Raw genomic sequence first — 461,373 nt, 5'->3', positions numbered from 1 at the left:
TCCTCCTGCCATATTTTCTAATTAGTTTATTAAGTTCTTATTTTATAAATTAACTAATTATTATTTGCTAGACATTGCAGAAAGCATGTTTCCATAAACTCCGTTTAAAGAAGATAGGTTTTTTGCTAAAGATTGCATTTGCTCATGTAATCTTTCTGTATTTTCTACTACAGAAGAATTTAATTGTGCTTGTTTCGTTGTGTTTTCTACTTGAATTTTATACAAACTATTTAAAGATTCCATTTGCACTGCTGCCATAGAAACTTGTTCATTGTATTTATTTGTTGATGAAATAGATTCTGAAGCTGCTGATAAACCTTCTGCTGCTCCTTGAAAATTTTTCATACTTGCACCTAAACTCGCCATTAAATTTGAATCGATTTTTGCTTCTTGTAATAAATTATCTAATTTTTGAGATAACATACCTTCTGCTCCAACTTTTTCTTTTTGCTCTGAGATAATTCCATCTTCTCCTAATTCTGGATATACTTTAGACCAATCTAAATCGTCTTCTACAGATTCAAATGCTGATAAAAAGAAAATAATCGCTTCTGCAATTAAACCAACTGCTAAAACTGTAGAACCATTTAAAGGACCAATACTATAATGGTTTAACTTAAATAAGGCTCCTAAAATTACAATGGATGCTCCAATATTATATGCGATGTTAAATAATTTCTTTTTAGTTTTTGACTGTGCCATTTTCTTTTAACGTTTAATTTTTATTTTATTTGTTTGCTGTACCTATGTAATTCTGAACGGTTCTAAAACCAATATAACTTCTTGCAGTATCTGCATATTCGTAATCTCTTGAAGCCACTTCTAAATAATAAGAAACATCTTTCCAAGAACCTCCTCTAATAATTTTTCTTTTATTTTTTCTATCCTCTACATTTGGATTCATTGTAGAAGCCATGTAATATGATGATAAATTATACGCTGTATTTGTCCATTCAGAAACGTTACCAGCCATATTATACAAACCATAATCGTTTGCATTAAAAGATTTAGCTTCCATTGTATATAGGGCACCATCTACAGAATAATTACCTCTTACAGGTTTAAAGTTTGCTAAGAAACAGCCTCTATCGCTTGTTGTACCTCCAGACCCCCAAGGATATGTAGCAAATTCTAAACCTCCTCTTGCTGCATATTCCCATTCAGCTTCAGTTGGTAATCTAAAATCTGGCACTTGTACAGATCCTTTTTTACCTCTTAAATAATCGTTTTTCTTTTTTGTTCTCCAATTACAGAAAGCAGTTGCTTGTCCCCAAGTTACCCCAACAACAGGATAATCACCATAAGATTGATGATAAAAATAATCTTGATGCATTGGATCGTTGTAAGAATAATTAAAATCCTTAACCCAAACTGTTGTATCTGGATAAATATTTAAAACTTCAGATTGTACAAAATCTTTTCTACTACCACCTTTTCTGGCAGCATTATCTCTATCAAACCAAGAATATTTATAATTTAAAGATTTTGTATTAAAAGTTCTAATGCCATCTACAGCTTCTTCTCTACTAATAAAAAGAGAATCCATAACTTCTACATAATCTACATCTGGAAATTCTTCTTTTTTCCAAACAATTTCTTCATCCCAGTTTAAAGGCTTTATCGTATCAAATTGATAATAATTATCATACATATATTTTTGATATGCATTAGAATCTGTAGTATCCATTACTTTATAAGCGTAATTTTGTATCCCAGAAGTACGATTATTCCCTGTTGGATCATCAGAAGCTCCTAAAGATGCAAATTCTGCTTGGTTTGCTAGTTTAGTTCTAACAATTGAATCTCTTACCCAAAATACAAATTCTTTATATTCTTTATTTGTAATTTCGGTTTCGTCCATATAATAAGGTCTTACAGTAACTGTCTTAGTAGGAGCACTCATGGTTCCTAAAAGATCTTCATCTTGCTTACCCATGGTAAAAGAACCTCCTGGAATTAAAGCCATTCCATAAGGTTTTTCTGAAAACCATTTTTTAGTATTCTTTACGCCAACTAATTCTCCTCTATCATTAGAACCACAACTGTAAAAAACGGCCATTAAAAGTGCAAATATTGCTGCTTTCTTCATATTTTATTTTTGTCTTTACTAAAAGTTCGTAAACCTATTATTTTTTTTGCTAAAATACAATGTTGAAACTACATTTTAACGTATTGTTTTTTATTATATTTTCAAATTACATCATCTTTTTCATCGCTTTATACCATCTTTCTGGTATAATTTGTTTTGTAGCTTCTGTGTAATCTTTGTATGTACATGGTATTAACGCATGTCTTTTGTATTTATTATCTGATAAAATATTAATCTCAATCCACCATCTGCCAGTTTTATTACTTTTATAAAAAACGATTGGATCATCATCTTCCATTAAAACTGTAAATTTTTGATAATTTTCTTTGCCAGAAAAAGGATAGTCTTTTACTCTAAAATTAACACCCTCAATAAAATACCAAATCATTTGCGCAATTAAACTTGCTGTTTGGTGATTGTTATCATATTTAGAATTATACTCGTAAATACCAAAAGAGGAAACTTTATCGCTAATTCCTGCGTATCTTGAAATAGCACAAATTTCTTCGCCATAAAAACCATTTGGAGAGGCATTATTATTAGCAGGAGCTTCACTTTGCCTAACTGCACCAATATCTATAGAAACAATATCTGCATTTCTAAAAGCAGGTTCTATATTCTCTAACTCTTTTGCCATTCCCAACCTACAAGTGTCAAAAAATAAAGAATCAAACAATTGGATTTCTCCTTGAGAATTAAAATACGTTTGATACCCAACATTGCTATAATTAAACAAATTGTTAGGTTTTTGCATGATAATTTTACTCAAATAAGATTGTGAAGTTAATTCATCTTCTAAACTTCCTAAATCAAAACGGCTATCTACAGCAGTAATATTTATGGTTTGTTCTAAAGAATCGTACGCTCTATAATTTACATAGGTAATATCTTGACCACCACCAATAATTACAGGAATAATGTTCTTTTTTAAGAGTGATGTAATAATATCTGCAACTGCAAAATAAGTATCTGAAACTTCCTGACCTTTTAAAACAGTTCCTAAATCTGCAATTTCTGCATCCCAATTTCCTGGAAATAGTTCGTATAATTTTCTTCGGATGAAATGTAAATCATCTCCACAACCAAAATTATTTTCAGAATTCCTATCTTCTTCAACTCCAAAAATTGCAATTTTTACATCTTCTAAATCAGGAAAACCTTCTTCTTCAGTGTGTATTTTTATCCTATTCCCCAAGCAATGAGGTGAATGTAATATTAAATGCGCTAAGGCTGTTTCTTTAACAGGGGATAAAAAATCTTGATTCATCAATTTTTAATTGGGTATGCAATATAACAAATGATTATTTCTTTTTTGCTGTTTTTTTTAGCTGGAGCTTTCTTTTTTGCTACAGGCTTCTTTTTTGCCGCTTTTTTCTTTGGAGTTTTTGCCTCAATCATTTTAACAGCTTCTTCTTTCGATAAGTTTTCTATGTCTGTAGTTTTTGGCAACTCTATCTTAATTTTACCTTTTAAAACATTAAAACGTCCCCATCTTGCTTTTTCAACTCGAATGCCAACATCTTCCCAATTATGAAGAACTTTATCTATTTCTTTCTGCTTTTTAACTTCAATTAGCTCAACAATATCATCATCAGAAAGATTATCAAAATCGTATTTTTTATTTACGTTTATAAACATGGAGTTCCATTTTATAAAAGGTCCAAAACGCCCAACGCCTTTTTGCACAGGTAAATCTTCATAATGATAAATTGGAGCGTCTGCTTTTTGCTTAGCTACAATTAATTCTTCTGCTCTTTGCAAATCAACTTCCATTGGGTTTTCGCCTTTATCCAAAGAAACAAACATAGTTCCGAACTTAATGTAAGGTCCAAAACGTCCATTAGAAACAATTACTTCTTCCCCTTCATAAGTTCCTAAAGTTTTAGGTAATAAGAACAACTCCAAGGCTTCTTCCATGGTTATTGTGCCTAAATTCTGATCTTTATTTAAACTTGCAAACGTTTTTTCTTCATCTTCTGGAGCTCCAATTTGGGCAATAGGTCCAAATTTACCAAGTCTTACTAAAACTGTTTTACCAGATTCTGGGTGTTTTCCTAAAATACGTTCTCCACTTTCTCTGTCTGCATTTTCTTTTACATCTTCTACATTATCATGAAAATTTGTGTAGAAACCTTTAATCATTTCTATCCAGTTTTCTTGTCCTTCAGAAATATCATCAAAAGAATTTTCAACTTTAGCAGTAAAACCAAAATCTAAAATATTTGAAAAATTGGCCACTAAAAAGTCGTTTACAATGTTTCCAATATCTGTAGGAATTAATTTGTTTTTATCTGAACCTGTTTTTTCCGTCAAAATTTCACTTTTTACAGCGCCATTTGATAAAATCATTTGTTCATATTCTCTTTCTACACCTTCATTTTGCCCTTTTTCTACATAACCTCTTCTTTGAACTGTAGAAATTGTTGGTGCATAAGTAGATGGTCTTCCAATGCCTAATTCCTCCAATTGCTTTACCAAAGATGCTTCCGTAAATCTATAAGGTGGACTTGTAAAACGCTGTGTTGCATTTATAAATGTGTAGTCTAAACTTTCACCAACTTGTAAATTTGGTAACATTCCTGCTTGTTCTTCCTCATCATCATCTTTGCCTTCTAAATACACTTTTAAGAAACCTTCAAACTTAATCATCTCACCATTTGCAGTAAAGATTTTTGAGTTTTCAGTATTCTCAATCTTCATGTTGGTACGTTCCAATAAAGCATCACTCATTTGCGAAGCCAAGGTTCTTTTCCAAATTAAATCGTATAATCTATCTTGGTCATATTCAACATTTACAGAATGCATTTTCATGTTGGTTGGCCTAATGGCTTCGTGAGCTTCTTGTGCTCCTTTAGATTTCGACTTAAAAACACGTTGTTTGCTGTATTCTTTTCCATAAGAAGCTGTAATTTCTTCTTCAGCTTCATCTCTGGCATCTACAGATAAATTTACACTATCTGTTCTCATATAAGTAATCAAACCAGCTTCGTACAAACGTTGTGCAACCTGCATAGTTCTACCAACAGCAAAACCAAGTTTTCTAGATGCTTCTTGTTGTAATGTTGATGTTGTAAAAGGTGCTGCTGGCGATTTTTTTGCTGGTTTTTTAGTTAAATCAGCAATTGAAAAATCTGCTTTTGCACACGATTTTAAAAATGTTTCTGCAGCTTTTTTAGAATCGAAATTCTTTGGAATGGTTGCTTTAAAGGTTTTGCCTTCGTTGTTAGAAAATTCTGCAACAACTTTATAATGTGTTTCTGCAGTAAATTCTTGAATGCTTCTTTCTTTTTCTACAATTAAACGAACTGCCACAGATTGTACTCTACCTGCAGACAAACCTCCTTTAACTTTTCTCCATAAAACTGGCGATAATTCGTACCCAACAAGCCTATCTAAAACTCTACGTGCTTGTTGTGCATTTACCATGTTATAATCGATATCTCTAGGATTTTCGACTGCTTTTAAAATGGCTTTTTTAGTAATTTCATGAAAAACAATTCGTTTTGTATTTTCATCTTTCAATTCTAATTGCTCTTTTAAATGCCAAGCAATTGCCTCTCCCTCTCTATCCTCATCACTTGCTAACCAAACAGTGTCTGCTTTTTTTGCTAATGCTCTTAATTTCTTAACAACAGGTTTTTTATCATCTGAAATAATATATTTTGGGCTAAAATCACCATCAACATCTATTCCTAATTCTTTAGAAGGTAAGTCTGCAATATGCCCATAGCTAGATTCTACTTGAAAATCTTTTCCGAGAAATTTTTCTATGGTTTTTGCCTTTGCTGGCGACTCTACAATTACTAAATTCTTTGCCATATATCTTTCTTTTGTCTTAAAAAACACAAATCAAACTGCATTTTTTGGACTGCAAAAGTATGTAGTTTTTTTTTATAATTTTTTTTAAAAATGATTTTTACGTTAAATTTATGAGAAAAATTATTCTACAGTTATCTTTTGCACGAGTTTTGTTGCCGAATTTCCACCAACAAAAAGTTGAAAATCTCCAGCTTCTACTTCCCATTTTTTATTGATGGTATAAAACTGAAGAACCTCTTTATCAATAGTAAAAGTAACCGTTTTTGTTTCGCCTACATTTAAAGAGATTTTCTCAAATCCTTTTAATTCTTTTACAGGTCTTACAATACTTGCTACTAAATCTCTAATATATAATTGCACAACTTCTTCTCCAGCAATATTTCCTGAATTTGTTACCTCTACAGAAAGTGTAATTTTTTCTTTGGATGAAATTGTTGCTTTATCAACGTTTATATTATCGTAAGAAAAAGTAGTATAACTCAAACCAAACCCAAAAGGGAATAGTGGCCATTTTTCTACATCTGTATATCCTGCATAGGTTACATGTTTTGGGTGATAAGGTCTTCCCGTATTTTTTTGATTGTAATATAATGGCTCTTGCCCAACATTTCTTGGAAAAGAAACTGGTAATTTTGCTGATGGATTGTAATCGCCAAATAAAACATCTGCAATTCCATTTCCAGATTCTGAGCCTAATTGCCAAGTCACTAAAATTGCTGGTAATATTTCGTTTGCGTGTGTTAAATCCATTGGTCTTCCATTTGATAAAACCAATACAATATTTTTATTGACTTTATAAACAGCTTCTAACAATTCGTTTTGAAGACCAGCAAAACCAATATCAACTTGACTTCTTCCTTCTCCTGTTTGATACGCATCTTCACCAATTGCTAATAAAACAATTTCTGCTTTTTTTGCAGCTGCAACAGCTTTTGCGATTCCGTCTTTATTTTCGGTATTTATTTTTAAAGGATGTAAAAATTGTCTTTCTCCAGGTGCTACAGTTGGAATCAATAAATCGATCCCTTTTTCGTAATAAATTTTAGTATTTGCATCAACTTTAGCTTTCACACCTTCTAACAAAGAAACAGCTGAATTATACGCACCTTTTCCTCTCCAATTACCCAAAGGTTGATTTTTATTATCACCAAAAGGGCCAATAATTGCAATACTTTTTACACTTTTAGAAACTGGTAAAATCTCATGATCATTCTTTAATAAAACAATCGATTTTTTTGCAGCATCTCTTGCAACTGCTAAATGTTCTGGAGTATAAATATCGTTTTTTTCTTTTTCTTCATCACAATATTTATAAGGATCATCAAACAAACCTAATTGAAATTTAATTCTTAAAATACGCTTTACAGCATCATTTAAATGCTCTAGAGAAATTTTATCTTCTTCTAATAAAGTTGCTAAAGAAGCCTCATATGCATACGATTCCATATCCATATCACTCCCAGCATTTAAAGCAATTTCTGCAGCGTGTTTTTTATCTTTTGCAAAGCCATGAGCTCTCATTTCACCAATAGAACCCCAATCTGAAACGATAAAACCATTCCAGTTCCAATCTCCTTTTAAAATATCTCTTTGTAATTCTCTATGTCCTGTTGCAGGAATTCCATCAATATCATTAAAAGAATTCATAAACGTTGCAACACCCGCTTTTGCAGCTGCTTTAAAAGGTGGTAAAATCATATTATGTAATTCGAATTCACCAACTGTTACTGCACTATATTCTCTACCAGCTTCTGCAAAACCATAACCAGCAAAATGTTTTGCACAAGCTGCAATTGTATTATTATCAGCTAAATCATCACCTTGAAAACCTTGAATTCTTGCAACACCAATTACCGAATTTAAATACGGGTCTTCTCCTGCACCTTCCATAATTCTACCCCATCTTGCGTCTCTAGAAACGTCAATCATAGGTGCAAACGTCCAATTTAAACCTGAAGCAGCAGATTCTTTGGCTGCAATAGCTGCAGATTGTTTCATTAAATCCAAATCCCAACTTGCGCTTTCTCCCAAGGGAATTGGAAAAATTGTTTTTAAACCATGAATTACATCGTACGCAAAAATTAAGGGAATTTTTAAACGAGAATTTTCCATGACCAATTCTTGCATTTCTCTAACTCTTGCTACAGAAACAACATTTAAAAGCGAACCAACTTCTCCTTTTTTAATTTTTTCGTGTTTATCTCTTGAACTACTTGACGATCCTGGCCCTGTTAAAGTTCCACCAACAGAATATTGAACAGTTTGCCCAATTTTCTCTTCTAAAGTCATTAAATTTAAAACAGAATCTACTTTACGTTCTATTTCTTTATTGAGTGATGAATTCTCGGTTGTGTTCTCGGTTTTATGACAACTTAAAAAACCAATACCGATTATAAAAATTATAAATGAAATTTTTGCTGATATACGCATACTAAATTATTTTTTTTGAAATTCTACAAATACAGGAAAATGGTCAGAAGGATATTTTAAATCTTTAGAATCTGATAAAACACCGTATTTTTTTAGGTTGATATTTGCCTTTTTTGATATAAATATATAATCGATCCTGTTTTTTATAGAATCTTGAAATTTAAAGCCATTAAAGGTTCCTTGTTGCCCAAAAGCATTTGCTCCTGCCAATTCTTTAGCATCATTAAAATTGATTTTTAAATTTGAAATGAGTTCACTTTCTGGGGTTACATTAAAATCGCCCATAAGTATTACAGGATATTTTTTTTTGTTTACTTTTTTAATTTCGGCCTCAATTAATTGGATTCCATTTAACTGTGCTTCGTTTCCTTTATGATCTAAATGTGTGTTGAAAACCCATATTTTTTCATCAGAATTTAAAACACTCATTAATCCATAAGTACATATTCTTGGATAGGCAGCATCCCAACCTTTCGATATTTTTTCTGGAGTTTCAGACAACCAAAACGTGTTTCTATTCGTAAAAGACACTTTGGTGGAATCGTAAAAAATAGCAGAAAATTCACCAATATTTTTACCATCTCTTCCTTGACCAATAAAACTATAATTAGTCAAATTGCTATTGATATCCAACATTTGATTTGGTCTTGCTTCTTGCACTCCAAAAACTGTTGGTTCGTAAAAATTTATCTGAGAAATCAAGAAATCTTTTCTTTTTGCCCATGCATTTTCACCATCACTTGCAACATCTAAACGTATATTATACGTCATCACTTTTAAACTTTCGGTTTCTTTTGATGCGCAACTTGCTAACATCAGCAGAAAAAATAGTTTTAGATTTTTCATGTTTTATTCCTTTTCTTTTTGATAAATTCTAACATATTCAACAACCATTTGCTGAGGAAAAACGGAATCATCTATTCCTTTTTGACCTCCTAACATCCCACCAACTGCAACATTTAAAATTAAATAAAATGGTTGATCAAAAGGCCATTCTGCAGTTGTTTTATGTTCGTTTTTAAAGGTATTATAAACAGTGTCGTTTAAAATAAAATCCATTTTTTCTGGAGTCCATTCCAAAGCAAAAACTTGAAAATCATCATAAGGTTTATCAATAAAAATGCTTCTACCCTGTTCTGTTTTTTTATTATGATTGTATGCTTTTGTGTGTACAGTTCCAAAAATGGTATCATTATTAAAACCAACATGTTCCATAATGTCAATTTCACCAGCTTCTGGCCAACCAACTTCAGTTTTATTTTCTCCTAACATCCAAACTGCAGGCCATAAACCTACACCTTCTGGAAGTTTTGCTTTAATTTCAAAACGTCCATATTTCCATGAAGCCAAGTCTTTTGTGGTTAATCTTGCAGCTGTATATTTTGCTGTTTTACGTTCGGCTGCATATTTTTTCCAACTTTTCTTTAAAAATTCTGGATTGCCATAATCTTTATTGATAATTGTTTCTTTGTGAGTTTCGATAATTAATTTTCCACCTTCTACTCTCGCATTTTTTAAACTATCTGTATAATATTGTTCTTCTTCATTTGCAATAAAACCATAATCATAACCCCATTTTGTGTGGTCTGGTTTGCCTTTATAATTAAATTCATCACTCCAAACTAATGAGTATCCTTTTTTAATTGGCGATTTTTTTATCCTCTGAAAAACTAATTCTGGCTCATTTGTAGTGATATAATCAAATTTGTTTGCCAACAACCAATCTATATTATCTATAGAATTTGCTGTCCAAGCATTTAAAGTGATTCCTATTTTTTTTGCTTCTTTAATAAATTGCTCCTTATTTTTTAATTTATAAATGATATAATCCAGACCTGTAATTCCTGATTTTTTTAATGATTCTGGAGATTTAGATCCATCTAAATATTGTGTTTTTGCAGTTCGCTTTTTTTCTGCAATTCTTTTTAAAATATCTAAACTAAAGCTAATGTAAGAATGGATGTAGTTTTCTGCTTTTAATTCATCAACTAAAGCCAAAATTTTATCTACAATAATATTATTTTTTTCTTTTGTGGCTCTTGGTTTAATTTCTAAAACCAAACCTGTTGCAACATTATTTTGCATTCCTGCTAACAAATATTCTTTTAAAGTAGGTAGTTTTTCTCCATTAAAAAGGGTTGTTTTAGCTAATTCCTTATAATTGGTTTCTTCGATAATTAAATTGTTATACTCTTTATCATGCGTTACAATTAAAACATTGTCTTTGGTGATTCGAACATCAAATTCACTTCCAGTACATTTTAAATTGATTGCTTCCTTTAAAGATGCAATTGAATTTTGAGGCAGGTTTTTAGTTTTCCAAGCTCCTCTGTGAGCAACAACAGGATTATCTGCAAAATCTATCTTTTTTTCTGGTAAAGTACTATCACAAGAAAAAAACAAGAGAGTTATTATAAGTATTGATAAAAAACGCATATGTAAAAATTAAAGAAAAAAATTCCAAATAAAGAAGAGTATCGAAAAAATAATAGGAATTCTATTTTCGATACTCATCTTAAATAAATGTATTATTTTATAAATTTTAGTATCCTAAATTCTGAGGATAATTTGGTCCTAAAAGATCTAAATCTTCTTGAAAAATAGGCCAGTTAATAAAATGATCTTGCCAGTTTGTTCTTGGATCTTTAGAACCTAAATTGGCAGGATAGAAATCTCCAGCTCCAGCATACGTTCTAATTTGACGATTGATAACCTCTTGACCCATTCTTTTTAATGTAAACCAACGTTGACCTTCAAAAGATAATTCTCTAGCTCTTTCATCTAAAATTATTTGTTCTGAAATTGTGGTTACTGGAGCTGCATTTGCCCTAGTTCTTACAGCATTAATATATGGTAAAGGATCTCCTGAAGAACGCATTATTGCTTCTGCAGCAATTAAATATGTTTCTGCTAACCTGTACACCAAAGCACTTGTTCTATTTCTATATGATGTTGCATCATCATCTTCTTCATTAAATTTAACACAAGAAGGGTGCAACCTTTGAAAATATCTTTGATATTGATCTCCATCTGGATTTGCTGCTGATATTGGTTTATAAATATCAATTACATCTCCTACATTTTTACCTGCAGGCAAATTATTAACATCGTTATAAAAATAATTTAATCTAAAGTATGTATTATCATCTCTAGTATCATTAGGATCTTCTGCTAATAAATCTAGCAAATAATTATTTGGAATAACTCTTGAGAAACCTCTTCCTCCTTGCTCTAAATCTTCTACAATACCTGGTATTTGAAAATATTGCGTTACAAAATTTGCATTCATCATGGTTACATCTCCTCCTCCTAAAAGTTCATTATCTGTTTGGATAACATATAATTGCTCTGAATTATTTTTATCACCTTTAAAAACATCTGCAGTTGTTGCCACTAAACTATGAGGACTCATTGGATCTTCGATAACATCTAAAGCTTGTTTTTTTGCTTCAGCCCAATCACCTTGCCACATTGCAACTTTTGCTTTTACATGTTTTGCAGTTCCTTTAGAGATTCTTCCAAAACTAACATTCCATTGTAAATTATCTACCGCAAATTGTAAATCGCTGTTTATTAAAGAGAAAATTTCTTCTTTTGTAGAACTTGTTTCTACAACATCAAAAGCATTTTCTACAGTTACAGACTTAGTGGTTACAAAGATATTATTATACATTCTATATAAAAAGAAATAAGAATGAGCTCTAAAAAATTTTGCTTCTGCAATTATTTGATTTTTTGTAGCAGTATCTACACCTTCTACAACTTCAGCTGCATTTATAATATCTGTAGCTTTATTAGTCATATTATAAAAATGCTTCCAAAACAAGGTTGATGCAAGGTTTGAACCATAATCTACAGGAGAGATTCCTCTTTCATATCTACCCATTAATCCTGTATAACCAGATCTACTAAACGTTAAGTCTGATCTTGATTGCATTAATACAGCACCCATATAATCTTCTGTGCTTCTATCATAACGATCTCTATCGAATTTATACAAACTAACTACACCAGATTTTAAACCATCTTCTGTAGTATAAATATAATCTGCATCTATTAATGTGGTTGGTTGTTCGTCTAAATAACCATCACATGATACTACTAAAAACATAACTGCAAGTAATAGTGTGCTTTTTTTAATTTTTGAATACATAATATTATTTTTCATGATGTTTTGTATTATAATTTAACTTTTACTCCAAAAGTAAACGCTGTTGCATCTGGATATCCTGTGTCTGCATTAGAAAATGTACTTCTAATATTTACCTCTGGACTATACCCAATATAATCTGTATTTGTAAACAAATTGGTTCCAGTAACATATACTTTAATTTGATCTAACTGTAATTTAGAAGTTACTGCATCTGGCAAAGTATATCCTAAACTTACTGTTCTTAATCTTAAATAAGATGCATCTTTAATTGCTAAAGAATTTAAGTATTGAGGGGCAGCATCAAAATTTGCTCTAGGAAATGTTGTTGAAGGATTCTCTGGAGTGTAATATGGAACTTTAACTCCATTTAATTTTCCTGAAATAGTTCCTCCATTATTAAAGTCTGATAAAAATGGATTTACTTTTGTTGCTCCTTCTACAGCATAAAAATCTAAAAATAAGTCGAAACCTTTATACTGCATTGTAGAAGAAAAAGATGCAAACCAATCTGGATTTGGATCTGTAAAAACTCGATCTTCTTGTGTTATTTTGCCATCAGGAATTCCTGTTAAATTTCCTTCTGCATCCAAACCATTTGTATCTTTAACTTTAATATCTCCAGGTCTTAAATCTGTTTGCGTAAGTGCAGAATCTGGATTAGCTTGTGGTGCATTTGCAAAATCATCACCTTCTTGCCAAATACCATCAAATTGATATTGTCTTAAAACATTGGTTGGTTGCCCAACATAATAATTATAAGCATCATCTTCTAAGATCGCATTTCCATCACCATCATTATATAATGATAATAATTCATTTTTGTTGTTAGACCAAATTGTAGAAACTGACCACTTAAAATCATCATTATTTATTAAATTGGCAGTTAAACTTAATTCTAAACCAGAGTTTTTAGCTTCACCTGCATTAAAGTATGTAAATTGATAACCTGTTGTAGATGGCACTCCTCTTCTCAACAATAAATTAGAGGTTACTTGATCATAATATTCTACACTACCAGATAAAAACCTATCGAAAATAGAAAAATCTAAACCAATATTTAACGTTGTTATTCTTTCATGCTCTAATTTTGGATTTGGTAAAACCACAGAAGGTGAATACCCAGATGCAGATTCACCATCAAAAACATAGTTTTGACCTTCTGCAGTAAATAAAGAAGTATAAGGTGTACTTAAAGAGTTAATTAAAGAACCATACGTTACTCTTAACTTCAATTCTTGAATTTTCTCTAAATTTTGAATAAATTCCTCATTATGTGCTTTCCAAGAAAGACCAATTGCTGGGTTTGTAGTCCATTTAAAATCTGCTGCATTTACAGAAGAACCATCTCTTCTTACAGTACCAACTACTTGATATTTGTTTAGAAAATCGTAACGAGCTCTAGCCATGTAAGATAAATTTCTTGTCTTTGTTTTATTACGAAAAACATCTACACCTCCAATAGCATTTGTAATTCCATCATATCCTAAACTTTCGTTTGGAAAACCTCTTCCTTCTGTAAAAGTTTGTGTATACTTATTCTCATCCATGGTTTGCACCAATGTTAAGTTGAAAATATTATCTGAATTAAACTCCTTGTTATAGGTTAGAATGTTTTCAATAAAAAACGCTTCTCTTAACTGATTGTCTATTCTAGCAATTCCTCTATCTGAATCTCCAGAACTACTTAAAGAAGATTGATATTGACCTCTTTCTGAAGATTTTCTTGTTAAAGAAGTTGTTAACTGATATTTTAAATCATCTGTAATTTGATATGTTGGTATAAAATTTACCACAAAATCGTTTCCTTTTTCATCATGGTCTTGTTCTCTTAAATTCCATAAAGGATTAACAGCTGTTCCATCTTCTCCACTTGGAAAACGCGTTATAGTTCCATCATCATTATAAGCTCTTCCTAAAGGAGATGTTGTAATAACATTTACATTTGCAGCTCTTTCAGATAAATCATTAAGAAGGTTAATATCAAACCTAGCAGAAATTTTATCTGTAATTTTTTGATCTACATTTAAACGTAAATTTTTTCTTGTATAGTTAGATGATGGTATAATTCCTTCTTCGTTAAAATAACTAATACTTCCGTAAACTTTAGTAATTTCTGTACCTCCAACAATACTTAAAGAGTGACTATTTACAATACCTGGAGCCACCAATTCTTCTTCCCAATCTACAAATTCGTTATTATTGATAGCATTTAATTCTATAGCACTAAAAATATCTGCATCATCTGAATACGCGTCATTTGCATTTGTAGACCTTACTGCTTCTCTTCTTAATTGAGCAAATTCTTGACCACTGTAAACATCAAAATTTCTTTCCAATTTTTTAGTGGTTAAAAAACCATGATAAGAAACGTTTACTTTATTATTTCCTCCTCTTTTAGTTGTAATTAAAATTACACCATTAGAACCTTTTGCACCATAAATTGCCTGTGCAGAAGCATCTTTTAAAACTTCGATAGATTCTATATCATCAGGATTTATATCTTCGATACCACCTTCTCTAATAATACCATCTACCACATAAATTCCACTTACATTACCTTCTATAGAACTTCTACCTCTTAGTAAGATTTCTGATGTTCCTCCAGGTCTTAAAGAACCTCCACCAACATCTACTTGTAAACCAGAAACCCTACCTCTTAACATTTCTGTTACATCTGAAGTTGGAGTTGCAGTTGCTTTCGATAAATCTGCTTTTGCAACAGCACCCACTAAATCGCTTCTTTTTCTAGTTCCATAACCAACAACTATAATTTCATCTAAAGCATTTTCTTCAGGTAAAATAGTAACTTTTATAGGGTCTGTTGTAATAGCAACTTCTTTAGTTTTATACCCTAAATAAGCTATAATTAAAGTTTTTGCATTTTCACTAACTATTAATGAAAATTCTCCATCAAAATTTGTGGATGTTCCTTTTGTTGTTCCTTTTATAGAAACTGATGCTCCAGGCAAAGGCATGCCAGACTCATCTAAAACTGTTCCTTTAATTGTTTTTTGTGCGAATGCTGAAATACTGAATGCAAAAAAGAACAAGAAAGCAACAACTATTTGTTTTCTTTGATTAATTGATTTGACCATCATAAATAATTTTTGGTTTTAATTTTTTGTCGAAATTATGAACGTCTAATTGTAACGACATTAACATAACATTAACTTAGAATCAAATATATGTTTATATTGAAGTATGTAGTGTTAATTTAACCTTTACAAAAAACCTACTTATTATCAATATGATAAAAAACACTATAAAATAAAGGGAAATTAGCATTTTAAATATAGCATAAAAATAAAATATATAAAAATGTAGAGGTAATGTAGAGGTGTATTATTGCTTAAATACTCAAAATATAATCGGTTAAATTGGTTTTTGAAGATAAATTTAACTTTTTCCTTAATCTGTATCTTCTAATTTCTACACTTTTCACAGAGATATTTAATAAAGGTGCAATTTCTTTAGAAGTTAAGTTCAATCTTAAATATGCACAAAATTTTAAGTTGTTATGTGTTAAGTCAGGATGTAGTTTTTTTGCTCTCTTTAAAAAGTCTTTATCTGCGTTATTAAAAGCTTCTTTAAAAAAGTCCCAATCTTTTGTGCTGTTCAAATTTTTCTCTATTAATTTATAAATAGGGTTTGAATCATCTATTTGTGGGTTTTGTTTTAATTCCTTTTTAATACTTCTTAAAAACTCGTTTCTTTTAATAATACTCATTGTAGAAATTGCCAATTCTCTATTTTTACTTTCAATTTCTTGGCTTAACTTTTCGTTCGTTAACTTAATAACTTCTTGATCTGTTTTAATTTTTTGAACTTCCAACTGTCTAAAATTATATTCAACTAATTTTTTATGACGTTTTCTATAATGCTTTTTATAAAATTTATGAACAAAAAACACAATTGATAAAAAGAGTAAAATATATAATACAATTGCTGTTGTAGTAAAATAAATTGGCGGATTAATCCTAAAAGTATAGCTAATAGTATTGTCTGATAAATTATTTGCAATAGTAGACCTTAGCTTTACTTCATAAGTTCCAAAAGATAAATTTTCAAAATTTAAAGAAGATGTATTTCCTAAATCTATCCAGTTTGTATCATTTATTTGATATTGATAATTTATGAACTCGTATTTGTTATAAACAGGACTACTAAACTGAAATTCAATCGAATTTTGATCCGCTTTAAAATCACCAGCTTTCTGTAAATTAACTCCTAAAGTATCAGCATTTTTTAGAATTATATTATTTAAATAAATTTTATGTGCAAAATCTTGTTTCTTATCTAAATCTAAAAGCAAATAACCGTTTGTTTTTCCTATCAAGTAACTATTATTATAAACGTTTGATATATTTTCAAAACTAACAGTCGTTTTCCTTAAATAACTTTGAACAGGAATGAAATTAATACTAAACTTATTTTCGATAGGTCCTTTTTCCAAATAACTAATAGTGCTTTTATTAAAAGACCAGAGCTTGTTATTTTTATCGCTAATTAGTTTTCCAGATACATATTCATCAGAAGAGAAAAGCGAACTAAATACTGAATCTTTCTCAAAATTATTTGTTGACGGATTTAATCTAAAAACACCTTTATTATAACTATAAAGAAGGTTATCATCGTATTTTGTTAAACCAGAACCTTTTCCTTTTTCTACAGTCGACAATAAGTTATTCTCTTTAAAGTTTTGATAATCATCATCAAAAACCAATTTATAAACTCCTTTATATTCATGATTTACAAAAACATCTTTTGAGTTTATCAATTCGAAAAAACGAGCAGAGTTTTGAAAACCTTCTAACTTATTTCTTAAGCTCCAAATACCATTTTGTTTTTCTAAAATGCTCATTCCTGAGTAATGCCCTTGTAAAATTAAATTTGATTTTTCAGGAATTTCTCTAAAATTCCAAGTTCCTGAAAAATCGGTAATTTTTAAAGCTGTATTATTTTTAATTTGATACGTTCCTGAAGTATGACCACATAACAAATCGCCATTTGTAGCAAATAGCGACCAAATTTGACCTGTAATTCCTGATACTTTTTTTAGAGGCTCGTTTGTGTTTTTTGCCTTATAGAAAAGCCCTTGATTTGTACCAATATAAATTTTATCATCAAAACTTAAAGAGCAATATGTTGTTCCAAAATGACCATCATCATCATTAAATTCTTTTATAAAAGACTGGTTATTTAGGCAATTTATTCCATTATCTAAAGCCGACCACACATTGCCATCTTCATCTTCATATAAATACAATACTGTATTATTTGTTAAACCAACAGTTTGATCTATTCTATTAATTACCTCTCCTTTTGATGAAATATGCAAAACTCCATTTGAAATTGTGCCTAACATAAAAGAGTTGTCTTTTAAACGAATTCCGCAAAATATTTGATCTTTTTTAAATTCTTGATTTACAGGTGCATCCCATTTTTTTACGTTACCATTTTCAATAAGAAAAAAACCTTCACTTCTTGTTAAAACTAAGAAATCATTATCAATTTTAAAAAGATTTAAAACCAGTTTAACATTGTACTTTTCTGGAAAAAAAGTAATTAAAACCTCTTTTCCGTTTTCTAATTTCACTAAAGATCCATCCTTTTTAAAGATATAAATAACAGCATCAATCTCAAAAATTCGATAGTAATTATTAAAATCTGTGAGATAATTTATCTCTTCTGTTTCAATATTGTAAAAATAAATGCGATGTAATGATTGAAATAAAATCCATTTTTGATATTTTTTTATATTCCAAATATTTTCATCCTCAAAAAGCTTGTCTTCTATTTTTTTTGAAATGGATTTGTAGTTTAAAATTCCTTTTTGATCTTTTTTCCAAAAACCAAATTCCATATAAGATCCACTATAAATTTTATCTTCATCTGCTAACAAAGATCTAATTACAGTATTGTCTGAAGAAGGATTCAGTGTCCATATTGCTCCATTATATTCTAATAAACCTTCGTTATTTGCAACAAATATGGTTTTATTCTTATTTTGAGTTATGGCCCAATTTTGATTCTCAGCCCTATAATCTTCTGGTTGAAATTTTAAAATTGGTGGAATTTCCTGCCCAATTAAAAGACCAGAAATAAAAAAAAAGAGTAAAAATAGATTCTTTTTAAAACTCATCTTTTTTCTATATATTTTTAGGTTGATAATATCAAAAATAAACCAGCTGCTAAAACTGCTCCAATAATTGGCCCTAAAACAGGAATCCAAGCATAGCTCCAATCATTAGAAACTTTATTTTTTATTGGTAGAATTGCATGTATAATTCTTGGCCCCAAATCTCTTGCAGGGTTTATGGCATAACCAGTTGTACCTCCTAAAGATAAACCAATAACCCAAACCAAAATAGCAACAGGCAAAGCACCTAAAGATCCTAAACCAATAGGAATTATACCATTTTCAGCATCATTTAAATTAGCGTCTGTAAAATATAAAACCACAAAAACCAACACAAAACAACCAATAATCTCACTAATTAAATTGCTGGAATAATTTCTTATTGCTGGTGATGTACAAAAAATAGCTTTCTTTAAGTCGCCATTTTCAGTGGCTTTAAAATGATCTCTATAAATTAGCCAAGCAAAAAAGGCACCTAACATTGCTCCAATAAATTGAGCAATTACATATTCTAAAACCAAACTCCAATCGAATTTTCCTGCAACTGCCAAACCAATACTTACTGCTGGATTTAAATGTGCTCCACTAATTGGCCCAGCAACAGAAACACCTACAAAAACAGCAAAGCCCCAAGCAGTTGTGATAACCATCCAACCTAAATCGTTCGATTTTGTTTTTTCTAAAACTACGTTTGCAACTACTCCTGCTCCTAAAAGGATCAATAAAAAAGTTCCTATAATTTCTGCTATAAATGGTGTCATCAATTTAGCCTTTAGATTTATAATGATTCTTGTTTTTGTTAAAAAAAGCGAAATTTTACTGCTCTCTTTTTCTCTTCTTTCTCTTCTCTATTCTCTGTTCTCTGTTCTCTGTTCTATATTTTCTCTATTAAAGAAAACCCTATTTAGTCCAAAATTCTAAAGCTTTCACTGCTTTATACCAACCTTTAATATTCTTATCTATTTTTTCTCTTTCTTCTGTTGGTTCAAATTCTTGATCTATTTGCCAAATTTCTTGAATTTCTTGTTCATTTTCCCAGAAACCAACTGCTAAACCTGCTAAAAAAGCAGCACCCATTGCTGTAGTTTCCACCACTTTTGGTCTAATCGTTTTTGTGTTTAAAACATCTGCTTGAAACTGCATTAATGTATTATTTACAGTAGCTCCACCATCAACTCTAAGTTCTTTAATCTTAATTTCAGCATCAGCTTCCATCGCTTTTAAAATATCCATAGATTGATATGCAATAGCATCTAAAGTTGCTCTTGCAATATGCGCATCTGTAGTACCTCTTGTTAACCCAAAAATTGTTCCTTGTGCTTTTTGATTCCAATATGGAGCACCTAAACCTGCAAATGATGGCACAAAATAAACGCCATCAGAATCTTTTACTGAATTTGCTAACGCTTCAACTTCAGATGAGTTTCTTATTATTTTTAAACCATCTCTTAACCATTGAACTGCAGCACCAGCAATAAAAACACTCCCTTCAAAAGCATACGTTGTTTTATTGTTGATTTTCCAAGCAACTGTGGTTAATAAATTATTTTTAGATTTTATGGGCTTGTCTCCAATATTCATCAACATAAAACAACCTGTTCCATACGTATTTTTTACCATTCCTTTTTTGGTACACATTTGCCCAAAAAGTGCAGCTTGTTGATCTCCAGCAATTCCTGCAATTGGAATATTACAGTTAAAAAAAGTGGACTTTGTATGTCCGTAAATTTCACTTGATTGCTTTACTTCTGGCAACATCGATTTTGGAATTGTTAGCAATTCTAACAATTCATCATCCCAAGCCATTGTATTTATATTGAATAATAAGGTTCTAGAGGCATTTGTAACATCTGTAATGTGTTTTTTCTTTTTAGAAAAATTCCAAACTAACCAAGTATCGATGGTTCCTAATAATAAATCTCCTTTTTCTGCACGTTCTCTTGCGCCTTCAACATTATCTAAAATCCATTTTACTTTGGTTCCAGAAAAATAAGAATCGACAATTAAACCTGTTTTTTCGGTAATCATATCCGCTTTTCCAGCTGCTCTTAATTCATCACAATAATCAGAAGTTCTTTTATCTTGCCAAACAATCGCATTGTAAACAGGTTTGCCTGTATTTTTATCCCAAACAACCACAGTTTCACGTTGATTTGTAATTCCGATTGCTGCAATATTCTCCATTTCTAAACCTTTACTTGCAATTGCTTCTGCAGCAACTCCTGCTTGTGTAGACCAAATTTCTACAGCATCATGCTCTACCCAACCTGGTTGTGGAAAAATCTGAGTAAACTCTTTTTGAGCGACTGATCTAATTTTTCCTTTTTTATCAAAAACGATGGCTCTAGAACTTGTTGTTCCTTGGTCTAATGCTAAAATATATTTGCTCATTTTTTAATTGTTTCAGGTTTATAGTTTCAGTTTTTTTCTAGAAATTCTTATTTTAATTTTTAAAAGATAAGGTTTAAAAAATTTTCAATTGTTTTTTTTATTACAAAAAGCAATCAATAAAACTAAAATAGTAGTTTTTTTTGAGAATCGAATTTATTTAACTCTCAAATCTATAAATTTTAAACAGAAAGAATGAACATAACTTAATTAAAAGTAAATTTTTGTTTTCTGCCAATATGTCATTTATTTTTCAATTTTGGTTGTATATTTGCAGTTCATTTTTTTATTATGGAACAAATTGAAAAAGTTATTGACGAAAAAGTTCAGGGAAAAGCGTTGATTACTGAAAATAAAAAGGAAAACACTAAAAAACTATTTATTGAAAGCTATGGCTGTCAAATGAATATGAATGATAGTGAAATTGTTGCTGCAATTTTAGATAAAGAGGGGTATAACACCACAAATATTTTAGAAGAAGCAGATTTGGTCTTGGTAAACACCTGTTCAATCAGGGAAAAAGCTGAGACTTCAGTCAGAAAAAGATTACAGAAATATAATGCTGTAAAACAAGTAAACAAAAACATGAAAGTTGGTGTTTTAGGATGCATGGCTGAACGTTTAAAAGAAAAATTTTTAGAGGAAGAAAAAATTGTTGATTTAGTTGTTGGGCCAGATGCCTACAAAGATTTACCAAACTTACTAGAAGAAGTTTACGAAGGCAGAGACGCTGTAAATGTTATTTTATCTAAAGAAGAAACGTATGGAGATATTTCTCCTGTAAGATTAAATTCTAATGGAGTTACTGCATTTGTGTCTATCACAAGAGGTTGTGACAATATGTGTACTTTTTGTGTGGTTCCTTTTACAAGAGGAAGAGAAAGAAGTAGAGATCCAAAAAGTATCTTAGAGGAAATTCAACAAATGGTTGATAAAAACTTTAAAGAAATTACACTACTTGGACAAAATGTAGATAGCTTTTTATGGTATGGAGGAGGTTTAAAGAAAGACTTTAAAAAAGCTTCTGAAATGCAACAAGCAACTGCTATCGGTTTTGCAGAGTTGCTAGATATGTGTGCTACAAAATTTCCAAAAACACGTTTTCGTTTTTCTACATCTAATCCTCAAGATATGAGTTTAGATGTAATTCATGTAATGGCTAAACATAAAAATATTTGTAAATATTTGCATTTACCTGTTCAAAGTGGAAGTAATGCCATGTTAAAAGCTATGAATAGACAACATACTCGTGAAGAATATATGGAATTGGTGGATAACATTTTTAAGATTATTCCAGAAATGTCTTTATCTCAAGATATGATTGTTGGTTTTTGTGGTGAAACTGAACAGGATCATCAAGATACTTTAGAGTTGATGAAATATGTAAAATACGACTTTGGTTTTATGTTTGCGTATTCTGAAAGACCAGGAACTTTAGCAGGTAACAAAATGGAGGATGATGTGCCTTTTGCTATCAAAAAAAGACGTTTACAGGAAATTATCGACTTACAACAAGAACACGCATTATTTAGAACACAACAACATTTAGGAAAAATAGAAGAGTTTTTAATTGAAGGTACTTCAAAGAAAAATCCTAATGAATGGAAAGGAAGAAATACGCAAAATACAGTGGCTGTTTTTGATAAAGGTGATTATAAATTAGGTGATTTTGTAATGGTTAAAATTGAAGATTGTACATCAGCTACTTTAAAAGGAACTGTTGTTGGGTATTCTGAAAATAATTAAAAACAGCCCATCCTAACCTTCCCAAAGGGAAGGAACTCCAATATTATGAAATTTATTTTTAATTTAAATAATGGAAAAAGAAATAAAAATTAAGGTAAACTACTCTTTTAAGGACTTTATATTACCTGTAAAACAGAAAATATTTAAATCTTGGGGAACCTGGTTAGTATTATTAATGGCTAGTGGAATGCTAATTTTTAATATATTATATGTTTTCAACAAAAGTATTTATGAAAGTGGAATACCTACAACCAATATAATTTTTCCACTTATAGTCTTTCTGATATTTCCTTTTGGATTCTATATTGGATTGAAAAAAAGTTTTGATAAAAATTATTTATTAAAGGAAGAAACAATAATTGTTTATAATAATAAAGGAATTTCAAGCAGTAGTAAATCTGTTCAATTTTTCACAGAATGGAACAAAATAAAATCTATTAAAGAATATAAAAAATATTTTGTTTTGAAAAATATTAGTGGTTTAGATTCATATATAAATAAGAGTTTCTTTACAATAGAAGAATTGAATGAATTCAAACTTTTAATAAAAAGTTTGAACTTTTAAAATAACACAAGAGTATTTTTCCCCTTTAGGGAAATTAAAAGCGGCTAAATGGAAAACATACAAGCATTAAAACAACGTTTTGGAATTATTGGAAACGATATTCACTTAAACAGAGCTTTAGAAAAAGCGGTTAGAGTTGCCCCTACAGATATTTCTGTTTTGGTAACTGGAGAAAGTGGTGTTGGTAAAGAAAATATTCCGAAAATAGTACATTCATTATCACACAGAAAACACGCAAAATATATTGCTGTAAACTGTGGTGCAATTCCAGAAGGAACTATAGATAGCGAACTTTTTGGACATGAAAAAGGTGCTTTTACAGGTGCAACACAAGACAGAAAAGGATATTTTGAAGTTGCTGATGGTGGAACTATTTTTTTAGATGAAGTTGGTGAATTACCCTTAACAACCCAAGTACGTTTGTTACGCGTGTTGGAAAATGGTGAGTTTATAAAAGTAGGTTCATCCAAAGTATTAAAAACGAATGTTAGAATTGTTGCTGCAACCAATGTAAACATGCAGGATGCAATTAATAAAGAAAAATTTAGAGAAGATTTATATTACAGATTAAGTACTGTAGAAATTCATTTACCAGCTTTAAGAGATAGAAATGAAGATATTCATTTACTTTTTAGAAAGTTTGCAGCAGATTTTGCTCAAAAATATAGAATGCCTTCCATTCGTTTAGATGAAAATGCAGTCGCTATTCTATTAAATTATCGTTTTCCAGGAAACATTCGTCAGCTTAAAAATTTAGCAGAACAAATTTCAGTAATTGAAGAAGAAAGAGTGGTTTCTGCACAAAAACTACAACATTACTTGCCTAATAATAAAGGTAATTTTCCAGCAGTGGTTGGTAGTAAAAAAGAAAATGATTTTTCTACAGAACGCGATATCATGTACAAGATTTTGTTTGATATGAGAAATGATATCAACGATTTAAAAAAATTGACGTTAGATTTAATGAGGAATGGAAACATTGAAGAGGTTCAAGAGGAAAACCACCATTTATTAGAAAAAATCTACAGCAATAAAGAATTAAAAGACAGTGATATTGAAGTGATGAATATTCCTCAAAATTCTTCTACTGATAAAGATTATGATTTTATTGAGACTATTGAAGAAGACGAATCTTTATCTTTACAAGAAAAGGAGATTGAAATGATAAAAAAATCTTTAGAAAAAAACAACAATAAACGTAAATTAGCAGCGAAAGAATTAGGGATTTCTGAGAGAACTTTATATAGAAAAATTAAACAATACGATCTTTAATAATTCAAGATTTATAATTCCGAGTTTTCATTGATACTCGAAATTTTGAACTTTGAACTTTGAACAATAAATTATGAAGAAAATAATTTTATCCCTTATTATAATAGCCACTTTTATAGGTTGTGGTGCTTATGGATTTTCTGGAGTAAATACGAATGCAGATTCAATTCAAATTGATTTTTTTCCAAATCAAGCACAGTTAGTAGAACCCGTTTTAACACAACGTTTTACCAACGATTTGCAAGATTTGTATACTCGTCAAACAAACTTAACACTTACAAACTCGAAAGCAGATTTACATTTAAGTGGTGAAATTACGGGATATAGAGTTACACCTATGAGTGGAACTGCAGATCAAACTGCAGCTCAAAACAGATTAACTGTTACTATAAATGTCCGTTTTGAAAACAGATTAAATGAAAAAGATGACTTTGAAAAAAACTTTTCTTTTTATGCAGATTTTGCAGCAAATGCACAATTGGTTGGTGGTGTTTTAGAAACTGCCTTAGATGAAATTATAGAAAGAATTACCCAAGATATTTTTAATGCTACTGTCGCAAAGTGGTAGTTGGAAGTTGGAAGTTGGAAGTTGGAAGTTGGAAGTTGGAAGTTGGAAGTTGGAAGTTGGAAGTTGGAAGTTGGAAGTTGGAAGTTGGAAGTTGGAATAAAAAAGTAAAAAATCAAAATTGAAAAAAGATAGTTTCATCAATATATTAGAGAAAAAACAACCTATTCAGCAAGTAGAAACTGCCGAATTAAAAACGGTTGTAGATGAATTTCCTTATTTTCAAGCAGCAAGAACTTTATATTTAAAAGGATTAAAAAATCAAGATAGTTTTAAATATAATAATGAATTAAAAACAACTGCAGCTTACACAACTGATAGAACTATTTTATTCGATTTTATCATCTCTAAAGAATTCAATACTTCAGAAAAAGAAATTCATCAAAAATTAATCGAAAAGATTTCTGAAGAGAAAACTTCTAAAAGTAGCATCAATATAAAAAGTGCTATTGAAAAAAAATCCGTAGAAAAAGTTGAAAACGAATTACAGGTTGGCAAACCAATTTCTTTTACAAGTTCTGAAAATTACTCTTTTAATCAATGGTTACAATTATCTACTAAAAAACCAATTATCAGAGAGGTTTCTGAAGAAAATAATAGCAATGAAAATCAGCAAATTATAGAGAAATTTATTCAGAATAATCCTAAGATAGAGCCTCTTGCTAAAGACAAAAGTGTTTCAGTTTCTATTACTAAAAACAAACAAGACTCCTCTTTAATGACAGAGACTTTAGCAAAAGTTTATTTAGAGCAAAAAAAATACGAAAATGCAATACAAGCATATAGAATTTTAATTTTGAAATATCCAGAAAAAAGTGGTTTCTTTGCAGACCAAATTAAAAGAATACAAATTTTACAAAAAAATAAATCATGAGTTATACAGTATTTATAGTATTAATTTTATTTGTAGCCATAGCCTTAATATTAATTGTTATGGTACAAAATCCTAAAGGTGGAGGATTATCTTCTTCTTTTGGAGGTGGAGGAGCACAATCTTTAGGTGGAGTGCAAAACACAAATAATTTTTTAGATAGAACAACTTGGACGTTGGCAATTGCAATGTTTGCATTAATTTTATTATCAAACATCGCTATTCCTAGAGGTGGAGAAAATGATGTAAATTTGGATAGAACTCTAGAAGGAACAGCTCCTATAGAAAACACCACTTCCACTCCAGCAACAAACGATACAATCAACTAATTTTTTTAGTGACATATAACATAAATGCCAACGTAAATGACACGTTGGCATTTTTTTATACACTTAATTTAGCTTAAAAAATCATTCAAAGTAAAATTGTCAGTTTTAGGTTGATGGCACAATTTCTGACTAATATTACATGTAAAAATTAATTAATTAACCTACCTGTTTTAAACAGGTTAAAATTTATAAAAATATGGGATTAAACATTAAACCTTTAGCAGATAGAGTTCTTGTAGAACCTGCACCAGCAGAAACAAAAACAGCCTCTGGATTAATTATACCAGACAACGCAAAAGAAAAGCCACAAAAAGGTACTGTAGTTGCAGTTGGTAATGGTAAAGTTGATGAGCCTTTAACTGTAAAAGTTGGAGACACTGTTTTGTATGGTAAATATGGGGGAACTGATTTAAAATTAGATGGAACTGATTATTTAATGATGCGTGAATCTGATATTTTAGCGATCATCTAAAAAAGTGTTCAGTTCGCAGTTGTAATTTTCAGTAGCAACTTTTGAATGAATAAAACTTACATAAACTATTAATTCTGAGTGGAAAACTTGAAACTTGAAACTCGGAACTTTAAACAATTTAAACAATGGCAAAAGATATAAAATTTGATATAGAAGCTAGAGATGGCTTAAAACGTGGAGTTGATGCGCTTGCAAATGCAGTAAAAGTAACTTTAGGACCTAAAGGAAGAAATGTAATTATTTCTAAATCTTTTGGAGCACCAACAGTTACTAAAGATGGTGTTTCTGTAGCAAAAGAAATTGAGCTAGCAGATCCTTTAGAAAACATGGGAGCACAAATGGTAAAAGAAGTAGCGTCTAAAACCAACGATTTAGCTGGAGATGGAACTACAACTGCAACTGTGTTAGCACAAGCAATTGTAAAAGAAGGTTTAAAAAACGTTGCTGCTGGCGCAAATCCAATGGATTTAAAACGTGGAATTGACAAAGCTGTAGCTGCAATTATTGCAGATTTAGAAAAGCAAGCTCAAAAGGTTGGTAACTCATCAGAAAAAATAAAACAAGTTGCTGCAATTTCTGCAAATAACGATGATGTTATTGGAGATTTAATTGCAACTGCTTTTGCAAAAGTTGGTAAAGAAGGTGTAATTACTGTTGAAGAGGCAAAAGGTATGGAAACATACGTAGATGTTGTAGAAGGTATGCAGTTTGATAGAGGTTATTTATCTCCTTACTTTGTAACTGATGCAGATAAAATGATTGCAGATTTAGAAAATCCGTATGTTTTATTGTTCGATAAAAAGATTTCTAACTTACAAGAAATTCTTCCAATTTTAGAACCAGTTTCTCAATCAGGAAGACCTTTATTAATTATTGCTGAAGATGTAGATGGACAAGCTTTAGCTACTTTAGTCGTTAATAAATTACGTGGTGGATTAAAAATTGCTGCTGTAAAAGCTCCTGGTTTTGGAGACAGAAGAAAAGCAATGTTAGAGGATATCGCTATTTTAACTGGTGGAACTGTAATTTCTGAAGAAAGAGGTTTTTCTCTTGAAAACGCAACGTTAGATTTATTAGGAACTGCAGAAGGAATTACAATTGACAAAGACAATACTACAATTGTAAATGGTTCTGGAAATCCTGAAGCGATTAAAACTAGAGTAAATCAGATCAAAGCGCAAATAGAAACAACTACTTCTGATTACGATAAAGAAAAACTTCAAGAACGCTTGGCTAAATTAGCTGGTGGTGTTGCAGTTTTATATGTTGGTGCTGCTTCTGAAGTAGAAATGAAAGAGAAAAAAGATAGAGTTGATGATGCTTTACATGCTACAAGAGCTGCAGTTGAAGAAGGTATTGTTGCTGGTGGTGGAGTTGCATTTGTACGTGCTAAGAAAGTTTTAGAGAAATTAGCTACTGAAAATTTAGACGAAACTACAGGTGTACAAATTGTAAACAAAGCAATTGAAGCGCCTTTAAGAACGATTGTAGAAAATGCTGGTGGTGAAGGTTCTGTTGTAATCAACAAAGTTTTAGAAGGTAAAAAGAACTTTGGTTATGATGCAAAATCTGAACAATATGTAGATATGTTAGAAGCTGGAATTATAGATCCTAAAAAAGTAACTAGAGTTGCTTTAGAAAATGCAGCTTCTGTTGCAGGAATGATTTTAACTACAGAATGTGCTTTGATAGATATTAAAGAAGAAAACGCTGGTGGTGGAATGCCTCCAATGGGTGGTGGAATGCCAGGTATGATGTAATGGCGAATCGCCATAGATAATTAATTTACTCTTGCTTTAGAGTAACTTAATTTATTTCTAAAAAAATAAAAAATCCGTTAGAATTAATTTTCTAACGGATTTTTTATTTATGATAAGTTATATTTTATAAAAACGACTAAGTCTAATTTATCTAATCTTAATGTATGTCTTAAAATATATTGAAATATAAACCACTTAAAGAAAAGCTAATATCAAAAATAGATTTTGTATCACTATCGATTTTTATAAATTATAAAATTTGATGTAATTTTTACTCTTGTTTTTTAACCTTTTTCAACTCTCCTTCATGGGTTTTTATAATTTCTTCATCTCTGTATTTACAACAAGGATGCACAGAATTATAAGCCTCATCTTTCGCTATAATTTTTTTATCATCTTCTAATAAAATATCATGACCAACATCTAAAATATTGTCTTGAATAGCTTTCAAATCCGTTTTACGTTCATCCATAATCAAATTTAATTGATGGGTTGTTGGGCTCCACAAAGCAAATTTTACACCTTTAGTTTTTAAAGCTGCAGTTTCTATTCGCTTTTTACACATGCCACAAATACCATCTACTTTTATAGATACTTTTGCATTTTTATCTTTTTTTATTTCTTGAGCTTGTATTGTAAAACCTACCAAGATCACTATTAATGTTATAAATATTTTTTTCATTTTTATTGATTTTTTGATTTCTAATAAACAGAAATCTTTTTATTATTTTTTTTATATTAAATTATTTAATTCCACTATGTGGACTATTTTATTTTAAATCGTAATCCTGCATACATAGATCTTCCAAAAATTGGCTGATACACAATTGTAGTATCAAAATTTGCACCAAAAGGATCATCGCTTCCTAAAATAGGATTTGGTTGTTGCACATTTGTTAAATTTTCTCCTCCAATATATACTTCAAATTTATTTGAAAATACTTTTGTTATTTGAGAGTTTAACAATTGATAAGATCCTACATTTTCTGGCAATCGATATTGAGTAGGATTTGAACTTGTGTTTGGCAAACGTTGTTCTCCAATAATATTATAGGTAACATCAAACCTCCACTGAGATTCCTTTTCTGTTAATTCAGTTTCATAAGATAAATTGGCAAAAAAGCGATCTTTTGGCTGTATTGACTTTTGCAAAGTACCACTTTTATAATCTGTAGAAATATCAAAATATTTATAAGCTGTTCTTAGATTAAAGCTCTTTACTAGTTCGTAATTTACTTCTACTTGAAAACTATTCGCAATACTTTTACCATCTAAATCATAAAAAGAAATTTCTTGTGGATTTTCCCAATCTACAATAACTTGGCTTTGAAAATCTGTTTGATAAAAATCAAACGTAATATCTCCATTTTTTTCAAATATGTTGAATCTTTGCATGTAAGAAACTCCATAATTCCAAGCAATTTCTGGATTTAATCCATAGATATTTCCACCAATATTATCTACATTTATTTGTCTTGAACTTGCAAACAATTGCTGGTTTTCTGCAAAAATATTTGCACTTCTTTTTCCTCTTCCAACAGATGCTCTAAAAACTCCTCTATCCCAAGGAACATATCTTACGTGCAAACGTGGCGTAATAAAAGTACCTAACAAATTATGTGTATCAATTCTTATACCTGCTGATAAACTAAAATTCTCTAAATTATCAAACTCATATTCAAAAAATGCTCCTAAAGAATTTTCTTTTCTTTGGTAATTTGTTGTGTTTACCAATTCATCATATTTATCATATGTAAAAGATAAACCCGTTTTAAATTGATTTCTTGTATCGCCAATAATTGAATTTAATTGTAATTTAGAATATAAACTTTCATGCTGAATATCATATACATTCAAGCCAAAATAAGAATCTTGTTGATGATTGCTATAAGCTGTTTGAAAACCCAAACTTTGATAAGGCATTTCTGGAAATACATACCCTAATTTTACAGAAGTATCAAAACGTTTTGTGTCGATTTCACTTCCCCATAATTCATCTCCAGTTAATATAGTTTCTGGATAAACTCTATCTGTTGATGGATTAAAATTGATTTCACCAGTCTGTTTTTCATCATTTAAAAAACGAACATTTATAAAACTTACCCAACCTTTTTCTGCATCTGTAAATTGCCATCTATTCATTACATTTATCTGGTTAGATAATGGCCTATCTAAAAAATTATCGCCATTATTATCAAACTTCTGACCTGTATAATTTCCATGAATATATAAACCTGTTTGCCATTTATCTGAAATCCGTTCATTAAAATGTGTGTTCAATTCAAAACGCCCCATTTGAGAACCATAAGCATTCAAGAAAAATTTATTATCAGAAAATGGTTTTACCAATTCTGCATTTATTTGTCCAGAAATACTCTCAAAACCATTCACTACAGAACCTGCTCCTTTTGTAATTTGAATACTTTCTACCCAAGTTCCTGGCGTAAATGTCATTCCAAAAACCTGACTTGCACCTCTAATAGATGGAATGTTTTCTTGCGTAATTAGCAAATATGGACTTTTTAAACCAATCATTTCAATTTGTCTAGTTCCTGTTAAGGCATCCGAAAAACTTAAATCGATAGATGGATTTGTTTCAAAACTTTCAGCCAAATTACAACAAGCAGCTTTCAGCAATTCTTCTGCATTTACTGTAAACATATTTGTGGTTGATAAAAACGATTTTTGAACCGGATTTCTTTTTGTGCTAATCGTAATTTCTTCCAAATCGCTTTCTGGTTTTAAGAAATAGTGAATTGGCTCCAAATTATTAATGGTAATTGTATCCGTTTTATACCCTAAATAATTAACAACTAATTTTTTATATTCAGGTTTATAAGTAATTGTAAACCACCCTTTGCTGTTGGTAATTGCACTTACATTGGTGTTTAGCCAATGTACAGAAACGCCCTCTATTCCCAAATTATCTTTAGGATTATTTTTTTCCATAATCATTCCTTTATATGTAGTTTGAGAAAGTAGAATGAATGGCATAAATAGCAAGAAACTATTTAAAATATATTTTTTCACTTTATGTTGATTTAATTTGATAACAAGACTTTTAATCATCTAAAAAGATGATATTTAATTGTTAAAAAATTAAATCAAATTAAAAAAGATTGGTAAGAAATCTGATAATCGAAAGAAAAATCAGGTGGAGAAAAGTTTTTATAGAAATTGTTTTCAGTATCAACTTCTACAAATAAATCTTTGTAAGCAATAAAAAAAGCTGCTAAAAACTGTTGATTTTCAAAAGTGATGTTCTTAATTTTATTAGTTTGCAATGTATCTTGCCCTTCAATTTGATGAACCTCATTTTTACAACAACTTTTCTTTTCAGAAATCTTTTCCATACTCATTCCACAAGCATCAGATTCGCCAATAAAAGAAATATCCACTAAAAAATCTCCACAATAATGTGTATCAACCGTAAAAGAAAAGGTTGAAAACAACACTAAAAACGCAAGTGTAAAAGATGATATTTTAGTTAAAAATTGTTTCATTATCGTCTTGCAAATTTACAATAAGATTTTAAAACAATTTGTTAAAATAAAATTGATGTAATGCCATACACTAATTAAAATATTATCAATATTAATTTTGATAAAAAATATTTATTTTAACATATAAATTCTTGGAAAATTTTAACAAGAAGTAAAGATTTATAATTTATTTTTGTCGTTAAATTTTTAGGCATGAATACAGAAGTTTTATCAAAAGAAATTGATACAATTATAGCAAATAAAGAATCGAAAGAAAACAAGTTACAAGCAATTTGTGATTATTTAGAAAGTGAAATTTCTTATTACGACTGGGTTGGTTTTTACTTTATAAATGGTAATAAACAAGAATTAAAATTAGCACAATATACAGGCGAAGAAACTGAACATACTATTATTCCTTTTGGAAAAGGAATTTGTGGGCAAGTTGCAGTAAGTAATAAAAACTTTGTGGTGCAAGATGTTACTGAACAAGACAATTACATTTCTTGTGGTTGGAAGGTAAAATCTGAAATTGTGATTCCTATTTTTGTTGATGGCGAAAATATTGGTCAAATTGATATTGATTCTCATACAGCAAATACGTTTACAGAAAAAGACGAAGAATTATTAGAATATGTTTGTAAACAAGTTGCAACGTTGTTTTAAACTATTTGCCACGCATTCACGAATTAAAAATAAGTGATACTCTTTTTATAAAGTTTGTTATTCTGAAAGCATTTCACGAGTTTAAAATTATACGCGTAGATTCTTTCTGAATGACAAACTAAATGAAAATTAATGTGTATTAGATTGTATTTATCTTCATAAAAGTACCAAGAACACTCGAATTGAAATTAATTTTCTTACTCTTTTTATAAAGTTCAAAATAGCACTTTAAACTGCAACTGAAATCTGAAAACTCTTTTTTGTTAACTACTCCCCTATTTTGTTACTATCTTTTTATTGTAATTCATTCATTGTTTGTGTAGTTTTGCGTGCTTAACAATTCAACAAAAAATGAGCACTTCAAAAACGATTAAATCTGCCTTAATTTCGGTATTTCACAAAGATGGTTTAGCACCAATTGTACAAAAACTAAATGACTTAAATGTTACTATTTATTCTACTGGTGGTACAGAAAAATTCATTAAAGAATTAGGTATTGATGTGGTTCCTGTGGAAGATGTTACTTCTTACCCATCAATTTTAGGAGGAAGAGTAAAAACTTTACACCCAAAAGTATTTGGAGGAATTTTAAACAGACAAGATCATGAAGGTGATGTTGCTGAAATGAAAGAATACAACATTCCTCAATTAGATTTGGTTATTGTTGATTTATATCCGTTCGAAAAAACAGTTGCTTCTGGAGCTCCTGAACAAGATATTGTTGAGAAAATTGATATTGGTGGAATTTCTTTAATTAGAGCATCAGCAAAAAACTTTAAAGACACATTTACGGTTTCATCTATGGAACAATATGATGAGTTTTTATCAATCTTATCAGAAAATAATGGAGAAACATCCATAGAACAAAGAAAAAAGTTTGCTGCAAAATCTTTTAATGTTTCTTCTCATTATGATACTGCCATCTTTAATTATTTTAATGAAGATGAAGTTGTTTATAAAGCAAGTCAAACTACTTCTAAAGTATTAAGATATGGAGAAAACCCACATCAAAAAGGATATTTCTTTGGAGATTTAGAGGCTATGTTCGATAAATTACATGGTAAAGAATTAAGCTATAATAATTTATTAGATGTAGATGCTGCTGTAAATTTAATGAACGAATTTATTGGCGAAGACCCAACCTTTGCAGTTTTAAAACATAATAATGCTTGTGGTTTTGCACAAAGAAGCACAATTAAACAAGCGTATTTAGATGCTTTGGCTGGAGATCCTGTTTCTGCTTTTGGTGGAGTTTTAATAGCAAACAAAGAAATTGATGCTGCAACTGCTGAAGAGATTCATAAATTATTTTGTGAAGTTGTGATTGCTCCTTCATATGCTGATGAAGCTTTATCAATCTTAAAAGGAAAGAAAAATAGAGTGCTTTTAATCCAGAAATCTACAGAATTACCAACTCAAAATGTAAGAACTGCTTTAAATGGTTTATTGGTGCAAGATAAAGATTCTAAGACAGATACTTTAGCAGATTTAACTTATGCTACAAACACAAAACCTTCTGAAAGCGAACTAAAAGATTTATTATTTGCTTCTAAAATTTGTAAGCATACAAAATCAAATACCATTGTTTTTACTAAAAATAATCAGCTTTTAGCAAGTGGAACAGGACAAACAAGTAGAGTTGACGCTTTAAGACAAGCTATAGAAAAAGCAACCTCTTTTGGTTTCGATTTAAAGGGTGCAGTAATGGCTAGTGATGCATTTTTCCCTTTTCCTGATTGTGTAGAAATTGCTGATAAAGCTGGTATAAAAAGCGTAATTCAACCTGGAGGATCTATAAAAGATCAGTTAAGTATCGATTATTGTAATGCCAATAATATATCGATGGTAATGACAGGAACAAGACATTTTAAACATTAATAAAATTAACAGATTTACAAGATTAATTTTAGTAAATTTGTAAGAATATAGTACTCCAAAACAAGATAAATTTATGGGTTTTTTTGATTTTATGACGGAAGACATTGCGATTGATTTAGGAACCGCAAACACGTTGATAATTCACAATGGAAAAGTGGTTATTGATGCACCTTCTATTGTTGCTAGAAATAGACTAACTGGTAAAATTATTGCAATTGGTGAGGAAGCTAATTTAATGCAAGGTAAAACGCATGAAAACATCAAAACTATTCGTCCTTTAAAAGACGGAGTTATTGCAGATTTTCAGGCATCAGAAGAAATGATTAAGGAGTTTGTAAAGAAAATTCCATCTATTAAGAAAAAATTATTTCCACCTGCATTAAGAATGGTTATTTGTATTCCTTCAGGAATTACAGAGGTTGAAAAACGAGCTGTAAGAGATTCTGCAAAGCATATGAATGCCAAAGAAATTTACTTAATTTACGAACCAATGGCTGCTGCAATTGGTGTTGGTATTGATATTATGGAACCAAAAGGAAACATGATTATTGATATTGGTGGTGGTACTACAGAAATTGCTGTAATTGCTTTGGGTGGTATTGTTTGTGATCAATCTGTAAAAGTTGCTGGAGATTTATTTACCAACGACATTATGTATTACATGCGTACTCAACACAATTTACATGTGGGTGAAACTACTGCAGAAAAAATAAAAATTACAATTGGTGCTGCAACTGAAGATTTAGATACACCTCCAGATGAAATGTTGGTTCAAGGTAGAGATTTATTAAGTGGAAAACCAAAACAGGTACAAGTTTCTTTTAGAGAAATTGCAAAGGCTTTAGATAAATCTATCTTAAGAATTGAAGATGCTGTAATGGAAACATTGTCTAAAACTCCTCCAGAATTAGCTGCAGATATTTACAATACAGGTATTTATTTAGCAGGTGGTGGTTCTATGTTACGTGGTTTAGATAAGCGTTTGTCTCGTAAAACAGATTTACCTGTTTATGTTGCAGACGATCCTTTAAGAGCTGTTGTTCGTGGAACAGGAATTGCTTTAAAAGAATTAAAAAAATACAAAAACGTATTAATGAACTAGCATTATTATGTATTAAGAATGCAACAACTCATCTATTTTTTTCAGAAATTTAAATACTTTCTGTTCTTTTTATTGTTATCATTTATTTCGCTTACGTTAACGTTTAATAATCTTGATTTCCACAAAAGTAAATTTGTAAATTCTGCGAATTTTATAACTGGCGGTTTTTATTCTCAAACGTCTAATATTTCTGAATATTGGAATCTGAAATCTGAAAACAAACTTTTAGCTGAAGAAAACACGCGTTTAAAAAACCTGTTAGAAAAATACAACTCCGTAAGTTTTAGTATCGATTCTATTGTTATCGATTCTGTAAAATATCAACAGAAATATATGTTTACTACTGCAAAAATTATCAATAATAATTACGATAAAGAGTTTAATTTTTTAACGATTGATAAAGGTGAAAATCAAGGTATAAAAAAAGAAATGGCTGTAATTAATAGTAAAGGGATTATTGGAATTACAGATAATTCTTCTGGAGATTACGCAAGAGTTCAATCTATTTTAAATAGAAACAGTAAAATTAATGCTCGTTTAAAAAACAGCAACTATTTTGGTTCTTTAAGTTGGAATGGAAAAGATTACAATACTGTTCAACTTTCTGACATACCAAGACAAGCACCTTTAGAAATTGGTGACACCATAGAAACTGGAGGGAAATCTACTATTTTTCCAGAGGGAATCTTGGTAGGCACTATCTCTAAAATTAACAAAGGAAATACAGCAGACAATAAAGTAGATGTTACTCTTTTTAATGATATGAGCAATTTAGGTTTTGTACAGGTTATTAAAAATTTAGATACTATAGAAATAAATCTTTTAGAAGCTCAAGATGAATAATCCATTTAATATGGTTACGTTATTTTTTTTCCTGCTTTTTTTGCAGGTTTTTGTGCTGAATAACATTTTATTTTTAGGATTTATAAATCCATACTTATATATTGTTTTTGTTTTTTTATACCCACTAAAAGAAAATAGATTCCCATTTTTACTTTACAGTTTTTTATTAGGTCTTTCTGTTGATTTTTTTTCTGATTCAGGAGGTATTCATGCATTTTCAATTTTATTCATCTCTTATATACGATTGTTTTTTGTAAGAATTTATTTTAGAAAAATACCTGCAGATTTTCCATTTTTTAAATTAAAATCAGAATCTTTTGGTAAAATTTTCAATTATGTAGTAACTTTAACAATCATTCATCATCTTATCTACTTTTCTTTTGCTAATTTTAGTTTTTATAATTTTTCTAACGTACTTTTAAATACAATTTATTCAAGTATTTTTACGTTGTTATTATATTTTTTAGGTACTTATATTTTTACTAAAAGCGAATAATGCAAAAAAGTTTTTTACTCTATTTTCTGATTACACTAATCGGAATTGTTTTTATTGGGCGTTTGTTTCAATTACAAATAATTAGAAGCGAAAGTTATGATCCAATCCATAATGCAGCCGTAAAAACAATTTACGACTATCCTGAACGTGGTTATATCTATGATAGAAATGGTAAATTATTAGTTGCCAATCAACTTTCTTATGATGTAATGGTGCAACCAAATCAAGTAAAAGCTATAGATACTTTAGAGTTTTGTAAACTTCTAAAAATCGATAAAGAAGATTTTATAAAACGTCTTCAAAAGGCAGAAGATTATGCTCCTTATTTAGCATCTGTTTTCTTAAAACAATTAGCAAAAGAAGATTTTGCATTTTTACAAGAAAAGCTACATAAATACACTGGTTTTTTTATCCAAAAAAGAATTATTAGAGATTATCCAATCAAAGCTGCTGCTAATGTTTTAGGTTATATTGGTGAAGTTAATGAAGAAAAAGCAAGAAATAGCAATTATTATGAACAAGGAGAATTAGAAGGAAAAGATGGTGTAGAAAGACAATATGAAGATATTTTAAGAGGTAGAAAAGGTAAAAAATACTTACATAGAAATCGATTTAACAAGGTTACAGGATCTTACAAAGACGGAGTTTACGATACATTACCTGAAAATGGAAAAGACCTAGTCCTTACGTTAGATATAGAATTACAATTATATGCGCAACAATTAATGAAAGGAAAACGTGGGGGAATTGTTGCCATAGAACCTTCTACTGGAGAAATTTTAGCCTTAGTAACTGCTCCTTCTTACGATCCTAATATGTTAGTTGGTAGAAAACGATCAAAAAATTCTGTTCTTTTATTTAATGATACCATTAGCAAACCAAGTTACGACAGAGGTTTATTAGCAGCTTATGCTCCTGGAAGTCCTTTTAAAATGATGAATGCCTTAATTGGTTTGCAAGAAAATGTAATTAATCAGCAAACTGCATTTAAGTGTTATGGAGGTTATAGATATGGAAACAGAGCTGGTGAATTTATGGGTTGCCATTGTGGAATTTACGGAAGTCCAATTCAATTAAAAACAGCTATTGCAAAGTCTTGTAACAGTTATTTTTCAAATACTTATAAAAGAATTGTAGAAAAAGACAACAACCCGACTGAAGGTTTAAATACCTGGCACGATCATGTGGCTAGTTTTGGTTTGGGTAATTTTTTAGGCTATGATTTACCTGCAGGCCAAAAAGGATTAATTCCTGATGGTAATTATTATGATAGTCGTTATAGATATTCTTGGAATGGGTCTACAACTATATCAAATGCAATTGGTCAAGGTGAGGTGTTAACAACCCCTATACAATTAGCAAACTTTACTGCTGCTATTGCAAATAGAGGCTATTTTTTTACTCCACACATCGTTAAAAAAATTGACACTGCTTTTATTGACAATCCAAACTACACAGAAGCTAAAAAAACAACCATAGATAAACAACACTTTTCGCCTGTTATAGAAGCAATGCACGAAGTTTTTAAAACAGGAACAGGAAAATGGTCCCAAGTTAAAGATATTGATATTTGTGGAAAAACAGGAACTGCAGAAAATTTTATTATTGTTGATGGAATAAAAGAACAATTAAAAGATCATTCTATTTTAGTGGCATTTGCACCAAAAGACAATCCGAAAATAGCCTTAGCTGTTTTTGTAGAAAATGGGGGTTATGGTTCTACAATTGCAGCTCCAATAACCAGTTTAATGATCGAAAAATATATTAACGGAAAAATCTCTGAGAAAAATAAACACAGAGAATTGAATATGTTAAATATGAGCTTGCAAGAAATTTATGACAAACAAATTCAAAAACCCTTAGAAGAAATTGCGTCAAGAACAAAATAATATATTTGCAGGTATAGACTGGATTTTAGTTTTTATTTATATAGCTTTAGTTGGGTTTGGTTGGGTTAATATTTTTGCAGCTTCAAAAACTGAAGAAGATGTTGAACTTATAGGTTTTGCTACAAAATATGGTAAACAGTTAATTTTTATTGTTTTAACCATTCCACTTATTATTCTTATTCTTTTTTTTAATTCAAAATTTTATGAAAAATATGCTAGTATTTTTTATATAATATCAATTTTTTCGTTAATACTTTTATTCCCTTTTGGTAAAGAAATTAATGGAGCAAAATCTTGGTTTAATTTTGGGGTTTTAGGGCTACAACCATCTGAATTTATGAAAGCTTTTACGGCACTTGCTGTTGCTAAATTATTAAGTGACAGGCAGTATAATTTTAAGTTGATAAAAAATCAGATAAAGGCATTCATTATTATATTTTTTCCGGCATTTCTAATTACTCTTCAACCAGATGCTGGTTCTGCACTTATTTATCTTGCTTTCTTTTTTGTTTTACATAGAGAAGGTTTAACTCTTAATTACATTTTATTAGGAATAACTTTTATTACATTATTTATTTTAACCATTTTTTTTGGTGCAAGTAAAATGTTTTTGTCACTTTTTATTATAATTACAATTGTTGTAGCCTATATTATTTATAGAGGAGGTAAAAGGTTTTTAAGATTTAACTGGCATAAAGTAATAGCTATTTATGCGATTATAGCATTATTTATCTTTGGAACAGGGTATACTTATAACAATGTTTTTAAACAACACCATAGAGATCGTTTTGAAGTATTGTTAGGTTTAAAGGTTGATAATAGAAATATTGGATACAATTCATATCAATCTGAACTAACTATTAGTTCTGGTGGCTTAAGTGGAAAAGGATTTTTAAATGGCAATTTAACTCAAGGTGATTTTGTTCCTGAACAACATACAGATTATATTTTTAGCACAGTAGGTGAAGAATGGGGATTTTTAGGGAGTAGTTTTGTTATAATTCTATTTATGCTATTAATGTATAGAATAATATATTTAGCGGAATCGCATACAAACAAATTTGGAAGAATATATGGTTACAGCTTAGCTTCTATTTTATTTTTCCACGTTATTGTTAATATTGGGATGGTAATAGGATTATTACCAACTGTAGGTATTCCATTGCCCTTTTTTAGTTATGGAGGCTCTTCTCTTTGGGGTTTTACAATCTTACTATTTATATTTATAAGATTAGATGCTCATAAAAATTATGATTTTTAAAAACAGGTTTTCGAAAAATTTATCACAAAAAAAACTCTTAATTAAAATTAAGAGTTTTTAAGTTTTATAGAAGTATAAAATATATTATAATGCAGAAACCTTTTTAGTCAATTGAGATTTTAAGTTAGCTGCTTTATTTTTATGAATAATATTCTTTTTAGCTAATTTATCTAGCATAGAAATAACTTTACCCAATTTAGTTTCTGCTTCTGTTTTATCTTCAATTGCACGTAAATCTCTAACTGCGTTACGAGTTGTTTTGTGCTGATATTTGTTACGAAGCCTTTTAGCGTCGTTACTTCTAATTCTCTTTAATGCTGACTTGTGATTTGCCATAATTTCTTTACCTCTTGTTTCTTATTAAAACTTTTGTAGTCCGTACGGGAATCGAACCCGTGTTACATGGATGAAAACCATGCGTCCTAACCCCTAGACGAACGGACCATAACAATTAAATGTTCCTAATTGCGGGTGCAAATATACAACGTTTTTTAAATTGTGCAATAATTTTTTAAAAAAAATTACTTTTTTTTTTCAATTAATTTTTCTCTTAATAAGCTTTTGCAAATAATACTCTTTTTGATGAAGGTTTTCCTGTTAAAACACACACACCTTCTTCTTCAATAGCATCATTTGGAATGCATCTAATTGTAGCTTTTGTATATTCTTTAATTCTATCTTCGGTTTCTTCTGTTCCATCCCAATGAGCAGAAACAAAACCACCTGTATTTTTTATTGCTTGTTTAAATTCTTTAAAATCGTTTACTTCTGTAGTATGTTCTTTTCTAAAGTTAATTGCTCTATCGAATAAATTCTGTTGAATTTCTTCCAAAAGCTTCTCTATAAAAACTACTGTATCATCTTGAGAAATAGTTTGTTTTTCTAAAGTATCTCTTCTTGCAATTTCTAAAGTTCCGTTTTCTATATCTCGATTTCCAATAGCAATTCTAATAGGAACTCCTTTTAATTCATATTCTGCAAACTTTGCCCCTGGTCTAAAAGTATCTCTGTCATCAAACTTTACAGAGATTCCTTTTTTACGCAGATCTTTAACTAAAAAGTTTACTTTTTCTGAAATTGCTTCTAATTGTTCATCATTTTTATAAATGGGAACAATTACCACTTGAATTGGAGCTAACTTTGGAGGAAGCACCAAACCTAAATCATCTGAGTGCGTCATTATTAAACCTCCTATTAAACGTGTAGAAACACCCCAAGAAGTTGCCCAAACATATTCTTGTTTCCCTTCTTTTGAAGTATATTTTACATCAAAAGCTTTGGCAAAGTTTTGTCCTAAAAAATGACTTGTTCCTGCTTGTAAAGCTTTTCCATCTTGCATTAAAGCTTCAATTGTATAGGTATCTTCTGCACCTGCAAAACGTTCACTATCAGATTTTACACCCTTAATTACAGGCATTGCCATAAAATTTTCGGCAAATTCTGCATAGACATCTTGCATTTGTTTTGCTTCTGTAATTGCTTCGGTTTTTGTTGCGTGTGCTGTATGTCCTTCTTGCCATAAAAACTCTGCAGTTCTTAAAAACAAACGAGTACGCATTTCCCAACGAACAACATTTGCCCATTGATTTATCAATAAAGGTAAATCTCTATAAGACTGAATCCATCCTTTATAGGTATTCCAAATAATAGCTTCGGATGTTGGTCTTACTACCAATTCTTCTTCTAATTTAGCTTCTGGATCTACTCTTAATTTTCCTGGATTATCAGGATCATTCTGCAAACGATAATGAGTTACTACTGCACATTCCTTTGCAAATCCTTCAGCATTTTTTTCTTCTGCTTCAAATAAACTTTTAGGAACAAAAAGTGGGAAATAGGCATTTTCATGACCTGTTTCTTTAAACATTCTATCCAACTCTTTCTGCATGTTTTCCCAAATAGCATATCCATAAGGTTTTATAACCATACAACCTCTAACAGCTGAATTTTCTGCTAAATCAGCTTTAACAACTAATTCATTATACCATTTAGAATAATCCTCTGATCTTTTCGTTAACTTTTTACTCATAACCTATACTTTGGCACAAATTTTGCATTATTTCAAGTGAAAATTTTGTTAAAAGATTGAAATCTTTTTCAAAATTGATACAAAACTACTATATTTTAGTGTTTTTAATGCAATAAAACATCAATAAAGAATAATACATAAAACATACCATTATGAAACTACACTATAAAAATTTAAAGCTACATCAACTTATCTTAATTGTAACAGCTAATTTGTTATTAGTTTCTTGCGGAACTTACCAAAGTGTTTACAATGATGATGGTATTTATGGAGATGTAACTCCAGCTAACAATGAACAAAAAGTAATTGTTATGAATGAACAAGAGTATGATGATTATGAAGAAGATTATTTTACAAAAAAATTGAATGCGCTTCAAAATATCGAAGACAATGAGATTTTTGTTGATGTAGATTCTTACAATTCTACTACTGATTATGTTGATGACGAACTTATTGATGAAACCTTAAATTACGATGCAAGTCAACCTTGGGGTTATGAAAACAACGATGTTGTTGTAAACATAAATCTTATAAACGACCCTTATTGGGGTGGTGGATTTAATAATTGGGGATACAACTATTGGGGATACAACAACAATTGGAGATTTTACAACAATTACAATTATTGGGGTTTTAACTATGGTTATGGAAATCCATATTGGGGAGGAAATCCTTACTGGCACCCATATCATAATAATTGGGGTTGGAATCGTGGATTTTATGCTTCAAGATGGTATAATACTAGATCTTATAACAATAGAAGCTATACTTATGGAAGAAGAAACAATACGAACACTATAAGTTCAAGAAATAGAATTTCTACAAGCAGAAGAAATAGCTCTGTACATAATAGAAGGTCAGTTGGAACATCTAACAGAAACAGTACTATTTCGAGTAGAAGATCTACTGGAACTGTAAGAAATGGAAACACTACAAGTCCTACAAGAAGAAGTACAACAAGTAGTAGAAGTTCATCTTCTGTTAGAAGAAGTTCTACACCATCAAGAAGAACTTCTACTGTTAATAGAAGAAGTACAAATTCTAGAAGTAACAACTCTACATATAGAAGATCATCATCTAATACCAATAGAGCATCAACTTCATCAAGTAGAAGCTCAAGATCATCCTCTACAAATACAAGAAGTAGTTCTTCATCTTCAAGAAGTTCTGGAACAAGTAGTTCTAGTAGAAGATCATCTTCATCATCATCTAGAAGAGGAAATTAATATAATATTTAAAAGAAAATTTCAAAAAATATGAAAAAACTTTTTATAGCAGCTATATTTACATTCACTGCATTCACGTCATTTTCTCAATCATTAAGTTACCAAGATTTAGCAATTTTGTTTTCTCAAGATGATAAAAATGGAACTGCTAGATTTACAGCAATGAGTGGTGCTTTTGGAGCATTAGGTGGAGATATTTCATCTATGAATGTAAATCCTGCAGGATTATCAGTATTTAACAATAGTTCGTTTTCTGGAACACTTAATTCTAGAAATACAGAAATTAAATCAAATTATTATGGTGCTAACTTAATAAATCAAAATCAGTATACAAATTTGTCGCAAGCAGGAGCTGTTTTGGTTTTTGACAGTGCTTACAAATCGGATTGGAGTAAATTTGCAGTTGGTATTAATTATAGAATTACAAAAGATTTTAACAACAGCTTTTTAGCACAAGGTAATAGTGGAGTTGCAACGTTTACAGAATATCCTTTAGACACAAATAACCCTGCTTTAGTTTATGGTATTGCAGATGAGCAACGCTTTAATAATACCTTTGCAGGTGAATTAAGTGAAGTGAATTTTGGTTTTTCTTCTGTCTATGACCAGAAGCTACATGTTGGATTAGGACTTAATTTTTATGATTTAAATTTTAACCAGCAATCTACTTTAACTGAATTTAATAGTGATGTTGATGGAAATGAATTAGATGCTAATTTATACCAAGAAAACTTTACAACTGCAACTGGCTTTTCTGCTAATTTAGGTTTTATTTATAGAGCTAACCAAAGTTTTAGATTTGGTTTGTCTTACCAAACACCAACTTGGTTTTCAGAAATTATTGAAGATAGTAATATTGTAAATAATGAAGGTTTTTTCGGTGATACAGAAATTATTGTTAGTAATGATAACTTAATATATGATAATACAGCTGATGGTTTTTTCCCTTCGCAACAATTATTTTATAGATTAAGAACCCCAAGTAAATTAACAGCGAGTACTGCATTTATTTTTGGTAAAAACGGCTTATTAAGCTTAGATTATAGCAATAAAAATTATAAAGGAATTACACTTTCTGAAGATGATTTTTCCGCTGAAAACCAAGCTTTTCAAAACGATTTTAGAAATACGCATAATCTGAACATTGGTACAGAATGGCGTTTAGACAAATTTAGTGTTAGAGGTGGTTATTCTTATGAGCAAACTCCTTTTGAAAATAATAATTTTAATCCTGGTAGTGCTTTACAATTAGATGACGTTACTGGCTATTCGTTTGGAGCTGGTTATAATTTCGGGAATTTTAAAGTAGATTTTGCCTACAGTAATAGCAACAGAACTGGTGCTTATAATTTCTATTCTGGTTTTAATGTTGATGCAACAAAATTAACTTTAGATAACAGATTTTTTACAGGAACCGTTTCTATAAGTTTATAATAAATTTTCTCTATAATAAAGACCTTGTATATATAAATATGCAAGGTCTTTTTTGTTGGAATTCAGTTTTTTCCCTTAATTTTGCAACTTATACTTTAGAACATGCAAGAGACAAAAATTACTATTCAAGAAACTACAAACGAAACCATTTTAAAATTTAATAGCACACAAGTTTTAATAAATGGAGGTAGTTATGAATTCGCAAATATAGACGAAGCAAAAAACTCTCCTTTAGCGCAACAATTATTTTATTTACCTTTTGTAAAAAAGATATTTGTTACCGCTAATTTTATTGCAATTCAACGATTTGATATTGTGGAATGGCAAGATGTACAAGAAGAAGTTGCAGAACAAATTCAAGCTTATTTAAATGATGGAAATGTGGTTGTAAACGAACAAACCTCATCAACAAAAAAAGAAGCCATAGAAGTATATGCAGAAGTTACCCCAAACCCTGGAGTAATGAAGTTTGGTACAAACAAGAATTTAACACAAACAGATGTTGAGTTTAAAAATATAGAAGAAGCAAGTAAATCTTCTCCTTTAGCACAAGCAATTTTTAATTTTCCTTTCGTAAAAGAAGTTTTTATTTCTGATAATTATGTTTCTGTAACCAAATACGATATGGTGGAATGGAAAGAGGTTTTTGCTGAAGTAAGAACGTTTATTCGCGAGTATTTAGTGGAAGGAAAAACCATCATTAAAGAATTACCAACTTTAGAAACTGTAACAAACAAAGAAACAATTGCTCCAGTTATTGAGTTAGAAGGAATTCCTGCTCAAATTTCAGATATTTTAGACGAATATATAAAACCTGCTGTAGCTGGTGATGGAGGTAATATTGCTTTTAGATCTTATGATGAAAAGAATAAGGTTGTGAGCGTAGTTTTACAAGGCGCTTGTAGTGGTTGTCCATCTTCTACAGCAACTTTAAAAAACGGAATTGAAGCGTTGTTAAAAGACATGTTGCCAAATCAAGTAAACGAAGTTATAGCCATTAATGGTTAGAAGTTAGCAGAAAAATAATTATATTTAGTATAAATCAAACATAGATGTCAGCAGAAAAAATTAATCCTTACAAAGATTCAACTTTAGGAAAAAAAGAGCAAGTTGCTAAAATGTTTGACACTATTTCTGGCAATTACGATGGTTTAAACAGAGTTATTTCTTTAGGAATCGATGTAAAATGGCGTAAAAAAGTTGTTGAGATTGTTGGTAAAAATAATCCAAAGCAAATTTTAGACATTGCAACAGGAACAGGAGATTTAGCTTTAATGATGGCTGCTTTAAAACCAGATAGAATTGTAGGTTTAGATATTTCTGCAGGAATGTTAGACGTTGGAAAACAGAAAATTGCCAAAGCAAATCTTTCTGATAAAATAGAAATGATTGTAGGCGATTCTGAAGAAATGCCTTTTGATGATAATACTTTCGATGCAATTACAGTTTCTTTTGGTGTGCGTAATTTTGCAAACCTAAACAAAGGTTTAACAGAAATTGCAAGAGTTTTAAAACCCACTGGAGTTTTGGTTATTTTAGAAACTTCAAACCCAGTAAAATTTCCTTTTAAACAAGGTTATAAATTATATACAAACCTATTTTTACCAGCAGTTGGTAAATTACTTTCTAAAGATAAAGTTGCCTATTCGTATTTATCTGAATCTGCAAATTCTTTTCCTTTTGGAGAAGCTTTCAACAATATTTTACAAAAAAATGGGTTTACACATACAGAAGCTACTCCTGTAACTTTTGGAGTGGCCACAATTTACACTGCAAGTTTATAAAAATGATTAAAAAAGGATTTCTTTTTGGTTTTTTATTGATGATTTCTGCAACGTTTTTTGCCCAAAGAGAACGTGTAGAAAACCTACCAACATTCGATGATAGAAAAATTCATTATGGTTTTTATTTGGGAATCAATCAAAATGATTTTAAACTAAATTTAAAAAACAGCAATGTTTTTAATGCTGATATTTCTGTAGAACCAACCTATGGTTTTAATGTTGGTTTAATTGCTGAATTGCGTTTGCACAAAAATTTAAGTGTACGTTTAGAACCAGGCTTAGTAAGTAATTCCAAAAACATTATTTTTAATCATTTAAATACTTCTGCCAATCCACAAGATAGTATCAGAGAAATTGGCTCTACATATTTGCACTTTCCTGTAGTTTTTAAATTTAGTACTGACAGGTATAAAAATATTCGTCCTTATTTATTAGGAGGTGTTTCTTTAGATTATAATTTTTCTAGTAATGAAGCCAATCAAGATGATAATTCTGCTGGACAATTTAGGATGAAAACAACCAATTTTATGTACGAAGTTGGTGTAGGAATTGATATTTATTTAGCGTTCTTTAAATTCTCTCCTTCCATTCGTGGAGTTTTTGCCATTAATAACGAGATAAAATACGATGATGATCCAAATAGTAGATGGACAGCTCCTATTAATTTTATGGGAACTCGTGGTATTTTCTTGAATTTTGCTTTTGAGTAGTAACTTTCCTATTACACAGAAATTCACAGAGGTTTTTCGCGGAGATTCAAAGAGACAAAATACCTAACTCCTTTAGAATCTAGAATTATTTTTTAATATTGTTATTAGATTAAACCTTTATAAACTCCAAAAAACTCTTACTAAATAACCAAATTTTTAATATATCGCCCTTCTAGGGCTAAACTTAATTTTGAAATAATTTTCTATTAATATTTCATCCCTCTGGGATTTTCAGCTCTGTAAGAGCGAAATATTCATAAAAAAATAGCGCAAGAAAGACAAAGCTCCATAGGAGCGAAATTTAATCAAAAATCTTTTTTAAAACTATACTTTTAAATATAATAGGAACCTCTCAAACTCGCTCACTGAAAACTGCTACTGATTACTGCCAACTAAAAACTACCTACAAATACTACGTTTAAACTCGCTTAACAAAATAGCGGTTGCAGTTGCCACATTTAAGCTTTCTGTTTCTTGCGTTTCTCCAAATCTTGGAATTGATATTTTATTTTTTATCAATGCTCTAATTTCATCAGAAACACCATTTGCCTCATTTCCCATCACTAAAAGAGCCTCTTTTGGTAAAGTTGATTTATAGACATTTTCACCATTCATATCCGCAATAAAAGTTGGTAAATTCGTTTCTTGTAGATAGTTTTCTAAAGCTATATATTGTATAGAAATCCTTGTTAAAGAACCCATACTTGCTTGCACAACTTTTGGATTGTAACAATCTACAGTATCTTTAGAGCAAATTAATTGCGTTACTCCAAACCAATCACACAAACGAATAATAGTTCCTAAATTTCCAGGATCGTTTATGGCATCTAAAACAATAGTAAGCCCTTTTTGTTGCAAAGGTTTTTCATCAGGAATTTTAAACAGCCCTAAAACTTTGTTTGGCGATTTTAAGTTGCTGATTTTCTGTAAATCCTTTTCAGAAACTCTCACAATTTTATCCGAAGAAATCGTAGTTTCAAAATCATCAGTTGCAAATAAAATATCAACTTGAAAAGATGAATTTAAAAGTTCATTTACTACTTTTATACCTTCAGCAATAAATAAACTATTTTTTTGTCTATACTTTTTTTGCGATAAACTTGTTATTAATTTTAGTTGATTTTTTGAGATGCTCATTAATTAATTTATAAATATAAATATACCGTTGAAAAATACTATTTTTGATATTCTTTGGAGTGCTAAAATAATGAAAAAACTCTCGTTTTATTTTTTATTCATCATCTTTCTAATTTCATGTAATTCTACAGAACATGTAATAGATGGTCAGTTTATGCTTTCAAAAACCAATATTTTTATTGATAGCACAAAAACGAATGGAGCAGATCTTCAAAAATATATTTTACAAAAAAGAAATCCTCGTTTTTTAGGATTGCCTTTAGGATTGTATTTTCATAATTTAGGAAATCACGATAAACCAAAAACTCCTATTGAATGGGCTAATGAAAATAAAAGGTCTTATAACTTTGTAAAAAGAATTTTTTCCGAAAAACAAAGTATTGCTTATGCAAATTCTTTTATAAACTTAAATAAATGGTTCTTAAGTTATGATGAACCAGCAATTATAAGCGAGCTAAAAGTTAAAAGAACCGAAGATAATTTATCTGCCTATTATAAAACGCAAGGCTATTTTAAATCGTCTGTAACCTCTAACATTAAAAGAAATTCTGCAAGTAAAAAAGCCACTGTAACTTATAGAATTCAAAAAGGAAAACCAACAGTATTAGACACTGTAAACATCGAGATAAAATCGCCTATTTTAGATTCTATTTATGTGAATTCTGGTTTAACGTCTTTATTAAAATCAGGAGATCGTTATAAAGATCAAGTTTTTAGAAATGAAGCTAGTAAAGTAGTAAAACTCTTTAGAAATAATGGTATTTATAATTTTACAGAATCTGCTTTAGCTTTTTATGTAGATTCTACAAGAACTGACTATAAGACAAATGTAGATTTTTTAATATCATCTAACAGATTAGAAGAAAAAGAAGGTGTTTATATAGAAAAACCTTACAAAGTACAAACAATCAAAGAAGTACATGTAACCACAGATTACTCTTTTACACAAAAGGATGAAAAAATTTCAGACACTGTAACCTATAATGGTATTCAATTTTCTGCGTTTGATAAATTACTTTACAATCCTAAATATTTATCGCAATCTATTTTCTTAAAACCTGGCGAAATTTATAGTGATACGTTAACAAATTTAACCAGAACACATTTAAAATCTTTACAAAATTTTAAATCAACAAATATAAAATTTACACCTATTGATGGTTCTGATAGTGAGTTAAGAATGGATGTTTTATTATCTCCATTAGAAAAATATACGCTGGGTTTAGAATCGGAATTAACACACTCAAATATTAGAAACTTAGGAATTTCTGGCAAGTTTTCTATTACAGATAGAAATATTTTTAGAGGAGCAGAATTGTTAAAAATGTCCCTTTTAGGTTCTTGGTTCAACTCTAACAATGGTCCTGGTTGGGAAATTGGAGCAGATGCTTCTTTAGAGATTCCAAGATTTGTTGCTCCATTTGGTCTTGGTAAATTTGTACCCAAAGAAATGTCTCCAAGAACTTTATTTTCAATAGGTTCTAGTTTTCAAAAAAACATTGGTTTAGACAGGCAGACTTTTACCATATTAACAGATTACAAATGGCAATCCACACCCAAAAAGACGATTCAATTAGAGGTTTTAAATACTCAATACATTCAAAATTTAAATGTTGAAAGTTTTTTTAATATTTATTCATCAGAATTTGATAATTTAAATACGGTTGCAGAAGCCTATGATTTAGCCAAAAACACAAATGATAATTTTCCTTTAAATGATGAAAATATTAGTTCACAATCAGAAGATGCTTTGCGATTTATGAATTTAGTAGCTAATGATACTAATTTTCAAAATACAAATCCAGACGAATACAATACTAGCGTAAATATCTTAGATCGATATAATATTATCACATCAGATTTTTTGATTCCTACTTTGGCTTACACCTATACTTATAATGGCCAAACTAATTTTAAGAATAGTAATTTTTCTTTTTTTAGAATACGTCTTGCCAATTCAGGAAACATTTTAGGTTTATTATCAGATAAAAGAAATGATAATGATAAAAAAACTATTTTAAACATTCCTTTGGCTCAATATTTTAAAACGGATATTGAGTTTAAGAAATTTTGGAGTATTGGTTCTAATAATTCCGTTTTTGCTTTTAGAACATTTTTAGGTGCCATTTTAACTTATGATAATTCTGATGTTCCTTTTACAAAAAGTTATTTTGCTGGTGGTTCTAATGATATTAGAGCTTGGCAAACTTACGAATTAGGACCTGGAAGCAGAAAATCTGGCTTAGAATTTAACATTGGCGATTTTAAATTTTTAACAAGTGCAGAATATAGATTCGATGTTGTTGGTAGGTTAAAAGGGGCTTTATTTGTTGATGCTGGTAACATTTGGGATATTTCTGGTTCTGATTTTGTAGAAGAGGATGCAAAATTCACGGGTTTATCATCCTTAAAAAATATTGCAGTGGGTTCTGGTTTTGGAGCAAGATTAGATTTTAATTTCCTTATAATACGTTTCGATGTTGGTTTTAAAACCTACGAACCTTATTTACAAGATAGTAAATGGTTTAAAAATTATAACTTTAATTCTGCAGTTTACAATATTGGTATCAACTATCCATTCTAAAAAAGGTAACGTTTTCGTTATTTAAAATAGCTACTTTGTCTTAAAACCTACTATTTTTTGTTATTTTTGATGCATAATATCAATTAAAACACACATAAAATGAGTCATAATATTAAACCTGGTGTAGCAACAGGAAAAGAAGTTCAAGAAATTTTTAACTACGCAAAAGAAAAAGGGTTTGCATTACCAGCAGTTAATGTTGTAGGTTCTAACACAATTAATGGTGTTTTAGAAACTGCAAAAGAATTAAATGCGCCAGTAATCATTCAATTTTCTAATGGTGGTGCTCAATTTAACGCAGGTAAAGGATTATCTAACGAAAATCAAAAAGCAGCAATTGCAGGTGGTATAGCAGGTGCAAAACATATTCATGCATTAGCAGAAGCATATGGAGTACCTGTAATTTTACATACAGACCATTGTGCAAAAAAATTATTACCTTGGATTGATGGATTGTTAGACGCAAGTGAAGTTCACTTTAAAGAAACTGGCAAGCCTTTATATAGTTCTCACATGATTGATTTAAGTGAAGAACCAATTGAAGAAAACATAGAAATTTGTAAAGAATACCTTGCTAGAATGAGCAAAATGGGTATGACTTTAGAAATTGAATTAGGAATTACAGGTGGTGAAGAAGATGGAGTTGATAATTCTGATGTAGATGCATCTAAATTATACACACAACCAGAAGAAGTTGCGTATGCTTATGAAGAATTATTAAAAGTTTCTCCACAGTTTACAATTGCTGCAGCTTTTGGAAATGTACATGGAGTTTACAAGCCAGGAAACGTAAAGTTAACACCAAAAATTTTAAAGAATTCTCAAGAATATGTAACTAAAAAATATGGTGTTGAGGAAAATCATATCGATTTTGTTTTTCATGGTGGTTCTGGTTCTACTTTAGAAGAAATTAGAGAAGCTATTGGTTATGGAGTTATCAAAATGAATATTGATACTGATTTACAATTTGCTTTTACAGAAGGAATTAGAGATTATATGCAAGGTAAAGCAGAGTATTTAGCAACCCAAATTGGGAATCCTGAAGGAGCTGACAAGCCAAACAAAAAATATTACGATCCAAGAGGTTGGTTACGTTTAGGTGAAGAAACTTTTAAAGCACGTTTAAAGCAAGCATTTGCAGATTTAAATAACGTAGATACTTTATAAGATTTACAATACTTTTTATAAAAGCATTTTGAAGAAATTCAAGATGCTTTTTTTTGTTTTTAAGATTGATAAAAAAGAATTAATCAAACCAAATTAAAAGTTCGCAAAAATCTTTTACATTTGTAACTTGCTTTTTATTTTAAAAGTAAATAACATTAAATTAAATAAACTAACATTATGGCTTGGTTTAAAAGAACTGATAAAGGAATACAAACTGCAACAGAGGATAAGAAAGACACACCAAAAGGGCTGTGGTACAAAACTCCTAGTGGAAAAGTTATTGACACAGAAGAGTTAAAAAAGAACTTATATGTAAGTCCAGAAGATGGCTATCATGTAAGAATTGGTAGTAAAGAATACTTCGAATTATTTTTTGACAACAATGAGTTTAAAGAATTAAATGAAGGCTTAACGTCTAAAGATCCTTTAAAATTTGAAGACACAAAAAAATATCCAGACAGATTAAAAGCAGCACAAGAAAAAACAAAATTAAAAGATGCTGTTAGAACTGCTGTAGGTAAATCTTTAGGAAAAGACATTGTAATTGCAGCTATGGATTTTGCATTTATTGGTGGATCTATGGGTTCTGTAGTAGGAGAAAAAATTGCACGTGCAATTAATTATTCTATCGAAAATAAGATTCCATTTTTAATGGTCTCAAAATCTGGAGGAGCAAGAATGATGGAAGCATCACTTTCTTTGATGCAATTGGTAAAAACATCAGCAAAATTAGCACAATTAGCAGAAGTTAAAATTCCATATATTTCTTTATGTACAGATCCAACAACTGGAGGTACAACAGCTTCTTATGCAATGTTGGGCGATATAAATATTGCAGAACCAAATGCATTAATTGCGTTTGCTGGGCCAAGAGTTGTAAAAGATACCACAGGTAAAGAATTACCAGAAGGTTTTCAAAAATCTGAATTTGTTTTAGAACATGGTTTCTTAGATGCTATTTATGAGCGTAAAGACTTAAAAAAACAAGTAAATTTATATATTGATTTAATACAAAATATTCCAGTTAGAAAAGAGGAAGCAGTTTAGAAAATCATCAATAATTTATAAACAATTCAAAACCAACAAAAGAACTATTTTTTTGTTGGTTTTCTTTTTAAAAATAACACTATATTTGCAGCTTCAATGAAAACATCATTGAAATACATAAAAATCATTTAAATAATATTGGCATGTACTTGACTAAAGAAGTAAAGGAAGGAATCTTCGAAAAACACGGTAAAGGAAAAAACGATACTGGAACTTCAGAAGGACAAATTGCGTTATTTACGCACAGAATTAACCATTTAACTGGACACTTAAAGAAAAATCGTAAAGATTACAACACAGAGCGTTCTTTAGTAATGATGGTAGGTAAGCGTAGAAGTTTATTAGATTATTTAAAAAAATCTGATATTACAAGATATCGTGCAATTATCGCAGAATTAGGAATTAGAAAATAATTCTCACAAAAAAGAGGCTCTATAAACGTGCCTCTTTTTTATTAAAAAAATGTTTTGAAACTTGTTTCATTTCAAAAACTTGTCATTCCTGTGAAAACAGGAATCTAAAAGCAATAACTTCTTTAAGACTAACAAACTTCAAAGAAACAAAAAAATCAGAATTACCAACAATAATTCTGAATTTCCATTGGAAAAACACACAACAACTACAACACAACAACAAAAAATTAGTAATTAAAAATTTAGAATTCATTTATGATTCCAAAAGTATTTAGAGAGGTTATAGACCTTGGAGATGGAAGAACCATCTCATTAGAAACTGGTAAATTAGCCAAACAAGCTCATGGTTCAGTTGTTGTTCAAATGGGAAAAGCAATGTTGTTATGTACAGTTGTATCTAGCTATAAAGCTGGTACAGTAGACTTTTTACCCTTAACAGTAGATTATAGAGAAAAATTTGCAGCTGCAGGACGTTATCCTGGAGGATTCTTTAAAAGAGAAGCAAGACCAAGTGATGGCGAAGTTTTAACAATGCGTCTTGTAGACCGTGTTTTACGTCCATTATTCCCAAAAGATTACCATTCAGAAGTTCAAGTAATGATCCAATTAATGTCTCATGATGAAGATGTTATGCCAGATGCATTAGCAGGTTTAGCAGCATCAGCAGCTATTCAATTATCTGATTTTCCTTTCGAATGCCCAATTTCTGAAGCAAGAGTTGCTAGAGTAAATGGCGAATTCGTTATCAACCCAACAAGAGCACAATTAGCAGAATCTGACATTGATATGATGATTGGAGCTTCTGCAGATTCTGTAATGATGGTGGAAGGTGAAATGGATGAAATTTCTGAAGAAGAAATGGCAGACGCAATTAAATTTGCACACGAAGCTATTAAAGTACAATGTGCTGCACAAGTTCGTTTAGCTGAAGCTTTTGGTAAAAAAGAAACTAGAGAATATCAAGGAGAAAGAGAAGATGAAGAATTAGCAGCAAGAATACAAGACTTTTGTTATGACAAATGTTATGCAATTGCTAAAAAAGGAACTTCTAAAGCAGAACGTTCTGCAGCTTTTGATGAAGTAAAAGAAGAATTAAAAGCTTCATTTACAGAAGAAGAATTAGTTGATTATGCAGAATTAATTGGAAAATATTTCAATAAAGCTCAAAAAGCAGCAGTTAGAGAATTAACTTTAGCAGAAGGTTTACGTTTAGATGGACGTAAAACTGATGAAATTAGACCAATTTGGTGTGAGGTAGATTACTTACCATCAGTACATGGTTCATCCATCTTTACTCGTGGAGAAACACAAGCATTAGCAACTGTAACTTTAGGAACATCAAGAGATGCAAACAAAATAGATATGCCATCTTACGAAGGTGAAGAAAATTTCTATTTACATTATAACTTCCCTCCTTTTTGTACAGGTGAAGCAAGACCATTAAGAGGAACTTCTAGAAGAGAAGTTGGTCATGGTAATTTGGCTCAACGTGGTTTAAAAGGAATGATTCCTGCAGACTGCCCATATACAGTAAGAGTAGTTTCTGAAGTGTTAGAATCTAATGGTTCTTCTTCTATGGCAACTGTTTGTGCTGGTACAATGGCTTTAATGGATGCAGGTGTAAAAATGATAAGACCAGTATCTGGTATTGCAATGGGTTTAATTTCTGATGGAGACAGGTATGCAGTATTATCTGATATTCTAGGAGATGAAGATCATTTAGGTGATATGGATTTTAAAGTAACTGGAACTTCGGAAGGAATTACAGCTTGCCAAATGGATATTAAAGTAAAAGGACTTTCTTATGAGATTTTAGTGAATGCACTAAAACAAGCAAGAAGTGGTCGTTTACACATTTTAGAGAAATTGACGGATACTATTCCTTCTGCAAACGAAGAAGTTAAAGCGCATGCTCCTAAAATGATAAACAGAAGAATTCCAAATGATATGATTGGTGCATTTATTGGACCAGGAGGAAAACATATCCAAGAATTACAGAAAGAAACAGGTACAACAATTGTTATTACTGAAGATGCTGTAACTGAAGAAGGAATTATCGAAATTTTAGGAACAGATCCAGCTGGAATAGAACAAGTAATTGCTAGAATTGAATCGATGTTATTCAAGCCAGAAGTTGGTAGCGCTTACGAAGTGAAAGTCATAAAAATGTTAGATTTTGGAGCTGTAGTAGAATACGTAGAAGCACCAGGAAACGAAGTTTTATTACACGTATCTGAATTAGCTTGGGAACGTACAGAAAACGTAACCGATGTTGTAAATATGGGTGATGTTTTTGATGTGAAATACTTTGGTTTAGACCCAAGAACTCGTAAAGAAAAAGTTTCTAGAAAAGCATTGTTACCAAAACCAGAAGGTTATGTAGCAAGACCACCAAGAGACGACAAACGTTCTTCTGGAGGAAGAGACAGTAGAGGAAGTAGCAATAATCGTGGACGTGATGACAGAAAGCCAAGAGCGCCAAGAGAACCTAGAAAAGAAGAATAATTTTCTTTTTTAAGAATACAAATAAAAACCTGTTTCATTATGTGAAACAGGTTTTTTTATGGTAAAAAAATAGCTAGTATAACTAATCTATAGCCCTTCTGCCCTCTTTGTATGTTTTAACACCCGCTTTTAACAGACGCTTCATTTTTCTGGAAGGTTGGTAGTTTACATGGTACTTTTTTATATTCCTTTTTGGGGTTAAATCGTTTTCGGTATTGCTAGCAACACCAGAAAAACCCATTTTAAAACGCCCCATTTCGCCAAGGTCTACAATTTTGCCATCGGTAAGAAAAAACTCCAGTTTCATACCAAGCGCAATTAGTACAGCTCTAACATCTACCTCATGTAAACTAGACTCATTGCTTATTAGCTTAGCAATATACTCTAAATCTACAGTCCCCGTATTTACAGCCTGTAAAATATATTGTTCTTTATTATTATTTATGGAATTATTTCTTTTGGTAATTCTGTAGCGTAAAGACATATTGTATGGTTTGTTTTTTGTATCTTTAAAAATAACTTTTTTTCTACCAAAAAACACTATCGTCTTACATTATTCTACTATTTTACAAAAACTATCCTACTATATTTAAAAACATATACTACAATATTTAACAGAATATACTAGTATTTTGTTAAATAACTTACTTAAGAATGTCCTAAAACTTAAGGGAAAATGCTAAAAAACTCCCTTATGTTTTACACAATTATATCTATATTTTTAAACAACCATTATATTTAGACTTTTACTAGTTTTAGAGGTACTCTGTTAGCTTAATTTTTAATATTAATTATATCTACAACAGAAATTTACCTAATAATTAAATATCAACTCCTACATTTTGTTTCTAAAAAAAGCTAAATACTTAATGCCTTACAACTATTATGATAAAGTAAATAAAAAAGACTCAAAATATTTAATTTATTTTTACTACTTTTAAGTGCTATTGAAAACGTATGAAAAAGTATCCTACAATTTATTTAGAACAACAAGTTCATCGCAATTCATCTAAACTATTAATTAAATTTAAATTTGATAATGGTCTCATTTCTATCATAAGAAGTATTAGTGGCGCTACATGGAGTAAAACTTTAGCAGCTTGGCACGTAGAAAACACTAAAGAGAATTACGATAAAGTTATTACAACTTTTAAAGGAATAACAATTATTAACTCTAGCAAAATTAGCAAAACAATACCATTTAAAAGAAAGTTAACAAACGAACAAAAAACGATTTTAAATAATTTTTACTTGTATTTAAAAGGTAAAAGATACAGTAAAAGTACCATACAGACGTATACTTTTTTTGTTGCTGATTTTGTAAATTTTCATACAAAGACACCTTTAGAAGAACTTACCAACAGGAGTGTTGAGTTATTTATTGAAAAAGTTTTTATAGAAAGAGAGTATTCTGTTAGCACTCAAAGACAATTTATAAGTGCCTTAAAGATTTTTATTATTTTTTGTCCAAAAACAAAAATTAATGATCTGGTATTAGAACGACCTAAAAAATCTAGAAAATTGCCCAATGTTTTATCTCAAGAAGAAGTTTTACGCATTGTGCAGGTTACTAAAAACTTAAAACATAGAGCTATTATTGTTTTGTTGTATTCATCAGGATTGCGCATTGGAGAAATTACTAGTTTACAATTAAAGAATATTGATATTGAGCGAAAACAAGTAAAAATAGAAAGTGGAAAAGGACGTAAAGATCGTTTTGTTGTATTGGCTTCGTCATTTTTACCTCTTTTACTGAATTATTTAACCACATACACACCGAAAGTTTATTTTATAGAAGGATTAGAAGGACATCGATATTCAGAAAGTAGTATTCGTAAATTTTTAGGTAAGAGTGTTATTTTAGCTAAGGTTTTAAAAAGAGTAACTCCGCATACATTACGACATAGTTATGCAACTCATTTACTGGAAAATGGTGTTGGGTTAAGACATATTCAGGAGTTATTAGGTCATGCAAAACCAGAGACTACGATGATTTATACACATGTTGCCAAGAAAGATTTATTAGATATTACGAGTCCATTAGATACTATTTTATTAACTTTAAACCAAAATAATAAAGAAGAACAAAACTTCCTATTATCCGGAAATAATACGATATAAAAAGGACCTTTGTTCTCCATATAACCAGTTGTATTTAATATCGATAGACTTTTGGAATTTTCAATACACTTTGTCGAATTTTCAAGCGTTTATAGTGCAGAATTTTAAAGGTTTTGACTTAGGATTTTTGAAAATCAAACTGTACGATTGAAATCGTTGAGAGTTCACTCTCAAAACATTGAAACGTTTTACAGTTTGAAGATAGTTAAAAAAAACGAGAAAGTCAAGTATTCTGTTAATTATCTGGCCTTTAACTTGAATATTCTTTCACTCTAAGACGTTCCATATAAAACGCATATAAAACATATTAGAGTAAAAAAGTGAATTGAAAAGCGTTCTATTGTAGCGTCTTCGAGACTCCGTATTTTCATCTATTTGCTAGACCTGTCAGTGATGATATCTTTTAGATGATCCTCGAAACTATTCATATGATGGATTATGGAAAATACTAAACACAACAGCCCATATAAAAAATAGCTGCTTGAGTTATTATTTAAAAAATTTAAGTATTTTTAAGAACCAATAGAATATCTATAAAATCATAGCTTTAAAAACGCTACTTTTCATATAGGTACTAGTTGGCAACAAGCAAGAGTGAACACAATTTATAAATGGCTAGAAATAGGAAAAAAAAAGATTTAGACTGGTTGTTTAAAAATTATTTGGAATTCTTTGAAGAATTTGGAATGAATAAGTACAACATTGTTTCATATTTTCAGACTTGGAAAAAAGATAGACCTGAAATTATTGAAGACTACTTATGGTTTATTTTTAATCACTTGTTGAATGAAAATGCTAAACAATCAGAAAATTATATTGACCTTTTAAAAAGAAATGACAGAATATACTCTGAAATGCTTCATTTTAGAAGAAAGTTTGAGCAAAAAAAAGCGAATGAAATTCAAAAATTATATAACGAAAATAAAGTGAATTTAGATTTAGAATCTAATCTTCATTCAAATTTAGAAATGGAATTTATTATTATTGGTACAAATGATTGTGAAGAAAGCAAAAAAATATCTGAAAAGACTATCACAATAAAACAAGCAATTGAGAACAAAACTATACCTTACGAAAAATGCACAAGAAAACAAGGTTGTGTTTGTTTAATGGGCTTAAAACCTAAAAGAGACGAAAAAGGAAATTTAATTTGGAAAAAAAATGAATAAACTAAAAATAAACTTTGTAATTATAATTGGACTTATATCTTGTTGGAACATATCAGGTCAAATAACAGACACTTTGAATTTTAAAGTAACTGAAAATAGTTTAATATGGAATAAAGTTTACAATCAAGAAAATGATAAACTTTTAACCTATTTCAAAAAAACTGTAATAAGTAATCTGAAAACAGACAATTTACAAGAAGTGGAAAATAGATTATCGTTTGAAATAAGAGAAGACAATGTTAACACAAAAAAATATGGGGGAACTTGGGGAAATACCTTAATACCATTAAAATATCCTTTACACTATTTAGTCCTAATAGACTTTAAAGAAAATAAATATCGAGTAACAGTAAAATCAATAAAAGCAAATTATGGAATGCAACTAGGTTTTGTTGAGTTTAGTGATGTTGTTGTTCGTAAAGAACAAATAAAAAACAAAAAAATTATCATCAGAGGTTTAGGCTTTTTGAATCAACACTTTTCTGAAAAATTTACAATTACTGAAAAAAAAGACGATTGGTAGCATTTGAAAAAAGCCAGTTGCCAACACCGTACAAAATTAATTGCTTGCTTCCAGCTTACTTACGAAAATCCTCGCGGATTTTCTATTCGGTTTTTATTTGCTAAATTAGTTGTTTAAACCACGCAACTAATCTTATACGAGACCGTTGTATTTAATATCGATAGACTTTTGGAATTTTCAATACACTTTGTCGAATTTTCAAGCGTTTATAGTGCAGAATTTTAAAGGTTTTGACTTAGGATTTTTGAAAATCAAACTGTACGATTGAAATCGTTGAGAGTTCACTCTCAAAACATTGAAACGTTTTACAGTTTGAAGATAGTTAAAAAAAACGAGAAAGTCAAGTATTCTGTTAATTATCTGGCCTTTAACTTGAATATTCTTTCACTCTAAGACGTTCCATATAAAACGCATATAAAACATATTAGAGTAAAAAAGTGAATTGAAAAGCGTTCTATTGTAGCGTCTTCGAGACTCCGTATTTTCATCTATTTGCTAGACCTGTCAGTGATGATATCTTTTAGATGATCCTCGAAACTATTCATATGATGGATTATGGAAAATACTAAACACAACAGCCCATATAAAAAATAGCTGCTTGAGTTATTATTTAAAAAATTTAAGTATTTTTAAGAACCAATAGAATATCTATAAAATCATAGCTTTAAAAACGCTACTTTTCATATAGGTACTAGTTGTATTTAATATCGATAGACTTTTGGAATTTTCAATACACTTTGTCGAATTTTCAAGCGTTTATAGTGCAGAATTTTAAAGGTTTTGACTTAGGATTTTTGAAAATCAAACTGTACGATTGAAATCGTTGAGAGTTCACTCTCAAAACATTGAAACGTTTTACAGTTTGAAGATAGTTAAAAAAAACGAGAAAGTCAAGTATTCTGTTAATTATCTGGCCTTTAACTTGAATATTCTTTCACTCTAAGACGTTCCATATAAAACGCATATAAAACATATTAGAGTAAAAAAGTGAATTGAAAAGCGTTCTATTGTAGCGTCTTCGAGACTCCGTATTTTCATCTATTTGCTAGACCTGTCAGTGATGATATCTTTTAGATGATCCTCGAAACTATTCATATGATGGATTATGGAAAATACTAAACACAACAGCCCATATAAAAAATAGCTGCTTGAGTTATTATTTAAAAAATTTAAGTATTTTTAAGAACCAATAGAATATCTATAAAATCATAGCTTTAAAAACGCTACTTTTCATATAGGTACTAGTTGGCAATAATTAAAACCAAATGAGAAACCTATTGATTTTATTAATGTTTTTTACTTTCAACGAACTTATTTCCCAAGAAATAATCGGAATGAAAGAAGTTTACATTGAGAATAATTTGGTTTATAAAAACGCAACTGACGAACTCTATTCTGGAATTGCTCAAAGCAAACGAACAAATGGACATTTAGTTTATGAAGAGGAATATAAAAATGGTATTATTCTGTCGAGTAATTTATATTATAATGGAAAAGAAATAAGAGTTTCCAATAAAACGATTTATAATCCGAATAGACCATTAGTTCTTTCAAAAGAAATTAAGTACCGTTTAAATGGTGAAATTTATGAAACTATAACCTATAATGACGATGGAATCAAAATTCTTGTAGAACAATTTGAAAATGGGAATTTGATTTATAGTTGTCAATATTTAGGAAAAAAGAAACACGGACTTCAGTTGGGTTATGGAGAAAACGGAGAGAAAATGACTTATCGATGTGAATTTATTAACGGAAAGAAAAACGGAACGGAATATTGCCTGAATGACGACGGAACTGAAACCAAAAAGGAATATCGAAACGGAAAGAAAATAAAATAACTATTGCCAACACCGTGTATAATTAATTGCTTTGGCAAGTGCTTATTTGGAAAATTCCTTCGGAATTTTCTCGCGTTCGTTTTTGTTTACTAAATTAGTTGCTTAACCACGCAACTAACCATACACCTAACGTTGCCACACATTTGAAAATAAGAACATTGAGAAAAATTCACTTACTGACTTTACTGTCAATTATTTTATTTAATTGCCAAAATAAAACGGAATTGAGAACTGATTTACAGCCAATTTATTCAGATTCGAAAAACGCTTTACAAGGAAACAATCTGTATGGAAAAGTTAAAAAAATTGAATATTACAAAACAACTTTTCAGAACACAGAAAATGAGGATAAACCTATTCTGAACAAAATAGAAGAATATACCGATTTTGGGGAATTGAAAAAAGTAGAATACTTCGATAATTATGGAGAAATTACACAAACCAATGTTATTGATTATAACAAAAACCAAGAGTTCATAAAAAGTGTTTCTATTAACAAATTAAACGAATCGAATATTGTTCAAATTTCGAAATATGATACTATCAAAAACACGAGTGAATTGAGTGTTTTCGTTAATGATACAATTGACCATAAAACAACTTTTTATTATGGAAAAAATGATTATCAAATAAAACGAATTTCTGTTAAAGGAAATGATACGACTGTAGTAAACAGCGAACAAACCTTTAATGATAATAATAAACTTGTACTTGCAACTCAAAAAGAAAAAGGAAATGACAAATCAGCAATAACTATTCGCAACAAGTATGACGACAACGACAATTTAATTGAGTCTTCACATAAGACAGAATGGGTTGAAATGATAAGCGAAACTGAATGGAAAAACGGACGAATTTCTAAACAAACTTCTTATACAATATCAGCCGATTTAAAAAAGCATTTAAATAATGTTACAGAGTTTGACATACTTTACAATGTAATCAACTCAAAAGAATATGAAGATTCAAAATTACATCGTGAATTGAAATTTGACTATGAATTTGATGAAAATGGGAATTGGATTAAGAAAAATGTATCAATGAAAGAACATTTTAATAATTCAAAGGAATTCATTCCAATTTATGTTGATTCAAGAAAAATAAGTTATTGGAAATAAAAAACGTGTGGCAACAAGGTATATAATCCATTGCTAGTTCTAGCCTACTTACGAATATTCCTTCGGAATATTCTATTCGGTTTTTATTTGCTAAATTAGTTGCTTACACACGCAACGTATCATATACAAAACCGTTGTATTTAATATCGATAGACTTTTGGAATTTTCAATACACTTTGTCGAATTTTCAAGCGTTTATAGTGCAGAATTTTAAAGGTTTTGACTTAGGATTTTTGAAAATCAAACTGTACGATTGAAATCGTTGAGAGTTCACTCTCAAAACATTGAAACGTTTTACAGTTTGAAGATAGTTAAAAAAAACGAGAAAGTCAAGTATTCTGTTAATTATCTGGCCTTTAACTTGAATATTCTTTCACTCTAAGACGTTCCATATAAAACGCATATAAAACATATTAGAGTAAAAAAGTGAATTGAAAAGCGTTCTATTGTAGCGTCTTCGAGACTCCGTATTTTCATCTATTTGCTAGACCTGTCAGTGATGATATCTTTTAGATGATCCTCGAAACTATTCATATGATGGATTATGGAAAATACTAAACACAACAGCCCATATAAAAAATAGCTGCTTGAGTTATTATTTAAAAAATTTAAGTATTTTTAAGAACCAATAGAATATCTATAAAATCATAGCTTTAAAAACGCTACTTTTCATATAGGTACTAGTTGTAACACATTTGACCAAATCAATAAAATGCAGGAATTTAAAGATTGGAAAGAGTTTATTAACCAAATTTTAATTGACAGTGGACAATTTGAAAATCCAATAACTGAATTCAAAGGAGAAGCGGAAATTGAGACATTTAAATCGACTGACAAAAATTCTTTGACTGAAATTCGATTTGGATATTTAAAAGAAAATTTACTTATCTATTTGCATATTTTCAATCCGACTGTTCCTGGTTATAACAAATATGTAGAAGGAGAATATTTTTATCAATACCAATTTAACGAACCTGCTGAATATGGAAATCCTGCATTGGAATTTAATGAGCGAAATAGAAACGGAATTCTCTCAATACTCAAAAGCGGATTAAAAGGAAAAGAAGTTCAATTCGTGAAAAATAACAAAATCCTGAAATCCAAACTATATATTGCGGAATCTGACTCGAACTTTAACTATTCATATAACTTTACAAAAAGAGGTTTTTGGAATAAAATATTCGGACAAAAGATTGACAAAATGGACGGAATTGAAAAAAGAGAAATAGAACTGAATGAAATATTTAGCGGAATAAAAAACGTGTTACAACAACGTGTATAAAAAATTGCTAAATTAGTGCTTAAACAAAGGTAGTTGCATTTTTGTTACGTCTGATTTTCCTGCGGAAAATCCTCGCATACAAAACCGCAACTTTCCATACACAAGACCGTTGGCAACAAGCAAAAATCAGCACGTTGAAAAATAATAACCTTGAAAAAAATTAAAACGAAATCTATAATAATTACAATAATTCTGCATTCATTTATAATTCTTGGAGTTGGTCACGGAATTGGAATAATGGGAATTATAGATATCGCAAGTATTCCAAATTTAATTGACGATTATGGATTTACTTTGAGTGGAGAATTCAACGATAAAATTATGTCAATTGGATTTATCTCACTAATTGGAAAAGTATTTTTAATTATAAGTATTTTTCTAAAACCTGAATTCTATAAACGAATACTTGAAATTGCTGGAATTTTACTTTTGTGGACTTCAGTCTATTTTCTATCATCTGGAAATTGGAGTCATAATTCTGTTTACGAAATAGCTTTTTGGACAAGTATTCCATTTTTAATTTCATCTTTAAATTCTATTTTTCTAATATTTAGAAAATATCAAAAAATGAATTAAAATGTTAGAAAAATCAATCGAACAATTAGAAAAGAATTATTGGAAAAAAGAATCTGAATTTCCAACTAATTTAATTGAGAAATGCTTTGAATATAGAAAAATCAAACTTTCTGAATTGACAGTTGAACAAATTAGACTTATGATTTCCCAAAAAATCGGAATTGAGTTTTTAATTGGAATTGCATTAAAAAAACTTGAGCTGAATATATTAGCAGAAGGGAATTTATATGAAGGAGATTTATTAGATTCTGTTTTAAAAATACCAACTGAATTTTGGAAAAAAATAAAGAGAAAATTAAAATAGAATTAGTAGAAAAAGAACTTGAACGAATTGAAAAAAGAATAAAAGCCAGTTGCCAACACCTTGTATAATTTATTGCTTGCAAATTGCTTACTTACGAAAATCCTCGCGGATTTTCTTGGTTCGTGTTTTATTCATTAACTTTAGTGCTTAAATCCGCAACAAACCATACAAAAACACGTTGTACGCAATATAACCACACCAACTTTATGTCGAACATCATTTATAAATATCTACCTTCTGAAAGAATAACATATTTAGAAAATGAATTATTGAGATTTACGCAACCTGGAGATTTAAATGACCCTTTTGAATGTCTTCCTGTTTATCCGACAGTTGAAGAAACAATAGAAATTATTAATAAAGTTTCAAAAATGGAAATTGATAGTTTAAAGAAAATGAAACTATCTAAAAGTGAGCGAATAGATTATAAAAACAAATTAATAAGGAAATATAAAACTATTATAACTGATATAAAAAAGGACAGTCCTAAAAATTTAAGAAAAGATTTTTATAAAGACTCGAATATTAACATTAATTCTAAACTTGGAATTTTCTCTTTATCTCGCAGATGGAATAGCACTCTTATGTGGTCACACTATACTAATTCTCATAAAGGTTTTTGTGTTGGATTTGACAGAACAGCAGATTTTTTTATGCGAGATTCTAAATCAATTGACCCAAACTATATTTTTCAACCAGTCATTTACGATGAAAACAGAATTAAAATACCAATTGAAAGAGGAGTGAAAATTAATCCGAACGTGCTTCTAACGAAATCATTAGATTGGAAATATGAAGAAGAAGAAAGAGTTTTAGCTTCATTAGATAAATCGGATAAGCGAATAAAAAATGAACCTTTTGACATTTTTCTATTTAGAGTCCCACATAAAATAATAAAAGAAATAGTTACTGGTGCAAATATTTCGAAAAATGACTATGAGAAAATAAACCAATTTTGCATTGAAAATAATATAGAATTATATGAAAGCAAAATAAGCGACACGAAATTCAATATGAATAGAAAAAAAAGAAAATAAATACTGCGTACAACAACGTGTATAATCAATTGCTAGTCTGTGTGTACTCGGAAAATCCTACGGATTTTCCTCTGGTTCGTTTTCTTTTAGTAACTTAGTTCCTGCCAACGCAACTAACCATACACAACACGTTGTATTTAATATCGATAGACTTTTGGAATTTTCAATACACTTTGTCGAATTTTCAAGCGTTTATAGTGCAGAATTTTAAAGGTTTTGACTTAGGATTTTTGAAAATCAAACTGTACGATTGAAATCGTTGAGAGTTCACTCTCAAAACATTGAAACGTTTTACAGTTTGAAGATAGTTAAAAAAAACGAGAAAGTCAAGTATTCTGTTAATTATCTGGCCTTTAACTTGAATATTCTTTCACTCTAAGACGTTCCATATAAAACGCATATAAAACATATTAGAGTAAAAAAGTGAATTGAAAAGCGTTCTATTGTAGCGTCTTCGAGACTCCGTATTTTCATCTATTTGCTAGACCTGTCAGTGATGATATCTTTTAGATGATCCTCGAAACTATTCATATGATGGATTATGGAAAATACTAAACACAACAGCCCATATAAAAAATAGCTGCTTGAGTTATTATTTAAAAAATTTAAGTATTTTTAAGAACCAATAGAATATCTATAAAATCATAGCTTTAAAAACGCTACTTTTCATATAGGTACTAGTTGTAAGCAATTAAAATCAGAATCCGATTAATTTTTCGAACTAACAAAAGAAAAAAGATTCTAAAACTTGAAAAACCATAATTAACTGAATATAAATAATAAAATTTGACTTTTGTCGAGAATGAATGAACAAAACCTGGAATAAAACATATAAAATACTTGGAATAATTAATCTAATTTTTGGTTTGATTATTATTTATAAAATTTTTGAATTTACGCAAAGTCAAATTTCCCATATGGAAAAACTATCTGAACAAAGTGGATTTCCAAAATATGATATTTCTTTGATTGATTTGCTTTTACATAATAGTAATCGGTTTCCCTTCATAATAGGAATTTTATTTATTACATCTGGAATTTTAATTGTCTTGAAGAAAAAAATTGGCTGGAATTTAAGCTATATTAGTTGGATTATAACAGCTTTGATTTTAATTCCAATAACAATTTATGGAATTCGAGATGTAACTGTGACAGTAATTGGGTCAGAATATTGGATCCAAATCTATAGTGGAATTGGACTTATTTTGAGTTTAACTTTTATCGTTTTTCTTTCATTAAAACCAATAAGAATTATGAATAATATAAATAAGCAATCTTGGCTTTTAAGTATTGGAATATTTTTTTTAATTTACTTGACAAGAATGATTTAAAAAAACTGCTTACAACACCGTGTAAAAAAAATTGCTAGTAAAAGCCTACTTACGAAAATCCTCACGGATTTTCTTGGTTCGTGTTTTATTTACTAACTTTATTGCTTAAACAACGCAACTTTTCCTACACAAACACGTTATGGGGCATAAATAAAACTCACAGAAGGAATACTAAAGAAAAAATATGAAAAGGATAATACAACTATTTGCAACTCTTTTGATTTCAGTAAATATTGTTGCTCAACTGGATAAACCTTTACAAGCTATTCTATCCAAAGATATTAATATAACTATTGATTCTGTAGACTTCTATCAGCCAGTATTGGAGCTAGAAATTTTAGATATAAAAAAGTTTACACCCGAACAAATAGAAACACCAGAGAAAGCGATTCAGTTGTTTACTTCCTTCACTACATATGAAGTCGGCCATGCATTAATATCAGATGATTATTATGATGGTTTTCCTAGTGAAAGAACTTTGGAAAACAGAAATAAAAAAGAATTTAGAGAGAATCTTTTTCTAGATATTTATTACACATTGTACTTTGTATATAAAGGACAAAATCATGCTTCTATTTGTATGGGGACTTATGGAGATAGTTCAATCACTTCATACATTACGGTCATAACCTTAAAAGATTGTGAAGGAAAATGGCTGTTGGCTAATGATAGGAATATATCAAGACTTGAATCAATTGAAGACTTAAAACCTAATTATGCTATAAGCTTACTTTTAGGAAAAAATCTACCAGCAAATAGTTCATACAGTGAACTATTTTCAATTGTCATTAAAAATGGTGTACTTGATTTTATTGAACTAGAATCTCAAATGCCTAAAATAGTTTTCATCAAAAACCCTAACGACAAAGATTTAAAATTTGAGACACTTTTAACTCAAAGTTCTATTCAAATACATAAATGAACAAAATACGCCCCATAACAATGTGTATAGTGCATAAGGGTTTCAGAGGTTTTCGAGCGGCAACACCCGCATCAACTTTGGGTGGTAACTTGATAAATTTGAAGCCCGCAATCCCTTACGACACCATACACTCAACGTTGGGCATAATTTGAGAAAAACTACGAGATTGGAGAATACAGAGAAGAAAAATCAACATTACATTCCAAAATTTCTTTTAAGATATTTTTCTTATCAAGACAATCAAAACCAAATCGGAGTTTTTAATAAAAAAAGCAAATATTTTAAACGAGATTCTAAACTAAAAACTCAAGCATCGAAAAAATTTTTCTATGGAAAAGATGGATTAATAGAAGATTGGCTTGGAGAAATTGAATCAATAGTAGCACCTATCTTTTCAAAGATAAAAAATGAGCAAGTTCTACCAAAATATATGTCAACAGACCAAGTTGATATGCTGTTCTTTTTAATTCTTTTGGATTTGAGAAATCCTAATAGAAAAACTCATTTTCAAAATAGTACTAAATTAATTAAAGAACATTTACTTTCTAAAGGAGCTGATAAAAATTCGGATATTATCAAACAGATTGAAGATTCTGAAAAGCAGGACGTGAGTTTTCAAAGAATGATAATAAAATCCAGAAGATTAATTTCGCATTGTATGGACTTACAATATAAATTAATCAGAAACTCATCTGAAAAACCATTTATAACATCAGACAATCCTCTTGTGAAATACAACCAATTTTTAGAAAAGAGAAAATGGCGACACGGAAGTCACAATGGTTTTGGCTCATTAGGAGCACAATGGATGATTCCATTAAATGCCGAATATTTATTGTTTTTCTATGACGAAAACATTTACAAAGCTGGAAATAGAAAAGAAAAAATTGTCGAAATTAATGATGTAAAAAGCATAGACCAGCTGAACATATTACAGTATTTAAATTCAACTAATAACATTTTCTTTAATCATAAAACTACAAAAGAATATGCTGAATATATTGCCAATTCAGCTAGTAAATATCAAAAACCGAATGAAAGCTATAAAGAGGTCTATACACCTGAAAAAAGTGATAAAGAAAATGAAGAATTAATATTTCTCGGAATAACAGATTTAAAAATTAATTTATCATTACAGAAAGTAAATATGCATTCTAAATCTCAACGCCTGAAATTGGATGACAAAATTGTTCAATTAAGACCAAAAGTAATTGAAGTAAGAGAATACGAAAGAAAAAAAACTATGCCCAACAACGTATAAAAATAATGCGTAGTTTAGTGCTTAATCAAGAGTTCGTGCAATTTTGTTACGTCTGATTTTCCTTCGGAAAATCCTCGCACACAAAACCGCACTATTCTTATACAAGACCGTTGTATTTAATATCGATAGACTTTTGGAATTTTCAATACACTTTGTCGAATTTTCAAGCGTTTATAGTGCAGAATTTTAAAGGTTTTGACTTAGGATTTTTGAAAATCAAACTGTACGATTGAAATCGTTGAGAGTTCACTCTCAAAACATTGAAACGTTTTACAGTTTGAAGATAGTTAAAAAAAACGAGAAAGTCAAGTATTCTGTTAATTATCTGGCCTTTAACTTGAATATTCTTTCACTCTAAGACGTTCCATATAAAACGCATATAAAACATATTAGAGTAAAAAAGTGAATTGAAAAGCGTTCTATTGTAGCGTCTTCGAGACTCCGTATTTTCATCTATTTGCTAGACCTGTCAGTGATGATATCTTTTAGATGATCCTCGAAACTATTCATATGATGGATTATGGAAAATACTAAACACAACAGCCCATATAAAAAATAGCTGCTTGAGTTATTATTTAAAAAATTTAAGTATTTTTAAGAACCAATAGAATATCTATAAAATCATAGCTTTAAAAACGCTACTTTTCATATAGGTACTAGTTACCTGCAAGCTGAAAAAAATGCCAAATTTAACTTACATAATAGTTCTGATGTTTTCTCAAGTATTTGCATTTGGACAAAATTTGAACGGAACTTATTCGTGGAGCGGAGAAGTGAAAGGACCTAAATCGGATTATGGAACTGTTGTAATAGAAATAACATCGGATTCCACATATACACAAACGGATTTAATCGGTTATAAGTCGGATTTTAAAAATAATGAAAATCAAATTGAACAAATAGTCCATAAAGGAAAAATAAAAAAGGATGGCGGATTTTACATTCTGACTGAAATTGGAAACCGAAAGAATTGGATGATGGTCAAAATTCGGAGCAAAAAATTAATCGTTTATGGTTATGAATTAAAAAAGAATGGAAAAATGAAAAAAGTGAGAGGTATTGAATTAAAAAAAGCCAGCAGGTAACAATATATAACCGCAATTACGGCGGATTCGACTACGTCCGAATCCACTCGGAATTGCTAACGCCAGTGCTTAACCGAAAATTAACGCATATTAACCCGTAACTGACGGTTATACGAGACCGTTGGCAACAAGCAAAAATCGAAAATAATTGAAGAGAAGAATTTACATTATAATCTTGACTTTACTCTTCATTGGAATTCCATTATTTGAATTTATGGCTTTTAATTCAAAAGTTAGTCTAAAATACGAAACAAACGAATTGAATAACTGTATTTCACTTACATCTGGAATTGACTTGTGCAAAGCGATTAAAAAATTTCACATTTTAGCTATTATTTGCGGAATTTCTTTCATCGGAATTTTAATTTATAAAAAACGAATTTTAAAGTAATTGAAAAAAATAATCAAAATAGTAGCTGTTGGAATTCTATTTCTGTCAACAAATTGCGGAATTAAAGAAACGGAATTTAATAAGCAAAAATGGAATGATCAAACAGATGGTTTTTATGAAAATCGTAAGAATATGGTAAAAGACCTTTTGAAGAATCATTTAACAAAAGGAATGAAATATTCACAACTAACTGAATTAATTGGAGAACCTGAAAATTATGCAAATTTAAAAGATAACACAGTCGCTTATAGAATTATGGAAAATTATGGTTGGAATATTGACCCAATTGAGACAAAAATTCTAAAAATTGAATTGACAAAAGATTCTTTAGTGAAAAAGTATAAAATTGAACATTGGAAAAATTAAAGCCAGTTGCCAACACCGTATAAACTTTATTGCTGGTTTTGGCTCACTTAGGAAATTCCTCCGGAATTTCGCCGTTCGTGTTTTATTTACTAAATTCACTGCTTAAACAACGCAACAAAGCTTATACAACAACGTTAGCAGCAAAACCAAGAAAATGACTTTATCAGATTATATTAATGAAATCGAATTTGCAGCTTCAAATGTTTTGGAGGCTATCTGGACAGATAACAAACGAGCTGAAAAATTAAAAACTGAAATTGAACAAGAAGCAAAAATAGTAGAAAACGAATATCAGAGAGCTATTGCTTTACAAAATTACGCTGAAGACCCAGATGATGTTATGCTTGGAGTTGGAATGTATTGGGATAATTACTTTGGTGCAGACAAAGATGTTTATCACAAGAATGAAAAACTGACTGATTTACAGCAACGATTAACTGCTCACGAATTTTCAATTATTTCTTTATGCGGAAATTTATTAGAACACGCAAAGAAAGGATTATCTATTGTTTACGGAAACCCGAAAAAATGGCCTTGTGGTAGAAAAATAGGAAATCAATGTTTGAGTGAAATTATTATACAATCAAGAAATCAATCTGCTCATATTGACGAAGCAATAAAAAAGGGGAAATTTAGAAATAATAAAATTGATAATTGTTTTGAGCTTTTAAAAAATGATATTAACGAAATTTTTTCCGATTATACCAAACGAGATATGGCATTTGAGATAATCAAAATATTAGGCTGGACTGATTTTAATTCTTTTAAAACGGATTTAGAATTATTAGTATAAGTTCAGCTGCTAACACCGTATATAATTTATTGCTAGTTCTAGCCTACTTACGAAAATCCTCGCGGATTTTGAACTGCCCCCAAAAAGTTAGACACTATTTGAGGGTATTTTTATGGGGAGAAAAGTCAAGTATACTTACGAATTTAAACTTCGCTGTGTAAAGCAAGTTTTAAATAATCACCAAACAGTTGAAGATGTTTCTAAGCTACAAGGTTGTCATCATACTACCCTGCATGATTGGATTCGATTTTATGAAAAATATGGTAAAAAGGCCTTATTACCTAGAGAAACTAAAGTTTACAGCATACCTTTTAAAATTAAAGTTTTAGAAGCTATTGACAAGGATTCATTATCTTTCAGTCAAGCGTGTTTAGAGTTTAATATTCCTACCAAATCTGTAATTATGAAATGGCAACGTAATTATAAAAAAGAGGGTATTATAGGCTTAAACCATAAACCTAGAGGTAAACCAAAATCTATGCAATTTAAAAGAGCTAAAAAGAAGTCTAATAAACCTTTAACAAGAGAAGAGCAACTTTTATTAGAAAATGAATCATTACGTGCAGAACTAGACTTGCTAAAAAAGTTACAGGCCTTAATTCAACAAGAGCAAAACAAAAAGCAGAAGCCATAACAGAATTAAGGCATAAGTATGATTTAGATATTTTATTATATCATACAAACATGGCAAGAAGTAGTTATTATTATCATCAAAAAAGAAGTCTTTTAGTTGATAAATATAAAGAGACAAAACTGTTGATTCATCAAATATACCATCATCACAAAGGAAGATTGGGCTATAGAAGAATCACTTTAGAAATCAATAAAAGAGACACTTTAATAAATCATAAAACAGTACTCAAGTTAATGCGTGAATTAGGGTTGAAAAGTTTAGTCAGAGCTAAAAGATACAAGTCTTATAAAGGACATATAGGAGAAACAGCTCCTAATATATTACAACGCAATTTTAAAGCTATTAGACCAAATAAAAAGTGGGCTACCGATATTACTGAGTTTAAAATCTTAGGAAATAAATTATATTTATCTCCAATAATTGATCTATTTAATAGGGAAATAATAAGTTATCAATTATCTGAAAAACCTGATTTTAAACAAGTAGCTATAATGTTGAAAAAGTCTTTTAAAAAGATACCTGATCAAACAAATTTAATATTACATTCAGATCAGGGATGGCAATATCAAATGAGACAGTATCAAAGATTATTAAAAGAGAAAGGCATTACTCAGAGTATGTCTCGAAAAGGAAATTGTTTAGACAATGCTGTGATAGAAAACTTCTTTGGTATTCTGAAATCTGAGTTGTTTTATCTAAATAAATACAACTCAATATCTCAATTAAAAAAGGATATTAAAGAATATATAAAATATTACAATAACGAGAGAATTAAAGGAAATTTAAATGGGATGAGTCCGACTGAATATCGAAATCATTATTATCAAAATTAATTATAAATTTGTCTAAACTTTTGGGTGCACTTCATTTTCTATTTGGTTTGTATTTGCTAAATTAGGTGCTTGAAACACGCAACAAACCATATACAACAACGTTGGGCTTAATACGAAAGAATGTGCATAAAAAAGCAAACATTTTACTTCAATTCGAAATAGACACTATTGAATTCTATTTTCAAAATTCGCATTTATATTTTCAAAACTTGATACAAAAGAAATCATTGATTGATAAAAACGAGCCTTTCAGTGAAATGGATAAAGTAATTGGATCATTCCAATACTTTCGCCGATCTATACTCTATGAATTAAATGCTATGATAGAACACTGGTTATTAATTGCTTCGTCTCCCTATGGCGAATTTTTTGACAACAAAAATTTAAAACGTACTAGAACTAATTCAATTAGTATTATTGAAAAAAAGTATTCATTAGAATTGAAAAACATGCAAGGTTATGATGAAGTAGAGATTATAAAGAATTCTGTAAACGGATTAAAGCACAGAGGTGGATTTAATTTTACCGATTATTCTTTAGGTATACCTGAATTTAGGAGCATTAACGATGACATAGAACATATAAAAAAATTAAAAAATCAGTCTACAGTTTTCATAATAGAATTAATAAATACAATAATTAACATTGAACATAAGTACTAAGCCCAACAAAGTACTGTGGTAAAAAACAAGTAAAAACTCATTAATTTTTCACTAAAATACTTTTATAGTTATTATCATAGATTAATCCTGATTTAGCAATTGTAAAAACTTGTTTTAGTAGCTTATTACATACTGCTTTTAATACCAGTTTTTTTTACTCTTTCCTTTGGCAACAATTCGATCATAAATTGCTTTGCAAGCTTTGTTATATTAACAAGCCTTAAAACAGCACATAAATAGTAGGTTCATTAGTTTTTGTTTTCCTATTTCACTAATTCTTGGGCGTATATAAAAATAGACATCCCGAAATAATTTTAATAATTACTCAATACGCAAACCAAAATATATTTTAAAAATGATACTAAAATCGTTACTATAAGTTGGCGATTTTTTTATGCTTTTTTGTTTCTTTGTAATCCATAAAATAAACTTTACAAACTTCAACAGTTTTAAGGTTTTCTAATCGACATCTTAATTGAATATTCAAAGAACTACATATTTATCATTAGGTACAAACCAAGGCAATAAATTGGAAAACCTACAAAATGCAATTGATTTAATTGCTGATAAAGTTGGTTCTATTTTAAAAGTGTCTTCTGTTTACAAAACGGCTTCTTGGGGTTTTGATAGCGATGATTTCTTTAATATTTGTATTAAAGTAACGACCATTCATCCACCAGAAAAATTAATGCAACTCCTTTTACATATTGAAAAAGCATTAGGTAGACAAAGAAAAGATACTAAAGCATATGCTGATAGAAATATTGATATTGATATTTTACTTATTGAAGATCAAGTTATCTTTTCTAAAAATTTAATTGTGCCACATTCAAAAATGTTGGAGCGTAAGTTTGTATTAGTTCCTTTGGCTGAAATTGCAAGTGCTGTAATTCATCCCATAGAAAAAAAAGAATTGGCTGTTTGTTTGCTAAATTGTACTGATGCTTCAGAAATTTCTTTGGTGAATGAAAAACTAAAAAGACCAATTCCTATAACTGAAAAGTATAATTATATTGCTATTGAAGGGAATATTGGTGCAGGAAAAACATCGTTAGCAAATTTAGTTTCAGAAGAGTTTAATGCAAAATTGATTTTAGAACGTTTTGCAGACAATCCTTTTTTACCAAAATTTTACGAAGATAAAGAGCGTTATGCATTTCCTTTAGAAATGAGTTTTCTGGCAGATCGTTATCAACAATTGTCTGATGATTTAGCTCAATTAGATTTGTTTAAAAACTTTGTGGTTTCTGATTATTATATTTTTAAATCGTTAATTTTTGCTCAAATTACATTGCAGAAAGAAGAATATAAATTGTACAGGAAAATGTTCGATTTAATGTATAAAGAAATTACAAAACCCGATTTATATGTGTATTTGTATCAAAACACAGATCGTCTTTTAGAGAATATTAAAAATCGTGGTAGAGATTATGAGCAAAATATTCAACCAGATTATTTGCAAAAAATTCACGATGGTTATAAAAGTTTTATAAGCACACAGCAAAACTTGAACGCCTTAATTATTGATGTTTCAGAAATTGATTTTGTTCACAATCCAGAGGATTATGAAGATGTTATTAATCAAATAAAAAAGGCGTAAAAATTTATTTTTTAAGTTCTAATTTTTCTGCAAAATAATCACAAAAATCTTTCATTGTTGCTCCCATTTTTGCATCATCTGTAGCTCTCTCAAAAGATTCTGCCATAGAAACTAAGGTTTGATGATAAAACTGTTTCATTTCATCTACAGGCATATCTTTGGTCCACAAATCCATACGTAAGGTATCTTTTTTCTTGTGATCCCAAACAGAAATCATCACTGCTTTAGAGGGTTCTTGATTAATTCCACCATCAATTGCACTCCAAGAAATTTCTTCTGGAACTTTATTTTCGTCTAAACCAATTTTAAATTTTACTTCTGAATTATGCTTTACTGACATTACTTTTTCGGTTTGTATTTAGATTTTTTGAAGATTTCCTCTTCTTCCATTTTTAATAATTCTTGCAAAGATACATCATTATGTTTCATGAAAGAATTCACAATTTGCCAACCCATCCAAACTCCAATTCTTCCTGGAGAAAGATCATCTTGATTCATATAAAATTTAGAAAAAGGTGCAATTTCTATAAATCTTTGATTCAACTTTGTATCTGTACTAAATAAAATTTTTCGGTCTATAAAATACATCCAAACTTCTTCTTCATTTGCTTTTGCCCAGTTTAATTTATCTTCTGAATATCCTATTTTTTGCCTTTCAGAAACTTCTGGTAAATACGCATCTAACAAATACATCTTTTTCCCTTCGAATATTATTTTTGAAATAAAATTTCTGTTCGTATTTGAGTACAATTGTTTTTCTATAATAGCATTTGCAACATCTACAATAATATGTTCTTGTGTATTATTTTCTTTAATATAGGCTGGATAATCTCCATAAAAAGGATGATTTTTTTCAAGATAAACATCCAACGAAATTAGCAATAAACTATCAGCATAAATAACTCTACTCTCATAATCGATATTACTTAATATCGTTACTACATTGGGTTCTTTAAACTTTGGATTGTAATATTTTACATGTTTAAAAAGTGACGTTAATTGTTCTTCTTCCTTCGAAAAATCTTGATATATTTTTTGTGATTCAGCAAATAATTCTTGCTCTTCAGGATCATTAATTTTTGCAAATGATAAACTGTCTGTAAATACTTCTGGAAACAAATATGGATATTTTAGCTTTACAGATGGCAAGGTTTGTTTGTTTGCATTGTAAAAATCTACATCATATCTGTTGATAGAAAAATCGACATTTATTTTGGAAACATCAATTTTAGGTTTATTTTTATCAGAACAAGAAAAAATTAGACATAAAACAATTAATACAGCAAAAGGAAATCTCATAATATTTGTATCTTAGTAACTCAGTTTAAGAACGATAAAAATACTAAAATAGTTTATAAATGAACACCGAAAAAGTATCTGAATATATTATAAATTGGTTAAAAGAATATGCAACAAAAGCCAATGTAAATGGTTTTGTTGTAGGTGTTTCTGGTGGAATTGATTCTGCCTTAACCTCTACTTTATGCGCAAAAACAGGTTTAAAAACGTTGTGTGTAGAAATGCCAATTCATCAAGCAGCAAGCCAAGTATCTAGAGCTAAAGAGCATATTAAACAACTAAAAAACCGTTTTGAAAATGTGAGCGAAGTTAGAGTTGATTTAACTGCCACTTTTGAAAATTTTAAAAGTGAAGTTCCTGTTGTTGAAGATACAGCAAAAGTTGACTTATCTTTAGCAAACACAAGAGCTCGTTTAAGAATGACGAGTTTATATTATTTGGCAGGCATCCATGGTTTATTGGTTGCAGGAACAGGAAATAAAGTTGAAGATTTTGGCGTTGGTTTTTACACAAAATATGGTGATGGAGGTGTAGATTTAAGCCCAATTGCAGATTTAATGAAATCTGAAGTGTACGAATTAGCTGCGTATTTAGGGGTTCCAAATTCGATTCAAAAAGCGGCTCCTACAGATGGTTTGTTTGGTGATAGCAGAACAGATGAAGACCAAATTGGCGCTTCTTATGATGAGTTAGAATGGGCAATGAAAAAGCAAAATGAAGGTAAAACTGCTGATGAATTTTCTGGACGAAATTTAGAAGTTTTTAAAATTTATACAAGATTAAATCGAATAAATCAACATAAAATGGTGCCCATTCCTGTTTGTGAAATTCCTGACGAATTACAATAAATTTGCAGCAACCATCGATTTTTTTATTCTTAAGTACGCTTTTTTTTTAGTGCTTCTATAAATTTCTATGGGCAATAGTATAAAAAGAACTATAATCTTTATGATATTTAAAATTTGTGTCATTTTAAGTTGTTGTCTATTTATTAGACGCTATTTTAAATAAATGTCACATTTAATAATTATAATTTTACCAGTTTAATGGAATAAAAAAATGCCTTAACAACAGTTGTTAAGGCATTTTGATTAAGTTTTTGTTTGCTAATCTTTACAATAAATTAGCTGAAATCATCAATTTTTTTATTCTCATATATGCTCTTCTTTTAGATCCTTTTGAAATTTCGAAAGGCAAGAAAATAAATAATTGAATGATTTTTAAAATTTGTAAGACTCTTTTCATAATTCTTTTTTTTATTTTTTCTAGCACTGTAAATATACAAAAAAAGAAATAAACACCTCTTTCTGAGTACATAGGAAAAACACCCTAATTAAAAATTAATACTATTTATATGGTTTTTTAATACAAAAATTAAAATATGATGCTTGAAGCTATAATAAATTAGCTGAAATCATCAATTTTTTAATTTTTAGAGAAGCTCTTTTTTTATAACCATTAGAGATATCAAATGGCAACTTGATAAATAAATGAACAATTTTTAAGATTTTAAGTACTTTTTCCATGATTTTTTTTTAATTCCTTTTCAAGTGCAAAAATAGTCAAATAGTAAGATATATTTTAAATAAAAATCAATTCAGGTATATTTTTATAGATACAGCAATATTTTTATTAATAAATTATAGGGTTTGCTGAAATCAACTGATATTCCATTTAATTTGATAATTTTAAGACTAATTATACTACTCTATTCAGTTTTTCGAAAAGACGAATTTTAAGACTCGTATAATTCTTAATCGTCTCTAAATCAATTGCAATTGAAGCATCTTCTGTTGCTTCTTTCATGAGCTCATCGATTTTTTTGCCAATTAAAATTCTACGTAAATTAAAAACGGCATCATTAACAGCTTTGCTTAAAACCTCTATGGCTTGCGTTACAAAAATATTTTGTGCCTCCCAATTACTTAATTGATGCTTTTCTTCATCCATTAAAATAGAAGTCACTGTATTTGCAATATTTGGGTTTTTACTGTGAATTAGTTTGTCAATTTCTAACTTTTGAGATTGGTTTAACTGATGAATAATATCCGTATAAATTTCTTGAAAAATAGTATTTGAAAACTCAATTTCATCATCTTGCAAATGCAAATAAATTTCTGATGAAACTGTGTTTTGATATTTTCTTAAGGTAATTTTTTCCCTTCCATTATCATCAACATTTGTAATTTCCTCAGTAAAATCTACTTCTTCATTACCATACAACAATAAAATTCTAATAATTTCTTGTTCTAAAATAGTAAGCTGATCTATTTTGTTAGCAAGTAATCCTTGCCCACCTTTAACCAATCCCATTGCTGCTTGCTCCTGTTCATAAAAATATTCTGGAGGTGGTTCATTTGGATCTACGTTAGGATTTGGATTTGAATTCGAACTAGGTTTAGAATTGCTATTTGCATTATTATAAGAACTTGTTTTATTTTTTTGTGTAGCGTCTTTCTTTAAAATTTGCGCTAATTCACTAAACAAAACACGTTCTGAAATTTCCATAATTCTAGAACATTCTTGCACATAAACTTCACGTTGAATAGAATCTGGAATTTTAGAAATACTAGCAACAATTTCTCTAATTACAGTTGCTTTTTTTATAGGATCGTTATTAGAATCCTTTAATAATAAAGACACTTTAAAGTTTATAAAATCTTGAGCAGCCGTTTCTAGAAATTCTTTTAACTCTGTTTTTGAGTGTGCTTTTGCAAAACTATCTGGATCTTCACCATCAGGAAACTGAACCACTTTTACGTTCATTCCTTGCTCTAAAATTAAATCGATTCCACGAATGGAAGCTCTAATTCCTGCTGCATCTCCATCAAATAAAACAGTAATATTTTTTGTTAATCTGTTTACTAATCTAATTTGATCTGAAGTTAATGCAGTTCCTGAAGAAGCAACAACATTCTCAACTCCAGATTGATTAAAAGAAATAACATCTGTATACCCTTCTACTAAAAAACAATTATCCTGTTTTGCAATTTCTTTTTTAGCTTGATAAATTCCGTAAAGAATCTTACTCTTATGATAAATATCGCTTTCGGGTGAATTTAAATATTTTGCAGCTTTTTTATCGACCTTTAATATTCGTCCACCAAAACCTAAAATCCTACCAGACATAGAATGTATAGGAAACATAACACGTCCTTTAAAACGATCAAACTGCCTGTTTTCTTTTACAATTGATAAACCTGTAGAAGCTAAATATTTTAAATCATAGCCTTTTTCTAGAGCTGCTTTTGTAAAATTATCCCACTCATCTAAACAATATCCTAAATCGAATTTTTGAATAGTTTCGTCTGTAAAACCACGTTCTTTAAAATAGCTTAATCCAATTGCTTTCCCTTGATTGGTATTCAGCATTAAATTATGAAAATAATCTTTGGCAAAATTAGAAACCAAATACATACTTTCGCGCTCATTTAGTTGCGCTTTCTGCTCATCTGTTTGTTCAGTTTCTTCAATCTCAATATTGTACTTTTTTGCCAGCCATTTTAAGGCTTCTGGATATGAAAAATGTTCATGTTCCATTAAAAAGGAAACAGAGTTCCCACCTTTTCCTGTTGAAAAATCTTTCCAGATTTGTTTTACTGGAGATACCATAAAAGAAGGTGATTTTTCGTCCGTAAACGGACTTAATCCTTTAAAATTACTTCCTGCTTTTTTTAGTTGTACAAATTCACCTATTACCTCTTCCACTCTCGCAGATTCAAAAACTCGGTCTATGGTACTTCTAGATATCATTTAAATTTAATTTATTAAAGAATACAAATATAGTAAGAAGTTCGTCTTATAAAAACAAAGACCTCACAGGTTTTGAAAACTTGTGAGGTCTAAAAATATATTTTATAACTTTATTTTTGGGTTTGCCTTTTGCGTTAAGGATTGAGCAATTGTTTGAGCTCTTTTTTGTTTTTCACAAAAAAAGCGAGTGTGAAAGCCTGACCTTTAGGGAACGCCCAAAAAACACTAAGAAGCTGCTTTTAACTTCTTTAACGTTGTATTTGTTAATTTTGCTTCTGCATATTCTTTGGTAACATTTAATTCTTTATCATCAGAACTTGGTAAATCGAACATGGCATCTGTAAAAATAGCTTCACATAAAGAACGTAAACCTCTTGCACCTAATTTATACTCCACTGCTTTACCAACAATGTAATTTAAAGCCTCTTCTTCGATTGTAAAATCAACATCATCCATTTTAAACAATTTTGCATATTGTTTAATAATTGAATTTTTTGGCTCTGTTAAAATTGCTCGTAAAGTATCTGCATCTAAAGGATTCATGTAACTCAACACTGGTAAACGTCCAATAATTTCTGGAATTAGACCAAAGGCTTTTAAATCTGATGGAATAATATATTGCAACAAATTACCTTCATCTATTTTGTCATCTTCTAAAGAAGCTGCAAAACCAACTGCTTGTCTGTTTAAACGTTTGCTGATAATTCTTTCAATTCCTGAAAATGCACCTCCAGCAATAAATAAAATCTCTTTGGTATTAACCTCAATAAATTTTTGCTCTGGATGTTTTCTACCACCTTTTGGTGCCACATTTACAACAGTTCCTTCTAATAATTTTAATAAAGCTTGCTGAACTCCTTCACCAGAAACATCTCTAGTGATTGATGGATTATCTCCTTTTCTGGCAATTTTATCAATTTCATCAATAAAAACGATTCCTTTTTCAGCTTTTGCAACATCATAATCTGCGACTTGCAACAACCTACTTAAAATACTTTCTACATCTTCACCAACATAACCTGCTTGTGTTAAAACTGTAGCATCAACAATTGAAAAAGGAACATTTAACATCTTTGCAATTGTTTTTGCAACCAATGTTTTTCCTGTACCAGTTTCACCTACCAAAATAATGTTCGATTTTTCGATTTCTACATCATCATCGTCATTGTCTTTAGTTTGCAATAAACGTTTATAGTGATTATAAACTGCCACTGACATTGCTCTTTTTGTTTCTACTTGCCCAATAATATATTGATCTAAAAAAGCTTTAATTTCTTGTGGCTTTTTTAGAATTAAATCTTTAGACAAGCCATCTGTTTTTGCTTCAGAAATTTCTTCTTCTACAATTCCATGAGCTTGTTCTATACATTTATCGCAAATATGGGCATCCATTCCTGCAATTAGTAAATCTGTTTCTGCTTTTTTTCGTCCGCAAAACGAACACTCTAAATTCTCTTCTTTCGACATTTTCTTTCGCTTTTTGCTTTTCGCTAATCGCCTTTCGCTCTCAACTTTATGTTTTAAACTATTTTTAGCCAATTGCGAATAGCAAATTAGCCAAAAGCCTAAAAATTATTTTCTCACTAAAACTTCATCAATCATTCCATATGCTTTAGCTTCATCAGCTTTTAGCCAATAATCTCTATCAGAATCGTTGTGAACTTTTTCTATTGATTGTCCTGAATGCTTTGAAATAATTGCATATAATTCATCTTTTAACTTTAAGATTTCTCTTGCAGTAATTTCAATATCAGACGCTTGTCCTTGTGCACCACCTAAAGGTTGGTGAATCATAATTCTAGAATGTGGCAAAGCAGAACGTTTTCCTTTTGCTCCTGCACACATTAAAACTGCACCCATAGAAGCAGCCATTCCTGTACAAATTGTTGCAACATCTGGTGTTATAAACTGCATTGTATCGTAAATACCCAAACCTGCATAAACACCTCCTCCAGGAGAATTTATATAAATTGAAATATCTTTTGTTGAATCTGCACTTTGTAAAAACAACAATTGTGCTTGTACAATATTTGCTACTTGATCGTTAATTCCTGTACCAAGAAATATAATTCTATCCATCATTAAACGTGAAAAAACATCCATTTGGGTGATGTTCATTTGACGCTCTTCCATAATATTTGGCGTTAATCCTGTTGGAGTAACTGCACTTTTTAAAGTGTCATAATGTAAGCTATTAATTCCATGGTGATTTATAGCGAAGTTTTTGAACTCTTTTCCGTAATCCATTTCGTGATTCTATTTTAAGTTTAATAATGTAAAGGTAAGAACTATTCTCTTAATATTTTGTTAGAGTTTTTGAACCAAAGAACCTGAATTTTTCAATTCAGGTTCTTTATTCTTTTTATCTTTTTTGAAACAAAAATTAAAGAAGTTGCTCTTTTTTTTAAAGGAACAAATTACTTTTCTTTCAATAAAGAAAATTATTGTTTGTAAGCTTCTTTAATAAACTCTTCGTAAGAAACTTCTACTGTATTAAAGTTGATATTTTCTTTAAAGAACGTAATTAATTTTTGACTAATTAATTGTCCCTGTAATTTTTGAGCTTCTTCTTGATTTTGTAAAATTCTACCTGCAATTTCATCCAATTCTTTTTCTTCTGGATTCATGTTACCAAATTGCGCCATTTGCTGACGGATAAAAACTTTAGCATACTCTACCAATTCTTTATAGTCTAGTTTGATGTCATTATCTTTCATCAACTTTCCTTCAATTAATTGGTAACGTAATCCTTTTTCAGATTTTTCGAATTCAGCTGCAGCTTCTTCAGCAGTTAATTCTTTTTCACCAGCAGTTTTTAACCATTTCTTTAAGAAATCTGCAGGTAAATCGAACTTTGTATTTTCAATTAAATATTCTTGAACAGCAGTTAATAAAAACTGATCTGCTTGTTGTTGAAACTGCTTTTCAGCATCTTCTTTAATCTTATCTTTTAATTGAGTTGCAGTTGTAACACTACCATCAGCAAATAATTTATCAAACAATTCTTGATCTAATTCTGCAGGTTCTGTTTCAGTAATAGTTTCAACAGTAAATGTTAGTTTAATATCTAAATCGTGAATTTCATCATGAGAAACTCCTAAAATGTGTTGTAATTTATGGTCGTTTTCAAATAATTTCTTTGATTCTAACTCAATAACATCACCAACTTTAGCTCCAATAATTTTATTTTGGTTTTTCTTACCTTCTAAATCTGTAACTAAAAAAGTTCCTTTTTTGTTAATTTCTTTTTCCTCGTTTACAAAAGTTCCTGTAACATTTGCATCTTTAGTAGCTTCTTCAATTGGGCTAACTTTTCCATAACGAGTTTGAATGTTCTTAACTTCTTCGTTAATTAACTCCTCTGTTGCAACAATATTATATTGCTTAATTTTATTTTTTTCTGATAAATCTACCTTAAATTCTGGTGCTAAACCAATTTCGAATTCAAATGTAAAAGTATCTGCATTCCAGTTAAAATCTTCGTTAATTCTTGGAATAGGATTTCCTAAAATGTCTAACTTTTCTTCTTGTAAAAATTTATTTAAGGAAGCTTGTAAAAGTGTATTTACTTCATCTATCATTATAGATTTTCCATACTGCTTTTTAATCATTCCCATTGGCACTTGCCCTTTTCTAAAACCAGGTATGTTTGCCTTTTTGCGATAATCTGTTAACTTTTCTGTTACTTTTGCTTGATAATCGTCTGCAACAATATCAATTTTAATAACTGCGTTTAACGCATCTACATTTTCTTTTGTAATATTCATTTGTTATTATCTCTAGTTCTTAAAAAATCGACTGCAAAATTAATCAATTTTATTAAGCCTACAAAAGTTTAAATTGTTCAATTACAGCTAATTTTGTTTCATTATATAAAAAAACAGCAATAAAAGCGAAATTTATAATTGATATATAAATAGACTCAATAAAAACTTTAAGCCAAAAAAATTATACATAATAATTCATACTTACTTGAAGGGTTCTATAATGGAATAAATCTATTTTTTTTTGATTAGAAAAAACAATTGTAATAGTTTAAAATTCTATATGCTATTAATAAAGAAATGAAAATCTTTCATTATTTTTATGGTGCATTTGAATTTGAAAAATTCGGAAGTGTAACTTCTATCTTGCTTATAAATAACCATGAATAAATACATAGACATCATAAAAAACTCGTATTCCAGTTATTGGAACTATATTCAAAAATCTGTTTTGATGGATTTGAACTGGGAGAATTATTTCTACGGTTTAATTATTATTTCTTTAGTTGTTTGGGGTTTAGAAGCTATTTTTCCTTGGCGAAAAAATCAATCTTTGTTTCGTAAAGATTTTTGGTTAGATACTTTTTACATGTTCTTTAATTTCTTTTTATTGAACTTAATTGTATTGATTGCTTTATCAAATTCTGCTGCAGAAATTTTTAATGATATTTTAAGTTTGGTAGGTTTATCAGTTTCAAGTTTTGAATTGTTAGACTTAAATTCTTTACCATTTTTTATAAGAATATTTATCTTTTTTATTGTGGTTGATTTTGTGCAATGGTGGACACACAGATTGTTGCATAGAGTTGAATTTCTTTGGAATTTTCATAAAGTACATCACTCTGTAAAAGAAATGGGTTTTGCTGCACACTTGCGTTATCATTGGATGGAACCTGTAGTTTACAATTCCTTAAGATATATTCCTTTGGCAATTATTGGCGGATTTTCTGCAAAAGATGTTGCGTTTGTTCACTTTTTTAATATTACAATTGGTCACTTAAACCACGCAAATATTAATTGGGATTATGGTTGGTTGAAATACATTTTTAACAACCCTAAAATGCATATTTGGCATCACTCTAAAGAATTGCCAGCAGAAAGAAAATTCGGTGTAAACTTCGGATTGACTTTGAGTATTTGGGATTATATTTTTAAAACGAATTACATTCCACATTCTGGAAGAGATATAGAAATTGGTTTTAAAGGTGATGAAAATTTCCCAAAAGGATTTTTAGAACAAGAAATGTATCCTTTAGGGAAGAAATAAATTCTTAGAAATCTGAAAGCTAGCAAACAATTCTAGCCCTGATTGAAGCATTTGTTTGAGCTCTTTTTTATGCTTTTTCAGCATAAAAAAAGCGAGTGCTGAAAGCAGGAAATAGCTTCAAATAAAAAACCTTCTTGATTTCTCAAAAAGGCTCTTATTTATTTTTATAATTTGTATTAGCTACTTTTCCTTTTTGGTGGTAGAATTTTAAAGACTAAACTAATGCCAATTGCTCCAATAACGCCCATTAAAAAATCAAAAAAACCATCGTATTTAAAAGATTTTTTCCAAAATAATCCTAATGATACTCCAACAATTGCAATTAATAATCCTATTATTTGACTTTTATTCATGTTAGTTTTATCTTGTTTCTTCTCTCAAAAAGATTAATCATTCAACTTTAAGACAGCCATAAATGCTTCTTGAGGAATTTCTACATTCCCAACTTGACGCATTCTTTTCTTACCTTTTTTCTGCTTTTCTAATAACTTACGTTTTCTAGAAATATCACCTCCATAACATTTTGCAGTAACATCTTTACGCAAAGCTTTGGTAGTTTCTCTGGCAATAATTTTTGCACCAATTGCAGCCTGAATAGGAATATCAAACTGTTGTCTTGGAATTAATTCTTTTAATTTCTCAACTATTTTTTTACCAATAGAATAGGCATTATCTGCATGCAACAAAGCAGAAAGTGCATCTACAGGTTGTGCGTTTAGTAAAATATCTACTCTTACTAATTTCGATTCACGCATTCCAATTGGATGATAATCGAAAGATGCATATCCTTTAGAAACAGTTTTTAAACGATCGTAAAAATCGAACACAATTTCTGCCAAAGGCATTTCAAAAATTAGCTCAACTCTTTGTGTTGTTAAATACGTTTGGTTGATGATTTGCCCACGTTTTTCGATACACAAACTCATTACTTGTCCAACAAAATCGGATTTTGTAATAATACTTGCTTTTATAAAAGGTTCCTCTACTCTATCTAATCTAGAAGGATCAGGTAAATCTGTTGGGTTGTTCAACAAGATTAATTCCTCTGGATTTTTCTTTGTATAAGCATGATAAGATACGTTAGGAACTGTTGTAATCACAGTCATATTAAACTCGCGTTCCAAACGTTCTTGAATAATTTCCATGTGTAACATTCCAAGAAAACCACATCTAAAACCAAAACCTAAAGCTGCAGAACTTTCTGGTTGAAATACTAAAGAAGCATCATTTAATTGCAGTTTTTCCATAGAACTACGCAATTCTTCATAATCTTCTGTATCAACAGGATAAATACCTGCAAAAACCATTGGTTTTACATCTTCAAAACCTTCAATAATTTCTTTTGTTGGATTGGCAAAATCGGTAATAGTATCACCAACTTTTACTTCTTTTGCAGTTTTTATTCCTGTAATTAAATAGCCAACATCGCCTGTTTTTACAGATTTTTTAACAACTTGTGTTAGTTTTAAAGTACCAACTTCATCTGCAAAATAATTTTTACCTGTTGCAACAAATTTTATTTCTTGTCCTTTTTTAATTTCACCATTAAAAACTCTAAAATAAGTTTCAATTCCTCTATAAGAATTATATACAGAATCGAAAATTAAGGCTTGTAATGGAGCATCAGGATCTCCTTTTGGTGCAGGAATCCTATTAATAATTGCATTTAAAATATTATCAACTCCAAACCCAGTTTTTCCACTTGCATGAATAACTTCTTCAGGGTCACAACCTAATAAATCTACAATATCATCTGTTACTTCTTCTGGATTTGCAGAAGGTAAATCTACTTTATTTAGTACAGGAATAATTTCTAAATCATTCTCTAAAGCTAAGTATAAGTTAGAAATTGTTTGTGCTTGAATACTTTGTGCTGCATCTACAATTAGCAAAGCTCCTTCACAAGCTGCAATAGATCTTGAAACTTCGTAAGAGAAATCTACGTGACCTGGAGTATCAATTAAATTTAAAATATATTGCTCTCCATTATGTGTGTAATCCATTTGAATTGCGTGAGATTTTATGGTAATTCCACGTTCACGCTCCAAATCCATACTATCTAATAGTTGCTCTTTTTTTTCACGAGCAGTTACAGTTCCAGTAAAATCTAGCAACCTGTCTGCTAATGTACTTTTACCATGATCAATATGAGCAATAATGCAAAAATTTCTAATGTTCTTCATCCTTCTATACTTCGTTTACCACTAATGGTTTGCAAAGATAGTTAATAAAGTAATCGTTTAAGAATGTATTAAGTTGGTTTTTTTAGATAAAAGTTACTATAACACAATTGCTATGTTTATAATAAAATTTAAGCGCGTATTTTTTTGTAGAAAATATGATACATTAAGTATAAAAACAATAACCAGAAACATAAAATTATAACGTGGTTTTTTAATGAAATTTGTTGTTCTAAAATAAGTCTTGAATACATAAAAAACTGAATTACTGCAAATAAGGACCAATTCAGATATCTAAATGTGTACGTTCCTTTTTTATTTTTTGATATTCTTTTTAGATAAATCCAAATGCCACTTGCAGCTAAATAACAAATTAAGATTCCAAAAATAAACCAAATTGCTTTTGTAAATAAACCTCCAAAATATCCAAAATGAATTGGATCTATCAAATTATTTATGGTCATTAAAGAATTGGTTTCTGTCGCTTTTTGTAAAAATAACACTGCATTCGTTTTTGCATCTATGACAACTCTATTGGCTCTATATCTTGCTAATGGTACATCAGAATTCCCTCTAACTTCTAGTGTTTTATAGTTATCAGAAATCACGAAAGAACCAAATGTAAAATTTGGGATTTCTTTTTTAGCGATTTCAATAGCATCATCATAATCTAAACTGTAAGAGAAATTTTCAACTTTAGTAGAACTCATTGAAATATTCTCAATTTCTTTATCATCAATAAAATCTGCAATCGAAAATAAATTAGCTCTTTCTGTAAAATACCAAATTGCAGATACCGAAAACAGTATGATAAATGGAATTGACCAAACTGCAAAAGTTTTATGCAAATTTTTAGTATAGGCCAAAGCGTTATTTTTCTTACCAATATTTAAAGAATGTTTTCTTTTATTGTTGATAAATTTTAAGCCACTAAGTAAAGAACCCAACAATAAAAACCCAAAAATTAACACCATATAATTCCCTATATCTGTAGGAATAAATAAATTATAATGTAAATCTCTAAAAAAACGCTGAATTGTTCCAGAAGAACTTCCTTGTATTTTTCCTGTATAAGGATTTGCAAAAACATATAAAATAGCGCCTTTTTCATTTTCTAAATGAATAATATCTACTAAATAATCTTCTCTAGATTTTTCCCAAAAAGTGATCTGTTGATTAGGGAAATCTGTTTTTAGTTGTTTTAAAATTTCATTTTTTGAAGCCAGCTCTTTTTGTGGGCTTGCTCTCATTTCAGGATTAAAAACCCAATCCAATTCATGACTAAAAACAGCTACTGTGCCAGAAAAACAAACAATAAAAAAAATAATGCTTAGCTGAACTCCTATCCAACTATGTATTGCAAAATAATCTTTCTTTTGAAGTTTTTTCATCTGTTAAAAAAATCGAATATTTTACGATTTTGAACAAAGAAACATTTTAAAAATAAACTCGATAAATTAAAGATGTTAAAGTATTCTAAATTTTTAAAACTTGAATTTTAATACCTTTTTTTCTTTCAACATTATTGAAAAATATGGCGATTTTTAAAAGAAAATCTTAAAAAACCAAATGGTAATTCTAATGGATATAGAGAAATATCATCAAAAAAAACACCTTTATAAGTTGTGATGTTTGGAAAAGAAAAAAAATTGAATCCTATAAGATGAAGTAATTTCGGATTTAGAATAATTGTAAAATACGCTTTAAAATAAATAAGGTAGATTGAATTTGACTCTACCTTATTTATTTTTTTGAATTCTTAATAATCTCTATTCAATTCTGCAATAGCGACTTTAAATTCTTCTTTATTTATTTTATCATCACCAGATTTATCATATCCTTTTATCATTTCACCAGCAACCAAACCTCTCAAAAAGCTATTTACGCCTGCTTCTTTCAGTAAATCTTTAATTTCATCTTTGTTTAAAGAACCATCTTTGTCTTTATCAAAAGCTGCAAATGCATCTTCTGGAGATTTAAATTTGGTTGAAATTAATATGTGAATATCTCTTAATATATTTTCTTTTGCACCCATTTTATATTTCTTTAAATTTTGTTTTACTCTTTTATTCCTGATTCTTTGATGGCTTTTTGAAACTCAAACCAACTTACTAAATTATCGTTATTTTGGTCGAAGCTTTTCATCATGAATTCAGCAACTAAACCTCTTATTAACAAACTAACTCCAGCTTCTTTTAATAAAATTTTAAAATCAGCTTTAGTTAAAAAACCATCTTTATCATTATCATAATAATCAAAAGCATCTTTAGGATTCGTAAATTTACTACGCATCAAACTTTCAATATTTATGAGTATTTTTTCTTTTGTCCAAGCCATTTTTTAATCTTGCCATTCTGCAATAAACAAATTGGTATCTCTTCCACCTCCATTGTTTCTGTTTGATGAAAAAGCCAACTTTTTTCCATCATTAGAAAAAACTGGAAACGCATCAAAAGTTTCTCCATGAGTTACTCTTTCTAGGTTTTTACCATCTATATCAATTAAATATAAATTGAAAGGAAAACCTCTTTCTGCTTCAAAATTAGATGAAAATAAAATCTTTTTTCCTGAAGGATGAAAAAACGGACTCCAATTTGCGTTTCCTAAATCTGTTAATTGTCGTAATTCAGAACCATCAGCATTACAAATATAAAGCTCCATTTCTGTGGGTTCTACCAAACCTTCTGCTAATAAATCTTTGTAAGCTTTTATTGCTTCTGGAGTTTTTGGTCTAGAAGATCTAAAGATAATTTTGCTTCCATCAGGAGAGAAAAACGCACCTCCATCATACCCTAATTCGTCTGTTATTTGTTTCACATCAGAACCATCAATATTCATAGTATATAATTCTAAATCGCCACTTCTGGTTGATGTAAAAACAATTTTATCACCTTTTGGAGACACTGTAGGTTCTGCATCATAACCAACTTCATTCGTTAATTGTTTTACAATATTTCCTTCTAAATCTGCCATAAAAATATCGAAACTATCATACACAGGCCAAATGTATTTTCCGTTTTTACGCAAAGGTACATCTGGGCAATTATCATCTACCAAGTGTGTAGATGCGTAAATAATATGTTTGCTATCTGGTAAAAAATACGCACAGGTTGTACGTCCTTTTCCTGTAGAAATCATTGGTGGCATTTTGTCTTTAAAATTCTCATCAGCATTCATTAAAAACATCTGATCACAACTTACATTCCAATTTTTATAATTAGACTGAAAAACGAGTTGTTTATCATCAAAACTCCAATAAGCTTCTGCATTATCGCCGCCAAAAGTTACTTGACGTAAACTTTTAAAATGCACTTCTTCAGGGTAAATTAAAGAATCTTTTACAATTGTATTTTCTGCTGAATTATTTTTAGATTGTTTTTTATCAGTTTTGCATGAAAACATCAATAATGCCAATACAAGTATAGAAAGTAATCTCATTTTGTTTTATATTTTTTAACTTTACAAAAATAATATTATCATTATGAAAAACATCTTATTTTTTATCTTTTTGAGCATTTTAATTTCTTGTAAACCAGAAATAAACCAAGAAAACCGAATTAAAGAAGATGTTACTTTTTTGGCTTCGGATGAATTAGAAGGAAGACAAACAGGAACTGAAGGCGAAAAAAAAGCTGCTGCTTATATTTCAAATCGTTTCAAAGAATTGGGTTTACAACCAAAAGGAACTCAAAATTATTTACAGCCTTTTTCTTTTAGACCAAAAACAAATCCTCATGACGAAGTTAAATTTGATGTGAATGGAGATGGAACTATTACAGGAAATAACATACTTGGTTTTTTGAATAATAATGCAGAAAACACCATTATAATTGGTGCACATTATGATCATTTGGGTTTTGGTGGCGAAGGTTCTTTGTATAGAGACTCTATTAAAGCAATACATAATGGAGCTGATGACAATGCTTCTGGAGTTGCAGTTTTACTAAATTTAGCAGCAAAATTAAAAACGAAAAACACCAATAACAATTACCTTTTTATGGGATTTTCTGGCGAAGAAATGGGGCTTTTAGGTTCTAATTATTTTGTGAAAAATCCAACAATCGACATTAAAAAAATATCTTATATGATAAATATGGATATGGTTGGCAGAATGAAAAAAGATTCTTCTTTGGCAGTTTATGGCACAGGAACTTCGCCAATATTTAAGCAAGTTTTAAAATCTCATAATGATAATTTCAGATTGGTTCAACAAGAATCTGGAGTGGGTCCTAGTGATCATACAAGTTTTTATTTAGCTGATATTCCTGTTTTACATTTTTTTACGGGTCAGCATGAAGATTATCACAAACCAGGAGATGATTCAGAAAAACTGAATTATGATGGAATGCATTTAATTTCTGATTATATTTTTAATATTATTACTGATTTGGATGATAATGGAAAAATTTCATTCAGAAAAACGAAGAATGAAAGTGAAGATACTCCTCGTTTTAAAGTTGGTTTAGGTGTAATTCCAGATTATCTTTTTGACGGAAAAGGAATGCGAATTGACGGAATTTCTGAAGACAAACCTGCACAAAAAGCAGGTCTTAAAAAAGGCGATATTGTTATAAAACTCGGTGATAGTTTAGTAACAAATATGATGAGTTATATGCGTGCTTTATCTGTTTTTGAAGAAGGAAGTTCTACAAAAGTTGTGGTAAAAAGAGGTAATGAGAAAGTTGAAAAGGAAATTAATTTCTAAAAAACTTCTCGATACAAAATTCTTGAAAAAAGAATTTCACTCGAAGTGCCAGCATGAATAAAACATTTTAAAAAGTCTGTTGCCAGTTCGAGTGATTTTGACTTTTTTAGGTTTTTATGGATGTTGGGTTTTGAGGAAAACCCAAATTAAATGAGTAATTTAGAGTCTTGAAAAAAGCTAAATTATGGAGTTATTCAACTTATTTCTTTGAATTTACAACTTCCTTATTTTTCAAAATTTAGTTTCATTAAAAATCACTAATTTTGCAGAAAAATAATCAGTTTTGGTAAAAATAGGCAACATAGAATTACCCGATTTTCCACTTTTATTAGCACCAATGGAAGATGTTTCAGATCCTCCATTTAGAGCTTTGTGCAAAGAAAATGGTGCAGATGTTGTGTATACAGAATTTATTTCTTCTGAAGGATTAATTAGAGACGCTGCAAAAAGCGTCATGAAACTAGATATATACGAAAAAGAAAGACCTGTAGGAATTCAGATTTTTGGTGCAAATTTAGAATCGATGTTGCAAACAATCGAAATTGTAGAAAAATCAAATCCAGATATTATTGATATCAATTTTGGTTGTCCTGTAAAAAAAGTAGTTTCAAAAGGTGCTGGAGCAGGAATTTTAAAAGATATAGATTTAATGGTTTCGCTTACAGAAGCGATGGTTAAACATACCAATTTACCAATTACTGTAAAAACACGTTTGGGCTGGGACCATGATTCTATTCGAATTGTAGAAGTCGCAGAACGTTTGCAAGATGTTGGCTGCAAAGCAATTTCTATTCATGGAAGAACTAGAGCACAAATGTATAAAGGAGATGCAGATTGGAAGCCTATTGCTCAAGTAAAAAACAACCAAAGAATGCACATTCCTGTTTTTGGAAATGGTGATATTACCACTCCTGAAAGAGCCATGAAAATGCGTGATGAATATGGTTTGGATGGAGCTATGATTGGGAGAGCTTCTATTGGTTACCCTTGGTTTTTTAAAGAAGTAAAGCACTTTTTTAAAACTGGTGAGCATTTACCAAAACCTACAATTGCAGAACGTACTGAAATGGCTAGAAGACATTTACAGATGGCCATTGATTGGAAAGGAGAACATTTAGGAGTTGTAGAAACAAGAAGACATTACACGAATTACTTTAAAGGAATTCCACATTTTAAAGAATATAGAATGAAAATGGTAACTTCTGACGATTCTAAAGATGTTTTTGATGCTTTTAATGAAGTTGAAGAAAAGTTTGGAAATGTTGCTATTTCTGAACTTTAGATAAATTTATCTATCTTTCTATAAACTCTTTATTAATTCTACTACTTGCAATTTTAGCAGCTATAAAACCTAAAACTGTAATCGTTAAAATTACAATCAACAGATTTAAAAATCTAAATTCTACAGGATAAGGTAAACTTTCTGTAATCATAAAAAAACCATATTTACTCTGGAGAAAAACTGCGATAACTCCAATTAGTAACCCTATAATCATTCCAAAAAAAGTAAGTAAAAAACCTTGTAAAACAAATATTTTTTTAATCTCTTTTACGGTTGTTCCTAAATTATATAGTGTTTTTAGATTTTCTTTTTTGTCTATAATCATCATAATTATAGTACCAATTACATTGAATAAAGCAATAATTACAATGAGTGTAAAAATTAAATAAGAAACAAAATTCTCCGTATTTATTACTTTATAAAAAACTTCATTCAATTGTTCTTTTGTTTGCACTCTAAAAGTTGTCCCTAAATTATTTTGAAGCTCCTCTGCAACAGCATCTGCATTTAAAGGATCTACTAATTTTAGTTCTATACCAGTAATTTGGTTTTCATCGAACTTTAATAAATCTTTTGCTTGTTCTAAATTTACAAATACATATTTACTTTCAAAATCTTCTGTACCAATATATAAACCAACAATCTGAACATTTGTTTTATAAAAAGCGTTGTTTGGGTTTATAAAACCTGTTCCTGGTTTTGGAACTAAGATAGATAATGGTTCTCCAAAACTTCTAATTCCTAAAGATAATTTTGCTGCTATGGTTCTACCAATTACAGCTGTGTTTGTATATTCTTTATCTAACCAATTACCAATTTCTAATGCTGAATCTATACTTGTAATTTCAGCATAGTTTTCTTCAACTCCTTTAATGTATGCTATTTCATTTTTTTCATTGTGTTCTAAAAAAACACGCTCTTCAATTATTTTAGAACTTGCTTTTACATCCTGATTTCCTGTTATAATTTTGTAAACATCATCAGTAAGAATAAAAGATTTTCCTTTTACTGATGTAATTTTAATATCAGGATCAGAAGCATCTAATAAACTGTAACTAAAAGTTCTTAAACCAGAAAAGCCAGAAAGGATAATAAATAACGCTAAAGAGCCTACAATAACTCCAAAAGAAGCAATAATGGTTATAATGTTGATAGCATTATTGCTTGTTTTAGTAAATAAATATCTTTTGGCTATGTAGAGTGAGAAATTCAATAAAGTAAATTGAATTTATATTTTTTTACGTTTTGGTAACACATCAGGATTTTTGATTGGGTTTTCATCCTGTCCATTTAAAGATTTGTCAATTTCTTCTAAATAATCTAGAGTATCATCACCAAAAAATAATAATTCTGGCATTCTACGTAATTGATTTTTAGTTCTTCTTGCCATTTCATAACGAATTGTAGCAGTGTTCGATTGCACACCTTTTACAATTTCGTCTCTTTTATCTGAAGGAAAAATGCTTAAATATACTTTTGCAACTCCCAAATCTGAAGTAACGTGTACTTTAGAAACAGAAATTAAAACTCCCTTCATACCATCTTGTGCTGCTTTTTGTAGCACATCTACCAAATCTTTTTGCAGAACTCCCGCAATTTTTCTTTGTCTGTTTGTTTCTTCCATGCTGCAAATTTACGATATTTTTAGAGAGTGTAAATTTTATTTTTTATAGCATACATAACTAAACCTACTCTATTTTTTACATTTAGTTTTGTAAATAAAGTATCTCTATAACCATCAATTGTTTTTGGGCTCAAATTCATTTCATTTGCAATTTCTTTGTATGTATATTCAGTACAAGCAAGTTTCATAAATTGAATTTCTTTATCTCTAAAAATTATTTCTTCTTCAACAACACCAGTAATCGATTTTACAAGTAAATTTGTAACGTTTTTAGTATGATAAAAACCATTGTCTACAATTTCAATTAATGCTTTTTCTAAAATAGTTTTCTCTGTATCTTTTAATAAATAACCAACTGCACCAGCTTTTAACATTTTTAGCACAGTTTTGTCATCATCTTCAACAGAAAGAGCCATAATATTTACTTTTGGATATGTTTTATGAATCCATTCAGTTGTTTCGATACCATTCATAATTGGCATGTTAATATCCATTAAAACAACCTCTGGAATATTTGATGATGAGTTTGTGAATTTTTCAACCAATTCTTGCCCATTTTTGCAAGTATATAACACTTCAAATTTATCAAAAGTATTCACCATTGTTTGAATTGCCTGAGATAATAATGTGTGATCATCGACAATAACTACTGAATGTTTTATCATAATTTATAATTAATTTCTAGCGTTGTTCCCTTATTTTTTTCTGATGTAAATAAAGCTTCTGCACCAATTAATTTTGCTCTATTTTTAATATTTATCAGTCCTATACCTTCTTTTTTTTCTTCGGATAAAAAACCAACACCATTATCTTTGGCTACAATTTTCAAGTGAGACTCAGTATAACTTAAACAAACACTAAGCTCTGATGCTTTTGAATGTTTAATTGTATTAGAGAAAAACTCCTGTAAAATTCGAAAAATTATAATGGTTGCTTTTTTATCGATATCAATATCAGAACCAGTAATCGTTAAGCTAGATTTTATAAACTCTAAACGATTAAAACGATCTACTTCTAATTGAACAGCTTCTTTTAAATTGATATTGTTGATAGCCTCAGGATTAATTAATTTTGATAATGCACGTACTTCGTTTAATCCTTTTGTAATGGTTTCAGAAACTTCTTTAACGTTTTCTTTGGTAGTATTTTGTAGTTGAATTTTGGCTAAAGTTAAAAGTTGTCCAATATTATCGTGTAATTCCCAACTTATATTTCTAAGAGTTTCTTCTCTTATTTCAATTTGAGTTTCTGCAATTTCTTTCTCAAATTCTTCTTTGGCTAATTTTTGTTGCTTCAGTAATTCGTTTTTTCTTTTTTGAAAAATAGTAAATAATAAAATAATACCTATGGTTACAAATAATATTATTATTGTAAATATGATGATGATGATTTCTGTATTGGTCTTATCCATATTAAACTAACTATAAATATAAGGTGCATAATTATAACTACCGCAGATAAAAGTGTAAAAAGCAACCTATCATATAAACCAAACAAATATTGTAATGAGAAAAAAGGAACACTTGCAAGATAATAAATTAAAAAACCAACTGTTAACCAAAAAGGTAACACTTTTTTATAATTCATTATCTTACTAGAATTTAATAATTTTTGTAAATATAAAAACATAAATGGTACTACAAAAAAAGGTAAAATTATTACAGTATATTTCTGAAGTACAACGTATTTAAAACTAATAAAATAAATTATATAATAAATTATAGAAAGAACTATTATAATTTTTTTTGATTTTGTGCTTGTGTTTAGAAAATAATAAACACCTATTAAAGATGAAAATTCAAAGAAGGTATAAATATTATATACCCAATAGTTATTATTTCCTTTTACAAGCATTCCAAGTGTTTCAAATAAAACAGCAAATACTAAAAAAGCAATAAAGAAGTAATAATAAGTTTTTTTAAATTTAGGGAAGTACCTTAGACTTAAAATTATACTTAAGATTTCAATAACAAAAACGATATCTCCAAACTTTAAATCATTCATTTTTAATGGGGTGGTGGTACTATTTGTATTCTATTTGCAGAAGAGCTTTCCAAATCTTGTATAGTTGTTGAGAATGATAAAAAACCACTCTTTTGAACATTCTTATTAGCTCTAACTTGTTCTAAAAATTGAGATATTTCAACAGGCTTCCCATTTTTGGAATACAAAGGTTCAAATGCAACATCTATTTTACCATTAATTTTAGTTGTTGGTGTAAAAATTAATGTACTTCTATTTTGATATTTTTCTATTTTATATTTCTTAGGATATTGAGTTGGATATATTCTAAAACCAGTTACAGGAATATTTTTTTCTTTAGAAATTCTTTCTATGTAAGCTATATATTGTTTTAAATCATCAATATTATACCAATTATATTCTGTTGATATAGAGTCTTTTCCTTTAGATTTCTTATTAATATATTTATTCAACTCTTTTTTTGCACCATTATCATAAGCATCCATCATATCAGCCATATCGTTATAAGTGATTACCTGAGATGGTTTTTCATTATTAGGGTAACAAGATTCATTTCCATCATCTGTGTGGTTACATTCAGTTTTACATGAATAAGCAAATAATAGTATTGTTAATAAAGAAAATAATTTAGTTAATTGTAGTTTCATTTTACAAACATTTAATTTTATAAAGACTAAAGTACAATATAATTAACTAATTCATAAACCTATACGTAGAAAAGGGTGTTTTTCCCCTTTACTTTTAGGGTTTTATACTTGTAATTATATGAAGAAACAGTTGCATCTTTGAAATAAGAAAAAAGGAAAATCTCGAAAGGGAAAATTGCTAAAAAACATCTTTATATTTAAAGGTGTTTTTTTAGTTTATATTAAAATTGAACAAAAAATGATTTAAAATAAAAAATCTCAAAACATATAACTGTTTTGAGATTTTTTATTTTAAAACTTTTTGATATATCAATCAGCTAATATAATAGCTTTGTTATCCTTTAATTCTAATGTTCCTGAATTTATCTCTAATGTTAAAACATTATCGTCATCAATATGAGGAATTAATTTACCATGTAAATCATCTAACTCAAAATGTTGTTGAGAATGAACATGAACTTTAACAACTCCTTCTCTTAAAATAGAAATAATTGGTGCATGATTGTTCAACATTTGAAAATCTCCATCAACTCCTGGAACTGTAATAGAATCCACTTCAGATGAGAACAAAATAGCCTCTGGTGTTACAATTTCTAAAAACATATTTTTTATAGTTTTTAATATGTAGTTTTAAGAATCAGACAAAAACTGAAACTGCAAACTATATACAAATTTTAAGCTTCTGCTAACATTTTTTCACCAGCATCAATTGCATCTTGAATTGATCCTCTTAAGTTAAATGCTGCTTCAGGATATTTATCTAACTCACCATCCATAATCATATTAAAGCCTTTAATAGTATCTTTAATATCTACTAAAACACCTGGTATACCAGTAAATTGTTCAGCAACATGGAAAGGTTGAGATAAGAAACGTTGTACACGTCTTGCTCTATGAACTACTAATTTATCTTCTTCAGATAATTCTTCCATCCCTAAAATAGCAATAATATCTTGTAATTCTTTATAACGTTGTAAAATTTCTTTTACAGCAGTTGCAGTATTGTAATGTTCTGCACCTAAAATTTCAGCAGATAAAATTCTTGAAGTAGAATCTAAAGGATCTACTGCAGGATAAATACCTAATTCTGCAATTTTACGAGATAAAACTGTTGTTGCATCTAAATGCGCAAACGTTGTTGCTGGTGCAGGATCTGTTAAATCATCTGCAGGTACATAAACTGCTTGTACAGATGTAATAGAACCTTTTTTAGTTGATGTAATACGTTCTTGCATTGCACCCATTTCTGTAGCTAGGGTTGGTTGATAACCTACTGCAGATGGCATACGTCCTAAAAGTGCAGATACCTCTGAACCTGCTTGTGTAAATCTAAAAATATTATCCACAAAGAAAAGTACATCTTTTCCTTGTGCTTCTCCAGCTCCATCTCTAAAATACTCAGCAATAGTTAAACCAGATAATGCAACTCTTGCACGTGCTCCAGGTGGCTCATTCATTTGTCCAAAAACAAATGTTGCTTTAGATGCTCTCATTCCAGGCTTATCAACTTTAGATAAATCCCATCCTCCTTCTTCCATAGAATGCATAAAGTCATCACCATATTTGATAATTCCAGACTCTAACATTTCACGAAGTAAATCATTTCCTTCACGAGTTCTTTCTCCAACTCCAGCAAAAACAGATAAACCTCCATGACCTTTTGCGATGTTGTTAATCAATTCTTGAATTAGAACTGTTTTTCCAACTCCTGCTCCACCAAATAAACCAATTTTACCTCCTTTTGCGTAAGGTTCAATTAGATCGATTACTTTAATCCCAGTAAATAATACTTCTGTAGATACTGATAAGTCTTCAAACTTAGGTGCTGATCTATGAATTGGCAAACCATCTTTACCTTCTTTTTTTAAATTTCCAAGACCATCAATGGCATCTCCAGTAACATTAAATAGACGTCCATAAATATCATTTCCTATTGGCATTTGAATTGGACTTCCTGTAGCGTAAACTTCTGTTCCTCTACTTAATCCATCAGTTGCATCCATAGAAATAGTTCTAACAGTATCTTCACCAATGTGTTGTTGTACTTCTAAAACTAAAATTGAACCATCTGCTTTTTTTATCTCTAAAGAATCATAAATTTTAGGAAGTTCATTATTTTCAGTATTGAATTCAACATCAATAACTGGCCCAATTATTTGAGAAACTTTACCTGTGGTTGTAGACATTTTGTATCTAATTAAATTATTGTTAATAATAGGAAATAACACTCTTATTTTGAAGGTGCAAAGTTACTTTTTTAGATTGGATTTAAAAAACATTCTTTACAAAAAAAACTCTGCTCAAATTGAGCAGAGTTTTTAATAATTTACAGGTAGTTAAAACTATTCGTTTAATTTTATAACTACTCTTCTATTTTTAGCTCTTCCATCAGCAGTAGCATTAGTTGCTGTAGGATTAGTCTCTCCAAAACCAACTGTTTCTAATTTGCTAGCAGCCATACCTTTTTTAACTAAATAAGTTTTTACAGACTCTGCTCTTCTTTCAGATAAATATTTGTTATAACCAGTTGTTCCAACACTATCTGTATAACCTTCAATAACATATATAATGTTTTCTGTAGAATTAATTAAATCATATACCATATCTAATTTTTTAGCAGCAGCATCTTTAATTACGGCTCTATCAAAATCAAATAAAATACCTTTTGTGTATTCTGATAACATTGCTAAGGTATCAGCAGATGTTAGTTCTGGACATCCTGAATTAGATGCTGGACCAGCTTCGTTGATACATTTATCATCTTTATCTAAAACTCCATCTCCATCAGTATCTGGCCAAGGACATCCATTGTTTGCAGCTGGACCTGAAGTAGAAGGACATTTATCGTCTTTATCTACAACTCCATCTCCATCTGAATCTGGACAACCTTTGTTCGCTTTTGTTCCTTTTTCACTAGGACACATATCATCTTTATCAGCAACACCATCACCATCAGCATCAGGACAACCATTCATAGCTGCTAAACCAGCTACATAAGGACAAGCATCTTCAGAATCCTTAATTCCGTCGTTATCTGCATCCGGACATCCATTAAACTCTACTAAACCAGCTTCGTTTGGACATTCATCATTCTTGTCATATACTCCATCTCCATCAGTGTCTTTACCTCCAAATTTAATAACTAAACCTAAAGTAGATTGATAGTGTGCTCTAACTTTATCAGAAAAACCTTTTAAAGTACCTGTTTGAAAACTTAAACCTAAATTATCATTAAACCAAGTGTTAAAACCCATACCAACATTTAGCATTCCTTCGCCTTGAGAATCTGCAGATGCATAAGCACCACCTAAATACACAAAAGGATCAAACCAACCAGTTTCTCCAATTAAATTATTCACATCATACTTAACATTAGCTCCAATATTGTAATACATAAAATCCGAGTCATCTTTACTTCTAAGTGTTTCAATCTTACTCAAAGATCCAGCTAACTGTAAAGTAAACCCTTTATCCAAATACTTCTCTCCAGTTATCCTAGATATAGATGGTAAAAAATTCCAATCACTATTTCCAAGTAAGTCTTTAACTTGATCGCTAAAATCATCACTTCCGTAGAAATCTATAATATTTACTCCAAAACTAACAGCCCAAGGGTTGTTTTCATCCTGTGCGTTTACGTTGCTAACCGCTACAAACGCAAATAAAGCTATCACAGCTATTTTTAATCGTTTCATTATCAAATTTTTAAATTAAAAGTTCGTTATTTTAATACGCAAAAGTAAAGTCTTCTTTCGTATTAACAAAGACAAATCTACGAAATATTAATATAAAAACAAGTTTTTATTAATTCTAAATTACTTTTAACTCCTTACCTACCTCAATAAACGCAGCAATCGCTTTATCTAAATGCTCTTTTGTATGAGCTGCTGACAATTGCACTCTTATTCTAGCTTTTTCTTTTGGAACTACTGGAAAAAAGAAACCAATTACGTAAATACCTTTTTCTAATAATTTGTTTGCCATTGTTTGAGATAATTTTGCATCATATAGCATAACAGGCACAATAGCTGCATCTGCACCCACCAAATCAAACCCGGCCTTTTCCATTTCTGTTCTAAAGTAATTAGTATTCCATTCTAATTGATCTCTTAAAGTTGTGTCATTTGCAATTAAATCGAAAACTTTTAAAGAGGCACCAACTATTGCTGGCGCTAATGAATTTGAAAACAAATATGGCCTTGAACGTTGACGTAAAATTTCAATAATTTCTTTTTTACCTGTAGTATAACCACCCATTGCTCCACCTAAAGCTTTCCCTAAAGTTCCAGTAACAATATCAACTCTATCCATTACATTTTTTAACTCTACAGTACCTCTTCCTGTTTTACCAATAAAGCCAGTTGCATGGCATTCATCAACCATCACTAAAGCATCGTATTTATCTGCTAAATCGCAAATTTCATCTAATTTAGCTACGATTCCATCCATAGAAAAAACACCATCTGTTACAATTAATTTAAAACGATGATTATTTTTATTTGCTTCAATTAATTGTTCTTCAAGAGAAGCCATATCATTGTTATTATATCTATAACGTCCTGCTTTACATAAACGAACACCATCAATAATAGAAGCGTGATTTAGACTATCAGAAATAATGGCATCATCTTTTGTTAATAAGGGTTCAAAAATCCCTCCATTAGCATCAAAACAAGCAGCATATAAAATGGTATCGTCTGTTGTGTAAAATTCTGCAATTTTCTCTTCTAATTGCTTATGGATATCTTGTGTTCCGCAAATAAAACGAACTGAAGACATTCCAAATCCATGCGTATCTAACGTATCTTTTGCAGCTTGAATTACTTCTGGATGGTTAGACAATCCTAAATAATTGTTAGCACAAAAGTTTATAACTTCTTCTCCTGTTGAAATTTTTATAATCGCATCTTGCGAAGATGTTATAATTCTTTCAGATTTATACAAACCTGCTTCTTTTATTTCTTGAAGTTCTTTTGTTAAGGTATCTTTAATTTTTCCGTACATTTTTTATCGATTTAAGAAATACAAAGTTACAAAGTTTAATTTTTCTGCTTATACTTCAACAACATCTATTTCTTGATTTATATAAATTAATAATTTTTTAATCACTTTAAAACCCATCGACTTTAAAACTCTTTCATATTTTAAGATTTGTTGATGATGGTCATTTGATGGGCTTCCTGTCTTATAATCAATAATTACAACTTGATTATCATCATTAAAAACTAATCGATCAGGAATTAAAATTTGATTATCTACATCTACAATTTCTCTTTCATTATAGATTGTTACATCATCTGAAAAATATCTCTTTAACTTTTGATGATTAATAACTGCATAAATCTTATCTTTTATTTCTTTGGATTGCTCCTCATTCATAAAACCCTGTTGATGAAATTGAGCAACAACATTATCAATATTTTCTATTGTGATAATTTTGGATAAAATTTCGTGAATTAAATTCCCGAAATTAATAGCCTCTCCTTGAGTTGTGTCCCATAATTTAGAAGCGCCAGCCAATAAAACAACATTGTGTTCTTGCCAAGGTGTAGAAATAAATTTCTCATGAATTTCTGCTACAGATTTCAATTCTGCTCTTTTACTTGCTCTTTTTTTATCACCAAAAGAATATGCTAACAAATCATCATCCCAAAGATTTAATTGTTTTAAATAGTTGATAAAAACGCCCGAATAAAAATTGGTATTTTCTTCTCCTTTTGATGAGATTTTATTTTCGGTAATCACATGCAATTGCTCTACAGCCCTAGTTAAAGAAACATATAATAAATTAAAATTATCTAATTCCATTTCTTCTCTTTGCTGATTATAAATTTGCAAACCCCTATTATTTACATGACTCAACTCCTTATTATAAGGAAGCAATAATTCTTTAAAATTATCGTAGTTTTCTGGCAATTCATTTACCCAAACTTTTGGATTGATTTGTCGATAAATATCTACATCACAAGGAAAAATTACCACAGGAAATTCCAACCCTTTCGATTTATGAATTGTCATTATTTGAACTGCATTTGCACTTTCTGGAGCAACAATACTCAAACTATTTTTTTTGATTTCCCAAAAATCTAAAAAATCGCTAACATCAATATTTTTTCTTTGTTTTTCTAAAACAACATCTAAAAAGAACTGAACATAAGCATCAGAAGAATTTACAAGATTAAAACCTCTAATAATTTCTTCAATTTTTTCATAAAATGGTATTTGATGAAAGGTTAAAATATCAAAAGAAATTCCGTAAGATTTTAAAGCTTCAAAAATGGTTTTGTTATCGGATTTTGCAAATTCATTTAAAAAAATATGTTTTGGTCTTTCAATTTGTAAATGTTGATGTAAAAAATATAACATTTCAAATCGTGTTTCCTCATCATTCGGATTTTGTAACACTTTTAGAACATCAACAATAAAACAAACTTTTGGGCTATTTTGTAACAACAAAGTTTCTGATGAAATAATATCGATGCCATTTTCTGATAGATAATTAGCAATCGCAACTCCATCCGCTCTTTTTCTTGTTAAAATGCATATTTCACCTAATGAAAAATGCTCTTTTAATTCATGTATTTTTTCTAAAACTTTCTTCGGATATTTTACTTTTTCATCTTCCTTTTCTTCTTCTTTATCCAAAAATGAAAGTGAAACAAATCCGCCTTTTTTAGCATTTTCAAATTGCGTATTCCCTTCTAAAAACAAGTTTTTATAAGATTCGTTCTCAATAAAATTTGCAGTGTGTTTAAAAAATGAATTATTAAAGTTGATGACCTCAGAATAACTCCTAAAGTTGGTTTCTAAACTTCTAATTTCTTTAGAAATTGCGAAGGGATTTTCTTTGCTAGAGCCTAACTCAATAAACTGTTCTGCCTTTCCTCCTCTCCATCTATAAATTGCTTGTTTTCCATCGCCAACTAATAACAAATTACCATTTTCTTGGGCTAATGCATTATCAATTAACGGAATTAAATTTCGCCATTGCAACATAGATGTATCTTGCATTTCATCAATAAAATAATGCTGAAAACGCTGTCCAATTCGTTCATAAATAAAAGGAGCTGGTTGTTCTTTGATATTGTCAGAAATTAACTGATTAAACTCTGCATTTAATCTAATATTATTTTCTTCTTTTATCGTTTCTAATTCAATGTTGATATTATTTAAAACCGCTAATGGAATTATATTTTTCAAGGTTAATTTATTCATCAAAAACTGACTATAAATCACTTTTGATTTTTCAAATAAATTAATAATTTCTGGAACAATACTTTCTATACTTTGTGCAATAGCATCTGTGGTAGATTTAGAATAATACTGATGAGAATCAATTGCTTTTTGAATGGTTTCACTTCGTGTTAAATACGTGAAATTAAAACCCTTAAAATTTATATCTGCAAAGAATTTCGGAATCGTTGCTCGCATAAAATCTTTATGTTCCAAATCGTGACTTGCAATTAAACCCAAACAATCTTCACCAACTTTTTTAAATTCGATTTTTAATTCCTTTTGATGTAAAAAAAGCTTCGACTTTAAATTGGTAAAGTCCTCTAAACTCTTTTTTGATAATTCTCTGAAATGCTTAATATCATCTTCATTTAAAAGAATTCTAGCAAAATCATTTAAATCTCTAGAAATATCCCAAGATTTATCATCATCAGTTTTATCTAAAGAATAATCGATTAATAATTTTGTGAGTTTTTTATCAGTTCCGATTTTGGAAATTAAAACATCTACAGCTTCATTTAGCAGAGAAATTGCATCCATTTCAACCTCAAAGTTGAGCGATAATCCTAAATCGTGAGCAAAACTTTTAATTATTTTGTGCGTAAAACTATCAATCGTAGTTATTGAAAAAGCTGAGTAATTTTGTAAAATAGCACTCAAAATTCTCTTACTTCTTTGCTGAATTATTTCTTTCTCAAGATTAGCTTCTTTGATTATTAAAAATAATAAATCATTCTCTTTTTCATCAGCAAAATCTTCTAAATTAGCGAGAACTCGCTCTTTCATTTCACCAGCAGCTTTGTTGGTAAACGTAATTGCCAAAACTTTCTGAAACGTAAAAACATCATTAGAACTTAATAAAACTTTTAAGAATTCTTTTACTAATGTGAATGTTTTTCCACTTCCTGCAGAAGCATTGTAAACTTGAAAAGTTGAGGATTGTTGCACAGCGTTATTTTTAAGACTCGAATTGCACGAATTTACGCAAATAAACTTAAAATTTTGACACAGATTTCACGGATTTTCACTGATAAATGATAAAGGTGAGGAAAATTATTACGCAGAGTTACACAGAGTTTTTTCACAGAGATTTACAGAGAAAAAAAAGCCAACAGAGTTTTACTTAAATAAATTCTGACACAGATTTCACGGATTTTCACTGATACATATCAAAATTATTACGCAGAGTTTCACAGAGTTTTTCGCAGAGAATTACAGAGAAAAAAAGCTCACAGAGTTTTACTCAAAAAAAAAAATAAAAATAAAAAAATTTCACTGATTTTCACTAATAGAAATCAACAAAAGACACACAGAAAAAAACATAAGAGTATTTCTTCCCTTTGGGAAGATTAAGATGGGCTTTTCTATCCTAAACCAACATCCAAAGACATCATTACAATAAAACCACCAATAAAACCAAGTGTAGCAATATCTGTATATTTATCTCTTTGTGTTTCTGGAATTACTTCTTCAACAACCACAAAAATCATTGCACCAGCAGCAAATGCCAAAGCATAAGGTAAAATTGGCGTAAAAAACGATACTGCTAAAGCTCCTAAAACTGCTGCAATTGGCTCTACAATTGCAGATAATTGACCATACCAAAAACTTTTTAGCCTGCTAACTCCTTGTCTTCTTAAAGGCATTGCTACAGCAAAACCTTCAGGAAAATTCTGAATTCCAATTCCGATTGCTAAAGAAATGGCAGCAATAATCATTTCTGTTTGCTCAACCCCAACCAACGTTGATGCTGCTCCAAAAAGCACACCAACAGCTAAACCTTCAGGAATATTGTGTAACGTAATTGCCAAAACTAATAATGTAGATCTGTGTAATTCTGTTTTTACGCCTTCTGCCTCGTTTTTTTCGAAATTGATATGTAAATGTGGTAAAATTTTATCCATTCCAAAGAGCGATAATGCTCCTAAACCAAAACCAATTGCTGCTGGTAAAACTTTTATAAAGCCTTCTCCAGGACTGTTTTCAATTGCTGGCGATAATAAACTCCAAAAACTTGCTGCAACCATTACTCCTCCAGTAAAACCTAGCATTCCATCTAAAACTGCTCTATTTAATTTCCTAAAAAAGAACACTAATGCAGCTCCTAAAGCTGTTAACCCCCAAGTAAAAAGTGAGGCATATAATGCAGCCCAAATTGGATTTTCTTTTGCATAATCTACTAATTGATCGAATGTACTCATAACTTTTTTATGTATAAATTATTGGCAATTTTATTTGAGATTGATAATTTTTTCCCATCAATTTCTATGGATAAAGAATCATCAAAATCTTCTTTTTCTAATACTTTTATTTGTTTTCCTAAAGTGATACCTTTTTTATCTAAAAATTGTAAAAATTCTGATGAGGAATCATCAACACCAACACAAACACCAGATTCTTTTTTTAATAAAGTTGATAATAAAATCTTATCAATTTTACTTAAATTTCCATCTTTGTCAGGAATTGGATCTCCATGAGGATCGTATTTTGGAAATCCCAAAAGCACATCTAATTGATTAATTAATTTAGCTGACTTTATATGCTCTAATTGTTCTGCAACTTCATGCACTTCATCCCAAGAAAAATTTAATTTTTGCACTAAAAAAACCTCCCAAAGTCTGTGTTTCCTAACAATATTTGCAGCAGTTTTTAAACCTAATTCTGTTAAGGTAACTCCTTGGTATTTTTTATATAAAACAACTTTCTTATCAGATAATTTTTTAACCATATCTGTAACAGAGGATGCCTTTGTTGCTAAACTTTTTGCAATGGCATTGGTACTAATTCCCTTTTTAGAATCTGTCTCTAAATGATAAATTGCTTTTAAATAATTTTCTTCAGAAAGTGTAAACATTCAACTATTTTTTGACAAGACAAATATATACTTTTTATTTATATAAAATAATTTTTAGTCTTGTCTAAATATTTAATTATATTTGTCGAAATTTTAATTAAAAAAATGAAATATCTTATATTGTTTGGCTTTCTATTTTTATCAACCTTAAGTTTCACACAGACAATTAGTGGAAAAATTAGCGCTAAAAACGGAGAGGAAATTCCGTATGCAAATGTGTATTTGAAGCAAACAAAAATGGGAACTTCAACGAATGAAAACGGTTTTTATGAATTAAAAAATGTGCCAAAAGATAAGTATACATTAGTAGTTAGCAGTATTGGTTATCGAACAAAAACTATTAAAATTAATGTTCTAAATGATAAAAACATCCTCCAAAACATTACCTTATTAGATGATAATTCTTTAGATGAAATTGTGGTTTCTGGAACATTAAGACCCGTATCAAAAACAAATAGTCCTGTTCCTGTAGAAGTTTATAGTGAAACATTTTTCAGAAAAAACCCCACACCTTCTATTTTTGAATCATTACAAAATGTAAATGGAGTTAGACCTCAACTAAATTGTAATGTGTGCAATACTGGAGATATTCATATAAATGGTTTAGAAGGTCCTTACACATTTGTTTTAATTGATGGAATGCCAATAGTAAGTGGTCTTTCCACTGTGTATGGTTTAACAGGAATTCCACAGGCTTTAATAGAAAGAGTGGAAATTGTAAAAGGACCTGCATCTACTTTATATGGTTCAGAAGCTGTTGGTGGCATCATAAATATCATCACAAAAAAACCTACAAACGCACCAAAATTAACCACAGATACTTTTACAAGTTCTTGGGGAGAAGTAAATTTAGATGTGGGTTTACGTTATAAAGCATCCCATAAAATTGATGGACTTTTAGGAGTCAATTATTTCAATTTTCAAAATAGAATTGATAATAATGAAGATAATTTTACAGATTTAACGCTACAAAATAGAATTTCACTTTTTAATAAAATAAATATTGCAAGAAAAAGCAATAAAGTTTTCACAATTGCTGGGAGATATGTGTATGAAGATAGATGGGGAGGAGAATTAGATTGGGAAAGAGAATTTAGAGGTGGAAATCAAATTTATGGCGAAAGCATTTACACAAATCGTTGGGAAACTTTTGGAACTTACGAATTGCTAACTACAGAAAATTTAAGTTTTCAATTTAGTGCAAATGGACATTACCAAAATTCTTTTTATGGAGAAACTTCTTATAATGCAGAACAAATCATTGGTTTTGGTCAGCTGGTTTACAACAAACAATTGGGCAAAAATCACGACCTATTACTAGGTGCAGCATACAGATATACTTTTTATGATGATAACACTTTTGCTACTTTAGGTGATGATGGCATAGAAAACAGCCCATCAATAATTCATTTACCAGGAATTTTTGCACAAGATGAAATCAGTATAACTGACAGAAAAAAATTACTTTTAGGAGTTAGATGGGATCATAATAGTTTGCATGGAAATATATTTTCGCCAAGAGTAAATTACAAATGGAATTCTAAAGATAATTCTAATATTGTTAGACTAAGTGCAGGAAATGGTTTTAGAGTTGCCAATGTTTTTACAGAAGATCATGCAGCTTTAACTGGTGCAAGAGAAGTTGAATTTGATGGTGATTTAGATCCAGAAACTTCTTGGAATGCAAACATAAATTATGTAAAAAAAATAAATACAGAAAATGCTTTTATCACTTTAGATGGAAGTGCTTTTTACACCTATTTTAATAACAGAATTTTACCTGATTATGAAACTGATCCTAGTAAAATTATCTATGCAAATTTAGATGGTTTTTCGGTTTCAAAAGGAATTTCTTTAAACGCAGATCTATTATTTACAAATGGCCTAGCTATAAATACTGGTGCAACTTTAATGAAAGTTTCTGTAACAGAAAACAATGTAAAAACTCAACAATTATTAACAGAAAGTTTTAGTGGAGTTTGGTCTATTTCATATCGTTTTGAGAAAAATTTTGCAATCGATTATACAGGAAATGTGTATGGTCCAATGCGTTTACCTTTATTAGGAGAAAATGATGTTAGAGCTGAAAAATCCCCTTGGTTTAGCATTCAAAACATTCAATTAAGTAAAAAATTTAGCAATAGTTGGGAAGTTTATGGAGGTGTAAAAAATTTACTAAATTTTACACCAGCTGCAAATAGCATTAATAACGCTAACAATCCATTTGATGTTGGTATTGATACTAACGCAAACCCAGAACTGGCTTTCGACCCAAGTTATGTATATGCTTCCAACCAAGGCATTAGAGCCTTTGCAGGTTTAAGATACACACTTTTTTAATTAAAAAAAATCATTTTTTGTTGATGAAAAAAATTATAACTCTTATTCTTTTCATAGCTAATTTAGCTACATTTTCACAATCAGTAAAAAGCGAATTAAGAGTTTTTTCTTTTGAAGAAGTTGAACAATTACATCAACAAAAACCAAAACCAATTGTTGTTTTTACTTATACAGATTGGTGCAAAATTTGTTTCGGAATGAAAAAAAATACGTTTCAAAATAATGAAATCATCAAACTTTTAAATGATAAATTTTACTTCATCAACTTAAATGGAGAAGAGAAAAAAGAGATTACTTTTTTAGGAAAAACATTTGTTTATAAACCTTCTGGAAATAAAACAGGAACACATGAATTGGCAATAGAATTAGCAGCTATAAAAGGTAGAATTAGTTATCCAACAACCACAATTTTAAATAGTAGTTTCGAAATTGAGGCCCAAATAGTTGGTTATTTAAATTCCAAAAATTTTATAAGCTTATAAACAACTATATAAAATAGCCATTTTATCGATCCCAAAGACGTTTTCTACTTTCTGAACCAGAACCAAATCTGTAAGCAATTCCTGCAGTAGTTTGAAAATGAGAAGCCATAGAATTTGCATCTTCAGAAACAAACTTATAAGTAAGCTGCCCAATAAGACCAAATTTTGAAGTAATCCAAATTGCACCACCAGCTAAAACATTTACACTTAAAGCATTATCTCCAGCTGAAACTGTGGAAGCTCCTCCAATATAACTTGCTCCAACACCAACATAAGGCACAATCATAGCATCATTTCTAAAAGGATTATAACGAATTGCAGCATCTAAAGAAGTATACTCGAACTTGTTATTAATGACACCTTCTATATTACCAAGAACGTTAAAAGTAAGTCCTAAATCGAAAGAAAATTTATCTGACAATACTCCTGAAAAATTGAATCTTGGAAATTGCGCATTATAACGTTGTCCTATTTTTGGAGCATCTTCTTTACTAAATAATACAGAGGAAAGACTTACACCAAAAGAATATTTATCTCCTCTACTTGATTGAGCAATTATAGTTTGAGAGAAAAAAACAACCATTGCAAAAATTAGTACTAAGTTCTTCATGTTTATTATTTTATACTAAGGATAACATATTTTACGTAAAAATATTACTTTCTGAAATAATTAAGAGGATTAAATCTTTTTTTTTATCAAAGAAAACTACATTTGTAAAAAAATTTTTACTTTGACTGTCCAGAATATTGTAAATCAATATCAAAAATCTGCGTTAGTTTCGCAGTTAAATGTATACTTAAAAGAAGATAAGAGCCGTTTTCAAATCTCGAATTTGGTAGGATCTTCATTGTCTTTTGTGATTTCAGAAACATTTAAAAAAGCAGACAAACCTTACCTTTTAATTTTTAATGACAAAGAAGAAGCTGCTTATTATTTAAACGATTTAGAGCAACTTTTAGGTGATAAAAATGTGCTTTTTTATCCTGCATCTTATAAAAGACCTTATCAAATTGAAGAAACAGACAATGCCAATGTTCTGTTGCGTTCAGAGGTTTTAAATAGAATAAATTCAAGAAAAAAACCGGCTATAATTGTAACCTACCCAACAGCCTTATTTGAGAAAGTTGTTACTAAAAAAGAACTCGAAAAAAACACGTTAAAAATTGCTGTTGGAGAAAATTTATCGTTAGATTTTGTAAACGAAGTTTTATTCGAATATAAATTTAAACGGGTAGATTTTGTTACAGAACCTGGAGATTTTTCTGTAAGAGGTGGAATTATAGATGTCTTTTCTTTTTCTAATGATGAACCTTTTAGAATTGAATTTTTTGGCGACGAAATTGATAGTATCAGAACTTTTGATGTGGAAACACAATTATCAACAGAAAAGTTGAAAAAAGTTTCTATCATGCCCAATGTTGAGAACAAGACATTGCAAGAAAAAAGAGAAAGTTTTCTAAAATACATCTCTTCAAAAACCATCATTTTTAGTAAGAATATCGATTTGATGATTGGAAATTTAGATAAATTTTTCCAAAAAGCAGAAATCGCATTTAATGATTTATCCAAAGAAATAAAACACGCACAACCAAGCGAATTATTTTGTAATGGTGAGTTTATAAAAAATCAATTACAAGAATTTAGCTTGGTTGATTTTGGAACGAATAATAATAAAAAGGCTCTAGAAACCTCAAAAGAAATAAAATTCAACACCATACCTCAACCTTCTTTTAACAAACAATTTACGTTGTTAATTGATAATTTAGAAGAATATCATAAAGGAGGTTTTACCAGTTATATATTCTGTGCAAACGAACAACAAGCAAAACGTTTTCATGATATTTTTGATGATTCTGACAAGGAAGTTCATTATGAAACTATTGTTTTTCCTTTATATCAAGGCTTTGTAGATGTTGATCAAAAAATAGTTTGTTATTCAGATCATCAAATTTTTGAACGGTATCATAAATTTAGATTGAAGAATGGTTATGCCAAAAAACAAGCCATTACACTTCAAGAATTAAACAAATTAGAAATTGGTGATTATGTTACACACATGGATCATGGAATTGGAAAATTTGGTGGTTTGCAAAAAATTGATGTTCAAGGTAAAAAGCAAGAAGCTATTAAATTGGTTTACGGAGAACGTGATATTTTATATGTAAGCATTCACTCGCTTCACAAAATTTCTAAATTTAATGGTAAAGATGGCAAAGCACCTAAAATTTACAAATTAGGTTCTGGAGCTTGGAAAAAAATCAAACAAAAAACAAAAGCAAGAGTTAAACATATTGCATTTAATTTAATTCAATTATATGCAAAAAGAAAGCTAGAAAAAGGATTTGCTTTTGGTCCAGATACGCATATTCAGCATGAGTTAGAAGGTAGTTTTATGTATGAAGATACACCAGATCAATTTACAGCGACTCAAGATGTAAAAAATGATATGGAAAAAGAACAACCTATGGACAGATTGGTTTGTGGAGATGTTGGTTTTGGAAAAACTGAAGTTGCTGTAAGAGCTGCTTTTAAAGCTGTTGATAATGGAAAACAAGTCGCCATTTTAGTACCGACAACGATTTTAGCGTTTCAACATTATCAAACTTTTACAGAACGTTTAAAAGATTTTCCTATCAAAATTGATTATTTAAACAGATTTAGAACTGCAAAACAAAAAACAGAAGCTATAGATGGTGTAAATGATGGTTCAGTAGATATTATTATTGGCACACATCAACTTACAAATAAACGTTTAGAATTTAAAGATTTAGGTTTATTAATTATTGACGAAGAACAAAAATTTGGTGTTGCTGTAAAAGACAAATTAAAAACGTTGAAAGAAAATGTTGATACTTTAACGTTAACTGCCACTCCAATTCCTAGAACTTTACAATTTAGTTTAATGGCCGCCAGAGATTTATCTGTAATAAAAACACCTCCACCAAACAGACATCCTATTGAAAGTAACGTAATTCGTTTTTCTGAAGATGTAATTCGTGATGCAATTTCTTACGAAATATCAAGAGGAGGCCAAGTTTTCTTTATCCATAACAGAATTGAAAACATTAAGGAAGTTGCAGGTTTGTTGCAAAGATTGGTTCCATCAGCAAAAATAGGCATTGGTCATGGACAAATGGAAGGCAAAAAACTGGAAGGTTTAATGCTTGGTTTTATGAATAACGATTTTGATGTGTTAGTATCAACAACCATTATTGAAAGTGGTTTAGATGTGCCAAATGCCAACACAATTTTTATTAATAATGCGAATAATTTTGGTTTGAGTGATTTGCATCAAATGCGTGGAAGAGTTGGTAGAAGTAACAAAAAAGCGTTTTGCTATTTTATAACTCCACCTTACCATATGATGACAGATGATGCCAGAAAAAGACTAGAAGCTTTGGTTTTATTTTCTGATTTAGGAAGTGGAATTAATATTGCCATGAAAGATTTAGAAATTCGTGGAGCTGGAGATTTATTGGGTGGTGAACAAAGTGGTTTTATCAACGATATTGGGTTTGATACGTATCAAAAAATATTGCAAGAAGCTATTGAAGAATTGAAAGAAAATGAGTTTGCAGAATTATATCCTGAAGATAAATCGAAACCAAAAGAATATGTAAAAGAAGTTACGATTGATACTGATTTTGAGATTCTTTTTCCTGATGATTACGTAAATTCGATCACAGAAAGATTGGCTTTATATACCAAATTAGGGAATTTAGAAAAGGAAACTGAATTACAAACTTTCGAAACTGAAATTATTGACAGGTTTGGAGAAATCCCTACACAAGTTGAAGATTTATTAGATTCTGTAAGAATAAAATGGCTTGCCAAAGAACTAGGTTTAGAGAAAATCATCCTAAAACAAAAACGTATGATTGGGTATTTTGTAGCCAATCAACAAAGCGATTTTTACCAAACTGAAGCTTTTTCGAGAATGCTTAAATATGTGCAACAAAATTCTAAGAGTTGTGTAATGAAAGAGAAAGAAACTAAAAATGGCTTGCGTTTGCTAATCACTTTTATAAAAATTGATTCCGTAAAAACTGCTCTAGGAGTTTTGCAAAAAGTATAATTTTATAACCTGCAAGGTTTTCAAAACCTTGTAGGTTTGTAAATTGCAACTCAAAAAATTACATACTACCTCACAAAGACATTCATAAAATTATAATGCAAAACTCTCATTTAAAAAATATTTCGATTTTACTTTTAGGAACACTTTTTATAAGTACATCTGGTGTTTTAGGAAAATACATTGCACTTTCTCCTGAAGTAATAATTTTGTTTAGAGCAATTTTAGCAGGTGTTTTTATCTTTATTTTCTGTAAATTTAAAAAAGTAAATTTAAAAATCAACTCAAAAAAAGATGCAGTTTCATTTTTAATTAGTGGTTTTTTAATGGGCGCACATTGGGTTACGTATTTCTATGCTTTAAAACTGTCTAATGTTGCTTTAGGAATGTTATCTATCTTTACCTATCCAATAATAACGGCTTTTTTAGAACCTCTTTTTACAAAACAAAAATTGAATTTAATTCATGTTCTGTTAGCTGTTTTAGTATTTTTTGGTGTTTTTATATTGATACCAGAATTCTCTTTAGAAAATGATCAATTCAAAGGAATTTTGCTCGGTATTCTTTCTGCATTTTTTTATGCTGTAAGAAATTTGGTTGTAAAAAAACAAGTTAAAAAATACAATGGTAGCATGTTAATGTTCTATCAAATGATTGTTGTTACTGTGCTGTTAATTCCTGTTTTATTTTATAGCGATGTTTCGAATGTGTATAGCCAAATTCCGTTATTAATTTTAGTTGCCCTTTTAACAACTGCAATTGGACACACAATGTTAGTGAATTCCTTAAAACATTTTTCTGCAGCAACTGCGAGTATTATAAGTAGTGTGCAACCCATTTTTGGTATTATAATCGCTTATATCTTTGTAAATGAAATACCAAGCCAAAATACTTTTATTGGAGGTAGCTTAATTTTATTGACAGTAATTATTGAGAGTTTTAGAAGTAAAAACGAACACTAAAAACTTGCACTATTTTCTTTAATCAATGTTAAATCTCCTTATTTAGACAAAAAAGCGCTTCAATTTTACGAATTTTCAAAAATCAACTATGTAGAATGATTAAAAATAAGGGTGTTTTTTTGATGATTAAAAATTTAAACTCATAAAATTTAGTAATTATTTTAAAAAAATAAAGAATAATTATTTATTCCTCAAAAAAATTGTTTTTATTTAGACTAATTACAAATAAAAGTATATTTGTCAAAAAAACAAGCATGCTTTTCATTAGAACTTTATTCTTTTTCTTTTTAACATCTGTTACTTTTAGTCAGAATGGAGATTTTTATGGTAAAATAAAATTTAATACTAATGAACCTGCAATTGGTGCATTTATTATTATAAATGGCTTCGAATATTATAAAGAAATATCCACAGATATAAATGGAGATTTTTATTTAAAAGAAGTTCCTTATGGAAATTATACTTTTCAAATACATTCTTTAAACTCTAAACCTAAAACTGTTTCTGCAACCTTAAATGAAAGTAAAAAAGTTGTAAATATAGAATTAGAATTTATAGAAAATCAATTAGATGAAGTTCTTATTGTATCAAAATCAAGAAAAAAAATAATTGAAGAAAAGGGTTTTGCTGTAAATGTAATTTCAACAAAAAAAGCAGCAATACAATCTATTCAAGTAAACGAGTTATTAGATCAATCTGCAGGTGTTAGAGTTAGACAATCTGGTGGATTAGGTTCCACTGCAAATTATAATTTAAATGGAATGTCTGGTAATTCTGTAAAAATATTTATAGATGGAGTTCCTATAAGAAATTTTGGACCTTCATTTTCTTTAAACAGTATACCTGCTTCTTTAATTAAAAGAATAGAAGTTTACAAAGGCGTTGTTCCTCCTTATTTATCTGATGATGCTATGGGTGGTGCAATTAATATTGTTTTAAATAACATTACAAAAAACGAATTACGTGCCTCTATTTCAGCTGGTTCTTTTGGTACGTATAGAGCAGATATAATTGGTGGTTATAGAAATAATAAAAATGGTTTTACTGCAAGAGGTTCTGCGTTTTTAAATTATGCAGACAACGATTATAAAGTTTGGGGAAATCAAGTTGCTGTTACATTAGCACCAGGAACACCAGATGTGTATATAAGAGCAAAACGTTTTCATGATCGATACAGATCGCAAGGTGGAAAAGCAGAAATTGGGTATACAAATGTAGAATGGGCAGATCAATTTTTATTTGGTGCTGTACTTTCTAATATGGATAAACAAATTCAAACTGCAGCCACAATGGAAATTGTGTATGGTAATAGATTTACAGAACAGAACACAAATATGTACAGTTTAGATTATAAGAAAACTGACATTTTAAAAAATTTAGATGTAAGCGCTTTTGCTTCCTTCTCTAAATTAAATAGAAAAACGATAGATACTATTGCAACACAATATAGTTGGCTTGGTTACCCAACAAATTATTACAACACTCCAGATGTTTGGACTTCTGGTGCAGAAGCTGGTAATCCAACTCTACAAAAAGATATTGATAAAACAGTTAATACTAGAACCAATTTAACCTACAGAATTAAAGAAAACAATACACTTCAATTTAATCATTTATTAAATACTTTTTCTAGAGATTCTGATGATCCAATGTTGCCAGCTATTGAAAATGCGTTGAAAGAAGAAAGAAAATATAAAAAAAATATACTTTCTCTTTCTTATGAAAATTTAGCATTCAATAAAAAATTAAGAACTACAGCTTTTGCGAAATCATATCATATGAATAGAAGCTCTAAATTAAGAACAAGAAGTAGCAACAGCTCAAATGCAACTATAGAGATTGAAGAAAATATTGTAAAATCTGATGATTTAGGTTTTGGAGGCGCAATTTCTTATAAAGTTTCTTCTAAACTAACTGTTTTTGGTTCTGCAGAAAAAGCAATTCGATTGCCAGAAGCTGGCGAAGTTTTTGGGAATGTTTCAACGAATATAAATCCATCTATAAACTTAAAACCAGAACATAGTAACAATTATAATTTGGGTTTTTCTGTTGATAAAATTAAATTCAAAAAACACAATTTTGGCGTAAATGCAAATGTATTTATAAGAGATACTGAGGATTTAATTATGCAGTTTCCTATTGGTAATGATGAGGAGTTTTTTGAAAACTCAAACGTTGGTAAGATATATACAGAAGGTTTTGATTTTGAATTGAATTACAACTACAATAACAAATTATTCTTTAGCGGAAATACTTCATTTTTTAATGCAAGAGATTACAATGTTACGTACGATTTAAATGGAAACCCAATTACACCATCTTACGAGCGACTTGCAAACACACCTTATTTTACAATGAATTATAATGTAAAATACAATGCGAAAAATTTTATACAACAAGAATCTTTGTTTTCTACCTATTCTAATTTATTATATGTTAATGAATTTTTTAGACACGGAAGTACTTTAGGTGGTTCTGGTAAAACTGTAATACCAACACAAATTTCTTTTGATGCTGGTTTTGCATATACATTTCCAAAAAACAAAATAACTTTTAGTTTTGATATTAAAAACATTTTAAACAATCAAATATTCGATAATTACGCCTTACAAAAACCTGGAAGAGGTTTTTACAGCAAACTAACATTTACAATTTTATAACTATTTTAAAAACAACTATCATGAATTTTAATTTCAAATCTTTAATCAAATTAGCCTGTTTATCAGTCATAACATTAACCGCAATTTCTTGTAGTAATGAGAGTACTATAGATCCAGTAGAACCAGATCCTTCTACTGAACGTACTTATCATTTAGTAGTAGGTTCTAGCTCAACAGGTAACTCTGCAACATATACACAAGGTGCAACAGTAGAAGAATTATTAGACCCAACAAAAACATTTACTTTCGAAGGTTTTGGTTTTGAAGTTCCTTCTACAAGAACTGCAAGAGTGTATACTTCTAATGATGGGAATACTTTATATAACCTAAATTATGGTGGTGGAGATATTTCTAAATATGATTATGTAAGTGGTCAAAATTATAATTTAGATTTAACTACAGATGTACAAGCTGTTATGGGAACTGCGTATCCACGTTGGACAAAGTTAGACGAGAATTATGCAATGTTGCAATACGTAGCAACAGAAAACATATATGATGACCCAAATGCAGCAAGCCCAGTTTACCTAAGAACAAGTGCAACTATAACTATTGCATTAGTAAACTTAGAAACAATGTCTATTATTTCTAATAATTCTTTCGAATTTCCTTGGTCAGAAGCAGAAGCTTCACAAGGTATTTATACTTCTAGAATTGATGCTCCTGTAGTTTCTAATGGTAAATTATATTATGGTGTTGCTAAAAGTTTGTACGATCCTATTACAGATGCAAGAGGAACAATGGTTTATGAAAATATAGAAACTTTAGTAGTAGATTACCCGTCTTTAGAAAACCCAACTACCTTAACTTCTACTTTAGCAGAAGGTTCTACAAATGGGTATAGAACTCCTGTTGCACATAAAGATGAACTTGGAGACACCTATCAATTAGTAACTCAAGGAGATGTTTCTTTAGTTAGAATTAGCAATGGTACTTATGATGATTCTTATGGTAAATTTAATATTAAAAATTTATTAGGGCACAATGCAGAAGCAAATACTGGTTGGTTTTATGTGGGTGATGGAATTGGATATGTTCCTGTTTTAAATACTGATGAAGGTGATAGCGCAAGTTCTAATTGGGATGTTGTAAGAGTAGATATTTACAACAAAACTGCTGTAAAAATGGATATTTCTTTAGATTTATGGTTACGTCAGTACCAATGGGCAAGTGTAATTGATGGTAAATTATTTATGGCTTTAACTTCTTTAGGTGGTGAAGGAAATGTGTATATTTTTGATCCTGCTAATGCTACTTCTACAGGTTTTACAAAAGGAGCTGTTTTAAAAACAGGTACTTCAGATGCTTCTTATATTGGTCTTTTTTAATCTAATTATAAATTATATAAAATGCGCAAACTTTTGTTTGCGCATTTTTTTGTTTAAAAAATTCCTTTAACAAAACTTTAACTTTGGCATCTTCTTTGATTTCAATTCATAAAGCCCAAATTATGAATTCAAAATCTAAAATTACCATTCCTAAACCTTGTCACGAAAACTGGAATGCAATGACTCCAAAAGATAAAGGGAAATTTTGTAATTCTTGTTCAAAAACGGTTGTTGATTTTACTAAAAAATCTCCATCAGAAATAAAAGAATATTTAATAGAACATAAAAGTGAACGTGTTTGTGGGCATTTTTATAAGAAACAATTAGATAGTATTGTTATCGAAATTCCTCAAATAACATTTCAACAACAATTTTCTTTTCAAAAAATATTTGTGTTAGCTTTATTTTTTGTGATGGGAGCTACGCTTTTTAGTTGCCAATATAAAGATGGCCAAAAACAGAAAATAGAGAATGTTATTTTAAAAGATTCAACTTTAATTAATGAAGAAGATTTAGGTTTGATAACTCCTATTATGCAAACTATAGATTCTACAATAGTTGAACCTAGTTGGTGTCCATCAATTGATTCAACTCCAGAAATAATAGTAATGGGTAATACACGTGAAATAGAAATAGTTGGTGATATTATGACAACTGAAGGAGAAATTGTTTTAGAAGAAACAATAGGTTTTATAATTATTGAAAATCCTCCAAGATTTAAAGAAGCCAAAAATCTATCAAAAGAAAAAGCCAAAAAAGATTTTGATGAAAGAATGATAAACTTTGTTCAGGATAATTTTGACACATCTTGGACTCATAATTTAGGTTTATCAAAAAGAAAATATAAAATATTTACACAATTTACCATTGATAAAGATGGACATGTAATTGATATAAAAATAAGAGCACCACATCCTAAAATAAAAGAAGAGGTATTTAAAATGATTCAAAAGTTACCTCAATTTATTCCTGGTGAACAAAATGGAAAAGCTATAAAAACAACATATAATTTACCAATAACTTTTATAATTGATTAGTATGTTTTCAAATTTGGCACAAAAAAAACTGCTTCAATAATGAAGCAGTTTGTAATACATAAAGATATCCCCCAATATCAATATCTACTACAAATATATTTTAATATTCACTAAAAAATGTGCTCATTTAAAACATTATTGTGCCCTTTCAAACCAGAATTATTTAATATATTTAAAAAAGAACTTTAATGAAATTGTTTCTAATTTCTACCTTTTTCATTCGGGTATAGTTTTGGTAGCTCATCACTTTGAAAATAAGCTTTTGTATTAATATTTAAAGCTGTAATTTTTCCTTTAAAAGCTGCACCTGTATCTACATTCCAAATATTAATAGCATGCATAGGAGCAGCTTCACCATAATTAGTAGTGGGTGTGTGTCCTATATAAATTTCATTATAATGTTGTAATCTTCTTGGGTAATTAGAACTACTTTTTTCAATTTCTTTATCCATTGCCAAAGCCATTTCCCACAAAGTTCTGTCTGTGCAAAACTTATGAGGATAGGTTTCTCTTTCTACACCATGCATAGATGTAAAACCAGCATGTAAAAACAATCTGTTTTCAGAATCTAAATGATACATTTTTAAATTTTCGAAAAAATTTAAATGCTCATTTTTTTTATCAATCGTAAAACCTTCATAGCTATCTATCGTTTCTTTACCTCCATGTAAATACCAAGTTGGGTTTACATCAGTTTGATCTTTTAGCCAGTTTTCGCACCAAACATCATGATTCCCTTTGATAAAAATACAATTTATTTTTTCTGATAAATTGATTAAAAAATCGATTACTTGTGCAGATTCGCTCCAACCATCTACATAATCTCCCATAAAAATTAGCGTATCTTTTTCTGTAATTTCAAGCTGATTTAAAACCTGTATCAAGGCTTTTAAACCTCCATGAATATCGCCAATTGCAAAAGTTCTCATTTTTATTTTTTTTACAAAGCTACTATTTTAGAATTACAGAAATAGTAGTGTATCCGCAAAAATAGGTATGGAATTAAAAGAGAATGATAATTATAAAAACGAAACCTCAAAATAAAGATTTGCTTTTTCTATATCAATATTTTTTTAAGTTTCTTATCTGGCTACAAAAGATGTCTGTATCACTAAATCTACCCAATTTTCTTCACTTATACCATATAAAGCAAACTTATAAGTAGCATCTGTAACTAAATTTTCTGGAGTTACAGTATGAATTTTACCTGTAATATTTGCTTCATTATAATATTGAAAAGTTTTTTCGGTAGTAAAAGTTCCCGATAAAAATGTGTTATCATTTTTTGAAACAGCTTGAAAATAGGTTGTATTAGTATCAAAAGTGATATCTGTCCAATTAAAAACTGGCATTAAAGGCTCTGTTTCTATAAGTTCTATTTCTGTAGAATATTCTGTGGCTTTAGAATTATTTTGAGTTTTAATAGGGTCAGAAATATGCAACTTGCCCTCTGTAATATAGGTGACCAAACACCAAACTTCATCTGAAGAAGCATGTGTAAATCGTCTTAATTTAGAACCAAAAACTGTAGATTCTGGCAAACTTCTTCTTTTATAATTGCTAAAATTAGTTTTATCTACACTTGTGTTTTCTGTTTCGTAATAACGATAATCATAAGCACCAGTAATCGAATTAAAATAAATATATGTTTGCTCTTTATTTCCGTTTGCAGTACTTGCAAAAGCTATTAGGGTATCTAATGTTTTATCTGAATTTTCAGCAACATATTCTTCTAAATTTTTTGGTATAAATTGCTCTTCAATAATTAAGTTTACCCAATTATCTTCGCTAATGCCCATCATTGTAAAATTATACACATCATCTTCTACCAAAGTTTCTGGAGTGGTTAAATTTATGGTAGATTCAAAACTACTTTCATCATAATATTGAAAAAATTTATCACTTGTAAAAGTCCCCGATTTAAAATCATCTTCTTCATCAGATATTACTTGAAAATATCGAACGTTTTCATCTATTGTGCCATCTTCCCATGTAAAATTTGGTTCTACATTTGTTTTATATTCGATAGTAACATCATTCGAATATTCTGTTGTTTTTGAAACATTTTTTAAAAGAATTGGTTCTGATATATGAAATTTACCGTCTTTTATATACGTAACCAAACACCATGTTTCTGTTGTACCAGATCTTGAAAAGCGTTGTAATTTACCTCCAAAAAAAGCTTCTGTTCCTAAACTTTGCCTTCTGTAAGCACTATAATCGGTTTTATCTGCAGTAACTCCTGTAGTTTCATAATATCGAATATCTGTTGCACCAATTTCTGGATAATAATATATATAGGTTAAAGCTGTATTTGCCTCTGCATTTGCTGCAAAAGCAATTAAAGTATCTTTTTCTTTTTCTGAATTTTCATCTAAATATCCTTGCAAATTTCTAGCTACAATTGTATCTGAATCTTCTGAACACGCAGAAATTAATAAAGAAAAACAAACAAAAGTTAATAGATATTTTAATTTCATAAAAATAATTACATTTTAAAAGTCATAATTGGTAACGCAGAATGATTTGAAATATCTTCTGAAATACTACCAGAAAAAACATGAGACAACCCTTTTCTACCATGTGTAATTAGTGTAATTAAATCTGCACCAATAACGTTAGAAAAATTTAAAACACCTTCTTCTATAGATCTTGCACAAACAAAGTTAACGTTTATTAATCGATCTATGTTTCCTTCTGCTTTCATTAAAAATTTATTCGCTAAAGCATCCATTTCTGGAGTGGTTTTAAATTTATCATTTGGTAAATTAACATATAAAAGATGTTTTCTTACGTTTAAAAAATCTAAAGAAGTTAGCATTTTTTTAAATGCATCTACAGATTCTTCAGAAAAATCTGTTGCATATACAATATCAGCAAAATCGATATCTTTTAGTTCATTTTTTAGCACCATTACTGGTATGTCAGAATATCTAATAACTTTTTCTGTGTTAGAACCTGTAAAAAATTCTTTTAAACCACTTGCTCCATGAGAACCCATAATTATTAAATCTGCATCTACTTCTTTCGCAATTGTATTTATTTCACTAAACACTTTGTAATGCTTAACAATTGGCACAATTTTTACATCTTTTAAATACTCTTTTTGCAAAAATTCTTTGAATCTTTTTTCTGCTAACTTTAAAAAGAAAACTGCTTTTTCTTGTGTGTATTCTGCACTTTGAGATAAACTTACTTCTTGCAAATCTAACATGTGTAAAGCATAAATAGTAACCGCTGTTTTTTTTGATAAAAGTACTGCTGCTTTTAAAGCATATTCTGAATATTCTGAAAAATCGATAGGTACAATTATTTTGTTCATGGTGATTTATTTTTTAATTTAAGAAACAAAATTAAGTCTCTTTTCTCTTTTATTACAGGACTTTTATCATGTTTTATAAAATACTTATTGTTTATATAATTGATGTAATAAAGTTTCTGCGGGTTTATTTTGAGGTGTAAATCTATTGTCGTTTTCGCCACCAACTTTTTCATGAGCATGAAACCATTTCCAAATAAAACCACCTGCAAACCAATCTTCTTTCCAAAATTGATTGTGTATTGCTTGCAAAGCATCTACTTGTGCTTGTAAATTTAAACTCCCTTCTACTCTATTAGAATCCCAAGGTTGTTTGCCTGTAAAATCGACGCTTCTGTAACCAAATTCTGTAAATAAAACTGGCTTGTTATACTTTTTCTGAATTCGAATAATATCTTCTTTGTGAGGTTTCCAACCATTTTCAAATTCTTGAATTGTTGGTGATTTTTTTTCACTTAAAGGAAAATATGCGTCTATACCAATAAAATCTAATTCTCCCCAAAAAGGAATACGATTAAACTCGTTCCAATTTGCTGCGTATGTTAATTTGCCTTTGTAAACTTCCTTAATTTCTTTGATTAATTTTTGCCAATAAATGGGTCTATTCATTACAAATTCTTCTAGTTCTGTACCAATACAAAGTATTTCTGCATTTAATTCTGTTGCAGCTTTTGCATAGGTTAATATATAATCTCTGTAAGAATTTTCTAAAAGTATCCAGTTTTCTTCAGTAGTTGGTTTTAAATTCCCTGTAAAACCTCCTCTTCTAAGCCATAAATGAGGTTTTATCATAATTTTTACATCAACTTTTTGAAACTCCTTGGCATATTGTAACAATCCGTTTTTGCTTTCGCCAAACCATTCTCTGTTTGTGTTGAATTCAATTCTAGGAATTTCAATATTTCTAATAAAACTATAAGGCATTAAAGCAACATAATTGCTATTGGTTCTTAGAGCTGGGTTTATATGTTTTGCATCAATAGAATCTCTTGAGGCTACAAAGCTTAATCCGTTTATTTTTTTAACTTGACTATTGCAAGAAAACTGCAAGATTATCAGCAGTAAAAAAGAAAGTTTATATATTTTCATAATCTTCCGAAAAATAGTTCTTTTTATTAGAACAACGCTCTTAAACCAATGTTAAAACTTTGCTATAAACCTGTATTATTTCCTCTTTTAAATTTAAAAATTCTGTAGTTTCATGTTTAAAAGAAAAATAATTACAGTTTCTTTTAACAAGTCTATTTATATCAATTCTAAACTAACGTTAACTTTTAAGTTCTTAACTTTCGCTACGACTTAAAGCAAATAATCAATTCACTAACTATGGAGCATATTGTAATTATTGGGAATGGAATTTCTGGAGTTTCAGCTGCAAGACATATCAGGAAAAATTCTGACAAACAAATTACAATTGTTTCTGCAGAAACCAAATATTTCTTTTCTAGAACTGCACTCATGTATATTTACATGGGGCACATGAAATTCGAGCATACACAACCTTACGAAAATTGGTTTTGGGACAAGAATAACATCAACCTAAAAGAAGGCTATGTTTCTAGTATTAATACTGATAAAAAAATACTAAATTTTAAAGATTCTTCTACGCTTTCTTTCGATAAATTAATTATCGCAACTGGTTCTAAACCAAATAAATTTGGTTGGCCAGGACAAGATTTGGATGGAGTTATGGGCATGTATCATAAGCAAGATTTAGAAAAACTAGAAAAATACGCACCAAATAATGAGGTTTGTAAAAGAGCTGTAATTGTTGGTGGTGGTTTAATAGGAATCGAATTGGTAGAAATGTTGAGAAGTAGAAAAATTCCTGTTACTTTTTTAGTGCGTGAAGATAGTTTTTGGAATGGAGTTTTGCCAGCACAAGAATCTGAAATGATTAATAAACATATCAAAGAGCATCATATAGATTTGCGTTTATCAACCAATTTAAAAGAAATTAAAAGTGATGAAAATGGGAAAGTAAAATCGATCATTATTGAAGAAACTGGCGAAGAAATCTTTTGTAATGTTGTTGGTTTAACAGCTGGTGTAACTCCAAATATCGATTTCTTAAAAGATTCTGGCATCGAAACCAAAAAAGGTGTTTTAGTCAATCATTTTTTAGAAACCAATATCAAAGATATTTATGCAATTGGCGATTGTGCAGAGCAACATAAAGCGATTGGACAACGTAGAAATATTGAAGCTGTTTGGTATACAGGAAGAATGATGGGCGAAGTTTTAGCACAAACAATTTGCGGCAATAAAATGGCATACAATCCTGGACATTGGTTTAATTCTGCCAAATTTTTAGATATAGAATACCAAACGTATGGCTGGGTTTTTAGCGAACGAAACAAACAAGAAAATGAAGCATATTTTCAATGGCAACATCCTAAAGAAAATATTTGCATTACCATTTCTTATGATAAAATTACCCATAAATTTTTAGGGATAAATACATTCGGAATTAGAATGCGTCACGAAATTTTTGATCGATGGTTGACAGAAAACAAATCTATAGAGCACGTTTTAGAATATCTAAAAAATGCCAATTTTGATCCTGAATTTTACAATTTATATGAAAAAGACATTGTAGCAAAATTCAATCAAGAAAATAGCACAAATATTCAGGTTAAAAAGAAAAGTTGGAAACGCATTTTCAGCAAAGCATAAGATATATGAAAGCAATAAAATATACAGGTTTAGTAATTTTTTTAATAGGATTAAGCATTTTTACAGCATCTATTTTTACTGGAAATTTTAGTTTCACAGAACAGGAATTAGACTCTTTTATTCAAGAAAAAGGGTATAAAAGTGAAATCATCAAAGAAGAATTATCAAAAGCAATTGTGACCGAAGAAAATTTAAATATTTTTCAATTTTCTGAACGTGTTAGAAATGCTGTAGAAACAAATAATAAGCATTACAATGATTTAATCGAAAAATATAATAAAGAAAAAAATTGGGATAAAAAAGGTGCTCAATATCAATATAGAGTTGATGGTAAACCTCATACCATTAGTTTTCAAATCGCCAAAAAAGCAGGAAGTGGTTTTGTAAAAGAAAATGCTGGCTTAATGTGGTTTCTAACTTTTGGATTAGGCATATTAGGAGCATTACTATTTATGCTACCAAACTTAATTTTGTTAGGAAAACCAGGAATAAAAAATGACGGAATTTATCATAAATCGTCCACAAACAGAGGCTGGATTGCTTGGGTGGTTTTAGTGTATTTGGTTACTTTTTATTTGGTGCTTTATTTTATGGCAGATTATGTTGTAAACTGGACGTTTATTCTAGATCCAATTAGCAAAGCTTTAAATGGTGGTGAAGCTTCTCAATGGTTTGTGTACGGCTTTTTATACTGTACAATTATGGTAACAATGGCTGTAAGAATGTACATTAAATACAGACATAATAAGTATCAAATTATAAGAACAACCTCTGTTTTATTCTTTCAAATTGTGTTTGCTTTTTTAATCCCAGAAATTATGACCAGTTTAAACATGCCTGGTTACGATTTTAAAAATGCTTTTCCTTTAGATTATGATTTCTTCTTTGAATGGAATTTAAAAACATTGACTGAAAGTGGCTCAATTGGACTATTTATTTTAGTCTGGGGAATTGTTTTAACCTTAGTAATTGTGCCAGTAATGGTTTATTTTTTTGGAAAACGTTGGTATTGTTCTTGGGTTTGTGGTTGTGGAGGTTTAGCAGAAACTTTAGGAGACCCTTACAGACAACATTCAGATAAAAGCCTGAATGCATGGAAATTAGAAAGATGGTTAATCCATTCTGTGTTAATTTTTTCTCTGTTGATGACACTCGTTACTTTGTATTGTTACTTCTCAGGAGCACAATCTTTTCTCGGAATTAAAACCCAATGGATAAAAGATACGTATAGTTTCTTGATAGGTGCTTGGTTTGCTGGAGTTATAGGAACAGGTTTCTACCCAATTTTTGGAAACAGAGTTTGGTGTAGATTTGGTTGTCCTTTAGCAGCTTATTTAGGAATGGTTCAGCGTTTTAAATCGAGATTTAGAATTACCACAAATGGTGCACAGTGTATTTCTTGTGGAAATTGTTCTACTTATTGTGAAATGGGAATTGATGTAAGAGCCTATGCACAAAAAGGAGAAAACATCGTTCGTTCTAGTTGTGTGGGTTGTGGAGTTTGTTCTGCAGTTTGCCCAAGAGGCGTTTTAAAATTAGAAAACGGCCCTGAAGATGGGAGAATTAATCCAACAGAAATTCTATTAGGAAATGATGTTGATTTAATGAATTTAATTAATAAGAAATAGTATTCTGCAAAACAGTTTTCAGTTGGCAGTCTCAATTTCTGCAATCTGTAAACTGTATGTATAAAAAATTTAAATTAGTACAAGAATTATCAACATATCAATTGATAAATAATTTAAAAAATCTTTTTCTTCTAAACTGCAAGAAATTTATGTCTTTGCATTTTTATGGAATTAGTATAGCAATTTTATTATTTTCAGTAAATTCTTTTGCTCAAAAAACGTATCAAAAGGAATATTATGATTCTGGTCAATTAAAAGAAGAAGGTTGGGTTTTAGATGATAAAAAAGTTGATTACTGGAAATTTTATTTCGAAAATGGAAATTTAAAGCAAGAAGGCAGTTACAAAAAGGGTCAAAAAATAAAATATTGGTACTTTTACACCGAAAATGCTCTTATAGATAAAGAAGGGCATTTTAAGAAAGGTATTAAAGAAAATTGGTGGTTATTTTATGATGAAAACGGAATTGTAAATTATAAATGCCAACTAGAAAATAATCAGAAAAACGGATATTGTTTGGTTTATAAAGAAGAGGAAATAATAAAGGCCTCAAAATTTAAAGAAGGTAAAAAAATAAAAGAATGGACAAGTTTATCCTCTTTTAAAAAAGAAAATAACATATTTGATTTAAGATAGATGAAGCCAGTTATAAAAGTGATTATTCCTGCTTATAATGAGCAAGATTCTATTGGAAGTGTTGTTAAAGATATTCCTAAAATAGTTGATGAAATTATTGTAATTAGTAATAACTCTACTGATAACACAGAAATTAACGCCAAAAATGCTGGTGCAACTGTTTTATCAGAAACAAGAAAAGGTTATGGTTATGCTTGCTTAAAAGGCATGGATTATATTGCTAAGCAGTCAATAAAACCAGATATTATTGTTTTTTTAGATGGTGATTATTCTGATTATCCAGAACAATTAACGGAAATTGTTTCGCCAATCATCAACCAAAACTTAGATTTTGTAGTAGGTGCAAGAGTAAAAGAATTACGTGAAAATGGTGCTATGACACCTCAACAAGTTTTTGGGAATTGGCTAGCAACTTTTTTAATGAAGCTGTTTTTTGGAGCAAGATTCTCTGATTTAGGACCTTTTAGAGCTATTAAGTACGATAAATTATTAGCTTTAAACATGGAAGATAAAACCTATGGTTGGACTGTAGAAATGCAACTAAAGGTTTTAAAGCAAAAAATGACCTACAAAGAAATCCCTGTAAAATATAGAAACAGAATAGGTGTCTCAAAAGTTTCAGGTACTGTAAAAGGTACTATATTTGCAGGAGTTAAAATTTTAGGTTGGATTTTTAAATATAGTTTTAAATAATGATTTTAGAGTATCTTATTATAATTATTTACACGTTCTGTTTGGTGCTTATTTTTATCTACGCACTTGCACAGTTAAATCTGCTTATCAATTATTTAAAGTATAGAAATAAAGAGGATAATTCTCCTAAATTTGACTTTACAAACCCAAATGAAATTCCTTTTGTAACCATACAATTACCCGTTTTTAACGAGTTGTATGTAATGAAACGTTTGTTAAAAAATATTGCAAAACTAGAGTATCCAAAAGATAAAATAGAGTTTCAAGTTTTAGATGATTCTACTGATGAATCTGTAGAAATAACTGCAAAACACGTTAAAAAACTTCAAGAGAAAGGAATTGATATTGAACATATTAGAAGATCAAATCGACAAGGTTTTAAAGCTGGAGCTTTAAAAGAAGGTCTAAAAACTGCAAAAGGCGAGTTTATTGCCATTTTTGATGCTGATTTTTTACCAAAAAAAGATTGGTTGTTACAAACAGTCCCTTATTTTAAAGATGAAAAAATTGGCGTTGTTCAAACAAGATGGAGTCATATCAACAGAAATTACTCTACACTAACAAGAATTCAAGCTTTTATGTTAGATGCTCATTTTACCCTAGAACAAGTGGGTAGAAATAGCAAAGGTCATTTTATAAACTTTAATGGAACTGCTGGTATTTGGCGAAAAGAATGTATTTACGATGCTGGTAATTGGCAAGGAGATACACTTACAGAAGACATCGATTTAAGCTATAGAGCACAGCTAAAAAATTGGAAATTTAAGTATTTAGAAAAAGTAGAAACTCCTGCAGAACTTCCTGTAATTATTAGTGCAGCAAGATCGCAGCAATTTAGATGGAATAAAGGTGGTGCAGAGAATTTTCAGAAAATGATTAAACGCATTATTACCAATAAAAACATTTCTATAAAAACTAAAATTCACGGATTATTACATTTGTTAAACAGCTCTATGTTTATCTGTATTTTTTTAGTGGCTGTTTTGAGTATTCCAATGCTATACATCAAAAATGAATATGAACATTTAAAGAATTATTTTTATGTGATGAGCTTTTTTGTAGCAAGTTCTCTAATCTTCTTTGTGTGTTATTGGCACATGTATAAAAATATTTATGGTGGTGGTTTTATAAGATTTTTAAAATATATTGGCGCATTTTTTACGTTTTTTTCAGTGGCAATGGGTTTTTCTTTGCACAATACAATTGCTGTTTTAGAAGGACATATTGGTAAAAAAAGTGAATTTGTAAGAACTCCAAAATTTAATATTACAACCATTAAAGATGGTTGGAAAAACAATAAATATATTAAAAAGAGACCTTCTGTTCATGTAATTTTAGAAGGCCTTTTAGCTATTTATTTCATTTTTGGAATGTATAGCGCATTTATTGTGGGCGATCAAGGAGGAGATTTTGGGCTTTTCCCTTTTCATTTTATGCTTTTTGTTGGTTTTGCTTATGTTTTCTTTAAGTCAATTTTCTCAAAAGCGTAATGCCTTTTTTTAGCAAATACAAAAACGTACTGCTAATTTTTAGTAGCATACTTCTTTATATTTTCTTTGCTTATTTTTTAGAAAGAACGGAATTTAACATCCTTATTTCTTTGTGGTTTGCACTTTTTGGTTGTTTTTATCTATTGATGCAAAACAAGCAAATCTCATTCTCTACTTTAGTTGGTATTGCTATTCTTTTTAGGTTGATATTTCTCTTTGCAACGCCAAGTTTATCGCAAGATTTTTACAGATTTATTTGGGATGGTCGCATGCTTTTTGAAGGTTTAAATCCCTATCTAACCTTGCCAGAAAACATCGTGCAACAAAACAACTTTCCAATTGCAGATGCAGAAGAATTGTATGCAGGAATGGGCGAATTAAATGGAAGTCATTATACAAATTACCCGCCGTTAAATCAGCTTTGTTTTTTTATTGCAGCGTTATTTGCTAGCAAAAGTATTTTTGGTTCTGTTGTTGTTTTAAGATTGATTATTATTTTAGCAGATCTTGGAATTCTATATGTTGGAAAAAAACTTTTAGAAAAACTAAATCTACCCATCAAAAATATTTTCTGGTACATTTTAAATCCTTTTATCATTATAGAAATGACAGGGAATTTGCATTTTGAACCTGTAATGCTATTCTTCTTTATTTTTGGGATGTATAAATTGTATCAACAAAAATGGGCATTAGCAGCTATTTTAATCGGTTGTTCTATTTCTGTAAAATTAATTCCATTGTTATTTTTGCCATTATTTTTTCAGTGGTTTGTGTGTAAAAATAATTCTCAAAAAGACATCATTATATCTGTTAAAGCCAAATCGAGAATTCGTAATTTATTAAAACTTTCATCATTTTATATACTTACAATTTTAACTGTTGTTATTTTATTTTTGCCATTTTTATCATCAACATTCATAGAAAATTACTCAAAATCGGTTGGTTTGTGGTTTTGTAAGTTCGAATTTAATGCAAGTTTCTATTATCTTTTTAGGGAAATTGGCTTCCTCTTTAGAGGTTATAACGAAATTGCTATTATTGGTAAAATAACACCAATTTTAACCATTTTAGTATTGATAATACAAACGTTTTTTAGAAAAAATATCACTTTAAAACAAGTATTTACAGCAATGCTTTTCGGACTTTGTTTTTATTATTTTACGTCCACAACTGTACATCCTTGGTATTTAGCAACGCCAATTATTTTATCAGTATTTACAAAATATAAATTTCCTATTGTTTGGAGTTTTGTTATTATTTTAAGTTACCAAGCATATGCAAATAATCCTTGGCAAGAAAATTTATGGTTTGTAGCTCTTGAATATTTAGTCGTATATACTTACATTTTTTATGAAATAAGAAGGTTTCATAGAAAAAAAATGATAAATTAATACTTTCTCAAATATTAACGAGGTATATTTTTATATCTTCGTAATTAAATTTTTTTAGATGAAGAAACTAACCATAAAAGATATTGCCAAACATTTTAATGTTTCTATTTCCACAGTTTCTAAGGCTTTAAATGATAGCTACGAAATTAGTGAAGCTACAAAAGAGAAAATTCAGAAATATGCTAAAGAGAACAATTACAAACCTAACTTTAATGCGTTAAGTTTAAAAAACAGAAGCACAAAAACAATTGGTGTTATTATACCAACAATGCTTAATTACTTTTTTGCACAAGTATTTAAAGGGATAGAAAAAACAGCCTTAGAAAGAGGTTACAAAGTAATTACGTGTATTTCTAACCAATCTTATGATAAGGAAGTAGAAATTATTGAAATGCTTTCTAATGGAAGTATAGATGGTTTTTTATTATCCATGGCAAAAGAAACCGAACTAAACAACAAACACGATCATTTTAAAGAATCTATCGAAAACGGAACGCCAATTGTAATGTTTGATAGAGTTGCAAAATCGATTGAATGTGATAAAGTTGTGACTGACGATTTAAACTCAGCTGCAAGTACTGTGGAATTTTTATATAAAAAAGGACATAAAAAAATTGCTTTTATCTCGACCATTAGCGATTTACATATTGGAGAACAACGTCTTTTAGGCTACAAAAAAGGATTAGAAAAAGTAGGGTTGCCTTTTGATGAAAATTTGGTTTTAAATATTTTGGAAAGAGATTATAAAAAATATGTAAAACAAGTTAAACCCTTTGTAAAAGACACAGAAATTGACGCTGTTATTACCACTGGAGAATCTGTGGCTGTTTCTACAATGAAAGCGATTAAAAAAAGTGGCAAAAAAATACCTAAAGACGTTGCTGTAATTGCATTTTCTAACGGAATTTTATCAAGACATTCAAGCCCAAAAATGACGACAATTAGTCAACATGGAGAACAAATGGGAGCAACTGCTGCTGAAATTTTGATTGATAAATTAAAAAATAAAAATACAGATATCGTTACAAAAGTTATTAAAACAGATATCGTAATTAGAGATTCTACAAGGTAATATAATGGATTTATCAAAAATTAAATTAGTAGTTTCTGATATGGATGGAACTTTGCTAAACTCTAACCACGAAGTTAGCAACCAGTTTTTTGAACTTTTTAAAAAACTACAAGAAAAAAATATTTTGTTTTGTGCAGCAAGTGGAAGACAACACAACAGCATTGTTGAACGATTAGCTAAAATTAAAGAGGATATTTTTGTAATTGCAGAAAATGGGGGTGTTGCAAAAAAAGGGAAAGAAGTTTTACTTTCTAATTTTTTAGAAGCTGAAAAAGTTTTAAAAATACTTCCGATTTTAAGAGAAATAAATGGCACAAATATCGTTTTATGCTGTGATGATGCAGCGTATATAGAAAGTAAAGATGCACGTTTTATCAACTTATTTAAAGAATATTATACAAGCTTTGAAATTATTGATGATTTAGTGGAAATTGCAAAAAATATCCCTGTTTATAAAATTGCTGTTTTTCATTATGAATCTTCAGAAGAATATATATATCCTGAAATAAAACATTTAGAAAACGAAATTCTACTAAAAGTTTCAGGGCAAAATTGGTTAGATATTTCTGATGAAAAATCAAACAAAGGAATTGCTTTAAATCATCTGCAAAAATTGCTAAATATCACCAGAAAAGAAACGATGGTTTTTGGCGATTATTTAAATGATATAGAAATGATGAAAGAGGCTGATTTTAGTTTTGCAATGAAAAATGCGCATAAAGATATTACAGAATTAGCAGATTTTTCTACTGAAAGTAACGATAATTTTGGAGTTGAAAGGATTTTGAAAAAATTGATTGCTTCTTTATAATTACGTATTCTTACACAGAGATCCACAGAGTTTCTTTTGATTTATTTTAAGGAGATTCACAGAAGATTTTGTTAGTTTGTAAACTGCTAACGCTCGTTTTTAACGAGTGCCAAACTTTTTCGGTACTCGTTAAAAACGAGCACTAGCGAATAATTATCAAACTAAATTCAAAAAATTAAACTCCAAAAGCAGAAAGTACTAATTTTCTTGAACCTCCATAATTTCTGTGTTCACATAAGTAAATTCCTTGCCAAGTGCCTAAATTTAATTTTCCGTTTGTAATTGGTATATCTACAGACGAACCTAAAATAGATGCTTTTAAATGTGCTGGCATATCATCAGAACCTTCATAAGTATGAATATAATAAGGAGCATTTTCTGGAATCATTTTATTAAAATGACTTTCAAAATCCAAACGAACTGTTGGGTCTGCATCCTCATTAATTGTTAAACTTGCAGAAGTGTGTTTTATAAACACTTTCAAAAAACCTTTTTTGATTGATTTTATTGCTGGAAATTTCCCCAAAACTTCATCAGTTATTAAATGAAATCCTCTTTTATAAGGTTGTAATTGTATTTCTAGTTGTTCAAAAATCATAATTTATCATCATAAAAAAATGCAATTTGTCTATCTCTGTTTACGTGTAATTTAGTAACATCTGGTCTTAAATAATGCTTCTCCAAAAACAATCAATTCGCAGTTTTCTTTTGCTGCATCTACAATTGATTTCTCAATTTTTTCGATTGTTTTTTCTTTGTTTAACCAAACAGGAGAAATTTGTGCTAAGGCTACTTTTAATAGGTTGTTTTTCATATCGTTTAAAATATTTCTCTGTAAATCTCTGTGTTTTCTCTGAGAATCTTTGTGTAAAACTATTACACAGAGTCGCACAGAGTTTTTCACAGAGATTCACGGAGTTTTTTATATCAGTTTTCTATTTTCAAAAAACTTGGAGGTGGTGGAATTTTTAAAAATTCTGAATCCAAAGGTAAACTTAGCATAATTGACAAGTCAATGTTTTCTTTATTTTCGATATTAGAACTTTCAAAATTTTTTATAATTTCCAATAACACATTTTTTAGTTTTTTCCCTTTCTTATTAGTTTTCAAAACAATATTAATAAATGCATAATTTGATGAAGTTGAAAAATGTTCTATTCTACTATTATTATCATAATGAAGTTTTAAATACTTCTGCATTTGAGATTTAGGATATTTTTTATCTGAAATATAAATACTATCATTATTAATTTATAAACCATTTTTCTCTTTTATGAAACCTCCTGTACAGGTAAAAGGACTTATTTTAATTTCTCTATTTTTATCTAATAATGTAATATACAAGTCTTTCTTTTTTAAATATCTTATTAGAAACAGCATCAATTATTTGTTCAAAATTTAAATTATCAATACTAATTTCTTGGGGATTAATTTCATCAAAAAAACTTTTTGATGGATAATAATAAACCTCTTTTTTACAAGAAGAGAAAATCAGTAATAAAATTAAAAGTTTTTTCATATTAAAAATAACCTTATTTTTCCTTCGCAATTCATTTTCCAAATTTTGGCATCCTCTTCCATATTTAGATGCCAATAATTCAAATTCTCATCAAATCCTCTTCCAGACAATTCGTAAGACATTAAAATATTTAATGTTGAAAAAAGCAATAAAAAACCAATTATTAAAATGCGAAACCATTTTATAATTTTAAGGTCTTTTACTTTTTTAGTTAATTTTCTTATAAATAAATTGATTACAAGTAAAACTAAACTCCAAATTAAAGTATTTAAAATAATTCCTAAAATTCCATAATAATATTCCAATGAACTTGCTATCGAAGTTTTTACAAAAACAAATGGACTTCCGTAAAATTTTGGAAACATTTCATCTCCTAAACAATTATATTCAATGCTAATTATACAAGATAAAACTAATCCTAAAGCAATATAGATTATTAGTAAATACTTCATAAAACCTTAATTGAAACTGTAAATAATAAAACTAAAAAAAACTTCGTACCATGTTAAATATTTCTCTATGAATTTCTGTGTTTTCTCTGTGAATCTTTGCGTAATACTATTACACAGAGTCGCACAGACTTTCTTCACAGAGAGAAAAGTTATATATCAATAGAAACCACCAAACCTTCATTACTTCTTACATTAAAAACGGTTTCATCTTCAAAAATTAAATATTGACCTTTAATTCCAACCAACTTTCCTGTAAACTTTTGTGTTTTTATCAAATTTAAGCTTTTAGGTTTTACAGGATATTTATGCACAGGAAAATTCAAATTGGTTTCCGAATTATTTTCTATAAAATATTCTTTGGCTTCATCAGGAATGTATTGTTTTAATTTCTCTCTCCACTCCACCAAGTTTTCATCTTCAATATCATTTTTCAGCATTTTTCGCCAATTTGTTTTATCACCAACATGTTCTTTTAAAGCAACTTCTGTAATTCCTGCTAAATATCTGTTGGGCACTTCTACAATTTCTATGGCTTCATGTGCTCCTTGATCTATCCATCTTGTTGGCACTTGTCCTTTTCTGGTAACTCCAACTTTTACATTGCTAGAGTTTGCCAAATACACAATATGTGGTTTTAATTGTACCGATTTTTCATAAGCTAAATCTCGATCTTCAATACCTAAATGTGCTTGACTTAATTCAGGTCTCATAATCCAATCTGCTGCATTTGGAATATCAAAAAAACAAGATTTACAAAAACCTTGTCTGTAAATTTCTTTTTCTAAATGACAATTTAAACATTCGTATTTTATAAAACTGATCGAAATTTCCTTATTTAGTAACTGATTCATGTTTATAAAATCAGTGTTCATATCTAAATAATACTGGATTTCATCTCCATTTTCAGTCTTCATTTTTTTTAAAACTCCTTGATATTGCATAAATAAATTTTTGTTATTTTTAGCTCCTCACAAACTTACAAAAAAACGGAACTTAATTTATGGCATTTCCCATAGTAAATTCAATCATTTCTTGGTTTCTTAAAAAACGAATTCATCAAATTGAGTTGTTTTTAAAATACCCAATAGATGTTCAAAATGAACTTTTATTAAAATTAGTTTCAGCCTCAAAAAAAACTGAGTTTGGTATTCAACATAATTTTTTATCGATTAAAAACTATGAAGATTTTGCAAAATTAGTGCCTATTCAAAAATACGAAAGTATTGAGCCATTAATTGAACGTTGCAGAAAAGGCGAACAGAATTTATTTTGGCACACCAATATAAAATGGTTTGCAAAAAGTAGTGGCACCACCAATGCAAAAAGTAAATTTATTCCTGTAAGTGATGAGGCTTTGGAATATTGCCACATGAAAGCTGGTAAAGATATGTTGTGTTTGTACATTAACAATAACGAACATACACAGCTTTTTACAGGCAAAAGTTTGCGTTTAGGAGGTAGTTCTGATATTTACGAAGACAATAGTTCTTACTTTGGAGATTTGTCTGCAATTATTACAGAAAATTTACCTTTTTGGGCAGATTATAGTTCTGCTCCAAGCCAAGAAGTTGCTTTATTATCTGAATGGGAAACCAAAATGGAAGCGATTATTGATGAAACTATCAACGAAAATATTACAAGTTTGGTGGGTGTACCAAGTTGGATGTTGGTACTTTTAAACAGAGTTTTAGAAAGAACAGGAAAAGATAATATTTTAGAAGTTTGGCCAAATCTGGAAGTGTATTTTCATGGAGGTGTAAACTTTAATCCTTACAGAGAACAGTACAAAAAGCTAATTCCAAAAAAGAATTTTCAGTATTATGAAATTTATAATGCTTCTGAAGGTTTTTTTGCAATTCAAGATAACAATGGTTCTAAAGAATTATTGTTGATGCTAGATTATGGAATTTTCTATGAGTTTATTCCAATGACCGATTATAAAGGAGAAAACTCTAAAACAATCACTTTATCTGAAGTTAAAAAAGAAATCGATTACGCCTTAATAATTACGACTAATAGTGGTTTATGGCGTTATTTAATTGGTGATACCATCAGATTTACAAATTTAGAACCCTACAGAATTAAAATTACGGGTAGAACAAGACATTATATCAACGTTTTTGGTGAAGAATTAAACATCGAAAATGTAGAAGATGCTTTAAAAATGGCAACTGAAAAAACAAATTCTTTAATTATTGATTATACTGTTGGCCCTATTTTTATGAAAGATAAAAAAAGTGGTGGTCATGAATGGATTATCGAGTTTAGTAAAAAACCTGAAAATATGAATTATTTTACTGAGCTCTTAGACAATGCCTTAAAAGCAATAAATTCTGATTATGAAGCAAAACGTTACAATTCTATGACCTTAGCAATGCCAAAAATTCATGTAGCAAAAGAGGGATTATTTTATGATTGGTTAAAGAAAAAAGACAAATTAGGTGGGCAACATAAAGTACCAAGATTGTCTAATTCCAGAGCTTTTGTTGAAGAGTTGTTGAGTTTATAAATTACTCATTTACACAACTTTCACAATAAGTTTTTCTTAAATATTCATTTTCTAACAACTGAAAAGTAACCCCATCATTCAAAGAAGCATTAAATATTTTACAGAATCTTTTTTCGTTCATATTAATTGCATTTAACATCATGGTTCTGTAATTATTTGAAGCAACATTGTATTTATTAGTAATTGTTAAATTTAAATAATAGAATAATAAATCCTCATCTACAGTAATTGTTCTAACTTTTACATCTAACAAATCTATTGCGTCATCTTTATTAGAATAATAATTCAAAAACTGCGCTAAACTTAAATAATCGTAGTTCGATAAATCAAAATTCTCATAAGTATCTACTATAAAATCTATTGAATCGTCTTTAGCATCATAATTTTTAGCAATCATATTCTTTTTTGCTTTTACTATATGAAAATTAACGAACATCCTATCAATTAAACTGCTTTTTACCCCTATTTTTTTAAGTTGATAAATATCTTTTTTAAAATCTGCGATGGTTATTTTTTCCCAATTATTTTCCCAAATTATAAATCTCAAAACCACTAAATTATATTTTATTTTAATGTTTTTAGGATCTAATTTTTCTAACATTTTAAGTTCATCAAAAGCAATTTTAGCATAACTAATATTCAACAAATACTTAAACATGCTGTTTTTATTTAAAATAGGCACGAATTTTTGTTGTTTTGGAACCGTCAATTCTCTCAATTTATCAGGGGAATTTTCTTCTTTTAATTTCTCAAAAATTGAATTTTGCACAACCAAAGCTTCTTCAATATTTTCTTTCAGTATAAAATCATTGAAAATAGTAATTAATTTATTAGTTGTCATTTCTTTATACTTATCCTTTTTCTCCAATTCTAAAATAATAACAGCTTTTCTGTGGTTTTTTAAATAGATTTCTAATTCATCAGAAACTGAACCTACAACTTTTTGTTTAATCTCTTTTTTAGAGAGATTTTTTAAGTTTTTATACTTGCTTTTGCTGATGTCATTCAAAAATTCCACCCAATTTTCAGCAGATGAAATTTCTGTTTCAATGTCTGGTTTTTGGAAAGATTGCATCGATTTTGCAATACTTTCTGCACGTAATTTTTGTAATTCTAAATTTCTTTCTAAACTCCCTTCAATAGATGAATAAGCTTTAATATTTATTTTTTTGATATTGAAATCCGTCAATTTTAAAGAATCATATACGGGTTTTATATCTTCAGGTAAATAAGCAGCTTTGTTTTTTTGAAATGGAATTACAAATTTTAATTTTTTATATTTTGTAACAAACTTATCTTTTTCGGTTGTTATTTCTTTTGATTTATATGTAAGCGAATCTAAATAAACTCCCATATCTAACAAATCCCATGGGTAGGATTCCAAATTATAAATTCTTTGATATCTACAAAGCACTTTATTGTTTAAAAAAAGGATATTAAACTCTAATTCTTCGTCTTGTAAATCTGAAGGAACTGTACCAACAAAGGTTTTAAATCTATCTCCTAAAGTTGGTTTAAAGCCTCTAACCAATTGTTTTGCATATACTGGTTGTAATATTGTACCTCTAATTTGACTATCTTCTATTATGGAATCACATTTATATCTAACTTTCGACACAACATCTATTGCAATTCCATCTCCCGATTTTTTAAATAAATTAATCCCCCAATTTTTATCAGTAACTTGAAAATAAAGTTTGTTCCCTTCTCTTAAAATCGAATAGCCAATTTCTTTTGGTGTGTTTTTAAAATATGCATTAAAATAACCACAATTAGCATCTGTATTCGTATTCTGAGAAAACCGAATATCATACGTGTTTTGTGCTGTTAAATTTGATAAAGAAATAAAAGTAATTACAATAAGAAGGAATATTTTTTTCATAGCATTCATTGGTTTATCAGAAATCGATAATTTCAAAAATACTGAAAAATTCTAGTTATAAAAAACTAAACCTTACGTTCTACAACATAATCAATCATTTGTAAAAGCGAAGCTTTATAAGGAGATTCTGGATAATTATTTAAGATGGATAAAGCTTTACTCTTGTAGTCATTCATTTGCGAAATTGTATATTCAATTCCACCATTATTTTTTACAAAAGCAATTACTTCTTTTACTCTAACTTTGTCTTTGTTGTATTTTTTGATAGAATTGATAATCCAAGCTTTTTCCTTTTTTGAGCAATTGTTTAGGGTATAAATTAAAGGCAAGGTCATTTTTTGCTCTTTGATATCAATTCCTGTAGGTTTTCCTATTTTTTCATCTGTATAATCAAATAAATCGTCTTTTATTTGAAAAGCAATACCAATATACTCCCCAAATTTTCGCATTTGTTGTACAGTTTCTTGATTTGCACCCACAGAAGCTGCACCAATTCCACAACAAGCAGCAATTAAAGTGGCTGTTTTTTGCCTGATAATATCAAAATAAATATCTTCTGTAATATCTAACTTTCTAGCTTTTTCGATTTGTAGTAGTTCGCCTTCGCTCATTTCACGAACAGCAATTGAAATTAATTTTAGCAAATCGAAATCTTCATTATCTATAGATAAAAGCAATCCTTTAGATAATAAAAAATCGCCTACTAAAACAGCAATTTTATTTTTCCATAAAGCATTAATAGAGAAAAAACCACGCCTTCTATTAGAATCGTCTACAACATCATCATGTACTAAAGTTGCAGTATGAATCAATTCTACAACAGAGGCTCCTCTATAAGTTCGCTCATCAAAACCACCATTAGAAACCATTTTTGCGACTAAAAAAACAAACATTGGTCGCATTTGTTTTCCTTTTCTACGAACAATATAATAGGTAATTCTGTTTAAAAGTGGCACTTTAGACAACATAGAATCTTTGAACTTTTTCTCAAAGAGTTCCATTTCAGTTTTAATAGGAAGCTTAATAAGTTCTACTTGATTCATAAATTTTTAACTTGTCACCTTGAGCGCAGTCGAAAGGTCAATATTAGTATCAAAAGTAAACATTTTTTTTATTTATAAATAGTTCTCGACTGCGCTCGAACTTACTTTAAAAATTACGATTTATTTGCCAATTGTCCACAAGCAGCATCAATATCTTTACCTCTACTTCTTCTTACATTTATAGTGATATCGTTCATTTCTAAATTAGAAATATAGTTGTTAATTGCAGCTGAACTTGCTTGTTGAAACTCACCATCATCAATAGGATTGTATTCTATTAAATTTACTTTACAAGGTACAGCTTTGCAAAAATCTACTAATGCTTTGATATCTTCTTTTTTGTCGTTAATTCCATTCCAAACAATATATTCGTACGTAATTGCACGTTTTGTTTTTTCGTACCAATATTCTAAAGATTCTTTTAAGTCTGCTAAAGGAAACGTAGAATTAAAAGGCATAATTGACGTTCTAACTTCATCAATTGCAGAATGTAAAGAAACTGCTAAATTAAATTTCACGTCTTCATCTGCCATCATTTTAATCATTTTTGGCACACCAGAAGTAGAAACTGTAATTCTTTTTGATGACATTCCTAAACCTTCTGGAGAGGTTATCATCTCAATAGATTTTAAAACATTTTTGTAGTTCATTAAAGGCTCACCCATTCCCATAAAAACAATATTTGTTAAGGGATGATTATGATATAACCTACTCTGTTTATCTATCACAACAACTTGATCGTAAATTTCATCAGGATTTAGGTTTCGCATTCTTTTTAAACGAGCAGTTGCACAAAACTTGCAATCTAAACTACAACCAACTTGACTGGAAACACAGGCTGTGGTTCTTTTTTTTGTAGGAATTAAAACAGATTCCACAATTAAACCATCATGTAACTTAATACCGTTTTTTATGGTGCCATCTTCACTCTTTTGCATGGAATCAACTTTTATGTGATTAATCACAAAGTTGTTCTCTAACATTTCTCTGGTTTGTTTAGAAATGTTGGTCATGTCTTCAAAAGTGTGCAAAGATTTGCTCCAAAGCCATTCATAAACTTGATTTCCACGAAATGCTTTATCGCCATTTTCTACAAAAAAATCACGTAATTGTTCTTTAGTTAAGGCTCTTATGTCTTTCTTTTTAATCAACTTTTCTAATTTTTAAAATAGATGTGCAAAAATACGTATATAATTTTAGCTTATAACTATTGTTGTTAAATTGGCTTGCGTTAGCGATTGAAACCTTTCGACTTTGCTCAAGACAGGTTCCATCCTTTTTTTATTTTTCTTAAAAAAAGATACAATGGAAAGCGCGACCTTTTTAGGGAACGCCCAAAAAACAAAAAAACTGACAATTATAAATCGTCAGTTTTTAATAGTATTTTGAACTTAAAATTTTCTTAGATAATTAAAAGTGCATCTCCATATGTAGAGAATTTATAGCCTTCTTTGATTGCTAATTTGTACGCTTCCATTAAAAAATCATACCCTGCAAATGCTGCTCCTTGCATCATTAACGTAGATTTTGGTGGATGAAAATTCGTAATCATTGCATTTGCGATGCTAAAATCGTAAGGAGGAAAAATAAATTTATTCGTCCAACCTTCATAAGCATTTAATTCTTGCTTAGAAGAAACTGAAGATTCTACAGTTCTCATAACTGTGGTTCCTACTGCACAAATTCTTCGTTTTTCTTTCTTTGCCTTGTTAATTTTATCTGCAGTTGCTGCAGAAATTATAACTTGCTCAGAATCCATTTTATGTTTTGATAAATCTTCTACTTCTACAGAACTAAAAGTTCCTAAACCAATATGTAATGTCATTTCTGCAAAATCTACACCTTTAATTTCTAAACGTTTTAGTAAATGTTTAGAAAAATGCAAACCAGCTGCTGGTGCTGCAACTGCACCTTCATTTTTTGCGTAAATTGTTTGGTAACGCTCTTCATCTGAAGCCTCAACTTCTCTATTAATTGATCTTGGCAAAGGTGTTTCACCCAATTCTAATAATTTTTCCCTAAAAGCTTCGTAACTACCATCAAACAAAAAACGCAATGTTCTTCCTCTTGAGGTTGTATTATCGATAACTTCTGCAACTAAACTATCATCATCACCAAAAAATAATTTGTTTCCAATTCTAATTTTTCTTGCTGGGTCTACCAAAACATCCCATAATCTATTTTCTGAATTTAATTCTCTCAATAAGAAAACCTCGATTCTTGCACCTGTTTTTTCTTTGTTACCATACATTCTTGCAGGAAAAACCTTGGTGTTATTCAGCATCATTACATCACCTTCATCAAAATAATCAATAAGGTCTTTAAACTTTTTATGCTCAATAGTTTGTTCTTTTCTATTCAATACCATTAAACGAGATTCATCTCTATGTTCTGGAGGATAAACCGCTAACAATTCTTCTGGTAATTCAAAATCAAATTGTGATAATTTCATATATATAATTTGCTTAAAAAATGCAAAGATACGATATGCGAATAGGCGTTGTCAAGTGTTTGACTATTTATCTTTTAACTTCTTTTATTTGGATGCCAATTTGTTGCATATCGTCCCAAAATTTTTGATACGATTTTGTAACAACTTCAGCATCTAAAATTTTTAAAGGAACCTTTAATGCTAAAGGCGCAAAAGCCATTGCCATTCTATGATCATTATAGGTTTTTATGGCAATATTTTCTTTTATTTCAGTTGATTTTTCTAACTGCAAACTTTCATTTGTAACAGAAATATTTGCTCCTAATTTCGTTAATTCGTCTTCTAAAGCCACCAATCTATCCGTTTCTTTAATTTTTAGCGTGTGTAAACCTGTTAAATTACAAGCAATACTTTCAGAAAAACAGGTAACTGCAATTGTCTGTGCAATATCTGGAGCGTTTTTCAAATCGATTTCTAAAACCTCTTTATTGCATTCTTTTTCTTTTTTTAGTGTAATAAAATGATCACCAAAAGTGGTTGTTACCCCAAAATGTTGGTAAATTTCTGCCAAACAAGAATCGCCTTGTAAACTTTCTCTTTTATAAGCTGACAATTGAATTGTAGAACCAATGGCCAAAGATGCAGCAATCGAATAGAAATAACTTGCAGAACTCCAATCTGATTCTACCACAACAATTTGCTTTGCGATATTTTTCTTCGGATGTACTTTTATAAGATTTCCTTCAAAGGTATTTTCAATTCCTAATTGCGTTAACAAACTCAATGTCATATTTATATAAGGAACAGAAGTAATTTTACCAATCAATTCAATTTCTAATCCGTTTTCTAATTTTGATGCAATTAATAACAAAGAAGAAATATATTGGCTACTTACATTTCCATTAATTTGTACTTTATCTTTTGTAATCTTTTTTCCTTTAATTCTTATTGGTGGATACCCTTCTTTATCTTCATAGGTAATTTCAGCACCTAAATCTCTCAAAGCATTTACCAAAATTTCAATGGGTCTGTTTTGCATTCTATGAGAACCTGTTAATACAGTTTCTCTACCATCGTTTACAGCAAAATAACTTGTTAAAAAACGCATAGCAGTTCCTGCATGCCCAATATCAACTAGTTCTTCTTTTGTAGAAAGTGCATGTTGCATGTGCACAGAGTCATCAGAATCTGATAAATTTTCAATAGTGATTTCTGGAAAAAGTTTTTGTAAAATCAGCAATCTATTAGATTCACTTTTAGAACCAGAAATAGTAATTTTTTCGTTTATTTTTTTATCAGCTAAAATATTTAACAATATGTCCATTCTAAAAATTGATTTTAATTCTTATTTTTAAGGCTTAAACTTACAACTAACCAAACATGAAAAAAATTCTTTTTCTGGCTTTTTGCTTTTTATTATCTGCGAATGCCAAAGTTAATGCACAAAAAAAAGCTACCCAAGTTTCTGACGAATATTTTAGCAAAGTAAAATACAGAAATATTGGTCCTTTTAGAGGTGGTAGAAGTGCTGCAGTAACAGGCGTAAATAACAAAGCAAACTTATTTTACATGGGTGCAACTGGTGGTGGTGTATGGAAAACTACGGATGCAGGTAACACTTGGCAAAATATTTCCGACGGATTTTTTGGAGGTTCAGTAGGTGCAGTTGCAGTTGCAGAATCGGATAATAATGTAATTTATGTTGGAATGGGAGAAAAAACAGTTCGTGGAAATGTTTCTTCTGGAGATGGAATTTGGAAATCTGAAAACGCAGGAAAAACATGGAAACATATGGGTTTAAAAAACTCAAGACATATTCCAAGAATGAGAATTCATCCAAAAAATGCAGATATTGTTTTTGCAGGAGTTATGGGAGATTTATACAAACCGACTCAAGAAAGAGGTGTTTACAAAACTGTTGATGGTGGAGAAACTTGGAGAAAAGTACTATTTTCTGATGAAAATTCTGGAGTTATAGATTTAATTATCGATCCTAATAATCCAAGAATTTTATATGCCACAACTTGGGATGTGAGAAGAACTCCTTACAGTTTATCTTCTGGAGGAAAAGGTTCTGCACTCTGGAAAAGTACTGATGAAGGTGAAACGTGGACGAATATTTCTACAAATAAAGGGTTACCTACTGGAATTTGGGGAATTGCTGGAGTTACAGTTTCGCCTGTAAATTCTGATATTGTGTACGCTTTAATCGAAAATGAAAAAGGTGGAGTTTACAAATCTACAGATGCAGGAAAAACTTGGAGTTTAATAAATTCTGAAAGAAAATTAAGACAAAGAGCTTGGTATTACACACGTTTGTATGCAGATACTCAAGATGAAGATATTTTATATGTATTAAATGTTCGCTATCATAAATCTACAGATGGTGGAAAAACGTATAAAACCTACAATGCTCCTCATGGAGATCATCATGATTTATGGATTGCTCCAGAAGATAACCAAAGAATGATTATTGGTGATGATGGAGGAGCGCAAATTTCTTTTGATGCTGGTGAAAATTGGAGTACCATGAACAACCAACCAACTTCTCAATTTTATAGAGTTACTACAGACAATCATTTTCCATATAGAATTTTATCTGCACAACAAGATAATTCTACTGTGAGAATTTCGCACAGAAATGATGGTAGATTTATAACAGAATCTGATTGGAGTTCAACTGCTGGTGGAGAAAGTGCACATATTGCTGTGGACCCTTTAAATGATGATATTGTTTATGGTGGAAGTTATGGTGGTTTGCTTACAAGAGTAAATCATAAAACGAATGAAACTCGTGCTATTAATGTTTGGCCAGATGACCCAATGGGTCATGGAGCTGAAGATTTTAAATACAGATTTCAGTGGAATTTCCCAATTTTCTTTTCACCAAACAATAAAAAAAGATTATATGCAGGTTCTAATCATTTGCATGTAACAGAAAATGAAGGGCAATCTTGGAAATTAATCAGTCCAGATTTAACAAGAAATGATCCTGAAACTTTAAAATCTTCTGGAGGGCCAATTACACAAGATAATACTGGTGTAGAATATTATGGAACCATTTTCGCTGCTACAGAATCTGCTTTAGAAACGGGTTTAATTTATACAGGTTCAGATGATGGTTTAGTGCACGTTTCTAAAAATAATGGTGAAAAATGGGAAAATATCACTCCTAAAAAAATGCCAGAATGGATGATGATTAACTGTATTGAAGTGAGTCCTTTTGATAAAGGAAGTGCCTATATTGTTGGTACAAAATACAAATCTGGAGATTACAGACCCTACATTTATAAAACTGAAAATTATGGAAAATCTTGGGATTTAATAGTTGATGGTATTGAAGAAGAAAGTTTTACAAGAGCTTTAAGAGCAGATCCAAAACGTAAAGGTTTGTTGTATGCAGGAACTGAAAAAGGAATGTATGTTTCGTTTGATGATGGTAAAAATTGGGAATCTTTTCAGCAAAATTTACCAATTGTACCTATCACAGATTTAGCCATAAAAGACGATAATTTAATTGTAGCAACGCAAGGTAGATCTCTTTGGATTATTGACGATTTAACACCTTTACATCAACTAAATTCATCAACATTAAAAAAAGAAGTTGTTTTATACAAACCGAAAGATGCGTATAATTTATCTGGTGGAAATGGACGAACTTCTAGAACTGCTGGAACCAATCATGCAGGTGGAGTTGCTGTGAATTATTTTATCAAATCAGTAAATAAAAAAGATACAATTTCACTTTCTTTTTATGATTTGAATGATAATTTAATTAAGAAATTCTCAACAAAACCAAACAAAGAAAATAAAGAAGGTACTCTAAAAGTTGAAGATGGAAATAATATTTTTAACTGGAATATGATGTATGATGGAGCAGAATCTGTAGAAGGAATGATTTTGTGGTGGGCTTCTTTAAATGGGCCAATGGCTTTGCCTGGAACTTATAAAGTGGAATTGGTTGTAAATGATTCTAAGCAAACTCAAAATTTTAAAATTATCAACAACCCAAGTTCTGAAGTTAGTGAATCTGAAATGAAAGCACAGTTTGATTTCATCAACGACATTAACAGTAAAATGACTGAAATACACAAAGCATTGAAAAATGTAAAGAAAGTAAGAAGTCAAGTTGGGTTGTTAAAAAAATCTATTACTGATAAAACAAAACATAAAGAGTTACTAGATTTTGCTGATAAACTTGTAAAAGATATGACCAAAATTGAGGAAACTTTATATCAAACAAAATCTAAAAGTGGACAAGACCCTTTGAATTATCCAATACGTTTAAATAATAAATTGGCACATTTAAACTCGTTAACAAGAATTGGTAACTACGCTCCTACTCAACAAGCAATCGATTTTAAAAATAAAATTACAAAAGAAATTGATGCAGAACTGGTGAAATTAAATGCTCTTTTTACAAATGGTGTAAAAGAGTTAAATCAAAAAGTAAAAGACAGTAATATCGATTTGATTCAGTTGGATTGATGTTTTTTAGTAAACTTAAACTAACATTCTTTAGATTTATTATAATTTGAAATTTATAAAATAATTTAGTTTTACTAAAAACAATTAAAAATAAGGATGTCACATTGAGCTTATTGAAATACAACAAAAAGTCTTCGACAAGCTCAGACTGACATTCGTTATTTTTACTACTATTTGAAAATAAAAGAATAATGTAGTTTTACTAAAACCCAATTAACAACTAACAATGTCACATTGAGCTTGTCGAAATGCGTACAAAGGTCTTCGACAAGCTCAGACTGACGTTCGTTAGATTCATTGTTATTGGAAAACAAGAAAATAATGTAGTTATATTTAAATCCAATTGAAACTCAAAAGGTCACATTGAGCTTGTCGAAATGCAACTGAGTGATTTTCCATAAGCTCAACTAATATATTTACATAAGTAATTTATCAAATCACATCAATTTAAAATAAAAAATGAGAGTCTATTATGTTTATATTTTACTTTGTTCTGATAAATCGTTTTACACAGGAATGACGAACGATTTAGAAAGAAGAATAATAGAACATAAGTCTGGTAAAAGTAAAGATTCTTATACAAGTTCTAGATTACCTTTAGAACTGAAATGGTATTTGGAATGTTCAGACCCTAGAGATGCAATTCAATATGAAAAGAAAATAAAAGGTTGGTCTAGAAGAAAAAAACAAGCTTTAATTGATGAAAATTGGGATGATTTAGTAAAGTTTTCTAAAAATTATACAGAAAATTTTAATTCTAGAATGTAGTTGAATCGTCTTCGACAAGCTCAGACTGACGTTCATTAGATTCATTGTAATTGGAAAACACGAAAATAATGTGGTTTTATTTAAATCCAGTTCAATCTCAAAATAACACATTGAGATTACCAAAGTGCAAAAAAGCGACTTAATAAGTCGCTTTTTTTTATTTCATATTTTTATTAGTTACATACAAACCGTAAATAACACATACTACTATTTTAACGCCAAAGAATGTTTTCCATTTTCCATCATTAAAGTTGGTTTCTGCAACTGCTGCAAAATCACCCGAAAAAATTTGACTCCAACTATTCCATAACAGAGAGAAAACAATAACGATGATAAAAAAAGGAATGGCAATTCTTGTAAAATTTCTCCAAAATTCTGGATGTTTTATTTTTTCTGTAAACTTCATTTATTTTAGTTTTTCATTATTATGATGACGATTATGATCGCGTTTTGTTTTAATATCTAACTTTTTATCAAAAGCATCTTGTAAGTTAATGCCTGTTTGATTTGCCAAACACAAAACTACAAACATAACATCTGCCAATTCTTCTCCTAAATCTTTATTTTTATCCGATTCTTTTTCACTTTGCTCTCCATAACGTCTTGCAATAATTCTGGCAACTTCGCCAACTTCTTCCGTTAATTGCGCCATATTTGTAAGCTCGTTAAAATAACGAACTCCGTGATTTTTTATCCAATCGTCTACTTGTTGTTGTGCGTTTTGTATGCTCATTTTATTTGATTAAAAATTCATAGAAATTCCAAAAGTTCTTGGAGTTACTTGTAAATCCCAAACTACTTTTTTCTGTTTTTTTACGGAGTTGTATTTTTCATCGTATTTAGTATCTAAAAAACGATCGATTGCTTCTACAATAAAAATGCTGATTGCTGTAGAAAACACAACATCTGAAACCCAATGAAAACGATCTATAATTCTGCTTAAACCAGGTATAGAACCTACTGTGTATAAACCAGCTTTTATCCACGGGTTATCAAATTGTTTCGCAATTGCATACGCATTTGTAAAACCTAACATTACATGACCTGATGGAAAAGAATCGTAGTTAAAAACTCTGTCTATATGAAAAGGATCAAATTTATCTTTACCAACATCTATTCTTGGTCTTGCTCTACCAATAATTCTTTTGGATACTTGTTGTAATAAACCAGCAGCAGATGCAGATGAAATTAATAAAACTCCAGTTCTTCTTAATTTAGGATCGTCTGTAAACAAACCTACTAAATAAACAGCACCAGTTAACTTGTAATTGTTGTTTGGACTTCCAATATCATTTCCATAATCTACCAACCAACGAGGCGTATGTCCACTCCAACCTTTTGCCCAATTATCTATATCGTCATCAACTGTGTAAAGAGCTACTGTACCAGCTGCAACATAACCAAAGTTTGCGAATTGTTTTTTTTTCCAATGTAAAGGTCTTGAATAAGCATAACCCATTCCACCAGCCATATTCCCTAAATCGTAGGTAAATTTTTGCCAAAAATTTCTGTTTGACTCTAAATTAAAAGAGATTTTTTCAGTTTGTGAAAAACTTGTACTCACACAAATGGTGAATAGAAAAATAACAAATACTTTTTTCATTAAATAAAATTGAAGCCCCAAAGATAAAGTTTCTAAAATAATTTGGTTTGTTTAGAGATATTATTTCTTTTAAGGTTGAAAATTATTCTTGTAAATTTTTAAGTAAAATCTTATTGCTAGAATGATAAAAAACCAATCTGAACAAAAGTTTTTAAGACGATAATAATTTAATTATATTTACTGAATAACTATAACAAAAAAATTATCTTATCCAGTTAAATTTACGGGATATGCTTAATAAAAGTTACTATATAAGGAGTTGTAAGCCATTTGAACAAAACAATATGAAAAAAATAGTTATACTAACATTTCTGATTTTTTTATCAATTAAAAGCTATTCACAATCGGATAAAGAATTGGTTTTAAAATCATTCGAGAATTATAAAAATGCTATTCTAACCGATAAAGGAAAGTTAGCAGCTGATTTTGTCGACAGTCGAACTATAAATTACTATTCAACTATTTTGGATAAAGTTAAAACGGCTGACTCATTGGAAGTGGATTCAATGGGAATAATAGACAAACTTACTGTATTGACTATGAGACATAGAGTGGCTAAAAATGATTTGCTAAATTTCAATGGTAAAGATTTAGTTGTTTACGCAATTGACAATGGAATGGTTGGAAAAAATAGTGTTGTAAATGCTGAATTAGGAAATGTAATTACAAACGGAGATTTTTCAAAAGCTGAATTTGTAGTTAATGGACAGAAAACACCTTTTTTCTTTCACTTTTATCGTGAAGACAAAGTATGGAGAATTGATATAACTCATTTATTTTCATTAGGAACAATGAGCTTTAAAAAAATGATTGATGATAGTGGAGAAACTGAAAATGACTTTATAACTAACATTCTAGAGGTTTTAACAGGAAAGAAACCGACAGAAAATATTTGGAAATCGGTAATCTAAAAAACGGCTTACAACAACGTGTATAATCAATTGCTGGTCTGTGTGTACTCGGAAAATCCTACGGATTTTCCTCTGGTTCGTTTTCTTTTAGTAACTTAGTTCCTGCCAACGCAACTAATCATACACAACACGTTAGCAATTATTACCAATCAAACTCTAAAAAATTGAAAGTTGAAAGTTGGAATAGAATAGGAAAGATTAAAAGTTATTTAATTTTATTTTTTTGCTTGGTAGAATTATTGCTGTTGAATTTTAAAAAGAATTCAGAACTAATGAATGAACATTATTTAGGAATCAGTTTTGTTGTTTTTATTTTCGTAATTTTATTTCTAACTGTTGTCTCTAAACTTTTGAGTTTATTCGGAATTAAATTCTTAAAACCAAATTGGAATGAAAATCCTATTTCTTTAAACTTATCTAAAAGTTTGAACTTCTTTCAGTTTGTAGGATATTGGTTTACTATTAGCGGAATAATTAACACTCTATTTGTTGGAGTTTTTTATCAAGAAATTGAAAAAGAAAGTATTATGAAATTTTCTTACGGAATAGCTTTGCTAATAGGAATTACATTAAGTTTAAAATGGTTGAATAAAAACGAACAATCAAGAACCACTATATAAAAATGATAGACAAATTTTTAAAAGCAAAACATTGGCAGTTATTCTTATTGACTTTTGGAATACCTATAATTTTTCAATTTATAATGATGGATTCTATGATCTCAAATATTGGAACTGAATCAAAGTCAGAACTCATAATGACATCTGACTATATGAATTTCTTTCCAATAATAGTGATTATATATATGGGAGTACTTTTTGGATGGTTTTGGTCTATATCAATAGGACTACAAACAAAAATACCTGGGAATATAAAAATGAAAACTAAAAAATTTAAAATATTTTTCTTCATTCCATTAGTTTATATATTTTTTATTTCCCTTTTCATTGGTGGAGTTTTTAGTGGAATAATGCTAAATGGAACTGAACCAAGTGTAGGATATGTTATTGGAATGATTGGAATAATTCTTCCACTTCATTTACTTTCTATGTTTGGAATATTTTACTCAATATATTTTGTTGCGAAAACACTCAAAACTGTAGAATTACAAAAAGAGGTGAATTTCGGAGATTTTGCGAGTGATTTTTTTATGCTATGGTTTTATTTTATTGGGATTTGGATTATACAACCTAAAATTAATAAAATAGCGAAAAACTAAAACACTATTACCAACATCAGAATATAACAAATAGAACTTAAACTTTTTCCAACAAATCAGCAATAAATTTTATACACTTATCACTCTAAAAAGCCAATTACCTCTTTATAAAAATCTTTTGGGTTTTCTGCATGCAACCAATGGCCTGCTTTTTTAATTTCTATAATTTTATTATTAGGAAAATGAGCATCAATCAACAAATGTTCTGAAGGAATTATATAATCAGATTTTTCTCCTTTTAAGAATAAGGTTTCTTTGGTAAAGGTTGTATTTTGTGGTAAAGGTTTGCCAACTTCTGGGTTATTTTCTGTGAGTGATTTTAAATTAAAACGAAAATCTAACACGCCTTTCTCTTTCCAATACACATTTTTTAATAAAAACTGACGCACACCCAATTCTGGAATTAATTCAGCCACTTTATCATCTACCAAACTTCTGGAATTCTGAATTGAAAAATCTACCGAATTTAAACCTGCTAAAATTGCATTATGATGTGGTGCATATTCTTTAGGCGAAATATCAACAATTATTAATTTATCAACCAAATCAGGATATTTTACAGCAAATAACATCGCTGTTTTCCCTCCCATGGAATGTCCTAACAAATAAATATTTCCTAATTGATGATGTTGAATATAGGCATACAAATCATCAACCAAAAGCTCGTAATTAAATTCATCTGAATGAAAACTACGTCCATGATTCCTTTGATCTATTAAATGAACTTGGTAATTTTCTGCAAACTGATTTCCTAAAGTTTTCCAATTATCACTCGAGCCAAAATAGCCGTGTAAAATTAATAGTGGTTTTCCTTCACCTGAAATTATAGAGTGTAAAATATTATTTTCTTTCATGTTTTGTTTTTTTACGCAGAGATTCGCAGAGGTTTCTTTTTGTAAACTTGATTAGAGTTTCACAGAGAAAACTCGAAAAGTATTTATTAAAATAAGTTTGTAAGACTATGATTACTATTTTTTTTAAAATGAAATATTATTTTTAATTAGCTTTTCCTGTTATCACCAAATAAACGATGATTAAACCAGTAATTACAAATCCAATTTTAAAACCTAATTGAAATTCTTTTTTATACTCTTTTAACAAACAAATAATCCAGTCTAAAATAAAAAAAACTATTATTATTTGCTAAAATATTTATTTATTAACCATATTGACTGCCAACTGAAGACTGCAAACTGAATATTGCCAACTGAAGACTGCAAACTGCCAACTGAATACTGCCAACTATTTCAAACGATGCAAATACATTTTTACAACATTTTCTAAACCTAAATACAAACTTTCAGCAATTAAAGCATGTCCGATTGAAACTTCTGCTAAATTGGGAATGTTTTCTTTAAAAAATTGGATATTCTCTAAACTTAAATCATGCCCAGCATTAATCCCCAAACCTAATTTGTGTGCTAAAATTGCAGCTTCTGTATATGGTTTTATAGCGTTTTTGTTTCCTTTATCAAACTCGCTAGCAAAATTTTCTGTGTATAATTCTATTCTGTCAGTTCCTGTTTTTGCTGCAGCTTCAATTAATTTTGCATCTGTATCAATAAAAATAGAGGTTCTGATATTATTTCTTTGAAATTCTTGAATTACTTCTTGTAAAAAAGATTGATGTTCAATAGTATTCCAACCCGCATTTGAGGTAATTGCATCTACAGCATCTGGCACTAAAGTTACTTGCGTTGGTTTTGTTTCTAAAACTAAATCCATAAAAGATTTAATAGGATTTCCTTCAATATTAAATTCGGTTCTTACTGAATATTTTAAATCGCGAGCATCTTGATATTTAATGTGTCGTTCATCTGGTCTTGGATGAATTGTAATTCCTTCTGCCCCAAAATCTTCAATATCATGAGCAACTTTTAACAGATTTGGCACATTACCACCTCTAGAATTTCTTAAAGTTGCAATTTTGTTAATATTTACACTTAACTTTGTCATTATTTAAAATTAAATTAGGTTAAACTGAAAATTTTCAGACATCAATTTAAAAGAATAGAAAAATTTAAATATCTTTCAGAAACTCGTGTCTTCAATTTTAATTTTTAACCTAAAATTAGGCTTCAAAGATAACCCATTTAATCATTTTATCCTATATTCGTAACGAATGAACATAAACGATTACATACTAGAAGAGATTAAAGCGCTAAAATTAAAGGACACTGTAAAAGATGCCCAAAGCTTGTTTAAAAATTACCCAATTACTCATTTTCCTGTTATTGAAAATGATAAACTATTAGGTTCTTTTGCTGAAGATGATTTACAAACTATTGAAAATAAAGAAGATGAATTAGTAAGTTATGCTCATTTATTAAATTCTTTTTTTGCTGATGAAAAAGCCACTGTTTTAGAATTATTAAAGATTTTTGCTGATAATGACACGAATGTAATTCCTGTTTTAAATAAAGAACGAAATTATATTGGGTATTATGATTTGCGTGATGTTTTAGATGTTTTTTCTACAAGTCCTTTTATGATTGAAGAAAGTGAAACTTTAATTATAGAAAAATTAGAGGAAGACTATTCTATGAGTGAAGTTACCCAAATTGTAGAAAGTAATGGAGGTAAATTGTTAGGTTTATATATTTCCGAAAGAAATGAAGGAGCTGCACAAATAACCTTAAAAATTGTATCCGAAGAAATAAACGAAATTATGCATACGTTTAGACGCTATGATTACAAAGTAATTTCTACGCACGAAAATGATATTTATTTAGAGGATTTAAAAAACAGATCTGAATATTTACAAAAATATCTTGAAATGTAACTGGGAAGTTGGAAGTTGGAAGTTGGAAGTTGGAAGTTGGAAGTTGGAAGTTGGAAGTTAAATAGTACAAAAATTAAAAAATACATTGAAAAAAGTTGCAATTTACGGTCAGTCTTATTCAATTTCTGCAGAGAAAGAAATGCAGATTTTACTAGAAGTTTTGAATAAAAATAATATTGTAAGTTTTATTGAAGATAAATTTTATGATTTATTAGTAGATGGCAATATTCTAGATAAAAAATACCCAACATTTTCTCACTTTTCCGATTTAAACAACTCTTTTGACGCCATGTTTACCCTTGGTGGAGATGGAACTATTTTAAGAGCTGTAACGTATATAAGAGATTTAAACATTCCTATTTTAGGGATTAATACTGGGAGATTAGGTTTTTTGGCTATCATCAATAAAAAAACCATTAAAGAAAGTATCAACCTAATTTTAAATGGAGAGTTTTCCATTCAAGAAAGAACGTTACTTTCTGTAAGAACATCACCTAAAACAGCTTCTTTTAAAGAACTAGATTTTGCGCTAAACGAGGTTACCATTGCTAGAAAAAACACAACTTCTATGATTGGCGTAAAAACCAGTTTAAACAACGAATACCTAACTAATTATTGGGCAGATGGTTTAATTATTGCAACACCCACAGGTTCTACAGGATATTCTTTAAGTTGTAATGGGCCAGTAATTTCGCCAGATTCTAAAAACTTTATAATAACGCCAATTGCACCTCATAATTTAAATGCAAGGCCTATGGTTATTTCTGATAAAACATCAATTCAATTAACTGTAGACTCTAGAGAAAAAGATTTTTTAATTTCTTTAGATTCCAGAATTACAACAGTACCAAAAAACACGGAGGTATTTATAGAAAAAGCGGCATTTACAATTCAAAGTATTATTCCTAAAAACCAATCTTTTTTGCAAACTTTACGTACTAAATTATTGTGGGGAGAAGATACAAGAAACGAAACCAACCTTTAACGTTTACATTACAATAAAACCCTTAATTAGTTGTTATTCAAAAAAGACTGAATATTAACTTTAAAAAGCAAATTGAAATACCTATATTTGCTCGCTATTTTTTAGGATGAAAAAAAGTATATTATTAATGATTTTTGTTTGCTTTTCTAATATTTTAGTAGGGCAAGTATATGAAGCAGGTATTTTTGTTGGAGGCTCCAATTTTGTTGGAGATGTTGGCAGAACCAACTATATTTATCCAAACGAAATTGCTGGAACTGTGTTTTTTAAATACAATCATAATCCAAGAATAGCATTTAGAGCTACCTATAGTTATTTACCTTTTTCAGGAAATGATGTAGATGCAGATACAGATTTTAAAAACGATAGAGGAATCAGTTTTACAAACACCATACACGAATTGGCAATAGGTTTAGAATATAATTTTTACGACTATGATTTATCTACACCAGGTAAAACATGGACTCCTTATATTACTATAGATTTGGCAGCATACAATTACGAATATATTGTTGCAGAACCACAACCTGACGAATTCTTGTACGACTCAAAAAACTCATTTACCATTCCTTTTGGAGTTGGTTTTAAATCGAAACTTATTGGGCCACTTGCATTTGCTGTTGAAACAAAGTTTCGTTATTCTTTAAACGACGATTTAGATTACACCACAGAGACAATCCCAAATTTAAATTTTGGTGGTAATAATAACGACTGGTATGTTTTTACTGGTGTATCTTTAATATATACCTTTGGAAGACCTGCTTGTTACACAACTGGATTTTAATTTATGGATAAAAAACTACAAATCGATTTACTAAAAACACCTAAACACGTTGCCATTATTATGGATGGTAATGGACGTTGGGCAAAAGGTAAAGGAATGAGTAGAATTTTTGGACACAGAAATGCCTTAACTGCTGTTAGAGAATCTGTAAAAGCAGCCTCTCAAGTAAATGTAGAAGCAATTACTTTATACGCTTTTTCTACCGAAAATTGGAACAGACCCAAATTAGAAGTAGATGCTTTAATGAGTCTTTTAATAAACTCATTAAAAAAAGAATTACCAGAATTTATGAAGGAAGGTGTAAAAGTGAACTCAATTGGTTCTATAGAATCACTTCCTAAAAAAGCACAAAGAGTTTTAAATGATGTTATTCTTGAAACAAAAAACAATACAGAAATTGTATTAACTTTTGCTTTAAGTTATGGTTCAAGAGAGGAAATTGTTAACGCAATCAAAAACATATCTAAAAAAGTTGTTAATAAAGAACTAGATTTAGAAAAAATAGATGAAAATACTATAAATAACCATTTATATACATTTAATTTGCCCGATGTTGATTTAATGATAAGAACTAGTGGAGAACAACGCATTAGTAATTTTCTATTATGGCAAATGGCATATGCTGAATTATATTTCACAGATATACTTTGGCCAGATTTTAGACAAGAACATTTCTATGATGCCATCATAGATTATCAGAACAGAGAAAGACGATTTGGAAAAACTAGCGAACAACTTACAGAGTAAAACTTACATGAAATTATTTTCTGCAACATTACTAGTGTTTTTTACACTATTCTTTACTCATAGTGCTAAAGCACAAACCGAAAAAGACTCTCTTTCAACTGCTTCATTTGAAAAAGATAAAGAATATATTTTAGGAGGAATTTCTGTTACTGGGTTAAAGAAATTTAGTGAAGAAACCGTAAAAGTATTTACAGGCTTAAGAAATGGGCAAGTCATAAAATTACCTGGTGATAAACTAACAAGTGCTATTAAAAAATTGTACGAAAGTAAGCAGTTTAGCAATGTAGATGTTTATTTAGCAAGATTAGATGGCAATACTGTGTATCTTCAGTTTGATGTACAAGAATTACCACAACTTAATAATATTGAAGTTGTTGGTATTAGAAAATCTAAAGCAAAAGAACTTTTAAAAGAAGCCGATTTAAAAATTGGAGCCATGGTTACTGACAACTTAAAAGTAACCACAACTAACTATTTTACTAAAAAATATACCGACAAAGGTTTTCTTAAAACTAAAGTTAATTTATATATTAAAAATGATACTTCTGATATTAACACTGTTAATATGAAAGTTTTTATTGATAAAGGTTCCAAGATAAAAGTTAAAAACATCTTTTTTAACGGAAACGAAGCTTTTTCAGATAAAAAACTTAGAAAAACTATGAAAAACACCAAAGAAAAATTTATTGGTCGTTTTTGGAAAGCATCAAAATATATAGAGGAAGATTATCAAGAAGATTTAGAAAATATTATAAAAGAATATAGTAGAGAAGGTTACAGAGATGCTCGTATTTTAAGCGAAGGTATTTCTTGGAATGATGATAATACTATCAATATAAATATCGATTTAGAAGAAGGAAGACAATACAGATTCTCTGAAATATTATTTGTTGGTAATAAAGAATATACTGATGAACAATTAAGAGGAATTTTAAGAATTGATAAAGGTGATGTTTATAATGGAGAAGTTCTTAAAGAACGTGTAAAAGGAGATGGTTCTCCAACTTCAGAAGATTTATCAACGATGTATCAAGATAGTGGTTTTTTATTCTCGCAAGTAAATGCTGTAGAAACAAAGGTTGAAAATGATTCTATTACTGTAGAAATTAGAATTAGAGAAGACGAAAAAGCTAGAATTAGAAAAGTAACTGTTTCTGGAAACGATAAAACAAATGACCACGTTATTTTTAGAGAACTACGTGTAAAACCAGGAGATTTATTTAGTAGAAGTAATATTATTAGATCTATTAGAGAAATTGGTCAATTAGGTTTCTTTGACCAAAATGTATCTCCAGATGTAATTCCAGATTATCAAAATAAAACTGCAGATATCGATTTTACAGTAATAGAAAAAGGTGGAAGCCAGATAGAATTACAAGGTGGTTATGGTGGAGGTTCTTTTATTGGTACTTTAGGTTTATCTTTTAACAACTTTTCTATAAGAAATATTTTTAACAAAGAAGCGTATGCTCCATTACCAATGGGAGATGGTCAAAACTTATCTTTACGTTTACAAACAAGTAGAACATTTAGTACATATAGTTTTTCTTTTACAGAGCCTTGGTTAGGTGGAAAAACACCACAATCATTATCATTTTCTATTTATTCTTCGAATCAATATCAACTTAACCCACAGACTTATGATGTTGATAGAAGTAGAAGTTTAGGGATTGTTGGAGCTTCTGTTGGTTTAGGAAAACGTTTAAAATGGCCAGATGATTATTTCCAATTATCACAAACAGTAAGTTACCAAAGTTTTAAATTAAACAATTACGGTTTTAACGTTGGTGGAAATGTTTTAAGTAATGGTACTTTAAACAACTTAGCTTATAATGCAACACTTTCAAGAAATTCTGCAGGACCAAGTTTAATTTTCCCAACATATGGATCTGAATTTTCTATTGGAGTTAAAGCAACTTTTCCTTATTCTTTAGTAAATGACAAAGATTATAGTATTCCAGATGGATTATCACAAGCTGAAACAAGTGCTGCAATTGCTGATAAATATAAATGGTTAGAATATTATAAATTAAGCGCAAAAGGAAAATGGTACACTGCCTTTACAGATAAATTGGTATTAATGACCAATGCTGAAATGGGTTATTTAGGTTTTTATAATGATGCTGTTGGTTTATCACCTTTTGAAAGATACTTTGTTGGTGGAGATGGAATTGCCGTTTTTCAATTAGATGGTAGAGAAGTTATAGGTTTAAGAGGATATGAAAATAACAGATTATCGCCTTTAGAAGGTGGTTCCATTTATAATAAATTTCAGTTAGAACTAAGATATTCTATAACAGATGCACCTTCTGCTTCTATTTATACTTTAGGTTTTTTAGAAGCTGGAAACTCTTATGACAATTTTGATACATTTAATCCGTTTGAATTAAAACGTTCAGCTGGAGTTGGTGTTAGAATATTTATGCCTGCATTCGGTTTATTAGGGATAGATTTTGCTCATGGTTTTGATCCTTTACCTGGTTTAACAGAAAAGTCTGGCTGGCAAACACATTTTATTATCGGAAGACAATTCTAGAAAAACTGTACATTTGTAATGTCAAAAGTTTTTTTGGCACGGTTTTTTCTAAATACATTATACAAATGAAAAATTTATTTTTATTTATAGTTCTTTTATTTACGGTATCAACTTCTTGGTCGCAAAGAGGTCAAATTATTGCTTATATAGATATGGAGTATATTCTAGAAAATGTTCCTGAATATATACAAGCACAAAATACGTTAGATTCTAAAGTTGCTAAATGGAGAAAAAATTTAGATGAACAAGCGCGATTCATCGAAGTTTTAAAAACGGATTTAGCAAATGAGAAAGCAATTTTAACAAAAGACTTAATTGAAGAAAAAGAAGAAGAAATTACAATTAAACAAGAAGAGTTAAGAAGATTAGAATCTTTGTATTTTGGACCTAATGGAGATATGTTCTTGGTAAGAAAACAATTGGTAAAACCAATACAAGACCAAGTTTACAACGCAATTCAAAGTATTGCTGCTAGAAAAAAATACGATTTTGTTTTTGAAAAATCAAGTGATTTAGTCATGCTTTATTCAAATAAAAAATACGATATTAGCGACCTTGTTTTATCAACAATAGACAGAACAAGATTATCAGAAGAAAAAAAGCAAGCACAAGAAGAGCGAAGAAATCAAACAACGAATGCTCCAACAAAACAACTATCTGAAGAACAAAAAGAATTATTAGCTAAAAAAACAGCTGACAAAGAAGCCCAAGTAGAAGAAAGTAAAAATAGACAGATAGAAGCTGTAAAAAAGAAAGTTGCAGCACAAGAAGCTCAAAAAAAGCAATTAGAAGAAAAAAAGAAAGCTCGATTAAAACAAAGAGAGGAAAAAAGAGAGCTGTTAAGAAAGAAAAAAGAAGAAGCTAGAAAAAAGAAAGAAGAAGAGCAGAAAAAGAAAGAACAAAAACAAGAAGATAATTAACAAAAGTCAAGATTAATAATTAAATTAAAAACAAGAATGAAAAATTTTAAAACGTTACTATTAATTGCTGTATTTACTTTAGGACTAGGTGGTGTTGCAAATGCACAAAAGATGGGTCATATAGACTTTGAAAAGCTAGTAGCTGAAATGCCGCAAACAAAAAAGTTAAAGCAGGATATGGAAAAGTTAGGTAAAACTTACCAAGAAGAAGTTGAAGGAATGGCTAAAAAATTAGATGCCAAAATGAAAAAATACCAAGCTGAACAAAATGCTCAAACTAAAGAAATTAACGAAATAAGAGCACAAGAAGTTCAACAAGAAAATGCTAGATATGAGCAGTTAAGACAAACTGCATACCAAGACATGCAGAAAAAACAAGCAGAAGGTTTACAGCCAATCATAGAAACTGCACAAAAAGCAATCGATGATGTTGCTGCTTCTAAAAGCATTTTATATGTATTAGACTCTTCAATGGGTAAGGGTTTATTAGTAAGCAAAGGAGAAGATCTTTTTGCAGCTGTTAAAGCTAAATTAGGATTCTAAAAAAACACATTTTAAATGTATTTGAAAACCTACTTTTTTAAGTAGGTTTTTTTATTTTTACACGTATATGAAATCAACTAATTTTCCTATTGGTATTTTTGATTCTGGGATTGGTGGCACTTCTATTTGGAAAGAAATTACAGCTCTTTTACCAAATGAAAATACCATATATCTTTCCGATAGTAAAAATGCACCTTATGGAGAAAAGACCAAACAGGAAATTATTAATTTATCTATAAAAAACACAGAGTTTCTATTAAAACAAAATTGTAAACTAATTGTAGTTGCTTGTAATACTGCTACTACAAACGCTATTCAGTTTTTAAGAGAAAAATATAACGTTCCATTTATAGGTATAGAACCTGCTATAAAACCAGCTTCTTTAAAAACTAGAACCAATAAAATTGGTATTCTAGCCACAAAAGGGACTTTAAATAGTGAATTATTTGAAAAAACCTCTAGTACAATCAACAAACAAATTACTGTTAAGGAAACTATTGGAACTGGTTTAGTTGAACTCATAGAAGATGGTAAAATAGATTCTAATGAAATGAAAAACTTGCTTTCATTGTATCTTAACCCATTGATAAATGAAGGTGTAGATTGTTTGGTTTTAGGATGCACTCATTATCCATATTTAATTCCACAAATAAGAGAAATTGTAGGTAATAAAATGGAAATTATTGATTCTGGACAAGCAGTTGCAAAACAAACTAAGGTTGTTTTAGAAAAAAATCAACTGTTAAAAACTGATGCCATAAAAGGTAAACATCAATTTTACATCAATAAAAATAAAGATGTTTTAGCAATGATGATTTCAGAAAATAGTAATCTTATCAATATTGATGAAAAAGACTTTTAAAATCCACCAAAAGCAGCATTAATATTAGGACAAGCAGCAGCTCTAGGCTCTCTAGTCCATAAATTGATTCCAACAGTTACTTGATGAAAACCAGTCGTTGTTAAAACTGTTTCATTCATTTGATTTGTGTAGGTATAAGAAAACAATAAATTCTGATAATTTAAACCAATAATTGGCGATATAAATTGCGCGTTTTCGATAGCATTTGCATCAAAACCTCTTCTATAAGACAAAGCTGCCCATAATTGAGATTTAGAGAAATTCTTATATGCTTTTATATTAAAATCGGCAATTCTTTGTCCTGTTCCTTCTCTAAACTGTAGCATTAAAGATGGCTCAAATTGAATTGGTAAATCCTGTCCAAAATAATAACCTGCAGAAAATATATAGTTTCTTAAATCTAAAGGCTCTTGAACGTTTAGATTATTTTTTGCAGTAAGTAATAAATTTTTAACGGTAAAATAAGATGAAAAACCACCTAAGTGATAAGCCATACTAAAATCTGCATTATAATAACTAGTACTTTCTACAATAGAAGCAACAGCAGCATCTCCAGTAAAAGATCTTTGATCAGATTGATTTTGAACAAACGTAAAAGCCAAGCCAAATGAAAGTTGATTAAAAACTCTACCATCGCTCATTTGCAAATGATAAGCATAACTTCCCTGAACCCCTTTTTGTGAATGAAATCCGTTTTTGTCATTAAACAACACAAAACCAAAACCTGCATTCGAATATTCACTAAATTTTGAATGAAAACTTAAGGTTTGTAAAGCTGGTGCATTCGGAATTCCTGCCCATTGTTGTCTTGCTGTAAATCGTAGTTTGCTAGAATTACCAATACCAGCTGCAGAAGGGTGTACTAAATAAACGTTGTCAGAAAGATAATCTTGATAAATAGGTAACGTTTCTTGAGAAACACCTTTTAATGAAAAAAGAAGTAGAAACAGCATAGAAATTCTAGAGTACAATAACTTCATTAAAAATAAATTAATTTTGAGTTTCAAATATATAGATTTAAAAAGAATAATTTCTTTTTAAGGTAAAGTTTTAACACAGTAAAAAACGAATAAATTACTGTTTTGGTATAAAGTATTCTAATTTTTGATTTTTAGAAACTTAAGTAAAAACAGAAAACTATTTATAGCTCAATTCATAAAGATTAGTTTTACTATATTTGATTTTATTGTTTGCTATTAAGCAATAAAGTTATCAACCAAAAAAATGTGATTTTAATTCATAAAAAACTTATGTTTTATCTGATGAAACTATCATAAAAAGCAGCATGAAATTTAGAGCCTCCCCCATTCATTTTAAATTTAGGAATAAGATCACTTTTGTAAGCATTGTTCTTGTATTCGGTTTTCTTTTAAATCTTTATTCTAATAAAATTAATTTTTCTTTTTTAGCTAATTTTTTAGCACCAACAGCAACAATTAGTTCAGATAAAACAAATGGTTGCGTTGATATAGAATCAGATATAATTTTCACAGGTTCTGGTGGCACTGCTCCTTATACTTTTACCTACCAAATAAATAATGATGCAGAAGCAACCATAAAATCAACAAATGGAAATTTAGCAACTTTAAAATATAAAAATGCAGCTGCTGGAGCTTATATTTTTAAATTGATAAAAGTAGAAGATAATGCATCTACTTCACAAGCAATTTCAGGTCAAGAAATTACAATTAGTATCAATGAAAAACCAACTGTAGCGTTTGATTTTGATAAAAACGAAGCTTGTTCTGGAGAAACGATTCAATTTAATGTTACTACTGAAACTGGTGAAGCACCATTTACATATCTCTGGAATTTTGGTGACGGAAATTCATCAACTGAAAAAAACCCAACTCATGCATATACTTCTCTAGGCTGTGGAATTATTGACTATGGTGTAAGTTTAATTATTACAGATAAAAATGGTTGTACAAATAGCTTTGCCAAACAAATATTAGTAAAAGAAAAACCAGAAATTGCATTTAGAGATCAAAAAACTAGAGAAAGTGTTTTTACAAATTGTGGTAACATTTCATCTACTAGTAGTTCAAATTATGAGGTATTCGTTGAAAAAATATCAAATACTACATGTATTGACTCTTATTTTATAGATTGGGGAGATGGTTCTACAACTGCAGCAGCTAGTTTTCCTGCAACTCATACGTATACAAGTGTTGGTGTTTTTGATATGAAAATTAAAGCAACTGGAGATAATGGTTGTAGTAACGAGGTTTCATATCAAGTAAAAAATGTTAGTAATCCTGCAGGAGGTTTTGAAAGTCCTGGAAATACAAGCAACTTATGTTTACCAACAGATAATTTAAATTTTGGAATTTCAAATTGGGGTTTAAATTCATCTGACACCATGTATTTTGTAGATTTTGGAGATGGTGTTATAGAAACATACACACAAGCAGAACTAATTGCTTCCTCTTCTTATGATGCTGCTAATCCTGCTAATTCATCTAAATTTCTCACACCTCATTCTTATAATAGAGGAAGCTGTTCTGAAATGAATGGTCAGTTTGTTGCAACCTTAACTATACAAAATGCTTGCTCATCTACACCTTTTACAATATCTAATATTACAGTTTTAGAATCTTCAGTAGCAGAATTTGATGCTCCAGAAAGTAGTTGTATCAACACTAATATTTTGTTTGATAACCTTTCTATTATAGGTGATGAATCTAGCTGTTTAAAAAATGCTGACATTACTTGGAACTTTGGAGATGGAACTGTAAGAAATTTATTATCTGTAAAAACTGCTGAAGATATACAACATACCTATACACAACCTGGTAATTACACTGTTTCTTTGTCAATAATAAGTAAATGTGGTACAGATGTTTTTACCAAAGATATTTGTATAGAGCCAGAAATTACTCCAACATTTTCTGTAAATACAGATGCTGGTTGTATTCCTTTAAATGTAATTACTACAAATACAACAGATCAAAGTGAATTATGTAGCACTCCAACGTATTTATGGGCTGTAACATATGCTGCAGATAATTGTGGTACTGTAGAAGGTTTTTCTTTTACAAACGGAACTGATGAAACCTCAGAAAATCCAGAATTTATATTTACTACTTCTGGAAAATATGAACTTACCAAAACAACAACTACAAGTTGTGGAGAAGAAACAGTTTCAAAAATTATCGACGTAAAAAAACCACCGACTGCAGCTATAAATCCTATTGATGATTTTTGTGGACAAACAACTATAAATCCTATTGCAGTCGTAGAAAATTGTACTTCTGACACAAGCAATATTACGTATAATTGGACTTTTGTTGGTGGAACTCCTGCAAATTCGACATCTTTAAATCCTGGAGATATTACATATAATACTGCTGGTGTTTATGAAGTTTCTTTAGAAGTTACAAGCGAATGTGGCGTTTCTAACACAGCAACACAAACCTTCGAAATTTTCGAAAAACCAATTCTTACCAATACCAATTTAATACAAGAAATTTGTTCGGGTCAAAGTACTGCAGAAATTACAATAGCATCCAATAATCCAACTGTAAATTATGCTTGGATTGCAAATGCAGGTGCAAATATTACTGGTTTTATAGCCAATGGAAACTCCAACATCATTCCTGCACAGACATTAATTAATAATGGAACTACTCCTGAACAAGTTACCTATACTGCAACTGCAACATCTGGTGTTTGTGAAAGTGACGCACTTGAATTTATAATTACCGTAAATCCTTCTCCAGAAATTTCTACACAACCAACTTCTTCTGAAATTTGTTTAAATGGAACTGCAACGCTTTTAGAAGTTGCTTATCAAAAAGGAACAGGAACTCCAACTTATCAATGGTTTTCAAATACTATTGATGTAAATTCTGGTGGAAATCCAATTGCTGGCGAAACAACAGCTTCTTACAATCCTCCAACAAATGTGTTGGGAGAAACTTTTTATTATGTAGAAATTTCTTTTTCTTCTGGTGGATGTTCATTTATAGTTTCAAACACAGCAAACGTGCATATAAAACCTCAAATAACTGTAGATGCTGTAGCTGCTCCACAAACAATTTGTGTAAACGGAACTGTAAGCGAGTTTGAAGTTTCTTTTTCTGGTGGTACAGGAAATGCAAGTTATCAATGGTATTCTAATGCTACAAATTCAAATTCTGGAGGAATAGAAATTCCTGGAGCCACAAACAAAACATATACTCCAAATGCATTTACAACTGCTGGAAATTTCTATTTTTATGCAGAAATTTCTTTAGATGGAAATGGTTGTTCATCAGCTTCTAGTGACGCTTTTGAAATAAATGTATTGACGAATCCTGTAATTGATTCCCAACCAATTGCCACTCAAGAATTGTGTCAAAGTGTAACTCCAACTGATTTAACTATAACAGCTTCTGGTGGTTCAACCTCTGACAAAACATATCAATGGTTTATCAATAATACGAATTCTACAACTGGTGGAACTGCAATTACTGGTGCAAATAGTAATACGTATACGCCAATAACTACTAATGTTGGTACTTTTTATTATTATGCAGTTGTTTCTCAACCTGAATCTGGTTGTAGTGTTACAAGTGATATTTCTGAATTAATCGTTAATGATGCTCCCAATATTATAACACATCCTATTTCATCTGAAATATGTTTAAATGGTTCTGCAACAACTTTAGAAGTTGCGTATCAAAATGGAACAGGAACTCCAAATTACCAATGGTTTTCCAATACAGTTGATGCAAATTCTGGTGGAAATCCAATTACTGGTGAAACAACAAATTCTTATAATCCTCCAACAAATTCGGTGGGTGAAACATTTTATTATGTAGAAATTTCTTTTGCAACTGGTGGTTGTTCACTCATTATTTCTGAAACAGCAAGCATACATGTGCAACCTCAAATAACTGTAAATTCAATAACTCCTACACAAAGTATTTGTATTGATGGAACTGCAAATGAATTAGAAGTTTCTTTTTCTGGAGGAGCAGGAAATGCTACTTATAAATGGTTTTCGAACACAACAAATACAAATGCTGGAGGAACAGAAATTATAGGCACTACAAATAATACGTTTACTCCAAATGCTTTTGCAACTGCTGGAACTTTTTATTTTTATGCAGAAATCTCTTTAGATGGAAATGGTTGTTCATCTGCATTCAGTGATGTTTTTGAAATAAATGTACTTGCTGATCCAATTATCGATAGTCAACCAATTGTAGCACAAGAATTGTGTAAAAACGCAATTCCTACTGATTTAGCTGTTTCAGTTTCTGGTGGTACAACTTCCACTAAAACATATCAATGGTTTATCAATAATACAAATTCTACGACAGGTGGAACTGCAATTGCTGGTGCAAATAGTGATACGTATACGCCAATAACTACAAATGTTGGAACTTTTTATTATTATTCAGTTGTTTCTCAACCTGAATCTGGTTGTAGTGTTACAAGTGATATTTCTGAATTGATCATCAATGACGCTCCAAATTTTGTTACACAACCTATTTCTTATGAAATTTGTTTAAATAAACCTGTAACTCCTTTACAAGTAACGTATCAAAATGGAATAGGAACTCCTGCTTATCAATGGTTTTCGAATACAGTTGATGCAAATTCTGGTGGAACTGAAATTACTGGAGAAACAGCAGCTTCTTATAATCCACCTACAAATACTCTTGGAGAAATTTATTATTATGTAGAAATTTCTTTTTCTTCTGGTGGATGTTCGAAAATTATTTCTGATACTGCCAAAATAAGTGTTAGTGAAATTCCTGTAATTAGTGATGCAGCAATTACAGTTTATAGTGAAGCTACTTTTGTATTTAATCCAACTACTGTACTAGGAAATATAGTTCCTGCTGATACAAAATATACATGGTCTGCTCCTACTTATAGTCCTGCAGGCTCAATTCTTGGAACATCAGCAGCAAATACACAAGATGTAATTAGTCAAACTTTAGAAAATACTGGAACAACTCCAATAATAGTAACCTATATAATTACGCCTGCAACTACAAAATGTGCTGGAGACACTTTTGTATTAGAAATTACTGTAAACCCAAGCATGAACTCCAATGCTGTAGTTACTAACATCAGTTGTTTTGAAGCTAATGATGGAATTATTGCTACAAATATTGATGGAGGAATTCCTTTTACAACTGGCAATCCTTATCTAATTTCTTGGAGTGGTCCAAATGGATTTACATCAACAGAAACAACAATTACTAATTTAGAAATTGGTACTTATACTTTGAGAATTGAAGATTCCACAGGTTTTTTTAAAATTGAACAATGGATGGTAACACAACCCGATATTTTATCAATTGTAAAAAATACAGAAAGAAATATTTCTTGTTTTCAAGGAAATGATGGAACTCTAGAAGTAACCATTTCTGGAGGAACAGCTCCTTATACCTATAATTGGACAACTACAAATGGAAGTGGAATTGTGCCAAACCAAAAAAATCAAAATACATTAACAGCAGGAAGTTATGCTTTAGAGGTTGTAGATCAAAATAACTGTACAATCATAACCAATTTTGTGCTTACGCAACCAGATGGATTGAACGTAACTGTAAATCCTACAAAAGAAATTTTGTGTTTTGGTGATGCTGCTGGTGAAATTGAAATTAATGTTTCTGGAGGAACTAAAGTAGAAATTTCTTCTGGTGTTTTTGATTATTTATACAGTTGGTCTGGTCCAAATGGATTTGTAAGTGCTTCTAAAAACATTAACAATTTAGTTTCTGGAACATACACAGTTAACGTTACAGACGATTTAGGATGTACAACAAGTACAGATGTGATCATTAATCAAGCAACAGAAATTAAAATAGATGTTACCAAAATTGATGTTACTTGTTATGGAAAAGCAGATGGTGCCATCGATTTAACTGTAACTGGAGGTAAAGAACCTTATCAAATTTCTTGGAGTAATTTAGGAAACGGATTATCACAATCTAATTTAACTGCAGATACGTATACAGCAACAATTACAGATGCTAATAATTGTGTAAAACAGACAACTATTACAATTACACAACCTATCTTTTTTATAGATCCTGTTGTAAAACCAATTTCTTGTAATGGCGAAAGTGATGCTTCAATCGATTTAAATTTAATGGGTGGAGTTGCACCTATTTCAGTTATTTGGAGTGATGATGCAAGTGCAGGAGTTCAAAGAAATAATCTTGCTGCAGGCACATACACTGTTACAATTTTAGATAGTGATATAAATCAATGTCCTATTGAAAAAACTTTTATAATTACAAATCCACCAGCAATTGCAGTTTCTACTGTTGTTATAAATGCAGAAGATTGTGATATTGCAAATAGTGGCAGCATAAATTTAGATGTTTCTGGAGGAACTGCTCCTTATACTTTTTTATGGAATACCAATGCAACCACTGAAGATTTAAATAATATTCCACAAGGAGATTATTCAGTAATTATTACAGATGCAAATGGTTGTAGTTTAGAAAGACAATTTAATATTTTTAGACAAGAACCTTTATCTATTACATTTACAGAAACCACGCTAACAGATTGCGATTTAAAAACCGTAAATAAACAAACAAAAGCAAATGTAACTGGTGGGTATTTACCATATACATATACTTGGTCTGCAGGAAATGTCTCAGCAACAGATACTAGTATGATGGTTACTGATCAAATTGGTTCTTATTCTTTAACAGTTACTGATAACAAAGGTTGTACAGCAACTAAATCTTTTTCAATTGATATAACAGCTATTGGAGATACAGAATTTAATTATAGTGCCTTTTCATTAAGTACTTATGATTTTTTATCAGTAGAAGATCCAATACAATTTACGAATCTTACAACTGGAGATTATACTAATTTACAATGGGATTTTGGTGATGGAAGTCCACCAACTAATGAAGAAAATCCTGTGCATACTTATGATCAAGTTGGCACTTTTACGATTGCTTTAACAGCAGAATTTACTGCTGGTTGTGTTGAAACTTTTACGCGAATTGTAGAAATTACCAAAGGTTATAAATTAGTAAACCCAACTGCATTTACGCCAAATGGAGATGGTTATAACGAAACTATAAGACCTTCTCACAGAGGTTTTACAAGTTTAAATATGATTATTTACGATACTTGGGGAACCACAATTTATACTGAAGAAGGTTTAGATTTAAAAGGTTGGAATGGCTTTACAAACGAGAAACCTGCTGAAAATGGCAATTATGTAATGCTTGTAAAAGGCATTACCTTTTTTGGAAAGGAAATTATAATAAGTTCACCTGTAACACTTTTAAAATAAGATGAAGAAACTACTCCTTACTTTACTCGTTTTTTCAGGGTTGCAAATGCAAGCTCAAGATGTATTGTTTTCGCAAAACTTTTTAGTACCAGAAACTATAAATACCTCTTTTACAGGTGCTATAAGAGCAGCTAAAATTGGCTCAATACATAGATCTCAATGGAGAAATGCTGCTTTTAAAACCAATTCTAGCTTTGTATATTTTGATACTTGGTTCGAAGGTTTTAAAACAGGTTTAGGCGTGTCTTTTTTAAACCAAACAGAAACTGCATCTACTTATACTTTTAATCAAATAAATATAAATTATTCTATGGCTTTTCAGTTGAGTGATACTTGGTTTTTTAGACCTAGTATTTCTGCAGGTTTTGGAATGAAAAATTACGGCTTTCAAAATATTTTATTAGAAGACCAAATAAACTTGAATAACAGCATCATTAATACAAGTAGTTTAGATCCTCTTTTGTTAAGTACACAAAGAAATTTTTTCGATTTTAGTTCTTCTATTCTTTTTAATAATGATGATTCTTGGATTGGATTAACCATAAAACATTTAAACAAACCCAATATTTCTTTAACCGAAAATGGTAATATTCCTTTGGATATTTTTTGGTCTGTGCATACCAAATATTATCTCCCTTTTTTAGAAGGCACAAGAACTTGGTTTGCTAGCAAAAGTAAATTTTATGTATTAGGTAATTTTATGATGCAAGGAAATGTAAACAGATTCGATGTTGGTTTCCAATACATTTTTGAAGATCAATTCTCTTTGGGAATTACTGCTGCAACATCACCCATAAAAACGGATGTAAATAGTCCATTAGTAAACTCTGTAAGCACGTTTGCAGGAATTAGATGGCAAGGTTTTAGATTTGGGTATTCTTACGATTTTAACACTACAGAACTCATTAATACTGGAGGCATTCATGAATTTTCAGTTGCTTACGATTTTAGCTTAAATATTAGAGCTTTAAATAGATATAAATGTGTTTCTTATTTTTAGATTGATGTTGGAACATCAACCTAAAAATAAGAATATTTATTAATAATACTGTAGAATTAAATTTCGCTCCTATGGAGCTTTATAAGATTTTTTGTTATTCTTTTATTAGTATTTTGCTCTTACAAAGCTAATATGCCAGAAAGATAAAATTAATAGATCTAATATAATCCAAAAAATAAAAACCTTACAATTTACCCAATCTACACTACAGCATTCAATTTTTACTTAATCTTTAAAGATTTTGCAATCGCTTCCAACTCAAAAAGAAAGGCTCTTTTGTTTACAGAAGGTGCATAAGTAAAACCTTCTACAATGACCAATCTATTATTTTTCTTGTCTATAACTGTGTAATTTAAAAACGGACCAGCCATAAAATCGTTTTTAACTTCCCATTTTCCACGAGTTTCATAGGCTTTTTTACCATCAATTATAGCATCAAAAGTATAAGGAGTATACGCTTCTTCAGTAATCATGTGCATGGTTTCTGGTTTAGAACCAGGAATGTATTTTTTACCAATCATGTTTCTAACAGCAACAATGCTATCTGCTACTTGAGTTTCATCTCCTAAAGGAACTGAATACACTAAAATGTTATTACTACCAGATTTTGCAATTCCACTTGTTAAATGATTACGTAACCATAAGAATTCTCCAGTATCATCAACAGTTTTAAACTTATCTGGAATTAAAAGCGAAAGCCCTAAATTATCTAACGTTTTGTATTTTACGTTTTCATCTACTTGACCTTCAAAAATATTTTGTGTAAAAGCAATATCTGCATCTAAAAAGGTTCTTCTAATTTCTTCTTTACGCTCTTGAAGAATTTTTATAATACCTGCATCATCTTTGGCTTGCACATACACAACAGTTTGTGGTTTTGCATAAATGTTTTTTCTTATAGAAAAATTCTCTTTATCACCTTCAGAAATAATTAAGATATTTCTGCTTCCTTTCATCATAGAACTAAAACCATCTGGTGCAACTTGAGAAACTGATAAAATTGTTTCTGGTTGAGGCAATCCTACCATTAATTCCCCAAAAGAATTTCTAATTTCTTGACCAATATCTCCAGTCCAATCGCTCATTTTTACAACGACCATTACTTTATTTATTTTACCAATAGAAGTTCTCAAAATCTTTTGGTCATTCCCTACACAAGAGGATAATAAAAATGCAATCGTTAGTATTGAAAGTAATTTTTTCATGAGTTTAGTTTTATTATTTTTAAGTTTGGTTATCAACTTCTAACACACCAAATATTATTCCATTTTTATAAATTTCTGATAAAAAATCATCAAACCTTAAAAAAATATTCAATTAATTTTATTTTGATGAAAATTCAAGATTTTAAACACTTAAAAAGTTAGCTTTCTTAACAAATTTTATCAAAAAGAAAAAGCTTAAATCACCAATATAAAAAAAATTAAAGTTAATCAATATAGATTAAAAAACACTTATTGTATTTTTTTGGGATAAATATACAACCTCTGCCCTATTTTTAGGTTACTCGTTTTTAATCCATTCCAACGTTTAATATCGCTAACTCTAACTCCGAATTTATCAGCAATTTTGCCTAAATAATCGCCATTTCTAACTTTGTAACGAATACGTTTATCCATTTCAAAATATTTTGGCAAAGGTTTTTCTCTTTTGGCATCATCTGCATCTGCTAAAGCATACAATTCTGTTTCTTTATCTAAAAATTCGGTAATTTTATTGCTTGGCAATCTTAAAGCGTAATTTCTATCTTTTATAAAAGGAATAATATCTAATTTATAAGACGGATTTAAATCTGTTAAAACTTCTCCATCTACACCAATAGTTTCAGAAATTTGATCGAAACTAACTGTTCTTTTTACACGAACTGTGTCTGTTTGAAAATCGAATATTCTAGGAAGATCAGCATAAATATTATGTTCATTTGCATGCTCAAAAATATACATTGTTGCATAAAAAGCAGGCACATAACCAGCTGTTTCTCTTGGTAAATAAGGTCTTATATTCCAATAATTTGTAAAACCACCAGAACGTTTTATAGCTTTTGAAACATTTCCTGGACCAGAATTATAAGCTGCTAAAGCCAAATCCCAATCACCAAAAATTGTAAATAATTGACTTAAATATTTGCAAGCTGCAATGGTTGCTTTTACAGGATCATGTCTTTCATCTACATAAGAACTCACCTTTAAATCGAATTGTTTTCCTGTTCCATACATAAATTGCCACAAACCAGCTGCACCAACCCAAGATTTTGCTCTTGGTTTTAAAGCAGATTCTACAATGGCTAAGTATTTCATTTCCAAAGGAATATCATACTGATCTAAATACTGCTCAAACATCGGAAAATAGTATTTTGCTTTTGCCATTAAAGCAGGGTAATATTTTGAACGATACAACAAATAACTATTAATTACCTTCTCTAAAGCTGGATTGTATGCTAAATTAAAAGGTGTTCTGGCATTTAAAGCTGTTAATCTAACTTTTAGCAAATCAGAAGTTACTGCTTGTTTAAAATTGCCAGTAATATCTTTGTCATTTATTACATATTCTAAAGTATCTAATAAAGCCGAATTGAATTTTTCATCTACCAACAAACTATCAATCACCCTTAAATCATCATCTGAAAAATATAATTTCTTTGAAGGGTTTATAATAGAATCTGTAGTAATAACTACAGATTCTTTTTTTATGATTGGTAAATTATCTTTTTGAGCTTGGCTAAAAAATGAAATACTGAATACTAAAACACTTAAAATTTGTTTCATAAAATACTAAAATTCTAATTCTAATGCAATTGGGCAATGATCTGAATGCTTGGCTTCTGATAAAATATAGGCTCTTGAAATTTTTTCTTTTAAAGGTGATGAAACCATAGCATAATCTAAACGCCAACCTTTGTTATTTGCTCTTGCATTTGCTCTGTAACTCCACCAAGAAAACTGCTGTATTTCTTGATTTAAATATCGAAAACTATCTATAAATCCGTTATTGATAAAATCGCCAATCCAAGTTCTTTCTTCTGGTAAAAACCCAGAAACTCCTTTCATTTTTGGGTTGTGAATATCAATTTCTGCGTGACAAATATTGTAATCGCCACAAATAACCAAATTCGGAATTTCTTGTTTTAAAGTATTGATGTATTCCTGAAATTCATCCATATAATTAAATTTATAACCCAATCTTGCATCATTTGTGCCTGAAGGAAGATATAAACTCATCACAGAAACCTCATCAAAATCTACACGTAAATTTCTACCTTCAAAATCCATGGATTCAATTCCAGTTCCATATGCTACATGATTTGGTTTTTCTTTACAAAAAATGGCCACTGAAGAATAGCCTTTTTTTTGTGCAGAAAACCAATAATGATAAGGATAACCAGCATTTTCAAATTCAGATAAATCTAATTGCTCTTTGTGTGCTTTTGTTTCTTGAATGCAAATTACATCTGGATTTGCAGCTTGTAACCAATCTAAAAAGCCTTTTTTTAAAGCTGCTCTAATTCCGTTTACGTTGTATGATATTATTTTCATTTAAGCTCATCTTAATCTTCCCTTTCCGACTGCTCTCAATGCAGGCTTGGGAAGAAACACTCTTGTGTTAATTTTTATATTTTTAACCTTCAAAGGGTTTAAAACCCTTTGAAGGTTGTGTTTTAATTAATCTAAAATTATTGGTTTCTTTAAAAAAAGCCAAGTAATTTGTGTTTTTTCTCCTGTTTCTGTAATTAGTTTCTTTTTTCTTGGCGATAAAATTACAGCGATAAAAGAAGAGATACTTGTTCTAAATAGTATATGATCAACATTTAGAAAAAAATCAAAAATAAAGATAAAAACCAATGTTAGTATAAAAATAACTAAATAAGGTTTCTTTGCTAAATACTGCATTCTTAAAATTTACACTTTTTTATTTATTACTTTTTTAAAAAACAACCATTTTATTTGTTCTTCTTCTCTATGTTGTTTATCAACCATTTTTACTTTTGGTGATAAAACAAAGGCTAAAACTACAGATAAAGAAGTGCTAATTATTGTATTTTCAATTTTGAATCCTTTTTCGAATATCAGCAAAAAAACAACCACCAATAAAGGAGTAATTAACCAATAAGTTTTTTTAAATAGTTTCATTTTTTAAAATTATGTTTTTTTATTAAATCCCTTTTTAAAAAACAACCATTTTATTTGTTCTTATTCTCCATGTTGTTTTTGAACAGTTTTTATTTTAGGTGATAAAATAAAAGCCAATCCTAAGTTTATTATGATTGTATAAAAATTCGGTTCATAATCTAAAACTTTGTAAATAATTAAGCCAAATAAAATTATCAATACAGGAAATAAAAAAGGTAACATCATTTTTATTTTTTTCATATCAAAAAAAGTATTTGAATAGGTAAACTCCTTTTTAAAGTTTTTATTGAGTGAAATAGGAAGGATTTATATTTTCATTTCTGGAATCTCACCATTTACAACTAAAGTTCCTTCTGTAGCATTTTGAATTTCTTCTACAGAAACTCCTGGTGCTCTTTCTAACAAATGAAACGCATTATCTTTTACTTCTAAAACTGCTAAGTTTGTGACTACTTTTGTAACACAGCCAACACCAGTTAAAGGCAAAGAACATTGTTTTAAAATTTTAGATTCGCCAGCTTTATTAGTGTGCATCATTGCAACAATAATATTTTCTGCAGATGCTACTAAATCCATAGCTCCACCCATTCCTTTTACCATTTTTCCTGGAATTTTCCAGTTGGCAATATCACCATTTTGAGAAACTTCCATAGCTCCTAAAATAGTTAAGTGAACGTGTTTACCACGAATCATAGCAAAACTCATAGAAGAGTCAAAAAAACTTGCTCCAGGCATTGTTGTTATAGTTTGTTTCCCTGCATTTATAATATCTGCATCTTCTTCGCCTTCAAAAGGAAAAGGTCCCATTCCTAAAACACCATTTTCCGATTGAAACTCAACTTCTATATCATCTCTTACATAATTTGCCACTAAAGTTGGAATGCCAATTCCTAGATTTACGTAAAATCCGTTTTGAACTTCTTGTGCAATTCTTTTTGCGATTCCATTTTTGTCTAGCATATCAATGTATCAATTAAATAATTTAAAAATGTATCAATTCTACTTTCGAGATTTAATACTTGTACTTAATATTTTATATAAAATCAATCCTAATTCATTTACCTTTTTACTCAAATCTAAATGAGTAGGATATGTTTTTGATTTTTCGCATAAAACTAACCAATATTTAGTTTCCTCTAATTCTTTGGTTGCAATTTTAATTTTATGAATAAAATCTGCTTTACTTTCTGCATTTTGTGCTTCGTGAATATTTGCACCAATACTTGTTCCTGATTTTAATAATTGGCGAGAAATCACATATTTTCTTTCTGCTTGTAAAACTTCACAATAATTAATTATCATTAATGCAACTTCAATTGATTTATCAACTACAGGATTTTTCATTGTTACATTATTGTATTGGTAAATTGATTAATTGCGTTTACGCACAGTTCGTTGTTCAATTCTTTTTTCATAATCTTTTCCTTGAAAAATTCTTTGCACAAAAATCCCTGGAATATGAATATTGTTTGGATCTAACTCGCCAACTGCAACCAATTCTTCTACTTCAACAACTGTAATTGTTGCAGCTCCACACATATTTGGATTAAAGTTTCTTGAGGTTCCTTTAAAAATTAAATTTCCAGCAGCATCACCTTTCCAAGCTTTTATAAAAGCAAAATCTGCTTTAAAAGCAGGTTCTAATACATACATTTTTCCATCAAAATCTCTTGTTTCTTTACCTTCTGCAACTTCAGTTCCAAAACCTGCAGGTGTATAAAATGCAGGAAAACCAGCTTGTGCAGCTCTACATTTTTCTGCCAAAGTACCTTGTGGAGTTAATTCTACTTCTAACTCTCCTGATAACATCTGGCGTTCAAACTCATCATTTTCGCCAACATAAGATGATATCATTTTTTTAATTTGCTTGTTTTGTAACAATAATCCCAAACCAAAATCATCTACACCTGCATTGTTAGAAATACAAGTTACGTCTCTAACATCTAACTTTACCAATTCAGCAATTGCATTTTCAGGAATACCACACAAACCAAAACCACCTAACATAAAAGTCATGCCATTTTTAACTCCTTTTAAAGCATCTTGAACGTTGTTTACTTTTTTGTTTATCATTAGAATTATATTTTATTTGTAAATAGATTTAATCTGAGATAGTTTAACAAAATCAACTATCATAAGTGATTAAACATTTATTTTATTAAAAATCAGTATCAAAAGAGGTTCCAATATTGGTCTCCTCTGGTTTTTCATCACAATTTATGTTGATTGATAAATTTTCTGGTTTTTCAAAATCTTCTTTACTAATATTTAAGGTTTTATCATCATAACATTTTTGCATAAATAAAGCCCAAGTTGGCAATGCCATAGTTGCTCCCTGACCTTTTGCTATTCCTGCAAAATGTGTTGCTCTGTCTTCTCCACCAGTCCAAACTCCTGTTGCTAAATTTGGTACAATTCCCATAAACCAACCATCAGACTGGTTTTGTGTAGTTCCTGTTTTACCAGCAATTGCATTGGTAAAATTGTATGGAAAACCTGTAACAGAACCTCCTCCTGAACTCCAATTTGAACGCAATCGAATTCCTGAACCAGATTTTGTAACACCTTCTAATAAATTTAAAATCACATAGGCAGATTCTTCACTTAAAACTTCTTGTGTTTTTGGTACAAAATCTTTTAAAACAGTTCCGTTTTTATCTTCAATTCTTGTAATAATCATTGGTTTTACACGCAAACCTTTGTTTGCAAAAGTACTATAAGCACTTACCATCTCATATAAAGATAAATCTACTGCACCTAAGGCTATAGATGGGTTTGCTTGAATTTCAGTTTCAATTCCTGCAGCTTTTGCCAAACGTACCACGTTTTCTGGACCAACTTCATCTATTAATCTTGCAGACATTGTATTTACAGAACCTGCTAAACCATCTTTTAAAGTTAACATTCCTCCATATTTCTGATTCGAGTTTTCTGGAGTCCAAGGTTCTGGAATGCCATATTTACCAGCTGGAATTGTATAAGGTGTGTTTGGTAACATATCACAAGGAGAACGCCTTAATTGATTAATTGCAGTTGCATACACAAAGGGTTTAAAAGTAGAACCTACTTGTCTTTTTTGTTGAGCAACAGCATCATACTTAAAGTGTTTATTATTAATACCACCAACCCAAGCTTTTATATGTCCTGTTTGTGGTTCTATGGATAATAATCCCGAACGTAAAAAATATTTATAATAACGAATAGAATCGTTTGGAGACATAATTGTATCTCTATCTCCTTTCCAAGAAAAGACTTTCATTTTAGTTTTTGTGTTAAAAATCTTGTCGATTTCTTTGGATGATTTCCCAGCAATTTTTAAACGCTTATAACGTTCTGAGTTCTTTTTTGCTCTATCTATAATTCCATCTATTTGGTCTTTTTCTATATCATAAAAAGGGGCAGTTTTGTTTCTCTCTTGCTCTTTAAAAAAGTAAGACTGTAAATTTGCCATATGTTCTGAAACAGCTTCTTCAGCATACTTTTGCATTCTAGAATCTATAGTTACATATATTTTTAAACCATCACTAAAAATATTGTATTCTTCGCCATTTGGTTTTGGATTATTTTGCACCCATTTGCGCATCACTTTTTGTAAATGCGTTCTAAAATAGGTGGCATACCCTTCATCATGACTTTCTGGAGTATAATTAAGATCTAAAGGTAATTGCTGCAAACTAACTTTTTCGCTTTCAGTAATAAAGTTATTTTTTGTCATTTGTAGTAAAACAACATTTCTTCTTTGTTTTACTAATTCTTCTCTTCTTAAAGGATTAAAATAAGAGGAGTTTTTTAACATCCCAACCAACATTGCAGATTCATGAATTTCTAATTCTTTTGGTTCTTTACCAAAATAAATTCTTGCTGCAGAACGAATACCAACTGCTTGATTTAAAAAGTCGTATTTATTTAAATACATTGCAATAATTTCATGCTTTGTATATTGCTTTTCTAACTTAGTAGCAACTACCCATTCTTTTACTTTTTGCAGAACTCTTTCCATTTTATTGGTAGATCTTTCCCCAGTAAATAACATTTTAGCTAATTGTTGCGTAATTGTACTTGCGCCTCCACTTCCTGGCTTTACAACAGCTCTTGCAGTTCCTCTATAATCGATTCCTGAGTGTTCGTAAAAACGCTCATCTTCTGTTGCTACTAAGGCATTTACCAAATTCTCTGGTAACTCATTAAACTTAATTGGTGTTCTATTTTCTGTTGCATACTTACCAATTGTAACTCCATCTGCAGAAATAACTTCTGTAGCCAAATTGGTTTGTGGATTTTCTAATTCTTCAAAAGTTGGTAAAGCTCCTAAACCACCAACTGAACCCGCAAAAAATAATCCTACAAAAAATAACAATCCTCCTAAAACGATTGCCCAGAACCAGATGATATATTTCTTAAAACTTGTTGTTGCTTTCTTTTCCATAATAAAATTTTTTCTCAACAGTATTGAGATTTTTTTAATTTGATTTTCCTTTATATATGCTGATGTTTCATCAGTAAAAGAAAAATTACTCTACTTTTTCTATACTAAAACCAACATCTTGCACCCCTTCTAAAATTGGCATTGCTTTTACTTCGCCATTTTTACGCATTGCATGCTGAATGTTAAAAATATATTTTCCTGATTTTGGAAAAACCTTTTCTTCTTTATAAAATAATTTATTCTCTTTAATATCTGCAAACCCTTTTCCTAAATAGTTACCAGCATTATCTGCCATTTCATATTGCAGCGTATCTATAATTTTATCTCCATTTGGGAAATTTAATGCTGTAATTACATATAAATTACTGTAGGCATATTCATTATTATTTCTAATATTGATAAACAGATTTTTTGGTGAAATAGTATCTTTTATATCAAACTCAAAAGAAATATTTTTATGCGCTTCCCAATTTCCATTTGGTAATGATTCATATGCTGTAAAAGTGATTTTATCATTACAAGAAACAAAGAATAGCACTGCAATTAAAAAAAATAAATTCCTATTTTTCTTGAGGACTTTCTCCATTTTTAGGCTTGTTATTATTTCTGTTTTTATTATTTCTTCTAGGTTTATTTGGTTTTGAGCCTTCAGCTTTTGGTTGATTTGGCTCATTTGAACTTTTTGGTTTATTTGGTTTTCTATCAGCTTTTGGTCTAGGTGTCCTTTTTGGTTTGTTATTCGCTTTTGGCTGAGTTACATTTCCTTCAGCTTTTGGTTTCTGATTTGGATTTCCAGTAGCTTTTGGCTTTTGATTTGGGTTTCTTTTTGGTCTTCTTTTTGGTGGTTGATTTTGCGTGTTCTCTTTTGAAGAATTTGCAGTAGCTGCAACCGGTTTTTTATTTCTTTTATTCCTGTTATTTCTTCTTTTACTAGTTTTTGGCGTATCAAAACGTGTTAAACTGTCTTGCCCAACTGCATCTTCAAAATCTACTTTTACAGGGATTTCTAATTCAGATTCATATTCTTCTAACGGAATAGATTTCTCGTTATTTTTATTTAAATCGATTATTTCATGAACTTGCTCTAATGTTAATTGAAACCACTTAAAACGCTCTTCTTTATAAGTGTACCAAAGATGTTTTTTAAAAATATCCATCTTAACAAAAACGGCATCTCCTTTTTCTGTTCTTAAAATAACATCTTGTTTTGGAAACGATTTTAAAGCATCTAAATACGTATCTAATTCATAGTTTAAACAGCATTTTAACTTTCCACATTGTCCTGCTAATTTTAACGGATTTAAAGATAATTGTTGATAACGTGCAGCAGAAGTACTTACTTTTCTAAAATCTGTTAACCAAGTAGAACAGCATAATTCTCTTCCACAAGAACCAATTCCACCTAATCTTGCTGCTTCTTGTCTTGCACCTACTTGTTTCATTTCTACTCGAATTGAAAAAGCACCTGCTAAATCTCTAATTAATTGTCTAAAATCTACTCTTGCATCAGCAGTATAATAAAAAGTAGCTTTGTTTCCATCTCCTTGATATTCTACATCAGAAAGTTTCATTTGCAAACCTAACCTTCCTAATATTTCTCTTCCTTTTCTTTGGGTTTCCTCTTCTTTAGCTCTTGCAGCTTGCCAAATATCTATATCTCTTTGGTTTGCTTTTCTGTAAATTTTCTTTACATCTTCATGATCTTCAGTAATTTTGCGCTTTTTCATTTGCACTTTCACCAATTCTCCTGCCAAAGAAATTGTACCAATATCATGCCCAGGAGAACCTTCCACAGCAATAATATCTCCCATGATTAATGGTAAATTATCAACATTTTTAAAAAAATGTTTTCTTCCGTTTTTAAATCTTACTTCAAAAATATTAAAACGTTCTTGTCCACTTGGTAAACTCATGTTAGATAGCCAATCGAAAACTGCTAATTTTTCGCTTCCACTTCCACAACTTCCTGAGCCACAATTACCATTACTTTTACAACCTTTTGGTACGCCATTTTCTGTTGTACCACAACTTCCACATGCCATTTTAAGTATATATTTTTATCCGTTTTTAATAAATAGCAATTTATATTTATTGTAAATGCTACAAGAAAATTTACTAAATATTTTAAAAACGTATGATTTATAATTTGATTATCAAGTTGATACAAAAAAACAACCTAATTTTCTCTAATTCGTAAATATACGTATTCTTTAAGAATGAAAAAACAGCTAAAACAAACTAATCTGAAACTACTTTTTTATTTACTGACACTTCAAATCTATTTTAAAAAATTGTTTTATGATTCTTGTTTTTAGAATTTGATAGCATTGAATTAGAATTCGTAGAAAATTGGATTTTTTAGCATAAAAAAAGACCTCAAAATTGAGGTCTTTTCAAAATTGAATTAATTATTGAAGTATAATTCTTAACTTTTTCTTTTACAATTATCTTTAATTTTTTATAATTCTTTTATTGATTGCTCCTTTATCTGTAGTTATTTTTATAAAATAAATTCCTGCTGATAATTCTTCGACATTTAAAAGAGTGTCTTTAGCCGTAGTTAATTTTTTACCTGTTGCATTAAAAATTTCTACTTTTTTCAATTCTAAACCATTTGATAATAAAATTTCTACAAAAGAACTTGCTGGGTTTGGATATGCTGCAACATTTTCTTTTAAGAAATCTTCTGTAGATAACGCTTTACAAGAAACGTTATACGTTGCTGTTACGTCTTTCTTCCAGTCAGCTTTTGCTAAAGCATCAGCAACATTATCAACCTCTATACAACTTAAATTAGAATTTCCTGTAACATCTAACTTATCTAAAATAGCATTATTTGCATTTTTTAAATTTAAAGAAGTTAATCTATTATTTCTTGCATCTAATTCTGTAATATCTGTTAATTTAGAAATATCAATATCTGTTATTAAATTGTCTGAAACATTTAATTTTCTAACTTTATTTTTAGCTCTTGCTAAACTTTTTGTTTGCTTGGTAGATTTAGATACCAAAACCACAGATGAAGATGATAAAAATACAGTTATACTTGAAATTACGTTGTTAGAAATATCTATACTACCTGCATTTGTAAAAGCTTCTAATCCTGTGATTTCAGCAATATTTTGACCACTAAAATTTAAATCTCCAGTAAATGCTTGTGCTTCTGCATAGGTAACTTTTCCATCTCCATCATCATCAACTCCAGGAACTGCTACAACTGCACTATTAAAATTAGTATCTGTAGTATAAACAGACCATTCTGCACTACAATCTGTATTATAATTTGCTGATGCATCTTTGTTAACCCAATTTGTGTTGGCAAAACTTATATCATCAACAGAAATACAGCTTAAATCTGGATTGTTTTTAATATCGAAAGTTGTAATTAAATTGTTTGCTCCATTTTTTAAAGCAGCTCTTTCAATATTATTATCATTTAAAAACAAACGTGTTAGCTTTGTATTATTTGCAATATCGACATTGATTAAGGAATTAAACTTCGCATCGAATTCTATTAATTCCAAATTTTGAGAAATATCAACACCTGTTAAATTGTTATTATTAACTCTTAATGTTTTCAATTTTACATTATTTGTAACATCCAAATTTGTTAATTGATTAAATTGAACCGATACTATTTCTAATAAAGGATTGTTAGAGACATCTATAGTTGTAAATTCTGAATTACTAATATTTAGATTCTTTAAAAGAGGTTGATTGGAAATATCCAAACTTGAGATAGTGTTTGTACCCAACCCTAAAATCTCTAAATCTTTGTTTAAAGTAACATTTAAAGTTGTTAAATCGTTATTATCAACAGTTAAAGTTTTTAATAAAGTGTTATTTGAAACATTTAGAACAGTTAAATTATTTGCACCACAATTAAGTTCTACTAGTTGTGTATTACTCAAAACATCTAAGCTATTAATTTCATTTACCTCACAATTTAATTCTGTTAAATTTATGTTACTTGAGACATCCAAAGAAGTTATAAAATTCATCTGAACAGATAATTCCTCTAAATTTGTACTGTTTGAAACATCTACACTTACTAATTTATTATTTCTTGCAATTACAGATATTAACGCTGTATTATTTGATAAGTCTAAATTTTCTATCTCATTTCCTCTACAATCTAGTGTTTGTAATGCTGCAAAATCTTGAATACCTTTTAAAGAAACAATTGCTAAATCTCCAATAATTAACTCTTGAATATTTTCAATCTCAACTGTTAAAACTTGTCCGTTAATTACCCCATCAGAATCGATATTTTGATCAATTAATGCTTGCTCAAAGTTTACATCTGGAATTAAAGTAACGCCTATTGGACTACAATCTAAAGAATAATTAGTTGCTATATCTTTATTCGTGAAATTAGTTTGCGCAAAAGCTACATCATCAACTAAAACGCAACCTAAAGCTGGATTGTTTCTTACATCAAACTGTATAACATTCGCATTGTTTCCATTTTGAATATTGAATGATGTTAACGAATTATTCTCTGCTCTAATTAAAGTTAATGCACTATTTGTACTTAAATCTAAATCCGTAATTTGATTGAAAGCAACGCCAATTTGTTTTAAAGCCACGTTTTGTGACACATCTAAACTTGTAAAATTGTTACTTGCTACAAAGAACTCTTCTAAGGCTGTATTCGATGAAACATTTACTGATGTAGAACCTGTTGTTGATAAATTCAAACGAACTAAATTTACGTTTGCAGCAACATTCATATTACCTAAATTCGCATTGTTGTTAATGGATAAATTTAATAAAGCAACATTCTGACTAACATCTACTGCACCTGTTAAATCATTATTATTTCCTTGTAGTTTTGTTAATGCAGTATTATTTGTAACATCAATTGCTGTTAATTGGTTCGTTGCAAAATCTAACTCTAATAAATTAGGTTGATTAGAAACATCTAAACTTGTTAACTCATTTTCTGATACATCTATAACTGTTAATAATAGATTATTGCTTACATCTAAAACAGTTAATTGATTATTGGTGGCTACTAACTTTTCTAACAAAACATTACTTGAAATATCTAAACTTGTTAAAACTTGTCCTTCAGTTACGGTTTGATTACTGATGTAAAGTTCCTTTAATTTTAAGTTATTTGACAAATCAATACTTGTGATTAAGTTGTTATAGATATTTAATACTTCTAAATCTCTAAAAGCCTCTAATCCTGTAAAATCTATAATCCCTAAACCTGTTCCTGCAAATTGAGTGACTACTTCTAAATCTGATGTTAATGCTCTTCCATCTTCCATTCCTTCTGAATCATATCCTAAAGCTATTAATCTTTTCTCAAAATTGATGTCTGGAATTTGGGTATAATCTGATGCTGAAAAACAAACTGTACTTGAAAAACTTGCTGTTACATCTTTGTTTACTAAATTAGAAACCGAATTTACATCATCAACTAAAATACATTCTAAAGCTGGATTGTTTCTTACATCAAACTGTATAACATTCGCATTGTTTCCATTTTGGATATTGAATGATGTTAACGAATTATTCTCTGCTCTAATTAAAGTTAATGCACTATTTGCACTTAAATCTAACTCTGTAAGCTGATTAAAAGCAACTCCAATTTGTTTTAAAGCTACGTTTTGTGAAACATCTAAACTTGTAAAATTGTTACTGGCTACAAAGAATTCTTCTAAAGCTGTATTGCTTGAAACATCAACCATCGTTGATCCTGTTGTTGATAAATTCAAACGAACTAAATTTACGTTTGCAACAACATTCATGTTGCCTAAATTCACATTGTTGTTAATTGATAAATTTAATAAAGCAACATTCTGACTCACATCAACTGCACCTGTTAAATCATTATCATTTCCTTGTAGTTTTGTCAATGCAGTATTGTTGGTAACATCAATACTTGTTAATTGATTCGTTGCAAAATCTAACTCTAATAAATTAGGCTGATTAGAAACATCTAAACTTGTTAACTCATTTTCTGATACATCAACAACTGTTAATAATGGATTGTTACTTATATCTAAAACAGTTAATTGATTATTGGTTGCTTCTAATTTTTCTAACAAAACATTATTTGAAACATCTAAACTTGTTAAAACTTGACCTTCAGTTACGGTTTGATTACTGATGTAAAGTTCCTTTAATTTTAAATTATTACTTAAATCAATACTTGTAATTAAGTTGTTATAGATGTTTAAAACCTCTAAATCTCTAAATGCTTCTAAACCTGTAAAATCTAAAATCCCTAAGCCTGTTCCTGCAAATTGTGTGACTACTTCTAAATCTGATGTTAACGCTCTCCCATCTTCAATTCCTTCTGAATCATATCCTAAAGCTATTAATCTTTTCTCAAAATTGATGTCTGGTATTTGGGTGTAACTTGGTGATGGTCCATTTTGATAATATCTAAAATTACCTCCACTTCCTCCAGTCATAATATCTAAATCGCCATCAAAATCATAATCTATAAAAGCTGGTGTAGAAAAACCATTCATCCCAGAAAAACCAAAAGGATTTGAAATACTTACTGCATATCTTGGATTTTGAGCAGTTCCTATATTTTCAAAATATAAAAACTCTCCTCCTTGAACTCCTGCTATTAAATCTAAATCGCCATCTGCATCTAAATCTCCAAAATTTGGTCTTACTAAAGGAACTGATATATTTAAACCAAATGGACTTGTTTGTCCTGTTGAAAATTGTGGAGATGTTGCAGTTCCTGAATTTTCATAATAATAAAAATTAGGACTACCTCCTGAATTACGAGTAGAACCAGCTAATAAATCTAAATCTCCATCATTATCTATATCTCCAAATGTTGGGTAAGAAGTTGATGCAGATATATCAACAATCCCAAAAGGACTTTCTACTGGTGTTCCATATTGTGGAGCAGATGATGTTCCTGTATTTTCAAAGTAGAAAAAATTACCTCTCCCATCTCCAGAAAATATATCGATATCTCCATCATTATCTAAATCTACAAATGTTGGAAAAGAATCATCAGAACCACCTGTTAAATTTGTTAATCCAAATGGATTGTTTTGAACTGCTGCATAAATTGGTGCTAAATTGCTCCCTGTATTTTCAAAATAGTAAAAACTTGTTCCTCTTCCTCCAGACAATAAATCTAAATCGCCATCATTGTCTAAATCTGCAAAATTTGCATTTGAGAAAATACCAATGCTTGTTAATCCATTTGGATTTAGTGTTTGAGGCTCAAAAGTTGTTGTATAATTTGAAAATACTCCTTTATTACCACTAATGGTAAAAGTGTAAGGATTTTCATCTGAATCATTATTTGCAATACTTATAATTGCTGTTTGATTACCAGATAAGTTTGGTGTGTATGTAACTTGAAAAGTTTTAGAACTTCCTTTTGTAACTGAATTCGCATTTGGCTGGGTACTTATTGTAAAATCTGTAGAACCAGAAATTGTTACATAATTTGGATAAGGAGTTGTTAAACTTAAATCAGCAAAACCTTCACTATTATCTATTGTAAAAAATTTTGTAACTGTGTTTACTGAAACTCCAAAATCTGTATTATCAGTAGCACTTGGTGTTGTATCTCCATTTACAATTGAAACATTATTACCTTTTACATCTATTTCTGGAAAAGCTTCTTCTCCAAAAAATACTCCTACGTTTGTAGAAACATATATTTTACCACTATCAAAAAAGATTTGATTTACCACTCCTAAAATCCCATCATCATAATCATATCTAGTGAAGGTTGCTCCACTATCATTAGAAACGGAAATGACAGAACTACTTACACCTACAAAAACGTTAACTCCTTCACTATAAACAGTATTTACTGAATTGGCTGCTAAACCATCTGATTGTTGTACCACAGTAAACGTATTTCCTTTATCAGTAGAAATTGATAAACCACCAACTGGATCAAAACCTTCTGAAGCTGCATATAAAACTCCATTACTAAAAGAGACTCCATTTGCACCTACATTTGCTAAACCATCTGTATTTGTTTTATTGATAAAGGTATTTCCACCATCTGAAGAGATTGATAAACCTCCATCAGTTGCCACATATACATCTGATCCATTTGCCACAATTTCTCTAAAAATACTTTCACCTATTCCATCACTTTCAGATTTTTCTATAAATGTAGCTCCTGCATCATTAGAAATCCATAACCTATTAGAAGCAAGTGCATAAATAGTATCTCCGTCTGCAAAAACATCATTCATATTGTTTCCATAAGCAAAAGATGCTGGTGCATAATTTACAAAGTTGTTTCCACCATTTGTAGAAACAGATAGTCCACCATCTGTTGCAGCATAAATTGTTGAACCATCTACAAAAACATTTTTTACATTATTAGATCCTAAACCATTTGTAATAGTTTTAGTTGTAAAAGTAGTTCCACTATCTGTAGAAATTAACAATCCTGAAGTTGTGCCTATATAAATTGTAGCACCTTTTGCAAATACTCCTTGTGTAGATGAGTTTGTTAATTGAGTAAATTTAAAACTCTCTGCACTAATCTGTGCAGAACTTGTTTGGACAATTCCATTAAGCCCAATAATAATCGATAAAATAAATAGTAATTTTAGTTTCATAGCTTTTTTTAATATTATTTATAAGAGTATAAAATTAAAAAAAAAGCTCTCAGAAATTTAAATTTGTTCTAAAACAGATTAATTTGTTCTGAAATAACACACTCTAAACTATCTGACAAAGAATAAAATACCTATTATTTTATTCTTATAAATCACGATTTAAGTACTGAAGATTTATTTTATAGTTAGGTGAAATTTTTATATTTTCTCCATAAACTTCTAAAGAGGAAGTTCCTATATTTTCTATAAAGTTTATATTCACTGCACAACTTCTACTTACTCTTATTAAAAGGTTTTTTGGCATTGTTTCTATAAACTTTTTAAGTGAACACCTTATTAACATTTTTCTTTTTTTATAATATAACCTAACATATACATGCTCTGACTTAATATATAATAAATCTGAAATTTGAATATTATAGGTAGTTGTACCAATATTAATATTTACAAATTTTTCTGTTTCATCTTTTAAGTTATCAAAAATAATATCGATTGTAGTTAGAACAGTAATTTCATTTATAGGTTTATTAATATATCCTTTAGGAGAAAGTTCTTTAATCTTATGTAAAGAATTTGCATCATTATAAGAAGTAATAAATAAAAATGGAATACTATATAGTGTGTTTAAAAGTAATGCCACATCTAATCCTGTTTTTCTTCCAGAAATTTTAACATCTAACAAAACCAAATCTACTTTCGTAGTTTCTAAAATTTCTTTGGCTGCTTTATAATTTATAGCGATTCCTGCACAAAGATAACCGTGATTTAAAAGTGCTATTTTTATTTGACGAGCAATCAACAACTCATCTTCTACAATTAATATACTTTTGATATCTTTTAGCTTCTCATTAATCATCATTTAATTTTTATATTTTAAAATTATTTTAAATGTTGATTTTTTTTGTTCAATCTTTCCATTTAGCTGAGCAACCATACTATCTATAATAAACAGACCAAGTGTTGCTTTTTTGCTATCTCTTTTAAAAGAAGTACCAGAATCTTTGTAATAAAGGTGAATTAAGTTATTTGTCTTTTCAATTTTTACATTTATTTTTAACACATCTTCTGTAACTGCATGTTCTATACTGTTACTTATTAATTCGTTCATTAAAATACCAATTGGTAATGCTGTATCTATATTTAATTTTATAGCACTTATATCTTGCTGATATTCAATTTTTCTAGTTGATAAATTAATTAAAGAAGCTATTTTCTGCAAATATTCTTCCAAATTATAAAACTCTCCTTCTATTTTATTATCAGCATAAATAAATTGCTCGTGTGCAATTGCAATGGTATTAATTCTATTTTCTAAATGTTTAAATTTCTCTATATAAAATTGCTCGTTTATTTCTTGCGATTGAAATTTTATCAAACTTATAATCAAAGATAAATTATTCTTTACACGATGATTTAGCTCTTGTAATAATAAGCCTTTATGTTTAACAGATTCTTTCAAAATATTATTTTGATCATCTATTTTTTTATTTTTTGAAACTAAGTTTCTGTATAAGAAAAAAATTATAGCTAACAGAAAAAGTATTCCAACTACAAAAAAAGTAAGAAATTTATTGTTATTTTGAGACAACAATAACTTCTTCTTCGATATTTGAACTTCTAACTTTTGGTTTTCTATTTTATTATTTAATTTAATTTTAGCGATCTCATTGCCTTGAAGCTCTAAACTTGCAACCATTTTAGACTTATGATACTTTTTATAATAAACAAGTGCAGAATCTGGTTTATTTTCTATTTCAAATAATAAATATTTTTTTTCGTAGGCATCTGCTTTGTAGTGAATATCATTAATTTTTTCTAATAAAAAAAGAGCAGAGTCTAAATACTTATGTGCTAAAGCCATATTCTTACTATCAGAAACTTGCTTAGCAATTACAACATATATTATGCTTAAATGGCTGAAATCATCAATTTGTTTGAAATCTTTTAACGCTTCTTTTGCAAGTTTTATTTTTTCATCTTTTGGAACGTATTTACTTTTAAGTAGTTTAGAGATACCACTAACTTCACGATAATTATTTTTTTCTCCAAAAGTGATGCCTCTTTCTGCAAAATCTAATGCTAAGCTATCACTCTTTAAAACAGGTTGCAGTATTGTGTAAAATGATGATTTTCTATATAAATATTGTCCATAATATTTATCTTTTTCTCTTTTTCTATAAATTTCTTCTAATTTCTTAAATTCTAAAAAACCCAATTCAGCATCGTTAAAGAATTCGAAAATCAGTGCTCTTTGTATTCGTAAAATTACCTCTCCTCTTTCACTTAATTCTTTTGAGTTTTCTAAAATAGTGGATGATAACGTTAACGCTTCTGGAAGCTTACTTTGTTGAACTAAACAACAAACTTTTAAAGACTTAAGATCATTTATTTTTTTTTTTGATAAGGTATTTGTAGAAATAATACTATCTATAATTCTTAAAACTTTAACTACTCGATTAGAAGTTAAATCCTTTTCTAATTCCTTAAAAATAGGTTCTCCATTTTGAGCTTCGCTGAGAAAACTAATTAATAGAAAAAATGTAGTAAGAAATGTAATTTTTAATTTCACTTAGAATAGTATTTTTAATATTCAAAATTAGTTTAAGACTAAAGTAGTGAGATTATACAAAAGGTATAGAATAGAATGCGAGGAAAGTTCTTAAATAAGCAAATTTGTTCTTAAATATAAGTAAGTATTAGTTTCGTAACTTAATTTTATAGTAGTAACATAAAATAAGAAAACCTAAAAATGAATTTGCTCTAAATCAAACTTTTACTCACTTTAAAAAATAAATCTTTAAAGTATTTTATTTTCTAAAACACAAAAAAGCAGGCTTAAAAGCCTGCTTTTTATATATAAAAAATTTTATTTGACTAAAAACTATACCCAGTCCAAGTGAATACAGATTTATCTGCTCCTCCAGAAGTAGCTGCAGTTAATGTTATTGTTGCTCCACCAACAGTTGTGTTTTTTACATCAGTAATATCTAAACCGTTTGCAATATTTGCAGTTGCAGTAATTGAAGTACCTTCTGTAGAATCTGATTTACTATCTTGTAAATCTATAACATCGCCAAATTTTGCTCCAGAACCTAATGCTAAATATGCATTTGTAATAGTTGCTGTAGCATCTCTTCTAATTTTTATTCCATCAGACATTTCTACACCATCAGCATTATTTATAATTGTTACACCATTTACTGTAAAGTTAGATTCGTTAATATCTGAAGGAGAATTACCATCTAAATTTCCATCAGCTTCAATTCCTCTTGGATCAGAAGTTACAGCTGTGTACCCATTTTCTCTAATACCATATAAATTTGTACAAGTTCCAGAATACCCTTGTGAAAAATCGAACATATCATCTTTAGCATTTACAACTAAAATGTTTGATGTATTTACAGTTCCTCCAAAAAACTCAATTCCATCATCATCACCATTTAAAATCGCAATGTTACTAATTGTAGTTCCAGAACCAACTCCGTTTAAAGTTAAACCATTGTGTTCTGCTTCATCATCAATTCTTGCTCCTGTATATTCTAATATTACATAGTTTAATACACCTGAATTATCTGAAGCATCTGCACCACCAAATAAAATTGAATTTTTAACTTCTGTTGCAGCATTACTTTCTGAACCTGCTTGTCTGCTTAAAGGCGCTTTTCCGTTTAAAATAACTCCTCCCCAATCTCCAGCTTTTGGAACTACAGCACCTGATGTAAATTTAATTGGATTTGAAGCTGTACCATCTGCAATAATTTTACCTCCTCTTTCTACTAAAATATAAACATCTGTACCCCCAGCTAAAGCATTTATAGTTGCACCAGCTTCTATAGTTAATGTTGCGCCTTCTTTTACTAAAAGTGCTCCTATTAAATTGTGTGCAACTCCAGAGCTTAGTGTTAAATCCGCTGTTAAGTTTCCTGCTAAATTTTGTGCAGTTACACCTCCACCAACAACAGTTGTAGCATCATCATCACTTAAAGAACAACTTGTTAATACGAACGCTGCAATAGTTACGATTGATAAAATTGATTTTTTCATTTTTTCTTTTAATTTGTTTAAATTATTTTAGTTTAATTTTCTTCTGCAAAGTTGAACAAAGAAGGTTTATTTTGTTTTAACTAAATTTTAAAGAATTGTTACTAAAATTGATAAAATTTAGAAACTATATGAAAACCCTAAACTTAAGTTAACACCTCTTTTATAATTTCTTAACACAACATCTTCTCCTCCATTATAACCAGCTCTTGTTAACTGAAAATCAGGATTTAACAAATTTGTTGCTTTTAATTTTATACTATAGTGATTGTTAAAATCATAAGAGGAAACAAAATCTAATGTTGGTATTCCTTTTTCTAAAACATTTTCAAAACCTCTGGTACCAATAGAATATACTCTTTCACTGAAATAGTTAAAAACTACAGAAGAAATTAAAGTGTTATCATTATATTTTTTGTTGATAGAAATATCTGCATTTAATAAAAATGGAGTTGCGCCTTCCAAATTACTTGTAGCATTTGTAAATTGCGCTATTGAACTTTGATCTAAATCTACATTCGATATTAAAACTGATGAATTTAAACCTGCCATAATTTTTACATCTTTATCCTCAATTTCGTAAATGCTTTTTCTAGCTTCAACCTCTACACCATATACACTTGCATTACCAACATTTAAATAGGTTAAGGTATTTCCTCCAGAAGGAATTTCTGTTCTTGCAATTGAATTTTGAATATTTTTATAAAAACCTGTAACCGTAAATAATTCTGATGATGATAAGTAATACTCATATTTAGCATCTAAATTATAATTATCAGAGGGTTTTAAATCTGGATTACCTTGAGATGAGAAACTAATATCTTGATATTTAAAAGGTGCAGTTTCTTTAAATTGAGGAAATGTATAGGTTTGACTTCCTGCAATTCTAAAAATACTATTGTCATTAAAATTATATTTTATATTAAAACTTGGTAAAACATATGTTCTATCTAAATTAGAAGCGCCATCTACAACAGATTGTGCAATGTTAGTATTGTAGGTAACTCTTTGTTGTATTTTCTCGAATCTTCCACCAAAAGAAGCGATTAAATTATCATTTAATTGATATATTAAATTACCAAAAGCTGCAAAAATTTGTCTTTTACCTCTATATGTAAAAGGCACAAAAGCAGCAGGATTACTTGCACTACCTCTACCAGTTTCTAATTCGAAAATATTAGTATCTATAGAATTTTGATTAAAAATAGCATCAGGATTTTCTAAATCAATAGCAACTCTGCTAGAAAAATCGTGATTAAAAATAGTTGCAGAAAATAAACGCTCTGTATATCTATAATCTCCACCAAATTCTAAAACACTTATATCGTCTTCGTCTTCTTTTAATTTGTATTCAAACTTACCTTTTGCTGCATAATCGTTTTCTTCTAACTTTGAGAAATAACGTTCGTTTTCTCCTGCAGAACTTGTTTGTGGACTGTAAAAATCATCTCTTAAAAGATATTTATTTGTTCGTCTGTCTGGCTCATTTCCTCTAATAAAGTTTAAAGAACCTTTTGCTTCGAAATTTAATCTATCCGTAAATTTATAGTTTGCAATAAATTGATTTACATACAACTCATTATTATTGGTTTGCTGTCTTCTTTGAAACTCCAAATCTCCATCTTGTTCAGGATTATTAAATCCTAAATAATCTCCAATAGATTGTTTGTTATTATGAATAAATAAGTGATTGTATGCTATAGAATGTCCTTCATCAAACTTATATTTTAAATTCGCCATTAGTATTTGCGAAACATTATACTCATATTTTGTATAATCTTGATCTTGAAAAACTTCTCCAGAACTTGTTGTTTGTTTGATGTTACCATCTAAATAATTGAAACTACCATCAAACCCACCAACAATAAAGAAACTAAAAGTATCATCTTTTATGTTGAATTTTTTACCTCCAGCAAAAGAAACACTATTATTCATTTGAAAGTTTTGACTTTCTGGTTTCCAAGAGTTATTGAACGTATATTGAGTTAAATCATTTACAGGAATCCCAGAATTTTGAGTTCCAAATCTGTTTGTTCCATCAATTGTTAAAAAATCTTTAGAAACTGTCTGCGTATTTGCACCTAAAGAAGCACTAATATCTAAAACACTACTTTTTATCAATTCTTTTGATACAATATCAATATTTGCTCCACCAACATCTCCATATAAATCTGGTGTAAAAACTTTATTAATTCCTATATTTTTGATAACACTTGTATCAAAAAAATCTAAAGAAATATTTTTGTATTCTGGATCTTCAGAAGGTAAAGGCAAACCATTTAAAGTAGTTGAGTTATAACGATCTCCTAAACCTCTAACAATTACATTTTTTGATCCTTTAGAAACTCCTGCAGTTTTAGTAACAGCTCCTTCTGCATCAGATACTCCTTTAATAGAAAGTTCTTGTGCACCAATTGATGTTTTGATAGAAACTGCTTTCTTTTGTTCTAAAATTAACGCTGAAGCTTTTTCTTTACTTGTAGTTGCTGTAATTATAATATCATCTAAAGCAACACCTTCTTCTGCAGACATTAATTGATTAAGGGTTACAGTTTGCCCAGCTTTTATAATAATTGATTTCTCTACAGCTTTATATCCTAAAAAACTAAAAACAACAATATGGTTTCCTGCAGGAACTTTTAATAAGTAATTACCGTCAAAATCTGACGTTGTTCCAATTTTTGTACCTTTAATAATAATGTTTGCAAAAGGCAAAGGTTCATTATTAGTTTCTTTATCTGTTAACAGTCCTGTTAATGTACCTTTATCTTGAGCTACTAAAAACTGACTTACAATTAATAAAGTAATAAATAGAAATTTCTTCATTTTAAAAACATAATTTTTTACGCCACAAATGTATTTCTACCTCTGTAAAGTGAACGTTAGTTCTAAATTATGATTGAGTTACTGAAACATTAACTAAAAGTTAAATCGAAAAATTTATTAACCTTTTTTTAATTTTAAGTAAACATTAAATTTAGCTTTTAGTTGCATTTTTGATAAATCTTTAAAGAGAAACGTCATTATAATTTTTAGTTTTTGTCGACTTACCTTATCATGACTATACTGCCTTTGGCCAAGGCAGTATTTTTTATTAATGTTAACTTAACGTTAACATGCTATTTTTTTTAGTTATTTGTAGCGACAAAAACTAAAAAATGATTTCCAAAATACTGCGTAAAGTAGTAGTTGTAATATTCTTATGTGCACTTTCTATGGCAAAAGCACAAGAATATAAAGCCGGTAAATTTGGTAAAGGGCTCTTTTATTTAGAAGGTGAAGATGCATCTTGGACCATGAAAATTGGGCTTCGTTTTCAAACGCTTCTAATAAATAATTGGGATGCAACTAATGGGTTATCCAATTCAGAATCTTCTATGCTTATAAGACGATCTCGTTTAAAGTTCGATGGTTATGCATTCTCACCAAAATTAGTCTACAAACTAGAAATAGGTTTATCTAACAGAGATCAATCTGGTGCTTCACAATATACAAGTGGTTCTCCAAGATATATTATGGATGCTGTTATAAAATGGAATTTTTCTGGAAATTTTATTTTATGGTTTGGGCAAACGAAATTGCCTGGAAACAGAGAACGTATTATTTCTTCAGGAGATTTACAAATGGTAGATCGCTCTTTGCTAAACAGTCGATTTAATATTGATAGAGATATTGGTGTTCAATTAAGACACAAAACAAAACTTTCTAATAAATTTTTGATGAAAGAAATTTTTTCAATTTCTCAAGGAGAAGGAAGAAATGTTACTACTGGTAACGAAGGAGGTTATCAATTTACAGGAAGAGTTGAACTTTTTCCATTTGGTAATTTCTCAACTAAAGGAGATTATAAAGGAAGCGATTTGTTGTTTGAAAAGAATTCAAAACTTTCTGTTGCTTTTGGTTATGACCTAAATATGGATGCTGTTAGAACAAGAAGCAACCAAGGTTCTTATATGAATACTGACACAGGTCTTTATTCAACAGATATTTCTACTCTTTTTATTGATGCCATGTATAAATATACAGGTTTTTCTTTCATGGCAGAATATGCAAATAGAAATGCAGAGGATGCTTTTGCAAAAAATTCTGATGGTAGTTTAACTGGTGATGTTGTGCAAGTAGGAAATGGCTTAAATTTACAATCTGGTTATTTGCTTTCTAAAACGTTAGAGGTTTCTGCACGTTACACAAATATATCTTTGGATAAAAATATTACAGGAAAAGGAGCAGAAAATCAATATACATTGGGTTTCTCTAAATACATTGTTGGTCATAAATTAAAAGTTCAAACAGATGTAAGCTATACAGATATTGGTTTTAAAGAAAATAATTTAATGTATAGACTACAATTAGATATACATTTTTAACATAATTAATATAACGTAAACGTAACATTGACAATTTTTGGTCTTTGTAAATTTGCAAAACTAAATTTTAAATAAACAAATGGGAGATCCATATATTTTAATGCTAATTGCATTAACTGTTTTAGCAATTATAGACTTAGTTGTAGGCGTAAGTAATGATGCTGTAAACTTCTTAAATTCTGCAATTGGCTCTAAAGCAATACCAGTAAAAAAAATATTAATTATTGCTAGTATTGGTGTTTTTGTAGGTTCTGTTACTTCTAGTGGAATGATGGAAGTTGCACGTAAAGGAATTTTTGTTCCTGGTGAATTCTACTTTAATGAGATCATGTACATTTTTATGGCTGTAATGATTACAGACATATTACTATTAGATGTTTTCAATTCTTTAGGAATGCCAACTTCTACAACAGTATCTATTGTTTTTGAATTGTTAGGAGCTGCTGTTGCAATGGCTTTAATAAAAATTTACACTACAGATAATGGAGAAACTTTTGTAAATCTAGGTAAGTACATTAATACAGAAACAGCTACTTTTATTATATTTGGTATCCTACTCTCTGTAGTCGTCGCCTTTTCTATTGGTGCTATTGTTCAATTTATTTCTAGATTAATTTATTCTTTTCATATTGAAAACAGACCAAGTTATATAAATGCAATTTTTGGAGGTTTTGCCATTACAGCAATTACCTATTTTATTGTTATAAAAGGTTTAAAAGGTACTCCTTTTAAAGATAATATAGATATTTATATAAATGGAAATATCTGGTTGATTCTTGCTGGAGGCTTTGTTTTTTGGTCTTTAATTTCGCAATTATTAATTTCTATTTTCAAAATAAATATTTTAAAATTAATTATAGGAATTGGTACTTTTTCTTTGGCTTTAGCTTTTGCTGGTAACGATTTGGTAAACTTTATTGGTGTACCAATTGCTGCTTGGGATTCTTATGCTGCTTGGCAAAAATCTGGGCAAGCTGCTACAGAATTTTCTATGGCTGTTTTAGATAAAAAAGTATCTGCTAATTTTATTTATTTATTAATTGCTGGTGCAGTTATGGTGGTTACAATTTGGACTTCTAAAAAAGCGAAAACTGTTATTGAAACTGGTATTAATTTATCTAGACAAGGTGAAGGACATGAAAGATTTCAACCTAACACATTATCTAGATTAGTGGTGAGAGCTGCTATGGGTATTAATGTAGGGATAAGTGCCATAGTTCCTAAAAAAACATTAGCCTTTGTAGATTCTAAATTTCAGAAACCAGTTATAGAATTGTCTAGAGACAAAACTTACGAAATGCCTGCTTTCGATTTAATTAGAGCATCTATCAACTTAATTGTTGCAGGAATTTTAATTTCTGTAGGTACTTCTTTAAAATTGCCTTTATCTACTACATATGTAACTTTTATGGTAGCAATGGGTACTTCTTTAGCAGATAGAGCTTGGGGAAGAGAAAGTGCTGTTTATAGAGTAGCTGGTGTTTTAAACGTAATTGGTGGTTGGTTTATGACTGCTCTTGTAGCATTTGTAGCTGCAGCTATTGTTGCATACCTAATAAATTTAGGAGGTATTGTAATGGTTGGAATTCTTTTATTAATTGTTTTTAGCTTAATTGCTAGAAATTCTGTTAATCTTACCAAAAAAACTCAAGAAGTTAAAAAACAAGAATATATAGAAAGGGCTGAATTAATAACAATTAATGGTGTTATTGAAGAAAGTGCAGATCATATTTCTGGAGTTATTAATCGTGTAAATAAATTATATACACATGTGGTAAATGATTTAGCGAATCACGATTTAAATAAACTACGTAAAACAGATAAACATGTTGGTAAATTAAATGATGAAATAGATGGTTTAAAAGATGGAGTTTTCTATTTTATTAAATCTTTAGATGAAACCTCTGTTCAAGGAAGTAGATTTTACATTATGGTTTTAGGTTATTTACAAGATGTTGCACAATCTATTAGTTATATTTCTAGAGCAAGTTACAAGCACGTAAACAACAATCATAAGAATCTTAAAAAAGGGCAAATAAAAGATTTAAAAACTATTGATATTGAGTTATCAGAACTACTAACAAAAGAGGCTAAAATATTTGAAAACAGAGATTTAGATGATTTAAATGATCTTCTTATTCAAAAAAATGAGCTTCTTAAAAACGTTTCTGAATCTATAGAAAAGCAAGTTGCAAGAATTAGAACTGACGAAACTAGCCCTAAAAACACAACGTTATATTTTAGTATTTTACTTGAAACAAAAGATCTAATCTCTGCATTAATAAATTTATTGCAGACGTATGAAGAGTTTCATTTAACTACAAAACAATCAAAATAAGAATACAAATATTTTTATTAACTTAAATATTTAAAGCCAATGAATTAATTTTTATTGGCTTTTATAATTAAAACCAAAAGCCTAAATTAAATAACCAAAACCCATCTTTGGTATCTGGAGACCAGGTGTATTTTATTTCTAAAGGTCCTAAAAAACTATCGTAACTATAACCAATTGCATAACCCGATTTAACATTCTCAAAAAGTTCTAAATTTTTGAAAACATTGTCTTCTAAACGCGCATAATTTGCAATAAAACTTGCATAATGCCTGTTATAAAATCGGTATCTTAAATTAAATTCTGATTTTAAAAAAGAGTTATCAGAGAGTTCTGCAAAATTATAGCCATATAGAGAAACAAAGGTGTTGATAAAGTTTTGATTATAACTACCCAAATAAAAATCAAAAACATTAGATGCAGGATTGTTTAAAGTAAAACCTGCCTCATTTGTATTTTGAAAAGTTAATTTTTTGAAAAAAGTAGTAGCAAAGCCCAAAGTACCTTTTGTTTGTGCAAAGCTTTTAAAATTATTGTTAAAATCTGAAGAATTTAAATACCATTTCATATTTAAATCTGCAAAGTATCCTTTAGTTGCAAAATACTTTTTATCATAGGTATCTAGCTTTAAATAACCAAAAACGCTATAATAATTACTATTGTCTATTATGGTTTCATTACCATTTGTGTTAAGAGTTTCTGTTTTCGCTTTTAAATATTTATGTTCTAAACCTAATCCTAAAGCAAACTTTCTATTAAAAGTAGTTTGAAAAAATAATTGATTTGTAATATCAGTATAATTTAAGTTAATAGTACTTAAACTAGGAATGTTTGTACTTGCTAAATTAAACTTAGCATTGTCTCTAAAATGATTATACCTAGATTTAAAGCCATAACTCACATAAAAACCATTATCTACAAAGTAGTTTAAATTATAGCGAATATTATCTCCTAGAACTACATCTAAAGAAAGTAAATCATTGTTGGCAATTAAATTTTTACGACTGTATTTGGCTAAAACTCCAGATTTATATAGAAGATCATAATGGGCTCCTAACTTTAATGTTGCATTTTCTTTGGATTCTTTTAATAAAAAATCTACTATAAAACTACCATCTACTTTTTCTATAAAGTTATATTCTATTCTATCATAATTTCTAGTGGCAGAAAGTAAACCTATTTTTTTTGTAATCTCTTTTCTAGATAAACTATCTCCTGTCTTCATATTTAATTTTCCTAAAACATAAGCTCGGGTATAATTCTCTGAACCATAAATTTCAATATTAGAAACTAATAATTTTTTTTCGGTATATTCTATAATCTTTCTTTTCCTTTTTATAGTTTGTTTGTTTGCAATTTCTTTAAAAATCTTCTCAAACTTTGAAGCTTCAATAGTACCTTTTTCTAAAATCTCAATCTTTTTATCAAAATCTACAACAGAATATTGAAATATTTCTGGATGTATATAAACATCTAACTTTTTTATTTCTTCATCTGATTTGCTATACATTTGATAGCTCATAATCTGATTTAAAAGCGCTACTGCTGAATTAATTTTGTCCTTTTCAAACAACTCTCCCTCAACATCTACTCCAATTACAATATCTATACCTTTAGCTTTCATTATACTTACAGGAAAATTGTTTGAAATACCCCCATCTACTAAAAGTTTACCATCTATTTCAATAGGATTTAAAAGCGATGGAAAAGAGCCACTAGCTCTTAACGCTAATGGTAAAAAACCTTTCTCTAAAATAACTGGCGCCCCATTTTCTACATCTGTAGCAATACAAAAGAAAGGAACAGATAGTTTCGAAAAATCTAAATCGCCATCTGCACCATCAAGTAATTCTGACAATAAGTTTAGTACATTTTGTCCTCTAGAAATTGCTCTTGGCAAACCTATTTTACCTCCATCTGCAGGTAGCGTAATTACTGTTTTTTCGCCAAATTCTTTCTCAAAAAAAGTTTCTGAACTTCTTGGTAATTTATCTCTAAGAAGAGTTTGAAAATCTGTCTCTAATATAATTTTCTCTATTTGATCTGCAGAGTAACCAGCTGCATACATACCACCAATTATAGCACCCATACTTGTGCCACCAATATAATCTAGCTGAATACCAGCTTTATCTATTTCTTTTAAAACAGCAATATGTGCAAAGCCTTTTGCACCTCCACCACTTAAAACCAAACCAACTTTTGGTTGTTTTTGTTGTGCAAACAAAAACATAGGAATTACATAAATTAATAGAAATAGTTTATTTTTCATTTTCTTTTTTTGGATGATAAAACTGATGAATTTTTAGAGCTCTTGCATTACCAACTACCTCTTTAATTTCATCAAAAGAAGCTTCTTTAACACGTTTTGCCGATTTAAATTTACGCAATAAAGTTGTAATAGTCTGTTTCCCAACATTTGGTATGTCTTCCAACTCACTTTGTATGGCACTTTTGCTACGTTTATTTCTGTGAAACGTAATTCCAAATCTATGAGCTTCGTTTCTTAAAAACTGGGTTATTTTTAAAGTTTCGGACTTTTTATCTAAATATAAAGGTATTGGATCATCTGGATAATAAATTTCTTCCAAACGTTTTGCTATTCCAATAATGGCAATTTTACCTCGTAAACCCAAATCTTCTAAAGCTTTTACTCCAGAAGATAATTGTCCTTTTCCACCATCAACAATAATTAATTGTGGCAAAGATTCGCCTTCTGCTAACAAACGCTTGTATCTTCTAAACACCACTTCTTCCATAGATGCAAAATCGTCTGGACCAACAACTGTTTTAATATTGTAATGTCTATATTCTTTTTTACTCGGTTTTCCATCTCTAAAAACTACACAAGCAGCAACAGGATTTGTACCTTGAATATTCGAGTTATCAAAACATTCTATATGTCTTGGTTCTTCTTTTAAACGCAAATCTTTTTTCATTTGCGCCATAATTCTTTTTACATGTCTATCAGGATCTACAATTTTAATTTGCTTAAATTGCTCCATTCTGTAATATTTCGCATTTCTTTCAGAAAGCTCTACAATTCGTTTTTTATCACCCAAAATAGGAATGGTAACTTTAATATTTTCGCCAATATTTACTTTAAAAGGAACATAAATTTCTGGCGATTGCGAATTGAAACGTTGTCTTATTTCAACAATAAAAAGCTCTAAAAGTTCTTTATCAGACTCGTCTAACTTTTTCTTAATTTCTGTGGTGTGAGATTGTATAATAGATCCGTTTGAAATTTTTAAGAAATTTGCATATCCATGAGTATCATCAGAAATAATAGAAAAAACATCTACGTTATTTATAGTCGGATTTATAATGGTACTTTTTGCTTGATAATTGCCTAATCGATCTAACTTTTCTTTGATTTTTTGCGCTTCTTCAAACTCCATATTTGCAGCAAAAGTCATCATCATTTCTTTAAATTTATCAAGACTTTCTTTAAAATTACCTTTAATGATATTTCTAATTTCTTTGATAGATTCGTTATAATGAGCTTCAGTTTCTAAACCTTCACAAGGACCTTTGCAGTTTTTTAGATGATATTCTAAACACACTTTATATTTGCCTTCATTTACATTTTGATGACTCAAATCGTACTTGCAAGTTCTTAAAGAATAGAGTTCTTTAATCAAATCTAACAAAACACGAACCGTTCTTACAGAAGTGTAAGGTCCAAAATATTCAGAGCCGTCTTTAATAACTCTTCTCGTTAAAAAAACTCTAGGAAAACGTTCTTTTTTAATACAAAGCCAAGGATAACTTTTATCATCTTTTAAAAGTACATTGTATTTTGGTTTGTACTTTTTTATCAGATTATTTTCTAATAAAAGGGCATCCGTTTCTGTGTTTACAACAATATGTTTTATACGTACAATATTTTTAACCAACACTCTAGTTTTACCATTATCGTGTTTTTTGGTAAAATAAGAGGTTACTCTTTTCTTTAAATTTTTGGCTTTACCTACGTAGATTATTTTATCATCTCTATCAAAATATTGATAAACTCCTGGTTCTTTAGGTAAGGTTTGTAATTGAAGTTCTAAGGATGTTGGCATGTAACGAAAATACACCTTTTTTTAAAAACTTAATAAATGAAACCATCTAAAAAATAAGTCTATTTTGTAGGTATAAACACCTATTTTAATTAAAAAACAAATAGTTATACAATGTCTTTATTTATTTTTATTTAGATTTATAACTTAACCAAAACCAAATTACTAACTTAATACTTTTTAAAGATGAAAAACCAACCAAACGATGTTCCAAAACCAAATAAAAAAAACATAATTAGTTTAGAAATTGCCAAAGATTGGGCAAATAGATGGCGTAAAATGGAATCTACTTATAATTCTCATCAAGATTGTAGAGCATTTAATATTCCTTTATTAGATTTGCAAGAAGTAATTGCAGAAGGCCCAACAAGTGTTAGAGCATATATTGGTGTTGAAAAAGTTATTATTGAAGGAGAAAATGTATATATAGAAAAATTAATGATTGTTGGTGTGGATGAAAATGGCAAGGACATGATTTCTTCTAAAGACGGAGAAACATTAGACTCAGAAAGTGGTTTTATTTATGACTTTTCTAGACCTTGCCCTAGTTTTTGCGATCCTGACAGCCCTTTAAATGGATAAAATTGAGCATTATTAAAATAATAATTTATTTAGGCTATTTTATTCTAGCAATAAATAGCCTACTTTTTTTGATGAATTTTAAAAAGAATACTTTTAGCGTTAAACTTTTTTCCTTTTATCTACTTTTTTCTCTTATTATTCAACTTTCAAGCGATTATCTTGCAAAATTGGGCGATAATAACCTTTATCTATTTCATTTATTTAACGTTGGTCAATACATTTTTTTAAGTTTATTTTATAGTAAGCAAACAAAAAACAAGTTGCTAAAAAAAAGTGTGTTTTGGGGTATTCGTATCATCCCTTTTTCTATCATAATTTTTTATGTTTTTAATCCTGATTATATTTTTAAATTTAATATTATTGAGATATTAATATGCTATATTCCTCTGTTAATTTATAGTTTCTATTTCTTAATTGAGAGGATTGATAAAGTAGACAAAAAATTTATCTATTTTAATGCCAGTTTTTTTATTTATACACTTTGCAGCACATTACTTTTTTCTGCTGGCAATATAAAATCAGAAATTATTCGTCTTATCTGGAGTTTTAACATCTATTTATATTTAATATATCAAATTTTTATTTTTATAGAATGGTATAAAAACTTTAGAAAACCGATATCAATTGCCACAAAAGAAAGCTAATATAAAACGCTTACTCTAAGAAGCAAAAATACACGTATAAACACCTGATTTTAAACACACTCTTTAAATACTGAAAATAAACAGCTATATTCACAATAAAATTATTTTTCCATAACTTCGTTTATATTTTTAAAAATCTCTAATGGAAGAATTGTTTGCTAAAGAAAATCAAGTGATAGCAATTGTACTTACTGGTGTTGTTTTACTTCTTATAATGGGTGTAGCACTCTTACTATTTTTCTTTTTCTCAAGAAAAAAAATAGTAGAAAAACAGTTGGAGAAAAAAAACTTAGAAATAGATCATCAAAAAGAAATAATACAATCTATTATTATTACTCAAGAAGAAGAACGCAAACGTATTGCACAAGATTTACATGACGATATTAGTGCTAAACTAAATGTAATTAACTTAAATGCAAACCTTTTAAAAGGAGGAGATTTAAGTTCTGAAGAATACGTAATTGTTAATGATACTATTTTAGAGGTAACAGATAAAACTTTAGAAAGTGCCAGAAATATTGCACACAATTTATTGCCACCAATTTTAGAAGAATTTGGATTAAAAGATGCTGTAGAGGAATTGGCAGATTCCTTTAACAATAGTAAAAAAATAACCATCGATTATAATTTAGCATATCCAAAAGGTTATTTAATTTCAGAACAAGAATTACATCTTTTTAGAATTGTGCAAGAATTAATAAACAACTCAGTAAGACATGGAAAAGCAAAAAATAGCAGTATAGATATTTGTTTAAAAAACAACAAACTACTTTTTAATTATACAGATAATGGTGTTGGCTTTAATATGAAAAATAAAAAGCACAAAAAAGGATTAGGTATTAAAAATATTGAAAGCAGGGTTGCCTTATTACAAGGAAATTACACAATAACAACAGCAAAAAATAACGGTTTTAAAATTTCGATAACACTATAAAATTACTTTAAAAATGAATATTATTAATATTGTAATTGCTGATGATGAACAACTTTTTAGAAGCGGAATTCGTTTTTTATTAGATAGAGAAGTTAACTTTAATGTTATTTTTGAAGCAGAAAACGGCTTAGAGTTAATCGATTTTTTAAGCACTACAGAAGAGTTTCCTGATGTTATTTTAATGGATTTAAAAATGCCACAAATGAATGGAATTGAAGCCACTAAAGCTATTCACAAAACTCATTCAGACATAAAAATAATTGCACTAACAAGTTTTGATGGTAAATCTTTTATTACAAATATGATTGATGTGGGTGCATCTTCTTATTTACTTAAAAATACAAGCCCTAAAGCTGTAGTTCATACCATAAATGAAGTCTATGAAAAAGGCTTTTATTATGATGAAAAGGTGCTAAAAATAATTCACGAAAACATAATATCTTCTAGTGGAAAACGTATTAAAAGCGATTTAGATAAAAACCTACTTTCTAAAAGAGAAATTGATGTTTTAGAACTTATTTGCAACCAATGTACCACATCAGAAATTGCAGAACAACTATTTATAAGTCCAAGAACGGTTGAAGGTCACAGAAATAATCTCCTATTAAAAACACAATCTAAAAATGTAGCAGGTTTGGTTATTTACGGAATTCAAAAAAAACTAATAGAAATTACATTAGATTTTAACTTATAACATTAAGTATAAGAAATTAAGAATATATACTTATTTTTTTAAATGTATATATCCTTTTTGCTTTTTAAAAAAATACGATCTTAAGAGTATTAGAGGTTAAGCATAAATTTAAAATGTATAAAGTATACAAACTTAATTTATTACGAAACCAATTATTGGACAAATCATGGAGTTTTTATAAGTTTTACATGTATAAACTTAAACATTAAAAAGCTTCTTGATTATAAAAAACACGTAAAACTACGTGGTTTTTATTCAATTATAATCTTTAATTTTACAGTGTAATTTAGCAACTAATAATAAATTTAAAATTGTTAATTACAAAAAAATTGCTATGAAAATTAAAAAAATACTTAATTCATTTACTAGAATATAAAGTAATTCGAAATAGACAAAAAAAGTTTTAATAAAAATCGGGGGATTTTATTAAAATTTACAAAAAGGCTATCAAATTAATTTTTGATGGTCTTTTTATTTTAACAAATTAACTTCCTTAAAATCACTTAAAAAACGTGAGTTTGTTTTATCTACAACTTCCCAACCATAAATAGCAGAAAGCTGATAAATTTTTGAAATTTCCTCAAAAAAACGAGTCTTTGCCTCTTTTTTTAGGTTTGTTAACTCAACAGTTTGTTTAATTTTTTCGATGCTTTTTTCGTTAATTTTATTCAAATCGTTTTTGGAAAAAGCGTTAAATTGACTTTGTTGCAAATCGAAATATTTAACATCTGGTATAATTGTAATTGCTGCTTTCGGAATTTTATGGATGTAAATTTTCTTTGCCAAAGAATCTACCTCAATTTCCAATTTCGATAAATCGTAGCCAACCTCAACTTTTGCATTTACAGTAACAATGGCTTTTTTATCAAAAGAAATAGTTTCGTAAAAATATTTTTTTGAATCCGTAAAATTGTAAACTTCAGAAAAATTACCACTTGAAATCACCAATTTACTCATGTTTTTAATGGAGTTTACAACCACTCTAACTTCTTCTTTTTGCTGATGATTATCCTTTTTTTGATACCAAAATTTGGCAATTAAAAAACCAACTAGAAAAACCAAAATATATCTTGAAATGCGCATTTTTTACTTTTTTATGACTAATGATATTCAAAAAATAACACTTAATTTTTTGAACTACAATTTAGTGCATTTATGTTTATAAAAATCGACTTTAAAATTTTAGAAACAAAAAATCCGTTAGAAAATATTTTTCCAACGGATTTTTTGTTTTAAAAAACTGTGTGTTTACATTCTCTGTAACCAAGTTTTTACAGAAACTTCTGCTTTGATTATTTCTTTTAAATCTGCAATAGCAACACGTTTTTGTTCCATAGAATCTCTATGTCTTATAGTTACGCATTTATCATTTAAAGAATCGTGATCTACAGTAATACAAAAAGGCGTTCCTGCAGCATCTTGTCTTCTATAACGTTTACCAACTGCATCTTTTTCATCATAAAAAACATTAAAATCCCATTTTAAATCTTCCATAATTTCTTTAGCAACTTCTGGCAAACCATCTTTTTTAACCAAAGGAAAAATAGCTGCTTTAAAAGGTGCTAAAACTGCTGGTAATTTTAAAACCGTTCTTGTACTTCCATTTTCTAATTCTTCATCAACCAAAGAATTCGAGAAAACTGCCAAAAACATTCTATCCAAACCAATCGAAGTTTCTACAACATAAGGTGTATAACTTTTATTTTCTTCATGGTCAAAATATTGTAATTTTTTTCCTGAATGTTCTTCGTGCGCTTTTAAATCAAAGTCGGTTCTTGAGTGAATTCCTTCTAATTCTTTAAAGCCAAAAGGAAAATTAAACTCAATATCTGAAGCTGCATCTGCATAATGTGCTAGCTTATCATGGTCATGAAAACGATAATTTTCTGCGCCCATTCCTAAACTTAAATGCCATTTTAAACGCGTTTCTTTCCAGCTTTCATACCATTCTTTTTGCGTGCCAGGTTTTACAAAATATTGCATTTCCATTTGTTCAAACTCACGCATTCTAAAAATAAACTGTCTTGCAACAATCTCATTTCTAAACGCTTTACCAGTTTGTGCAATTCCGAAAGGAATTTTCATTCGTCCCGTTTTTTGCACATTTAAGAAATTTACAAAAATACCTTGTGCAGTTTCTGGTCGTAAATAAACTTGTGTAGAGTTTTCTGCTGATGCTCCAATTTTGGTTCCGAACATTAAGTTGAATTGCTTCACTTCTGTCCAGTTTTTAGAACCTGTTAAAGGATCTGCAATTTCTAATTCTTCAATCAATAATTTAACATCGGCTAAATCTTCATTGGCTAAAGATTTACCCATTCTTGCTAAAATCGATTTTATTTTTTCTTGATAGCCAACAACTCTTCCATTAGTTGCTAAAAACTCTTCTTTATCAAAAGCATCGCCAAAACGTTTTGCAGCTTTGTCTACTTCCTTATTTATTTTGCCTTCAATCTTAGCACAATAATCTTCTATTAAAACATCTGCTCTGTAACGTTTTTTAGAATCTTTGTTATCAATTAAAGGATCGTTAAAAGCATCTACATGTCCAGAAGCTTTCCAAGTAGTTGGGTGCATTAAAATTGCAGCATCAATACCCACAATATTTTCGTGCATTTGCACCATTGCTTTCCACCAATAATCTCTAATATTTTTCTTTAGCTCAACTCCGTTTTGAGCATAATCGTAAACCGCACTTAAACCGTCATAAATTTCAGAAGACTGAAAAACATAACCATATTCTTTTGCGTGCGATAAAACTTTTTTAAATTGATCTTCTTGTTTTGCCATAATGAGCGCAAATATACACGTTTACAGAAGTTTTTCAATAAAAAAATTACTTGACTTTTTTACAATGATAAATAAATGCTGGAGGAATATTTAAAGGCTCAAACTCTAATAAAATAGCATCTTTAAATACTTTTTTGAGTTTTTTATAATACGTTAAACTGTATTGATATTGTATAAATGTTCCGTTATTTTCTAAAATGTTAAATGATTTTTTTAAAATTTCATCAGAAACTTCATCAGGAATAATAGTAAGTGGCAAACTAGAGATGATGTAAGGTACTTTGTAGATGTTTAGTTTTGCTAATTCTTCTTCAATTTTTTCTGCACAAGCTTTTAAAACAATTAATTGTGGATGATTTATTTTTTTTAATTGATGATAAAAATTATCATTAATTTCAAAACAAATTAGTGTTGCGTTCGGTGCTAAACTTTCTAAAATATAATTAGTAATTGCGCCATTTCCTGGACCTAATTCTACTAAAACCTCCGCTTTTTGAAAATCAATTTTACGTAACATTTTTTTGGACAGAAACCTTGAGCTTGGTGCAATTGTGCCTAACGTTTTAATGTTTTTTACAGCTTCTTTAAAAAAATTTATTCTGCTATACAATCGTTTTTTTGTTGATTATTACTTATATTCCTAAAAAATGTTGTGTAAAGATGATACTTTTAAAAGACTTATTCCATCTTTTTTATCCTAAACTGTGTGTTGTTTGCGATACAAGTTTAATTGAAAACGAAAACGTACTCTGCACACTTTGCAGGCATGATTTACCACTCACTAACTTCCAAGACTTTACAGACAATAAAGTAACACAAAATTTTTACGGAAATATTATAGTGGAAAAAGGATTTGCCTTATTATTTTACAGAAAAAAAGGAAGCACTTTGCAATTAATTCACGATTTAAAATACAAAGGCAATGAAGATATTGGTGTTTTCTTTGGTAATTGGTTAGGAGAAATGCTTGCAGAAAACCAAGAATTTAAAGATGTCAATTTTATAATTCCTGTGCCTTTACATCCTAGAAAACTACGTGAAAGAGGCTATAATCAAGTTACAAAATTTGGCGAAAGACTAAGTTTTTACTTGAAAATTCCTTTTATAAATAATGAACTTGTCAGGATTTCATCAACAAAAACACAAACGTTTAAATCTCGTTTTGAACGCTTTAACCATTCAGATACTAAATTTCATTTAAAAAATACAGCAAAATTTAACAACAAACATATTTTGTTAATTGATGATGTAATTACAACTGGTGCAACTTTAGAGGCCTGTGCAAAAGAATTCTTAAAAGCAGAAAATTGTAAAATAAGTATTTTAACCATGGCATATACTGAATGAATTTTATAATTTTATATTCGAAAAATAATCGTTAATTTGTGTAAAATTTACTTTGTGAAAATAGTTTTCAGATTTCTTTTTTTGTTGATAATAATCGGTTTTGTATCTAATTGTGCTAGAACTGGAAGGCCTGATGGTGGTCCAAAAGATGAAGATGCGCCTTTGTTTGTAATTGCAAAACCAGCAAATGAAACCATAAATTTCAACAAAAAAGAGATTATAATAGAATTTGATGAATATATAAAATTAAAAGACATCAATAAGCAATTGGTAGTTTCGCCACCAATGAAAAGTCCTCCTATAATTTCGCCTCAAGGAACTGCCAGTAAAGAAATTAAAATTGAAATTATAGATACTTTAAACCCCAATACAACCTATATTTTTAATTTTGGAAATGCTGTAGAAGACAATAACGAAAGAAATGTTTTAGAAAATTTTAAATATGTTTTTTCGACAGGAACGTATATCGATTCTTTAAAAACTTCTGGAACTATAAAAGATGCTATTTTGCAAGAAAAACCTAAAGATGTAAGCGTTTTATTATATCGATTAGATAGTTCTTTTAACGATTCCATTATCTACAAACAAAAACCAAATTACGTAACTAACAATATAGATACTGTTGGTTTTCAATTTACAAATCTTAGAAAAGGCAAGTACTTATTATTAGCTTTACAAGAAAATATTAAAGATTATATTTTTGATCCTATAACTGATAAAATTGGTTTTTATACAGACACCATTCAACTACCAAGAGATAGTATTTTAACAAAACCTATTATTCTTTTCAAGGAAAACCAGCCTTACCAATTTGCTAGAGGTAAAGAAATTACAAAAGGTAAAATTGAATTTGGCTTTGATGGTGATGGAAAAGATATGCAGATAAATTTATTATCTGATGTGCCAAAAGACTTTAAAAGTGTATCGAAATTTATGGTTGATAAAGACACTCTAAATTATTGGTTTACGCCTTTTGAAGCAGATTCTTTAAACTTTACAGTTGCTAACAGAGAATTTTTAGACACGTTAACTGTAAGATTAAGAAAAAAGAAATTAGATTCTCTTATTATAAATGCTTCTTCTAAAAATATTCTACATTTTAGAGATACTTTTTATATAGAAAGCAACAACCCAATTGTAAAAATAGATACCACTAAAATTAATTTAATTGATAAAGATACTATCGCTGTAAACTACAGAACATTGGTTTCTAACAAAGAGAATAAAATAGGGTTTATTTTTGATAAACAACCTAAAGAAAAATATCGTTTTAAAGCTTATCCAGCTGCTTTTGAAGATATTTTCGGCATTCAAAACGATACACTTAATTATAGTTTTACTACCAAACAAATTGATGATTATGCAAGAATTACTTTGAATGTAAATAATGTAAATTCTAAAAACTTAATTATCGAAATTCTTTCTGGCAGCAAACAAAATCAATTGATAGAACGTAAATTTATAAATAGTTCTACCAAAGTTGTTTTCGATTTATTAGAACCAAAAAAATATACAATTAGAGCAATTATAGACGAAAACAACAACAATAAATGGGATTCTGGAAGTTACCTTAAAAAGCAATTAGCTGAAAGAATTATTTACAATCAAGCTATTAATAACTTAGATATAAGAGCTAACTTTTTCTTGGAAGAGAATTTTACAGTTGAATAAAAAACAAACCAAGAATGACAAATTTGATGCTTATTGGTTTGTTCGTTTTAAGCACCATTTTATGGTTGCAAGCAATAATTGACATTGTAAAAACAAAATTCAAACTTAAAATTTATAAGATTATTTGGATTTGTATTGTTCTCTTTTTTCCAATCATTGGGTCTCTTATTTATTTTCAATTTAAAAGGAAAAAAACAATGAATAAGAGAAGGAAATTTCAACCAAATTTTGATAAAACTCAAAGACCTGAAAGGTTTTAAAAACCTGTCAGGTCTAGAAAATTTTATTACTTACAAACTCAAAGCTTGCTCCAAATCTGCCAATAAATCTTCTATATCCTCTATACCAACACTTAAACGAACTAAAGAATCAGTAATCCCAATTTTTAAACGCTCTTGCTCTGGAATGGATGCATGACTCATAGTTACAGGATGATTCACCAAACTCTCAATTCCTCCCAAAGATTCTGCCAACGTAAATAATTTTGTGTTTTCTAAGAATTTAAAGGTTGCTTCTTTACTTTCACCTTTTAGTTTGAAAGAAACCATTCCACCAAAATCTTTCATTTGCTTTTTGGCTATTTTATGACCTAGATGATTTTCTAAACCTGGAAAATAAACAGTACCCACTTTTGGATGGTTTTCTAAAAATTCAGCAACTAACTTGCCATTTTCACAATGTCTTTGCATTCTAATATGTAAGGTTTTGATACCTCTTAAAACTAAAAAAGAATCCATTGGCCCAGCAATTGCTCCAGCTGCAAATTGTATAAAATGAATTTCTTTTGCCAACTTTTCTTCTTTTACAATTAAAGCGCCCATAATTACATCTGAATGGCCTCCCAAATATTTTGTAGCAGAATGCATTACAATATCTGCTCCTAAATCTAAAGGTTTTTGCAAATATGGAGTTGCAAACGTATTGTCTACAGCAATTAAAATAGCTGTATTTATATTTTTTACTGCTGATGAAATTGCTTGAATATCTGCAATTTTCATTAATGGATTGGTAGGTGTTTCAATCCAAATTAGCTTTGTTTTTTGGGTGATTGCATTGGTTACATTTTCGACAGAATTCATATCTACATAAGAAAATTCCAAACCATATTTTTGGAATAATTGTGTAAACATTCTGTAGGTTCCTCCATACAAATCGTCTCCAGCAATAACTTCATCTCCAGGCTTTAACAATCTTAACACACAATCTATGGCAGCCATTCCAGATGCAAAAGCAAAACCATTTGTACCATTTTCTATTGCTGCAAAACTATTTTCTAACGCTGTTCTTGTTGGGTTTGCTCCTCTTGCATATCCATACCCTTTATGTTTGCCTGGGCTTGATTGTGCAAAAGTAGAAGTTTGAAAAATTGGCGGCATTACAGCACCAGTTGCTTCTTCTGGTTTTTGACCTCCGTGAATTGTTTTGGTGTTGAATTTCATTTCTTAAATTTTCTTTCCGTTTTTAGTTTTCTAAAAGTTAGCAAACAAGTTTAGCCCAGATTGAAGCTGCTGTTTGAGCTCTTTTTTGCCATTTTCAGGCAAAAAAAGCGAGTGCTGAAAGCTGGAAATAGCTTCAAATAATAATTTTACAAAAATCTTTTAATAGATCTTATAATGCCATAATGAATGCCCTCATGGAAATTATTAAAAGGAATTGCTATATCCATAGAAGTCATTAAAACACCTGTGCTTGTTGGGTATTCTGTGTAATTCTCGAAAATTCCTGCGTTAAAATCTTCCTCTAAAGTGTCTGGTAAACCCATAAACAACTCTTTTACTTCTTCGAATTCTTCTTCTGTAAAAGTTTTGGTTGGAAACGTTCCTTTTTTATGCGCTTCAATTAAATCGTCTGGACAAAGGCAGTCTAAACCCGATAATTTATAATGCAACAATTGTTGTGTAACTACCAAATGTGCCACATTCCAAGCAATGTTATTTTTAAAACCTTCAGGAATTATGTGAATTTGATCTAAAGTTAAACCTTCTAATTCTTTGAATGTAAGTGCTCTTGCTTTTCTTAAAATTTCGAAATGATTTTCCATTTTTTATGTATAATTTTGGTGATGTAAATATAATTTAATAAAAATGAAGAAAGTCTATTTTTTGCAAACTTGTGATACGTGCAAACGAATTTTAAAGGAAGTAAATACGGAAGGTTTTGAGCTTCAAAATATAAAGGAAAATGCTGTAAATGCTGCTCAATTAGATGAAATGTATGCACTTTCTGGTTCTTATGAGGCGTTGTTTAATAAACGTGCAAGATTATACGCTTCTTTAGGTTTAAAGGATAAAAACTTGTCTGAAAGTGAATTTAAAAAGTATCTTTTAGAAGAATATACGTTTTTAAAACGTCCTGTTTTTTTGGTTGATGGTGAAATTTTTATTGGAAATAGCAAGAAAGTTATAGAGAAATTAAAAGAGAAGATTGGTTAAATCTTCTCTTTTAATTTTTTAATCTGATGTGATGTTCACTTTAGAATTGCTCATCATTTTTGCAAATTCGTCTTTAGTAATATTGGTTTTTAAACCAAATAAAACCAATTGATCTTCATCGCTGTTGGCTTGTAAAACAATTTCTTTTATCATATCGTTTTCTTCTAAAATATAGAAAGAAGCTCTACTTTTATCGCTTTTTACACGAGCCATCGTTTTTAAATTGTTTTTTCTTAAGTACTTTTTAAAGTCTTTAGAAACGGATGCATCTTCGTTATTAAAGACCATTAATTTAAAATCTCCAGACTTTTTTAGTAGTTTTTTAAAATCGTCATTGTCATCATCACTTAAAAAAGAACCAGCAAAAGAGGCTGATAAATTCATTGAAAAAGCAGATTGTTCTTGATGATTTTCGTAAAAGTTTTTAAAGGTAGTTTGTTGTGCAAAAGCACTTACCATAAAAAATGCGCAAAAAATTGTTGTGAATAGTTTCATAATACTTGGTTTTCTTTTCAGACGATTGTAAAACCAAATTGTTACAAAAAGAAATTTCTTGTATTGAAAAATACAATTATGCTTTATAAATTTCCATCAAACTTTCTGCTTCTTTTTTTGCGCTCCAATTTTGTAGAATTTCCACTCTTGCTTCTTTTCCTAAATGTGGGATTTCTCCTTCTATTGATTTTGATAAAAGTGTTTCTAATTCTGCTACATTGCCAGCTTCAAATAAATAACCGTTTTTATTATTTGTGATGATTTCTGAATGAACACCTACATTTTTTGTTGCAATTACAGAACATTCGCAACTCATAGCTTCTGCAGTTACCAAAGAAAAACCTTCCGAAAAACTTGGTGCAACCACAATTTTTGCTGCTTGAAAATATGAAATAATCTCTCTTGTTTCATCAATAAAATAAACTTGTTTTTCTAATTGATGTTTTTTTACAATCGCTTTTAATTCCTCTGAAAACTCTGGTTTATCTATTTTACCAACTAAAACCAATGCCCAATTTTTATGGTTTACTAAAATTTTAGCAGCTTCCAACAAAACTAATTGTCCTTTTGCTTTTCTTATTCTGCCTGCGTTTAAAATGATATTCTTTTGAGAGATTTTTGGTAACTTCTTAGCAGGATTTGGCACAAATTCGTGCACCTTTACTCCATGACCAACAATGGTATTATCAATCCCTAAATTGTTACTCATACTTTTTATAAGCGTAATCACTTTATCTGCTTTTTTCAGTAAAAACAAGGTTAATTTTGATGGTTTTGTTTCTGCATGTCTTGTTGCCACTAACAAAAATTTTGCTCCCAAAAGTCGATAAAAAAGCATTCGCATCAATTCATTATTTCTATGACAATGCACTATCGTTTTTACATCCGAAGAAAATAATAGTTTTTTTAATTTTGAGGTGCTTATTTGAATGCCATCAATATTAGAACCATATACATAGGTTTCAAATTCATCAACAAAAAAAGGAAGCACATTTTCGACGCTTCTTGTTACGCCTGTTTTGCGTTTGTGAAAGTGAGTATGGATTAGGACTTTTTTCAAAAGGTGTAATTGTTTAAGTGTGTAATTGTGTAAATGTTTGGACTTTTATAAAACTGATAATCTTGAAATTACGAAACTTTCAATTACACAATTCAACGATTCAATAATTACACAATTACACAAATTTTTAAGCGAATTTGCGTTCAATAATTTCCATAAATCGAGTTTCTAATTCTTCTTTTTCAGACCAATTATAATCTGGTTTTACCATAGAATTGATAAAGTTTTTTGCTTCATCACCAGATTTTAAAGTATTTAATTGAGAAATTACTCTGTTATAATCTTCTTGATTGCCATTAAAAAGATTTTTTACAAACGCAATTCTATCATTTAAACCAATTTGAATGTTGCCTACCAATCGATCATTTAAAGATTTTGCTGGAGCTTTTTCAAACAAATCTGCCATAAAATCTACAGAAACTATGTCTTGTAATTCTTCTTCTAAAGACATTGTTTTGCGAACTTCCACTTTCACAACATCGCTTTCATTCTCTAAATTTGCCTGTGTTTCTTTTTTATGTTGAAGTTCTTTATCCTGAACTTCATTCAGCATTTCTTTTTCAGTTTCTAGAGCTTTTTTTAATTTTGTTTCTGTAATTTCTTTGGATTTAATTTCAGGAACTTCTTCTAAAGGTTCTTCATTTTCTACAGATTTTGGCGGAATTTCTTTCGAAAACATAATTTCCTCTAACTCATCAAAAGGTTGTTCTATAACTTCTTTATGCTCAGGTTGATTCTGAATTTCATTTTCTATTTCAGTTTGATGATCAATTTCTAGATTATTTTCTGCATTTATATCATGTTCAACAACTTCGTTTTCAACTATTTTTAGAGCATCATCTAAATTATAAACAACTTTCTCCGAATCTAATTTTTCTACAATTTCTTCTTCTTTAACAGCAAAAGCTTTTTCAACGGTTTCTAATAATTCAGTTTTAGTTTTCTTTAAACCAGGTGTTGAGTTTACATATTCTTCTACAAATGCTAAAACAGATAATTTTTCATAAATTTCTTTAGATTTTTGCTTTAACAAAAACACATTATCCTTATTTTTCATCTGTAAAATACTATGTGCTAAACTAATTAAGTCTGCTTCTAACTTTTTGTGCATAAGTTGTACCTTGAAATTAAATTATACTGCTAATTATTTATAAATTTGTAAACGTTGAAAATTACAAAAATTTACAATATTATAACGCTTAAAATTACAAAATGTTTCTTGAAAATACAGTAAATCATACAGAACAATTTGGTTGGATAGAAGTCATTTGTGGTTCTATGTTTTCTGGAAAAACGGAAGAATTAATCAGGCGTTTAAAGCGTGCACAATTTGCTAAACAAAGTGTAGAAATTTTTAAACCTGCTGTAGATACACGTTATGATGATGAGGAAGTTGTGTCTCATAATGATAATAGAATTCGCTCAACTCCTGTGCCAGTTTCATCTAATATTCGTCTTTTAGCAAACAATGTAGATGTTGTTGGTATTGATGAAGCGCAATTTTTTGATGATGAAATTGTAGCTGTTTGTAATGATTTAGCCAACAGAGGAATTCGTGTAATTGTTGCTGGATTAGATATGGATTTTAAAGGAAATCCTTTTGGACCCATGCCAGCTTTAATGGCAACTGCAGAATATGTTACCAAAGTGCATGCAGTTTGTACGCATACAGGTAATTTAGCTCATTATAGTTTTAGAAAAGCGCAAAATGATAAGTTAGTAATGTTGGGAGAAACTCAAGAATATGAACCTTTAAGCAGAGCAGCGTATTTTAAAGCGAATAAAAAAAAGCAAGAAGAAATTGCTTTGACAAAACAAAATATTGAATCTAAAATAATAGATTCTGAATTAGGTTCAGAGATTCAGAAATAAAATTTGGAGTAAATTAAAATGAATTTAAAAGTCATCTGGTATAAATAAACTAAAAGATACTGAACCAAGTTCAGCACAAGAATGAATAACCACGTAACTGTTTTAGAGATTGATGGAAATGCTTTAGAGCATAATTTAAATTACTTTAAACAAAAATTAAATCCTACAACCAAAATTTTAGCTGTTGTTAAAGCTTTTGGGTATGGTTCTGATAGTGTTCAAGTAGCTTCTTTTTTGCAAGATAAAGTAGATTATTTTGCAGTTGCTTATACACATGAAGGCATTGCTTTACGTGAAGCTGATATTAAAACACCAATTCTAGTTTTGCACCCTCATATTCAGAATTTACAAGATATTGTAGATTATAGATTAGAACCAAACCTGTATAATTTTCAGATTTTTAATGCTTTTTTACAATTAGCAGATGAAGCTCCGTTAATGAATTATCCTATTCATTTAAAATTCAACACAGGTTTAAATAGATTGGGTTTTTGGCACACAGATATTCCTAAAATAATTTCTGAATTAAAAGAAACTGGTCATATTAAAGTACAATCTGTTTTTTCTCATTTAGCTGCAAGCGAAGATTTAGAAGAACAAGAATTTACCATAAATCAACTAAATAATTTTGCGTACGTTGCTCAACAATTCTACAAACATTTAAACTACGAGCCAATGTTGCATATTTTAAACACTTCTGGTGTTGTAAATTATGCGCAAGCACAATTTGATATGGTTAGAATTGGCATTGGAATGTATGGTTTTGGAAATGACCCAAAAGAAACTGCTCAACTTAAAAATACACACAATTTAAAATCCATTATTTCTCAAATTCATTTTATTGAACCAGGAGAAACAGTAGGTTATAACAGAGCTTTCGTAGCAAAAAAAGCGAGTAAATCTGCTACAATTCCTGTGGGTCATGCAGATGGTTTATCTAGAAAATTAGGCAATAAAAAAGGCTATGTACTCATCAACAACCAAAAAGCAAAAATTATTGGCAATGTTTGTATGGATATGATTATGGTTGATGTTACCAAAATTGATTGCAATGAAGGTGATGAAGTAATTATTTTTAATAGCCAAGAAATGATACAGCATATCACAGATGTTTCTGAAACAATTGTGTATGAAACTTTAACGGGTATTTCTCCACGTGTTAAAAAAATGTTAAAAACTTAATTAATTTTTAGTATTTTAGCAATCTAACAAATTAAAAATCAAATAAAAATGGGAATGCTTAAAGAGTTTAAAGACTTTGCAATGAAGGGAAACCTTATAGATATTGCAATTGGTTTTGTAATGGGTGCTGCGTTTAAACAAGTAGTAACTTCATTTACTGGAGGAATTGTTTCTCCTTTAATTGGCTTAATATTTGAAGCTGATTTTAAAAAATTAAAATGGATTGTTAAAGAAGGAACTTTAAATGATGCTGGAGAAATTGTTGGACAAGTTGCTGTTTTATATGGTGATTTTTTAACGAACGTTATCGATTTTATAATTGTTGCTTTTGTAATGTTTATGGTTGTAAAAGCTGTAAATTCAACTAAAAAGAAAGAAGAGCCAAAACCAGAAGCTCCAAAAGGACCAACACAAGAAGAATTGTTGGCACAAATTAGAGATTTATTAGCGAAGCAAAAATAAAAATCTACTTTTAAAATATATTAAAATCCTGAGTTAACGCTCAGGATTTTTTTTTGTTTTAAATTTCAAAAAGAGACAGCTCCATAAAAATAGTGTCTTTTTTTAAAAATAAATAAAACAAGTGTAACCTTTTTGTAAATTGATGGTTTTAACTATAGAAACTAACCAACAACCAAACTTGAAAAAAGTAACTGACGAAGAAATAATGTTAGCTATTGCTGCTGGTAAATTAGAATTGATGACAATTCTTTTTGAAAGATATCATGTGCGTATGTATAATTTTTTCAATAAAATGGTTCATAATAAAATGGTTAGTGAAGATTTAACACAAGATGTTTTTATAAAAGTGATAAAATACAGAACGTCTTATAATCAAGGAAATTTTGCAGCTTGGATTTATACAATTGCTAGAAATATTTTTTCAAATCATTATCAAAAAACAAAAAAAGAACGTGCTATAATTATTGATGATGACAAACTGGAATCTGATAAAGAAACTGTTTCTGAAAGCAAACAAGAGGAATTAGATCATTTGCAAAAAGCGTTGCTAAAATTATCGAATTCTGATAGGGAATTGATTGTAATGCATCGTTTTCAAGAGATAAAATACGAGCAAATTGCACAAATAATTGGCAGTACAGAAAATGCTGTGAAAGTAAAAGTGCATAGAGCTATCAAAAAATTAAAAGAAATCTATTTTCAAAAAGAAATATGATGAAATGTAAAGAAATAGAAAATAAATTACCTGACTATTTAGAAGGTTCTTTAAACAAAGTTGCAAATTCTGAAATAGAGAAACATCTAAAAAGTTGTAAAAATTGTCAACAAGAATTAACAGAACTTACTTCTTTTTTATCAATTCTAGAAAATGATAAAATGGAAAGACCATCTGCAAATTTAAAGTTGAAATTTGATGAGATGTTAGCGCAAGAAATAGCCGAAAATGATGTGAAAGTAATTCCATTAAAACCAAAAACTGATTGGAAAACTTTTATAAAAGTAGCAGCAAGTATTTTAATTGTATTTAGTGCTTTTTTGTTAGGAAAATATCAACCTGACACCTTATCATCAAAAGAAAAAAACACAGCAGAAGTGTTAACATTATTAGAAGATAGTTCTGCAAGCAAACGAATTTTAGCAGTTACAAATGCAGAAGAATTTACAAATAAAGACACTAAAATTATTGAAGCATTAATTAACCGATTATTTTTTGATAAAAATACAAACGTACGTTTAGCTGCAGCAGAAGCGTTGTCTAAATTTTCATCAGAAACTATGGTTAGAGATGCATTAATTAAAAGCTTGGAAACCGATAAAAATACAACAGTTCAAATAGAATTGATTATCATTTTATCGAAAATTCAAGAAAAAAGAGCCATTAAACCCATGGAAAAAATGCTCGAAAATGAGGAAACTCCTCCATATGTAAAACAACAATTACAATTAAATTTATCAACATTATTATAAAAGAAATTTAGAAATTATGAAAAAAATAGTCATCTTATTATTATTTTTTAGCACAATAATATCTGCTCAAAAAAAAGATTTTAAATATTCATTATCTGGCATCCAAAAAGTGGTTTTAACTTCAGACACTACTATAAGAATTGAAATTGGTACAACTCAAGAATTAATTATTTCAGAAAAAAGCAATAACCATACTCACAAAGATGAAGATTGTGATAGTTGTGATGATGACAATCATGCAGATCATTTTCCCAACTCACATTCAAAATCAAACTCAAAAGATGATAAAAGAAAAGGCTTAACAGCAGTTTATCCTGGAGGAAAAGACGATACAAATGGTTATGGATTATCAATCTCTAAAGAAGGAACAACTTTATTTGTTTCAGATTTAAAATCTTATTTACATCGAAGAGGAATGTATATAAAATTGCCAAAAAACATTAACATTTCTGTAAATGGAGGAAATATGGGTTCCATTTATATGGAGGGTTTTACTGGCGAAGTTGAAGCTGAAACCAATGTTGGTAGCATACAAATGAAAAATGTTACAGGCCCAATTACTGCAAATACAAGCGTTGGTAAAATTGATATCGATTTTGATAAAGTAAGCCAAAAATCGCCAATTACCATTAGCAGTTCTGTTTCTGAAATTGATATTGCAATTCCTGCAAATACAAATGCAGATTTAGAATTAAAAACGCAAGGAACTGTCTACACAAATTTCGATTTTAAAATGCCAGAGAAAAAAGGAATGCCAAATGTTAGTGGCAGAAAAAGTATTGTTTCTAAACTAAATAATGGTGGTGTAAAAATCTACATAAAATCTTCTATGGGGAATATTTACTTGAGAAAAAAATAAAACGACTGCAAACTAATTTACATTAATTTAAAAATCTTAAAAATGAAAAGTTTATTCTTATTCATAGGCTTGTTATTGTCTTTTAACAACCTAACTGCGCAAAAAAAAGTAACAGAAAACACAACATCAAAAGATATTAAAGATGTTTATGTAAATCTAAAATTCGCCAACAATATTATCATCAAAAATTGGAATAAAAATGAAATTTCTGTGGAAGCCACAGTAAATTTAGATGATAATGAACACAATGATTATTTTTCTTTAAAAGCTGATAAAATTGGCGGAACTTATAAAGTAACATCAGATTATGGAGATTATTTTAAAAAATATAGAAGTTACTATACTTCAAATTGTGATGATGAAGATGATAAAAAAAAGAACACAAATTACAAAGAAAGCCATAGTAATATAGTGAATTACGTGATTTATGTGCCAGAAAATATGCAGCTAAAAGTAAAAAGTATTTCTGGTGATGTAGAAGCTGAAACGTATGTTGGAATCTTAAAATTAGATTTAATCAGCGGAAATATTACTGTAAAAAAGCACTCTAAAGATATGCACTTAAAAACAATTAGTGGCGATATTGATATTTATGTTTCTGATGCAAAATTAGAAGCCAAAACTTTAACTGGTGGTGTTTACTCAGATTTGGACATCGATTTTGATAAAAATAAAAAGCATGGGTTTGGTTCCAAAATAGTGACAACAATTAGTAAAGGAACCGCGTTTTTAAGATTAGATACAATTAGTGGAGATATTTATTTGCGTAAAATTTAAAATAATTTGAATTAGTTCTTAAACAGCCATTTTGTAAAACGAATGGCTGTTTTTATGTATACTTTATTAAAATTAAATAAGTAATATTTAACTTCTTTATAAATTAGAGAAAATCTAGTTATTGTATCTTTGAATCTTATTAGAAATTGAGAATTATGCAAGAAAATAAGATGCTGAATTACATAAAAAATGTATTAGAAAATATGCCAAAAGATTGGCTAAATTTAACTACACACAGACTAGATATATATAATGAAGAATTGGCTAAAACCGATTTTTTAAATCAATTTGAAGAATTATTTAAAGAGAATAATTCAGAAATTTCTGCGCTTACAAATTTACCAACAGCTTACGATTATATTCGTTTAGGACATCCTTTATCTTGTGTTTTAGAATGGGCAATTGCCAATTTAAATAACACAAAAGCAGAAAATGTAATTAGTTTTTCATCTAAAACGATTCCTATTTTAGCAATTTTAAGAACTAATTTACTAGAAAATAAAAAAACGCAAATATTATATACTGATGAAATAGCTAGTTTTTTTGATGCAAAAATCATCAGAGAAATTTATGGTTACAATTTTGAAATGCAAAAAATTGAGGCTATAAATAGCGTTCCAAAATTTGACGGAAGTACTATTTTTATCTCATCAACAAAAAATATTTTTTCTTTTGATGATCAGAAAGCTATTGATTTCTTTATCAATTTAAATAAAGATTTAGGAAGTATTTTATTCATCAATGGAAAAGAAAACGAACAGTATATTTCTGACATTCAACACGTAAGAAGAAGAGAAACGATTGCAATGACGCCTTCTAATTCTTTACTTGCTTTGCAATCTTTAGTAAATCATAATGCTATTGATACTCCAAAAATTGATGTTTTAAATAACAAGAAAATTGTACTAGAATCGATCAAAGAAATCACTGGAACAACTATAAATCCTTTGGTAGCTTCAAGTGGTTTATCCATTCAATATGCAATTATGATGGGTTTAATTCATGATGCACAAGAAAATTATCCAGAAAAAGCAATTAAATTTATTGTGCCACCAAATTGTTATGGAGGCACAAACGACCAAGCAAGACGTGTTGCTGCTTGCCTTAAAAATGTGGAAATAGTAGATTTACCTGTTGATGGAAATAATGACATGGTGCAAAGTATAGAAACTGTTTTAACCAAAATAGCAACTGAAGATGCAGTCCCTTTTATTATTGCAGAAATACCAACAAATCCAAGAGTTGAAGTACCAAATTTGATCGATTTAAAAAACGTTTTAAGTAAAAAACGCATCACAAAAAATGGTAAAAATGCCATAGAACCTGTTTTTATTTTAGATCAAACTTTTTGCCCAAATGTTCATTTTTTAGGTGAAGGCGAAATTTTATCGGAAGTTAAAACGATTTCTTACGCAAGTGGTTCTAAATTTCCAAGTGGTGGAAAATGTACTGCTGGTTATTGTGTTGGAAATGACAAAACCACAAGATTGATGGAAAAAATAGCCATTCATTTACAACTTTGTGATAATGAAGCTACCCATCATCAAATGGAAATATTAGCTGAACAATTGCCTTCTATGAACCAAAGAATTGCAGACGCGTATAAAAATACACGTGAATTTGTAACCTTTATTCAAGAAAAATTACCAGAAGCAAAAATTAATTTTGTTTCAGAAGAATTGGCTAATCAGAGCTTTACACCTTCTGTTTTTTCTTTAGATTTACCAACAAAAGGAAATACAGATGCTGAAAGAGAAACGTATAAAAGAGCATTGAACTTAAAGTTAATCAACTTAATGATTACCCAAATACCAAACGAAAGTAAGTTTTGTGTAAGTTATGGACAATTAAAAGGTTGTTATTGGACAATTCCTGCAACCTCTACTCAAGGAACCACAAAAGAAGGCGATAAAGATTATATTGTAAGAACTTCGGTTTCTGGAAATTTAGATTTAGAATTGCATAAACAAGTATTTTTAGAGTTTGTAAATAGTATTTAATTTTTATTCATTATTTCTTTTAAAAAACCAATTCAACACACGTATTGAATTGGTTTTTAATTCCTTATAAAATATTTAAATATTTTTGATTATATTTAAAGATATTTAATTTGAAATTTTGAAGCCTAAATTTATTTCAATATTTATCACTGTTTTCTTTTGCACAATTGCAATAAGTCAAACAACTTATATAGAAAACTTTAATTCAAAAGGTTATCCAGATAACTTACCAAATGGCTCCTATTGGCTTTTTTATAACGATATTCATCCAATTCAAAACAATTGGGATGCCTTTATTCCTGGTGATGGAAATGCTTATATAACTGTAGATGCTGATAAAAGTAATGACACAGATTTAACCTATCCTTATCAAGCTATCGTTTTTGGTGGAATTGAAGAAAACCACAGACTCGAAGTAAGAATGAAAGGTGCTGCAGTTGATGGTGGTTTGGCAGCTTTTATTTTTACGTACACACAAACAGGTTCAATTTTTAATGAAGTTGATATTGAAGTTGTAGCTCAAGATTTACAATCTGGCATTCCTGCTCACGATATTTTTCCTCCAAATGGCTGGACAGATGCTAGATTTAATACTTGGAGAAATGCCAATGAATTTACTGAAGTACCTTTTACAGGTTCTCAAAAACCAGTTATAGATGCGAATAACAATAAAGTATCATTAATTGACAATGAATTTCACACCTATACTATAGATTGGAGAGAAGATAAAGTAGACTTTTTTATTGATGATGTTTTACAAGAATCTTTTAACACAAATATTGCCACAGGCTGGTCTGAAGTAATTATTGGTTACAGAAATTTACCTTGGTCAGGTGATTTTAGATGGTCAGGAGAACATACAATGGTTATCGATTATTTCAAAATTGAACCTTTAGAAGCCTTAAGAGCTCTAGGTACGGATTTTGTAAATGCTAAATTAGAGCCTGAAATATCTGTTTATCCAAACCCAACAAAAGATAAAATTAGCATTATAATTGCGAAGAACTCTAAAGCTCAAAAGATAGAGTTAATGAACGCAATTTCATCTAAAGTAATACAAATAAAGGATTTTGAAACAGAAACAAACTTACCAATAGTAGCTGATATTACGAACTACGCAAAAGGTGTTTATTTTTTAAAAACAACGTTAAATAATGGTCGTATTATTACTAAAAAGATTATAAAATTATAATGTTTAAAAGGTAACTTTCACTAAAGTTATTTTTTCAAAAAAATAAGGAGCCTTTTTATGCTTCATCTAATTTATTAAAATGGCGTGATATAAATCTGATAATATTATTCCAAAATCTTCAAAAAATCTTCAAAAGCCACATAATAAGGTTGATTTTTAAAAACCGGATTTTCCACACTTCCTGCATTGGCAATTCCTACACCTGCAAACCACACTTTAGCATTTTGTTTTTTTGCATGGTTTTTAAAAGTTTCCATCCAAAGAGTATCGTATTTATTTGGATTTTGAATATTATTAGTAACTTTTACCAACACAAAAATGATTGGTTCGCCTTTTTTAAACAAAACAAATTGCGGATGTCTTTTTAACTGACTATTAATAGCTTGGAATTCGTACCCCATTTTTTCGAGCTTCTCTCCTACTATATTCATCCCTAAATTATGCAATTCTTGTGCTGTTAAAATTTGCATTATTTTTTCTTATTATGTTTATTGTAGTTTTTATCCCCTCTAGTTTTTGGTTTCTTATATTTCTTAGCAATTTCTCTTCTATAAGAACCTCCTTGATTCGTTTTACTGTTTTTTTCGCTCTTTTCATGAAAAGCAGCTCCAGGCACATATTCTACTTTTGTTCTATTTTTAGATTGCTCATGATCCTCTTTTGGTCGCTCATCTTCAGTAAGTAATTTAGAAATTTCTATTTCTTCTGGCAACTCCAAAACTGGAATTTCATAATCCATTAAAGCCTCTATTAATAGTTTAGATTCTTGCTCTTTTTCTGTGGATAATAAAATTGTTTTTCCAACCTTTTCTGCACGACCAGTTCTACCAATTCTGTGCATATAATTTTCAGGAAACTCTGGTGTATCAAAATTAATAACATGACTTACATTATCAAAATCTAAACCACGAGCCATCACATCTGTTGCCAGTAAAATTCTGTTTTTACCTTCATCAAACTGCTTAATAGATCGTATTCTATAATTTTGCGTTTTGTTGGAATGTATTACACACATTTCATCATTAAAAACCTCTTCTAATTGCTTAAATAAATAATCTGCAGTTCTTTTAAAACCAACAAATATCAGTACTTTATTATAGGTTTCTTTATCACTCAAAAGATGATGCAACAAGTTTACTTTCGTAAAAAAGTTAGGAATATTATAAGAAACTTGCTCAATATTATCCAATGGTGTTCCACTAACTGCTACAGAAATTTTCTCTGGATTCTTAAAAAAATCATCAATTAAAACATCTACATCTTCAGTCATAGTTGCAGAAAACAACACATTTTGTCTTCTTTCTGGAAGAATCTCAAAAATGTTCATCAACTGAAATCTAAAACCTAAATCTAACATGACATCTACTTCATCAATCACCAATTTTTGGATTGATTTTAACTTCAGAGCATTGCTTAAACCTAAATCGTATAAACGCCCAGGAGTTGCTACAATAATATCTTGTCCTTGTAAAATTGCTTGTTTTTGAGTGTTGATATTGGCTCCTCCATAAACACCTAAAACACGCACATTTATATATTTTGATAGTTTTTCTATTTCATCGACAACTTGTAAAACCAATTCACGAGTTGGTACTAAAACCAAAACTCTTGGATGTAGCTGTTTAGAAAATTTTAAATCGCGTAAAATTGGCAACATGTACGCAAAAGTTTTCCCTGTTCCTGTTTGCGCAATTCCTACAACATCTTTACCAGATCTAACCACAGAAAAAGCTTGCTCTTGAATGGGTGTTGGGTTTTCAAAACCCAAATCGTCAATAGCATATTGTAGTTGATTTGATAAATCTAAATCTTTAAAAGTCATTCTCTAAATTTTATGCAAAGATACGTAAAGTTTCAAGTTCAAGGTTTAAAGTTCGCCGTTCAAAGTTTAGCATTCAGAAACCTAATTTTATAAAGTATTTAGTAGTTTTGCAACTAGAAAATAATTCTACTTAATGATTACAGATACACACACTCATTTATATTCAGATCAATTTAATGATGATAGAAATGCCATGATTCAACGTGCAAAAGATGCTGGGGTTTCTCGTTTTTTTATTCCTGCAATCGATTCTACCTACACAAAAAGTATGCTTTCTTTGGAAAAAGAAAATCCTAATGATGTGTTTTTAATGATGGGTTTGCATCCAACATCTGTTAAAGAAAATTATTTAGAAGAATTGGCACATGTAAAAGAATGGATTGACAAAAGAGATTTCTATGCAATTGGCGAAATTGGTATCGATTTATATTGGGATAAGAGTTATTTACCTCAACAACAAGAAGCTTTTAGAACACAAATAAAATGGGCAAAAGAAAAAAAACTACCAATTGTAATTCATTGTAGAGATGCATTTGATGAGATTTTTGAAATCTTAGAAACTGAAAAAAGTGACGATTTAAGAGGGATTTTTCATTGTTTTACTGGAACTTTAACGCAAGCAAAACAAGCCATTTCTTACAACATGAAATTAGGAATTGGGGGAGTTGCTACTTTTAAAAATGGCAAAATCGATCAGTTTTTAAATGAAATTGATATTAAACACATCGTTTTAGAAACAGATTCACCTTATTTAGCGCCAACACCTTTTAGAGGAAAAAGAAACGAATCTTCCTATATTACTAAAGTAATTGATAAATTAGTAGACATTTATAAGCTGTCTTTTGATGAAATTGCAGAAATTACAACTCAAAATTCTAAAGATATTTTTGGAATTTAATTTTATACTTTTCAAAAGAACTTCAATTCAAAATTCGTGAATTCGTGGCAGAAATTGTACAAACCACATATCAACAAACACCTATAGGAATCGCAAAAATTGTTGGCGATTTTAACGGAATTCAATCTGTATCTGTTTTAGATGATGGTACCATTTCTGAAGAAGCATTCAATGCATCAGTTCCTGAATGTTTGCAAGAATGTGTTGTCCAATTAGATGAATATTTTAAAGGTAAAAGAGAAAGTTTTAATTTAACAGTAAATCCAAAAGGAACTAAATTTCAACTAAAAGTTTGGAAATCTTTACTAAAAATTAAATACGGAAAAACAACCAATTATTTAGCACAAAGCAAATCTTTGGGCGATGTAAAAGCCATAAGAGCTGTAGCAACTGCCAATGGTAAAAACCCACTTTGGATTGTAATTCCTTGCCATAGAGTAATTGGTTCTGATGGTTCTTTGACAGGTTATGCAGGTGGCATTTGGCGCAAACAATGGTTGCTAAATCATGAAAATCCTGTAAAACAACAATCTCTTTTTTAAATTTTGCGCTGCTAAAACATAAAAAACATATTTTTACGTTCAGTACATATTGTCTTATATGTTTAAAAAATATCTTTTTTTCGGTTTGCTTTTTGTTGGATATGCTATCCAATCGCAAACAATATCTACAGATTTTAGAAAAAGAAATATTGACATAAAAAAAGATACCATTCAAATTGACTCTGTTGCTATCAATCCTCAGAAATTTAAAATTTTAGATAGCCTGAAAAACAATATTCCTGCTTTAGAGTATCAAATAGATTTTAGCAACGCTGTTTTAATTATCAACTCAAAAAAATATTCAAAAATTACTGTTGAGTATTTTAGAATTCCATATTTTATCACCAAAATTTATAGTCCTTTTGATGAAAAATTAATTTTACAAAGCAATACAAACCAAGGACAATTATACAGTTTAACTACCAATAAAAAAGCAGCCGACCTTAAACTTTTTGACGGTTTGCAAACCAGAGGTTTTATCTCTAGAGGAATTACTTCTGGAAATAACCAAAATGCGGTTACAAATTCTGCTTTAGATTTAGAAATTTCTGGAAAACTCTCACAAAACGTAACCTTAAGAGCGAATATTTTTGATACTAATATTCCTATTCAAGAAAATGGAGTTTCTCAAAACTTATCTAATTTTGATCGAATTTTTATTGAAATGTTCACAGATAATTGGCGCGTAAAAGCAGGAGATTTATCGCTTAAAAACACAGAAACTTACTTTTTACCTTTTCAAAAACAGGTTTCTGGTTTAGAGGTTGAAGCCAATATTAACGATAACCTAAAAGTTGCAGCTTCAGGTGCAATTGTAAGAGGTAAATTCAATAATTTTAAATTTGTGGGTGTAGAAGGCAACCAAGGTCCTTACAAACTTTTTGGCGCAAATAACGAAGCTGTTATTTTAATTATTGAAGGCAGTGAAAATGTGTTTGTAAATGGCATCAAAATTAAAGCTGGTGAAAACGAAGATTATACTATTGATTATAATTTGGGTGAAATCAGATTCAACACTACATATCCTATCACAAACGATATGAGAATAACTGTGGAATTCCAATATGCAGAAAGGAATTACACACGTTTTGTTACTTATAATAAAACTGAATATGAGAATGACAATTTTAATATTGCTGGTTATTTTTATTCAGAAAATGATGCGAAAAACCAACCTTTACAACAAAGTTTATCTACAGAACAGCAACAAATTTTAGCAAATGCTGGTAATAATGTTGATGCTATGGTTTTTGAAAGTGCGTTTTTAGATACGTTTAATGAAAACAAAATTTTGTACAAAAAAGTTATTGCAGGTAATGAAGATTTTTTTGAATATTCCACGAATCCAAATGATGAATTATTTACAGTAACTTTTACAAATACGGGTACAAATAATGGCGATTATAACCTAAAAGAAACCACTGCTATTGGAACTATTTTTGAGTATGTAGGCCAAAATCTAGGAGAATACAACCCAATTGTGCGTTTAATTGCACCTACAAAATCTCAGTTTTTTGTCGTAAAATCAGGATATAATCCTTCTGAAAAAACCATTGTAAATACAGAAGTTGCTATTAGTAATATCGATAATAATTTATTTTCTGATATTGATAATGATCAGAATAAAGCACTTGCTGTAAAAATTGGTTTAGAGCAGATTTTAATTGATAAAAAATGGCAATTATCAACAAACATTAACCATGAATATGCTCACAAAAACTTTAGAAGTTTACAACGTTGGGAATCTGTAGAATTTAATAGAGATTGGAATATTTTAACCAACAATGCAACTAAAAATTATTTTCAGTCTGCATTAAACTTAACGAATAAAAAAGGTGATTTTGTAACTTATCAATTTAATAATTTAACGTACGACAATAGTTTTAAAGGAACAAAACACGAACTAAAATCAAAAATAAATGCCAATAAAACTTCTTTTTTCTTGGATGGAAGCTTTTTATCAAACACATCTAATTTAGAAGATAATTCATTTTTTAGAGCGAGAGCTAAAGCCGAACATTCTTTGAAAAAATCTTGGTTTGGAGGAATTTTAAATTTTGAAACAAATTTAAGAGAAAATATAAATACCAATGAATTTATAAATACAAGTCATCGTTTTAAGGATTACGAAGCGTATTTTGGAATTGGAGACTCTACTGCTGTTTTTGCGAAAATTGGTTTTAATTATAGAAATAACGATAGTATAAAACAAAACCAATTTACAGAAATCAACAACCGAAAAACATTTTATATCAACAGTAAACTGATCAAAAATAAAAATACGAATTTGAGTGTTTTTGCAAATTACAGAATCACAAAAAATAATTTTACAGAGGATGAAAAAGCATTAAACTCAAAAGTAGTTTTCAATCAGAAATTGTTTGATAGTTTTATCAATTTAGGAACCGTTTACGAAACTTCTTCTGGAAATGTTGCTAGGCAAGATTTTGTGTACGTGCAAACAGAACCTGGTTTGGGTTTTTATACTTGGATTGATTATAATAACGATGGCATAAAAGACTTTAACGAGTTTGAAATTGCACTTTTTCAAGATCAAGCAAATTATTTACGTTTACCAAGACCAAACTTACGTTTTATTGCTACTCAACGTGCAAAATGGAGCCAATCCATTACTATAAATCCTAGAAAATGGAGTAATAAAAAAGGATTTAAAAAGTTGATTTCTCAATTTTACAATCAGAGTTTTTTATCTGTAGAAAACGAACAAGAAAGAACCGCAAATTCATTTCAATTAAATCCTTTTGACTTTAATGAAAACTCATTAATTGCCCTAAATCTAAACATCAGAAACAGTTTATACTATAACAAAGATTTACAAAAAAACAGTGTGACTTTTACGTATGGAAATTCGCAACTTAAACAACAATATTTTATTGGTAATCAAGAAAATACCATCAAATTACATCAATTAGAATATGCAAACAAATTTGCTAATTTTTGGTTGATAGATGTATTAGCAAAAACATCAAAAAACAGTTTAGAAACAGAAAATTTTATCAATAGAAATTTCGAAATTGATGCGAATGAAATCAACCCTAAAATAAGTTTTTTATATAATGAAAATAATCGCTTTTCGGCTTTTTATCACTTTAAAAAGAAGGAAAATAGATTGGAAGATTTTGAGGTTTTGAATCAGCAAAAATTTGGAGTTGAATATTTTTACATCAGCAAAAATAAGAATCAAATTTCGGCAAATGTAAATGTATTTTTAAACGATTTTACAGGCGATACAAACACGCCAGTTGCTTACCAAATGTTAGAGGGTTTGCAGGCAGGAAAAAATTATACTTGGAATGTACTTTTTAACCGAAAATTGAATTCGTTTTTAAATTTAAACTTGAGTTATTTAGGAAGAAAAAGTGAAAACTCAAGAGCAATTCATACAGGAAGTGTGCAGTTAAGAGCTAATTTTTAACAGTTATAAATTAAAATTTGCAACAAATAAATCAAAAAAAAAGACTTACTTTGTAATCTATAATGATGAAAATAGTTGCCATTTTAATATCTAACCTGATTCTTATACAGAGTTTAAACATTAATTTAGAGTCTTTTGCTAAATTAAATGTGTTGTTAGAGCATGCGCAATTTCATCAGGAAAAATATGGAGATAGTTTGTTTGAATTTCTTTATGAACATTATGGAGATAAAGATTTGTTAGCAGCAAATAACCATGATGAGCATGAAGATTTGCCTTTTAAAGAATGCACTCATAATTTCAATCATTCGATTTCTGTTTTTGATTTTAAAGTTGAAGTTTTTGAGCTAAAAAACAATATTGTTTTAAACTTAAAACCAACTTATTTTTACAAAGATTCTTATTCTTTTTACGAGAAATCAGCAATTTTTCAGCCACCCAAATATTCATAATTTTTTATTAGATAGCTATTCTTGTTTTATAAACAAGAACTTTATTATTTATAAAATTTTCATGAATTATGTTAGAAAACATTATAAAATTCAGCTTAAAAAATAAGCTGCTTATTTTTCTATTTACAGCGTTTTTAATTGGTTTTGGTGTGTATTCAATTACGCATATTTCTGTTGGTGCTGTACCAGATATTACAAACAATCAAGTACAAGTAATTACAACTTCTCGCAATTTATCTACACAAGATGTAGAACAATTTATAACGTATCCTGTTGAGTTAGAAATGGCAAATTTACCAGGAGTTACCGAAATTAGATCGGTTTCTAAATTTGGTTTATCTGTGGTTACCATTGTTTTTGATGATGAATTAGGAACTTATTTACCAAGACAATTAATTGCCGAAAAAATTAAATCTGCTTCAGAGAAAATTCCTGAAGGTTTTGGTACACCAGAAATGGGACCAATCACAACAGGTTTAGGAGAAATTTATCAATATATATTAGATGTAAAACCTGATTTTAAAGACCAATATTCGGTTACTGAACTAAGAACCATACAAGATTGGATTGTAAAAAGACAGCTCTCTGGTATTCCTGGAGTTGTAGAAGTAAATACTTGGGGCGGATTTTTAAAGCAATATGAAGTTGCTATAAACCCAAGCAAATTGAATGCGATGAATATTTCTGTCTCCAAAATTTATGAGGCTTTAGAAAAAAATAATAGCATTGCTGGTGGTGGATATATAGAAAAAACGAATCAAGCTTTTTTTATTAGAGGAGAAGGGTTAATAAATAGTTTGGAAGATATTGGAAACATAATCGTTCAAAATAATGGCACACCAATTTATATTAAAGATATTGCAAAATTTGGTTTTGGGAGTGCAACTCGTTTTGGGGCAATTACAGGAAATGGCGAAGGCGAAAAAGTACTTGGGCAAATTATGATGTTGAAAGATGGCGATTCTAAAAGCATTATAAATGCTGTAAAAGAAAGAGTTGCTTCCATTCAAAAAACGTTGCCTGAAGGTGTTTTTATCAATGGTTTTTTAGAAAGAAGTGAGTTGATTGATAAAACAACCTACACTATTTCAGAAAATTTAATTATAGGATCTCTTATTGTAATTTTTATCGTGGTTTTATTGTTGGGTAATATTCGATCTGGTTTGGTGGTTGCTTCTGTTATTCCTTTAAGTTTATTATTTGCTATTTCTTTGATGAGCATTTTTAATATTGATGCTAATTTAATGAGTTTAGGTGCCATCGATTTTGGGATTATTATTGATGGTGCAGTGATTATTGTAGAATATATTACGTTTATGATTATTACTAAAAGTGATGATTTACAACGTTTAGAAAAATCAATAAAACAAGAGCAAATTGATGCAATAACCCTAAAAAGTGCTTCAAAAATGATGAATTCTGCCATTTTTGGGCAATTCATCATCTTAATTATTTTTATACCTATTTTAACTTTAGAAGGTGTTGAAGGTAAAATGTTCAAACCAATGGCACTTACTTTTAGCTTTGCTCTAATTGGTGCAATGTTACTTTGTTTAACATATGTTCCTGTGGTTTCTTCTTTATTTTTGAAGCCAAAAAAGCCGAGTAAAAACAACATTTCAATAAAAATAATGAATTTTTTGAATCGTTTTTACGCGCCAATTATTAATTGGTCTTTACATCATAAAAAAATAGTAATTGGTTTTGCAGGTTTACTTTTAATCTCAAGTATTTGGATTTTTAGTAAAATGGGAGGCGAATTTGTACCTACATTAGATGAAGGTGATTTTGTAATTCAGCCTGTTTTAAAAACGGGAACATCATTAGGGAAAACCATAGAAATTACAACAAAAATTGAACAAATTTTGCTGGATAATTTCCCTGAAGTAGACCAAGTTGTTACTAGAATTGGTGCAGCAGAAGTTCCTACAGATCCAATGTCTATGGAAGAAAGTGATGTTATCATAAAACTGAAACCTAAAAAAGAATGGACATCCGCAGAAAGTAAAGACGAATTAGCAGATAAATTCAAAGAAGCTTTGGCAATAATTCCTGAAATGGAAGTTGAATTTACGCAACCAATTGAAATGCGTTTTAATGAATTAATTACTGGAGTTAGAGCAGATATTGCCATTAAAATATTTGGAGAAAATTTAGCTGTTTTAGCAAAAAAAGCAGATCAGCTAAAAGATTTAATTCAGAATGTGCAAGGTGCTTCAGACATTGTCGTTGAAAAAGTAGAAGGTTTGCCACAAATGAGCATCATTTATAACAGAAATAAAATTGCTCGTTATAATTTAAATATTGCTGATGTAAATGAGTTGATTTCAATGGGATTTGCTGGCAAAATTATTGGCAGTATTTTTGAAGGTGAAAAACGTTTTGATTTGGCAATTCGTTTAGATGAAAGTAGTAGAAAAGATATTTCTAGCTTGCAAAATTTATTTGTAGATACACCAAATGGAACTAAAATTCCTTTAAGTGAATTAGCTGAAATCAAGTATACAACTGGACCTGCACAAATTTCTAGAGATGACACAAAACGTAGAATAGTTGTAGGAATTAATGTAAGGAATAGAGATTTACAATCGGTTGTAAATGAAATTAAAACAATTGTTGATGCAAATTTAAAACTTCCTGTGGGTTATACTATTACTTATGGAGGTCAATTTCAAAACTTGCAAAGTGCTAAAACTCGTTTATTAATTGTAGTGCCAATTGCATTAGCATTGATATTTTTATTACTCTATTTTGCTTTTGGCTCTGTAAAAGAAGCATTATTAGTTTATGTTGTAATTCCACTTTCTGCAGTTGGTGGTGTTTATTTATTATGGCTTAGAGATTTACCTTTTAGTATTTCTGCAGGCGTTGGTTTTATTGCACTTTTTGGAATTGCAGTTTTAAACGGAATTGTTTTAATTGAGCATTTTAAAGAACTCAAAAAAGAAGGTTTTTATAACATTGAAGAACGCATAAAAAAAGGAACAAAAGAGCGTTTACGACCCGTAATTTTAACAGCAACTGCAGCAGCATTAGGTTTTTTACCTATGGCAATTTCCACAAATGCTGGTGCAGAAGTTCAACGTCCTTTAGCCACAGTTGTAATTGGTGGTTTAATAACAGCAACACTTTTAACGTTAATAGTTTTGCCAGTTTTATACGCTTGGTTTGAAGAAAAAAAGAATATTAAAATGAATAAAACAGCATTATTAACGATTATTGGTTTTCTGTTTGTATTGCAAAATAATGCACAAACTAAACTAAATTTAGAGCAAACTTTGGCGTTAGCTATTGAAAATAACACCAATTTAAAAGCGTCTAATTTAAAGATTGATAAAAGCAATGCCCTAATTAAAAATGCTTTTACTTTTGATAAAACAAGTATTTATTATAGTTATGATGAAAGTAATTTAGCCTTAAACAATGTTCCTTTAAAAGTTTTTGGAATTGCACAAGATTTTAAATTCCCAACTGTTTATTTTGCTGATAAAAAGGTGCATCAAACAAAATTAACTTTAGAGGAAAGCGCTTACAATATTAAATATCAACAAATTAAAAAAGAAGTTTCAAGTAGCTTTTATCAATTAGCATACACCAAAAACAAGGCTAAAACTTATGCTTTTTTAGATAGTTTGTATCAAGATTTTGCAAAAAAAGCAACACGTAGATTTGAGTTGGGTGAAACTAATTATTTGGAAATGATTACAGCAAAATCAAAACAAAAACAATTAGAAACTTTATACAAACAAGCTTTACAAGAAGTTATTTTATCCGAAGAAAAATTAAAAGCTGTTGTGCAGGTAGAGTTTTTGGAAATTGTTGATGAAAATTTATCGGTTTTAGAAGTACAAACAATTTCAACGAATGAAAATGTGGGTTTACAATATTTTGAAAATGCTAAAAATTATGAAGAAGCACTTTATAAATTAGAAAAACAAAATTTGTTACCAGATATTAGTTTGGAGTATTTTAAAGGAACTAATGATTTGTTAAACAACAATTTAACTGGCTATCAAATTGGATTAAAAATTCCGTTATTATTTTCTGGATATTCCTCCAAAATAAAAGCTTCAAAAATCTCTAAAAACATTGTGGAAGCAGAGGAACAAAATTATAAACTGGTTTTAGAAGCACAATATAAATCGCTTTTGGCAACTTTAAATCAATATAAAGAAAGCATTCATTATTATCATAATGAAGGAGAAAACCTAAAAAATGAAATTCTAAAAACTGCCAATAGAACTTTTAAAGAAGGCGAAATTGATTTTTTTCAATACCTACAAAGTATAGAAACTGCCAAAGAAATAGAACTTTCTTATTTGGAAAATTTAAACACATACAATCAAACTATTATCAACATTAACTACCTAACTTTAAATCCTTTTTAAAGATGAAAAATATAACAACATTCATAATAACACTTTTATTTATTGCTTGCGGAAATCAAGAAAATAAATCAGAAAGTGTTAAAGAAACAGAAACAAACAGCAACATAATTACCATTAGCAAACAGCAATTTGAAAGCGAGAAAATGGCTTTTGGTGAGCTTACAGAACATCAATTTTATAATACTGTAAAAACCACTGGAATTATAGATGTTCCACCAGAAAACAAAGCAAGCGTTAGTACTTTTATGGGTGGTTATGTAACTAAAATTCCACTTTTAATTGGTGATAAAGTAAAAAAAGGACAATTGGTTGCAAGTTTACAAAATCCAGAATTTATAGAAATTCAACAGAATTATTTGGAAATCTCAGCGCAATTAAGCTATTTAAAAAATGAGTTTGAAAGACAAAAAACGCTGTATAATGAACAAATAACTTCCGAAAAAAATTATTTAAAAGCCGAAAGTACTTACAAAAGTAATTTAGCAACATTTAATGGTTTGCGTAAAAAACTACAAATGATGAACTTGAATCCTGCAAATATTGAAAAGGGAGAGATTTCATCGACCATAAACTTATACGCGCCAATAGATGGATTTGTAACCAAAGTTGATGTAAGCAATGGTTCTTATATTTCTTCTGCAAATGAAGTGTTAGAAATTATAAATACAGATCACATTCATTTGGAACTGAATGTTTTTGAAAAAGATATTTTGAAAATTAAGAAAGATCAGAAAATACAATTTAGAATTCCTGAAGCATCTACAGAAACGTTTGAAGCCGAAGTTTATTTAGTAGGTACTTTTGTAAATACAGACAGAACTATAAAAGTACATGGACATATAAATCATGATGAAAATACCAATTTTATAACAGGCATGTTTATAGAAGCTGCTATAATTTATGGCGAAAACAAAGAAATTTCACTCCCAAAAAGCGCCATTTTAAATAATGAAAATAATGCTTTTGTATTTGTTTTAAAGAATGAAAATAAGGATGCTTATATTTTTGAAAAGATAAAAATCACAACTCAATTAGAAGATGAAAACTTTATTCAGATTGAAAATCATCAATCTTTAAAAGACAAAAAAATCCTTATAGAGGGGCTTTCTATGTTTTAAAAAGTGATTATTAAATCGCTAATTTAAGCAACCTTTTCTATTTTTTATCATCTATAAAATGTACTATTGTAATCTCATTAAAGAAAAGCCTAAAATTTAGTGGTATATTTTTTGATGAGTTTGTTAACTTAACAATTTTAAAAAATCAACAATGAAAAAAATTACTCTACTTATTTTATTATTTGTAACATCAGTATCAATTGCACAAGAAAAAGAAGAAGAATTTCCACAAGATATTGGAAAAAAACATGAAATTAAAATAAATGCTTTAACCTTATTAGCTGCTAAATGGTTAGATGTATCTTATGAAAAATTGATTAATGAAGAATCTTCTTTCGGTGTTTCAGCAACAATAAATACAGATAAAGATATAGCCGATTTAAACTATGCAATTACACCTTTTTACAGACGCTATTTTTCTGGAAAATTTGCCAGAGGTTTTTTTGTGGAAGGTTTTGGAATGTTATTTTCAGCAGAAGATAATGGTTTATTTAATTCTACTTACGAAGATGTAACTGGTCTCGCACTTGGAATTTCTGTTGGTGGTAAATTCGTCTCTAAACAAGGATTTTCAACTGAATTACTATTGGGTATTGGTAGGAATTTTTTAGAAAGTGAAAACAATGAAGCTGTTGGTAGAGTTGCTATTTCTGTCGGCTACAGATTTTAAACTAATAATTAAAAAATTAGTATTTTTGATTAAAAATAAATTTATGAAAAAAATAATTTTCCTTATTACGCTTTTTATAAGCGCTGTTACATTTTCTCAAAAAGAAATAAAATTAGATATTGCTGATGCTCTTGCTATTCGAAGTTTAGAGTTTTCTTACGAAAATTATATAAATACTGAATCTTCTTTTGGAGTTTCTGCCCTTTTTAATTTAGCAAAACAAGAGGTAGATTTTAGGTATAATGAGAATGTAATGATTACACCTTATTATCGCCATTATTTTACAACAGATTATGCTTGGAACTTTTTTGGAGAAGGTTTTTTTGGTATAAATTCTGGTAAAAAAGAAGCCATAAAAGATTCTGGTATTTACGATGTAAAATATACAGATGCTGCTCTAGGAGTTGCTGCTGGTTTAAAGTACGTTGCAAATGGTGGTTTAACAATTGATGCATATGCTGGAGTTGGAAGAAATTTATTTGGTTCTAATTCGCCTACTTTAGTTCCAAGAGTTGGCGTAAATGTTGGTTGGAGATTTTAATAATATCTTGATTTTCTTGAAGTATTATTATAAAATACAGTCAAACAACAATACACATGAACGTAGAAAACATTCTTAAAGAACTAAACTTTAAAGCCATTAGAAGTTCTGGTGCTGGAGGACAACATGTAAATAAAACATCGTCTAAAATAGAATTAACGTTCGATTTAGAAAACTCAAATTCTTTGTCTGAGGATGAAAAAACACTGCTAAAAACCAAACTTTCATCAAAATTAACCAATGAAAATGTGTTGATTTTGTTTTGTGAAGAAACACGCTCTCAACATCGGAATAAAGATTTGGCAATTAAACGTTTTTTAGGGTTGATAGAAGCGAATTTAATTCGACCTAAAAGAAGAAAGAAAACAAAACCGAGTAAAGGTGCAATTAAAAAACGCCTTGAAACAAAACAACGAACTTCGGTTAAAAAAGCTTTACGTAAAAGACCAAAAATAGAATAAAAAAAAACGAGTAATTCAATTTAAAAGTTGATTACTCGTTTTTGTATTTTCAGTATTTTTAAAACTTCTAGAAAGCTTCTGCAATATTTACGTAAAAGTTTCCATCAGATTCGTTTCCTGCTCCATAATCGAATCTAACATTTAATTTTTCCTTTTTATCTAGCATAAAACGTAAACCTACTCCATAATTTAGTTTTAAATCATTTAAACTTAAATCTGTAGATTTACTAAAAACATCTCCTGCACCAACAAATGCAACAAACCCAAATCTGCTATCTTTAAATGTTTTTCTATATTCTACTTGCGCTGCTAACAAATTTTCTTCAATATATCTTCCTTCAATATAACCACGCATAATTTGTTCATTACCAAAAAGTGCTAATTCAGCTAAAGGCACATCTCCATTCGCAAAATGACCAACTGCTTGAAATGCTAAAACATCATTATTTTTTTGTGAAATTTTCATATAATGACGTAAATCAAACCTTGTTAAATCAAAATCGTGTGTGCCACCTAAAGAAGTGTTATAAAAACCTCTAGTAAACTCAAAATACCAACCTTTTGAAGCATTTAAAATATTGTCTCTACTATCATATAAAAGCGCTAACTCAACTCCAGTAGATGTTGAGCCATCAAAACCTGATGGCATATTCGTATCCAACAAACCATCTTCTTCAACTGTAGTATCATAAATAGTATTGTACCTAAAACCTCCTCCTAAAAACAAATAACGTGTAAAGGCTTGTTTTAAGATTATTGGCTCTATTAAAAATTGATACGTATCGTAAATTTCTTCATTTGTATCTGGTGAATTTTGACCTATTCCATAGTACAGCCTCGGATAATTTTGAAAAATAATATTTCCAGAAATTACCCATTTTTCTTGATTTGTAAAAATCTCAAATCCTGAATAAATAAAAAACTGATTATTTAACGTATACAGCATAGAAACTGGCATGTTAGATGTTCTTGTTTCATCTCCACTTCCTTTAAATTTAAACAAGTATTTTGCTCCAATTCCAAAACCAAAATCTGTTTCTGGCGAATAACTAACAATAGGTGCTGTTATAATTTTTGATAAATATAAACTTGAATCCTTTTCAACCTTTTTTTTATTTGGATAAAAAGTAAACGTCTCTACAAAATTGTCTATACCATTTCCTTTTTTCTCTTCTTTTTCTTGAGAATTAATTGAAAATACAAATAGAAATGTAAAAATTGCGAATATTAAATTCTGGTTTTTATTTTTTGGCTGATAATTTTTCATGTTATGAATTATAATTTTTACAAATTTATTGCGTGTTTTTTTTTAAAATGAACTCATATAAAATTTTACTTAATTGATATGATTACGAAAATTATTATATTCAAAAAAAAATCACTTTTCTATTTGCCAAGAAAAAAATCTGACTTAGTTTTGCATCGTTCTCATAAAGGGGTGCTTTTTTTAGTATTCAGTTTTCAGTGGCAGTTCATCGTAAAAACTTTGAATTAAAAACTTTAAATATTGAAATTAAAAACGGCTGAGATCATACCCAATGAACCTAGAACAGGTAATGCTGTTTAGGGAAATTCGAACTTGACAAAGTTTATAGTTGTCAGTTTGAGTGCTATCGATTGTTAAATATTTTCGCATGCACTCAAAATAGCTGAAAACAATAAATTTAAAAGTTCAAAACATTAATTATTCAATAATAATCACAAGAATAATTACCTCTTTTTATTCGTTTTAATTTTTTTAAAATGAAAAAAATATCCATTTTTTTATTCTTGTTTGTAAGTACACTTGCAAACGCCCAATCGTTTAAACTTTCAGGAAAAGTTGTCGATAAAAACAAAGAACCTTTAACAGGAGCATCTATCTTGGTTAAAGAAATTAACAAAGGAACATCAGCAGATTTTGATGGTAATTTTAGTTTTACACTAATAAAAGGAACGTACACTTTAGAAGTTTCTTTTTTAGGTTACAAAACAATTTCAGAGAAAATTACACTTTCTAAAAATGAAGAATATGTGGTTCAGTTAAATGCTGATGAAACTGTTTTAGACGAAGTTTTGGTAGCTGCAGTTCGTGCAAATACAGATATTCCTGTAACATTTTCTAACTTATCAAAAAAAGAAATTGCCAAACGAAATTTAGGACAAGACATTCCTATTTTGTTAAACTACTTACCTTCTGTGGTTTCTTCTACTGATGGAGGTGCAGGAGTTGGGTACACTTACATGAGCGTTCGTGGTTCTAACAGCGAGCGAATTAATGTAACTGTAAACGGAATTCCTTATAATGATGCAGAAAGTCATGGTTCATTTTGGGTGAATTTAGGCGATTTTGCATCCTCTACAGAAAATTTGCAATTACAAAGAGGTGTTGGAACTTCAACTAACGGTTCAGGAGCTTTTGGTGCAAGTTTAAATATTTTAACAGATGCAATTTCAGACGAAGCTTATGGGGAAATTTCCAATTCTTTTGGTTCTTTTAATACCAGAAAACATACTGTAAAATTTAGTACAGGAAAGTTGAATAATCACATAGAAATTGCTGGTCGTTTATCTAATATTTCTACAGATGGTTATGTAGATAGAGCTTCTGCAGATTTAAAATCGTACTTTTTACAAGGAAGTTATTCTGATGAAAATACGCTGATTAAAGCCATTACTTTTGGAGGAAAAGAATTAACCTACCAAGCTTGGGAAGGTTTAACAGCAACTCAATTAAAGGAAGATAGAAAACAAAATCCTTATACGTATGATAATGAAGTGGACGATTATAATCAAAACCATTATCAATTACATTGGAATGAAAAATTAAACAACAATTGGTCTACAACTTTAGGATTAAACTACACCAAAGGTTCTGGATTTTTTGAGCAATTTAAAGAAGAAGAAAGCGCAGCAGATTTCAATAATTTAATAGTGGATGATAGTGATGTAATTGTAAGACGTTGGTTAGATAATGATTTTTATGTTTTTAATTTCAACACAAATTACAAAACAGATAAAATCAATTTTATAACTGGAATTTCGTATTCTCATTACACAGGAGATCATTTTGGAGAAGTAATTTGGGGAGAAAATTTAGCGCCAAACGTAAGTATTAGAGATCGTTATTATTTTTCTGATGCTAAAAAGACGGACTTTTCTATGTTTGCAAAAGCAACGTTTAGTATTAATGAAAAACTATCTGCCTATGCAGATTTACAAGGTCGTTTTGTAGGTTATCAAACTAAAGGAATTACCAATGATATTGTTCCTATAGATGTAGATGCAAATTTTAATTTCTTTAACCCAAAGTTTGGTTTTACGTATAACATCAACCAAAATAATAATTTATATACTTCTTTTGCAGTTGCCAATAGAGAACCTAACAGAAACGATTTTGAAAACGGAGTTTCTACACCAGAATCTTTAAATGATTTTGAATTGGGTTGGCGTTTAAACAATGGAAACATCAAACTAAACACCAACGTTTATTATATGGATTATAAAGATCAGTTGGTTTTAACGGGTGCTTTAGATGATGTTGGGCAACCTATAAGAGCAACTTCTGGAAGTAGTTACAGATTAGGTTTAGAGATTGATGCAGATATTAGAATCTCGGATAAATTCTCTATAAAACCAAATGCTGCTTTTAGCAATAATAAAAACAGAGATTTTGTAACTGAAATCGATGGTAATTTACAGAATTTAGGCAATACAGATTTATCTTTTTCACCAGAAGTAATCGCTGGAAATATGTTTATTTACAATCCTTTAGAGAATTTACAATTTACCTTTTTATCAAAATATGTTGGGCAACAATTAATGAGTAATTTAAACAGTGCTGTTTCTGATAATGATGTGTTAGATAGTTTTTTTACAAGCGATATAAATGTGGTGTATCAAATAAAAACTAACAAAATTTTTAAATCGATTACACTAACTGCTTTAGTAAATAATATTTTTAATGCAGAATATGTAGATAGAGGTTACTATTATACGTATGATGACACTTGGTCTAATCCTGGTACAGCAACTACAGTTGATGGTGCTGGTTTTTATCCTCAAGCAACCAGAAATTTCTTAGTAGGAGCAACTTTAAATTTCTAAAAAGAGCATAAAAAAAAGAGCGATTTAATAATTAAATCGCTCTTTTTTATTTTAAAATTCTTGTTTATTTTTTTATGTAATCTTCTACAGTTTCATTTAATTCTTCTCGTAAATCATCAAATTTTTCAACTAACTCTTCAATGTTTTGTTTTACATTTTTAAGTGGCGCATTTTTTTCGTTGATTAATTTTGTGTATTCTTCTTGTAAATCACTAATATCTTCTAAAACTTCTTCTGTTTTTAAAGAAGATGGAACTGTATTTGCCAAATTAGTAATTGCCCCATTCAAACCCTCTAAACTATTAATTGTAATATTATACTCTTTGTCTTTTAAGTTTAGTAAATCTTTATTGATCTCGTTAAATTCACTCCAACCCATTATAGAAATTGCACTTTCATCATTTGAGTTGTAGAAAACTTCTGTCCCATCATTTAATGTTAAATTATATTCTTTTTCTTTTTGGTTACAAGAAACAAGTAAAAATGATGTAATTGTTAAAATCGCTGTAATTTTTTTGATAAGTTTCATGAGTTTATGTAATTATTTGAACATCAAATTTAGAGCTATTCTTAAAAATAGTTTAATGCAATTAAATAGATTTTTTGCTCATTTAAAAAATTAAAAGTGAGGTATTATACTTTTGCAAACAAAATTTAGAGCAGAAATAGAAACTTAAACTATTTATTTTGCACCTCTGCAGCTTTTCTCTCCAATTCTGCCTGAAACTCTTCCATCACTGGTTTTACTGTACTATCAGGAATATCTGAAACTTTAATGTACATCAAGCCATCAATTGCATTGTTAAACTTCGGATCTACATTAAAAGCTACCAAACGTGCATTTTGCTTTACATATTTTTTAATTAAAACAGGAATTCTTAAAGCTCCAGGTTCTATTTCATCAATAATTTTATCGAATTTTTGCATGTCTGCTTTTGTAGCATCAAACACAAAATCTTTATCACCATCTTTTAATTTTACTTTGTATTCTTTCTTCGGATAAATATATTGTGCCACATAAGGATCGTAATAATGAGATTTCATAAACTCAATCATTAACGATTTTGAGAAGTCTGAAAACTGATTGCTAATAGAAACGCCACCCATTAAATATTTGTATTCAGGATAACGCAAAGTAACGTGTACAATTCCTTTCCACAATAAAAATAAAGGCATTGGTTTTTGTTGATATTCGCCAATAATGAAAGCTCTACCCATTTCTATGGTATTTTCCATCATTTGATACAATTCTGGCTCAATCCTAAATAAAGTTTGAATGTAAAAACCGTTAATCCCGTATTTTTTATAAATATCTTTTCCAAGTCCCATTCTGTAAGCACCAGCCAAACAATTTGCTTCTCTGTCCCACAGCAATAAATGATGGTAATATTTATCGAACTTATCTAAATCAATTTCTTTATTGGTTCCTTCCCCAACTTCTCTAAACGTAATTTCACGTAATCTACCAATTTCATGCAACAAATTAGGAATGTCTTTTGCACTTGCAAAAAACACTTCGTAATTTTTACTTTCTAAGAGTCTTGTTTCTTTCTCTCTTAAAATTTCTATTTCTTTTACAAATAAATGAATGCTTCTTTGAGACGTAATTTTTTTAGCAGGTTTTTTAATTTTTATTTTTTCTGTCGATAAAATTTTAGTCTTTTTCTCAAAAGGATTTGCCAACATATAAGTCTTTTTCCTAATAAACTCAGAAAAAGCAGCAAGTTCTTTATACTCATTTTGATCTGCTATAGAAATAGGTTTCCCAATTCTCACTTTAATAACTCTACCTTCTTGAGAAATAACTTCGGATGGTAATTTTGCAGTTCTTAAAGTGTCGGATATTTTTGATAAAAAGTAAAAAAGACGACTATTTTTAGCGTGAAAATAAATCGGAATTACAGGAACATTTGCTTTTTGTATCAATCTAACAGCACTTTCTTCCCAAGGTTTATCAACTTTTAGTTTGCCATCTTTATAGGTAGAAACTTCACCAGCAGGAAAAATCCCCAAAGGTTTTCCTTCTCTTAAATGTAATAAAGCACTTTTAATTCCTGCAACACTAGATTTGGCATCCTTTCTAGTTTCAAAAGGATTTACTGGCATTACAAAGGGCTTTAAAGGCTCGATTCTGTGCAATAAAAAATTGGCAATTATTTTATAATCGGCTCTTTTTTCTATCAATAATTTTAAAAGTAAAACACCATCAATGCCTCCTAAAGGATGATTTGAAATCGTTATAAAAGCACCCTCTTTTGGTATTCTTTTTAAATCTTCTTCTGGAATTTCGAATTTAATATTACAATCATCTAAAACACCATTTAAAAAGTCTAAATCAGTTTTGTGTTTATTGTTTTCGTAGATTTTATTGATGGTAGAAATACGTAATACACGTAATAAAGACCAACCCACAAAAGTTCCTAAAAAACCAAACTTCTCTAAGCCAATTACTTGTGATATTTCTTTTGATGTTACTAATGCCATGTATTCTAATTAGAACGATTCGCAAAAGTAGTGAAAAAAACGAAATTGAGTTCTATTTAATTTGGATGAACAACAATTTGAGAAGTCTCTTTATTAACTTGTGTTAAAAGTGATGTTCCTTTTTTCTCAATCAATTCAATTGCTTTTTCATCAAAATGACGAACCGTATATAAATCTACACCAGTTTGAACATCAATTTTAAATTGTTTTTTTAATTCGTTATAAAAAGCCTCAAAATTACCAAACTTATCATCAATACAAACCGAAAAACTAATGGCAGAATTCTGAATTAAATTTACTTTTAATTGATAATCATGCAGTTTCTGAAAAATATAACTGATGTTATTTTCTACCATAAAAGAGAAATCCAAAGCAGAAATTGACACTAAAATCTGACCTTTTTTAACAATAAAAGTAGGAATATGTGGTACCAATCTTGTGCCTTTAGAAACTTGTGTACCAGTTTCTTTTGGATTGATAAAAGAACGAACCAACAAAGGAATATCTTTTCTTTCTAGTGGTTGTAGCGTTTTTGGGTGAATTACAGAAGCACCATAAAAAGCCATTTCAATAGCTTCTTCATAAGAAATTTGTTCTAACAAAGTAGTTTCAGAAAAAACTCTTGGATCTGCATTTAAAACTCCAGGAACATCTTTCCAAATCGTAACACTTTCTGCATTTAAACAATAGGCAAAAATTCCTGCAGTATAATCTGAACCTTCTCTTCCTAAAGTTGTGGTGTTTTCAGTATCATTTGCAGCAATAAAACCTTGGGTAATATTTACTTTTGATGCATCAACCTTTTTAGTAATTAATTCTTCTGTAAGCTCCCAATCTACTTTTGCATCTCTATAATTACTATCGGTTTTTATATAGTTTCTAACATCAAACCAAACATTTTCTTGTCCAATTTTTGCTAAATAAGCACTTACAATTTTGGTTGATAAAAGCTCTCCAAAACAAATAATCTGATCATAAACATAGTTAAATCTTTGTGAGGTATTTCTTGATAAAAACCAGCCTAATTCTCCAAAAAGAATATCAATATCTTTATAAACAGCATCTTCTTTATCAAAAAGAGAGCTCATTATATTTTTATGATACTCTTCAATAAAATTTAATTTATTGGGTAAATCTGCTTCTTTATTATAGTATGCACTCACCACTTCTTCAAAAGCATTCGTCATTTTTCCCATTGCAGAAATTACGACTAAAGTATCTTTTGCTCCTTCAGTTTTAATAATTGAAGCTACATTTTTTACACTTTCTGCATCTTTTACAGATGCTCCACCAAATTTAAAAATCTTCATTTCTCTCCTTTTGTCCTGCAAGGTCTCAGAGACCCTGTAAGTATAATTAATCAGTTAATTAATAATTACTATAAAATATCTTCAAAAAAGATAAACCTACAAGGTTTGGAAAACCTTGCAGCAGACTTTGTTAGTCTTGTATAAATTTTGCTAAGTTTTCTTTATTCATTTGCACCACAGACCAATCATTTAAATACGTTGCACCTGTGCTTTTATAGAATTCTATGGCATTTTTATTCCAATCGATAACTTCCCAAGCAACTCTGTTAAAATCGTTATCAAAAGCATATTTTAAGACAGCTGTATATAGTGCTTTTCCTGCACCAATTTTTTGTCTGCTTTTTGTAACAATTAAATCTTCTAGATGAATCGTTTTACCTTTCCAAGTTGAATAACGCTCATAAAAAAGTGCAATTCCTATAATTTTATTTTCTTCTTCTGCTACAAAAATGTTGAATTTTGGATTTTCAGAAAAACCATCTTCTATTAAATTATTTACGGTAATTTCTACAGCTTCTGGTTCTTTTTCAAAAACAGCTAGCTCTGTAATTAAGTTATGTACAGATTGCATGTCGTTTTCAACTCCTTTTCTGATTGTAAAACTCATCTTTTTTAATTTTAGTCAAAGATAGTTCATTTTAAAATCGGTAAAAATTAATAGTATTTTTTGACAGATAATTTTATTTTGTTGAAATTTTTATCATTTTAGACCTGAATAAAGGATAGCAAAGGAGGGAATAATATCAAAATATTTAGCATATTTGTAGCAGAAACTTGAATACACAAATAATATGGCAAAAAAGAATCAAACTTTAGGGGAATTTATCATCGAAAATCAAAATGATTTTAAATATTCTTCTGGAGAATTATCTCGATTATTAAACTCAATAAGATTAGCTGGTAAGGTTGTAAATCACGAAGTAAATAAAGCTGGTTTGGTTGATATTACTGGAGCTGCAGGAGATACAAATATTCAAGGTGAAGACCAACAAAAGCTTGATGTGTATGCAAATGATGTGTTTATTGAAACCATAAGAAACAGAAATATTGTTTGTGGAATTGCCAGTGAAGAAGAAGACGATTTTATCATTATTAACAGTCAAGATAACAATCATCAAAACAAATATGTAGTTTTAATTGATCCTTTAGATGGTTCGTCTAATATTGATGTAAATGTTTCTGTAGGAACAATTTTTTCTGTTTTTAGAAGAGTTACTGAAGTTGGAACACCTGTAGAAATGAAAGATTTTTTACAATCAGGAGATCAACAAGTTGCTGCAGGTTATATTGTGTATGGAACTTCTACAATGTTGGTATACACTACAGGAAATGGCGTAAATGGATTTACGTTAAATCCTGCTTTAGGAAGTTGGTATTTATCACACCCAAATATGAAATTCCCTGAAGATGGAAATATCTATTCTGTGAATGAAGGAAATTATTTAGATTTCCCTGCAGGTATTAAAATGTACATAAAATACTGCCAAGCAGAAGAAGGTAACAGACCCTACACAAGCAGATATATTGGTTCTTTAGTTTCTGATTTTCATAGAAATATGATTAAAGGTGGGATTTATATGTATCCAAAAGGATCTAAAAATCCGAAAGGAAAATTACGTTTACTATATGAATGTAGCCCAATGGCTTTTCTTGCAGAACAAGCAGGTGGTTTAGCTACTGATGGCACTAAAAGAATTATGGAAATTGAGCCAACAGAGCTTCATGAACGTGTGCCTTTTATTTGCGGAAGTAAAAATATGGTAAAAAAAGTAGCAGAATTTATGAAAACATTTGGGGAATAAATCCTTTCTATTTCATTATAAGTTAACATATTCCTAAAGACTTGTTTTAACATGCTTAAATACTTAAATTTGTAAAACAAAAATTAATTTAATCAATAAAAAAATAAAATTATGGCTTTTGAATTACCAGAATTAGGATATGCTTACGATGCATTAGAACCAAATATTGATGCAAAAACTATGGAAATACACCATACAAAACATCATAATGGATATACAACAAAATTAAATGCAGCTATTGAAGGTACAGATTTAGAAGGAAAATCTATTGAAGATATTCTTGCAAATTTAGATATGAGTAATGGTGCTGTTAGAAATAATGGAGGTGGTTTTTACAACCATTCTTTATTTTGGACGGTTTTAAACCCTGAAGGAAGAGGAAATTTATCTGGAGAGTTAAAAGATGCTATAATAGCTGAATTTGGTTCTAAAGAAGCTTTTGTTGAAGCTTTTTCTAAAGCTGCTGCAACACAATTTGGTTCAGGTTGGGCTTGGTTATGTGTGCATCCAGGAGGGAAAGTAGAAGTTTGTTCTACTCCAAACCAAGATAATCCATTAATGCCAGGTGTAACTTGTGGAGGAACTCCAATTTTAGGTTTAGATGTTTGGGAACACGCATATTACTTAAATTACCAAAATAGAAGACCAGATTATATTGATGCTTTCTTTAAAGTAATCAACTGGAACGAAGTTGAAAAAAGATACGCAGCTGCAAAATAAGTAGCGCAGTTACTTTTGTTATTTCACTCTTATAAATAATATAGTGATTTAATAAATTTATAAAACAGAAAAGCATCCAATTAAATTGGATGCTTTTCTATTTTAAATAACGTAATAAAATTAAAGACAATAAATCTTTTGTCTTGTCTCTTTTTTAAATCATGTTTCGTGATTCCGTTTTAATAAGCTCTTTCGTCATTTCCTTCATAAAAGTTGATAAAAGCCTGATTAACAACCCTCATTCCTCCTGGAGTTGGGTAATTTCCTGTAAAATACCAATCGCCTAAATTGTCTGGACATGCTTTGTGCAATCCTTCAATAGATTGATAAATAACCTCAACATCTGCTTTTATATCTTCAGTCTTTAGCATTTCTGCAATTTTAGCAGAAATTTCTTCAGGTTTAAAAGGACTATAAATTTCTTTAACGTGATTTATAATTTCTTCATCTTTTTTTGATTTTTGAGCAATACACTTCTTGTAAACGTCCTCTACAATATGGTATTTATCATGGTCTTTTAATAATTCTAAGGCTGCTTTAAACGCTATAAAAGCTTCAATCCTAGCCATATCAATTCCATAACAATCTGGATAGCGAATTTGTGGTGCAGAAGAAACTACCACAATTTTCTTCGGACTTAATCGATCTAATATTTTGATGATACTCTTTTTAAGTGTTGTTCCACGAACAATACTATCATCAATAATTACCAAATTATCTGTAGGTTTTACAACTCCATAGGTAATATCATAAACGTGTTCTACCAAATCGTCTCTTGAACTATCATCTGCAATAAACGTTCTTAATTTTGCATCTTTAATAGCAATTTTTTCAAAACGTGGTCTTTCAGATAAAATTTCTGTAACTTTTTTTGCTGACAATTTTGTTCCTCCAGCTAAAATTTTTGCAGTTTTTTGTTGATTTAACAAATCTTCAGCAGCTTCTGTCATTCCGTAAAAAGAGGTTTCTGCTGTGTTAGGAATAAAAGAAAAAACAGTGTTTGAAATATCAGAATCAATCGATTTTAAAATCTTTGGGAATACGTATTTTCCTAAATTTTTTCGTTCTTCGTAAATACTTGCATCACTTCCTCTAGAAAAATAAATACGTTCAAAAGAACAGGCTTTATTTTCTCTTGGTTCAATTACTTTTTTAATAGAAACATTTCCACTTTTTTTAATGATTAAAGCATGTCCTCTTTCTAATTCCTGAACTTTATCAATCTTAACATTAAAAACGGTTTGTATTACTGGTCTTTCTGAGGCAACCACTACAACTTCATCATCTTCATAAAAATAAGTTGGTCTAATTCCATTTGGATCTCTTAACACAAAAGCATCTCCATGCCCAACTAAACCAGCCATTGCATAACCTCCATCCCAATTTTTAGAAGATCTTTTTAAAACTTTTTTCAAGCTTAAATTTTCTTCTATATATGGTGACGCATCTTTTTTACTAAAGCCTTTTTTCTTTGCTTTTTGATATAATTTAGCAACTTCATCTTCTAAGAAGTGCCCAATTTTTTCCATGACAGTTACAGTATCTGTAGCTTCTTTTGGATGTTGCCCTAACTCAATTAACTCTTCTAACATTTGGTTAGAATTCGTCATGTTGAAATTCCCAGCAACAATTAAATTTTGGTGTTTCCAATTACTTTGACGTAGAAAAGGATGCACACTTTCTATCGAATTTTTACCAAAAGTTCCATAACGTACATGTCCTAAAAATAAATTACCAACATAAGGCATATTTTCTTCTTGCCAATTTACATCGTCTTTTTTAGTTGGATTTTGTTCTAAAACACCATTTAAACGTCCGTTAATTTGTGCAAAAATATCTTGAATTGGTTGCGATTGATTTGATCGAACTCGACTAATATATCTAGTTCCTGGTGCAACATTAAATTTTACGCTTGCAAAACCTGCTCCATCTTGCCCACGATTGTGTTGCTTTTCCATCAATAAATACATTTTATTAATGCCATAAAAAGCAGAACCGTATTTATCTTTATAAAACTGTAATGGCTTTTTTAATCTAACTAATGCTATTCCACATTCGTGTTTAATTGCGTCGCTCATTTTAAGTATACTTTTATTATAATTTTTTAATAAAAAAATCCGCGTTTTTAAACGCGGATTTTTATTTATGAGATATCTATATCAAATTGAGTTAGTTCTTTAAACGATTGTAAGCGTTTATCAACTTCATCTTTTTTTAATTCTTGCATTCTTTCAGTACCAAATTTCTCCACACAAAAGGAAGCTAAATTAGAACCGTAAATAATTGCATTTTTCATGTTCTCGAAAGAAATATTTTCTGTTTTTGCTAAATAACCACAAAAACCACCTGCAAAAGTATCTCCTGCTCCTGTTGGATCAAAAACTTCTGCTAAAGGCAAAGCTGGTGCAAAAAACATTTTACCATCATTAAACAATAAAGCTCCATGTTCTCCTTTTTTAATCACTACATATTTTGGACCCATAGAATGGATTTTCTTTGCAGCGTTTACCAAAGAATATTCTCCAGAAAGTTGGCGAGCTTCTTCATCATTAATAGTAATAACATCCACACGTTTTAAAACGGTATGCAAATCATCTAAAGCAATATCCATCCAAAAATTCATGGTATCTAAAACTACTAATTTTGGTCTTTCTGTCATTTGATCTAAAACAGATGCTTGTGTTAAAGGGTGTAAATTACCCAACATTACGATACCTGCATCTTTAAAGTTTTCAGGAACAACAGGCGTAAAAGTTTCTAATACATTTAATTCTGTGATTAAAGTATCTCTAGAGTTCATATCATTATGATATTTTCCACTCCAAAAAAAGGTTTTTCCTTCTTTTACAACTTCAACACCATCAGTATTAACCCCTTTATTGTTCAACATTTCTAAATATGATGCTGGGAAATCTCCACCAACTACAGAAACAACTCCTGTTTCTACTCCAAATTGACTTGCTGATAAACCAATATAACTTCCAGATCCGCCTAAAATTTTATCGGTTTTACCAAAAGGAGTTTCAATTGCATCGAATGCTACAGTACCAACTGCTAATAATTTGCTCATAAATTTTAATTAATCTTCTAAAAAAGAAGAATTTTAATACGTTAAATCATTCTTAAAAACGAAGTAACAACAATGAATATTCTATATACTTTAATACTTTACAAGCACTTTTTAATGCTTTTTTATCGTATTTTTGCCTTTTTATAAAAGGTATTTACAATACCGCAAAAATAAGTTTTAAAAATGACTATCAAAGAAATACAAGAAGAAATTATTGATGAGTTTTCTATGTTTGATGATTGGATGGAACGTTATGAATACATTATAGAGCTTGGCAAATCTTTACCAATAATTAACGACGAGTATAAATTAGATGAAAATTTAATTAAAGGATGCCAATCTAAAGTTTGGTTATTTTCTGAATTAGAAAACGATACTGTAAAATACACAGCAGATAGTGATGCCATTTTAACAAAAGGAATTGCAGCGTTATTATTAAGAGTTTATTCTGGGCAAAAACCCGCAGATATTTTAACTGCAGAAACTAAATTTATAGACGAAATCGGTTTAAAAGAACATTTATCACCAACAAGAGCAAATGGCTTGGTTTCGATGGTGAAACAAATAAAAATGTACGCAATTGCGCAACAAACAAAATTAGCAAAATAACATGACAGATAAAGAATTAGAAGAAATTGGCGATAAAATTATAAGAGTTTTAAAAACTATTTATGATCCAGAAATTCCTGTAGATATTTATGAACTTGGGTTAATTTATGATGTTTTTGTGTCGGATGAAAACAATGCAAAAATATTAATGACATTAACATCTCCAAACTGCCCAGTTGCAGAAAGTTTGCCTGTTGATATCGAAGAAAAAGTAAAATCTTTAAAAGAAATTAATTCTTGTGAAGTAGAAATTACTTTCGATCCAACTTGGACTTCTGAAATGATGAGTGAAGAAGCGAAATTGGAATTAGGAATGCTTTAAAAAAGTTTGCAGTTTGCAGTAGCAGTTTTTTAGTAAATGTCAGTTCGAGTGATTTCGATTTTTCATCGAAATTGTATCGAGAACAACTTTAAATTTAAAATTTTAAACATTGAATCAAGAAGAAGAAATTATAAATAGAGTTAGCAATAGTGTTCTTAAAACTTTTGACCTCGAAGAAATTTATCCTGAAGGAGAAAGAATCTTGTTTGATATTAAAGATTGGCTTTTTCAAGAATTAATTTTAAAAGAAAGAGATTTTAGAGTTTTGGTAAAAAACCATGATTGGTCTAAATACCGAAAGTGTTTTGTAGCTATAACTTGTTCTGCAGATGCGATTATACCTTCTTGGGCATTTATGTTAATTGCTGCAGAATTAACGCCTTTTGCCAATAAAGTTGTTATTGGAGATTTAGAGTTGTTAGAAACCGTTATTTATCAAGAGTTATTAAGTTTTGTAGATTTTAAAGAATTTGCAGATAAACCAGTAATAATTAAAGGTTGTGCAGATAAACCCATTCCGAATTCTGCGTATGCTTTTTTAATTGCAAAATTACAACCTACAGCTAAATCAATTATGTTTGGTGAAGCATGTTCTACAGTACCATTATATAAATCGAAAAAATAATTTTATTTTTTATTAAATAACATTATTTTTGTTAGCTTAAATATTACGCGTGAATAAGTTTATTTTCTTTTTTTTCTTGTTAATATCTATGAGTACTTTCGCTCAAAAGAAGAAGAAAGAGGCTCCAGTACCTAAATGGAAAATCGACGGAAAATTCGCTTTTATATTCAATCAATCTTCTTTTTCTAATTGGGCTTCTGGAGGAGAAAATACAATTGCTGGTAATTTTAATGTTAATTATGATTTTAACTACAAAAAAAATAACATTAACTGGGATGGTAGAATAATATCTAGTTTTGGATTAAGCCACATTGCTGAAAAAGGGAATAGAAAAACCGATGATCGTTTTGAATTTAATTCTTTACTAGGTTTTAAAACATCTCCAAGCTGGTTTTTATCAATTCTAACAAATTTTAGAACACAATTTACAGAAGGTTTTAATTACAAAACAGATCCTAAAGTACTCGTTTCAGACTTTTTATCACCTGCATATTTAACATTTGGCCCAGGTTTACTTTATAAAAACACCGATGATTTAACAGCAAACATTGCACCTTCAACAGCAAGATATACTTTTGTTGATGATTTTTTCTCTGGAAAATTTGGTGTAGAAGAAGACAAAAACACTGCTTTCAGTTTAGGTTTTAACTTATCTGGCTATTATAAGTTTAGTTTAATGGAAAATATAGAGATGGAAAACATCTTAAATTTATATACAGATTATTTGGCAAATGTGGGTAATGTAGATGTAGATTACCAGACTAACATTCGCTTTAAAGTAAATAAATCTATAAAAATGTTGATGACTTTTCATACAATTATGGATGATAATGCTTCTAGCAAAGTACAATTTAGACAATTATTTGGTTTAGGACTTAATTACAAATTTCACGAAAAAGTGACTTATTAATATTTTTATTGTCTAATAGAATATAAGATGCACTTTAGCACGTTTAAATTTTAATAAAAAAATCAAACTTAAAAAATGAAAAAATTATCAATTTTACTACTTTTAATAACGATTAGCTTTTCCGCAAACGCACAAACAGCTGACGAATTAAAAAAAGAACAAGCTCCTAAAAAAGCTGAAATTGCTAAATTACAGGGAGAAGTAAAAGCTTTACAGGCAAAAATAGATGCACTTCCAGGTTGGAGAATTGGTGCTTTTGGAACTATAGGAGCTAGCCTATCTGGTTTTAACAATTGGTATGCAAGAAATGCCCCAGATGCTTCTGCAGGTAATATTGGTGTTACTATAAATGGTTTTGCAAACTTAATTGAAGAAGATTTTTTCTGGAGAAACTCTGGAAACATCAATCTTGGTTGGGTAAAATTAGATGATAAATCTGTTACTGGAGATGAAGGTTTTGAAACTGCAACAGACGTTTTTACAATTAGCTCTTTATATGGTAAACGATTAAATAAAAAATGGGCAGTTTCTGGTTTAGCAGAATATAGAACTACGTTAATTGATAATTTCAACAACCCTGGTTATTTAGATTTAGGTGCTGGTTTAACGTGGACACCTACAAGCCATTTAGTAGTTGTAATGCATCCTGGAAACTACAATTTTGTTTTTAGTGATGGAGATACTGCTTTTGAATCTTCTTTAGGTGCAAAAGTTGTAGCAGATTACACTAATAAATATGGAGGTTTAAGTATAAAATCTAACTTATCATTGTTTCAAAGCTATGAAAATGGAGATTTATCTAACTGGACTTTTACAAACTCTTTTGGATACACAATTTGGAATGGAATTGGCTTAGGTTTTGAAGTTGGTTTAAGAAACAACAAACAAGAGGCTTTAAACAGTGCTCTTAACGAATTTAATTCAATGACAACTATTGGTACAACACCAACTCCAACATTCGATAATATTGACAACAAATTACAAACCTATTGGTTATTTGGTTTGAGTTATGCTTTATAAAAAAGTAAAATATCATAAAAAAAGCCTGTTGATTTAAATCAACAGGCTTTTTTTTTTACGTAATAAAATATTTTAATTACCTCCTAAAAACTTAGGCTTAATTACTAACATTGCCCAAGCCCAATTTTGAGTTCCTGCAGCTTCAGCTTCTGTTACTCCTTTTAATTCATACATTCCATCACTTACAAACATTTGAGAATAGCCTAGCACTAAAGCATAGCCTTTAAATTTTCTCTTATACACTAAATCTACTTCAGTTCCTAAAGACTTTTCTCCACTAGCCAATGCTTGTTCTCCTCTAAAGTTTAAAACTTTAACCATTAAACTTGATGCATTACTTAAAGTGAAATTTGCACTTGCATGAACATCAACCAAACCAATAGAATTTGCATGATTACCAACATAAAAATAATCCATAAACCCATTAAATTTATGATTTGTTCCATATAAAGGGAAGAAAGCTCCTGTTTCACCAGCATTACCATCATTACCGCTAATAATTTCTAACCCTGCTCCTAAACCAACTTTTGAAGATGCTTTGTAAGTAAAATCTAATCCTAATAAATACGCTCCTTTTACTTCTACTTCTCCTTGACGTTTTCCTGTTTGCAAATATGCATTTGCAGCAATTCCTAAACTTCCAGATTTATACTCTAAATGTGTTCCTAAGGTTTGTAAATTACTTACACCATCTGCAACATTATTAGTGTCATATTTTTGAAATCCATTATTTAATAATAAAAGACTACCTGTTAATTTGTCCCATTTTTGTTTCATATATAACATTTGCATCGTTTTATATGAGAAAAAACCTGTAGTACTATATTCTGTACCTGTTGATACAAATCCTGTTGGATTAGAATAATCTTGATTAAAAGCCAAACCAAAATCTAACATAAAGTTGTCTTTCTTATATTTTATTAAAGCTGCATCATGATTACGACCTTGTTGCGCCCAATCTAATCCTCCTAAAATTCTTTGATCATCATAAGATAATACTTGACGACCTACTTTTGTTGAAGTATTTTCTCCTAACTTAATTTCTGCCCAAGCTTGAAAAACGGCGAAAGAATTATTCTGATCATAAGGTAAAATTTGTCTGTTTTCTCCCCAAACCATTATGTCTTGCAAACTAACATATACCCAGTAATTATCAGTCATATAACTAGTATTTAATCTTACTCTAGTAGAAATTCCGAAACCTGCATCTGATGCATCTGGAATTAAACTTCCAAATCCATGACGATATTCTGTTCTTGGTCTAAACTCTCCATCTAATGTAAACTGTGCATTTGAAAATTGGAAACACACAAGCATTAATCCTAAAATTACGTATTGTTTTTTCATTATTTACTTTTTTAATTTTACTAATTTTCTTGTTTAAAATTGACGTATTGTCTGTTATTAAATAAAATAACACTTTAAATTATTTTACCAGTATTATCTTCTTAAAATTAGTTTTTGGAGCTTCACAAAGAGAACATTCATAATCTGAAGGAAGTTCACTAAATAAAGTTTCTACAGGAATATTTTGAGTTGCATCTCCAAAATGTTCGTCATAAATTGTTAAACAGTCTGCACATTGGTACACTTCTAATTCTGAAGTTTCTTTTTTGGTTTCAACTTCTTTTTCTTCTTCTCTTTCTGTTCCTAATTGATCAAAATACAATTGACTTAATTCCATTAACAAACCTGGTAATTCTACCTTATCTACATCTTGTACATGTAAAATATAATCTCTTGTATTTGGGTCGAAGTTTTTTGCATACAACAAATTATAGGTATCTCTAGTTTTAAAATTACCAATCATTTCTGGTTGTTTATTTTTTTCAACTACAATAGAAGTAAAATAATAAGATGATTTACTGTAATCTGTAATTCCGAAGGTTAAACCATAAGTGCTAATATCATTTTGATCAAAATTAGAAACCAAATACTTTTTAAGATTTAGCGCATCTTTATTGGCTACTGGCAAATGCCAATTTAGCTCTAACATAGAATGCCTTACGTTAATTCCTCTTTTTCCTAAAAACTTCTCCCAAGTTAATTTAGATTCTTTGGGAATTCCTTTTACAATAAAAGATTTCCAAGGAGTAATAGATATTTTACCAATCTTGTTTTCTGAACATAATTCGCACATTTCCTTCAAAAAAGAGATATCATATTTATTATTTCTCCAATACAAACCCAACCAATATTTATCCATTCCAATTTTATTCATTCCTTCAAAATACGGAAAAGGGTAAAAAGGCACTTCTAAAGGCTTATCTACTGTTCTATTATTGGTATCAACTGCATCACTTACCAATTCAAAAATAGTTTCTATGGTTTCTGGTTCTTCCTGAAGTATATCTTCAATTGCGGCTTCAATTTTATCTAAATCCCAGCTATAAATTAACGCAGGATACATTTTTGTTTTTTTCCATTCTGGAAGTCTGATGTACAAATACCAATAATCTTCGTGTTCTGAAGCAATAAAATTAATATGCCCAGTAAACAACGGAACCAAACGTTGTTTTGGATCTGTTAAATTGATTTTTAATTTAGATTTAGAACGAAATTGCTCTAACAAATACAAGTATCTATCACCAGTTAACCAAGAAGTACTTGGAAAAATATCTGCACAAACATATGAGGAAACAATGTTTTCTACACCAACCTCATCAACTTCTACAACTTTTAGTTTATCAAACTGAGTAAGGTCTTCTGAATTTACTTTTTTAGGCAATAAAATATCTTGTCTAGAGCCAAAAGAAATAGTTTTTAAACCCAAACTTTCTACAGACTCACAAATGTATTTTAGCTCTCCTGGAGATAAAACTCCACCTTTAACGATTAATCTATTTAACTGCTTGCTCATACACCTACTTTTGCATTGTTCAAAATTTCTCTAACTTCAGTTTTGCAACTTCCACAACCTAAACCTGCTCCTGTTTTATTACATAATTCTGTAAAATTTGTACATCCTTTTGCAATTTCTTCTTCGATATTTCCTTCTCCAACTTGACTACAAGAACATACTAATTTTCCTAAAACTGGTTTATCGTTTGATGCACCTCTTAACAAGGTATTTCGTTTGTCAGACATTTCGATTTTGCTCTCAATCATGGTTTTGAATTCTGCAAACTCATTTTTATCACCAACTAAAACTGCTCCAATTAACAAATCGTCTTTTACAATACATTTTTTATAATAACGTTTAGAAATATCAGTAAAAATAATTTCTTCGTAACTAGAATCGTTTTCTGGAACCGTAATTTCACCAATACTACAAAGGTTTAAATCGTTGAATTTTAGAATATTCATTAACACAGAGCCATTGTAAGCTTCACTAATATCTCCCGCTATAAAATTGGCTAAAATACCTGCTTGTTCTTCTGCTGCTGATGTAATTCCGAATAATTGATTATTAAATTCTGCAATTTCTCCAATAGCAAAAATACTTGGGTCTGAAGATTGTAAATGCTGATTTACCTTTACTCCACGTCCACAAATAATTCCGTTATTTTTAGCAATTTCTATATTGGGTCTTGTACCAATAGCATACACAATTGCATTGGCAGTTATGTATTTTCCACTTTTTAGATTGATGGTTAATTCGCCAGTATCTTCATCATCAAAAACAGTACTTACTTCATTATCAAAATAAATTTGAATGCCTCTTTCTTGAACATCTAAAGACAATAATTTACTCGAAATTTTATCTAATTGACGCTCCATTAATCGAGAAGCTCTTTGCACAATGGTAATTTTTACATTCTTGTGCTTCATTGCAGCTGCCAACTCTAAACCTAACAAACCTCCACCAACAATTACTACATGTTGTTCTTCTGGAGGTAAACCTGTATCATCTAAATATTTTTTAAATTGATCTGCATCTGTTTTATTACGCATCGTAAATCTACCAGGTAAATCTATTTGTACATCTTTAGGAATAAAAGGCCTACTTCCTGTTGCTAAAATCAACTTATCAAAAGTGTGTGTTTCCCCTTTAGAATCTACAACTACCTTCTTTTCTTTATCAATTTTATCAATAATAGTTTCTGAGTGAATTTTGATATTTAAATTGCTTAATTCTGAATTTTTAATCTTCAATAATTGTTCCCATGAAAGTTCTTCTGTAATATATTCTGGCAATAAAACTCGGTTATAAAACAAGTTTTCTTCCTTAGAAAAAACATGAATTTCATCAACGTCATTATAATCTCTATAATTTTGTAAAAAACGAAAAGCTGCTGCTCCTGCACCTGCAATGATAATTTTGTCTTTTGGTTTTTTATATTTTGATACAGATACTGATGTAAATTTAAAATCTGGTTCTTTAGAAACAGGATCTACATGCGTATTTGTTAAATTATTAGCTCTATTTAAATTACTTTGCAATACTTTTCCCCAATGCATTGGCAAGAAAACAACACCTTCTTTAATAGCGTCTGTAATTTTTGCACGAACTCTAACTATACCATTTCCGCTTTTAATTTCAGTAATATCTCCATCTGAAATCTTGTTTAAATATGCATCTACAGGATTTATTTCTAAAACAGGCTTCGGATAATGTGTTTTTAATCTTGCTACTTTTCCTGTTTTGGTCATGGTGTGCCATTGATCTCTAACACGACCTGTAGTTAAAATCAATGGAAATTCAGAATTTGTCTTTACAGAAGTATTTTCTAAAGTTGATGGAACATTAAAAATTGCTTTTTGAGAAGGCGTATAAAATTTCTTATCCTCAAAAAGACGAGGAGTTCCTTTATGGCGATATTCATTTACAGGCCATTGAAAAGTTCCTTCGTTTTTTAATCGATCATAATTTAGAAAAGAAACATCAATATTTGTCCCTTTGGTCATAGATGCATATTCATCATAAATTTCTGATGCATTATTATAATTAAACCCTCTAAAACCCATTCTTTGAGCAAAATCACAAAAAATTTCTACATCTGGTCTTGCTTCTCCTGGAGCTTCAATTTCTTTAGGCAAATAAGAAATTCTACGTTCAGAATTTGTCATGGTTCCTTCTTTCTCTAACCAAGCTGCTGCTGGCAACACCAAATCTGCATACTTTACAGTATCTGATTTATGAGAAATTTCTTGTACCACAACAAACTTAGAATTTGCCATTGCTTTTTCTATTTGATGAGAATTTGGCATACTCACTAACGGATTTGTACAAACAATCCAAACTGCTTTTAATTTTCCACTTTCTAAAGCAGAAAACATTTCTGTTGCTGTTAAACCTGGTTTTGGAGATATTTTATCAACTCCCCAAAATTGCGCCACTTCTCTTCTATGTTCTTCGTTTTGTAAATCTTTATGAACTGCTAATAAATTTGCCATTCCACCAACTTCTCTTCCTCCCATTGCATTTGGCTGCCCTGTTAAAGAAAAAGGTCCTGAACCAGGTTTACCAACTTGACCTGTAATTAATGATAAATTTAAAAGTGATGTATTTTTATCTGTACCAATAACACTTTGATTTAAACCCATAGCCCACATACTGATAAACCCTTTAGAAAGACCTATTATTTCTGCCGCTTTTTTGATATCATCTTGAGAAACTCCACAGATTTTAGAAGCTTGCTTTAGGCTTGTTTCAAAAATAATTTTCTCATAACCGTCAAAACCTTCTGTATGATTTTTTATAAAATCTTCATTAATTAAACCACTTTTATACAAATGTCTACCAATAGCATTGTGTAAAATAACATCTGTTCCTGGAATAAGCTGTAAATGTAAATCGGCAAAATTTGCAGAATCTGTTTTACGAGGATCAATTACAATTATTTTTACATTTGGATTTTCTTCTTTGTGTTTTTCAATCCTTCTAAATAAAATTGGATGACACCAAGCAGGATTTGCGCCTGTTATTAAAAAAGTATCTGCTAATTCTATATCTGCATACGAAATTGGCACACTATCTTCTCCAAAAGTTTTTTTGTAACCTACAACAGCAGAACTCATACATAAACGAGAATTGGTGTCTATATTATTAGTTCCTAAAAACCCTTTTGTTAGTTTATTTGCGATATAATATTCTTCTGTTAAACTTTGTCCTGAAACATAAAAAGCAACTGAATCTGGACCGTGTTTTTTTATAATTGATTTAAAAACACTAGCAGCTCTATCTAAAGCAGTATCCCAAGAAACACGTTCACGTGGATGTGAACGACTCCATCTCATTTCTGGATATAAAATTCTATCTGAAGTATCATTAGCTACATAATGCAGATTCATTCCTTTAGAACATAACATTCCTTTATTTACAGGATGATCTTTATCACCTTCAACAAAAACCTTGTTGTTAATGTCTTTTTTTACGATAATTCCACAACCAACTCCACAATAAGAGCATGTTGTTTTGATTTCATTTTTAATCATTTAGACTAAGATTTTATACTAAATACGACATTAAAAGCTGACTAGCCAAAGGTTGACTTTATTATTCTGAATACTTTAAAAAAGGGTATTTCTATTCTAGAAATCAATAAAAAAACACAACTATAATTAACGTTTTACAGGTATAGGAATTAATTCTGGGCTTGTATTTTTTACATTAGATGGCGCTTCATTTTCTTCTTCTTCAGTAGAAAATTTTATAGCTAAAGCAGCAATACCTGTAATTACTACTACAAAACCTATTAATAAATACCCACTTGAAACAGCGCTTGATGAAGCTACAGATTGTGCTGCTTTTATTACTTCTTCACCTAAACCTTCATTAGCAACAATAGCTGCTTTTTCTGCCATCGCAGATTTTGATTTTAACAACATTGCTGCTAAAAAAGCACCTACATTTCCTCCTGCTCCAACTATTCCAGAGATAGAACCAATTGCTTTTTTATTAATAAAAGGCACTACAGAGAATGTTGCGCCTTCTGCCATTTGTACGGTTAAACTAAAGAAAATCAATAAAACAATTCCAAAAACAATACTTGTTGCACTTGAGAAAGAAATTAACATAATTCCCTGTAAAGTAAGAATGAAAGATAAGAATAAAACACGACCTCTTAATCCTTTTAGTTTCCCAAATTTATCACCAAAAAATCCACCTAAAGTTCTTGCAAAAATATTCATTAAAGCAAATGATAATACAATATTACCTGCTGTTACTCTTTCTAATTGAAAGGTATTTTGCAGATAGTCATCCATGGTTCCATAAACCGTTAATTCTATTCCAAAACTAGCAGCATATACTACAAATAAAATCCAAACTCTATAATCTTTTAAAACAGCTAAAAAACCTATTTGATCTTTTTTAGCAACAATCATTTCTCCTGCAGCTTTTAATTCTTTAAAATTTCCTCTTGGGGTATCTTTTGTGAAAAAGAAATAAACGATTCCCATTAAAAAACAGACAATACCTGCAATTACCATAGAATATCTCCAAGCCTCAGCATCTGCAACACCAAATGAAACTACAGCAGCAGCAATTAGAGGCATTCCTAACCTATTTGCTCCACCACCTAAATTTCCCCAACCAGCAGAAGTTGCATTTGCAGTACCTACAATATTAGGAGCAAACATTAATGAAGTGTGTACTTGCGTTATTACAAAGGAAGCCCCTATAAAACCAATAAATAATCTACAGATAAGAAATTGTGTAGGAGTTTGAACCAATCCACATAAAATAACAGGAATTGCGCCTAACATTAACAACCATGTATAACATAATCTTGGACCATATTTATCACACAATTTACCAATTAGTAAACGTGCAAATACAGTTCCTGAAACCGCTAAAATAATTGAGTTCCATTTTTGATCTGGAGTTAATCCTAAATCTTTTACAACATCTGGCATAAAAGGAACAATACCAAACCATGCGAAAAAGCATAAAAAGAAGGATATGGAAGTAATCCAAAATGTGCGAGTAGAAATACTCTTAAAATTAAATAAACTTAGTTTTGTTGATTTTTGTTGTGCTAAACTTGCCATAATACATATTTTTAGATATACAAAACTAAGTATAAATACTTAATTTATATGTTTAAAAATACGTATATTTTAATTATTAGTAGATTAATAATTACGTAATACTGTTTTTAAGAATTTGATAAAATTGACCATAAAAAATAATTAGAATAAAAAACAGCCAACTACTTAACACTTATAATAATTGATATTCTTTAGCTTTAGTAGTTAATTCTTGAAGGTTTTTAGCCTCTAACTTCTTCATTAAGTTAAAACGATGCACTTCTGCAGTACGTTTACTAATTGCAAGTTCATCTGCAATGTCTTTATTATTCTTCAACTCTAAGACTAAACTAAGTATTTGTTTTTCTCTTTTAGTTAATTTAAAAGGTAACTCTTTTGCATCTTTTTCTTCCTTTAAAACTTTACTTGTGTTACCACTAACAAAATTGTTCATAATAATAGTAGAAACATCACCTGTAAAATACTTACCTCCAACAGCTACATTATTAACCGCTTTTAAAAACTCTTCTTTACTTGCTCCCTTCAATAAATAACCATCTGCACCTGCTTGTATAGATTTTACAACATATTCTTCTGAATCGTGCATAGAAAGAACTAGCGTTTTTACATCTAAATTATTTTTATTAATTTCAGCAACCACTTCAATTCCGTTCATTTCTGGCATTCTAATATCAACAATTAAAACATCTGGTTTATTTTTAGAAATTACTTCCAACGCTTCTTTTCCATTAGAAGCTTCATCAATAACCGTAATTCCTGTTTGATCTTCTAAAAGCGCTTTAATACCATCTCTTACCAAAACATGGTCGTCTGCTAAAACTACATTAATCATAATTATAAATATTTTATACGTACAAAAATAAGGTTTTTAAGTAAAACTACGTATTTATTAAATAGGGATATTTAAAGTAACTCTTGTCCCTTTTCCTAATTCTGAATTTAAAAACAACCTGCCATCTATATATTTGATGCGTTCTTTCATAAAAGTCATTCCCATTCCACCATCTCCATTTTTAACTTTCTTCACTTTTGATGGTTCAAAACCTTTTCCATCATCATCTATAACTAGACTTAGCATACTTTTACTATGAGAAAGTGACACTAAAATATGAGACGAATCTGCATATTTAATAGCATTATTAATGGCTTCTTGTACAATTCTATAAATATTTATTTCTGTTAAAGAATCTAAACGAATATTAAAATCTGTTTTATTAAAAAATACAATTTCCTTTCCTGTTAATCTACCTAATTCTTGGGTTAATTTTGTAATTGCAGGTACAATTCCATGATCTGATAATTCTGGTGGTGTTAAATTAAAAGTTGCTGTTCTAACTCCTTTAATAATATTGGTAGTTAACTCTTTTAGATGCTCTATTTTAATGGCAGTTTTATCTATATCTGCAATATTAATACTTTCTAAATTGTATTTTAAACCAGTTAGCATTTGCCCAATTCCATCATGCACATCTTTGGCAATTCTATTCTGTTCTTTTTCTTGATTCTCTATAATTTTGCTCGAGATTATTTTTTGTTGACTCATTTTCTCCTCAAAACTATCTTTTGTCAACCTTTCTATTTCTAATTGAGCAGCTTTTCTATCTGTAATTTCTGAAGCTATAATTAGTAATTCTGACTTATCTTCTGATGGATTATATGGAATGATAGACATTTCTAACCAAACAACTTCTCCTTGTTTTGTTGTTGATTTAACCTCTCCTTGCCAACCCGTTTTTTTATGCTGAAAGATTAAGTCTTCAATTAATAATTGCTCGGTTTCATTAATTGATAAAACATTCCAAAACAAAATGTCTTGTTTAAAATTTGAAAGTTTAAATAAACGTGAAAACTTGTTTCCAAAATGAATTAAATTACCGTTAGTAGAAATTCTTGCAAACAATAATGTTTCATCCATTGCATGACTCAATGCACGCAATTCTTTAATTGATTTTTCTTTAGAAATACTCAATTCATCTGCTTCAAAAGCCATTTTTTTTGCTTTCTTTTCTGCAGATAATAATTCAGATAATGTTGCTTTTACTGATTTTGCTGTTGGCCAAAAAATGAATAAAAATTCACCTAAAAGAATAAGCAAAGTAAAAGTCATTAAAAGGAACTCTAACTTACGCAACCAAACAACTTTTTTATTAGCTTCTAAATCGTACTGATTTACAATTCTATCCATAATCAACAAAAATTCACCTTCATTATTGGTTATTTTTTTGATGTCTGAAGTTAATTCATCAACAGAAATTAATAAATCTTTTTCTAACTTTTCAACAATAGAATTAGAAGCTTTTAGAATGGTATTAAAAACAGGATTTAATGTATTATACTCCCTAATTATATGATCACTATTTTGCTTAGGAAGCCCTAAGCTATCATTTCCTTTCTGTAAAGAATTATGAGAAAAATTCCATAAGTATAGCGTTTCTTTAATGTTTTTTTGAAGTATTTCTCTATCTTTTTTATCAGAAGAAACCGAAAGAGAAACAACTTCTTTGGTTAATTTCTGACTCAGCATTCTTTGTCTACCTGCAATATTAATTACTGTAGAATCGCTTTGTTGAGTTTCTAAATGTTTACGAACCAAAATCTGACTAATTATTACAGAAAGTGCAATTGTACTTAAGGCAATAATATATAAACGACTTAATTTATCAAACGTTTTTTTGTCTAATGAATTGCCATTTTTTGTCATTTTTAATTGTTTAAGAAATCGCTTGTTTTACTAGAGCTAAACTTTTTTCAGAAAAAGGAAGTTGTAGTGCAGCTTGATGTCCTTTATCAGACATTTTTACCCAAGTTTTCTTTAAAATATCGATAATTTTTTCATCAGTATGTTTTGCTGCAAATTCATCAAAATAATAATCTAAAAAAACCAAACAAATAACATCTTCTAATGTTTGAGATTCTTCGTTTTTCTTGATGAGTTTTTTTAAAATGATTTTCTGCACTCTATCTACAAATTGCTCATCAAAACCAACTTGTTCTAAGATTTCTCCAGTAAGTTTAGCGTGCATTTTTTTCAATTCCTCACGCCATTTTAAATATCCAACTCTATCCATTGGATATTCTTTTCTTTCAATTTTCCAACGACAAATATGTTGTGCTCTTGCAGCAATTTGAAGTGCTTTTGATGCGTTAGGCTCAAACTGAAGTAGCTTTCTTGTCATTCTTTGAGAATACAATAATTCTTTAGAATACGCTATCCCAGCAACTTGGTACGTGTTTGGGTCTTCTGCATTTTTTTGATCAATAATTGCAATGGCAGTTTCAAATCTTGTTGGCTTCATTTTTTGGTTTTAATCCGAGAAGCCAATATACACATTTCCTTCATTAATCTTTACAGGATATGTAGCAATTTTTAAATCTTCTCCAGCTAAATTTGCCCCATCTTCTAGAGAGAAATTCTTTTTATGTAATGGACAAGCAACTTTTGGAATCCCTCCTTTGTCACCAATCATACCAACAGATAAAACCATTTCCATTTTATGAGGACATAAATTTTGAGTAGCATACCACTTACCAGTTCTTGCAAAATTATAAACTGCAATCTGCTTTGTTTTATGCTTAATACAAGCCCCTGAATTTTCTGGAAAATCTGTTGTTTTACCAACCTTAAACCATTCGTTTACATCTGCTTCTAAAACTGTTTGATATTTTTCTAGTACTTCTTGCATATTTTTATTATTTTATTTGGGCGTTACCTAAAAAGGTCGGGCTTTACGCTATATCTTTTTGCAGAAAAAGCAAAAAGGATGTCGCTTCAATCCCTAACGCACATTTTTGCTAACTTTTAGCTATCGCTTAAAGTGTATTTATTTTTTAAATACTTACAAGGTTTTTGAAACCTTGCAGGAAGAGAACTCATACTTTTTCAACTAATTGACGACTGAAATTGCCAACTAAAATACTGCCTACTTATTTACACCCAAGCTTTTGGCATTTTTTGACCACGCATTGGCACAAATTTAATGTTATCATCAGTATCATCAGAATTTACAAAGTGTTTAAAGCGTTTCATTACTTCTTCATTTTCTACAGCTTGTTTCCATTCACATTCGTATTTGTTAACCAAACCTTGCATTTCGATATCTAAATCTTTTGCAATTCCTAAAGAATCCTCAATAACAACTTGTTTTAAATATTCAATTCCACCATCTAATTTATCTAACCAAGGAGCTGTTCTTACTAAAGGTCCTGCAGTTCTTATATAAAACATTAAAAATCTATCTAAGTATTTTACAACGGTTTCATCATTTAATTGTTCTGCCAATAAAACCGCGTGTTTTGGTGTAGCTCCACCATTTCCACACACGTATAAATTCCAACCACCATCAACAGCAATTAAACCAAAATCTTTACCTCTTGCTTCTGCACATTCTCTAATACAACCAGAAACTCCTCCTTTTAATTTATGAGGAGAACGCAAACCTCTATACCTGTTTTCAATTTCGATAGCAAATGTTACACTTTCATGCATACCATATCTACACCAAGTTGAGCCTACACAACTTTTTACAGTTCTTAAAGATTTTCCATATGCATGACCACTTTCGAAACCAGCAGCAATTAATTCTTTCCAAATTAAAGGAAGTTCATGTATTAGAGCTCCAAATAAATCTATTCTTTGTCCACCCGTAATTTTGGTATATAAATCGTATTTTTTAGCAACTTCTCCAATAACAATTAATTGATCTGGAGTAATTTCTCCACCAGCAACTCTTGGCACCACAGAATACGTTCCATTTCTTTGAATGTTTGCCAAAAAGCGATCATTTGTATCTTGAATTGTTGGTTGACGATTGGCAGTTTCCATTGTAACTGTTGCAAAAATTGACGCCACTAAAGGCTTACAAATTTCACAACCATGACCTTTACCAAACGTATTTAAAGTTTCTTCATAAGTAGCAACTTTACTCACTTTTACCAAATCATATAATTCTTGTCTGTTATAATCAAAATGCTCACAAATGGTTTCTTTTACTTCTTTACCAAGAGATTTTAAAGTTTCATTTACTAAATCTGCAACCATAGGTTTACAACCTCCACAACCAGTTGTTGCTTTAGTTTTTGCAATTACATCACCTAAATTATTACAATCTTCTTCTGTAATTGAACAACAAATATCACCTTTACTTATACTTTCACAAGAACAAACTTGTGCTGTATCTGGCAAATCTAAGACGCTTCCAAAAGAAGAACCTCCTTCACTTGCAGGTAAAATTAATTGCGATGGATCTTCAGGAATCTTCATTCCGTTTAAATAAACCTGATGCAACATATTATAATCTGAAGCATCTCCAACTAAAATTCCTCCTAACAACCTTTTACCATCATGACTAACATTAATTCTCTTATATAAATGTTGTGTTTTATTTTCAAATATGATAGAATGCCCTTTTGATGCTGGCATAAAAGGTTCTCCAAAACTTGCCACATCTACACCAATTAATTTTAACTTGGTAGACATATCTATATCTTCTGGCATTACATTTTCTTTTTCTCCAATAATTTGATTTACAGCAACTCCAGCCATATCATAACCTGGAGCAACTAAACCATAAATCATTTTATTATACAAAGCAACCTCACCAATTGCAAAAATATTCTCATCAGAAGTTTGCATTTTATTGTTTACAATAATTCCTCCTCTAGCTCCCATTTCTAAACCAGAAGTTTTTCCAAGTTCATCTCTTGGTCTAATTCCTGCAGAAATTACTAACATATCTACGTTTAGAACATCATCTTCACCAAACTCCATTCCTACAATAGAACCATTTCCTAAAATCTGATTTGTTGCTTTACTTAAATGAATATTTAAACCTAAAGACTCTAACTTTAATTGTAATACTTGACTACTTCTAGCATCTAATTGTCTTGGCATTAATTTAGGAGCAAACTCTACAATATGAGGTTCTAGACCCATGTCCATAACTGCTTTTCCTGCCTCTAAACCTAAAAGACCTCCACCTAAAACTGCTGCTTTTGCGTTCGGATTTTCTGCCTTTAATTTTGCAGCATATCCTAACATTCCTTCTAAATCTTCAATAGTTCTATACACAAAAACGCCTTCTTTTTCAACTCCTTTTATAGGTGGAACAAAAGCAGAAGATCCTGTAGCTAACACTAAATAATCATAAGACAGCTCTCTATTTTTTGCAGTAGTTATTGTTTTAGATACTCTGTGAATTTCAGAAACTCTTTCATCTACAATTAAGTCAATTCCATTTTCTGAATACCATTCTGCTGGAGCCATTTCTAAAGCTTTTGCATCTTGATTTTCAAAAAATTCACTTAAGTGAACTCTATCATATGCTGGTCTTGGTTCTTCACCAAAAACGGTAATTTTAAAATTCTCATTTCCTGAAGCTGCCACAAATTTTTCACAAAATTTATAACCAACCATTCCATTACCAACTACAATAATTTTATTCATAACTACGTATTTATAATACGAAATTAAGTATTATTACTTATTTTTATAGTAAAATTTTGATTTTTTTTACGTAGAAGTAAAAAAATTATTGATTTAAAAATAGAACCTCTTTTATTTTATAATAATTCAAAAAACAGTAAATAAAATTAATAATACTCTATGTTTATAATGTTAAAACTACTTCTTAACTATTTAAAAATAATTAAAAAGGTTTTTTTTAATTTGATTACTTTTGTATTCTAAATTTCTGTTAATGACAATTTTAATAATTTACGCGACTGTATCTATATTTTTCTCTTTTTTATGCTCTATTTTAGAAGCTGTTCTATTAAGCATCACTCCAACTTTTATCAATTTAAAAAAGAGTGAAGGAGAAGCCTATGCAACTGACTTAGAAATCTTAAAAAAAGATGTTGATAAACCACTTATTGCCATTTTAACCATTAATACAATTGCACATACTGTGGGTGCAATTTTAGTAGGTGTGCAAGCAAAAGTTGCCTATGCAGAAATGTATGGAACTACAGAACAAACTATTTTTGGAATTGCGATTACAGAAGATCTAATGGTTGGAATCGTTTCTACTGTAATGACGATTTTAATTTTAGTGGCATCAGAAATTATCCCAAAAACAATTGGCGCTACTTACTGGAAACAGCTGGCAAACTTTACATCAAAAGCATTAAACATAATGATCTTTCCATTAAAATGGACTGGTATTTTATGGCTTTTACAATTAACTACAAAATTAATTGGTGGTAAAGGTCATGGAAGTATTTTAAGTAGAGAAGGTTTTTTAGTGATGACAGAAATGGCTGAAAAAGATGGTGTTTTTCATAAAGATGAAAGTAAAGTAATCAGAAATTTATTAGGGTTTAAAAACATTAAAGTGAATGATGTAATGACGCCAAGAACGGTTTTAGAAACTGCTGATGAAAGCCAAACTATCGAATCTTTTTACAACGAACATAAAAATTTACGCTATTCTAGAATTCCTGTTTTTGCTGAAAATCCTGATGAAATTACAGGTTATTTTCTAAAAGACAATTTATTAGAAGGAATGATAAATGGTAAAGGAAACGAAACTTTAGCTTCTATTAGAAGAGATATTATTGTAACTGATAGAGACCTTTCTATCCCAGATTTGTTTGATAGATTAATCAAAGAAAAAGAACACATTGCTTTAGTAGTAGATGAATATGGTTCTGTGTCTGGTATAGTTTCTCAAGAAGATGTTATTGAAACACTTTTAGGTTTAGAAATTATGGATGAAAGTGATTCTGTTGCAGACTTACAAGCACATGCAAGAAAATCTTGGAGAAATCGTGCGAAAAGAATGGGAATTATTGAGGATAAAAAAGAAGAATAATCCTATTTTATCCTGCAAGGTTTTAAAAACCTTATAGGTATAATTTTGAATTCTATTAACTTAATCTTATCAACTTTATAATACCTACAAGGTCAAAAAAAAAGACCTTGCAGGATAAATTGTTATCAGAAACTTATTTAGTTATTGATCATCTTCCTCTTTGTATTCATAATACAAAAAGTCGTTATAAGGAAAACGTTGAATGTGAATTTTCTTAACTTCTTCGTACGTTTTTTCTTTAAAATCCTCTAAATTTTCTTTGTTTAAGGCAGATATAAAGATAGATTCTACATCATAATCGTTCATCCAAGTTTTTTTCCAATCTTGAATTGTATAGTGTTCTTTTCCTTTTTCAGTAATTAAATCGTCTTCATCAATTGTTTCATGTTCGTAAGCATCAATCTTATTAAAAACCATTACTGTTGGCTTGTCTCCACACTTAATATCATTTAAAACCGAATTTACAGAGGCTATATGATCTTCAAAATTTGGATGAGAAATATCCACCACATGTAACAACAAATCTGCTTCACGAACCTCATCTAAGGTAGACTTAAAAGACTCTACCAATTGTGTTGGTAATTTTCTAATAAACCCAACAGTATCTGTCATTAAAAAAGGAATGTTTTTAATCACCACTTTACGAACTGTAGTATCTAAAGTTGCAAAAAGTTTGTCTTCTGCAAAAACATCACTTTTACTAATTACATTCATTAAGGTAGATTTCCCAACATTAGTATAACCAACCAAAGCAACTCTTACCATTTGCCCACGGTTTTTACGTTGCGTAGCCATTTGTTTATCAATTTTAGCTAATTTGTTTTTCAGCAAAACAATTCTATCATTGATAATTCGTCTATCAGTTTCAATTTCAGTTTCTCCAGGTCCACGCATTCCAATTCCCCCTTTTTGCTTGTCAAGGTGCGTCCAAAGTCGTGTTAAACGTGGCAATAAATATTGATGTTGAGCCAATTCTACCTGAGTTCTTGCTGAACTTGATTGTGCTCTTTGTGCAAAAATATCGAGTATTAAATTAGTTCTGTCTAAAATTTTACAATCTAAAATCTTTTCGATATTTCTTAATTGTGCTGGCGATAATTCATCATCAAAAATTGCGGTTCCAATATTGTGTGAATCTATATAAGCCTTTACATCTTCTAGTTTACCTGTTCCTAAAAAAGTTTTAGGATGTGGTTTGTCTAATTTTTGCACAAAGCGTTCTACAACAACTCCTCCAGCAGTTGCTGTTAAAAATTCTAATTCGTCTAAATATTCAGTAGATTTAGTTTCGTCTTGTTTTTGTGTAATTACACCAATTAAAACGGCTTTCTCTGACGTTGCTTCTTTTTGTTCTATCATAGATTACAAAGATAAAAAGAAAGTTGGCACCAAAAACAAATTTGATCACAACTAAATTAATCATTAAAATAATTGAATGAAAACTGTGCAAAAAATCTACGTTCGCAGTTTTTATGGCGTTTTTATGAATTCCATTTTTTAAAAACTATGATGCATACTAAATTGCAATTGTGATTTACTCCAGGCATCTGTGGATTGATTCATCCAACCCATTTGGAATCTTATTTTTGGATTTAAAACATAACCTAAACCCAAATAAGTTCTGTTTCTATCAAACAACTCAACATTATTATTATCGCCAATATTTCTTTCGCCATTCATAAAAAGTTCATTGTAAAACGCCCCATAAATAGTTTTTGGTTCTGATAAACTTTTGCTATTAAATGGCACATTTATAAACAAGTTATATCTGTAACGAGTTCTAAAATCTTGATTTTCCACAAAACGTTGTTCAAATCTAAAACGATGAGTTATAAAAAAACGACTTCCAATTTTTTGCGGTAATAATGCTTCTTGGTAAATTCTATTTTCGTTTGATGTATCATCTGAATCCCCAAAAGTACCTGATGTTATATTTGCAAAACCTAATGTAAACATAATACCTGCATCTTTGGGCGTAAATGTGAAACCAGATCTTAGTAAAAGTTGCTCTTTATCTCCTAAAAATTGCCAATCTCTGTATTGAAAATCACCTTGAGTACCAAATTGAGAATTTTTAAATTGATGATTATAAAAATACATGTACCAGGCTCCAGTTTGGTTTTCGTCTACTTGTGCTTTTAAGCTAAAAATTGATAAAAATGTAATCGTTAAAAATAGTAAATACTTCATTCAAAATTTATTTATTACAAATATAAAAGTATCACTATCGAAAAAGAAAGCATACTAGCTATTTAACGTTAATTTAAGAATTTATACCTGAAAAATTAGTGCAAAAAAAAATCCTCAATAAATATTGAGAACTTCTTTAACTAATTCAAATTTTTAACACTATGCCTTTTTTTTCATACAATTTTTATTAAATTCATATTTTGATATGCACAAATTTATAGAAATTACACTTATTTAAGGTTACATAAATGTTAACAAATCAAAAAAATTAAGTTATAAAATTGCAATAGTATTTACTTACTTTTACACAAAACAACATACATGTTCCCTTCGTTAAAATCATCAAAACAACAAGAAAATATTACTACCATAGCATTTTATAATGTAGAAAATTTGTTTGACACTGTTAATAATCCTGCAACTGCAGATGATGATTTTACACCAAAAGGAAAACTAAATTGGACTTTAAAACGCTATAAAGTTAAAATTAGAAAATTGGGTTCTGTAATTTCTCAATTAGGTTTAAACAGGTCTGCTAAAGTTCCTGTTATTGTTGGTTTGGTAGAAGTTGAAAATGCAAGTGTCGTTTCTGATTTGGCAAATTCATCATACTTAAAAAAACATCATTATGGATATGTACATCATGATTCGCCAGATGAACGTGGAATTGATGTGGCTCTTTTATACAGCAAAGTAGCGTTTGAATTATTCGACTCTTCTACCTATCCTGTTTTTTTAGAAAACGAAAAAGGTGAAAGGGATTATACAAGAGATATTTTAAAAGTTAGTGGAAAATTGCATGGAGAATTGGTGCATATTTTAGTAAATCATTGGCCCTCTAGAAGAGAAGGAACAGAAATAAGTGAGCCTAAAAGAATTGCGACTGCTATAACTGCTAGAGCAATTATTGATACAATCAACCAGAAAGAAATGAACCCAAAAATTATTTTAATGGGCGATTTTAATGATGATCCATCTAGTAAAAGTGTAAAAGATTTTTTGGTAAAAGATGTTTTTTTTAATCCTATGGAAAGTTTGGTTGATAAAGATAAAAGAGGAACATCTACCTATAATAAAAAATGGAACTTTTTTGACCAAATTATGCTTTCTAAAAATTTTTTAGATGATAATAATAATGAGGAGTTAACTTTTAAACACGCAGAAGTTTTTAACAAAAAATGGTTGAGAATTTTTAGAGGAAAATTAAAAGGAAGTCCTTTTAGAACCTATATAGGTCCTTGGTATCAAGGAGGTTTTTCAGATCATTTTCCTGTATATGTATTTTTGAAGAAAGAAAATTAACTCTTCTTTTTTCCTTGTTGATTAAAAGCTTGTCTTAATTTTTCATCATTTAAAATATATTTTTGATATTTTCCATCTCTGTATCTGTAATAAATAAAAAATGGCATAAACAAAAACGAAAAGTAAAACACCCCTAAACCCATCACAATTTTAGCTTTTTCATGATCTTGATTTAGTAAATAAATACCAAAAATCATCCAAACTAAAAAGATAACAAACATTATTTTTAACGCTATTTTCATGCTGTAAATTTACAAAAGTTATATCTTTAAAAAATAAAAAAAATAATTATGTCTCCTCGAGCGCAGTCGAGAGGTTATTTATGTTACTAATAATAGGTTTCGACTGCGCTCAACCTGACAGATAAATTTAAAATGAAATCAATTTCTGTATTTTTGATTTGCTTGCTCCTATTTTCTTGCAATCAACCTACAAAAAAACCAACTATGAATAAAAAAATAGTGATTGCTCACAGAGGAGCTTCTGCCTATTTGCCTGAACATACTATAGAAGCAAAAACGATGGCACATGCAATGAATGTAGATTTTATTGAGCAAGATTTAGTGTTGAGTAAAGATGATGTGCCAATTGTTATTCATGATATTTATTTGGATGATGTTACTGATGTTGCCACTAAATTCCCAACTAGAAAAAGAGAAGACAATCGTTTTTATGTGATCGATTTTACGTTTAATGAACTAAAAAGACTTCAAGTTTCAGAACGTTTTAATCCAGAAACAGGTGAGCAATTTTACCCAAATAGATTTCCAAAAGGAAAAGGAAATTTTAAATTGCATTCGCTTCAAGAAGAAATTGAATTGATTCAAGGTTTAAATGCATCAACCAAAAAAAATATTGGAATTTATCCAGAAATAAAAGCGCCAGAGTTTCATCAACAAGAAGGAAAAAACCTCACAGAAATTGTTTTAAAAGTACTTGCAGATTATGGCTACAAAACCAAAAAAGACAACTGTATTTTACAGTGTTTTGATGCCAAAGAATTAGAGCGAATCAGAAAAGAATTAAAATCGGATTTGTTTTTAGTACAGTTAATGGAGTTTGAAGAAGAAACAAAACAATTAGCACATTTTGCAAGTTATGCAGATGGAATTGGACCTTGGTATACACAAATTTTAAGTGATAAAGTTGATGGTAAGTTTACCTTTACTTCTTTAGTTACTGATGCTCATCAATTAGGTTTAAAAGTGCATCCTTATACCTTTAGAGCAGACCAATTAGTAGAATTTACTACCTTTAACGAAATGATGCAAACCCTTTTAATCGATGCAAATGTTGATGGTGCTTTTACTGATTTCCCAGATTTAGTTGTTGCTTTTTTAAATAAAAAATAGATGAATAAAACTACTTATAAAATATCTCACTTTAACAATGAATTAAAAGTTTTTAAAGCTGATAAAAAAGAAATTATCTTTAGTTCTTTTTGGTTTATGGAATTTGGCAAAACCTGTGCTGAAATCAAAAATGCTAAAGAAGAACACCTTTATACTATTACAAAAAAATTTCAATTTTGGAAATGGAGAATGGTATATCTTATTAAAAATAAGAATGAAAATAAATTCATATTAATCTCTACCAATAATAGAAATACTATTTTTAAAATAGAAATTGATGACACCAATTTTGAAATTAAAATCAATTATAAAAACAAGAAATCTATTTACAAAAACCAGATAAAAATTGCAGAGGTTGATGAAAATTTATCCGAAGAAAATTTTAAAGAATTGATAACTACCGATAAAAACGAATTAGAAATAGTTTTTCTTTTGTACACCTGTTTGCTAGTTGGAAAAAATCACGAAAACTCGGGTAGTATTTTAACAAGCCAGAAACAATTAGAAACAAATGAAGATCCTTGGACTTAAATTTTAAACTTTTCAGTTTAGTTTAAATCAACTATTATTTACCCATAAGTAATGGAAAAAGTATCAAAAAAAACAAAATCCCAGTAATTGCTAAAGAAATTAATAAAGGTTTGGTAACTGATTTTTTTTCATATTGTAAATCTTTACCCAAATACTTATTCCAAAAATATTCGACTAATATTGCATAGCCAATAAAATTAAAAATCAAGGTAATAAAGTATATTTTAGGTAATACTTCCAAAAGAGTATAAGATAAAACTATGTACAAAATCCCAAAAACAAGTACTTGAGTCCTTGCTTTATGCTTGTTCATCACCTTTAAATTATACATCAATAAAACCACTCCAAAAATTGTACTAAAAAAAAGAGTAAATCCTAAAATTGCTTGTTTAGAATATAAATTTGGCTGTTCAAATTCCTCAAAAGGGTTTTCATTATTTAACGTAGTTTTCTCTAATTCATCATTCTGTAATGAGGTTTTTTCTATAGGAATTTCTGCAATTTCTGGCAGGTCAATTTCGCCTTTTTCAATTAAATTCCTGTCTTCTAATTCCCAAACAACAGCCTGTAATGCTTCTGGAGTATATTTATCTTTATTTTCTATAATATGTTCTAACTCTGAGTTAGATTTATTGCGCATATTTTTAGTAAAACTATTTTCTCTCATTTACTTTTTTTTAACTCGTAACTTCTATCAACTTATTTCTGTATGCTGTTAATAGTTTAGATTTCGATATAAAACCAAGATACTTTTCATCTTTAATAACAGGCAAATTCCAAGCGTCGCTAGTTTTAAATTTTCGCATAATTTCTTCCACAGAATCATCATAAAAAATAATTTCTGGAGCCGATTTCATAAAAGTTTCTACAGTTATGCTGTTGTACATTTCTGTATCAAACATAAAAGAACGAATATCATCTAACAAGACAATTCCTAAAAATTGTTTTTCTTTATTAATCACAGGAAAAATATTTCTGGTCGATTTTGCAACCGCTTTTGTGAGCATTTCTCCTAATAACATATCTGGATTTACAGCTTTGAAATTCTTTTCAATAAGTCGATCAATCTTCATCATCATTAACACATTTTTGTCTTTATTATGCGTGATGAGTTCTCCTTTTGCTGCTAATTCTGTTGTGTAAATTGAGTTCGCAATAAAGTATTTTGTGAACGCAAAACTAATAGCAGCAACCAACATTAATGGTACAAAAAGTTCATAACCACCCGTAATTTCTGCAATTAAAAAAATAGCAGTTAAAGGCGCATGTAAAACTCCAGCCATTAAACCTGTCATACCAATTAAGGTAAAATTAGATTCAGAAACATTACCTCCTAAAGTATTAATTACTTTGGCAAAAACGTTTCCTAAAGCACTTCCCATAAATAAAGTCGGAATAAAAATACCTCCAACTCCACCAGCTGCAAACGTAGTTGTCATTGCAATTGCCTTAAAAATAGCAATTAAAAACAAGAAACCAATAACAATCCAAATATTGGTTAAATCTACTTTGTAAGGAATATCTTTTAAAGCTTCAGCAGTATTTCCATTCAGTAAATTATTAATTAATCCATATCCTTCTCCATATAAAGGTGGAATTAAATACAACATAATACCGATTGCAAAACCGCCAATAATTAATTTGTGAATTGGTTTTTTTATCCGTTTGAAAAAATTGGTGATTTTAAAATAAATTTTAGAAAAATAAACAGAAGCTACACCAGTTCCAAAACCCAAAATAACGTAATATAGAATATCTTTTATCTGAAAAGCATCTACCAATTCAAAGCCAAACAAAGCATCTTTTTCAAAGAAAAAATAAGAGGTAATTACAGCAGAAACTGATGCCAATAAAAGTGGCACTAAAGATGCAAAAGCCAAATCTAAACTAAAAATTTCTACAGCAAAAATAATGGCAGCAACTGGTGCTTTAAACATCGATGACATTGCACCTGCAGTTGCACAACCAATCAAAAGCATTCTTGTTTTAGCATTCATATGAAACAGCTGTGCAACATAAGATCCCAAAGCTGCTCCTGTACTTACAGCTGGACCTTGCAAACCTGCAGAACCCCCAAAACCAACTGTAATTGGAGCTGTAATTAAAGAAGCATACATTTTGTATTTTTCTATAATTCCGTTTCTTTTTGAAACTGCATGAAGTGTGGTAGAAATACCATGCCCAATTTCTTTTTTAATGATTTTCTTTTTGATGTAATACACCAAAACCAACCCAATAATTGGAAAAATAAAATATAGAGAATAATGAAAGTCTTTAATAAATTTTCCTTCTATAACATTTTCTATAAAGAAAGTTAAGTTTTTTAAAACTGCAGTTCCTAAACCTGCCAATAAACCCACTAAAATACTTAAAGCATATACAAACTGACGCTCAGAGATAAATTTATATCTCCAAAGTAAAATTTGTTTTAGAAATTTATTTTTGGTTGGCATTTTAGTTTTTTGCTGATAAAATATCTGTTCCTAAATATGTATTATCTTTATTATAATACCAGGCTCTAATTTTTGGCATTTTAATATCATTAATCGTTTCTAATTCTGATAATAAAATATATTCTCCACTATCTTTTTCTTCTTTAAAAAACTGATAAATTTCCATCGCAAAATTATCTGGATTAAAATAAAAGTACCAAGTATCTTTACCTACTTCCTGATTATAAGTAGCTTTTAAAACTAAATATTCTTTTCCTTTAAAGGTTTTTCTTTCTACTTTTTGATGAATTACAGTTCCTTCATCCTTTAATTTCATTGGCAAACCATATAAATACGTATAATAGTTTTTATACAAATTTGCACGTTCTGCGTTTAAACTAAACTTCTTTTTATTTTCTTCTGATGGATTTTTATCACCATTTAAAGAAAAGCTAATCTCATCTTTATCAAGAATATATGTTGTAATAATAGTATCTCTTTTAGCAACTACCGAAAAATATTGTTTTGGTAAATTGATGTTGATTTTACTAACTCTATCTCCATTTTTAGGAGTTTCCATCGTTACAAAAAGCTCACCTTTAAAGGTTGCCCAATTTCCATTTGGATCGTGAAATTCGATTGCTTTTTTTAATAATTCATCACCAGAAATTTCTTGAGAGAATGCAATTATTGAGGTGAAAATGAATAGAAGTGTGAATAGATTTTTCATAAGATTTTTAATTAATGAACTCTAAATTTATCCCAAGTTAGTTTTTTCTTTTTGTTAATATTAAGTAATGTATCTAATTTATATTGAATACTATCAATACTATAATTAATATTCAGTTTAATTGAAAAATCACTAATACCATCAAGATTATAAATTTTTCTAAAAAAAATATATTTGTTTTTTGAATTGAATTTATAATTATCAATTGTTGATGTATTTTCTTGACTGCCTCCATCCCAAAATAAAATACTATCTATTAGATTTTCATCTTTTCCACTTAGGTTTTTAAGTTCGAATAAAAAACTGTCTACAGATAAATTTTTCTTTTCCACATCTGAATAAAACCAAACATCAAAACACTGTCCATTTTCCTCAAAATAATTAGGTATTTCTAGACGTATACTTAAAGAATCAATGGTTTTAATAATTTGTCTTTCATTTAAAGAATTCTCATTATGTTTTAAATAATAATTAGTTTCATTGAAAGGAATTACTGGTAAGTCAAAAAACAGGCAAACAATCCAAATTGACAATAAACCCAAAAAAAATAGAAAAACTTTCAAAACAAACTTAAATAGTTTCTTCATAAAGTAAATTTAATAATAAAAAACAAAAAAGACCTGTCAGGTTTTAAAAACCTGACAGGTCTGAAATTAATATTTACAAATATATTTTACGCTTTAATATCCAACTTCAAACTCAATTCTTTTAATTGTTCATTATCAATAAAAGCAGGAGCATCAATCATAACATCTCTACCAGAATTATTTTTTGGGAATGCAATAAAATCACGAATGGTTTCTTGACCACCAAGAATTGCAACCAATCTATCCAAACCAAAAGCCAAACCTCCATGAGGTGGTGCTCCATACTCAAAAGCATCCATTAAGAAACCAAATTGTGCTTTGGCATCTTCTTCAGAAAAACCTAAATGCTTTAACATGGTTGCTTGCATTTTTTTATCGTGAATTCTTATAGAACCTCCACCAATTTCGTTTCCATTCAACACCAAATCGTACGCATTTGCTTTTACAGCTCCAGGATCTGAATCTAGTAATTCCATTTGCCCAGGTTTTGGTGATGTAAATGGATGGTGCATTGCATGATAATGACCAGTTTCTTCATCTAGTTCCAATAATGGAAAATCAATGACCCAAAGTGGTGCAAATACTTTTGGATCTCTCAACCCTAAACGCGTTGCTAATTCCATTCTTAAAGCAGACATTTGCGCTCTTACTTTATTAGTTTCACCAGATAAAACACAAACCAAATCTCCAGGTTTTGCGCCTGTAACTTCAGCCCATTTTGCTAAATCTTCTTGATCGTAAAATTTATCTACAGAAGATTTAAAAGTTCCATCTTCATTTACTCTTGCGTAAATCATGCCTAAAGCACCAACTTGTGGTCTTTTTACCCATTTTATTAACGCATCAATTTCTTTTCTTGTGTATACATTTCCTCCAGGAACTGCAATTCCGATTACTAATTCAGCCGAATTAAAAACACCAAAATCTTTGTGTTGTGTCACTGCATTTAAATCGCCAAACTCCATTCCAAAACGGATGTCTGGTTTATCATTTCCATACAAACGCATGGCATCATCATACAACATTCTTGGAAATTTCTCCACCTCAACATTATTGATTTCTTTTAACAAATGACGTGTTAAGCCTTCAAAAATATTTAAAATATCTTCTTGCTCCACAAACGCCATTTCACAGTCAATTTGTGTAAATTCTGGCTGTCTGTCTGCACGTAAATCTTCGTCTCTAAAACATTTTACAATCTGAAAATATTTATCCATTCCACCAACCATTAAAAGCTGCTTGAAGGTTTGAGGAGATTGAGGAAGTGCATAAAACTGACCTTCATTCATTCTACTTGGCACCACAAAATCACGTGCGCCTTCTGGAGTAGACTTTATTAAATACGGTGTTTCAACTTCTATAAACTCTTGGTCAGACAAGTATTTACGGACTTCCATTGCTACTTTATGACGAAAAATCAAACTGTCTTTTACAGGATTTCTTCTAATATCTAAATATCTGTATTTCATTCTGATGTCTTCTCCACCATCAGTTTTATCTTCAATTGTAAAAGGAGGAATTTTTGACGCGTTTAAAATTTCTAGTTTAGAAACCAATACTTCAATTGCTCCTGTAGGAATATTTTTGTTTTTAGATTCACGCTCAATTACAGTTCCTGTAACTTGAATTACAAATTCTCTTCCCAAAGATTTTGCTTTTTCCATCATTTCTTTTGGTGTGCGCTCTTCATCAAAAATTAACTGCGTAATTCCATATCTGTCTCGCAAATCTACCCAAACCATAAAACCTTTATCTCTGCTTTTTTGCACCCAACCAGCCAAGGTAACTTCTGTATTTATATGCGCTGCTCTTAACTCTCCACAAGAATGACTTCTATACATTGTAAATTTTAATTTACAATTCTGAACTTGATTCAGAATCTTTGTTATGTTTCTATAATTCTGAACTTCTTCCAGAATTTAAGTTGCAAATTTAATCAATTATACCAAATTTGATATATTTTTGGGCGTTCATTTCTGAAATAGAAATGCCACGCTTTTCGCTGTATCTTTTTGTGAAAAACAAAAAGGATGTCGCTTCAATCGTTAACGCGGAATTAGTTTTCGTAAATTTGCTGTATGAGCGTAATCAATATTCAAGAAAAATTCAAACTATTTTCTGATTTGTGGTCACCAAAAAAGGTGGGCGAATTAAATGGACAACAAATTTTATTGGCAAAACTAAAAGGCGAATTCGTTTTTCATAAACATGAGTTCGAAGATGAACTTTTTATGGTGATAAAAGGAACTCTAGAAATTGAATTGAGAGACAAAACCATCACCCTAAAAGAAGGCGAATTTTATATTGTTCCAAAGGGAGTTGAGCACAAACCTATTGCAAAAGAAGAAGTGCATATTGTATTATTCGAACCACTTTCAATTAAACATACAGGAAATGTTGTTGCGAATATTACTGTAGAAACTTATGAAAATATTTAAAAATTATGCTTTAATATCTTTTTTCTTTTTCTCTTCTTTTGGAAAAGCTTGCTTGCTAAAAATAAATAATAAAGCAACACCAACAGAAATATAAGCATCTGCAGGATTAAAAATATACTGAAAAAAAGTAAAAGTATCTCCACCAATAAAAGGAATCCATTCTGGTAAAATAGCATCTTTTATAAAAGGAAAGTAAAACATATCTACAACTTTACCATGAAAAAGTGTTCCATAAGGTTCGTCTGCAAAAAGTGTAGCCACATTATTATTTGAAGAATCGAAAATAACTCCATAAAAAACAGAATCGATAATATTACCAACAGCACCTGCAAAAATAAGCGCGATTCCTACAATTACAGCATTATGAACTTTGCGTTTTATATTGCCTATTAACCAATAAACAATAGCAAAAACAGCGATAATTCTAAATAAAGTTAAAAAAAGTTTACCAGCTTCTCCTCCAAATTCAAAACCCATAGCCATTCCATTATTTTCTACAAAGTGAATTTGAAACCAACTAAACACTTCAAAACCACCATTTAAAGCATACGTGGTTTTTATATAAATCTTTAAAACTTGATCTAAAATTATAGCTAATAAAACTGTAAGAATTGCAATATTCTTTTTTGACATTTTTTTAATTTTGAAGACACAAAAATAGCAATATTATTCAGAATATATTAGATGTTATTTATTCTCTCTAAAAGTTCTTTTTTAAACGACTTTCCTATAGGTAATTTTGCATCATTTTGAAGCATAATTTGAGTGCCATTAATTAATTATACCGTTTAAAATTGATAAGATATGGCAATATTTTATCGATTTTAAATATTGTGGCTATCTTGCTAAAAAATAAGCTCTTAAAAAAAATATAGAATTTAATTGATAAAATATATGAAAAAAGTAATAGCCATTCTTATCATTTTACTGGCTGTAAGCTGTAAAAACTCAACGAAAACCGAAGTAAATTCTTTTAAAAAACTAACAGATTTAGTTGATCAACATGCAGAAAGTACTTTACAGAAAGGCAATATAAATTCAATTGCTTTGGCCATTTACAGAAATGGAAAAGTGTATAAAAATTATTTTGGAGAAATTGACAAAGGAAAAAATAATACTCCAAATGATAACACATTGTATGAAATTGCATCCATCACAAAAGTTTTTACAGGTTCTTTAGCTGCAAAAGCCGTTTTAGAAAATAAAATTAATCTAGATGATGATATTAGAAAATATCTAGAAGGAAATTATGATAATTTAGAATTTGAAAACACTCCAATTACTATAAAAAATCTGTTAACACATTCTTTAGGGTTTAAAAATAAACATCCAAAAACATTTTCAGACATCAATGATAAAATTGCTGAAGGATATTATGTAGATAAAGAAATAGCTTATGATTTTAATATTTTTCTGGAAGATTTAAAAACCATGGAATTGGATAAAAAACCAGGTACATTTTTTGAATACAATAATATTGGACCTGAACTTATGGCTTATATTTTGCAAAAAGTATATCAAAAAAATTACAAAACTTTAGTCTATGATTTTTTGAAAGAGCTAGAAATGAATTCTACTTATTTAATGGATTTTGAAAATCATAAAAATAATTTAGCAAATGGATATGATGAAAAAAACAATTTAGCGCCTTTATATAAAAATCCTTTATTAGGGGGTGCAGGTGGTATGATAAGTACTTTGCCAGATTTAATAAAGTTGATGAAATTTCAATTAGAAAGTAAAAACCCAATTGTAAAAGAAGCTACAAAAACTTTATTTACAGATGAGGAAGGAGATAAAATGGGGTATTTATGGCAAGGTTTAGGGGTTGCAGAAGAAGAAGGATTTTATTACTCAAAAACTGGAAATTCTCTCGGAATTCATAGTGGAATATTAATTTGTCCTGATAGTAATTATGGCGAAATTGTAATTATTAATAATAATTCTGATGCTGCAAGTGATGATTATTTTAATCTGTTTTATACAATTGAAGCAGACTTAATAAAGTTCCCTAAAATTAATTTAAAATCTTATATAAAAGCAAAGGTTTTAACTGATAAAATAGCTGCTAAAAAAGAATTTGAACAATTAAAAAGAAATGAAGACAGTTATTTTAATACTGATTTTATTGATGCTTTAAACAGAATTGGCTATGAACTTTTAAAAGATAAGAAAATGGAAAAAGCTATAGAAATTTTTGAATTTGCCATTTCTGAAGATCCAAAAAACGCAAATTTATATGATAGTTTAGGACAAGCTCATTTTGAAAATAAAAATTACAAAAAAGCAAAATTGAATTACGAAAAATCTCTAGAACTAGATCCTAAAAATACGAACGCAGAAAAATACCTTGCTAAAATTGAAAAGCAAAAAATTGGAAATTAATTAATTTCCGTTTTTAAGAAAACATTCCCTTTCATGCTTATTATAGATAACTGTAATTCATTTTCTTTAGATTTCTGTTGATATTTTTTCTCATAAAAAAAGTCATCAACCTTAATTTTACCATCTTTAGAATTGATCTCTAAATTTGTGTTTGTAACAGTTGCATACACATTTCCAGAATACAGTTTTAAAGTAGTTTTTGCTTCAATTTTATTCAGTTTTACAATGCCATTTTCTATATAAATTGCCAATTCATTTTGATGACTTTTAGATTCAATATCTACATTTTCACCAAAAATAAATACTTTTTTTCCTGTTGGTATTTTTATGATAGCATTAGCTCTTTGCAGTCTTTTCGTAATAAATTTCCTGAAAACAACTTCTCTAGTTTCAGTACCTTCAAAATGAAATTTTATAAATAACTCTTTACTTTTTTCTTCTATTTTTATTAATTGGTCATCATAACTTTCTGCAAACAAATACACTTCTATAAACTCTGAAGTGGAGTTTTCAAGTACTAAATTATCTAAACCAGCTGTGTAAATAGTAATTTCATCTGCAGCAGTTTGAAATTTTTTCATTACTTTTTTCTGTGAAAAACTCACAGAAAAACATAAAAACAAAAGTATTTGGAAAATATTTTTCATAAAAAAAGCTTCTTAAAAAGAAGCTTAAAAAATTTTAATGATTAGATTATTGCGCTCTTTTAGCTTCAATACTTAAAGTTGCATGAGGCACTAATTTTAAACGTTCTTTTTGTATTAATTTACCAGTAACTCTACAAACACCATACGTTTTATTTTCTATACGTAATAAGGCATTTTTAAGATCTCTAATAAACTTTTCTTGTCTAATAGCCAATTGCACATTTGCTTCTTTGTTCATTACTTCTGAACCTTCGTCAAAAGATTTAAAAGAAGAAGATGTATCATTGGTTCCGTTATCAGAATCGTTTTTATAAGCAGCTTCTAATAATGCTAAATCTTCGTTTGCTCTTGCTATTTTTTTCTCTATAATTGCTTTGAATTCTTTTAAATCCTCCTCTGAATATTTTACTTTAACGTCAGACATTTTTCTAAATTTTTTCGATTAATATTTTACTTGTTATGGTGTCGAATTCAATTTCTGTACCATTATTTAATTCATCCACAAAAACCAATTCAGTGGTTAATGTTTCACTCATTATATATTCTTTATTCTCGTTGATAGAACTTTGTAAATTATCAAAATTTAAAACCGTTAATTTAATTTTATCAGTAACGTCTAAACCAGCATCTTTACGTGCATTCTGAATTCTGTTTACCAATTCTCTAGCAACACCTTCTTTGTGCAAATCTTCTGTGATAGTTACATCTAAAGCCACTGTTAAAGCACCATCGTTTGCAACTAACCAACCTTCTATATCTTTAGATGTAATTTCTACATCTTCAAGTGATAAAAATATATTATTTCCATTAATTTTAATAGAAATGTTTTTATCTTTCTCTATTTTGTTAATATCTTCTTGCGTAAAGTTTTTAACTTCTGCTGCTACAAAACGCATATCTTTTCCAAATTTTGGCCCTAAAGTCTTAAAATTCGGTTTTATTTGTTTGATTAAAATATCTGAAGCATCTTCCATTAACTGGATTTCTTTGATATTTACCTCGTGTTTTATTAAATCTGCAACTGCTAAAATTTCTTCTTTTTGTTGTTGATTATCAACAGGAATCATAATTTTTTGCAATGGCTGACGCACTTTTATCTTTTCTTTTGCTCTTAATGATAAAACTAAAGAAGATATTTTCTGCGCATTTTCCATTTTACGCTCCAAAGATTTATCAACAAAAGAAGCATCAAAAACAGGGAAATCTGATAAGTGAATACTTTCTGAAGTTTCTTTATTCGTTACAGAATTCAAATCTTGATACAATTTGTCCATAAAAAATGGTGCAATAGGACTTGCCAACTTTGCAACAGTAACCATACAGGTATATAAAGTTTGGTAGGCAGAAATTTTATCAGTTTCGTAAGTTCCTTTCCAAAAACGTCTTCTACTTAAACGTACATACCAGTTGCTTAAATATTCTTGTGTAAAATCAGAAATTGCTCTTGCAGCTCTTGTTGGTTCGTAATCTGCATAAAATTTATCTACATTTTCAATTAACGTATGCAATTCCGATAAAATCCATCTGTCTAATTCTGGTCTTTCATTTAAAGCGATATCAGCTTCATCATAAGAAAAACCATCGATATTTGTATATAAACTAAAGAACGAATACGTATTATAAAGTGTTCCGAAAAACTTACGTTTTACTTCTTCAATTCCTTCTAAATCGAACTTTAAATTGTCCCAAGGATTTGCATTCGAAATCATATACCATCTTGTGGCATCTGCTCCATAAGTTCCTAAAGTTGTAAAAGGATCTGCTGCATTTCCAAGACGTTTAGACATTTTTTGTCCGTTTTTATCTAAAACTAAACCGTTAGAAACTACATTTTTATAGGCAACATCATCAAAAATCATGGTTGCAATTGCGTGTAAAGTGTAAAACCAACCACGAGTTTGGTCTACTCCTTCTGCAATAAAATCTGCTTTTCTCCAAGTTGTATCTACCAATTCTTTATTCTGAAAAGGATAATGCCACTGAGCATAAGGCATAGAGCCAGAATCGAACCAAACATCAATCAAATCGCTTTCACGTTTCATTGGTTTTCCTTCGGATGAAACTAGAGTAATTTCATCGACAATATTTTTATGTAAATCTATTTTTGCATAATTTTCATCAGACATATTTCCAATTTCGAAATCTTCAAAAATATCTTTTGATAAAACTCCAGCTTCTACAGCTTTCGCCATTTCTTGTTTTAATTCTTCAACAGAACCAATACAAATTTCTTCTTTACCATCTTGTGTTCGCCAAATTGGCAAAGGAATTCCCCAATAACGTGAACGAGATAAATTCCAATCGTTTGCATTTGCCAACCAATTTCCAAAACGTCCAGTTCCTGTAGATTCAGGTTTCCAGTTAATGGTTTTGTTCAACTCGTGCATTCTGTCTTTTACATCTGTTACTTTTATAAACCAAGAATCTAATGGATAATATAAAATTGGCTTGTCTGTTCTCCAACAATTTGGGTAACTATGCTTGTATTTTTCGACTTTAAAAGCCTTGTTTTCGTTTTTAAGTTTTAAACCTAATCGTTCATCAACAGATAAATATTGCTTTTGATCTTTTAAAACGTCTTTTAATTTTTCTTGCTGAACCTTTAATTCAACTTCTAAATCTTCTTCATTTAAATATTCAGATTTTACATATTCGCTTGCAAAACCGTAAATATCATCTTTAATTTCTTTTCTAAATTTCCCTTGTAAATCTACAAGAGGAACTAAATTATCATTCTCATCTTTGATTAATAAAGCTGGAATTTCTGGACTCGCTTGTTTGGCAACCAAAGCATCATCTGCTCCAAAAGTTGGTGCTGTGTGTACAATTCCTGTTCCATCTTCAGTCGTAACAAAATCTCCTAAAATTACTCTAAAAGCGTCTTGTTTATTCTCAAAATCTAGGTTGTAATCTAAAATTGGCTCATATTTAATACTCACTAAATCTTTACCAACAAATTCTTTTACAACGTAAAAAGGAATTTTCTTTTCACCAGATTTGTATGCTTTTAATTCTTCTGATGTTTCAACTTGAAAAGCATTTTTTCCTCCAAATTGTTTTCCAACTAAGTTTTTAGCTAAAATTACTTTTACAGGTTCAAATGTATATTGATTAAAAGTATCGACTAAAACATACTCGATTTTTGGTCCAACAGTTAATGCTGTGTTACTTGGCAAGGTCCAAGGAGTTGTAGTCCAAGCTATAAAATTGATAGTTCCTAAATTCTGTAAAAAATCTGGCAACGTTTCGTTTACTGCTTTAAATTGTGCAACAACAGTGGTATCAGTAACATCTTGATAGGTTCCTGGTTGGTTTAATTCGTGAGAACTTAAACCAGTTCCTGCTTTTGGAGAATAAGGCTGAATTGTATAGCCTTTGTAAATTAATTTTTTGTTGTATATCTGTTTTAATAACCACCAAACAGATTCCATATATTTTGGTTCGTAAGTAATATATGGATCTTCCATATCTACCCAATACCCCATTTTCTGAGTTAAATCGTTCCAAATATCTGTATACCTCATAACCGCTTTTCTACAAGCTGCATTATAATCTTCTACAGAAATTTTGGTTCCAATATCTTCTTTGGTAATTCCTAATTCTTTCTCAACACCTAATTCTATTGGTAAACCATGCGTATCCCAACCAGCTTTTCTTTTCACTTGAAAACCTTTCATGGTTTTGTAACGAGGAAAAATATCTTTAATAGCTCTCGCCAAAACATGATGCACTCCAGGTAATCCGTTTGCAGAAGGTGGTCCTTCAAAAAATATGTAAGGTTCTGCACCTTCTCTAGAAGTTACACTTTTTTCGAAGATGTTATTTTCTTGCCAATAATTAAGAATTTCTTCTGCAACATTTGGTAAGTCAAGTCCTTTATATTCAGGAAATTTCGCTTTCATTTGGTCTCTTTTCAAATCAGGATGCGAAATTAAGAATTTTCTTGACAATTAATTAAGTTAAGCGTTTAAAACTTCTCCTTTTTAAACAAATAAGACAGTTTTATAAAACTATACTGAAAAAGACGTGTAAAAGGCTTACTATATTTAAAATTGAATAAACTTGCAATCATTTCATCAATATTAAAATTGTCGTAAAAAAATTGAACTCTATTTTCTACTTGCGCATCAGAATATCTGCTGTACATTCTTCTACCAGAAAATTCGCTTAAATTCCATTTTAATAACTTTTTTCTTCGCCAAATTTTTCTATAATTCTCAAAATTTTCTTTACCCGTTTTTAAATATTCATCAATATACGTTGATGCCAAATCTGCTGTTTGCATTGCGTAACGAATTCCTTCTCCTCCTCTTGGATTTATTGCTGAAACTGCATCTCCAACTCCAACTACTTTATTGTGATAAAATTTATCTTTTAAACCTCTACTGTAACGAATTATTCCACCATGTTTGTCGATAATTTTATAGTCTTTTGCTTTTACGTATTCTGCTATAATTTTCTCCGTAATTTTTCGAGTAGTTTTATTGGTTTTCTCTTGATTTAGAGACGTAAGATGTGTTTTACCTGCACCAACTTTTAAAATTCTATTTTCCATAGGAAAAATCCAAGAATACCCTTTTATAGACCATTTATGCCCAAGAAAAAAAAGTAATTTATCTTTAAATTGATCGTAGATTTCTTGTGAAACTTCAATTTCGTATTCAGTTCCACTTCCTAAAACCATTTCTGGTTGTTCTTCTTTAGCATCGTACATTACTTTTCTTAAAGGTCCAGTTGCATCTACTAAAAGCTTTGTTTTTACTTTTATATTTTCTGAAGTTTCAGTATTTAAAAGCTCTACAATAACTGAATCTTTTTGAACTTCTTTCGCCAAATATTTGTGTCCCATCCAAACATTTCCACCAAGTTTTAGCGTTTCATCAGCTAAAAACTCACGTAATTTTTGGAAGTTTAAAACGACACCTTTGTTTGTTTTTCCTTGCCAAGTATAGGCTTTTTTTGTACACTGAATTACCAAATCTTTCCAATACGCACCAATTACTGTTTCTGGTAAATCAAACTCATCCAAAGGTTCTAAAGTCATTCCTGCACTCGAAAAGTTATTCAGAGAAAAATTTTCATAACGTTCTACCAATAAAACTTTATGTCCTTTTTTTGCTAAATTCCTACTTGTTTGTCCACCTGCAGGTCCTCCACCAATTACAACTACATCAAACTGCTCCATAATCTTTTTTTTGTTGATGAATGCAAACTATAAACCTCTTTCATTTTTTATCTTTTCATAAGCATCTTGTATGCTTTGAAACTTTTCTTTTGCGCCTTGCAAATGTTCTTCGCCCAAATCTTGTAATTTATCTGGATGATATTTTTTCACCATTTTTCTATACGAAGTTTTTACTTCATCATTGGTGGCAGTTTTATCAATCTCTAAGATTTTATAAGCATTTTCTGAAGAATCATAAAACATGGCTTTTATCGATTCAAAATCGTAAGAATTGATATATAAATAACCAGCAATTTTGTGAATTTCATCAACTTCTTTTTCACTTACAAATTCATCTGCTTTTGCAATACCAAATAAAAAATGTAGTAATTGTAAACGAGAAGCGTGAGACATGTGTTCTCTAATTTGAATACAAACTTGGCGTGCAGAAATATCTTTTTTAACCATTCCTTTAAACAGTTTAAAAGCGCTATTTGCACGTTCTTTACCATACATTGATAAAAATTGAGAACGCACAAACTCCAATTCACGTTTGTCTACTTTTCCATCCGATTTTATAACAATTGATGCCAAAACAAGCAGACTCATTTCAAAATCGCCAGATTGTGTATTTACATTTCGCCTTGTATATCTGCTATTTCCTGCTGGTCTGTCTTTATTGTAATCTATTTGTTCTTGTTTAAAACCATCAATTTCAAAACCATCTACAAAACTACCAATGGCAAAACCGATTGCTGCACCAATAGGCCCACCTAATGTAAAACCCAATCCTGCACCCAACCATTTAGAAAAACTACTCATAAACTTTATAATTTTGACTTCAAATATAAGAAATGATTGATATTTGAAATTTTTATCGATTAAAAGATTTTATTAATTTTTTGAATTGATACGCAACCAAATTGATAAAAAAACATCTTATAGAAAATACTCAATACCATGAAATCATTAAAAATAATTGCGATTCTAAGTTTTCTTTTCTTTTTAAATCGCTGTGAAGACAATAGTAATGATAAAGAACTTATTATTTGTACACAGAATTTTGTTTATGGTTTAGCCATAAATCTCACTGAAAAAACAACAGCAAACCCAATAAATGGTAATATTATAATAGTTGCAAAAGATGGTAATTATGAAGAAACTCTAGAAAACTCTGACCCTAACATGTCTTTTTATGGAGCTGGAGAACGAAAAGGAACTTATATTGTAACAGTAACAGCTGACAATTATAAAACGTTTGTAAGTGAACCTATAATTGTAACTGCTGATGAATGCCATGTAACTACAGAGAAAAGAACTTTTGAATTGGAGTTGAAATAAATCTTTAAAATTACTATTATCCAATTAAATTTCGCTCCTATGGAGCTTTACAGCATTTTTATATTTTTTTATTAATATTAATGCTCTTACAGAGCAAAAATCCCAGAGGGATGAAATTTTAATAGAAAATTATTTAAAATTAAATTAAGCCCTAGAAGGGCGAAATATTAAAAATTTGGCTATTAAATAAGAGTTTTGGAAGTTTATAAAGTCTTTAAGCAGACTACAATAATTTAAAATAATAAATTCTTATAGTGCTATCTATATTGAGTTGGGTTTATATTTAATAATTACAGTTTATTTAATTAAATTTGCATTTTAAGAATGTAAATAATTTAAGAATTATGTATCCAGAAGAATTAGTAAAACCAATGCGTGACGAGTTAATAAACGCAGGTTTTGACGCATTATATACCAATGAAGATGTTGAAAACGCAATGTCTAAAAAAGGAACAACATTAGTAGTAGTAAATTCTGTTTGTGGTTGTGCAGCAGGAACTGCAAGACCAGGAGCAATTGCTTCTTTAGGTGCTGAAAAAGTACCCACTAATTTAACAACTGTTTTTGCAGGTGTAGAAAAAGAATCTACGCAAAAAGCAAGAGAGTTTATGATGCCTTTTCCTCCATCTTCACCAGCAATTGCTTTGTTTAAAGATGGTAGTTTAGTGCACATGTTAGAGCGTCATCATATTGAAGGTAGATCTGCACAAATGATTGCCCAAAATTTGGCTGCTGCTTATAATGAGCATTGTTAAAATTTTAAAACAAGATTTTATTGCATCAAATAACAATATTAAATCCACTTTTTTAAGTGGATTTTTTTTTAATTAAAATTAAAAATATGGCTTCACAATTTTCTACCTACACAAAAGCAGAATTAGAGAAAAAATTAAAAAATCAAAAAAAGTTTGCAGTTATTAAAGGGTTTATAGTTTTGTTAATGATCGTTTTTGCTATCTTTTCTACTATGGAAAATGGCGTTTCTTTTCATACTTTTTTGCCTTTGTTTTTTATACCAATGCTCGTTTTAATGATTTATGAAGCAAAAAAATTAAAACAAGAATTACTTTCAAGGAAATAATATGAATCAAGAACAGATTATTCAAAACACAATTACTTTTGTAAAAAAGGAATTAAAAGACGCTGAAGGTGGGCATGATTGGTTTCATATAGAACGTGTTTTTAAAAATGCTTTGCTGATATCAACAGAAGAAAAAGTTGATGTTTTTGTAGTATCTTTAGCAGCGTTGTTACATGATATTGCAGATCCAAAATTTCATAATGGTGATGAAAATTTAGGTCCTAAAATAGCAACCCAGTTTTTAATTGAACAAAAAGTACCGAAAGAAATTGGGCAACATGTTGTGAAAATCATCAAAAATGTATCTTTTAAAAATTCTTTAGAAGATGATTCTAAACAATTTACATCTAAAGAACTAGAGGTTGTGCAAGATGCAGATAGGTTAGATGCTATTGGAGCTATTGGTATTGCTCGTTGTTTTAATTATGGAGGTTTTAAAGACAGAGCTTTATATGATCCTGAAATTATACCCAACTTAACAATGACAAAAGAGGAATATAAAACCTCTACTGCACCAACAATTAATCATTTTTACGAAAAATTATTATTGCTAAAAGATAAAATGAATACAACTTCAGGCAAAAAAATTGCTGAAAGCAGGCATCAATTTATGGAAACCTATTTACAGCAATTTTATGATGAATGGAATGGAAAGTTGTAGGTTTATAAAATTTAAAACTTTTTATTCTCTATGAGTTCTCGATACAATTTCGCCCAAAAACGAAATCACTCGAACTAACACCTTAGTAGTATTTAATAAGTGTACTAAATATAAAATATTTTTTAACTCTCATTTGCTACTTCTAAAGCAGTAATTTTATATTCTAAAACGGCTAACTCTTCGCCAAATTCTATAATTTGCTCTACAGTTAAATCTTTGCTTGAATTTACAAAATCTTTTAGTTGATTACTTTTAAAGGTATAATATTCTAAAGCTTTATCTATTTTATTATCTAATAATAACTCCATAATTTATTGTATTAAATTTTTTAATTCGTTTCTATACACAGAAGCACTTTTGCCTGTAAACTCTTTGAACAACTTGTTAAAGTGAGAAAAATTATTAAAACCACATTCAAAACTAATATCAGTAATACTCATGGTACTTTCTGCCAACAATTTGGTGGCGTGCACAACTCTATATTCGTTTACTAATTTTGTAAATGTTTTACCTGTAGATTTTTTAAAGTATCTACAAAATGCAGGAACTGTCATACTTACCAATTCAGAAACCTCATCTAAACTAATATGATCTTTAAAATTTTCGTTAATGTGTTTGTAAACAAGTTCTATCTTATTACTGTCTTGATGCGAACTTTCAAAAGCGTAACCATTTGCATTTAATAATGTGTAATCGTCTGTTGTGGCTAAATCATTTAAAATTTCTATAAATGATGTAATTCTGTTTGCACCTTCTAAATCTATTAGTTTCTCAATTTTAGCACCAATTCTCTGCTTAATTTCAATATTGAATCGAATTCCTTTTTTTGCGCGTTCAAAAAGTGCATCAATAGCAGCCATTTCTGGAATTTTAAAAAATCCTTTCCCTAAAAAGTCTGGCAAAAATTGAATTAATGTTTCTGAACCATTCGTTGTTAAACGATCTAAATAGCCAATATGTGGCAAATTAGAACCTATTAATACTAATTGACTATTATTAAAGTAGCTTATGTGATTCCCAATATGTCTTTTCCCTTTTCCTTTATTTACGTAAACAAGTTCAATCTCTGGGTGAAAATGCCAAAAAGGGGTATTTGTTTTTAAAAACTCTTCGTGCTTTTTTAATAAAAAAGAACTTCCAAAATTGGGGGTGATTTTTTCTAGCGTTGGTTTTTTCTGCATCATGCTGCAAAAATACAACATTGTTATATGAGTATCTATATAAAATTATCATTTTTATGTAGTATTTTAACTTAACATTGATTTAACACTAGTATACCTGTTAATTTAGCACATAAAATGACCAATTGTGTTGTTTTCAGACCTTTATTTGTAGCCTAACTTTGCAGTGTCAAACAAAAGTAATGTCATCAACATATAAAAGCATTGATAATAAAATAGAAAAATAACTTAAAATTAAATAATATGAGAACAATTAAAAGAAAAGTATTTGTAGCCATCTTTATGTTAGTTACAATCGTAAACTTCGCAAACAACAATGATTCAAACACTTTATTGAGTGCTGATAAAGTTGAGGTAACCTTTAACAATGCAAAAAAAGGAAATCAGTTAACTATTAAAGAAGCTAATGGAGCAATTCTTCATTCAGAGGAAATTTTAAAGGAAGGTACACTTGTAAAAACCTTTAATTTATCTGAATTAGAAAATGGAATTTATACGTTAGAATTAGAAAAAGATTTTCAAATTGTTGTAAAATCTATAAAAATTAATAATAGAAACGTAACTTTTATAGCTGATGCTGAAAGAATAATTTTTAAACCATATGTTAGAAATAAAGAGAATAAATTAATGATTACTAAAATTGCTTTTGATAAAGAACCTTTAAAAATTTCTATATTCTACAAAAATGAAATCATTTATTCTGAAACACTTGAAGGTGATGAAATTTTAAATAGAGTTTATAGTTTAGATAAAGGGTTAAAAGGAGAATACAAAGTAATTTCTTATAACAATGGTAGAAGTTATGTAAATAATTTTACACTTTAAAGTTAAAATATTTACACAAATTGAATTCAGTAAATTCAAAAAAAAACGAGCCATAATTGGCTCGTTTTTTATGCATTGTATTTAAATAAAATATTTATTTACCAGGAAAATTAGGTTTTCTTTTTTCTAAAAAAGCAGTGGTACCTTCTGTAAAATCTTCAGTTCCAAAACAGTTTCCAAACTGATTTATTTCTACATCAAAACCATTTATACCATCTTTAAAATTTGCATTTACAGCTTTAATGGCACTTGCAATTGCTACTGATGAATTACGCATAATTTTGCCAGCTAACTTTTCTGCCAAAGGCAATAACTCATCTAAAGTAGTTACGTGATTTACCAAACCATAGTTTTTGGCATCGTCTGCAGAGATCATTGCAGCAGTCATAATTAACTCCATTGCTTTGCCTTTACCAACTAATTGAGGCAAACGTTGTGTGCCTCCATAACCAGGAATTACACCTAAAGAAACTTCTGGTAAACCCATTTTTGCATTATCTGAAGCTACTCTAAAATGACAAGCCATTGCCAATTCTAAACCTCCACCTAATGCAAAACCATTAATTGCAGCAATAACTGGCGTTGATAAATTTTCTACATAATCAAACAATATTTCTTGTCCTTTTCTAGCTAAATTACCTCCTTCATCTACAGAAAAATTAGCAAATTCAGCAATATCTGCACCAGCTACAAAAGCTTTTTCTCCAGAACCAGTTAAAATAATAACTTTTACTTCTGTATCATCTTCCAAAAGTTTAAAGGCTAAACTTAACTCTGTGATTGTATCTTTATTTAAAGCGTTTAGTTTTTTTGGTCTGTTAATGGTTATTTGTCCAAGACCATCTCCTTTTTCTACGATTATATTTTCAAAATCCATTCTTTATATTTTTTAAAGCCTTTAAAAATAAGGCAATTACTAATTATTCTTTAGGTAAAATTACTGTAAAAATAGTTCCTATTCCTTCTTTTGATGTAAAAGAAATCCTACCTTCATAGGCTTCTATTATATTTTTTATCATTCCTAAACCAAGTCCCATTCCACTTGTTTTGGTTGTAAATTTAGGTTCAAAAATTAAATCTTTTACGTCTTCTGGAATTCCTTTTCCATTGTCTGAAACTATGATTTTTATATTATTTTTTTCTGATAAAACAGTGACATCAATAACAGGGTTTTCTTCACCTTCCACAGCTTGCAAAGCATTTTTAACCAAATTGGTAACCACTCTAATTAATTGCGTTTTATCTAAATTGGCAAATAATTCTTTCTCTGTAGTTTTATAATTGATAAAATCCTCATTAAAAATATCGATGGCTAGCTTTACAACACTTACTACATTTATTTTTTCTCTGTTTTGTGTTGGCATTTTTGCAAAATCAGAAAAAGCAGAAGCAATAGAACTCATTACATCTATCTGTTGAATTAATGTTTGACTATATTCTGCCAATTTTTCTCTAATATTTTCGTCTTCAGGATTAAATTTACGTTCAAAACTTTGCACTGTTAAACGCATTGGCGTCAAAGGATTTTTAATTTCGTGTGCAACTTGTTTTGCCATTTCTCTCCAGGCTTGTTCACGCTCACTTTTTGCTAATTTTACAGCACTTTCTTCTAATTGATCTATCATATTATTGTAAGCTTCAATTAAAACTTCAATTTCTGAACTGGCAGAATCTACTGTAATCTTTTCATTACGCTCGTTTAAACGAGTCTGTTGCATTTTATCAGAAATAGTTTTTATAGAACGTGTTATGTAACTTGATAAAAAGTATGCCAAAGCAATGGCAATAATTAACATTAGTAAATACACCAATCCTAATCTCGAAATAAATTCTCTTAACTCGTGTTCAATTTCTGAATTATCTTGGCTAAATTGTAGCTCTAAAATACCAATTCTTTTAAACTTCGGATCGTGAATATAGGTGTAAGAAGCCTGATAACCCATACCATCTTTTTCAACAGAAATTAAAATTCTATGGTTTGAGTTTTGATTTAAATTATTTAGATTATTGTAGCTTAAAGGCTTTATTTGATTCTCCTCAAAAGCATTGGTTTTAGAGGAAACCAATAAATTTCCATGCAAATCAAAAATTGAAATATTTAATTTATTAATAGATGAAATTTCATAAATACGCTCTTGAAATATTTTTGATAAATTTTCCGTTTTTACAGGATAACTTGTTTTATTAGTCAGTTCTAAATCAATAGTTTCTATGGTAGTGGCTTCTTTACGTTCAAAACGATGAATATTGTAATCTTTCGTTTGCTCATCATATTGATACACAGTAACCACCAAAATTAAAATTGATGCCAATAACACCAATAAAATGGTAGATAAAAAAATACGTATTTTTAAAGATACTTTCTTAAAATTGATCAACTTTTAGTTTGTTTTTATACGTTTTGTTTTCATTGTTAAAAAATCATCAAAGTCGCCATCATTATCCCAATCAAAAGCACTTTTCCCTAAAAAACCTTCAGTAGTTTTTTCAATATAATACCCTACTTTTATATTTCGATTATTATAAGTAAAATCAACAAAAAGCGAATCATTTTTTACACTCCAATTCCCATCAGATTCAGAAATTTTTTCTCCTTCTTTGTTGATAAACCAAGCATTAAAAGTGCCATCTTTATGGTAAATAGACTGTGCAATTAATGTTGGATTTTTATCAAATTTATCTTCAAAAACATATAAAGAATCAGATTTCTCGTATGTTGGCATTTCTAACTTTAAATAAGTTGTTTGCCAAGAATCTGTCATATACTCTTCTAATGATTTTTCTTTTTTACAAGCTACAATAAGCGTGCCTAAAAAAAGTATAAAGATTATTTTTTTTATTGTCATAATTAGAATGATTTAATAGTAAATATAGTTAAATAAAAAGTGTCTGCAAAGTAGCTTTAGGAATTAGCCAGTGGTAAAAATGTACGTCTAAATTTAATAATTAAAGGAATTCCTCTTGCTAAAATCCATAAAGTAAAAGCAATCCAAATGGCGACTAACTTATAATCTAACCAATCGAAAAACAACAAAGTTGGGATAAAAACAAAGCCTGTAGAAAAAATTAAAACATTTCTTAAATATTTCATGAAACCCATTCCTTTAAACATTCCATCAAAAATAAAGGTAATAGCACTTATGGGTTGAGTTAAAATAACAATCCAAAAAACGTGATAAAATTGTTCTAAAACTAAAGGTTCTTTGGTAAAAATTTGACCGATAAAATTATAAAACAAAAACCCAAAAGTAGCTATGATAATTCCTGTTATCAAACCGTATTTAATTAGATTAGTACTTAAAAGAAGTAGTGTTTTATACTCTTTTGCGCCTAATAATTTTCCTGCTAAAATATTCCCAGCACTCGAATATCCATCAACCATAAAAGCACCTAACAACCAAATATTTAAACCAATTGTGTAGGCTGCAATGTACTCTTTTCCATAACCTGTAGCATAAGCAGTTGCAAAATATAATGCTGTATTTAAAGCAATTGTTCTTATAAAAAGATTGCCAATCATGCCCAATAATTTAGGAATTTCTTGATGAAGTTTTGTTTCTATTTTTAAAGAAATATCTGTTTTTTTAATCAACAAAAGAATCGATAATATTGCCATTGTAATTTGAGCAATTACACTTGCATATGCAGCTCCTTCAATATACATGGGTTCTATAAAACCTTCTATTCCATAAACAAAAGCAAGATCTAATACAATATTTAACAAAGCTCCAATAATGGCAATTATCATTGGGTAAAATGTGTTTTGCAAACCTCTAAAAATGCCAAAAATTGCGAATACAAATAAAGAAAAAGGGAACCCAAAAATTCTAATTTTAAAATAAGTAATGCAATAGGTTAACACTTGTCCTGAAGCATTATAAAATTGGAATATTTGCTTTGCAAAAGGATAAGAAACAGCCACAACCAATAAACTACAAACTACAATAATTGCAATAGCTTGTGCTGGTAATGTTTTTATTTCATCTAATTTATTAGCGCCAACATATTGAGAAATTATAGATGAAATAGCACTTCTTATTTGTCCAAAAACCCAAATTAGCATAGAAATATAAGCGCCAACAATACCAACAGCAGCCAAGCTTTCTGTAGCATTTTCATTAATATTACCAATAATTGCAGTATCTGTAATGGACAATAAAGGTTCTGCAATACCAGCAATTAAAGCAGGAATTGCAAGCTTGTTAATTCGTTTAAAACTAATATCTGTATTCAAAAAAATAATTTTCACAAATGTACAGTTCTAAAAAATGAGAAAAAATATTACTTGCTGAAAAATTAGTAACTTTGTGGTTTAAAAAATATTACTATGCAAAACATTTTAGTTCCTATCGGATTTACAGAAAACGCTCAAAATACATTACAATATGCAATCGATTTTGCAGCTGAAACAAACGCAAAAGTTTTTGTTTTTAGAGCTTATAGTGCACCAACTAAAATGGGCACTATGATAAACGTAAACAATATTATTGAACGTGAAACTAATTTGTATTTGCGAACGATGGTAAATTCTGTAGATAAAAAAAATGTAGATATTAAATTAATTTCGGCAAGAGGCTCTGTAGTTGACAGTATTTTATCTATTGATGATGAATTAGGAATCGATTTAATTATTGTTGGCGCAAAAAGCAACTCTATAAAAGAAGAAATATTTTTAGGAAAAACAGCTGGAAGCATTGTAAAACAAACAGATGTACCTTTATTAACAGTACCTGAAGATTATAAATACGCACCCATTAAAAATGTTTTATTAGCCTTTAAATCTGGTATTTTAAAAAGCAAAACAGCTTTAAATCCTTTGCAAAACATTGTTAAAAAGTTTAATACTCAAGTAAATTTATTGTTGGTAAAAACTCCAAATTACGAACAAGAAGATTTAGTGATTCATAAGGATTTAGAGAAATTACAAGCTACCTTAACCGTTACTGAAAATGCAACTACTTTTCAAGGAGTTTTAGAGCATATAAAAACTCATAATCCTGATATGTTATGTGTTTTTAGACGAAAAAGAGGTTTCTTTAAAAAGCTTTGGGAAAAGAATACTATCTTAAAAGAAGAATTTTATACAAATGTTCCTTTATTGATTTTAAAAGGAAAAAAATAGTTTTTCGAAAAATTTTTATAATCAAATATATTTATTTGGGCGTTAAAAAAGATTTAATGCTTGTTCGGCTTTTATTTTTAAAATGGAATGAAAATTAATTTATTGGTTTAAACGATAAGACTTCTAACTGAAAATCCATCGCACAAGAATAACTAGGATAAGAAACGATATAATTATAATCAAATTCAGTTACAATTTCAGCTAATGGAAAAAGCAAAAAAATCATACTAAATAAAATAGAAATCGATTTTAAAAATATTGATTTCTTTTCGGTTTCTATGTATTCAGTTTTTAGTGGATTCAAATCATTTTCCATAAATGGAGTTTTAAAAATATTTTCGAACCAAATTGATTAACGTATTTGCGTCTTGAAAACCTGTTTGACGCCATTTCATTTCGCCATTTTTATAAATCATAAATGTTGGATTTCCTTTTACACGCAAGGCATCTGCTAAGGTTTCGTTTTTTTTGATGTCAATTTTAATTACTTTGGCTTTTTCACCCAAAGCAGCAGCAACATTTCTTAAAGTATCTACGTTGTTATCAATAGCATTCCAATCTGAATAAAAATCGATTAAAACTGGTGTTTCAGCACTAATTAATTCTCCGAATTTTGTCATAATTAAATATTTTTAAACGTATAAAACTAACACCTATTTAAATCTTGTTATTACAAATATAATAATTCTCATCAAATAAGCTGATTATCAAGCTTTTTTCAATTCTATAACTGTAATTTCTGGCCAAATACCAACTCTTCCAGGAAAAGCATGATACCCAAAACCTCTGTTTACATTTATATATCTGCCAAATTCTTGATACAAACCTGCCCATTGTTTGTACACAAATTGAGAGGGACTCCATTTTAAAAAACCAGGAATTTCAATCCCCATTTGCAAACCATGTGTATGACCACTTAGCGTTAAATGATAATTAAAATCGTCCATTTTTACCTTTTCTTGCCAATGACTTGGATCGTGACTCATTAAAATTTTAAAATCTTCTTTTTTTATTTTTGATGATGCTCGCTGCAAATCTCCTGCTTGGTTAAAACCTTTTCCCCAATTTTCGACACCAACTAAGGCTATTTTTTGTCCATCTTTTTCTAAATATCTGTGTTCATCTAACAATAAATCAAACCCTATTTTTTTGTGAATTTCTTTTACTCTTTGAAAATTATCAATTTTATCTTGAGGCGAATTCCAATCCATATAATCTCCATAATCATGGTTTCCTAAAATGGCAAATTTGCCTTCTTTAGCTTCTAATTGCTTAAAAACATCAATCCAATTATCCATTTCATCAGCTTTATTATTTACAATATCACCTGTAAATAACATCAAATCAGATTTTTGCTCATTAATTAAATCAACACCATATTGTATTTTTTCTTTATTGGTAAAACTTCCTGAATGAATATCTGAAATTTGCGTTATTGTATAACCATCAAAAGCTGTTGGTAAATCATCAAAAGAAAGTTGATATTTTATCACCTTATAATTATATTTTCCTTGAATGATTCCATAGATAAAAGACGCAAAAGGAATTGCTGCTAATCCCAAAGCAATTTGCGATACAAATTTTCTTCTTCCAACCAAAGATTGCGTTTCTGAACTTGAAATTACCGAAAACAATTTCAAAACCCATCGATACATATCTTCACCAAAAAGTACAAATACAATTACTAATTTAGGAATTGAAAAAGAAAGTAAAATTCCCATTGCCATTTGAAACTCTGGAGTTTGTCCTTTACTTCTATCGTAGGTTAAAATGGTGATGAAAAAATACATATACACAGCAACACTAATTGCTATGTAAGAGAATCGTATTAATTTACTTTTGGAAATTGTTTTGAAAGCTTGAAACGTATAAATTTCTACAGAAACAATTAAAATGAGCACAATAAGAACTGGAATTAACCAACGAGGCATATTTATTTTTTTTAAATGTGGACAAAGGTAACTGTTAAAAAATCAAAGGTTTTTAAGCTCCTGTTAAATTTTTTAGTAAATTTATAATCTTATTTTATAGAAAATGATTGATAATATTGTTGTTTTTTTCGAAAACCTAACTAGCTTACAAAAGTTTATTTGGATTGTGGGTTGTTTATCTGTTTTCTGGATTTTAGAAGGCGTTTATCCCCTTAAAAAACATCAATACAACAAATGGAAACATGCTAAAACTAATTTCGTTTTACTACTTTCTACAATGCTCATTAATGTTATTTTTGGGTTGCTAACTGTTGGCGTTTTTCTTTGGATTGATACCACAAATTTTGGGTTACTACATATGGTTGATTTCCCTGTTTGGGTAGAAATCATTTTAGCAATTATGATTCTGGATTTTACCTCACAATATTTAGTGCACGTTTTATTGCACAAAATTCCTTTTATGTGGCGTTTTCACACAGTACATCATAGTGATACACATGTAGATGTAACTTCTGGAACAAGACATCATCCCATCGATTTTATTTTTAGAGAAACCTTTGCTTTGCTTGGCGTTTTAATTGCTGGTTTGCCTGTTTCCTATTATTTAATGTACCGAATTTTAACGGTTCTTTTTACCTATTTTTCGCATGCAGATATTAGTTTACCAGCCAAATTAGACAAAGCTATTAGCTATGTTTTTATTTCGCCAAATACACACAAATTCCATCATCATCATGTAATGCCTTGGACAGATACCAACTTTGGAAATATCTTTTCTTTTTGGGATAGAATTTTTGGCACTTTTATGTATCAAGACACCAAAGACATTGTGTATGGAGTTGACATTTTAGACGCAAAAAAATCAGAAGACATTTTATATCAATTAAAAGCTCCTTTTCAAAAAGGATTGAAATCTGTGGAATATAAAAGTTAGTTTATTTTTAAATTGATGTTACGAATTCTCGAACATTAATATTTGAAAAATTTTAAGCAATTTTGAAAACATACCAATTTTTGGTATATTTGAAATAAATTTTACTACAATGAATAAAAATACATCCATATCACTAGGAAATTATTTTGATGAATTTGTGCAAAGCAGCGTAAAAGAAGGAAGGTTTAAAAACGTTAGTGAAGTTATACGTGCAGGTTTAAGACTTTTAGAAGAAGAAGAAAGTAGAGTAATTGCTTTAAAAAATGCAATTCAAGAGGGAATTGATAGTGAAATTGCTCACGATTTTGATTCAAAAAAACATCTTGAAACCTTAAAAGCGAAAAAATATTCGAATGGCCGAATATAAATTAACAAATAAAGCTGTTGAAGATTTATCAAAAATTTGGGAATATACATTTGAAGTTTGGTCAGAAAAACAAGCCGACAAATACTATGATCGTTTAATTACTAGTTGCCAAGAAATAGCCAACAATCCAGAATTGGGCAAAAATTATCAAGGCATAACCGATTCACTTCTAGGAATGAAAATAAATCGACACATAATTTTCTATAGAACATTACATGAAAATTATGTGGAAATTACCAGAATATTGCACGAAAGAATGGATTTAAAAGAAAAAATTATTCAATAACAACAAGTTCCAAAACTTTCAAAAGTTTATATTTTTTCAATTTAATAATTCAGGTTTTTTTAATAGTTTACAAATTTGTTCAAGAAACCTCTTTATCATTTAAAAAAAAATATGAATCGTGCCAATAATTGCAACAAACATTCTCATTAAAATCATCAACATATAAAGCCTAATTTTATACAGTTTTTTGTAGTTTTATCTTTTTAGAATTATAGATAAAATGGCAGATCAAAAAAGACTTTTTTTAGTTGATGCATACGCATTAATTTTTCGTGGATATTACGCATTTATAAAGAACCCAAGAATTAATTCAAAAGGACTCGATACTTCTGCAATTATGGGTTTTATGAACTCGCTTTTAGACGTTATTAAACGTGAAAGACCAGATCATTTAGCAGTATGTTTTGACAAAGGTGGCAGTGTAGACAGAGTTGAAATGTTTACAGAATACAAAGCAAATAGAGATGCAACTCCAGAGCCTATAAACGACGCGATCCCATATATTTATGAGATTTTAAAAGCCATGCACATACCAATTATGGTAAAAGATGGTTTTGAGGCAGATGATGTGATTGGAACACTTTCCAAACAAGCAGAAAAAGAAGGTTACCAAACGTTTATGGTAACTCCAGATAAAGATTTTGCGCAATTGGTTTCCGAAAATATTTTTATGTATAAACCACGTTTTGGAGGTGGTTATGATATTTGGGGCGTTCCTGAAGTGTTGGCAAAATTTGAAATTACAGATCCTTTGCAAGTCATCGATTTTCTTGGAATGATGGGAGATTCTTCTGATAATATTCCTGGTTTGCCTGGAGTTGGCGAAAAAACTGCGAAGAAATTTTTAGCGCAATTTGGTTCTATGGAAAACCTTTTAGAGAATACAGATCAGCTAAAAGGTAAAATGAAAGAGAAAGTTGAAACTGCTAAAGAACTAGGGTTACTTTCTAAAAAATTGGCAACAATTATGTTGGATGTTCCTGTAACTTTTAATGCAAAAGATTTTACGTTAGATCAACCAGATGTTGAGAAAGTTACCGAAATTTTTAACGAATTAGAGTTTAGAAATTTATTGACAAATTTCTTAAAAACATTTGCTGATGAAAATGCACAAAAAGTAAATTCAGCAGAAAATAATACTGATGAAAAATCAACCACTAAAAAATCTGCGCCAATTGTAGAAGGTCAATTTGATTTATTTGCGGCTCCAGGAACAGGAAGTGTTACAGAAGCACAAACTGCATCTGGCTTTAAAAATATTTTAAATACGAATCATTTTTATCAACATATAGATTCCCCTTTTTCTAGAAAATTATTAATCGATAAATTGATGCAACAAACATCGGTTTGTTTTGATACAGAAACTACTGGCTTAAAAGCGTTGGAAGTTGAGTTAATTGGCATCGCTTTTTCTTTTGAAGCTGGCAAAGGATATTATGTTTCTTTTCCAGAAGATCAAGAGGAAACAAAGACGATTTTAGAAGAGTTTAGACCGTTTTTTGAAGCATCAGCAATTGAAAAAATTGGACATAATTTAAAATATGATATCAAAGTTTTATCGAACTATAACATGCCTGTAAAAGGAAATTTATTCGATACAATGATTGCGCATTATTTAATCAATCCAGATATGCGTCATAATATGGATGTTTTAGCAGAAACGTATTTGAATTATCAGCCAGTTTCTATTACGGAATTGATTGGTAAAAAAGGTAAAAATCAGCTTTCTATGAGAGTTGTGCCCATTAAAGATCAAACAGAATATGCTGTGGAAGATGCAGATATTACCTATCAATTAAAAGAACATTTTACAGGCGAATTAGAAACTGGAAACGTCACAAAATTATTTAACGAGGTAGAATTGCCTTTGGTTTCTGTATTAACTGCCATGGAAATTGAGGGAATAAATATCAATACTGAATTTTTAAAAGAATTGTCAGTTGCATTAACGGATGACATTAACAGATTAGAAAAAAATATTTACGAATTAGCAGGAGAAGAATTTAATATTGCCTCTCCAAAACAGTTGGGAATTGTTCTTTTTGAAAACATGAAGTTGGTTGATAAACCAAAAAAGACAAAAACTGGGCAATATAAAACTGGTGAAGATATTTTATCTTTCTTGGCTAAAGACCACGAAATTATTAGAGATATTCAAGAATATCGTCAATATAAAAAATTACAAAGTACCTATGTTGATGCGTTGCCAAATGAAATCAACCCAAAAACTGGGCGAATTCACACACAATATATGCAAGCAGTTGCTGCAACAGGAAGGTTGAGTTCTAACAACCCAAACTTGCAAAACATTCCTATTAGAACAGAAAGAGGACGTGAAGTTCGTAAAGCTTTTATTCCAAGAAATAGCGATTATGTGTTGTTGGCAGCAGATTATTCTCAAATTGAATTGCGGATTATTGCAGCTTTAAGTGAGGAAGAAACCATGATTAATGCTTTTAAAAATGGTGAAGATATTCATGCTTCAACAGCTTCTAAGGTTTTTAATGTTGATATAAAAGACGTAACTCGTGAGCAAAGAAGTAATGCAAAAACAGTCAATTTTGGTATTGTTTATGGAGTTTCTGCTTTTGGATTGAGTAATCAAACAGATTTAAGCAGAAGTGAAGCCAAAGAATTGATTGATACCTATTATGAAACGTATCCAAAATTGAAAGCTTATATGGCTAGTCAGGTTGATTTTGCAAGAGAAAAAGGCTATGTAGAAACAGTTTTAAACAGACGTAGATATTTAAAAGACATTAATTCTAGAAATGCCATGGTTAGAAGTGGTGCTGAAAGAAATGCTGTAAATGCACCCATACAAGGTTCTGCAGCAGACATTATAAAATTGGCGATGATTAACATTCACAATCGTTTTGAGAAAGAAGGTTTCAAATCGAAAATGTTATTACAAGTGCATGATGAATTGGTTTTTGATGTACCAAAAGACGAATTAGAAATTGTAAAACCAATTATTAAATTCGAAATGGAAAACGCCTTTAAAATGGATGTTCCTTTAGATGTAGAAGTTGGTATTGGTCAAAATTGGTTGGAAGCGCATTAGAAATTTAATAATGTTATTCTTACTAAAAAACAATTAAAATTCACAAAGTCTTTCTGAGCTTATCGAAGAATAATGTCATTACTGTCTTCGACAAGCTCAGACTGACATACGTTAAACTAATTGGTATTAGGAATTGTAATTATGAATATTTAAAATTAACTATAATTTTTATTAGCTAATTAACAATTTCAATTAAATAATGTCACACTGAGCTTGTCGAAGTGCTTTTTTATCTGAAATTACAATATTATAAAAACAAAATGGAAGTAGATTACATAGAAAATTTTAACGGACTTGATGAAAATTTGGTTCGTTTGTATAACTTTGATCAAAAAGAAGCCAATAAATTTAGAGATTTGTTGGAGGAGACTGTGATCAATAAAAAACAAAAACTAAATTTAGCTGAAGTAGATTTTATAGAACCTATAAATTGCAATTTAATTTTTGGCTTGTTTAAGTCTGATGAAGGAATTCTTACCAAAGACAATGAAACGTTTTTTTGTATTTTAACGTTAGAAAGTTTTAAAAATATGGTGAAATTAATAGAACCTTTTTGTGTAAAAGAATCTAGAGCTCATCAATATTTATATGATGTTGATACGCCTACAGATTTGTTATTTTGCCCTTCTGCAACAGCACAATAAACTTAGTATCTAGAAATAATTTAAACATAAAAAGAGGATAGATTTATAAAAAATCTATCCTCTTTTCTTTTAATAAAATTTATATCAATTAAGATTTATACTTCTCAATAGTTTCATTTAATTCTTCACGTAAATCATCAAATTTCTCCATTAAATCTTCGATATTCTGTTCAATTTTATCTTCAGATTCATTTCTTTCATCAGACAATTTCTTATACTCTTTCTGAATATCTTCAATGTCTTCCATAACTTCTTCCGTTTTTAACCAAGCAGGAATTGAATTTCCTAAATTTGCGATTGTTGCACTTAAATCTCCAATTCTAGTTGTATAGGTTTTAGAATCTAATTCTTCAATTGCTCTCAACTCTTCATTTGCAGTGTTAAATCCTTCCCAGTCATCAAAAGATAAATCTCCACTATTGTTAGAACTATAATTTACGTAAGTTCCGTCTTCTAATTTTAATTGTATCTTCTTGAATTCATCAGAAATATCATCTCCAGCATCTTCCATGCTCTCTTCAATTTCTTCCATTTTATCTTCTACTTTTTCTTTTTTAGTTTTGTCACAAGAAATAAATAGAAAACCTGATATTGCTAATATTGCTATTGTTTTTTGAATTGTTTTCATACTATATGTTTTTTAGTTTGATACAAAATTAAACGAATTAACAATAGAACTTTAACGCTAACAAAGTTTTAATTAACTCTTTTGGTGTTTTAAAAAAAACCATCTAAATCCTTGATTTTAAAAAGCAAAGAGTAAATTTGAAACAAAAAAATAAGGTAGATGAAACATCTACCCTATTTTAAAAAAAAACCTTTTCTTCTTTCTTACTAATTCAATTATTACTTCTTCTTTTCAATAATTTTATCTAACTTTTTAATTTCTTCATTATACTCTTCAATAGCAGCTTCTATTTTTCCTTTTTTGAATTCTTCGTTAAATTCTTCGATGGCACTTTCGTGAATTTTTACATATTCAGCAACAGTTTCATCTAATTCTTCTTTTAAATCGTCGAATTTTTCAGAAAGCTCTTCTAAATTTTCTTTTACTTCTTTTTCTGGAGCATTGCTTTCTTTAATTAGCTCTAAATATTCTTTTTGAATATCTGCAACATCTTCCATAACTTCTTCCGTTTTTAACCAAGAAGGAATTGTGTTTCCTAAATTAGCAATTCTGTAATTCATGTTTTTAATACGTTGTGAAGTCGTTACATAATTACTTTTTCTAATTTCTGCAAGCTCATAATTAACAACTGTAAAATCTTTCCAATCATCAAAACCAGCAATTCCATTTGCATCTAAATTATATACAATTGGTGTTTGTTCTTTTATTTTATAAGAACGTGTTATTACTTCACCTTCTTTCATATTCATTCTTTCAACATCACCTTCAGCAATTTCTTTTTCTACTTCTAAATTATCTTTTTCAGTTTCTATAACTTCAGAAATTTCATTGTTTTCAGTAGTATTTTTCTTTGGAGTATCACAAGAAAAAAACATAAAACTTGATGCTGTGAATGCTAATGCAAATAATTTTATTGAGTTTATTTTTATACTTTTCATATTAACGTTTTAAAGTTTGATACAAAACTAAACGAATAACAAAGATCCATTTAACGCAAATAAAGTTAGTTTTAACTCTTTAGGAAACTGAATTGAAATCGGTTTTTAAAAAACCACTAATTCTGTATTATATTGATAAACTGCCTATCTTTGACATTTACTTAAAAACAAATTGAAACACTTCCTACATTTTAATTCTGATATTTCTGAAATTGATTTTCCAAAGAAATTTACATTTCCTTTTTATTATGATGCACATCCTTTAGCTGTTCTTGCAGCAGAAGAAATTCATCAATATTTACAAAATCAAACAGATTTTAAACACAATTTTGGCATCCATACAAATAGTGATGAATTGCCAGTTGGTAAAATGTTCGGAGTTTTAGTGGTAAAAAATAAGAATGATGAAGTTGGTTATTTAGCTGCTTTTTCTGGGAAATTGGCTGATAAAAGTTTACCTGAAAAATTTGTTCCTCCTGTTTTTAATATGAGAACTGAAGGTAGTTTTTACATTAAAGGTGAAGCTGAAATTGATGCAATTAATGAGGAATTAAGCATTTTAAAGAAAGATAAAAACTATCTAAAAATTAAAAAAGCGAACAAAAAACTACATCAAGAAATTGCTGATGATTTAGAAAATCAGCGAAAAAAAATGAAACTTTCTAAAAAAAACAGAAAACTTAGAAAGAAAAATGCAACTTCACTTTTAAATGAGTTGGAGTTTAAAAAGTTAACTGAAAAACTAACGCAAGAAAGTTATAATGATCAGTTTTTTTACAAAGAATTGGTGGAATATTATCAAACAAAAGTTGTAAAATCGAATAACGAATTGGCTTTTTTTGAAGATAGAATTTCATTTCTCAAAATAGAACGAAAAGAAAAATCGAACTTTTTACAGCAGACTTTATTTAGTAAATATGCTTTTTTAAATCAACAAAAAAAGCTAAAAAGTCTGTTAACTATTTTTGATGATCCACTAATAAAACCTCCTGCTGGTTCTGGAGAATGTGCTGCTCCAAAATTATTAAATTACGCTTTTGCAAACGATTTAAAACCCATTTGTATGGCAGAATTTTGGTGGGGAATTTCGCCAAACTCAGCCATTAGAAAGCACAAAAATTTTTATCCTGCTTGCCAAAGTAGATGCAAACCCATTTTAAACCACATGTTAAAAGGTATTGAAATGGATTCGAATTTGTTACTAGAAAATTTATCCGAAGACAAAAAGCTAGATATTATTTTTGAAGATGATATTTTAATTGTGGTAAACAAACCTGCTGAATTTTTATCAGTTCCTGGCAAAACCATTCAAGATTCTGTGTATAGCAGAATTAAAGAAAAATATCCATTGGCAACTGGTCCATTAATTGTGCATAGACTAGACATGTCTACTTCTGGCATTTTATTATTAACCAAAACTAAAGAAGCCAATAAAGTTTTACAAAGTCAGTTTATAAACAGAACTGTAAAAAAACGCTATGTTGCTTTATTAAATGGAGATTTGGCTGAAAAAAGTGGAAATATTCAATTGCCAATTAGAGTAGATTTAGATGACAGACCCAAACAACTAGTAGATTTTGTGCATGGAAAAAATGCAGAAACTAATTGGGAAATCATCAACAAAGAAAATGGAAAAACTCGGGTTTATTTTTATCCAATTACTGGTAGAACACATCAATTACGAGTGCATGCAGCTCATAAAAACGGATTAAACACTCCTATTTTGGGTGATGATTTGTATGGTAAAAAAGCAAATCGATTGCATTTGCATGCTCAATTTATTGAATTTTTGCATCCAACAACTCACAAAAAAATGAGTTTTACAGTTGATGCTGATTTTTAAAAAATCTATTGATTTTATATGTAATTTTGCAAACAATTATGAGCATCATTTCCAAAGACATACAAAAAGCAATTTCGTTATTAGAAAACGAAGAATTGGTGGCAATTCCTACAGAAACTGTATATGGTTTAGCTGGTAATATTTTTAGTGAAAAAGCAATTAAACGTATTTTTGAAACTAAAAAGCGTCCGTTTTTTAATCCTTTAATTGTGCATATTTCATCTGTAGATGAGTTGGAAACTATTGTTGCTGAAATTCCTGAAAAAGCGAGAATTTTAGCAAATACTTTTTGGCCTGGTTCTATGACTTTAGTGCTAAAAAAGAATAAAAATATTCCTAGTATAATTACTGCAGGCAAAGATACTGTTGCAGTTCGTGTACCAAATCACCCTGTAACGTTATCGCTTTTAGAACAATTGTCTTTTCCTTTGGCAGCACCAAGTGCAAACCCTTTTAATAATATTAGCCCAACAAAACCAGAACACGTAGAGAATTATTTTAAAGACGAACTTAAGATGGTTTTAGATGGTGGTTTTTGTAAAAATGGAATAGAATCTACCATTATTGGTTTTGAAGATAATGAACCTATTATTTATAGATTAGGTGCTTTGTCTGTGGAAGATATTGAAGCTGTTGTTGGCAAAATTTCCATCAAAAATAAAAAGGAAGAAAACCCAGATGCTCCAGGAATGTTGAACAAACATTATTCTCCAAAAACGCAAACTATTTTAACCACGGATATTACATCAGAAATTGAAAAACATCCCAATAAAAAAATAGGGGTTTTAACGTTTAATACTTTTTATAGAAGCGATAAAATTGATACTCAAATTATTTTATCCGAAGAAAAAAACTTGCAAGAGGCTGCCTCAAAATTGTACGACAGTTTGCATCAATTAGATTCTTTAAATTTAGATGTAATAATTGTAGAAGAAATGCCAAATTTCGGTTTGGGAAAATCGATGAACGATCGTTTACAAAGAGCTGCTTTTAAGGATTAACTATTTTTCTTTATCATCTAATAAAGTAAATAAGAAAGATCTAAAAATAGATAGTAAAATACTAAAGAAAAGTGCTGCCCAGAAACCTGTTACTGTAAAACCATCAACTAATTTATCTGCCAATAGAATTATAATTGCGTTAATTACAAAAATAAATAACCCAAAAGTTATTAAAGTTGCTGGCAATGTTAAAAAAATTAAAAGTGGTCTTACTATCATATTTAACAGCGCAATTACAATAGCTACAATAATTGCAGAAACATAACCTGCAACCTCTACTCCTGGTAAAATATTTGCTAAAAGTATTACTGCTAAAGCCGTTAATAAAATCTTTAAAAATGTCTTCATCGTAATTTTTGAGTTTGGTTGGTATATAAAAGTAACAATTTTAGATGAAAAACAACTTAAAAATGTCTTTAAATTAAGAATCCGTTTAAAATTATTCTGTTCTATAATCTTTCACAGTTTCGCTTAACTCTTCACGCAAATCATCGAATTCGTTACTTAACTCTTCCCAATTCTCTCTTATTGCTTTTGTAGATTTATCTTTCTCATTAAGTAATGTTGCATATTCTTCCTTAACATCCTCAATCTCTTTTAAAACTTTATTTGTTTCTAACCAATCAGGAATTGTTGAAGATAATTTTGAGATGTTTTTTTCTAAATTTTCTATACGTTCTACAGAGCTATTATATTCTAAATTTTTAACTTGGTGAATCTGTGTATTGGCAACATTATAGGCATTCCAGCTACTAAAAGAATACGTACCATAATAATCTTTTCTGATAATTATTTTTTGATCTTCATCAATATTTAATAATGATATATTCTTATTATCAACTAAATTTCTATTAATACGATCTTTCTTAGAACTAAAACTACAAGAAGTAAGAAATAGTAAAGTTATTGTAAATATAAATTTATGCATCATTTTCATGATTCAAATTATTTTTAGGGTTGGATGCAAAATTACAAGAATAATTTAGACTGACTTAGCACAAACAACACAAACTTTAGCTCTTTTAAAAATAGACAAAAAGTATGTGTTTTTAAGCATTTTTAAACAAAAAACGATAATAAAGCGCTAATTTTTAGCAAAATCGACTTATTTTTCGTATTTTTGCACTCTATGAGAATTACATCAATTTTTCGTAATCAAAATATCAAGTGCTATAATTTCAATTTTAGCCTTTTTGTTCATCACTCTCATAATTTTAGCGATCAAGCTTTCTAGCTAACTTTTTTGCATCTATTTTTTGCACAAAAGATATTCAACCAAAATATTTTATTATCAAACTTAAAAATGCTTTTTTGAGCATTTCTAAATTTACTATTATGAAAATTATTCAAATTAAAAGAAGAACAAGACAAGAAAAATACTATTCTTCTGCAATGGGTATGTTAAACTCACGTGTTACTTATATTAAAAAATACGTTTTAGGCATCCCAACAAAAACACTACATAAATATAGAGAAACTTATTATGGCAAAATAAAAAATTGTGATGATTGTAATCTATTTATTTAATATTAATCTTTAAAAAAACTTTATACTATATATGAGACAACTTAAAATAAGTAAACAAGTAACCAATCGTGATGCAAAATCTTTAGATAAATATTTTCAAGAAATTAGTAAAATTGGCTTAATAACTGCTGATGAGGAAGTTGAACTGGCTTTGAAAATAAAAAAAGGAGATGGTAAAGCATTAGATCAATTGGTAAAAGCGAACTTACGATTTGTTGTTTCTGTGGCAAAACAATACCAAAATCAAGGTTTAAAATTATCGGATTTAATTAATGAAGGTAATTTAGGCTTGGTAAAAGCTGCAAAACGATTTGATGAAACTAGAGGTTTTAAGTTTATTTCTTATGCTGTTTGGTGGATTCGTCAATCAATTATGTCTGCATTAGCAGATCAATCTAGAATTGTACGTTTGCCTTTAAATAAGATTGGAAGTATTAGTAAGATTAAAAAAATATACTCGAAATTAGAACAACGTAATGAAAGAATACCTACGTATGTAGAAATTGCGAATGAATTAGATACTACTGTTAGTAGTGTTGAGCAAAGTATGAAAAACTCTGGCAGACATATTTCTATGGATGCTCCTTTTAGAGAAGGTGAAGATTCTAATATGTATAATGTTTTACAATCTGGAGATTCGCCAAGACCAGATAACGAACTAATGAAACAATCTTTAACTACTGAAATTGATAGAGCTTTAGGAACCTTATCTCAAAAAGAAGCTAAAGTTATTAAAATGTTTTACGGAATAGGACGTAAATCTCCTTGTAGTTTAGCAGAAATAGGTGAACAGTTTGATTTAACAAGAGAACGTGTAAGACAAGTAAAACAAAGAGCTATTAGACGTTTACAGAGTAAATCTAAAACAGAATTTTTACGTTATTATTTAGGATAAACATTTAGTATATAAAAGCACTAAAAAAAGCCAAAGAAAACAATTCTTTGGCTTTTTTTAATTTAATGTCACGTTCTAAAATAATGTTACTTATAATTGCGGACATAGCTATAAATAATTTCTTAATTTCATTTTTATAGTCAATTAAAATATCTTTTACCCTGGTAATTCCTTCCTATTTTATTTAAGATGAATTCATTGTTACATCATCTAAAATACCTATAACCTGCACTTATACAATTTCATCTAAATTTGCTGTGTCAATAAAAAATTTCATTTGTTTTTTTTTAATTAATGCATATCAAAACATATTAATTTTTTATAAAAAAAATCTAATCTTTTCTATATTTTTTATTTTACAATATGTTTATTATTATTTTTTATATATTTATAAGACATTAATAGATTGATTTTGTGAAACATAAGTTGAAACACAAAACAAAATCATAAAATAAATTATTAAACTAATTATTATCATAGTTTATCTTTTTTATCTCTTGTAACTTAGCTATTAATTTTTTAACTCAATTATGATAATACAGAATTTAAATCAAAGATATAGCACTAGCTTTTAGCTAATAATCATATTTGTTATCTCATATTACAGAGACAACCTTTATTGTACCTATTTCCTCCTTCTTTGATTAAAAAAAACAATTATAAATTATTCAAATAAAGACAATAGAATAATACAAACAATTTTTTTAGAAATTGAACTTCTGTTGAAACTCTTTAGTTTATGAAGAACTTTCTGATATTGATACGAAAAGCAAATTATATTAAGAAAGAAGAAAAATACCTAAATTTTATTGGAGAATTTTCCAACAAAATTAATACAGAAGAAACCCCTTTAGTATTTTAAATTACCCTAAATCAAATAACAGGAAAATTAGAAATCACTAAAAATTAAATTATGAAATACTTTTATGCATTATTACTTATTTTTCATGGTTTGTTACATTTAATAGGCTTTATAAAAGCCTTTTTCACGACAGAAATATTTAAAGGACTTTTAAGTATTTCAAAACCTATGGGAGCACTTTGGCTACTTACATTTTTATTATTCTTATATGCATCCTCAGCGTTACTAAATAATAAAAAATGGATAAACTTGATAATTATAGCGGTTTGTCTTTCACAATATTTAATTATTATGGATTGGAAAGATGCAAAGCTTGGAACCATTTTAAATATCATTGTACTAACAATTGCTATTATTGGTTACAACAGAAAAAGACATTTTAAAGCAAAAGAATCTAATAATTAGAGTTTCGTTTTCTTAAATAATTTTCACCAATTATTTTTTGATTCAAAAACATGATAATTTTTGAACCTGAAAAATAGAATTTAGAATAAACATCTAAATATAAAACCCAATTTTCATTTATCAGGTAGAAAATAATTGATGGTTTTTCTTAAGAGTATCATTCAAAAATTAGATTCATCTGATTAATAATTTCTTGGTTTTTTAAGTCCTTTTATAGTAAGGATTTGATAAGGATATACGTTTACTATTAGATTTATTACTACCAAATAAAATTAGTTTTATCAGAAAAAAAAATCAACATTTATTTGAGTTTTTTAAAAGCTATTTTTAATAAAAATAATGGTTTTTTTTAATTTTAGTAAATATTTACGCAATCGATTGTTTTATTTAAAAATATTTATATCTTTGTCAAGATAGTGCATATTTATGGTAAAATAGAATACATAGATTATAGAACAACTACAGAAATGTAAAAATTATTTTTAAACTAAATTTTATGATAAACTTTTTATTTTTTAAAAACAAAAACATTAGAAAGCGAGTTTTTTTAGGTTTAATGTTCTTGTTTTGCGGTTACTTAAACGCTCAAGTAACAGTTTCAGGAACTGTAACTGATAAACAGGGACCATTACTTGGAGTAACTATTTTAATTAAGGGAACTGCAAAAGGGACTTCAACTGACTTTGATGGAAACTATACAATTTCAAACGTACCTACTGATGGTATATTAGTCTTCAGTTATCTTGGCTACACCAGTAAAGAAATTTCTGTAAATAACACCACCTCAATTGATGTAATTTTGGTAGAAGACTCTCAAGCACTTGACGAAATTGTAGTAATTGGTTACGGAACAATGAAAAGAAGCGATCTAACAGGTTCCGTCGTTTCTATCTCTAGCGAATCAATAGAGAAAACGGTTAGTACAACTATAGATCAAGTACTACAGGGTCGTGCTGCAGGAGTTCAAATTCAACAAAATAGTGGTGCTCCAGGAGGTAGTTCTTCAATTCGTATACGTGGTATAAGTTCATTAAGTTTAAGTAACGAGCCCATTTTTGTTATTGATGGTGTGGTTATTAGTGGTGGTACAGGTTCTAATACCGAAAATCCTTTATCATCTATTAATCCATCAGACATACTTTCTATTGATGTTTTAAAAGATGCATCTGCAACTGCTATTTATGGTTCTAGAGCTTCTAATGGTGTTATTATGATTACTACAAAACGTGGAAGAAATGGTAGACTTTCGTTAGGTTATGATACTTATTTTGGTTTTCAAGAAATACCAAAAAAATTAGACGTCTTAAACCTTCAAGAATATGCTACTCATAAAAATACAAGATCAGATTTAGGAATTGTAGAAAGAGACAATAACTTTATCAGAGCAGATTTATTTGGAGAAGGTACAGATTGGCAAGAAGAAATGTTCACTAAAGCTCTAATGCAAAGCCATAACTTTTCTGCATCAGGTGGTAACGAAAAAACAACCTTTGCTATGGGTATTGGCTATTTAGAACAAGAAGGTATTGCTATTGGTTCTGGTTTTAATAGATTTAACTTAAGAGGTGTAATAGATTCTCAAGTTAAAGATTATTTAAAATTAGGCGTAAATATTGCTATAAGTAATTCTAAACAAGAAAATACTTTTTCTAATGATGGATTAATTATAACAGCATTAAGACAAACACCAAATGTTCCTGTAAGCAACCCTGATGGTTCCTTTGCTGGTCCAAGTGATGAGTTTGCACCATCAAATCCAGTAGGTAAAGCTTTATTAAATGAAAACAGAAACGAACAAATTGGTGTTAGAGCTAATGCATATGCAGAAGTTAAAATAATGAATGCTCTTAAAGTAAAATCAGAATATGCTTTTAGCTATGGTTTTGGAAACAGATATACATTTAATCCTTCTTATTATTTTAGTGAGTTCGATTTTACTGATGTAGCTTCAGGTTCTAGAGAAAAAACATTTAGCAAATTTTGGAGTTGGAATAATGTTTTAACTTATAATAATACTTTTGGTGCTCATAATCTTAATTTAACTTTAGGTCAAGAATTACAAAAAAGTTCGTATGAAAACTTATTTGGTTCTGTATCTGGATATTTATCAAACGGAGTAACGGATTTAAGTGCTGGAGATCCAACAACTGCTAATGTTCGTAACAACAGTAATGTTAGTACTATAAGTTCTTATTTTGGTAGAGTATTTTATAATTTTGATGATAAATATTTACTTACTGCAACAGTACGTAGAGATGGTTCTTCTAGATTTGCAGAAGGTAATAAATGGGGAACCTTTCCTTCAGCTGCATTCGCTTGGAAAGCTTCAGAAGAAAACTTCTTAAAAGATAGTGATGTAATAAGTAATTTAAAATTTCGTTTAGGATGGGGAGAAGTAGGTAACCAAGCTGTACCAAATAATAGATATACAATAGCATTAAATGCAACTGCTACCAATTGGGGTACAGGTGTTCTTGCAGCTAATATTGCAAATCCAGATTTAGAGTGGGAAACAACTGCTTCCAGTAACTTTGGTATAGATTTAAGTCTTTTTAACAATAGAGTTGAGTTTATTACTGACTTGTATTATAAGAAGACAAAAAACTTACTATTATTATTACCTTTACCAGCTTACGTTGGTTCTCAAGGACAAGGTTCTGCAGCTGCACCTTTTGTAAATATTGGTTCACTTGAAAATAAAGGAATCGAATTTACGCTAAACACTTTAAACGTAGAAACTAAAAACTTTAGTTGGAGTTCTAACATTACTTTTTCAAATAACGAGAACAAAGTACTTTCTCTAGTATCAGAAACAGGTGTTATAGACAGAACTTTACAAGAAGGTTCAGACATAACAACAGTTACAAGAACAGCTGTTGGTCAACCAATTGGGCAATATTATGGCTATAAAGTTATTGGGAGGTTTGAAAAAGCTACTGATTTTTACTACAAAGATGCAAATGGAAATGTTGTGCCAACTGCGTTACCAGAAGATATGGAAATTGCAGAAAATAGTGCTTGGATAGGAGATTACATTTTTGAAGATGTAAATAATGATGGTGTTATAAACGAGCAAGATTTAAGTTACATTGGTAATCCAGAAGCAGATTTTACTTTTGGTTTTGGTAACACTTTTAAATACAAAGATTTCGATTTTAATATATTCATAACAGGGTCTTATGGTAATGAAGTTGTAAATTATCAACGTCGTTTTTTAGAAAACCCTAGAAATAATCACAACCTATTAACTTCAGCATTAGGTTACGCCCAATTAGATTTAATAGATCCAAATGGGCCAAACGATTATCGTAATGTTGAAATTGTTGGAGGAGATCAATATATGCCAAGAATAGGTGCATCACCAGCTTCATCTGCATCTAACTATCGTTTTAGTGATAGATTTGTTGAAGATGGTTCTTATATTAGAATTAAAAACATTTCTTTAGGTTATAATTTTTCAAGTGAATCGGTTTCTAAATTTGGTCTTCAATCACTTAGAGTTTACACAAATACACAAAACGTAGCAACTTTTACAAAATATTCAGGTTTTGATCCTGAAGTAGGATCAATTAACCAAGACGCACTTTTAACAGGTTTTGATAATGGTAGATATCCATCTCCATTAATCTTTACTGTAGGCTTAAATGTTAAATTTTAATAATATATAATATGAAAACAAAAAAAATTATATACACCTTACTTATCCTAATTACAATGTCTGCACTTTCTAGTTGTAGTGAGTTTTTAGATGTAGAACCAAATGATACTTACACTCTAGATAACTTTTACGCCTCTGAAGATGATTTTAAAGCTGCAACAGCACCACTTTACAATAGAGTTTGGTTTGATTTTAACACTAAATTTTATTATGGTTTAGGAGATGGTAAATCCTATAATTTATATGCACCTTTCTCAGATTATATTTATCCTTTTAGCGATTTAGCAGAAAGTGCCTTAACAGGTCCGTTAGTAGAAGCTTGGTCTTCTTTTTACAATGTTGTTCAACAATCTAACAACGTTATAGATGGCATACAACAAAGTCCTGTAGATGAAGATACACAAAAACTATATATAGCAGAAGCTAGATTTATGAGAGGAACAGCTTATTGGTATTTAGCATCATTATGGGGAGATGTTATTCTTTCTACAAATCCAAAAGATTTGGTTAGTAACCCAATTGTAAATAAAAACTCTAGAAACGATGTTTATGAATTTGCAATGAGAGATTTAGAATATGCTGCTAAATATCTACCAGAGCAACCAGCAAATAATGGTCGTGTTACAAAATATAGCGCTTTTGGTATGCTATCGAGAATATATTTATCTTATTCTGGTTTAAGTGATAACCCAAATAGTGGTAATAGAAATCAGGAATATTTAGATTTATCAATAAAAGCATCAGAAAAGGTAATTAATGAAGGACCATATATGTTAATGGATGATTATGCTGATTTATTTACAATAGAAAATAACAATAATCAAGAATCAATATTTGCATTACAATGGGTGCCAAATGGAGAATATGGAACAAATAATTTCCAACAAGGATTCTTTGCATTGGGTTCTGATATTACAGGAAACGATGTAGCATATGGTTATTGGACAAGAGCTTCTTATGATGTATTGCAAGAATACGAAACTGATGATTTACGTCGTAAAGCAACTTGGATGGCAGATGGAGATTTTTATCCAGAAATAAATATTTCTAATGGAGGTTATACAGTAGATCATGAAAACACATTTGTTAACGTAAAAAAAGGTGTCGTAGGTTCTACTAAAGACAACCCACTTATTTCAAGACAAAACTCGGCATTAAATACATATATGATGCGTTTAGGAGAAGTATATTTAAACTATGCTGAAGCAGTTTTAGGTAATAATCAAACCACTACAGATGCTAATGCTTTAATGTATGTAAATTTATTACGTACACGTGCAGGTTTAGATTCTAAAACAAGTTTAACTTATGAAGATATCATTAAAGAAAGAAGAATAGAACTTTGTATGGAGGGCCAATATTGGTACGATTTAGTACGTAGATCTTATTACGAACAACAAGAAGTAATAAATTATATTACATCTCAAGATAGAGGTAACATTGTGCCAATTCTTTACGATGCTCCAACAAATGACGTTTCAGTAGACGCTACTAGAGATACACAAGCACGTGCTATTGGAGCAGTAAATGAAGGTATTTTCCTTTTACCTTATCCAGAATCTGAGGTGGTACAAAATCCTTTGTTAAGAGAGGCACCTGTACCTTACGAATTTACTGAAGAAAGAATAACAGATTTATTTTAATTTATAAAAATTGAATAGTAATATGAAAAAATATATTTCAAACAAAAATTACTGGAAACCCATAGCATTGTTTCTAACAATGTTTATAGCTATAGCTTTTACTTCTTGTGAAAATGAAGACGAAAATGCTGGTGGTGGTCCAATTACCATTAGTAAAGTTTATTTACAAGATGTAAATTCTGATGTGCAAGATAGAGAGGTTTCTTTTGCACGTCTTGGACAGCTAATACGTATTGAGGGTTCTGGGTTTTTAGGCCTTAAGCAAGTATTAATAAACGGATATTCAACTTATTTCAACCCAGTTTATTTATCAAACACATCAATGTTAATTCGTGTGTCTGGAGATACACCAACAATAGAAGCAGAAGATGATGTTCGTAATACTATACGTTTTATAAATAGTAATAACGAAACTACCTTTTCTTTCGAAATTCGTTCATCTGCACCCGTAATTACAAATATTTCGAACACTATGCCATTACCAAATGAGCAAATTACAGTTTATGGTACTGGTTTAATTGAAATAAGTAAAGTTGTTTTTCCAGGAGATATCGAAGTTTCTGACGGAATTGTAGTAGATGAAGATGGAGAGTTTTTTATTGTAACCGTTCCTGCAGGTGTTTCTGAAGATGGGGGTTCTCTATTTATTGAAAGTGCAAATGGTGGTGCCTACTCACCTGCCTATTTTAACTTTAAAAAAGGAGTTATTTTAGACTTTGATGGTAATGGAGATCTAGGAGAATTTGGTGACACTATTCGTCAAGACGAATTACAATCTGCAAGTATTGGTGAAGGTAATGTGTCACAAGGTAAATATGTATATCATGGACCTACAGGAACAGATCCTTTTCCAGCAGCATCTAATAGAAATTCAGAAGTTTTCACTTCTGGTGGCGAAAGCTGGAGAGCACAGTTAACACCATACATACCTGCAGAAACACCTTTAGATCAAGTAGGTTTTCAGTTCGATGTTTTTGTACCAGAACCTTGGGAAGGTAGTGGTTTTTTACAAGTTTTATTGATAAACAATTTTAACGGTGGTGAATGGAATGGAGCCGTTTATAATTATGTACCATGGATAGTTGATGAAGAAATAGAACCTTTTCAAACTACAGGTTGGACAACAGTAACTATTCCGTTTACAGATTTTTATAGTTTTTCTGATGATAGTACAGAATTTACTTTTGAAGATATTTTATTATTAAGAGAAGGCGCTACTTATAAAAATTTCGGATTTTTCTTTAATAATTCAGACATTCAATTAAGTAATGTAACAAGAAAAGATAGTGATGTAGAGTTTCTATCTTCAGCAACCTCTGTTAAAGTATATACTGACAATTGGAGAATAGTTTCTTTAGAAACACCAGCTTTTAGTGATTTTTAACAAAAAATAAATATTAAAAAAATAAATGAAATGAAATACAATAAATTACTACCAATTATAATATTGTCTTCAGCCCTATTTCTATCATGTGAAGATGATTTGATGGAATGGGGAAAAGATGCAGATAAAGGTGAAGTAACCACAGCTGAGTTACCTTTAGGTTTAGCAGAAAAAATTAGTAGATACGACGCTTTAAACACTTACACAGATTTTATATTAGGAAATGGTATAGGTGTAGATTTATATTTAAATGACGAAGTATATCGTACAATTACAAATGAAAACTTTGATGATGTTACTGCAGGATATGCAATGAAGCATGGAGCTATGGTAAACTCAAATGGAGAGTTAAATTTTGCAACTATAGACAATTTTATTGCAAAAACAAAAGAAGCAGGTTTAACAGTCTATGGTCATACCTTAGCTTGGCATCAAAATAATAATGCAAGCTACTTAAATGGTTTAATTGCACCAACAGTAATACCAGGTTCTAGTGGAGCTAATTCTTTAGATTTAACCTCTTTAAGAGATGGTTCTCTAAATGGTTGGGCAGGCTCTTGGAATACTGCAATTTCTGTAGTAGAAGGTGAAGGTTTATCAAGCACTTCGCAAGCAGTTCAAATGATTGCAGATGGCACATCTAATCCTTGGGAATTACAATTAGGCACCCCAGCTATCACTATTGTGAGTGGGCATTCTTATGAGCTTTCTTTTTATATAAAATCAGATCAAGCTGGGCAAGGAAGAATTTCTTTTGATGATAATCTTGTAAACCAATATCCTTGGATGGATTGGTATGGCACAGGTAATGTTACAGAATCTTTTAGTACATCATCAGAATGGCAACAAGTTAAAATAACACTAAATAGCGAAGATTTTCAAACAAATGCAACAACATTTGTATTTAATTTTGATTTAGGTTATGTATCTGGTGTAACTTATTTAATCGATGTAGAAAATATTAATGTAGTAGATTTAGATGCTCAACCTGAAAATCTAATTACAAATGGAGACTTTGAAAATGGAACACTTGATGGATGGAGTGGTTATGGAAATGGTTCTTCAAGAGATGTTTCTGCTGCTGGAGAAGGCTTTGGAGGTAATGGTTATGCTATGGTATTAACAAACCCAACAGCTGCTAATAATTATGAGGCACAGCAAGTATTTACTTTTAACCAAGCTTTAGAACTTGGTAAAGACTACACATGTAGTTTTTGGGTAAAAGCTACAACAAGTGCAAATTTACAAGTAGAAATTCAAAATGACAGTTATGGAGGCGATTATTATGGAGGTATTCAAGTAGGTACAACTTGGACGCAAGTTACAAGAACTATTACACCTTCTACAGATGATAAAACAAAGTTTATTTTCGATTTTGGAGAAACTGCTACAACCTATTACATAGATGATATTGTATTTACATCTGGAGATGCAGGTGGAGGTTCTGGACCAACGATTGTTGAAAAAACAGATGAAGAAAAAGCACAAATTATTGGAGATGCATTAGAAAGCTGGATTTCTCAAATGGTAGGTCGTTATAAAAATGACGTAAAAGCTTGGGATGTTGTAAACGAACCAATGAAAGAAGGTGGTTCTTTACGTGATGGTAATGTTGCAGATTTAGCAGACGACGAGTTCTACTGGGTTAAATACTTAGGTAAAGACTATGCAGTAACTGCTTTTAAATTAGCAAGACAATATGGTAATGCTAATGATGTACTTTTTATCAACGATTATAATTTAGAAGCTAGTTTAGCAAAATGTGATGGAATTATTCAATACACACAATATATAGAAAGCCAAGGAGCAACTGTAGACGGTATTGGTACACAAATGCACGTTTCTTTAAATACAGATAGAGATAATATTGTACAAATGTTCCAAAAACTTGCTGCAACTGGTAAGATGATTAAAATTTCGGAGCTAGATGTTAGATTAGGAACTGCAAGTCCAACAAACGAGCAGTTAGCAGATCAATCTGATATGTATAAATACATTATTGATATGTACAAAGAAAATATCCCAGCTGCTCAACAATATGGAATTACAATTTGGGGTATTTCTGATAATGAACAAGAACACCAATATTGGTTACCAGATGAATCACCAAATATTTGGGATACAAATTATGAAAGAAAACATGCTTATAAAGGTACTGCAGACGGTCTTGCAGGTAAAGATGTAAGTGCAGATTTTTCAGGAGAACTATAAGTTTTTTTCTAAAAATTAATAAAAAATTTATCCTTTACGGTTAATCTTCATTATTTGATTGATTAGCTGTGAGGGATTTTTTAGAATAACTCAATTTACATTTAACAGGTATTAGAAAATTATTTTTTTTTTGAAGACTCTCTAACTAAAACTTCAGTATTTAAAAAAGTTATTTCTTTAATGTCATCTTTTTTAAGAGATTTTAAATTTTTTATAATAATTTTTGCAGCAGCTTGTCCCATTTTTTCTGCAGGATGAGTAATTGTTGACAAATTTGGGTCTATAATTTCTGAAATAGGATCATTATTAAAACCAATAATAGCTAATTCTTCTGGAACTTTTATGCCCCTTTTTTTAGCACATTGTAGAGCACTTACTCCTAAAATATCACCAGGCGTAAAAATTCCATCTGGAGGGTTTTTTAAATCCAACAATTTATTTGTTCCTTTTTCTGCCTCATCATAAGTTACAGTGGTAAGCCTTACTATAAGTTGTTCATCAATATCAATATTATGATCTTTTAGAGCTTCTAAATAACCTTTTTTTCTTTCACTATATAAATTTCCAAATTCTGAACCAACAGAAAGATGTGCTATTCTTTTACAACCCTGATCAATAAGATGCTTTGTTGCTTTATAACCCGCAGAAAAATTATCAATAACAACCCTATAAGTATTAAAGTTTTTTGGAACCCTATCAACAAAAACTAATGGAGTATTGTTATTAATAAAGATTTGAAAATGTGAAGTATCTTGAGTTTCCATTGCTAAAGAACATATAATCCCACTAACCCTATTATTGTATAATGACTGAGCTAAATTTACTTCTTCATCATAAGAATCATGAGATTGCATTATCATAACAGTATACCCAGCTTTTTTTGCAGTAATTTCTATACCACTAATTAACGATGATAAAAAAGGTTGAGTAACGGTTGGTAATAAAACTCCAATAGTTTTAGTTTGTTTATTACGTAAACTAGCAGCTAAATTATTAGGTTGATATCCCATTTCAAAAGCAGTTTTTTTAACTTTTTTAATGGTTTTTTCACTAATACTTCTATGGTCTTTTAATGCCCTCGAAATTGTAGATGTTGCTAAATTTAATTTTTCTGCAATATCATATATGGTTATTTCTGTATATTTTTTCATTAAAATCCAAAATTTAACCAAATATACATTTTATATAAAAAAATAGAGACCAAATTACTTTAAAACTGTATTTTTTACTTCTTATGATGTAATTACAACTTTAAAAAATAGCTCTAAACTACTGCTTTTCAAAGTTTTAATAAAATAAAAAAGCCTTATCAAAATTGACAAGGCTTTTTTTGCTCCCCCTCTTGGACTCGAACCAAGGACCCTCTGATTAACAGTCAGATGCTCTAACCAACTGAGCTAAGGAGGAGTTTGCTACACAAAAATTACTTTTTATGTTTAGCGAGTGCAAATATATATCTTTTTAAAATATACACAAATGTTTTTTGAAATTTTTTAATAAAATTTTTAATGTTTATGTGAAAAATAAGCAATGCCATTATTGCTAAAAATTGTATTTTTGTCTTATTATAACAATTATCAACAAAGTATAAGTTTTTATATGGATAAGTTTTCTTTTTTAAATGCAGCACACACAGGCTTTATAGCTGATTTATATGACCAATATTTAATTCACCCAGATTCAGTTGAGCCAAGCTGGCGAAGTTTTTTCCAAGGATATGATTTGGCAAACGAAAATTATTCTTTAAAAGATGAGGAAGTTTCAATTGAAATTCCACAAGAAGTTAAAAAAGAGTTTTTAGTAGCAGATTTAATTAATGGGTACAGAACAAGAGGTCATTTATTTACAAAAACAAATCCTGTTAGAGATAGAAGACAATATCAACCAACTTTAGATTTAGAAACTTTTGGTTTATCTAAAGAAGATTTAAACAGTTATTTTTCTGCAGGAGAAATTCTTGGATTAGGAAAAGTAACTTTATCTCAAATTATAGAGCATCTTAAAACTATTTATTGCGATTCTATTGGAGTTGAGTATATGTATATGCGCAATCCAGAGAAATTAAAATGGTGGCAAAATCGTTTGAATGAGAATGATAATCACCCAAAATACTCAACAGACGCAAAAAAATATATTCTTACAAAATTAAATCAAGCAGTAACTTTCGAGAGTTTTTTACAAACTAAATATGTGGGTCAAAAAAGATTCTCTTTAGAAGGTGGTGAAACGCTAATTCCTGGAATTAGTGTAATGCTAAGAGATGCTGCAGAATTGTATGGGGTTAAAGAATGTGTTTTAGGAATGGCTCACAGAGGTCGTTTAAACACCTTAGTAAACATCTTTAAAAAACCAGTTAGAGATTTATTTAGTGAGTTTGAAGGTAAAGATTTCGAAGATGAAGATATCGATGGTGATGTAAAATATCATTTAGGTTTAACATTGAGTAAAACTTACAGAGATGGAAATGAAATTAAGATGAACTTAGTGCCAAATCCATCGCATTTAGAAACGGTTGCAGCTGTTGCAGAAGGAATTACAAGAGCAAAAATCGACAGAAAATATGATGGAGATTCTAGCAAAATTCTTCCAATAGTTATACATGGTGATGCTGCAATTGCTGGACAAGGAATTGCCTATGAAATTGTTCAAATGGCAAAATTGAACGGTTATAAAACTGGTGGAACAATTCATATTGTTGTAAATAATCAAATTGGTTTTACCACAAATTATTTAGATGCACGTTCAAGTACGTATTGTACAGATGTTGCTAAAGTAACATTATCGCCTGTTTTACATGTAAATGCAGATGATACTGAAGCTGTTTGTCATGCAATGCAAATGGCTTTAGAATTTAGAATGAAATTTGAAACGGATATTTTTATCGATTTATTAGGCTATAGAAAATATGGGCATAATGAAGGTGATGAACCTCGTTTTACACAACCAAAATTATACAAAGCAATTTCTAAACACAAAAATCCAAAAGAAATTTATGCAGCTAAATTGTTAGAAGAACAATCTATAAGTGCTTCTTTTGTTGATGAAATTACAGAAGAATTTAAAGGAATGTTGGAAACAGAATTCGACAATTCTAAAAAAGATAAAAACTCTAAAGTAGAAGAGTTTATGGAATCTACTTGGGAAGGTTTTGAACGCCAAGATCAAGAAGAAATGTTAAAAACTGTCGATACAAAATATACCGAAGATGGTTTAAACAATATTGCAAAAGTAGTATCTACAGTGCCAGAAAATGTAAAATTTGTAAGAAAAGCAGAACGTATTTTACAAGGAAGAGCTAAAATGGCTTTTGAAACGAATCAATTAGATTGGGGAATGGCAGAGAACTTGGCTTATGGTTCTTTAATGGAAGAAGGTTTTAATGTAAGAATCTCTGGACAAGATGTAGAAAGAGGAACATTCTCTCACAGACATGCTATTTTACGTGATGAAGTTACTGAGGAAAGAATAAATTTATTGAACCTAAATCCAAAGTCTAAAGGACAAATGACGATTTATAACTCGTTATTATCTGAATATGCAGTTTTAGGATTCGATTATGGTTATGCAATGGCAAACCCAAATACATTAACAATTTGGGAAGCACAGTTTGGAGATTTTTCAAACGGAGCTCAAATTATGTTCGATCAATATATTTCTGCTGCAGAAGATAAATGGAAAGCACAAAATGGAATTGTAGTTTTATTACCTCATGGTTATGAAGGGCAAGGTTCAGAGCATTCATCTGCAAGAATAGAGCGTTATTTGCAATTATGTGCAGAAGACAATATGTCTGTTGCTAATTGTACAACACCTGCAAATTTCTTTCATTTATTGCGTCGTCAAATGAAGCGCGATTACAGAAAACCTTTAATTGTATTTACACCAAAAAGTTTATTACGTCATCCAAAAGTGGTGAATTCAATTCAGGAATTAGCAACAGGCGAATTCCAAGAGGTAATTGATGATACTTTAAACCCAAAGAATGTAAAGAAAATGGTTTTTTGTATGGGTAAATTCTATTATGATTTATTAGAGGAAAGAGAAAATTTAAACAGAGAAGATATTGCTTTGGTAAGAATTGAGCAATTATTCCCTTTACATAAAGAAAAAATTCAAGCAGTTATTGATAGGTATCCAAATATCGAAGAATATATTTGGGCACAAGAAGAACCAAGAAATATGGGTGCTTGGAGTTATATGTTGCAACGTTTTGAGTTGGTAAAATTAACTGTACGTTCTAGAAAATATTATGCAGTTCCTGCAGCAGGTTCTAGCACAAGATTTAAAAAACGTCATAAAGCAGTTATTGATAGTGTTTTTAATGACAGTGAGTAAACGCGTTAAGGATTGAAACGACATCCTTTTTGCTTTTTTCAAGCTAAAAGATATAGTGGAAAGCCTGTTAAAACGCCCAAAAAAAGAAAATACCTAAAAAGCTTCGTAAGCTTTGCAGGATAAAATAAATTAGAAAATTAAACAATAGATGCTGAAAAAACTTCAGCATTTGCAAAACAAGAAACCATGAGTGTTTTAGAAATGAAAGTTCCTTCTCCAGGAGAATCGATTACAGAAGTAGAAATTGCAACTTGGCTAGTTGAAGATGGAGATTATGTAGAGAAAGATCAACCGATTGCAGAAGTAGATTCTGACAAAGCAACTTTAGAATTGCCTGCAGAAGAAAGTGGAATCATTACATTAAAAGCAGAAGAAGGTGATGCTGTTGCTGTTGGAGCAGTTGTTTGTTTGATAGACACAAGTGCTGCAAAACCTAGTGGAGACGCTTCTGAAAAAGAAGAAAAACCAACTAAAGAAGCACCAACAAAAGAAGAAAAAGTTTCGCCTGCTGTTGAGAAAAAAGAAACATATGCTTCTGGTGTAGCTTCACCAGCTGCAAAAAAGGTTTTAGCAGAAAAAGGAATCGATTCTAAATCTGTAAAAGGAACAGGAAAAGATGGTAGAATTACTAAAGATGATGCTGTAAATGCAGTACCATCTATGGGAACTCAACCAGCAAATGGTTCAAGAAATACAGAGCGCAAAAAAATGTCTATGTTGCGTAGAAAAGTAGCAGAACGTTTAGTAGCTGTTAAAAATGAAACTGCAATGTTAACAACGTTTAACGAAGTAAACATGCAGCCAATTTTCGATTTACGTACACAATATAAAGAGGCTTTTAAATCGAAACACGGAGTTGGTTTAGGATTTATGTCTTTCTTTACATTAGCCGTTGTTAGAGCATTAAAAATGTATCCTGATGTAAATTCTATGATTGATGGAGATTTCCAAATAAAACAAGATTTTCAAGATATTTCTATTGCAGTTTCTGGGCCAAAAGGTTTAATGGTTCCTGTAATTAGAAACGCAGAAAACTTATCTTTTAGAGGCGTTGAAAGCGAAGTAAAACGTTTGGCAATTAGAGCTAGAGATGGGCAAATTACTGTTGATGAAATGACTGGTGGAACATTCACAATTACCAATGGTGGTGTTTTTGGTTCTATGTTATCAACACCAATTATCAACCCTCCTCAAAGTGGAATTTTAGGAATGCATAACATTGTAAACAGACCAATGGCTGTGAATGGTGGTATTGTAATTCAACCAATTATGTATGTGGCACTTTCTTACGATCACAGAATTGTAGATGGTAGAGAATCTGTTGGGTTCTTAGTAGCTGTTAAAGAAGCTTTAGAAAACCCAGTTGAGTTGTTAATGGATAATAATGTAGAAAGAGCATTAGAAATGTAAGCAACAACGTTGCTAGCTAAATATTAAAATCCTGAGCTTTTGCTTAGGATTTTTTATTTGAAGCTATTTCCAGCTTTCCACTATATCTTTTTTCTGAGTTCTCGATACAAATTTGCAAAAAGGCAAATTCACTCGAACTAAGAAAAAAGGATGTCGTTTCAATCTGGGCTAAACTTGTTTGCTGGCTTTGTGATTCGAGAAATTTTGTAAATTGCTATTACAAAATTTAAATAAGATGAAAGTCACCGCCAAAAAAAACGAACAAGTTGCAAATATGATTTTTGCATCTATTTACCCACATTACTTAAATAGGTTAGAAAAAAACGGTAGAACCAAACAAGAGCTTCATCAAGCTATAGAATGGCTTACTGGTTTTAATGAAAAGAAACTACAATCACTTATTGAAGAAAAAGCAACGTTCAGAACATTTTTTGAGAGAGCAAAATTCCATCCGAATGCACATCTTATTAAAGGTGTAGTTTGTGGTTATAGAATTGAAGAAATAGAAAACGAATTTGAAATCTATAAACAATGCAGACAAATGGAAAAACTAATTGACGAATTGGCTAAAGGTAGAAAAATGGAAAAGATTTTACGCTCTTAAGATTTTCACTTGTAAATAACATTAAATCTTATACTTTTAACTGAACATTTTGCTTTTAAAAAGTTTTATTTTAGCAGAGAAACTTCAGCTTTAAAAAAACTATATTTACAGAATAACAGCAACTTAAAAAGTATTATATCACGTTATTTTTACGGGATATGCGTGATAAAAGTTATTATATAACAAGTTACCACACATTTAAACAAAACTCATGAAAAGAAAAATACTACTTACTATCTTCATTATTTCGCAAATTCATTTTTTTTCTCAAGATGTATTAACACCTATTAGAAGTGAATCTTTTGGGTTAAACAAGCATACAAATAGAGATATCTCATATTTTTCAAACGTAGATGCTAATAAAAATACAATTATCGTTGGAACTACAGAAAAAGACTCAACATTTACTGATATAATTACCACTAAAATGGATGAAAATTTCAATTTAGTCTGGCAAAAAAAAATATCTATTCTTACAGATTTATCATACGACATTCCTATAAAATCATTTATCAGCTCTAATAATGAACTTTATATTTTAGGCAGAAGTGCATTTAATGCATCTTATTCTAACGGTTTAATATTTATTGTAAAATATAGTGAAACAGGCGAACTTGTATTTAACGAAACCATAGGTAATATCGATGGTTCAGATTATGTAGATTATAGATATCTAGATGCTCAACTAAATAGCGATGGCACTATGAATCTTGTATATTCCCCTGTTGACAATCAATCATCCCAAGCTAATAGTTTTACTTTTTTAAAAATTAGTAACCAAGGAGATATCTTAGATTCTTTTAGTCTAGACATACCACAAAATGGCATAAAAGGAGTTATTAAAAATGAAAAATATTATTTTTTAATTGCTGAACTAGATATTACTAATTATACAAATTCCTATAAATTTTATAAGATTCAAACCGAAAATAATATCTCAATATCTGAAATTAATAATGCAACTTTTACTAGTTATTATAATAATGCAGTAATCTCAGGACAGGTTACAATGCATATTGATGATAGCGAAAATTGTTATATAACTTGTTACAATACGTCAAATAACGATACTAAAAAAAAAATTAATTTATCTAAAATAGATAATTCTAATACGCTTGTATATTCAAACAACACATCAGATGTTGAAAATTATTTTTTAATAGGTTCTTTCATTAACGAGCAAGATGAAATTACTGTTCTTGCAAACAATCTGAATAAAAATACAATTGACTTTATAAGTGTAGATGAAAATAATCTTTTAGAAGCTACATCCAATACCAATAATTTTTTAGCAACCGGTTTTAAGAAAAATAAAGATAACACATTCTTTATTACAACTAGTAATTCAAACATTCGATTATTTTCTAATGAACATATTGAATTAAAATCATTTAATACATCAAATTCATATGAGTTAATAGATTTTGTGAACATTGATAACCAATCAATAGCTACAATTGGAACTCGTTATAATAAAATGTTTCCTGAGTCCGATTATTTTACCCAACTAGATATTTATTCAGAAAAACTAAATGATACACAAATAGTCAATAATTATTCATTTTCAGGTATTGGGACATCTAAAGCATTTCAGCAAAAAGTAATTATTGATAATGACAATAATTATCTTGTATTAGTAACAGAAAAAATGGGACCAGAATATTTAGGAATAGGAGGTGCTAACCCATATCTTAATAAAAGAATCATTAAATATGATTCCAATTTAAATAAAATTTGGGAAACAGAGGTTCCAGAACACATATTTAACCTAGTAAATCACGGAGGTAGAGATATCGATTTTTTTATTGATGATTCAAATCACCTTTATCTTAATTTACCTAGATCAGGAGATAATTATGGTTTAGGCTACGACTTGTATAAAGTGAATCCAAATGGTGATTTTGATTTTATAAATACAACGTATGTTGCTGATAAATTTCATGTAAATGAAAATTTAATTTTTATGGCTGAAAACTATTTTCTTTATGAGGATGCTAGCATATTGCATATTTTAGACAAAGAAAACGGAAATCTTATGGAAGAAATTAATATAGGTCATGAAGAGTTTTTAGAAATTTTTTCCATTGAGAATGATTATTATTTCTACACATATGAAGAAATTACAAACAATACACCAGATTTTTTATATTTATATAAAAACGGAGTAAAATTATTTACTAGAAATTTATCTAACAATTATGGCATTTATAAATATGAAATTGATGAAGAGGGGACTTTGCTTTTTGCTACAGATTATTCTGGAGAAAGAAAATTAAATAAAATAGATATTAATAATTCTTATAGCTACTATAATACATCTGATGATATTGCAACGTTTAAAACATTCAAAAATGGAAATATTTTCCTTTACCTAGATGATAACAGTACGCTAATATTAGATGAAAATTTAAACTTTATTACTTTGGGTGAAACCATTAATACACACAATCCTTACTTGATGGCTTTAGAAAATTATATGCTATTGGGAACTAGTTTTGAAAATAGTGTTAGAATAATAAATCAAAAGGGTGAAATTATTGATTATTTTAAAACAAAAGGTTTTTTACACAATTGGTATTCAAAATTGGATAATCAAGGAAATTTAATAATGGTTGGCCAATTTGGAGATAGAATCTATACGTTTAACGAATATAGTTGGTTTAGAGGTTTTATTCACAACTATGGAACCTTAAATAACATTCTAAGTGTCGACGATATTACTATTGATAATATTGAAGACGATTTCACCCTATATCCAAATCCAACTTCAGATATTTTAAATATAAATATACAGAATCACAATATTGAAAAAATTATTCTCTATGACATATCAGGTAAAAAATTGAAAGTATTTGACAAAAGTTCTATAGACTTAATGGAATTTAAAACAGGATTATACATCATAAAAATCCATACTGAAACGAGAAAAGTTCTAACTTCAAAAGTTATTAAAATTTAATTTATTCAAAATAAAAATGTGTGGTAACATCCGAATATAACAAATAAAAATAAGCTCATTTTTTAAATTATATAAATTCCACTTTTTTAAAACTTCTTTATGGGATCCATTCAAGAAAATAGCGTTTTACCATAACTACTTTGTTAAAATAATTTTTAATTATTTACCTTGCATCAAAAAGTAAAAATGCCAAGAAATCCTGAATTAGAACTTGCCCTAAACTTTATCGAAAAAACCGATAGAAATTTATTTATCACAGGAAAAGCAGGTACAGGAAAAACAACTTTTTTACATCAAATTAAAAACGAATCTTTAAAAAGAATGGTTATTGTTGCTCCAACAGGAGTTGCAGCCATTAATGCAAAGGGTGTTACAATTCACTCTTTTTTTCAAATGCCTTTTTGCCCAATTTTACCAAATCAGCCACCAAATAGCCAGCAAAGACGTTTTTCTAAAACGAAGATCGATATCATAAAATCGTTAGATTTAGTAATTATTGATGAAATCTCTATGGTTAGAGCAGATTTGTTAGATGGAATTGACCAAGTGATGCGTCGTTATAAAAACCGAAATAAAGTTTTTGGTGGCGCACAAATTTTAATGATTGGAGATTTACAACAATTAGCCCCAGTTGTAAGACCAAATGAATGGAGTTTGTTACAACCTCATTATGAAACTGTCTATTTTTTTAGCTCAAAAGCCTTTCAAGAAGCCAATGTAGTTTCTATTGAATTGAAACATATTTATCGTCAGAAAAACGAAGATTTTATCAAAATTTTAAATGAAGTTAGAACAGATACTTTATCTAACGAATCTGCAGATACTTTAAACAGAAATTACAATCCGTCTTTTTCGCCAAGTAAAGAGGAAGGTTTTATTACCTTAACAACTCATAATAACAGAGCAAATTTAATTAACAATTCTGAGCTGAATAAACTGAAAGATAAAAGTGCTTTCTTTAAAGCTGAAATTTCTGGAAAGTTTAATGAAAACTCGTTTCCTAATGATGAAAAATTAGAGTTGAAATTAGGTGCACAAGTAATGTTCATCAAAAATGATTCATCACAAGAAAAAAGATATTTTAACGGAAAAATAGGAATTATTACAAAAATTTCTAAAGATGCTGTTACTGTAAAATGTCCAAATGATGCAGATGAAATTGTAACAGAAAGAGAAACATGGTCTAATATTAATTATTCCATAAATGATGAAACAAAAGCAATTAAAGAAGAGTTAATTGGTTCTTTTACACAAATTCCTTTACGTTTGGCTTGGGCAATTACCATTCATAAAAGTCAAGGTTTAACATTCGAAAAAGCAATTATAGATGCAGAAGCTTCCTTTGCTCATGGACAAACGTATGTAGCTTTAAGTAGATGTACTTCTTTAGAGGGTTTGGTGTTAAAAACCAAAATTACAAGCAATGCTATTATCAACGATAAAACTGTTAGTATTTTTAATGAAAATGTAGCCGAAAATCATCCTGATGAATCGATTTTAAACGAATCCGAAAAACATTTTCAATTAAATTTAATTATAGAATTGTTAGATTATCAGCCATTTTTATATCCTATAACACGTTTAATTGATATTTATTACAGAAATCAAACCAGTATAAAAGGTGATGTTATTAATCATTTACAAACCATAAAAGATGATGGAGTTGTGGCTTTAATGAAAGTTTCTAACGGATTTAAAAATCAACTTTTACAAATTTCTAAAGCTAATATTTTGCCAGAAAATAGTTCTCAAATTCAAGAACGTTTTACAAAAGCGATTGATTATTTTTTAAATCAAACTAAAAATAATATTGAAAAACCTTTGGATGCAATTCAGTTTTCGACTGATAACAAAGCTGTAAAAGCAGATTTTTCAAAACAGTTTGATTCGCTTCAAGAAAAATTAGAAGAAAAGTTATTTGCCTTACAAAAAATGACAAATGGATTTAAAACCAAAGATTATTTAGAGGTTAGAGCAAAGTCAGTTTTACAAAAGACGGAACCTAAAAAGAAGAAAAAAGTAGCTTCTAAACGTGATCCTATTTTGGCTTTAAAATTGCGAGAATTAAGAGATAGCATTCGAATTGCAGAAAACATTGCTGCTTTTCAAATATTTACACAAGAATCTTTATACGCTATGTGTGACGAATTGCCAAGAACAGAAAAAGAACTGTTGGCGATTGTTGGAATGGGAAAAACCAGAGTTGCCAAATATGGTGATGAAATTTTGGAAGCCATTAACGAATATTGCACAAAAAACGGAATTAATAAATTTAACGAGCAGAAAAAAGAGGATAAAAAATCGACCAAACAAATTACGTTTGAGTTATTTAAATCTGGTTTATCCATCAAAGAAGTTGCCAAAGAAAGAAGTTTAACTGCTGGAACTATTGAAAATCATTTAGCGAGTTTTATTCCTTCAGGAGAAATTGATGTTTTAGAATTGATGGATTTAAAACGCTACAAAAAGATTAGAAACGAAATAGAAGAAGTTGGCGATACAAAAGGGTTAACAGCATTAAAAGAAAAAGTAGATGCTAGTTTCACCTATATGGAATTGAAAATGGTTTTGATGTCTATGGAACTTTAGGTATAAAATTTACATTTTTTCAATTACACAATTACACATTTCAACGATTACACATTTTATAAACAATGATTTCAGTAGAAAACGCTTTACAGTTAGTTTTAAAGGCAACACAAGATTTTGGGGTTGAAAAAATTCCATTTATAAAATCTGTTGGTAGAATTTTAAAAGAAGAAATTGTTGCAGATAGAGATTTCCCTCCTTTTAATAGAGTTGCTATGGATGGAATTGCCATTGATTATTATGAATTCAGTTCTCGACTGCGCTCGAACAGACAATTGAGTTTTAAAATAGAAGGAATTCAAGCTGCAGGAAGTGAACAAATTACACTCAAAAACAATCAAAATTGTATTGAAGTGATGACAGGTGCAGTGTTGCCAAACAACGCAAATACTGTTATAAGATATGAAGATGTAATAATCGAAAATGGAGTTGCTACCATCAATATTGATAAAATTAATGAGGACCAAAATGTGCATCATAAAGGAAAAGATGGAAAAGTTGGTGATGTGTTAATTGCTGAAAACATGAAGATATCAGCAGCAGAAGTTGGAGTTTTAGCAACTGTTGGAAAATCGTTTGTAAAAGTTGCAAAACAACCTAAAATAATGATTATTTCTACAGGTGATGAATTAGTTGGCGTAGACGAAATTCCTTTGGAACATCAAATAAGAAGAAGTAATGTTTTTACGCTGGTTTCTTTGTTAGAAAGATTGAATATCTCTTCAGAAACTGCTCATATTACAGATGATAAACCTATTTTAAAATCGAAAATAAAAAACTATTTACAAGATTATGATGTGTTGCTTTTTAGTGGCGCAGTTAGCAAAGGAAAATTCGATTTTTTACCAGAAGTTTTTGATGAATTAGGTGTAGAAAAACTATTCCATAAAGTTGCTCAAAGACCAGGAAAACCTTTTTGGTTTGGACAAACTGAAAACTGCAAATTATTTGCATTTCCAGGAAACCCAATTTCGACATTTGTAAATTGTTTGGCGTACTTTTATCCTTGGTATTACAAATCAGTAAATTTAAAAGTTGAACAAGAAACTGCAATTTTAGCCGAAAACGTCACTTTTAAACCTGATTTGGTTTATTTTTTACAAGTAAAATTAAGCTGTAAAAATGGAAATTTAATTGCAACTCCAATTCAAGGAAATGGTTCTGGAGATTTAGCAAGTTTGGTACATGCAGATGCGTTTATTCAATTGCCAAGTCATAAAAGTGAGTTTAAAAGTGGAGAGGTTTATCCAATAATAAGATTTAAATAATGCAAAAAGTAATTTTCGAGAATTCAAAAAATGGTAAGTTAGAGTTTCATCAAAGAGGTGTTTATCAAACTCTTAAGGATTTAGGTTTTAGGTATGCAAAAATTAAAAATAAAGCTTATTATTTAAAAAAAGAAAATGGTTTTTATACTGACTTTGGTTTTTTGAATACAACACATGCTTTTCTATCTTTTTTAGGATCAAACTTTTCAACATTCAAATTATCAGAAAAATATAAACTAGAAGATGTTGAAGAAGCATTTTATTCAGAAAGACCTGTAAAAAAATCAAGTTTTTTTAGAGAATTTTTGAAACCAGAAATAGAAGTGTTAGAATCCGATATTAAAGAATTTAATCCTTACAATACTAATATGTTTTCACACTTAAACTCCAAAAACAATCCTAAAATGGTTAACGTTTCTGACAAGAAAATTACCAAAAGAACAGCCATTGCAAAAGCAACGATGTTTTTAGGAAAAGAAGTGATTTCTCATTTTACGAGTGATGAGTTAATCACCAAAAAAGGCCCTGTTTTTCAAACAGCTATAATTGCAGGAATTCAAGGCGTAAAAAAAACATCAGAATTGATTCCTATGTGTCATCCATTATTGATTAATGGAGTAGATATTGATATTAATATTATCGATTTAGAAAACATAGAAGTCTTTTGCGAAGTAACTATCGAAGGAAAAACAGGCGTAGAAATGGAAGCATTAACTGGCGCAAATATTACCTGTTTAGCTATTTATGATATGTGCAAAAGTATCAGTCAGCAAATGGTAATTAAAGAAGTGAAATTAGTAGAAAAAACGGGAGGAAAATCGGATATAAAAAATGGCTAAACATAGCAAACATACAAACCTAGAAAGAAGAGATAATGATAATTTTGCACCAAATGAAATTGCAATTTTAGGCACAAATTGTAACATTATAGCTGATTTAGTGCGTCAAGTTTCTCAAAAATTATCAAACTACAAGTTGGCGTATTTTGATGCTTCTCACGCAAAATCTCTCGACTACGCTCGAGATGACAATTATAGTTTATCAGAATATGTTTTTCATCATGAAGGAAATTTACAAATTACGACTTCAGGAAACGTAAACAAATTTCAGCAACGTTTGGATTTTGCACAATTTGATTATGTTTTTATCAACGGAAATCATTATGAAGGTTCAAAACAAATTTTAGTTTTAGATGAAGCAAAAGAAGCTTCAGTTTTAAAAAGATTAGAACAATTAAATAGAGTTCAGTTTATCATCAAACTAAAAAAAGATACCGAATTTTTTGATTTTTTGGTTGAGAAATATCCAAATATAAAAAACAAGCTTTGCTATACAATTGATGAAGTTGATAAAATTGCAGATCACATCAATAACTTGATTCAAGAAAAAATTGCGCCTGTAAAAGGGTTGGTTTTGGTTGGTGGAAAAAGTACAAGAATGGGAACAGATAAAGCTGAGCTTAACTATTTTGGAAAACCACAAAAAGAATTTGCAAAAGAATTACTAGAGCGTAACAATTTAGAAACGTTTTATTCTGTTCAAAATTCATCAGAAATTGAAAATGAAATTCACGATAAATTTCTGAATTTAGGACCTTTTGGAGGCATTTGTTCTGCGTTTCAAAAAGACCCAAATTCGGCTTGGCTTGTATTAGCAACAGATGTTCCTTTTGTAAATGAAGAAGTTATTGAATTGCTGTTAAAACATAGAAATCCAAGTAAAGCTGCAACAGCAATTAAAGGAAAAAGCAAGGAATTTGTAGAGCCTTTAATAACCATTTACGAGCCAAAAGCATATCCTATTTTGTTACAATATTTAGCTCAAGGCTACTCTTGTCCACGTAAAATGTTAATTAATTCGGATGTTGAAATTGTAGAAATTGAAGATGATTTTATCAGAAATATAAATACTCCAGAAGAGTTTAAGGTTGCTAAAAAGGAGATAAATGAGTAATAGAAACCAAATAGTATTATCTTTTATTGTGGTTTTTTTAATCATTCTATCTATATCTGTATTTTATAGTAATTCTTTCCAAGAAGAAATTGGAGTTTGTGGAACACCAGATTACATTACTTATAATGGTAAAATTTTGAATGAGAATCAAACAGAAGGAAGAAAGTTATTTAAAAGTTTATGCGCATCTTGTCATAAAATTGATAGAAGATTGGTTGGACCAGCTTTGGCAAATGAAAATTTAACATTTGATTACTTTTATCAATATTCAATTAACGAAAAGAAGCTTTTAGACTCTTTGAATATCCAAGCTTTGGAAACTACCAAAAGTTATGTTAGTTTTTCTTATGAACATACTTTTAATCAACTTAAAAAAGAGAATGTAAAAATGATTTATGATTATGTAAATATGGCTTATTTAGATTAATATGAAACCCACAAAAAATCAACTTTTTAAACGTCAAATCACTTTATCAGAAATTGGTGAAGTTGGGCAACAAAAACTACAAAACGCTGCTGTTTTAGTGGTTGGTTGTGGTGGTTTAGGAAGTCCGATTGCTGTTTATTTAGCTGCAAGTGGTATTGGAAAAATCCATTTGGTAGATTTTGACACCATTGATATAACCAATTTACACAGACAAGTTTTCTTTTCTTTAGAAGATGTTGGTCAATCAAAAGCAGCAGTTTTATCAGAATTTATAAAAAAAAGAGCACCTTTTACAGAAGTTAATTTTACGAACAAACCAATTACAAAAGACAATGTTTTTGAATTGATAGAAAACGTTGATATTATTGTAGATGGAACAGATTCCTTACCAACAAAATACTTGTTAAATGATGCTTGTGTCATCAAAAAGAAACCACTTGTTTATGGTTCTTTATATAAGTTTGATGGTTATGTTGCTACTTTTAATGTGTTGCAAAAAGAGGGAAGTTATTCCACTAATTTAAGAGATGCTTTTCCGAAAATGGCAACAGATATTCCTAATTGTGAAGAAGCAGGAACTTTAAATTCCATTGTTGGGTTGATTGCCAAACAACAAGTTAATGAGGTTTTAAAACTAGTTACTGGAATTGGAAAACCTTTAACAAATGAATTATTAATTTATAATTCCCTCCAAAACACGCAACTAAAAATGAAGTTAAAACCAACCGTTTTAAAAGATAAAATTGCTAAAATTTTTAAAACACAAACGTATGTTAACGCAATTTGTAATACTCAAAATGAAGATTGGCAAATATCTGCATCAGCATTAAAAGAAAAATTATCAGACATAAAAACTTCTAAAGATCTTGAAATTATTGCTGTTTTAAACAATTTAAAATTGCCTTTTGAAGTGAATCAAACCATCCATATTAATAAATTTGATGCTGAAAAAATCAAAATAGATGAAACTAAAACCTATATTATGGTTTGCCAAAGAGGTTTGAATAGTTACAGAGCTACAGAGAGGTTAAAAAAGAAATATCCAAATTTAAAAGTCTTAAATTTGACAGGTGGAATTTCATCTTATGGAGACTAAGAATGTAATTATATTTTTTGGTAAAAAATCTATTTTGAATAGGATAATAGCTTCTATATTTTATTCTCTATTTGTTTTTTTACTTTATAAATTTTTTATTTCAGACATTTCTTTTTTTGAGTTAAAATCACATAAGAAACAACGAAGTATTGTATTTGGTATTTTGATTCCTTTAATTATTGCTATTAAGTTTTCTATTTCTGCTTCCCACCATTTCAATTTTGAAGAAATGAAATATCGAACCTTTTATTTTATTGGTCCTTTTGGTTACGGATTCTGGAAAAATTTTAAAAAATTAGATAGAGTTTCTACTTTTTTAAATCAGAGAGATGAATGTGAAGTAAATATTTGGGATGTTAGAAAGAATAAATACAAAATTGCAGCATTTGATGAAATTGATAATGCAGTTATTTATGGAAGAGATTTAGCAACACAACTAAATGTTAAATTTAAAGAACGAAAATAAGTACATGACGAATCCTTTAGAGTTTTATAAGCAACAAAAAATTGAATCAGAAAAGGAATCTTTTAAATTGAAAAAGAAATTAATCAATTTAGGAATTTTCAGGTTTGCTGTTTTTTTAGTTACCTGCTTTTTAGTTTACCTAACTTTTGGGAATTATCCAGATGTTTTTATCGTTGCTTTTTTAGGTATTTTATTGTTTTCTTTTTTGGTGACAAAATTCATCAACTTAAAAAGAGAAAAAGCAATTGTTGATGCAAAAATAGCCATTCATAAAACAGAAATTAAAGTTTTAAATCGTGATTTTCATCATTTAGAAGATGGAACAGAGTTTGTAAATCCTGCTCATTTTTACAGTAATGATATTGATTTATTTGGTATTGGTTCGTTCTTCCAGTATATAAATAGAACTTCTACTATCGATGGAAAAGCTGCTTTAGCAAACGTTTTTACTGAAAATAAAACAGATGGAATTTTTGAAAAACAACATGCAATTAACGAACTTTCTAAAAACGTAAAATGGCGTCAACATTTTTCTGCTTTGGCAAATTTAGTGACTGTAAAAAATAAAACAGCATTTATATCAGAGTGGATTATTAATTACAAATCTGTTTTTCCTAAATTTTTATCAACCTTACAAATTGCGTTTTCAATTATTTCCATAACTTTAATTGGCTTGGTTTCCTTTGGACTTATTTCTTTTAATTATATAATGATTTGGTTTTTTATTGGACTATTTATTACAGGTAGATTTTTGAAAAAGACAAATAATTTATACGCAGAAACAGATAAAATTAGAGATACTTTTAAACAATATCATCAATTGTTAAATGAAATTGAAACCGAAAATTTTACTGCTAAAAATTTAGTTCAGCATCAAAAAATAATTCAATCAGAAAATAAAAAAGCGTCTGTAATTTTTAAAGAATTTTCTAAAATTTTAGATGCTTTTGATCAACGAAGTAATATTATTATTTCGGTTTTAGGAAATGGTTTATTTCTCTTAGAAATTTACAACGCACGTAAAGTTGAAAAATGGATTGAAAACTATAAAAATACTGTAGAAAAGTGGTTTGAAGTAGTTGCTTATTTTGATGCCCAAAACTCATTAGCAAACTTTAAATTTAATCATCCAAAATTTATTTTCCCAGAAATTTCAAAAGAAAAAGAAGTTATAAAATCAACCAATTTAGGGCATCCTTTATTAAAAGTTAATAAAAGAGTCGATAATGATTTTATAATTGATGATGAGCAGTTTTTTATTGTAACTGGAGCAAATATGGCTGGAAAAAGTACGTTTTTAAGAACGGTTTCTTTATCTATTGTAATGGCAAATTGTGGTTTGCCAGTTTGTGCAGAAAGTTTTACATATTCGCCTATAAAACTAATTACAAGTATGCGAACTACAGATTCTTTAACAGAAGATGAGTCGTATTTTTATTCTGAATTAAAACGCTTAAAATTTATTGTTGATGAGATAAAAGACAATCATTATTTTATCATTTTAGATGAAATTTTAAAAGGGACAAACAGCAAAGACAAAGCCATTGGTTCTTTAAAATTTGTGGAAAAACTCACAAAATCGAAATCTACAGGAATTATTGCCACACATGATGTGAGCTTGTGCGAATTAGAAAATGAGTTTCCGACAATTAAAAACTATTATTTTGATGCAGAAATTATCAACAACGAATTGCATTTCGATTATACTTTAAAAAACGGAATTTGTAAAAACATGAATGCTTCTTTTTTATTGCAGAAAATGGAGATTGTTTAGAGTTATCTAAAATAAAAAGTTCCTAATTATTCAAAGATTTTGAATAATTAGGAACTTTTTTATGACTAGTTATTGTAGTATTATTTCTAAACTAAATTACGCAGGTAACATCCATTTGAACTGAAATTGTGTATCAGGAACTTTAATCCTTTCTGTAATTCTATACATTCTGTCTGGTAATTTCATTAAATAATCTCTTGCTTTTTCAGCTTCTGGTGTAAGATTTGTAATTTTATCTATTTCCCAAGTTTCTGTCAATTTCTTTAAAATATCAACATAATCAAAACCTGTATAAACACCCAATCTTTGTGCTACTGTAGAAAAATCATCAAACAAACTTCCTTTTTCTCCAAAAGATTCTCTTAAATGCATGGCTGGCATCACAATTTTATGCTTCATCATGTGTTGAAAAGCTAGCATCATTTCACTACCATCAATCTTAAAAATTTCTTTTACAAAATGTGCATATGCTTGGTGATGACGCATTTCATCTCCAGCAATAATTTTAGACATTTTAGCCAAAGCTTTGTGTCCTTTTTTACGCGCTATTTTTGCTACATTATTATGAGAAACATAGGTTGCCAATTCTTGGAAACTTGTATACACAAAGTTTTTATATGGATCTGTTGATGTACCAATATCAAAACCATCTGCAATTAAGTGTTGGGTAGAAATTTCTACTTCACGCATATTTACACGTCCAGATAAATACAAATATTTGTTTAAAACATCTCCATGTCTGTTTTCTTCAGCTGTCCAAGTTCTAACCCATTTTGCCCAGCTATTATCAGGATCTTGACAAACACCATCTAAATCTAACAACCAAGATTCGTAGGTTGGTAAAGCTTCTTCTGTGATTGTATCACCAACTAAAACTACCCAAAAATCGTCATGTAGTTCTTTAGACAGTTCTCTAATTTCTTCTACTTCAGTAATAAATGAATCTTTTTGAGAGTTAGGCAAAAAATCGGTTGGTTGCCATATTTTTTCTGCAGGAATTAAATAGGTATCCATAAAGTGTTGCATCCTCTTTTCTAGAGTCAGCATTACTTCTTTTCTTATATTTTTTATAGACATAATTTTCTATTTTATATGTTCTTTAATAATTGTTTCTGTTTTGGCTAATAGCTCATTAAATGGTATTGAATCTATCTTTATAGGTTCATGTGTGGTAATTGTAATTGGGCTTCCAATACCTAATGGGAATTTACCATATTTAAATACTTTCCAAGAGTTATTAATTGTTAAAGGTACAACATAACCATCTTGGTTGAATTTAGTTATTATTTTTAAACCATTTGCAGCAAATTTTTTGGGTTCTCCTGTTCTACTTCTTGTTCCTTCAGGAAAAATTGCTGCTCCCCACTTATTTTTATTTATCCTTTTAGAAAACTCTATCAATTCTCCAATAGCTTGTTTCGGATCTTTTCTGTTGATAAGTGCTGCTCCACCTTTTTTTAAATTATAAGAAATACTTGGTATTCCTTTACCTAATTCAATTTTTGACACAAATTTTGGATTGTGCTTTCTAAAATACCAACCAATTGGAGGAATATCGAAAGTAGCTTGATGATTTGACACAAAAATTAAAGAGCAGTTTTCTGGTAATTTATGTTTATTTATTAGCTTTACATTAACACCAATAAGTAACATAGACCTCATTAAACATAAATTTAATACTGCTACTACTTTTGCATGTCCTTTAATACCAAATAAATTAAATGCCAACCATTGAAATGGATGAAAAATAACCAATAGTAATACAAATACCAATATAAATATTGGTGAAAGGAAATAGCTTAATATTTTCATATTTTAAAACCAATTATTCCAAGGGATTCTTGATAAAATAACCAACAATCCTAATCCGTAAAATATTGCAAACATTTTAAATTTTGCAGTATCTGTTGTTTTCTTTTTATGTTTAGACCAACCAATAGTTATTAAAACAATAGCAATAATCATCATTAAAGGATGTTCGACTGCTAATAACCGAACTTCTTTGGTCTTCATAACTGTTGCAGTATCTGAAATTAATAAATCAAACCAAGGAGACATAAAGTACCAAACAAAGCCTATTAATAATTGAATATGCGTTGCTATTAATGCAAATAAACCGATTCTTAAATCTTTATCTGTAAATTGTTTTTTTTGTGTTAAACCGATTATTGCATTTGTTACTGCAAAAATTAGAATTAAAAGGACTAAATATGCCCAATATGAGTGTACTTCTTTCATAATATTGATTGAGTTTTTGCTTTAAACAAAGTTACTAATTTTATAAATAAAAAAACCACCTCTATTGAGGTGGTTTTTAGAATTTATTAAAGACTATAAATATTATCTTCTAATATAAACGCCTGATGAAAGAGTATAATTAATAGTTATATTTTGGGAAGACCCATTATAAACATATACAATAACATCAAAATTTTGTCCTTCTGCTGCATCTGGGAAACGAGTTTTTAAAACCGTATTAATTGCAGCATCTATTTGTTCTTCTTCCCAACTAAAAGTACTAATGTTTCCATAGCTCTCTAAGTTAGCAACTGCAGCTTCATAACCTTCTACAGTTCTAAAAGTATTTGCAATTAAAGTGTAATCTTCTGCAACAAGTTCATATTTTGTTGCTGGAGCCCATTTTGAACCATCATGTGAAAAATCTATAGTATAGTTAAAATCTCCCCAAACACCATTAGAATAAGAATAAGTATTTCCTTTTAATAGAGCACCACCATCATAATATCTATACACTAAAGAGAATACATCTCCTTCTTGTGCATATGGAAATTTATTTTTAAGGAAAGTAGGTAAATAATCATTAGGAGTAATTGAACTACTAAAATTATTATATCTACCAGGTTGACCACTGCTTTCTCCCATAGAATCAAAGTCTGCATCACTTAAATAGTAAACACCTTCTGATAATTCCCAAGCACTACCATCAAAAGTATAAAATTCTGAAACACCTTCTGTTTCACCTTCTACACCAGCAGCTTTCAAAGAAACATTTACAACCTCGTAAGTTCCAGCGTCAGTTGATGTAGATGTATATTTAAATGCTATATTAATAGTTTTTCCATTATAAGCAGCTAAACTATATGGATTAGATAATACTTCATCCCAACTAGTACCATCAGGAACATTCGTTAAATCAATAACATCCCAAGTTGCTGCAGAAATATCGTCAGTATAATCAGTTGAAATTAAAACACTAAACCCAGAAGGATCACCATAATTAAAAATTTGAGTTGTTTCTAAAGTAGCATTAGGAAAACTACTTAAATCTATATCTGAAGAAATTAACCAATCTTCATTTGGATTTCTATTTCCAGAAGCAAAACCTGTCATTTTTGCACCATAATTTGTTCCTTCCCAAACTTGGTCTCCACTAACACTTACTGCTTCGTAACCTAATAAAGTTCCTTCTCCTGCAAAATCTGCCGTATAAAATTCTGTAATTCCATTTTCTGTTTCACCAACATATTGGTTATATTTAGCTAAAACAACATCTCCTTCAACAGCTGTTGTAAAATTAGCTTCTAATATAGTAGGTAAAAAATCATTTGCATTTTCGCTATCATAAAAAGCTATAGCGTTATCTGTAACATTTGATGGATAATCTGTAAGTGCTAAAGAATATTCTACTGCTCCAGTATAATCTCCTAACATTTCTAACTTATATGAAATTGAAGCTGTAGACCCATTACCCCAAAGTGGGTATTTATTGGATAAAAAACTTGGCAATAAAGATTTTGCTTCATCTTCTGAATTAAAGTAACGACTTTCAAATCCTAATGACTCATAATCATCATCAGTAAGCGTATAGGTAACTTCACCACTAATATCCCTTGCTTCAACTTCTTCGTAAATATCTTCTAATGGATCACATGAAGTGAATACCATTGAAAAAACTGTTAATAATAAAAGTATTTTTTTCATTTTTTTATTTTTCTAAAATTTAACTTTTAAACCTAAACTAAATGTTCTACCTGCTCCGTAATAAACTTGAGCAGTATCATAGCTTGAATTAGAACCATTATTTGCATCTGATATATATTCTACATCAAAAATATTGTTCATGTTTGCTGATAATGTAGAATTTAAACCAGCGATTTCAAAACCATGTCTTAATCCTAAATCAAATAAATGATAGTTAGGTAATTTCCAAGTATTAGTTCTATCTGCCTCTTCTGGTGAATCTGCTGTTCTACCAGTAACATTCATAGTTGCATAATTATCTCCAGCATAGTTGTAGTCTAATGAGATACTAGTTTTGCCTAATAAATCATATTTAAGACCAAATGCGAATGTTGTTTGTGCAGCATCAGAAACTTTCAAGTCTTTTGCATAAATTGTTTCACTACTTATCAACTCACCTGTAGTGTCATTAAAAGTATTTGCAGATGCATCATCTTTCCATCTCCAGTTACCTAAAGAAGCCATACCAGTAATAGCTAATTTATCCATTGGTCTAAATAAGAAATCAACTTCTATTCCTTGGTGTAAAGCATCTAAGCCTGTAACATTTGATGTAATAAATTCTCCATCAGCACCTGGAAGACTAAAAGTCATAAATCTATCTATCCAAGATGTGTTATATAAGTTAACATTGGCAGAAAAAACTTGAGTTTTAAAACCATAACCTAACTCTAAACTAAATACTTTTTCATTTAATGCACCATCATATAATTCCACAGAATAATCGCTATCAAATACATTATCAAAAATTGGAGCTCTAGAAAAATACCCAATATTAGCAAATACTTTTTGTTTCTCGTCTAGATTGTAATTAGCACCACCTTTAGTACTATATCCTATAAAACTAGCAGATTCAGACTCTCTATCTTCAGCTCCATAAGACATTCTATCTACCTTACTATATACTGAGTTAGATACAGAAGTTGAGAAAAATACTGATAAATCATCTTTACTATATTCTAATTGTGCGAATAAACCATATCTACCTACTTTACCATCATAATCTTTATTAAACTTATCTCCTACTTTTAATGCTTGACCACCAGTTTTTTCTTTAAGATCATCATTATAAAAATACTGACCTCCTAAAAGATCTGTTACTTCATACCAGTGAGAACCAACATAAGATCTTGCATCTATACCTCCTGACAAAGTTAAGGTTTCTGATAAATCAGTTTTTAATGTAGATAAAACACCATACCACTCATGAGAATTTTTAGAAGCTGCAAATATATCAGTTGCTCCATTTGCACCACTTGCAATATTTTCTGCTACTATTTGATCAAAGTTAATAGGCTGATCTATGTCTCCTAATCTATAAGAGTCTGAAGAGAATTTTGTTCCTTGAGTTCTTCTTCCTCCTCCTGAACCAAAAGAAGCATAAACTGAAGTTGTTAAATATGTTTTATCAGAAATTGTCCAGTCATGGTTTAAAGAAATCTGTGGTTTATGATAAAAGTTAAAAGAGCTATTTTCTACTTTACCATTTCTATAACCCCAATCTGGATTAAATCTTTTTCCACCTTGTTCTGTTGCTTTATATTCTGCAATAGTTCGTCTATTAAATCTTTGTCCATGCTCTTGAATTGTTCCAATTGCATTAAAAGACAATTTGTGGTTTTCATTAACTTGATTAGAAACATTTAAAAAATAGTTTACACCACTAAACTGTAAACCATCTACATAACCTTCTCCTGAAACTTTAGAAGCAGAAGCTGTTACTGCAAAACCATTATCCATTAAACCTGTAGATAAAGTCATCCCATATTTTTGGTACCCATCATTACCAGTACTCATTACTATAGAACCTCCTTTAAGTGCGTCTGTTGATTTAGAAATAATATTTATTGTTCCACCAATAGAAGGCACTGCAACTTTAGATGCTCCTAAACCTCTTTGAACCTGCATTGCAGAAGTAACATCTGACAAGCCTGCCCAGTTAGACCAGTATACTGCACCATTTTCCATATCATTAACAGGAATACCATTAATCATTACAGCAATGTTTTGAGTTCTAAAACCACGTAAGTTAATTTCTCCATCTCCATAACCACCACCAGATTTTGTAGCATACACACCTGGTGTAGATTTTAAAATTTCTGGAAATTCTTGATTACTTAATTTAGCCTCAATATCTGCAGCTCTAATAGTAGAAACAGCCACTGGCGTTTTTCTATCAATTGCAAATGAAGTAGCTGTTACAATTATTTCATCTAAACTATTATCTTCTTCTAACTTAATTGAACCCAATTTTGAGTTTGCAGCAGAAAAAGAAACTTCTCTAGACTTATAACCAATAAAAGAAATTACTAATGTTCCAGAACTTGATTTTGCTGTTAAGCTAAATTTACCATCAAAATCTGCAGAAACCCCATTTGTAGTTCCTTTTTCTAAAACACTTGCTCCAGGTAAGGATTGATTTGTTTCATCAACAATAGTACCTGTAATTTTAGTTTGTCCTAAAACAGTAGCTGTTATAAAAAACATGGCTACAAATAATAAGTTTTTAAAATTTTTCATTATTAAATTTTATGTTATTAATTTTCCACAAAAGTCCCTTTTTTGCAGGTTTGGTATGTTAACTTAATGTTAAGTTTTAACAGGAAATTAAGATAGGTAAATTTATAAAAATATACCTATTCACGCTAAATATCAAACATTTAAATATTAACAATATTGTTAACAAAATTTTAGGTTTTTATTAACAAATAGGTTTTTTGAAAAATCTCTATAAAAAGTCTAAGCTTTTAGCAACTTATTTGCAAGCTCTTTCCCTAATTCAACTCCAAATTGATCATAACTATAAATGTTCCATAAAATACCTTGAGTGTATATTTTATGTTCGTACAAAGCCACTAATTTACCTAAAGATTTTGGTGTTAGCTTATCGAAAAGAATAGCGTTACTTGGTCTATTACCTTCAAAAACTTTAAAAGGTAAAAGTTGATTTATTTTTTCTTTATCACCAGAAAATTGTAATTCTAAATGTACATCTTCTTTTGTTTTACCAAAAGCTAAAGCTTCCATTTGACCATAATAATTTGCCATTAATTTTTTATGATGATCCGTTAAACCATATAAAGATTCCTTATAACCAATAAAATCTGCTAGAATTAATTTTGTTCCTTGATGTACTAATTGCATAAATGCGTGTTGCATATTAGTACCTGTACTTCCCCAAACAATGGTTCCTGTTTGGTAATCTACTTTATCTCCATTTCTATCTACACCTTTTCCATTGCTTTCCATAATTGCTTGTTGCAAATAACTAGGAAGTTTCGATAAGTATTGAGAATATGGCAAAACAGCTTCAGTTTCTGCACCATAAAAATTATTATACCAAATACTTAATAAAGCTAAGATTACTGGAATGTTTTCTTTAAAATCTGTGTTTCTATAATGCAAATCCATCTCTTCTGCACCATCTAACAAAGCTCTATAATTATTAAAACCTACAGATAAACTTATAGACAAACCTACTGCTGACCATAGAGAGAAACGTCCACCAACCCAATTCCACATTGGGAACACATTATTTTTATCAATACCAAAGTTATCTACAGCTTCTAAATTAGTGGAAACTGCTACAAAGTGTTTTGGGATATCAAAAATAGTAGCCGATTTTAAAAACCAATTCTTTATAGTTTCTGCATTGGTAATTGTTTCTTGTGTTGTAAAAGTTTTAGATACAATTACAAAAAGTGTCGTTTCTGGATTTAAGGTTTTTATAATTTCAGAAACATGATCACCATCAATATTAGAAACAAAATGGGTGTTTAACTGATTTTTGTAAAATTTTAAAGATTCTACAATCATATCTGGACCAAGATCAGAACCACCAATACCAATATTTACAATATCTGTAATAGACTTTCCTGTATATCCTTTCCATTTACCAGAAATAACTTTGTTAGAAAAACTTTTAATTTTTCTTAAAGCTGCTTGTATTTGAGGTTTTATATTTTTTCCGTTTACTAAAATTGGATCTTCAGAAGTACTTCTTAAAGCTGTATGCAAAACCTCTCTACCTTCAGTTACATTTATAATTTCTCCAGAAAATTGTTTTTCAATAGCATCTTTTAAATCAACCTCATTTGCTAAATCAACCAATAAATCTATGGTTTCATTTGTGATTCTATTTTTAGAAAAATCAACCAATAAATCATCGAACTCTAAAGAAAACTCTTGTTTTCTGTTATCATCTTTATATAAATCTTTTATATTGATGTTTTTATTCTCCTCAAAATGATTTGTTAATGCTTTCCAAGCATTTGTTTTAGTTGGATTGATGTTTTTTAAAGCCATAATTTAGTTTTGCGCTACAATTTCTGTAACTTTTTCTGGTTTTTTAACTGGTATTCTTTTATAATCTAGCTGATATTTTAAAGGTCTTATAAATTCATAAAAAATTGGTTCTACATCCTTTGCCAATGGTTTAGCTGCTGGTAATTTTTCTTTAAAAGGATCTACTTCTCTACCATTTTTCCAAAAACGATAACAAACATGTGGTCCTCCAGTATTTCCAGTCATTCCAACCCAACCAATAATATCTCCTTGCTTTACATAGTCACCTTTCTTTACATTTTGATTTTGCATGTGTAAATATTGGGTAGAATAAATATTATTATGTTTAATTTTTACAAATTTTCCATTACCACCTCTTCTAGTAGATTCTACAACAGTTCCGTTTGCTGTAGAGATAATTGGAGTACCTAATCTTGCAGCAAAATCGGTTCCTCTATGAGGTTTTATTCTGTTTCCATAATAAGCAATTCTTCTTTTTAGATTGTATCTTGATGAAACTCTATATTGAAATTTTATAGGTGCTTTTAAAAACTGACTACGTAACATTTTTCCTTTATCATCATAATATTCATGAATATTTAAAGTGGAATCTGCTAAAAAACGAAAAGCGTATAAATCTTTTCCTTTATGTTTAAAAACTGCCGATTTTACTTTTCCATATCCTGCAAAAGTAGAATCTTCAATATATTTTTCTTCGTACACAAATTTAAAAGAATCTCCTTTTTGAAGTTTATAGAAATCTAAAGTCCAAGCATAAATATCTGCAATTGTCCAGGTTAAATTGGTACTTAAACCCAAACTATCCATGGTTGCAGAAAGGCTAGAATTAATTACGCCTTCTATTTCTTTTTCAACAACTATTATTGGTTTCTTATATAAAGTTGCAGTAATTGTAGAATCTTTAAAATCTAAAATTGTTGAATTTATTTTATCATGTTTATAGATGAAAATTTGTGCTTGCTGAGTAGAATCTTTGCTTGCTAAAATAGTATAAGGTTTCCCTGCTCTAACTCGTCTCACATCAAAAATTTCTTTTACAGATGTTGCAATTTCGTTAATTTTAGGATACATTACATGATGCTTATCTAAAATAGCTCCAAAACTATCGCCACTTTTTATGGTATCTTGAATAACATTAAAGTCATCAAGATTATAGCCATACCTAATTTCTGGAATTGGTTCTATCTTTTCAGGAACAACAATAGGCTTAATTTCATCTTTTTTACAAGAAGAAAATGATATAATAAATGCTAGAAGAATCAGTGCTTTTTTCAAGAAAATTGTACTATTTTAAGATCGGATTCAAAAGTACAAATAAAATTGATTTATAAAGAATCTAATAATAGAACTTGCTAAAACAGTTTCGTTAAAATTTTCTAAATTTTTTCAAAAGGATTTGCCAGTCCTTTATAATCTTCTAATTCTGCTCTTAAAGAACCAACAGATAAAGAAGCTTGCATTTTTATTGGAATTTTATTAGCATCATCAGTAATCCAAATCGTTACACTTTCTTCTTCTTTAAAAATTCTCCCTGACTGAACCAATGGTCTAAATACTAAAGAATTAACTTTTCCGAATTTTGTTCTCAAAACTTCTCTACCTAAAAAACGAAGTTTAAAAGGGTATACTTGAGCATCCAAAAACATATCTAAAGCTACTTCATCTCCTTTTTTTAAGCTCTTAGTTTCTATATTTCTTAAATAATAAAAAGAAGACATCATATCTTGCACATTTTTAAATGCTACAGATGTATCTTTTTGATTCGTAAAATCTTGAATGTAAGCTTTATGAGATTCGTAATTAAAAGAGGTTATTCTATGTTTTTTATAACCACCTTCGTCAATTTTTCTTTTAAATAAATATGGTTTTATATTGTCCTTATCAAAATAAGATTCATAAACATCATCTACTTCAAAAAACCATTTTATCATTCCAGAAGTCCAACCTGTACCTTTAGCATACAATACTTTTTTGCCTTGATATTCTGTTTCGTTAACTTCTAAAATTGCAGTTCCAGCTCTTAAAAAACCACTATAACTCATTTTATAACGAAGCCATTCTCCACTCTTAAAAGGTACTTTTTTTTCTTGTCCAGAGATAGAAAATGTAATTACAAAAAGTAAAACAATCAGGATATTTTTTTTCATAGTTATCAAACTTATAAAAAACTATTGACAATTACCATTCCAAAATTAGAAAATACGTTTCTCATAAATTTATAATGAGCAATTTAACATTTTTTTAATGTTTATACTAAGTATAAAAATAATAATTAATTTTACAAAAATGAAGGTTTATCTTTCAATTAAAATGAAATTATAAGAATATTTTAACTTTAAAAAGTTCCCCAGTTTTTTAATTCTTCTTCGCTCCATAAATACGGATAAAAAATTCTTCGTTGGTATTTTGGATGCATATATTTTCGCCAATTACTACCTCCTGTTGCTTTTAAGTCGGAATCGCTACCACCAATATATTTTGCTGCTGCATTGTAATGAGCCATTACCCATTTTACATTTACAGTATAATCATAATGACGCATTGCCTTTATTAAATCTTCGTTTTCTTGAGTTTCTTGTGGTAATTGTTTAAATTTAAGTGATAAATTAATATCATTATAATCTTCCATAAAATCGATAAACTCTCCTAAATATTTTTCTTCGAAAAGGTTTAACAAAGTTGATTTTTGCCCAGTTGTATAATTTTTACCTGCTGCTTGCCAATACAAATGATTGTATGCATTTTTAAATGATGAATTTCTATCTATTTTATCTCTAAAACGTGCATCTATTAAATTAATTAATTCTGTTGATGCAAACTCAATTTTTCGATATTGTGCTGACTGAAAACCACTTGCAGGTGTTAATGTATTTCTGAATTTTAAATATTGTTCTTTTTCCATGCCATCTGCCATTACATTAAAAGAACTACAAAGCATATCAAAATATCTACTAATTCTATTTAAATGCATCGAAAATTTATCCGCAGAAACTTCTGTAGCTTTTGCAACTTGCTCTATTTCCCACAAAATCATTTTAAATAACAACTCGTTAACTTGATGGTACATAATAAATACCATTTCATCTGGTTGATCTGTTCTTTGTGTTTGCAAACCTAAAAGTGAATCTGTTTGAATATAATCCCAATAAGTAATTGGTTTACTCCACAATAAACCTTCTAGCATTGCCTCTACAGGAACCCCCAATTTATCGTATTTTTCTTCAATTGCTTTTAGTATTTCTTCTCTTTTCATTATTGATGATTGAATAACAAAGATATGATTGTTTTTAAAAATAAGACCTCACAGATTTTGAAAACCTGTGAGGTCTAGAAATATTTATAATCTAAACAATTACTAAAAAACTGGCTACTAATTAAAGCGTTCCTCTTTTTGCTTGTTCTCTTTCTATAGATTCAAAAAGTGCTTTAAAATTTCCTGCTCCAAATCCTTTTGCACCCATTCTTTGAATAATTTCAAAAAACAAAGTTGGCCTGTCTTCAACTGGTTTTGTAAAAATTTGTAATAAATAACCTTCTTCATCAGCATCTATCATAATTCCTAAACCTCTTAGTTTTTCGATGTCTTCAGCTAATTCATGTTTAAATTCCTGCAATCTTAAAGGTACAGATTTGTAGTATTCTTCTGGTGGAGTTGATAAAAATTCAATTCCATTTGCTTTTAATTGGGATACTGTTTTTATAATATCGTCAGTAGCCATTGCAATATGTTGTACTCCTGCTCCTTCGTAAAAATCTAAATATTCTTCAATTTGAGAACGTTTTTTCCCTTCTGCTGGTTCGTTTATTGGGAATTTAATTCGTCCATTTCCATTGGACATTACTTTACTCATTAATGCTGAATATTCTGTATGAATTTGCTTGTCATCGAAAGATAAAAAGTTTACAAACCCCATAACATCTTCATAGAACTTTACCCAAGTATTCATTTGGTTCCAACCAACATTACCAACCATATGATCTATATATTTTAATCCTGATGTTGGTGGATTATAGTCTGATTCCCATTTTTGGAAACCTGGTAAAAATGCGCCATGATAATTTTTACGCTCTACAAACATGTGTACAGTTTCTCCATACGTATAGATTCCTGCTCTTACAACTTCACCAAATCCGTCTTTTTCGACAGTTGGTTCCATATAAGATTTTGCGCCACGTTTTATCGTTTCTTCATACGATTTTCTAGCATCTTCTACCCAAAGTGCAACCACTTTTACTCCATCTCCATGTTTTACGATATGGTCGTTTATTGGTGATTTGCTATTTAAAGGAGTTGTTAAAATAATTTTAATTTTATCTTGCGTTAAAACATAACTCACAGAATCTTTTGCCCCAGTTTCTAAACCTCTGTATGCATAAGATTGAAATCCAAAGGCTGTTTTGTAAAAATGTGCAGATTGTTTTGCGTTACCCACATAAAATTCTACATAATCTGTTCCTAACAATGGAAGGAAATCTTGTGCTCCTTCAAATATTTTTTCTAATCCGTAGTTTACTGATTTTATTTCTTTTGCCATCTTTTGATGATTTTATCTTTTTTAGACCTCAAAGGTTTTAGAAACCTGTGAGGTCTTTGTTGTTTATAAATTTGCTATTTCTTTATTGAAAGCAATTCGTTTGCAAACAAGTTTAGCCCAGATTGAACGGTTTGTTTGAGCTCTTTTTTGCTTTTTCTGTAAAAAAAGCGAGTAGTGAAAGCTGGAAATAGCTTCAAATAATTATTTTAATGAACGTTTTTTACCACAAACTTTACACCAGAGTGTTTTTTCTCTTTGGGAAGATTAAGATGGGCTATTCAACCAACTTTTATAATAGTCTTCATCTGCAATTTTCATAGCTTCTTCTGTAACTTGCAAAGGTTTAAAAGTATCAACCATAACTGCTAATTCTCCAGTTTTAGTTTTTCCAATACTTTTTTCTGCAGTTCCTGGGTGTGGGCCATGAGGAATACCTGCTGGATGCAAAGAAATATGACCTTGATCGATATCGTTTCTGCTCATAAAATCACCATCTACATAATATAAAACTTCGTCTGAATCGATATTACTGTGACTGTAAGGTGCAGGAATTGAATCTGGATGATAATCATACATTCTAGGCACAAAACTGCAAATTACAAAGGCATTTGTTTCAAAAGTTTGATGCACTGGAGGTGGTTGATGAATTCTACCTGTAATTGGCTCAAAATCGTGAATTGAAAATGCATACGGAAAATTATAACCATCATAACCAACTACATCAAAAGGATGAGAAGCGTACGTCATTTCTATAATTTCGCCCTGTTTTTTTACTTTGATGAAAAAATCTCCTAACTCATTATACGTTTCTAATTCGTAAGGTCTTCTTAAATCTCGCTCACAAAAAGGTGAATGTTCTAATAATTGACCAAAATAATTTCTGTAACGTTTTGGTGTATAAACAGGACTGTAAGATTCTACTATAAAAAGTCGGTTATTCTCATCATCAAAATCTAATTTATAAATAATTCCACGTGGAATTACTAAATAATCTCCATATTTAAAATCGATATTTCCAAGATGTGTTCTTAATTTTCCTGTTCCTTTATGGATAAAAATTACTTCGTCTGCATCTGTATTTTTATAAAAATAATCTGTGGTAGATTGTTTTGGAGCCGCTAAAATAATATTACAATCAGAGTTGGTTAAAACGATTTTTCTACTTTCTAGATAATCGTTTTCAGGCTTTACTTGAAATCCAATAAACTTGTAAGATTGAATATTATTTGCTTTTGCAATTTTTGGTTTTACAGAATATTGTTTCCCAATTTTTTTGACCATGGTTGGTCTGTATTCGTGATACGAATTGGTAGACATTCCATCGAAACCAATAGTACCAAACAATTGTTCGTAATATAAACTACCGTCTTTTTTACGAAACTGTGTGTGTCTTTTTGGTGGGATTTTCCCTAATTTATGATAAAAAGGCATAAAATGTGTTTAATTGTTGAACTGTTAAAATCTTTTAATTGTTAATGAAATTCCAAAGACCCTGAAATAAATTCAGGGTGACAAAAAGTTGTTATTCTGGATTTCGTTTTATTAAAAACTTTAGATGTATTAATAAGTCTTGAAACATTTCAATCGATTTCGTGATGAAAACAAAGATACAAAAAGCGATTCACAAAGAATCGTTAAGAAATTACTTCACAAAAAAAAACCGAAACAATTATGTTTCGGTTTTTTTTATTTCTTTTTTTATTACTCAGTTGGTAATCTTTCGTCTATCATTTTTAGAGGCATGCCTTCCATTAAATCGAAAATATCGATAATTCCTCTAACTGTATCTTCTTCCTCTACTTGCTCGTTTACAAACCATTGTAAGAAAACTTCAGATGCAAAATCATCTGCATTTCTTGCTGCTTTAAAACATTTGTAAATAGCTTGTGTTACTTGTATTTCTTGATCTAAAGATTTTTCATAGATTTCTCTTAAACCTTCAAATTCGTTATTAACTTCTGGAATTGCTGGTGAAAGTGCTGCTCCACCTGCATCATTTACAAAATTGAAAATTTTCATTCCATGCACTCTTTCTTCTTCTGCTTGCTTATAGAAAAATGCTTTGCTATTCACCAATTCTCTTTGGTCACACCAAGAAGCCATTGCTAAATAAGATGCAGATGCATGCATTTCTAATGCTATTTGTTCGTTTAACAAATCCATAACTTCTGTGTTAATGGTCATTTGTCTTCTTATGGCTGTTTTCATATTTTCTAAAATTTAAAATACAAAGATACAGGAAATAAAGAGTGATTTTGATGTTGAAAAATGATTTAAAGACAGTCTAAATAAAGATATTCGTGGACTAAAAATCAGAAAAACAGTACCCTAATTCTTCTTTTAAATCTAAAAGTTTCGGAATTTCTAAAAAAACCAAATGTTTTCTATCAGCAATAAATAGCAACACAAAATTTTCATTTTCGATGATGTTCTCTAAATTTTCTGTTGATGTTAAAAGATTAACCTTATTTCTTAGTTGAAGTACTTGTGGAAAAGTAAGTGTCATTACTTTTTCATCTATCTTTAATTGATAGTTGCAAAAAGTATGTTTTTTAAGTTGAATATTGAAAGTTACGTCACTTAATATTTCCATGGCGCAAATCTAATTATTATTTAGAATAAATAAAAACAATAATTAAGAAATGTTTTGACTTTTTTATTTTACCAGAAATATCCAGTTCCTAACAATTGATAGAGAGGTGTAAATGAAATAACAATAATCATTATAAAGGTAATTACTTTGATCCAAACTGATGTTGTTTTTTCTGCAATAATAAAACTAGCATTTAAAGAATTTGATTGTAATATAATATCTTTTGATTGATAAATAGGATTATTTAAGTTTGATCTTTTAGTAACTTTTTTAATTTTTGAAGTTAGGTTTGTATATAATATTAAAGTAGTAATAGAACTCAACATAATTATATCAAAAGTTGAAAAGGTATTTCCATAATTTAAAAACTCTACTAACAAAATTATACCAGGAATTATCAATAAAAGATAAGCTAACAATTTTGGTAAACGAGATGTTTTTCTTTCTTGTTGGAAATCACCTTCTTTAAATTTGTTTTTAGGAATTTTGTTATAATACCAAAGAAGAATTGAAACAATAAATAATGATATGATTGCAAATAATAATAACTCACCTCCATTTAAACCTCTATCCCAAAAATAATAATCTCCAAAACAATTCATATCTTTAATTTTCATCTAAAATAAGAAAATTAAATCAAAAGACCTGTCAGGTTTTAAAAACCTAACAGGTCTGAATAAAAATTTTAAACTTCTTATAATGATCACTCAAAGGGTTTGAAATCCTTTGAGGGTTAGTATAACTTAAATTTACTCAATCTTTTTAATCACAGCTTTGGGCGCTTCTTTTCTTGTTCCATCAAAACCATCTACGCCACCAACTGTTGTATATTTCATTACGTATTTTTTATCTAGAAAAATACGTTGATACGCACTTTGACACATTAAAGTTGCTTCATGGAAACCACAAAGAATTAATTTTAATTTCCCTGGATAGGTATTTACATCTCCAATTGCGTAAATTCCTGGAATATTTGTTTGATAATCTAAAGCGTTATTTACTTTAATCGCATTTTTTTCTATTTCTAATCCCCAATTTGCAATCGGTCCTAATTTAGGTGATAAACCAAAAAGCGGAATAAAATGATCGGTTTCAATTGTAAATGCTTCTCCTCCTTTTTGTACCACTGAAACTCCTGTTACTTTATCAGTTCCAACAATTCCTTTTACTTCTGCAGGAGTTATCATAGTGATTTTACCTGCGTCTTTTAATTCCTGAACTTTATCTACAGAATCTAAAGCACCTCTAAATTCGTTTCTTCTGTGAATTAACGTTATTGAGGATGCAACGTCTGTTAAAAATATTGCCCAATCTAAAGCTGAATCGCCACCTCCAGAAATCACTACTTTTTTATCTCTGTAAAATTCTGGATCACGTATAATATATTCAACACCTTTATCTTCAAAATTGGCAATGTTAGGAATTGGTGGTTTTCTTGGCTCAAAAGAACCTAAACCTCCTGCAATTGCAACAACTTTTGCGTGATGTTTTGTGCCTTTATTAGTAGTTACTATAAAGGTTTCATCTTCTTGCTTTTCGATAGTTTCTGCACGTTCTCCTAAAGTAAAACCTGGTTCAAATTGTTTAATTTGTTCCATTAATTTATCCGTTAAATCGCCTGCTAAAATTTCTGGATATGCAGGAATATCATAAATAGGTTTCTTCGGATAAATTTCTGAACATTGACCTCCTGCTTGTGGTAAAGCATCTATTAAATGACAACGCAGCTTTAATAATCCTGCTTCAAAAACGGTGAATAATCCTGTGGGTCCTGCACCAATAATTAAAATATCTGTTGTAATCATTTTTTTATTTTTTAAAACCTCACAAGTTTTTAAGCTTGTAAGGTTTTTTTTAATTCTCTTAAGTGCGTTAGGGATTGTAGTGACATCCTTTTTTGTTTTTCTCAAAAAAGATATAACGAAAAGCCCGACCTTTTTAGGAAACGCCCAAAAATATAATTTTATAATAGTTTAAAAACTGATTTTCATCAGTTTAAATCACATTTATAACTTCTTGAATTTGTGGAGCGTATTTTTTTATGGTTGCTTCAACTCCATTTTTTAGGGTCATTTGATTTACAGAACATCCCAAACAAGCACCTTGTAACTGCACTTTAACAATAGTATCTTCTATAGAAAGTAACTTAATATTACCTCCATCACTCACTAAAAAAGGGCGAATTTCTTCTAACGCCTTTTCTACATTATCTTGTGTTTCTTGTGCTGTCATAATTTATTTTTTTACTGCGCTACAACCGCTCATTGTTGTAATTCTTACAACTTCGGTTGGTGGCAAGTTAGCGTTTCTTTTTAATAGTTCAGAAACCATTTCTTTGGTAATATCATTAAAAGATTGCTCTAAAACTGTGCCTTCTTGCAACGCTACTGGATGCCCAACATCTCCTGCTTCTCTAATACTTTGTACTAAAGGAATTTCTCCTAAAAACTTCGTTTTAATATCTTCTGCTAAATTTTTTGCGCCATCTTTTCCGAAAATATAATATTTATTATCTGGCAATTCTTCTGGTGTAAAATATGCCATATTTTCGATAATTCCTAAAACTGGAACTTTTATGCTTTCTTGTTGAAACATGGCAACCCCTTTTTTAGCATCTGCCAACGCAATATTTTGTGGTGTAGAAACTACAACTGCGCCATTTATTGGTAAGGCTTGCACTATTGATAAATGCACATCTCCTGTTCCTGGAGGTAAATCGATTAAAAGAAAGTCTAACTCTCCCCAATCTGCGTCAAAAATTAATTGTTTTAATGCTTTTGATGCCATGGGTCCACGCCAAATTACTGCTTGATCTGGATCTGTAAAAAAACCTAAAGACAATAATTTAACTCCGTAATTTTCTACAGGTTTCATTTTTGAACGACCATCTACATTTACAGAAAGTGGTCTTGATTTTTCAACATCAAACATAATATGTTGTGATGGTCCATACACATCTGCATCTAAAACACCAACACTAAAACCCATTTTTGCTAAAGTAATAGCCACGTTTGATGTAATCGTAGATTTACCAACACCTCCTTTACCAGATGCAATTGCAATGATATTTTTAATATTCGGAATTTCTTTACCGCGAATTAAATTTGGATCTTCTTTTGCTGCTGGTTTTTCTACTTTTAAATTGATTTTTACCTCAATTTTTGAATTTACATGGGTTTGTACTGCCTTTGTAATTTCAGCTTCAATTTTCTTTTTTGCTTGTAAAGTTGGGTTGCTAATAGTAACATCTACATTTACCTCATCTCCAAAAATTACTACATTTTTAACATTATTACCTTCTATTAAACTTTTTCCTTCTCCAGGAGCTGTAATAGTTTCTAATGCTTTGTATATATCTTGTTTATTAAAACTCATTATATTGCTTTTAACCAGTAGCTTTAAGCTATTAGCTTCGTCTTTATTTTTATTTAATCTCGACTACAAAGATACGTTTTAACAACAAGAAAATAAAGCTAATAAATTGCGAATATTTATGGTTTGATAAGTGGAAATTATGGGTAGTAATTTTAGAAATGAAAATATCTATTAGAAAAAGTTTTTACAAAATTTATAAAACCATTTTTTATGATTATGTCCTGTTATTTAAATAATTAAGTATCTACTAAAAAAGTTATTATTAAAGTTCTTCTGAAGGATTCCAAAAAACTTTTTCTAAATCTTGAATTTGATTTTCAATCACAACAATACCTTCGTTTTCTAACAATTGTTGCATTAAATTTGTGCCATCAAAATGATGTTTTCCTGTTAATAACCCTTTTTTATTAACAACTCTGTGTGCAGGAACATCATCTAAATTGTGTGCTTTATTCATTGCCCAACCCACCATTCTTGCAGATTTTGCAGCTCCTAAATATGCGCCAATTGCTCCATAACTTGTAACCCTGCCAAATGGAATTTTGCGTGCAACCTTGTAAACTTTCTCGAAAAAATTATCGGATTCTTTCATTTTGGGAAGATAATTATTATTTCATAGAATTTTAAAGGCACAGATTTCACAAATATTTGTGCGTAAAATTATTACATGAATATTCACAAAGAAAACGCAGAGATCCACTGAGTTTTTTTTCAAATATTTACTTATTTTTTACAGTTGATTATAAGAAATTCATAAACAAAGTTCCGTAAAGAATATAACACAAGAGTATTTCTTCCCTTTGGGAAGATTAAGATGGGCTATTATATTTCAATCTAAATTGAATGTACGTAATTGGTTTATTAACCTCTAAATATTGGTTTTCGTAGAAAGTTTGTGTTTCTGTAACTTCTTTTGGAGCACCTTCATTTCTATACACATTATGGTTTGCATATAAAATTTCATGTCCTTCTCCATGCAGCAAACCTAAAGTGTAGCCATGCATAAATTCAGAATCGGTTTTTAAGTTCATAATACCATCTTCTTTTAAAATAGTATGGTATTTTTTCATAAAAGTCGAATTCGTCATTCTATGTTTTGTTCGCTGAAATTTTATTTGAGGATCTGGAAAAGTTATCCAAATTTCTGAAACCTCATTTTTTGCAAAAATAAAATCGACCAGCTCAATTTGCGTTCTTACAAACGCAACATTTGGTAAATTTTCTTCGATAGCTGTTTTTGCACCTCTCCAAAAACGAGCACCTTTAATATCAATCCCAATATAGTTTTTGTTTGGATTTTTTCTGGCTAAAGCAATTGTATATTCACCTTTTCCACAACCCAATTCAACTATAATAGGATTTTCGTTTTTAAAAAAAGAATGCCACTTCCCTTTTAAAGAAAAGTTACTAACAACTTCTTCTCTAGTAGGTTGAATGACATTTTTGAACGTTTCATTTTCCTCGAAACGTTTTAATTTATTTTTACTTCCCAAATCGTAAAATTAGACTCTATCTTCTGTTCCTTCGTCTACAAATCTTTTAGATTCTTTCATCCAATAAGCGAATAAAACTAAAAGAACTAGTAAGAACCCAAAATTCGGAATGTTAGAAATCCACCAACCTGCATCTGCAGTAGCGATTTGTAAGCGCAACCACTCAAAAGGTAGAAATAAAATATCGGTGAACAAACTACCAATCCATCTAAAAATATTGCTTGCTATCATAACTTAATTATCTTTACAGCTGCAAAAATAACAAAAGAAACGATGCTAGCCAATTTTTTAAACAAATCTAAACCAATCAATTTTATTGGTTTGCTTATTTTATTTTTTGTTAGTTTATCTTATGCTTTCTATACTACTATATTAGCTGAAAGTTCTTACTCAAATATGCTATTAAAATTTGGGGCTTTAACCTTGTTTTTTTTAGTTATTTTCTTCTTTTTTAATTTCGTAAACTCAAAAAACAGATTAACATTCGATAATTCTTACGCTTATTTTTTATTTAGCATTTTACTTATTGCAGTGTTAGCTGAGTTATTAAATTACAGTATCTTAATTAAAACAATTATTTATTTACTTTTTTTAAGAAAAATCTACAGTTTACGATCCAATAGAAATGTAACAGAAAAGCTTTTTGACAGTGGTTTTTGGTTGGGTATTTTTTTTATTATTGAGCCCCTTTCTATACTTTTATTTATTTTAGTTTATAGTGCAATTTTCCTACACAACAAAATCACCATACGCACACTACTTACCCCTATTATTGGTTTTATATCGCCTTTAATAATTTATTTTGCATACAACTTTTGGTTTGAAAAAACAGAAGAATTCAATAGCCTTTTTTATTTTGATATGAAACCTGATCTTGAATTTTACAGCAGTACAAAATATTTATGGCTAGTTTATACCACTTTCTTTTTAACAGTTTTTGCTATTATTTTTAAATCTGCAACAACATTATCCATAAACAATAGGTTTAGAAGAAATTGGATTATTCTGATTATTAATTTCTTTTTAATGCTCTTATTTATTTTTCTAACACCTGAAAAAAATGGTTCAGAACTAATTTATAACCTTTTTCCAACTTCTATTATTTTGGCGAATGGCGTAGAACTTATCAAGAAAAAAATAATTAAAAATATAGTCTTGTATTTATTTTTAATAGGTGGAATTGTTAGTTGTTTCGTATTATAATTTTTGGCCAAAAGCTAAATCTCCAGCATCACCCAAACCAGGAATAATATATCCTTTTTCATTTAAAGAATCATCTATAGTAGCAATCCATAAATGGGTGTTTTCTGGGAAATGATCAGCCACAAAATCTACACCTTCTTTTGCACCAATTACAGCTAGAATATGTATTTCTTTTGGAACTCCGTGTTTCTTAATCGCTTCGTAAACAGCCACTAAACTTTGTCCTGTTGCTAACATAGGATCTGCCAATAATAAAGTTTTATTTTCGATTTCTGGTGATGCAAAATACTCTACTACAATTTCAAAATCTTGATCGTTATTTGGGTGATGTCTGTATGCAGAAATAAAAGCGTTTTCTGCTTTATCAAAATAATTTAAAAGTCCTTGATGCAAAGGCAAACCTGCTCTTAAAATAGAACATAAAACCAAATCATTAGTAGACAACTGTACTTCTTTAGTTCCTAAAGGAGTTGTTATATTTTCGTTTTTGTAAGAAAGTGTTTTACTTAATTCGTAGCTTAAAATTTCTCCTATTCTTTCGATATTTCTTCTAAAACGTAAAGAGTCTTTTTGAATAGTTTGATCTCTTATTTCTGATAAAAAAGTATTTAAAACCGAATTATTTTCAGCTATATGATGAATTGTCATTATGTAAGAATTTTATCAAACTTACAAAAAAAGACAAATTAGTTTTCACTATTTTCTAGATTATGTTCATATTTCTTAAATAGTTTATACTTCTCTTATCAAAAAAAACTTAAAAACAGATTAACTTTACTGAAGATTCATTTAGGAAAATGATTTATTAAAAACCCTAAAATTAGTTTTGAAACCCTTTTTTATGCAGCAGATTTAAAATTTATCATCAACTTTGCTGTTTAATTTTTTTAGTAGTTTATAATGAACAAAAGAGTACTTGCCTTAATTGCTGTTTCTATAGCCACACTTATTTACGGATTAAATTTCACCATTGCAAAAGAAGTGATGCCAACATACGTAAAACCTTTTGGTTTTATTTTAATACGTGTTTTAGGAGCAACCATCATTTTTTGGCTTACAAGTCTTTTTATAACATCAGAAAAAATAGAAAAAGACGATTATAAGAAAATTTTTATTGCCTCAATTTTTGGTGTTGCTTTAAATATGTTGGCTTTCTTTAAAGGTTTAAATTTAACAACACCCATAAGTGCTTCTGTTATGATGGTAATGTCGCCAATTATGGTGCTTATTTTTTCGAGTATATTGATAAAACAAGCAATTGGAAAACAACGAATTTTAGGCGTTTTTATTGGTTTAGCAGGCACAATTTTGTTAATTACTTATGGGAGCTCTAGCAGTTCTACAGCCACAAATAATAATTTAGGCAACTTTTTGGTTTTTGTAAATGCAGCTTCTTATGGTTTGTATTTAGTTTTAGCAAAAGATTTAGTTAAAAAATACCATCCAATTACATTTATTAAATGGTTTTATCTGTTTGGATTAATTTTGGTAATCCCTTTTGGAATTCATGAGTTTACTGAAATCTCTTGGCAAAAAATGCCTACAAATATTTATTGGAATATTGGCTTTGTTGTTATTTTTACAACCTGTATAACATATCTTTTTAATTTATACGGTTTATCGAAATTAAAACCAACAACAGTAAGTGTTTTTATATACTTACAACCTGTAATCGCTACAATTTATGCCTTAATTGTTGGAAGCGATTCTTTGAATATCATAAAAATTATTGCTACTATATTTATATTTTTTGGCGTTTATTTAGTTACAAAGCAGGTAGAAAAAGTAAAAAAATCTTAAATTTAAACGTATTTAAAATTTGAGAGATTTCAATTGCTAACCACGCTAAAATCAAGAAAATAAAAAGGTATATTTGCCACTTAATAAAAACAAAGTTTGTATGATTCAATCTATGACTGGTTATGGAAAATCTGTGTTGCAATTGCCAACCAAAAAGGTAACCATAGAAATAAAATCTTTAAACAGTAAAAATTTAGATTTAAACGTTAGAATTCCTTCTTACTACAAAGAAAAGGAATTGGATGTCCGTAAAAAATTAGCTAAATCTTTAGTGAGAGGAAAAGTAGACTTTTCTATTTTTGTTGAAATGACTGCTGATGAAACCTCTACAACTGTAAATAAAGGTGTTGTTAAAGAATACATTCAGCAATTAAGAAATACGCTGTTTGTAGGTTCTGAAAATGATATTGAGTTGTTAAAAATGGCAATTTCTATGCCTGATGCTCTAAAAACAACACGTGAAGAATTAGATGAAAATGAGTGGAACATCATAGACCAACATGTAGATGTAGCTATCAAAAACATTATACAATATAGAGTTGATGAAGCTGCTTCTTTAGAAATAGATTTTAGAGAACGAATTACCAACATCAGAAAATATTTAGAAGAAGTTAAAAGTTTTGATGCTGATAGAGTTGAAAACGTAAAAACACGTTTGCAAAAAGCAATTGACGATTTAAAAGTTGATACAGACCAAAACAGATTTGAGCAAGAACTTATTTATTATCTAGAGAAATTAGATATTAATGAAGAAAAAGTGCGTTTAGAAAATCACTTAAACTACTTCTTAGAAACTATAGCAACAGAAGATTCTAATGGAAAAAAATTAGGCTTTATTGTGCAAGAAATGGGAAGAGAAATTAACACAACTGGTTCTAAAGCTAATTTTGCGCCAATGCAAAAAGCCGTAATTCAAATGAAAAACGAGTTAGAGCAAATTAAAGAACAAATACTGAATGTACTTTAGTTGGTTTTTGGTTGATGGTTTTTAGTTAATCCTAAAAATCATCAGCCAAAAACTAGCAACTATAAATAAAATTATATGTCAGACTTTAAAGGAAAATTATTTGTGTTTTCAGCACCTTCTGGTTCTGGTAAAACCACAATTGTTCGCCATTTATTACAACAAGAAAAATTTAATTTAGAATTCTCAATATCAGCAACTTCTAGAGAGCCAAGAGGTTTCGAAAAAAATGGTGTAGATTATTATTTTATCTCTCTAAAAGATTTTAAAAACCATATTAAAGCTGATGATTTTTTGGAATGGGAAGAAGTGTACAGAGATAACTTTTATGGAACTTTAAAAAGCGAAGTAGAACGAATTTGGGCACAAAAAAAACATGTTATTTTTGATATTGATGTTGTTGGTGGCTTAAGAATTAAAAAGAAATATCCGAAGGAAACTTTATCTGTTTTTGTAAAACCACCAAGTGTAGATGAGTTGAAAATTCGACTTAAAAAACGTAAAACAGAAAGCGAAGAAAAAATTAATATGCGAATTGCAAAAGCTTCTGTAGAATTGGCAACTGCTCCTCAATTTGATAAAATTATAAAAAATTACGATTTACCAGTTGCTTTAAAAGAAGCAGAAGATTTGATGAGTGAGTTTTTAGGATTAGAAAAATAAGTTAGAAGCTGGAAGTATGATGTTGGAAGTTTAAAAACTTGCTCCTTCAAACTCCTTTCTTCAAACTTCAAACTATAATTTATGAGCAAAATAGGTTTATACTTTGGCACTTTTAATCCAATTCATATTGGGCATTTAATTATTGCCAATTATATGGCTGAATATTCTGATTTGGATGAAATTTGGATGGTAGTAACGCCTCACAATCCTTTAAAAAAGAAAAAATCTTTGCTGGATAATCATCATAGACTTGAATTGGTTTATAGAGCTACTGAAGAGTATATGAAAATTAAACCTTCAGATATTGAGTTTAAATTGCCTCAACCTAATTATACCGTTTTTACATTAGCACATATTGCAGACAAATATCCTGATAAAGATTTTTGTTTAATTATGGGCGAAGACAACTTGAAAAGTTTTCATAAATGGAAAAATTATGAGGTTATTTTAGAACATCATCATATATATGTGTATCCTAGAATTGCTGATGGTGAAGTTGAGCATCAATTTAAAAATCACCCAAAAATTCATAAGGTTGATGCACCAATTATGGAAATTTCATCAACCATGATTCGAAAAGGAATCCAGCAAAAAAAGAACATAAAACCGATGTTACCCAAAGAAGTTTGGGAATATATAGACGAAATGAATTTTTATAAAAAATAGTTTCGCTATTTTTACGTTATTATAGAAATAACAATTTCAAACATATTTTTTTTGAAAAAACAAGAGAAAAAAAAAGGAAAACTTAAACAAAAGCTAACTGACAAATACAGATTAGTGGTTTTAAATGAAGATACTTTCGAAGAGCGCTTCTCTTTAAAACTATCTCTTTTAAATGTATTTGTATTGGGTGGTGTTTTGTCTTTTTTATTGATTTTAGTAACCACATTTATCATCACTTTTACACCTGTTAAAGAATATATTCCTGGATATTCATCTACCGATTTAAAAATAAAAGCTACTAAATTAGCTTTTCAGACAGATTCTTTAAAAAGAAAATTAGACCTTTTACACGATTATACAATTGCTTTAAGACCTATTTTAACTGGAGAAATAAAGCCTAGTATTTTAGATTCCGTAGAAATTGAAGCAGAAAAAATAGTAATAAAAGATAGTTTGCTAAATGCAAGTAGAGAAGATTCTATCTTTAGAGAAAAAATAGAAAGTCAAGATCGTTTTCCTATTCAGAATAATGCAAAAAACAATGTGAAAATTGTGTTTTTTGCGCCTTTAAATGGTACAATTTCTCAAGATTACGATTCAAAAACAAAACATTTAGCTGTAGATATTGTTGCTAAAAAAAATTCGCCAGTAAAAGCAACTGCAGATGGTAGCGTAATTTTTTCTGGCTGGACCACAGAAACTGGTTATGTAATTATTTTAAAACATCCTTACAACTACATTTCTGTGTATAAACACAATGGAAATTTACTAAAACAACAAGGAGATTTTGTAAAATCTGGTGAAGTAATTGCAAGCGTAGGTTCTACAGGAGAGCTTTCTACTGGGCCACATTTACATTTTGAACTTTGGAGTGATGGTTATGCTGTTAATCCTACAAATTTGATCGATTTTAAATAATGAGTATAAAATCCTTTTTTGCAATTCCGTTTGCTAAATTCGCCACAAGAAGTGTTTATAAATGGGCAAAAAAACCTCATAAAACACAAGATAAAGTTTTTAAAAATTTAATATCGAAAGCAAAAAATACTGCGTTTGGTAAAGATCATGATTTTAAAAACATTGTTACTTATGATGATTTTAAACAACGTGTAAAAGTTACTGATTACGAAGGTTTACGTCCTTATGTGGACAGAATGGTTGCTGGTGAAGAAGACATTCTTTGGGAGGGAAAGCCGCTTTATTTTGCAAAAACTTCTGGTACAACATCTGGCGCAAAATATATACCAATTACCAAAGAATCGATGCCAACGCATATTAAAGCAGCAAGAAATGCTTTGTTGTTTTATATCAAAGAAAAAAATGATGCAAGTTTTGTTGATGGTAAAATGATTTTTTTACAAGGAAGTCCTGTTTTGCAAGATAAAAATGGTGTTAAATTGGGCAGATTAAGTGGAATAGTTGCACACTATGTTCCTCAATATTTATTAAAAAACAGGTTGCCAAGTTGGGAAACAAACTGTATTGAAGATTGGGACACCAAAGTAAATGCGATTGTTGAAGAAACCGTAAATGAAGATTTATCTGTAATTAGCGGAATTCCTTCTTGGGTACAAATGTATTTTGAAAAACTAATTGAAAAAACAGGAAAGCCGATTTCGGAAACGTTCCCGAATTTTAATTTCTTTATTTATGGTGGTGTAAATTTTGAACCTTATAAAAACAAGTTCGAAAGTTTAATTGGTAAAAAAATTGATTATATAGAATTATATCCTGCTTCAGAGGGTTTTATTGCCTATCAAGATTCGCAAACTGAAAAAGGAATGTTATTGCAATTAGATTCTGGAATTTTCTATGAGTTTATTCCTTCAACAGATTTTTTTGATGAAAACCCAACAAGAATTTCTTTAAAAGATGTAAAAATTGGCATAAATTATGTCATCATTTTAAACACAACTGCTGGTTTATGGGGTTATAATATTGGTGATACTGTAGAGTTTACATCAACAAAACCCTATAGAATTAAAGTTACAGGACGTATAAAACATTTTATATCTGCCTTTGGCGAACATGTTATTGGCAAAGAAGTAGAGAAAGCATTAAACGATTCAATTTCTGGTACAGATATAAATATAAGTGAATTTACAGTGGCTCCACAGGTAAATCCAGAAAATGGCTTACCTTATCATGAGTGGTTTATAGAATTTACTAACGAACCAGAAAATTTAGAGGAATTTGCAACCAAAATTGATGCTTCTATGCAAACACAAAATATTTATTATTTCGATTTAATTACAGGGAAAGTTTTACGTCCTTTAGTTGTTAGAAAAGTAAAAAAAGGTGGTTTTCATGAATATATGAAATCGATTGGTAAATTTGGTGGACAAAATAAAATTCCACAATTATCTGATAACAGAAAAATTGCGGATGTTTTAGAAAACTTTTTAGAAAATTAAACAACATAAAAATGGGAGGAGATTATTTATTTGCAGTTTTAGCTATAGGCTTAGTGATTGTATATTTTTATAATAAATCTAGAGGTAACAGACGTAAATAGCATCAGCATAAAAACGTTTCGAGTGATTTTTGATTTTCTTTAAATTGAAACATTCTTAAAATTATATCATCAACAAAAAAAATATGAGTACAATTAGAATTACAAAACAATTTAATTTTGAAACTGGACATGCCCTATATGGTTATGATGGAAAATGTAAAAATGTGCATGGCCATTCTTACAAACTTTCTGTTACTGTTTCTGGAAAACCGATTAGCGACAATACAAATGTTAAGTTTGGAATGGTTATCGATTTTAGTGATTTAAAGAAAATTGTGAATGAAGAAATTGTTGATATTTTTGATCATGCAACCGTTTTTAATAAAAACACACCTCATGTAGAATTGGCAAAAGAGTTAATGGATAGAGGACATGATGTTTTATTGGTAGATTACCAACCAACAAGCGAAATGATGGTTATTGACTTTGCCAAAAAAATAAAAAAGAGATTGCCAAATAACATAAAACTACATTCTATAAAATTACAAGAAACAGATTCTAGTTTTGCAGAATGGTTTGCAAAAGATAATTAGTTTTTTTATATTTATTTTAAAAAAAACTATTTCGTATGAAAACTCTAAGAATTTTATTTTTGATTTCTCTTTTTTTTGTTATCAATAGCTGCACTAGCCCTAGTAACGAAGAGGTCACACCCATTAGTCCCATTAGTCTATCTAATGAAGGATTAGCTGGAACTTATGCTATTCCTGGTATTTCAATTCAATTCAACGATAGAACTACTTTGTCCAACCCAATTTTTAATAATTGGTATACTGCAATTGAAACTGATATTAAATCTGAAGGAAAAGATGTAGATTTAAACATTGTTTTTAACCCAGATAAAACATATAGTATATTTGGTTCTTTTGTTTTAAAATCAGATTATAGTTTCAAAAACTATGTTGACGACTCAGAATCAGAGCGTAAAGAATATGAACAAAATAATATAATAAATTCTTCTGGTACTTATGAAGTATATAAAGACGCCACTTTAAATAGTATTCCTAAAAAAGGTAAATTAGTTTTATCTCCAGGTTTTAGCTTTAATACTCATGATGATATCTTATTAGATCCATTTTTTGAAACAGAAAGAACAGAGTGGTATGTAGAGATTTTGCAAGGTAACTATATGAAACTTTCTAATTGGAATTTCGATTTTGGTCATAGATGGTCAGCTGAACAGACCATTTCCTTAGATGTAATAAAAGAGAACTAATATTACTAAAAAATAAAATAGTAATGGTAATATAGTTAAAATAAAAAACTTATTTAAAAACTACATTTGCTGAAAATTTATACTTATGAAAAAAATTAATTTTATTATATGTTTATGTATTTCTGCAATTTTAGTAAGTTGTGGAGATGATAATAGTGATGAACGTTTATTATTAACGAACGCTAATGTACAAGGCACTTACCAAATAGGCGATTTTAGTCAAATAATTAATGAAACTGCTACATCATCTACAGGCGCTAATGTTAATTTATCTACAACTACAAATGTTGGCGATATTTATAGTTTAGATATTGTTATGAATGAAAATGGAACCTATACAGCATCTGGCCAGTATACGTTAGATTTTATTACAAAACCTAATGGAAGTGCTCAAGTTAGTGGTTCAAGTATTGTTGATGTTGAAGATTTGGGAAATTTTACAATTAGTTCTTTAGATAACACAATTACCTTTACACCATCCACATCTTTAGAAGATCAATTTCTTTTAGGCACTTATAGTGTTATACTTTTAAATTCAACTACGTTAAGTTTAGTACAAGAAGTTGAAAACTCTAATGGATCTATAAACATGTCTACTAAAACCAGTTATAGTTTTATTAAATAACTATTTCTAACTTAAAATATAAAAGCTGTCTAAATTAGACAGCTTTTATTATTGTTTATATTTTTTTTTACTTCTAAAATGTAAACGTGCTAATCTTAGTGGCATTTGCAATATCTGTACTATTTAGTTGATATTGATCTATTGTAAACTCTGATATGATAAAAGCATGATTATCTCTAATGATAATATCGATTGCTCCTGTTGTAACGATTTCATCTATATATTTAGAATCATTAGGATCTGAAATATCAAATATTTTTACAGTATCATCACAAACTAAAAGGTAATTATCTTTATATAAACTTAATCCTTTTGGTTGTGTTAAGCCTCTTGTATTTAAAAGGATAGGATTCTCAATATCTTCTATATTATATGTTTTTAATTCGTTTATAGCACCTCCACACGTAGCATTACTATGTAAAGTTACATACGCATTCGTATCATTAGCAACAACAGGATCGCAAGCTCTAAAATGATTCGATTGCGATAACAGTTTTGGTAATTCAGCATTTGTAACATCGTAAATATACATGGCATTTTGTGAGCCAATAAATAAATAGTCTTTAAAACTGAATAGCGTTTCTATATTAAAACCAACATTAATCGTATTTACTTTTACAGGATTCAGCAAATCGCTAACATTAAATACTGATAAATTAAAAAAGTCTACAGTATATAAATAATTATCTTTTAAAGTGAATGTTGCTAAAGAACCTCCTTGACCATCTCCAAAACTATCTGAACTTGTTGTATCATTAGAATCTTGATTACAAGCAAAAACTAAAAAAACTACGCTTATTAATGTAAATATTTTCTTTTTCATCTTTTTACTTTTTAAGCCAATTAACAACTACTTTATTATCTTCAGAAAAAAATTCGCCATCAGGAGAACGCAATTCAGGAAATACATTTTTTATTCTTTTATTGATAATCATTGAAAAATCAGTAAAATTTAATGTTAAAACCACTAAATCTGTAGCTTGATTAATGTAAAGAATATTGTTTCTAATAGCAATATCTGTAGCTCCTGGAATTTTTAAGAATTTCTTTTTAATTGGGCTTTCAGGGTTTGTATTATCAAAAATATGAAACCCAGTTCGTTTATCATTTACAAAAATATAATCGCTAATAATATATATTTTAGATGATTCTGTAACTGCTGTTTTATCTTGAATTTCTATTGCGTTTTCAAAAACATTGCGTTCTAAAGTAACAGGTTCATATCTTGAGAATATAGGATCAACAGAACGCTCTTCACCCCAATTGGTAAAGCAGCTTGTGAGACAAAAACATAGAATAATAAATGCAATTTTTTTCATAGACAAAGAATTTTAAGTGGTTAATTTGGTTTACTTATCTATTTTATAGATGATTAAAAACAAAAAAGGTTGCGTTAAAACTCAGTGAATATAGTTTTTAAAATCTATTTCCCATTAAATTCGTTCATAGTATTGTTTAAACCAGCAGTACCAAAAGAAGTAATTATTTTTGCTGATGTTGGTAAACGCTCAATTAACAAACTGGTTTCTTCTTTGTTCCATTCGCCTAAAACATAATCTACTTGACGTCCTTTTGAGTAATTTGCACCTACTCCAAAACGAAATCTTGGGTATTTATTTGTGGCTAATTTATCTTGAATATCTTTTAATCCATTATGGCCACCATCACTACCTTTTGCTTTAATTCTAATCGTTCCAAAATCGATATTTAAATCGTCTGTAACAACCAGTAAATTTTCAATAGCAATATTTTCTTTATTCAACCAAAACTTAACAGCTTTGCCACTTAAATTCATATATGTATTAGGTTTTAAAAGAATAAAAGTTCTTCCTTTAAAACGAAAAGTAGCTATATCTCCTAATGTTTCTGTAGTAAAACTAACGTTATGTTCCTCTGCAACTTCATCAATAATTTTAAAACCAATATTATGACGAGTATTGGTATATTTTTCGCCAATATTTCCCAAACCAACTATTAAAAATTTCTTCATTTCATCTTCTTTTGTTTCAACTTTTATATCGAATATATTAGAGAAAAAGTTTTTCAAATTCATCGTTCAAAAATAAGAAGAAATAAATAATGTTCCTTATTGAAAGTACGTTTTTACATTTTCATTTTTTTTGAAATCTATCTAGAATTCGATTTCTATTTTTTTTAAGTGATGAGTTTTATTTTTCTTAAAATATAAAGATCTTTTATGTGTATAAATTGAAAACTTCAGGGTTAAAAAAAAAGCGTTACAAAAATGTAACGCTTTTAATATATCTATTTATAAGACTAATTATTCAGTAGCAGTTGCTCCTTCTTCAGTTGCTTCTACTTCCTCATCTTCATCATCTTCTACTGCAGTTGCGTTACGTGAAGTTCTCACTTGTACAACTACTGTATTATCTGGGTGCATAAAAGTATAATCTTCATTAATTAAAGATTTAACTACTAATTTATGTCCGATTTTTAATTTAGAAATATCTGCGCTTACAAAATCTGGTAAATTAGCTGGTAATGCTTTTACTTTTAATTTACGGTTTGTAAAACGTAAAGAACCACCATTTAAAACTCCAGGAGAAGTACCTGTTAATTTTACAGGAATATTCATTGTAATTTCTTTATCATCAAATAATTGATAAAAATCTACATGTAAAATAGTATCTTTTACAGGGTGAAACTGAATATCTTGTAAAACTGCGCTTATTTTTTGTCCATCAACATTAAGACTTGCAGTATATACGTTAGGAGTATATACCAAGTTTTTAAACGCTTTTTCTTCTGCTGAAAAGTGTATTGGTGTTTCTCCTCCGTAAATAACGCAAGGAACCATACCAGCATTACGTAAGGCTTTGGTAGCTACCTTGCCCACGCTTTCTCTTTTTGATCCTTTAATTGAAATTGATTTCATTACTTTATACTTAATTTAAATTAATTTTTCCATTCTTCTTATTTATTTTATAAAGATAGAGATGAAGTTTACATTAAAAATTGACCACTTATTGAGGTGTTATCCTGAACTTTGTGCATAACATCAGCGAATAAGGGCGCGCAAGATACAACTTTTATTTTAGAAGTCTCTTTCTTTAAAGGAATTGTATCTGAAACAATTAATTCTGTTAATGCTGAGTTTTCAATCTTCTCATAAGCATCTCCAGAAAGTATTGGATGTGTACAAATTGCACGTACACTTAAAGCTCCTCTTTCCATCATTAAATTGGCAGCATGTGCTAATGTTCCTCCAGTATCGATCATGTCATCTACTAAAACAACATTTTTACCTTCAACATCACCAATTAATTCCATGGTAGAAATTATATTGGCTTTTATTCTTTGTTTGTAACAAATTACAACATCAGACATTAAATGTTTTGAATATGCATACGCTCTTTTAGAACCTCCCATATCTGGAGATGCAATCGTTAAATTCTCTAAATTTAAGCTTTTAATGTATGGTAAAAATATAGTTGAAGCGAATAAGTGATCTACTGGTTTTTCAAAAAACCCTTGAATTTGGTCTGCATGTAAATCCATGGTCATAATTCTAGTTGCTCCAGCAGCTTCTAAAAGTTTTGCAACTAGTTTTGCACCAATAGCAACTCTAGGCTTATCTTTTCTGTCTTGTCTTGCCCAACCAAAATAAGGCATTACTGCAGTAATATGTCTAGCTGATGCTCTTTTTGCAGCATCTAACATTAATAACATTTCCATTAAATTATCTGCATTTGGGAATGTAGATCCAATAATAAAAACACGTCTTCCTCTTACAGATTCTTCAAAAGCTGGCTGAAATTCGCCATCGCTAAAATAGGTTGTATCTACTTTACCTAATGTTGTGTTGTATTCTTTGGCAATTTTTTCTGCTAAAACTGTACTTTGTCTACACGCAAATAACTTTGGTGCAAGTTGATTTTCAGACATTTGTTTGTTTTTTTGTTGTGTTGTTGTTGAATCACAAAAGTAGAAATTATTTATTGCGTGTGAAATTTATTTTTTGACTTTAAAATTAAAAATATTTAGTAAGTTTGCAATCTCAAAAGTTTAGAGTTTACATTGATTTTCACATTTATTGAAAATTAATATTTCTTTCTAAGTTTATTATTGCTCAAGTGGCGGAATTGGTAGACGCGCTGGATTCAAAATCCAGTTCTTTCGGGAGTGTGGGTTCGATTCCCACCTTGAGTACAAATAACCTACCAAAACACAACAAATCCTTATAAACCCTATGTTTATAAGGATTTTTAATTTTCTTTAACGACTATTAAAAGCTAATTTTCTTAAATAAAAAGAGGCTAATTCGGTGCCTAAATAAAATTTAAAAAATAGTCACCGAATTAATCGCAAACACCTAATAAACAATAACTTATATTTTATTAATTATTATTATTTTTGTATATTTATACCACTAAAAAGAGGTGACCAAATGCAAAATACTTTCTCTATACTTTTTTACCCAAAAAAGAACCACACAAATAAAGACGGTAAAACTCCCATTTATATGAGAATTACAGTCAATGGAAGAAGAAGTGAGTTAAGTATTCAACGAAAAATTGACATATCAAGCTGGAATTTAAAAGCGGGTAAAGTTAGAGGAACCACTCCAGAAGTAAGAAGTCTTAACCGATTAATGGATGTTCTAAAAAATAAAATTTACACAATCCATCAAGAGCTCATAGAAAAAAATATACCGATTACTTCAAAAGCATTAAAAAACTCATATTTAGGAATTGGTGAAAAAGAAAAAATGCTGATTGAAATTTTCACAACACACAACAATCAAATGGAAAAATTGGTTGGCAAAGAATACGCGTTAAATACTTTAAAGAGATATAAAACAACACTAAAACATATTCAGTACTTTTTAACGAACAACTTAAAAATAAATGAAATTGCTATAAAAAGAATAAACCACCAATTTTTAACAGACTTCGAGTTCTATTTAAAAAGCGAAAAAAACTGCAATCACAATTCTACAATGCGGTATCTAAAAAGTCTAAAAAAAATAATAGGCATTGCTTTAGCAAATAATTGGATAGACAAAGATCCTTTTATCAACTACAAAACACAATCAAAAGAAACTGAACGCGAGTATTTATCAAAAGAAGAGCTTCAGACAATGATCAACAAAGAATTAAAAATAGTAAGATTAGCACAAGTAAGAGATATATTTATTTTTTGTTGCTATACAGGTTTAGCATATTCAGATGTCCAAAAACTAACAGATAATAATTTAGTAAGAGGTATTGATGGCGAAATGTGGGTCAAATTTAACAGAACCAAAACAGACACCAGAAGTAACATCCCACTACTCCCAATTCCTTTACAAATTTTAGAAAAGTATAAAGAAGCTCATACACTTCAAGAAAACAACAAATTACTTCCGGTTTTAAGCAATCAAAAAATGAATGCTTACATAAAAGAAATAGCAGATGTTTGTGGCATACAAAAAAACTTAACCTTTCATTTAGCCCGCCATACATTCGCAACTACAGTTACATTAAGCAATGGTGTTCCAATAGAATCAGTAAGTAAAATGCTTGGACATAAATCCTTAAAAACAACCCAACATTATGCTAAAATTTTAGACAGAAAAGTAAGTGATGATATGTTCCTTTTAAAAGAAAAATTAAAAAAGGAAAACAAAGACACCGTAATAAAAGTAAAAGCAAATTAGCCAGTCTTTAAAAACCTTTTAGTCCTCCTACCCTATCACAGAATCAACCAGTTAAGCATAAATAATAGAAGACTAATTATTGTCAGGATTTTTTTATTTAATTAAATGTTTTGTTACAAAGACTAAACATACTATTTGTCCAATAAGAAAATGGAAGGGTGCATAATTCTCTAAAAACTTCAATTAAAACAAAGTCTATTGTATAGAAATAAATGAAGCAAATTAGAAAGCAAAAAGACACTAAAACCGGTAAAACGATGATTTGTACAAATCAAAAATAAGGGGACTCAAACCACTCTTTTGTAAAAACTATCGGATAGCTGTGAAAATTAGAATTTTATTATTTAGTTTTGTTTGATACAAATACTATGGTTAGTGAGAAGAAATGAGAACCAATTTACGCTAAAAGAGTATAATAAACTTTTTAATAGCTTATATCCACAACTTTGTGTGTTTGCCTATAAATACCTCCAAGATATGGGAATCGCAAAAGACATGGCTCAAGAAGTTTTTATTAAAGTCTGGGAAGATAAAATAGCTTTCGAGAATGACAACCATGCAACAGGTTTTTTTTACAAAGCCGTAAGAAATAAATGTCTCAATTATTTAAAAAGCAAACAGTATAGGGTTACAGAGCGTTATGAAACTGCAAAAGCAGAAGACTTTGAAAGCGAGGAATTATTTATGTCTGAAGCTATCGTTATAGAAACCACCGTCGCTGTAGAAAATGCCCTCAAAAAACTACCAGAAAAAGCGACTAAAGTCATAAGATTAAGTATGAAAGGCTATACAAATAAAGAGATAGCAGAACAATTATCCATATCTATTAATACCGTTAAGGATCATAAAAAAATGTCCTATCGAAAATTAAGGAAATTTCTTCAACATTTAGATACCACTCCTTTTTATCATTCTGTTGTATTAATTATAAACATAGAACTCATGCTACATTTTTGTTATTAAAATAAGTTATGATCACTCAGTTAAATTTCATCTTTTACCGTATTCGTAGTCATTGCTATAGCAATGGATTGAAAACGAAAAACCAGAGAAAAACAATGGGCATGTAGCATCGTTTTGAATTTTAAAAAAATTGTAAAATAAGTTTTTAACTTAAAAAAAATCTAAATGGGTAATTCCAATAAAATAAAACCAATTTCAAAAAAAATAGCAGCCGCTTTAATTAAGAATGAAAATCCAAAGGATTTAAAGGAACTTAATGCTATTGGTGATGAAAAAAAAGAACAGATACTCTCAGATATTAAAGACGGTAAACACGTAGATCTTTTAAAAGAAATTAACACAGAAAAAGATTGGGAAACCGTTAGTAGTCAATTAAAAACACCGGTAAGAAAACGCTATTACAAATATGCCGCTGCCGCATCCGTACTTATTATAGTAGCCCTCACCGTATTTTTTAATGTAAATAAAACGAACGATACACCAATTACAGAACCCATTATCGTAAACAACAATATCAAAAAGGGTAGCGACAAAGCCACCCTAACGTTAGAAAATGGAGAAGAAATAACGCTTGCAAAAGGCACCACCTACCAAACAGCTCAGGTAACCAGTAATGGTGAGGAAATTGTGTACAATAAAGCAACCAACAACAAAACATCCTTTAACACCCTAACCATTCCAAGAGGTGGGCAATTCAAAACTACCTTAGCAGACGGCACCATGGTATGGTTAAATTCCGAAACTCAAATTAAATACCCTGTATCTTTTAAAGATGGGGAAACGCGCCAGGTAGAACTCGTTTACGGAGAAGCCTATTTCGATGTGTCACCAAGTACAGAGCACAAGGGGGCAAAGTTCAAGGTGTTTAATCAAGCTCAAGAAGTCGAAGTCCTAGGGACCGAGTTCAATATAAAAGCGTATAAGGGGGAGACAAACGTGTATACCACGTTGGTAGAAGGTAAGGTAGCGGTAAGTACTGCAGATAAAAATCAAATATTAGTTCCCAACCAACAGGCAAATCTTAACTTGGATACGAATAACATAAGTTTGGCTATGGTGGATGTGTACAACGAAACCGCCTGGAAAGAGGGTGTTTTTAGTTTTGAAAAGAAATCGCTAAAAGATATTTTTAAAGTACTGTCTCGTTGGTACGATATAGACGTGGTTATTGAAAATGGGGTGCAAACAGAAGAACAATTTATTGGGACATTCAATAAAAGTAACAGCATCGAAGATATTCTTATAGCCATTAAGAGCACCAATTTCATCAATAACTATGAAATAAACGATAAAACAGTAACAATTAAGTAAAGAACCCATACAAACGCTTTCATTGGGCTAATAAATAATACTTTCCTCTCTGTCGCTGGCATCGTGTCTCTTTATGGCAGATATCTGCTTCACAAAAAAAGGTGGATTTAATTTTTGGCAATAAAAAAACTTGTTATAAATAAAAAAGTAAACCATCGTCTATTGCTTAAACATAAAAAAAACAAAAGGTTTACTATCTTGGTAAAGAAGGTACAATTAGATTAAAGTAAACCTATTGTGCATTTTGATAACATGCTGTCAATTCGAATAAATTTTACGATTAAAAGGAGTAAAATTTGTATCGAGAATAAAAATTTTGGCTTTTATAATGAGTGTTCAATACAATTTTTCCTGCGTCAAAATCACTTAAACCGGCATTCTCTTATAGGCTAACTTAAAAATGCACAACAGCTTATAAGTAACATTCTTTTAGCAAAGCATTTAATTTTTAACAAAAATAGTAGAAGGGCTTGCTGGTGTAAACGAACTCAATCTCCTAGTACTATATGTTGTTTTCAAATAGTTTACACACCCTTTAAACAGTGAAACAAATTTATTTTCATAAATTAGTTACAAATAATTAAATATTTTTTAACAAAGATACCACCCTACTATTGCTTTTTATTGTTATGCAAGTATAGAGCCCATATTATGCGCTTATTACAGAAGTATAAATGATGTGCTCACACAAATTTTACCTTGTTATTATATATGGTATCACCATATTATGATATAAATGATAAAAACAATAAGCGAAACTGTTTAGCAAATAAACTAATTCGCAAGAAGGCACTTAACAGAAAACAACAAATACTAAATAATAATTAAAAAATACAAATCATGAAAAAAATTACATTTTTATTAGTGCTATTTGCATTAGCTTTCAATACAGCTAGTGCACAAACCGTTTTTGATTTTGACACCAATGCAGTTGATAATGGTAATAATGTAACGGAGGCCATTGATGGAATTACGGTAACGTTCAACAATGATACCAGTACAGATCCTGACGATACTTCGGCAGTAGCAGCTAGTTCATTTGGTGGCAGCTCAGGAGATATTGTTTTAGCTAGTAGCGCCTCATCAGCAACATTTACATTTAGTGAGGCGGTGGATGTCAATTCCATCATAGCAATAGAGGCAGCTACGGCCTCTCTGGATTATACGTTTACCCCCACAGGCGGCAGTAATTCACCAGTAGTGGTGTCATTGGTAGGAGGGGTTGCTCCAACAGTCAACTTAAATTGGACAGGAGTAACGTCCTTTACTGTAACATCCTCTGGAGGGTTTATGGCATTTGATGATTTATCAGTAAGTGCAATCGCTAGTTCTCCATCAGGAATTGTTTTTGATTTTGACACCAATGCAGTTGATAATGGTAATAATGTAACGGAGGCCATTGATGGAATTATGGTAACGTTCAACAATGATACCAGTACAGATCCTGACGATACTTCGGCAGTAGCAGCTAGTTCATTTGGTGGCAGCTCAGGAGATATTGTTTTAGCTAGTAGCGCCTCATCAGCAACATTTACATTTAGTGAGGCGGTGGATGTCAATTCCATCATAGCAATAGAGGCAGCTACGGCCTCTCTGGATTATACGTTTACCCCCACAGGCGGCAGTAATTCACCAGTAGTGGTGTCATTGGTAGGAGGGGTTGCTCCAACAGTCAACTTAAATTGGACAGGAGTAACGTCCTTTACTGTAACATCCTCTGGAGGGTTTATGGCATTTGATGATTTATCAGTAAGTGCAATCGCTAGTTCTCCATCAGGAATTGTTTTTGATTTTGACACCAATGCAGTTGATAATGGTAATAATATAACGGAGGCCATTGATGGAATTACGGTAACGTTCAACAATGATACCAGTACAGATCCTGACGATACTTCGGCAGTAGCAGCTAGTTCATTTGGTGGCAGCTCAGGAGATATTGTTTTAGCTAGTAGCGCCTCATCAGCAACATTTACATTTAGTGAGGCGGTGGATGTCAATTCCATCATAGCAATAGAGGCAGCTACGGCCTCTCTGGATTATACGTTTACCCCCACAGGCGGCAGTAATTCACCAGTAGTGGTGTCATTGGTAGGAGGGGTTGCTCCAACAGTCAACTTAAATTGGACAGGAGTAACGTCCTTTACTGTAACATCCTCTGGAGGGTTTATGGCATTTGATGATTTATCAGTAAGTGCAATCGCTAGTTCTCCATCAGGAATTGTTTTTGATTTTGACACCAATGCAGTTGATAATGGTAATAATGTAACGGAGGCCATTGATGGAATTATGGTAACGTTCAACAATGATACCAGTACAGATCCTGACGATACTTCGGCAGTAGCAGCTAGTTCATTTGGTGGCAGCTCAGGAGATATTGTTTTAGCTAGTAGCGCCTCATCAGCAACATTTACATTTAGTGAGGCGGTGGATGTCAATTCCATCATAGCAATAGAGGCAGCTACGGCCTCTCTGGATTATACGTTTACCCCCACAGGCGGCAGTAATTCACCAGTAGTGGTGTCATTGGTAGGAGGGGTTGCTCCAACAGTCAACTTAAATTGGACAGGAGTAACGTCCTTTACTGTAACATCCTCTGGAGGGTTTATGGCATTTGATGATTTATCAGTAAGTGCAATCGCTAGTTCTCCATCAGGAATTGTTTTTGATTTTGACACCAATGCAGTTGATAATGGTAATAATATAACGGAGGCCATTGATGGAATTACGGTAACGTTCAACAATGATACCAGTACAGATCCTGACGATACTGTTTATACTGGTTCGGCTGACGGTTATGGAGGAGCTTCTGGGTTTGCTGTTTTAGCTAGTGGTTCTTCAGCAACGTTTACATTTAGTGAGGCGGTGGATGTCAATTCCATTATTGCTGTAGAACTTTTTGGAAGAACTCTAAATTATACGTTTACCCCCACAGGCGGCAGTAATTCACCAGTAGTGGTGTCATTGGTAGATGGAGTATTAGGAAGTGCGGTAGACTTAAATTGGACAGGTGTAACGTCATTTACGGTAACATCTTCTGGAGGACTTATGGCATTTGATGATTTATCAGTGAGTGATGCAACTTTGTCTATTCCAGTTAATTATATTTCTCAAAAAACAAGGGTATATCCTAATCCAGTGCAAAATATCTTGAATATAAAAAATGTGTCAGATCTAAAGTATATTAATGTGTATAATAGTTTAGGGCAAATGGTATTACAAAGTAAACAAGAACATATTGATGTGAGCAATTTAACAAAGGGTATGTATATTTTACAAATACATACTGCTGCAGGTACGGAAACAAAAAGAATTATTAAGAAGTAAGTAAGTGAGACTCCACCTTGAGAAGCCTTTAGTGTGCACTCAAGGTGGTTAGTCGAACTTATCCCGCTAAAAGCGGGATCTATTATAAAAAAATAATTCCAAGATTTTAAGTAGGGTTAAATGGTATCTAAAAACAACAATTACAAATGCCTATAAAAATGGGTAGTCAAGACAAAAAAAAGATAAAAATCCCGCCGTTGGCATAATAAATTAGATTTATACAAGACGGGATTAGTTTGATAGGCTAATTTAAAATATATACGCGTTGTTTTAAAATTAGAGTCTCAAAGAATAGGAAAACAGTGTCACCTTGGAAAGTAAGAAACTGTTACTCCTCACACACATTAATGAATCAATTAAAAATTAACTAATAAAATGTTTCGTAAATTTAATGAAATAATAACGAATAACCTTTTTTTAACGGGGAAAGGTTTTATAAAACTCATGATGCGAACCTTTATATTCTTGTTTTGTACAACACTGTTCTGTTTAACACCAAAACATGTCTTCTCTCAAAAAGATAAGATTATGATAGATGCTGATAAAATGATTTCTGTTGATGAGGTATTTAAGATTATTAAGGAGCAAACGGATTATTCTTTTATATATCATGAGAATTTGTTCAATGGGCTTTCTAAAGTAAAGCTCAAAAAAGGAGTTATAAGGCTAAAAAAGTTATTAAGCCACAGTCTTTCTGTAAACGACATTGATATTATTTTTACGGCTAATAATAATATTCTCATAAAGAAGAGGAATACACAGCAGTATCAAATCTCTGGTAGAGTCACAGATCAATTAGGTCTCACCATACCTGGTGTTACTGTTTTAATAAAGGGTACAAATAATGGTGTAGCTACTAATTTAGATGGACAATATGTCATTACGGTATCAGATCCTGCGAATGTACTAGTGTTTTCGTATTTAGGTTTTCAAAAACAAGAGATTACAGTAGGAAATCAAACGGTGATAAATGTTATACTTAAAGAGGACATTAGCCAGTTGGATGAAATAACGATCAATGCTGGTTATTACAATACTTCCGAAAGAAAAAGAACGGGAAACATTAGTAAAGTAGAAGCTAAAACCATAGAAAAACAACCCGTTAATAATCCTATTATAGCTTTACAAGGTCATGTCTCGGGTGTAAATATTGCCCAAAATGGAGGGCTTCCTGGGGGGAATTTTCGTATACAAATCCGAGGGTTAAACTTTTTAAATGGACTAGCAGGAACATATAGTACTGAAAATAATCCTTTATATGTGATCGATGGGATACCATATGATTCTGGGTCATTGGAGTCTAATAGTACTACAGAAGGATTTAATAGCCCTGGTGGCGTAAGTCCATTAAATACTGTAAATCCAGCAGACATTAAAAGTATCGAAGTGCTTAAGGATGCAGATGCTACGGCTATTTACGGATCTCGAGGAGCCAATGGCGTGATTCTAATCACTACAAAAAAAGGCAAAGTTGGAAAAACACAGGTCAAATTTAATATGAGTACTACCTTAAGTGAAGTGGCTAGTTTTGTAGATTTATTAAATACGCAGCAATATTTAGAAGTACGGAGGGAGGCTATTAATAATGATGGTTACACTCTGGAATCACTGCCAGACCAATATAAGCGCAGAGCTCCGGACTTATATTTATGGGATCAAAATCACTATACAGATTGGCAAGAGGTTCTTATTGGTGGCATAGCTTACAGACGAAATGTACAACTGTCATTTTCAGGAGGTAATAAATTTACTCAGTTTATGTTAAGTGGAGGCTATTCGACAGAGAGTACTGTATTTCCAGGAGACTCAAAATATGACAAAACAACGCTGCTTGTTAATATTAATCACCAATCTGAAGATGAAAAATTTAAATTGAATTTTTCTGGAAATTATGGTTCAGACACCAATAATCTACCAGGAAATGATTTAACAGAGCAGGCCAGGACCTTAGCACCTAATGCTCCTAATTTATTCGATAATAGTGGTAATTTAAATTGGGAAAATTTTACATGGAGAAACCCTTTGTCTTATTTTGAAGAAGACTATAATGTTGTCACTCGTAATCTAATTACTAATGCTGTATTATCATATCACCCAATTCCTACACTTGAGTTTAAAACAAGTCTGGGGTATACAGACTATCATTTGAGCTCGTATTGGGCGTTACCACATACCCGTTTCGGTCCAGTTATTGGGTATGACAGTAGTAACTCTAATATAATTAAAAATAATGGATCTCGACAATCCTGGATCGTAGAGCCACAAATTAATTGGAAACACCATTTGGGGAAGACCGAACTAAAAGTATTAGTAGGAGCTACCTTTCAGGGTAATAAGGACCAACGATCTGATTTAATTGCATCTGGGTTTGCTAGTAACAGCCAAATTCTCAATCTTAAAGCTGCTGATCGAATTACTGTTTTATCGGATACAGGTTCCAAATATAGATATCAATCGTTCTTTGCTAGGGTTAATCTTGACTATGATGATAAATATATTGTAAATCTTACTGGGCGTCGTGACGGGTCCTCTCGCTTTGGTCCTGGCAAACAATTTGGTTATTTTGGAGCCGTTGGAGCGGCCTGGATATTTTCAGAGGAAAAGATTTTGGAAAATAGTAAGCTTTTAAGTTTTGGAAAATTGCGTGCCAGTTATGGTATAACGGGTAGTGATAATATAGGAAATTACCAATTTTTGGATACCTATTCAGGTGATCGAGCTGGTAATTATAATGGTCCAGGGTTAGATCCTACAGGTCTTTTTAATCCAAATTTTGCCTGGGGAGAGACCAAGAAGTTAGAAGCTGCTTTAGATATGGAATTTTTTAATAATCGTGTTTCTTTGTCTACGGCTTGGTATCACAACCGTTCTTCCAACCAACTAATTGATATCCCTTTACCAATTACTACAGGCTTTGCTGATATAAATGGCAACTTCGATGCTTTAGTCCAAAATACGGGGTTAGAGATCGATTTACATACTGTAAGTATAAAGAGTGACCAATTTACTTGGCGCACCAACTTTAATATCTCCTTTAATAAAAACAAACTTATAAAATTTGATAATTTGGAAAACACTTCCTTTGCTAGAACACTTGTGTTGGGAGAGCCTGTAACTATTAATAAATTATTTCATTTAATAGGAGTGGATTTAGAGACAGGTGTTTATCAATATGAAGATTATAATAATGATGGCGTTATTGGCAGGGATGACAAACAATGGCTTGAGAATTTAGGGCCTAAATATTTTGGAGGCTTGGGAAATACTCTAACATACAAAAACTTACAATTTGAGATCTTCTTCCAATTTACAAAGCAGAAAATCAGATCGTATTTTGCTAGAAGCCTGAAACCTGGTTCTAGTTCAAACATATTGATAACAGCTTTAGATCGTTGGCAGCAAGCAGGCGATCAGAATCCAATCCAACGTTATCATTTTTTGGGGACCTCTGAAGAAAAGGATGCACAGGAAAATTATTTATTTAGCAATGCTGGTATTATTGACGGCTCATTTATCCGATTACGAAATGTATCATTGAGTTATACCCTTCCCAAAGAACTAATAAAGGGATTGGATTTAAACGTCTATCTACAAGGACAAAACTTGTTTGTAATTACCAAATATGATGGTGGAGATCCAGAGACCCCATCCCCCAGAAATTTGTCTTCATTACGGCAATTTACTATGGGATTAAATCTATCATTTTAGTGAAAAGAGCCGACTAATGGAAAGAGAATAGATAGAAAAATGATAAAACAGTACAGATGAAATATACATGACTAAATTTTAGATTAATAAATAAATGTTTAGTTGAATATTATATGTGGTCAAAAAATAAATATAAACTTATGAAAATTATAAATGAAAAACAGCTTTGGGGTATTTCCATAACAAGGTTTAGAATTTGGAAGTCATTTTATGTAACTTTGTTAATAGGTTCTTTTATGGCTTGTGATGATTTTGTTGAGGTGGATCAGCCAAATAATCTACTGACATCCGAATTGGTATTTGAGGATGTAGCTACTATTAATGCAGTTTTGAGAGGCATATATGCTGACTTGCGAGATGGATCCTTATCTGACGACTTAAGTGTCCAATTAGGATTATATACCGATGAGTTGGATTACTTCAATACCCAAAACACTTTATTCGATCATACTATAATAGCATCAGATGGGACTGTATTTAGTTGGTGGGGGGGTGCTTATAATCTAATATATGTTGCTAATGCTGTTTTAGAAAGTGTGGAAAATTCTACATTTATAACACAGGAGAATCAAGATCAATTTAGAGGAGAAGCTCTTTTTATCAGAGGATATGTTTATTCTCTATTAGTTGAGCTTTTTGGTCCGGTACCTTATATCACAAATACCAATTATATAGCCAACACGATAGTGTCACGTAATGATGTTAATGAGGTTTATGATAATATAATTAAAGATCTTGAGGAAGCTTTAGAATTATTAGATAATGATATTTCTGGTGAACGCATCCGTCCATATAAGGCAGTCGTAGAAGCATTGCTTGCAAGGGTTAATCTCTATGCAGAAAACTGGCAAGATGCAGAAGATATGGCATCTAATGTTATTGATTCAGGTGTTTTTGCATTGGAGTCTAATATGGATGAGGTGTTTCTTAAAGAAGCTTCTGGGACTATATGGCAATTTATACCTCCTTCAGTGGGAGAAAATACCAGTAATGCCGAAACGTTTATTTTATTTGCAAAACCAACTAATGTTGCCTTATATGAGTCATTTATAGATGAATTTGAATTTGGCGACCAGCGGTTAGCTAGCTGGGTTGGCAGCATAACTGACGATGGAAATACTTATTATTATGCATTTAAATATAAAGAGAAAGGAATAACTTCTATTTCAAGTGGAAGTAATGAGGATCTGATATCATTTGAATACCCTGTTGTATTTCGATTAGCAGAACAATATTTGATCCGAGCCGAGGCTAGGGCAGAGCTTAACAAGATAGCTGGTGCCCAGTCCGATCTAAATGTGGTTAGAAACCGAGCTGGCCTACGAAATACCATGTCCTCAACAACCCAGGAATTGTTGGATGCTATTCTTCGTGAACGGCGAGTAGAACTGTTTACGGAATACGGGCATCGTTGGTTTGATTTAAAACGTTGGTTTACACTAGAGCGTCCAGAAAACGCTGCTGAAGTACTGACACCTTTAAAACCTAATTGGAAAGATACAAATGTTTTATTTCCAGTTCCGGAATCCGAAATTTTGTTGAACCCTAATTTATTACCTCAAAATGATGGATATCAATAAGTGATTTGTCATTCTCTCGTAAGTAGGAAACTCATGAAAAGAATCTAAAAACTAAACTTAAACAAATTACAAACATACTTTTTAAACTAGCGCCCTCCTTAAGGAGAGAGTTGAAAATAATAAATATAAACTGATGAAAAAAGCAATCTTAACAGTAAATCTATTATTATTCATAATAAGCCAACAAACCCATGCCCAGTCAATTATAAAGAACAAGAATAAAATTACTTTAGGGCCCAATGATTTTCCCGAACTAATCAATGCCAATATACCTGGAGCTCCCAAATTGGGGAAACCCCAATTAATTATGAGTGATTCATTACCAGTAATGAGCGAGGGTCATGGATGGGCCGCTCCAGCAGTCTACGATTGGAATGGTGATGGAAAAAAAGATTTATTGATTGGAGAATTTGGAAGTGGTGTCGAAATCAAAAGGCATTTTGGACATGGTATTCGTATTTATCTAAATGTAGGAACCAATGAGACACCTCAATATAATGATTTTCACTATGCTAAAGGAGCTTATTCAGAAGATATAAACGACTATACCAGTGGTGCTCTACTTTCTATTCATACTTTTTGTTGTTTAGCATTTACCCCGCGATTTGCCGATTTAAATGGTGATGGTTACGAAGATTTACTTTCTGGACAATACACACCTGGATATATTACCTGGTTTCGTGGAAGCGAATATGGGTTTTTACCAGGCTTAAAGCTTGAAGAGATTTATAATTCTAATTCGGTAAATAGGACTTTGCCATCTGTATTTTCATTACCAAGTGACAATCCTGAAAGTATGAATTATTGGATGTATTCTTCAGCAGCCTTTGGTGACTTCGATGATGATGGCGATCAGGACATGATTGTTGGAGGTAGTGCGATACGGTTTAGTGAAAATATAGGAACAAAGTTTAAACCATTATTTGGAAAACGTGAAATATTATTGGATGTTAACGGAGACCCATTAAAAATTAAAGAGATCTCAAAGGAAGAACTAACAAAAGCATATAACCCAGTTTATAAAGACCAATTTGGTTATATGCTTCCTCCTCCATCTGGTAGTAAAAGTACTGTGCCATATGTAGTAGACTGGGACGGTGATGGTGTGTTGGATATTTTGGTAACCTCTCCTTTTATGAATGAAGGTGCAGTAGCAATAACCTTCTTTCGTGGTCTAAATTTCCCTAAACGTATGACGAATGAGAAAAAAGAACTGCGATTTGAACCCGGTATTCCTTTGTTTTGGGCAAAAAATAAAGAGAAAGAATTTCCAGGAACTTGGATTAATGTATGTGTGGCCGATTGGAACAATGATGGCGTGAATGACTTATTGATAGGAACTAATGTGCCAACCTTAAATGGAATTTTTAACCATGAATTAGCATGGCAATGGGAAGCAGATACTGGGATTTACAAAATAAACCCTGCATATTATTCAGATAAAGAAAAAAAAAAAATAGCTAAACATATAAAGAATGCAGAAGAATTTCAAAAAAAATTAGGGATTTCAGAAGATGAAATGGAGAAGAGAAGGTTTCCTACAAAAAGATGGTATTTAAAACATTATTATGGAAATGCAGGATATAAAAATAAAGCATTAGCGCATAAGGGCTATGTCTATATTATGTTGGGAGAAAAATAGGGAGATAGGAGTGTGAAGAAAATGTCCATTAGCAGTTTTTATCGAACAGATAAGGTTGCTTAAAGGTAGATTTATAAAACTTAACAGGTGGATTATTTAGGGAATGGGCTATTCTGCATAGGGAAAAAGTTAAAAAACAGCACATAAAATTGACAATTAAAAAAGGTAAGAATGTTTTATAAAGCACAAATAATAGTTACAGTTTGGTTGCTATTAATTACAACGGTTTCTCATGTAGAGGATCAAACAAGATTCAATACCCCTGTAAGTTATACTATTGAAGCACCAGAAAAAGTACGACTTGGTGAACGGTTTGTTATTACTGTTGCGTTTAGTATTGAACCTAGTTGGTATTTATATGCCCCCATTGCTATAAATACAGATCAAGGAAGAATTCCTACAAAAGTAACTTTTAAAATACCAAATGGATTAAAAATAATAGGCGAATTAGAGTTGCCTGATCAAAATAGATTTTATGATACTTATAGCGGGGACGATGTAAGAATGTCCCAGGAGTTTCAAGTGGAAAAGAATATAAGCTCTGGCAAACAAACCATTAAAGCCAATATAATATACCAAACATGTAATGATGAAATCTGTTACCCTCCAGTAAGGAAAACAATAGATATTATTATTACTGTAGAATAATAAATTAATTGTTATTCCGGAGCCTGTGTCCAACTTGATTGGGTGTAGGCACAAACCTATGAATATTTAATATAAAAAAGAATGATATTTCGATTCCTATAAAATTGAGATTGTATTGAAAACAGTTAAACGAAAAACAAATAAATAAAGTTAACATGAATATTATTGCAAATATAAAAGAAGAAACTATACAAAAATTAAAAATTTTAGTATTGCTGCTCCTTATTTTTTTTACCACTAGCATACAGGCACAAAAAACAAGTGATGGTACTCAAAATATAGAAACGCAATCAGATAAGGACTGGAATGAATTATATTTTGCTATGGCAGCTTATGGTACTGTTGCAGAAGAGCAAGCAGCTTTAAAAGAGAGCGCATTAAAATTACAACAATATTATGATAAGTATTTTAGTAAAAGATCACGATTGGCAAAGGCATTTTTTGAGAACTACCCAGAAGATAAACGTCATGATCAAGCATTAAACTTCTTTTTTGATGTTGGAGCCGAACCTCATTTTATACCAAAAGTAATCTCTGATAGTTTAGAGCAGGTTTTAGCGGCTATTCCTCGTAAAGATCATACAAAATTTAAACGACTGTTACCAGTAGATTATGAAGCATGGAAACAATGGCTAAAAACGGGAGATGATATGGTAGCTAGTGTCATAAATTCAAATTCAAGTTTAGAGCGTAAGGAAGTAGCCGAATTTCAGTTGATAGCCCGCGAGTTTCGTAAAGCGATAAAGTTCGATAATGCCTTGACAAAAGAAAAATCAGAATCAGACTTTTGGAATCGTTTTGAGATACATTATTGGGGATATATTAGACTTCTTTTAGAGAATCATTTTAATAAATATGCAAGTTTAGAAGTGATGCGTGAACGCATCCAAAATATTTTGAGTTTGCTTAAGCACTTTTCTTCTGCGGCCTCTAATGCCTATTGGAAGTATTTTTTTGAAACTACTGGAAGCAATCATCCGCAATCAGACCAACTAGGTATTAAGGCTATACATGAATTGGCCGCAGAAAATGTTGCAGCTATAGATGCCTTAAAAGAAGTAGACTATTCTAAACCTTTAGAGCTGTCATTTACAGCTATGGATGGAAATAGAATTAATCTTGAAAAGATGAAAGGTAAAGTAGTGCTCATCGATTTTTGGGCAACATACTGCAGCCCCTGTATTAAAGAAATGCCACATGTAAGAGCAATGTATGATAAGTACAAAGATTTGGGTTTTGAAGTGATAGGTATCGCTGCAGATAATGATGTAGCCAAAAGTAGAATATCTGATATTCTTAAAAAAACTGGTGCCAATTGGCCACAACGTTTGGATAAGGGATCAGATGTCTCTGTAAGCTTCCATACCTTATACGAAATCAAGGCATTGCCCACAGTTTGGCTTTTAAATAAAGAAGGGGTAATTGTAGATAGAAATGCAAGAGGTGAAAGATTGGAACCACTCATTCGTAAATACTTAGGATTAAAAAATTAATATTAAACAAAAAGTAAAGCTATGAAATCAGTTTTTAAACTATTTATTATAAGTCTGTTTATGTTAACATTCTTATACTGTAGTGACGATAGTAATTTTCATAAAACAGCCACTATTAAGGTAGTCAATTTAATTAATGGAGTTGATAATGTTATAGTAAAGAATGGCTCTTATCCCATTAATTATGCTACAACAGAAGCAAAGGTAGGTTTTGATGAATTTCGGAATTTTTTCATTGAAGAAAGCATCAGTAACCAAGTAGAAGTTGTAACCGAAAATGATACTTTAAACCCTATTTATTCGGAGTCATTGAACTTAAAAGGTATTCACTCGTTATACCTTTCAGGTACTTTTGGAGATGAAGAAGTTTTATTGGTAGGGGATAATTTTAAACAATTTACAGATAGTGTCGTTGGTGTTCGTTTTATTAACTTGTCTAAATCGTCAGGTCCAATAGACATTAGTATTGATAGACAAAATTCAAATGTTATTTCAGGATTGATCTATAGAACTATTTCAGATTATATAGAGTTTCCTGCAAAGAAAGTTGACGGTAGTTACACTTTTGAATTTATGGATAATTTAGGCAATGTGTCTATCACAAATTTTACTATTAACCCATTGGATAAGAATGACGTGTCAGTAAAAAAGAATCTCACGTTGGTTATTACAGAAAGGGAGTTGTTTGGTGGATTGAGATATAGATTTACACGATTTAATAATTATTAATTGGTTTCGTTCGTAATTATAAGAGGAAGTACTTACCTTTCCCTTTTAGTGGACAAGCTAACAAATCATAAAGTGGTAATTTTTAATGAAAGAGCAAATTGATGAGGGGCAAAAAAATGATTTTTAAAAAGAAACATAAAAAAAGTGGTGAGAATTTCTTCTCACCATTTCTACGTTTAGGACACTTTTTTTTCCAATACTGACAGCTATTATTCTTATACTTTATACAAAAAAGTCTTACAAGTGCCAAAAAAAAGTTCTATATTTATATAGATTAAACGTATTACCACCTATTTAAATACTACAAATGTCAAAAGAACTTACAGTATGACATACAATGAGTTACTCTTGAAGAGTTTTAAAGATTGAGAAAACTATACCAAAATATATATTACCTATGTTACAAATATTTACTAAAAAGTTATCCTCGTCTAAACAATTGGGGCTGTGGAGTTTTTAGTAATGAAAACATTACCAATAAGTATGCTTTAGATGAGGCACTAAATGGATAAATATAGCGCTTCCAAAAGATAAGAGCTACTATGCTCCCTTTTTAGATACCAAAGCAAGAAGTATAATATAAACTCGAGAGAAAAAGCAGCTAATAAAGCTATAAAAGTTAATATAGACCCAAAAGAGTCAACATCAAATCTTATTGTGGCAATAAAAGCAAGTTAATGAATTCATTATAAGCTATTAAAGCTTGAAATAATTAATATTAGTCTAAATTCTGGTATGTATTATTTTAAATATTAGCTATAGGTTGGAAGAAATTTGAAAGTTTACCTTTAAAACGAAGCTAGAAAGCTAGTTTATAAGTTTGTATTTTAGGGTGGAAGCTTTTTATTAAAAATGAGCCTAAAGTGGGCACCTTTTTCTAATTTTTAATTATAAGATTATGGCTTATATAAGATAATATTACATGGGCTACATACCTTTTTTGAGCCATATTTATAATATAATTAATACACAAATGGGCCAGTATAATTCTACAAAATGTACTGCCTGAAAATATAGCATTCATTTTTACTAATACACAACGATTATCATTACCGTTATTTTGATACCATATCATTAATAATAATAGATGAGCTATTTGTTTGGGTAGTCTTTCAAGCAAGTTAAGCCTTGATATCTAATATGAAAGCAAAAGTTGGTAAAATAGTTTTCTTAAAATAAATATTTAAAAATTAATAGCTACTCTTTTTTATAGCTTTTTGGTCTTGGTTCTTTTCAAGCGAAGTGCAAAAAGAAATTCCTACGAAGTATAGTCTTTTCTTTTGTTACTTTTTTTTTGTTGCGCAAAGAAAAAGCAAATAATAAAATACAAACCTACTAATACCATTGTGATTGAGAAACAACCGAAGTAGTTGATATCAATAGTTATAAAATTGAAAATCAAGGTTTTGTTTTTTTAATGCAAACAAGACCCACCCTATAATACAAACAAGACCCACCCTTCTTTTATTTTTTGTTGTAGTAATAACAACCAAGTGTTGATTTTACGGCAAGATGAGGAACTAGTATTTTATCCAAAAAAATTCCCAACGCTCTGTGTCGGGGATTTTATTGAAATTGTCATTCCTGTGAAATCACAAGATGCTAGATTCATTGTTAATAAGACAATCAATAAAAAAGGTTAGTAAGTAGTAGCTCCCTTGTTTTACAAACAAGTTTGCATAGTAAAAATATGACAGTGGTAATTACGCTACTTAAAATAACTAATGTTCAATCAATTAATAGTATGAAAATAAATATAAAGAAGCAATGCTGTAGTATATCATTACTACTGTTTTCGATGTTCGCAATAAATGCACAAATCTTAACACCAGCAAAATGGTCAACTAGCGTGTCAAAAGAGAAGATTAAAAAAGGAGACATCATCGAACTGATTTTTAAAATAAAATTGGATGATACTTGGCATTTATATTCCAATGTCCAAAACTATGAAGTAGGGCCAAAGAAAACAGAATTTGAGTTCGAGCCAAACGATACCTACAAGTTAGTAGGCAATATAAAAGCCATAGGCACCAAAACTGAATACGACGACATATTCGAGGTCAATGTCAACTATTTTGAAAAAACAGCAGAATTTCGGCAAAAAGTCAAAATCCTCAAAAGTAAAGCCATCATAGAAGGCACATACAATTACCAGGTATGCACCACAGTAGATGGCAAGTGCATTCTAGGAGACGATGATTTCGAATTTAAAATAAACTAAAATGTCATTCAAAAAAACGTCATTGCGAGGAACGAAGCAATCTCATAAAACAAAGCAGAAATTATAATATAAGTCAAAATCTAAACCGACCTACTTTATTTTTAGTGAGAATTCAAGTTTTATGGAATTCAGAGAACCCAAAGAGCGCAGCGGTCTGGGTTTGAAAATGAAATAAAACGTAGAATTCCAGACTACCAAAACCAAAATATATTTTGGTTGTAGGTAACTCGCGTAGCGAAAAAGTGAGTCTTGATTTTTGAATACTTTTTATCAAGAAAAAGTATTAGAAGAAAAGAATAAGAAAAGAATACAAATGTCATTCCTAACAAAGAAGAATCACATATTAATATAAATCAGAAACAATAATTAATTTAAAACCAATATCATGACAACAAGATCACCATGGCATAGTATTAAACAAGATGTATATCACAATAATACAGACTGCAATACAGGCAACAACACCGAAAGAGAAAATATCAGAATCGGGACAGGAGGAAAATCACTTTGTAAAGAATGTGCTAGGTTATAATAAAATATAACTGTAAATCACTTCATGCATAAAACACTATTGCAAAAGAAGAATTATCGAAAAATTTTCTATGAAAAAGAAAAATATTAAACAACCGTCATTGCGAGGAGGTAACGACGTGGCAATCTCATAAAACAAAGCAGAAATTATAAAACAAGTAACAATCTAAACCCGACCTATTTTATTTTTTGTAGAAATTCAATTTCTATGAAGCGGTAGAATCCAAAGCATGTCCTCAACTTGATTGGGGAAGCTTGCGGTCTGGGTTCGACTGAGGAATACTATGTAGAATTCAAGAAAAATAAAAGTAAGTCTTGATTTTTGAATACTTTTTATCAAGAACTGCGAAGCACATCATGAATTCCGCTAAAAAATGAAATGAGTGAATAAAAAGTATTAGAAGAAAAGAATATGAAAATAAAACAAATGTCATTGCGAGGAGGAAACAGAGCTTGTATCGAGCGGAGTCAAGATCATGCAATCTCATAAAATAAAAAGAGAACAATAAAATAAGTCACAATCTAAACCGCCATAGAATCTGGCAGACGAGTGTCAAATATTTGAAGATTGCGTAAAAACAAAAGCTGTCTGACACTGACTAAAAGGAAGTGGAGTTCTTTTGTTTTAGAAATCAAAAATCAATTTGACCGTCGAAGATTCAGGGCTAGATTTTTTTGTTTCTTTTTTGATCAATGCAAAAAAGAAAGGAACAAAAGAATAAAAGATTACTTATATCAACATCAAAAAGTTGAACAATTAAAAAGAAATAAAAAACAATGCAAGAACTTTGGTCTTTCTCAATACTAGCATTCGGTTCAGGGCTAGCAGCCCTTTTAACCCCCTGCGTATTCCCAATGATCCCCTTAACAGTCAGTTTTTTCGGAGACAAAAACACTCAAGATAATACAACAACCAACAAAAAATCCGGAATCAAAAAAGCATTTTTATATGGCTTTTTTATCATAGCAATCTATGTCGTAGCAGGTACGATAGTAGCAAAAATAAATGGTCCCGAATTCGCAAATTGGTTAAGCACCCATTGGGTGCCTAACGTATTGTTTTTTGTCATATTCATCATTTTCGCCATGTCCTTTTTAGGCATGTTCGAGCTCACATTACCCAATAAGTGGATCAACAAAATGGACGGACTCAGCAACAAAGGCGGCGTCTTAGGAGTGTTCTTTATGGCATTCACATTAGTCCTAATTTCATTCTCCTGTACAGGGCCAATAGTAGGAAGTGTTTTGGTCCTCTCTGCAGGAGGAGCAGTTATTAAACCAATTGTAGGTATGTTTGCCTTTTCACTGGCACTAGCCCTACCCTTTACACTATTTGCAGCCTTTCCAAAGTGGTTAGAAAAATTACCAAAATCAGGGGGCTGGTTACAAGAAGTAAAAGTGATACTAGGTTTTTTCGAGTTGGCATTGGCATTGAAATTTTTAAGCATTGCAGACCAAGTATACCATTGGGGCATTTTAGATAGAGAAATCTATTTGGCCTTATGGATTGTCATTTTTTCTTTACTAGGTTTTTATTTATTAGGCAAATTACGCTTACCACATCACGCAGAAAGTAAAACAACCTCCGTACCAAAATTATTGATGGCAACATTGATCTTTAGTTTTGTGGTGTATTTAATCCCTGGTATGATAGGCGCACCTTTAAAAGCACTATCTGGCTATTTACCACCACTAACCACACAAGAATTCGTTCTCCAAGAGAATAACCTGTCAAACAATGGACTCGCAAAGGTTTCTCCCCTTCGGGGAGACGGAAGAGGGGATTGCCCAGAACCATTATACGCAGACCTATTACACTTACCACACGGGCTACAAGGTTATTTCGATTTAGACCAAGCCAAAAAATGTGCAAAAGCACAGAACAAACCCATATTTATAGATTTCACAGGGCACGGTTGTGTCAACTGCAGAGAAATGGAAGCCAGAGTTTGGAGTGACCCTAGAGTATTAGAGATCTTAAAAAAAGAATATGTCGTAGTGGCATTGTATGTAGATGAAAAAACAAAACTACCCAAAGAAGATTGGTATGAATCAGAATACGATGGTAAAACCAAAAAAACGATAGGCAAGCAAAATGCCGATTATCAAATTACAAAGTTTACCACCAACTCACAACCATTATATGTATTAATAGATCACAATGAAGAAGTATTAACAACACCAAAATCCTATGATTTGGACGTCAATAATTTCATTGCCTTTTTAAAATCCGGAGTTAAAAAATATAAAGAAAAAGTATAAAAAAAACGTCATTGCGAGGAACGAAGTAATCTCAAAATGAAAACAAAAATCATAAAACCAATACAACAAGCAACCATATAATAAAATTAAGGAGCCTATTTAAACACACACTATGATATTTAAAGTAGACAAACAAACAATTACCGATCTTAAGATTGTTAGTGACGATAGAAGTTCAGACATTTATGAACTGTTCAATCGCACAAAAACAGTGGGTGGCGCTAAAATTTTAAAAAAGATGTTTCTGTGTCCTATCTCAGAAGCAAATGCCATCACAAAACGCTTACACACCATAAAATACTTCAAAGACACCAAGGCTTCATTTCCTTTTAAAAATGAAACTTTTGATACTATAGATTTTTATTTAAGTGATCCAGATGAACGTACCCTATTGACCACCCATGGAAATGACCTACAACATAAAGTATGTCATTTGTTAGGAGCTGATACAGAATTTCAAAAAATTCACAAAGGAGCAGTAGCTACCCTTCAATTTTTGTTAGATCTTAAAGCATTCATTGTAACCATAGAAAAAAAAGAAGAAACAAAGACACTTCAAGAAGATGTACAAGCAGTTGCTAAAATTTTAGAAATCCCAAAACTGGCATTTTTAAATACCATAAAACAAACAAGCAAACTTTCCTATGTCAAAACAGCGGAGCTTGATCGCTTGTTTCGATTCACCCTTAGAAAAGACATTTTAAAACTACTCAACTACGCTTTTGAAATTGATGTCTATATCACCGTTGCAGAAGTTTCCAATGATTTGGGATTCAATTTCGCAGAAATAGATCCTTCAGAAGAAAATAAAATAGAGCTCGTAGGTGTCTATCATCCTTTAGTTCCCAATGCCGTTTCTAACAACGTTCTCATCACCGAAGAAAACAACATGGTTTTTCTCACAGGTGCTAATATGGCTGGAAAATCCACCTTTATGAAAACCTTTGGAATTGCAATTTATCTAGCACACGTAGGTTTTCCAGTACCTGCTAAAAAAATGGTCTTCAGTGTCCAAAACGGGATGTTCACCACCATCAATCTTGCTGATAACTTAAATATGGGTTTCAGTCATTTTTATGCAGAAGTTGCTCGGGTTAAAAAAGTAGCAGAAGCAGTAAATGAAAACGAACGATTGATCATTGTTTTTGATGAACTCTTTAGGGGTACCAATGTAAAGGATGCCTATGAAGCAACCGTTGAAGTAGTTAATGCACTTGCCAATAAACGCAAATGCACCTTTATCATCTCCACACACATCATTGAAGCTGGTGAAGATTTAAAAGCAATCCGAGACAACATCAAGTTTTTATACCTCCCAACAAAAATGAAAGGCAAGGTGCCACAATATACCTATACCATTGAAGATGGGATTACCAGCGACCGTCATGGAATGCTAATTATTGAAAATGAAAGAATTTTAGACATCTTAAAAGCAACTTAATATGGGATTCATTACAGACAAACAAACAATGGACGATTTAAACATTCTAGGACGTTATAAAAACAACTCCATCTTTAGAGTGTTTAACAATACCATTACCAGTGGCGGTGGACGTCTTTTGGAAAACATGTTTCAACATCCCTTAACCAATATTGCCGACATCAATGCTAGAAAAGAGAAATTTTCATTTTTTGAAAAACTACAAGTAGCGTTGCCATTTAATTCAAAAGAAATTGAAATTGTTGAATACTACTTTAGAAATCCAGCATCTAAAAACAAGCTAACAGCTACAACAAATCTTACAAAGATCAAGCTGATGAACTACGTTTTTTATGACAAAGAATACACTACCATTCGTGATGGATTGGAAAAAACCATCCAAGTGTTTTCTAAGTTAAAAGTTGTTCTAAAAAGGATTGAACAAGAATCAAAAAACACCTTTTACCATGCACAAGCAAAAAAAATGACTAACCTGCTCAACCATAAAAGTCTTGAATTGGCTTGGCAATGCGTAGGAGTACATCCTTTATCATTGAAACAACTTCTAAACCTAGATTTTATTTTTAGAGGAGTACTCTATAATGAGTTTATAGACCTGTTGAATGAATTGTACAAGATGGATGTGTACATCAGCGTGTCAGATGTGTCAAGAAAACGAAAGTTTGTGTATGCAAAAGCAGTAAAAAAAGAAGAAAAATACATCGATATAAAACAAGGGTATCATCCTTGTATTCCAGAAGCCATTGCCAATGATATTTACATTGGTAAAGACAAGCATGTGTTTTTCTTAACAGGTGCAAACATGGCAGGGAAATCTACCCTTATGAAATCCTTTGGAGTGATTGTCTATTTGGCACATATGGGGTTTCCTGTAGCAGCAAAACAAATGACCTTTTCATTGCATGAAGGCATCTACACCTCTATCAATGTACCTGACAATATAGACAAAGGCTATAGCCATTTTTATGCAGAAGTAGTCCGTGTAAAACATGTAGCACAGCAAGTGGCTACCAACAAACAACTGGTCATCATTTTTGATGAACTGTTTAAAGGTACCAATGTAAAAGATGCTTCTGACGGAACTATTGCCATCGTAGATGCCTTTTCTAAAAGAAATGGGGCTTTTATCATTTCAACTCACATTATGGAAGCTGGAATCACTCTTGGAGAAAACAATGATCGTTTATTTTTTAGATACCTGCCTACCATTGTTAAAAATAATGTCCCCACCTATCCGTATGTATTAGAAGATGGAATTACCGATGACAGGCAAGGAATGATGATTATTCAAAATGAACGGATTATTGAGACGATTAATGGGGGGAGTTAAGAGGCAAGAGTAGAGAGTAGAGAAACAAGAATAAAGAGATAACAAGAAATAAAAAATAATTATGACAACTAATATTGTAGAAATCCAAGACTTATCGCATCAATATTCAAAAGATTGGGCGGTAAAAGAAGTGAGTTTTAACATCAAATCTAAAGGGATTTTAGGTTTATTAGGCTCTAATGGAGCTGGTAAATCTACTACCATGAACATTTTATGTGGGGTGATCAATCAAACCCAAGGCACTGTATTAATCAATGGTATTGACATGCAGAAAAATCCGGTAGAAGCTAAAAAACTTATTGGATTTTTACCACAAAAAGCACCGCTATATTTAGATTTAACGGTTGATGAATATTTAACACATTGTGCGCACATAAGGTTAATGCCTGAAAAATCAATCAAACAAGCCTTAGAAGAAGTAAAAGAACGTTGTGGTATTGCTCATTTTAGCAAGCGATTGTTGAAAAATCTTTCTGGAGGGTACCAACAACGAGTTGGAATTGCACAAGCAATTATTCATAAACCACTATTGGTAGTACTTGATGAGCCAACCAACGGGCTAGATCCTGTCCAAATATTAGAGGTACGAAAACTCATCAAAGAAATTGGAAAAGAACATGCGGTCATTTTTTCTACCCACATTTTATCAGAGGTACAGGCTGCTTGTGATGATATTAAAATGATTGAAAAAGGACGGATGGTCTTTGAAGGTACGGTTGCAGAATTTGGAAACTACCAAAGACCAGACAGTCTACTAATGACAATGGAATTACCACCAAATAAGGAAACTTTAAAAGCTATTTCGGGAGTGTTGGAGGTAGAAGCCATCGATGGTAAAACCGTTAAAATACAATTTGATACGAATCAAGATATTACCGAAAACCTAATTTCAGAAAGTGTGAAGAATGGGTGGCGTTTAACGGGAATTCATTTGGAAAAAAGTTCGTTGGATGATGTGTTTGCTCAATTATCTCAAAAAGATGCACATGCGAATTAAAAAAGGTGCGATACAATGATTAATTTTTTATAAAAATATATAAATGAAAACGACATTAAAAATAGCACGTAACGAATTAAGTACGATGTTCTATTCTCCCATTGCTTGGATTGTACTAATTATTTTTACCCTTCATGCTGGAACCGTATTTACAAGTCTTTTAGTCTCTTTTTTAGAACGAATGGAGTTAGGGGAGTTTTTCTCTCGTTCTTTAACAAAAGAAATTTTTGCAAGTTCATACTGGCCAGAAAATTTATTTAAATCAGTTACTAGCAATTTGTTTTTCTATATTCCTTTGTTAACCATGGGGCTTATTAGTAAAGAATTGAGTTCTGGGTCTATTAAACTAACCTTATCCTCTCCTGTTAATTTTCGTCAGCTCGTATTGGGAAAATATTTGGCAATGGTCATTTATAGTCTTGTGTTGATTCTTGTATTGGTACTCGTAATGATTGCTGGTGGAGTTGCAATTGAATCGTTAGATTATAAATTGGTTATATCAGGACTTTTAGGAGTCTTTTTATTAGTATGTACCTATTCCGCTATTGGTTTGTATGTTTCTAGTTTTACATCCTATCAGATAGTTGCAGCAATTGTTACCATGGCAATTATATTGGTACTCTCAAGTATCGGGTGGCTTTGGCAAGAAATACCAGTAGTCAGTGAAATTGAGTTTTGGTTGGCATTGAACTACCAGGTAGGTGAAATTTCTATAGGACTTATCAATAGCAAAACCGTATTTTACTTTTTAATCATCATTGGGGTATTGATTACCTTTACCATATTAAAACTCTCTAATAAATGGAAAAGCAAATCTAAAGGTAAAATTCGTTTAGAATACGCATTGGTACTAGTAATAGCATTTGGTATTGGTGCTTTCTCCTCAAATCCGTATAACATTGCCTATTACGATATGACTAGAGGGAAGACCAATACCATCAGTCCAGAATTACAAGAGGTGGTTAGCAAACTAAAAGAGCATCCTTTAAAAGTAACCTTTTATGCCAATCTTATTGACCAATCAATGATGTCTTCGGGTACACCAAGATCTAAAAATAATAACTATAGATACATATTTGGTAAATACACCCGTTTTTTACCGCAACTAGAAACGGACTATGTGTATTATTACGATACCATTCCTGCAGCATCTATGGAATATGAAAACAAAGAAGGGTTGTATGGTGAAGCATTGGCTAAAAGAAAAGCAAGGGCTTATGATATCGATTTTGACAGGGTATTGCCTCCAGAGGAAATACGAGAAATTGTGGACCTAAATGATGAAGAAAACCAATACCTGACCCAAATAACTTACAACGGCAAAAAAGCATTCTTGCGTTTTTTTGATGATACTCCTCATGTGCCTTTTGATTTACAAATAGGGGCGTCGCTAAAGCAATTGGTTACAAAAGTACCCAGCGTCGGTTTTTTAACAGGACATGGAGAACGGAATTTAGATCAAAATAAAACAGACTATGGACGACATACTATTGGAAAGAACACCAACCGGAACTCCTTATTAAATCAAGGTTTTAAATTTGAATATGTTTCTGTTGAAGAGAATGACATTCCAAAAAGAATAGATATTCTAGTTATTGCAGATGTTAAATCTCCGTTCACCAAAGAAGAGGAAGAAAGAGTAGCTAAATATATAACTAACGGAGGTAATACCTTAATCATGGCAGAACCTACTAATAGAGATTATATAAAGTCAATTGTAAATAAATTAGAAGTAGATTTTATTCCTGGAGAACTTACCCAAAAAAATAAAGGAATGGTACCTAGCTTTATCGTTGGAGAAATTCCAAAAGAGGTAGATAAAAAACTCCTATCTCATAGTTGGCAATACTATAAAACACGACCTATTAATCTTCCGGGTGCTGTGGGCTTTTCGTATCTAGAATCTGGGAAGTTTAAAAAATGGCCTTTACTATTAAGTGAGAAAGAAACATTTTTGCAAAACCTCAACGAAGATTCTTTAGCCGTTCCAACAATATTAAAAGAATCAATTCCTTTAGCAGTAGGCTTAGAAAGAAATGTGAATACGAAGCAGCAACGTATTATGATCATGGGAGATGCTGATTTTATGAGCAATGCCCAATATACATCAAGCAGTAGGTATAGTCTTAACCATAGCTTTATTCCACTACTCTTCAAATGGCTTTCTAACGATGAATTCCCTCCAGAAGTTGGATTTCCAGCAGCTATTGACAATCAATTTAAAGTAAGTAAAAAAGGACTTTCTTGGATAAACATTGTTTTAGTATGGATTATTCCAGGGCTTTTGTTACTAGTAGGAGCAACACTTCTACTAATTAGAAAAAGCAAATAGGACCGAGCGTTAAAAAAAGTTTTAATAAAACTTTTAGTGAAGGTGTTATCACACGAGAAGCTGTTAAAACTAGGCAAGACAAGAACGTTTAGATAAAAAAGTAAATTAAAAAAATAAACAATATAAAAATGAAAACTATATTTAGAATAGCCCGTTTAGAACTAAACACCCTCTTTTATTTTCCCATTGGTTGGTTAGTCTTGGTGGTTTTTTCCATTCAAGGAGGAAATAGGTTAACAAACATTCTTAAACATCAGGTGTTTAGGGTAGAATCGTGGGGCGATAACGCTGTCAATAACCTAACAGCTTCTATATTTTCTAGAGCTAGTAACCAACAATTCTTTTATAGCATTGCAGATAATTTATTTCTTTTTATTCCTATATTGACTATGGGGCTCATCAGTAAAGAACTCAGTAGTGGGTCTATTAAATTACCACTGTCCTCTCCAATCAATTTTCACCAGCTTATACTAGGAAAGTATTTGGCGATGGTAGCCTATTGTTTTATACTCATACTATCGTTAGCTACCTATATGGTGACGGGGCATTTTATTATTGACACCCTAGATTATACGTTGATGCTCTCTAGTTTGCTTGGTATATTTTTATTAATCTGTACCTACTCGGCAATTGGGTTATTTATTTCCAGTTTAACTTCCTATCAAATGGTAGCAGCTGTTATTACAACTGCTATTATGGTGTTAATTAATTTTATAGGGAATTTATGGCAAGATGTTCCCTATATCAATGATATTGTTTATTGGTTGTACTTAAACCATAAATCGTCAGAAATTGTTTCGGGTCTTATTAGCACCCAAAGTGTTAGCTACTTTTTAATTATCACTGGAGTATTTATAGCGGTTACCATTATAAGACTTTCCAATAAGAAGAAAGGAAAATCTAAGCTTAGAAACCTTCTAGAATATAGTGTGGTTTTACTATTAGCTACAGGCTTAGCTTCTTTTAGCTCGAACCCTTATAATATCAAGTTTTATGATATGACTAGAGGAAAACACAAAACGTTGAACAAGGAGATCCAAGCAATTACAAGCCAACTGAAAGAACATCCCTTAAAAATCACCTTTTATGTAAATATTTTAGATATCTATACCGCAGGTTCTGGACTGCCTAAGCATTATAATAAAAATTATAGAGTATTCCATCAATTCACCCGGTTTTTACCACAATTAGAATTAGAATATGTTCATTTTTATGATACCATCCCACCAAAATCCCAAGTGTATAGAGATAATCCTGGACTCTTTGGTAAACCATTAGCTAAAAAAATGGCAGCTGCTTATGGTCTTGATTTTGAAAACATTCTAAATCCAGCAGAAATTAAAAAAATGGTGGATTTAAGTGCCGAAGAGAATCGCTATGTAACTCAGGTTAGCTACAATGGTAAAAAAGAGTTTTTACGCTTGTACAATCCACCAGGCACCTATCCTAGTGTAGAAAATATAGCAGCAGCGTTTAAAAAATTAACCACCAAAGCACCAAAAGTAGGAGTTGTAACAGGGCATGATGAGTGTACACTTTCTAAAGGAGATGAAGGCTATAATCAAGTTTTATCTTCACGAGAAGATGATAGTTCTTTATCAAACAATGGATTTAAATTTGAGTATGTTGCTGTGGATACAAATGACATCCCAGAAGACATAGACATTCTGTTAATTGCAGATCCAAAAAGTACCTATACTGCAACAGGGCTAAAACGAATTGCCAATTATATAGCAGAAGGTAAAAACTTATTAGTACTAGCAGAACTAGAGAATAGAAAATATTTAGCCCCTATTGTAAATCCGTTAGGAATCCATTTTGTTCCAGGAAAAATAACCACCCAAAAAAATGTAAACTTAGTAGATACACATATTAAAGGATTGGTTTCAGCAGAATCTGTCTCTAGATTTAAAGAAAGAGGATGGGAAAGAAGAGTGAATAGTAGAATTGGCTTTACAATGCCCATGACAGGAGCAGTAGGGATGTCTTATAATAATGAAGGAGGTTTTGAAAAATGGAACCTTCTGGTTACAAGAAAAGAAGTAAGTATAGAAAAACTGGCTACAGAAAAGGGTAGTTTATCAATGCCCAATTTATCTGAGAATCCGATTTCTTTAGCGGTAGGATTGGATAGAATGGTGGGCAACAAACAACAACGCATTATGATTGTTGGAGATTCAGAATTTATAAGTAACGGTGAAAGATTATACAATGGCAATCAGTATAACTCAGGAAGATCTATAGGGCCTAGAATATTTAAATGGCTAGCCAATGATGAATTTCCAATTAGCTCAAGACATAAAACATCATCAGAGGATCATACTTTAAATTTAAACAGAACAGGGCTTTCGTGGTTGATGCTGATTTATATGGTTTTAATCCCAGGGGTTTTAACGGTAATTGCAGTTGTCTTTTTAGGAAGAAGAAAAGGAAAATAATATGCAATCTAAAATAGATACCCACGAGAAACATAAAATAAAGTTAGCAGAAGCTTTTTGGGACAGCTACCCTAAAGATACATGTCGTCAAGCTGCTTTAAGAATTTTTGTTGGTGCTAATTTCTATTTTATTTTAAAAAAAAAAAATAGACAGCCTGCAAAGCATATTGGTAAATATTCCCCGAAAAGAGGGAGCTCGTTTTATGCGAACCTTACCAATAGATGAAAATAGAAAAGTCGTGAACTAAAAAAGAAAAGAATAAAAAAAATAAAACCAAGAACCATAAAACAATGCGCTTTCAAAAATTAATGATAATTTGTACATTAATAATATCTCTAAACCAAGGTTATACTCAAAATAAAGAAAAAGCCAATTGGTATAGTTATGCCTCTAAAACATCCGTAAAAATTGGTGATGAAATAGACTTGTTTTTTAAAGTAGAGATTGCTCACAATTGGTTCATCTATGCCATTAATCAAAAATCAACAGTACTCCCATCATTGATTGCAAACTTCAAACCAAAAAATTGTGAATTAATTGGAGAACCCAAATCATTAGAAGAAGTGACTATAATTAATCAAACAACGCAAGAATATGCAAATCTATATTCGGGGATAAGTGGTGGCTTTAAACAACGGATTAAAATTACGGGCAAACACCCTACAATACATACAATAATAAACTATGCGCTTGTTTCATTAGATACAGGAGAATATGAGCTAAAAGAGAAAAAAATAAACATTAAGATAGAATAAAAGGATAAATATGCTGTTTTACACAATTATAATTTTAATATGCATCGCACTCGTATTATTAATTTGTGCAGATGCAGATCCAAATCAGTAAAAAAGTTAAAAGAAAAGGGAATTGAGAAACTGTTATGTGCCATAGCAGAATATAATAGAGTTTGTAGACTATTATCTCATTCCCTTTTTAAAAATAAATGTCATTGCAAACGAAGTAAAATCGTTTATTAAAAAATTAAATTAATAGAACAAAGTATCATTATGAATCCTAATGTATCATCTGCAGGAATGGTAACAAATTCATTTAACAATATTAACAAACCACAAAATCCTGAGAATACGAAAATAGAAAACAATGTATGTCAAAATCTTTTTCCTCAAAAAATATTTTTGCAAAATGGTTTAGAAGGCTATTACAATATAAAAGATGCAAAAAAAATTGCAAAAATGCAGAATAAGCCCATTTTCATACGATTTACAAATATAAGATCGAAGAACTGTAAAAAAATGAATGCTAAAATTTGTAAAGATATACGAGTACTTGAAGTTCTAAATAAGTATTATGTGGTAGTAGTATTATGTGTAAGTAATAAAGAGAAACTCTCAAAAAAGGAGTGGTATAATTCTAAATATGACGGAAAGTTAATAAGAAGTGTAGGGCAACAAAATGCTGATTATCAAATTACACAATATTTTAACAACATCCAACCATTTCATGTATTAACAGATGCAAACGATACCTTATTAGCACCTCCTAAAGGATTTGATTTAGATGTAAATAATTTTATTTCATTTTTAGAAAATGGAGCAAAAACATTTATAAAAGCGAACATAAAAGTATTAGAAGAGGTTTTAGAATAATTAAAAAATGAATCCAACAAAATCAGAAAAAGAAGAAAATGACGAAATCTTACTTGATAGAATGTACTTAACATTAAGTCCGTTCGATATCATTCTATTATCGTATGGTATTCCAGACTTTAAAGAAATATCTAAAAATAAAGAAAGACTTTAAAATAAAAGTAAGGCTTGATTTTTTGTTACTTTTTATCAAGAACAGTAAAGCACATCATGAATACCTGAGAATAACAGCGCATGCATATAAAAGTAAAAAAACAAGATAATTAACAAACTAGATATGATATAAAAAAGAAAAAGCAGTACCAAAAACCATTTAAAGAACGGATATTAATTGCAAAAACTATGAAAAACACGCTAGTGCTTTACCTTAATATTCCTTTTCAAATGGCTAAGAATATTTAAAAGTAAGTGAAAAGATAATGAGTTTTTTTGTTTCACCATTATAGTGTTTGAATTAGTTTAAACTCACTTTTTTTTATTCTTATTTAGAATTCTTGAGTAACTCAAAAAAGTGTCGATTTTGTGCTATGGATGAACATTTATTTGAGAGTATTTAATCACCCCCGAGATTATGTCTTATTCAAGAATTCTTTTAACAAAACACGTGAGTATCCATTTTAATAGTTAACGGATATATTAGGGTACTCCGTGTTTTAAAAAATGAAAAAGAAAAAGAAAATTCCCAAAAACTGTTTTGAAAAATTGCTATAAGCTAATCTATGAACTGGAGCATAATCTTAAAGTTTTAAAATGTAAAATAAATAATCTGCATTGTCTTTCAGAACAAAGCATTTTATTGTGTAAATCAGCATTAGAAAACTTAAGAAATAGCTTTAAAGAATATACATTTAAAAGTAAAAAAGAAGAAATTGAATTCTATAAATACATAAAACCAAAAGTATTTAGCTACTTAATCTTTTATGTAAAACAATTACAAATAGAAAGCAAACGCTCTATAGAGGGTAAAAAAGAACAAATAAAATACTTAAAAAAATACATTGCAAAACTTCAAACGTATTTCAATAATAATTTAGAATTCTATCATTATTTCAAAAGCAATGCAGCGCATTTAGATGAACAATATTTCTTAAGAGAAAATAAATCCTTGCGCATAAATATTGAAGAACACTATTTCTTTACTGAAGATGAATTTTCAACAAGTCATGACAGTTCTGTAGCAACCATCATGGCATACATAAAATTAATAGAATATCTTAAAAATGAAATTGATAAATTGAATAATTTACATCAAAATGTGAACCCCATCAAACCACTTCAAAAAGAAAACCAATTAAACTGGACAGGCTCAAAAACAGATTTAGTAGAATTAATATATGCATTACAAAAAAGCGGTGCAATAAATAATGGAACAGCTGATGTAAAAGAAATTGCATCGACCCTTGAGCAACACTTCAATATTAATTTAGGGAATTATTACCATACGTTTATGGAAATAAAGTTAAGAAAAAACATCACCACCAAATTCATCGAAAAGCTAAAAGAATCACTCATTTTACGCATTAAAGAATCAGACGAATAAATCTATAGTTACCCCCAACTTGGGAAAACTATTTAATAGTAATTCCCCAAGTAATTTAGTCTATTATTTAAAGTAAAACACATCTAATACCTATAAAAACAAAAATCTAAAAATCGTTCCCTCCTTGGGAATACATATAGAATAAATTCAAACAAACTACTCCATTTTTGCCAAACGAAAGTCAAATCGAGACAAAAGAGACCTTTTGTCGAAGTCCCTGCGAAAGCGGGGATCTTTTGATATTAACTTGTAAATTTAAAAACATTTCACAATGGCAGCAACAATCATCACCACAGAAGATCTTTATATCTTCAAAGAAGAATTATTAGAAGACATTAAATTAAATAAATCTGAAAACCTATTAAAGTAACTATCGACCTATTTTATTTTTAGTAAGAATTCAATTTTTATGAAACGGTAGAATCCAAAGAGCTTGCGGTCTGGATTCGTTAGTGGAATAAAAAGTAGAATTCTATAAAAATAAAAGTGAGTCTTGATTTTTTGTTTCGTTTTTTATCAAGAAAAAATGAAAGAATAATATGTAATTTAAAAAATAATCAAAAATGGCAGCAACAATCATTACCACAGAAGATCTTTATATCTTCAAAGAAGAATTACTAGAAGACATCAAAGCAATGATCAATCATCAATCAGGTTTTGCACCAAAAAAATGGTTAAAATCTCCAGAGGTCAGAGATTTATTAAGCATTTCTCCAGGAACATTACAAAACTTAAGAATCAATGGTACACTCCCCTACTCTAAAGTTGGAGGAGTTATCTACTACGATTACGAAGAAATTCAAAAAGTACTAGAAGAAAACCGCATTCATAATAAATTCTAAAGTTAAAAACCTCTGTCACTTCGAGTGATTTTACTGCCCTAATGAGCTTAGCGAATTAGGACAGTAAAATAATATCGAGAAGTCCATGCTATGCAAAATGTAAACTACATAAAACACCTAAAAGGAGTCTTCATGCAATTCTCAAAAGACAATCGCTTAAACCCAACCCATATAAGCCTATACATTGCCTTATTCCAAAAATGGAACAACAATCGATTTTTAGAAATATTTTATATCAATAGAGAAGAAATGATGAGTCTATCAAAAATAGGATCTAAATCAACCTATCATAAATGCATAAAAGAATTAAGTCACTGGAAATACCTCGTTTATTATCCCTCTCACAACCCGTACAAAGGCAGCAAAATCAAGATGAACAAATTCGGGACAAGTACTGGACAAGCTCTGGTACACAACAGTACCAATATCGAGACAAGCAGTGGACAAGCACTGGTATCTATTAATAAACATATACAAACTAATAGAAACAATAAAAACGTTATTAAACTTGACCAGCCAAAAAATGAAAAAGAAGTAATTACTTTTTTTAAAAAAGAAAACTGGCCAATAATCGAAGGGCAAAAATTTTACAATCATTACCAAGGCATTGGTTGGAAAGTGGGTGGAAAAACAAAAATTGTAAATTGGCAAGCCACAGCAAAAAACTGGATGATAAAAGCAGAAGAAATCAAAGAAAATCAAAACCAAAAATCAGTTAGCCAAAACAGGGACAACCTCAAAACAACTAAAAACAAAAATTACAACGAACCACTCTAGCGTCATTGCGCGGAAGCACGACAAAGCAATCTCATCAAATTGAAAACAACTATGATTATACCAAAACCAAAAATCATAATCGTCGGTTTCATAACCCGGTGGTCAAATAAATATTTTTCGCATTTGAAAACGAATTAATTTAAAATACCTAAAACCATAAATGAAACAGAATCACAACCGACCTATTTTATTTCTCTTCAGAATCTAAACCGCCATAGGATTTGCAGACGAGCGTCAAATATTTGAAGATTTCGTAAAAACAAAAGCTGTCTGAGCAGAGCGAGTTCTTTTGTTTTAGAAATCAAAAATAAATTTGACCGTCGAAAATCCAAGGCTAGATTTTTTGAATACTTTTTCATCAATGGAAAAAGTATTAGAGAAAAAAGAAAAAGTAGAATTCAAAACTACCATAAACAAAATATATTTTGGTTGGTAACTAGCGTAGCTAAAAAATAAGTCTTGATCTTTTGTTTCATTTTGTTTCAAGACAAAATGAACAATATAAAATTAAGAAAAAGTATTAGCAAAAAAAAATCTGCCATTCTTGCGCAGGCAGGAATTAAAAAAATGAATACAAAAACGCCACATATCATTCAAGAAGGAATCCTAGAATATAAATTAGGCGAACTCAAAGGCAATAGGATTCACTATGATTTTGAAAAAATGTTAATATACCTAGATGCAAAGGGCAAACTACTATTTGGCAAAAACTTTAAAATGCATAAAGAAGATGAAGCGATTTTATATAAATTGTGTACTTATTTTATTCGAGACGTTGAAACCTGCAAAAAATTAAAAATAGACCCAAACAAAGGAATACTATTATCGGGTCCAGTAGGATGTGGAAAAACAAGCCTAATGAAACTATTACCACACATAGTACCTCATCAAAAAACCTACAATGTAATTCCAGCAAGAAACATAGCATTTGAATTCAATAACAAAGGCTTTTCAATTATAGAACATTATGGCAACAATAACTATTACTGCTTCGACGATTTAGGAGTAGAAACAACCGGTAGACATTTCGGAAAAGATTGCAACGTAATGGGAGAAATTTTGTTATCAAGATATGATTTATTCCTAAAAACAAATGACTTTCAAAGTGTCATTTCGAGCGCAGTCGAGAAATCCCATAATTTTAAAAATAGAATACTTACCCACGCCACCACAAACCTCAACGCCAAAGAATTAGAAGAACGATATGGTATTAGAGTACGTTCCAGAATGAGACAGCTTTTTAATTTAATTGCTTTTGACCAAAAAAGTATAGACAAAAGAGTTTAGAATAGTAATTAGTTATGTTTTGTATCATATCAGTGAGTTTTAAGCTCTCCTCGTTACTATAAAATATAATTATTTATCCATATTTTATGAATATAATCTATAATTATTGGGTAATTAAATAATTGTTCATTGTATTTGAATGTTCATTGTCACTGAACATGCTAAAATAATGAACAACCAATCTTATGTATCGAAACAATGACTTTATATATGAAGCAGTCTCTAAGTTAGAGGCGCTTATCAATATACCTATTGAAATAGATAGTAGTAGGCAAAACTATGATGCACTGGAATTACTACATTAGACTGGACATTCTACCGAAAAAGTATTTCTAAATTATATTGGTAAAGCTTCAATAGATTAAGCTGAATAGTTAGCTAAATATTGGAAGATAGGGAAGTAATTAAAGAACAACAATTGAAAGTTAAAATAACTTCCAATTGTTGTTCTCTTTTATTTAATAACTAATATTTAGAGTGAGTTAATCGCTTTATTTGCATATTCTCTTAATCTCGGATTCTTTAAAAGAGAATCAAAAATATCTAAACATTTTTTTAAAGCATTATCATCCTTTTTAACTCTTTTATTTAATGAATTATAAATTGCTAAAGTCAATTGTACGGGTTCTTCATTCGTATAACCTCTCTTTTGTAGATCATCATCATCTATATGCAAAGTTTTTTCAAACAAGCTCAAACACATATCTGGATAAAGTTTAGCACAACTTATTAAAAGTAAATAGAAATATCGCGGCTCTTTTATAATATGATTAGATTCAACATATCCTTGTAAAAAAGGGTATAATAATTTAAAATTATCTGTATTTACAGCTCTTAAAATAAATCCTGAATACCTAGAAGAAATATCATCTCCATCAGTTTTTAAATATCTCATAATTAAATGAAAACAATGTTTATTAAACTTGTTTTCATAAAATAAATTTGTTTCGGCAACATTCAAAACACTACAAATAGCTACCTCACTATTTCTTGTTAATCTAATTAATAATTCATTGCTCTTTTCAAAGCTTGAGTTTTGAATAATTGCTTTAGAGAGAATTATTGCACCACTCTTATGGAGTTCTTGATTTTCAATTATTCTATTAAAATATGGAAGCATTTCACTAAAAAACTCATATTTATAATAATCTGCTGCTTTAAAAGAATTTTTTAATAATTCAATTTGACTAGTATCTGTTAAGGTTTTAAAAATTTTAAAAGCTCTGTTTTTATCTAAAATCTTAATATAATGAACGTTAATTAAAATTGAAGCCTTGACAGCTACATACTTATCATGCATAACTTTCTCAACAGTTTCAAAAATTTGATTAGAAAATGATTTATTATAGCCTGACCACATAACCATTTTGATAGATGATGACCTAACCGTTTGATTTACATCATACTCAGGTTTACCCTCATTATAAACTCTATCTGGACTAGGATGTGTTAAAGAAAGATTACATAAAAAATCTAATATTACATTATCAATTAATTTCTCAAAAATTAAATATTCTGTACTCCATATTAAGTTTAAAAGATTAGAAGTTTCTACATTTTTTATGAAAATTAAATTTTTATACATTTTAAGGATTGATAAAGAATCGTATTCTGCCTCAACTAAACCTCTAAAACCCTTAAATATATAATCTTGTGAAACCCTTTTTTCATTAATAAGCTTTTCTAATAGTGAATAAAATCTGTCAGGATTATTTTTTACAGCTTCATTAAAAGCTGAAGAATGTTCATACTTTCCTCCCTTTCTAGAATAAGCTTCTGCCCTATAAGTATCACTATATTTAGTCATACTATTCTCCCATTCATCAAGTGACATATATTTATAAGCCGAATCTTTAAGAGGTCTAGCAACTCCAAAAGTTATACCTCCTCCACTTGATTCGTCCTTAGGAGAATCATCTTTTAAAACACCAAACTTACGGTTAAACTCTTGGTTTTTTTTCTTTAACCTTGGGATTCTATTTATTTCATCTAATGGAATCTGCTGAATAAACAGGTATTGCTTTTTACCTTGAATTTCTAACCTATGAAACACTTCTTTTTCCCATTTAATAACTGAATATTCTTTACCTCTTCTAATATTAAATATTATATCAACTACTCTTTCCTTTTGAGGTATTGTAAAAAAACTAAAAGTTTTCCCTATCAAACCTCTTAATATAAATTGAAGTCTATCATCAAAACCAGTAAAACCTTTTTTACTATCAATTATATTTAAAAAATCAAATGTAAAATCACTAAAGAAAGAAGGTCTAACCTTAAGAGTAAATGCACATAATTGTAAAACAGAAATTATGTTTGAATTTATATTTTCTTTAATGAAAATAATAGCTTCATTTTTTTCCTTATTTGCTAAAACTTCAAGGTAGTTCTTTAATTTATTATAAATTTCATCGTCAGCATTTGGCAAATTATAAGTTGAACCATTTCCTCTAAAAAAAGTAGATTGAATAAAATCTCCGTAGTAATCTTGAAAATCAATAGTTTTATTTTTCAATACGGTCTTCTTCATAAAATCATAAAAAAAACTAAAGGACAGTTTAGGGCTTTGCTTAAATAAATTATCAATAATCTCTTTTAAATTGTAATTTAAATCATCAAAATCATCTGTTTTAGGGTTAAATGCTTCTTCTAAAGCGGGTTTTAATTTTTCTAAAGTAAAACTTGGTTTTAAATTAGATATTTTCTTTAAATGTTGAAAATACCAAAGATTATCTCTTCTTTTTTCTGTATCAACGTATGGACAATACTCTTCAAACAGCTTTAAATAATTATCATTCCAATTCTCAACAGAAATTAACAAACGTGGTATTAGGTTTTCTTTTTCCAAAAAATTAACAGGAAGTTCCAATAAGAATTTAGAAACAGCATCAGAAGATTGATTCAGGTTATGTCTTAAAAATATGATAATAGCATTTTTCCTAACAAGATTAGCATTTAATGAGTCTTTAATTTTAAGAAATTTTGGATTTATATTTTTACCTTTTAAATATCTTAAAACTTTTAAATAAGCATTTTCTTTTTTATTTAATTCAGAATAGATTACTTCATTATTAATTAAGTATGAAGTCCAACCAACTGAATTACAAGAAGAAAGGAACATTTCAAAATAACATGTATTAACTTTTATAAGGTTTTCAAAAACTCTCTTTTCTTTTTCACTGGGCTCAATAATATTAGATAAAGAGATAATTGTAAGTGATTTAATATGAAATCTAAAATGTCTTCCTTTAATTATTCTTCTTATAGAATTAATATAAATTTTATGATTATAATCTCTTAAATATTCTAAAACCATTTTTAAAGGTTGACGAACATTTATACTTTGCTTTTCTCTTTTAATATAACCTACAATTGATTTCCCTGTTTCAACAAATTGCTTAGAGAAAACAAAATCATAAAATGTCTGATGAAAGAATTGAATACTTTTTTTATCTTCCGATATTACATTCTTACTTTTTAAGAAATTTAACTCTTTTTGAAAGCTATCTTCAAAACTATTAATAATAGTTATTTGTTGAGCATAATACATTTTTTCTGAAATAGTATAAAGTAAATCCTTCACTTTTAAACCCAATTTATGAGCTTGTGAAATCAATTCATCCCAAAATGCGTTTTGTAAATCATAAACTGTTTTAAGACTATCATAATTTAAACTCGTTTTATCATCTAACTTACAAAACAAGTTTAAGTTACTAGGTATTTTAAGTAGATTTAAAAATTTATCACTCCTGTTTTGAATACCAAACTTACTCAAAACAGTTTTAATTTCTTCAACACTCAATTCTCTTGTCAAAAATTTTTGACAATGAGAACTGTTATAAATTGATAGGTCAGAATCAAATTTTAAATCAAAACTTCTAACTGAAATTATTATTCTAACATTTGGAAGTTTAGTTAAATCATCAATGAGCCTATTATAAGTATGTATATACTCTCTCTTTGATGATAAGGTTTGAGAAAGTGCATCTAGTTGGTCAATTAGAACAACAATTTTTTGATGGTTATTAGACATACAATCTATAACCTCCATAATAGATAAGTTCTGTTTTTGAAAGATATTTTTTTCTAAATCTATTCTATTCTCTGCATAATATTTGTCAGCTTTAATAGCTAAAACAGGAAACTCATTAACAAATAATTTATCATATAAATCTTTTATAATAATCGTTTTACCAAGACCTGCATTACCTTCTAAAACTGCAATATTCTTTTTGTTATTAATTAAATCAGCTAATATCCAATTATATAAATCATTTGTTTCTTTTCTTGCAATATGAGTTTCTTTATTTAATCCAAAATAATTAGTTAATATTCTAAAATCAAAAGAAGCAGATTCTAGTGACTTTACAGCTTCATTATAACTAATTTTTGGATTAATATGTTTTTCTATAATTTGTTTAGCTTTTTCTATATCAATCACTTTTTTAATTGAAAAAAAAGCATCTACAATATTTTGATTATAAGTATTACTCAAAATCAAATCAAACTCATTAATGTCTATTTTTTTAACTTTAACAGAACTTAATAATATTTCTAACTTATCTCGACAGTGATTATAATTTAATAATTCTTTAATTGATGAATGCTTACTTATTACAGAATTTACCCAAGATTCGAGTTTAGTTTCTTCTAAAATAAATTCATTAAAATTTTTAATCAACTCTAGTGTATCAGAAGAAAAACCTGAAGAAGAAAAAATATAATAGGTAAAATCATTATAATTACCGATTAGTGATGGCTCTTTGATAGAATATAGTAAAAACTTAAGTAGCTCTTTAACAAAATATGGTTTATCTAATTTATATTGCTTTTCACTATGCTTACATTGAATTATTCCTGATACTATTTCTTTCTTTTTTAAAATACAATCTCGACCTTTATCTTTAACTCCTCCCAAAGATTCAATCTTATCAAAACCATTCCAATCTTTATTATTTTCAATATATTGTTTAATTGTAAAGTAAGTTAAATCTTCAAAATCAAAAGGGTTTAATCTATCGTATGGAAAACCCAAATCTCTTTCATAAAGAATTGGCTTATTAGAACTTAAATAATTTTTTATTTCTCTTTCTTCAAATTCAATTTTCATAACAATAAATATATCTTAAAATTTTGTTCTTTGTTAAAAATTATATTTGAAAAATTTCACATCAATCTATTTTTATTGCTTAAACCTTTTTCTTAACCCTAGAACTATAAATGTGAGAAGTATTGTGCTAAATATAATTTGAAATGCTTTTAATGACCAATAAGTGTATATATTTCCATCCAATTTCACAATCGGAAAAGCATTAGAAATACTTTTTTTGAGTGCAAAAGTAAAATCATATTTTATTTCAGTTACTGGTTCAAAAAAAACATATATTAAAGGAAAAACTATGAATGTAGAAATTAAAAAAATTGTTAATGGTCGTGTAAAGTTTTGTGTATATCCACCAATTTTTTCATAAAAAAAATATATAACATATTCTAAAGCATCTTTGCTTAAATATCTTTTCCCATCATCAATCATATAACCTAATCTTCTTCTAGTCATTTTCATTTCGCTTATATAAGCAAATCCAGACATACTCCAATTATGGTCTTTGCTAAAAATTCTTTTTAATTGACGAAATTGATTTTCAATTTGCGTACCGTTCTTAATATACTCTTCCGCTAAAACTAACCTATCTGTAATATTCCAATCACAATTAGAAAAAATTACTTTTTCAATATTTGAATTCCTAAAATAAAAGTTTTTAAGGTTAATCGAATAAAAAGTTATAGGATGAGTTATTACTACATTTTCTAATTTGATAACTGGCTCGTAGGAAGTATATTTATATTCATAATCTATAATGTTTATTTTTCTTATTAGCTCCTCTTTTACCATTCCCAATTCACTATCAGGAAGTTTGTTTACATAATTAATAAACTCATCATTATTAATTAGAAATTTAAGTGAAAATCCTTCTTTTGCGTTATCATTTGGTTTTTTAATAAAGTCACTTTTATGCTTTTCTACAATTGAAAAATCCTTATAGGTTATAATGTTTTTATTTATTGCTTGTATTCCTGAAACCTCACTTTCTAAACTTGGAGATAAAGTACATTTTTCAATACTTATTGATTCTCCAACGGATAAATAATCCATTATAAAAGTTTTAAAAACAATAGAATCCTTTAGATATATAGAATCAAAAATCTTATTATGACTTAACCGAAAGGTATTAATCTCACAATTATAAAATTCTAGAGATTTTCCAAAAGTTGAAGACTTTATTTCTATTAAATCAAAATTGTAAGATGAAAAAGCTAATCGCTCATCGAAAGTACACGATGAAAACATTACTTTTTTTATTTTTAAATTTTCAAAATAAACTTCATCAAGGAAAATACAGTTAGAGAAAATTAATTCATCTAATTCCAAATCAAATAAACCTTGAGTTAATGCCAAATGACTACATTTTGGAATTGTTAATCCCTCTAATTCATTTCCATTTAATTCAATAAATTTTGAAAAATAATGCCAATATTGATTTAAAAAATCTTCGTTCCAAATTAAGACTCCTTCTTTATCAATGCTATAATAAATTGATAAATCTGATTGGTAAAAATTGAGGATGTTTTCGTTTGATGGCTTTTTCATTTATTATTTTTTACTAGTAAAGTTTAACCTTTTAGTTTTCTACTTTGATTAAAGTCTTCATTTTCCCAAATTTAAAGAAGTTTCTTTACAAAAAAATATACGCATCAATACTATTTTTAGTATTGGTAGAAAAAATAATATGTTAAACACAATCTGATTATTAATCTAAAACTCCAGGAGTTAGAAATCGATACAATAATCATATTATATATAGAATTCGTCAACTATTTAGCTTTATTACTTTCGACAAAGAAAATGCAAATAAAAATAAATTAATTTAAGAAATAATAAAATGTATTAAACTATTATAATAAAAATGATTGATATTTCAATCAAAGTAAATATTTTTGTATGAAATAACAATCAAAAATACAGTGAGCAAGAAAAAACAAACATTATTTCCTAAGCATAAAGAACTACTGAAACAGATGGGTGAAAATATAAAATTAGCTCGCAAAAGAAGAAAACTAACGCAAGAGCAAGTTGCTGAAAGAGCAGATATTGCAAGAAGCACGTTATACTTAATTGAGTCTGGTAGTCCAAGTGTTACTATGGGGGCTTATTTTAACGTATTACGTGTATTAGGCTTACAAGAGGACTTTTTAAAACTTGCTGCAGATGATGAATTCGGAAGAAAACTACAAGATTTAGAATTATTATAAACTTTCGTCATTGCGTTTGTCCTGAACTTAATTCAGTATTTCAGGAACTCAAAAAGTAGCAATCTGTTTAAATAAAAATTCAAAAATAAAAATTTTAACCTTGCAACAAAAAACCGCTGCTCAAAAGAACTAGAAGAAAGATATTAAGATTTATCTAAGTGTTCAAGAATGCGTCAACTCTTCAATTTAATTGCTTTTGATAAAGTAAGTGTAGATAAAAGAGTATAACTTTATTAAGAAGATAAGTTTATAATATATAAAAAGCATTATAATGGAAAATAATCGCTTCAATAGAGCTTATAGTGGAAAATAATCCCTTTTTTATTACAAATGTTCCCTTTTACTGGAAAATACTCTCCTTTGGACTTTGTTTTATAATGGAAAATATTCTCTAAAAAATCACTTATAATGGAAAATATTCTCTAATTTTACATCCTAAAGCCATTATAATGGAAAAAAATCCCATCTTACGTCTTCAAGAAATAATGTTTTCTTCAAGTGACAAGGCCATAAGCAAGCAAATCTCCAAACTTGAAAAAGTAGGTAAGATTAAGAAAATTGCCCCAAGGATATATACTTCAAACTTTACTGATGAGCCTGAAGAAATTATAAGAAAAAATATTTTTACAATTTTAGGGGCGCAATATCCAAGTTCAGTTTTAAGCCATAGGTCAGCACTAGAATTCAAGCCAACGTCTTCTGGTAACATTTTTGTAACCTATACTTATACAAAGAAAATCAGTTTACCGGGTATAACAATTCGATTTATGGAAGGCTATGGTCCAATAGATGGAGACAGTAAATTTTCCGGCGAATTATACGTTTCACAACAAGAAAGAGCATTCCTGGAAAATCTACAAGTGTCAAGACAGCTTGGTCCAGAATCTAAAACGATGACACTTCCAGAGTTAGAAGAAAAATTAGAGCAAATTGTACGTGTTAAAGGGGAGCAAGGATTGAATGAAGTAAGAGATAGAGCGAAAGAAATAGCCGAACAGCTTAACTTGCAGAGTGAATTCGCTAAATTAAACAGATTGATTAGTGCATTATTAACAACAAAACCTTCAAAAATATTAACTTCGCCGGTTGCATTAGCAAGAGCATTTGGTAATCCATACGACCCTGTAAGAATTGCGCTATTTGAAAAACTATTTCAATATTTGACTCAATTGGAGTTTGAAAATATTTCAGAAACCAATAGAACAAAACAAGCATTTCGAAACTTTGCCTTCTTTGAAGCGTATTTTTCTAATTATATAGAAGGTACAGTGTTTGAATTGGAGGAAGCAAAAACTATTATTACTACAGGTATGCCATTACCATCAAGAGATGAAGATTCTCATGATGTGTTGGGCACATATAATATCGTAAGTGATAGGCAAGAAATGAGCATAACACCATCAAATCCAGATGAATTCTTAAATATTTTACAATACAGGCATAGTATATTACTTGAGGCTCGAAAGTCAATGAATCCTGGAGAATTTAAAGATAGAAACAATAAAGCTGGTGGTACACATTTTGTAGATTTCAATCTAGTGAAAGGAACACTCATAAAGGGATTTGATTATTATAAGGTCTTATCTGATCCTTTTTCAAAAGCAGCATATATGATGTTTATGATAAGTGAAATACATCCTTTTTTAGATGGAAATGGGAGAATAGCTAGAGTTATGATGAATGCAGAATTAGTAAAAGAAAACCAAAGTAAAATAATTATCCCTACAGTTTATCGAGAAGATTACATTGGCGCTTTGCGAAAATTGACTAGAAAGCAGGACCCAATAGTTTATGTGAAAATGTTAAGAAGGGCACAGGAATTTAGCGCAACAATAAAAGCAGATAATATGAATGAGGTTGAAAAACATTTGGAGGCCTGTAATGCTTTTAATGATGAAGATGATGTGGTACTTAAGATAATTTAATAGAACCTAATAATTCTTCCTCCAAAATCCGGTTTTAAAGAAACTCCTTTTTACTTTTAACAAGTGGATAGATAACCTAACAGATAACAGAGTTAATATTATCAAAGCTATTCATAAAAATAGTAAAGTGTCTAAAAAGAGAATTGGAAGAAATAATTGGCTTAAGTGCTACAGCTATTGATAACAACCTTGATAGTCTAAAAGATTTAGGACTTATAAAAAGAGTTGGTAGTGCTAAAGGTGGACATTGGAAAATAAATTATAAACTTCCGTAAGTGGGTAGAAAGGGGGTTAATAAAAGTTAAAGGTTGTTATATTTTAGAATTTCATTTTTAACAATATCTAAATCTTTTTTAAGTTGTTTCAAACCATACTTCTCTATTTTTAAGACTTTAATCTTACAACATCTTTTAAATTTTTTATCCCTACAAATTGGACATAAATCATTATTTCCAATTTTAAGTTTCCCTATTCCAATTTGGAGGATTGTTTCAATATATAAAAGATTGTCTGTCTCTAATTCTTCTTGATAAAATTGTATGATGCCTTTCTCTTGGTGCTCAAACTCTCCATTAGCATATTTGCCTGTTTTTAATTTATATTGATGGTTTGCAAAAAATGGGTAGATAAATTTTTGGTAAAAATTAATTAAATTAATACCACTCCTTTTTGCTAAAATTAGTTTATGGGTTATTGCAAGACAGCATAAACCTTCGTCTGATATATGAAAATCCCAACTTCTATCAATATTTTTAGTTGTTTCAACAACTATAGGTGTAACGTGAGGATAATTATTAGTTGGTACAAATATATCAATACCATAATTTTCCCAAGGCATATTATTAACATCAAAAACAGTAATAATACCACTTAAAATAGCATAATTCTCATTTTTAGTAATCTTAAAATTATAATAAGTATTTTGAAACTTATCTATGTCTTTTTTAAGAGCAGAATTCATTAAAAATTATAATAAGGTTTATTTATCTCTGCAATAGGACTTAAATGAGTTGGGTTTAATATTGGTGTTACGGTATTACCGATGTCTAAAATCAAATCACCTTTAATATTTTGTTTTGCAAAATCATTATCTACTAGATATCTTTCCCAATTAAAATCATATTGATTATAAAATCGCCCATCTTCATAATCCCATATAGGTTTAGACTTTACTTTAAAATACTTGTCAGAAGAAGAAATTTGATTGATAATATTTTGTCCTGTAACGATTCCATTTGAACTGGCGTTAGCTTGCATTTTAGGAGCAAGACTAGTATGCAAACTACAAGTAGTGACTTCCCCTGAATCTCCTAACCCAGAGTACATCCAAAGTACTTGGTTATCATGTCCTAAATCAATACCTGTTCTAGTGTATATTTCTTTAATCCCTTGCGAATCAAAATAGTCTTTTAAATCATTTTTCACAAAATAAGAAATCATAGCAAAAGCTTTTAAAGCATCTTTTGTAGCTTGTTTTTTCTCAATATTTTTTCCACCAAAATAAACCATCAATCCGTCACCCTGTATTCGATGTACGTAACCACCACATAAATTTACAGCTAGAATAGATGCCTTAATAATACTTTCCGTAATTAAAGCTACAGTAGCTAAGGCAAAATTATTGTAAAGTTGTGTGCTCTTTTTTACATCAACAAAAGCTGAAATAATCCAATGCTTTTCCGTGTTATTAGTGTTTTGTAAATTTGCAAAATCAGGATGATTTCCTAATCTTGGTAAACTCTCAACTGCTGGTGCATTGATTCCTTTTACTAAGCGAGAAGATTCATTTAGGTTTTCTAAACCTGGTAACTCATTTCGTAATTCGTTAATGTAACTTGTGTCAAAATCTGATTCTGGTTGTTTTGAAAAAAGTTTAATGTAATGGTTTCTCGGATCTTTATCAACTGCTTTTTTGATAACATCCAAATACGGATTGAAAATACTCATAATTTTTAATTTTATAGATTGGTTAATATGGTTATAAAAATTAATAGAAGCATAAAGAATTGTGTAACCAATAATAAACCTGCTAATTTTAATTTTGTGAATTTTTCTGTTAAACCTTGTGAAAGGACAAACGTTTGTGATCTTAAATCTTTTAATTCTTCCTTTTCAGTATAATTTTTAGAAGTTTTGTTGAATTCAGATTGGGTCATTTTAGATATTGCTCCAAAATAATAGATAGATTTTGGTTTAATTGAAAAAAATGGAATACTTGCAATAGATAATACGATAAGATTTACAATACCTGTAAGTAATAATATCCAAACAATAACTTGACCTAAAATAATTAATTCCTTTACAATATTAGTCTGCGTTAGTAATACAATAATACCACCAGTTATGAAAGTATTTATGGCAATATAAACAGCTGACTTATTATTAACACTATCAAAATAATGGTCAAATCTATTTATAGTATATTTCAATCTATCTTTTTCCATCTCCATTAGTAATTAGTTTTAAAGTGATTAAACCAGCCAGTATTAAAAAACCGTTGGTAACTTGACTACTTGTTTCTTTACCATATTGTACCCAATTGGCAAAATGTTCACAATTGAAGCCTAAAAAACTGTAAGGTTGTCCTAGCTTTTGCTTAACTCTAAATATGGCTTCTCTTGCATCTAATTGTGTTCCAGTAAATTTTCTAATTTCAACAGGTTCATAAACTTTAAGCAAATCATAAAGTTCAATTTGTGTTACTTGTTTTACTCTACCTTTTAAATTCCCAACGAATACACCATTACCTAAATAAACAATATAGTGGTTCAAAATTCTTCCTAAACCAACTCTTTTTTTAGCCACGATAACATCGATTGGTTCCAGGCTATTAAATAGTGTATTATAATTTTTAATAACATTCATTTTTAAAATTTATTTTTCTTTACGTACTCCTTTAAATTTTCCTCCAGTAGTTTTTACGTCCATAAATTTTCCTGTTTCTGCATCTCTCTTTACATAAAGATTTGTTTTAGGATTTAATACTTGTGAACGTCCTTTGACTGCTCCATGTCTGCGATTATCTCCGCTTTTACCATTTGTTGCCATCTTAATTAAATTTTGTTTATTTTAACCTTTTTTAAACCTCAACTTTTAGAGGTGCTATGTATATATGAACAAAGTGTGACAAAATATATTTGTCACGGAAAACACATATCATTATAATGCTATTGGATATAGAATATCATTTATTAATTATTTCAGAAAAAGAAATAAATCTCAAAGAAGCTAAAGTTTCTTTTTCTAAAGTTTATGAGTATTACAGATTGTTTTTATACAATGTAATCATGAAAAACATTAACTATAAATCACATAAAGAGGAATTCTCTAAAACGATACTCAATGAAATATTTAATCATGTTTGGAACAATCCATTAGATTGGGATTATATACCAGAAAAACATAGATCATCAGACTCTGGTTTTAAAGCTTATTTAGCTACAATTGCACATTATAAAAGATTGGAGTATTTAAGAAATAATGAATCATATTTAAAAAATGAAACATCTAAAGTTGATGACCCCAACAATGATTGGCTTTTTAATTTAAAAGATAATGAGTACGAAGTTTTAGAAAAGGAACTACCTAAAAAAAATAATCAATTAGATGTAATTTTAGCAAATCTTGATCCTAAAAAGAGAGACATCATAAGTGTATATTTTCAACATTATGAAGAAGGAAAAAAAATGAGAAGTGAAAATATAAAGCTTATGGAGTCTATGTTTGAAACTACTTGGGATAACATACGTCAAATAATTTCACGTGTTAAAAAACAAATTAGAGAATCTATCAAAAAAAGCAATTAAAAATTCAGTAAAATGGAAACAAATAGCAAAAAAGATATTGGACAATTATTGAAAAAATTTGGTTACTCAATGCCCCAATCTGAAGAAGAAATTATAGCTTTTGAAAATAAATTTACGGCGGATTTTGAATCCCCAAAAGAGTGGCCTTCTATTGAAAACATAATAGATAAAGATATTTCTATCACAAAAAAAGTAATAAAATTAAATGAAAATAAAGCTATCATTCCATTATCTATGGCAGCGAGAGAGGGTAAAAAAATCACAGATGAAATAAGAGAAAAAATGCGTAAAGATAAAAATGAAGCGAAAAAATGATTTTCTTTCTCAATACGATGTTGTTAATTTAAATGATTTAGCAAGCGATATTTCAGATTATTACTTTCCTGACAGTCAAATCGATCCTATAGTTTTAGCTGAAAGAAAAAAAATTTCTTATAGTTTTGGAAACTATTCTGATGCATTTGATGGTTTATTAGAATGCTCCAATAGAAACTTTCATATTTATATTAATATTGATAAATTAGGTCATGCTTATTCGGAAAGAGCTCGTTTTACTTTTGGTCACGAGTTAGGTCATTATTTTATAGATGACCATCGGAATGCATTATTGAAAGGATTATCTCCAAGCCATTGTTCATTAACAGGTTTTAAAAGTAGGAACAGAGCTGAAAGACAAGCGGATTTTTTTGCATCCTGTCTATTAATGCCAGAATTAAGATTTAGAAAATATTGTTCAAATAAAAAATTTGAATTTAGAATTATACAAGAATTAGCGAAAAAATTTGGCACCAGTATTTCAGCTACAGCTTTAAGGTTTTGTTCTATTGGTTCGCATCCAATAATGGTAGTTTATGCTTATGAAAATAATATTAAATGGTATTGGTCTTCAAATGATTTTCCTTTTAAGTTTTTAAAGTTTGGTAAAGATAAACTTCCAGAAGATACTGTTGCTGGCGAGTATTTTAATTTAGGTAGAAAATTCAAAAATACTCAAAAAGTTTTTGCTATGGATTGGTTTAATGTTTGGAAAGATAGTCAAGCTGAAAAACCATTTTACGAACATTGCTTAATGAATAATAAACACACATTTAGTATAATTTGGGAAGACTAAAATCCCCACAAACCAAAACCCAGTTTTCTCGTTCCTCAAAAGCCTCTGTCTTTTGGTTTGTTCCGCGCGCCAACGCAAGTTTAGCGTTTTAAAACTCTATAGGTAGTTGCATTTTAGAGCTTGTTCCATTCGCAAACTCATTGCACAACTCTAAAAAGCAACACACTTTTATTATTTCATAAAACACAAAACTCCCCAAAGCTAAGTTACATAATGCGCAGTTATACTGCTCTTCCGTAAAAAACTCCAGGCACTATAACGCCATTATGTAAAATAGCCACTTCCAGCCACACAATTTGGAACTATATATATTAATTGTGGCTATTCATGAACTCCCGTAAAATAAAAAAGTCGTGAACTAAATAGCGGCTTCCCACCGCACACATCCGTTATTAATAATAAAATTCAGTTATATAACAGCATTCCATAATTGTTGCATTGTTTTTATAAGTGCTTGTTTGGTATTCTAAACTAACATTCGTTAAAACATTAAAAATTCTAGTTTATAAACAATATTAAAAAGCACCTATAAAATCAAAAAAAGCCAATAAGAGTATAACTTTTCATTTGTAAAAAAATGTAGATAGTTGGTTTCACTAAAAGTAAATGCTAATTTAAATTCAATAGAATTATTTCAAATAAATTAATAATCTTATTATAAAATACAGCTCTCAAAACATTCACTTTTAACAAAACCAATCAAAGAAATCAGTACAAGCAAATAAAAAGCAATACACTTATTCTCGCTGCTGCCAGCACACTAGGCACTACTATTATTATTTTATTTCTTTTCTTCACCTGCACAAAACCATCGTTAAGCCTGTATTGAGCGAAGACGAAATGTCCAAGTATTCCTTACCTCAAGTATGTGTTTGTCTCATTTCACTAAAAATAAAATAAGATTAACTAAGAACAGTCATTACACAACCCTGTCAATAAGCAATTCACATGTTGTACATCATACCCATTGGGTAAGGTAAAATGTACTGCACTAGGCAAACATTCTATCGTTTCACAATGAGTGCATCTAAAATGAAAATGTTGTTCAGGTAATTTGTTATCATCACATTTAACACAAAATGCAAAGTATTGTTTCCCATCTTCAGCAACAATTTTATGAAGTGTACCATCATCACAAAATCGATTTAAAATACGATAAATCGTAGCTCGATTAATATCAATATCAATCCTTTTTTCTATAGCATCTTGACTCATTGCTTTATCAGTCTCAACAAGTAATTTTAATACGGCTTCCTGTGTTGGTGTATTCCTTCTTTTCATTTAATGCGATTTAATCGCAATAATTATTGCGACTTTGTTGCAATATTATGAAAAATATAATATGTTTGCAAAATAATTATATGCGACAATGTTGCATTAAGTAGTTTTCTAATGACTAGAAGAGAGCTCATAAAAAAAGGAGGATTGGTAAGTTTGGCATTAACTTTACCTAAAACGTTAAACAGTTTTATAAAATTTAATCATATGATAGATAGAAAAGATTTTGAAGTAATTATAGTTGGCGGTAGCTATGCAGGGCTTTCAGCTGCTATGGCACTAGGGCGTTCTTTAAGAAATATTCTAATAATAGATGGTGGTTTACCTTGTAATAGGCAAACACCACATGCTCATAATTTTATAACACATGATGGAACCAAACCTAGTGAGATTTCAGCAAAAGCAAAAGCACAAGTATTACAGTATAATACAGTCAAATTTATTGAGGATTTTACAATTGATGCAAAAAAAATAAACAATAGCTTTCTTATTACGACACAATCGGGTAAGGAGTTTACTGCAAAGAAATTAATTTTTGCAACGGGAGTTAAAGACATTATGCCAGATATAAACGGCTTTTCAGATGCTTGGGGTATTACTTTAATCCATTGTCCTTATTGCCATGGTTATGAATTCAAAGGAGAAAAAACAGGTATTATGGCCAATGGTGAAAGAGCTTTTCATTTAGCATCACTAGTTCATAATTTAACAAAAGACGTAACGATTCTAACCTCTGGTAACGCAGATTTTAGCGCTGAACAATTAATGAAACTTAAAAAGCATAAAATTAAAATTATTGAATCCAAAGTATCACAGATTGAACATGATAATGGATATATTAAAAATGTTGTATTTGAAGACAATCAAAAGATTCCATTTGTGGGAGTGTACGCAGCCATTCCTTTTAAACAACATTCAGAAATACCAATGTCATTGGGTTGCGAATTAACCGAAAGCGAGCATATAAAAGTAGATGTATTTCAAAAAACATCAATAGAAGGTGTTTTTGCCTGTGGTGATAATGCAACAATGATGCGTTCGATAAGTAATGCTGTACAGTCAGGTAATATGGCTGGTGCAATGGTAAATTTGGAATTAACACAAGAGCAATTTTAAAAGTAAAGATATGATTGAAGTATATACAACTAATATTCCAAGTGAAAATACAGCTAATTGTATTTTACCGAATCTAAAAAATAATTTTCCAAATTTGGAATTTAGCTATGACATAGAAAACCAAATAATCAATTATCCTTGCACTCATAGTATTTTAAGAGTTGAAGGTGAAAGTTTTAATGTTGAAAAGGTGATGTTTTATATTCACAAGTTAGGTTTCAGGTGCGATGTTTTAGAAGACAAACTATGTAAATGTTAAATGATGTCAGAATTTTGGGAGTCAAATTTTAAAGAAAAAAAAGCCATGTGGGGCTATGAACCTACAGATGTAGCCAAATCTACTGCTGAATTTTTCAAAGAAAAAGGATTACAGGAAATACTAATACCTGGTATCGGTTATGGTAGAAATGCGAAACCATTTATTAAGAATAATCAAAACGTAGCCGGAATAGAATTATCTAAAACGGCAATTGAAATAGCTAATAATCATTTTAATGATGTAGTTAAAATCTACCACGGTTCGGTAGCAGAGTTGCCTTTTGATTCTAAAAAGTATGACGGTATTTTTTGTTATGCCTTATTGCATTTACTCGATGAAAAAGAACGTTTACAATGCATTAAGAATTGCTATAATCAATTACAACCAGGAGGGTATATGGTTTTCGTTACCCTTTCAATAAACGATATGAGATATGGCAAAGGAATAGAAATTGAAGAAAACAGATATACTACGGTACACGACGTTAATTTATTCTTTTACAACAAATTCAAAATTAAACAAGAATTCAAAGATTATGGTTTGTTAGTAGTAATAGAAGTTACAGAACCCATGAAGCCAATAAAAAATAAACCCTCTCAGATATTTTGGAAAATAGTATGTCATAAGTAGGGAACCTCTTTTCCTCACCGGAACGAACGTTAATCTAGTAGTCTGTTTTAGTGAAGAGGCCAGCTTGTCACGTGGGATAAAGGTGTAGGTTACAGCCGTAAAGCGATTTTAATCAAAAAACACCTCTATTGTATACTTTTAAAACAGTGTGATAAAATAACAGTTGTATTAATTGTAATCTGTTAAGATTAAATAGTAAAAAAATATAAGCAGCGCAAAAAATAAATGCACTGCTTTTATTACTCTAAAATTAAAACCAAATCATCTGAATAAACCATAGTTCCCTCCTTCAATACTATTTCTGAAACCGTTGCATCTGCAGTAGCTGCAATAGTACTCTCCATTTTCATAGCTTCAATAATAAATAAGGGTTGATTCTTAGTTATTTTTTCTCCTTTTTTTACTAAAATAGACGAAAGTGAACCTTGTAAAGGGGCCCCTATTTGTAGAGCATCGTTTTTATCAGCCTTCACATGTACTATTGTATCTACTTTTATTGCATCATCTTTTATTGCTACACTTCTTCCTTGTCCATTTACCTTAAAATAAACCGTTACCATTCCATCTTTATTGGCATCGCTAATAGAATCTAGTGTAATTAATAACGTTTTTCCTGCATCTATTTCAATCATAATTTCCTCACCTATTTCCATCCCATAAAAGAAGTTTTTAGTAGGCAATTGAATTAAATTCCCATATTTTAAGTGTTTGTTATAGGCATCTACAAATACCTTTGGGTACAATTGGTAAGATAAGAAATCAGTAAAATCTATGGGTCTAGCAAGTTCATTTTCAAAGTTATTCTTAAATTCTAAAAATGCTGCTTCAATATCTAAAGGCGCTATGTGCTCATTTGGTCTATCTGTATAAGGAATCTTGTCTTTAAGAATAATTTTTTGAAGTTTTTCTGGAAAACCTTCATACGGTTGCCCTAAATCTCCTTGAAAAAAGCTAACTACAGATTCTGGAAAAGAGATTTTATCTCCTTTTTTTAACACATCGTCAATGGTTAAATTATTACTCACTAAATATTGTGCCATGTCTCCAACAACTTTAGAACTAGGAGTTACTTTTACAATATCTCCAAAAAGCTGATTTACAGCTCTGTACATTTTTGTAATTTCATAAAAACGATCTTCCAAACCTAAAGCTTGTGCTTGTGGTTTTAAATTAGAATATTGTCCTCCAGGAATTTCGTGTTTAAAAACTTCTCCAGATCCAGCTTTTAATCCAGATTCAAAAGGATAATAATATTCCCTTATAGTTTCCCAATAATTAGAATATTCATTTAAAGAATCTATATCAACGTTGTTTTCTCTTTCTGTAAACTTCAACATTTCTGTAATTGCGTTAAAATTAGGTTGAGAAGTCAAACCAGACAAACCTCCTAAAGCTACATCTACAACATCAACTCCAGCTTCAATCGCTTTTAAATAGGTAGCGGATTGTATAGAAGAAGTATCATGCGTGTGTAAATGAATAGGTATATTAATTACTGTTTTTAATGTAGAAATCAACTCATAAGCTGCATAAGGTTTTAACAAACCAGCCATATCTTTAATAGCCAAAATATGAGCTCCTGCATTTTCGATATCCTTAGCTAGACTAATGTAGTATTTTAAATTGTATTTTGTGTTTTCAACATTTAAAATATCGTTGGTATAACAAAGTGATCCTTCTGCCAAACCATTCGTTTTTGTACGTACATGCTCAATGCAAGGCGCTATAGATTTCATCCAATTCAAAGAATCAAAAACTCTAAAAATGTCAACACCATTTTCCCATGATTTTTCTACAAATTCTCCTATTAAATTATCTGGATACGCTTTATAACCTACACCATTAGAACCTCTAATTAACATTTGCAATAATACATTGGGCATCGCTTTTCTTAAAAGTCGTAATCTTTCCCAAGGGTTTTCTTGTAAAAAACGCAAACAAACATCAAAAGTAGCACCTCCCCAAACTTCCATACTAAATACTTCAGGATGATTTTTTGCGTACCCTTCTGCTACTTTTAACATGTCAAAGGTACGCATTCGTGTAGCTAAAAGGCTTTGATGTGCGTCACGCATTGTCGTATCTGTAAAATGAACCTTTTTTTCATTTTTCAACCAGCTAGCAAATTTTTCAGGGCCTAATTCTGTTAAGAGATCCTTTGTCCCTTTTGGGTAATTTAGTTTTGAATTAAAAGAAGGTACTTTAGGCTTTACAAATTTTTTGGTTGGATCTATCTTTTTTACATCAGTATTTCCATTTACAATAACATCTCCTAAAAAAGTAATCAATTTAGTTGCCCTATTTTTAGAGGGTTTAAAAACAAATAACTCAGGATTCGTTTTTATAAAATTAACGGTAACGGCTCCTTCTTTAAAAACAGTATGTTCTAATATATTTCTTAAAAACGGAATATTTGTTTTGACACCTCGAATTCTAAATTCAGATAAGGCACGTGTCATTTTTCTTATAGCTCCATCTAAAGTTCTACTATTCGCTGTTACTTTAACTAGCATAGAGTCAAAAAACGGAGAAATTTTTACCCCCTGATAAATACTACCTGCATCCAGTCGTATTCCAAAACCCGAAGCACTTCTATAGGCAGATATGGTTCCGTAATCGGGTTTAAAATCATTTTGTGGGTCTTCCGTTGTAATTCTACATTGCAAAGCAAATCCATTAACATGTATCGCTTCCTGGTTAGCTATTTTTATTTGTTTGTCAGAAAGTCGATAACCTCCAGCAATAAAAAGCTGGGTTTTAACCAAATCTATATTTGTAATCACCTCTGTAACCGTATGCTCAACCTGTATCCTCGGATTTACTTCAATAAAATAAATTTCATCTTGATCTACTAAGAATTCTACAGTCCCTATATTATTATAGTTTACTGCTTTACATATTTTCAGTGCATAATTATATAACGCCTGTTTTGTGCTTTCTTTTAAACCGTATGAAGGGGCAAATTCTATTACTTTTTGATAGCGTCTTTGTACAGAGCAGTCTCTTTCAAATAAATGAACAATATTACCATGATTGTCTGCAACAATTTGTATTTCTATATGCTTTGGATTCTCTACAAACTTTTCAATAAAAACAGTATCATCACCAAAAGCATTTAAAGACTCTCTTTTACTTTCATAAAAAGCACTTTTTAATTCCTCTTCTTTTCTAATCACCCTCATCCCTCTTCCACCACCACCAGAAGCTGCTTTTAACATTATTGGATAGCCAATTTTGGAAGCTTCAGAAATAGCAACCTCTAATGTTGTTAGTGGCTGCGTATTACTTTTAATAATTGGAATATTGTTTTCTAAAGCCACCTTTTTAGCTACAATTTTATCTCCTAAAGATTGTAAAACAGAAACTGATGGCCCCACAAAAATGATATTATGGTCTTTACATTTTTGAGCAAACGATGTATTTTCAGATAAAAATCCATACCCTGGGTGTATCGCATCCACACCACTCTCAAGAGCAATCTCAATAATAGCATCAATATCTAAATATGGTTTTAGAGGCGCATTATCTTGTCCTATTTGATAAGATTCATCAGCCTTATATTTATGCAAAGAATATCGATCTTCATAGGTATAAATACCAACGGTTCTAATATTAATTTCTGTACAGGCTCTAAAAATTCTGATGGCAATTTCTCCTCGATTAGCCACTAATACTTTTTTTATCTTCAAAACATTTAAATTATTATATTGTTAGTTTAACACAAATATATTAATTATTCGTAATTATATAGCTATATTAATTTAAAATACAATAAATTTTATGAAAATTAAGCAGTTTATTTTAAACATTACATAATTCAACGAAATCGATTTAGTAAAGGGTGTTTCCAAATTATTTAGAAAACTTTAATTCTATTCTCTTTTGCTAAATAAAAACCCACATCGTAGAGAGGTGGGTTAAAATTGCTATGAAAAAGTCTTTTAAAAAGACTTCTTGAAAAAGAAACTCTAAGGTAATAAAATAAAAACAAAAAAAGACAGCAAAACAATTGGCTCCCTTCAGCCTGCGCTTTTAGCCTCTAAAGGTCAAGCCCTCCGGGTTTTGAAAAAAATCTCCACTTCTATTTTGCAGTTGTTTCAACACTACATAGGGTCCAATAAAATTTTTAATCTATTAGTATTAATAGCAAATTAAGCCAGTAGTATTTTTTTACAAAAACCTTGATAGTCTAGCCTCACCAATTAAAAAAAGCTTTCTTTTTTGTTGTCTTCATTTTCAAAATTTTATAGGCAAAAACGAAATACAGCAAAAGAATCTTAACTTAAAATAAGACGATTATGCAAGCTTTTAAAATCAAGACGCACCAACCAGGTCGAAAGTACACAAACCCTCATTTTTTTATTTTAAACAAAGGATTAAACTCTGGCAAACCGCTAGAAAAGCCTTGTCCTAATTGTTTTGTAATTATTGCACCCACAAAAGCAAAAAGAGAATCCCTGTATTATCTGTGCCTATCCTTAAAAATAGGACAATTCTTTACCTATTACCTAAAAGGTTCTGTCATTCCATTTATAGGTATTTCAGATGCTAAAAAAGTAATCAATACAGCTCTCCAAAATTACGAAGTAAAGCAATGGGAAATGAAAGTTGAAAAACTCAAAAAAATAACGGCTTTTGAAGAAAACTTAAAACAACAATTGTCCACCATTTCAAAACTCAAAATTGCTTTACTCAGATCTTAAATGACGAAGTCATCCTGAACTTGTTTCAGGATCTCTTTTAAAACCAAAAACTAACACCCAATATATGAAGCTCATAATAGCCGGAAGTAGAAACTTCACCGATTACCAAAAACTAAAAACCGAATGCAGCCAATTTCTCCAGGGGCATAAAAATATTGAAATTGTATCTGGAGGTCATTACAAAGGTGCTGATAGATTAGGAATTCAATATGCAAAAGAAAAAGGTTTTAACTTAATAAAATTTCCAGCTGAATGGAATAAATTTGGAAAAGCTGCAGGTCCAAAAAGGAACAAAGAAATGGCACGATATGCAGATGCATTAATTGTTTTTTGGGATGGTAAAAGCAAAGGCACGAAAAGCATGATAAACTTGGCAAAAAAAGAAGGATTAAAAATTAAAATCATTTTTTATATAAATCAATCTTAAAGAGTTAAAATGAAGTAGTAATGATAAATAGTACCTCATTTTTATAAATTGTACAGCATTATAGAAGGTTATTTTATCCATTTGATTCTAGGGGATAAATAAGAATTGCTTATTTTATTACGAGCAATACGCAATTAGAGATCTTCGGTTTTGTTTTCTAATTATTCCAAAATAAAAACCTCTTCAATTCTCATTTTGAATACCTTTGATATATCATGTGCCAATTTAAGGGAAGGATTATATTTTCCCTTCTCGAGAAAAACAATAGTTTCTCGGCGTACTCCAACTTTTTGAGCGAGTTCAATTTGCGTCAAATTCTCCTTGGCACGAAGTTCCTTAATCATTGTCGTCATCTATCCCTACTTTTGAAAGGTACAAGCGAATAAAAATAAAAATGAGGGTCATACCCATCATGCCAATCGCTATGACCAATTTGGCTTTATTTACTGAATCGACAGAAAATACATCGAGTGCAAACATACCAATTAGCCACATATAAATCGAAATACTAAAAGCCATAGAAGCAGCCTTTTGAGTAATCTTCTTAGAGAGTTCATCTTCAGCATTTAGTCCCGATTTAGCAGCTTTAAGCGCTTGAATGCCAGAATATATTACAAATCCGACTATTATCAACATGACTCCAATGGTTCCGTAAGCCAATTCATTAAGTGGTCGAGTTGTCTTGAATATCCAAAAGCCCATTAAACCTAAAATAAAGGCTGCAACAGTAAACTTTACTAGGGCCAAATTTTTTGCTTTCATAATCATGTTATTTATTTCTAACACAATATTAACTATTTCTAACATAAAATACAACTATTTTTATTAAAATTTAATATGAACTGTTTATGAAAAAGCTGATAAATAAAAAACAAACTTAAGACGTGTAAAAAGATTGCTTATTTTAGTTAGATCGTTTGGTCGTTTGTTAGCTTCTGATTTTCCTTCGGAAAACTTCGCACACAAACACGCAACCCTCCCTTAAACAATCATGATGCATTGATTTTTTTTTGGGATGGAAAAACAAAAGCACTAAAAGCATGATAAGCTTGTCAAAAAATGAAGGGTTAAAAATTAGAATCATGTTTTATGTAAATCAATCTCAAATAGTTAAAATTAAGTAGTAATGATAAACAATACCTCCTTTTTTTATAAATTGTACAGCATTATAGAAGGTTCTTTTATCCGTTTGATTCTAGAGAATAAATAAAAATTGATTAGTATATTAAAAGTTACCCTCAATTTGTAAAAAATCGTAACAACCAAAGAAAACCGATATGAAAAACATACTGATTATCCTTTTTGTAATCTTTTTGACATCCTTCGCATTCGGACAAGAAAAAAGAGTGGTATCAACAATTGATTCAACCAAAACACCAGAGTTAGTTTTAATTCAAGAATTTACAGTCAATTCACCAATCGATTCTGTTTGGAATGCTTACACAACGAAAAAAGGTTGGGAAAGTTGGGCAGTTCCTCTCGCAGAAATTGATTTAAAAGTTGGTGGTTTTATAAAAACCAATTACAACAAAACAGGAATAATTGGTGATAGCACAACAATCGTAACACATATTATTAATTACGTTCCCAAGAAGTTGATTACACTTCAAGCAGAGATAACTGACAATTTTCCTGAATTCATGAAAAAAGAGGAAAAAGACTTTTATAATGTAATCTACTTTGACGAAACCGAAAAAGGAAAGACCAGTGTAAAATCATACGGAATTGGATATAAGCACAACCCTAAATATCTTTCGCTAATGGAATATTTCATACCTGCTAACGAAAAGTTATTAATGAACTTAATTTTGTATTTAGAAACAGACGCTAATTCAAAAAAGGAATAATATGGACAATGCACTACAAACAATGATTGACAATATGCCTGAAAAAACAGGCAAGTCTTTGAGCGAATGGAAAAAAGTTTTGAAAACTAAATCTTTTCCAAAGCATTCAGAAGCTGTAAATTTTCTAAAAAAAGAACACAATGTTACGCACGGATTTGCCAACACAATTGTGGCATTATCAAAAGAAGAAAATAAAACGCCAACCGACCTTGTTCAAAATCAATACGAGGGAAAAGAAAATTTACTTCCGATTTACCAAAGTCTTTTAACTTTGGTCAAAGAGTTTGGCAAAGATGTAACAATCACGCCAAAAAAGACAAGCGTTAGCATAATCAGAAAAAAGCAGTTTGCATTAATAAAACCTGCAACAAAAACAAGAATTGATTTAGGATTAAAATTTAAGGACAAACCGACAACAGACAGACTTGAAAATTCGGGACCATTTGGAACAATGTGTACACACAGAGTTAAGTTATCGAATGTCAGCGAAATTGATAGCGAACTAAAAAAATGGTTAAAGGAAGCCTATCAAAATGCGGAATAAAATCTGTGGGGAACAACGCATATAAAACATAGCTATTAAAGGCTTAAAGCAACAAATCTTAAAATAATAGATTGGTAGAATTAAAAATGATGAAATTTATTACCGAAATCTGAAACTATTTTTATTTTAAATTTAGTAAATTCTCGAATTAGAATTTGAAAATTTAAAACAACTGCTTATAAAAGTTACAATAAAAAATATTGCAGAGTATTTACTAATCAAAAACAGTTTTAACAGAATGATTATAGAATTTCAACAAATAAGAAATTTCTTTATTAAAAAAAATCGAATTTCCAAGCACTTTTCAGTATTTCTTGGTCTTATTTCAGGTATTTCTGTATTCTATTTCCTATACTTTTTAGACGCATATGGTATCCAAAAAGGAGTATCTTATTCAGGACATTCTCACTTTTATAGAAGTATGAGTTTTGGTGTTTTAACTTTTGTATACCTTACTATTTTCGAAACTTGGCTTAAACCCAAGTGGACTACTAATCGTTATATTCATACTTTTTTATGGTATTTAGGTTTACTAATTCTCGGAATTCAATTCATTTTTATACTGTTTAATTTTTTTTGGAATTGGCAGGAATGGAATATTGAAGCATACTCGCTCATAATTAAAGAGTTTCCCCTTATGATGCTGTTGCCTTTGTCTTTTTACTTAATCCTCAAAACAAAACTAAAAAGCGTAGAAGGAAGCTACTTATCCTTTCAATCTGTAAATGGTAAAGATCAATTAAAAGTTAAGATTCAAGATTTCCTGTTTGCTAAGTCTTCTGAAAACTATATCACTATTTCATATACCTCAAAAAATAATAGCAAAACACATCTCATCCGAAAGCCGCTAAAAGTCTTAGAGCAAGAACTAAAATCTAATACTGAAATTGAAAGAACACACAGAAGTTATTTGGTGAATAAGAACAACATTCAATCAATAAAACAATTCAAAAGCAAAGTGTGTTTAGAGATTAACGGAGAAAACATCCCAGTCTCAAAAAAATTTCAACAACAGTTCCTCCGTTAACTAGTACTTCATCCCTAATCAGAAAATTTCATCCCTAAACCTTTCTTTTCTTCAATAAATAATATTTTAGAGTTCTATTTTTGTAGCAGTAAACAAAACCAATGAAGAAAATATTAATTAGTATATTTTTGGTAATTCAATTCATTTCAATTATCGGATGCCAGCAAAAAAAAGGCAAGGCATCTCTTATTACGACACAAAATAACAATCCAAAAATAGACTCTCTTTTCAAAGCACATTATTTACAGAATCTATTTCATGGAGGAGTAGTAATTACTCAAAAAGGTAAGACGCTTTATGAGAACTACTTGGGTGTAGCAGATAGGAGTTGGAATATTCTCATTAAAAAAGATGTAAAGTTCGATATCGCTTCTGTAAATAAATCTATGATAGCCGCTCTTGTTCTAAAAGCTGTAGAAGAAGGAAAGTTGAGATTGGACGATAAATTGGTAGATTTACTTTCAGGCTTTTCTTACGAAGGAAGTTTTCATTCTGAAATCACACTACATCATATGCTGAGCCATAGTTCAGGTTTACCCAATTATAATAATATAGATAAAAAACTACGGAAAAACAATTTTTTAACCTTTAAGCGCTTACGGTTTACCAATGAATCATATATCAATTTCATCAGTAAAATTAAACCCGTAAGCAAGCCTGACCATCAGTTTTATTACAGTAATTTTGCCTATCATTTAATATCCATCATATTAGAGCAAACTTACAAAAAGCCTTTTGGTAAAATATTGCAGGAAAAATTAACACTTCCCTTGGGATTAAAGAACACAATTTCTGAAAGCAAAAATGAAGTCGTTATTTCACAAATAGCTAAAGCTTACAACTACCAAGAAGAAACTGGGAAATGGCATCAAAATCTATTCATGGACTTAAGTCTTGGTAGACGGATATTTTCTACTGCCTCAGACCTAAACAGATGGGGACAAGTAATGGATAACCCCGGTTGGCTAACAAAAGAATCCCTAAACCTAATGAAGCAAAATCAACAAAAAGAAATAAATAAAAAATATAGTTATGGCTACGGATGGGTAGTCTTTGATGGAGAAAACAAAAGTGAAATGGGCAATTTAGAAATTTCGCAACCCTACATTATTCATGGTGGTAGTACAGAAGGGTATAAAGCCATGCTAATTAATATCAATAACGGTAAATACGTAATAAGTTTCTTAAGTAATATAGGAAACAAAACTCAAGAAATGCAATTAGCACAAAAAATAGTCAATATTTTAATTAAAAAATGAAAAAAGAATTGAACAATAGTGTTACTTTTTTCTCAAAACTTATGCAAAAAAGAGAAAGGTTATAAGTTTTTGAAAGTGGCAGAAGAAAATACAACCCCAGTTCCACAATAGTTTAAAATAAATTCCGATGGAAACTGACAATAATAATTACTCACATTTTAATACAATAATTATATGACTAAAAATAGAATTATTTCTTTTGTAATTTTGATAACAGGATTATTTTCATGTGCAAACAATCAAGCTCCAAAGAAGCAACTGATAGGCAAATGGACAATGACCAAGGTTTATGATGGTGAAAAGGATATAACCAATAAAATGAACCCAAAAAATAATAGGTGGATCAAATTTAACAGAAATGGCTCATTTGAAAGCGATGGTGATCCCCATGGATATAATGATGGAAACTGGGAATTAGATCCAGAAAAGTTAATTTTATTTTTAGACAGCAAATTAGAAGGTGATGATAGTGAGTGGAAAATAGCTTTCGATGGCAATACAACCATTTGGACAGGCATAGGCACTCCACGACAAGAACGATTTAAGCTGATACATAAAAAAATAGAGTAAAACAGATAACTTATACGATTCCTATAAGCTCCTCGAGATATTTATAATGATGAATACAACCAGGGAGTTTAGTAAAAAAAATGAAAAGTCCAGCTCACGGATAATAATTAGACATAATGTGCAACCTAAAAAAATGACAATCGATGAATATACATCCTAATATGAATTCAAACTTTTTGATATTACTTTTTTTAAGTGTGATTGCTTTAAATTGTAACTCAAACAAAAAAGCCAAAGATGAAAGCTTTACCAAAACATCAACGGGACTCGAATATAAAATTCTGAAAGAAGGAAACGGAGAGTCGGCAAAAGTTGGACAAGAGGTACTCATACACGAAACAATGTCATATATGAATGATTCGTTACTTTTTGATTCGAGGACTTTACCAAATCCTGTTAAAGTTTTAGTTGGTGGAAGTCAGGCAATCGCAGGAGTAGATGAAACATTAGTTGGAATGAAAATAGGTGAAATAAAAAAATTAATCGTTCCACCAAAATTAAGTAAAAGAAAAGGGGAACATAATTTCCCACATCCCGACTCTACCCTATTGTACGAAGTTGAACTGATTGATATTCTTGAATTGAAAAACCGACCGGAGGCAGTCTATTTTTCAGACAATAATGGAGAAACTTGGATAAATAAAAATAAGGGTCTTCCTGAATCAACAACCATTAGTTCCATTGCAACGAATGAAAATACAATTGGAATTTTATCAAAAGCAAAGGGCGTATATACATTCGATTTTCAGAATGACTCTTGGAAAAGCATACAAACTGAGAAAGTAATACTAGAAAACAATCCTACTGCAATAGCCTTATTAAAAAATAATATTTACGTAGGAACCCAATTGGGTGGAGTATATTATACAAAAGATATGGGTGAACATTGGGAGCAAATAAATGAGGGACTAGACAATTTAACGATTAGAAGATTTCAAAATATAGGACAAAAGTTATTTGTGGGCACAAATGCTGGTTTATTTTCTTTAAGAGCAAATAATACTATTTGGGAAAATGAATTTGCTAATAATACTATGCAAGTAAATGGGATTACAGAATTTGATGGAAACACATACATTGGCACAACTCAAGGTGCATTTACTTCTCCTATTGGACAGAAAGATTGGAAGAAGGTACTGTCAGATTATACCCTACACAATATTAGTTCAGACGACAAACATATTTATGCAATGACATATAATGAATTACTCTTTTCAACTGACAAAGGGGCTACTTGGCAAAGTTTACAAAAAGGCTTACCAAAAGAATTATATACGTTTAATGTAATTAAAAATGGCAATTCAGTTTTTGCTGGCCAATGGGATGGAGTTTACAGAAAAAATAGTGATTATGAAACTTGGCAATCCTATAGCAACGGCTTGCCAAGTAATCTTTCTTTAACGAATATGAAGTTATTTAAAGGTACAATTGTAGTCAGTGGTAATGAAAGAGGATTAAGAAAAGGAATGACAACTAATAAATAGGCAGCACATAATAATGTATAAAAATAATAGTCATGATAGCAATATATTCAAGGATTGTATCCCTCTTCAACTTTCTTGTAATTTGAAAAGAATGAGTCCCGAAATCGGCTCTATTCTTATATGAACCCTTGTACCCAATGCAGTAACAGACTCACTTTATGATAAAAAAACAATTTTTTATTTCAATTCTATCATTATTTCTATGTTTACCAATAAATGCACAAAATTGGAAAAATCCATATGAAAAATATTTAAATCTCACTTGCCCAATACCTCAAGATAGTATAAGCCACTTCGTTTATTTTTCAAGAGATAGAGCGTCTATAAAAAATCACCCTTTGCTTTTCTCTTCAAGATTTCAAGGAGCGCAAATAATGTATTCTTGGAAAGAATTAGAGTCTGAAAAAGATCAATACAATTTTTCGGTTATTGAAGAAGATATAGCTTATTTAAGTAGATACGGGAAAAAACTTTTCATTCAGTTACAAGATGTAACGTTTGACAAAAGATATAAAGCTGTTCCGAATTATTTGTTAACCAACGAATATGATGGAGGTGCAGTTTTTCAATATAATGACGATGGCGAACCTGAAGGATGGACAGCTAAAAGATGGAATAAAAAAGTTCAAGAACGTTTTGCAATGTTACTTATGGCATTAGGAAACGAATTTAATAAGAAAATTGAAGGAATTAATCTTCAAGAGACAGCAATTGGAGTTAATAGTAAGATAGATTCTAGCTTTTCAGAAATAGCTTATCTTCAAGGGATTAAAAGCAATATGTCAGCCGTTAAAAAAGCATTTCCAGATGTAACAACGATGATATATGCCAATTTTATGCCTGGAGAATGGTTGCCATTTAACGACAAAGGGTATCTAAAAAGCATATACAAATACGGCGAAGATATTGGTGTAGGACTTGGTGAACCTGATTTAATGGTTACTAGAAAAGGGCAATTAAATCATGCTCTTTCACAAATGCACGAAGGAAAATTTACAGTTCCTCTTGGAATTGCGATTCAGGATGGAAATTATATCAGTAAAACGGGTGCTGATAAAGATTATGAAGAAAATAAAGACAACGGTAAAAAGAATAGAAAGAACCTTGTTCCAATGTTACATGGTTTTGCAAAAGATTTTTTAAAGGTAGATTATATGTTTTGGGCAAATCAAAAGCCTTACTTCGAAGAAGATGTTATTCCCTGTTTTTCTATTAAATAAAATAAAAAGCACAGGGTACAAACAAGCCATATAAAATTAATTGCTAGTTCAATCTTGCCTATAAAAATCTTAACGGATATTCTTTTCGGTTTTTATTTGCTAACTTTCTTGCTCAACCAAGCAACTAATCAAAACACAAACAGGTGAGGCACAATTTAAAAAACAGTGTAAATACAAAAGAAAATTGTAACAATTTGCATATTGATTAGTCTTTTAAAAAAACACTAATGAACTATTTTAAATATTTGAACCTTATCATTTTATTATTTGTCTTTACTTTTTACGGGTGTTCAAATTCAACTGAAAACAAACCAAAAGATCAAGTAGTTCAAAAACAATCCCTTTTTGCAATCAAGAATGTAAATATCATTCCAATGACTATTGAAAACAATCTCATTGAAAATGCAACAGTAGTCATTGAAAACAAGAAAATTTTATCAATCAATGAGTCAATTCCCAATGGTGCGAAAATAATTGACGGAACAAGCAAATGGTTAATCCCAGGTCTTATAGATATGCATGTCCATACCAATGCCGATTTAAATTTCAGAGAAAACACACCTACTCAAGGAGCAACATTTTTTATGGACACCCAAGATGTGATGACAACATACATCGTAAATGGGGTAACAACCATATTTGAACTTGGAGGAAGAGTTGAGCATTTTGCACAAAGAAATGAAATTACAAAAGGAAAAGTGATTGGCCCTCGAATGGCAATAGCACCTATGATAAATGGTGGAGATCCAAATAATGGTGGAAGAACTGTAAACACTGCTTCAGATGCAAGACAGGCAGTACGAAGTATAAAAGCAGAAGGGTACAACTTCGTTAAAGCATATTCTAGTTTAAATATGGAGTCTTTTCAAGCAGTTGTAGATGAAGCTCAAAAACAAGGTCTTAAAGTTGTGGGTCATATACCAGATGCATTCAAAGGAAAAACAGAAAAGGCTTTTATTCCAAATTTTGGATTAGTTGCACATGCTGAAGAATTTTCAAAACAGATAAGAAATCAACCCAAGACAAAAAAAGAGGCTCAATATTTTGCTCAATTGTCAAAAGAGAATAACACCTGGCTAACTCCAAACTTGATTGCAATTGTCAAAATTAGAGACCAAGTGCAATCACTTGACTCAATTGCTTCAATGGAATCTTTAAAATATGTACATCCACTTTTGCAAGACAAATGGTTGCATTCAAACAATTATCACAAACATTCCAGTCCTGAATTTATCAATTACTTAGACAGCCTGATTGTATTCCACAAAGAAATGGTGGTGGCTTTTAGGGAAGCTGGAGTTCCAATGGTAGCAGGAACTGATGCAGGAGTTTCAGGAGTGGTAACGGGTTTTGCACTACACGACGAGCTTGAGTTGTTAGTTGATGCTGGCCTAACAAATGAGGAAGCGTTAATATCAGCTACGAGACTGCCTTCTGAATGGTTAAAAATTAATGAAATTGTCGGAACAATTGAAGTTGGTAAATATGCTGATCTTCTGTTATTAGATGCAAATCCTCTTGAAAATATTCAAAATACACGAAAAATAAGCGGAGTTTTTGCAAACGGAACTTGGGTTGATAGAAATAAGATTGATAAAATGCTATCGGAATTAGCTCATTGGAATACTTCAATGAAAGAGAAGTACAAATGGAAAAATAGAAGAAAATATTGATATAAAAAATGTAACTAATACCGTTTGGCAACAAAAACGTATATAAATAAATCGAACTCAATGAAATATTATCTGAAAATTATATTGCTGTTAATAACACTAATTGCCTATGGTTGTGCAAATCCTACTTCAAATAAAACAAAAGAAGAAAATCAACAAGAATTCGACACTTACGTCATAAAAAATGTGAATGTAATTCCGATGACAGAAAATAATAATGAGGTCATCAAAAGTGCAACTGTTGTAATCCAAAATCAAAAAATTATTTCAATTAATGATACCCTTCCAAAGGATTCAAATGTAATAGACGGAACAGGAAAATGGCTAATTCCGGGTCTTATTGATATGCACGTTCATAGCATTACAGATATAAACTTTAAAGAAAATAAGCCGACTGAAGGAGCTAATTACTTTTTAAATACGCAAGATGTAATGGTGCCGTTTATTACAAATGGTGTTACTACAATTTTTGATCTCGATTCGAGAATAGAACATTTTGCACAAAGAAATGAAATTATTGAAGGAAAAGTAATTGGACCTCGTATGGCTTTGGCGCCTTTAATTGACGGCGGAGATAATGGCAAAAAAGTAAATACTCCTGAACAAGGAAGACAGGCAGTAAGAATCGCAAAAGCTAATGGCTATAATTTTATTAAGGTATATTCTTTCTTAAATGCTGAAACTTTTAAAGCGATTGTTGATGAAGCGGAAAAACAAGGCTTAAAAGTTGTTGGACATATACCAGATGTATTTAAAGGCAATCTTGAAGAGGTTTTTGTGCCTAATTTTGGTTTGGTTGCTCACGCAGAAGAATACAGCAAGCATTCCAAAGATTTTACTGTAGAAGATGCAGAGTACTTTGCCCAATTAGCAAAAAAAAATAACACTTGGCTTACCAGTTCCCTAACCACTATGATTTGGATTGGAAAGCAACTGCGTTCAGTGGATAGTGTTCGAAATTCAGAAACACTTAAATATGTGTATCCACTCATAAGCAACAGATGGGTAAATTCAAATTTCTATTACAACCAAACAAGTCCTGAGTTTATTACTCGCGTCGACAATTTAATTGACTTTCAAGAAAAACTAATTAAGGCGTTTAATGAAGCAAAAGTTCCAATAGTTGCGGGTACAGACGCAGGTATTCCCGGTATTGTGCCAGGTTTTTCACTACAGGATGAACTAGAGTTATTGGCTGCTTATGGTATGACCAATGAACAAGTTTTAGCTTCTGCTACGCGACTGCCTGCTCAATGGTTAGGAATAGACCATAAAGTAGGAACTATCGAAGTTGGAAAATACGCTGACCTTTTATTATTAGATAAAAACCCATTAGAGAACATCAAAAATACAAGAAAAATTCAAGGCGTATTTGTAAATGGTACTTGGCTAGACAAAAAGAAAATTGAGACTATGCTTTCAGATTTGGCGAAGTGGAATACATCGATGAAAGACAATGACAGATACCAATGGGAAAATCGAAGAAACTACTAAAAAAACTGTGCTTAAAAACGCAGCAAATCAGATTCACACACTTTTTTTAAAAAACCTAGCCTATATAAGCTAGGTTTTCTTTTTTCGGTTTTTAGAAGACAATCGCTTTAAAAAAGCAGAAACAAAAAAACTCACTACAGCTCCAATAACAGCCATAATAATCGTAAAAAGCACATCGTCTAAACTAATGGTAAAAACTGTGGAGAGCAAGGTGCCTCCAACAACACCTGATTTTATTTGAACATCATTTAATAGCATCTTTTTGTTCGTTTTTATCGTCAGACACCACTGCTTGACTTACAGTAGTCACTACAGATCCAGCTACCGCTAAATAGCCTCCAACAGTCAATACAATTCCTGGTAAAGCAATGGGTGCTGCCAAAATAGTTCCACCAACGGCAGCCAATGCAATCCCTATATTTCTCAGAGTCTTAAAAAAGCTTGGAGTTGGTTTTTTATAACGTTCTACAATATTCATAATTTGATGATTTAATAGTTAAAAAAATGCGTTCTTTATTTTCTAAAGCACGATCGATAAGAAAACGCAACTTATCCAAAGCTCTTTGTGAATACAATCCTTTTCCAATACCAGAGAGATGTAATACAGGGGCAATACAACCTCTCAATTCTCTTTTGGCATTGTTTGCTGGATGAAGTAGAATCAGACTTCTGTTTTCCACATCTTTCAGAATAAAATGCTTTTTAAACTTTACTGATGTACGAGCAATCAACTCATATTTCCCTTCCGGTATGCAAGAAATACTTCGCTGATTATTCTGCCAAGGCAATTCAATAGTCTGACAAACAAATCTATTTTGAGATTTTTCAGAAGCAAAGAGAGCACCGTTGGTACCCTCCTTAAAATAACTTCTTTCCAGTATCAATTCCATATTTATGGAGTATCTACAATCACAACAGACAAAGCATTATAAGCACCATTTTTTAGGGCATACATTTGTCCATTTACTTCTTGATAAAACTCAATTCCTAATACTTGTACAACTGGTAAAGTTGAATTTGCAGTAATAGTTGCAGACAAAGCAATCGGTGCTGTATCCGCAGCAGTATACGGTAGAATAGCGGTTTCGTCATTCTCAAAAGTTGAGGTTTCATTTTCAAAATCCAATTCCGATGTTCCCATTACTACTTTAAAATGGGTAGTACCATTAGGTGCTGCAATTCTAATTGTTGGTGAAAATACTGCTATATCCAAAGTTGCTTCTCCAGTAACTCTATCAAAAGCTTTCGTATAAGCTGCAAATAAAGTAGCTCCTAACTTTCCATTCAAATTGAATTCAAAGTTTTCTAACAAGCTTAAATCACCATCTTGGAGTGTTCTTAAACCCCTTTCATTTGTGGTATCTGTTTTAGTAATAGCCACCAATGTTTTTGTCAAACGAGAAACCACACGTTTGTCCTTTGCATTTTGCAAAAGCACACGAATTGCATTTCGCAATACTTTACCACCTCTACCAGCTCTTCCAAATTCAGAACCATTTTCACGCGTTCTTTGAAAAGCGGGGTCATTCTGAATTCTACTTTTATCCACACCTCCTTTTTCACGAGCCAAATGTCCGTCTCCTGTTTTATAAAAAGAGATCCCTCCTATGGTTCCTTTTAATTTAATAATTCCTGTTTGTTTTGCCATATCATTATATTTTTTTGATTACGATATCAAATCACGTAACTTTATAGCGTATTGAAAAAAGAGGCATTCCAGAAAAAACAATCTATACCGATACAACCAAAATAATCCTAAAATGATAGTCTATGTTTCAAGTATGGATAAAGCATAGATACTGTATGATGAATTTAAAAAGAGCTTGTATATACCCAAAAGACATTCAGCGCATCACAGGGCGTAGTGAACGCTATGGACGTAAGTTATTACAAGAAATAAAAGACTTTTTAGGAAAGGAGTCTTATCAGTTTATTACAATCAATGAATTTTCTGAATATTCTGGGATTCAGATAGATATAGTAAAAGAATACATAGAAAACTAAATAATAAGTGATCCATTCGGTTACCTATTGAATTTAAAAACGACTAATGCACTGAAAAACAATTAAATAAAAAACAATCGAGATTCCCACCTTGAGTACTAAAACCTTTGAAAATCAATTGATTTTCAAAGGTTTTTCATTTTTATATAGTTATATCGCCAGCGATTTATAAAAATTAACTTTTATAATTCTATTTTAAAGTAATATTTAAAGTAATATTTAAAGTAATTTCAAAACATCATTTAAAATAGGATTTGTATTTTTTTTGTTCCAAATTACAGAAAGTGTTGTTTTCTGAGAAATCATCTCTAACTCAATAAATTTAATTTTATAACCTCTTTTTTTCGCCAAAGATTTTGGTATAATAGAAATTCCAAAACCGTTTTCTACCAACTTAAAAATAGAACTAGAGTGAATGGTATTATGAGACACTAAAGGTGTAAAACAACAATCATCAAAAATTTGCATTACTTTTTCATAGTAAGAAGCGCTGTATTTTGAATCAAATAAAATAAATGAATCTTCTTTAAATTGTTTTAAACTTTTAAAATTATCTTCATTTATTAAATGATTCTCTGGTAATACCAAACAAAAATTCTCTTTCAGTATTACTTTTATATCTAAATTTCTAGGAACTCTTTCTAAACGCACAAACCCAACATCTAAAGAAAAAGAAAGTAAATCTTCAATTTGTTTTTGGTTGTCTATTTCCTTTAAATTAAATAAAATATCTGGATGATTCTTCTCGAAACTCAGCAATAAATTAGGAATAACATCTTGCATTGCAGAACCAACGTAACCAATTTTTAATTCCCCTTTTTTTCCATCGTGCAATAATTTGGCATTGTCTAAAGTGTGAGAAAGTGTTTTTAATTGAAGCGAAAACTCCGTTTTAAGATACTCTCCAACCTTTGTTAAAACCACTTTTCTATTATGTCTTTCAAATAACACAACACCCAACTCTTCTTCTAATAATTTAATTTGCCTACTTAATCCTGGTTGAGAAATAAACAACTTCTCAGCAGCTTTTCTAAAATGTAATTCTTCAGCAACTGCTAAAAAATAACGTATATGTCTTAACTCTATTTGATAACTCATAGTTATTAATTACTACAATAAACAATATTAATAAGCATCAAAAGTAATTATAACTTTGTTAAGACTCAATTTATATAGAAATAATGTTCAAATACGGAATAGATCAGCTTACACTTTATAAAGTACAAGAAATAGCTAATGGTAATTTAAAAGCTATTATTAATAATGAAGCCAAAGAAAAAATAATTTCTTGCAGAAAGAAAGTAGAAATAATCACCAAAAACGACAAGGTAGTTTATGGCATCAACACTGGCTTTGGGCCTTTATGTGATGTACAAATTTCACCAGAAGAAACAAATCAACTTCAAAAAAATTTATTAATTACACATGCAGTTGGTGTAGGCAACAATATAGATAAACAATTATCTAAATTAATGATGATTTGTAAAGTACACGCACTTTGCCAAGGTTTTTCTGGTGTTAGACTAGAATTGATAGAGCGCATTATTTATTTTATCGAAAATAATTTATTACCAACGGTTCCAGAACAAGGTTCTGTTGGTGCTTCTGGAGATTTAGCACCACTTTCTCATTTATTTTTGCCTTTAATTGGTGAGGGTGATTTTTGGGTTAAAAATGAAATATTTTCAGCTAAAGAAATTTTAGAAAAACATAATTTAAAACCTTTAGAATTGCAAGCAAAAGAAGGTTTAGGTTTAATAAACGGAACTCAATTTATATTAGCACACACAATTACTGGTCTTCTAAAAATGGAATACTTATTAGATTTAGCAGATATCTCTGGCGCTATGAGTATTGAAGGTTACAAAGGAAGTTCTTCGCCATTTAGAGAAGAACTACATAGAATTAGGCCTTTTAAAGGAAGTATTAAAGTAGCAGAAAGAATGAGAAACCTTTTTAAAGATTCTCAAAACATTACTTCTCATGAAAACTGCGAACGTGTGCAAGATCCATATTCTATGCGTTGCATTCCACAAGTTCATGGTGCATCTAGAAATGCATTTTATCATTTATTAGAATTAGCAGAAATAGAAATGAATTCTGTTACAGACAACCCAATTGTTTTAAGTGAAACTGAGGCAATTTCTGGTGGTAATTTTCACGGACAACCATTGGCAATGGCTTTAGATTATTGTTCTATTGCAGCATCAGAATTAGGAAACATTGCAGACAGACGTTGTTATTTATTACTAGAAGGAAAATACGGTTTACCAAGATTATTAACAAAAAGTGGTGGTTTAAATTCTGGTTTTATGATACCACAATATACCACTGCAGCTTTAGTTACAGAAAATAAATCTTTGTGCTTTCCTCCTTCTGCAGATAGTATTCCTACTTCTTTAGGGCAAGAAGATCATGTTTCTATGGGAAGTATTTCTGGTAGACAATTTAATCAAATTTTAGGGAATTTAGAAAAAATACTAGCCATAGAATTAATGTACGCTGCACAAGCTTTAGAATTTCGAAGACCAAATACTTTTTCTGAAATCATAGAAAAAAATCACTCAATTATTAGAGAGGAAGTTGATAAGTTAGAAGATGACAGGCTTTTAAAGGATGATATTCACAATATGATTCAATTGGTAAAAACTAAAAAATTAATTGTAAAATATAATTAATCATGACATTTAAAGAGCAAATTCTACAAGGAATTCCAAAAATATTACCTGCAAAAAAAACATATTCAAAAGATGCTAATAGAGCACCAAAAAGAAAAGATATTCTATCTATTGAAGAAAAACAATTAGCAATAAAAAATGCTTTACGTTATTTTCCAAAAGAATGGCATCAAGAATTAGCAATCGAGTTTGCTAATGAACTGAAAGAATTTGGTAGAATTTACATGTATCGTTTTAAACCAAATTATAAAATATTTGCAAGAGCAATTACAGAATATCCTGCAGAAACACAACAAGCTGCAGCAATTATGCTAATGATTCATAATAACTTAAATCCTGATGTTGCACAGCACCCAGAAGAACTAATTACCTATGGAGGAAATGGTGCTGTTTTTCAAAATTGGGCACAATACCTTATGGTGATGCAATATTTGGCAATTATGACAGAAGAACAAACATTGCATTTATATTCTGGTCATCCTATGGGTTTATTTCCTTCTTCTAAAAATGCACCAAGAGTTGTGGTAACTAACGGAATGATGATTCCTAATTACTCAAAACCTAACGATTGGGAAAAAATGAATGCTTTAGGCGTAACTCAATATGGTCAAATGACGGCTGGTTCATTTATGTATATTGGTCCACAAGGAATTGTACATGGAACCACAATAACAGTAATGAATGCTTTTAGAAAAATATTACAAAAAGGTGAAAATCCGAATGGAAAAATATTTTTAACAGCAGGTTTAGGTGGCATGAGTGGTGCACAACCAAAAGCAGGAAATATTGCTGGCTGTATTACTATTTGCGCAGAAGTGAATAGAAACGCAGCCACAAAAAGACATCAACAAGGTTGGGTAGATGTTTTAATTGATGACATTGATGTTTTAGTTGAAAGAACATTAAAAGCCCAAAAAAATAACGAAGTTGTTTCCATAGCATTTATTGGAAATATTATTGATGTTTGGGAAAAATTTGACGAAGAAAATATTTTCATTCATATTGGTTCTGATCAAACATCGCTTCATATTCCTTGGACAGGAGGTTATTATCCTGCAGATTTATCTTACGAAGAATCTAATATTCTAATTAGAGAAAATCCCGAATTATTTAAAGAAAAAGTACAAGCATCTTTAAGAAGGCATGCAAAAGCTATCAATAATCATACTAAAAAAGGTACTTATTTCTTCGATTACGGAAATGCTTTTTTACTAGAATCTTCTAGAGCAGGTGCAGATGTTATGGCAAAAAATAATATCGATTTTAAATACCCTTCTTATGTACAAGATATTTTAGGACCTATGTGTTTCGATTATGGTTTTGGTCCTTTTAGATGGGTTTGTGCTTCTGGAAATTCTGAAGATTTAGATAAAACTGATGAAATTGCAGCAAGTATTTTGCAGGAATTAATGGAAAAATCTCCAGAAGAAATAAAACTTCAAATGCAAGACAACATCACTTGGATACAAAATGCAAAATCTAATAAAATGGTGGTTGGTTCGCAAGCAAGAATATTATATGCAGATGCAGAAGGACGTATTAAAATTGCTGAAGCGTTTAATAATGCCATTGCTAAAGGAGAAATTGGCGCCGTTATTTTAGGAAGAGATCACCATGATGTTAGTGGAACAGATTCTCCTTTTAGAGAAACTTCTAATATTTACGATGGAAGTAAATTTACAGCAGATATGGCAATTCATAATGTAATTGGAGACAGTTTTAGAGGTGCAACTTGGGTTTCTATTCATAATGGTGGTGGTGTTGGTTGGGGAGAAGTTATCAATGGTGGTTTTGGAATGTTATTAGATGGAACAAAAGAAGCCGAAGTAAAATTGAAAAACATGCTTTTCTATGATGTAAATAATGGAATCGCAAGAAGAAGTTGGGCTAGAAATGATGAAGCAATTTTTGCAATTAAAAGAGAAATGGAAAGAACACCAAATCTAAAAATTACTTTACCTAACTTAGTAGAAGAAAACATATTAAAAAACCTGTTTTAATGAATGTACTTTTTAAAAATATTAAAGAATTAATTCAGGTTAGAGAAAGCTCTGTAAATTTTCTTTCAGGAAAAGAAATGAGCATTTTACCAACTATTAAAAATGCCTTTTTATTAGTTAAAGATGGAATAATTTCTGACTATGGAATTATGGGAAAATGTCCTGAAATTGACATTAAAACCATTGATGCAACAGGAAAAATGATTTTACCTTCTTGGTGTGATTCACACACACATTTAGTGTATGCAGGCAATAGAGAAGATGAATTTGTAGATAGAATTAATGGATTGTCTTATGCTGAAATTGCTAAAAATGGTGGTGGAATTTTAAATTCAGCTAAGAAGTTACAACAAACTTCTGAAGAAGATTTATACAACCAAAGTAAAATTCGCTTAGAAGAAATTATTCAATTAGGTACTGGAGCTGTAGAAATTAAATCTGGTTATGGCTTAACTAAAGATGCAGAACTAAAAATGTTACGTGTTATAGAAAAACTAAAAGAAAATTATTTCTTAGAAATAAAAGCCACTTTTTTAGGTGCTCATGCTTTACCTTCAGAATATAAAAATAATAAAAGCGGCTATTTACAAATGCTTATTGATGATATTCTACCAACAATTGAAAAAGAAAACTTAGCAGATTTTATAGATATTTTCTGTGAAACAGGTTATTTTTCTGTGGATGATACTCAGCAAATTTTAAAAGCAGGTAAAAAACATGGTTTAGTTGGCAAAATTCATGTGAATCAATTTACTGCAATTGGAGGAATTAAAGCCGGGGTTGATAACAATGTTTTATCAGTAGATCATTTAGAAGAAATGAGAACTGAAGATATTGAAGTTTTAAAAAACACCAAAACAATGCCTGTTGCCTTACCAAGCTGCTCTTATTTTTTAAGCATTCCTTATACTCCAGCTAGAAAAATGATTGAAGCAGGTTTACCTTTAGCCTTAGCTACAGATTATAATCCTGGTTCTACACCTTCTGGAAACATGAACTTTGTAGTTTCTACAGCTTGTATAAAAATGAAAATGACACCCGAAGAAGCTATAAATGCCGCTACAATTAACGGAGCTTATGCAATGAATTTACTAGAAAAAGTGGGCTCTATAACTAAAGGAAAACTCGCAAACCTAATTTTAACTAAAGAAATAAATTCGTACAACTTTATTCCTTATTCTTTTGGAAACCATTGTATTGAAAAAGTTTTTTTAAAAGGAATCGAAATTAAAAAATCATAAAAATGGAATTTTTTAAAGATTTAAAAGTTACTTATAAAGCTGGTGATATAAATAATTATTCTGGTAGAAAAACTGCTCTTGAAAATCAATATTGGTATCAAGAAATTTCAGCTGCTAATATTGAAGATTCTCTTTTCGAAAATAAAACGAATATTGGTTTAATTGGGTATGTTTGTGATGAAGGTGTAAAAAGAAATCAAGGTAGAATTGGTGCTAGAAAAGGCCCAAAAAACGTACGCAATCAATTAGGGAAACTTCCAATTCATTTTAATAAAAAAGTTACAGATTTTGGTGATATTATTTGTTTAGATGAAAAATTAGAAGATTGTCAAAAAGGACTTTCAAAAATTATATCAGAATTAATTTCTAATAAGGTTTTACCAATTGCAATTGGTGGCGGACATGATATTGCTTTTGCAAACTTTAACGGAATTAAAAATGCCTTAAAAAATTCAACAAAAAACAACATCGGAATTATAAATTTTGATGCACATTTTGATTTAAGAAAAGTTGAAAACCAACCAAATTCAGGAACTCCTTTCAATCAAATTTTATCAGAAAATAAAAATGCAAGTTATTTTGCTATTGGCATTCAACAACAATCAAACACGAAAGAATTATTTGAAATTGCATCTAAAAATAATGTTTCTTTTGTTTCTAATTTTGAATGTGAAACGTTTAATATCGACCTAAAAAACAACTTAAATTCATTTATTGAAAAAGTAGACTACCTATATATCACTATAGATTTAGATGGATTTTCCTCTGCTTTTGCTCCTGGAGTAAGCGCTCCTTCTTCACTTGGTTATGCTCCAAATTTTGTATATCAAGTACTCACCTTTCTATTCCAGAGTAAAAAGGTGATTTCTTGTGATATTGCTGAATTAAATCCAGATTTTGATATCGATAATTCTACTGCAAAGTTGGCTGCAAAATTGTTAGATTTTATAGTTTTAAACGCTTAATTCCTACAATTTATTTTCAATAATATTCTCCACAACTTCAGGGTTTAACAACGTAGAAATATCACCTAAATTATCCATTTCGTTAGACGCTATTTTGCGTAAAATACGTCGCATAATTTTTCCTGAACGTGTTTTTGGTAAGCCTTCAGAAAATTGAATTTTAT

395 protein-coding genes, 3 tRNA genes and 2 pseudogenes (2 of these 400 running past the window's edge) are annotated in these 461,373 nt (G+C 29.8%); 214 read left to right on the top strand and 186 right to left on the bottom strand.

Annotated elements, in window-relative coordinates:
* The 13 genes from porM to glpK form a co-directional block, all read right to left on the bottom strand.
* A protein-coding gene (gene porM / locus LPB03_RS13820; protein WP_065320553.1) for a type IX secretion system motor protein PorM/GldM crosses the window boundary here: on the bottom strand, positions 1–12 show its 5' end (the start). The gene continues 1,521 nt to the left of window position 1, outside the view; 12 of the gene's 1,533 nt are visible here — the first part of the coding sequence; its start codon is at positions 10–12; its stop codon lies off the left edge, out of view.
* 48 nt (positions 13–60) lie between these two features.
* Positions 61–702 (bottom strand): type IX secretion system motor protein PorL/GldL, encoded by a 642-nt coding sequence (porL, locus tag LPB03_RS13815; RefSeq protein WP_065320554.1) that lies wholly within the window; start codon positions 700–702, stop codon positions 61–63.
* A 25-nt stretch (positions 703–727) separates the two neighbouring features.
* Entirely contained in the window at positions 728–2,089 is a 1,362-nt protein-coding gene (gene porK / locus LPB03_RS13810) for a T9SS ring complex lipoprotein PorK/GldK (RefSeq protein ID WP_065320555.1), read from the bottom strand.
* A gap of 106 nt (positions 2,090–2,195) precedes the next feature.
* Positions 2,196–3,356: a formimidoylglutamase gene (locus LPB03_RS13805; RefSeq protein WP_065320556.1), complete on the bottom strand. Its 1,161-nt coding sequence runs from the start codon at positions 3,354–3,356 to the stop codon at positions 2,196–2,198.
* Positions 3,356–5,908 carry a type I DNA topoisomerase gene (gene topA / locus LPB03_RS13800; protein ID WP_070239027.1) on the bottom strand — a complete coding sequence of 851 codons (2,553 nt, stop codon included), beginning with the start codon at positions 5,906–5,908 and terminating at the stop codon, positions 3,356–3,358. Before topA ends, LPB03_RS13805 begins: the two co-directional genes overlap by 1 nt.
* A gap of 120 nt (positions 5,909–6,028) precedes the next feature.
* Complete coding sequence (bglX, locus tag LPB03_RS13795) at positions 6,029–8,338, bottom strand: beta-glucosidase BglX (protein ID WP_065320558.1); 2,310 nt, start codon at positions 8,336–8,338, stop codon at positions 6,029–6,031.
* 6 nt (positions 8,339–8,344) lie between these two features.
* On the bottom strand, positions 8,345–9,184 hold the full coding sequence (locus tag LPB03_RS13790) for an endonuclease/exonuclease/phosphatase family protein (protein WP_065320559.1): 840 nt from the start codon (positions 9,182–9,184) through the stop codon (positions 8,345–8,347).
* A gap of 3 nt (positions 9,185–9,187) precedes the next feature.
* Positions 9,188–10,774: a glycerophosphodiester phosphodiesterase family protein gene (locus LPB03_RS13785; protein WP_065320560.1), complete on the bottom strand. Its 1,587-nt coding sequence runs from the start codon at positions 10,772–10,774 to the stop codon at positions 9,188–9,190.
* A 106-nt stretch (positions 10,775–10,880) separates the two neighbouring features.
* Positions 10,881–12,506 carry a RagB/SusD family nutrient uptake outer membrane protein gene (locus LPB03_RS13780; protein ID WP_065320561.1) on the bottom strand — a complete coding sequence of 542 codons (1,626 nt, stop codon included), beginning with the start codon at positions 12,504–12,506 and terminating at the stop codon, positions 10,881–10,883.
* An 11-nt stretch (positions 12,507–12,517) separates the two neighbouring features.
* On the bottom strand, positions 12,518–15,589 hold the full coding sequence (locus tag LPB03_RS13775) for a SusC/RagA family TonB-linked outer membrane protein (protein ID WP_083187368.1): 3,072 nt from the start codon (positions 15,587–15,589) through the stop codon (positions 12,518–12,520).
* A gap of 251 nt (positions 15,590–15,840) precedes the next feature.
* Positions 15,841–18,633: a helix-turn-helix and ligand-binding sensor domain-containing protein gene (locus LPB03_RS13770; RefSeq protein WP_065320562.1), complete on the bottom strand. Its 2,793-nt coding sequence runs from the start codon at positions 18,631–18,633 to the stop codon at positions 15,841–15,843.
* Positions 18,634–18,650: 17 nt separating this feature from the next.
* Positions 18,651–19,391, bottom strand: coding sequence for an MIP/aquaporin family protein (locus tag LPB03_RS13765; protein WP_065320563.1), 741 nt, complete (start codon positions 19,389–19,391; stop codon positions 18,651–18,653).
* 139 nt (positions 19,392–19,530) lie between these two features.
* Positions 19,531–21,021 (bottom strand): glycerol kinase GlpK, encoded by a 1,491-nt coding sequence (gene glpK / locus LPB03_RS13760; protein ID WP_065320564.1) that lies wholly within the window; start codon positions 21,019–21,021, stop codon positions 19,531–19,533.
* Positions 21,022–21,309: 288 nt separating this feature from the next.
* Here glpK and miaB point away from each other — a divergent pair, with 288 nt between their 5' ends.
* The 9 genes from miaB to groL all read left to right on the top strand — a co-directional run bounded on the left by miaB (position 21,310) and on the right by groL (position 28,598).
* Complete coding sequence (gene miaB, locus LPB03_RS13755; RefSeq protein ID WP_065320565.1) at positions 21,310–22,764, top strand: tRNA (N6-isopentenyl adenosine(37)-C2)-methylthiotransferase MiaB; 1,455 nt, start codon at positions 21,310–21,312, stop codon at positions 22,762–22,764.
* 70 nt (positions 22,765–22,834) lie between these two features.
* A complete protein-coding gene (locus tag LPB03_RS13750; RefSeq protein ID WP_065320566.1) occupies positions 22,835–23,329 on the top strand; it encodes a YcxB family protein in 495 nt (164 codons plus the stop codon).
* Between the two features lie 48 nt (positions 23,330–23,377).
* Complete coding sequence (locus LPB03_RS13745; protein WP_065320567.1) at positions 23,378–24,601, top strand: sigma 54-interacting transcriptional regulator; 1,224 nt, start codon at positions 23,378–23,380, stop codon at positions 24,599–24,601.
* A 73-nt stretch (positions 24,602–24,674) separates the two neighbouring features.
* On the top strand, positions 24,675–25,169 hold the full coding sequence (locus LPB03_RS13740) for an LptE family protein (RefSeq protein WP_065320568.1): 495 nt from the start codon (positions 24,675–24,677) through the stop codon (positions 25,167–25,169).
* Positions 25,147–25,269 carry a hypothetical protein gene (locus LPB03_RS16910; RefSeq protein ID WP_262502096.1) on the top strand — a complete coding sequence of 41 codons (123 nt, stop codon included), beginning with the start codon at positions 25,147–25,149 and terminating at the stop codon, positions 25,267–25,269. The genes LPB03_RS13740 and LPB03_RS16910 overlap by 23 nt, the downstream gene beginning before the upstream one ends.
* An 18-nt stretch (positions 25,270–25,287) precedes the next feature.
* Positions 25,288–26,040 carry a tetratricopeptide repeat protein gene (locus LPB03_RS13735; RefSeq protein WP_065320569.1) on the top strand — a complete coding sequence of 251 codons (753 nt, stop codon included), beginning with the start codon at positions 25,288–25,290 and terminating at the stop codon, positions 26,038–26,040.
* The gene (gene secG / locus LPB03_RS13730; protein ID WP_065320570.1) at positions 26,037–26,366 is read left to right on the top strand and encodes a preprotein translocase subunit SecG; all 330 of its coding nucleotides are present in this window, start codon (positions 26,037–26,039) and stop codon (positions 26,364–26,366) included. The genes LPB03_RS13735 and secG overlap by 4 nt, the downstream gene beginning before the upstream one ends.
* Positions 26,367–26,562: 196 nt before the next feature.
* On the top strand, positions 26,563–26,838 hold the full coding sequence (locus LPB03_RS13725) for a co-chaperone GroES (protein WP_065320571.1): 276 nt from the start codon (positions 26,563–26,565) through the stop codon (positions 26,836–26,838).
* Between the two features lie 125 nt (positions 26,839–26,963).
* Positions 26,964–28,598: a chaperonin GroEL gene (gene groL / locus LPB03_RS13720; RefSeq protein ID WP_065320572.1), complete on the top strand. Its 1,635-nt coding sequence runs from the start codon at positions 26,964–26,966 to the stop codon at positions 28,596–28,598.
* 271 nt (positions 28,599–28,869) lie between these two features.
* On the opposite strand, the gene LPB03_RS13715 is transcribed toward groL, so the two are convergent.
* The 3 genes from LPB03_RS13715 to LPB03_RS13705 all read right to left on the bottom strand — a co-directional run bounded on the left by LPB03_RS13715 (position 28,870) and on the right by LPB03_RS13705 (position 32,101).
* Positions 28,870–29,280, bottom strand: coding sequence for a heavy-metal-associated domain-containing protein (locus LPB03_RS13715; protein WP_139059008.1), 411 nt, complete (start codon positions 29,278–29,280; stop codon positions 28,870–28,872).
* A gap of 83 nt (positions 29,281–29,363) precedes the next feature.
* Positions 29,364–31,592 carry a TonB-dependent receptor gene (locus LPB03_RS13710; protein WP_083187371.1) on the bottom strand — a complete coding sequence of 743 codons (2,229 nt, stop codon included), beginning with the start codon at positions 31,590–31,592 and terminating at the stop codon, positions 29,364–29,366.
* Positions 31,593–31,702: 110 nt separating this feature from the next.
* Positions 31,703–32,101 carry an HYC_CC_PP family protein gene (locus LPB03_RS13705; protein WP_065320574.1) on the bottom strand — a complete coding sequence of 133 codons (399 nt, stop codon included), beginning with the start codon at positions 32,099–32,101 and terminating at the stop codon, positions 31,703–31,705.
* 192 nt (positions 32,102–32,293) lie between these two features.
* Between LPB03_RS13705 and LPB03_RS13700 the strand changes: the two genes are divergently transcribed.
* The 7 genes from LPB03_RS13700 (at position 32,294) to rodA (ending at position 40,215) form a co-directional block, all read left to right on the top strand.
* A complete protein-coding gene (locus LPB03_RS13700) occupies positions 32,294–32,746 on the top strand; it encodes an XrtF-associated fRMsr-like GAF protein (protein WP_065320575.1) in 453 nt (150 codons plus the stop codon).
* A 351-nt stretch (positions 32,747–33,097) separates the two neighbouring features.
* Positions 33,098–34,624: a bifunctional phosphoribosylaminoimidazolecarboxamide formyltransferase/IMP cyclohydrolase gene (gene purH / locus LPB03_RS13695; RefSeq protein WP_065320576.1), complete on the top strand. Its 1,527-nt coding sequence runs from the start codon at positions 33,098–33,100 to the stop codon at positions 34,622–34,624.
* Positions 34,625–34,697: 73 nt separating this feature from the next.
* Positions 34,698–35,726: a rod shape-determining protein gene (locus LPB03_RS13690; RefSeq protein ID WP_065320577.1), complete on the top strand. Its 1,029-nt coding sequence runs from the start codon at positions 34,698–34,700 to the stop codon at positions 35,724–35,726.
* An 18-nt stretch (positions 35,727–35,744) separates the two neighbouring features.
* Positions 35,745–36,569 (top strand): rod shape-determining protein MreC, encoded by an 825-nt coding sequence (gene mreC, locus LPB03_RS13685; protein WP_065320578.1) that lies wholly within the window; start codon positions 35,745–35,747, stop codon positions 36,567–36,569.
* A complete protein-coding gene (gene mreD / locus LPB03_RS13680) occupies positions 36,562–37,065 on the top strand; it encodes a rod shape-determining protein MreD (RefSeq protein ID WP_065320579.1) in 504 nt (167 codons plus the stop codon). The genes mreC and mreD overlap by 8 nt, the downstream gene beginning before the upstream one ends.
* Positions 37,065–38,954: a penicillin-binding protein 2 gene (mrdA, locus tag LPB03_RS13675; RefSeq protein ID WP_065320580.1), complete on the top strand. Its 1,890-nt coding sequence runs from the start codon at positions 37,065–37,067 to the stop codon at positions 38,952–38,954. Before mreD ends, mrdA begins: the two co-directional genes overlap by 1 nt.
* Positions 38,935–40,215 (top strand): rod shape-determining protein RodA, encoded by a 1,281-nt coding sequence (rodA, locus tag LPB03_RS13670; protein ID WP_065320581.1) that lies wholly within the window; start codon positions 38,935–38,937, stop codon positions 40,213–40,215. Before mrdA ends, rodA begins: the two co-directional genes overlap by 20 nt.
* An 84-nt stretch (positions 40,216–40,299) precedes the next feature.
* Here rodA and rpsT read toward each other — a convergent pair whose 3' ends face one another.
* The 3 genes from rpsT to proS all read right to left on the bottom strand — a co-directional run bounded on the left by rpsT (position 40,300) and on the right by proS (position 42,244).
* Complete coding sequence (rpsT, locus tag LPB03_RS13665) at positions 40,300–40,551, bottom strand: 30S ribosomal protein S20 (protein WP_065320582.1); 252 nt, start codon at positions 40,549–40,551, stop codon at positions 40,300–40,302.
* Positions 40,552–40,587: 36 nt separating this feature from the next.
* Positions 40,588–40,659 (bottom strand) — tRNA-Glu (locus LPB03_RS13660).
* A 106-nt stretch (positions 40,660–40,765) separates the two neighbouring features.
* On the bottom strand, positions 40,766–42,244 hold the full coding sequence (gene proS / locus LPB03_RS13655) for a proline--tRNA ligase (RefSeq protein WP_065320583.1): 1,479 nt from the start codon (positions 42,242–42,244) through the stop codon (positions 40,766–40,768).
* A 152-nt stretch (positions 42,245–42,396) separates the two neighbouring features.
* Between proS and LPB03_RS13650 the strand changes: the two genes are divergently transcribed.
* The 5 genes from LPB03_RS13650 (at position 42,397) to porT (ending at position 47,398) form a co-directional block, all read left to right on the top strand.
* Positions 42,397–43,470 (top strand): hypothetical protein, encoded by a 1,074-nt coding sequence (locus LPB03_RS13650; RefSeq protein ID WP_157579366.1) that lies wholly within the window; start codon positions 42,397–42,399, stop codon positions 43,468–43,470.
* A 30-nt stretch (positions 43,471–43,500) separates the two neighbouring features.
* The gene (locus tag LPB03_RS13645) at positions 43,501–44,904 is read left to right on the top strand and encodes an OmpP1/FadL family transporter (protein WP_065320585.1); all 1,404 of its coding nucleotides are present in this window, start codon (positions 43,501–43,503) and stop codon (positions 44,902–44,904) included.
* A gap of 102 nt (positions 44,905–45,006) precedes the next feature.
* Positions 45,007–45,912 carry a NifU family protein gene (locus LPB03_RS13640; protein WP_065320586.1) on the top strand — a complete coding sequence of 302 codons (906 nt, stop codon included), beginning with the start codon at positions 45,007–45,009 and terminating at the stop codon, positions 45,910–45,912.
* A gap of 44 nt (positions 45,913–45,956) precedes the next feature.
* The gene (gene ubiE / locus LPB03_RS13635) at positions 45,957–46,688 is read left to right on the top strand and encodes a bifunctional demethylmenaquinone methyltransferase/2-methoxy-6-polyprenyl-1,4-benzoquinol methylase UbiE (RefSeq protein ID WP_065320587.1); all 732 of its coding nucleotides are present in this window, start codon (positions 45,957–45,959) and stop codon (positions 46,686–46,688) included.
* A gap of 2 nt (positions 46,689–46,690) precedes the next feature.
* Entirely contained in the window at positions 46,691–47,398 is a 708-nt protein-coding gene (porT, locus tag LPB03_RS13630) for a type IX secretion/gliding motility protein PorT/SprT (RefSeq protein WP_065320588.1), read from the top strand.
* Positions 47,399–47,797: 399 nt separating this feature from the next.
* Here porT and LPB03_RS13625 read toward each other — a convergent pair whose 3' ends face one another.
* A complete protein-coding gene (locus LPB03_RS13625) occupies positions 47,798–48,535 on the bottom strand; it encodes a TrmH family RNA methyltransferase (protein ID WP_065320589.1) in 738 nt (245 codons plus the stop codon).
* Positions 48,536–48,605: 70 nt separating this feature from the next.
* Between LPB03_RS13625 and tamL the strand changes: the two genes are divergently transcribed.
* The 5 genes from tamL (at position 48,606) to LPB03_RS13600 (ending at position 56,251) form a co-directional block, all read left to right on the top strand.
* The gene (gene tamL / locus LPB03_RS13620; protein ID WP_065320590.1) at positions 48,606–51,119 is read left to right on the top strand and encodes a translocation and assembly module lipoprotein TamL; all 2,514 of its coding nucleotides are present in this window, start codon (positions 48,606–48,608) and stop codon (positions 51,117–51,119) included.
* A 99-nt stretch (positions 51,120–51,218) separates the two neighbouring features.
* Positions 51,219–52,286: a class II fructose-bisphosphate aldolase gene (fbaA, locus tag LPB03_RS13615; protein ID WP_065320591.1), complete on the top strand. Its 1,068-nt coding sequence runs from the start codon at positions 51,219–51,221 to the stop codon at positions 52,284–52,286.
* A gap of 177 nt (positions 52,287–52,463) precedes the next feature.
* On the top strand, positions 52,464–53,333 hold the full coding sequence (accD, locus tag LPB03_RS13610) for an acetyl-CoA carboxylase, carboxyltransferase subunit beta (RefSeq protein WP_065320592.1): 870 nt from the start codon (positions 52,464–52,466) through the stop codon (positions 53,331–53,333).
* 143 nt (positions 53,334–53,476) lie between these two features.
* Entirely contained in the window at positions 53,477–53,746 is a 270-nt protein-coding gene (gene rpsO, locus LPB03_RS13605) for a 30S ribosomal protein S15 (RefSeq protein WP_026775718.1), read from the top strand.
* A gap of 255 nt (positions 53,747–54,001) precedes the next feature.
* The gene (locus LPB03_RS13600) at positions 54,002–56,251 is read left to right on the top strand and encodes a polyribonucleotide nucleotidyltransferase (protein ID WP_065320593.1); all 2,250 of its coding nucleotides are present in this window, start codon (positions 54,002–54,004) and stop codon (positions 56,249–56,251) included.
* Positions 56,252–56,333: 82 nt separating this feature from the next.
* Here LPB03_RS13600 and LPB03_RS13595 read toward each other — a convergent pair whose 3' ends face one another.
* Complete coding sequence (locus tag LPB03_RS13595; RefSeq protein ID WP_065320597.1) at positions 56,334–56,735, bottom strand: HU family DNA-binding protein; 402 nt, start codon at positions 56,733–56,735, stop codon at positions 56,334–56,336.
* A 473-nt stretch (positions 56,736–57,208) separates the two neighbouring features.
* Here LPB03_RS13595 and LPB03_RS13590 point away from each other — a divergent pair, with 473 nt between their 5' ends.
* From LPB03_RS13590 to LPB03_RS16675, 18 genes are all read left to right on the top strand, one after another.
* Positions 57,209–58,372 carry a tyrosine-type recombinase/integrase gene (locus LPB03_RS13590; RefSeq protein ID WP_065320594.1) on the top strand — a complete coding sequence of 388 codons (1,164 nt, stop codon included), beginning with the start codon at positions 57,209–57,211 and terminating at the stop codon, positions 58,370–58,372.
* Between the two features lie 611 nt (positions 58,373–58,983).
* Positions 58,984–59,541 (top strand): hypothetical protein, encoded by a 558-nt coding sequence (locus LPB03_RS13585; RefSeq protein ID WP_065317940.1) that lies wholly within the window; start codon positions 58,984–58,986, stop codon positions 59,539–59,541.
* Positions 59,534–60,064 carry a hypothetical protein gene (locus LPB03_RS13580; protein ID WP_065317939.1) on the top strand — a complete coding sequence of 177 codons (531 nt, stop codon included), beginning with the start codon at positions 59,534–59,536 and terminating at the stop codon, positions 60,062–60,064. The genes LPB03_RS13585 and LPB03_RS13580 overlap by 8 nt, the downstream gene beginning before the upstream one ends.
* 1,334 nt (positions 60,065–61,398) lie before the next feature.
* Complete coding sequence (locus LPB03_RS13575; protein ID WP_139058925.1) at positions 61,399–61,905, top strand: toxin-antitoxin system YwqK family antitoxin; 507 nt, start codon at positions 61,399–61,401, stop codon at positions 61,903–61,905.
* Between the two features lie 158 nt (positions 61,906–62,063).
* Positions 62,064–63,023 carry a hypothetical protein gene (locus LPB03_RS13570; protein WP_139058926.1) on the top strand — a complete coding sequence of 320 codons (960 nt, stop codon included), beginning with the start codon at positions 62,064–62,066 and terminating at the stop codon, positions 63,021–63,023.
* A 712-nt stretch (positions 63,024–63,735) separates the two neighbouring features.
* Positions 63,736–64,305, top strand: coding sequence for a hypothetical protein (locus LPB03_RS13565; RefSeq protein ID WP_070239025.1), 570 nt, complete (start codon positions 63,736–63,738; stop codon positions 64,303–64,305).
* A gap of 150 nt (positions 64,306–64,455) precedes the next feature.
* Positions 64,456–64,881: a hypothetical protein gene (locus tag LPB03_RS13560; RefSeq protein WP_065318103.1), complete on the top strand. Its 426-nt coding sequence runs from the start codon at positions 64,456–64,458 to the stop codon at positions 64,879–64,881.
* A gap of 1 nt (position 64,882) precedes the next feature.
* Positions 64,883–65,185, top strand: coding sequence for a contact-dependent growth inhibition system immunity protein (locus tag LPB03_RS13555; RefSeq protein ID WP_065318104.1), 303 nt, complete (start codon positions 64,883–64,885; stop codon positions 65,183–65,185).
* A 206-nt stretch (positions 65,186–65,391) separates the two neighbouring features.
* A complete protein-coding gene (locus LPB03_RS13550) occupies positions 65,392–66,222 on the top strand; it encodes a DUF2971 domain-containing protein (protein ID WP_065318105.1) in 831 nt (276 codons plus the stop codon).
* 917 nt (positions 66,223–67,139) lie between these two features.
* Positions 67,140–67,553, top strand: a complete 414-nt coding sequence (locus tag LPB03_RS13545; protein WP_157579364.1) for a hypothetical protein — start codon at positions 67,140–67,142, stop codon at positions 67,551–67,553.
* 184 nt (positions 67,554–67,737) lie between these two features.
* Positions 67,738–68,475: a hypothetical protein gene (locus tag LPB03_RS13540; protein ID WP_139058920.1), complete on the top strand. Its 738-nt coding sequence runs from the start codon at positions 67,738–67,740 to the stop codon at positions 68,473–68,475.
* Positions 68,476–68,641: 166 nt separating this feature from the next.
* Positions 68,642–69,736, top strand: coding sequence for a DUF4238 domain-containing protein (locus LPB03_RS13535; RefSeq protein ID WP_065317946.1), 1,095 nt, complete (start codon positions 68,642–68,644; stop codon positions 69,734–69,736).
* Between the two features lie 680 nt (positions 69,737–70,416).
* On the top strand, positions 70,417–70,821 hold the full coding sequence (locus LPB03_RS13530) for a hypothetical protein (RefSeq protein ID WP_065317945.1): 405 nt from the start codon (positions 70,417–70,419) through the stop codon (positions 70,819–70,821).
* Positions 70,822–71,212: 391 nt separating this feature from the next.
* A complete protein-coding gene (locus tag LPB03_RS13525) occupies positions 71,213–71,578 on the top strand; it encodes a hypothetical protein (protein ID WP_065317944.1) in 366 nt (121 codons plus the stop codon).
* Between the two features lie 154 nt (positions 71,579–71,732).
* A complete protein-coding gene (locus tag LPB03_RS13520) occupies positions 71,733–72,371 on the top strand; it encodes a hypothetical protein (protein WP_065317943.1) in 639 nt (212 codons plus the stop codon).
* A 112-nt stretch (positions 72,372–72,483) separates the two neighbouring features.
* A complete protein-coding gene (locus LPB03_RS13515) occupies positions 72,484–73,005 on the top strand; it encodes a helix-turn-helix domain-containing protein (RefSeq protein WP_065317941.1) in 522 nt (173 codons plus the stop codon).
* Complete coding sequence (locus tag LPB03_RS13510) at positions 72,924–73,838, top strand: IS3 family transposase (RefSeq protein WP_139058919.1); 915 nt, start codon at positions 72,924–72,926, stop codon at positions 73,836–73,838. The genes LPB03_RS13515 and LPB03_RS13510 overlap by 82 nt, the downstream gene beginning before the upstream one ends.
* A 320-nt stretch (positions 73,839–74,158) precedes the next feature.
* Positions 74,159–74,500, top strand: coding sequence for a hypothetical protein (locus LPB03_RS16675; RefSeq protein WP_139058998.1), 342 nt, complete (start codon positions 74,159–74,161; stop codon positions 74,498–74,500).
* A 40-nt stretch (positions 74,501–74,540) separates the two neighbouring features.
* On the opposite strand, the pseudogene LPB03_RS16860 reads toward LPB03_RS16675, so the two are convergent.
* Positions 74,541–74,785 (bottom strand): annotated as a pseudogene (locus LPB03_RS16860) (IS110 family transposase); the annotation flags it as partial.
* A 190-nt stretch (positions 74,786–74,975) separates the two neighbouring features.
* Between LPB03_RS16860 and folK the strand changes: the two are divergent.
* Positions 74,976–76,100, top strand: coding sequence for a 2-amino-4-hydroxy-6-hydroxymethyldihydropteridine diphosphokinase (folK, locus tag LPB03_RS13500; RefSeq protein WP_065320179.1), 1,125 nt, complete (start codon positions 74,976–74,978; stop codon positions 76,098–76,100).
* Positions 76,101–76,104: 4 nt separating this feature from the next.
* On the opposite strand, the gene gldC is transcribed toward folK, so the two are convergent.
* On the bottom strand, positions 76,105–76,440 hold the full coding sequence (gene gldC, locus LPB03_RS13495) for a gliding motility protein GldC (RefSeq protein WP_065320178.1): 336 nt from the start codon (positions 76,438–76,440) through the stop codon (positions 76,105–76,107).
* The gene (gene gldB / locus LPB03_RS13490) at positions 76,440–77,399 is read right to left on the bottom strand and encodes a gliding motility lipoprotein GldB (RefSeq protein ID WP_065320177.1); all 960 of its coding nucleotides are present in this window, start codon (positions 77,397–77,399) and stop codon (positions 76,440–76,442) included. The genes gldC and gldB overlap by 1 nt, the downstream gene beginning before the upstream one ends.
* A 59-nt stretch (positions 77,400–77,458) precedes the next feature.
* Between gldB and nadE the strand changes: the two genes are divergently transcribed.
* Positions 77,459–78,247 (top strand): NAD(+) synthase, encoded by a 789-nt coding sequence (nadE, locus tag LPB03_RS13485; RefSeq protein WP_065320176.1) that lies wholly within the window; start codon positions 77,459–77,461, stop codon positions 78,245–78,247.
* 546 nt (positions 78,248–78,793) lie between these two features.
* On the opposite strand, the gene LPB03_RS16905 is transcribed toward nadE, so the two are convergent.
* The 5 genes from LPB03_RS16905 to tig form a co-directional block, all read right to left on the bottom strand.
* Positions 78,794–78,925, bottom strand: coding sequence for a hypothetical protein (locus tag LPB03_RS16905; RefSeq protein WP_262502088.1), 132 nt, complete (start codon positions 78,923–78,925; stop codon positions 78,794–78,796).
* 172 nt (positions 78,926–79,097) lie between these two features.
* A complete protein-coding gene (gene dnaG, locus LPB03_RS13475) occupies positions 79,098–81,152 on the bottom strand; it encodes a DNA primase (protein ID WP_065320174.1) in 2,055 nt (684 codons plus the stop codon).
* 225 nt (positions 81,153–81,377) lie between these two features.
* Entirely contained in the window at positions 81,378–82,619 is a 1,242-nt protein-coding gene (gene clpX, locus LPB03_RS13470) for an ATP-dependent Clp protease ATP-binding subunit ClpX (protein WP_065320173.1), read from the bottom strand.
* Positions 82,620–82,724: 105 nt separating this feature from the next.
* Positions 82,725–83,399: an ATP-dependent Clp endopeptidase proteolytic subunit ClpP gene (gene clpP / locus LPB03_RS13465; RefSeq protein WP_065320172.1), complete on the bottom strand. Its 675-nt coding sequence runs from the start codon at positions 83,397–83,399 to the stop codon at positions 82,725–82,727.
* 194 nt (positions 83,400–83,593) lie between these two features.
* Positions 83,594–84,919, bottom strand: a complete 1,326-nt coding sequence (tig, locus tag LPB03_RS13460; RefSeq protein ID WP_065320171.1) for a trigger factor — start codon at positions 84,917–84,919, stop codon at positions 83,594–83,596.
* Between the two features lie 379 nt (positions 84,920–85,298).
* On the opposite strand from tig, the gene LPB03_RS13455 reads away from it, so the two are divergent.
* Positions 85,299–86,183 carry a sterol desaturase family protein gene (locus LPB03_RS13455; RefSeq protein ID WP_065320170.1) on the top strand — a complete coding sequence of 295 codons (885 nt, stop codon included), beginning with the start codon at positions 85,299–85,301 and terminating at the stop codon, positions 86,181–86,183.
* Positions 86,184–86,359: 176 nt separating this feature from the next.
* Here the strand turns inward: LPB03_RS13455 and LPB03_RS16670 are convergent, their stop codons facing one another.
* From LPB03_RS16670 to LPB03_RS13430, 6 genes are all read right to left on the bottom strand, one after another.
* Positions 86,360–86,536: a hypothetical protein gene (locus LPB03_RS16670; RefSeq protein ID WP_157579363.1), complete on the bottom strand. Its 177-nt coding sequence runs from the start codon at positions 86,534–86,536 to the stop codon at positions 86,360–86,362.
* A 33-nt stretch (positions 86,537–86,569) separates the two neighbouring features.
* Positions 86,570–88,366: a translation elongation factor 4 gene (gene lepA, locus LPB03_RS13450; protein WP_065320169.1), complete on the bottom strand. Its 1,797-nt coding sequence runs from the start codon at positions 88,364–88,366 to the stop codon at positions 86,570–86,572.
* A 128-nt stretch (positions 88,367–88,494) separates the two neighbouring features.
* Positions 88,495–89,754, bottom strand: a complete 1,260-nt coding sequence (locus LPB03_RS13445) for a PepSY-associated TM helix domain-containing protein (protein WP_065320168.1) — start codon at positions 89,752–89,754, stop codon at positions 88,495–88,497.
* Between the two features lie 368 nt (positions 89,755–90,122).
* A complete protein-coding gene (locus LPB03_RS13440; protein WP_065320167.1) occupies positions 90,123–90,398 on the bottom strand; it encodes an EF-hand domain-containing protein in 276 nt (91 codons plus the stop codon).
* Between the two features lie 23 nt (positions 90,399–90,421).
* Positions 90,422–90,700, bottom strand: coding sequence for an EF-hand domain-containing protein (locus tag LPB03_RS13435; RefSeq protein WP_065320166.1), 279 nt, complete (start codon positions 90,698–90,700; stop codon positions 90,422–90,424).
* Positions 90,701–90,703: 3 nt separating this feature from the next.
* Positions 90,704–91,801 (bottom strand): TolB family protein, encoded by a 1,098-nt coding sequence (locus LPB03_RS13430; protein ID WP_065320165.1) that lies wholly within the window; start codon positions 91,799–91,801, stop codon positions 90,704–90,706.
* A 43-nt stretch (positions 91,802–91,844) separates the two neighbouring features.
* Here LPB03_RS13430 and LPB03_RS13425 point away from each other — a divergent pair, with 43 nt between their 5' ends.
* Both LPB03_RS13425 and dusB read left to right on the top strand, forming a co-directional pair.
* On the top strand, positions 91,845–93,068 hold the full coding sequence (locus LPB03_RS13425; protein WP_065320164.1) for a M28 family peptidase: 1,224 nt from the start codon (positions 91,845–91,847) through the stop codon (positions 93,066–93,068).
* A 283-nt stretch (positions 93,069–93,351) separates the two neighbouring features.
* The gene (gene dusB / locus LPB03_RS13420) at positions 93,352–94,350 is read left to right on the top strand and encodes a tRNA dihydrouridine synthase DusB (RefSeq protein WP_065320163.1); all 999 of its coding nucleotides are present in this window, start codon (positions 93,352–93,354) and stop codon (positions 94,348–94,350) included.
* A gap of 10 nt (positions 94,351–94,360) precedes the next feature.
* Here dusB and LPB03_RS13415 read toward each other — a convergent pair whose 3' ends face one another.
* From LPB03_RS13415 to LPB03_RS13355, 13 genes are all read right to left on the bottom strand, one after another.
* Positions 94,361–95,563, bottom strand: coding sequence for an ABC transporter permease (locus tag LPB03_RS13415; protein WP_065320162.1), 1,203 nt, complete (start codon positions 95,561–95,563; stop codon positions 94,361–94,363).
* 15 nt (positions 95,564–95,578) lie between these two features.
* A complete protein-coding gene (rbfA, locus tag LPB03_RS13410) occupies positions 95,579–95,974 on the bottom strand; it encodes a 30S ribosome-binding factor RbfA (RefSeq protein ID WP_065320161.1) in 396 nt (131 codons plus the stop codon).
* Positions 95,975–95,994: 20 nt separating this feature from the next.
* The gene (locus tag LPB03_RS13405) at positions 95,995–96,639 is read right to left on the bottom strand and encodes a response regulator transcription factor (RefSeq protein ID WP_065320160.1); all 645 of its coding nucleotides are present in this window, start codon (positions 96,637–96,639) and stop codon (positions 95,995–95,997) included.
* Entirely contained in the window at positions 96,636–97,385 is a 750-nt protein-coding gene (locus tag LPB03_RS13400) for a sensor histidine kinase (RefSeq protein ID WP_065320159.1), read from the bottom strand. The genes LPB03_RS13405 and LPB03_RS13400 overlap by 4 nt, the downstream gene beginning before the upstream one ends.
* A complete protein-coding gene (locus LPB03_RS13395) occupies positions 97,340–97,978 on the bottom strand; it encodes a hypothetical protein (protein WP_065320158.1) in 639 nt (212 codons plus the stop codon). Before LPB03_RS13395 ends, LPB03_RS13400 begins: the two co-directional genes overlap by 46 nt.
* Positions 97,979–97,980: 2 nt before the next feature.
* Positions 97,981–98,604 (bottom strand): hypothetical protein, encoded by a 624-nt coding sequence (locus tag LPB03_RS13390; RefSeq protein WP_065320157.1) that lies wholly within the window; start codon positions 98,602–98,604, stop codon positions 97,981–97,983.
* Between the two features lie 309 nt (positions 98,605–98,913).
* Positions 98,914–99,207, bottom strand: a complete 294-nt coding sequence (locus tag LPB03_RS13385; RefSeq protein ID WP_065320093.1) for a FoF1 ATP synthase subunit delta/epsilon — start codon at positions 99,205–99,207, stop codon at positions 98,914–98,916.
* 71 nt (positions 99,208–99,278) lie between these two features.
* Complete coding sequence (gene atpD / locus LPB03_RS13380; protein ID WP_065320156.1) at positions 99,279–100,790, bottom strand: F0F1 ATP synthase subunit beta; 1,512 nt, start codon at positions 100,788–100,790, stop codon at positions 99,279–99,281.
* A 156-nt stretch (positions 100,791–100,946) separates the two neighbouring features.
* Positions 100,947–102,299 carry an OmpA family protein gene (locus LPB03_RS13375; protein ID WP_065320092.1) on the bottom strand — a complete coding sequence of 451 codons (1,353 nt, stop codon included), beginning with the start codon at positions 102,297–102,299 and terminating at the stop codon, positions 100,947–100,949.
* Positions 102,300–102,414: 115 nt separating this feature from the next.
* Positions 102,415–103,608: a glycine C-acetyltransferase gene (gene kbl / locus LPB03_RS13370; protein WP_065320091.1), complete on the bottom strand. Its 1,194-nt coding sequence runs from the start codon at positions 103,606–103,608 to the stop codon at positions 102,415–102,417.
* Positions 103,609–103,656: 48 nt separating this feature from the next.
* Positions 103,657–106,785: a UvrD-helicase domain-containing protein gene (locus LPB03_RS13365; RefSeq protein WP_065320090.1), complete on the bottom strand. Its 3,129-nt coding sequence runs from the start codon at positions 106,783–106,785 to the stop codon at positions 103,657–103,659.
* A gap of 416 nt (positions 106,786–107,201) precedes the next feature.
* Positions 107,202–108,038 carry a ZIP family metal transporter gene (locus LPB03_RS13360; protein WP_065320089.1) on the bottom strand — a complete coding sequence of 279 codons (837 nt, stop codon included), beginning with the start codon at positions 108,036–108,038 and terminating at the stop codon, positions 107,202–107,204.
* Positions 108,035–108,691, bottom strand: a complete 657-nt coding sequence (locus LPB03_RS13355) for a metal-dependent transcriptional regulator (RefSeq protein WP_065320088.1) — start codon at positions 108,689–108,691, stop codon at positions 108,035–108,037. Before LPB03_RS13355 ends, LPB03_RS13360 begins: the two co-directional genes overlap by 4 nt.
* A gap of 105 nt (positions 108,692–108,796) precedes the next feature.
* On the opposite strand from LPB03_RS13355, the gene LPB03_RS13350 reads away from it, so the two are divergent.
* On the top strand, positions 108,797–111,031 hold the full coding sequence (locus tag LPB03_RS13350) for a TonB-dependent receptor (RefSeq protein WP_065320155.1): 2,235 nt from the start codon (positions 108,797–108,799) through the stop codon (positions 111,029–111,031).
* Between the two features lie 23 nt (positions 111,032–111,054).
* Positions 111,055–111,513, top strand: a complete 459-nt coding sequence (locus LPB03_RS13345) for a thioredoxin family protein (RefSeq protein ID WP_065320087.1) — start codon at positions 111,055–111,057, stop codon at positions 111,511–111,513.
* A gap of 22 nt (positions 111,514–111,535) precedes the next feature.
* Here the strand turns inward: LPB03_RS13345 and LPB03_RS13340 are convergent, their stop codons facing one another.
* Positions 111,536–112,123, bottom strand: a complete 588-nt coding sequence (locus tag LPB03_RS13340; RefSeq protein WP_065320086.1) for a hypothetical protein — start codon at positions 112,121–112,123, stop codon at positions 111,536–111,538.
* Positions 112,124–112,244: 121 nt separating this feature from the next.
* Between LPB03_RS13340 and mfd the strand changes: the two genes are divergently transcribed.
* The 5 genes from mfd (at position 112,245) to LPB03_RS13315 (ending at position 121,573) form a co-directional block, all read left to right on the top strand.
* Positions 112,245–115,589, top strand: a complete 3,345-nt coding sequence (gene mfd / locus LPB03_RS13335; RefSeq protein WP_065320085.1) for a transcription-repair coupling factor — start codon at positions 112,245–112,247, stop codon at positions 115,587–115,589.
* 95 nt (positions 115,590–115,684) lie between these two features.
* Positions 115,685–116,548 carry a DMT family transporter gene (locus LPB03_RS13330; RefSeq protein ID WP_065320084.1) on the top strand — a complete coding sequence of 288 codons (864 nt, stop codon included), beginning with the start codon at positions 115,685–115,687 and terminating at the stop codon, positions 116,546–116,548.
* Between the two features lie 254 nt (positions 116,549–116,802).
* Complete coding sequence (locus tag LPB03_RS13325) at positions 116,803–119,208, top strand: TonB-dependent receptor (RefSeq protein ID WP_065320083.1); 2,406 nt, start codon at positions 116,803–116,805, stop codon at positions 119,206–119,208.
* Between the two features lie 20 nt (positions 119,209–119,228).
* Positions 119,229–120,536: a hypothetical protein gene (locus LPB03_RS13320; protein WP_065320082.1), complete on the top strand. Its 1,308-nt coding sequence runs from the start codon at positions 119,229–119,231 to the stop codon at positions 120,534–120,536.
* Between the two features lie 122 nt (positions 120,537–120,658).
* Entirely contained in the window at positions 120,659–121,573 is a 915-nt protein-coding gene (locus LPB03_RS13315) for an energy transducer TonB (RefSeq protein WP_139058990.1), read from the top strand.
* Between the two features lie 200 nt (positions 121,574–121,773).
* On the opposite strand, the gene LPB03_RS13310 is transcribed toward LPB03_RS13315, so the two are convergent.
* From LPB03_RS13310 to LPB03_RS13295, 4 genes are all read right to left on the bottom strand, one after another.
* Entirely contained in the window at positions 121,774–122,502 is a 729-nt protein-coding gene (locus LPB03_RS13310) for a metallophosphoesterase family protein (protein ID WP_065320080.1), read from the bottom strand.
* Between the two features lie 153 nt (positions 122,503–122,655).
* Positions 122,656–124,053 carry a hypothetical protein gene (locus LPB03_RS13305; RefSeq protein WP_139058989.1) on the bottom strand — a complete coding sequence of 466 codons (1,398 nt, stop codon included), beginning with the start codon at positions 124,051–124,053 and terminating at the stop codon, positions 122,656–122,658.
* Positions 124,054–124,061: 8 nt separating this feature from the next.
* On the bottom strand, positions 124,062–124,895 hold the full coding sequence (locus tag LPB03_RS13300; protein WP_065320078.1) for a universal stress protein: 834 nt from the start codon (positions 124,893–124,895) through the stop codon (positions 124,062–124,064).
* Between the two features lie 84 nt (positions 124,896–124,979).
* Positions 124,980–125,981: a glycoside hydrolase family 113 gene (locus LPB03_RS13295; RefSeq protein WP_065320077.1), complete on the bottom strand. Its 1,002-nt coding sequence runs from the start codon at positions 125,979–125,981 to the stop codon at positions 124,980–124,982.
* Positions 125,982–126,218: 237 nt separating this feature from the next.
* Here LPB03_RS13295 and LPB03_RS13290 point away from each other — a divergent pair, with 237 nt between their 5' ends.
* From LPB03_RS13290 to LPB03_RS13255, 8 genes are read left to right on the top strand one after another with little or no spacing between them, the layout of a single operon-like run.
* The gene (locus LPB03_RS13290) at positions 126,219–127,568 is read left to right on the top strand and encodes an NAD(P)/FAD-dependent oxidoreductase (protein WP_065320076.1); all 1,350 of its coding nucleotides are present in this window, start codon (positions 126,219–126,221) and stop codon (positions 127,566–127,568) included.
* Between the two features lie 5 nt (positions 127,569–127,573).
* Positions 127,574–129,196, top strand: a complete 1,623-nt coding sequence (locus tag LPB03_RS13285; RefSeq protein ID WP_065320075.1) for a 4Fe-4S binding protein — start codon at positions 127,574–127,576, stop codon at positions 129,194–129,196.
* A 56-nt stretch (positions 129,197–129,252) separates the two neighbouring features.
* Complete coding sequence (locus tag LPB03_RS13280; RefSeq protein ID WP_231953105.1) at positions 129,253–129,831, top strand: toxin-antitoxin system YwqK family antitoxin; 579 nt, start codon at positions 129,253–129,255, stop codon at positions 129,829–129,831.
* A complete protein-coding gene (locus tag LPB03_RS13275; RefSeq protein WP_065320073.1) occupies positions 129,832–130,524 on the top strand; it encodes a glycosyltransferase family 2 protein in 693 nt (230 codons plus the stop codon).
* Positions 130,524–132,014 (top strand): cellulose synthase family protein, encoded by a 1,491-nt coding sequence (locus LPB03_RS13270; protein WP_065320072.1) that lies wholly within the window; start codon positions 130,524–130,526, stop codon positions 132,012–132,014. The genes LPB03_RS13275 and LPB03_RS13270 overlap by 1 nt, the downstream gene beginning before the upstream one ends.
* Positions 132,014–133,405 (top strand): MptA/MptB family glycosyltransferase, encoded by a 1,392-nt coding sequence (locus LPB03_RS13265; protein ID WP_065320071.1) that lies wholly within the window; start codon positions 132,014–132,016, stop codon positions 133,403–133,405. Before LPB03_RS13270 ends, LPB03_RS13265 begins: the two co-directional genes overlap by 1 nt.
* Before the next feature lie 58 nt (positions 133,406–133,463).
* Positions 133,464–134,477, top strand: a complete 1,014-nt coding sequence (locus LPB03_RS13260; RefSeq protein WP_065320070.1) for a LacI family DNA-binding transcriptional regulator — start codon at positions 133,464–133,466, stop codon at positions 134,475–134,477.
* 4 nt (positions 134,478–134,481) lie between these two features.
* Positions 134,482–135,288 carry a Cof-type HAD-IIB family hydrolase gene (locus tag LPB03_RS13255; RefSeq protein WP_065320069.1) on the top strand — a complete coding sequence of 269 codons (807 nt, stop codon included), beginning with the start codon at positions 134,482–134,484 and terminating at the stop codon, positions 135,286–135,288.
* A gap of 175 nt (positions 135,289–135,463) precedes the next feature.
* On the opposite strand, the gene LPB03_RS13250 is transcribed toward LPB03_RS13255, so the two are convergent.
* The 5 genes and pseudogenes from LPB03_RS13250 to LPB03_RS13230 all read right to left on the bottom strand — a co-directional run bounded on the left by LPB03_RS13250 (position 135,464) and on the right by LPB03_RS13230 (position 138,200).
* The gene (locus LPB03_RS13250; RefSeq protein WP_065320068.1) at positions 135,464–135,886 is read right to left on the bottom strand and encodes a secondary thiamine-phosphate synthase enzyme YjbQ; all 423 of its coding nucleotides are present in this window, start codon (positions 135,884–135,886) and stop codon (positions 135,464–135,466) included.
* Between the two features lie 72 nt (positions 135,887–135,958).
* A pseudogene (locus tag LPB03_RS16665) lies at positions 135,959–136,102 on the bottom strand (nitrilase-related carbon-nitrogen hydrolase); the annotation flags it as partial.
* Between the two features lie 507 nt (positions 136,103–136,609).
* Entirely contained in the window at positions 136,610–136,807 is a 198-nt protein-coding gene (locus tag LPB03_RS13240; protein WP_065320066.1) for a hypothetical protein, read from the bottom strand.
* A complete protein-coding gene (locus tag LPB03_RS13235) occupies positions 136,804–137,259 on the bottom strand; it encodes a hypothetical protein (RefSeq protein ID WP_065320065.1) in 456 nt (151 codons plus the stop codon). The genes LPB03_RS13240 and LPB03_RS13235 overlap by 4 nt, the downstream gene beginning before the upstream one ends.
* Before the next feature lie 149 nt (positions 137,260–137,408).
* The gene (locus LPB03_RS13230; RefSeq protein ID WP_065320064.1) at positions 137,409–138,200 is read right to left on the bottom strand and encodes a DUF2797 domain-containing protein; all 792 of its coding nucleotides are present in this window, start codon (positions 138,198–138,200) and stop codon (positions 137,409–137,411) included.
* 59 nt (positions 138,201–138,259) lie between these two features.
* Between LPB03_RS13230 and LPB03_RS13225 the strand changes: the two genes are divergently transcribed.
* Complete coding sequence (locus tag LPB03_RS13225) at positions 138,260–139,768, top strand: GH3 auxin-responsive promoter family protein (RefSeq protein WP_065320063.1); 1,509 nt, start codon at positions 138,260–138,262, stop codon at positions 139,766–139,768.
* A gap of 1 nt (position 139,769) precedes the next feature.
* On the opposite strand, the gene LPB03_RS13220 is transcribed toward LPB03_RS13225, so the two are convergent.
* The 5 genes from LPB03_RS13220 to LPB03_RS13200 form a co-directional block, all read right to left on the bottom strand.
* The gene (locus LPB03_RS13220) at positions 139,770–141,650 is read right to left on the bottom strand and encodes a hypothetical protein (RefSeq protein ID WP_065320154.1); all 1,881 of its coding nucleotides are present in this window, start codon (positions 141,648–141,650) and stop codon (positions 139,770–139,772) included.
* 65 nt (positions 141,651–141,715) lie between these two features.
* Positions 141,716–142,693 (bottom strand): polyprenyl synthetase family protein, encoded by a 978-nt coding sequence (locus LPB03_RS13215; protein ID WP_065320062.1) that lies wholly within the window; start codon positions 142,691–142,693, stop codon positions 141,716–141,718.
* A 113-nt stretch (positions 142,694–142,806) separates the two neighbouring features.
* Entirely contained in the window at positions 142,807–143,844 is a 1,038-nt protein-coding gene (gene rlmN, locus LPB03_RS13210) for a dual-specificity RNA methyltransferase RlmN (RefSeq protein WP_065320061.1), read from the bottom strand.
* A 251-nt stretch (positions 143,845–144,095) separates the two neighbouring features.
* Positions 144,096–145,145, bottom strand: coding sequence for a tRNA preQ1(34) S-adenosylmethionine ribosyltransferase-isomerase QueA (queA, locus tag LPB03_RS13205; protein WP_065320060.1), 1,050 nt, complete (start codon positions 145,143–145,145; stop codon positions 144,096–144,098).
* Positions 145,146–145,212: 67 nt separating this feature from the next.
* Positions 145,213–146,448, bottom strand: a complete 1,236-nt coding sequence (locus tag LPB03_RS13200) for a 3-phosphoshikimate 1-carboxyvinyltransferase (protein ID WP_065320059.1) — start codon at positions 146,446–146,448, stop codon at positions 145,213–145,215.
* Positions 146,449–146,504: 56 nt separating this feature from the next.
* Here LPB03_RS13200 and LPB03_RS13195 point away from each other — a divergent pair, with 56 nt between their 5' ends.
* Together LPB03_RS13195 and LPB03_RS13190 are read left to right on the top strand one after the other, a co-directional pair.
* A complete protein-coding gene (locus LPB03_RS13195; protein ID WP_065320058.1) occupies positions 146,505–149,612 on the top strand; it encodes a WD40/YVTN/BNR-like repeat-containing protein in 3,108 nt (1,035 codons plus the stop codon).
* 459 nt (positions 149,613–150,071) lie between these two features.
* On the top strand, positions 150,072–150,380 hold the full coding sequence (locus LPB03_RS13190; RefSeq protein ID WP_065320057.1) for a GIY-YIG nuclease family protein: 309 nt from the start codon (positions 150,072–150,074) through the stop codon (positions 150,378–150,380).
* Positions 150,381–150,537: 157 nt separating this feature from the next.
* On the opposite strand, the gene LPB03_RS13185 is transcribed toward LPB03_RS13190, so the two are convergent.
* From LPB03_RS13185 to LPB03_RS13175, 3 genes are read right to left on the bottom strand one after another with little or no spacing between them, the layout of a single operon-like run.
* Complete coding sequence (locus LPB03_RS13185) at positions 150,538–150,786, bottom strand: hypothetical protein (RefSeq protein ID WP_065320056.1); 249 nt, start codon at positions 150,784–150,786, stop codon at positions 150,538–150,540.
* Positions 150,787–151,113, bottom strand: a complete 327-nt coding sequence (locus LPB03_RS13180; protein WP_065320055.1) for a nucleotide pyrophosphohydrolase — start codon at positions 151,111–151,113, stop codon at positions 150,787–150,789. It abuts the gene before it with no gap.
* Between the two features lie 9 nt (positions 151,114–151,122).
* Positions 151,123–151,983: a phosphatase PAP2 family protein gene (locus LPB03_RS13175; RefSeq protein WP_065320054.1), complete on the bottom strand. Its 861-nt coding sequence runs from the start codon at positions 151,981–151,983 to the stop codon at positions 151,123–151,125.
* Positions 151,984–152,267: 284 nt separating this feature from the next.
* On the opposite strand from LPB03_RS13175, the gene LPB03_RS13170 reads away from it, so the two are divergent.
* From LPB03_RS13170 to LPB03_RS13160, 3 genes are all read left to right on the top strand, one after another.
* Positions 152,268–152,894 carry a hypothetical protein gene (locus tag LPB03_RS13170; protein WP_065320053.1) on the top strand — a complete coding sequence of 209 codons (627 nt, stop codon included), beginning with the start codon at positions 152,268–152,270 and terminating at the stop codon, positions 152,892–152,894.
* Between the two features lie 272 nt (positions 152,895–153,166).
* Entirely contained in the window at positions 153,167–153,514 is a 348-nt protein-coding gene (locus LPB03_RS13165; RefSeq protein ID WP_139058988.1) for a hypothetical protein, read from the top strand.
* Positions 153,515–153,516: 2 nt separating this feature from the next.
* The gene (locus LPB03_RS13160) at positions 153,517–154,113 is read left to right on the top strand and encodes a hypothetical protein (protein WP_065320051.1); all 597 of its coding nucleotides are present in this window, start codon (positions 153,517–153,519) and stop codon (positions 154,111–154,113) included.
* A gap of 80 nt (positions 154,114–154,193) precedes the next feature.
* On the opposite strand, the gene LPB03_RS13155 is transcribed toward LPB03_RS13160, so the two are convergent.
* Together LPB03_RS13155 and LPB03_RS13150 are read right to left on the bottom strand one after the other, a co-directional pair.
* Entirely contained in the window at positions 154,194–154,967 is a 774-nt protein-coding gene (locus LPB03_RS13155; protein ID WP_065320050.1) for an alpha/beta fold hydrolase, read from the bottom strand.
* A gap of 388 nt (positions 154,968–155,355) precedes the next feature.
* Entirely contained in the window at positions 155,356–156,069 is a 714-nt protein-coding gene (locus LPB03_RS13150; protein WP_065320049.1) for a pyridoxine 5'-phosphate synthase, read from the bottom strand.
* A gap of 166 nt (positions 156,070–156,235) precedes the next feature.
* Here LPB03_RS13150 and LPB03_RS13145 point away from each other — a divergent pair, with 166 nt between their 5' ends.
* From LPB03_RS13145 to murI, 8 genes are all read left to right on the top strand, one after another.
* Positions 156,236–156,895 carry a CBS domain-containing protein gene (locus tag LPB03_RS13145; RefSeq protein WP_065320048.1) on the top strand — a complete coding sequence of 220 codons (660 nt, stop codon included), beginning with the start codon at positions 156,236–156,238 and terminating at the stop codon, positions 156,893–156,895.
* 85 nt (positions 156,896–156,980) lie between these two features.
* Entirely contained in the window at positions 156,981–157,880 is a 900-nt protein-coding gene (locus LPB03_RS13140; protein WP_170324230.1) for an NAD kinase, read from the top strand.
* A gap of 106 nt (positions 157,881–157,986) precedes the next feature.
* A complete protein-coding gene (porG, locus tag LPB03_RS13135; RefSeq protein ID WP_083187270.1) occupies positions 157,987–158,664 on the top strand; it encodes a type IX secretion system protein PorG in 678 nt (225 codons plus the stop codon).
* A gap of 3 nt (positions 158,665–158,667) precedes the next feature.
* Positions 158,668–159,411 carry an undecaprenyl pyrophosphate synthase gene (uppS, locus tag LPB03_RS13130; RefSeq protein WP_065320045.1) on the top strand — a complete coding sequence of 248 codons (744 nt, stop codon included), beginning with the start codon at positions 158,668–158,670 and terminating at the stop codon, positions 159,409–159,411.
* Positions 159,412–159,418: 7 nt separating this feature from the next.
* Complete coding sequence (bamA, locus tag LPB03_RS13125) at positions 159,419–161,947, top strand: outer membrane protein assembly factor BamA (protein ID WP_065320044.1); 2,529 nt, start codon at positions 159,419–159,421, stop codon at positions 161,945–161,947.
* Between the two features lie 65 nt (positions 161,948–162,012).
* Positions 162,013–162,867: an OmpH/Skp family outer membrane protein gene (locus LPB03_RS13120; RefSeq protein ID WP_065320043.1), complete on the top strand. Its 855-nt coding sequence runs from the start codon at positions 162,013–162,015 to the stop codon at positions 162,865–162,867.
* Positions 162,868–162,903: 36 nt separating this feature from the next.
* On the top strand, positions 162,904–163,410 hold the full coding sequence (locus LPB03_RS13115) for an OmpH/Skp family outer membrane protein (RefSeq protein WP_065320042.1): 507 nt from the start codon (positions 162,904–162,906) through the stop codon (positions 163,408–163,410).
* Between the two features lie 67 nt (positions 163,411–163,477).
* Positions 163,478–164,272, top strand: coding sequence for a glutamate racemase (murI, locus tag LPB03_RS13110; protein ID WP_065320041.1), 795 nt, complete (start codon positions 163,478–163,480; stop codon positions 164,270–164,272).
* Here the strand turns inward: murI and LPB03_RS13105 are convergent.
* A complete protein-coding gene (locus LPB03_RS13105) occupies positions 164,269–165,252 on the bottom strand; it encodes a PorP/SprF family type IX secretion system membrane protein (protein WP_083187267.1) in 984 nt (327 codons plus the stop codon). The two genes, murI and LPB03_RS13105, sit on opposite strands and share 4 nt — an antisense overlap.
* 305 nt (positions 165,253–165,557) lie before the next feature.
* Here LPB03_RS13105 and LPB03_RS13100 point away from each other — a divergent pair, with 305 nt between their 5' ends.
* Positions 165,558–172,541, top strand: a complete 6,984-nt coding sequence (locus tag LPB03_RS13100) for a PKD domain-containing protein (RefSeq protein ID WP_065320040.1) — start codon at positions 165,558–165,560, stop codon at positions 172,539–172,541.
* Position 172,542: 1 nt separating this feature from the next.
* Positions 172,543–173,541, top strand: coding sequence for a PorP/SprF family type IX secretion system membrane protein (locus LPB03_RS13095; protein ID WP_065320039.1), 999 nt, complete (start codon positions 172,543–172,545; stop codon positions 173,539–173,541).
* 221 nt (positions 173,542–173,762) lie between these two features.
* Here LPB03_RS13095 and LPB03_RS13090 read toward each other — a convergent pair whose 3' ends face one another.
* The 17 genes from LPB03_RS13090 to LPB03_RS13010 form a co-directional block, all read right to left on the bottom strand.
* Complete coding sequence (locus LPB03_RS13090; RefSeq protein WP_083187298.1) at positions 173,763–174,746, bottom strand: DUF4837 family protein; 984 nt, start codon at positions 174,744–174,746, stop codon at positions 173,763–173,765.
* Between the two features lie 249 nt (positions 174,747–174,995).
* Positions 174,996–176,306: a lytic transglycosylase domain-containing protein gene (locus tag LPB03_RS13085; protein WP_065320038.1), complete on the bottom strand. Its 1,311-nt coding sequence runs from the start codon at positions 176,304–176,306 to the stop codon at positions 174,996–174,998.
* Between the two features lie 6 nt (positions 176,307–176,312).
* Positions 176,313–177,074: an exodeoxyribonuclease III gene (locus LPB03_RS13080; protein ID WP_065320037.1), complete on the bottom strand. Its 762-nt coding sequence runs from the start codon at positions 177,072–177,074 to the stop codon at positions 176,313–176,315.
* Positions 177,075–177,200: 126 nt separating this feature from the next.
* Entirely contained in the window at positions 177,201–177,428 is a 228-nt protein-coding gene (locus LPB03_RS13075) for a hypothetical protein (RefSeq protein WP_065320036.1), read from the bottom strand.
* Between the two features lie 9 nt (positions 177,429–177,437).
* The gene (locus LPB03_RS13070; RefSeq protein ID WP_065320035.1) at positions 177,438–177,668 is read right to left on the bottom strand and encodes a hypothetical protein; all 231 of its coding nucleotides are present in this window, start codon (positions 177,666–177,668) and stop codon (positions 177,438–177,440) included.
* A gap of 60 nt (positions 177,669–177,728) precedes the next feature.
* Complete coding sequence (locus tag LPB03_RS13065) at positions 177,729–177,908, bottom strand: hypothetical protein (protein ID WP_065320034.1); 180 nt, start codon at positions 177,906–177,908, stop codon at positions 177,729–177,731.
* Between the two features lie 66 nt (positions 177,909–177,974).
* Complete coding sequence (locus LPB03_RS13060) at positions 177,975–178,628, bottom strand: 3-oxoacid CoA-transferase subunit B (protein WP_065320033.1); 654 nt, start codon at positions 178,626–178,628, stop codon at positions 177,975–177,977.
* A gap of 39 nt (positions 178,629–178,667) precedes the next feature.
* Positions 178,668–179,012 carry a four helix bundle protein gene (locus LPB03_RS13055; protein WP_065320032.1) on the bottom strand — a complete coding sequence of 115 codons (345 nt, stop codon included), beginning with the start codon at positions 179,010–179,012 and terminating at the stop codon, positions 178,668–178,670.
* 27 nt (positions 179,013–179,039) lie between these two features.
* Positions 179,040–179,741, bottom strand: a complete 702-nt coding sequence (locus LPB03_RS13050; protein WP_065320031.1) for a CoA transferase subunit A — start codon at positions 179,739–179,741, stop codon at positions 179,040–179,042.
* Positions 179,742–179,826: 85 nt separating this feature from the next.
* On the bottom strand, positions 179,827–182,094 hold the full coding sequence (locus LPB03_RS13045; protein WP_065320030.1) for a penicillin-binding protein 1A: 2,268 nt from the start codon (positions 182,092–182,094) through the stop codon (positions 179,827–179,829).
* 85 nt (positions 182,095–182,179) lie between these two features.
* Positions 182,180–182,680 (bottom strand): gliding motility lipoprotein GldH, encoded by a 501-nt coding sequence (locus LPB03_RS13040; protein ID WP_065320029.1) that lies wholly within the window; start codon positions 182,678–182,680, stop codon positions 182,180–182,182.
* A complete protein-coding gene (locus tag LPB03_RS13035; protein ID WP_065320028.1) occupies positions 182,655–184,136 on the bottom strand; it encodes a PSP1 domain-containing protein in 1,482 nt (493 codons plus the stop codon). The genes LPB03_RS13040 and LPB03_RS13035 overlap by 26 nt, the downstream gene beginning before the upstream one ends.
* A gap of 408 nt (positions 184,137–184,544) precedes the next feature.
* Positions 184,545–190,673: an FG-GAP-like repeat-containing protein gene (locus LPB03_RS13030; protein ID WP_065320027.1), complete on the bottom strand. Its 6,129-nt coding sequence runs from the start codon at positions 190,671–190,673 to the stop codon at positions 184,545–184,547.
* A gap of 145 nt (positions 190,674–190,818) precedes the next feature.
* A complete protein-coding gene (locus tag LPB03_RS13025; protein ID WP_065320026.1) occupies positions 190,819–191,532 on the bottom strand; it encodes a response regulator transcription factor in 714 nt (237 codons plus the stop codon).
* On the bottom strand, positions 191,533–193,242 hold the full coding sequence (locus tag LPB03_RS13020) for a sensor histidine kinase (protein WP_065320025.1): 1,710 nt from the start codon (positions 193,240–193,242) through the stop codon (positions 191,533–191,535). It abuts the gene before it with no gap.
* Between the two features lie 305 nt (positions 193,243–193,547).
* Positions 193,548–194,717 carry a beta-helix domain-containing protein gene (locus tag LPB03_RS13015; protein ID WP_065320024.1) on the bottom strand — a complete coding sequence of 390 codons (1,170 nt, stop codon included), beginning with the start codon at positions 194,715–194,717 and terminating at the stop codon, positions 193,548–193,550.
* Between the two features lie 117 nt (positions 194,718–194,834).
* Entirely contained in the window at positions 194,835–197,540 is a 2,706-nt protein-coding gene (locus LPB03_RS13010) for a TonB-dependent receptor (RefSeq protein ID WP_065320023.1), read from the bottom strand.
* Positions 197,541–197,872: 332 nt separating this feature from the next.
* Between LPB03_RS13010 and LPB03_RS13005 the strand changes: the two genes are divergently transcribed.
* Both LPB03_RS13005 and LPB03_RS13000 read left to right on the top strand, forming a co-directional pair.
* A complete protein-coding gene (locus LPB03_RS13005) occupies positions 197,873–199,081 on the top strand; it encodes a porin (protein WP_065320022.1) in 1,209 nt (402 codons plus the stop codon).
* Positions 199,082–199,160: 79 nt separating this feature from the next.
* Positions 199,161–201,419, top strand: a complete 2,259-nt coding sequence (locus LPB03_RS13000; protein ID WP_065320021.1) for an inorganic phosphate transporter — start codon at positions 199,161–199,163, stop codon at positions 201,417–201,419.
* A gap of 67 nt (positions 201,420–201,486) precedes the next feature.
* Here LPB03_RS13000 and LPB03_RS12995 read toward each other — a convergent pair whose 3' ends face one another.
* Positions 201,487–203,685, bottom strand: a complete 2,199-nt coding sequence (locus tag LPB03_RS12995) for a patatin-like phospholipase family protein (RefSeq protein ID WP_065320020.1) — start codon at positions 203,683–203,685, stop codon at positions 201,487–201,489.
* Complete coding sequence (gene uvrC, locus LPB03_RS12990) at positions 203,675–205,480, bottom strand: excinuclease ABC subunit UvrC (protein ID WP_065320019.1); 1,806 nt, start codon at positions 205,478–205,480, stop codon at positions 203,675–203,677. Before uvrC ends, LPB03_RS12995 begins: the two co-directional genes overlap by 11 nt.
* 183 nt (positions 205,481–205,663) lie before the next feature.
* Here uvrC and LPB03_RS12985 point away from each other — a divergent pair, with 183 nt between their 5' ends.
* From LPB03_RS12985 to LPB03_RS12970, 4 genes are all read left to right on the top strand, one after another.
* A complete protein-coding gene (locus LPB03_RS12985) occupies positions 205,664–206,059 on the top strand; it encodes a hypothetical protein (RefSeq protein ID WP_065320018.1) in 396 nt (131 codons plus the stop codon).
* 2 nt (positions 206,060–206,061) lie between these two features.
* Positions 206,062–206,703, top strand: coding sequence for a hypothetical protein (locus LPB03_RS12980; RefSeq protein ID WP_065320017.1), 642 nt, complete (start codon positions 206,062–206,064; stop codon positions 206,701–206,703).
* A gap of 142 nt (positions 206,704–206,845) precedes the next feature.
* Positions 206,846–207,637: a sensor histidine kinase gene (locus LPB03_RS12975; RefSeq protein ID WP_065320016.1), complete on the top strand. Its 792-nt coding sequence runs from the start codon at positions 206,846–206,848 to the stop codon at positions 207,635–207,637.
* A 13-nt stretch (positions 207,638–207,650) separates the two neighbouring features.
* A complete protein-coding gene (locus tag LPB03_RS12970) occupies positions 207,651–208,331 on the top strand; it encodes a response regulator transcription factor (RefSeq protein WP_065320015.1) in 681 nt (226 codons plus the stop codon).
* 471 nt (positions 208,332–208,802) lie between these two features.
* Here the strand turns inward: LPB03_RS12970 and LPB03_RS12965 are convergent, their stop codons facing one another.
* The 3 genes from LPB03_RS12965 to LPB03_RS12955 all read right to left on the bottom strand — a co-directional run bounded on the left by LPB03_RS12965 (position 208,803) and on the right by LPB03_RS12955 (position 211,638).
* The gene (locus LPB03_RS12965) at positions 208,803–209,414 is read right to left on the bottom strand and encodes a DUF4230 domain-containing protein (RefSeq protein WP_065320014.1); all 612 of its coding nucleotides are present in this window, start codon (positions 209,412–209,414) and stop codon (positions 208,803–208,805) included.
* Between the two features lie 165 nt (positions 209,415–209,579).
* Complete coding sequence (locus LPB03_RS12960) at positions 209,580–211,121, bottom strand: glycine--tRNA ligase (RefSeq protein ID WP_065320013.1); 1,542 nt, start codon at positions 211,119–211,121, stop codon at positions 209,580–209,582.
* A gap of 46 nt (positions 211,122–211,167) precedes the next feature.
* On the bottom strand, positions 211,168–211,638 hold the full coding sequence (locus LPB03_RS12955) for a class I SAM-dependent methyltransferase (RefSeq protein ID WP_231953104.1): 471 nt from the start codon (positions 211,636–211,638) through the stop codon (positions 211,168–211,170).
* A 143-nt stretch (positions 211,639–211,781) separates the two neighbouring features.
* On the opposite strand from LPB03_RS12955, the gene LPB03_RS12950 reads away from it, so the two are divergent.
* The 3 genes from LPB03_RS12950 (at position 211,782) to LPB03_RS16960 (ending at position 214,399) form a co-directional block, all read left to right on the top strand.
* Entirely contained in the window at positions 211,782–212,468 is a 687-nt protein-coding gene (locus LPB03_RS12950; RefSeq protein WP_065320011.1) for a ComF family protein, read from the top strand.
* 81 nt (positions 212,469–212,549) lie between these two features.
* On the top strand, positions 212,550–214,139 hold the full coding sequence (locus LPB03_RS12945) for an Ig-like domain-containing domain (RefSeq protein WP_231953103.1): 1,590 nt from the start codon (positions 212,550–212,552) through the stop codon (positions 214,137–214,139).
* A gap of 14 nt (positions 214,140–214,153) precedes the next feature.
* Complete coding sequence (locus LPB03_RS16960) at positions 214,154–214,399, top strand: PLDc N-terminal domain-containing protein (protein WP_065320009.1); 246 nt, start codon at positions 214,154–214,156, stop codon at positions 214,397–214,399.
* A gap of 30 nt (positions 214,400–214,429) precedes the next feature.
* Here the strand turns inward: LPB03_RS16960 and LPB03_RS12935 are convergent, their stop codons facing one another.
* Both LPB03_RS12935 and LPB03_RS12930 read right to left on the bottom strand, forming a co-directional pair.
* Entirely contained in the window at positions 214,430–215,578 is a 1,149-nt protein-coding gene (locus tag LPB03_RS12935; protein WP_065320008.1) for a cystathionine gamma-synthase, read from the bottom strand.
* A gap of 146 nt (positions 215,579–215,724) precedes the next feature.
* Entirely contained in the window at positions 215,725–216,180 is a 456-nt protein-coding gene (locus LPB03_RS12930; RefSeq protein WP_065320007.1) for a DinB family protein, read from the bottom strand.
* 43 nt (positions 216,181–216,223) lie between these two features.
* Between LPB03_RS12930 and LPB03_RS12925 the strand changes: the two genes are divergently transcribed.
* Positions 216,224–216,571 carry an arsenate reductase family protein gene (locus tag LPB03_RS12925; protein ID WP_065320006.1) on the top strand — a complete coding sequence of 116 codons (348 nt, stop codon included), beginning with the start codon at positions 216,224–216,226 and terminating at the stop codon, positions 216,569–216,571.
* Between the two features lie 18 nt (positions 216,572–216,589).
* Here LPB03_RS12925 and LPB03_RS12920 read toward each other — a convergent pair whose 3' ends face one another.
* From LPB03_RS12920 to LPB03_RS12910, 3 genes are all read right to left on the bottom strand, one after another.
* Positions 216,590–217,066: a DUF4252 domain-containing protein gene (locus tag LPB03_RS12920; RefSeq protein WP_065320005.1), complete on the bottom strand. Its 477-nt coding sequence runs from the start codon at positions 217,064–217,066 to the stop codon at positions 216,590–216,592.
* A 76-nt stretch (positions 217,067–217,142) separates the two neighbouring features.
* Complete coding sequence (locus tag LPB03_RS12915; RefSeq protein WP_065320004.1) at positions 217,143–218,126, bottom strand: glycosyltransferase family 4 protein; 984 nt, start codon at positions 218,124–218,126, stop codon at positions 217,143–217,145.
* A 127-nt stretch (positions 218,127–218,253) separates the two neighbouring features.
* A complete protein-coding gene (locus tag LPB03_RS12910) occupies positions 218,254–219,237 on the bottom strand; it encodes a DUF8457 domain-containing protein (protein ID WP_065320003.1) in 984 nt (327 codons plus the stop codon).
* Positions 219,238–219,338: 101 nt separating this feature from the next.
* Here LPB03_RS12910 and LPB03_RS12905 point away from each other — a divergent pair, with 101 nt between their 5' ends.
* The 9 genes from LPB03_RS12905 (at position 219,339) to LPB03_RS12865 (ending at position 227,937) form a co-directional block, all read left to right on the top strand.
* Positions 219,339–219,998: a thymidine kinase gene (locus LPB03_RS12905; RefSeq protein WP_065320002.1), complete on the top strand. Its 660-nt coding sequence runs from the start codon at positions 219,339–219,341 to the stop codon at positions 219,996–219,998.
* A gap of 81 nt (positions 219,999–220,079) precedes the next feature.
* Positions 220,080–221,180, top strand: a complete 1,101-nt coding sequence (alr, locus tag LPB03_RS12900; protein ID WP_065320001.1) for an alanine racemase — start codon at positions 220,080–220,082, stop codon at positions 221,178–221,180.
* Positions 221,181–221,234: 54 nt separating this feature from the next.
* Positions 221,235–221,642 carry a large-conductance mechanosensitive channel protein MscL gene (gene mscL / locus LPB03_RS12895; protein ID WP_083187295.1) on the top strand — a complete coding sequence of 136 codons (408 nt, stop codon included), beginning with the start codon at positions 221,235–221,237 and terminating at the stop codon, positions 221,640–221,642.
* Between the two features lie 178 nt (positions 221,643–221,820).
* Entirely contained in the window at positions 221,821–222,357 is a 537-nt protein-coding gene (locus tag LPB03_RS12890; protein ID WP_170324228.1) for an RNA polymerase sigma factor, read from the top strand.
* The gene (locus LPB03_RS12885; protein ID WP_065319999.1) at positions 222,357–223,109 is read left to right on the top strand and encodes a HEAT repeat domain-containing protein; all 753 of its coding nucleotides are present in this window, start codon (positions 222,357–222,359) and stop codon (positions 223,107–223,109) included. Before LPB03_RS12890 ends, LPB03_RS12885 begins: the two co-directional genes overlap by 1 nt.
* A 16-nt stretch (positions 223,110–223,125) precedes the next feature.
* Positions 223,126–223,968, top strand: coding sequence for a DUF4097 family beta strand repeat-containing protein (locus tag LPB03_RS12880; protein ID WP_065319998.1), 843 nt, complete (start codon positions 223,126–223,128; stop codon positions 223,966–223,968).
* 42 nt (positions 223,969–224,010) lie between these two features.
* Complete coding sequence (locus LPB03_RS12875) at positions 224,011–224,745, top strand: DUF4097 family beta strand repeat-containing protein (RefSeq protein WP_065319997.1); 735 nt, start codon at positions 224,011–224,013, stop codon at positions 224,743–224,745.
* 155 nt (positions 224,746–224,900) lie between these two features.
* Positions 224,901–226,745, top strand: coding sequence for a PLP-dependent aminotransferase family protein (locus LPB03_RS12870; protein ID WP_065319996.1), 1,845 nt, complete (start codon positions 224,901–224,903; stop codon positions 226,743–226,745).
* 118 nt (positions 226,746–226,863) lie between these two features.
* A complete protein-coding gene (locus LPB03_RS12865; protein WP_065319995.1) occupies positions 226,864–227,937 on the top strand; it encodes a family 16 glycosylhydrolase in 1,074 nt (357 codons plus the stop codon).
* 104 nt (positions 227,938–228,041) lie between these two features.
* Here the strand turns inward: LPB03_RS12865 and LPB03_RS12860 are convergent, their stop codons facing one another.
* Positions 228,042–228,407, bottom strand: coding sequence for a DUF8840 domain-containing protein (locus LPB03_RS12860; protein ID WP_065319994.1), 366 nt, complete (start codon positions 228,405–228,407; stop codon positions 228,042–228,044).
* A complete protein-coding gene (locus tag LPB03_RS12855; protein WP_065319993.1) occupies positions 228,407–229,759 on the bottom strand; it encodes a DEAD/DEAH box helicase in 1,353 nt (450 codons plus the stop codon). Before LPB03_RS12855 ends, LPB03_RS12860 begins: the two co-directional genes overlap by 1 nt.
* A gap of 133 nt (positions 229,760–229,892) precedes the next feature.
* Here LPB03_RS12855 and LPB03_RS12850 point away from each other — a divergent pair, with 133 nt between their 5' ends.
* From LPB03_RS12850 to arfB, 9 genes are all read left to right on the top strand, one after another.
* On the top strand, positions 229,893–230,657 hold the full coding sequence (locus LPB03_RS12850; RefSeq protein WP_065319992.1) for a TatD family hydrolase: 765 nt from the start codon (positions 229,893–229,895) through the stop codon (positions 230,655–230,657).
* A 53-nt stretch (positions 230,658–230,710) separates the two neighbouring features.
* A complete protein-coding gene (locus LPB03_RS12845) occupies positions 230,711–231,199 on the top strand; it encodes a methylated-DNA--[protein]-cysteine S-methyltransferase (RefSeq protein WP_065320150.1) in 489 nt (162 codons plus the stop codon).
* Positions 231,200–231,257: 58 nt separating this feature from the next.
* Complete coding sequence (locus tag LPB03_RS12840; RefSeq protein WP_065319991.1) at positions 231,258–234,635, top strand: DUF8818 domain-containing protein; 3,378 nt, start codon at positions 231,258–231,260, stop codon at positions 234,633–234,635.
* Positions 234,636–234,697: 62 nt separating this feature from the next.
* Positions 234,698–235,087 (top strand): hypothetical protein, encoded by a 390-nt coding sequence (locus LPB03_RS12835; protein WP_065319990.1) that lies wholly within the window; start codon positions 234,698–234,700, stop codon positions 235,085–235,087.
* A gap of 68 nt (positions 235,088–235,155) precedes the next feature.
* Positions 235,156–239,475: a CusA/CzcA family heavy metal efflux RND transporter gene (locus tag LPB03_RS12830; RefSeq protein WP_065319989.1), complete on the top strand. Its 4,320-nt coding sequence runs from the start codon at positions 235,156–235,158 to the stop codon at positions 239,473–239,475.
* Positions 239,476–239,477: 2 nt separating this feature from the next.
* Positions 239,478–240,593: an efflux RND transporter periplasmic adaptor subunit gene (locus tag LPB03_RS12825; RefSeq protein WP_065319988.1), complete on the top strand. Its 1,116-nt coding sequence runs from the start codon at positions 239,478–239,480 to the stop codon at positions 240,591–240,593.
* A 151-nt stretch (positions 240,594–240,744) separates the two neighbouring features.
* Positions 240,745–241,263 carry a DUF3575 domain-containing protein gene (locus LPB03_RS12820; RefSeq protein ID WP_065319987.1) on the top strand — a complete coding sequence of 173 codons (519 nt, stop codon included), beginning with the start codon at positions 240,745–240,747 and terminating at the stop codon, positions 241,261–241,263.
* A 43-nt stretch (positions 241,264–241,306) separates the two neighbouring features.
* Positions 241,307–241,804 (top strand): DUF3575 domain-containing protein, encoded by a 498-nt coding sequence (locus tag LPB03_RS12815; RefSeq protein ID WP_065319986.1) that lies wholly within the window; start codon positions 241,307–241,309, stop codon positions 241,802–241,804.
* Positions 241,805–241,860: 56 nt separating this feature from the next.
* On the top strand, positions 241,861–242,265 hold the full coding sequence (arfB, locus tag LPB03_RS12810) for an alternative ribosome rescue aminoacyl-tRNA hydrolase ArfB (protein WP_065319985.1): 405 nt from the start codon (positions 241,861–241,863) through the stop codon (positions 242,263–242,265).
* A 67-nt stretch (positions 242,266–242,332) separates the two neighbouring features.
* Here arfB and LPB03_RS12805 read toward each other — a convergent pair whose 3' ends face one another.
* Positions 242,333–243,532: a BamA/TamA family outer membrane protein gene (locus tag LPB03_RS12805; RefSeq protein WP_065319984.1), complete on the bottom strand. Its 1,200-nt coding sequence runs from the start codon at positions 243,530–243,532 to the stop codon at positions 242,333–242,335.
* Between the two features lie 476 nt (positions 243,533–244,008).
* Between LPB03_RS12805 and LPB03_RS12800 the strand changes: the two genes are divergently transcribed.
* The gene (locus tag LPB03_RS12800) at positions 244,009–246,351 is read left to right on the top strand and encodes a TonB-dependent receptor (protein ID WP_065319983.1); all 2,343 of its coding nucleotides are present in this window, start codon (positions 244,009–244,011) and stop codon (positions 246,349–246,351) included.
* A 64-nt stretch (positions 246,352–246,415) separates the two neighbouring features.
* On the opposite strand, the gene LPB03_RS12795 is transcribed toward LPB03_RS12800, so the two are convergent.
* The 4 genes from LPB03_RS12795 to LPB03_RS12780 all read right to left on the bottom strand — a co-directional run bounded on the left by LPB03_RS12795 (position 246,416) and on the right by LPB03_RS12780 (position 250,752).
* Positions 246,416–246,880: a hypothetical protein gene (locus LPB03_RS12795; RefSeq protein WP_065319982.1), complete on the bottom strand. Its 465-nt coding sequence runs from the start codon at positions 246,878–246,880 to the stop codon at positions 246,416–246,418.
* Positions 246,881–247,029: 149 nt separating this feature from the next.
* Positions 247,030–248,835, bottom strand: a complete 1,806-nt coding sequence (locus LPB03_RS12790; RefSeq protein WP_065319981.1) for a lysophospholipid acyltransferase family protein — start codon at positions 248,833–248,835, stop codon at positions 247,030–247,032.
* 56 nt (positions 248,836–248,891) lie between these two features.
* The gene (locus LPB03_RS12785) at positions 248,892–250,145 is read right to left on the bottom strand and encodes an aspartate kinase (protein ID WP_065319980.1); all 1,254 of its coding nucleotides are present in this window, start codon (positions 250,143–250,145) and stop codon (positions 248,892–248,894) included.
* A 130-nt stretch (positions 250,146–250,275) separates the two neighbouring features.
* A complete protein-coding gene (locus LPB03_RS12780; RefSeq protein ID WP_065319979.1) occupies positions 250,276–250,752 on the bottom strand; it encodes a GNAT family N-acetyltransferase in 477 nt (158 codons plus the stop codon).
* Positions 250,753–250,936: 184 nt separating this feature from the next.
* Between LPB03_RS12780 and fbp the strand changes: the two genes are divergently transcribed.
* Positions 250,937–251,947: a class 1 fructose-bisphosphatase gene (fbp, locus tag LPB03_RS12775; protein WP_065319978.1), complete on the top strand. Its 1,011-nt coding sequence runs from the start codon at positions 250,937–250,939 to the stop codon at positions 251,945–251,947.
* A 111-nt stretch (positions 251,948–252,058) separates the two neighbouring features.
* The gene (locus LPB03_RS12770) at positions 252,059–252,667 is read left to right on the top strand and encodes a superoxide dismutase (protein WP_065319977.1); all 609 of its coding nucleotides are present in this window, start codon (positions 252,059–252,061) and stop codon (positions 252,665–252,667) included.
* A 179-nt stretch (positions 252,668–252,846) separates the two neighbouring features.
* On the opposite strand, the gene LPB03_RS12765 is transcribed toward LPB03_RS12770, so the two are convergent.
* Together LPB03_RS12765 and LPB03_RS12760 are read right to left on the bottom strand one after the other, a co-directional pair.
* Positions 252,847–254,745 carry an amidophosphoribosyltransferase gene (locus tag LPB03_RS12765; RefSeq protein WP_065319976.1) on the bottom strand — a complete coding sequence of 633 codons (1,899 nt, stop codon included), beginning with the start codon at positions 254,743–254,745 and terminating at the stop codon, positions 252,847–252,849.
* 65 nt (positions 254,746–254,810) lie between these two features.
* Positions 254,811–255,737, bottom strand: a complete 927-nt coding sequence (locus tag LPB03_RS12760) for a PfkB family carbohydrate kinase (RefSeq protein WP_065319975.1) — start codon at positions 255,735–255,737, stop codon at positions 254,811–254,813.
* Positions 255,738–255,920: 183 nt separating this feature from the next.
* Between LPB03_RS12760 and LPB03_RS12755 the strand changes: the two genes are divergently transcribed.
* From LPB03_RS12755 to LPB03_RS12735, 5 genes are all read left to right on the top strand, one after another.
* The gene (locus LPB03_RS12755; protein ID WP_065319974.1) at positions 255,921–256,346 is read left to right on the top strand and encodes a SufE family protein; all 426 of its coding nucleotides are present in this window, start codon (positions 255,921–255,923) and stop codon (positions 256,344–256,346) included.
* A 1-nt stretch (position 256,347) separates the two neighbouring features.
* The gene (locus LPB03_RS12750; RefSeq protein WP_065319973.1) at positions 256,348–256,668 is read left to right on the top strand and encodes a DUF59 domain-containing protein; all 321 of its coding nucleotides are present in this window, start codon (positions 256,348–256,350) and stop codon (positions 256,666–256,668) included.
* A 109-nt stretch (positions 256,669–256,777) separates the two neighbouring features.
* Positions 256,778–257,293, top strand: a complete 516-nt coding sequence (locus LPB03_RS12745; protein ID WP_065319972.1) for a DUF2480 family protein — start codon at positions 256,778–256,780, stop codon at positions 257,291–257,293.
* A gap of 88 nt (positions 257,294–257,381) precedes the next feature.
* Positions 257,382–258,203, top strand: a complete 822-nt coding sequence (locus LPB03_RS12740; protein WP_065319971.1) for a DUF3078 domain-containing protein — start codon at positions 257,382–257,384, stop codon at positions 258,201–258,203.
* A 75-nt stretch (positions 258,204–258,278) separates the two neighbouring features.
* Positions 258,279–259,223 carry a DUF3078 domain-containing protein gene (locus tag LPB03_RS12735; protein WP_065319970.1) on the top strand — a complete coding sequence of 315 codons (945 nt, stop codon included), beginning with the start codon at positions 258,279–258,281 and terminating at the stop codon, positions 259,221–259,223.
* 72 nt (positions 259,224–259,295) lie between these two features.
* On the opposite strand, the gene LPB03_RS12730 is transcribed toward LPB03_RS12735, so the two are convergent.
* The 9 genes from LPB03_RS12730 to nirB all read right to left on the bottom strand — a co-directional run bounded on the left by LPB03_RS12730 (position 259,296) and on the right by nirB (position 273,600).
* Entirely contained in the window at positions 259,296–260,570 is a 1,275-nt protein-coding gene (locus tag LPB03_RS12730; protein ID WP_065319969.1) for an alginate export family protein, read from the bottom strand.
* 79 nt (positions 260,571–260,649) lie between these two features.
* Positions 260,650–262,083: a rubredoxin gene (locus LPB03_RS12725; protein WP_065319968.1), complete on the bottom strand. Its 1,434-nt coding sequence runs from the start codon at positions 262,081–262,083 to the stop codon at positions 260,650–260,652.
* On the bottom strand, positions 262,080–265,601 hold the full coding sequence (locus LPB03_RS12720) for a nitrate reductase (RefSeq protein WP_065319967.1): 3,522 nt from the start codon (positions 265,599–265,601) through the stop codon (positions 262,080–262,082). The genes LPB03_RS12725 and LPB03_RS12720 overlap by 4 nt, the downstream gene beginning before the upstream one ends.
* A gap of 126 nt (positions 265,602–265,727) precedes the next feature.
* Positions 265,728–267,158, bottom strand: a complete 1,431-nt coding sequence (locus tag LPB03_RS12715) for an MFS transporter (RefSeq protein WP_065319966.1) — start codon at positions 267,156–267,158, stop codon at positions 265,728–265,730.
* A gap of 172 nt (positions 267,159–267,330) precedes the next feature.
* The gene (locus LPB03_RS12710; protein ID WP_065319965.1) at positions 267,331–267,990 is read right to left on the bottom strand and encodes a response regulator transcription factor; all 660 of its coding nucleotides are present in this window, start codon (positions 267,988–267,990) and stop codon (positions 267,331–267,333) included.
* Between the two features lie 57 nt (positions 267,991–268,047).
* Entirely contained in the window at positions 268,048–269,859 is a 1,812-nt protein-coding gene (locus LPB03_RS12705) for a sensor histidine kinase (RefSeq protein ID WP_065319964.1), read from the bottom strand.
* Between the two features lie 10 nt (positions 269,860–269,869).
* Entirely contained in the window at positions 269,870–270,454 is a 585-nt protein-coding gene (locus tag LPB03_RS12700; protein WP_065319963.1) for a DUF4202 domain-containing protein, read from the bottom strand.
* 9 nt (positions 270,455–270,463) lie between these two features.
* On the bottom strand, positions 270,464–270,841 hold the full coding sequence (gene nirD / locus LPB03_RS12695; protein ID WP_065319962.1) for a nitrite reductase small subunit NirD: 378 nt from the start codon (positions 270,839–270,841) through the stop codon (positions 270,464–270,466).
* A gap of 245 nt (positions 270,842–271,086) precedes the next feature.
* Entirely contained in the window at positions 271,087–273,600 is a 2,514-nt protein-coding gene (nirB, locus tag LPB03_RS12690; protein ID WP_065319961.1) for a nitrite reductase large subunit NirB, read from the bottom strand.
* A gap of 253 nt (positions 273,601–273,853) precedes the next feature.
* Here nirB and LPB03_RS12685 point away from each other — a divergent pair, with 253 nt between their 5' ends.
* Positions 273,854–274,969 (top strand): CNNM domain-containing protein, encoded by a 1,116-nt coding sequence (locus LPB03_RS12685; protein WP_065319960.1) that lies wholly within the window; start codon positions 273,854–273,856, stop codon positions 274,967–274,969.
* A 141-nt stretch (positions 274,970–275,110) separates the two neighbouring features.
* On the opposite strand, the gene hflX is transcribed toward LPB03_RS12685, so the two are convergent.
* Positions 275,111–276,328, bottom strand: a complete 1,218-nt coding sequence (hflX, locus tag LPB03_RS12680; RefSeq protein ID WP_065319959.1) for a GTPase HflX — start codon at positions 276,326–276,328, stop codon at positions 275,111–275,113.
* Between the two features lie 138 nt (positions 276,329–276,466).
* Entirely contained in the window at positions 276,467–277,159 is a 693-nt protein-coding gene (locus LPB03_RS12675) for a DUF2490 domain-containing protein (RefSeq protein ID WP_065319958.1), read from the bottom strand.
* 321 nt (positions 277,160–277,480) lie between these two features.
* Here LPB03_RS12675 and LPB03_RS12670 point away from each other — a divergent pair, with 321 nt between their 5' ends.
* Positions 277,481–278,461: an endonuclease/exonuclease/phosphatase family protein gene (locus LPB03_RS12670; RefSeq protein WP_065319957.1), complete on the top strand. Its 981-nt coding sequence runs from the start codon at positions 277,481–277,483 to the stop codon at positions 278,459–278,461.
* On the opposite strand, the gene LPB03_RS12665 is transcribed toward LPB03_RS12670, so the two are convergent.
* Entirely contained in the window at positions 278,458–278,703 is a 246-nt protein-coding gene (locus tag LPB03_RS12665) for a hypothetical protein (RefSeq protein ID WP_065319956.1), read from the bottom strand. The genes LPB03_RS12670 and LPB03_RS12665 overlap by 4 nt on opposite strands.
* A gap of 132 nt (positions 278,704–278,835) precedes the next feature.
* Here LPB03_RS12665 and glpQ point away from each other — a divergent pair, with 132 nt between their 5' ends.
* The gene (gene glpQ, locus LPB03_RS12660) at positions 278,836–279,813 is read left to right on the top strand and encodes a glycerophosphodiester phosphodiesterase (protein ID WP_065319955.1); all 978 of its coding nucleotides are present in this window, start codon (positions 278,836–278,838) and stop codon (positions 279,811–279,813) included.
* Positions 279,814–280,344 (top strand): hypothetical protein, encoded by a 531-nt coding sequence (locus LPB03_RS12655; protein WP_065319954.1) that lies wholly within the window; start codon positions 279,814–279,816, stop codon positions 280,342–280,344.
* A 34-nt stretch (positions 280,345–280,378) separates the two neighbouring features.
* Here LPB03_RS12655 and LPB03_RS12650 read toward each other — a convergent pair whose 3' ends face one another.
* The 5 genes from LPB03_RS12650 to aspS all read right to left on the bottom strand — a co-directional run bounded on the left by LPB03_RS12650 (position 280,379) and on the right by aspS (position 285,934).
* The gene (locus LPB03_RS12650) at positions 280,379–281,011 is read right to left on the bottom strand and encodes a hypothetical protein (RefSeq protein WP_065319953.1); all 633 of its coding nucleotides are present in this window, start codon (positions 281,009–281,011) and stop codon (positions 280,379–280,381) included.
* 10 nt (positions 281,012–281,021) lie between these two features.
* The gene (locus LPB03_RS12645; protein WP_083187255.1) at positions 281,022–282,797 is read right to left on the bottom strand and encodes a chloride channel protein; all 1,776 of its coding nucleotides are present in this window, start codon (positions 282,795–282,797) and stop codon (positions 281,022–281,024) included.
* A 1-nt stretch (position 282,798) separates the two neighbouring features.
* A complete protein-coding gene (locus LPB03_RS12640; protein ID WP_065319951.1) occupies positions 282,799–283,506 on the bottom strand; it encodes a DUF6503 family protein in 708 nt (235 codons plus the stop codon).
* A gap of 11 nt (positions 283,507–283,517) precedes the next feature.
* Positions 283,518–284,093, bottom strand: a complete 576-nt coding sequence (locus LPB03_RS12635; RefSeq protein WP_065319950.1) for a hypothetical protein — start codon at positions 284,091–284,093, stop codon at positions 283,518–283,520.
* An 86-nt stretch (positions 284,094–284,179) separates the two neighbouring features.
* Positions 284,180–285,934, bottom strand: coding sequence for an aspartate--tRNA ligase (gene aspS / locus LPB03_RS12630; protein WP_065319949.1), 1,755 nt, complete (start codon positions 285,932–285,934; stop codon positions 284,180–284,182).
* 237 nt (positions 285,935–286,171) lie between these two features.
* Here aspS and LPB03_RS12625 point away from each other — a divergent pair, with 237 nt between their 5' ends.
* A complete protein-coding gene (locus LPB03_RS12625; protein WP_065319948.1) occupies positions 286,172–286,531 on the top strand; it encodes a cupin domain-containing protein in 360 nt (119 codons plus the stop codon).
* A 3-nt stretch (positions 286,532–286,534) separates the two neighbouring features.
* Here LPB03_RS12625 and LPB03_RS12620 read toward each other — a convergent pair whose 3' ends face one another.
* Positions 286,535–287,164, bottom strand: a complete 630-nt coding sequence (locus LPB03_RS12620) for a lipoprotein signal peptidase (RefSeq protein ID WP_065319947.1) — start codon at positions 287,162–287,164, stop codon at positions 286,535–286,537.
* A 261-nt stretch (positions 287,165–287,425) separates the two neighbouring features.
* Here LPB03_RS12620 and LPB03_RS12615 point away from each other — a divergent pair, with 261 nt between their 5' ends.
* Positions 287,426–288,916, top strand: a complete 1,491-nt coding sequence (locus LPB03_RS12615; RefSeq protein WP_065319946.1) for a serine hydrolase domain-containing protein — start codon at positions 287,426–287,428, stop codon at positions 288,914–288,916.
* On the opposite strand, the gene LPB03_RS12610 is transcribed toward LPB03_RS12615, so the two are convergent.
* The 5 genes from LPB03_RS12610 to LPB03_RS12590 form a co-directional block, all read right to left on the bottom strand.
* On the bottom strand, positions 288,913–289,497 hold the full coding sequence (locus tag LPB03_RS12610; RefSeq protein WP_139058987.1) for a hypothetical protein: 585 nt from the start codon (positions 289,495–289,497) through the stop codon (positions 288,913–288,915). The two genes, LPB03_RS12615 and LPB03_RS12610, sit on opposite strands and share 4 nt — an antisense overlap.
* 112 nt (positions 289,498–289,609) lie before the next feature.
* Positions 289,610–289,987, bottom strand: coding sequence for a TraR/DksA family transcriptional regulator (locus LPB03_RS12605; RefSeq protein WP_065319944.1), 378 nt, complete (start codon positions 289,985–289,987; stop codon positions 289,610–289,612).
* A 4-nt stretch (positions 289,988–289,991) separates the two neighbouring features.
* Positions 289,992–293,465, bottom strand: a complete 3,474-nt coding sequence (ileS, locus tag LPB03_RS12600) for an isoleucine--tRNA ligase (RefSeq protein WP_065320149.1) — start codon at positions 293,463–293,465, stop codon at positions 289,992–289,994.
* Between the two features lie 65 nt (positions 293,466–293,530).
* Entirely contained in the window at positions 293,531–294,748 is a 1,218-nt protein-coding gene (locus tag LPB03_RS12595; protein WP_065319943.1) for an FAD-dependent monooxygenase, read from the bottom strand.
* A gap of 27 nt (positions 294,749–294,775) precedes the next feature.
* Positions 294,776–295,549 carry a TerB family tellurite resistance protein gene (locus LPB03_RS12590; protein WP_065319942.1) on the bottom strand — a complete coding sequence of 258 codons (774 nt, stop codon included), beginning with the start codon at positions 295,547–295,549 and terminating at the stop codon, positions 294,776–294,778.
* Between the two features lie 138 nt (positions 295,550–295,687).
* On the opposite strand from LPB03_RS12590, the gene LPB03_RS12585 reads away from it, so the two are divergent.
* From LPB03_RS12585 to LPB03_RS12570, 4 genes are all read left to right on the top strand, one after another.
* Positions 295,688–296,068 (top strand): hypothetical protein, encoded by a 381-nt coding sequence (locus tag LPB03_RS12585; protein WP_065319941.1) that lies wholly within the window; start codon positions 295,688–295,690, stop codon positions 296,066–296,068.
* 344 nt (positions 296,069–296,412) lie between these two features.
* Positions 296,413–296,823 carry a BrxA/BrxB family bacilliredoxin gene (locus LPB03_RS12580; RefSeq protein WP_065319940.1) on the top strand — a complete coding sequence of 137 codons (411 nt, stop codon included), beginning with the start codon at positions 296,413–296,415 and terminating at the stop codon, positions 296,821–296,823.
* An 86-nt stretch (positions 296,824–296,909) separates the two neighbouring features.
* Complete coding sequence (locus LPB03_RS12575; protein WP_065320148.1) at positions 296,910–297,149, top strand: hypothetical protein; 240 nt, start codon at positions 296,910–296,912, stop codon at positions 297,147–297,149.
* 1 nt (position 297,150) lies between these two features.
* Positions 297,151–297,810: an HD domain-containing protein gene (locus tag LPB03_RS12570; protein ID WP_065319939.1), complete on the top strand. Its 660-nt coding sequence runs from the start codon at positions 297,151–297,153 to the stop codon at positions 297,808–297,810.
* 122 nt (positions 297,811–297,932) lie between these two features.
* Here the strand turns inward: LPB03_RS12570 and LPB03_RS12565 are convergent, their stop codons facing one another.
* Positions 297,933–298,118 (bottom strand): hypothetical protein, encoded by a 186-nt coding sequence (locus LPB03_RS12565; protein WP_065319938.1) that lies wholly within the window; start codon positions 298,116–298,118, stop codon positions 297,933–297,935.
* A gap of 3 nt (positions 298,119–298,121) precedes the next feature.
* On the bottom strand, positions 298,122–298,994 hold the full coding sequence (locus LPB03_RS12560) for an AraC family transcriptional regulator (protein WP_065319937.1): 873 nt from the start codon (positions 298,992–298,994) through the stop codon (positions 298,122–298,124).
* A 240-nt stretch (positions 298,995–299,234) separates the two neighbouring features.
* On the opposite strand from LPB03_RS12560, the gene LPB03_RS12555 reads away from it, so the two are divergent.
* Entirely contained in the window at positions 299,235–299,816 is a 582-nt protein-coding gene (locus tag LPB03_RS12555) for a T9SS type A sorting domain-containing protein (protein WP_065319936.1), read from the top strand.
* A 94-nt stretch (positions 299,817–299,910) separates the two neighbouring features.
* Here the strand turns inward: LPB03_RS12555 and LPB03_RS12550 are convergent, their stop codons facing one another.
* From LPB03_RS12550 to LPB03_RS12535, 4 genes are read right to left on the bottom strand one after another with little or no spacing between them, the layout of a single operon-like run.
* On the bottom strand, positions 299,911–300,693 hold the full coding sequence (locus tag LPB03_RS12550) for an enoyl-CoA hydratase/isomerase family protein (protein WP_065319935.1): 783 nt from the start codon (positions 300,691–300,693) through the stop codon (positions 299,911–299,913).
* Between the two features lie 43 nt (positions 300,694–300,736).
* Entirely contained in the window at positions 300,737–302,191 is a 1,455-nt protein-coding gene (locus LPB03_RS12545) for a sensor histidine kinase (protein WP_170324234.1), read from the bottom strand.
* Between the two features lie 6 nt (positions 302,192–302,197).
* A complete protein-coding gene (locus LPB03_RS12540; RefSeq protein ID WP_065319934.1) occupies positions 302,198–302,662 on the bottom strand; it encodes a hypothetical protein in 465 nt (154 codons plus the stop codon).
* Between the two features lie 56 nt (positions 302,663–302,718).
* A complete protein-coding gene (locus LPB03_RS12535) occupies positions 302,719–304,050 on the bottom strand; it encodes an MATE family efflux transporter (RefSeq protein ID WP_065320146.1) in 1,332 nt (443 codons plus the stop codon).
* 93 nt (positions 304,051–304,143) lie between these two features.
* On the opposite strand from LPB03_RS12535, the gene LPB03_RS12530 reads away from it, so the two are divergent.
* Positions 304,144–304,938 (top strand): universal stress protein, encoded by a 795-nt coding sequence (locus LPB03_RS12530; RefSeq protein WP_065319933.1) that lies wholly within the window; start codon positions 304,144–304,146, stop codon positions 304,936–304,938.
* 94 nt (positions 304,939–305,032) lie between these two features.
* Here LPB03_RS12530 and LPB03_RS12525 read toward each other — a convergent pair whose 3' ends face one another.
* The 3 genes from LPB03_RS12525 to LPB03_RS12515 form a co-directional block, all read right to left on the bottom strand.
* Positions 305,033–305,254: a hypothetical protein gene (locus LPB03_RS12525; protein WP_065319932.1), complete on the bottom strand. Its 222-nt coding sequence runs from the start codon at positions 305,252–305,254 to the stop codon at positions 305,033–305,035.
* Positions 305,255–305,264: 10 nt separating this feature from the next.
* Positions 305,265–305,558, bottom strand: coding sequence for a thioredoxin family protein (locus LPB03_RS12520; protein WP_065319931.1), 294 nt, complete (start codon positions 305,556–305,558; stop codon positions 305,265–305,267).
* A gap of 87 nt (positions 305,559–305,645) precedes the next feature.
* On the bottom strand, positions 305,646–306,869 hold the full coding sequence (locus LPB03_RS12515) for a metallophosphoesterase (protein ID WP_065319930.1): 1,224 nt from the start codon (positions 306,867–306,869) through the stop codon (positions 305,646–305,648).
* A 103-nt stretch (positions 306,870–306,972) separates the two neighbouring features.
* Here LPB03_RS12515 and LPB03_RS12510 point away from each other — a divergent pair, with 103 nt between their 5' ends.
* The 5 genes from LPB03_RS12510 (at position 306,973) to LPB03_RS12490 (ending at position 312,164) form a co-directional block, all read left to right on the top strand.
* Entirely contained in the window at positions 306,973–307,803 is an 831-nt protein-coding gene (locus LPB03_RS12510) for a sterol desaturase family protein (protein WP_231953102.1), read from the top strand.
* Between the two features lie 109 nt (positions 307,804–307,912).
* On the top strand, positions 307,913–308,170 hold the full coding sequence (locus tag LPB03_RS12505) for a type II toxin-antitoxin system ParD family antitoxin (protein WP_065319929.1): 258 nt from the start codon (positions 307,913–307,915) through the stop codon (positions 308,168–308,170).
* On the top strand, positions 308,157–308,456 hold the full coding sequence (locus tag LPB03_RS12500) for a type II toxin-antitoxin system RelE/ParE family toxin (RefSeq protein WP_065319928.1): 300 nt from the start codon (positions 308,157–308,159) through the stop codon (positions 308,454–308,456). The genes LPB03_RS12505 and LPB03_RS12500 overlap by 14 nt, the downstream gene beginning before the upstream one ends.
* 220 nt (positions 308,457–308,676) lie before the next feature.
* The gene (gene polA, locus LPB03_RS12495) at positions 308,677–311,520 is read left to right on the top strand and encodes a DNA polymerase I (protein ID WP_065319927.1); all 2,844 of its coding nucleotides are present in this window, start codon (positions 308,677–308,679) and stop codon (positions 311,518–311,520) included.
* A 260-nt stretch (positions 311,521–311,780) separates the two neighbouring features.
* Complete coding sequence (locus LPB03_RS12490; RefSeq protein WP_065319926.1) at positions 311,781–312,164, top strand: hypothetical protein; 384 nt, start codon at positions 311,781–311,783, stop codon at positions 312,162–312,164.
* A gap of 88 nt (positions 312,165–312,252) precedes the next feature.
* Here LPB03_RS12490 and LPB03_RS12485 read toward each other — a convergent pair whose 3' ends face one another.
* Together LPB03_RS12485 and LPB03_RS12480 are read right to left on the bottom strand one after the other, a co-directional pair.
* On the bottom strand, positions 312,253–312,792 hold the full coding sequence (locus tag LPB03_RS12485; protein ID WP_065319925.1) for a hypothetical protein: 540 nt from the start codon (positions 312,790–312,792) through the stop codon (positions 312,253–312,255).
* A 218-nt stretch (positions 312,793–313,010) separates the two neighbouring features.
* Complete coding sequence (locus LPB03_RS12480) at positions 313,011–313,730, bottom strand: hypothetical protein (RefSeq protein ID WP_065319924.1); 720 nt, start codon at positions 313,728–313,730, stop codon at positions 313,011–313,013.
* 172 nt (positions 313,731–313,902) lie between these two features.
* Here LPB03_RS12480 and LPB03_RS12475 point away from each other — a divergent pair, with 172 nt between their 5' ends.
* Both LPB03_RS12475 and LPB03_RS12470 read left to right on the top strand, forming a co-directional pair.
* On the top strand, positions 313,903–315,573 hold the full coding sequence (locus tag LPB03_RS12475; RefSeq protein WP_065319923.1) for an RluA family pseudouridine synthase: 1,671 nt from the start codon (positions 313,903–313,905) through the stop codon (positions 315,571–315,573).
* 38 nt (positions 315,574–315,611) lie between these two features.
* Complete coding sequence (locus tag LPB03_RS12470) at positions 315,612–316,574, top strand: L-threonylcarbamoyladenylate synthase (RefSeq protein WP_065319922.1); 963 nt, start codon at positions 315,612–315,614, stop codon at positions 316,572–316,574.
* On the opposite strand, the gene LPB03_RS12465 is transcribed toward LPB03_RS12470, so the two are convergent.
* Positions 316,575–316,922, bottom strand: coding sequence for a phage holin family protein (locus LPB03_RS12465; protein WP_065319921.1), 348 nt, complete (start codon positions 316,920–316,922; stop codon positions 316,575–316,577).
* 91 nt (positions 316,923–317,013) lie between these two features.
* Positions 317,014–317,505 carry a hypothetical protein gene (locus LPB03_RS12460; protein ID WP_139058986.1) on the bottom strand — a complete coding sequence of 164 codons (492 nt, stop codon included), beginning with the start codon at positions 317,503–317,505 and terminating at the stop codon, positions 317,014–317,016.
* A 404-nt stretch (positions 317,506–317,909) separates the two neighbouring features.
* On the opposite strand from LPB03_RS12460, the gene LPB03_RS12455 reads away from it, so the two are divergent.
* The 7 genes from LPB03_RS12455 to LPB03_RS12425 all read left to right on the top strand — a co-directional run bounded on the left by LPB03_RS12455 (position 317,910) and on the right by LPB03_RS12425 (position 329,159).
* Positions 317,910–318,101 (top strand): hypothetical protein, encoded by a 192-nt coding sequence (locus LPB03_RS12455; RefSeq protein WP_065319919.1) that lies wholly within the window; start codon positions 317,910–317,912, stop codon positions 318,099–318,101.
* 31 nt (positions 318,102–318,132) lie between these two features.
* A complete protein-coding gene (locus LPB03_RS12450) occupies positions 318,133–318,996 on the top strand; it encodes a sigma-70 family RNA polymerase sigma factor (protein ID WP_065319918.1) in 864 nt (287 codons plus the stop codon).
* A 913-nt stretch (positions 318,997–319,909) separates the two neighbouring features.
* Positions 319,910–320,263 carry a hypothetical protein gene (locus LPB03_RS12445; protein WP_065319917.1) on the top strand — a complete coding sequence of 118 codons (354 nt, stop codon included), beginning with the start codon at positions 319,910–319,912 and terminating at the stop codon, positions 320,261–320,263.
* Positions 320,264–320,759: 496 nt separating this feature from the next.
* The gene (locus LPB03_RS12440) at positions 320,760–323,921 is read left to right on the top strand and encodes a SusC/RagA family TonB-linked outer membrane protein (RefSeq protein WP_065319916.1); all 3,162 of its coding nucleotides are present in this window, start codon (positions 320,760–320,762) and stop codon (positions 323,919–323,921) included.
* Positions 323,922–323,932: 11 nt separating this feature from the next.
* Positions 323,933–325,564 (top strand): RagB/SusD family nutrient uptake outer membrane protein, encoded by a 1,632-nt coding sequence (locus LPB03_RS12435; RefSeq protein WP_065319915.1) that lies wholly within the window; start codon positions 323,933–323,935, stop codon positions 325,562–325,564.
* 22 nt (positions 325,565–325,586) lie between these two features.
* Positions 325,587–326,948, top strand: a complete 1,362-nt coding sequence (locus LPB03_RS12430; RefSeq protein WP_065319914.1) for a glycan-binding surface protein — start codon at positions 325,587–325,589, stop codon at positions 326,946–326,948.
* A 30-nt stretch (positions 326,949–326,978) separates the two neighbouring features.
* Positions 326,979–329,159, top strand: a complete 2,181-nt coding sequence (locus LPB03_RS12425; RefSeq protein ID WP_065319913.1) for an endo-1,4-beta-xylanase — start codon at positions 326,979–326,981, stop codon at positions 329,157–329,159.
* A gap of 119 nt (positions 329,160–329,278) precedes the next feature.
* Here LPB03_RS12425 and LPB03_RS12420 read toward each other — a convergent pair whose 3' ends face one another.
* Positions 329,279–330,310 carry a LacI family DNA-binding transcriptional regulator gene (locus LPB03_RS12420; RefSeq protein ID WP_065320144.1) on the bottom strand — a complete coding sequence of 344 codons (1,032 nt, stop codon included), beginning with the start codon at positions 330,308–330,310 and terminating at the stop codon, positions 329,279–329,281.
* Positions 330,311–330,492: 182 nt separating this feature from the next.
* Positions 330,493–330,566 (bottom strand) — tRNA-Asn (locus tag LPB03_RS12415).
* Positions 330,567–330,758: 192 nt separating this feature from the next.
* On the opposite strand from LPB03_RS12415, the gene LPB03_RS12410 reads away from it, so the two are divergent.
* The 12 genes from LPB03_RS12410 to LPB03_RS12355 all read left to right on the top strand — a co-directional run bounded on the left by LPB03_RS12410 (position 330,759) and on the right by LPB03_RS12355 (position 348,040).
* A complete protein-coding gene (locus tag LPB03_RS12410) occupies positions 330,759–333,494 on the top strand; it encodes a 2-oxoglutarate dehydrogenase E1 component (protein WP_065320143.1) in 2,736 nt (911 codons plus the stop codon).
* A 186-nt stretch (positions 333,495–333,680) separates the two neighbouring features.
* The gene (gene odhB, locus LPB03_RS12405; protein ID WP_065319912.1) at positions 333,681–334,904 is read left to right on the top strand and encodes a 2-oxoglutarate dehydrogenase complex dihydrolipoyllysine-residue succinyltransferase; all 1,224 of its coding nucleotides are present in this window, start codon (positions 333,681–333,683) and stop codon (positions 334,902–334,904) included.
* 235 nt (positions 334,905–335,139) lie between these two features.
* A complete protein-coding gene (locus LPB03_RS12400) occupies positions 335,140–335,508 on the top strand; it encodes a DUF2200 domain-containing protein (RefSeq protein WP_065319911.1) in 369 nt (122 codons plus the stop codon).
* Positions 335,509–335,719: 211 nt separating this feature from the next.
* Positions 335,720–338,467, top strand: coding sequence for a T9SS type A sorting domain-containing protein (locus tag LPB03_RS12395; protein ID WP_065319910.1), 2,748 nt, complete (start codon positions 335,720–335,722; stop codon positions 338,465–338,467).
* A 186-nt stretch (positions 338,468–338,653) separates the two neighbouring features.
* Entirely contained in the window at positions 338,654–341,056 is a 2,403-nt protein-coding gene (locus LPB03_RS12390; protein ID WP_065319909.1) for a helix-turn-helix domain-containing protein, read from the top strand.
* A 65-nt stretch (positions 341,057–341,121) separates the two neighbouring features.
* Positions 341,122–342,324, top strand: coding sequence for a molybdopterin molybdotransferase MoeA (locus LPB03_RS12385; RefSeq protein WP_065319908.1), 1,203 nt, complete (start codon positions 341,122–341,124; stop codon positions 342,322–342,324).
* Positions 342,324–343,163, top strand: coding sequence for a cyclic pyranopterin monophosphate synthase MoaC (gene moaC / locus LPB03_RS17000; protein WP_437438316.1), 840 nt, complete (start codon positions 342,324–342,326; stop codon positions 343,161–343,163). Before LPB03_RS12385 ends, moaC begins: the two co-directional genes overlap by 1 nt.
* Positions 343,156–344,277 (top strand): NTP transferase domain-containing protein, encoded by a 1,122-nt coding sequence (locus LPB03_RS12375; protein ID WP_065319907.1) that lies wholly within the window; start codon positions 343,156–343,158, stop codon positions 344,275–344,277. The genes moaC and LPB03_RS12375 overlap by 8 nt, the downstream gene beginning before the upstream one ends.
* Positions 344,270–344,704 (top strand): c-type cytochrome, encoded by a 435-nt coding sequence (locus LPB03_RS12370; protein WP_065319906.1) that lies wholly within the window; start codon positions 344,270–344,272, stop codon positions 344,702–344,704. Before LPB03_RS12375 ends, LPB03_RS12370 begins: the two co-directional genes overlap by 8 nt.
* Before the next feature lies 1 nt (position 344,705).
* Positions 344,706–345,800, top strand: coding sequence for a HesA/MoeB/ThiF family protein (locus tag LPB03_RS12365; protein ID WP_065319905.1), 1,095 nt, complete (start codon positions 344,706–344,708; stop codon positions 345,798–345,800).
* A 229-nt stretch (positions 345,801–346,029) separates the two neighbouring features.
* Positions 346,030–346,266 carry a hypothetical protein gene (locus LPB03_RS16660; RefSeq protein WP_139058985.1) on the top strand — a complete coding sequence of 79 codons (237 nt, stop codon included), beginning with the start codon at positions 346,030–346,032 and terminating at the stop codon, positions 346,264–346,266.
* Positions 346,267–346,270: 4 nt separating this feature from the next.
* On the top strand, positions 346,271–348,040 hold the full coding sequence (locus LPB03_RS12355; protein ID WP_065320141.1) for a MutS-related protein: 1,770 nt from the start codon (positions 346,271–346,273) through the stop codon (positions 348,038–348,040).
* Between the two features lie 96 nt (positions 348,041–348,136).
* On the opposite strand, the gene LPB03_RS12350 is transcribed toward LPB03_RS12355, so the two are convergent.
* The 20 genes from LPB03_RS12350 to LPB03_RS12255 all read right to left on the bottom strand — a co-directional run bounded on the left by LPB03_RS12350 (position 348,137) and on the right by LPB03_RS12255 (position 368,553).
* The gene (locus LPB03_RS12350; protein ID WP_065319903.1) at positions 348,137–349,117 is read right to left on the bottom strand and encodes an acyl-ACP desaturase; all 981 of its coding nucleotides are present in this window, start codon (positions 349,115–349,117) and stop codon (positions 348,137–348,139) included.
* A gap of 6 nt (positions 349,118–349,123) precedes the next feature.
* Complete coding sequence (locus tag LPB03_RS12345; protein ID WP_065319902.1) at positions 349,124–349,852, bottom strand: lysophospholipid acyltransferase family protein; 729 nt, start codon at positions 349,850–349,852, stop codon at positions 349,124–349,126.
* Positions 349,853–349,855: 3 nt separating this feature from the next.
* A complete protein-coding gene (locus LPB03_RS12340; protein ID WP_065319901.1) occupies positions 349,856–350,278 on the bottom strand; it encodes a hypothetical protein in 423 nt (140 codons plus the stop codon).
* 102 nt (positions 350,279–350,380) lie between these two features.
* A complete protein-coding gene (locus LPB03_RS12335) occupies positions 350,381–351,982 on the bottom strand; it encodes a choice-of-anchor J domain-containing protein (RefSeq protein ID WP_065319900.1) in 1,602 nt (533 codons plus the stop codon).
* 12 nt (positions 351,983–351,994) lie between these two features.
* Positions 351,995–354,541, bottom strand: a complete 2,547-nt coding sequence (locus LPB03_RS12330) for a TonB-dependent receptor (protein WP_065319899.1) — start codon at positions 354,539–354,541, stop codon at positions 351,995–351,997.
* A 219-nt stretch (positions 354,542–354,760) separates the two neighbouring features.
* Entirely contained in the window at positions 354,761–356,326 is a 1,566-nt protein-coding gene (gene pgi / locus LPB03_RS12325; protein WP_065319898.1) for a glucose-6-phosphate isomerase, read from the bottom strand.
* Positions 356,327–356,329: 3 nt separating this feature from the next.
* Positions 356,330–357,601 carry a peptidoglycan DD-metalloendopeptidase family protein gene (locus tag LPB03_RS12320; protein ID WP_065319897.1) on the bottom strand — a complete coding sequence of 424 codons (1,272 nt, stop codon included), beginning with the start codon at positions 357,599–357,601 and terminating at the stop codon, positions 356,330–356,332.
* A 101-nt stretch (positions 357,602–357,702) separates the two neighbouring features.
* Positions 357,703–358,473, bottom strand: coding sequence for a DUF3108 domain-containing protein (locus LPB03_RS12315; RefSeq protein WP_065319896.1), 771 nt, complete (start codon positions 358,471–358,473; stop codon positions 357,703–357,705).
* Positions 358,474–358,661: 188 nt separating this feature from the next.
* Positions 358,662–359,579 carry a tryptophan 2,3-dioxygenase family protein gene (locus LPB03_RS12310; protein WP_065319895.1) on the bottom strand — a complete coding sequence of 306 codons (918 nt, stop codon included), beginning with the start codon at positions 359,577–359,579 and terminating at the stop codon, positions 358,662–358,664.
* Positions 359,580–359,700: 121 nt separating this feature from the next.
* Positions 359,701–360,861, bottom strand: coding sequence for a 4-hydroxyphenylpyruvate dioxygenase (hppD, locus tag LPB03_RS12305; RefSeq protein WP_065319894.1), 1,161 nt, complete (start codon positions 360,859–360,861; stop codon positions 359,701–359,703).
* 264 nt (positions 360,862–361,125) lie between these two features.
* Entirely contained in the window at positions 361,126–362,292 is a 1,167-nt protein-coding gene (locus LPB03_RS12300) for a homogentisate 1,2-dioxygenase (RefSeq protein ID WP_065319893.1), read from the bottom strand.
* A gap of 270 nt (positions 362,293–362,562) precedes the next feature.
* A complete protein-coding gene (locus LPB03_RS12295; protein WP_065319892.1) occupies positions 362,563–363,069 on the bottom strand; it encodes a ferritin in 507 nt (168 codons plus the stop codon).
* A 97-nt stretch (positions 363,070–363,166) separates the two neighbouring features.
* Positions 363,167–363,454, bottom strand: a complete 288-nt coding sequence (locus tag LPB03_RS12290) for a hypothetical protein (protein ID WP_065319891.1) — start codon at positions 363,452–363,454, stop codon at positions 363,167–363,169.
* A gap of 68 nt (positions 363,455–363,522) precedes the next feature.
* Complete coding sequence (locus LPB03_RS12285; protein WP_065319890.1) at positions 363,523–364,071, bottom strand: hypothetical protein; 549 nt, start codon at positions 364,069–364,071, stop codon at positions 363,523–363,525.
* Positions 364,072–364,203: 132 nt separating this feature from the next.
* Entirely contained in the window at positions 364,204–365,259 is a 1,056-nt protein-coding gene (locus LPB03_RS12280) for an NAD(P)/FAD-dependent oxidoreductase (protein WP_065320140.1), read from the bottom strand.
* 190 nt (positions 365,260–365,449) lie between these two features.
* Positions 365,450–365,686: a NifU family protein gene (locus tag LPB03_RS12275; protein ID WP_065319889.1), complete on the bottom strand. Its 237-nt coding sequence runs from the start codon at positions 365,684–365,686 to the stop codon at positions 365,450–365,452.
* Positions 365,687–365,689: 3 nt separating this feature from the next.
* Complete coding sequence (locus LPB03_RS12270; protein ID WP_065319888.1) at positions 365,690–366,829, bottom strand: Mrp/NBP35 family ATP-binding protein; 1,140 nt, start codon at positions 366,827–366,829, stop codon at positions 365,690–365,692.
* 262 nt (positions 366,830–367,091) lie between these two features.
* Positions 367,092–367,421: an MGMT family protein gene (locus LPB03_RS12265; protein ID WP_065319887.1), complete on the bottom strand. Its 330-nt coding sequence runs from the start codon at positions 367,419–367,421 to the stop codon at positions 367,092–367,094.
* 217 nt (positions 367,422–367,638) lie between these two features.
* Positions 367,639–368,322 (bottom strand): tRNA (guanosine(46)-N7)-methyltransferase TrmB, encoded by a 684-nt coding sequence (gene trmB, locus LPB03_RS12260; RefSeq protein WP_065319886.1) that lies wholly within the window; start codon positions 368,320–368,322, stop codon positions 367,639–367,641.
* A gap of 9 nt (positions 368,323–368,331) precedes the next feature.
* The gene (locus tag LPB03_RS12255; protein WP_065319885.1) at positions 368,332–368,553 is read right to left on the bottom strand and encodes a DUF6341 family protein; all 222 of its coding nucleotides are present in this window, start codon (positions 368,551–368,553) and stop codon (positions 368,332–368,334) included.
* Positions 368,554–368,595: 42 nt separating this feature from the next.
* On the opposite strand from LPB03_RS12255, the gene LPB03_RS12250 reads away from it, so the two are divergent.
* On the top strand, positions 368,596–369,525 hold the full coding sequence (locus tag LPB03_RS12250) for a DUF6427 family protein (protein ID WP_065319884.1): 930 nt from the start codon (positions 368,596–368,598) through the stop codon (positions 369,523–369,525).
* Here the strand turns inward: LPB03_RS12250 and upp are convergent.
* A complete protein-coding gene (gene upp, locus LPB03_RS12245; protein ID WP_065319883.1) occupies positions 369,520–370,173 on the bottom strand; it encodes a uracil phosphoribosyltransferase in 654 nt (217 codons plus the stop codon). The two genes, LPB03_RS12250 and upp, sit on opposite strands and share 6 nt — an antisense overlap.
* A gap of 252 nt (positions 370,174–370,425) precedes the next feature.
* On the opposite strand from upp, the gene LPB03_RS12240 reads away from it, so the two are divergent.
* From LPB03_RS12240 to LPB03_RS12200, 9 genes are all read left to right on the top strand, one after another.
* Positions 370,426–371,325 (top strand): DMT family transporter, encoded by a 900-nt coding sequence (locus tag LPB03_RS12240; protein ID WP_065319882.1) that lies wholly within the window; start codon positions 370,426–370,428, stop codon positions 371,323–371,325.
* A 100-nt stretch (positions 371,326–371,425) separates the two neighbouring features.
* Entirely contained in the window at positions 371,426–372,292 is an 867-nt protein-coding gene (locus tag LPB03_RS12235; RefSeq protein WP_231953101.1) for a YicC/YloC family endoribonuclease, read from the top strand.
* Positions 372,293–372,367: 75 nt separating this feature from the next.
* Complete coding sequence (gene gmk / locus LPB03_RS12230) at positions 372,368–372,952, top strand: guanylate kinase (protein ID WP_065319880.1); 585 nt, start codon at positions 372,368–372,370, stop codon at positions 372,950–372,952.
* 81 nt (positions 372,953–373,033) lie between these two features.
* On the top strand, positions 373,034–373,618 hold the full coding sequence (nadD, locus tag LPB03_RS12225; protein ID WP_065319879.1) for a nicotinate (nicotinamide) nucleotide adenylyltransferase: 585 nt from the start codon (positions 373,034–373,036) through the stop codon (positions 373,616–373,618).
* Between the two features lie 51 nt (positions 373,619–373,669).
* Positions 373,670–374,536: a M23 family metallopeptidase gene (locus LPB03_RS12220; protein WP_065319878.1), complete on the top strand. Its 867-nt coding sequence runs from the start codon at positions 373,670–373,672 to the stop codon at positions 374,534–374,536.
* The gene (locus tag LPB03_RS12215) at positions 374,536–376,032 is read left to right on the top strand and encodes a GH3 auxin-responsive promoter family protein (RefSeq protein WP_065319877.1); all 1,497 of its coding nucleotides are present in this window, start codon (positions 374,536–374,538) and stop codon (positions 376,030–376,032) included. Before LPB03_RS12220 ends, LPB03_RS12215 begins: the two co-directional genes overlap by 1 nt.
* A 184-nt stretch (positions 376,033–376,216) precedes the next feature.
* Positions 376,217–376,666: a 6-pyruvoyl trahydropterin synthase family protein gene (locus LPB03_RS12210; protein WP_065319876.1), complete on the top strand. Its 450-nt coding sequence runs from the start codon at positions 376,217–376,219 to the stop codon at positions 376,664–376,666.
* Positions 376,667–376,701: 35 nt separating this feature from the next.
* Entirely contained in the window at positions 376,702–377,349 is a 648-nt protein-coding gene (locus LPB03_RS12205; RefSeq protein ID WP_065319875.1) for a hypothetical protein, read from the top strand.
* An 85-nt stretch (positions 377,350–377,434) separates the two neighbouring features.
* Positions 377,435–377,974 carry a hypothetical protein gene (locus LPB03_RS12200; RefSeq protein WP_065319874.1) on the top strand — a complete coding sequence of 180 codons (540 nt, stop codon included), beginning with the start codon at positions 377,435–377,437 and terminating at the stop codon, positions 377,972–377,974.
* Positions 377,975–378,047: 73 nt separating this feature from the next.
* On the opposite strand, the gene LPB03_RS12195 is transcribed toward LPB03_RS12200, so the two are convergent.
* From LPB03_RS12195 to LPB03_RS12175, 5 genes are all read right to left on the bottom strand, one after another.
* Positions 378,048–378,797, bottom strand: a complete 750-nt coding sequence (locus LPB03_RS12195; RefSeq protein WP_065320139.1) for an LVIVD repeat-containing protein — start codon at positions 378,795–378,797, stop codon at positions 378,048–378,050.
* A 4-nt stretch (positions 378,798–378,801) separates the two neighbouring features.
* Complete coding sequence (locus LPB03_RS12190; protein ID WP_065319873.1) at positions 378,802–379,293, bottom strand: hypothetical protein; 492 nt, start codon at positions 379,291–379,293, stop codon at positions 378,802–378,804.
* 104 nt (positions 379,294–379,397) lie between these two features.
* A complete protein-coding gene (pth, locus tag LPB03_RS12185; RefSeq protein ID WP_231953100.1) occupies positions 379,398–379,964 on the bottom strand; it encodes an aminoacyl-tRNA hydrolase in 567 nt (188 codons plus the stop codon).
* A 291-nt stretch (positions 379,965–380,255) separates the two neighbouring features.
* Complete coding sequence (locus tag LPB03_RS12180; RefSeq protein WP_065319871.1) at positions 380,256–380,870, bottom strand: 50S ribosomal protein L25/general stress protein Ctc; 615 nt, start codon at positions 380,868–380,870, stop codon at positions 380,256–380,258.
* Positions 380,871–380,938: 68 nt separating this feature from the next.
* The gene (locus LPB03_RS12175) at positions 380,939–381,880 is read right to left on the bottom strand and encodes a ribose-phosphate pyrophosphokinase (protein ID WP_065319870.1); all 942 of its coding nucleotides are present in this window, start codon (positions 381,878–381,880) and stop codon (positions 380,939–380,941) included.
* Between the two features lie 182 nt (positions 381,881–382,062).
* Here LPB03_RS12175 and LPB03_RS12170 point away from each other — a divergent pair.
* From LPB03_RS12170 to LPB03_RS12040, 26 genes are all read left to right on the top strand, one after another.
* A tRNA-Leu gene (locus LPB03_RS12170) sits at positions 382,063–382,144 on the top strand.
* Positions 382,145–382,382: 238 nt separating this feature from the next.
* On the top strand, positions 382,383–383,633 hold the full coding sequence (locus tag LPB03_RS12165; protein WP_065319869.1) for a site-specific integrase: 1,251 nt from the start codon (positions 382,383–382,385) through the stop codon (positions 383,631–383,633).
* A 375-nt stretch (positions 383,634–384,008) separates the two neighbouring features.
* Positions 384,009–384,596, top strand: a complete 588-nt coding sequence (locus LPB03_RS12160; protein WP_170324227.1) for an RNA polymerase sigma-70 factor — start codon at positions 384,009–384,011, stop codon at positions 384,594–384,596.
* A 165-nt stretch (positions 384,597–384,761) separates the two neighbouring features.
* Positions 384,762–385,907, top strand: coding sequence for a FecR family protein (locus LPB03_RS12155; RefSeq protein WP_065319867.1), 1,146 nt, complete (start codon positions 384,762–384,764; stop codon positions 385,905–385,907).
* A gap of 840 nt (positions 385,908–386,747) precedes the next feature.
* On the top strand, positions 386,748–389,231 hold the full coding sequence (locus LPB03_RS12150; RefSeq protein WP_070239024.1) for a T9SS type A sorting domain-containing protein: 2,484 nt from the start codon (positions 386,748–386,750) through the stop codon (positions 389,229–389,231).
* Between the two features lie 375 nt (positions 389,232–389,606).
* Positions 389,607–392,939: a SusC/RagA family TonB-linked outer membrane protein gene (locus LPB03_RS12145; protein WP_139058983.1), complete on the top strand. Its 3,333-nt coding sequence runs from the start codon at positions 389,607–389,609 to the stop codon at positions 392,937–392,939.
* 140 nt (positions 392,940–393,079) lie between these two features.
* On the top strand, positions 393,080–394,519 hold the full coding sequence (locus tag LPB03_RS12140) for a RagB/SusD family nutrient uptake outer membrane protein (protein WP_170324226.1): 1,440 nt from the start codon (positions 393,080–393,082) through the stop codon (positions 394,517–394,519).
* Positions 394,520–394,652: 133 nt separating this feature from the next.
* Complete coding sequence (locus LPB03_RS12135) at positions 394,653–396,161, top strand: FG-GAP repeat domain-containing protein (RefSeq protein ID WP_065319865.1); 1,509 nt, start codon at positions 394,653–394,655, stop codon at positions 396,159–396,161.
* A 171-nt stretch (positions 396,162–396,332) separates the two neighbouring features.
* A complete protein-coding gene (locus LPB03_RS12130; protein ID WP_065319864.1) occupies positions 396,333–396,809 on the top strand; it encodes a protein-disulfide reductase DsbD domain-containing protein in 477 nt (158 codons plus the stop codon).
* Between the two features lie 155 nt (positions 396,810–396,964).
* On the top strand, positions 396,965–398,302 hold the full coding sequence (locus LPB03_RS12125) for a TlpA family protein disulfide reductase (protein WP_065319863.1): 1,338 nt from the start codon (positions 396,965–396,967) through the stop codon (positions 398,300–398,302).
* A gap of 21 nt (positions 398,303–398,323) precedes the next feature.
* On the top strand, positions 398,324–399,031 hold the full coding sequence (locus tag LPB03_RS12120) for a DUF4397 domain-containing protein (RefSeq protein WP_139058982.1): 708 nt from the start codon (positions 398,324–398,326) through the stop codon (positions 399,029–399,031).
* Positions 399,032–400,829: 1,798 nt separating this feature from the next.
* Positions 400,830–401,252 carry a protein-disulfide reductase DsbD domain-containing protein gene (locus LPB03_RS12110; protein WP_170324225.1) on the top strand — a complete coding sequence of 141 codons (423 nt, stop codon included), beginning with the start codon at positions 400,830–400,832 and terminating at the stop codon, positions 401,250–401,252.
* Positions 401,253–401,637: 385 nt separating this feature from the next.
* The gene (locus LPB03_RS16780; RefSeq protein WP_170324224.1) at positions 401,638–401,784 is read left to right on the top strand and encodes a hypothetical protein; all 147 of its coding nucleotides are present in this window, start codon (positions 401,638–401,640) and stop codon (positions 401,782–401,784) included.
* A gap of 776 nt (positions 401,785–402,560) precedes the next feature.
* Positions 402,561–404,045: a protein-disulfide reductase DsbD family protein gene (locus LPB03_RS12100; RefSeq protein ID WP_083187244.1), complete on the top strand. Its 1,485-nt coding sequence runs from the start codon at positions 402,561–402,563 to the stop codon at positions 404,043–404,045.
* Positions 404,046–404,157: 112 nt separating this feature from the next.
* Positions 404,158–405,486 (top strand): MutS-related protein, encoded by a 1,329-nt coding sequence (locus tag LPB03_RS12095; RefSeq protein ID WP_065319857.1) that lies wholly within the window; start codon positions 404,158–404,160, stop codon positions 405,484–405,486.
* Between the two features lies 1 nt (position 405,487).
* Positions 405,488–406,816, top strand: coding sequence for a MutS-related protein (locus tag LPB03_RS12090; RefSeq protein WP_065319856.1), 1,329 nt, complete (start codon positions 405,488–405,490; stop codon positions 406,814–406,816).
* A gap of 61 nt (positions 406,817–406,877) precedes the next feature.
* Positions 406,878–407,813 (top strand): ABC transporter ATP-binding protein, encoded by a 936-nt coding sequence (locus tag LPB03_RS12085; protein WP_065319855.1) that lies wholly within the window; start codon positions 406,878–406,880, stop codon positions 407,811–407,813.
* A gap of 43 nt (positions 407,814–407,856) precedes the next feature.
* Positions 407,857–410,145: a Gldg family protein gene (locus tag LPB03_RS12080; protein ID WP_065319854.1), complete on the top strand. Its 2,289-nt coding sequence runs from the start codon at positions 407,857–407,859 to the stop codon at positions 410,143–410,145.
* 128 nt (positions 410,146–410,273) lie between these two features.
* Positions 410,274–412,583, top strand: coding sequence for a Gldg family protein (locus tag LPB03_RS12075; protein ID WP_083187241.1), 2,310 nt, complete (start codon positions 410,274–410,276; stop codon positions 412,581–412,583).
* A gap of 291 nt (positions 412,584–412,874) precedes the next feature.
* Positions 412,875–413,339, top strand: coding sequence for a hypothetical protein (locus LPB03_RS12065; protein WP_139058981.1), 465 nt, complete (start codon positions 412,875–412,877; stop codon positions 413,337–413,339).
* A 252-nt stretch (positions 413,340–413,591) separates the two neighbouring features.
* Entirely contained in the window at positions 413,592–414,191 is a 600-nt protein-coding gene (locus tag LPB03_RS12060; protein ID WP_065319850.1) for a DUF255 domain-containing protein, read from the top strand.
* A 7-nt stretch (positions 414,192–414,198) separates the two neighbouring features.
* On the top strand, positions 414,199–414,345 hold the full coding sequence (locus tag LPB03_RS16655) for a hypothetical protein (protein ID WP_157579362.1): 147 nt from the start codon (positions 414,199–414,201) through the stop codon (positions 414,343–414,345).
* A gap of 540 nt (positions 414,346–414,885) precedes the next feature.
* Positions 414,886–415,731 (top strand): RteC domain-containing protein, encoded by an 846-nt coding sequence (locus tag LPB03_RS12055; protein WP_065319849.1) that lies wholly within the window; start codon positions 414,886–414,888, stop codon positions 415,729–415,731.
* A 563-nt stretch (positions 415,732–416,294) separates the two neighbouring features.
* Positions 416,295–416,573: a helix-turn-helix domain-containing protein gene (locus LPB03_RS12050; protein WP_065319848.1), complete on the top strand. Its 279-nt coding sequence runs from the start codon at positions 416,295–416,297 to the stop codon at positions 416,571–416,573.
* 132 nt (positions 416,574–416,705) lie between these two features.
* Positions 416,706–417,350, top strand: coding sequence for a hypothetical protein (locus LPB03_RS12045; RefSeq protein ID WP_231953099.1), 645 nt, complete (start codon positions 416,706–416,708; stop codon positions 417,348–417,350).
* A gap of 567 nt (positions 417,351–417,917) precedes the next feature.
* On the top strand, positions 417,918–418,637 hold the full coding sequence (locus tag LPB03_RS12040; protein ID WP_065320136.1) for a P-loop NTPase family protein: 720 nt from the start codon (positions 417,918–417,920) through the stop codon (positions 418,635–418,637).
* A gap of 472 nt (positions 418,638–419,109) precedes the next feature.
* On the opposite strand, the gene LPB03_RS12035 is transcribed toward LPB03_RS12040, so the two are convergent.
* A complete protein-coding gene (locus LPB03_RS12035; RefSeq protein ID WP_065319846.1) occupies positions 419,110–423,747 on the bottom strand; it encodes an AAA family ATPase in 4,638 nt (1,545 codons plus the stop codon).
* 72 nt (positions 423,748–423,819) lie between these two features.
* A complete protein-coding gene (locus LPB03_RS12030; protein WP_139058980.1) occupies positions 423,820–425,094 on the bottom strand; it encodes a hypothetical protein in 1,275 nt (424 codons plus the stop codon).
* A 566-nt stretch (positions 425,095–425,660) separates the two neighbouring features.
* Between LPB03_RS12030 and LPB03_RS12025 the strand changes: the two genes are divergently transcribed.
* From LPB03_RS12025 to LPB03_RS16900, 3 genes are all read left to right on the top strand, one after another.
* Positions 425,661–425,948 carry a helix-turn-helix domain-containing protein gene (locus tag LPB03_RS12025; RefSeq protein WP_231953098.1) on the top strand — a complete coding sequence of 96 codons (288 nt, stop codon included), beginning with the start codon at positions 425,661–425,663 and terminating at the stop codon, positions 425,946–425,948.
* Positions 425,949–426,397: 449 nt separating this feature from the next.
* Entirely contained in the window at positions 426,398–427,873 is a 1,476-nt protein-coding gene (locus LPB03_RS12020) for a Fic family protein (RefSeq protein ID WP_065319844.1), read from the top strand.
* A gap of 143 nt (positions 427,874–428,016) precedes the next feature.
* Positions 428,017–428,148, top strand: a complete 132-nt coding sequence (locus tag LPB03_RS16900; RefSeq protein ID WP_262502078.1) for a hypothetical protein — start codon at positions 428,017–428,019, stop codon at positions 428,146–428,148.
* 26 nt (positions 428,149–428,174) lie between these two features.
* On the opposite strand, the gene LPB03_RS12015 is transcribed toward LPB03_RS16900, so the two are convergent.
* The 5 genes from LPB03_RS12015 to LPB03_RS16775 form a co-directional block, all read right to left on the bottom strand.
* Positions 428,175–428,834 (bottom strand): hypothetical protein, encoded by a 660-nt coding sequence (locus LPB03_RS12015; protein WP_065319843.1) that lies wholly within the window; start codon positions 428,832–428,834, stop codon positions 428,175–428,177.
* Complete coding sequence (locus tag LPB03_RS12010) at positions 428,834–429,820, bottom strand: adenylate/guanylate cyclase domain-containing protein (protein ID WP_065319842.1); 987 nt, start codon at positions 429,818–429,820, stop codon at positions 428,834–428,836. Before LPB03_RS12010 ends, LPB03_RS12015 begins: the two co-directional genes overlap by 1 nt.
* A gap of 11 nt (positions 429,821–429,831) precedes the next feature.
* A complete protein-coding gene (locus tag LPB03_RS12005) occupies positions 429,832–430,323 on the bottom strand; it encodes a Pycsar system effector family protein (RefSeq protein ID WP_139058979.1) in 492 nt (163 codons plus the stop codon).
* On the bottom strand, positions 430,304–430,678 hold the full coding sequence (locus LPB03_RS12000; protein ID WP_197497426.1) for a lecithin retinol acyltransferase family protein: 375 nt from the start codon (positions 430,676–430,678) through the stop codon (positions 430,304–430,306). Before LPB03_RS12000 ends, LPB03_RS12005 begins: the two co-directional genes overlap by 20 nt.
* A 69-nt stretch (positions 430,679–430,747) precedes the next feature.
* Positions 430,748–430,921: a hypothetical protein gene (locus tag LPB03_RS16775; RefSeq protein ID WP_170324223.1), complete on the bottom strand. Its 174-nt coding sequence runs from the start codon at positions 430,919–430,921 to the stop codon at positions 430,748–430,750.
* 116 nt (positions 430,922–431,037) lie between these two features.
* Between LPB03_RS16775 and LPB03_RS11995 the strand changes: the two genes are divergently transcribed.
* The 3 genes from LPB03_RS11995 to LPB03_RS11985 are packed head-to-tail and all read left to right on the top strand — an operon-like array spanning position 431,038 to position 432,790.
* Positions 431,038–431,679 (top strand): RNA polymerase sigma factor, encoded by a 642-nt coding sequence (locus tag LPB03_RS11995; RefSeq protein ID WP_065319839.1) that lies wholly within the window; start codon positions 431,038–431,040, stop codon positions 431,677–431,679.
* Between the two features lie 12 nt (positions 431,680–431,691).
* Positions 431,692–431,994 carry a hypothetical protein gene (locus LPB03_RS11990; protein ID WP_065319838.1) on the top strand — a complete coding sequence of 101 codons (303 nt, stop codon included), beginning with the start codon at positions 431,692–431,694 and terminating at the stop codon, positions 431,992–431,994.
* Positions 431,978–432,790 carry an ImmA/IrrE family metallo-endopeptidase gene (locus LPB03_RS11985; protein WP_065319837.1) on the top strand — a complete coding sequence of 271 codons (813 nt, stop codon included), beginning with the start codon at positions 431,978–431,980 and terminating at the stop codon, positions 432,788–432,790. Before LPB03_RS11990 ends, LPB03_RS11985 begins: the two co-directional genes overlap by 17 nt.
* Positions 432,791–433,696: 906 nt before the next feature.
* Here the strand turns inward: LPB03_RS11985 and LPB03_RS11980 are convergent.
* Entirely contained in the window at positions 433,697–434,071 is a 375-nt protein-coding gene (locus LPB03_RS11980) for a Fur family transcriptional regulator (RefSeq protein ID WP_065319836.1), read from the bottom strand.
* A gap of 111 nt (positions 434,072–434,182) precedes the next feature.
* Here LPB03_RS11980 and LPB03_RS11975 point away from each other — a divergent pair, with 111 nt between their 5' ends.
* Positions 434,183–435,184, top strand: coding sequence for an NAD(P)/FAD-dependent oxidoreductase (locus LPB03_RS11975; protein WP_139058978.1), 1,002 nt, complete (start codon positions 434,183–434,185; stop codon positions 435,182–435,184).
* 262 nt (positions 435,185–435,446) lie between these two features.
* Positions 435,447–436,073 carry a class I SAM-dependent methyltransferase gene (locus LPB03_RS11965; RefSeq protein WP_065320133.1) on the top strand — a complete coding sequence of 209 codons (627 nt, stop codon included), beginning with the start codon at positions 435,447–435,449 and terminating at the stop codon, positions 436,071–436,073.
* A gap of 239 nt (positions 436,074–436,312) precedes the next feature.
* Here the strand turns inward: LPB03_RS11965 and LPB03_RS11960 are convergent, their stop codons facing one another.
* Positions 436,313–439,762, bottom strand: coding sequence for a pyruvate carboxylase (locus LPB03_RS11960; RefSeq protein WP_065319834.1), 3,450 nt, complete (start codon positions 439,760–439,762; stop codon positions 436,313–436,315).
* 609 nt (positions 439,763–440,371) lie between these two features.
* On the opposite strand from LPB03_RS11960, the gene LPB03_RS11955 reads away from it, so the two are divergent.
* Positions 440,372–440,776 carry a DUF6943 family protein gene (locus tag LPB03_RS11955; protein WP_065319833.1) on the top strand — a complete coding sequence of 135 codons (405 nt, stop codon included), beginning with the start codon at positions 440,372–440,374 and terminating at the stop codon, positions 440,774–440,776.
* A 64-nt stretch (positions 440,777–440,840) separates the two neighbouring features.
* Positions 440,841–441,203: a DUF2493 domain-containing protein gene (locus LPB03_RS11950; RefSeq protein ID WP_065319832.1), complete on the top strand. Its 363-nt coding sequence runs from the start codon at positions 440,841–440,843 to the stop codon at positions 441,201–441,203.
* Positions 441,204–441,364: 161 nt separating this feature from the next.
* Here LPB03_RS11950 and LPB03_RS11945 read toward each other — a convergent pair whose 3' ends face one another.
* Both LPB03_RS11945 and LPB03_RS11940 read right to left on the bottom strand, forming a co-directional pair.
* Positions 441,365–441,547: a helix-turn-helix transcriptional regulator gene (locus LPB03_RS11945; RefSeq protein WP_302846583.1), complete on the bottom strand. Its 183-nt coding sequence runs from the start codon at positions 441,545–441,547 to the stop codon at positions 441,365–441,367.
* Complete coding sequence (locus tag LPB03_RS11940) at positions 441,540–442,010, bottom strand: hypothetical protein (protein ID WP_065319830.1); 471 nt, start codon at positions 442,008–442,010, stop codon at positions 441,540–441,542. The genes LPB03_RS11945 and LPB03_RS11940 overlap by 8 nt, the downstream gene beginning before the upstream one ends.
* A 470-nt stretch (positions 442,011–442,480) precedes the next feature.
* Between LPB03_RS11940 and LPB03_RS11935 the strand changes: the two genes are divergently transcribed.
* From LPB03_RS11935 to LPB03_RS11895, 9 genes are all read left to right on the top strand, one after another.
* Positions 442,481–443,050: an SRPBCC family protein gene (locus LPB03_RS11935; protein WP_083187238.1), complete on the top strand. Its 570-nt coding sequence runs from the start codon at positions 442,481–442,483 to the stop codon at positions 443,048–443,050.
* A gap of 1 nt (position 443,051) precedes the next feature.
* Positions 443,052–443,594, top strand: coding sequence for a DUF4287 domain-containing protein (locus LPB03_RS11930; RefSeq protein ID WP_065319828.1), 543 nt, complete (start codon positions 443,052–443,054; stop codon positions 443,592–443,594).
* Positions 443,595–443,832: 238 nt separating this feature from the next.
* Positions 443,833–444,621, top strand: coding sequence for a LytR/AlgR family response regulator transcription factor (locus LPB03_RS11925; protein WP_065319827.1), 789 nt, complete (start codon positions 443,833–443,835; stop codon positions 444,619–444,621).
* Positions 444,622–444,722: 101 nt separating this feature from the next.
* Positions 444,723–445,880, top strand: a complete 1,158-nt coding sequence (locus tag LPB03_RS11920; protein ID WP_065319826.1) for a serine hydrolase domain-containing protein — start codon at positions 444,723–444,725, stop codon at positions 445,878–445,880.
* A gap of 174 nt (positions 445,881–446,054) precedes the next feature.
* Complete coding sequence (locus tag LPB03_RS11915) at positions 446,055–446,450, top strand: DUF5004 domain-containing protein (RefSeq protein ID WP_065319825.1); 396 nt, start codon at positions 446,055–446,057, stop codon at positions 446,448–446,450.
* A 143-nt stretch (positions 446,451–446,593) separates the two neighbouring features.
* Positions 446,594–447,934, top strand: a complete 1,341-nt coding sequence (locus LPB03_RS11910) for an FKBP-type peptidyl-prolyl cis-trans isomerase (protein ID WP_083187235.1) — start codon at positions 446,594–446,596, stop codon at positions 447,932–447,934.
* Between the two features lie 158 nt (positions 447,935–448,092).
* Positions 448,093–449,154 (top strand): hypothetical protein, encoded by a 1,062-nt coding sequence (locus LPB03_RS11905; RefSeq protein ID WP_065319823.1) that lies wholly within the window; start codon positions 448,093–448,095, stop codon positions 449,152–449,154.
* 227 nt (positions 449,155–449,381) lie between these two features.
* The gene (locus tag LPB03_RS11900; protein WP_065319822.1) at positions 449,382–450,827 is read left to right on the top strand and encodes an amidohydrolase family protein; all 1,446 of its coding nucleotides are present in this window, start codon (positions 449,382–449,384) and stop codon (positions 450,825–450,827) included.
* 60 nt (positions 450,828–450,887) lie between these two features.
* Entirely contained in the window at positions 450,888–452,321 is a 1,434-nt protein-coding gene (locus tag LPB03_RS11895; protein ID WP_065319821.1) for an amidohydrolase family protein, read from the top strand.
* A gap of 69 nt (positions 452,322–452,390) precedes the next feature.
* Here the strand turns inward: LPB03_RS11895 and LPB03_RS11890 are convergent, their stop codons facing one another.
* From LPB03_RS11890 to LPB03_RS11875, 4 genes are read right to left on the bottom strand one after another with little or no spacing between them, the layout of a single operon-like run.
* Positions 452,391–452,579, bottom strand: coding sequence for a hypothetical protein (locus LPB03_RS11890; protein ID WP_065319820.1), 189 nt, complete (start codon positions 452,577–452,579; stop codon positions 452,391–452,393).
* Entirely contained in the window at positions 452,566–452,799 is a 234-nt protein-coding gene (locus LPB03_RS11885; RefSeq protein WP_065319819.1) for a hypothetical protein, read from the bottom strand. Before LPB03_RS11885 ends, LPB03_RS11890 begins: the two co-directional genes overlap by 14 nt.
* Positions 452,777–453,211, bottom strand: coding sequence for a DUF5675 family protein (locus tag LPB03_RS11880; protein WP_065319818.1), 435 nt, complete (start codon positions 453,209–453,211; stop codon positions 452,777–452,779). The genes LPB03_RS11885 and LPB03_RS11880 overlap by 23 nt, the downstream gene beginning before the upstream one ends.
* A 2-nt stretch (positions 453,212–453,213) precedes the next feature.
* Entirely contained in the window at positions 453,214–453,969 is a 756-nt protein-coding gene (locus LPB03_RS11875; protein ID WP_065319817.1) for a hypothetical protein, read from the bottom strand.
* Positions 453,970–454,124: 155 nt separating this feature from the next.
* On the opposite strand from LPB03_RS11875, the gene LPB03_RS11870 reads away from it, so the two are divergent.
* On the top strand, positions 454,125–454,325 hold the full coding sequence (locus LPB03_RS11870) for a hypothetical protein (RefSeq protein WP_317039013.1): 201 nt from the start codon (positions 454,125–454,127) through the stop codon (positions 454,323–454,325).
* 219 nt (positions 454,326–454,544) lie between these two features.
* On the opposite strand, the gene LPB03_RS11865 is transcribed toward LPB03_RS11870, so the two are convergent.
* On the bottom strand, positions 454,545–455,423 hold the full coding sequence (locus LPB03_RS11865; protein ID WP_065319815.1) for a LysR substrate-binding domain-containing protein: 879 nt from the start codon (positions 455,421–455,423) through the stop codon (positions 454,545–454,547).
* Between the two features lie 83 nt (positions 455,424–455,506).
* Here LPB03_RS11865 and hutH point away from each other — a divergent pair, with 83 nt between their 5' ends.
* The 4 genes from hutH to hutG are packed head-to-tail and all read left to right on the top strand — an operon-like array spanning position 455,507 to position 461,209.
* The gene (hutH, locus tag LPB03_RS11860; RefSeq protein WP_197497425.1) at positions 455,507–457,003 is read left to right on the top strand and encodes a histidine ammonia-lyase; all 1,497 of its coding nucleotides are present in this window, start codon (positions 455,507–455,509) and stop codon (positions 457,001–457,003) included.
* 2 nt (positions 457,004–457,005) lie between these two features.
* Positions 457,006–459,003: a urocanate hydratase gene (gene hutU / locus LPB03_RS11855; RefSeq protein ID WP_065319813.1), complete on the top strand. Its 1,998-nt coding sequence runs from the start codon at positions 457,006–457,008 to the stop codon at positions 459,001–459,003.
* Positions 459,003–460,244, top strand: coding sequence for an imidazolonepropionase (hutI, locus tag LPB03_RS11850; RefSeq protein ID WP_065319812.1), 1,242 nt, complete (start codon positions 459,003–459,005; stop codon positions 460,242–460,244). Before hutU ends, hutI begins: the two co-directional genes overlap by 1 nt.
* 2 nt (positions 460,245–460,246) lie before the next feature.
* Positions 460,247–461,209: a formimidoylglutamase gene (gene hutG / locus LPB03_RS11845; protein WP_065319811.1), complete on the top strand. Its 963-nt coding sequence runs from the start codon at positions 460,247–460,249 to the stop codon at positions 461,207–461,209.
* 3 nt (positions 461,210–461,212) lie between these two features.
* On the opposite strand, the gene acs is transcribed toward hutG, so the two are convergent.
* Positions 461,213–461,373, bottom strand: the end of a protein-coding gene (gene acs, locus LPB03_RS11840; RefSeq protein ID WP_065319810.1) for an acetate--CoA ligase. The gene runs 1,747 nt beyond the window's last position; the window shows 161 of its 1,908 coding nt (coding positions 1,748–1,908); the start codon falls outside the window, past its right edge — the gene reads right to left on this strand; the stop codon is at positions 461,213–461,215.

This window comes from Polaribacter vadi, assembly GCF_001761365.1.
GTDB lineage: Bacteria > Bacteroidota > Bacteroidia > Flavobacteriales > Flavobacteriaceae > Polaribacter > Polaribacter vadi.
Note: the sequence above shows the minus strand (reverse complement) of the source record. Positions and strands in the feature narration are given on the sequence as shown.

What these genes read in the sequence shown, in the direction of transcription:
- porL (WP_065320554.1), bottom strand. Translation starts at nt 702, where the DNA reads ATGGCACAGTCAAAAACTAAAAAGAAATTATTTAACATCGCATATAAT.
- porK (WP_065320555.1), bottom strand. Translation starts at nt 2,089, where the DNA reads ATGAAGAAAGCAGCAATATTTGCACTTTTAATGGCCGTTTTTTACAGT.
- LPB03_RS13805 (WP_065320556.1), bottom strand. Translation starts at nt 3,356, where the DNA reads ATGAATCAAGATTTTTTATCCCCTGTTAAAGAAACAGCCTTAGCGCAT.
- topA (WP_070239027.1), bottom strand. Translation starts at nt 5,908, where the DNA reads ATGGCAAAGAATTTAGTAATTGTAGAGTCGCCAGCAAAGGCAAAAACC.
- bglX (WP_065320558.1), bottom strand. Translation starts at nt 8,338, where the DNA reads ATGCGTATATCAGCAAAAATTTCATTTATAATTTTTATAATCGGTATT.
- LPB03_RS13790 (WP_065320559.1), bottom strand. Translation starts at nt 9,184, where the DNA reads ATGAAAAATCTAAAACTATTTTTTCTGCTGATGTTAGCAAGTTGCGCA.
- LPB03_RS13785 (WP_065320560.1), bottom strand. Translation starts at nt 10,774, where the DNA reads ATGCGTTTTTTATCAATACTTATAATAACTCTCTTGTTTTTTTCTTGT.
- LPB03_RS13780 (WP_065320561.1), bottom strand. Translation starts at nt 12,506, where the DNA reads ATGAAAAATAATATTATGTATTCAAAAATTAAAAAAAGCACACTATTA.
- LPB03_RS13775 (WP_083187368.1), bottom strand. Translation starts at nt 15,589, where the DNA reads ATGATGGTCAAATCAATTAATCAAAGAAAACAAATAGTTGTTGCTTTC.
- LPB03_RS13770 (WP_065320562.1), bottom strand. Translation starts at nt 18,633, where the DNA reads ATGAGTTTTAAAAAGAATCTATTTTTACTCTTTTTTTTTATTTCTGGT.
- LPB03_RS13765 (WP_065320563.1), bottom strand. Translation starts at nt 19,391, where the DNA reads ATGACACCATTTATAGCAGAAATTATAGGAACTTTTTTATTGATCCTT.
- glpK (WP_065320564.1), bottom strand. Translation starts at nt 21,021, where the DNA reads ATGAGCAAATATATTTTAGCATTAGACCAAGGAACAACAAGTTCTAGA.
- miaB (WP_065320565.1), top strand. Translation starts at nt 21,310, where the DNA reads ATGGAACAAATTGAAAAAGTTATTGACGAAAAAGTTCAGGGAAAAGCG.
- LPB03_RS13750 (WP_065320566.1), top strand. Translation starts at nt 22,835, where the DNA reads ATGGAAAAAGAAATAAAAATTAAGGTAAACTACTCTTTTAAGGACTTT.
- LPB03_RS13745 (WP_065320567.1), top strand. Translation starts at nt 23,378, where the DNA reads ATGGAAAACATACAAGCATTAAAACAACGTTTTGGAATTATTGGAAAC.
- LPB03_RS13740 (WP_065320568.1), top strand. Translation starts at nt 24,675, where the DNA reads ATGAAGAAAATAATTTTATCCCTTATTATAATAGCCACTTTTATAGGT.
- LPB03_RS16910 (WP_262502096.1), top strand. Translation starts at nt 25,147, where the DNA reads ATGCTACTGTCGCAAAGTGGTAGTTGGAAGTTGGAAGTTGGAAGTTGG.
- secG (WP_065320570.1), top strand. Translation starts at nt 26,037, where the DNA reads ATGAGTTATACAGTATTTATAGTATTAATTTTATTTGTAGCCATAGCC.
- LPB03_RS13725 (WP_065320571.1), top strand. Translation starts at nt 26,563, where the DNA reads ATGGGATTAAACATTAAACCTTTAGCAGATAGAGTTCTTGTAGAACCT.
- groL (WP_065320572.1), top strand. Translation starts at nt 26,964, where the DNA reads ATGGCAAAAGATATAAAATTTGATATAGAAGCTAGAGATGGCTTAAAA.
- LPB03_RS13715 (WP_139059008.1), bottom strand. Translation starts at nt 29,280, where the DNA reads ATGAAAAAAATATTTATAACATTAATAGTGATCTTGGTAGGTTTTACA.
- LPB03_RS13710 (WP_083187371.1), bottom strand. Translation starts at nt 31,592, where the DNA reads ATGCCATTCATTCTACTTTCTCAAACTACATATAAAGGAATGATTATG.
- LPB03_RS13705 (WP_065320574.1), bottom strand. Translation starts at nt 32,101, where the DNA reads ATGAAACAATTTTTAACTAAAATATCATCTTTTACACTTGCGTTTTTA.
- LPB03_RS13700 (WP_065320575.1), top strand. Translation starts at nt 32,294, where the DNA reads ATGAATACAGAAGTTTTATCAAAAGAAATTGATACAATTATAGCAAAT.
- purH (WP_065320576.1), top strand. Translation starts at nt 33,098, where the DNA reads ATGAGCACTTCAAAAACGATTAAATCTGCCTTAATTTCGGTATTTCAC.
- LPB03_RS13690 (WP_065320577.1), top strand. Translation starts at nt 34,698, where the DNA reads ATGGGTTTTTTTGATTTTATGACGGAAGACATTGCGATTGATTTAGGA.
- mreC (WP_065320578.1), top strand. Translation starts at nt 35,745, where the DNA reads ATGCAACAACTCATCTATTTTTTTCAGAAATTTAAATACTTTCTGTTC.
- mreD (WP_065320579.1), top strand. Translation starts at nt 36,562, where the DNA reads ATGAATAATCCATTTAATATGGTTACGTTATTTTTTTTCCTGCTTTTT.
- mrdA (WP_065320580.1), top strand. Translation starts at nt 37,065, where the DNA reads ATGCAAAAAAGTTTTTTACTCTATTTTCTGATTACACTAATCGGAATT.
- rpsT (WP_065320582.1), bottom strand. Translation starts at nt 40,551, where the DNA reads ATGGCAAATCACAAGTCAGCATTAAAGAGAATTAGAAGTAACGACGCT.
- proS (WP_065320583.1), bottom strand. Translation starts at nt 42,244, where the DNA reads ATGAGTAAAAAGTTAACGAAAAGATCAGAGGATTATTCTAAATGGTAT.
- LPB03_RS13650 (WP_157579366.1), top strand. Translation starts at nt 42,397, where the DNA reads ATGAAACTACACTATAAAAATTTAAAGCTACATCAACTTATCTTAATT.
- LPB03_RS13645 (WP_065320585.1), top strand. Translation starts at nt 43,501, where the DNA reads ATGAAAAAACTTTTTATAGCAGCTATATTTACATTCACTGCATTCACG.
- LPB03_RS13640 (WP_065320586.1), top strand. Translation starts at nt 45,007, where the DNA reads ATGCAAGAGACAAAAATTACTATTCAAGAAACTACAAACGAAACCATT.
- ubiE (WP_065320587.1), top strand. Translation starts at nt 45,957, where the DNA reads ATGTCAGCAGAAAAAATTAATCCTTACAAAGATTCAACTTTAGGAAAA.
- porT (WP_065320588.1), top strand. Translation starts at nt 46,691, where the DNA reads ATGATTAAAAAAGGATTTCTTTTTGGTTTTTTATTGATGATTTCTGCA.
- LPB03_RS13625 (WP_065320589.1), bottom strand. Translation starts at nt 48,535, where the DNA reads ATGAGCATCTCAAAAAATCAACTAAAATTAATAACAAGTTTATCGCAA.
- tamL (WP_065320590.1), top strand. Translation starts at nt 48,606, where the DNA reads ATGAAAAAACTCTCGTTTTATTTTTTATTCATCATCTTTCTAATTTCA.
- fbaA (WP_065320591.1), top strand. Translation starts at nt 51,219, where the DNA reads ATGAGTCATAATATTAAACCTGGTGTAGCAACAGGAAAAGAAGTTCAA.
- accD (WP_065320592.1), top strand. Translation starts at nt 52,464, where the DNA reads ATGGCTTGGTTTAAAAGAACTGATAAAGGAATACAAACTGCAACAGAG.
- rpsO (WP_026775718.1), top strand. Translation starts at nt 53,477, where the DNA reads ATGTACTTGACTAAAGAAGTAAAGGAAGGAATCTTCGAAAAACACGGT.
- LPB03_RS13600 (WP_065320593.1), top strand. Translation starts at nt 54,002, where the DNA reads ATGATTCCAAAAGTATTTAGAGAGGTTATAGACCTTGGAGATGGAAGA.
- LPB03_RS13595 (WP_065320597.1), bottom strand. Translation starts at nt 56,735, where the DNA reads ATGTCTTTACGCTACAGAATTACCAAAAGAAATAATTCCATAAATAAT.
- LPB03_RS13590 (WP_065320594.1), top strand. Translation starts at nt 57,209, where the DNA reads ATGAAAAAGTATCCTACAATTTATTTAGAACAACAAGTTCATCGCAAT.
- LPB03_RS13585 (WP_065317940.1), top strand. Translation starts at nt 58,984, where the DNA reads ATGGCTAGAAATAGGAAAAAAAAAGATTTAGACTGGTTGTTTAAAAAT.
- LPB03_RS13580 (WP_065317939.1), top strand. Translation starts at nt 59,534, where the DNA reads ATGAATAAACTAAAAATAAACTTTGTAATTATAATTGGACTTATATCT.
- LPB03_RS13575 (WP_139058925.1), top strand. Translation starts at nt 61,399, where the DNA reads ATGAAAGAAGTTTACATTGAGAATAATTTGGTTTATAAAAACGCAACT.
- LPB03_RS13565 (WP_070239025.1), top strand. Translation starts at nt 63,736, where the DNA reads ATGCAGGAATTTAAAGATTGGAAAGAGTTTATTAACCAAATTTTAATT.
- LPB03_RS13555 (WP_065318104.1), top strand. Translation starts at nt 64,883, where the DNA reads ATGTTAGAAAAATCAATCGAACAATTAGAAAAGAATTATTGGAAAAAA.
- LPB03_RS13550 (WP_065318105.1), top strand. Translation starts at nt 65,392, where the DNA reads ATGTCGAACATCATTTATAAATATCTACCTTCTGAAAGAATAACATAT.
- LPB03_RS13545 (WP_157579364.1), top strand. Translation starts at nt 67,140, where the DNA reads ATGGAAAAACTATCTGAACAAAGTGGATTTCCAAAATATGATATTTCT.
- LPB03_RS13540 (WP_139058920.1), top strand. Translation starts at nt 67,738, where the DNA reads ATGAAAAGGATAATACAACTATTTGCAACTCTTTTGATTTCAGTAAAT.
- LPB03_RS13530 (WP_065317945.1), top strand. Translation starts at nt 70,417, where the DNA reads ATGCCAAATTTAACTTACATAATAGTTCTGATGTTTTCTCAAGTATTT.
- LPB03_RS13520 (WP_065317943.1), top strand. Translation starts at nt 71,733, where the DNA reads ATGACTTTATCAGATTATATTAATGAAATCGAATTTGCAGCTTCAAAT.
- LPB03_RS13515 (WP_065317941.1), top strand. Translation starts at nt 72,484, where the DNA reads ATGGGGAGAAAAGTCAAGTATACTTACGAATTTAAACTTCGCTGTGTA.
- LPB03_RS16675 (WP_139058998.1), top strand. Translation starts at nt 74,159, where the DNA reads ATGATAGAACACTGGTTATTAATTGCTTCGTCTCCCTATGGCGAATTT.
- gldC (WP_065320178.1), bottom strand. Translation starts at nt 76,440, where the DNA reads ATGTCAGTAAAGCATAATTCAGAAGTAAAATTTAAAATTGGTTTAGAC.
- gldB (WP_065320177.1), bottom strand. Translation starts at nt 77,399, where the DNA reads ATGAGATTTCCTTTTGCTGTATTAATTGTTTTATGTCTAATTTTTTCT.
- nadE (WP_065320176.1), top strand. Translation starts at nt 77,459, where the DNA reads ATGAACACCGAAAAAGTATCTGAATATATTATAAATTGGTTAAAAGAA.
- LPB03_RS16905 (WP_262502088.1), bottom strand. Translation starts at nt 78,925, where the DNA reads ATGGAAAAAGTACTTAAAATCTTAAAAATTGTTCATTTATTTATCAAG.
- dnaG (WP_065320174.1), bottom strand. Translation starts at nt 81,152, where the DNA reads ATGATATCTAGAAGTACCATAGACCGAGTTTTTGAATCTGCGAGAGTG.
- clpX (WP_065320173.1), bottom strand. Translation starts at nt 82,619, where the DNA reads ATGTCGAAAGAAGAGAATTTAGAGTGTTCGTTTTGCGGACGAAAAAAA.
- clpP (WP_065320172.1), bottom strand. Translation starts at nt 83,399, where the DNA reads ATGGATTACGGAAAAGAGTTCAAAAACTTCGCTATAAATCACCATGGA.
- tig (WP_065320171.1), bottom strand. Translation starts at nt 84,919, where the DNA reads ATGAATATTACAAAAGAAAATGTAGATGCGTTAAACGCAGTTATTAAA.
- LPB03_RS13455 (WP_065320170.1), top strand. Translation starts at nt 85,299, where the DNA reads ATGAATAAATACATAGACATCATAAAAAACTCGTATTCCAGTTATTGG.
- LPB03_RS16670 (WP_157579363.1), bottom strand. Translation starts at nt 86,536, where the DNA reads ATGAATAAAAGTCAAATAATAGGATTATTAATTGCAATTGTTGGAGTA.
- lepA (WP_065320169.1), bottom strand. Translation starts at nt 88,366, where the DNA reads ATGAAGAACATTAGAAATTTTTGCATTATTGCTCATATTGATCATGGT.
- LPB03_RS13445 (WP_065320168.1), bottom strand. Translation starts at nt 89,754, where the DNA reads ATGAAAAAACTTCAAAAGAAAGATTATTTTGCAATACATAGTTGGATA.
- LPB03_RS13440 (WP_065320167.1), bottom strand. Translation starts at nt 90,398, where the DNA reads ATGGGTGCAAAAGAAAATATATTAAGAGATATTCACATATTAATTTCA.
- LPB03_RS13435 (WP_065320166.1), bottom strand. Translation starts at nt 90,700, where the DNA reads ATGGCTTGGACAAAAGAAAAAATACTCATAAATATTGAAAGTTTGATG.
- LPB03_RS13430 (WP_065320165.1), bottom strand. Translation starts at nt 91,801, where the DNA reads ATGAGATTACTTTCTATACTTGTATTGGCATTATTGATGTTTTCATGC.
- LPB03_RS13425 (WP_065320164.1), top strand. Translation starts at nt 91,845, where the DNA reads ATGAAAAACATCTTATTTTTTATCTTTTTGAGCATTTTAATTTCTTGT.
- rbfA (WP_065320161.1), bottom strand. Translation starts at nt 95,974, where the DNA reads ATGGAAGAAACAAACAGACAAAGAAAAATTGCGGGAGTTCTGCAAAAA.
- LPB03_RS13405 (WP_065320160.1), bottom strand. Translation starts at nt 96,639, where the DNA reads ATGATAAAACATTCAGTAGTTATTGTCGATGATCACACATTATTATCT.
- LPB03_RS13400 (WP_065320159.1), bottom strand. Translation starts at nt 97,385, where the DNA reads ATGGATAAGACCAATACAGAAATCATCATCATCATATTTACAATAATA.
- LPB03_RS13395 (WP_065320158.1), bottom strand. Translation starts at nt 97,978, where the DNA reads ATGAATGATTTAAAGTTTGGAGATATCGTTTTTGTTATTGAAATCTTA.
- LPB03_RS13390 (WP_065320157.1), bottom strand. Translation starts at nt 98,604, where the DNA reads ATGAAACTACAATTAACTAAATTATTTTCTTTATTAACAATACTATTA.
- LPB03_RS13385 (WP_065320093.1), bottom strand. Translation starts at nt 99,207, where the DNA reads ATGTTTTTAGAAATTGTAACACCAGAGGCTATTTTGTTCTCATCTGAA.
- atpD (WP_065320156.1), bottom strand. Translation starts at nt 100,790, where the DNA reads ATGTCTACAACCACAGGTAAAGTTTCTCAAATAATTGGGCCAGTTATT.
- LPB03_RS13375 (WP_065320092.1), bottom strand. Translation starts at nt 102,299, where the DNA reads ATGAAACGATTAAAAATAGCTGTGATAGCTTTATTTGCGTTTGTAGCG.
- kbl (WP_065320091.1), bottom strand. Translation starts at nt 103,608, where the DNA reads ATGTACGGAAAAATTAAAGATACCTTAACAAAAGAACTTCAAGAAATA.
- LPB03_RS13360 (WP_065320089.1), bottom strand. Translation starts at nt 108,038, where the DNA reads ATGAGTACATTCGATCAATTAGTAGATTATGCAAAAGAAAATCCAATT.
- LPB03_RS13355 (WP_065320088.1), bottom strand. Translation starts at nt 108,691, where the DNA reads ATGTTTACACTTTCTGAAGAAAATTATTTAAAAGCAATTTATCATTTA.
- LPB03_RS13350 (WP_065320155.1), top strand. Translation starts at nt 108,797, where the DNA reads ATGAAATATCTTATATTGTTTGGCTTTCTATTTTTATCAACCTTAAGT.
- LPB03_RS13345 (WP_065320087.1), top strand. Translation starts at nt 111,055, where the DNA reads ATGAAAAAAATTATAACTCTTATTCTTTTCATAGCTAATTTAGCTACA.
- LPB03_RS13340 (WP_065320086.1), bottom strand. Translation starts at nt 112,123, where the DNA reads ATGAAGAACTTAGTACTAATTTTTGCAATGGTTGTTTTTTTCTCTCAA.
- LPB03_RS13330 (WP_065320084.1), top strand. Translation starts at nt 115,685, where the DNA reads ATGCAAAACTCTCATTTAAAAAATATTTCGATTTTACTTTTAGGAACA.
- LPB03_RS13325 (WP_065320083.1), top strand. Translation starts at nt 116,803, where the DNA reads ATGCTTTTCATTAGAACTTTATTCTTTTTCTTTTTAACATCTGTTACT.
- LPB03_RS13320 (WP_065320082.1), top strand. Translation starts at nt 119,229, where the DNA reads ATGAATTTTAATTTCAAATCTTTAATCAAATTAGCCTGTTTATCAGTC.
- LPB03_RS13315 (WP_139058990.1), top strand. Translation starts at nt 120,659, where the DNA reads ATGAATTCAAAATCTAAAATTACCATTCCTAAACCTTGTCACGAAAAC.
- LPB03_RS13310 (WP_065320080.1), bottom strand. Translation starts at nt 122,502, where the DNA reads ATGAGAACTTTTGCAATTGGCGATATTCATGGAGGTTTAAAAGCCTTG.
- LPB03_RS13305 (WP_139058989.1), bottom strand. Translation starts at nt 124,053, where the DNA reads ATGAAATTAAAATATCTATTAACTTTTGTTTGTTTTTCTTTATTAATT.
- LPB03_RS13300 (WP_065320078.1), bottom strand. Translation starts at nt 124,895, where the DNA reads ATGAACAAAATAATTGTACCTATCGATTTTTCAGAATATTCAGAATAT.
- LPB03_RS13295 (WP_065320077.1), bottom strand. Translation starts at nt 125,981, where the DNA reads ATGAAAATATATAAACTTTCTTTTTTACTGCTGATAATCTTGCAGTTT.
- LPB03_RS13290 (WP_065320076.1), top strand. Translation starts at nt 126,219, where the DNA reads ATGGAGCATATTGTAATTATTGGGAATGGAATTTCTGGAGTTTCAGCT.
- LPB03_RS13285 (WP_065320075.1), top strand. Translation starts at nt 127,574, where the DNA reads ATGAAAGCAATAAAATATACAGGTTTAGTAATTTTTTTAATAGGATTA.
- LPB03_RS13280 (WP_231953105.1), top strand. Translation starts at nt 129,253, where the DNA reads ATGTATAAAAAATTTAAATTAGTACAAGAATTATCAACATATCAATTG.
- LPB03_RS13275 (WP_065320073.1), top strand. Translation starts at nt 129,832, where the DNA reads ATGAAGCCAGTTATAAAAGTGATTATTCCTGCTTATAATGAGCAAGAT.
- LPB03_RS13270 (WP_065320072.1), top strand. Translation starts at nt 130,524, where the DNA reads ATGATTTTAGAGTATCTTATTATAATTATTTACACGTTCTGTTTGGTG.
- LPB03_RS13265 (WP_065320071.1), top strand. Translation starts at nt 132,014, where the DNA reads ATGCCTTTTTTTAGCAAATACAAAAACGTACTGCTAATTTTTAGTAGC.
- LPB03_RS13260 (WP_065320070.1), top strand. Translation starts at nt 133,464, where the DNA reads ATGAAGAAACTAACCATAAAAGATATTGCCAAACATTTTAATGTTTCT.
- LPB03_RS13255 (WP_065320069.1), top strand. Translation starts at nt 134,482, where the DNA reads ATGGATTTATCAAAAATTAAATTAGTAGTTTCTGATATGGATGGAACT.
- LPB03_RS13250 (WP_065320068.1), bottom strand. Translation starts at nt 135,886, where the DNA reads ATGATTTTTGAACAACTAGAAATACAATTACAACCTTATAAAAGAGGA.
- LPB03_RS13240 (WP_065320066.1), bottom strand. Translation starts at nt 136,807, where the DNA reads ATGAAAAAACTTTTAATTTTATTACTGATTTTCTCTTCTTGTAAAAAA.
- LPB03_RS13235 (WP_065320065.1), bottom strand. Translation starts at nt 137,259, where the DNA reads ATGAAGTATTTACTAATAATCTATATTGCTTTAGGATTAGTTTTATCT.
- LPB03_RS13230 (WP_065320064.1), bottom strand. Translation starts at nt 138,200, where the DNA reads ATGCAATATCAAGGAGTTTTAAAAAAAATGAAGACTGAAAATGGAGAT.
- LPB03_RS13225 (WP_065320063.1), top strand. Translation starts at nt 138,260, where the DNA reads ATGGCATTTCCCATAGTAAATTCAATCATTTCTTGGTTTCTTAAAAAA.
- LPB03_RS13220 (WP_065320154.1), bottom strand. Translation starts at nt 141,650, where the DNA reads ATGAAAAAAATATTCCTTCTTATTGTAATTACTTTTATTTCTTTATCA.
- LPB03_RS13215 (WP_065320062.1), bottom strand. Translation starts at nt 142,693, where the DNA reads ATGAATCAAGTAGAACTTATTAAGCTTCCTATTAAAACTGAAATGGAA.
- queA (WP_065320060.1), bottom strand. Translation starts at nt 145,145, where the DNA reads ATGAAATTATCACAATTTGATTTTGAATTACCAGAAGAATTGTTAGCG.
- LPB03_RS13200 (WP_065320059.1), bottom strand. Translation starts at nt 146,448, where the DNA reads ATGGACATATTGTTAAATATTTTAGCTGATAAAAAAATAAACGAAAAA.
- LPB03_RS13195 (WP_065320058.1), top strand. Translation starts at nt 146,505, where the DNA reads ATGAAAAAAATTCTTTTTCTGGCTTTTTGCTTTTTATTATCTGCGAAT.
- LPB03_RS13190 (WP_065320057.1), top strand. Translation starts at nt 150,072, where the DNA reads ATGAGAGTCTATTATGTTTATATTTTACTTTGTTCTGATAAATCGTTT.
- LPB03_RS13185 (WP_065320056.1), bottom strand. Translation starts at nt 150,786, where the DNA reads ATGAAGTTTACAGAAAAAATAAAACATCCAGAATTTTGGAGAAATTTT.
- LPB03_RS13180 (WP_065320055.1), bottom strand. Translation starts at nt 151,113, where the DNA reads ATGAGCATACAAAACGCACAACAACAAGTAGACGATTGGATAAAAAAT.
- LPB03_RS13175 (WP_065320054.1), bottom strand. Translation starts at nt 151,983, where the DNA reads ATGAAAAAAGTATTTGTTATTTTTCTATTCACCATTTGTGTGAGTACA.
- LPB03_RS13170 (WP_065320053.1), top strand. Translation starts at nt 152,268, where the DNA reads ATGAAAAAAATAGTTATACTAACATTTCTGATTTTTTTATCAATTAAA.
- LPB03_RS13165 (WP_139058988.1), top strand. Translation starts at nt 153,167, where the DNA reads ATGAATGAACATTATTTAGGAATCAGTTTTGTTGTTTTTATTTTCGTA.
- LPB03_RS13160 (WP_065320051.1), top strand. Translation starts at nt 153,517, where the DNA reads ATGATAGACAAATTTTTAAAAGCAAAACATTGGCAGTTATTCTTATTG.
- LPB03_RS13155 (WP_065320050.1), bottom strand. Translation starts at nt 154,967, where the DNA reads ATGAAAGAAAATAATATTTTACACTCTATAATTTCAGGTGAAGGAAAA.
- LPB03_RS13150 (WP_065320049.1), bottom strand. Translation starts at nt 156,069, where the DNA reads ATGACAAAGTTAAGTGTAAATATTAACAAAATTGCAACTTTAAGAAAT.
- LPB03_RS13145 (WP_065320048.1), top strand. Translation starts at nt 156,236, where the DNA reads ATGAACATAAACGATTACATACTAGAAGAGATTAAAGCGCTAAAATTA.
- porG (WP_083187270.1), top strand. Translation starts at nt 157,987, where the DNA reads ATGAAAAAAAGTATATTATTAATGATTTTTGTTTGCTTTTCTAATATT.
- uppS (WP_065320045.1), top strand. Translation starts at nt 158,668, where the DNA reads ATGGATAAAAAACTACAAATCGATTTACTAAAAACACCTAAACACGTT.
- bamA (WP_065320044.1), top strand. Translation starts at nt 159,419, where the DNA reads ATGAAATTATTTTCTGCAACATTACTAGTGTTTTTTACACTATTCTTT.
- LPB03_RS13120 (WP_065320043.1), top strand. Translation starts at nt 162,013, where the DNA reads ATGAAAAATTTATTTTTATTTATAGTTCTTTTATTTACGGTATCAACT.
- LPB03_RS13115 (WP_065320042.1), top strand. Translation starts at nt 162,904, where the DNA reads ATGAAAAATTTTAAAACGTTACTATTAATTGCTGTATTTACTTTAGGA.
- murI (WP_065320041.1), top strand. Translation starts at nt 163,478, where the DNA reads ATGAAATCAACTAATTTTCCTATTGGTATTTTTGATTCTGGGATTGGT.
- LPB03_RS13105 (WP_083187267.1), bottom strand. Translation starts at nt 165,252, where the DNA reads ATGAAGTTATTGTACTCTAGAATTTCTATGCTGTTTCTACTTCTTTTT.
- LPB03_RS13100 (WP_065320040.1), top strand. Translation starts at nt 165,558, where the DNA reads ATGAAATTTAGAGCCTCCCCCATTCATTTTAAATTTAGGAATAAGATC.
- LPB03_RS13095 (WP_065320039.1), top strand. Translation starts at nt 172,543, where the DNA reads ATGAAGAAACTACTCCTTACTTTACTCGTTTTTTCAGGGTTGCAAATG.
- LPB03_RS13090 (WP_083187298.1), bottom strand. Translation starts at nt 174,746, where the DNA reads ATGAAAAAATTACTTTCAATACTAACGATTGCATTTTTATTATCCTCT.
- LPB03_RS13085 (WP_065320038.1), bottom strand. Translation starts at nt 176,306, where the DNA reads ATGAAACAAATTTTAAGTGTTTTAGTATTCAGTATTTCATTTTTTAGC.
- LPB03_RS13080 (WP_065320037.1), bottom strand. Translation starts at nt 177,074, where the DNA reads ATGAAAATAATATCATACAACGTAAACGGAATTAGAGCAGCTTTAAAA.
- LPB03_RS13075 (WP_065320036.1), bottom strand. Translation starts at nt 177,428, where the DNA reads ATGCAGTATTTAGCAAAGAAACCTTATTTAGTTATTTTTATACTAACA.
- LPB03_RS13070 (WP_065320035.1), bottom strand. Translation starts at nt 177,668, where the DNA reads ATGAAACTATTTAAAAAAACTTATTGGTTAATTACTCCTTTATTGGTG.
- LPB03_RS13065 (WP_065320034.1), bottom strand. Translation starts at nt 177,908, where the DNA reads ATGAAAAAAATAAAAATGATGTTACCTTTTTTATTTCCTGTATTGATA.
- LPB03_RS13060 (WP_065320033.1), bottom strand. Translation starts at nt 178,628, where the DNA reads ATGCTAGACAAAAATGGAATCGCAAAAAGAATTGCACAAGAAGTTCAA.
- LPB03_RS13055 (WP_065320032.1), bottom strand. Translation starts at nt 179,012, where the DNA reads ATGAAAAATCCTGTAGTTGATAAATCAATTGAAGTTGCATTAATGATA.
- LPB03_RS13050 (WP_065320031.1), bottom strand. Translation starts at nt 179,741, where the DNA reads ATGATAAACAAAAAAGTAAACAACGTTCAAGATGCTTTAAAAGGAGTT.
- LPB03_RS13045 (WP_065320030.1), bottom strand. Translation starts at nt 182,094, where the DNA reads ATGGAAAAGAAAGCAACAACAAGTTTTAAGAAATATATCATCTGGTTC.
- LPB03_RS13040 (WP_065320029.1), bottom strand. Translation starts at nt 182,680, where the DNA reads ATGGAGAAAGTCCTCAAGAAAAATAGGAATTTATTTTTTTTAATTGCA.
- LPB03_RS13035 (WP_065320028.1), bottom strand. Translation starts at nt 184,136, where the DNA reads ATGGCATGTGGAAGTTGTGGTACAACAGAAAATGGCGTACCAAAAGGT.
- LPB03_RS13030 (WP_065320027.1), bottom strand. Translation starts at nt 190,673, where the DNA reads ATGAAACTAAAATTACTATTTATTTTATCGATTATTATTGGGCTTAAT.
- LPB03_RS13025 (WP_065320026.1), bottom strand. Translation starts at nt 191,532, where the DNA reads ATGATGATTAATGAGAAGCTAAAAGATATCAAAAGTATATTAATTGTA.
- LPB03_RS13015 (WP_065320024.1), bottom strand. Translation starts at nt 194,717, where the DNA reads ATGAAAAAATCAATTTTATCAATCGTAACTATTGCAGCGTTCGTATTA.
- LPB03_RS13010 (WP_065320023.1), bottom strand. Translation starts at nt 197,540, where the DNA reads ATGAAGAAATTTCTATTTATTACTTTATTAATTGTAAGTCAGTTTTTA.
- LPB03_RS13005 (WP_065320022.1), top strand. Translation starts at nt 197,873, where the DNA reads ATGATTTCCAAAATACTGCGTAAAGTAGTAGTTGTAATATTCTTATGT.
- LPB03_RS13000 (WP_065320021.1), top strand. Translation starts at nt 199,161, where the DNA reads ATGGGAGATCCATATATTTTAATGCTAATTGCATTAACTGTTTTAGCA.
- LPB03_RS12995 (WP_065320020.1), bottom strand. Translation starts at nt 203,685, where the DNA reads ATGAAAAATAAACTATTTCTATTAATTTATGTAATTCCTATGTTTTTG.
- uvrC (WP_065320019.1), bottom strand. Translation starts at nt 205,480, where the DNA reads ATGCCAACATCCTTAGAACTTCAATTACAAACCTTACCTAAAGAACCA.
- LPB03_RS12985 (WP_065320018.1), top strand. Translation starts at nt 205,664, where the DNA reads ATGAAAAACCAACCAAACGATGTTCCAAAACCAAATAAAAAAAACATA.
- LPB03_RS12975 (WP_065320016.1), top strand. Translation starts at nt 206,846, where the DNA reads ATGGAAGAATTGTTTGCTAAAGAAAATCAAGTGATAGCAATTGTACTT.
- LPB03_RS12970 (WP_065320015.1), top strand. Translation starts at nt 207,651, where the DNA reads ATGAATATTATTAATATTGTAATTGCTGATGATGAACAACTTTTTAGA.
- LPB03_RS12965 (WP_065320014.1), bottom strand. Translation starts at nt 209,414, where the DNA reads ATGCGCATTTCAAGATATATTTTGGTTTTTCTAGTTGGTTTTTTAATT.
- LPB03_RS12960 (WP_065320013.1), bottom strand. Translation starts at nt 211,121, where the DNA reads ATGGCAAAACAAGAAGATCAATTTAAAAAAGTTTTATCGCACGCAAAA.
- LPB03_RS12955 (WP_231953104.1), bottom strand. Translation starts at nt 211,638, where the DNA reads ATGTTACGTAAAATTGATTTTCAAAAAGCGGAGGTTTTAGTAGAATTA.
- LPB03_RS12950 (WP_065320011.1), top strand. Translation starts at nt 211,782, where the DNA reads ATGATACTTTTAAAAGACTTATTCCATCTTTTTTATCCTAAACTGTGT.
- LPB03_RS16960 (WP_065320009.1), top strand. Translation starts at nt 214,154, where the DNA reads ATGACAAATTTGATGCTTATTGGTTTGTTCGTTTTAAGCACCATTTTA.
- LPB03_RS12935 (WP_065320008.1), bottom strand. Translation starts at nt 215,578, where the DNA reads ATGAAATTCAACACCAAAACAATTCACGGAGGTCAAAAACCAGAAGAA.
- LPB03_RS12930 (WP_065320007.1), bottom strand. Translation starts at nt 216,180, where the DNA reads ATGGAAAATCATTTCGAAATTTTAAGAAAAGCAAGAGCACTTACATTC.
- LPB03_RS12925 (WP_065320006.1), top strand. Translation starts at nt 216,224, where the DNA reads ATGAAGAAAGTCTATTTTTTGCAAACTTGTGATACGTGCAAACGAATT.
- LPB03_RS12920 (WP_065320005.1), bottom strand. Translation starts at nt 217,066, where the DNA reads ATGAAACTATTCACAACAATTTTTTGCGCATTTTTTATGGTAAGTGCT.
- LPB03_RS12910 (WP_065320003.1), bottom strand. Translation starts at nt 219,237, where the DNA reads ATGCACAAAAAGTTAGAAGCAGACTTAATTAGTTTAGCACATAGTATT.
- LPB03_RS12905 (WP_065320002.1), top strand. Translation starts at nt 219,339, where the DNA reads ATGTTTCTTGAAAATACAGTAAATCATACAGAACAATTTGGTTGGATA.
- alr (WP_065320001.1), top strand. Translation starts at nt 220,080, where the DNA reads ATGAATAACCACGTAACTGTTTTAGAGATTGATGGAAATGCTTTAGAG.
- mscL (WP_083187295.1), top strand. Translation starts at nt 221,235, where the DNA reads ATGCTTAAAGAGTTTAAAGACTTTGCAATGAAGGGAAACCTTATAGAT.
- LPB03_RS12885 (WP_065319999.1), top strand. Translation starts at nt 222,357, where the DNA reads ATGAAATGTAAAGAAATAGAAAATAAATTACCTGACTATTTAGAAGGT.
- LPB03_RS12880 (WP_065319998.1), top strand. Translation starts at nt 223,126, where the DNA reads ATGAAAAAAATAGTCATCTTATTATTATTTTTTAGCACAATAATATCT.
- LPB03_RS12875 (WP_065319997.1), top strand. Translation starts at nt 224,011, where the DNA reads ATGAAAAGTTTATTCTTATTCATAGGCTTGTTATTGTCTTTTAACAAC.
- LPB03_RS12870 (WP_065319996.1), top strand. Translation starts at nt 224,901, where the DNA reads ATGCAAGAAAATAAGATGCTGAATTACATAAAAAATGTATTAGAAAAT.
- LPB03_RS12860 (WP_065319994.1), bottom strand. Translation starts at nt 228,407, where the DNA reads ATGCAAATTTTAACAGCACAAGAATTGCATAATTTAGGGATGAATATA.
- LPB03_RS12855 (WP_065319993.1), bottom strand. Translation starts at nt 229,759, where the DNA reads ATGACTTTTAAAGATTTAGATTTATCAAATCAACTACAATATGCTATT.
- LPB03_RS12850 (WP_065319992.1), top strand. Translation starts at nt 229,893, where the DNA reads ATGATTACAGATACACACACTCATTTATATTCAGATCAATTTAATGAT.
- LPB03_RS12840 (WP_065319991.1), top strand. Translation starts at nt 231,258, where the DNA reads ATGTTTAAAAAATATCTTTTTTTCGGTTTGCTTTTTGTTGGATATGCT.
- LPB03_RS12835 (WP_065319990.1), top strand. Translation starts at nt 234,698, where the DNA reads ATGATGAAAATAGTTGCCATTTTAATATCTAACCTGATTCTTATACAG.
- LPB03_RS12830 (WP_065319989.1), top strand. Translation starts at nt 235,156, where the DNA reads ATGTTAGAAAACATTATAAAATTCAGCTTAAAAAATAAGCTGCTTATT.
- LPB03_RS12825 (WP_065319988.1), top strand. Translation starts at nt 239,478, where the DNA reads ATGAAAAATATAACAACATTCATAATAACACTTTTATTTATTGCTTGC.
- LPB03_RS12820 (WP_065319987.1), top strand. Translation starts at nt 240,745, where the DNA reads ATGAAAAAAATTACTCTACTTATTTTATTATTTGTAACATCAGTATCA.
- LPB03_RS12815 (WP_065319986.1), top strand. Translation starts at nt 241,307, where the DNA reads ATGAAAAAAATAATTTTCCTTATTACGCTTTTTATAAGCGCTGTTACA.
- arfB (WP_065319985.1), top strand. Translation starts at nt 241,861, where the DNA reads ATGAACGTAGAAAACATTCTTAAAGAACTAAACTTTAAAGCCATTAGA.
- LPB03_RS12805 (WP_065319984.1), bottom strand. Translation starts at nt 243,532, where the DNA reads ATGAAAAATTATCAGCCAAAAAATAAAAACCAGAATTTAATATTCGCA.
- LPB03_RS12800 (WP_065319983.1), top strand. Translation starts at nt 244,009, where the DNA reads ATGAAAAAAATATCCATTTTTTTATTCTTGTTTGTAAGTACACTTGCA.
- LPB03_RS12795 (WP_065319982.1), bottom strand. Translation starts at nt 246,880, where the DNA reads ATGAAACTTATCAAAAAAATTACAGCGATTTTAACAATTACATCATTT.
- LPB03_RS12790 (WP_065319981.1), bottom strand. Translation starts at nt 248,835, where the DNA reads ATGGCATTAGTAACATCAAAAGAAATATCACAAGTAATTGGCTTAGAG.
- LPB03_RS12785 (WP_065319980.1), bottom strand. Translation starts at nt 250,145, where the DNA reads ATGAAGATTTTTAAATTTGGTGGAGCATCTGTAAAAGATGCAGAAAGT.
- LPB03_RS12780 (WP_065319979.1), bottom strand. Translation starts at nt 250,752, where the DNA reads ATGAGTTTTACAATCAGAAAAGGAGTTGAAAACGACATGCAATCTGTA.
- fbp (WP_065319978.1), top strand. Translation starts at nt 250,937, where the DNA reads ATGGCAAAAAAGAATCAAACTTTAGGGGAATTTATCATCGAAAATCAA.
- LPB03_RS12770 (WP_065319977.1), top strand. Translation starts at nt 252,059, where the DNA reads ATGGCTTTTGAATTACCAGAATTAGGATATGCTTACGATGCATTAGAA.
- LPB03_RS12765 (WP_065319976.1), bottom strand. Translation starts at nt 254,745, where the DNA reads ATGAGCGACGCAATTAAACACGAATGTGGAATAGCATTAGTTAGATTA.
- LPB03_RS12760 (WP_065319975.1), bottom strand. Translation starts at nt 255,737, where the DNA reads ATGAGCAAATTATTAGCAGTTGGTACTGTAGCATTCGATGCAATTGAA.
- LPB03_RS12755 (WP_065319974.1), top strand. Translation starts at nt 255,921, where the DNA reads ATGACTATCAAAGAAATACAAGAAGAAATTATTGATGAGTTTTCTATG.
- LPB03_RS12750 (WP_065319973.1), top strand. Translation starts at nt 256,348, where the DNA reads ATGACAGATAAAGAATTAGAAGAAATTGGCGATAAAATTATAAGAGTT.
- LPB03_RS12740 (WP_065319971.1), top strand. Translation starts at nt 257,382, where the DNA reads ATGAGTACTTTCGCTCAAAAGAAGAAGAAAGAGGCTCCAGTACCTAAA.
- LPB03_RS12735 (WP_065319970.1), top strand. Translation starts at nt 258,279, where the DNA reads ATGAAAAAATTATCAATTTTACTACTTTTAATAACGATTAGCTTTTCC.
- LPB03_RS12730 (WP_065319969.1), bottom strand. Translation starts at nt 260,570, where the DNA reads ATGAAAAAACAATACGTAATTTTAGGATTAATGCTTGTGTGTTTCCAA.
- LPB03_RS12725 (WP_065319968.1), bottom strand. Translation starts at nt 262,083, where the DNA reads ATGAGCAAGCAGTTAAATAGATTAATCGTTAAAGGTGGAGTTTTATCT.
- LPB03_RS12720 (WP_065319967.1), bottom strand. Translation starts at nt 265,601, where the DNA reads ATGATTAAAAATGAAATCAAAACAACATGCTCTTATTGTGGAGTTGGT.
- LPB03_RS12715 (WP_065319966.1), bottom strand. Translation starts at nt 267,158, where the DNA reads ATGGCAAGTTTAGCACAACAAAAATCAACAAAACTAAGTTTATTTAAT.
- LPB03_RS12710 (WP_065319965.1), bottom strand. Translation starts at nt 267,990, where the DNA reads ATGATTAATGTAGTTTTAGCAGACGACCATGTTTTGGTAAGAGATGGT.
- LPB03_RS12705 (WP_065319964.1), bottom strand. Translation starts at nt 269,859, where the DNA reads ATGACAAAAAATGGCAATTCATTAGACAAAAAAACGTTTGATAAATTA.
- LPB03_RS12700 (WP_065319963.1), bottom strand. Translation starts at nt 270,454, where the DNA reads ATGAAGCCAACAAGATTTGAAACTGCCATTGCAATTATTGATCAAAAA.
- nirD (WP_065319962.1), bottom strand. Translation starts at nt 270,841, where the DNA reads ATGCAAGAAGTACTAGAAAAATATCAAACAGTTTTAGAAGCAGATGTA.
- nirB (WP_065319961.1), bottom strand. Translation starts at nt 273,600, where the DNA reads ATGAATAAAATTATTGTAGTTGGTAATGGAATGGTTGGTTATAAATTT.
- LPB03_RS12685 (WP_065319960.1), top strand. Translation starts at nt 273,854, where the DNA reads ATGACAATTTTAATAATTTACGCGACTGTATCTATATTTTTCTCTTTT.
- hflX (WP_065319959.1), bottom strand. Translation starts at nt 276,328, where the DNA reads ATGATAGAACAAAAAGAAGCAACGTCAGAGAAAGCCGTTTTAATTGGT.
- LPB03_RS12675 (WP_065319958.1), bottom strand. Translation starts at nt 277,159, where the DNA reads ATGAAGTATTTACTATTTTTAACGATTACATTTTTATCAATTTTTAGC.
- LPB03_RS12670 (WP_065319957.1), top strand. Translation starts at nt 277,481, where the DNA reads ATGTTCCCTTCGTTAAAATCATCAAAACAACAAGAAAATATTACTACC.
- LPB03_RS12665 (WP_065319956.1), bottom strand. Translation starts at nt 278,703, where the DNA reads ATGAAAATAGCGTTAAAAATAATGTTTGTTATCTTTTTAGTTTGGATG.
- glpQ (WP_065319955.1), top strand. Translation starts at nt 278,836, where the DNA reads ATGAAATCAATTTCTGTATTTTTGATTTGCTTGCTCCTATTTTCTTGC.
- LPB03_RS12655 (WP_065319954.1), top strand. Translation starts at nt 279,814, where the DNA reads ATGAATAAAACTACTTATAAAATATCTCACTTTAACAATGAATTAAAA.
- LPB03_RS12650 (WP_065319953.1), bottom strand. Translation starts at nt 281,011, where the DNA reads ATGAGAGAAAATAGTTTTACTAAAAATATGCGCAATAAATCTAACTCA.
- LPB03_RS12645 (WP_083187255.1), bottom strand. Translation starts at nt 282,797, where the DNA reads ATGCCAACCAAAAATAAATTTCTAAAACAAATTTTACTTTGGAGATAT.
- LPB03_RS12640 (WP_065319951.1), bottom strand. Translation starts at nt 283,506, where the DNA reads ATGAAAAATCTATTCACACTTCTATTCATTTTCACCTCAATAATTGCA.
- LPB03_RS12635 (WP_065319950.1), bottom strand. Translation starts at nt 284,093, where the DNA reads ATGAAGAAACTATTTAAGTTTGTTTTGAAAGTTTTTCTATTTTTTTTG.
- aspS (WP_065319949.1), bottom strand. Translation starts at nt 285,934, where the DNA reads ATGTATAGAAGTCATTCTTGTGGAGAGTTAAGAGCAGCGCATATAAAT.
- LPB03_RS12625 (WP_065319948.1), top strand. Translation starts at nt 286,172, where the DNA reads ATGAGCGTAATCAATATTCAAGAAAAATTCAAACTATTTTCTGATTTG.
- LPB03_RS12620 (WP_065319947.1), bottom strand. Translation starts at nt 287,164, where the DNA reads ATGTCAAAAAAGAATATTGCAATTCTTACAGTTTTATTAGCTATAATT.
- LPB03_RS12615 (WP_065319946.1), top strand. Translation starts at nt 287,426, where the DNA reads ATGAAAAAAGTAATAGCCATTCTTATCATTTTACTGGCTGTAAGCTGT.
- LPB03_RS12610 (WP_139058987.1), bottom strand. Translation starts at nt 289,497, where the DNA reads ATGAAAAAATTTCAAACTGCTGCAGATGAAATTACTATTTACACAGCT.
- LPB03_RS12605 (WP_065319944.1), bottom strand. Translation starts at nt 289,987, where the DNA reads ATGTCTGACGTTAAAGTAAAATATTCAGAGGAGGATTTAAAAGAATTC.
- ileS (WP_065320149.1), bottom strand. Translation starts at nt 293,465, where the DNA reads ATGAAAGCGAAATTTCCTGAATATAAAGGACTTGACTTACCAAATGTT.
- LPB03_RS12595 (WP_065319943.1), bottom strand. Translation starts at nt 294,748, where the DNA reads ATGGAGCAGTTTGATGTAGTTGTAATTGGTGGAGGACCTGCAGGTGGA.
- LPB03_RS12590 (WP_065319942.1), bottom strand. Translation starts at nt 295,549, where the DNA reads ATGAGTAGTTTTTCTAAATGGTTGGGTGCAGGATTGGGTTTTACATTA.
- LPB03_RS12585 (WP_065319941.1), top strand. Translation starts at nt 295,688, where the DNA reads ATGAAATCATTAAAAATAATTGCGATTCTAAGTTTTCTTTTCTTTTTA.
- LPB03_RS12580 (WP_065319940.1), top strand. Translation starts at nt 296,413, where the DNA reads ATGTATCCAGAAGAATTAGTAAAACCAATGCGTGACGAGTTAATAAAC.
- LPB03_RS12575 (WP_065320148.1), top strand. Translation starts at nt 296,910, where the DNA reads ATGGCTTCACAATTTTCTACCTACACAAAAGCAGAATTAGAGAAAAAA.
- LPB03_RS12570 (WP_065319939.1), top strand. Translation starts at nt 297,151, where the DNA reads ATGAATCAAGAACAGATTATTCAAAACACAATTACTTTTGTAAAAAAG.
- LPB03_RS12565 (WP_065319938.1), bottom strand. Translation starts at nt 298,118, where the DNA reads ATGGAGTTATTATTAGATAATAAAATAGATAAAGCTTTAGAATATTAT.
- LPB03_RS12560 (WP_065319937.1), bottom strand. Translation starts at nt 298,994, where the DNA reads ATGATGCAGAAAAAACCAACGCTAGAAAAAATCACCCCCAATTTTGGA.
- LPB03_RS12555 (WP_065319936.1), top strand. Translation starts at nt 299,235, where the DNA reads ATGAGAACAATTAAAAGAAAAGTATTTGTAGCCATCTTTATGTTAGTT.
- LPB03_RS12550 (WP_065319935.1), bottom strand. Translation starts at nt 300,693, where the DNA reads ATGGATTTTGAAAATATAATCGTAGAAAAAGGAGATGGTCTTGGACAA.
- LPB03_RS12540 (WP_065319934.1), bottom strand. Translation starts at nt 302,662, where the DNA reads ATGACAATAAAAAAAATAATCTTTATACTTTTTTTAGGCACGCTTATT.
- LPB03_RS12530 (WP_065319933.1), top strand. Translation starts at nt 304,144, where the DNA reads ATGCAAAACATTTTAGTTCCTATCGGATTTACAGAAAACGCTCAAAAT.
- LPB03_RS12525 (WP_065319932.1), bottom strand. Translation starts at nt 305,254, where the DNA reads ATGGAAAATGATTTGAATCCACTAAAAACTGAATACATAGAAACCGAA.
- LPB03_RS12520 (WP_065319931.1), bottom strand. Translation starts at nt 305,558, where the DNA reads ATGACAAAATTCGGAGAATTAATTAGTGCTGAAACACCAGTTTTAATC.
- LPB03_RS12515 (WP_065319930.1), bottom strand. Translation starts at nt 306,869, where the DNA reads ATGCCTCGTTGGTTAATTCCAGTTCTTATTGTGCTCATTTTAATTGTT.
- LPB03_RS12510 (WP_231953102.1), top strand. Translation starts at nt 306,973, where the DNA reads ATGATTGATAATATTGTTGTTTTTTTCGAAAACCTAACTAGCTTACAA.
- LPB03_RS12505 (WP_065319929.1), top strand. Translation starts at nt 307,913, where the DNA reads ATGAATAAAAATACATCCATATCACTAGGAAATTATTTTGATGAATTT.
- LPB03_RS12500 (WP_065319928.1), top strand. Translation starts at nt 308,157, where the DNA reads ATGGCCGAATATAAATTAACAAATAAAGCTGTTGAAGATTTATCAAAA.
- polA (WP_065319927.1), top strand. Translation starts at nt 308,677, where the DNA reads ATGGCAGATCAAAAAAGACTTTTTTTAGTTGATGCATACGCATTAATT.
- LPB03_RS12490 (WP_065319926.1), top strand. Translation starts at nt 311,781, where the DNA reads ATGGAAGTAGATTACATAGAAAATTTTAACGGACTTGATGAAAATTTG.
- LPB03_RS12485 (WP_065319925.1), bottom strand. Translation starts at nt 312,792, where the DNA reads ATGAAAACAATTCAAAAAACAATAGCAATATTAGCAATATCAGGTTTT.
- LPB03_RS12480 (WP_065319924.1), bottom strand. Translation starts at nt 313,730, where the DNA reads ATGAAAAGTATAAAAATAAACTCAATAAAATTATTTGCATTAGCATTC.
- LPB03_RS12470 (WP_065319922.1), top strand. Translation starts at nt 315,612, where the DNA reads ATGAGCATCATTTCCAAAGACATACAAAAAGCAATTTCGTTATTAGAA.
- LPB03_RS12465 (WP_065319921.1), bottom strand. Translation starts at nt 316,922, where the DNA reads ATGAAGACATTTTTAAAGATTTTATTAACGGCTTTAGCAGTAATACTT.
- LPB03_RS12460 (WP_139058986.1), bottom strand. Translation starts at nt 317,505, where the DNA reads ATGATGCATAAATTTATATTTACAATAACTTTACTATTTCTTACTTCT.
- LPB03_RS12455 (WP_065319919.1), top strand. Translation starts at nt 317,910, where the DNA reads ATGAAAATTATTCAAATTAAAAGAAGAACAAGACAAGAAAAATACTAT.
- LPB03_RS12450 (WP_065319918.1), top strand. Translation starts at nt 318,133, where the DNA reads ATGAGACAACTTAAAATAAGTAAACAAGTAACCAATCGTGATGCAAAA.
- LPB03_RS12445 (WP_065319917.1), top strand. Translation starts at nt 319,910, where the DNA reads ATGAAATACTTTTATGCATTATTACTTATTTTTCATGGTTTGTTACAT.
- LPB03_RS12440 (WP_065319916.1), top strand. Translation starts at nt 320,760, where the DNA reads ATGATAAACTTTTTATTTTTTAAAAACAAAAACATTAGAAAGCGAGTT.
- LPB03_RS12435 (WP_065319915.1), top strand. Translation starts at nt 323,933, where the DNA reads ATGAAAACAAAAAAAATTATATACACCTTACTTATCCTAATTACAATG.
- LPB03_RS12430 (WP_065319914.1), top strand. Translation starts at nt 325,587, where the DNA reads ATGAAAAAATATATTTCAAACAAAAATTACTGGAAACCCATAGCATTG.
- LPB03_RS12425 (WP_065319913.1), top strand. Translation starts at nt 326,979, where the DNA reads ATGAAATACAATAAATTACTACCAATTATAATATTGTCTTCAGCCCTA.
- LPB03_RS12420 (WP_065320144.1), bottom strand. Translation starts at nt 330,310, where the DNA reads ATGAAAAAATATACAGAAATAACCATATATGATATTGCAGAAAAATTA.
- LPB03_RS12410 (WP_065320143.1), top strand. Translation starts at nt 330,759, where the DNA reads ATGGATAAGTTTTCTTTTTTAAATGCAGCACACACAGGCTTTATAGCT.
- odhB (WP_065319912.1), top strand. Translation starts at nt 333,681, where the DNA reads ATGAGTGTTTTAGAAATGAAAGTTCCTTCTCCAGGAGAATCGATTACA.
- LPB03_RS12400 (WP_065319911.1), top strand. Translation starts at nt 335,140, where the DNA reads ATGAAAGTCACCGCCAAAAAAAACGAACAAGTTGCAAATATGATTTTT.
- LPB03_RS12395 (WP_065319910.1), top strand. Translation starts at nt 335,720, where the DNA reads ATGAAAAGAAAAATACTACTTACTATCTTCATTATTTCGCAAATTCAT.
- LPB03_RS12390 (WP_065319909.1), top strand. Translation starts at nt 338,654, where the DNA reads ATGCCAAGAAATCCTGAATTAGAACTTGCCCTAAACTTTATCGAAAAA.
- LPB03_RS12385 (WP_065319908.1), top strand. Translation starts at nt 341,122, where the DNA reads ATGATTTCAGTAGAAAACGCTTTACAGTTAGTTTTAAAGGCAACACAA.
- moaC (WP_437438316.1), top strand. Translation starts at nt 342,324, where the DNA reads ATGCAAAAAGTAATTTTCGAGAATTCAAAAAATGGTAAGTTAGAGTTT.
- LPB03_RS12375 (WP_065319907.1), top strand. Translation starts at nt 343,156, where the DNA reads ATGGCTAAACATAGCAAACATACAAACCTAGAAAGAAGAGATAATGAT.
- LPB03_RS12370 (WP_065319906.1), top strand. Translation starts at nt 344,270, where the DNA reads ATGAGTAATAGAAACCAAATAGTATTATCTTTTATTGTGGTTTTTTTA.
- LPB03_RS12365 (WP_065319905.1), top strand. Translation starts at nt 344,706, where the DNA reads ATGAAACCCACAAAAAATCAACTTTTTAAACGTCAAATCACTTTATCA.
- LPB03_RS16660 (WP_139058985.1), top strand. Translation starts at nt 346,030, where the DNA reads ATGAAATATCGAACCTTTTATTTTATTGGTCCTTTTGGTTACGGATTC.
- LPB03_RS12355 (WP_065320141.1), top strand. Translation starts at nt 346,271, where the DNA reads ATGACGAATCCTTTAGAGTTTTATAAGCAACAAAAAATTGAATCAGAA.
- LPB03_RS12350 (WP_065319903.1), bottom strand. Translation starts at nt 349,117, where the DNA reads ATGTCTATAAAAAATATAAGAAAAGAAGTAATGCTGACTCTAGAAAAG.
- LPB03_RS12345 (WP_065319902.1), bottom strand. Translation starts at nt 349,852, where the DNA reads ATGAAAATATTAAGCTATTTCCTTTCACCAATATTTATATTGGTATTT.
- LPB03_RS12340 (WP_065319901.1), bottom strand. Translation starts at nt 350,278, where the DNA reads ATGAAAGAAGTACACTCATATTGGGCATATTTAGTCCTTTTAATTCTA.
- LPB03_RS12335 (WP_065319900.1), bottom strand. Translation starts at nt 351,982, where the DNA reads ATGAAAAAAATACTTTTATTATTAACAGTTTTTTCAATGGTATTCACT.
- LPB03_RS12330 (WP_065319899.1), bottom strand. Translation starts at nt 354,541, where the DNA reads ATGAAAAATTTTAAAAACTTATTATTTGTAGCCATGTTTTTTATAACA.
- pgi (WP_065319898.1), bottom strand. Translation starts at nt 356,326, where the DNA reads ATGGCTTTAAAAAACATCAATCCAACTAAAACAAATGCTTGGAAAGCA.
- LPB03_RS12315 (WP_065319896.1), bottom strand. Translation starts at nt 358,473, where the DNA reads ATGAAAAAAAATATCCTGATTGTTTTACTTTTTGTAATTACATTTTCT.
- LPB03_RS12310 (WP_065319895.1), bottom strand. Translation starts at nt 359,579, where the DNA reads ATGAAAAGAGAAGAAATACTAAAAGCAATTGAAGAAAAATACGATAAA.
- hppD (WP_065319894.1), bottom strand. Translation starts at nt 360,861, where the DNA reads ATGGCAAAAGAAATAAAATCAGTAAACTACGGATTAGAAAAAATATTT.
- LPB03_RS12300 (WP_065319893.1), bottom strand. Translation starts at nt 362,292, where the DNA reads ATGCCTTTTTATCATAAATTAGGGAAAATCCCACCAAAAAGACACACA.
- LPB03_RS12295 (WP_065319892.1), bottom strand. Translation starts at nt 363,069, where the DNA reads ATGAAAACAGCCATAAGAAGACAAATGACCATTAACACAGAAGTTATG.
- LPB03_RS12290 (WP_065319891.1), bottom strand. Translation starts at nt 363,454, where the DNA reads ATGGAAATATTAAGTGACGTAACTTTCAATATTCAACTTAAAAAACAT.
- LPB03_RS12285 (WP_065319890.1), bottom strand. Translation starts at nt 364,071, where the DNA reads ATGAAAATTAAAGATATGAATTGTTTTGGAGATTATTATTTTTGGGAT.
- LPB03_RS12280 (WP_065320140.1), bottom strand. Translation starts at nt 365,259, where the DNA reads ATGATTACAACAGATATTTTAATTATTGGTGCAGGACCCACAGGATTA.
- LPB03_RS12275 (WP_065319889.1), bottom strand. Translation starts at nt 365,686, where the DNA reads ATGACAGCACAAGAAACACAAGATAATGTAGAAAAGGCGTTAGAAGAA.
- LPB03_RS12270 (WP_065319888.1), bottom strand. Translation starts at nt 366,829, where the DNA reads ATGAGTTTTAATAAACAAGATATATACAAAGCATTAGAAACTATTACA.
- LPB03_RS12265 (WP_065319887.1), bottom strand. Translation starts at nt 367,421, where the DNA reads ATGAAAGAATCCGATAATTTTTTCGAGAAAGTTTACAAGGTTGCACGC.
- LPB03_RS12255 (WP_065319885.1), bottom strand. Translation starts at nt 368,553, where the DNA reads ATGATAGCAAGCAATATTTTTAGATGGATTGGTAGTTTGTTCACCGAT.
- LPB03_RS12250 (WP_065319884.1), top strand. Translation starts at nt 368,596, where the DNA reads ATGCTAGCCAATTTTTTAAACAAATCTAAACCAATCAATTTTATTGGT.
- upp (WP_065319883.1), bottom strand. Translation starts at nt 370,173, where the DNA reads ATGACAATTCATCATATAGCTGAAAATAATTCGGTTTTAAATACTTTT.
- LPB03_RS12240 (WP_065319882.1), top strand. Translation starts at nt 370,426, where the DNA reads ATGAACAAAAGAGTACTTGCCTTAATTGCTGTTTCTATAGCCACACTT.
- LPB03_RS12235 (WP_231953101.1), top strand. Translation starts at nt 371,426, where the DNA reads ATGATTCAATCTATGACTGGTTATGGAAAATCTGTGTTGCAATTGCCA.
- gmk (WP_065319880.1), top strand. Translation starts at nt 372,368, where the DNA reads ATGTCAGACTTTAAAGGAAAATTATTTGTGTTTTCAGCACCTTCTGGT.
- nadD (WP_065319879.1), top strand. Translation starts at nt 373,034, where the DNA reads ATGAGCAAAATAGGTTTATACTTTGGCACTTTTAATCCAATTCATATT.
- LPB03_RS12215 (WP_065319877.1), top strand. Translation starts at nt 374,536, where the DNA reads ATGAGTATAAAATCCTTTTTTGCAATTCCGTTTGCTAAATTCGCCACA.
- LPB03_RS12210 (WP_065319876.1), top strand. Translation starts at nt 376,217, where the DNA reads ATGAGTACAATTAGAATTACAAAACAATTTAATTTTGAAACTGGACAT.
- LPB03_RS12205 (WP_065319875.1), top strand. Translation starts at nt 376,702, where the DNA reads ATGAAAACTCTAAGAATTTTATTTTTGATTTCTCTTTTTTTTGTTATC.
- LPB03_RS12200 (WP_065319874.1), top strand. Translation starts at nt 377,435, where the DNA reads ATGAAAAAAATTAATTTTATTATATGTTTATGTATTTCTGCAATTTTA.
- LPB03_RS12195 (WP_065320139.1), bottom strand. Translation starts at nt 378,797, where the DNA reads ATGAAAAAGAAAATATTTACATTAATAAGCGTAGTTTTTTTAGTTTTT.
- LPB03_RS12190 (WP_065319873.1), bottom strand. Translation starts at nt 379,293, where the DNA reads ATGAAAAAAATTGCATTTATTATTCTATGTTTTTGTCTCACAAGCTGC.
- pth (WP_231953100.1), bottom strand. Translation starts at nt 379,964, where the DNA reads ATGAAGAAATTTTTAATAGTTGGTTTGGGAAATATTGGCGAAAAATAT.
- LPB03_RS12180 (WP_065319871.1), bottom strand. Translation starts at nt 380,870, where the DNA reads ATGAAATCAATTTCAATTAAAGGATCAAAAAGAGAAAGCGTGGGCAAG.
- LPB03_RS12175 (WP_065319870.1), bottom strand. Translation starts at nt 381,880, where the DNA reads ATGTCTGAAAATCAACTTGCACCAAAGTTATTTGCGTGTAGACAAAGT.
- LPB03_RS12165 (WP_065319869.1), top strand. Translation starts at nt 382,383, where the DNA reads ATGCAAAATACTTTCTCTATACTTTTTTACCCAAAAAAGAACCACACA.
- LPB03_RS12155 (WP_065319867.1), top strand. Translation starts at nt 384,762, where the DNA reads ATGGGTAATTCCAATAAAATAAAACCAATTTCAAAAAAAATAGCAGCC.
- LPB03_RS12150 (WP_070239024.1), top strand. Translation starts at nt 386,748, where the DNA reads ATGAAAAAAATTACATTTTTATTAGTGCTATTTGCATTAGCTTTCAAT.
- LPB03_RS12145 (WP_139058983.1), top strand. Translation starts at nt 389,607, where the DNA reads ATGTTTCGTAAATTTAATGAAATAATAACGAATAACCTTTTTTTAACG.
- LPB03_RS12140 (WP_170324226.1), top strand. Translation starts at nt 393,080, where the DNA reads ATGAAAATTATAAATGAAAAACAGCTTTGGGGTATTTCCATAACAAGG.
- LPB03_RS12135 (WP_065319865.1), top strand. Translation starts at nt 394,653, where the DNA reads ATGAAAAAAGCAATCTTAACAGTAAATCTATTATTATTCATAATAAGC.
- LPB03_RS12130 (WP_065319864.1), top strand. Translation starts at nt 396,333, where the DNA reads ATGTTTTATAAAGCACAAATAATAGTTACAGTTTGGTTGCTATTAATT.
- LPB03_RS12125 (WP_065319863.1), top strand. Translation starts at nt 396,965, where the DNA reads ATGAATATTATTGCAAATATAAAAGAAGAAACTATACAAAAATTAAAA.
- LPB03_RS12120 (WP_139058982.1), top strand. Translation starts at nt 398,324, where the DNA reads ATGAAATCAGTTTTTAAACTATTTATTATAAGTCTGTTTATGTTAACA.
- LPB03_RS12110 (WP_170324225.1), top strand. Translation starts at nt 400,830, where the DNA reads ATGTTCGCAATAAATGCACAAATCTTAACACCAGCAAAATGGTCAACT.
- LPB03_RS16780 (WP_170324224.1), top strand. Translation starts at nt 401,638, where the DNA reads ATGACAACAAGATCACCATGGCATAGTATTAAACAAGATGTATATCAC.
- LPB03_RS12100 (WP_083187244.1), top strand. Translation starts at nt 402,561, where the DNA reads ATGCAAGAACTTTGGTCTTTCTCAATACTAGCATTCGGTTCAGGGCTA.
- LPB03_RS12095 (WP_065319857.1), top strand. Translation starts at nt 404,158, where the DNA reads ATGATATTTAAAGTAGACAAACAAACAATTACCGATCTTAAGATTGTT.
- LPB03_RS12090 (WP_065319856.1), top strand. Translation starts at nt 405,488, where the DNA reads ATGGGATTCATTACAGACAAACAAACAATGGACGATTTAAACATTCTA.
- LPB03_RS12085 (WP_065319855.1), top strand. Translation starts at nt 406,878, where the DNA reads ATGACAACTAATATTGTAGAAATCCAAGACTTATCGCATCAATATTCA.
- LPB03_RS12080 (WP_065319854.1), top strand. Translation starts at nt 407,857, where the DNA reads ATGAAAACGACATTAAAAATAGCACGTAACGAATTAAGTACGATGTTC.
- LPB03_RS12075 (WP_083187241.1), top strand. Translation starts at nt 410,274, where the DNA reads ATGAAAACTATATTTAGAATAGCCCGTTTAGAACTAAACACCCTCTTT.
- LPB03_RS12065 (WP_139058981.1), top strand. Translation starts at nt 412,875, where the DNA reads ATGCGCTTTCAAAAATTAATGATAATTTGTACATTAATAATATCTCTA.
- LPB03_RS12060 (WP_065319850.1), top strand. Translation starts at nt 413,592, where the DNA reads ATGAATCCTAATGTATCATCTGCAGGAATGGTAACAAATTCATTTAAC.
- LPB03_RS16655 (WP_157579362.1), top strand. Translation starts at nt 414,199, where the DNA reads ATGAATCCAACAAAATCAGAAAAAGAAGAAAATGACGAAATCTTACTT.
- LPB03_RS12050 (WP_065319848.1), top strand. Translation starts at nt 416,295, where the DNA reads ATGGCAGCAACAATCATTACCACAGAAGATCTTTATATCTTCAAAGAA.
- LPB03_RS12045 (WP_231953099.1), top strand. Translation starts at nt 416,706, where the DNA reads ATGCAATTCTCAAAAGACAATCGCTTAAACCCAACCCATATAAGCCTA.
- LPB03_RS12040 (WP_065320136.1), top strand. Translation starts at nt 417,918, where the DNA reads ATGAATACAAAAACGCCACATATCATTCAAGAAGGAATCCTAGAATAT.
- LPB03_RS12035 (WP_065319846.1), bottom strand. Translation starts at nt 423,747, where the DNA reads ATGAAAATTGAATTTGAAGAAAGAGAAATAAAAAATTATTTAAGTTCT.
- LPB03_RS12020 (WP_065319844.1), top strand. Translation starts at nt 426,398, where the DNA reads ATGGAAAAAAATCCCATCTTACGTCTTCAAGAAATAATGTTTTCTTCA.
- LPB03_RS12015 (WP_065319843.1), bottom strand. Translation starts at nt 428,834, where the DNA reads ATGAATTCTGCTCTTAAAAAAGACATAGATAAGTTTCAAAATACTTAT.
- LPB03_RS12010 (WP_065319842.1), bottom strand. Translation starts at nt 429,820, where the DNA reads ATGAGTATTTTCAATCCGTATTTGGATGTTATCAAAAAAGCAGTTGAT.
- LPB03_RS12005 (WP_139058979.1), bottom strand. Translation starts at nt 430,323, where the DNA reads ATGGAGATGGAAAAAGATAGATTGAAATATACTATAAATAGATTTGAC.
- LPB03_RS16775 (WP_170324223.1), bottom strand. Translation starts at nt 430,921, where the DNA reads ATGGCAACAAATGGTAAAAGCGGAGATAATCGCAGACATGGAGCAGTC.
- LPB03_RS11995 (WP_065319839.1), top strand. Translation starts at nt 431,038, where the DNA reads ATGCTATTGGATATAGAATATCATTTATTAATTATTTCAGAAAAAGAA.
- LPB03_RS11990 (WP_065319838.1), top strand. Translation starts at nt 431,692, where the DNA reads ATGGAAACAAATAGCAAAAAAGATATTGGACAATTATTGAAAAAATTT.
- LPB03_RS11985 (WP_065319837.1), top strand. Translation starts at nt 431,978, where the DNA reads ATGAAGCGAAAAAATGATTTTCTTTCTCAATACGATGTTGTTAATTTA.
- LPB03_RS11980 (WP_065319836.1), bottom strand. Translation starts at nt 434,071, where the DNA reads ATGAAAAGAAGGAATACACCAACACAGGAAGCCGTATTAAAATTACTT.
- LPB03_RS11975 (WP_139058978.1), top strand. Translation starts at nt 434,183, where the DNA reads ATGACTAGAAGAGAGCTCATAAAAAAAGGAGGATTGGTAAGTTTGGCA.
- LPB03_RS11965 (WP_065320133.1), top strand. Translation starts at nt 435,447, where the DNA reads ATGTCAGAATTTTGGGAGTCAAATTTTAAAGAAAAAAAAGCCATGTGG.
- LPB03_RS11955 (WP_065319833.1), top strand. Translation starts at nt 440,372, where the DNA reads ATGCAAGCTTTTAAAATCAAGACGCACCAACCAGGTCGAAAGTACACA.
- LPB03_RS11950 (WP_065319832.1), top strand. Translation starts at nt 440,841, where the DNA reads ATGAAGCTCATAATAGCCGGAAGTAGAAACTTCACCGATTACCAAAAA.
- LPB03_RS11945 (WP_302846583.1), bottom strand. Translation starts at nt 441,547, where the DNA reads ATGATTAAGGAACTTCGTGCCAAGGAGAATTTGACGCAAATTGAACTC.
- LPB03_RS11940 (WP_065319830.1), bottom strand. Translation starts at nt 442,010, where the DNA reads ATGTTAGAAATAGTTAATATTGTGTTAGAAATAAATAACATGATTATG.
- LPB03_RS11935 (WP_083187238.1), top strand. Translation starts at nt 442,481, where the DNA reads ATGAAAAACATACTGATTATCCTTTTTGTAATCTTTTTGACATCCTTC.
- LPB03_RS11930 (WP_065319828.1), top strand. Translation starts at nt 443,052, where the DNA reads ATGGACAATGCACTACAAACAATGATTGACAATATGCCTGAAAAAACA.
- LPB03_RS11925 (WP_065319827.1), top strand. Translation starts at nt 443,833, where the DNA reads ATGATTATAGAATTTCAACAAATAAGAAATTTCTTTATTAAAAAAAAT.
- LPB03_RS11920 (WP_065319826.1), top strand. Translation starts at nt 444,723, where the DNA reads ATGAAGAAAATATTAATTAGTATATTTTTGGTAATTCAATTCATTTCA.
- LPB03_RS11915 (WP_065319825.1), top strand. Translation starts at nt 446,055, where the DNA reads ATGACTAAAAATAGAATTATTTCTTTTGTAATTTTGATAACAGGATTA.
- LPB03_RS11910 (WP_083187235.1), top strand. Translation starts at nt 446,594, where the DNA reads ATGAATATACATCCTAATATGAATTCAAACTTTTTGATATTACTTTTT.
- LPB03_RS11905 (WP_065319823.1), top strand. Translation starts at nt 448,093, where the DNA reads ATGATAAAAAAACAATTTTTTATTTCAATTCTATCATTATTTCTATGT.
- LPB03_RS11900 (WP_065319822.1), top strand. Translation starts at nt 449,382, where the DNA reads ATGAACTATTTTAAATATTTGAACCTTATCATTTTATTATTTGTCTTT.
- LPB03_RS11895 (WP_065319821.1), top strand. Translation starts at nt 450,888, where the DNA reads ATGAAATATTATCTGAAAATTATATTGCTGTTAATAACACTAATTGCC.
- LPB03_RS11890 (WP_065319820.1), bottom strand. Translation starts at nt 452,579, where the DNA reads ATGCTATTAAATGATGTTCAAATAAAATCAGGTGTTGTTGGAGGCACC.
- LPB03_RS11885 (WP_065319819.1), bottom strand. Translation starts at nt 452,799, where the DNA reads ATGAATATTGTAGAACGTTATAAAAAACCAACTCCAAGCTTTTTTAAG.
- LPB03_RS11880 (WP_065319818.1), bottom strand. Translation starts at nt 453,211, where the DNA reads ATGGAATTGATACTGGAAAGAAGTTATTTTAAGGAGGGTACCAACGGT.
- LPB03_RS11875 (WP_065319817.1), bottom strand. Translation starts at nt 453,969, where the DNA reads ATGGCAAAACAAACAGGAATTATTAAATTAAAAGGAACCATAGGAGGG.
- LPB03_RS11870 (WP_317039013.1), top strand. Translation starts at nt 454,125, where the DNA reads ATGATGAATTTAAAAAGAGCTTGTATATACCCAAAAGACATTCAGCGC.
- LPB03_RS11865 (WP_065319815.1), bottom strand. Translation starts at nt 455,423, where the DNA reads ATGAGTTATCAAATAGAGTTAAGACATATACGTTATTTTTTAGCAGTT.
- hutH (WP_197497425.1), top strand. Translation starts at nt 455,507, where the DNA reads ATGTTCAAATACGGAATAGATCAGCTTACACTTTATAAAGTACAAGAA.
- hutU (WP_065319813.1), top strand. Translation starts at nt 457,006, where the DNA reads ATGACATTTAAAGAGCAAATTCTACAAGGAATTCCAAAAATATTACCT.
- hutI (WP_065319812.1), top strand. Translation starts at nt 459,003, where the DNA reads ATGAATGTACTTTTTAAAAATATTAAAGAATTAATTCAGGTTAGAGAA.
- hutG (WP_065319811.1), top strand. Translation starts at nt 460,247, where the DNA reads ATGGAATTTTTTAAAGATTTAAAAGTTACTTATAAAGCTGGTGATATA.